At 51.6% G+C, this 334,101-nt stretch carries 279 protein-coding genes, 2 pseudogenes and 2 riboswitches (1 of these 283 cut by a window edge); of the genes and pseudogenes, 63 read left to right on the forward strand and 218 right to left on the reverse strand.

Going from position 1 to position 334,101, the window contains the following annotated elements; all coding sequences use genetic code 11:
* The 17 genes from ptsP to NST23_RS27065 form a co-directional block, all read right to left on the reverse strand.
* Window positions 1-659 carry the 5' end (the start) of a phosphoenolpyruvate--protein phosphotransferase gene (gene ptsP, locus NST23_RS26985; protein WP_217022073.1) on the reverse strand. The gene continues 1,069 nt to the left of window position 1, outside the view, so the window shows 659 of its 1,728 coding nt (coding positions 1-659); it begins with the start codon at window positions 657-659; its stop codon lies beyond the left edge, outside the window.
* Window positions 660-678: 19 nt separating this feature from the next.
* Window positions 679-1,839: a mannitol-1-phosphate 5-dehydrogenase gene (locus tag NST23_RS26990; protein ID WP_340964982.1), complete on the reverse strand. Its 1,161-nt coding sequence runs from the start codon at window positions 1,837-1,839 to the stop codon at window positions 679-681.
* A 6-nt stretch (window positions 1,840-1,845) separates the two neighbouring features.
* Entirely contained in the window at window positions 1,846-2,280 is a 435-nt protein-coding gene (locus NST23_RS26995; RefSeq protein WP_122962476.1) for a PTS sugar transporter subunit IIA, read from the reverse strand.
* A complete protein-coding gene (locus tag NST23_RS27000; protein ID WP_281868930.1) occupies window positions 2,280-4,385 on the reverse strand; it encodes a BglG family transcription antiterminator in 2,106 nt (701 codons plus the stop codon). The genes NST23_RS26995 and NST23_RS27000 overlap by 1 nt, the downstream gene beginning before the upstream one ends.
* Window positions 4,386-4,448: 63 nt before the next feature.
* Complete coding sequence (locus NST23_RS27005; protein WP_274874516.1) at window positions 4,449-5,882, reverse strand: PTS mannitol transporter subunit IICB; 1,434 nt, start codon at window positions 5,880-5,882, stop codon at window positions 4,449-4,451.
* A gap of 194 nt (window positions 5,883-6,076) precedes the next feature.
* Entirely contained in the window at window positions 6,077-6,385 is a 309-nt protein-coding gene (locus NST23_RS27010) for a PepSY domain-containing protein (protein ID WP_229049766.1), read from the reverse strand.
* 105 nt (window positions 6,386-6,490) lie between these two features.
* Window positions 6,491-8,005, reverse strand: coding sequence for a DEAD/DEAH box helicase (locus NST23_RS27015; protein ID WP_122962473.1), 1,515 nt, complete (start codon window positions 8,003-8,005; stop codon window positions 6,491-6,493).
* A gap of 309 nt (window positions 8,006-8,314) precedes the next feature.
* On the reverse strand, window positions 8,315-9,172 hold the full coding sequence (locus NST23_RS27020) for a transporter substrate-binding domain-containing protein (RefSeq protein WP_173596448.1): 858 nt from the start codon (window positions 9,170-9,172) through the stop codon (window positions 8,315-8,317).
* A 100-nt stretch (window positions 9,173-9,272) separates the two neighbouring features.
* Window positions 9,273-11,246 (reverse strand): methyl-accepting chemotaxis protein, encoded by a 1,974-nt coding sequence (locus NST23_RS27025; RefSeq protein ID WP_122962472.1) that lies wholly within the window; start codon window positions 11,244-11,246, stop codon window positions 9,273-9,275.
* A 72-nt stretch (window positions 11,247-11,318) separates the two neighbouring features.
* A riboswitch (cyclic di-GMP riboswitch) is annotated at window positions 11,319-11,419 on the reverse strand.
* 222 nt (window positions 11,420-11,641) lie between these two features.
* Window positions 11,642-13,099, reverse strand: coding sequence for a methyl-accepting chemotaxis protein (locus NST23_RS27030; protein ID WP_122962471.1), 1,458 nt, complete (start codon window positions 13,097-13,099; stop codon window positions 11,642-11,644).
* A 319-nt stretch (window positions 13,100-13,418) separates the two neighbouring features.
* Window positions 13,419-15,047, reverse strand: coding sequence for a formate--tetrahydrofolate ligase (locus NST23_RS27035; RefSeq protein ID WP_122962470.1), 1,629 nt, complete (start codon window positions 15,045-15,047; stop codon window positions 13,419-13,421).
* A gap of 146 nt (window positions 15,048-15,193) precedes the next feature.
* Window positions 15,194-16,585: an FAD-binding oxidoreductase gene (locus NST23_RS27040; RefSeq protein ID WP_217365008.1), complete on the reverse strand. Its 1,392-nt coding sequence runs from the start codon at window positions 16,583-16,585 to the stop codon at window positions 15,194-15,196.
* A 3-nt stretch (window positions 16,586-16,588) separates the two neighbouring features.
* Entirely contained in the window at window positions 16,589-17,359 is a 771-nt protein-coding gene (locus NST23_RS27045) for an SDR family oxidoreductase (RefSeq protein WP_122962468.1), read from the reverse strand.
* Entirely contained in the window at window positions 17,356-18,780 is a 1,425-nt protein-coding gene (locus tag NST23_RS27050) for an aldehyde dehydrogenase family protein (RefSeq protein ID WP_340964985.1), read from the reverse strand. The genes NST23_RS27045 and NST23_RS27050 overlap by 4 nt, the downstream gene beginning before the upstream one ends.
* 22 nt (window positions 18,781-18,802) lie before the next feature.
* Complete coding sequence (locus NST23_RS27055; protein WP_173596307.1) at window positions 18,803-19,879, reverse strand: tartrate dehydrogenase; 1,077 nt, start codon at window positions 19,877-19,879, stop codon at window positions 18,803-18,805.
* Between the two features lie 507 nt (window positions 19,880-20,386).
* The gene (locus NST23_RS27060) at window positions 20,387-20,872 is read right to left on the reverse strand and encodes a hypothetical protein (RefSeq protein ID WP_122962465.1); all 486 of its coding nucleotides are present in this window, start codon (window positions 20,870-20,872) and stop codon (window positions 20,387-20,389) included.
* A gap of 69 nt (window positions 20,873-20,941) precedes the next feature.
* Complete coding sequence (locus NST23_RS27065) at window positions 20,942-21,646, reverse strand: M23 family metallopeptidase (protein WP_281868933.1); 705 nt, start codon at window positions 21,644-21,646, stop codon at window positions 20,942-20,944.
* An 84-nt stretch (window positions 21,647-21,730) separates the two neighbouring features.
* Here NST23_RS27065 and NST23_RS27070 point away from each other — a divergent pair, with 84 nt between their 5' ends.
* Window positions 21,731-22,063 (forward strand): DUF3139 domain-containing protein, encoded by a 333-nt coding sequence (locus NST23_RS27070; protein ID WP_173596304.1) that lies wholly within the window; start codon window positions 21,731-21,733, stop codon window positions 22,061-22,063.
* 201 nt (window positions 22,064-22,264) lie between these two features.
* On the opposite strand, the gene NST23_RS27075 is transcribed toward NST23_RS27070, so the two are convergent.
* A complete protein-coding gene (locus NST23_RS27075) occupies window positions 22,265-24,049 on the reverse strand; it encodes a sigma-54-dependent Fis family transcriptional regulator (protein ID WP_173596303.1) in 1,785 nt (594 codons plus the stop codon).
* Between the two features lie 265 nt (window positions 24,050-24,314).
* On the opposite strand from NST23_RS27075, the gene adh reads away from it, so the two are divergent.
* Both adh and NST23_RS27085 read left to right on the forward strand, forming a co-directional pair.
* On the forward strand, window positions 24,315-25,835 hold the full coding sequence (adh, locus tag NST23_RS27080) for an aldehyde dehydrogenase (protein ID WP_122962462.1): 1,521 nt from the start codon (window positions 24,315-24,317) through the stop codon (window positions 25,833-25,835).
* Between the two features lie 3 nt (window positions 25,836-25,838).
* Window positions 25,839-26,180 carry a DUF779 domain-containing protein gene (locus NST23_RS27085; RefSeq protein WP_063228830.1) on the forward strand — a complete coding sequence of 114 codons (342 nt, stop codon included), beginning with the start codon at window positions 25,839-25,841 and terminating at the stop codon, window positions 26,178-26,180.
* A gap of 73 nt (window positions 26,181-26,253) precedes the next feature.
* Here the strand turns inward: NST23_RS27085 and NST23_RS27090 are convergent, their stop codons facing one another.
* Both NST23_RS27090 and NST23_RS27095 read right to left on the reverse strand, forming a co-directional pair.
* The gene (locus NST23_RS27090; protein WP_340964988.1) at window positions 26,254-28,128 is read right to left on the reverse strand and encodes a DEAD/DEAH box helicase; all 1,875 of its coding nucleotides are present in this window, start codon (window positions 28,126-28,128) and stop codon (window positions 26,254-26,256) included.
* A 21-nt stretch (window positions 28,129-28,149) separates the two neighbouring features.
* Complete coding sequence (locus tag NST23_RS27095) at window positions 28,150-28,773, reverse strand: class I SAM-dependent methyltransferase (protein WP_122962460.1); 624 nt, start codon at window positions 28,771-28,773, stop codon at window positions 28,150-28,152.
* 153 nt (window positions 28,774-28,926) lie between these two features.
* On the opposite strand from NST23_RS27095, the gene NST23_RS27100 reads away from it, so the two are divergent.
* Both NST23_RS27100 and NST23_RS27105 read left to right on the forward strand, forming a co-directional pair.
* A complete protein-coding gene (locus NST23_RS27100; protein ID WP_122962459.1) occupies window positions 28,927-29,619 on the forward strand; it encodes a response regulator transcription factor in 693 nt (230 codons plus the stop codon).
* A complete protein-coding gene (locus tag NST23_RS27105; protein WP_340964990.1) occupies window positions 29,597-31,729 on the forward strand; it encodes a sensor histidine kinase in 2,133 nt (710 codons plus the stop codon). Before NST23_RS27100 ends, NST23_RS27105 begins: the two co-directional genes overlap by 23 nt.
* 70 nt (window positions 31,730-31,799) lie before the next feature.
* On the opposite strand, the gene NST23_RS27110 is transcribed toward NST23_RS27105, so the two are convergent.
* The 9 genes from NST23_RS27110 to NST23_RS27150 form a co-directional block, all read right to left on the reverse strand.
* The gene (locus tag NST23_RS27110; RefSeq protein WP_122962457.1) at window positions 31,800-32,063 is read right to left on the reverse strand and encodes an HPr family phosphocarrier protein; all 264 of its coding nucleotides are present in this window, start codon (window positions 32,061-32,063) and stop codon (window positions 31,800-31,802) included.
* A gap of 1 nt (window position 32,064) precedes the next feature.
* Window positions 32,065-32,958, reverse strand: a complete 894-nt coding sequence (locus NST23_RS27115; RefSeq protein WP_229049768.1) for a Cof-type HAD-IIB family hydrolase — start codon at window positions 32,956-32,958, stop codon at window positions 32,065-32,067.
* A gap of 12 nt (window positions 32,959-32,970) precedes the next feature.
* Window positions 32,971-34,293, reverse strand: a complete 1,323-nt coding sequence (locus NST23_RS27120) for a 6-phospho-beta-glucosidase (protein ID WP_173596299.1) — start codon at window positions 34,291-34,293, stop codon at window positions 32,971-32,973.
* The gene (locus tag NST23_RS27125) at window positions 34,290-34,616 is read right to left on the reverse strand and encodes a PTS lactose/cellobiose transporter subunit IIA (protein WP_122962455.1); all 327 of its coding nucleotides are present in this window, start codon (window positions 34,614-34,616) and stop codon (window positions 34,290-34,292) included. The genes NST23_RS27120 and NST23_RS27125 overlap by 4 nt, the downstream gene beginning before the upstream one ends.
* A 12-nt stretch (window positions 34,617-34,628) precedes the next feature.
* Window positions 34,629-35,375: a chitin disaccharide deacetylase gene (chbG, locus tag NST23_RS27130; RefSeq protein WP_217022063.1), complete on the reverse strand. Its 747-nt coding sequence runs from the start codon at window positions 35,373-35,375 to the stop codon at window positions 34,629-34,631.
* A 22-nt stretch (window positions 35,376-35,397) separates the two neighbouring features.
* Entirely contained in the window at window positions 35,398-36,741 is a 1,344-nt protein-coding gene (celB, locus tag NST23_RS27135; RefSeq protein ID WP_370641087.1) for a PTS cellobiose transporter subunit IIC, read from the reverse strand.
* A 12-nt stretch (window positions 36,742-36,753) separates the two neighbouring features.
* Window positions 36,754-37,056 (reverse strand): PTS sugar transporter subunit IIB, encoded by a 303-nt coding sequence (locus NST23_RS27140; protein ID WP_063228821.1) that lies wholly within the window; start codon window positions 37,054-37,056, stop codon window positions 36,754-36,756.
* A gap of 204 nt (window positions 37,057-37,260) precedes the next feature.
* Complete coding sequence (locus tag NST23_RS27145) at window positions 37,261-39,939, reverse strand: sigma-54-dependent transcriptional regulator (protein WP_340964992.1); 2,679 nt, start codon at window positions 39,937-39,939, stop codon at window positions 37,261-37,263.
* Between the two features lie 146 nt (window positions 39,940-40,085).
* Window positions 40,086-41,843 (reverse strand): methyl-accepting chemotaxis protein, encoded by a 1,758-nt coding sequence (locus tag NST23_RS27150; RefSeq protein ID WP_122962451.1) that lies wholly within the window; start codon window positions 41,841-41,843, stop codon window positions 40,086-40,088.
* Between the two features lie 258 nt (window positions 41,844-42,101).
* On the opposite strand from NST23_RS27150, the gene NST23_RS27155 reads away from it, so the two are divergent.
* The 4 genes from NST23_RS27155 (at window position 42,102) to lplT (ending at window position 47,544) form a co-directional block, all read left to right on the forward strand.
* A complete protein-coding gene (locus NST23_RS27155; protein ID WP_122962450.1) occupies window positions 42,102-43,472 on the forward strand; it encodes a sensor histidine kinase in 1,371 nt (456 codons plus the stop codon).
* A gap of 25 nt (window positions 43,473-43,497) precedes the next feature.
* Window positions 43,498-44,136, forward strand: coding sequence for a response regulator (locus tag NST23_RS27160; protein ID WP_173596295.1), 639 nt, complete (start codon window positions 43,498-43,500; stop codon window positions 44,134-44,136).
* Between the two features lie 107 nt (window positions 44,137-44,243).
* The gene (locus tag NST23_RS27165; RefSeq protein WP_173596294.1) at window positions 44,244-46,352 is read left to right on the forward strand and encodes an AMP-binding protein; all 2,109 of its coding nucleotides are present in this window, start codon (window positions 44,244-44,246) and stop codon (window positions 46,350-46,352) included.
* Window position 46,353: 1 nt separating this feature from the next.
* Entirely contained in the window at window positions 46,354-47,544 is a 1,191-nt protein-coding gene (lplT, locus tag NST23_RS27170; RefSeq protein WP_122962447.1) for a lysophospholipid transporter LplT, read from the forward strand.
* A gap of 105 nt (window positions 47,545-47,649) precedes the next feature.
* Here lplT and NST23_RS27175 read toward each other — a convergent pair whose 3' ends face one another.
* From NST23_RS27175 to NST23_RS27265, 19 genes are all read right to left on the reverse strand, one after another.
* The gene (locus NST23_RS27175) at window positions 47,650-49,620 is read right to left on the reverse strand and encodes a bifunctional metallophosphatase/5'-nucleotidase (RefSeq protein ID WP_371736930.1); all 1,971 of its coding nucleotides are present in this window, start codon (window positions 49,618-49,620) and stop codon (window positions 47,650-47,652) included.
* Between the two features lie 232 nt (window positions 49,621-49,852).
* Window positions 49,853-51,628 carry a DNA helicase RecQ gene (gene recQ / locus NST23_RS27180; RefSeq protein WP_122962445.1) on the reverse strand — a complete coding sequence of 592 codons (1,776 nt, stop codon included), beginning with the start codon at window positions 51,626-51,628 and terminating at the stop codon, window positions 49,853-49,855.
* Window positions 51,629-51,778: 150 nt separating this feature from the next.
* Window positions 51,779-52,420, reverse strand: a complete 642-nt coding sequence (locus NST23_RS27185) for a GNAT family N-acetyltransferase (RefSeq protein WP_340964994.1) — start codon at window positions 52,418-52,420, stop codon at window positions 51,779-51,781.
* 18 nt (window positions 52,421-52,438) lie between these two features.
* The gene (locus tag NST23_RS27190; RefSeq protein WP_340964997.1) at window positions 52,439-53,209 is read right to left on the reverse strand and encodes a MerR family transcriptional regulator; all 771 of its coding nucleotides are present in this window, start codon (window positions 53,207-53,209) and stop codon (window positions 52,439-52,441) included.
* A gap of 80 nt (window positions 53,210-53,289) precedes the next feature.
* Window positions 53,290-53,859 (reverse strand): VanZ family protein, encoded by a 570-nt coding sequence (locus NST23_RS27195; RefSeq protein ID WP_242773647.1) that lies wholly within the window; start codon window positions 53,857-53,859, stop codon window positions 53,290-53,292.
* Window positions 53,834-54,742, reverse strand: a complete 909-nt coding sequence (locus tag NST23_RS27200) for a D-alanyl-D-alanine carboxypeptidase family protein (RefSeq protein ID WP_173599556.1) — start codon at window positions 54,740-54,742, stop codon at window positions 53,834-53,836. Before NST23_RS27200 ends, NST23_RS27195 begins: the two co-directional genes overlap by 26 nt.
* A gap of 107 nt (window positions 54,743-54,849) precedes the next feature.
* Window positions 54,850-55,962 (reverse strand): sensor histidine kinase, encoded by a 1,113-nt coding sequence (locus NST23_RS27205; RefSeq protein ID WP_122962440.1) that lies wholly within the window; start codon window positions 55,960-55,962, stop codon window positions 54,850-54,852.
* On the reverse strand, window positions 55,952-56,644 hold the full coding sequence (locus NST23_RS27210; protein ID WP_370641088.1) for a response regulator transcription factor: 693 nt from the start codon (window positions 56,642-56,644) through the stop codon (window positions 55,952-55,954). Before NST23_RS27210 ends, NST23_RS27205 begins: the two co-directional genes overlap by 11 nt.
* A gap of 220 nt (window positions 56,645-56,864) precedes the next feature.
* Window positions 56,865-58,253: a class II fumarate hydratase gene (gene fumC, locus NST23_RS27215; protein ID WP_122962438.1), complete on the reverse strand. Its 1,389-nt coding sequence runs from the start codon at window positions 58,251-58,253 to the stop codon at window positions 56,865-56,867.
* 181 nt (window positions 58,254-58,434) lie between these two features.
* Entirely contained in the window at window positions 58,435-59,112 is a 678-nt protein-coding gene (locus NST23_RS27220) for an MgtC/SapB family protein (protein WP_063228806.1), read from the reverse strand.
* Window positions 59,113-59,299: 187 nt separating this feature from the next.
* The gene (locus NST23_RS27225) at window positions 59,300-60,655 is read right to left on the reverse strand and encodes an MATE family efflux transporter (protein ID WP_122962437.1); all 1,356 of its coding nucleotides are present in this window, start codon (window positions 60,653-60,655) and stop codon (window positions 59,300-59,302) included.
* 168 nt (window positions 60,656-60,823) lie between these two features.
* Window positions 60,824-62,308, reverse strand: a complete 1,485-nt coding sequence (locus NST23_RS27230) for a lytic polysaccharide monooxygenase (protein ID WP_340965000.1) — start codon at window positions 62,306-62,308, stop codon at window positions 60,824-60,826.
* A 339-nt stretch (window positions 62,309-62,647) separates the two neighbouring features.
* Window positions 62,648-64,357 carry an adenine deaminase gene (locus NST23_RS27235; RefSeq protein WP_122962434.1) on the reverse strand — a complete coding sequence of 570 codons (1,710 nt, stop codon included), beginning with the start codon at window positions 64,355-64,357 and terminating at the stop codon, window positions 62,648-62,650.
* 17 nt (window positions 64,358-64,374) lie between these two features.
* Window positions 64,375-65,436, reverse strand: a complete 1,062-nt coding sequence (locus NST23_RS27240) for an ABC transporter ATP-binding protein (RefSeq protein ID WP_122962433.1) — start codon at window positions 65,434-65,436, stop codon at window positions 64,375-64,377.
* 16 nt (window positions 65,437-65,452) lie between these two features.
* A complete protein-coding gene (locus tag NST23_RS27245) occupies window positions 65,453-66,241 on the reverse strand; it encodes an ABC transporter permease (RefSeq protein ID WP_173597293.1) in 789 nt (262 codons plus the stop codon).
* 5 nt (window positions 66,242-66,246) lie between these two features.
* Window positions 66,247-67,068 carry an ABC transporter permease gene (locus NST23_RS27250; protein ID WP_122962432.1) on the reverse strand — a complete coding sequence of 274 codons (822 nt, stop codon included), beginning with the start codon at window positions 67,066-67,068 and terminating at the stop codon, window positions 66,247-66,249.
* 26 nt (window positions 67,069-67,094) lie between these two features.
* A complete protein-coding gene (locus NST23_RS27255; protein ID WP_122962431.1) occupies window positions 67,095-68,027 on the reverse strand; it encodes a nucleoside hydrolase in 933 nt (310 codons plus the stop codon).
* A gap of 78 nt (window positions 68,028-68,105) precedes the next feature.
* Window positions 68,106-69,179, reverse strand: a complete 1,074-nt coding sequence (locus NST23_RS27260; RefSeq protein WP_340965003.1) for an ABC transporter substrate-binding protein — start codon at window positions 69,177-69,179, stop codon at window positions 68,106-68,108.
* A 290-nt stretch (window positions 69,180-69,469) separates the two neighbouring features.
* Entirely contained in the window at window positions 69,470-69,820 is a 351-nt protein-coding gene (locus NST23_RS27265; RefSeq protein WP_063228797.1) for a hypothetical protein, read from the reverse strand.
* Window positions 69,821-70,077: 257 nt separating this feature from the next.
* Here NST23_RS27265 and NST23_RS27270 point away from each other — a divergent pair, with 257 nt between their 5' ends.
* From NST23_RS27270 to NST23_RS27280, 3 genes are all read left to right on the forward strand, one after another.
* On the forward strand, window positions 70,078-70,515 hold the full coding sequence (locus tag NST23_RS27270) for a hypothetical protein (protein WP_217022059.1): 438 nt from the start codon (window positions 70,078-70,080) through the stop codon (window positions 70,513-70,515).
* Window positions 70,503-70,802: a YxcD family protein gene (locus NST23_RS27275; protein ID WP_063228795.1), complete on the forward strand. Its 300-nt coding sequence runs from the start codon at window positions 70,503-70,505 to the stop codon at window positions 70,800-70,802. The genes NST23_RS27270 and NST23_RS27275 overlap by 13 nt, the downstream gene beginning before the upstream one ends.
* A gap of 200 nt (window positions 70,803-71,002) precedes the next feature.
* Window positions 71,003-71,878 carry an ABC transporter ATP-binding protein gene (locus NST23_RS27280; RefSeq protein WP_122962427.1) on the forward strand — a complete coding sequence of 292 codons (876 nt, stop codon included), beginning with the start codon at window positions 71,003-71,005 and terminating at the stop codon, window positions 71,876-71,878.
* A 132-nt stretch (window positions 71,879-72,010) separates the two neighbouring features.
* Here the strand turns inward: NST23_RS27280 and NST23_RS27285 are convergent, their stop codons facing one another.
* From NST23_RS27285 to NST23_RS27310, 6 genes are all read right to left on the reverse strand, one after another.
* On the reverse strand, window positions 72,011-72,991 hold the full coding sequence (locus NST23_RS27285; protein ID WP_122962426.1) for a siderophore ABC transporter substrate-binding protein: 981 nt from the start codon (window positions 72,989-72,991) through the stop codon (window positions 72,011-72,013).
* A gap of 114 nt (window positions 72,992-73,105) precedes the next feature.
* Complete coding sequence (locus NST23_RS27290; protein WP_122962425.1) at window positions 73,106-73,864, reverse strand: iron ABC transporter ATP-binding protein; 759 nt, start codon at window positions 73,862-73,864, stop codon at window positions 73,106-73,108.
* Window positions 73,861-74,802 carry an iron chelate uptake ABC transporter family permease subunit gene (locus tag NST23_RS27295; RefSeq protein WP_063228791.1) on the reverse strand — a complete coding sequence of 314 codons (942 nt, stop codon included), beginning with the start codon at window positions 74,800-74,802 and terminating at the stop codon, window positions 73,861-73,863. Before NST23_RS27295 ends, NST23_RS27290 begins: the two co-directional genes overlap by 4 nt.
* Complete coding sequence (locus NST23_RS27300; protein WP_122962424.1) at window positions 74,799-75,752, reverse strand: ABC transporter permease; 954 nt, start codon at window positions 75,750-75,752, stop codon at window positions 74,799-74,801. The genes NST23_RS27295 and NST23_RS27300 overlap by 4 nt, the downstream gene beginning before the upstream one ends.
* A 261-nt stretch (window positions 75,753-76,013) precedes the next feature.
* Window positions 76,014-76,763, reverse strand: coding sequence for a DUF4097 family beta strand repeat-containing protein (locus tag NST23_RS27305; protein WP_122962423.1), 750 nt, complete (start codon window positions 76,761-76,763; stop codon window positions 76,014-76,016).
* A 102-nt stretch (window positions 76,764-76,865) separates the two neighbouring features.
* Window positions 76,866-78,278, reverse strand: a complete 1,413-nt coding sequence (locus NST23_RS27310; protein WP_340965006.1) for an MATE family efflux transporter — start codon at window positions 78,276-78,278, stop codon at window positions 76,866-76,868.
* Between the two features lie 120 nt (window positions 78,279-78,398).
* Here NST23_RS27310 and NST23_RS27315 point away from each other — a divergent pair, with 120 nt between their 5' ends.
* The 3 genes from NST23_RS27315 (at window position 78,399) to NST23_RS27325 (ending at window position 80,069) form a co-directional block, all read left to right on the forward strand.
* Entirely contained in the window at window positions 78,399-79,067 is a 669-nt protein-coding gene (locus tag NST23_RS27315) for a Crp/Fnr family transcriptional regulator (protein WP_340965010.1), read from the forward strand.
* 91 nt (window positions 79,068-79,158) lie between these two features.
* Window positions 79,159-79,521, forward strand: a complete 363-nt coding sequence (locus tag NST23_RS27320; RefSeq protein WP_122962420.1) for a carboxymuconolactone decarboxylase family protein — start codon at window positions 79,159-79,161, stop codon at window positions 79,519-79,521.
* A gap of 191 nt (window positions 79,522-79,712) precedes the next feature.
* A complete protein-coding gene (locus NST23_RS27325; RefSeq protein WP_122962419.1) occupies window positions 79,713-80,069 on the forward strand; it encodes a response regulator in 357 nt (118 codons plus the stop codon).
* A gap of 63 nt (window positions 80,070-80,132) precedes the next feature.
* On the opposite strand, the gene NST23_RS27330 is transcribed toward NST23_RS27325, so the two are convergent.
* Entirely contained in the window at window positions 80,133-86,114 is a 5,982-nt protein-coding gene (locus tag NST23_RS27330; RefSeq protein ID WP_445662498.1) for an AAA family ATPase, read from the reverse strand.
* A 127-nt stretch (window positions 86,115-86,241) separates the two neighbouring features.
* Here NST23_RS27330 and NST23_RS27335 point away from each other — a divergent pair, with 127 nt between their 5' ends.
* Window positions 86,242-86,850 carry a cupin domain-containing protein gene (locus NST23_RS27335; protein WP_122962417.1) on the forward strand — a complete coding sequence of 203 codons (609 nt, stop codon included), beginning with the start codon at window positions 86,242-86,244 and terminating at the stop codon, window positions 86,848-86,850.
* Between the two features lie 239 nt (window positions 86,851-87,089).
* On the opposite strand, the gene NST23_RS27340 is transcribed toward NST23_RS27335, so the two are convergent.
* The 7 genes from NST23_RS27340 to NST23_RS27370 are packed head-to-tail and all read right to left on the reverse strand — an operon-like array spanning window position 87,090 to window position 100,354.
* Window positions 87,090-89,597, reverse strand: a complete 2,508-nt coding sequence (locus NST23_RS27340) for a GAP1-N2 domain-containing protein (protein WP_340965018.1) — start codon at window positions 89,595-89,597, stop codon at window positions 87,090-87,092.
* Window positions 89,597-90,862, reverse strand: a complete 1,266-nt coding sequence (locus NST23_RS27345; RefSeq protein WP_122962415.1) for a TRAFAC clade GTPase domain-containing protein — start codon at window positions 90,860-90,862, stop codon at window positions 89,597-89,599. Before NST23_RS27345 ends, NST23_RS27340 begins: the two co-directional genes overlap by 1 nt.
* A gap of 12 nt (window positions 90,863-90,874) precedes the next feature.
* A complete protein-coding gene (locus tag NST23_RS27350; RefSeq protein WP_340965021.1) occupies window positions 90,875-91,510 on the reverse strand; it encodes a beta-mannanase in 636 nt (211 codons plus the stop codon).
* A 17-nt stretch (window positions 91,511-91,527) separates the two neighbouring features.
* The gene (locus tag NST23_RS27355) at window positions 91,528-92,805 is read right to left on the reverse strand and encodes a vWA domain-containing protein (RefSeq protein WP_242773625.1); all 1,278 of its coding nucleotides are present in this window, start codon (window positions 92,803-92,805) and stop codon (window positions 91,528-91,530) included.
* Window positions 92,802-95,150: a hypothetical protein gene (locus tag NST23_RS27360; RefSeq protein WP_173600084.1), complete on the reverse strand. Its 2,349-nt coding sequence runs from the start codon at window positions 95,148-95,150 to the stop codon at window positions 92,802-92,804. Before NST23_RS27360 ends, NST23_RS27355 begins: the two co-directional genes overlap by 4 nt.
* A 13-nt stretch (window positions 95,151-95,163) precedes the next feature.
* Complete coding sequence (locus NST23_RS27365) at window positions 95,164-98,547, reverse strand: tubulin-like doman-containing protein (RefSeq protein ID WP_340965024.1); 3,384 nt, start codon at window positions 98,545-98,547, stop codon at window positions 95,164-95,166.
* A gap of 13 nt (window positions 98,548-98,560) precedes the next feature.
* Window positions 98,561-100,354 (reverse strand): vWA domain-containing protein, encoded by a 1,794-nt coding sequence (locus NST23_RS27370; protein WP_122962410.1) that lies wholly within the window; start codon window positions 100,352-100,354, stop codon window positions 98,561-98,563.
* A gap of 182 nt (window positions 100,355-100,536) precedes the next feature.
* Here NST23_RS27370 and NST23_RS27375 point away from each other — a divergent pair, with 182 nt between their 5' ends.
* From NST23_RS27375 to NST23_RS27400, 6 genes are all read left to right on the forward strand, one after another.
* Window positions 100,537-100,686 carry a hypothetical protein gene (locus NST23_RS27375; RefSeq protein WP_007778284.1) on the forward strand — a complete coding sequence of 50 codons (150 nt, stop codon included), beginning with the start codon at window positions 100,537-100,539 and terminating at the stop codon, window positions 100,684-100,686.
* The gene (locus NST23_RS27380) at window positions 100,683-101,618 is read left to right on the forward strand and encodes a hypothetical protein (RefSeq protein WP_122962409.1); all 936 of its coding nucleotides are present in this window, start codon (window positions 100,683-100,685) and stop codon (window positions 101,616-101,618) included. Before NST23_RS27375 ends, NST23_RS27380 begins: the two co-directional genes overlap by 4 nt.
* A 14-nt stretch (window positions 101,619-101,632) precedes the next feature.
* The gene (locus NST23_RS27385) at window positions 101,633-103,405 is read left to right on the forward strand and encodes an SH3 domain-containing protein (RefSeq protein WP_340965027.1); all 1,773 of its coding nucleotides are present in this window, start codon (window positions 101,633-101,635) and stop codon (window positions 103,403-103,405) included.
* 162 nt (window positions 103,406-103,567) lie between these two features.
* Entirely contained in the window at window positions 103,568-104,200 is a 633-nt protein-coding gene (locus NST23_RS27390; RefSeq protein WP_122962408.1) for a LysE family translocator, read from the forward strand.
* Window positions 104,201-104,473: 273 nt separating this feature from the next.
* The gene (locus NST23_RS27395) at window positions 104,474-105,076 is read left to right on the forward strand and encodes a class D sortase (protein WP_122962407.1); all 603 of its coding nucleotides are present in this window, start codon (window positions 104,474-104,476) and stop codon (window positions 105,074-105,076) included.
* 81 nt (window positions 105,077-105,157) lie between these two features.
* Window positions 105,158-110,566, forward strand: a complete 5,409-nt coding sequence (locus NST23_RS27400) for a SpaA isopeptide-forming pilin-related protein (protein WP_340965030.1) — start codon at window positions 105,158-105,160, stop codon at window positions 110,564-110,566.
* A 77-nt stretch (window positions 110,567-110,643) separates the two neighbouring features.
* Here the strand turns inward: NST23_RS27400 and NST23_RS27405 are convergent, their stop codons facing one another.
* A complete protein-coding gene (locus NST23_RS27405) occupies window positions 110,644-111,594 on the reverse strand; it encodes an esterase/lipase family protein (RefSeq protein ID WP_122962394.1) in 951 nt (316 codons plus the stop codon).
* A gap of 203 nt (window positions 111,595-111,797) precedes the next feature.
* Between NST23_RS27405 and NST23_RS27410 the strand changes: the two genes are divergently transcribed.
* Complete coding sequence (locus NST23_RS27410) at window positions 111,798-113,432, forward strand: family 10 glycosylhydrolase (RefSeq protein ID WP_122962393.1); 1,635 nt, start codon at window positions 111,798-111,800, stop codon at window positions 113,430-113,432.
* Between the two features lie 72 nt (window positions 113,433-113,504).
* On the opposite strand, the gene NST23_RS27415 is transcribed toward NST23_RS27410, so the two are convergent.
* From NST23_RS27415 to NST23_RS27535, 25 genes are all read right to left on the reverse strand, one after another.
* Window positions 113,505-114,488: an iron-hydroxamate ABC transporter substrate-binding protein gene (locus NST23_RS27415; protein WP_340965033.1), complete on the reverse strand. Its 984-nt coding sequence runs from the start codon at window positions 114,486-114,488 to the stop codon at window positions 113,505-113,507.
* 269 nt (window positions 114,489-114,757) lie between these two features.
* Window positions 114,758-115,858: a nitric oxide synthase oxygenase gene (locus tag NST23_RS27420; RefSeq protein WP_122962406.1), complete on the reverse strand. Its 1,101-nt coding sequence runs from the start codon at window positions 115,856-115,858 to the stop codon at window positions 114,758-114,760.
* Between the two features lie 187 nt (window positions 115,859-116,045).
* Window positions 116,046-117,284: an MFS transporter gene (locus tag NST23_RS27425; protein ID WP_217022053.1), complete on the reverse strand. Its 1,239-nt coding sequence runs from the start codon at window positions 117,282-117,284 to the stop codon at window positions 116,046-116,048.
* 470 nt (window positions 117,285-117,754) lie between these two features.
* Window positions 117,755-118,660: a hypothetical protein gene (locus NST23_RS27430; protein ID WP_254223257.1), complete on the reverse strand. Its 906-nt coding sequence runs from the start codon at window positions 118,658-118,660 to the stop codon at window positions 117,755-117,757.
* A gap of 27 nt (window positions 118,661-118,687) precedes the next feature.
* On the reverse strand, window positions 118,688-119,662 hold the full coding sequence (locus NST23_RS27435; protein ID WP_340965036.1) for a hypothetical protein: 975 nt from the start codon (window positions 119,660-119,662) through the stop codon (window positions 118,688-118,690).
* Window positions 119,655-120,530: a cell division protein FtsX gene (locus NST23_RS27440; protein ID WP_340965039.1), complete on the reverse strand. Its 876-nt coding sequence runs from the start codon at window positions 120,528-120,530 to the stop codon at window positions 119,655-119,657. The genes NST23_RS27435 and NST23_RS27440 overlap by 8 nt, the downstream gene beginning before the upstream one ends.
* On the reverse strand, window positions 120,527-121,045 hold the full coding sequence (locus NST23_RS27445; RefSeq protein WP_340965042.1) for a cell division ATP-binding protein FtsE: 519 nt from the start codon (window positions 121,043-121,045) through the stop codon (window positions 120,527-120,529). Before NST23_RS27445 ends, NST23_RS27440 begins: the two co-directional genes overlap by 4 nt.
* The gene (locus NST23_RS27450) at window positions 121,045-121,650 is read right to left on the reverse strand and encodes a hypothetical protein (RefSeq protein ID WP_274874570.1); all 606 of its coding nucleotides are present in this window, start codon (window positions 121,648-121,650) and stop codon (window positions 121,045-121,047) included. The genes NST23_RS27445 and NST23_RS27450 overlap by 1 nt, the downstream gene beginning before the upstream one ends.
* Entirely contained in the window at window positions 121,647-122,294 is a 648-nt protein-coding gene (locus tag NST23_RS27455) for a phosphate starvation-inducible protein PhoH (protein ID WP_173597275.1), read from the reverse strand. Before NST23_RS27455 ends, NST23_RS27450 begins: the two co-directional genes overlap by 4 nt.
* A gap of 49 nt (window positions 122,295-122,343) precedes the next feature.
* Window positions 122,344-123,171, reverse strand: coding sequence for an ABC transporter ATP-binding protein (locus NST23_RS27460; RefSeq protein ID WP_173597274.1), 828 nt, complete (start codon window positions 123,169-123,171; stop codon window positions 122,344-122,346).
* Window positions 123,172-123,190: 19 nt separating this feature from the next.
* Complete coding sequence (locus NST23_RS27465) at window positions 123,191-124,909, reverse strand: dipeptide/oligopeptide/nickel ABC transporter permease/ATP-binding protein (RefSeq protein WP_173597273.1); 1,719 nt, start codon at window positions 124,907-124,909, stop codon at window positions 123,191-123,193.
* Window positions 124,906-125,916, reverse strand: a complete 1,011-nt coding sequence (locus tag NST23_RS27470; protein WP_173597272.1) for an ABC transporter permease — start codon at window positions 125,914-125,916, stop codon at window positions 124,906-124,908. Before NST23_RS27470 ends, NST23_RS27465 begins: the two co-directional genes overlap by 4 nt.
* A 16-nt stretch (window positions 125,917-125,932) precedes the next feature.
* Entirely contained in the window at window positions 125,933-127,588 is a 1,656-nt protein-coding gene (locus NST23_RS27475; protein ID WP_173597271.1) for an ABC transporter substrate-binding protein, read from the reverse strand.
* Window positions 127,589-127,627: 39 nt separating this feature from the next.
* A complete protein-coding gene (locus NST23_RS27480) occupies window positions 127,628-128,152 on the reverse strand; it encodes a hypothetical protein (RefSeq protein ID WP_122962380.1) in 525 nt (174 codons plus the stop codon).
* Window positions 128,153-128,456: 304 nt separating this feature from the next.
* Window positions 128,457-129,353, reverse strand: a complete 897-nt coding sequence (locus tag NST23_RS27485; RefSeq protein WP_254456870.1) for a LysR family transcriptional regulator — start codon at window positions 129,351-129,353, stop codon at window positions 128,457-128,459.
* A gap of 193 nt (window positions 129,354-129,546) precedes the next feature.
* Complete coding sequence (locus NST23_RS27490; protein ID WP_122962378.1) at window positions 129,547-130,113, reverse strand: glycerol-3-phosphate responsive antiterminator; 567 nt, start codon at window positions 130,111-130,113, stop codon at window positions 129,547-129,549.
* 18 nt (window positions 130,114-130,131) lie between these two features.
* On the reverse strand, window positions 130,132-130,944 hold the full coding sequence (locus NST23_RS27495; RefSeq protein ID WP_217022047.1) for a sugar phosphate isomerase/epimerase family protein: 813 nt from the start codon (window positions 130,942-130,944) through the stop codon (window positions 130,132-130,134).
* Window positions 130,945-130,962: 18 nt separating this feature from the next.
* Window positions 130,963-131,766 (reverse strand): carbohydrate ABC transporter permease, encoded by an 804-nt coding sequence (locus NST23_RS27500; protein ID WP_122962376.1) that lies wholly within the window; start codon window positions 131,764-131,766, stop codon window positions 130,963-130,965.
* A 12-nt stretch (window positions 131,767-131,778) separates the two neighbouring features.
* Window positions 131,779-132,666 carry a carbohydrate ABC transporter permease gene (locus NST23_RS27505; RefSeq protein ID WP_122962375.1) on the reverse strand — a complete coding sequence of 296 codons (888 nt, stop codon included), beginning with the start codon at window positions 132,664-132,666 and terminating at the stop codon, window positions 131,779-131,781.
* A gap of 27 nt (window positions 132,667-132,693) precedes the next feature.
* Window positions 132,694-134,034 carry an ABC transporter substrate-binding protein gene (locus NST23_RS27510; RefSeq protein ID WP_122962374.1) on the reverse strand — a complete coding sequence of 447 codons (1,341 nt, stop codon included), beginning with the start codon at window positions 134,032-134,034 and terminating at the stop codon, window positions 132,694-132,696.
* Window positions 134,022-135,179, reverse strand: coding sequence for an ABC transporter ATP-binding protein (locus tag NST23_RS27515; protein WP_122962373.1), 1,158 nt, complete (start codon window positions 135,177-135,179; stop codon window positions 134,022-134,024). The genes NST23_RS27510 and NST23_RS27515 overlap by 13 nt, the downstream gene beginning before the upstream one ends.
* Window positions 135,180-135,274: 95 nt before the next feature.
* Window positions 135,275-136,063 carry an HAD-IIA family hydrolase gene (locus tag NST23_RS27520; protein WP_217022045.1) on the reverse strand — a complete coding sequence of 263 codons (789 nt, stop codon included), beginning with the start codon at window positions 136,061-136,063 and terminating at the stop codon, window positions 135,275-135,277.
* 235 nt (window positions 136,064-136,298) lie between these two features.
* On the reverse strand, window positions 136,299-139,391 hold the full coding sequence (locus NST23_RS27525; protein ID WP_340965045.1) for an efflux RND transporter permease subunit: 3,093 nt from the start codon (window positions 139,389-139,391) through the stop codon (window positions 136,299-136,301).
* Entirely contained in the window at window positions 139,388-140,617 is a 1,230-nt protein-coding gene (locus NST23_RS27530) for an efflux RND transporter periplasmic adaptor subunit (RefSeq protein ID WP_340965220.1), read from the reverse strand. Before NST23_RS27530 ends, NST23_RS27525 begins: the two co-directional genes overlap by 4 nt.
* Window positions 140,618-140,826: 209 nt before the next feature.
* Entirely contained in the window at window positions 140,827-141,399 is a 573-nt protein-coding gene (locus tag NST23_RS27535) for a TetR/AcrR family transcriptional regulator (protein WP_122962370.1), read from the reverse strand.
* A 165-nt stretch (window positions 141,400-141,564) separates the two neighbouring features.
* Here NST23_RS27535 and NST23_RS27540 point away from each other — a divergent pair, with 165 nt between their 5' ends.
* From NST23_RS27540 to NST23_RS27575, 8 genes are all read left to right on the forward strand, one after another.
* Window positions 141,565-142,281: a FadR/GntR family transcriptional regulator gene (locus NST23_RS27540; RefSeq protein WP_122962369.1), complete on the forward strand. Its 717-nt coding sequence runs from the start codon at window positions 141,565-141,567 to the stop codon at window positions 142,279-142,281.
* A 211-nt stretch (window positions 142,282-142,492) separates the two neighbouring features.
* Complete coding sequence (gene efeO, locus NST23_RS27545; protein WP_122962368.1) at window positions 142,493-143,380, forward strand: iron uptake system protein EfeO; 888 nt, start codon at window positions 142,493-142,495, stop codon at window positions 143,378-143,380.
* A 3-nt stretch (window positions 143,381-143,383) separates the two neighbouring features.
* Complete coding sequence (gene efeB, locus NST23_RS27550) at window positions 143,384-144,658, forward strand: iron uptake transporter deferrochelatase/peroxidase subunit (protein ID WP_173598971.1); 1,275 nt, start codon at window positions 143,384-143,386, stop codon at window positions 144,656-144,658.
* 18 nt (window positions 144,659-144,676) lie between these two features.
* A complete protein-coding gene (locus NST23_RS27555; protein ID WP_281868951.1) occupies window positions 144,677-146,473 on the forward strand; it encodes an FTR1 family iron permease in 1,797 nt (598 codons plus the stop codon).
* 255 nt (window positions 146,474-146,728) lie between these two features.
* The gene (locus tag NST23_RS27560) at window positions 146,729-147,655 is read left to right on the forward strand and encodes a decaprenyl-phosphate phosphoribosyltransferase (RefSeq protein WP_122962365.1); all 927 of its coding nucleotides are present in this window, start codon (window positions 146,729-146,731) and stop codon (window positions 147,653-147,655) included.
* 27 nt (window positions 147,656-147,682) lie between these two features.
* Entirely contained in the window at window positions 147,683-148,039 is a 357-nt protein-coding gene (locus NST23_RS27565) for an SMR family transporter (protein WP_122962364.1), read from the forward strand.
* Window positions 148,040-148,063: 24 nt separating this feature from the next.
* Window positions 148,064-148,501 (forward strand): divergent PAP2 family protein, encoded by a 438-nt coding sequence (locus NST23_RS27570; RefSeq protein WP_122962363.1) that lies wholly within the window; start codon window positions 148,064-148,066, stop codon window positions 148,499-148,501.
* A gap of 24 nt (window positions 148,502-148,525) precedes the next feature.
* A complete protein-coding gene (locus NST23_RS27575) occupies window positions 148,526-150,211 on the forward strand; it encodes a hypothetical protein (RefSeq protein ID WP_340965047.1) in 1,686 nt (561 codons plus the stop codon).
* A gap of 106 nt (window positions 150,212-150,317) precedes the next feature.
* Here NST23_RS27575 and NST23_RS27580 read toward each other — a convergent pair whose 3' ends face one another.
* The 5 genes from NST23_RS27580 to NST23_RS27600 all read right to left on the reverse strand — a co-directional run bounded on the left by NST23_RS27580 (window position 150,318) and on the right by NST23_RS27600 (window position 156,599).
* On the reverse strand, window positions 150,318-150,863 hold the full coding sequence (locus NST23_RS27580; RefSeq protein WP_309538551.1) for a phosphoribosyltransferase family protein: 546 nt from the start codon (window positions 150,861-150,863) through the stop codon (window positions 150,318-150,320).
* Between the two features lie 25 nt (window positions 150,864-150,888).
* The gene (locus tag NST23_RS27585; RefSeq protein ID WP_122962360.1) at window positions 150,889-151,950 is read right to left on the reverse strand and encodes a solute carrier family 23 protein; all 1,062 of its coding nucleotides are present in this window, start codon (window positions 151,948-151,950) and stop codon (window positions 150,889-150,891) included.
* A gap of 254 nt (window positions 151,951-152,204) precedes the next feature.
* The gene (locus NST23_RS27590; protein ID WP_122962359.1) at window positions 152,205-153,629 is read right to left on the reverse strand and encodes an aldehyde dehydrogenase family protein; all 1,425 of its coding nucleotides are present in this window, start codon (window positions 153,627-153,629) and stop codon (window positions 152,205-152,207) included.
* An 18-nt stretch (window positions 153,630-153,647) separates the two neighbouring features.
* Entirely contained in the window at window positions 153,648-154,997 is a 1,350-nt protein-coding gene (gene gabT, locus NST23_RS27595) for a 4-aminobutyrate--2-oxoglutarate transaminase (protein WP_122962358.1), read from the reverse strand.
* Between the two features lie 198 nt (window positions 154,998-155,195).
* A complete protein-coding gene (locus tag NST23_RS27600; protein WP_217022039.1) occupies window positions 155,196-156,599 on the reverse strand; it encodes a sigma-54 interaction domain-containing protein in 1,404 nt (467 codons plus the stop codon).
* A gap of 186 nt (window positions 156,600-156,785) precedes the next feature.
* On the opposite strand from NST23_RS27600, the gene NST23_RS27605 reads away from it, so the two are divergent.
* Window positions 156,786-158,333, forward strand: coding sequence for a hypothetical protein (locus NST23_RS27605; protein ID WP_340965051.1), 1,548 nt, complete (start codon window positions 156,786-156,788; stop codon window positions 158,331-158,333).
* Here NST23_RS27605 and NST23_RS27610 read toward each other — a convergent pair.
* Entirely contained in the window at window positions 158,330-158,944 is a 615-nt protein-coding gene (locus tag NST23_RS27610; RefSeq protein ID WP_122962355.1) for a class I SAM-dependent methyltransferase, read from the reverse strand. The genes NST23_RS27605 and NST23_RS27610 overlap by 4 nt on opposite strands.
* Before the next feature lie 212 nt (window positions 158,945-159,156).
* On the opposite strand from NST23_RS27610, the gene NST23_RS27615 reads away from it, so the two are divergent.
* The gene (locus NST23_RS27615) at window positions 159,157-159,531 is read left to right on the forward strand and encodes a BlaI/MecI/CopY family transcriptional regulator (RefSeq protein ID WP_173598964.1); all 375 of its coding nucleotides are present in this window, start codon (window positions 159,157-159,159) and stop codon (window positions 159,529-159,531) included.
* Between the two features lie 4 nt (window positions 159,532-159,535).
* Window positions 159,536-160,948 carry a M56 family metallopeptidase gene (locus NST23_RS27620; RefSeq protein ID WP_340965056.1) on the forward strand — a complete coding sequence of 471 codons (1,413 nt, stop codon included), beginning with the start codon at window positions 159,536-159,538 and terminating at the stop codon, window positions 160,946-160,948.
* Window positions 160,949-162,564: 1,616 nt separating this feature from the next.
* On the opposite strand, the gene NST23_RS27625 is transcribed toward NST23_RS27620, so the two are convergent.
* Window positions 162,565-163,353 carry an arylamine N-acetyltransferase family protein gene (locus tag NST23_RS27625; protein WP_122962352.1) on the reverse strand — a complete coding sequence of 263 codons (789 nt, stop codon included), beginning with the start codon at window positions 163,351-163,353 and terminating at the stop codon, window positions 162,565-162,567.
* Between the two features lie 23 nt (window positions 163,354-163,376).
* Window positions 163,377-165,131 (reverse strand): sigma-54 interaction domain-containing protein, encoded by a 1,755-nt coding sequence (locus tag NST23_RS27630; RefSeq protein WP_173597266.1) that lies wholly within the window; start codon window positions 165,129-165,131, stop codon window positions 163,377-163,379.
* 282 nt (window positions 165,132-165,413) lie between these two features.
* Between NST23_RS27630 and NST23_RS27635 the strand changes: the two genes are divergently transcribed.
* The 3 genes from NST23_RS27635 to gcvPB all read left to right on the forward strand — a co-directional run bounded on the left by NST23_RS27635 (window position 165,414) and on the right by gcvPB (window position 169,260).
* Window positions 165,414-166,196 (forward strand): SDR family NAD(P)-dependent oxidoreductase, encoded by a 783-nt coding sequence (locus tag NST23_RS27635; RefSeq protein WP_173597265.1) that lies wholly within the window; start codon window positions 165,414-165,416, stop codon window positions 166,194-166,196.
* Between the two features lie 65 nt (window positions 166,197-166,261).
* Window positions 166,262-167,647, forward strand: coding sequence for an aminomethyl-transferring glycine dehydrogenase subunit GcvPA (gene gcvPA, locus NST23_RS27640; protein ID WP_173597264.1), 1,386 nt, complete (start codon window positions 166,262-166,264; stop codon window positions 167,645-167,647).
* 23 nt (window positions 167,648-167,670) lie between these two features.
* On the forward strand, window positions 167,671-169,260 hold the full coding sequence (gene gcvPB, locus NST23_RS27645; RefSeq protein WP_122962348.1) for an aminomethyl-transferring glycine dehydrogenase subunit GcvPB: 1,590 nt from the start codon (window positions 167,671-167,673) through the stop codon (window positions 169,258-169,260).
* Between the two features lie 114 nt (window positions 169,261-169,374).
* Here the strand turns inward: gcvPB and NST23_RS27650 are convergent, their stop codons facing one another.
* The 20 genes from NST23_RS27650 to NST23_RS27745 form a co-directional block, all read right to left on the reverse strand.
* On the reverse strand, window positions 169,375-169,920 hold the full coding sequence (locus NST23_RS27650; protein WP_122962347.1) for a hypothetical protein: 546 nt from the start codon (window positions 169,918-169,920) through the stop codon (window positions 169,375-169,377).
* Between the two features lie 48 nt (window positions 169,921-169,968).
* A complete protein-coding gene (locus tag NST23_RS27655; RefSeq protein ID WP_340965058.1) occupies window positions 169,969-171,573 on the reverse strand; it encodes a bifunctional metallophosphatase/5'-nucleotidase in 1,605 nt (534 codons plus the stop codon).
* A 332-nt stretch (window positions 171,574-171,905) separates the two neighbouring features.
* Complete coding sequence (locus NST23_RS27660; protein ID WP_242773584.1) at window positions 171,906-173,165, reverse strand: glycosyl hydrolase family 18 protein; 1,260 nt, start codon at window positions 173,163-173,165, stop codon at window positions 171,906-171,908.
* A 157-nt stretch (window positions 173,166-173,322) separates the two neighbouring features.
* Window positions 173,323-174,393, reverse strand: a complete 1,071-nt coding sequence (locus NST23_RS27665; protein WP_340965061.1) for an enoyl-CoA hydratase/isomerase family protein — start codon at window positions 174,391-174,393, stop codon at window positions 173,323-173,325.
* Between the two features lie 14 nt (window positions 174,394-174,407).
* Complete coding sequence (locus NST23_RS27670; RefSeq protein ID WP_340965065.1) at window positions 174,408-175,196, reverse strand: enoyl-CoA hydratase-related protein; 789 nt, start codon at window positions 175,194-175,196, stop codon at window positions 174,408-174,410.
* Window positions 175,197-175,226: 30 nt separating this feature from the next.
* Window positions 175,227-176,918, reverse strand: a complete 1,692-nt coding sequence (locus NST23_RS27675) for an acyl-CoA dehydrogenase family protein (protein ID WP_280648808.1) — start codon at window positions 176,916-176,918, stop codon at window positions 175,227-175,229.
* Between the two features lie 129 nt (window positions 176,919-177,047).
* Entirely contained in the window at window positions 177,048-177,956 is a 909-nt protein-coding gene (gene prpB, locus NST23_RS27680; RefSeq protein ID WP_173598952.1) for a methylisocitrate lyase, read from the reverse strand.
* Between the two features lie 13 nt (window positions 177,957-177,969).
* On the reverse strand, window positions 177,970-179,400 hold the full coding sequence (locus tag NST23_RS27685) for a bifunctional 2-methylcitrate dehydratase/aconitate hydratase (protein ID WP_370641115.1): 1,431 nt from the start codon (window positions 179,398-179,400) through the stop codon (window positions 177,970-177,972).
* Window positions 179,401-179,439: 39 nt separating this feature from the next.
* Entirely contained in the window at window positions 179,440-180,549 is a 1,110-nt protein-coding gene (mmgD, locus tag NST23_RS27690; RefSeq protein WP_122962339.1) for a citrate synthase, read from the reverse strand.
* Complete coding sequence (locus tag NST23_RS27695; protein ID WP_122962338.1) at window positions 180,539-180,784, reverse strand: hypothetical protein; 246 nt, start codon at window positions 180,782-180,784, stop codon at window positions 180,539-180,541. Before NST23_RS27695 ends, mmgD begins: the two co-directional genes overlap by 11 nt.
* A gap of 154 nt (window positions 180,785-180,938) precedes the next feature.
* Window positions 180,939-181,137, reverse strand: a riboswitch (cobalamin riboswitch).
* Between the two features lie 124 nt (window positions 181,138-181,261).
* Complete coding sequence (locus tag NST23_RS27700) at window positions 181,262-183,937, reverse strand: YhgE/Pip domain-containing protein (protein ID WP_173597253.1); 2,676 nt, start codon at window positions 183,935-183,937, stop codon at window positions 181,262-181,264.
* A 242-nt stretch (window positions 183,938-184,179) separates the two neighbouring features.
* Window positions 184,180-185,145 carry a FecCD family ABC transporter permease gene (locus NST23_RS27705; RefSeq protein ID WP_279635052.1) on the reverse strand — a complete coding sequence of 322 codons (966 nt, stop codon included), beginning with the start codon at window positions 185,143-185,145 and terminating at the stop codon, window positions 184,180-184,182.
* Window positions 185,146-185,192: 47 nt separating this feature from the next.
* Window positions 185,193-186,197: a FecCD family ABC transporter permease gene (locus NST23_RS27710; protein ID WP_173597252.1), complete on the reverse strand. Its 1,005-nt coding sequence runs from the start codon at window positions 186,195-186,197 to the stop codon at window positions 185,193-185,195.
* Window positions 186,198-186,350: 153 nt separating this feature from the next.
* A complete protein-coding gene (locus NST23_RS27715; RefSeq protein ID WP_173597251.1) occupies window positions 186,351-187,319 on the reverse strand; it encodes an ABC transporter substrate-binding protein in 969 nt (322 codons plus the stop codon).
* Between the two features lie 235 nt (window positions 187,320-187,554).
* On the reverse strand, window positions 187,555-187,980 hold the full coding sequence (locus NST23_RS27720; RefSeq protein ID WP_122962334.1) for a hypothetical protein: 426 nt from the start codon (window positions 187,978-187,980) through the stop codon (window positions 187,555-187,557).
* Between the two features lie 198 nt (window positions 187,981-188,178).
* Window positions 188,179-189,333, reverse strand: coding sequence for an NHL domain-containing protein (locus NST23_RS27725; RefSeq protein ID WP_173597250.1), 1,155 nt, complete (start codon window positions 189,331-189,333; stop codon window positions 188,179-188,181).
* A gap of 39 nt (window positions 189,334-189,372) precedes the next feature.
* On the reverse strand, window positions 189,373-192,375 hold the full coding sequence (locus tag NST23_RS27730) for an Ig-like domain-containing protein (protein WP_340965068.1): 3,003 nt from the start codon (window positions 192,373-192,375) through the stop codon (window positions 189,373-189,375).
* Between the two features lie 27 nt (window positions 192,376-192,402).
* Window positions 192,403-194,181, reverse strand: coding sequence for a CHASE2 domain-containing protein (locus NST23_RS27735; protein WP_122962331.1), 1,779 nt, complete (start codon window positions 194,179-194,181; stop codon window positions 192,403-192,405).
* Window positions 194,182-194,222: 41 nt separating this feature from the next.
* Window positions 194,223-194,585 carry a DUF3307 domain-containing protein gene (locus tag NST23_RS27740; RefSeq protein ID WP_173598946.1) on the reverse strand — a complete coding sequence of 121 codons (363 nt, stop codon included), beginning with the start codon at window positions 194,583-194,585 and terminating at the stop codon, window positions 194,223-194,225.
* 57 nt (window positions 194,586-194,642) lie between these two features.
* Complete coding sequence (locus NST23_RS27745; protein WP_340965071.1) at window positions 194,643-198,137, reverse strand: cyclic nucleotide-binding domain-containing protein; 3,495 nt, start codon at window positions 198,135-198,137, stop codon at window positions 194,643-194,645.
* A gap of 241 nt (window positions 198,138-198,378) precedes the next feature.
* On the opposite strand from NST23_RS27745, the gene NST23_RS27750 reads away from it, so the two are divergent.
* From NST23_RS27750 to NST23_RS27765, 4 genes are read left to right on the forward strand one after another with little or no spacing between them, the layout of a single operon-like run.
* Window positions 198,379-198,909, forward strand: a complete 531-nt coding sequence (locus NST23_RS27750) for a hypothetical protein (protein WP_173597300.1) — start codon at window positions 198,379-198,381, stop codon at window positions 198,907-198,909.
* Window positions 198,910-198,923: 14 nt separating this feature from the next.
* On the forward strand, window positions 198,924-201,083 hold the full coding sequence (locus tag NST23_RS27755; RefSeq protein WP_173597247.1) for an ABC transporter transmembrane domain-containing protein: 2,160 nt from the start codon (window positions 198,924-198,926) through the stop codon (window positions 201,081-201,083).
* A 15-nt stretch (window positions 201,084-201,098) separates the two neighbouring features.
* A complete protein-coding gene (locus NST23_RS27760) occupies window positions 201,099-201,635 on the forward strand; it encodes a GNAT family N-acetyltransferase (protein ID WP_173597246.1) in 537 nt (178 codons plus the stop codon).
* A gap of 48 nt (window positions 201,636-201,683) precedes the next feature.
* A complete protein-coding gene (locus NST23_RS27765; RefSeq protein ID WP_255679194.1) occupies window positions 201,684-201,812 on the forward strand; it encodes a hypothetical protein in 129 nt (42 codons plus the stop codon).
* Between the two features lie 95 nt (window positions 201,813-201,907).
* Here NST23_RS27765 and NST23_RS27770 read toward each other — a convergent pair whose 3' ends face one another.
* From NST23_RS27770 to NST23_RS27850, 17 genes are all read right to left on the reverse strand, one after another.
* A complete protein-coding gene (locus NST23_RS27770; RefSeq protein WP_173597245.1) occupies window positions 201,908-202,726 on the reverse strand; it encodes a metallophosphoesterase family protein in 819 nt (272 codons plus the stop codon).
* A gap of 25 nt (window positions 202,727-202,751) precedes the next feature.
* Window positions 202,752-203,303 carry an NADAR family protein gene (locus NST23_RS27775; protein ID WP_340965074.1) on the reverse strand — a complete coding sequence of 184 codons (552 nt, stop codon included), beginning with the start codon at window positions 203,301-203,303 and terminating at the stop codon, window positions 202,752-202,754.
* Between the two features lie 29 nt (window positions 203,304-203,332).
* On the reverse strand, window positions 203,333-204,076 hold the full coding sequence (locus tag NST23_RS27780; RefSeq protein ID WP_340965077.1) for a YwqG family protein: 744 nt from the start codon (window positions 204,074-204,076) through the stop codon (window positions 203,333-203,335).
* A 144-nt stretch (window positions 204,077-204,220) separates the two neighbouring features.
* Window positions 204,221-204,559, reverse strand: a complete 339-nt coding sequence (locus NST23_RS27785) for a zinc ribbon domain-containing protein YjdM (protein ID WP_122962323.1) — start codon at window positions 204,557-204,559, stop codon at window positions 204,221-204,223.
* An 87-nt stretch (window positions 204,560-204,646) separates the two neighbouring features.
* Window positions 204,647-206,026: a dihydrolipoyl dehydrogenase gene (gene lpdA, locus NST23_RS27790; RefSeq protein WP_340965080.1), complete on the reverse strand. Its 1,380-nt coding sequence runs from the start codon at window positions 206,024-206,026 to the stop codon at window positions 204,647-204,649.
* 11 nt (window positions 206,027-206,037) lie between these two features.
* Window positions 206,038-207,324, reverse strand: coding sequence for a dihydrolipoamide acetyltransferase family protein (locus tag NST23_RS27795; protein ID WP_340965083.1), 1,287 nt, complete (start codon window positions 207,322-207,324; stop codon window positions 206,038-206,040).
* A 91-nt stretch (window positions 207,325-207,415) separates the two neighbouring features.
* Window positions 207,416-208,453: an alpha-ketoacid dehydrogenase subunit beta gene (locus NST23_RS27800; protein WP_173597241.1), complete on the reverse strand. Its 1,038-nt coding sequence runs from the start codon at window positions 208,451-208,453 to the stop codon at window positions 207,416-207,418.
* An 18-nt stretch (window positions 208,454-208,471) separates the two neighbouring features.
* The gene (locus tag NST23_RS27805; protein ID WP_217022013.1) at window positions 208,472-209,464 is read right to left on the reverse strand and encodes a thiamine pyrophosphate-dependent dehydrogenase E1 component subunit alpha; all 993 of its coding nucleotides are present in this window, start codon (window positions 209,462-209,464) and stop codon (window positions 208,472-208,474) included.
* Window positions 209,465-209,821: 357 nt separating this feature from the next.
* Window positions 209,822-210,658, reverse strand: a complete 837-nt coding sequence (locus tag NST23_RS27810) for a lipoate--protein ligase family protein (RefSeq protein ID WP_173597240.1) — start codon at window positions 210,656-210,658, stop codon at window positions 209,822-209,824.
* Between the two features lie 27 nt (window positions 210,659-210,685).
* The gene (locus tag NST23_RS27815) at window positions 210,686-212,554 is read right to left on the reverse strand and encodes a sigma-54-dependent Fis family transcriptional regulator (protein ID WP_173598944.1); all 1,869 of its coding nucleotides are present in this window, start codon (window positions 212,552-212,554) and stop codon (window positions 210,686-210,688) included.
* A gap of 151 nt (window positions 212,555-212,705) precedes the next feature.
* Window positions 212,706-215,486, reverse strand: coding sequence for a glycerophosphodiester phosphodiesterase family protein (locus tag NST23_RS27820; RefSeq protein ID WP_340965087.1), 2,781 nt, complete (start codon window positions 215,484-215,486; stop codon window positions 212,706-212,708).
* Entirely contained in the window at window positions 215,435-215,938 is a 504-nt protein-coding gene (locus NST23_RS27825) for a hypothetical protein (RefSeq protein ID WP_340965090.1), read from the reverse strand. The genes NST23_RS27820 and NST23_RS27825 overlap by 52 nt, the downstream gene beginning before the upstream one ends.
* A gap of 48 nt (window positions 215,939-215,986) precedes the next feature.
* On the reverse strand, window positions 215,987-216,787 hold the full coding sequence (locus NST23_RS27830) for a sugar phosphate isomerase/epimerase family protein (protein WP_122962314.1): 801 nt from the start codon (window positions 216,785-216,787) through the stop codon (window positions 215,987-215,989).
* A 10-nt stretch (window positions 216,788-216,797) separates the two neighbouring features.
* Entirely contained in the window at window positions 216,798-217,850 is a 1,053-nt protein-coding gene (locus tag NST23_RS27835; RefSeq protein WP_229049777.1) for an ABC transporter ATP-binding protein, read from the reverse strand.
* On the reverse strand, window positions 217,851-218,642 hold the full coding sequence (locus NST23_RS27840; RefSeq protein ID WP_122962313.1) for an ABC transporter permease: 792 nt from the start codon (window positions 218,640-218,642) through the stop codon (window positions 217,851-217,853).
* Window positions 218,642-219,457 (reverse strand): ABC transporter permease, encoded by an 816-nt coding sequence (locus NST23_RS27845; protein WP_122962312.1) that lies wholly within the window; start codon window positions 219,455-219,457, stop codon window positions 218,642-218,644. The genes NST23_RS27840 and NST23_RS27845 overlap by 1 nt, the downstream gene beginning before the upstream one ends.
* A gap of 12 nt (window positions 219,458-219,469) precedes the next feature.
* Window positions 219,470-220,513, reverse strand: a complete 1,044-nt coding sequence (locus tag NST23_RS27850) for an extracellular solute-binding protein (RefSeq protein WP_122962311.1) — start codon at window positions 220,511-220,513, stop codon at window positions 219,470-219,472.
* A gap of 234 nt (window positions 220,514-220,747) precedes the next feature.
* Between NST23_RS27850 and NST23_RS27855 the strand changes: the two genes are divergently transcribed.
* Window positions 220,748-222,127 carry a hypothetical protein gene (locus NST23_RS27855; protein WP_340965093.1) on the forward strand — a complete coding sequence of 460 codons (1,380 nt, stop codon included), beginning with the start codon at window positions 220,748-220,750 and terminating at the stop codon, window positions 222,125-222,127.
* Between the two features lie 79 nt (window positions 222,128-222,206).
* A complete protein-coding gene (locus tag NST23_RS27860) occupies window positions 222,207-222,719 on the forward strand; it encodes a hypothetical protein (protein ID WP_122962309.1) in 513 nt (170 codons plus the stop codon).
* A gap of 63 nt (window positions 222,720-222,782) precedes the next feature.
* Here NST23_RS27860 and NST23_RS27865 read toward each other — a convergent pair whose 3' ends face one another.
* The 29 genes from NST23_RS27865 to NST23_RS28005 all read right to left on the reverse strand — a co-directional run bounded on the left by NST23_RS27865 (window position 222,783) and on the right by NST23_RS28005 (window position 257,739).
* Complete coding sequence (locus tag NST23_RS27865; protein ID WP_340965096.1) at window positions 222,783-224,480, reverse strand: amylo-alpha-1,6-glucosidase; 1,698 nt, start codon at window positions 224,478-224,480, stop codon at window positions 222,783-222,785.
* A complete protein-coding gene (locus tag NST23_RS27870) occupies window positions 224,470-225,141 on the reverse strand; it encodes a YesL family protein (protein ID WP_274874607.1) in 672 nt (223 codons plus the stop codon). The genes NST23_RS27865 and NST23_RS27870 overlap by 11 nt, the downstream gene beginning before the upstream one ends.
* Window positions 225,142-225,154: 13 nt before the next feature.
* On the reverse strand, window positions 225,155-225,967 hold the full coding sequence (locus NST23_RS27875) for a carbohydrate ABC transporter permease (RefSeq protein WP_083955838.1): 813 nt from the start codon (window positions 225,965-225,967) through the stop codon (window positions 225,155-225,157).
* Window positions 225,964-226,884: a carbohydrate ABC transporter permease gene (locus NST23_RS27880; protein WP_173597297.1), complete on the reverse strand. Its 921-nt coding sequence runs from the start codon at window positions 226,882-226,884 to the stop codon at window positions 225,964-225,966. Before NST23_RS27880 ends, NST23_RS27875 begins: the two co-directional genes overlap by 4 nt.
* Before the next feature lie 57 nt (window positions 226,885-226,941).
* Window positions 226,942-228,243, reverse strand: coding sequence for an ABC transporter substrate-binding protein (locus tag NST23_RS27885; protein WP_173597235.1), 1,302 nt, complete (start codon window positions 228,241-228,243; stop codon window positions 226,942-226,944).
* A gap of 119 nt (window positions 228,244-228,362) precedes the next feature.
* A complete protein-coding gene (locus NST23_RS27890; protein WP_122962304.1) occupies window positions 228,363-229,553 on the reverse strand; it encodes a response regulator in 1,191 nt (396 codons plus the stop codon).
* Window positions 229,525-231,258 carry a cache domain-containing sensor histidine kinase gene (locus tag NST23_RS27895; protein ID WP_217022004.1) on the reverse strand — a complete coding sequence of 578 codons (1,734 nt, stop codon included), beginning with the start codon at window positions 231,256-231,258 and terminating at the stop codon, window positions 229,525-229,527. The genes NST23_RS27890 and NST23_RS27895 overlap by 29 nt, the downstream gene beginning before the upstream one ends.
* A 91-nt stretch (window positions 231,259-231,349) precedes the next feature.
* A complete protein-coding gene (gene ebgA / locus NST23_RS27900; protein WP_340965099.1) occupies window positions 231,350-234,454 on the reverse strand; it encodes a beta-galactosidase subunit alpha in 3,105 nt (1,034 codons plus the stop codon).
* Window positions 234,455-234,468: 14 nt separating this feature from the next.
* Window positions 234,469-235,479, reverse strand: a complete 1,011-nt coding sequence (locus NST23_RS27905) for an ROK family protein (protein ID WP_309538530.1) — start codon at window positions 235,477-235,479, stop codon at window positions 234,469-234,471.
* 18 nt (window positions 235,480-235,497) lie between these two features.
* The gene (locus tag NST23_RS27910; RefSeq protein WP_340965102.1) at window positions 235,498-236,442 is read right to left on the reverse strand and encodes a 1-phosphofructokinase family hexose kinase; all 945 of its coding nucleotides are present in this window, start codon (window positions 236,440-236,442) and stop codon (window positions 235,498-235,500) included.
* Window positions 236,443-236,444: 2 nt separating this feature from the next.
* On the reverse strand, window positions 236,445-237,536 hold the full coding sequence (locus NST23_RS27915) for a bifunctional phosphoglucose/phosphomannose isomerase (protein ID WP_287102676.1): 1,092 nt from the start codon (window positions 237,534-237,536) through the stop codon (window positions 236,445-236,447).
* A 43-nt stretch (window positions 237,537-237,579) separates the two neighbouring features.
* Complete coding sequence (locus tag NST23_RS27920) at window positions 237,580-238,443, reverse strand: class II fructose-bisphosphate aldolase (protein WP_242773521.1); 864 nt, start codon at window positions 238,441-238,443, stop codon at window positions 237,580-237,582.
* 28 nt (window positions 238,444-238,471) lie between these two features.
* Window positions 238,472-239,251 carry a DeoR/GlpR family DNA-binding transcription regulator gene (locus NST23_RS27925; protein ID WP_340965107.1) on the reverse strand — a complete coding sequence of 260 codons (780 nt, stop codon included), beginning with the start codon at window positions 239,249-239,251 and terminating at the stop codon, window positions 238,472-238,474.
* Between the two features lie 217 nt (window positions 239,252-239,468).
* Complete coding sequence (locus NST23_RS27930) at window positions 239,469-240,314, reverse strand: DUF2785 domain-containing protein (protein ID WP_340965222.1); 846 nt, start codon at window positions 240,312-240,314, stop codon at window positions 239,469-239,471.
* A 574-nt stretch (window positions 240,315-240,888) separates the two neighbouring features.
* Window positions 240,889-241,812 (reverse strand): helix-turn-helix transcriptional regulator, encoded by a 924-nt coding sequence (locus NST23_RS27935; RefSeq protein WP_340965110.1) that lies wholly within the window; start codon window positions 241,810-241,812, stop codon window positions 240,889-240,891.
* Between the two features lie 4 nt (window positions 241,813-241,816).
* Window positions 241,817-242,344, reverse strand: coding sequence for a hypothetical protein (locus NST23_RS27940; RefSeq protein ID WP_217021999.1), 528 nt, complete (start codon window positions 242,342-242,344; stop codon window positions 241,817-241,819).
* 168 nt (window positions 242,345-242,512) lie between these two features.
* Complete coding sequence (locus NST23_RS27945) at window positions 242,513-243,562, reverse strand: LLM class flavin-dependent oxidoreductase (RefSeq protein ID WP_340965113.1); 1,050 nt, start codon at window positions 243,560-243,562, stop codon at window positions 242,513-242,515.
* Between the two features lie 191 nt (window positions 243,563-243,753).
* Entirely contained in the window at window positions 243,754-245,142 is a 1,389-nt protein-coding gene (locus tag NST23_RS27950) for an amino acid permease (protein ID WP_217021997.1), read from the reverse strand.
* A gap of 323 nt (window positions 245,143-245,465) precedes the next feature.
* A complete protein-coding gene (locus tag NST23_RS27955) occupies window positions 245,466-246,872 on the reverse strand; it encodes a sensor histidine kinase (RefSeq protein ID WP_340965115.1) in 1,407 nt (468 codons plus the stop codon).
* Window positions 246,873-246,875: 3 nt separating this feature from the next.
* Window positions 246,876-247,586, reverse strand: a complete 711-nt coding sequence (locus tag NST23_RS27960; RefSeq protein WP_340965117.1) for a response regulator transcription factor — start codon at window positions 247,584-247,586, stop codon at window positions 246,876-246,878.
* A gap of 147 nt (window positions 247,587-247,733) precedes the next feature.
* Window positions 247,734-248,771 (reverse strand): DUF418 domain-containing protein, encoded by a 1,038-nt coding sequence (locus NST23_RS27965; protein WP_340965119.1) that lies wholly within the window; start codon window positions 248,769-248,771, stop codon window positions 247,734-247,736.
* An 18-nt stretch (window positions 248,772-248,789) separates the two neighbouring features.
* Window positions 248,790-249,149, reverse strand: a complete 360-nt coding sequence (locus tag NST23_RS27970; RefSeq protein WP_173597222.1) for a YxeA family protein — start codon at window positions 249,147-249,149, stop codon at window positions 248,790-248,792.
* A 152-nt stretch (window positions 249,150-249,301) separates the two neighbouring features.
* Window positions 249,302-250,447, reverse strand: a complete 1,146-nt coding sequence (locus NST23_RS27975) for a VanZ family protein (RefSeq protein WP_340965121.1) — start codon at window positions 250,445-250,447, stop codon at window positions 249,302-249,304.
* Between the two features lie 184 nt (window positions 250,448-250,631).
* Window positions 250,632-251,447: an alpha/beta hydrolase gene (locus tag NST23_RS27980; protein WP_340965123.1), complete on the reverse strand. Its 816-nt coding sequence runs from the start codon at window positions 251,445-251,447 to the stop codon at window positions 250,632-250,634.
* Window positions 251,444-252,466, reverse strand: coding sequence for an ABC transporter substrate-binding protein (locus NST23_RS27985; RefSeq protein ID WP_173598931.1), 1,023 nt, complete (start codon window positions 252,464-252,466; stop codon window positions 251,444-251,446). Before NST23_RS27985 ends, NST23_RS27980 begins: the two co-directional genes overlap by 4 nt.
* Window positions 252,467-252,527: 61 nt before the next feature.
* Window positions 252,528-253,715, reverse strand: coding sequence for a helix-turn-helix domain-containing protein (locus NST23_RS27990; RefSeq protein ID WP_122962287.1), 1,188 nt, complete (start codon window positions 253,713-253,715; stop codon window positions 252,528-252,530).
* Between the two features lie 308 nt (window positions 253,716-254,023).
* On the reverse strand, window positions 254,024-255,025 hold the full coding sequence (locus NST23_RS27995; protein WP_173597217.1) for an ABC transporter substrate-binding protein: 1,002 nt from the start codon (window positions 255,023-255,025) through the stop codon (window positions 254,024-254,026).
* A 130-nt stretch (window positions 255,026-255,155) separates the two neighbouring features.
* The gene (locus NST23_RS28000; RefSeq protein ID WP_340965126.1) at window positions 255,156-255,926 is read right to left on the reverse strand and encodes an SMI1/KNR4 family protein; all 771 of its coding nucleotides are present in this window, start codon (window positions 255,924-255,926) and stop codon (window positions 255,156-255,158) included.
* A gap of 268 nt (window positions 255,927-256,194) precedes the next feature.
* Window positions 256,195-257,739 carry a malate:quinone oxidoreductase gene (locus NST23_RS28005; RefSeq protein ID WP_256436830.1) on the reverse strand — a complete coding sequence of 515 codons (1,545 nt, stop codon included), beginning with the start codon at window positions 257,737-257,739 and terminating at the stop codon, window positions 256,195-256,197.
* 691 nt (window positions 257,740-258,430) lie between these two features.
* On the opposite strand from NST23_RS28005, the gene NST23_RS28010 reads away from it, so the two are divergent.
* The 12 genes from NST23_RS28010 to NST23_RS28065 all read left to right on the forward strand — a co-directional run bounded on the left by NST23_RS28010 (window position 258,431) and on the right by NST23_RS28065 (window position 269,538).
* Window positions 258,431-258,886 carry a tellurite resistance TerB family protein gene (locus NST23_RS28010; RefSeq protein WP_063231626.1) on the forward strand — a complete coding sequence of 152 codons (456 nt, stop codon included), beginning with the start codon at window positions 258,431-258,433 and terminating at the stop codon, window positions 258,884-258,886.
* An 88-nt stretch (window positions 258,887-258,974) separates the two neighbouring features.
* The gene (locus tag NST23_RS28015; protein ID WP_173597215.1) at window positions 258,975-260,180 is read left to right on the forward strand and encodes an HpcH/HpaI aldolase/citrate lyase family protein; all 1,206 of its coding nucleotides are present in this window, start codon (window positions 258,975-258,977) and stop codon (window positions 260,178-260,180) included.
* Window positions 260,113-261,492: a phosphoribosyltransferase family protein gene (locus NST23_RS28020; protein ID WP_281868579.1), complete on the forward strand. Its 1,380-nt coding sequence runs from the start codon at window positions 260,113-260,115 to the stop codon at window positions 261,490-261,492. The genes NST23_RS28015 and NST23_RS28020 overlap by 68 nt, the downstream gene beginning before the upstream one ends.
* Before the next feature lie 23 nt (window positions 261,493-261,515).
* A complete protein-coding gene (locus NST23_RS28025; RefSeq protein ID WP_122962282.1) occupies window positions 261,516-262,661 on the forward strand; it encodes a cysteine protease StiP family protein in 1,146 nt (381 codons plus the stop codon).
* The gene (locus NST23_RS28030) at window positions 262,658-263,473 is read left to right on the forward strand and encodes an HAD family hydrolase (protein ID WP_122962281.1); all 816 of its coding nucleotides are present in this window, start codon (window positions 262,658-262,660) and stop codon (window positions 263,471-263,473) included. Before NST23_RS28025 ends, NST23_RS28030 begins: the two co-directional genes overlap by 4 nt.
* A 155-nt stretch (window positions 263,474-263,628) precedes the next feature.
* Window positions 263,629-264,234 carry a TerD family protein gene (locus tag NST23_RS28035; protein WP_340965129.1) on the forward strand — a complete coding sequence of 202 codons (606 nt, stop codon included), beginning with the start codon at window positions 263,629-263,631 and terminating at the stop codon, window positions 264,232-264,234.
* 59 nt (window positions 264,235-264,293) lie between these two features.
* Window positions 264,294-264,875: a TerD family protein gene (locus NST23_RS28040; RefSeq protein WP_340965131.1), complete on the forward strand. Its 582-nt coding sequence runs from the start codon at window positions 264,294-264,296 to the stop codon at window positions 264,873-264,875.
* A gap of 36 nt (window positions 264,876-264,911) precedes the next feature.
* On the forward strand, window positions 264,912-265,496 hold the full coding sequence (locus tag NST23_RS28045; protein ID WP_122962279.1) for a TerD family protein: 585 nt from the start codon (window positions 264,912-264,914) through the stop codon (window positions 265,494-265,496).
* A 129-nt stretch (window positions 265,497-265,625) separates the two neighbouring features.
* Window positions 265,626-266,849 (forward strand): TerD family protein, encoded by a 1,224-nt coding sequence (locus NST23_RS28050; protein ID WP_340965133.1) that lies wholly within the window; start codon window positions 265,626-265,628, stop codon window positions 266,847-266,849.
* A 17-nt stretch (window positions 266,850-266,866) separates the two neighbouring features.
* Window positions 266,867-267,766 (forward strand): TerC family protein, encoded by a 900-nt coding sequence (locus NST23_RS28055; RefSeq protein WP_122962277.1) that lies wholly within the window; start codon window positions 266,867-266,869, stop codon window positions 267,764-267,766.
* A gap of 65 nt (window positions 267,767-267,831) precedes the next feature.
* Window positions 267,832-268,512, forward strand: a complete 681-nt coding sequence (locus NST23_RS28060; RefSeq protein ID WP_233454152.1) for a vWA domain-containing protein — start codon at window positions 267,832-267,834, stop codon at window positions 268,510-268,512.
* Complete coding sequence (locus NST23_RS28065; RefSeq protein ID WP_173597212.1) at window positions 268,513-269,538, forward strand: ATP-grasp domain-containing protein; 1,026 nt, start codon at window positions 268,513-268,515, stop codon at window positions 269,536-269,538.
* A 101-nt stretch (window positions 269,539-269,639) separates the two neighbouring features.
* On the opposite strand, the gene NST23_RS28070 is transcribed toward NST23_RS28065, so the two are convergent.
* On the reverse strand, window positions 269,640-272,723 hold the full coding sequence (locus NST23_RS28070; protein WP_340965135.1) for a hybrid sensor histidine kinase/response regulator: 3,084 nt from the start codon (window positions 272,721-272,723) through the stop codon (window positions 269,640-269,642).
* A gap of 57 nt (window positions 272,724-272,780) precedes the next feature.
* On the reverse strand, window positions 272,781-273,668 hold the full coding sequence (locus NST23_RS28075) for a LysR family transcriptional regulator (protein WP_242773469.1): 888 nt from the start codon (window positions 273,666-273,668) through the stop codon (window positions 272,781-272,783).
* A 332-nt stretch (window positions 273,669-274,000) separates the two neighbouring features.
* Here NST23_RS28075 and NST23_RS28080 point away from each other — a divergent pair, with 332 nt between their 5' ends.
* Window positions 274,001-275,032, forward strand: a complete 1,032-nt coding sequence (locus tag NST23_RS28080; protein WP_340965137.1) for a ketopantoate reductase family protein — start codon at window positions 274,001-274,003, stop codon at window positions 275,030-275,032.
* Between the two features lie 260 nt (window positions 275,033-275,292).
* Here NST23_RS28080 and NST23_RS28085 read toward each other — a convergent pair whose 3' ends face one another.
* From NST23_RS28085 to NST23_RS28130, 10 genes are all read right to left on the reverse strand, one after another.
* On the reverse strand, window positions 275,293-276,093 hold the full coding sequence (locus NST23_RS28085) for an ABC transporter ATP-binding protein (RefSeq protein ID WP_278189525.1): 801 nt from the start codon (window positions 276,091-276,093) through the stop codon (window positions 275,293-275,295).
* A gap of 19 nt (window positions 276,094-276,112) precedes the next feature.
* Entirely contained in the window at window positions 276,113-277,102 is a 990-nt protein-coding gene (locus NST23_RS28090) for a FecCD family ABC transporter permease (RefSeq protein ID WP_173597210.1), read from the reverse strand.
* A complete protein-coding gene (locus NST23_RS28095) occupies window positions 277,099-278,112 on the reverse strand; it encodes a FecCD family ABC transporter permease (RefSeq protein WP_242773465.1) in 1,014 nt (337 codons plus the stop codon). Before NST23_RS28095 ends, NST23_RS28090 begins: the two co-directional genes overlap by 4 nt.
* Window position 278,113: 1 nt before the next feature.
* Window positions 278,114-279,106: an ABC transporter substrate-binding protein gene (locus tag NST23_RS28100; protein WP_173598923.1), complete on the reverse strand. Its 993-nt coding sequence runs from the start codon at window positions 279,104-279,106 to the stop codon at window positions 278,114-278,116.
* An 89-nt stretch (window positions 279,107-279,195) separates the two neighbouring features.
* Complete coding sequence (locus NST23_RS28105; RefSeq protein WP_340965139.1) at window positions 279,196-280,809, reverse strand: helix-turn-helix domain-containing protein; 1,614 nt, start codon at window positions 280,807-280,809, stop codon at window positions 279,196-279,198.
* Between the two features lie 502 nt (window positions 280,810-281,311).
* Window positions 281,312-281,812, reverse strand: coding sequence for an ABC transporter substrate-binding protein (locus tag NST23_RS28110; protein ID WP_340965140.1), 501 nt, complete (start codon window positions 281,810-281,812; stop codon window positions 281,312-281,314).
* Between the two features lie 156 nt (window positions 281,813-281,968).
* Window positions 281,969-283,456 carry an AraC family transcriptional regulator gene (locus NST23_RS28115; RefSeq protein ID WP_309538518.1) on the reverse strand — a complete coding sequence of 496 codons (1,488 nt, stop codon included), beginning with the start codon at window positions 283,454-283,456 and terminating at the stop codon, window positions 281,969-281,971.
* A gap of 247 nt (window positions 283,457-283,703) precedes the next feature.
* The gene (locus NST23_RS28120) at window positions 283,704-284,336 is read right to left on the reverse strand and encodes an ABC transporter substrate-binding protein (protein WP_340965141.1); all 633 of its coding nucleotides are present in this window, start codon (window positions 284,334-284,336) and stop codon (window positions 283,704-283,706) included.
* Window positions 284,337-284,350: 14 nt separating this feature from the next.
* A complete protein-coding gene (locus tag NST23_RS28125; RefSeq protein ID WP_340965143.1) occupies window positions 284,351-284,689 on the reverse strand; it encodes a hypothetical protein in 339 nt (112 codons plus the stop codon).
* 313 nt (window positions 284,690-285,002) lie between these two features.
* Window positions 285,003-285,380: a winged helix-turn-helix transcriptional regulator gene (locus NST23_RS28130; RefSeq protein ID WP_122962262.1), complete on the reverse strand. Its 378-nt coding sequence runs from the start codon at window positions 285,378-285,380 to the stop codon at window positions 285,003-285,005.
* Between the two features lie 124 nt (window positions 285,381-285,504).
* Between NST23_RS28130 and NST23_RS28135 the strand changes: the two genes are divergently transcribed.
* Entirely contained in the window at window positions 285,505-286,548 is a 1,044-nt protein-coding gene (locus tag NST23_RS28135) for a zinc-binding alcohol dehydrogenase family protein (RefSeq protein ID WP_173597205.1), read from the forward strand.
* Between the two features lie 210 nt (window positions 286,549-286,758).
* Here the strand turns inward: NST23_RS28135 and NST23_RS28140 are convergent.
* The 6 genes and pseudogenes from NST23_RS28140 to NST23_RS28165 form a co-directional block, all read right to left on the reverse strand.
* Window positions 286,759-287,499, reverse strand: a pseudogene (locus tag NST23_RS28140) (ATP-grasp domain-containing protein).
* Window positions 287,500-287,889: 390 nt separating this feature from the next.
* Window positions 287,890-288,029: pseudogene (locus NST23_RS28145) on the reverse strand (IS3 family transposase); the annotation flags it as partial.
* Window positions 288,030-288,587: 558 nt separating this feature from the next.
* A complete protein-coding gene (locus NST23_RS28150; RefSeq protein ID WP_173597204.1) occupies window positions 288,588-290,168 on the reverse strand; it encodes a GmrSD restriction endonuclease domain-containing protein in 1,581 nt (526 codons plus the stop codon).
* A gap of 78 nt (window positions 290,169-290,246) precedes the next feature.
* Window positions 290,247-290,726, reverse strand: coding sequence for a 23S rRNA (pseudouridine(1915)-N(3))-methyltransferase RlmH (rlmH, locus tag NST23_RS28155; RefSeq protein ID WP_063231642.1), 480 nt, complete (start codon window positions 290,724-290,726; stop codon window positions 290,247-290,249).
* A 6-nt stretch (window positions 290,727-290,732) separates the two neighbouring features.
* Window positions 290,733-290,981 (reverse strand): CxxH/CxxC protein, encoded by a 249-nt coding sequence (locus NST23_RS28160; protein WP_229049781.1) that lies wholly within the window; start codon window positions 290,979-290,981, stop codon window positions 290,733-290,735.
* Window positions 290,982-291,802: 821 nt separating this feature from the next.
* Window positions 291,803-293,023: a S1C family serine protease gene (locus NST23_RS28165; protein ID WP_122962257.1), complete on the reverse strand. Its 1,221-nt coding sequence runs from the start codon at window positions 293,021-293,023 to the stop codon at window positions 291,803-291,805.
* A gap of 269 nt (window positions 293,024-293,292) precedes the next feature.
* Between NST23_RS28165 and NST23_RS28170 the strand changes: the two genes are divergently transcribed.
* Window positions 293,293-293,529, forward strand: a complete 237-nt coding sequence (locus NST23_RS28170; protein WP_217021982.1) for a hypothetical protein — start codon at window positions 293,293-293,295, stop codon at window positions 293,527-293,529.
* On the opposite strand, the gene NST23_RS28175 is transcribed toward NST23_RS28170, so the two are convergent.
* The 16 genes from NST23_RS28175 to ychF form a co-directional block, all read right to left on the reverse strand.
* Entirely contained in the window at window positions 293,524-294,312 is a 789-nt protein-coding gene (locus NST23_RS28175) for an MBL fold metallo-hydrolase (protein ID WP_063231647.1), read from the reverse strand. The two genes, NST23_RS28170 and NST23_RS28175, sit on opposite strands and share 6 nt — an antisense overlap.
* Window positions 294,313-294,360: 48 nt before the next feature.
* Entirely contained in the window at window positions 294,361-295,134 is a 774-nt protein-coding gene (locus NST23_RS28180) for a two-component system regulatory protein YycI (RefSeq protein ID WP_122962254.1), read from the reverse strand.
* Entirely contained in the window at window positions 295,121-296,503 is a 1,383-nt protein-coding gene (locus NST23_RS28185; protein ID WP_217021981.1) for a YycH family regulatory protein, read from the reverse strand. The genes NST23_RS28180 and NST23_RS28185 overlap by 14 nt, the downstream gene beginning before the upstream one ends.
* Entirely contained in the window at window positions 296,500-298,323 is a 1,824-nt protein-coding gene (gene walK, locus NST23_RS28190; RefSeq protein ID WP_217022157.1) for a cell wall metabolism sensor histidine kinase WalK, read from the reverse strand. Before walK ends, NST23_RS28185 begins: the two co-directional genes overlap by 4 nt.
* Window positions 298,323-299,033, reverse strand: a complete 711-nt coding sequence (yycF, locus tag NST23_RS28195) for a response regulator YycF (protein ID WP_122962252.1) — start codon at window positions 299,031-299,033, stop codon at window positions 298,323-298,325. The genes walK and yycF overlap by 1 nt, the downstream gene beginning before the upstream one ends.
* 184 nt (window positions 299,034-299,217) lie before the next feature.
* Window positions 299,218-300,714 (reverse strand): M23 family metallopeptidase, encoded by a 1,497-nt coding sequence (locus NST23_RS28200; RefSeq protein WP_122962251.1) that lies wholly within the window; start codon window positions 300,712-300,714, stop codon window positions 299,218-299,220.
* Window positions 300,715-301,048: 334 nt separating this feature from the next.
* The gene (locus tag NST23_RS28205) at window positions 301,049-301,258 is read right to left on the reverse strand and encodes a hypothetical protein (protein WP_007780462.1); all 210 of its coding nucleotides are present in this window, start codon (window positions 301,256-301,258) and stop codon (window positions 301,049-301,051) included.
* Between the two features lie 161 nt (window positions 301,259-301,419).
* Window positions 301,420-302,706, reverse strand: coding sequence for an adenylosuccinate synthase (locus NST23_RS28210; protein ID WP_122962250.1), 1,287 nt, complete (start codon window positions 302,704-302,706; stop codon window positions 301,420-301,422).
* A 216-nt stretch (window positions 302,707-302,922) separates the two neighbouring features.
* Window positions 302,923-304,272, reverse strand: a complete 1,350-nt coding sequence (gene dnaB, locus NST23_RS28215) for a replicative DNA helicase (protein WP_122962249.1) — start codon at window positions 304,270-304,272, stop codon at window positions 302,923-302,925.
* Window positions 304,273-304,296: 24 nt separating this feature from the next.
* Entirely contained in the window at window positions 304,297-304,740 is a 444-nt protein-coding gene (rplI, locus tag NST23_RS28220; RefSeq protein ID WP_122962248.1) for a 50S ribosomal protein L9, read from the reverse strand.
* A 26-nt stretch (window positions 304,741-304,766) separates the two neighbouring features.
* On the reverse strand, window positions 304,767-306,704 hold the full coding sequence (locus tag NST23_RS28225; protein WP_063231664.1) for a DHH family phosphoesterase: 1,938 nt from the start codon (window positions 306,702-306,704) through the stop codon (window positions 304,767-304,769).
* 4 nt (window positions 306,705-306,708) lie between these two features.
* Window positions 306,709-307,617, reverse strand: coding sequence for a DUF2232 domain-containing protein (locus tag NST23_RS28230; RefSeq protein WP_122962246.1), 909 nt, complete (start codon window positions 307,615-307,617; stop codon window positions 306,709-306,711).
* 84 nt (window positions 307,618-307,701) lie between these two features.
* Window positions 307,702-307,932, reverse strand: coding sequence for a 30S ribosomal protein S18 (rpsR, locus tag NST23_RS28235; protein WP_005831740.1), 231 nt, complete (start codon window positions 307,930-307,932; stop codon window positions 307,702-307,704).
* Between the two features lie 41 nt (window positions 307,933-307,973).
* Window positions 307,974-308,453 carry a single-stranded DNA-binding protein gene (locus NST23_RS28240; protein WP_063231668.1) on the reverse strand — a complete coding sequence of 160 codons (480 nt, stop codon included), beginning with the start codon at window positions 308,451-308,453 and terminating at the stop codon, window positions 307,974-307,976.
* A 29-nt stretch (window positions 308,454-308,482) separates the two neighbouring features.
* Complete coding sequence (gene rpsF / locus NST23_RS28245; RefSeq protein WP_047070274.1) at window positions 308,483-308,770, reverse strand: 30S ribosomal protein S6; 288 nt, start codon at window positions 308,768-308,770, stop codon at window positions 308,483-308,485.
* A 140-nt stretch (window positions 308,771-308,910) separates the two neighbouring features.
* On the reverse strand, window positions 308,911-310,011 hold the full coding sequence (gene ychF / locus NST23_RS28250; protein WP_122962245.1) for a redox-regulated ATPase YchF: 1,101 nt from the start codon (window positions 310,009-310,011) through the stop codon (window positions 308,911-308,913).
* Between the two features lie 231 nt (window positions 310,012-310,242).
* Here ychF and NST23_RS28255 point away from each other — a divergent pair, with 231 nt between their 5' ends.
* Both NST23_RS28255 and NST23_RS28260 read left to right on the forward strand, forming a co-directional pair.
* Window positions 310,243-310,866 carry an NAD(P)-dependent oxidoreductase gene (locus tag NST23_RS28255; protein ID WP_340965145.1) on the forward strand — a complete coding sequence of 208 codons (624 nt, stop codon included), beginning with the start codon at window positions 310,243-310,245 and terminating at the stop codon, window positions 310,864-310,866.
* A 160-nt stretch (window positions 310,867-311,026) separates the two neighbouring features.
* Entirely contained in the window at window positions 311,027-311,311 is a 285-nt protein-coding gene (locus NST23_RS28260) for a hypothetical protein (RefSeq protein WP_340965148.1), read from the forward strand.
* Between the two features lie 215 nt (window positions 311,312-311,526).
* Here the strand turns inward: NST23_RS28260 and pepF are convergent, their stop codons facing one another.
* Complete coding sequence (gene pepF, locus NST23_RS28265; RefSeq protein WP_122962397.1) at window positions 311,527-313,437, reverse strand: oligoendopeptidase F; 1,911 nt, start codon at window positions 313,435-313,437, stop codon at window positions 311,527-311,529.
* Between the two features lie 361 nt (window positions 313,438-313,798).
* Here pepF and NST23_RS28270 point away from each other — a divergent pair, with 361 nt between their 5' ends.
* Window positions 313,799-313,885: a YjcZ family sporulation protein gene (locus NST23_RS28270; RefSeq protein WP_016739383.1), complete on the forward strand. Its 87-nt coding sequence runs from the start codon at window positions 313,799-313,801 to the stop codon at window positions 313,883-313,885.
* A gap of 226 nt (window positions 313,886-314,111) precedes the next feature.
* On the opposite strand, the gene NST23_RS28275 is transcribed toward NST23_RS28270, so the two are convergent.
* The 4 genes from NST23_RS28275 to NST23_RS28290 form a co-directional block, all read right to left on the reverse strand.
* Window positions 314,112-314,888 carry an Ig-like domain-containing protein gene (locus tag NST23_RS28275; protein WP_280648778.1) on the reverse strand — a complete coding sequence of 259 codons (777 nt, stop codon included), beginning with the start codon at window positions 314,886-314,888 and terminating at the stop codon, window positions 314,112-314,114.
* Window positions 314,889-315,002: 114 nt separating this feature from the next.
* Window positions 315,003-315,215, reverse strand: a complete 213-nt coding sequence (locus tag NST23_RS28280; RefSeq protein WP_063231675.1) for a DUF951 domain-containing protein — start codon at window positions 315,213-315,215, stop codon at window positions 315,003-315,005.
* Window positions 315,216-315,234: 19 nt separating this feature from the next.
* Window positions 315,235-316,116 (reverse strand): mechanosensitive ion channel family protein, encoded by an 882-nt coding sequence (locus tag NST23_RS28285; RefSeq protein WP_173597198.1) that lies wholly within the window; start codon window positions 316,114-316,116, stop codon window positions 315,235-315,237.
* Complete coding sequence (locus NST23_RS28290; protein ID WP_122962241.1) at window positions 316,113-316,394, reverse strand: DUF3343 domain-containing protein; 282 nt, start codon at window positions 316,392-316,394, stop codon at window positions 316,113-316,115. Before NST23_RS28290 ends, NST23_RS28285 begins: the two co-directional genes overlap by 4 nt.
* A gap of 214 nt (window positions 316,395-316,608) precedes the next feature.
* Between NST23_RS28290 and yyaC the strand changes: the two genes are divergently transcribed.
* Window positions 316,609-317,214: a spore protease YyaC gene (gene yyaC / locus NST23_RS28295; RefSeq protein ID WP_122962240.1), complete on the forward strand. Its 606-nt coding sequence runs from the start codon at window positions 316,609-316,611 to the stop codon at window positions 317,212-317,214.
* Between the two features lie 80 nt (window positions 317,215-317,294).
* On the opposite strand, the gene NST23_RS28300 is transcribed toward yyaC, so the two are convergent.
* The 7 genes from NST23_RS28300 to NST23_RS28330 form a co-directional block, all read right to left on the reverse strand.
* Window positions 317,295-318,194 carry a diacylglycerol/lipid kinase family protein gene (locus tag NST23_RS28300; protein WP_122962239.1) on the reverse strand — a complete coding sequence of 300 codons (900 nt, stop codon included), beginning with the start codon at window positions 318,192-318,194 and terminating at the stop codon, window positions 317,295-317,297.
* A 303-nt stretch (window positions 318,195-318,497) separates the two neighbouring features.
* Complete coding sequence (locus NST23_RS28305; RefSeq protein WP_122962238.1) at window positions 318,498-319,208, reverse strand: DUF554 domain-containing protein; 711 nt, start codon at window positions 319,206-319,208, stop codon at window positions 318,498-318,500.
* Between the two features lie 23 nt (window positions 319,209-319,231).
* On the reverse strand, window positions 319,232-320,386 hold the full coding sequence (locus NST23_RS28310) for an aminotransferase class V-fold PLP-dependent enzyme (protein ID WP_280648776.1): 1,155 nt from the start codon (window positions 320,384-320,386) through the stop codon (window positions 319,232-319,234).
* A 15-nt stretch (window positions 320,387-320,401) separates the two neighbouring features.
* Window positions 320,402-321,247, reverse strand: coding sequence for a ParB/RepB/Spo0J family partition protein (locus NST23_RS28315; RefSeq protein WP_122962236.1), 846 nt, complete (start codon window positions 321,245-321,247; stop codon window positions 320,402-320,404).
* Window positions 321,244-322,002: a ParA family protein gene (locus NST23_RS28320; protein WP_063231686.1), complete on the reverse strand. Its 759-nt coding sequence runs from the start codon at window positions 322,000-322,002 to the stop codon at window positions 321,244-321,246. The genes NST23_RS28315 and NST23_RS28320 overlap by 4 nt, the downstream gene beginning before the upstream one ends.
* Before the next feature lie 754 nt (window positions 322,003-322,756).
* Entirely contained in the window at window positions 322,757-323,602 is an 846-nt protein-coding gene (noc, locus tag NST23_RS28325; RefSeq protein ID WP_122962235.1) for a nucleoid occlusion protein, read from the reverse strand.
* Window positions 323,544-323,750, reverse strand: coding sequence for a hypothetical protein (locus NST23_RS28330; protein ID WP_242775353.1), 207 nt, complete (start codon window positions 323,748-323,750; stop codon window positions 323,544-323,546). Before NST23_RS28330 ends, noc begins: the two co-directional genes overlap by 59 nt.
* Here NST23_RS28330 and NST23_RS28335 point away from each other — a divergent pair.
* Window positions 323,665-323,964 carry a hypothetical protein gene (locus tag NST23_RS28335; RefSeq protein ID WP_340965151.1) on the forward strand — a complete coding sequence of 100 codons (300 nt, stop codon included), beginning with the start codon at window positions 323,665-323,667 and terminating at the stop codon, window positions 323,962-323,964. The two genes, NST23_RS28330 and NST23_RS28335, sit on opposite strands and share 86 nt — an antisense overlap.
* Window positions 323,965-324,519: 555 nt before the next feature.
* On the opposite strand, the gene NST23_RS28340 is transcribed toward NST23_RS28335, so the two are convergent.
* The 10 genes from NST23_RS28340 to rpmH form a co-directional block, all read right to left on the reverse strand.
* Window positions 324,520-325,080 carry an MgtC/SapB family protein gene (locus tag NST23_RS28340; protein ID WP_173597197.1) on the reverse strand — a complete coding sequence of 187 codons (561 nt, stop codon included), beginning with the start codon at window positions 325,078-325,080 and terminating at the stop codon, window positions 324,520-324,522.
* A 522-nt stretch (window positions 325,081-325,602) separates the two neighbouring features.
* Entirely contained in the window at window positions 325,603-326,319 is a 717-nt protein-coding gene (rsmG, locus tag NST23_RS28345; protein WP_122962233.1) for a 16S rRNA (guanine(527)-N(7))-methyltransferase RsmG, read from the reverse strand.
* A 14-nt stretch (window positions 326,320-326,333) separates the two neighbouring features.
* Window positions 326,334-328,232, reverse strand: coding sequence for a tRNA uridine-5-carboxymethylaminomethyl(34) synthesis enzyme MnmG (mnmG, locus tag NST23_RS28350; RefSeq protein ID WP_287103008.1), 1,899 nt, complete (start codon window positions 328,230-328,232; stop codon window positions 326,334-326,336).
* Window positions 328,233-328,431: 199 nt separating this feature from the next.
* On the reverse strand, window positions 328,432-329,808 hold the full coding sequence (mnmE, locus tag NST23_RS28355) for a tRNA uridine-5-carboxymethylaminomethyl(34) synthesis GTPase MnmE (RefSeq protein WP_122962231.1): 1,377 nt from the start codon (window positions 329,806-329,808) through the stop codon (window positions 328,432-328,434).
* 309 nt (window positions 329,809-330,117) lie between these two features.
* The gene (gene jag / locus NST23_RS28360) at window positions 330,118-330,747 is read right to left on the reverse strand and encodes an RNA-binding cell elongation regulator Jag/EloR (RefSeq protein ID WP_122962230.1); all 630 of its coding nucleotides are present in this window, start codon (window positions 330,745-330,747) and stop codon (window positions 330,118-330,120) included.
* Complete coding sequence (gene yidC, locus NST23_RS28365; RefSeq protein WP_122962229.1) at window positions 330,744-331,502, reverse strand: membrane protein insertase YidC; 759 nt, start codon at window positions 331,500-331,502, stop codon at window positions 330,744-330,746. The genes jag and yidC overlap by 4 nt, the downstream gene beginning before the upstream one ends.
* Window positions 331,503-331,538: 36 nt before the next feature.
* A complete protein-coding gene (gene yidD / locus NST23_RS28370) occupies window positions 331,539-331,763 on the reverse strand; it encodes a membrane protein insertion efficiency factor YidD (RefSeq protein WP_340965153.1) in 225 nt (74 codons plus the stop codon).
* A gap of 4 nt (window positions 331,764-331,767) precedes the next feature.
* Window positions 331,768-332,136 carry a ribonuclease P protein component gene (gene rnpA, locus NST23_RS28375; RefSeq protein WP_063231695.1) on the reverse strand — a complete coding sequence of 123 codons (369 nt, stop codon included), beginning with the start codon at window positions 332,134-332,136 and terminating at the stop codon, window positions 331,768-331,770.
* Between the two features lie 110 nt (window positions 332,137-332,246).
* The gene (locus NST23_RS28380; protein ID WP_340965155.1) at window positions 332,247-333,218 is read right to left on the reverse strand and encodes a nucleotidyltransferase; all 972 of its coding nucleotides are present in this window, start codon (window positions 333,216-333,218) and stop codon (window positions 332,247-332,249) included.
* 166 nt (window positions 333,219-333,384) lie between these two features.
* The gene (gene rpmH, locus NST23_RS28385) at window positions 333,385-333,522 is read right to left on the reverse strand and encodes a 50S ribosomal protein L34 (protein ID WP_217022156.1); all 138 of its coding nucleotides are present in this window, start codon (window positions 333,520-333,522) and stop codon (window positions 333,385-333,387) included.
* Between the last annotated feature and the right edge of the window lie 579 nt (window positions 333,523-334,101).

Here is a 334,101-nt window from a genome sequence, read left to right on the forward strand (position 1 = left end):
ATCATAAGCGTAGAAGTCTGGACAGCACTCGTAATGTTCTGCGTCCCGACTACAGCCGGAATCTCCATGGAACGCGCCATGATAGCCGAATGCGAGGTGCGCCCGCCAATGTCGGTCACGAACCCTTTTACAAATTGGCGGTTAAGCTGAGCCGTATCCGACGGCGTCAAATCTTCCGCCACGATAATGACTTCCTCCGTCAATGAGCTGGGTTGAAAAAAGTTCACTCCAAGCAAATATGCCAATACACGCTTCGTGACGTCGCGAATGTCCGCCGCACGTTCCCGCATGTAGTCGTTGTCCATTTGTTCAAACAGGCCGATAAACGCTTGCGCCACATCATGCAGCGCGCTCTCCGCGTTTGTCATCTCCTGCGTAATCTTGTCCTTGACGGTATCGACAAGCTCCGGGTCCTCCAGGACGAGCAGATGGGCTCTGAAAATGTCGGCTTGCTCTGTGCCCATTTCTGTCTCCACACGCTGGGCAATTTCCTGCAAATCTGCCTTTGCCCGCGCAAGCGCTGCCTCGAAGCGATGAATTTCGCTGGCAGCATCTTCAATTGCCACCGTCTTGATCTGCATGTCAGGAGCCGCAAGCAAAAACGCTTTGCCAATGGCAATCCCCACAGAAGCTTTTACACCTACGATTTTCTGGGACATCCCCCGCACCCACCCTTCTTTACTTGGTACTTGTCCACTCCTGCATCAACCGCGCCTGTTTGCGAACGACTTCCTCAAGCGGATGGCCTGCCGGAATGCCTGTGCAATTGTGCAATGCATATTCCCAACCGTACAGCTTCAAATCTGACTGAATGCGCGCCGCCTCTTCGTCCTGTGGATAATCAAACAGCAGCGCCGCTGCAATCGCCATCCCCAAATGCTCGGGACGGATTCCTCTGTCCATGCATTCCAGAGCAGGGCCAACCAGCCTGTCATGCCGTGAGAGCTTGCGAAGCGGCGAGCGTCCCACACGGATAACGTCGTCCGAGAGCAGCGGATTGGCAAAGCGCCCCAATATTTTCTCGATGTACTGCCCGTGCGCCTGTGCGTCAAAGCCGTACTTGGCGGTCAACAGGGCACCCGTTTCCTGCAGAGCGCCTCTGGCAGCCTTGGCGACCTTTTCGTTTTGCATAGCCTGATCAATCGTTGTCATCCCCAACTGGTAGCCCATATAGGCAATCACAGCGTGGCCTGTATTTACGGTAAACAGCTTTCGTTCGATGTACGGAGCCAAGTCGTCCACATAAGTGATTCCTTCAATCTGCGGCACCTCTCCAACCATTTGCGAACGGTCTACGACCCATTCAAAAAACGGTTCGACAGTAACCAGCAGCTTGTCTTCATGCTGCTGAATCGGCACGATGCGGTCTACAGCCGCGTTCGGAAACCCGATCAACTGCCCTGCCTTCGCCTGAAGCGGTTCCGCAAGCCGGGCAAAAACGTGCTCTTTCAGCTTGGCGCTTCCGCCAATCATGTTTTCGCAAGCAATCACGTTCAATGGCTGCGGATTGTCGGCAAGCCGCTTCTCGATTCCCGCCGCAATCGCTCCGGAAATCGGGCCGAGGACATTTGGCCCTACAGCAGTCGTCACCAAGTCGGCGGAAGCGATGGCAGCAGCGACCGCTTCCATATCCTGACCGTGAATCGCACGCACTCCTTCCACGACGGATTGCGGATTTCCTGCCGTTGCCAGCTGCACTTGATACATTTTTCTGCGGTTAAGCTCATCAACCAATGCCGTATTGACGTCGACGAACACGACTTCGTAGCCAGCCTGGCTCAGCAACTGTCCGATAAAGCCCCGACCGATATTCCCTGCTCCGAAATGGACTGCCAGCATGAGCGCTTACACCTCCTCTGTGAACATCGCAATGATTTCTTCAGCAGAGGAAGCATGGACGATCCGTTTCACGTTTTCCTCCTCGGAGCAAAGAATAGCGATATTGGACAGCACCTCCAGATGCTCATCTCCTACGGCCGCAATTCCCACCAGCAAATACGCCACATTTCCTTCGCCAAAATCAACGCCGTCCGGCACTTGCACGACAGAAATCCCTGTGGATAGAATATCTGCCTTGGCTTCGTTCGTTCCGTGCGGGATCGCTACACCGCTGCCGATATAAGTAGTTGCCAGTCCTTCGCGCTCCTGCATTTTTTCAACGTAAGACGCCGTGACGTGGCCAGCGCGCACCAACAGCTCGCCCGTCAGTCTGATCGCTTCTTCCTTGTTTGCTACTTTGGCATTCAGCATGATTTTTTCTGTAGTCAGTATGTTTTTCATTACACTCTCTCCCATCCAGTCTTTTTCAGGCAAAAGGCATACAACTTGCCTGCTATATAATCAGCAATGTGCTGTATTTCTCCTGTCTTCAACAATTCCTGCATCTCTTCCTCAATCAAAAGCGAGCTGACCTCGCTGAGCACCTCCAGCCCTTCCTTGGGCACTTCTTTTGGCCCGAGCAAAAGCAACAGCAAATCAACGGACATCTCTTCTTCATCCATCGATCTTAGCCGCACAGGCTGCTCCAGAAAATGAATCGTGAACGAGGCTGTCGTTACCGCCTCATTCCTGCCGTGAAACAGGGCCATTGCCGTTCCCGGTATTCCCAGCCCGCCGAGCTTTTCGCGTTCAATCAGCTGCTGCACGACCGGATCGACAGCGTATATCGCCCCTCGCTGTTCCAGCTCCGAACAAATATCGTGCAGGACGCTGGGCATATCGCGCGCTACATTGCTCACTGTGCTTTGCCGTAAACCGTCGATGATCTGGTTGGCAAAAGCGGCATAGAGCTGCATCGACTTCAACTGCGCCTGTGCTTGCTTTCCTTTTGGCGGCATTCCCTTGCTTTTTTTCATCGACTCTACTTGAACAGGTCGGTTATGCAAATGAAACTTGATCTTTTGAATATCATCCTGCGGCAAAAGCGGGCTGACGACTACGTATTCCGCCGGATCAAACGACAGCGGCAAGGTAGAAATAATCAGGTCGTAATCGCTTCGCGGCACACTTCCTACATCGAACATGGACAAGTTTTTCAAGCTGACGATTTCGGGAATCTCTTTTTTGATGCGCGTCGCCAATATTTTCGAAGAACCGATTCCGCTTGAACAGACGACCAGCGCCCGGTATCGCTGCTGCTCCTGCCTGCCTCGTTCCAGCGCCGCTCCCAAGTGCATGACCAGGTAACCGATCTCTTCGTCCGGCACTGGCAGTTCCGGCAAAAGCGCTGCCATCGCTTCCTTGGCAACCGCAAACAGCTCCGGGTAGTTTTGCTTGATTTGCCCGAGAATCGGATTGTGAATCTCCATCTTGCGCCTGAGTCTGTACAAGGCTGGCTCCAAGTGCGTCAACAGCCCGTGAAACAAGGAAGAGTCGTCTCGCAGCGAAAGCCCGAGCCGCTCTTCGCACAAAGCGATGAATCGCCCAGTCAGAGCGGCAAGCTCCGTATTTTCCGGCCAGACGTAATCGTCGTGGGAATGGCGCAGCTTCGCTCCTCGCAAATGCATCGTAATATACCCGATTTCATCCCGAGGAATCTCCATCTGAAAAATGTGCCGCAGCCGTTCCATGATGTTTTCGGCAATCACAAACTCCGGCGTTCCGATTAGCTCGTTCCACGTATGCTCGTCGAAGCGAATTTTCTCGCCTTTTTCGATTCGCTCGATCGCCAATGCCAAATGGGCAACCAGGCCGATGTAGGCGCTGTCTGCCAGCGGGTACGGCAGTTCGGCTTCGAGATGACTGAGAGCATTTTCCACCTTGATCAGCTTATCCCGATCGATCAGGGAGAGCAGACGCCGGGAAATCGAATCCATGTCCCGTGTCGTCTTGTTTTGAATGTTCTCCTTGATCACCCCGATCAGCTCATGGTCATCGAGGTGCTCGGCTATCAAACGGCTGATCGCCCTTCGCTTGGAAGCTTCATTTCCCAGCAGTTCGACGCCGTATCCCCGCTTTCGCAAAAGAGTCAGGTCGTACCGTCCCAAAAGCTCTTCCAAGTCGTCCAGGTCGTGGCTGATCGTAGCAGTCGTCACTTTCAGATCAATGGCGAGCGAGATCAGCTTGACTGGCTCCGTGGCTGCCAAGAGGGAGCACATAATAATCGCCTTGCGTTCCTCTGCGGTAAATTCGGTCGTCGTTTGGTGCAAAACAGACATTTTCAAAGCAAGCTTTTGCTCCGCTGTCCCTGCGACCTCCACCCCGGCCCCCGTCTTTCTCACCAGCTCCAGTTCGTTTTTCGCAAAGAGCGGGGCCAATGCGTCCAGCTCCCTGTGTACGGTCCGGGTGCTTACGCCGATTCGTTCGGCGATCTGCGCCACGGTGATGCCCTTTTCCTCCTGCAATAAAATCTCCATGATGGATCGCTGTCGCGAGGATACTTGCATGCCGTGTTCCCTCCTTAACGCCAAAGAGGGAAAACGCTAGCTTTCACTAGCGTTGATCCCCTTTTACCCCAGTCGTTTGACCAACTTGTCATACTCCGGACTATTCAAGAAGTTATCGATCGAGATGTGCTCGGCAGTCGGTGCTTTTGCCTTCGCCCGCTCTGTCAGCGACTTGTGTGTAATCACGATATCGGCATCATTGGGGATATCGTTAATAGCTGTGTTGATGACGGTGATTTCGCCAATTCCGGCATCCTTGAACTTTTTGCGCAAGGAAGCTGCTCCCATCGCGCTGGAACCCATTCCGGCGTCGCAAGAAAACACCACTTTCTTCACGTCCGCTGCCGCGATTTCTTTTGTTGCCGCAGCTTCTTGCCCTGCTGCTGCCGGCTGCTTGTTGCCTTTCAGCTCCTGCATTTTCTCTGTCGCCTTGTCCAACTCGTCTTCTTCGGTCTTGCTGCTCATTTTCAACAAAGCCGAAGCGATGAGGAACGAGACAACGGTTGCGGCAACGACCCCTGCCCATACCGGAAGCAATCCGCCGCGCGGAGCCATGGCGCTGAGTGCGAAGATACTGCCTGGCGATGGCGGTGCCACCAGCCCTGCGCCGAGCAGCGTAAAGGTGAAGACCCCTGCCATCCCGCCGCCGATTACCGCCAAAACGAGACGCGGATTCATCAAAATGTAAGGGAAGTAAATCTCGTGAATCCCCCCAAAGAAGTGAATGATCACGGCACCTGGCGCCGATTGCTTGGCATTGCCTCGACCTGCCAGCCAGTATGCCAGTAGGATTCCCAAACCTGGGCCAGGGTTGGTCTCCAGCAGGAAAAAGATCGATTTTCCTGTGCGCGCCGCTTCATCCAGACCAATCGGGCTGAAAATACCGTGATTGATCGCGTTGTTGAGGAACAGCATTTTTGCCGGTTCGACCAAAATGCTCGCCAGCGGGAGCAACCCTGCATTGACGATGACCTGCACGCCTGATGCCAGCGCCTTGCTAAGACCCGTCACGACCGGACCAATCGCCAGGAAAGCGAGCAGCGTCAGCAACGCACCGATAATCCCTGCGGAAAAGTTGTTGACCAGCATTTCAAAACCGGAGCGAATTTTGCCTTCGAACAGTCGGTCGACTTTTTTCATGACCCAACCGCCCAGAGGCCCCATGATCATTGCCCCTAAAAACATCGGGATATCTGACCCGACTACGACCCCCATCGTGGCGACAGCCCCCACGACACCACCACGTACATCGTGAACCATTTTCCCGCCCGTGTATCCGATCAACAGCGGCAGCAAATACGTAATCATCGGCCCGACCAGTTTCGCCAGGTTTTCGTTAGGCAGCCATCCTGTCGGGATGAACAATGCCGTAATCAATCCCCAGGCAATAAACGCACCGATGTTTGGCATGACCATCGCACTGAGAAACCGTCCAAATTTTTGTACCGAGACGCGCACTCCACCAGAAGACTGGTTCTTTGTCGCCAAATTCTCCATACTGGACCCTCCTTTACCTTTTCTATAAAAATGTTGACATGATTAAACAGATAATGTGCACACCTCAAATATAAAGCGTTTACATACGCGCCACAACAAAATCAAAGCTCGCATTTGTCGTTCTCGTTGTTGCCAAAACTTAATAGCAGCAAAAAAAGAGACTCCCGCTCCGACGAGCAGAAGTCTCTTTTTCCTCAAAAATCTTCTCTCTCCACCTTCATGACCTTTCCCGTTTCTGCATTGACCTCTACCTCGTACACCTGGTTCTGGTCGGTAAGAATAATAAACTCATAGACCAGCACGCCATTTTCCGTATCCAGCTCCGAGTGCAGCACGCGTCCTTTTATTTGCTGCAAAGCGATTTGCTTCGCTTGCTCCTCTGTAATTCGCATCGGCTTTACGTCTGTTGCCTGTGCTTTCTCAGCGTGCAGCGGGGCTGGCATGGCTGTTCCAAGTACACTTGCCAGCGCAACGGCTGTGGTCCAGCCAATCGACTTTTTCATGATTGCACTCACTCCTTCCTCCAAATCAATCAGTAGTTTGCCCTGCCGCCCCGCTTGTATGCAAAAAAAGCCGATGCGCTTTTCGTCGCATCGGCTCTTGCATTCTTATCGTTGTTTGTTGCTGTATGGTCTTCCGCTGGACTCTGTGCTGCGTGGGCGAGATTCTCCACTGCGCGGACGGGAATCGCCGCTGCGAGGACGGAACTCTCCACCGCGTGGACGAGGTGGGCGTTTGCTTCCAAAGCCGGAGCCAGAACCGTATCCGCCTTTGCCTTTCGGGAACGCTTTTTTCTTGCCGACACGCAGAGGCGCTTCTTCTGTCAGGCGAACCGGAGTTTGATCCGGCTCTTTGGTCAGCAGCTTGAGTGCAGCAGATACGAGCGTCACGGAATCGATATCTTCCAGCAATTGCTCGGCCAATGTTTTGTAGGCGCTCAAGTCATCGCGGCCTGACGCCTCCAAAATTTTCTCCACGGTCAAACGTTGTTGACCTTCCAGCGCTTCGCTCATGCTAGGCACAGAACGACGCTCCATACGGCGGTTTGTCGCGCGCTCGATCAGACGCAGGTGGTCGATCTCGCGGGAAGTGACAAACGTGATGGCAAGACCAGTCTTCCCGGCACGACCAGTACGGCCGATACGGTGAACGTAGCTTTCCGAGTCTTGCGGAATGTCGAAGTTGAATACGTGCGTAACGCCGCTGATATCCAGACCGCGGGCAGCTACGTCTGTCGCAACCAGCACTTCGATCGTACCTTCCTTGAACTTGCGCAGCACGCTGTCGCGTTTTGCCTGGTTCAAATCGCCATGGATTCCTTCAGCGCCGTAACCGCGCTTGGTCAGAGCCTCGGACAGTTCATCCACTCTGCGCTTGGTACGACCGAAAATGATCGCCAATTCAGGGGAATGAATGTCAAGTAGACGACACAGAACGTCGAATTTTTGCTTCTCGGCAACTTCCATGTATTGCTGCTCAATGTTTGGCACCGTTACTTCTTTCGGTTTGACGGAAATCAGCGTCGGCTCGCTCATGAACTGCTGGGCAATTTCCTGAATCGCTCTCGGCATAGTTGCAGAGAACAGCAAGGTTTGACGATTGTCAGGAACTTCTTGCAAAATTTCCTTGATATCGTCGATGAAGCCCATGTTCAGCATTTCATCTGCTTCGTCCAGAACAACGATCTCGATCGCATCGAGGCGGATCGTTCTTCTTCTCATGTGGTCCATGAAACGGCCAGGCGTCGCTACGATGATTTGCGGGCGCTTTTTCAGCGCCTTGATTTGGCGGGTAATGTCTTGACCGCCGTAAATTGGCAGAGCGGAAATGTTTTTGAACTGGGCAATTTTGTTGATTTCCTCTGCTACCTGCACAGCCAGCTCACGGGTCGGCGTCAGTACAACCCCTTGAATATTGCCGTTGTTTTCATCCAGGCGCTCAACCAGCGGAATACCGAAAGCAGCGGTTTTTCCTGTACCTGTTTGCGCCTGTCCAATCAAATCGCGGCCTTGCAAGGCTACAGGAACAGTTTGCTCCTGAATGGCTGTCGCCTCTTCAAACCCCATGTTGCCAAGAGCTCTCACAATAGAATGATGCAATCCAAAATCAAAAAAAGTAGTCAATGAACGTCAGTCTCCTTTTACTTTACCTTCTTCTATAAAATTCTCACTAAAAAAGGGCACTATTCCTTACAGCCGGAACATGCCCTTTTATCTCCGATTGTACATAAGCACCCTACAAAGAACATAGCTGTAATCGTATCATGCATCTGGCAAAATTGCAAACGGGATTTATGCCCATTTCCCTTTTAGTATCAACCGATTTTTGTCAGAATATACGGCGAAACACATAAAAAACAAAACAGCCCTGCCGGGACACTCCAGACAGGGCTGCTGCTTTGCATCATTGCGATCGATTATTCGACTCGACGCTTATTTTACCCATTTGTGGAACAGCTCATCGAATTTTCCTTGCAGCTTCATTTCGTCCATCCACACATCGAGATAGCTGGCAAAAATAAAGTCGCCACGCGGAATCATGTACGCCTTTTCGCTGCGGGTAAACGGCTTGTCGGTCAAAGCAGCGTACAGGCGGGAGTCTGCTTTGGAGTAAACCATCGCTTCAATCGTATCGGTGATCATGACATCGTACGTGCCGTTTGCGACAAGGCCCGGGATGTCCAGATTGTTTTGCACGACAGTCACGGTCGCGTTTTTCAAATAGTCACGCACGAACTTTTCATTGGTGCCGCCCGGATTTACCCCGATTCGCACTTCTTTCTTGTTAATGTCGGCCAGGCTCTTGTACTTGTCCTTGTCTTGCGCGCGAATCAACGGCGCTTTGCCAAATTCGATGTACGGATCGCCCATGTGCGCTTTTTTCTGCCGATCCGTGTTGCGTGTCACGCCGCCTACCGCGATGTCGAATTTGTTTGCCAGCAGATCGTCCATCATCGTCGGCCATGAAGTCTGCACAAAGCGCGCCTCTACGCCCAGGCTTTTGGCGAACTCTTTCATGGCGTCAATGTCGTAGCCTTCAAACTCGTTCGTCTTCGGATTCAAATATGTGAACGGCTTGTAGTCCCCAGGCGTTCCCACTACAATATATCCTCGTGCGATGATCTCGTCGAGGCGGGACTCAAACTTTTTATTGTCCTGTTTTTTGGCCGCTTCTACCGCCACGGCTTGTCCATTCGGTGTTCCCGCAGTTGCGGCAAACGCTCCGGTTCCAGTCATCAGCAATGTTGCAGCGAGTGTGCTCGCCACCATTCTTTTGGTCCACTTGTTCATCGGTTTCTTCTCCTCCTGGTTGTTGCTCTCTTTGTTTGTCTTGCTTTGTTCAAACTGTCTCATCCCTTATATCGCATCCCCCCTTTAACAGGGATGGGACCTACAGGCTAAACTTGCCAACCCCTTGTTGCAGTTCTTCCGTCACGGCGTTCAAATGCTCGACGGAACGGGCGATATCTTGAATGGCCTGAAGCTGCTCGGCTGTTGCCTCCACAACCTTTTGGGCATCAGAAGTAGCGAGCTTCGCGATGTGATGCATTTCATCCACCGAGGCGCTCACCTGCTCGGAGCCTGCGGACATTTCTTCCGATGCTGCTGACACCTCCAAAATATGGGCAGCAACATTGCGGGAAGACTCCAAAATATGCGCAAAAATTTCCCGGACTTCTTCAATCATCGTGATTCCTTCGTGCGCTTCGCGGTTGCCTGTGTTCATCACTTCGACGGCATGGCGGGTATCCTGTTGGATTTCGTGAATCAATGTCGCTATTTTCGCAGCCGATTCCTCGGATTGGTGAGCGAGATTTTTCACTTCTCCGGCCACGACGGCAAAGCCTCGTCCATGCTCGCCAGCCCGCGCAGCCTCAATCGACGCATTGAGAGCGAGCAGGTTGATTTGCGACGTCAACTGGCTGATCGTATCGAGAATCCCTTCGATTTCCTTGGAGCGGCTGTTCAAACGTTCGATGGCCTCAGTTGCTTTGGTCGTTCCTTCGCCGATGCTGCCCATTTGCCGCACCGCCTGCTCCACGACAGTCGTTCCTTGCTCAGCCTGTTCCGAAGCCTCGCGCGCCGCCTCGGAAACATGCGCAGATGTCTCGGCGATTTTCACGATCCCTGCTGCCATATCATTCATGGACAGCGCGACATCTTTGGAGCTGGTCGCCTGCGCTTCCGCTCCGCCTGCAATTTGATTGATCGATTGCCCGATGCGATTGACGTTTTCCGTCGCGTGCTCAATGCCTGCCGATACTTCCTGAGTAAAGCGCAGCACCTGCTCGGAAGATTGCGACACGCCCTCAATCAGACCTTTCAAGTGGGCAACAGTCTGGTTGAAGTCACGGGAAAGCACCGCAAGCTCATCCTTGCCGTCTACCGTAACGGTCTGCGTGAGATTCCCTTGCGCCACCACATTGACCACTTGGTTCAGACGCTGAATCGGTTTCACCAGGCGAACAGACAGCCAGTATACGAAAATGATCCCGAGCGCCAACACAACCAGTGAAATCGCAAGCAGCTTGATCGACAGCTCATTTACCGGAGCGTGCAAATCTTTGACCGGAGCCGTGATGAATACGCCCCAGTTCAGTTTCGTCGATGCGTATGAGGAGAACTGCGCTGTTTGCTCCTGCTGGTATTGAATAATTCCATGCCCGCCTTGCTGCGTCGCTTCAAATGCCGTTTTCAGCTCGGGAATGTCGCTTTCCAGCACGGATTGCTTCAAAATAAACTCGCTATTCGGATGCCAGATATACGTTCCTTTTTTGCTGACGAGAAAAGCATAGCCGCTGTGCCCGAATTTCTCTTCAGAAACCGTTTTTTGAATCTCATTGATTGGGATAGTAGAGCCGACATAGCCGTATTGGCGGTTGTCTTTCATCAATGGCAAGATGACCGTCACAATGTTATTGCCTGTCCGTTGGGAAACAACCGGCTCGGATACGATGATTTTCCCTTCGCCTTTTCCTGCTTCCTGAAAATGCGGACGGTCGGAAGGATTGGTTTCCTCTCCTTTGAAGTTGATGACCTTTTTGCCGCTCAAGTCATAGGAAAAGAAAAACGTTTCAAACTCAGGGTTTTTCTTTTGCGCTTCCTGAATCAGCCTCAAGTCATGCTCGAAATTGTTGTCTGAGGACATCATCTCCCCGACTGTTTCCACGATTCCGATTTTTTCCTGGAAGAAGCTGTCGATACGGATGGATAGATTGCTGGCTGTCAGTTCCGCTTCTTTGTCCAGGCTCGATGATAGCAATTGCGAAGAGCTGTAGTAGCTGGCCCCGCATACCGTGCCCAAGCTGATGATCAAAAGCAGGCACATAACGACAATTAACTTTTTCTTTAGACTTGATTCCATCACACGGTGTACCTCCTATCCTTTTTTTCACAACAAAAAAGACTGCCACCCGGACAGCCTTTTTGCGTTCGGCATGGCAACCCGGCTATCGTAGCAGCAGAGAAATGCAATCTGCTTGCCTTAGACCCGTGGCTTTGCGTCCCTGCCTTTCAACAGGTTTGCCTTTGTCATTTTTTGTCGTATTTTGTTTATAAATTTACTATAGCACACGAAAGTAAAAATGTGGGTTAACTTTCAAATAATGCCTTGGATTTTTTTCCACACGAAATCTTTACCCGATTTGTTTGATAGCTAAACTACTTTTCTTGCATAAAATTACAAAAAAGCCCCTCCAAGTAAACCATTGTGCGCTTTTCACGCCATGTCTACTTAAAGGGGATGCTATCAGATCATAGCTACTTCCCAGACTCCACAGCCAAGCTGCTTAACGTATCGGTAAGCAGCTCCAACTCTCTAAAGCTTGCCACAATTTGTTCAATCCGTTCTGTTTGTTCGTCTACACTCGCCAATACTTGCTCTACAGACGCACTCGATTGTTCCGTTACGCTATAAATCTGGGTGATTTCATCCACAATCCGCAGCGAGCCATTCTCCAACGCATGAATGAGCGTCTCAACCTCGCCCGCTTGAATCACAACGCTATTCGCGTTATTTGTAATTTGTTTTAGTATGGATTCTGTGTGCTGCGCAGCGTTTTGACTGTCTACAACAGCGGCTTGTCCGGTAATGATTTGCTTGGCAAGGTCGCTTGTCTTATTTTGGATATCCACCAATATGCCTGCTATTTCTTCCGTCGATTGCTGTGAATGGACAGCCAGCTTCCTCACTTCATCAGAAACCACGGCAAAACCCCGCCCGTGCTCTCCCGCACGCGCTGCTTCGATGGCAGCATTCAAGGCCAGCAGGTTGGTTTGGTTGGAGATCTCGCTAATCTTGGAAAGAACAGAACCGATTTGCTGATTTCGTTCATGAAGCTCGTTCATCAACGTCACGGTTTTATCGATGATCGTACTGATATGAGCCATTTGTTTCGTTAGCGTCGACACCTGTTCATTTCCTTCTTCCGTTACCTTCACAGTCGCTAATGTTAAATCTTTCATGCGCTGCGAACTGGCGGCTACTCGCTGAACTCCATGATTTGAATCTTGTACGGAGTTGGAGATATCGCCGACACTTGCTGCCTGCAGTTGCACGCCTTTAGCCACCTCGGAAAAAGACGTCAATACTTCCCGAGAGACGCGTTCCGTAAAAAGGACATTATCTTTTAGCGACAAGCTGAATTGTTTAAGCGTCTCCACCGAATGTAACACCTTACCAAAAATTTGCTCGATTTGCTGTTTAGCAAACAGCGTTTCCTTATGCCGGCTTTCCGCTTGCAAATACACGTTCTCGTTAAGCTTTGCGACATAGATCGTGATGATGGCAACCACGACGAGCGGAACATTATTTGCATCTGCATAAACATTCAGATATTGACCTAGATTCGCAGTAATGATGGCTACAACTGACATCGCAATAACAGGGCGATAGTTGGGATAAAGAGATACAAGAGCGAGGTACTCGAACAAATTTAGCATACTCCTCTCGGCTGTCCGGGGAAAAGTAAGCAAATGCATAACACAAATAAGAGAAAGGACGCCAACCAAGACATACGGAATGAGCAAAATGGTTTTCGCTGCGCGGTTCATCCACATCAGCAGCAAACAAATCCCGGCAAACACGAACCACTGAATGACAAAAGCAAGGCTTAAACCTCGTGTTATATCGATCGCTACTTGCAGTACTACCATAAGCCATCCAATGCAAATGACAATTTTATTGCGCTGCTTGGTAATCAATGTTTTTTGATCCACATGGCACCTTCCTCTTCATCTTAGAAGTATGGAAAAGATGGATGAATGAGTAGCTGTGAGCCTCCTTTCCGCTATGCAACCGATAATCTGAGGCAATTTTCCCAACTTTCGAGAAAAAAATAGAAAAACACCGTCTGTTTTTGGTAGAATTTTGGTTTCCAGCAAAACCTCCAAAACAGATAGGTGTTCTCTTCTATGATAACGAAAGAAAGCTCCCATGATCAACTACAACCGGGTTTGCAGGCTTGTTTAGCTCTGCCTAAGCGCGAAAAAAAGCTGACACTTTGTTGCCCGTGTCAGCTTTTTGCCTTTGTGTTGCTTAGCTCAGTCCCTCTACATGGCCGTGCTCATCCACGTACAGCGACTCGGCTGCCGGCTTTTTCGGAAGTCCAGGCATCGTCACCAGGCTTCCGGTGAGCGCCACGATAAAGCCTGCCCCCGCCGAAATCCGCACCTCGCTCACCTGAATGGTGAAGTCTACAGGTGCTCCCAGCTGGTCAGCCCGATCTGTAAACGAGTATGGTGTCTTCGCCATGCAGACAGGCAGATGGGCCAGCCCCATGTCTTCGATCTTTTGGATCGTCTTCAATGCCAATGGCGAAAAGACTACGCCAGAACCGCGGTAAATCTCCTTCACGACCGTCTCGATTTTTTCTTTCACGCTGCGGTCTTCTTCGTACAAAAAGCGGAACTGCGAAGGACGCTCTGCCGCCCGCGTTACTTTTTCAGCCAGTTCGACCGCACCTTCGCCGCCTTCTGCCCAAGCCTTGGATAGCGCGGCTTCTGCTCCGGCCTCCTGGCACAGCTTCACGACTGCGTCGATCTCTCTTGGCGTATCTGTGGCAAAATGGTTGATGGCTACAATCGCTGGTACGCCGAACTTTTGGAGGTTCTCCAGATGGCGACGGACGTTGGCAAAGCCTGCCTCCAATGCAGCGAGGTTTTCTTCCGCCAGATCAGGCACTTTCACCCCGCCGTTGTATTTCAGCGAACGAACGGTAATCACCACTACGGCCGCCGCTGGAGTCAGTCCCGCTTTTCGGCACTTGATATCAAAAAACTTTTCTGCGCCCAGATCAGCGCCGAAGCCCGCTTCGGTTACGACGTAATCTGCGAGCTTGAGAGCGGTTTTGGTTCCGATCACGCTGCTGCACCCATGGGCGATGTTGGCAAAAGGACCGCCGTGGACGATGACAGGCGTGCCTTCAATCGTTTGCACCAGGTTCGGCTTGATCGCTTCCTTGAGCAGGACGCACATTGCTTCTACCGCGTTGATTTCCTCCGCACGAACCGGCTGATCCTGATAATCGTAGCCGATGATGATGTGATTCAGTCGGTCGCGCAAATCGGCGAGGTTTTCGCTCAAGCACAAAATAGCCATGATCTCCGAAGCAGTCGTAATCATGAAGCCGTCCTCGCGTGTCATGCCGTTGCCTTCGCCGAGTCCGACCACAATATTTCTGAGCGCTCGGTCATTCATGTCCATCGCCCGTTTCCAGACAATCTTCTTCGGATTGATGCCGCGCGGATTGCCGTGGAAAATATGATTGTCAATCATCGCTGCGAGCAAATTGTGCGCAGCTGTAATCGCATGAATGTCTCCGGTAAAGTGCAGGTTGATTTCATCTGCGGGGAGAATTTGCGCCTTGCCGCTTCCGGTAGCGCCTCCCTTGATGCCCATGCACGGCCCCAGAGATGGCTCCCTGAGAGCGGCAATCGTTTTCTTTCCAAGCAAATTAAGCGACTGCGACAGACCGATCGTCGTCAGCGTTTTACCCGCTCCGGCTGGATTCGGATTCATCGCAGTGACGAGAATCAGCTTGCCATCAGGTCGATCTTTTATCTTATTCCATAGTTCATCAGATATTTTTGCCTTAAACTTTCCGTAAAGCTCCAGATCCTGCTCATCGATCCCTGCTGCCTGGGCAATCTCAACAATCGACTTCATGCATGCCTGCCTCCCTGCCTTGCGAAATGTTTATTTACCAATCTCCTACATTCCACATCCTCGCCCTTTCTCCTCTACCTTTCGCCATATTTCGCCAAAAAGAAAAACCTGCATTCGATCATGCCAGATCAGAATGCAGGCCATTGCTAGTTTGCGAATATTTTCCCCGGGTTCAGGATGGCGTTCGGATCGAGAACTTGCTTCATCGACCGCATCACGTCCAGCGCCGCTCCGTGCTCCTTGCGCTGATATTTGACTTTGCCCACTCCTACGCCATGCTCTCCGGTGCACGTCCCGCCGCGGCTCAGCGCGTACTCTACCAGATGGGCGTTCAGTTCCTCGGCTCGGGCCATTTCTTGTGCATCATGTATGTCGATCATCAAAATCGCGTGGTAGTTTCCGTCGCCGACATGTCCCAGCACGGCTCCGTCCAAACCTGAGCGGTCAATGGCCTGCCGGGCGTCCACGACTGCCTTCGCCAGTTCGGAAAAAGGCACGCATACATCGGTCACCATCATTTTTTTGCCGGGCGATTTGTGCAGAAAAGTGTAAGCCAGATTGTGGCGCGCATCCCAAAGCGCGGCACGGGCTTTGGAATCAGTCTCGAACAGAAACTGCGTGCAACCGTGCTCGGCACTGATGTTTTGGGCGAACTCAATGTCATGCGCAAGGCTTTGCTCGCTGCCGTGAAACTCAATAAAAAGCGTCGGGTTTTCCGGATAGCTCGTTTCCTTGTACAAATTCACCTGCTGAATGGAACGCTCGTCAACCAGCTCGATGCGGGCAACGGGAATCCCCGCCCCCATAATATCCACGACCGTATCTACCGCGTCTTGAACGGTTGGGAAGCTGGCCCGCGCTGCCATCGTCGCCTCGGGAATCCCGTACACACGCAGCGTCAGTTCTGTAAACACGCCCAATGTCCCTTCTGATCCGACGAACAGCCCTGTCAGGTGATACCCGGACGATGATTTGGCCGTCATGCTGCCCGTATGAATGATCCGCCCGTCTGCGAGAACGACCTGCAAATCGCGGACCTGGTCGCGCATGACACCGTAGCGGACGGAAGTGGTGCCACTCGCATTGGTGGCCGCCATCCCGCCTAATGTCGCGTCAGCACCCGGATCAACGGAAAAGAACAAACCGTGCTTTTTCAACTCGCGATTGAGCTGAGTGCGCGTCACCCCCGGCTGTACTCTGACCAAAAAGTCTTGCGGACGCACCTCCAGCACTTGGTTCATCAGCGAAAAGTCCATACTGATTCCCCCTGCGTACGGAATCGCATGGCCTTCCAAGCTGGTACCCAAGCCAAACGGTGTCACGGCAATACGCTGTTCATTAGCCAACTGCAAAATGGCGCTGACCTCATCCGCAGACTGCGGAAACACGACAACATCCGGCAGATGAGGGGGATGGTACGATTCATCATGGCTATGATTCATGAGGACAGTCGGATTGGTCGTCACTCTGTCCTCTCCCAACAAACTTGCTAGTTGCTGCCGATAATCCACACACTCTCTCCTTTGCTGCTTCTCCATAGACTAGATTCCCCTCCCGCCATCAACGTTCATGACTTCCCCAGTCACGATCTTGGACAGATCGGAAGCCAGGTACAGAGCGGCCTGCGCGATATCCTCCGGCTGAATCAGCATGCCCAATGGAACGCTGCTGATGAAAATATCCTTTTTCCCGGCTTCTACCTCTTGCTCGTCTCCGTTGATGAACTTGCCCAGCATGGGAGTCTCCGCCGGGCCAGGATTGATGACATTGACTCTGATTTGATAAGGAGCCAGTTCGATTGCCAGAGCCTTGCTCAACATGATCGCCGCGCCTTTGGAAGCGCAGTAGGCATTCAGGCCGGGACGCGCGCGGATGCCCGCGATGGAGGCGATGTTGATGATGCTGCCCCTCGCTTTCGCCTTCATGTGCGGAACCGCATGTCTGGCCGTCAAGTAGAGCGACTTCGCGTTGACGGACATGATCCGATCCCACTGCTCCAATGTCAGCTCCTCAATCGGCGTAAAGGCTTGGGGAACTCCGGCGCAATTGACCAACACGTCAGGCGCACCGAAGACGGCAACTGTCTCTTGAATCAGCGCGGCTACACTTTCGTCATCGGCCACGTCGACTTGCACGGCATGGCCCCTCCCGTCCGGCAATTCCAGAGCGACCTGCACAGCCGCCTCTTTGTTCAAATCAGCCAGGACGACATTCGCTCCCTCCGCCGCGAACAGCTTGGCAGTCGCTTTTCCCATTCCGGAAGCAGCGCCTGTGACGATCGCCGTCTTTCCTTGCAGCAGTTGACCGCTCATAGATTGATCACCACCATTCGCTCGTCGGTCATTTCTTCCACGGCATAGCGCGGTCCTTCCTTGCCGAGTCCGCTGTTTTTCACGCCTCCGTACGGCATCACGTCATTGCGGTACGTAGAGACGTCATTGATGACTACCCCGCCGTACTCCAGCGTGCGTGCTGCTTTCATCGCGACATTCAGATCACAGGTAAAAATCCCCGCTTGCAAGCCGTATTCCGAATCATTCGCCTGGGCAAAAGCATCCTCCAGATCGCTGTACGGAATAATCGTCACTACCGGGGCGAACACTTCCCGGCACACTACCTTCATATCCGGTTTCGTATTCACAAGCACCGCCGGATAAAACAGAGCGCCCTCCCGCCTGATGGGCAAAAGCGCTGTCGCTCCTTCGCTGATCGCTTCCCGTACCCACTCTTCTGTCCGCTTTGCCTCTTTTTCGCTGATCATCGGGCCGACATCTGTGGCCGGGTCCTCCGGGTCGCCTACCTTCAACTGCTTGACGTGCGCGATATACTGCTCGCTGAATGACGGAAACACATCTTCGTGCACGTAAATGCGCTGGACGGCAATGCACGCCTGACCTGCATTATGAAAGCTGCGCGCAGCCGTCTGCCGAGCCGCCAGCTCCACATCCGCATCGTAGTGAACGATATTGGGCGAGTTGTTGCCAAGCTCCAGAGCGACAGGCCGCATGCCGCTGCGCGCTTTGATATGGCGGCCAACCTCGCCCGACCCGGTAAAGGTGTACATGGCGATGCGTTCTTCATCCAAAAGCCACTCGCCCACTTCGCTGCCAGCCCCCGTCACGATGTTCACATAGCCTTTTGGCAGCCCTGCCTCCTCCAATACTTCCACCAGCAAAAAGGTCGCGAGCGGCGTGACAGTCGCCGGCTTGACCACCAGCGTATTGCCTGCCGCCAGAGCCGGAGCGATCTTGTGCGTGCTGAGCAGCAGCGGATAGTTGAAAGGCGTAATCGCGCCAATGACGCCTTTCGGTACGCGGATTGTGAACCCGAGGCGATTTTCCGAGCCTTCCGTCGATTGCAGCGGGATCATCTCGCCATGAATTTTTTTGGCTTCTTCCGCAGACAAGCGAAGCGTATTAATCGTACGATCCAGTTCGTTCATCGCATCTTTGCGCGTTTTCCCGACTTCGCGGATGAGGGAAAGCTCCATCTCGTCCCGGCGCGCTTCTATCAGCTCAGACGCCTTCAGCAAAATTTTATAGCGCTGAAACGGCGTCAGCCGATCGTTCCGAAACGTCTCCCACGCTGCCTCTACCGCTGTCTGGACATGGTGCCGTTCGGCGCGGGCAATCTGCGAGATGCACTCGCCGGTGTATTTGTGCAAAACAGGGATATAGCTGCCCGTTTTGATCCATTTTCCGCCGATGTACAAATCATACGCTTTCGCTTCCATACTCTCTTCCTCCCTTGTCTCTTTATCTCGTCCCCAAATAAATGTGCCGGACAATCTCGTCCCCCAACTCTCTCGTGGACGCCTTGCCCCCCAGGTCAGGCGTCAGCACCTTGCCCTCCTGGACAACTTGCTCGATTGCGTTCATGATGACAGCACTGATTTCCGGCAAATCGAGATGATCCATCATCATGCTCAGGCTCCATACTTGCGCGATCGGATTGGCGATCCCTTTTCCGGCAATATCAGGGGCTGATCCGTGGATCGGCTCGAACATCGACGGGTATTGGCGCTCCGGATTGATGTTGGCCGACGGAGCCAGCCCAAGCCCGCCGACTATGGCTGCCCCCAGGTCTGTCAAAATGTCTCCAAACAAGTTGCTCGCAACCACCACCTCAAACGTCTCCGGTCTGGTGATAAAATAGGCGGCCAATGCGTCGATATGATATAAGTTGGTGCGAACGTCCGGGTGCTCCAGGCTGATCTCCTTGACGATCTCATCCCAGAACGGCATGGAATGGTTGATTCCGTTCGATTTGGTAGCTGCCGTCACGCTTTTTGTCGGACGTTTCTCTGCCAGCGCGTACGCGTAGCGAAGAATGCGCTCCGTGCCATACCGGGTGAAGACGTTGTTTTGCACCGCCATCTCGTAAGGCGTCCCCTGGTGCATCCGCCCTCCCATGTTGGAATACTCGCCCTCGGTGTTTTCCCGCACGACGACAAAATCGAGATCGGCATGGCTTTTGTAGCGCAGAGGGCTTTCCAGACCTTTGAGCAGCTTTACAGGCCGCAGGTTCACATATTGCGAAAAGCTGCGGCGAATCGGCAAAATCAACTCCCACACCGATACGTGATCGGGCACCTCTGGCGCTCCAATCGCTCCCAGCAAAATCAGATCGTGGTCTTTCAATATGTCCAGTCCATTTTCCGGCATCATCCTGCCGTTCGTGAGGTAATACTGGCAGTTCCAGTCCATGATCTCGCGGGTAAAACGAATCCCTCCATGCGCTTCCTCTACGGCCGTCAACACCTTCAATCCCTCGTCCATCACCTCTGGACCAATGCCGTCTCCTGGTATGACTGCGATCGAATATTGCAGCAATCGTCTCCCTCCTTGAATTAATTCAATTTTAAAGAATAATCGGATGCACTGATCTAATGCACCTTTAATGCCAATCGTTCATCTTTGCACAGAAATACCCGAAACATTCAGTCTTTTTATTTTTTATATCATAATTTGGAAGTCATGCTTATCTTTTTTAAAAAAGTGTTGCAACAAAATGTTGCAACACTCAGACTGTCGGCAGTTTTTATTTGGTCAAGCAGCTCCGTTCATGCCCTTTCCTAAATTCCATAATTTGACATTTTACTTGCAGGTCGTTTTTCAAGCGAAGCACTCCTTCATTGGATTTTCATTCTAAAAAAGACGAACTCTTTTTCTCCCATGCAGAGAAAAGCAATTCGTCAGTATTTCCGCCGAGTTGATTTACTTCGATGAAACCCCACTCTATTCGTCGTACAATGCCGACTTAGCCTGCAAGGGGTTCCCTCATTCAAAACGTTGCGCTTCAAACGTAGGCTATAAATTAAGCTACATTCCACTTTCAGCTTATTTGATAACACTCTCTTCAATTTTTCCATTTACGTTACTGTAAAAATGAATATGCTTGTCGGTACCTAGATAAGTGATCGTAAACAACGTTATCTTTTCATTTTTCCAACCGATGAATAGCTCCACTCCTGCTTTTCCACTTAACATACCTTCTTCGTCTATCATATGATCCGGGCCCGCAGGCTTGTAATTGACATCTCCAAGGAATCGATACGTCCAATGTTCGTCATTCCCATTCTCAAGATCGCCGTTGTCGTTAACTAACGTATAGTTACTACCATAAAGCTGTTTTATTTCATTCATCGTTAGACCGATCTTGACTTCATTCTTTATTTTTTCAACTTCATTAATCACATCATTAGCACTGATCGACTGAGTTTCTTGTATGCTAACGGAGCGTCCAATAATGCCCGTTGAATATAAAATAACGAATACAACTACCAGCAATCCGAAAATGAGTAGGTACCCTTTTTTGTTCTTCATGTTATTCCTCCTTACTTGATATTGGAAAAATCTACACTCCCATGTTCAAATCACGGGAGTGTAGATTTTTTACTGATTTGCAGATGCGTTAATAACCTCTGCTTTTTCCTCTTGTGTCAACTTCGTGTTCATAATTTCTTCAATGTCATTATCGCTTAAATTAAATTGCTTTTTGAAATTTTCCGTCGTTCTTTCAGACTCTTCGACTGAATAGAACCAACTATAAAACGCATCCGATCCGACATAAGAAATAACCAGGAAGTCAAAGAAATCTTCATCTTCAGGATGAGTATGCCCATTTTCCTGTTCATGTTCTCCATGTCCTTGTACATCCAAAGGACTTAACGAGTCTGGCCTATTTTCTGGCCAGAATACCCAAGGAGAAAAAGTATCCCGATCTCCCGGTTTTTCCAAACCTTTTGCATTTACGTCAAAGTGCAAATGATATCCAGTCGCTCCACTGGTTCCAGACATAGCAATCGTTGTGCCTTTTTTTACTTTTTCATTCGTTGTATAGTAAAGCTCTTTAGGTTCTAAGTGAAGGTATCTCGTAATTAGCTTCTTATTGGTATCTGGGTCTCTATCGTTATGTTCAATGGTAATAGCATAGGTAACCCCATCTTTAAAATGCCCGCTTTGAATGACTTTACCTTCGGCCACTGAATATACATCTTTCTTTTTAACTCCAATGTCAATTCCCTTATGCCAACGGTCACCAACATCACCATAATCATCGGTGATCCTTGTACTCGTTGTTGGCCATGCCCATCGCATATCTTCTTCCTACTTCTTAATTTTGAGCCATTTCCATTGCCGATACTACCTATTCATGCATTGATAGAAAAAGGAGAGATATTTATGAAAAAATGGTTAATCATTTCTGCATCAGTTGTGATTTGTGCAGTTCTTTTATTTGTAGGTTTCATTAACTTCGAAAAATATAAGTTAAAAAGAGATGTTGAAGAATATCTTTTACCAATGAAAGGATATAAAAGCAGCGACCTCATATCTATTGCCACTCACTATGGCAAGCTCCCAGCCTTTGGAGCAAAGGTGATTTTTGCCGATGAACCCGAAGTTATGTACTTCTATTTAGAAGACACTGATGGTGTAAGACAGTATGCTACACCTGCTAATTTAGGCTCCGATAAAACGAATAGTGTGTTCAAGCACCAGGAGAAAAAATATTAGTCTTGGTTAAGACGCCATACAATACTAAAACGGCACCCGATAATACCGGGTGCCGTTTTTTGTAATGCAAATCGTATTGTTTAGTTATCATTTCCCTACTCCAATGAGTTGTGATTTTACAGCTTCAAGTTAATGCAGAAGAGTTCACGTTATTTGCTAAATGCTATCTGATCGAGTTTTTATCAAACTTGTACCACTTCGTCATGGCTCCCCCATATAAAAAGGCGCCCCAAGCTGATACTCCGCCATCTTGCGGTACAGCGTATTCCGCCCGATCTGAAGCAGCTTTGCCGCTTTGCTGACGTTGCCGCCGCTCGAATGGAGCGCGCGTCTGATCGCCACAAGCTCGGTCTCCCGCAAAGACGGAATCCCTTGCTCATGCTCCGCTTCTTCCGTCAAGCCCTCCAGTTGGATGTGCTCCTCGCCAATATCATCGCCATCGGACAAAAAAGCGGCCTGCACCAGCACTCCTTGCAGTTCGCGCACATTTCCCGGCCAGGAATAGGCAACGAGCTTCGCTTTCGCACTCGAGAGCAATTCGCTTGGCTGCTCAGGGGCAATTTGCTGCATCAGATGCTCCGCCACCTGGATGATATCGCTTCGTTTTCGCAACGGCGGCAAGTGAATCGAGACTCCTTTGAGCCGATAGTACAAGTCAGCCCGGAAACGTCCCGCCTTGATTTCTTCCGGCAAATTGCGATGCGTTGCCGCAATGATTCTCGCCTGAATCGGCCGAGACTGGTTGCTGCCTACTGGCGTGACGACCTTCTCCTGCAACACCCGCAGAAGAGCGGCTTGTCCGCGCAAAGACATATCGCCGATCTCATCCAAAAAGATCGTGCCTTTTTTCGCCGCCTCAAACTTGCCGATCCTTCCTTCGCGATTCGCCCCGGTAAATGCCCCGCTTTCGTAGCCGAACAATTCGCTTTCGATCAAATTTTCTGATATCGCACTGCAGTTCACGGCGATAAAAGGCTCCTGCGCCCGTGGTCCCGTCTCGTGAACCATCTGCGCGAACAGCTCTTTGCCCGTGCCGCTCTCCCCCAGGATCAGCACGGGAAAGTCGACCTGCGCCGCCTTTTGTCCCAGCATTTTCGCCTGCAAAAACAGCGGGCAAGAACCTGCGAGACGAGGAAACGGCTTGAGCTGCGTCTTTGGCTTTTTCAAACTTTTCAAAGCATCCGCATCCGACGTCTTGGATGAAGCATCTGTCCATGAGCCTGACGTGAACAGGCGCGGGCGTTTGTCCTGCACCTCTCGTCCTGCGCGCTCGTACTCTTGCGGAAGCCTTTTCCCAAGTGCTTCCGTTCCCAGCTGCTGCTTGGCAGGCTCATTGAAGCCGATCAGTCGTCCGTCCCGATCCAGACCGACCAGTGGCACTTTTCCCGGCTCGCCTTTCACAACCGGACTCTCGCCAAGCGCGATGACCCGCTGTGCATCGGCGTACAAAAAGCGGTTTTGCAGCGTTTCCGCAATCATGCAAGCGATGGTCAAAGCAAACGGATGGGAGTATTCCTTGCGCGTACTGATGTCGATGACGCCGAGCAACTCGCCAGTCGGTGAAAAAATCGGCGCCGCCGAGCACGTGAGAAAGCGGTTCTCCAAAAAGTAGTGCTGCTCTCCTTGTATTTGAACAGGCTGCTGCGCGATTAGCGCCGTCCCGATCGCGTTCGTTCCTTTTGAATTTTCTGTCCAATTCGCCCCGATTTGCAGTTGCACTTTTTGCGCCTGATTGGCAAACACGGGGTCGCCGACAGTGTGAATGATATTGCCATCCCGATCCGACAACAAAGCGATGTGCTCTGTCGACAACAAAAAGGGAGCGAGCTTGTTGAACAGCGGGAGGCTTTCCTGAATCAGAGGGTGATTTTCCTGAATGATTTCTTTGATTCTTTTGCTGGAAATGATTTGGTCATTGGCTTTCTCCCAAGCATTGAGGTTCGATTCCTGGCAGCGCTTCCAAGATTGCTTGACAATCGTTGACAACACTCTTCCCTCCCCCAAAAATCATTCACTACCAGTATAGCACGAGTAAGTATGCGAATCTTGGCGGAAAAAGCAGTTCCTTGTCTAACGCTCCCAAATATTTACGAGGTGTCCCAAAACGGAACAACTTTTGCTCCATTATGGAGCATTTTTGCTGTCTTACTTTTGCGAAAACACTGTCATTTCCAGCTTCCCGGCAGTTGGTACAGGATTTGCTTTTAGAAAAAGCCGTAAAGAAAAAGGTGATATTAGAGGAGGCGTTCGCATGATCTACGCTCAACCCGGTCAAGCCGGTTCCAAGGTGACTTTCAAAAATCGCTATGAAAACTATATCGGGGGCAATTGGGTACCGCCGGTGAAGGGTGAATATTTTGAAAACTTATCTCCTGTAAACGGCAAAGCATTTTGCGAAGTAGCTCGCTCCACTGCAGAAGATATCGAGCTTGCACTGGATGCCGCCCACGAAGCCAAAGACGCTTGGGGACGCACCTCTGTTACACAGCGATCCAACATCCTCTTGAAGATCGCAGACCGCATGGAAGCCAATCTGGAGCTTTTGGCAACGGCTGAGACGTGGGAAAACGGAAAGCCCGTCCGCGAGACGCTGGCTGCCGATATCCCGCTGGCGATCGATCACTTCCGTTACTTTGCCGGAGCGATTCGCGCCCAAGAAAGCTCGCTGGCTGAAATCGACAACGACACAGTCGCTTACCATTTCCACGAGCCGCTCGGTGTCGTCGGACAAATCATTCCTTGGAACTTCCCGCTGCTGATGGCTACATGGAAGCTCGCTCCCGCTCTGGCAGCAGGAAACTGCGTTGTCCTCAAGCCCGCAGAGCAGACTCCTGCTTCGATCATGGTGCTGATGGAGCTGATCGGCGACTTGCTGCCTCCGGGCGTCGTGAACGTCGTAAACGGTTTCGGTCTGGAAGCTGGCAAACCGCTCGCATCCAGCAACCGCATCGCCAAAATCGCATTTACCGGAGAGACGACTACAGGTCGACTGATCATGCAGTACGCCTCCCAAAATATTATTCCGGTCACATTGGAGCTGGGCGGAAAATCTCCGAACATCTTCTTCCCGGACGTGTGTGCCAAAGACGACGCTTTCTTGAACAAAGCAATTGAAGGCTTCGTGCTGTTTGCACTCAACCAGGGCGAAGTTTGCACATGCCCGTCCCGCGCCCTCATTCACGAAAGCATTTACGACCAGTTCATGGAGCGCGCTCTGAAACGCGTAGCCAGCATCAAGCAAGGCAATCCGCTGGATACCGACACCATGATCGGCGCCCAGGCTTCCCTGGAGCAAGTTGAAAAAATTCTCTCCTACCTCGATATCGGAAAACAGGAAGGGGCAGATTGCCTGATCGGCGGTTCCCGCGCGCAGTTGGAAGGAGACCTCGAAGGCGGCTACTACATCCAGCCTACCGTCTTCAAAGGACACAACAAAATGCGCATCTTCCAGGAAGAAATCTTCGGCCCGGTAGTCTCCGTGACGACCTTCAAAGACACGGACGAAGCGCTGGCTATCGCAAACGACACGCTGTACGGCCTCGGCTCCGGCTTATGGACGCGCGATGTGAACACCGCGTACCGCGTAGGACGTGAAATCCAGGCTGGCCGCGTATGGACCAACTGCTACCACGCTTACCCGGCGCATGCCGCATTCGGCGGATACAAAATGTCCGGTATTGGCCGCGAAAATCACAAAATGATGCTCGCCCACTACCAGCAAACCAAAAACCTGCTGGTTAGCTACAGTGAGCAGGCATTGGGCTTCTTTTGATCGATGAGCCAGCCTGAGAAAGTGCTCGCTACAGACGCTGCCCTGGAGCTGATCGAACGGCTGCGCGCCAAGCATGGCGACTTGATGTTTCATCAATCAGGGGGCTGCTGCGATGGAAGCTCGCCGATGTGCTACCCGCTAGGTGAATTTCTCGTCGGGGAACAGGATGTGCTGCTGGGCGAAATTGGCGGCTGCCCGTTTTACATGGGAAAAGCGCAGTACGAGTATTGGAAGCATACTCAGCTGATCATCGATGTTGTCACGGGTCGTGGCGGAATGTTCTCGCTCGAAGGGCCCGAAGGAGTGCGTTTCCTTACACGTTCGCGCGTCTTTCCAGACAGCTGATCGGAATACACAAAAGACCGTTCCTGCCTTTTTCCCGGCGGAACGGTCTTTCTTTTTCCTCGCTTTATTTCATTCAGCGCTTCTTGGTGCTTCGAGCGGTGCTGCCGCGTTTTGCTGGCGCCGGACTTGGCCGTTTGCCTGTCTGTTTTTGGCCATCAAAACGAGCGCTGCCACCATGCTGCTTCTCTGCTCGCTTATGGGAAAAAGCCCCCGGCTTGCGCGAAGCATTTGCGGATTTGCCCGCAAAATCGCTTCTGCCTGCCGCTCGCTCGCTGCTCTGCCCTGTTTTCGTCATCCGTTCCTGGGTTCGCTGGTCATCCCCATTTTTTGGGGCCAAGCGAGCGGTTTGCTGCTGGCGATCGGCTCCGTGCTGCCCGCGTTTTCCCGTCTCGCGCTTCCCTTTTCCAGCCTGTTGCTTACCCTCGGCTTTAGGTGGTTTGCCCCCACGTTGACCGCCCTCAGCTCTGGCTGGCCTGTTTCCACGGTGCTCGCCTTCTGCTCTGGTTGGCCTGCTTCCACGGCGCTCACCTTCTGCTCTGGCTGGCCTGCTTCCACGGTGCTCGCCTTCTGCTCTGGCTGGCCTGCTCCCACGGTGCTCGCCTTCTGCTCTGGCTGGCTTGCTCCCACGGTGCTCGCCTTCTGCTCTGGCTGGCCTGCTTCCACGGTGCTCACCTTCTGCTCTGGCTGGCTTGCTCCCACGGTGCTCGCCTTCTGTTCTGGCTGGTTTGCCTCCACGCTGACCGCCTCTGCCTGCGCGCTCCTGCCCCTTATGCTTTGTCTTGTGCTGCTTATGCTCCTCGTTCTCCCCGTAATCCGCCGCCCGCTCGCTCGCACGCCGCTCCAAAGTCATGGCGATTCCTTTTTCAATCTCTGCGAGCTGTGCCCGATCCTTGGCCGCCACCATCGTATAAGCGATGCCCTTTTCCTTGGCCCGGCCCGTTCTGCCGATCCGGTGAATGTAGCTGTCGACATCTTCCGGGATGTCGTAATTGAACACGTGAGTGACTCCCTCGACGTCAAGCCCGCGCGCTGCTACATCCGTTGCCACCAGTAGCTGGATTCTCGCCTCCCGAAAACGCTTCATTACATCCTCGCGTTTTGCCTGCGACAAATCGCCGTGCAGCTCGTCCGACAAATAGCCAAAGCCTTGCAGGGCGGCATTCAACGTGCTCGCCCGGCGTTTCGTGCGACAAAAGATGACTGCCAAAAACGGGCGTTCTTCATCAATCAAGGTACGCAAGGCAGACTGTTTCGCACGATCCGTCGTTTCCACGGCGATTTGCCGGATATTCGCCAGTGTAATCCGTTTGCCTTGCACCCGGATATCTTCCGGATTTTGCATGAAGCGCTGCGCCAGTGCGCGCACCTGCGGCGTCATCGTCGCGGAAAACAGCATCGTCTGCCGCTTGTCAGGCAGGCTCGCCGCGATGTCTTCCACCTCTGGCAAAAAGCCCATATGCAGCATCTGGTCTGCCTCATCGAGAACAAACATGGAGACGGTCGACAAATCGATCGTTCCTCGTCTCATGTGATCCAGCAATCTGCCGGGAGTAGCGATCACCACCTGCTTTTTGCCCGCCAGCTTGCGCAGTTGCCGGTCGACGTCTTGTCCGCCATATACGGCCAGCACGTGCAGATCATCTGTGGCAGCCGTCAGCTTTTTCACCTCTGCCGTAATTTGCAGAGCCAGCTCGCGGGTAGGTGTGAGCACCAGCGCCTGCACATCGTTTGAGTCCGGGTCCGCTTTCTCCAAAATCGGCAGGACAAAAGCAAGCGTCTTCCCCGTTCCTGTCTGCGCCTGGGAAATCACATCCTTGCCTGCCAACAGCGCAGGAATCGCTTTTTCCTGGATCGGGGTCGGCTCTGTAATTCCATTTGCTTGCAGCGCATCTATCCATTCTTTTCGTATGCCCAATCTAAAAAAATCCGTCAGTTTCGCCATCTCCAATCATCATGTATCCGAGCAGGATCATTTCGTACAAACAGCCACACCGATAAAGTAGCGCACGCCATCTCGCGGCTTTTCAAACGTCGGCCCTCGCTGATAGTAAATCTCCACCTGCGAAAACCGGACAAACAGCTCCTCAAACTCTTGGGGAGTCAATTGATGCACATGAAACGGCTCGCTCGTCTCCTTGCCTCTCCCTCGGCCAAACGGACTGGACAAAACCAGTGTTCCGCCCGGTTTCAGCATGCGATACAGGTTGTCCATGAACAACAGATCGTCCGCTACATGCTCAATCGTTTCAAAGCTTAAAATCGTATCAAACAAGCCCAGCTTCTCGGGAAGGGCGGGATCGAGAGCGTCGGCTTTCTGGTACGTAATTTTTTGATGGTGATATTCCCGATTCGCGTAAAAAATCGTGTCGTCATCAATATCGACAGCGATCAACTCGGTCAATTCCCGCTTCCGATCCTTGGCAACCATATGACAGCCGTATCCTGTCCCGCATGCAATATCAAGCACTCTTCCTTTAATATAAGGAGTAGCAAAGTAATAGCGGGCGATGTGCTCCAGAAGCATGCCATTCGTCGGCTTCAGCAGCTTGGGGATGATTCTCTCCCCGGTCCATTCCAGCAAGGTCATCACCATTTCCTCGTTTTTACTTCCTCACATCTTACCCTATTTTTCGTCCAGTTCCTATCTCGGACAACTATTAAGAAATTTGTAAGAGATTTCTATGCTGTTTTGTCAAAGCTTTTCGTTAAGATAAAAACATGAATGCATTCATAAGGTGGGAAAACAATGGCGAACTATCATGTCCTCGTAGTCGACGACGAGGCAGAGATCAGAGATGCGATCGAAATCTATCTCAAAAACGAGTCTCTGATTGTGCATCAAGCGAGCAATGGTCTAGAAGCATTGGATATTTTGGAACGGGAAGAGATTCATCTCATTCTTTTGGACATTATGATGCCTCAGATGGACGGAATTACGGCAACTTTTAAAATCCGGCAGGACAAAAATATCCCGATCATCATGCTTTCTGCCAAATCGGAGGACACCGACAAAGTTCTGGGCTTGAACATCGGGGCCGACGACTATGTGACCAAGCCTTTTCATCCGCTGGAGCTGGTGGCGCGGGTCAAGTCCCAACTCAGGCGTTATACCAATCTCGGCAATTACAAGGCAACCGAAGACGAGATTCAGGTGCGTGGATTGTCGCTGAACAAAAGTACGAAGTCCGTCGCTGTAGATGGCACCGAAGTCCGCTTGACCGCTACCGAATACAAGATTTTGGAGCTGTTGATGGAAAACAAGGGCCGGGTCTTTTCCATTGAGGAAATTTACGAACGCGTCTGGCGAGAGCCATATTTGAATGCAGAAAACACGGTTGCTGTTCACGTCAGGCGCATTCGGGAAAAAATCGAGATCAACCCGAAAGAACCGAAATATTTGAAGGTGGTATGGGGAATTGGATACAAGATCGAAAAATAGCCGCTTCACGCTGCCAGCGCTGCTCGCCCTGGTTGTCAGCGTCGCGCTTCTCGTACTGATTATGGCGGATATTTACCGCAACCGCGAGTATTTGCAACGGGACAACTACTTCCAGAGCGAAAGCTTCAATAGCGAAGTCAGACTGTTTGTAGGTCTGGTGAAAACGGTTCATGTCGACTTTGCCGACTATGAACGCAAGACGCCAGAACAAAAGCTGGGGAAAGCAGCCGTAGAGCAGTTCCAGCAAGACCGCAACAATGCTTATCAAGAGATCAGGCAGCGGTATGCTGACATGCACCCCGACGATGCTGCAGCGAAAAAGTCCGAGATGATCCGCGAGCTTGACGAAGCAACAGCCGAATGGGATGCGAAATTCAAACAAATGGTCGCGGAAAAAGATGCGGAGTACGAAGAACGGAAAAACAGCCTTGCCCTTCGCAACCCATCGTTCCACTACTATGTCAACGACTACAAGACAGGGAAAATTTACTCCAATAGCCACACGCCAACGGATGCAGAATTAAGCGAGAATGCCCGCTACGTAATCCGCTTTCCGGAAAACTCAGATCAAAGGTACGGCGATTTTGCCGACATTAACCGCATGTATCAACTGAATCAATGGTCCGGCACTTTTTTTGTTCCGAAAATTCCTGATGGCTACAGCCAAGTACATGCAGATGCCGCCTATTTCGATGCCAAAAGGGATCGGCTGCGCGGAGAAGTCGTCCTGTTGATCGTGACATTGCTCTCTACCGCTGTCCTTTGCTGGTTTTTGCACCGGAACAAAGGCATTGAGCAACCGATTGTCGGCAAAACGCTGAGACTGTTCCGGCGTATCCCGCTCGATATCCGCATCCTCTTGCTGTTTCCGCTAGGTGCTACTTACCTGGCTATGATTTTCAGTCTGCGCTTCTTCTTTTTGCCGGTGGATGTCGAGCATTTCTTCACTCTCGGATTCATGTCTTTGTTTACCGCCTATTGGCTGCTGCAAGTTCTGGAAGCATGGCATATGTATCAGCAACCTGAGTCTCTTTCGCAACAGTGGCAAAGAAGCCTGTTTGCCCGACTGAAACTTGTTCTGCGTGAAAGCTACGCGCACAAAGGCTTGTTCTTCAAGTCTTCCCTGTTGTTCATTTTGACTGTCGGATTCGGCATGAGCGCAGCACTCGGCCTCGTCTCCATCGCGAAAGGCTCGGAAGAGTTGTTCGTGCTCAGTTTTCTGTACGGCTTGTTCTACCTGGCAACCGTCGTTCCGTACATTTTTCGCCGTTTGGCACTTATGAACCGCATCATGCGCGGAGCTTCCGAGATGTCAGCGGGAAATATGCAGGCCACGATTGAAAAAATCCATAAAGGGAGCCTCTCCGATCTCGCGCACTCGCTCAACAACATCAAGCTGGGCTTAAAACACGCGCTGGAAGAACAAATGAAGAGCGAGCGCATGAAGACGGAGCTGATTACCAATGTCTCGCACGATTTGAAAACGCCGCTCACCTCGATTATCAACTACGTGGACCTGTTGAAACGGGATAACCTGTCGGCGGAAGAGATCAAGAGCTATGTCGATGTGCTGGACCGAAAAGCGGGCCGTTTGCGAGTGCTGATTGATGACCTGTTCGATGCCGCGAAAATGTCCAGCGGAGCTGTCGAGCTGCACATTGAGCAAGTAAACGTCTCGGCACTGCTCAACCAGGCGATCGCAGAGTTCAGCGAAAAGATCGAGCAATCCTCTCTCAAGTTTCGCGTCCAAACCGAGCAGCCGAAAATCATGGCTCCGCTCGATGGCAAAAAAACATGGCGCGTTTTCGAGAATCTGATTGGCAACGCCTTGAAGTATTCCATGCCGAATACGCGCGTCTTGATTGATTTGATCGAAAAACAGGATGAAGTCGTGCTGACCTTCAAAAACGTCTCGGCCTACGAAATCGACTTCGATGCCCAGGAACTGTTTGAACGATTCAAACGCGCCGATCAGTCCCGCCATACGGAAGGTTCCGGACTGGGGCTGGCGATTGCCAAAAGCATCGTGGAGCTGCAAGGCGGAAAGCTGTTGCTGGAAATCGATGGCGATTACTTCAAAGTAACGGTCGTGTTTCGAAAAAGCCTCTGATCGATAAAAATCCGTTGCCCGAACATAAAAAAGCCAATGCCCGCACTTTCAGGCATTGGCTTTGCGATTTTTATACGGCAAAGTTCCGCTGAAACAGCGACTGCAAAGCCGACGCTGTCTCCTGCTCGTCGATGCCCTCCACCTCAAACGTCATTTCATCGCCGGTCTTCGCCCCCAGCGCCATGACGCTCAAGATGCTTTTGCCGTTGGCCTGCTTGTCATTGTAAATCATTTTGACCGACGAGCGGTATTGATTGAGCAAGTTGACCAGTACAGAAGCCGGACGGGCATGAAGGCCGCCGCTTACGGTGATTTCTACATTAAATCGGACCATTTCACACCTCCTTTTCTGCATCGTGTATGCCGAAAAATTTCTGGATGACGGCCGCCACCCCATGTTGATCGTTCGTGTCTGTCACATGTCGTGCAAGCCGCTTGACTTCGTCTGGAGCATTGCCCATGGCGACGCCCATCCCGACAAATTGCAACATTTCCAAGTCGTTGTAATTGTCGCCGACAGCCACAATTTGTTCCGGACTGATTTCCAGTCTTTTTGCCAAAAGCGCAAGCCCGCTCGCTTTGGAGATTCCCTCTGGCAATATCTCCAGATTGCGTGCACCGGAAGTCGTTACCCGAATTTCCGGCAAGTCGGTTGTCTCCAACTCTTTTCTGGCTACCGCAATCTCGCTTTCCTCGCCCATGACGAAAATTTTCGGTACGCGCACCGCATGCTCCTGGACGTGCCCGATCAAATCAGCGGAAGTCATCAGTTTGACCGGATAGCGCTCCCGCCAAAGCTGGCGCAAGGTGCGCGTGTTCACCAGCGGATACAAGTCCTTCCACTTCCAGCGCCGATTGGTGAGCGTATAAGCTTCGTGCAGCAGCATGACATCCAGCTCGTACTTCGCCAAAATGTTTGTCACCGAAGCGGTCGTTTCAACAGGTATCCGACTGACGTGCAGTTCCTCGTCTGTCAGCGGATCAGCCACATACGCCCCGTCATGCGACACGAGCGGAGTGCTGATGTTCAACTGTCGGGCCAAAGCTTTCGCTGACGGATACGCCCGTCCGGTAGCCAGCGTTACGAACACGCCTCTGTCTGCAAGCCCGCTGATCGCTTGCTGCGTGACTTTTGCCATCGAATGATTCGACATCAGAATGGTCCCATCCACATCCAGGGCGAGCAGCTTGTATCTCGCGCTCTCGTTTTTTCTCTCAGCTTGTTCCACGGTTTTCCATCCTTACGTTACTGGCTTGAAAAACTGTGGCAAATGCTCTTTGTGCGCCTCCAGCATCTCGTCGAGAATTTGCTTGGCTACCACATCGGACGGCACCAAAGGATTGATCGTCATGGCGAGCAAAGCCTGGTGATAGTCACCCGTTACAGCCGCTTCCGCCGCCACTCGTTCAAACGACTTGATCTGCTGCACCAACCCGCGCACAGGCACTGGCAAATCCCCTACGGCAAGCGGGACTGGCCCTTCCCGGGTAATAACGCAGTTTACTTCCACAGCAGAGTCGTCAGGAATGCTCGCAATCGCCCCGTTGTTGCGGACGTTCACTGGCTGAATATCCCGTTTGTCGTTGTAGATCGAGTAAATCAGATTGCAGGCTGCTTCGCTGTAATAGGCACCCCCGCGCTTTTCCAGCTGCGGCGGCTTGATGTTCAGGTCAGGGTCTTCATACAGCGCGAACAGCTCCGCTTCCACCTGCTTGACCACTTCTGCCCGCGTGCCGTTTTTGCTCGCTTCCTCCTGCTCGTGCTCCAGCATGGTGCGAGTCTGGTAGTAGTAGCGGTGATACGGGCAAGGAAGAATCCCCAACGCTTTGATGAAATCTTTGTCCCAGCCAAGATCGAGAATGTTTTGCATCGTAATTCCCGATTGTTCGCCAGTCAGCTTGTCGATGATCTGCGGAGTGACGTTGTTTCCGTCCAGGTAGACTCCCAGCCCGAACACCATATGGTTCAGCCCGGCAAAGTCAATGTGTATCCGCGACTGATCGACCCCCAATATGGTCGCGACTCCCATTTTCATCCCGATGGGCACATTGCACAGCCCGATTACTTTCTTCCGGTTCGTGTATCGCAGAACAGCTTCCGTCACCATGCCAGCCGGATTGGTGAAATTAATCAGCCAGGCATCCGGGCACAGCTCTTCCATATCGCGGCAAATGTCCATGATGACCGGAATCGTGCGCAGCCCTTTGAACAGTCCGCCAGGCCCATTCGTCTCCTGACCGATGACCCCGTACTTCAGCGGAATGCGCTCATCCTTGATTCGGGCGTCCAGCAGCCCCACGCGCATTTGCGTTGTGACGAAATCCGCGCCCGCGAGCGCTTTGCGCCGATCCAGCGTCAGATGCACCTTCATAGGTACTCCGGCCTTTTCCACCATCCGCTTCGCCAGAGCACCGACGATTTGCAGCTTCTTCTCACCCTCGGGAATATCGACGAGCCACAGTTCGCGTACAGGCAACTCGTCGTATCGTTTGATCAGACCTTCCACAAGCTCTGGCGTATAGCTCGATCCCCCACCGATCGTTACGATTTTGATTCCGCTCACACTCCCGCCTCCTTTGCCGCGTGGACATGGCTGTACAGCTCGACAAACTCGCTGGCCAAATCCTTGATCGTCATCGCATTCATCAAATGATCCTGCGCATGGATCAACAGCATGCTGATCTCCGGTTTCTCACCCGCAATCTCCTTTTGGATAAAAGTCGTTTGGTGGTGATGGGCCCGGCTCAGCTCTTCGCCAGCTCGTTTCAGCGCATCTTGTGCGCCCGCCATGTCTTTGTTTTTCGCCAGTGCGATTGCTTCCATCGCCAGGCTTCTCGCGTTCCCTCCGTGTAAAATCAGCTGAAAAATAACGTCTGTATGGTCCAAATAGATCTCCACCTATCCGAGTTCTTTAAATGTCACGAGCTGTATCTGCCGTGTTTGCACGTACTCTTTTATCTCTTTTGCCGTTAAAATTTGCAGCTCCCGTGTACGCGGCAGCGCGTATGAACTGCCTGTCAAAATCGCTTCATCCAAATATGCGGGATGGGTCATCATCTCGGCCACAGAGCAGTCCGCCAGCTCCTCGACAATATCGAAGAAAGTTTGAACAGACAGGTCGTCTCCGTAAAAGCGGTGGGAAAAGCCTTCCGTGGTCAGCACATCCGGCTGCTTCTCCCTTTCCCCTGCTTGAAACCCCCACGGATTGCGCACCGGAAGCCGATATTCTTGTGCCAGGCGCAAAACGATCGGCAAAATCGCTGCATGAGCATGGACGTGATGATGACTGTCGATGTGCGTCGGGGTAAGTCCCGTCGCCAAATACTTTTCGATTTGGCTGCGCAGCTCCCTTTCTACATCCTCCGGCGACGTCGTGCCCAAATAGTCGTATCCACGGTGAAACCGCCCATGCTCATCTGTCAGGGATGGTACATCGTGGCTGACTGGAGCGCCACAGGTGAGCACCAGATGGATGCCCACCCCGAGTGTCGGCGTTTCCCTGGCCAATTGTACCGCGTGTTCGAAACCGCCCATGTTCACCATGGTCGTTGTAGAGGTGACGACGCCCGCCCGGTGCGCCTCGATGATCCCCAGATTCACCCCTTTCGAATAACCGAAATCGTCCGCATTCACAATCAGCTTCATAAAGCGCCTCTCCTCTGGTAAATTACAAGTTTACGGCTTGGTTCGAAGCGGCATTCGCCTGCTCCTCGCTCACCTTTTGTTTATCCCACAAGCGGAAGAACGGATAGTAAATCACCAACGCAATGACGAAATTCACAAGCTGGAGGACGCTGCCCGAGATTTTCCCGCCGGAAGCCAAATAGCCGCTAATAATGACAGGAGTCGTCCAGGGAACTGCCACGCCGCTTGGCTTTGCTACCCAGCCCAGTGACATCGCCACATAGCTGACAATGACCAGCACAACGGGCGCAAGAATAAACGGAATAATCAGAATCGGATTCATGACGATCGGCATCCCGAAAGTGACAGGCTCATTGATGTTAAACAAGCCTGGACCGATGGAAAGTCGGCTAATGTTTTTCATTTGCTCGCTGCGCGCACGGAACAGCATGAGCACCACGAGCGCTAAGGTCGCACCTGAGCCGCCCGCGTACACCCATAGATCAAAAAATTGGGTGGTGATGATGTTCGGCAAATCTCCATTCGGGTCCGCCTGGAACGCCGCCCGGTTTTGATCCATCAAAGTGAGCCAGATCGGGCTCATGATTCCGCCGACAATCGCCGCTCCATGCAGACCGAGCGCCCAGAGCAGATGGACGAGCAACACGCAGACAATCGCTCCAATCAAGCTGCTGCCCAATGCACTCAGCGGGCCGACCAGCAAATCTTTCACGATGTTGTGGATGCTTTCAAACGAAGTGTTTTCAATGAGGATGCGCAAGAGCCAGACGACCAGAAGCACGGCCGAAGCAGGGATCAAAGCGACAAAGGAGCGGGAGACAGCGGGAGGCACACCATCGGGCATCGACAGGACGATTTTCTTTTGAATGATCTTGCGGTAAATCTCGGTGGACAGCACCGCCAACAGCATCGCCACGAACAGCCCCTGGCTTCCCATCAAGGCGACCGGGATTACTCCGCCTACCTCTTGGGCTGCTGTAGCTCCCTCAGGGGTAAACATCGTCTTGTACGGGGTCGCGAGCAAGAAGGCAGCGACAGAAATCGCACCTGCCGACAGCGGATCAACCTTGTACTTTTCAGCCAATCGGTACGCTACTCCGAAGCTGACGATGAGCGCCATGATGTCAAACGTGGCATTCACCGGATACAAAAGCTTGGTTCGCCACAAGTCGCCAAACAGCCCAACCATGAACTCGTTGTAACCAGGGATAGGTATGAAGCCGATAATGAGAAAAAGAGACCCGATAATCAGCAAAGGCATGGTGAGAATGATCCCGTCACGAATTGCCTGCAAATGCTTCTGCTCCGCGATCCTGCCCGCCACAGGCATCACGCGGGCCTCCAGAAAAGAATTGAACCCTGCCATACGCATCCCCCTCTACTGTTTTAGACGAAGAGCAAATTCCAGCACGTTCTTCCCGTTCAGAGAACCGTAGTCAACCGTACGGATTACATCGACTGGAATCCCTCTTTCTTCCCCTACTTTTTTCATTTCCGCCAGCTTGTAGCGCACCTGAGGCCCCAGCAGGAGTACCTCGGCTTGGTCAATATGACTTTTTACGTCATCTGCTGATACCGCCCAGATTTTCACTTCCAGCCCTTTTTCCCGTGCAGCCTGCTCCATTTTTTGTACCAGCAAGCTCGTTGACATCCCAGCTGCGCAGCATAGCAAGATATTCAATATAACTTCCTCCCCTCAGTTGGTTATGTCCTTTTTCTAGAGCAAGTCGCGTGCCAAAACACCTTGTTTGTATGCGCTTTCACCAAAAAGGGCACCGTTGTCGCATTTTAAGAGTCGCAAAGTCAGCTTGCGCCAAAAGTGTTTGAATGAAAGCGCTATAGTGTTTGGAAAACAGGGACAATTTGGCAAAAAATAAAACACTAGCTACACCAGTGTTTTATTGTGTATGAAGAAATTCATAACGAAACAGACATCGTCCTCACTAAAAGTCACGTCGTATTTGTCTGCCAACGGCTGCAACTCATGGCGGATCAGGTTGTGCAGCGTGCGATTGCCCGCTAAAAATACGGCTTTGTCTGTATACGCGATGGAATGCTCTCCTGCTTTCAGCCGATCGACGAGACAACAAATGTGCAAATAGGCTCCGATTCTCGTATCAAAAGTAAGCGTGTTGCCCAGTCTTTCTTCCATGCGGGTCACACACGTCCTGACGTCATCGAGAATGTCCTGCCCTTTTACCATTTTCAGATGTTCTTTGAGCGATTGTTTCATTTTCACGTACGCTTCTTCCAGGTCGATCAGCTGCTGGATATCGGACAGCGCCTCGCCGTTCATCACATCATCCATGCTGTAGCAGCGCAAGCCGCGATCGAGCATGTAATTGCTCACGACGCACAAAACGGTCCGTTCTTCCTTGATTTTTTTCAGCCGACTTTTGGCCTGTGCTTTGTCCAGCAGTTGCAGCGGCACAAATTCCAACAGCTTTTCGTCATAGCGCAGCCGCGATTCCAGCAGTTGTTTTAAAAATAACGCGCTGCCCTCGCCCGACAGGCAGGCTGCTACAATCGTCAAAGCTGGGGACAGCTTGGCTGGCGGCTCCTTGGGCAGCTCCTCGCGATGCAGCATCGATATGCTGACGACATCGCGGTACACATCCTCCAAAGAATGTCCGAGCATGGCCTTGCGCGTCGCTTCGATGACGTGCGGGGTGCTCACCATCGGCACTACCTTTACCGGGATTCCCAGTTCCTTTTCGATCATTTCCCCAAAACCGAGCAGCGAGCCCATATCGACGAGCAAAAGCAGGCCGGATGCGCTGCCGATGTCCCGCGCTGTCTTGATCGCCTGCTCCAGCACAAGCATGGAGTCTTCTTCCAGCGGCAAGTCAATTGCCCGCGCGTATTGGGTGACAAGCAAGCGATTGGTCACGTCGACCATGGCTGTCGCGCCTCCGCTGCCGTGTGTAATGACAAGCACGCCCACGTTTTCCCGCTCCTCTTGCATGCTCTCGTCATCCAGCACGAAAAACATGGTGAGGTAGCCCGCTTCGCCAATCGGCAAGTCCATGAGCAACGCTTCCTCGATCATCCGCACGCATTCCAATGCTACAGCGAACTCTTTTTTGTACTTGAGCCGCACGCTGTTGATATGCGGATGGACGATCTGCTTCCCTTGCGACAATCGCTCCTTTGACGTCTGGATGTGCAGCGCCAGCCCGAAGATTACTTTTTGGCTCAAAATTTTCTCCAGCTTCGCTTCCGCATAGCGCACGATGTCTTCGACCAGGTGGATAATGATCGGATCAATGATACGTGCCATATCTCCTTTGTTGATTCGCTGATGAACCCCTTTGATAAAAGTCGTGAAGTAGTTTTCTATGTCAAATTCCAGCTCTTCTTCGCTGACTCCCTGATTTTGCAGCTCGTATATTTTCTGCTCGATCTTTTCATAGACGCTGTTGGCAGCATCCTCCTGCTCGCCGCCAAACCAGATGCTTTCCTCGGAGGGCTGCACGACAAAACATTTGTGCTCGGTGCCAATCAGCTCGTCCAGCTCCTGCCTGTAGTCTTTTGCCATGAGCAGTCCCTGCTTGACGTGATGGGGCACATCCTGAATGGAGATGTGCAAAACATGCTTTTTCAGGGAGATATACTCGGCATAAGCGCTGGCGCAGGTCAGCTGGATGTCGGTCTTCAGTTGTCCGATGTTGTTGGGGCAGTGATAGCAAAGAAACGCCTGCAACACACTCGCCGATATTTGAATCTCCCGGCCCAAGCGAAACGCTTCTTCACGGAAAATTTCCATGACGAGCCCGAGACGCTCCTCCATCCCCCGCTCTAGCAATGAGGGGAGCTTGATCACCATCGGTATGCGGCGCATGAACGTCTTGAGCAAGCTCGACTCCGGATTTTCGGTCGTCGCCATGACGATTTGCACCTGAGCCGTACGTTCCACTTCCGTCTCGCCCACCCGCCGGAATGTCCCTTTGTCCATGAAGGTAAAAAAGATTTCCTGGCCTTCCGCTGGCAGCCGATGAACCTCATCGAGAAACAGAATGCCGCCGTCCGCTTTTTCTACCAGGCCTTTGCGATCCATTTCCGCTCCGGTGTACGCGCCCTTTTTGACTCCGAACAATTGGCTGATCAAAAGCTGCGGATTGTTGGCGTAGTCAGCGCAGTTAAAGACGATGAAGGGCGCCCCCTTGTCCAGACGGCCGATATCTACAGCAAACTCGTGAATCATGCCCGCAAACCACGACTTGCCCACTCCCGTCTCCCCGAGAATCAGACAATGCATGCCGCGCGGCGGATACAGCACAGCCGCTTTGGCCTGCTCGATGCGCGTAATCAGGCTTTTGTTTTTCTTCGCCAGCCTGTCCAATGCGGTTTGCGCCAGGTAGAGCGAATCCTTCGCCTGTTTGACATAAAACAGGGTAGGACGCCCCTCCTCCTTTTCGATGCGGCCTTCCTTCCACAAACGGTTCAAATCACTGCTTACGTTGGCGCGGCTAAGACCCAGCAGCTCAGCCAGCTCGCTTGCACTGAGCTTTGTATCAGGACCTGAATCAAGCAGCTTCTGGTAAATGAAATCCACTCGTTTCATTGCGATCACCTGCCTCACAACTTGTCCGTTTTCATTTCAACAATATTTTGGAAAAACCTGCTTACCCATGAATATGATGGATGTACATGCCTCATCACGAAAAAACAGCCACCCTTCCAAACAGACAGGGTGGCTGTGTACAGTCGCTATACATTGACTTGCTGAATCGCTTTTCTCATGTCCAGCGTGTTGGCATTCAGGACAGCAGAAGCATCGTACACTTGCTTCATCATCTCCAGCTGCCTGTTCGTCATCGTCCGAATCTGTTCCGTCTGCTCGCTCACACCGGAAGCGATGTGCGCAATGCTGTTGACCGTAGCCGCTACTTCCTCAGACCCGGCAGACAGCTGCTCTGTCGTGACGGATACTTCCTGCACCTGCTCACTGACCAGCATGAACGCCTTGACCGCATGCAAAAACGATCGCTCTGCTTCAGTCGACAACTCTACGCCCTCTTTGATCTCTGTCGTGACCGTCTCCATCTCGACACTGATTTTCTCCGAATCTTTTCCGATGTTGCCCAACAAAGCAGTGATTTGCTGGACAGAAGCGGCCGAGGCATTCGCCAGCTTGCCTACCTCCTGCGCCACAATCGTAAAGCCGAGTCCGTGTTCGCCCGCTCTCGCCGCTTCAATCGAGGCGTTCAGCGCGAGAATTTTCGTCTGCTCCGTGAAGCCTTGGATCGTGCCTAGCACATGCTCGATTTCCTGCGAATACGCTTTCAATTTTTTGGCGATCTCATAAGTCTGCTCAGCCGAAAGCGAAATGTCTTGCATCTGCTGGCTCATCCGTTTCATTGCCGCGTCACCGGATTGGGCGATTTCCAAAGCGTGAATGGAAGCATCGGACACCGTAGCGGAAGATTCAGCGATCCGCGCTATGCCAAGTGCAATCTCTTCAATCGCATTCGCACTGTCGTCCGCGCTTTTCTTTTGCGCGTGCGCTCCGTCGTAAATGACTTTGACGCTGTCATTCATGCTCTCTCCCATCTCCAGCATCTCATCGGCACTCACTGCCAGTTCTTTCGATGAGAGGACCAAATGATCGGACGTCTTGTCCATATTCACTACCAGTCCGCGAACCCGGCTGTGCAGATGTTCGGACATCGTCAGCATAGACTGATAGACGGTGCCGATTTCATCCACGGACTTTACCGGAGAGGAACGCAAAATGACTCCGGCTGCCGCCAGATCGCCCTCAGCCAGCTTCTCCGCGCTCTCCTTGACGACATGCAACGGACGCAATGCCCGCTGGACAAACCAGACAATCGCGAGCACAGCCGCGAACATGACAACGAGCATCAGGATGTAGATCGGAACGCTTTTCCACAGCACGTTGGTCGCCAACTGCTCGTACACCTTTACATCGGTATCAATCCCCAACGCCCCGAGCACTGCACCGCTTTTGTCTTTGACAGGAACATACGCCGATATGTAAGTCCCGTACTCCGGATTTTCGATAATGGGCGAGCTTGCCTTGTTCCCCGCCATAATCGCCTTCACAGCATCTGGGGGCATATCTGTCACTTCATCAATCGGAGAAGCAGCCGGATCGTTGGGCGGACGTCCATCAATCATAATTTTCGGCACTTGATTCTCATCAAATCGTACGAAGTAGACGTAAATCGCTCCGATTTGTGTGCGGAACACATCCAGCTCCTGTCTAAGCTCCCAGTACAGGTCCGTTTCCTTCGGCTGCTTCAGAAAATCAGCATACTGCTCCGGCTTCATTTGAGCAGCATAGCTTTCTGCAATGCGCATGTTGTAATTGTTGATTCCTTCTTCAACCGCATCTCTCGTCTGCACAATCTGCGTGGCAATGTTTCCCGCAGCGACCAGAACCAAGACGGAGATGATGACACACAAAATACGAACAATCAGATGCTTTTTCATAAATGACATCATTCGTCTGCTTCTCCTCCGCGTCTCATGATCAATAAAAATGAGTTCTGTATGACTATCTGCATGAATACCATCATAGGCGATTTTTGGAATCAGGAACAGAGCATATAGTTCAAAATACCCACATCTGTCACAATTTTTTCACTCTTCCCCGCAGATCGTCTCTGTTCGCTTTTCATGGACAGTTGATTAATTTTCGTTTCATTCTCCGCAGGTACGATATAATGGTTTTATCATGACTGACAGGAGATCAAGATTGCCATGATGGTTTTCACCTTGTTCACCATGTGGGCATTGGGCCTGCTGGCTCTGTTCACCGACCCGAAACGGACGTCGATCCGCTGGGCCTGTGCCACTGCCTTTGTCGGAGGGGCTGGCTTTCTCTCTGCGGTCATCGATGAAACGATCATGCCGCTTTGGGCGGAGATGTTCACCATGACGCCTGGTACAGAACAGACCTTGCTCTTCCTCAGCCGCCTGTCGTCTTTTATTTGTCAGGTCGGACTGCCTTATTCGTTTCTCATGTTCGCCGTGCATTCGGCGGAGTTTCTTGCGCGCAGAACCAAACTCATCACGCAGTTTGCTGCGCTCTGCTTCCCGGTCTCGATGCTTGCCATTACGCCGATTCACCCGGTTTTGGCTTTTAATTACTGGATCATGGTCGCCTGGGTCATTCCTTTTTTTCTGGTTTCGTGCACGCTGCTCATCGTACAGTACCGGAGCGAGAAAGACCCGCTGGTCAAAAAGAACAGCTTTTTCACCAACGTGCTGATTATCGTCCCGCTCTTTTTCGTCTTTATTTTTATTTACGTCATGCGCATCCAAAACGATTACGAAGCCTGGCGGTACAACATGCTCGTCGTCGCCATCCAGTTCATTCTGATTGTCGCCATCAGCCTGAAATACGGGTTCCTCGGCGTCCGGCTGCGCGTAGAGAAAAGACGCCTGGACAGCACGCTGCGTGCCCTCACATCCGGTGCGCAAATCATTAATCATACGATCAAAAACGAAGCAGGAAAAATCTCCTTGTACGCGGATCGCATCGAAACGTATGCAAAGGAAACAAACCAGCCAGGCTTACAGGAAGATGCCGTAGTGCTCCTGCAATCGTCCCAGCACATGCTGGACATGATGAACCGCATCCAAACCCAGCTGCGCGACGTGGAGCTGCAAGAGTCCCCTACTGCGCCGAGCGAAATCGTCACACAAGTCATCCACAATTTGAAGCCGTACACGGAAAAATATCAGGTTCAAGTGGAAGCCGAGCTGGATGAGAGCCTTCGTCTGCGCTGCGATGCCGTGCAGCTGCGGGAAGTGTTGACCAATCTGTGCATGAACGCGATCGAAGCGATGCGCTCCGGCGGAAAGCTCCATGTGCAGCTCTTTTTGTCCAATCGGCATCTCGTCATCGCTGTCGCGGACACGGGAACAGGCATTTCCAAAGAAAATTTGCCGCATGTCCTCGATCCGTTTTTCTCTACCAAAAGAACCGGACAAAACTTCGGGCTTGGCCTGTCTTATTGCTACAATGTCATGCAAAAACATCAAGGAATGCTGGAAATATACAGCGAGCAGGGAAAAGGCACGACCGTCTTTCTGTTCTTCCCGAAAAAACGCGTCATAACACATTGATGAAAGCAGGAAGGGGGCTATCGGCATGGAAGCCATCAAAGTATTTCTCGTAGAAGATGATCCCGTCTGGCGAAAAGGTCTGATCGATTACTTGAACAAAGAGCCGGATCTGGCCGTGGTCGGCGAGGCAGGGACCAAAGCAGAAGCTGTGGAGCGGTTTTTGAACGCAGGCGCTGACATCGTCCTCATGGATATCAACCTGACCGAAAACAATCTCGATGGCATCGAAACGGCCATGGAGCTGATTTCCCTGCAAGCGGACTGTAAAATCATCATGCTGACGTCATTGACAGCCGAGGACGTCATCGTCGAGTCCTTTTCCGCTGGTGCCGTCAATTACATCAGCAAATCCAGCTTCAAGGAAATTCCCGAAGCGATCCGCGCTGCCCACAACCGCCAGTCGGCGATTCACCCGACCGCCGCAGCCGCTTTGCGCAACGAGTTTTTGCGCCTGAAAAACGAGGAGAACCAAAAGCTGCTTTCCCCGGCAGAAAAGGACATCCTCCAACTGATTCACCAAGGAAAAACCCAGACGCAAATCGAACAATCCTTGCACATCACCAAGCGCACGATCAAAAACCACATCAACCGTATCCTGAAAAAAATGGGCGTGAAAACGAGCAAGGAAGCGGCCTCCAAAGCCAGCCAAAAGAAGCTGTTCTAGGTCTTATTACCAGGTACCAATGAATGTTGGTACTTTTTTTACTTCCCCCACTCCTTACAATGAAAACATAAAGCAACGCCATTATTCCTTGTAAAGGTGTGGTCCACATGGTCCTCATTCATTCCTTCCTGAAAATGATTTTAATGCTGTGGTTTCGACCTCGCGTTCACGGACTAAACAAAATCGATCTGACGCAGCCGTCTCTGATCATTCCCAATCACGTCTCCCTGCTGGACGCGGTGCTCCTGTCGTTCTGTTTGCCAAAAGGAGCGACCTTCGTCGTCAACACGGAGATCGCCCAGCGCTTCGCCTTCTTCCTGCGCTTCCGCAAGCACATCGCCATCGATCCGCTGAACCCTTACTCGATCCGCCATATGCTGCGGGTGATCCGCAAAGGGGAGACGCTGGTGATCTTTCCGGAAGGCCGCATCACGACGACTGGCGGCCTGATGAAAATTTACAGCGGCGTAGGCTACCTCGCCATGAGAACGGGCGCGACTGTTTATCCGATCGCGATCAACGGACTGGAGCGCTCGATCTTCTCCTATCTGAAAGGCAAGCTGCGTCTCCAACTGTTTCCGACCGTCACCATGACCGTAGGCACCCCGTTCACCATCGCACGCGAAGAAAACCGTTCGATGCGCGAGCAAAAAGCAGCAGCCAATGACCTGATCCTCCGTACGTTGCAAGATGAAATTTTTCAAAGCCGAATGAAGCAAAATGTAAACCTGTTCGATGAAACGATTGCAGCCGCGCGCCTTAACGGATCAAAAATGGAAATCGCCAAAGACTTGACCACAGCGATCAACTATCGCACGTTGCTGATCGGAAGCTACTTGCTCGGCAAAAAATTGCAGCAGCCGCTGACGGGAAAACCAGTGGTCGGCGTGTTCCTCCCGAACTCGGTCGGTCACCTGATTACGTTGCTGTCCTTGTTTTCGATCGGAAAAACACCTGCAATCCTAAACTTTTCGCTCGGCATCCGCTCGCTTCTGGACTGCTGCGAGACTGCCCATATCGACACGATCCTGACATCGCGCGCCTTCATCGAAAAAGGCAAGCTGGATCACATCATCGCTGGCCTGTCGCCGAGCATGCAAGTGATTTATCTCGAAGATTTGAAAGCATCGGCGACCGCTTTTGACAAACTGGCTGCCTTTGGCTCCTATCTGACTGGCAAAAAAGCGGCGCACGGCGCCAATGAGCTGATCCTGTTCACTTCCGGCAGCGAAAGCAAGCCAAAAGGCGTCGTGCTGACGCACACCAACCTGTATGCGAATATCCAGCAGGTGACCAGCATGATCGACATTACGAGCCGCGACAAGTTTTTCAATGCATTGCCGATGTTCCACAGCTTCGGCTTGACTGCCGGCACGCTTTTGCCAGTCGTCAAAGGGATTCCCGTCTACTTGTACCCTAGCCCGCTGCACTACAAGGCGATTGCGGAGCTGGTGTACGACCAGAACGCGACGATTTTGTTCGGCACCTCGACGTTTATGGCAGGCTACGGACGAATGGCGCACCCGTATAACTTTTACTCGCTGCGCTATGTGTTCGCCGGAGCGGAAAAACTGAAAGACGATGTTCGCAAGCTGTGGATGGAGAAATTCGGCGTGCGGATTTTTGAAGGGTACGGGGCAACCGAAACGGCGCCGATTCTCGCTCTGAACACCCCGCTGGCGAACAAACCCGGTACGGTGGGACGCTTGGTGCCTGGCATGTCGTATCGCCTCGATCCTGTCGCCGGAATCGACGCAGGCGGAGAGCTGCTCGTCAAAGGCCCGAACGTCATGAAAGGCTACCTGATCCACGGAAAAGGCTTCGTTCCGGCAGAAGAGTGGTATCACACCGGAGATTTGGTGACAGCCGACCAGGAAGGTTTTCTCAGCATCCAGTCCAGACTGAAACGCTTCGCCAAGATCGGCGGCGAAATGGTCTCGCTGAATCTGATTGAAGAATTGGCGATGCAATGCTTTGGACATTCCGGCTTCGCTGCGATTACCGTCAATGATCAGCGAAAAGGCGAGCGCGTCCTGCTGTTTACGACAGACGAAAATGTGGCGCTCGGTCAACTGCGCTCGTATTTGACCGAAAAGCAATACTCGCCACTGCTCATCCCTGGCACCATGCAGTTCATCAAGACATTGCCGCTGCTCGGGAGCGGGAAAACCGATTACGTCAGTCTGAAGCAACTCGCAGAAAGTGGAGGAAACTGATGTGAAAACGCGACTACAACCATTGCAAGCTCTGTATTTCACGCAATTCCTTTCGGCTTTTGCAGACAACATGATTTTGTTTGTCATCGCCAACTTGTTGCGGGAGAACGGTTTTTCTCCCGCGATGCTCGCACTCGTATCGATTTCCTTTTTTCTGCCTTACGTATTTCTGGCTCCGCTCGTCGGACCTTTTGCCGACAAACATGCCAAATCGTTTGTCCTGGTGATCGGGAACTTGATCAAAGCACTCGGCGTCGTACTCTTGTTTGTGATCGATCATTCGAGCATTTTGCTGTTGATGCTCAGTTACTTTACGGTAGGCGTGGGAGCCGTCGTATACTCGCCTGCCAAGTACGGCATTTTGCCAGAGCTGACGCGCAATGAAAATGAGTTGTTCCAGGCCAATGCGCGCATCGAAGCGTATACGATCGTCGCCATTTTGACCGGAATCGGCGGAGGCGGAGCGATTGCCTCCACGACCGCACCGCTCTTGTCGTCGAGCATCTGTCTCGCTCTCTACTTGCTGTCACTGGGCATGACCTTTTTCATCCCGCGCATCAAAGGAAACAGCCTGATTCGATACGGTGCGGAAGCTCGCCGCTTTTTCATCGACTTCCAGCACTTGATGAACCGCCCGGAAACGAGCTTTTCTTTGATCGGCACAGGGGCGTTCTGGATGAGTTCCGCTGTCCTGCGGGTAGCTGTACTGGCCTGGATTCCCGTCGCTCTCGGGATCAATCCGCAAAGCTTCTCCGTCTCGCTGATTTTGGCTACGACTTCCATCGGCATCATCATCGGCGCGTTTCTCGCACCGAAGCTGATTCCGCTGTCCCGCTTCACGCGCTCGGTCGGTTACGGCTTCGGCATGTTTCTCATCATCGTGCTGTTCCCGTGGATTCACGTAATCGGCATCGCCATCTCCCTGCTGCTTTTGGTCGGGTTCATGGGAGGAGTATTCATCATTCCGATGAACACCGTCCTGCAAGAAGAAGGCAAAAAGATGGTCGGCTCCGGGAAAACCATCGCCATTCAAAATTTTATCGAGAATTTCCTGATGGCAGCTGGCTCGGGAATTTACTACCTGATTGTTTACCTCGGCGCTTCCATCTCCGCAGCGATTGTCGGCCAAGGCTTGCTGCTGCTCGTATTCCTGCTGTACCTGGTGAAGCATCGCAAGCGAATCGTCGGTTAGTCGATTAGTTCCTGAAAAAGCTGCGAAAAGAAGACCGCCTGAACAGCAAAAAGCCGTGACTGTAAGCGTCACGGCTTTTTTGGTGCGGTTCGAGACCAAGCTGCGTTATTTCTTCTGTTGCGTAGTCGTCGCAGGGGCGGCAGGGGTTGCCGGGGTTGCTTGCGCTTCCTTGGCCGCCGCTGCTTTTCTCGTTTCGTTCAGCAGGCGATAAAACTCGCCTTTTGTTTTCACGTTCGCGAACTTCGCTGCGTCGACTTTTACCTTCGCTGTCAGTTCCGCGATTTCTTCTTTGGTCACCGCATCTTTGATGTTGATCGAAGCGATATTGGTGTATTTGCCGTCTTCTGTTTTCGGAACGCTCAGGACGCCAGCATTGATCAGCTCTACTACGTCTTTGCGCTCAGGAGCAGAGGTGTCGACGCCGATGATCTTCCAGTTGTTTTGCACTTTTGGCTCATATACGCCTTTTTTCACTTCTTGCAAGTACGCGATAGCGCGGTTGCGGATTGTTCCGCCTGTTTCTCCAAAAGCATCATTTGCTTTGGACGTCCACAACTGATCGAACTTGCGTCCTTCCAGCGCGCCGCCTTTTGCTTGCAGGGCTTCCATCCGGTACGCATTCATGCCGAGCTTCAAGCTGTCCTCTGGCTTGATTGGTGTTCCGTCGAGCTTGCGCAAGTTGGTGATGCGGCTGCCGTATGGCTTGGTCAGGTCAATCTCGTATTTCACGCCGCCGAAGAAGTCGTTGGTGCTGTATTTGGAAGCGCGGCGTTTCGGGTCAAAGCTGACAGTTACGTCGCCAGGACGAGTGGAATTGAAGTAGCCTACTGCCCACTCCATGTAATCTTTCAAATCTTTTCCGGTCACTTTGTATACTGTGATTTCGCCGAATGTGTACTGATAGTTGTAGGCGATGTCTTTTTTCTTGATCGGGCCGACATCGAGCTTGGCCTTGTCGTTGTCGATCTGGTGGGCGACGACATCTGCCTTGCTGTAGTAGAGCATCACTTCGTGGAAGAAGTCGGACAGTGGCGTCTCCTGAATTTGCACAGTCGGGATGCCTTCTACCTCGTTTTTCGGCACCAGGTTCATGCCTTTCAACTCGGCAACAACGATGTTCGCATCTGCGCGGGCAAACTCGTGGAACGGCTTGAGCTTCGTTTCCAGCTCTGGATCGGAAACAGCCGGAGTGCCGTCAGCGCCTTTTACAGGCAAAGCAGTCGCTTCCTTGCTGGTCAGCACAACTTTGCCGTCTTTCTTTTCAAAAGTCAGGTCAATGCGCGACAGGTGCGTACCGTATTTGTCCGGCTCGGAAATCAGCACACCGTTAATTTCTTCTTTTTTCACCAGTTTGTGCATGTGGCCCGCAAAAATGGCGGTCAGCTCCGGTACGGCGTTGGCGATATCGGCTACGCCTGTGCCTGGAATGCCGTTTTCGTTCTCGATGCCCATATGCATGACGCCGATCATGACGTCTACTTTGCCTTGCAGTTCTTTTACGGCTTTCTTCGTTTCTTCTACCGGATTTTTGACCACGAGGCCATCCAGATGGTCGGTGCCTTTTTCAAAATCGGTAATCATTGGCGTGTTCATGCCGATCAGACCGATTTTTACGCCTGCGCGCTCTACGATCGTATAAGCAGGCAAGAAACGCTCGCCATTTTCTTTGTAGATGTTGCCTGCGAGAACTGCCCCTTTATACTGGCCGCTGATCTTGTCCAGCACATCCAGCCCGAAGTTGAACTCGTGGTTGCCAAACGCCCAGGCGTCGTAGTTCATTTCGTTCATGGCGACCATCATCGGCGACTGCGGCTGGTCGTTGAACAGTTCAGCGGAGTTGTCTTGTATCGAATCACCTGCATCGACCAGCACGGTGTTCGGATTTTCTTTGCGAATGTCCTTGATCATGGTGAACAGCTGCGTCAGGCTGCCGTTTGTATTCGGGCCGTCGAGCGCATAATCCCATGGCATGAAGCGGCCGTGGATGTCAGATGTGCCCAACAGCGTGATTTTGGTCGGCGCTTCCGCCGCTTTTGTCGGTGCAGCGATTCCCGCCAAGGCACTGCCCAGCACCATTGTGGTCATCGCTACGCTCATCAAGCTTTTTGCCAGTAAAGCTACCTTCTTTTTCATAGTTTCCCCTCTGTTTCTCTCATTCTGTCAGATCCCGTGCGCTGGTAAAGCTTTTCGCTCCTCCTGTTCTCTATTCTAAGAAAATTTTGGCTTTCTCTCTAACTATAGCAGGCAGTGCCGGCGAATGGGACGATTTTTGCTGATTCTCCCCACAAAAAAGCCGCGACAAAAGAAGTCACGGCTTGACGGCAGCGTAGTTTTGCAAGCACTCAAGGAAGAGCTGCCCGTACTTGTCGAATTTGGATTCGCCCACACCTTTGATCTTGAGCATGGCCTGTTTGTCAGTCGGGCAAAGGCTGCTCATTTCCTTCAAAGTGCTGTCGTGGAAAATGACGTACGGCGGCACGCCTTCTTTTTGCGAGATTTCTTTGCGCAGCGTTCGCAGCTGTTCGAACAGCTCGTCATCTTCCGTAAGCGCAACCGGACGGATCGAGATTTTTTGCACGACGCGCTCTTCGCCCATCAAAACGGGCAATGCCCGCTCTCCCAGCTTGACGATCGGGTATTGGCTCTCTGTCACCTGCAAGTACCCTTCCGCGATCAGCAGCTGGATCAGGTCGGCAATTTCTTTTTCCTTGTACTCCTTCATCAGACCGTACGTGGGAAGCTGATCGAATTGGAGCTGGGTCACCTTTTTGTTTTTCGAGCCTTTGAGCACCTGTGCGACCAGTGCCGCGCCGAAGCGTTCCCGCATGCGCTTCACGCAGGAAAAGATTTTTTGCGCTTCGAGCGTGATGTCGCTCAGCTCTGTCTCATCGGTGCAGTTGTGGCAGCGGCCGCACTCCGGGGCATCAGCTTCCCCGAAATACTGCACGATATACTGCTGCAAACACCTCGGCGTCCGGCAGTAATCGACCATGGCGTAGAGCTTTTTGTACTCGTGATCCTTGCGCTCGTCCGTCAGTTGGTTTTGCTCAATGAAAAACGACTGGGTCTGAATATCCTGCGGCTGGTACAGCAAAATGCACTCGCTCGGCTCGCCGTCACGCCCGGCGCGCCCGGCCTCCTGATAGTACGCCTCCAGGTTTTTCGGCATGTTGTAATGAATGACATAGCGCACGTTGGACTTGTCGATTCCCATTCCGAACGCATTGGTGGCAACCATCGTGCGAACGTCGTCGAACAGGAAAGCCTCCTGATTGGCAGCACGCTCTTCCTCTGACAGTCCGGCGTGGTATTTGGTGACCGGAAAGCCGCGCTTTGCCAGATCGGCATGAAGGGCATCGACGTCTTTTCTCGTCGCAGCGTAAATAATTCCGGCCTGCTGTCTGTTCGCCTTCAAATAAGATTGGATGAACTCGCGGCGATTTTCCCCTTTGCGCACGGACAGGATGAGGTTGTCCCTGCCAAAGCCCGTGATGAAAAGCCGCTCGTCTGCAAGCGACAGCTGGCGCTTGATATCAGCGGTTACTTCCGGTGTCGCTGTCGCAGTCAAGGCAGCGACGATCGGACGCTCTGGCAGCGTGTCCAAAAAACGGGCGATTTCCAGATAGCTTGGGCGGAAATCATGCCCCCACTGGGAGACACAGTGCGCCTCATCGACAGCGATGAAGGAGATCGGCATATTCCGGATCAGTTGTTGAAACGATTCCGATTCGAGCCGTTCCGGGGCAATGTAGAGCAGCTTGTATTCGCCACGCGCAGCCATCCGCAGTCGCTCCCGCACCTCGCTGTAATCGAGCGAGCTGTTGATTTGCGTAGCGGCAATCCCCATGCTGACCAGTACGTCAACCTGATCCTTCATCAAGGAAATGAGCGGCGAGATGACGATGGTTACCCCGTCAAAAAGCATCGCCGGAACCTGGTAGCAGATTGATTTTCCCCCGCCCGTCGGCATGATGCCTACCGTGTCGTGTCCTTCCAGGAGGCTTTCGATAATTTTCTTTTGTCCCTCGCGAAATGTTTCGTAGCCAAAGTATTTTTGCAAAACTTCTTGCGCTTTATGCAGCAAAGAGAATCACCTTCTCTTTCGATAGAATAGGTCGTAGCTTTCAACTAATTATTAGTGTAAACATAGGCGTTGGGACAAAACAAGGGGAACTGTCAGCATAAAAAAGAGCACCTCGGCGGGTGCTCATGATACTGATCATCCATTTGCGTTTCATGCACTTTCCCCTGCTCTCCGTTGCCGCACCATATACTCCCATTCGTATTCCTTGAACAAAAGCAAGCTGGTCAAGCTTTGTTGCCTGGTTTGGGTGCGAAAAGACAGCTGTTCGTACAATTGCTTGGCACGCTGGTTTTTCCCGGAGACATGCAAACTGAGCTGATCCAGTTGCGGGCGGTCTTGCCATTCATTCAACGCCCATTGCATCAAAAGTTTGCCGACTCCCTTCCCCTGATGCAGCGGGTGGACAGCCACATCGGCAATATAGCACTCGCCCACTTTCAACTGATGGGTGAGACAGTACAGGCCGATAGTCAGCTTCAATAGCTGCCATTTCCCGAATGTTTTGAACTCATCCCACGGAGGAAACAGATTTTCTTGCTTCGCTTCCTCGGCGGTCTTCCATTTGAGCGAGAGCGTCCCGACAACCTCTCCGTTTTGAACGGCAACGGCTCGCTGACTTGCCGGTTCATCGGGAAAATGATGGAGCAAAATTTCAAAGCACCGCGCCAACTCACTGTCGCTCATTTTGGTTAATGGCTGAAACTTGTTGCGAAAGCTCTCAACAAGCAGACGGCTGACTGGTTGATTGTACTTCGCCTGCATCGGTTCCAGCGTGATCGGTGAGACATTCATGATGCCTGCACCTCCTTTTTACAAGTCAGCAGCGTCCAGCAGTACCCGCAGCTCGTAATGCAAGTGCTGGCCGCTGAACAAAGACAAATACGATTTTTCAATCAGCACAAGCGGTCCGGTCGCGACGAGAGATTGAGCCGCCAGATACTCGTAAAAGCGCTCGATCAACTGGTCGGTTGCCGCATCGCCATTCGCCAGCCCTTGAAAAGTCAGGTATGAGCCGCCAGGCAACGTAATGTTTCCAGACTCCGGCGCTTCCAGACACAAGGACACCGTTCCCGAACCGTCGTACAAATAGTGGACGTCTGTCTCGAACAGGTCTGGCACCAGCCTGGCCTGTTCAGCGAGTTGTCTCGCCTGAATGTGTGTCTGTTCGTCCATTTCCAGCCAGCGCATGAGACGGACAGGTTCGTACCGCTTTATTTGAAAGGAATCGGGCCGACTCGCAAAATCATGCTGCTCTCGCAATACTTTTTGAATGAATGCTTGCAGTTCCAAAAGCTTGCGAATTTGCGCGTTCGTTTCCAGCAACGACTGGCGGAGCAACTGCTGATATTGATCTGTGGTGAAAGCTGTCAGGCAATCCTTGATGGCAGATACGGATACCCCCAGTCTGCGCAACAGCAAGATGTGAGACAGCTCGTAAATCTGCTCGATGCTGTACATTCTGTACTGGTTGTCATCGATATAGGCAGGCTGGAAAATGCCTTTCTCTTCAAAATAGCGAATTTGATGCACAGACACATTCATAATGCGCGCCAGCTCGCTGATTGTGATTTCATTTTTCATGCAACACCACTCCCGGCCAGGATTACCTTAACCTTACACCTTAGGTCAGACCTAAGGTCAACGGCTTTTTGCCTGATCGGTTAATTTCTTGTGGAATGAACAGCCACGGAGCTTCTCCTGTTTTGGACACGCGGAAAAAAGGCCAGCCGCACCAGCCTGTACATGACATAACCCAAAAACCCTCCTGACGTGTTCAGCAAAAGGTCGTCGACGTCAAATGTCCCGCAACTCATGACCAGCTGAGTTGTCTCCAGCAGCAGGCTCAGCAAGAACGAGAGCCACACGACTTTTCCCATTCCGCTCGCCTTTTTGGCAAACAAAAGCGGCAGTAAAAAACCGAACGGCATAAAAGCCACTATGTTTCCAGCAAAGTTCACCAGACTGTGCCCGCTGCGATGTTGCTGAATCGCGTGCAAATAGCTTTGGATTTCATGAAAAGGCACCAAATTGGCTCGCGTGTGAAAACGCTCCAAAATGGCTCCGGGGTCGCTACGCACAATCTCCCATTGCGCTGTCAGCAGCTCTCTGTCCAGGCTGCCGAATTTGAACAGCAATATTTTGACCACCAAAAACAAATACAGGGCGAACACGATATAGCCAACGATGGTCACCAGCCCCAGCGGGTTACCCTTTTTTTCGGTCTGACTCAAGGTCGAATCCCCTCTCCAACAACTTCTTCGTCTCCGTAAAACGAATCGCCTCATTTTCTGCGCCCATCACTACGGAGATCAAGCGTTTATCGCCTTGTTTGGCGGTTCCGGTGAAACAGTAGCCTGCCTGATCGGTGAAGCCCGTTTTCAGCCCGTCCAGTCCGAGCACGCTCATCGAATGGTCGTCTGCTTGCACCATCAGATTGGTGTTTTTCACTCTTTCTCCTGTTGTAAGCCGCACAGACGGCTGCGCGGTCAAATCCACAATCTCGGGAAAATCCCGGATCAAATAGTAAGCGAGCATTCCCACGTCTCTCGCTGTCATTTCGTTTTGTCCATAATCATAATCCAGTCCGGTCGCATTCACAAATGACGAGGCTGTCAAACCAAGCTCCGCCGCTTTCAAATTCATCTGCTCGGCAAAGGCCGGGGTGCTGCCTGCCAAATATTCGCCAATCGCCACTGCCGCATTGTTCGCTGAGCCGACTGCCATGGCTTCGTACAAGTCTTTCAACGGATAGCTGCGCCCCGGCTCAAGACTGACTCTCGCTCCCTCGGCGCTGGCAGCATTGACGGAAACAGGCACCTCGTCTTCCCACGTTACCCGCTGTTCCCGGATCGCTGCGAGCAGCAGGTACTCGGTCATCATTTTGGACATACTCGCCACCGGATATGCTGTATCGGCGTCTTGCGCATACAGGACTTCGCCTGTCTGACTATCGATCAGGATGGCTGCCCGCGCATCTACATTGGCGTCCAGCACCCGCAAATTCCCCAAGACTTGATTAAGCCGCAGGTCAGCCTCTGCGGAAATCGTATCGCGAAAAAACGCAATTCCGACCACCAGAGCCACCAACAACAGCAGCAAATTGCCTCTCCTCATAAAAAAAGCCCTCCTTGCCCACATGACACGTTCTACATCCATGCTGATAAGGATAGGCTTTCAGATTAAAAAAAATCGCAACCAATGGTAAAGAAAGAGTAAAGGATTTATAACGTTCCGCTTATAGTGCGGGGAAGCCATACGGTGAACGTCGTCCACTCCGGCGTGCTCTCCACAGAAATCGTGCCCTGGTGCAAGTCGATAATGCTTTTGGCGATGGCGAGTCCAAGACCTGATCCGCCTGTTTCTTTGGAGCGCGAGCCTTCCACGCGAAAAAACCGTTCAAACAAGCTCGGCAAATACTCAGCCGGGATGGGCGCCCCGTTGTTGGCAACGGTAATAGCCACTCCCCGCCCCTCAACAAATACGCGCACGAGAATGTCCGTACCGTCACGCCCGTATTTTACCGCGTTGGAAATGAGATTTTCCAACACGCGCACGAGCTTGTCGGTGTCTCCGGTCATTTCGATTTTTTGATCCGGCGTATCGACGTGCAGAGACAGCCCCGCTTCCTGCGCGTCGATGCGAAAACCGACCGATACTTGCTCGACCAGCTCGACCAGATCAAATTGCGTGTGGCTCACATGCGCTCCTCTGTTTCGCACCTTGGTATATTCAAACAGATCGTTGACCAGCACGTTCATCTGTTTGGCCTTTTCATAAGCGATATGGGCGTACTGCTTGATCTGCTGTTCGTCCGTGTACTTGTTCTGCTCGATCAGCCCCAAATATCCAATAATCGAAGTCAACGGAGTGCGCAGGTCGTGGGAAACGTTGGTCACCAGATCATCTTTGGACTGCTCCAGCCGCCGCTCCTCCTCCATCGCATCGCGCGTGCTTTTCACCAGCGCATGAATGCTGTCCACGACATTCCCCAAATTGCCTTCGGGGCGTATGGAAATAACGTGCTCATAGTTTCCTTTGGCAATGTAGTGCAGCTCGGAAATAATTTGCTCCATCTGCTTTTGCTCGACGTATTTGCGAATACGGACGATCGTCCAGGCGGCAAACAAGCCTGTCGCCAAGAGAATGATCGGGATTTTGAAAGAATCTGTCCCGAATGTGCGTCTCAGCATCCAGACGTACTCTTTGATCTGGGGGATGCTGTACAAATATTTGTTGGCGAAATAAGCGGCTGTCTGGAACAGGGCGTAAAAAATCAGCAAGCTGAGCAACAGATCGACGAGAATGCGAAAAAAATACTTGGTACTAAGCTTCAATTTTATAGCCCACCCCCCAGACCGTTTGGATCACCTTCTCGCCCTTCGTCGCTTTCTCCAGCTTCTCCCGCAAGTTGCTGATGTGCACCATGACGGTTTTGTAGGACACGTAGTTCTCCATTTTCCAGCAGCGGTCGAAAATTTCTTCGGAAGAAAATACCCGGTTGGGGTGGCTCGCCAGCAAAAACAGCACGGAAAATTCGAGCGCCGTCAGCTTGATCGGGATGCCGTCCTTCGTCTGGACGACATGGCTTTGCTTGTCGATAATAAGCGGTCCCGCCTCGATCACATGGTCTTGTTTTTGCTGCTGCACGTAGTTCGCCCGCCGCAGGAGCGACTTCACCCGCGCAATGACCTCCAGCGGATTGAACGGCTTGACGACATAGTCGTCGGCTCCCGTCATCAGTCCCATGATTTTATCCATGTCGTTCGTCTTGGCGCTGGCCATCAAGATCGGGATGGTGGAATTTTTGCGTATGCGTTTTGTCACTTCCAGCCCATCGATATTGGGCATCATCACGTCCAAAATGACGAGATCCATGCTTTTTTGCGCCAGCTTTTCCAGCGCCTGCAAGCCGTCGTAGGCTTTTTCGATTTCGTAGCCTTCGTTGCCCAAATAAATCGCCAGCAAGTCCACAATTTCCTTGTCGTCATCTACGATCAAAATTCTCATTGTCCGCACCTCCGCACGAATCCGAGTCGTTACTGACCACTATAGCAAAAATGTTTAAAGAAAAGCTAAAGCTGCGTCAGGCAGCCCAAATGCTCGGCGAAAATCGCAAGTCCTGGAGCGAGTTCGCCCGCTTCTACACGCCTCCCCAAACAAAAAAGCCGACGGCACTCACGCCATCGGCTGGATCAGTCGACTCACACACTGGCGTGCGCAAGCTTCCGACTGCTTTCTATTCTTTTGGATGAATCATTTGCTCAGGACGCACTACCGCGTCGAATTGCTCCTCTGTCAAAAGGTTGCTCTTGATCGCTGCTTCCTTGAGCGTAATGCCTTCCTTGTGCGCCAGTTTCGCTACCGCTGCCGCATTTTCATAGCCGATATGCGGGTTGAGCGCCGTTACCAGCATCAGCGAGTTGTTCAGGTTCTCCTTGATAACAGCAAGGTTCGGCTCAATGCCTACCGCGCAATGGTCGTTGAACGACTTGATCGAGTCTGCAAGCAGACGTGCGGATTGCAGGAAATTGTAGATGATAACCGGCTTGAACACGTTCAGCTCGAAGTTGCCTTGACTAGCGGCAAAACCGATAGCGGCATCGTTGCCCATGACTTGGCAAGCTACCATCGTGATCGCTTCGCTTTGCGTCGGGTTCACTTTTCCTGGCATGATGGAGCTGCCCGGCTCATTGGCAGGGATCACGATTTCACCGATGCCGCAGCGCGGGCCGCTCGCCAGCCATCTGACGTCATTGGCGATCTTCATCAAGTCGGCTGCCAGTGCCTTCAACGCGCCATGTACATGCACCAGCTCATCGTGGCTGGTCAGCGCGTGGAATTTATTTTCCGCCGTGACAAACTTTTTGTTGGTCGCTTCACTGATTTCCGCAGCGACCATCTCACCGAAGCGCGGATGTGCGTTGATGCCTGTTCCAACCGCGGTACCGCCAATCGCCAGTTCGCGCAAATACTCGTTGCTTTCCTTGATCATTTTCTCCGTTTTTTCCAGCATGCGCACCCAGCCGCTGATTTCCTGACCGAGTGTCAGCGGGGTAGCATCCTGCAAGTGAGTCCGGCCGATTTTGATGATGTCTATGTATGCTTCGCTCTTTTCTTTCAGCGTCTGTTTCAGCAGGGCGAGTGCAGGCAAAACTTGATCCTCGACTGCGACCAGTCCAGCCATGTGCATGGCAGTCGGGAACGTATCGTTGGAGCTTTGCGATTTGTTCACATCGTCGTTGGCGTGAATGCGCGCGCTGCTGCCTTTTGCCTCCAGCAGTTGGTTGGCGCGGTGCGCGATGACTTCGTTGACGTTCATGTTGGACTGGGTGCCGCTTCCCGTTTGCCAGACAACCAATGGGAAATGCTCGTTCCATTTTCCTGCGATGACTTCGTCTGCTGCTGCCACGATCGCTTCGGCCTTTTCCGCATCCAGCTTGCCCAGCTTTTGGTTAGCCAAAGCTGCGCTTCTTTTCAGAATGGCAAACATGCGGACAACTTCCAGCGGCATTTTTTCTTCACCGATCTCGAAGTTTTGGAAGCTGCGCTGCGTTTGCGCCCCCCACAGCTTGTCGGCAGGCACTTTCATTTCACCCAACGTGTCTTTTTCAATACGAAATTCCATCTCGCATCCTCCTCTATGAATGATTGCCTCTTTTATCATGTCCACTTCTTCCCTTTTGGAATAAAGGCAGACGTATTCAATTAAAATGATAATGATTTTCATTCTTGTTATCAAGAGGAGAAGTGTATATAAAAAACCGCAGCGCCTCTTGTGTGGCAAACTGCGGTTCTTGTCCAAGTGCTTATCTGCTTTCTACCTCGACGGACATGACGTGATCCACAGCTTTCAGCAAGCTGTAAATATCAGTCGTATATGTATTCTCCGAAGCGGTAATCATCATCTCCAGCTTTTGCAGTCCGTTCTCCAGGTCCTTGACCTTGACCCGCTTCACCTGCAGGTCGATGTGCTTGATCTGCTTGAAAATGCCATCCAGATCGCCGCCGCTCTCGACCACGATCTTGATCGACAAATCTCGTTGCCGCAAAGATTCGGGTCCGACCCATTTGAGGATGAGCGGAAACAGGTTGATCGCCAAAATGATCAGGACTGTCGCGGTCACAGCCTCAAAGTAAAAGCCTGCTCCCACCGCAATACCCAGCCCGGAAGCCGCCCAGACCATGGAAGCTGTCGTCAGCCCGGAAATCACATCGTTGCTTCTGCGCAAAATGACGCCGGCGCCGAGAAAACCGACCCCGCTGACAATTTGTGCAGCAAGTCGCAACGGGTCCATATTGGTGTGCCCAGGCAAGGAGAACCGATGGACAGACTCAATCGAAACAATCGTAATCAAGCAGCTCGCCACCGATATGACCATGCTTGTCTTCACGCCAAGCGGCTTGTGCTTCAACTGTCTGTCCATCCCGATCAGCAAGCCCAGAAACATCGCAATCCCCAGCTTCATCAAAAAATCATAAGCCATTCGTTTCTCCTCCCCTCTCGTTTAATGTCAGCTTTTCTTCCATCACTCTATTAGAAAGTATATACGCTCTCCCTGAAAAATAGGAGAGAAATTTTTCATCTGCTGCTCCTATTGTAATCCGGCCCCTCTGTCTTCATGCAAAAAGCGGAAAACCCCCTCGCCAGGGATTTTCCGCTTCGCTTTTGCTTTATGAATGACTGCGAATCATGCGTTTTTGTAACGACAGCAGACGTCCAAAAAGGAAGATGGCTCCGGCAGCCAATCCCGTGATCAGACCAATCCAGTAGCCAAATGCGGCAAGCGAAGTGAACTTCGCCAGGATATATCCCAAAGGCAAGCCAATCACCCAGTAGGATACCAGCGCTACGATAAAGGGAACGGTCACATCCTTGTACCCGCGCAGCACCCCTTGGATCGGGGCAGCGACAGCATCAGAGATCAGGAAAAGGATCGAGTACATCAAGAAATGCTGGGCAAGCTCCAACACCTCTATGTCCGTCGTGTAGAAACCGGCTACTTGCTTGCTAAACATCAGCAAGCTGACCCCAAACATCAGGGCGATGCCAAGCGCAATCCCTATGCCCAAATAACTGTACTGCTTCGCGTCCTGAAACCTTTTGGCTCCGACCTCAAAGCCGACGACGATCGTCAACGCCATGGATATGCTCAGTGGCACCATGTACAGGAATGACGCGAAGTTCATCGCTGCCTGATGCGCCGCAATCGTAATCGTGCTGTATTCACTCATGAACAATGTGACGGCAGCAAAAATGCTGACCTCGCAGAAGATGGAAAATCCGATGGGCAGCCCGAGCTTCAGCAGCTCTTTCCATGCCTTCATGGAGATGCGATAAAATGTAGAGAACATGCCAAATTCGACAAAAGGGTGGACGCGATTCACGACGACCAGACTAATGAGCAGGATACACCAATACGTAATGGCAGAAGCGTACCCGGCACCGATTCCCCCCAGTCGAGGCAAGCCAAAATGACCAAAAATAAATGCGTAGTTCAATAACACGTTAATGGGTAAAGATAGCAAGGTAATGAACATCGTTACCCGTGTCTGTCCCAATGCGTCGATAAAGCAACGGAGTACAGTATAGAGGAACATCGGAATAATTCCGAGGCCAATTGCATGCAGGAAGCCACGCGCAATCGTGCTTACCTCCGGCTCCAGTTGCATCCAGTTCAGGATCGGATCAAGCAGCAAACCGCCGACGATCATGACACCAACTGCAATCGCTACACTCAAATACAAGGCTTGCATCACGGTATAAGGCACCTGATCTCGTTTCCCTGCCCCAACCATCTGTGCAACCATTGGCATGACTGCCATCAAAATCCCGGTCAAGCCTGCTTGAACAGGTGTCCACAGACTCGCCCCAATCGCTACACCCGCCAAATCTGTCGGACTCGCATGCCCTGACATAATCGTATCGGCGAACGTCATGGAAAACAGCGCCAGTTGCGATATCAAGATAGGAAGCAATACAGTCAAAAACTGTCGCCATTTTTCTTTTAGCGAATAGGTTTCATTCATTTTTTCGTTTCCTTCTAACCTTATAAGATGGGAAAACAATCATGCACCGATGTAACAGAGAACTGTTTATCTCTTAAATTATAAGTATAACAAAACAAGCAGGAATCGGCAAAATAATGGCAGTACATAAAAAACAAAGCCCAGGCTGTTCACCCGGGCTTTGCAACATTATTCAGCGAGATCCCATACAGCGGATTTTCCTGGCTCTTCGCCTTTTGTCCACCATTTTGCCTTGTAAACCTGGTCTTCGTAGCTCACTTTTGTCCCGCCCTCATAGGCTTTGCCTGCATCCCATGACAGTACGGCATCGCTTACCAGCTTCCATGCATCGGAACGATCCGGCCGCTCGCCTGTGACCCACCATTTCGCCACGTATTCCAATCCGTTGTAGATGACACGATCACCCTGTACATAGACAGCAGAGGAATCCCACGCAGCAATTTCACCCGGTACTTCCGGACTCTTCTTCTTCGTACTGACGGCAAATGGTGCGCTCGCTTCGGAAACATTTCCTGCCGCATCCACGGCTTTGATCGTATACGTATACGACGTTCCCGGGGTTAATTGTTTATCGACAAAGGAGGGCTGGTCAACTGTCCCTACTTGTGTGCCATCACGGTAAACCTTATATTTCACGACTCCAACATTGTCCCGGGAAGGGCTCCACATCAGATCAATCACCGTCTCTGTCTGGTGATGAGACATGATACCTGTTGGTGCGGTCGGTGCTTCCGTATCCACGATATCTTCCGCTTTTGTGCGAACAGTCAGTGCCTTGCTTGGCTTGGACTCTTTTCCACTGTTATCCACTGCCACGACGGTGTAGGTGTAAGCGGTAGCAGGCGTCAAGCCTTTGTCCGTGTATGCCGTTTCCTTGGTGGATGCGATTTTTTGTCCATCGCGATACACATCGTACTGCTTGATTCCATTAGAGGCTACAGAATTGCTCCAGCTAAGCTCAATGCTTGTAGCTGTCTGCGATACGGAAGTCACATTGCCCGGAACAGTTGGCTGTTGCTCGCCACCCGTTCCATCGTTAATCAGATTCACGTCAATCGCCTGATAAAACGCCATGCCTGTATCGGCAATCTCCCAAACACCCAAAATAATGTGGTAGCCGCTGCGATCTGTCGGTACATTGCACGAATGCGTTACCGTGAATGGCGGCCTTTTCCCTCCGTCCTGGAACGAGCAGAACAGCTCCAGATCCGCTCTGGCAAGCGGCTTGTCAGGATTCCAGTCTTTTTTCGTGATGTAATATTTCCACTCCGCCGTGCTATGCGGGGCTGTCAGCTTCCAAGTAAATGTATTTTGTCCACCCTGCAAGGTAACCTTGCTCCAACGATCTGCTGTTTGTGCGTAAAGCTCAGGATAGCGGCCTGCACCAGTAAATTCACCATCGGCAGGACCGGATTGCGGGAACGAGCCGATGCCCTCCACGCTTTGCGGTTCGTACTGGATTTGACCGCAGCCTTTGTTTTGCCCTGTCTTGCACAAGTAAGAGCGACTCGCTGGCGATTCGATGTACCCGTGAGCCGAAGCTTTTTCAGCAAACACGAGAGTAGCTGCGCCCGCCACCAGCATCATTGCCAGCATGAACAGAAGCGCCAGCCCTTTCCTGCACAGATTGTTTCTCAACCCTACGTTATCCATGTATTATCTCCTCTTTTCTGGATTAGGATCGAATACCATGTTACAGAAAATTTTTCCAGTAGCACAGGTTCTGAATACCCAATCCAAACTAATTCCAGCAAGAAAATATGGAGATGATTCAGGAGTGTGTTCCTATGTACTTCATTTTGTTTATCTACATGTTAGGAATATTTGATCATTCTCAAGGAAAACGTTAGGGGATTCTCTGTGTACGAAAATATTTACTTTTACTGAAAATGGCCTGTGAGCGTGCTAATTGCTATTAAAAACAAGCTACTCGCTGAAGTTTAATCTCCTCAGCAAGTAGCTTGTTCGGCACTTGAGCAGTGTTATTTACTTTTACATCAACAGCAACGGCACTACCTTCCCGGCGTTTACATCAATCAACCCCAGATCGGTCAGCTTCAAAGCCGGACTCACTGGCAACGAATGCGTGCTGATCGACATGATCGGGTTGTAATGGTCGTAGCCAAGCGATTCCATCGCGCGGCGAAGCTGCTCGACTTCTTTTGCTGTCTTTTCCAGCGGTTCCTCGGTCAAAATGCCGCCGACCGGCAAGTTCAGGTTCGCCAGCACCTTGCCGTCCTCCACCACACAGAAGCCGCCCTGATTACGGATGACTTCATTCGCAGCCACCATCATGTCGTGCGGATTGTGACCAACGACGAGCAAATTGTGGTTATCGTGCGAGTAGCTGGTTGCGATCGCCCCGCGCTTGATCGTGTCGCCGCTGATCAATCCGTAGCCGCGGTTGCCGTTTTTGCCGTAGCGTTCAAACACCGCAATCAGTCCGTACGGGCTTTCCTCCCAGCATACTTGCCCTTCCCGCACCTCGACGATCCCGCGATGATCCTCTGTAAAAGTGGAGCCGTTTTGTACGAGCATCACCCGGCACGGATAGCGATTGTCTGGTGCAGTAGAAGCTACCTGGAAGTCGCTTTCCGAAAGCGGGGCAAGCTTGATGCTTTCGTAAAAATGCGCTGGGAACTGCTTCGTATGCACGACCTGGCGGTACTCTTCGCGAACGTCGTACGCTTTCTTGCCGTTTTTGTAGACCTGCTCGATGTTCAGTTCGCGCAAATCGGATACGAGCACAAAATCGGCGATCTTGCCCGGAGCAATGGCTCCGCGATCCGTCATATTCATGCGTCTTGCCGGGGTGAACGTGCTGGCGTAGATAGCTCGCTCAGGCTGCATCCCCATGCTGATCGCCTTTTTCACAAGATGGTTCAGGTGGCCGCGCTTGAACAACGAGTCGGTCATGACGTCGTCCGTCACAAAACAAAAATGCTCGGAAACATCTTCCTTGATCAAATAGTCCATGACTTCTTCTGTCATCGATTTTTCCTGGATCTCCAAAAACATGCCCGCTGCTATGCGCGCTTCCATGCCTTCCGGCGTCTGATGCGTATGGTCGGAGTCCACCCCTGCGTAAATGACGCGATGCAGGTCCAGATCGAGCAGCTTGGGCACATGTCCCTCAATCACCAGAGTCGGGTACATTTTGCGAATGTGCTGCAAAATTTGGTTGGTCTTGCAGTTCTCATCGCGGATGATATCGACATAGTTCATGATCTCGCCCATGCAAATGATCTCGCAGGAAGCAAGCAGCTCATCCATATCGGCAATTTCCACGGAACCTCCCGTTGTTTCCATCGAAGTTGCCGGCACGGAGCTGGGGATCGCGTATTTCATGTCGACTACGCAATCTTTGCTTACGCGAATCATCTCTTTGATTCCTTCGATCCCGAACACATTCGCCATCTCGTGCGGCTCCGGCACAATCGTCGTCACGCCGTTTTGGATCAAGCCGTAGGAAAATGTCTCGGGCGTCACCATTGTGCTCTCGATGTGCAAATGAATGTCAATCAGGCCGGGGATCATGTAGCGGCCTTGACCATCTATCGTCTCGCCCGCTTCAAACGTTTCGCTGTTGCGCTCGCCCACGTAGAGAAAACGCCCGTCCAACACAGCGACATTGCCTTTGCGAAACGTTTTGAAGTAGCTGTTAAACACTTGAACATTTTGGATCAATAAATCAACCTTCACGAAAAGCCCTCCTGTCTTTAGTCCACGAGCACCATTTTGTCTTTCGGGAACAGCAGATTGACCTTTTGGCCGCTCCGATAAGGGGTCTCCATCTCCTGGTTGACGGTAAAATCGCCCAGCTCTGTTTCCACGACATACTGATAACTGCGCCCCAAAAACGTGCTGACTTTGACACTGCCATGCAGACGATTCATCCCCGCCTGATCAGCCTCTTCGGTTGTCACCAGCAGATCGTCCGGACGCATGGCGCATTTTTTGCTCATTGGGCTGGCTGTTCCTGGGTTTTTGGCCGCAACAAACTCGTGTCCGCCCACACGCAGTCCGATCTCTCCGTTTGTTTCGGAGCGCTCGGCGAAGTCGATAAAGTTGGTAAAGCCGATGAAGCGAGCAATAAACTCGGTTTTTGGATATTTGAAAATCGTAGCCGGATCGTCCAGTTGCTCGATAATGCCTTTGTTCATGATCGCTACCTGATCCGAGATGGAAAAGCATTCTTCCTGGTCATGCGAGACGTATACCGTCGTGATGCCCAGTTCTTGTTGAATGCGGCGGATTTCTACCCGCATGTTGATCCGCAAATTCGCATCGAGGTTGCTAAGCGGTTCGTCGAACAAAAGCAGGTCAGGCGAAATGACCAGCGCACGGGCAATCGCCACACGCTGTCTTTGCCCGCCGGACAGCTCCTTGGGGAAACGCTTTTCAAAGCCGCCAAGGCTGACTACCTCCAAAATCCGCAAGACGCGCTGCTTGACCTCGGCTTCATTCACCTTGCGCAGCCTGAGTCCAAACGCCACGTTATCGAACACAGACAAGTGCGGAAACAACGCGTAGCTTTGGAACACAAAGCCGAAGTTGCGCTTGTTGACCGGCACGCGCGTGTAATCTTTGCCATCGAACAAGAAGCGGCCGTCCTTCGCTTCGAGAAAGCCCGCGATCAGGCGAAGCGTCGTTGTTTTCCCGCAGCCGCTCGGCCCCAGCAGGGAGATAAGCTGCCCCTTTTCGATGTTCAGGTTGAAGTTTTGCAAAATGTACTGATTGTCATAGGCAACCGATACGTTTTCCAATGCGAGCAATGCCATATGTTTGATGCCTCCGTTATCGTTTTGTAAAGTAGGAAAGCCCCATCAATCGTTCAATGACGAACATGAGAATAGCCGTAATCATCATGAGCACAACCGAGATCGCCGCGATCGTCGGGTCGAAGTTGTTCTCGACGTAAGTCAGCATCTGGATCGGCAAAGTGCTTACTCCCGGCCCGGTCATGAACACGGAAATGTCCACGTTGTTGAACGACTCCAGAAAAGCAATCAAAATCGCCGCAATAATCCCGGAGCGAATGTTAGGCAAAACGACTTTGAAAAATGTCTCCAGCCGCCCCGCGCCAAGACTGAGCGCCGCTTCTTCAATGGCAAAATCGAAATTGGACAGGCTGGACGCGATGACGCGAATAATGAAAGGAAGCATCAGCACCGTATGGCCGACAAGGAGTCCGGCGTAAATCGGCAGATGGTAGACGACGATGACGTACTTCAGCATGGCAAAACCCATGACAATGCCCGGAATCAACACAGGCGAGATGAAGATGCCGTTCAACAGCCCTTTGCTGCGAAACTGGAAGCGGCTCAGCGCATAGGCCGCCGGAATCCCCAGCAAAAGCGCCAGCAGATTGCCCAGCAAGGACACGATCATCGACGTCTGGAACGTCGTCATGAACATCTCCACGTTGAAGATGTTTTCATACCAGCGAAGGGAGAAGCCTTCCGGCGGAAATTTCAGGACGCTTCCCGGTTCAAACGATGTAAAGGATATGATGATGAGCGGCCCCAGCAAAAACAGAAACACAAGAAGGGTAAACAGGGCCAACCCGCGATTTTTCTCCTGCATAGCTTCTACCCCTTAGGATTTAGTTTCGTCGCCAGCTTGTTCATGAAGAAAATGACGACAAATGTGATGACGATCATGATCGTGGCAATGACCGAAGCCATGTACCAGTCGTTCAAAGTAATCGCGTTCTGGTAAAGGAACGTCGAGATGACGCGTTGCTTCCCGCCGAGCAGCGCAGGAGTCGTGTAAGCAGTCAAGCTGCCGACAAATACGAGAATGCTTCCGATAATCAGACCCGGCACACTGAGTGGGACAATTACTTGACGGAATGCCGTAAATTTGGAAGCACCCAGGCTTTCAGCCGCTTTGATCAAATCGGGATCGATGTTTTCCATCACGCCGACAAGCGTAATGATGATCAGCGGCAAGAACAAATGAATCAGACCAATCATCATGGCGGTCGGGGTATACAAGATTTCCAGCGGCTTATCGATCAGCCCGATCGACAGAAGCGAGCTGTTCAGCAAGCCTTTTTTGCCGAGAATGATCATCCAGGAGAACGAGCGTACAACCGAGCTGGTCAGCAGCGGGAAGATGGCCAGCGCCAGCAAAATCCCTTTTTTGCGCGGTCCCAGCTTGGAAATGTAGTACGCGGCAGGGAATCCGAGCACAATGCAGGCAATCGTCGTCACCAGACTGACTTGCAGCGTGGTCAGCAAAATTTTCACGAAATACTTGTCCGTCAAAAACTGCATGTAGCCTTGCAGCGTAAAGCTTCCTTCATGGAAAAACGTCGACGCAATCGTCATTGCAATCGGAATGACCATGAACAGCGTCAAAAACAGCACACCAGGCAGTAGCAATAAATAAAGGCCCTTTTTTCTCATCAAATTAACTCCTGTTCACGGTATCGTCAGGCTTTCAATGCGCCGATAAAACGCGCAAAGAACGCATCTGCATCTACGTCCAGACAGACGTTCATGTTGGGTTCTTTTTTCAGGCGGTTTTGAAAGTCGCAAACCGTCTGCCCGTCGCAAAGCTCGCTTTTCGTTTCGATGTCCACGTACAGCTTTTTCGTCTGCACCAGCGAACGGTCGAGCGCGACCGCGACCGCCAACGGATCATGCATGGCGCATGCGCGAATGCCGTTTCGTTCAAAGTAGCGATCCAAATAATCGGACGTGCTTTGCTTCACATATCGGCCGATGGGCGTATCTCCCAACGCTGCGATATGCTCTTCGTTCAGCAGGACTCTGCGTGTTACATCCAGTCCAACCAATGTCAATTGCGGAAACCCGGCATGAAAGACGACTTTCGCTGCTTCCGGATCGACGTACATGTTGTACTCCGCCACCGGGGTCACATTTCCGTATTCAGTCACCACTCCGCCCATGAAAATGACTTCCTTGACGTGCTGCACAAGCTCAGGGCACTTTTTCACAGCGAGAGCCAGATTGGTCAGCGGCCCGGTCATCACGAGAGTCACCTGGCCGGACTGAGCCAGCACCTGCTCGCAAATGAAGTCGGGTGCAAAGCCAACTGCTGGCTGCGTATGCACCTGTACATCCCGCAACGCTCCGCCAAGTCCATCCTCGCCATGGATGCGATGCTCGAAAAACTGCGGACGCAATAGCGGCTGGGAAGCTCCGCGGACGACCGGGATTTTGTCGCCTGCTTGCAGCAAATCGAGGATTTTGCATGTATTTTCTGTAGCCTTGCCAAGAGATACATTGCCGTTCACGGTAGTAATGCCGATCAATTCACATTGACCGCTCTTGATAGCCAAAATAATTCCCAGCGCGTCATCAATTCCGGTATCGACATCAAGAATGATTTTTTGCTCCACGAGTGGTCCTCCTCTGTTTGAAAAAAACAAGGGTATATCCGCGCCGACGTCTATACCCTTGTCCTGTTTGGTTGCTCGTTATTGTGTAATTTCGCGATTCCAGCGATCGATCCACGCTTTGGAATGCTCATTGACGAATTTCATGTCCAGCTTGCGCAGTTTGTTGACGGTTGCTTCCCCATAAGTAACGCCTTTTGCTTCCTCATCTGTCAGCTTGACGGAGGTGTTAACAGGAGAATCCACTTTTGCTTTCGCTGATTTTTCCTGCACTTCTTTGCTCAGCTGGTAGTTGATGAAGTCTTCTGCCAGCTGCTTGTTTTTGCTGCCTTTTACGATGTTGACGGTGTTCATGACAGCGTATCCTCCGCTTTCCGGAGCGACGAATACCGCTTCTGGCACAGCTGCCTGGATATCCTTGAAGTACATTTCCATGATCGGCCCAACTGCAATTTCTTCCTGGCTAAACATGTTCACATACTCGGAAGTTTTGTCGTAATACTTCACAACGCCTTTGTTAGCTTCTTTCATTTTGGCAAACGCCTGATCTTCGTTGAACTCCTTGCTGCCTGCGACTACAGAGGCACTGTCGAGGATCATCGGGCCTGTCGTCGATGTGATGTTTGGCAGCGTCAGCTTGCCCGCCAACTCTGGATTCCACAGGTCTTTCCAGTCCTTGACCTCAGTTTTGACCAGCTTAGGATTGTAAGCAATCCCGAATTGTCCGATCGTGTACGCCGGACCATACTCCTCGCCGAGCGGCGCTTTGGCGATATCGTAAATCTCGTTCAAGTTCGGAATACGGCTGCGATCGATTTTTTCGAAGGCGCCGCTGTCGATCCCTTGTTGCGCGTAGTAATCGGACAAGTAAATCAAGTCTACGTCAGAGCTTCCTTGACGCACTTTGTTCAGACGCTCGGCGTTGTTGCCGATTTCCAGCACGATTTTGACGTTGTGTTCTTTTTCAAACGGCTCGTAAATTTCTTTGCGGAAAAAGTCTTCCGAGAAGCCCCACGTGGAAATAACCAGTTTTTGCGGCTCGCCTTTTAGCGCTTCGCCAGTTGCTCCCTCCTGCGGTTTGTCGCTTGCGCCACAGCCTGCGAGTACCAAAGACAGCATGGAAGCAGAAAGGATTCCTGTCAGCATTTTTTTCATTGTATGATTCCTCCAGTTCAGCTTGTAACTTGCAAATAATGAATGATTGCATTGCAGTTCATAGATAGAATGAGGCGTTAACAAGCGATATTATTCATCAACCACATCCTTAAAAAGCGAATGAGAAGCGCAAAAAACAAAAAGAAAAGCACCCTTGAATAGAACGATACATTCTAAACAAGAGCACTTTTCTTCGTAAACAAAGAGAAGCGACACCCGTTTCACACCATTTTCACGGTCTTCCCTTGAGATAGATCAAAAGAGAAAATCCGAACGAATGGCTCAGGTATTTAATTTTCCGAGTCACTTACAATTACATTCGTGATCGCCCACTGCGTAGGCGCGTCGTAGTCTCTAAGCACAGCTTCCAGCTTCAGGCCCATCTCTTCCTCCAGCCGTTCTCTCAGCTTCCTCTTATAAAGAAGAGACATGCGAAAATCGACTTCCAGCTTCAGAGTCGGGGCTTCGCCTTCCAGCGCATCTGAGCGCGGAGAGCGGCGATGCTTGGCGTGGAAAGTAATCAACTGATTCTCAATCGTCACTCTCAGCAAAGTCGTTCCAAATCCGAACAACTCTTTTGCTATCTCATTATAAATGGCAGACAGCTGCTTTCTCGTTTCATTCGTGTCTACTAAACTCATGACATCACCCGCGAGAGCTGTTATCTGATTTGTTGTTTCCCATTATACATATGATTTCAGGCTAGAGCAAGCTAATATTCGTATTTAGATCATTTTTACATTTTTCAGTCATATATTCGTTCGGTCTTTGCTGCTGTCTTGCCGCTTCACAGCTTCTTCCATCCAGCAATGTTCACCGAATGTTTGGTGGAAAAGCCTCATATATTCATGTACACTTATATGTAACTTCACGAATAGAGAGGGGCTACTCCATAACCATGAAAAAACTCATCATGATGCTAGTCGCCGTCATGCTCGTACTCGCTCCCGCAGGATTCACAGATCATGCCGACGCAAAAGGTTATAAGTCCGGCAAAAAATCGTTCAACTCCAACACGGCTCCAACCAACACGCAGACGCCAAACAAAGCCGATTCCAATGTAAATGCATCTACCAATAAAAATACGACAACCAATACACCAGCTACTGCTGCTCCAAGCAAGAGCGGCGGATTCATGAAAGGTCTTCTCGTCGGGGGATTGGCTGGACTTTTGTTCGGCAGCATGTTTGGCGACATGGGGGCACTGGGAGCGATCTTTGGCTTCTTGATCAACATGCTGGCGATTGTCGCTGTGATCGTATTGATTCGCAAAATCTTCGTCTACTTTAAAACGCAACGCGCGAAAAAACAGGAACTGAACACATGGAAAAGATAACACTGTCCGAACAAGTATTGATTAACGCCATCTGCCTGCATGTGGCGAGCAAAAAACAGATTCAGCCGCAAAACGTAGAAGTCGAACTGATGTGGGACGAAGAATACGGCTTCTCCGCTGAAGTATACGCGAACGAACGCAAACAAGTGTTCATCGAGATCAACCTGATCGAAGCCATTCGCTTTTATCTGGAAACGCAAATGCAGCGCAACCCTTACTCCGCCGGCATTGAGCTGGTATTGGACGACGAGGAAGGCATCATCGCCTACGTCACGTACCAAAGCTAGTCGCCCTTGCTTTACCCGCTCGAACTTCCCAAGCCAGTTTGCTCACCACAGTGGGCAGATTGGCTTTTTACATGGGTGCATTTCCCTTGATCAAGTATTGAAATTGCCTTCGTTACGTTATATACTTTAATGAAAATGATTATCATTGTCTTTTTTTGCTTATACATGTACATACTTTTCTATAAAGGAGTTGGCCCATTGTGGAACGCTTATACACGCAAAAACTGGACATCGGTTACGGCGAGCTTTCCATTGTCAAAGACCTGAACATCAGCATCCCTTCTGGCAAAATTACCGCACTGGTCGGCGCAAACGGTTCGGGTAAATCGACCATCCTCAAAACGTTGGCCCGAATTATGAAACCGACAGGTGGACAGGTATTTCTCGATGGGAAGTCTATTCATCAGCAGTCAACAAAGGAAGTCGCCAAGCAGCTGGCAATTTTGCCGCAGAACCCTACCGCTCCCGATGGCCTGACCGTGTCTGAGCTTGTTACCTATGGCCGCTTCCCTCATCAAAAAGGATTTGGCTCCCTGACCAAGGAAGACAAAGAAATCGTGCAATGGGCGATTGCCATGACGGGCATGATCGATTTTTACGACCGTCCCGTCGACCAGCTCTCCGGTGGTCAACGCCAACGCGCCTGGATCGCCATGGCTCTGGCGCAAGGAACCGACATCCTGTTCCTCGATGAGCCGACAACCTTCCTCGATATGGCGCACCAGCTGGAAGTTCTCAAGCTGCTGCAAAAGCTGAACGAAGAAGAAAAACGTACGATCGTCATGGTTGTCCACGATTTGAACCATGCAACTCGCTACGCACAGCACATGGTAGCCATCTCTCGCGGCACGGTCATCGCCGAGGGCTCTCCTGCCGAAGTCATGACACCTGACATGCTGCGCAAAGTGTTCAACATCGAGGCTGACATTTTGACTGACCCGCGCACAGGAGTGCCGCTCTGCCTCCCTTACGAGCTGAGCCACGCGGCAGAAAACAAGGCCGCTTCCAGTACCGCGCCTGCATCCAGCCAACAGGCTGTGCAAGAAGACGAACGCAAGCTGGTCGGCACTCGCTAGTAACTCATCACTTGCATCGAACGATCAAGCCATTCTCATGGACGGTAAATGAGAATGGCTTTTTTATATAGGCAAAAGGCAGCCCAAGGATCTTCTCCCCAGGCTGCCTTTGCTGTTATCAGCTTGTTTTCGTTACCACTTGATGTCTTTCAAGATTTCGTCTGCCATGTTTGCAGTCGAAACCAATCCGCCACCGGACAAGTACCAGTAGTTCGCATCGAGGTAAATGATGTTGCCGTTTTTGAATGCTTTGGTGTTTTTCGTGAGGTCGTTTTCAACCGCTTCTTTCGCAGCTGCGGAAACACCTTCATTCGCAGAAATCACACCGCGGTCTACAACAAACAGGTAGTCAGGGTTTTTCTCTGCTACGTACTCAGCGGATACGCTTTGTCCGTGGGTGGATACTTCAATGTTTTTGTCTACCGCAGCGAACCCGAACACGTCATGCAAAATACCGAAGCGGGAGCCAGGACCGTAAGCGCTCAGCTTGCCTTCGTTCACGAGAACGATCAGCGCGTTTTTGCCGCTTGCTGTTGCTTTTTCGTTCAGTTGCTTGATCGATTCGTTGATTTTCGCCAGTTCTTCATCTACTTGTGCTTCTTTGCCAAAAATGGTTCCGAGCGTTTTCATGTTCTCTGTGAAAGAGTCCATGTACTTGGAAGTGTCTACACCGAGGAAGATCGTTGGAGCAATTTTGTTCAGTTCTTCATAAGCGTCTTGCTGACGACCGGAGATGAAGATGACATCCGGCTTCATTGCGTTGATCTTTTCAAAGTCCGGCTCTTTCAGGCTGCCGATGTTTGTGTATTTCGCGTCTTTGAATTTCTCCAGATAAGGCGGAATGCTGGATTGTGCCACACCTTTTACTTCGATGCCCAGTTTGTCCAAGGAATCGAGCACGCCATAGTCAAAGACGACAACGTTTTGCGGGTTTTTCTTCAGTTTGGCCTCGCCCAATTTATGTTTGATTGTGATTTCTTCGGATTCCTTCGCAGCGCCGTTGGACGCTTCCGGAGTTTGGGAAGGAGCTGCACTATTGGAGCCGGAACCGCATGCCGCTGTAAATACTGCCAACAGTACGGCCATGAACAGCATCAGGATTTTTTTGTTCATTTTTCTCACCTCTATAAGTATTTTAATATATATAAAATTATTGATAGCTTGCTTGTTTTTGAAGACCCCCTGCATGCCATCAAAATAATTTTATCGAAAGGAAGTAAAGCGGCGCTATGCGTAGTACACGCAGATTTTGTTTTCGTCGATGTCTTCAATGTGGATGTCCATATCGTAAACATCTTTCAAGGTTTGCGGCTGGATGATCTCGTCTGTGCTGCCTTCCTTCACGACTTTTCCGTCCTTGAGCGCAACGATGTAATCGGAGTAAACAGACGCAAAATTGATATCGTGAATGACGATGACGACGGTTTTGCCCATCTCATCGACCAGACGCCGCAGCACCTTCATGATCTGGACAGAATGTTTCATATCCAGGTTGTTCAACGGCTCATCGAGGAGAACGTACTCCGTGTTCTGCGCGACAACCATGGCGATGTACGCCCGCTGGCGCTGCCCGCCACTCAGTTGGTCGAGATACTTGTGCTGTATGTCCGCAAGCTCCAGATAACGGATCGCTTCGTCTACGTACTTCCAGTCTTCTTTTGTCAAATTGCCTTGTGAATACGGAAAGCGTCCGAAGCTGACCAGCTCGCGAATCGTCAGGCGCACCGTAATGTGGTTGGACTGCTTGAGAATCGAGATTTTTTTGGCCAGCTCGTTGCTTTTGTACTGTCCAATCTCCTGCCCCTCAATCAGCACCTCGCCTTGATCCTTCGTCAGCAGACGGCTGATCATGGACAGCAATGTGCTTTTGCCAGCCCCGTTCGGACCGATAAAGGACGTAATTTTCCCTTTGGCAATTTTCACCGAGACGTTTTCCACGACATTTTTGTTCCCATACTGTTTTGAGACGTTACGGACTTCTATCACGCTTTATTCTCCTTTAGCAGAAGATAGATGAAGTAAACCCCGCCGATAAAGTTGACGATGACACTGAGCGTTGTCGAGAACGTAAAGACGCGTTCGACAATCAACAAACCGCCTACCAGAGCCACTACGCTGATCAATGCTGAGCCAGCCAGCAAAAACTTGTGCTGGTACGTTTTCATATATTGATGAGCCAAATTCGCTACCAACAGCCCCAGGAAGGTGATAGGCCCAACCAACGCTGTCGCAATCGACACGAGAATCGCGATGACGACCAAAAACCGTTTGACGACAAAATCGTAAGGAATCCCCAGATTGATTGCCTGATCCCGGCCCAGTGCCAGCACATCCAAATACTTGACGTAGCGCCAAAAGTAAAGGCCGACTGCGATTACCAGGACAAAGCTGAGAATCAACAGGTCTGTGTTCACGTTGTTGAAGCTCGCGAACATTTTGTCTTGTACCACCTGAAACTCGTTCGGATCGATCAGCACCTGCATGAACGTCGACAAACTGCCGAACAAAGTGCCGAAAATCAAGCCAATCAACAGCAGGAAGTAGATGTTTTGTCCTTCCCGCCTGAACAGGAATTTGTACAGCACGCCTGCGAACAGAACCATCAAGCCAGTCGAGATCAGGAAGTTCACGTTTTTATTCATGATCGTCATGTGGGTCGAACCAAACACGAAAATGACGAGAGTCTGAATGAACATGTACAAGGAATCAAGACCGATGATGCTGGGCGTCAAAATGCGGTTGTTGGTAATCGTCTGGAAGACCATCGTCGAGAACGCAATGATGCACCCGGTTAGCAGGATCGCAATAATTTTCTTGGCCCTTCGGGGAAGCACGTAATCCCAGTTGCCGCCCGCATCAATCAGCATGAATACGGCTATCAGAGCAACGGCGACTATCGCCATGACACCAATCTTAGCTTTCATCGTTCATATGCCTTTCTTCTCATGAGTAAGTACACGAATATACCGCTGCCCACTACTCCGACCATCAAGCCGATTGAGATTTCATACGGGAAGATGATCAGGCGTCCAAGAATGTCACAGCACAAGACAAACACTGCTCCCAGCAAAGCGGTATGAGACAGGCTTTTCTTCAGATTGTCGCCGAGGTAAAGCGTCACAATATTAGGAATAATAAGCCCCAAAAACGGGATCGTCCCTACCGTGAGGATGACGACAGATGAAACCATGGCGACAATCGCCAAACCGATATTGACCACTTGTTTGTAATTCAGTCCGAGATTGATCGCGAACTCTTCGCCCATTCCTGCAATCGTAAACTTGTTGGCAAACAAGTACGCGATAATGACCAGCGGAATGCTTATGTATAGCAATTCGTAGTTTCCCTTCATGATCGAGGAAAAGTCGCCGTGCAGCCAGGACGACATGTTCTGGATGAGATCGTGCTTGTAAGCGAAAAACATCGTAATCGAACCGACGATATTCCCGAACATCAATCCGACCAGTGGAATGAAAATCGAATCCTTGTATTTCACCCTGTCGAGAATCTTCATGAAGATAAACGTCCCCAGCAAGGCAAAAACAAACGCGACGAGCAGCTTCACCCAAATCGAAGCATCTACGAACACCAGCAAGGAAACGAGAATCCCGAACCGGACAGAGTCTTCGGTGCCCGCCGTTGTCGGCGACACGAATTTGTTCCGGGTCAGTTGCTGCATGATCAGACCAACCACGCTCATGCTGATACCCGCGATGATGATGCTGATCAATCGGGGAATCCGGCTAATCCACATCACTTGCACTTTGTCATCGCTGAGATTGAACAACTCCAGGGGCGAAATGTCCTTTACGCCAATAAACAGGGATACTATCGAAAGCAGAATCAGGGCTACAACCAAATATCTTTTTTTCATCGCTTCCCTACTCTTCTCTTTGTTCACGTGAGTGCTGCGTTGCTTTTAGCATGCTTAGTAAGAAGGAGATTCATTCTCAATAATAAAGAGATTCATTCTCACTTGGCATCTCCTTTGTTATATTAGCACTTCTTTATCCGGGTTTAAAGCATTTTTTCATTAGTCGACTAAATTTCTCTGGATTGAAAAAAGTGAGAATATTCCGCCGCCCATCACTAACGCAAAAAAGCGCCGTTGCCACTGATAGCAACAGCACTTTTTTTAATTGGACGTATACGATCCGCTTACGTTTTTCACCGAGCGCTTGCCAGAACCGTCTTCGACAATGTTCACGTCTCCGTTGACTGTGTAAATGTCGATGTCGCCGCTGTCATCGGATATCGTCACGTTTCCTTTGTGACGCACAATTTTCATGTCACCCGACTGATCTTTGATCTCCACGTCGCCCCCGGTATCTTCCAGCAAAATATCGCCGGAGTCATCCTCGATCAGCTTGAGGGCGGTCGCGTTGTTGATTTTGATATCGCCGGACTGGTCATTGATCTGCACTTCGCCCGTGACATCTTTCAAGATGATATCACCCGAATCATCCTTGATCGTGAGCGCTCCCGCCAGTTTGGAGACATCAATATCCCCTGAGTCGTCCGTGATCGCTACCTTCAATGCGGAAGGAACCGTCACCTCGACGTTCAGCTCCAGACGCATTACGCCGAAATGACCAACTACATCGGAGGACAAATGAGCGACATTCCCGTCTTTGGTCAGCGTCACGATGATGTCTTCCGGCTTGATATTGGCTGACCTGGCGATGATGGCATCTACCTGGATCGAAGTTGCCTTGTCGTCTCCTTTTACAACCAAATTACCGGATTGATTGACGATCTCCAACGCCTCTATCGACTCGATTGGCAAGTCCAGATGACGCTTTTCCTCCACCGTCTCCAGACTGCTGCTGCATCCCGCAAGCCCGAGAGCCAAAACCAAAAATCCAACTCCTATCCAACGCTTCATCTCTATCTCCCTCTATGCATCCAAGCTTGCTTGTTCTTGAAATCATTGTACTAGAGCGGCCTCAAGATAGCATCAGTCGCTGGAGTTGTTTTCCATCGGTCCCTAGACGGATGCGCTGTCGTTTACCCTGCTGCCGTTGCCTTCCAGCGGTTCGACGAGAGCTTTTTGCTCCCATACCCTGCTCCTCCAGCGGAAAAACATCATGGCTCCGCGTATCCATTCATCGATCGCAACGGCCAGCCATACCCCCGCCAAGCCCAATTCGGTGTGAAACACCAGCACATAACCTAGCGGCAGACTGATTCCGACCATCGAAATCAGGCCCATATACACCGGAAACTGCGTGTCTCCTGCCGCACGCAAAGAGTTGATCAACACAATGTTGAAGACCCGCCCGGTTTCCAGCAAAATACTGAGCAAAATAATTTGCGAGCTGATCCGCAAAATTTCCGGATCAGTCGTGAACAAGCCCATGATCGGCTCGCGGAAAATGATGATAACCGTGTTGACTACAACGGTGTAAAGCAAGCCCCAGCGCAAGCTTTTCCACACGCGGCTATACGCTTCTTCGCGTCTGCCCGCACCTACAAGCCTGCCTGTTATAATCGCCGTGCCCATGCCGATTGCCAAGCTGAACAAATAAATAAACATGGAAAGATTGAGCACGTATTGCCGGGAAGCGAGCGACGACGCGCCCAAATACGTCACATAGTATAAAAAGACGGCCTGACAGCCATGATACATGATTTGCTCAACCGCGGAAGGAATGCCTACCTTGCAAATTTTGCTGACGTACGTCCATTTGATGGTAACATAGTCTTTGAATGCTACTTTGACTTCAATCAGACGGTAAAACGCCCAAAAATAGACGAGCAGCCCAAGCGCCCTGCTCAATACCGTAGAGATGGCAGCACCCTCTACCCCCAATGCCGGAAAACCAAAGTGCCCGAAGATCAGCAAGTAGTTCCCGATGACGTGCAGCACATTGATGCCGAGCGAGATATACATGCTCTCTTTTGTAAAGCTATACGTACGAATGACACTTGCCAATGTATTGATAATCGCCTGAATAAACAAGCTTCCCCCGACGATGATCATATACGACTGGGCCATCTGCAAAATCTGCCCTTGCAGATTGATGCGTTCGAGCAGTGCATTCCCAAACAAAACGAAGCTTACGCTGATTGCGATGCCGATCAGCAGATTCAACGTGACCGCAACCGCTCCGACTCTCGCTGCATCGACCATTTTTTTGGAGCCGATATACTGTGCGACCACAATCGAGGCGCCATGTCCTGCTACTTCCAAAATCAAAATGGCGATAAAAATAAATTGGTTGGCTGCCCCAACCGCCGATACAGCCGCGTCAGAAACGCCGCTCAGCATGAACGTATCCGTGATGCCGATCAGCATGAACAGAAACAGCTCTAAGAAGATCGGCCAAGTCAGCTTGAACAGATTGTACGCATTGCCATCTTGTTGACCTGTTTGCCGCTCGGCTACTGTCATATCCATACTTTCACCTATCCCATCTGGTCCTCTCTCTATGCATAGCGACATTTTACACCGTAACCCGCAATGCGCGGAGAAAACTCGACACTTTTTACAAGATCTTTATGAAAAGGGGGTCATACGATGGAAAAAGCCCGCCTGCCACAAGTTATACAGGCATTTCCTTGCTTCGCTCATGTGCCTTTGCCCGCCTGGTCGAACAACGAGATCTACGTGGAACGCTTTTCTCCCCGGCTCGTGATGGACGAGGGCCATCTGTTTGCCCATGCTGCCTTCGTCCTGGAAGGCAAAGTGCGCATCCACAAGATCAGTGAATCCGGGCGTGAAATTACGCTGTATCGCGTCACCCGTGGCGGCGTATGCGTCCTGATGATGGCAAGCATTCTCGGAGAGCTTGAATATGCGGCATCTGCCGAGCTGGAGGAAGAAACCGAGCTGTTGCTGCTACCCGTCAAAGTGTTCAAGCAGTGGCTGGACGAGTACAAGGACGTGCGCCAGTTTATTTACAGCACGATGATCAAGCGAATGGCTTCCGTGACAACCTTGATGGAAAATATCGCTTTCAAACCGATTGATTACCGTCTGGCCAAATTTTTGCTCAGCTGCACTACTGAGTCTGACAATCAGTTGCTCATTACTCATGAAGCGATCGCCATTGAGCTGGGAACAGCCAGAGAAGTAGTCAGCCGTTCCCTCAAAGAGTTCGAATCGGCAGGCTGGATCAAGTTGGGCCGCGGGCGAATCACCAACATCGATCGGACCAGCCTGGCAAACCACCTGAAACATTTGTAGCCGTTATGTGCGCAAGTCACAGAAGCCAACGCCCTCTCTCCTCTACAATGGACATGAACGTGAAGCTACCCGTTACGAGAGGATGATGAAGGTGTCCAACACGCCGTCGTATTACGAAAAAGCAAACTTGTCCCGCATTCCCGACTTGATGAAGCTTGCCCCGGAAGCAGCCGCCTCCTATCTGGCGTTCGAGAAGCTGGTTTATCAGGACTCTCAGCATCTCGAGCGGAAAACAAAGGAGCTGATCGCGATTGCGGTCGCTCATGTTACGGGCTGCCCGTATTGCATCGACGTCCACGTAACAAAGTACAAAGCACTGGGTGGAACCATGGAAGAAATCATGGAGGCGTTGCTCGTAGCCGCCACAACCCGTGCCGGCGCCATTCTCAGCCACGGTGTCAATGCGCTTGCCGCCTATCGTGATGATCCTGCTTCTCCCCAATGCTTTTGCTGAATGAAAAGGCAACTGACCTCCCTTTTAACAAAGGGGGGCTTTTTTTCGTGAATTGTACAATTTTGCACAAAGATCGCTGAAATTTTCTAATAATAGGATTGCGACTATTTTCCTACCAATGTTATGGTTAAAGGTAGGGGCAAAGTAAAACAGGAAAACACACATCATACCGCTTCGACACAGGAGGTTTTATGGCTCGTATACTAATTGCCGATGACTCGATAGTTGTCCGGGAATACATCAGACTCATCCTACAACGGGCTGGACATCAAGTTATCGCAGAAGCGGCGAATGGACTAGACGCCTATCAGCAGTACAAAACGCATCAACCTGACGTAGTCATGATGGATATCAACATGCCAGGCATGAATGGTATCGAGACTGTCAAAAAAATTATCAGCACATTTCCCGATGCCAACATCATCATGATCAGCACCTACGGTTTAAAGCATTTGGTTTTTGAAGCCATCAACGCAGGAGCACGTCACTATATTACGAAGCCGATTGATGAAGAGCGCCTTTTGGATTCTATCCAGAACACCCTCTAAACATGCGGCCGATACACAAAAAAACTGAGGGGCTGCTCGGGCGCCTCAGTTTTTTTATGTTTTCTATCCTCGCAAAGTCTTGGCGTCGAGCGGAATCCGGAAGAAAAAGCACGTTCCTTTTCCCCGTTCGGAAATGACCTGCACTTCTCCGCCCAATCGCTCTACCTCTCGTTTGACAATCGGCAATCCCAAGCCTCTGCCCGAATAGATGTCTGCTTCTTCTTTTACACTGATCTGTTCTTCAAACAAGGAGCGTAGCCATTCTTCCTCTGTCCATCCTGCTCCAAAGCCTTGTTCCAGCCCATGCTGTTTGAGCTTTTCAAGGTCTACGCCTTTGCCGTCATCAGCTATGGTGATCAACAGCGAAGCATCCTCCTGCCAAATCCGGCAGCTGATCGTGCCTTTACTCGCCTTGCCGACCGCAAGCCGCTCACTTTCTGTTTCCAAACCGTGATCGATCGCGTTTGTAAAAACATGAACCAGGCTGCTCGCAAACGCCTCGAAGCGATCGTGATCCACCATGATCTCCTCCGCCTCCAGTCGAAGCGGAGCAACTGCTTTGTTCAGACGCTGGCCCAGTTCGGCGACATAATCGTGATAGCGCTCGAACATGTCTTTGACTGGTTGCTGACGCAGCTCACGAACAAGCTGATCCACCCGGGCAGACAACTCATCCGGCAACAAGTCTGTGACTTTGCTGATGAACTGCTCCCATCTGTCTCTTTCGATCGTCATGCCTTCCTCGACACTATCCAAAAAGTGATCGCCCAGCTTGTTGCGAATGATTTCCACGTCTTGCTGCATGGCTGCCTTGACTTGCTCAACAGGCAACTGATTGTGGAAAGCGTCGTCCATTCGCAGCCCTTGATGCTTTCCTTGCTCTAACAGCCACGTCTCCAAATCATGCAGCTTTTGCGGAGTCTCAATCAGATGGAACTGGCTGAAATCGCCTTTGAACTGATGAATTTGTTCCACAAGCTTGATCAGGCTTTCCGACTCCTCCATTCCTTCTGCGAAGTGCATTTTCCACCCTTCCGCAAAAAAAGTCGTGAAGGCGCGATACGCTTTTTGGAAAAGCGGCAAGCTTGTCGCCACAGTCAAAATCATGTTCAGCTTTTGCCATTCCTGCTCCATCTTGCTTTCCAGCGCTCTTTGCTCGCTCAAGTCAGTCAAAATCAGCATCAAACCTTCTGGCGAGTCACGCCGATCTTCGTGAATCGGTTTGCACTCCAGCTTGAGCGGCAGTTGGTTGATGCAAATTTCCGTAGGGAAGAGGCTTAAATAAAGCTCTTTTTGCCCCTGATCTTTTGTATCGAAATACTTTTCCAAAAGAGATTCGACAAACGCCTGCTCCTCCGGTCGATTCGGATACAGCAGACTGGCTACCGATTCCCCTGCCAGCTCTCTCCCGAACATCCGCAAACATTCCCGGCTGTACTCGGAATGGACAAGCATGTTTTTGGAAAACGACAGGAAGCCCTGGCCTGCATTGTTCAGCAAGTTTTTGTTCGCCTGCAACAGCGATTGAATCTCGGTCGTCCGTTCAGCGACGATCATCTCCAACGACTGGTTCCATTGTTCCAGCTGGTGATACAGGCGGGCATTTTCAATAAAGATCGCCATTTGCGAGAAGATCAGCCGCAGCGGCTCTGAGCGCTTTTCGTTGAAAACGTGCGTCGTCTCGTTGTTTTCCAGATAGATGACGCCGATCATCTTGCCCTGCTGCCACAGCGGCGAACACAAGATCGACTTGGGCTTGTTTTTCGTGATGTACGTGTCCCGGAAAAAGACGCCCTCTACAGAAGCATTGTGCAAAACGAGCATTTCTTCGGTGCGGATCGTGTAGTTCACTACGGCGACAGACAACATCCCGCTATGTTCATACGGCACCGATTGCATGATTTCCACATCGAGATCGACTGACCCCGCCGCTTCGATCACCCATTCGCTCTCGTTTTTCAGGATGAGAATCCCTTTCTCCGCTCCGGCGTTGCTCATAACCGTCCGCAGCATCGTAGCCAAAAGCAGTTCCAGCCTGATCTCGCTCGCCATCGTCTGCGATGCCTTGATTACGCTCATCAGGTCGACGAGATCGGCCGACTGCTCTGTCGCAGCAAGCTCTGCCGATGCTTCCAGCCCTCTGCCGCGCTGCAACAGGTGCGGGTAGCGCTCCTCAATCTCCCTCGACTTCGCCAGAGCGCCCCACTGCATGTACGCCTCGTAAGCTTCGGTCATGTACACCCTGGCGATCGTTTCCATCCCCAGATCCAAATAATGATGGGCGGCAAGCTCTCCGGCAAGTGCCTCATTTTGCAAAAAGCCGTCCTTTTTCGCGAGTTGCAGCGCTTCGTCGTAAAGCTCGCCCGCCACCTGGCGCTCGCCGTTCACTCGCTTCCATTCGGCGCTCATCAGCAAGTATTTGTGCTGGAAGTTTTCCGGGCAATGGGCAGCCCAGCTCTTCATTTTTTTCAAATGAGTCTTGATCTTTTTCGCATAGCGGATTTGCTCCCGGCGGTTGACGCGCTTGTACAGCTTCGTCAATGCCAGGGCATGCATGAATACATGCTGGCTGACCAGCACCTGGCCGCTGACGGACTCCATCCATTGCTCCGCTTCGCTCAGCAGCTTCGATGCCTCCTCGTAGTTGCCGTACATGAGGTGGACCATTGATTTGTAAAAGTGGTACATGTACCGCTTGTAGCTGGTGCCTTCCGCCTGCAAGCTGTCTACGTATTGAGTCTCATCGAAGCTGTCCCGGCAAAATACCGTCTGCTCTGCTCCCGTCCAGTGCGTAAACGTATTCAACGCCTGGCGCAACAACAGAAGACGATCGTCATGATCGACTACTTTCATCTGACAAATCAGATCGGCATACTCTTCAATCTGCTGCTCCAATTCCTCCAAAGGCAGCCCGCAATAGAGCATGGCTTCCAGCAAACCGTGCGCGTTATACGCCGCATAGATGTTTCCTCCGCCGTCCATTCCGAGCTGAATGGCTTTTTTCAGCAGCGGGATGTTCGTTCGGGCGTGATCGCACCAATGGTTGATCAACAGGGCAAACGCGCCGTACGCCTTGGTCATGGCAATCGGGTCGGCAAAGCCATCGGCTACCCGGCAAGCCAGCTGTCCGAACTCATACGCCTCACGGTAATTGCCAAATTGCGTACCGAGCACAATCCCGTAGCCCGTGTATCCGTTGGCAGATGCAACCGCATTCCCGTGCACGAGCGACAAATGGAGCACCCGTAAAATCGTCAGGGCAAACCAGTTCGGATTGACGAAATACGAGGATGGTCCTGCATTGCTGATGATGCTCATCGCCATCTGGTAATTCTCTTCCGGCACATCTGGCAAGTACAGCAGCTCATCGATTTTGTGGCCTTTGAGCTTGCGCTTGATCTGCCACATTTCCTTGATAATATCTAACTTCCCGGGCTTGAAAGGAATGGGAACCTTGAGCAGTCCGAGCGCTTCACTGGCGATATCCACCACACGCGAAAAGTCGGCCAGACGGGTGTACATGTTAATTTGCAGCTCCAGGACGCGCACTCGCTCGCGGTTGGTCTTGGCGTGCGATAGCGCAAGGGAAAACAGCCGATTCGCATCTTCCATATGGTTGCACAAGTACGCTGTCTCGGCGTAGAGCGTGTACAGCTCCATCGACAGGTTGTGATGCTGGTCCCAGGCAGACTCCCCGAGGAACATCGTCCCGCGCTGAAAATACTGGAGGGCGGCGTCAAAGGCAGTAGAAGCCATCGCTTTTTGACCGGCAAGCAGGTGGCAATGAGCGACCTGGATCCTTTCCGCCGCATCCTCGATCATGTCCGCGCCCCGGTACATGTGCTCGCATATTTCAAACAGCAGCACCGACTCGTAGGAACCGGACATGTCCCATATCATTCTCCCGAGCTTGACGTGTGCCTGTTTCTGCTCCTCTTCCGAAAGCGAGGAGTAGGCAGCCTGCTGGATGCGGTCGTGCACAAAGCTGAACTGGATCGTCACTTGCGACAGGTTCTCCTCTTCCTCTATCGCCGCATAGCTCAAATACTCCGCGCCTTCCAGCGGATAGATCAGCCCTTCTTCCATGGCGGGCAAAATGTCCCGAATCGCTTCTGGCTCGTTCAAGCCCTGTGCTTTTGCCAGCATGCTCAAGTAAAAGGAGTTGCCCAGGCACGCCGCATAAGCCAACAGCTTCTGTGTCACCGCAGGCAAACGCCTTACTTTTTCCACGAGAAAATCTGCTACGTTCTCCGTTGTGTTGAGCTTCTCGATCTCTGCCAGCTCCCACTTCCAGCTCCGCTCCTCCGGGGAATACTGCAACAGATTTTGATCGTACAAAGACTTGATAAATTGTCTGGAGTAAAACGGGTTGCCTGCCGTTTTTCGCATCAAAATCATCGCAAGCGGCTTCGTAACTTCAAGTTCTGTATGCAGTGCATCGGCCAGCATGGCATTAATTTGCGTGAGCCGCAGCGGCAACAGTGTAATTTGCCGCAACATCCTGCTCTTGACCCCAGCTTCTGTCAAAATCGCGACCAGAGGATTGATCGCTCCTCCATCCTGCTCGCGATAGGAGCAAACGAGCAGAAAATAGCTGAGCGGCAAGTCGGCAACAAGCTCGCGGATCAAAAACAGCGAAGAAGAATCGGCCCATTGCAGGTCGTCGAGAAACAGCACTAACGGGTGCTCCGGTCTGGCCCAGATGCGAATAAATCTTTGCATGACCAGTTGAAAACGGTTTTTGGCCTCCGCCGCAGGCAGCTCCGGCACAGGCGGCTGCTTGCCGATCACAGCCACCAGTTGAGGAATGACATCCACGATGACCTGACCAAGCCCTTGCATCGCTTCGAGAATCGTCGCCCGCCACGTCGCAAGCTCTCTCTCATTGCCTGCCAAAAGCTGCTTGATCAAGTCCTGAAAGATTTGAATGATCGCGGAATAAGGCACGCCTTGACGATACTGGTCAAACTTGCCGGAAATAAACCGTCCTCTGCCTTTGAGGAAAACTTTTTGCGCCTCAAACACGAGAGCAGATTTCCCCACGCCCGCGCTGCCGCTCAACATGACCATGCGCGATGCTCCGTTCGACACTTCCTCAAACGTGTCGATCAGCATCTGGATTTCCTGTTCCCGGCCGTAGAGCTTTTCCGGTATGTGCAAACGGTCAGCGCGGTCATGCTGCGCCAGTGGAAAGTGACCGATCGTTTCATTTTTGGCAAGCTGGTCGAGACATTGCTGCAAGTCTGCCACCAGTCCAGCCATACTGAAATAACGGTCTTCCGTATTTTTGGACAAACACTTCATCACGATATCCGACAAAATTTGCGGAATGGACGGCTTTACTTGCGAAGGCGCCATCGGCTTTCGGGCCATGTGGGCATGAACCAGCTCAAGCATGTCCGACGTAAGAAAAGGCGGCTTCCCGGTCAAAAGCTCGTAAATCGTCACGCCAAACGAGTAAATATCTGTCCGGTAGTCCACCGTCCGATTCATCCTGCCGGTCTGCTCAGGCGATACGTAGCGCAGATTTCCCCGCCATTCTTTCGGGTTCATCACGCCTTGATATTCCTGATATCGCCTCGTCGCCAAGCCAAAGTTGATCAGCTTGACCTCGTACGTATCCGGGTGAATCAGTATATGAGCGGGATTGATGTCTTTGTGGATTATTCGCTGCTGATGAATTTCCTCGATGCATGTAGCGATGCGGATCGAAATGGTCAGGATGTCTTTTAGCGACAGCTCTTTCATTTTGCTCAGCAAGGAGAGCGGCACTCCCCCGAAGTCTTCCGTGATCAGCGCAGTCTCCCGATTGTGATCAATCAATTCGACAGCATTCTCCACCGCGTATGATTCGAGAGATTGCAAGATGCGGTACTCGTGTTTCAGTCTCCAAAGCGACTCCTTGTGCGTGGGACCCTCACGTGGCTTTTTAATGATGACGGGCAGGTTATCGCTGTTTCTGAACCCACGATAAAATCCCATATTTGAATGCGTCGAGAGAAACTCTGTCACTCTGTATCCTGGAATCACGATCATGCCGCTCATACTATCCACTCCATCTAGGTAGAACATCCTATCATTTATGTTGTTGCTTCAGGTCAAATAATCTATATTGAATATATATTCTGTCATAAACTGCTATTTTTCTACTAATACTTATGGAGGTATCTCTATGGCAAAGTTGAGTCGTAGCGTAAGTAACCCTTACACCAATGAGACAGTCACTTTTCTGAAAACAACAGAAGAAACCAAGGGGGAATATTTGCTTTTCCGAACAGACCTGCCGCCTGACAATGGAATTTTTCTACATTATCATACCGAACTTACGGAAACCTTTGAAGGGATAAGCGGAAATTTAGAGGTAACAATTGACGGAAAAAAAATCATTTTGAAGCCGGGAGAGACTTTGGACATCCCTCGCGACCATATTCACGGCTTTTACAATCCTTCAAAAGAGTTCATCAGCTTCACCGCGGAAATCCGTCCTGCCGGCACTTTCGAGTCGTTTGTCCGTTGCGGATACGGCCTGGATACGGACGGTCGCAGCTTCTACATGCCATTTTTGAAGCAGTACCTGCCTAAAAACATCCTGCTCTTGGGCACTCTGTTCAAAATGGGGGAATTTTATGTTCCCTACCTGCCTCTTTTCCTGCAAAAAGCGCTGTTCGGTTTACTGGCAAAGCTGGCGCATTGGACAGGTGCCGACAAGTCGCTGGAAAAATACTACATTGGCACTGTCGAAGACGCCCTGCCTGAGCAACCGCTGCAAAAAACACCCTGACTGTTCATTCCAGTAGGGTGTCTGCAAATGTTGATTCTTTTCACACATTCCTAGCTCATCGAGCACTACCGGTTCAGTGATTGAATTTGCCTTGATACCTCCATGATAGCAAAACACTGTACCTATTTCCAATGCTTCAAATTTTTTCTAGGACTGATTTACCAGTTTGCTCTCGCTAAACAAACCGGGAAATCAGTCCTGTTTCCCAATGAAAGCACGTTCAGCCAGGCAGCATGTCTCTATGGCGCCGTCGGCTTATCCGTACTCTCTAGGTCTTGCGTTCCGTTTTCTGCTGTTTTTTGTCGAACGGGCTGAATATGCGGCTCCTCCAGCATGAGTCGGTAGGCGGGAACGTATTCGGCCTGGACCACATCCGGGACGGGCTGCTCAGTCACCGGCTTTTCCTGCGGAAGCTCCGGCTCCGTCAGCGGCTTCTGCTGCGAGAGCATGTACCCTGCCACGGCGCCTGCCCCCATCAGGACGACGACAGCGGAAAGCATCAGCTTTTTGTGCCGAAACAGCTTGGCTAACGGGTTGGCTGTCTCGCTGCGCACCTCTTCAAGCAGTTTGCGAAAATCGGCATGACGTAACGCGGACCAGCGCTTGCGCCATTCTTTGTTGCGCAGCCTTTCAGCCTTGTTTTCCAGAAAAAGCTGCCTGAGAGCAAGTCGATAGGCTGGCAACAGCTGCTTTCCTTCGAAAAACAGTCGCTGTGCCAACGTCCATTGCACAAACGAGAACAGCGTTTCTTCCCCGCCGTGTTTTTGGACAAAGTCGAGCATCTCGGTGAACTGAAAGCCGTCCTGGCCAAAGCGGTCTTCATGGTAAAAGACGAGCGGCACGTGCGCGAAGTCTTCCGTATCGAGTGGCGAAGCCAGCATGTTTTGAATGATTCGCTGCTGGATTCTCACCTCTTCTCGCTCCCACTTGCGGAAAAACTCGGTCGGGTGCAGAACCCCCTTCGTTTCCCGCAGTTGGGCTACATTCATGAGCATCTCCTGCTTTTGCCTGCTCGCTACGTCCAGCGTGCCGAAGAAGCTTTGCGGCTTTTCCTCCAGGAGCGCGATCATCTTCTGAAAGTCGTCCCTGGACAGCTTCTCCAGATCAATCAGCTTCAAAAGCGACTTGTCCAGCTCGTCCAACAGTGAATCAGCAAGGTTTCGCGCGCCGTCCAGGTTATCGAAAAACTGGTGAATGGCTATTGCGGTATCCAGCTTGTTTTTTTCACGCGCGAACAGGCGAAGCAGCTTCTCGGTCGTCTCTGCCGCGAAAAAGGCATGGCGCATCGCTTCCGGGGCCATCTGCGCCCAAAAGCGGATTTCTCCCAGCATGCTGTCCATCGTCGTCACAGCCGCAAGCCGCTCGCTGAAATACCGTTCGAACAGCGACTTGATCAATGGCTCGGATTGGAAAATCGTCTTCATCGTCATGCCAAACAGCTCAGGGCTGGCAGCCAGATGCTTGAACACGTCCGACAAAAGCCCGCGCTGTCCCGCTGCTTGCGCTCGCATCAGCACATTCAGCAAGTAGCGAACCATGTCCACGCGCAGACGATCCTGCTTGCTCGCATCACTTGATTCGATCATCTGCCGGATCGTCTCGCCGTCGGGCAGCTTCTTCTCGGCAAGCGCTTCTACCTCGATGCGAAACAGCAACAGTTGCAAATCATGCAGCCGCTTGTTTTTCGCAAGACCAGGGTGGCGCAAATAACTCACCAGCGCCTGCCATACACCTGCCCGATTTTTTTCATAGACAGCCGTCCGCCCTTTTTCGATCAAGTAGAGGGCACACAGCTCGTAATACGTGCGCAGCTGCAAAGCCAGCGACTGATCAGCCCCCGCAAGCACTTCCTCGCAAAACGCATGGAATTGGGCAAGCGCCTGCGGCTCCTTCACATGTTCCCAGGCAAAATCGAGATATTCGTGTCCGCCATCCTGCAAGTCGACGTTTTGCACCCGTCCAAGCGCCAAATCAAACAAAAAGTCCTTGTCGCTATGTCCGCCGCCCGGGCGAATGCTGCCTTTTTCCACAAACATGACGTGAATATGCTTCTTGCTTTGCGGCTCGCTGCTGTATGTGAGAAAGCCAAAATGTCTGCGCAGCTCGTAAGGCAAGCAGTTGTACAATACTTCCAGCAGTTGGCTTGCCCTGGTTGCGGCTTCGCTGATGTCGACATCGAGACTGATGAACACCTTTTTCTTCGCTGTGAGCGAGGTCATGACGGCATAGAGCAACTGTTTGAAAAGCCGCTCGTCAATCCCGAGCTGCCCAAGCAGCCGCTTCCGGTCAACCGCCAAGTCCGGCTGCCCTGGAAGATCGTCTACGGCAGGCAAATCTTTGCCGTGCGCGTCATCGTGGCTGCTCGCGAACGAACGCACCCCGAAAACTTTCTCCGGCTTCGCAATAAACTCGTCCCGTCGCGCGGCAGGAATGACGTAGTTGTGGCTGAAAAACGTATTTCGCTGGCCGGTAAAATCAGCTCCGACAAACACGCTTCTGCCCAGAACCATCTCTCCCGACTCTGCGTGAAAGCAAACGAGTGCTTCCGGGTAGGAAGACAGCTCGCCCTCCCCCCGCTCCTGAAGCTGTCTGGGCGCATCGTATACGCAAAAAGGGTGCAGTGTCTTCTTGATAAATTGGTTGTCCAGCCCCGGCGTCCTGGCCACGGTATCGTAGCCTTCGTTTGAACGGAAAACACCCTGTCGCCCGCGTGTGTAGTATTGCTGCAAAATGGGCTGACGGTTCACTACCGCTCCCTCCCCTCGATGTAATCAAGCTGATGCATCAACCAGATAAACGGCTCATCCACACGAATTGGTGTCACCACACCGCTCACCTTTTGATTGACCGGATTGCTGCCCAGCGCTGATACAGCGAAGTAGGCCGTATTGGTAAAGTAGACCTCCAGCGCGTCTTTGAACGGCCGATCCACTTTCTCGATAAAACGGCTGATTTCCCCGTTGATGTTCTCAAATTCAGCCGTGTTCAAATATTCCTCATGCACAAAATTGCGGAACACGTTGCTGTTGGACTTGATATACTCGCCGTCCTCTTCCTTGATCAGATGCAGCATATCGCTTTTCGTCAGCACCACAGCTGTCGGAATATCCGTCTTGCTTTGCTCCTGGTAGCCAATGAAGTTCTCAAACAAGGTGATGACAACCTCGCGCGGCTCGTCGTATCGCGCGGTGAACTCGCCCGGTTCATCCCCGGCTCTGAGCATGACGCGGTCACGAATCGTCCTGATTTGCAACGGATCGACGAGAAACAGGATGCCGGACGAATTTTTCACGTGGGCGGCATACAGCTCCAAATACTCGCGATCGACCATTCCTTCACCGGCAACGTCGAAAAAGACGAGAATCAACGGCGCCTTCTGGCTGTCCTTGAAAATGAACTGAAAAATGAACGGCTCCTGCCGCTTCTCTTTTTGCGTGGAATCGAGAAGCTGGCCGCGCTCGAACAGCGGCGCTTCATAGTTTTCGCGGAACTTCCGGCTGATTTGGGCATTGAGCGGCATGCAGGCAGCCTGGAAGCGGTTCGCTGTCGAGTTTTGCAGCGTATGGATCAGAGACGTCATATAAACCGATTTGCCCACCTGGGAAGCTCCGACAATCGAGATGATGTTGCTCGGTGCTTTACCCGCTGTAATCGGCAGCTCATTGTGGCACTTGGGGCACAGTCTGCGCTTGGAAACCATCCCGTACCGATCGGTTACACCGACAAGCACCTGATCGACATACAGATGATTTTCCGGCGGAATCGACTCCGGATCGATGACCGCTTCCAGCTCGTCGATGGCATCCAGACCGAATTTGTCCCGGTACGCATTGAGAATCTCGTCTTCTTGCAGGGCGTAGTCCTCGTCGTCCTGACGGTAGTGGGTTGCCCGGAACACCACCTCTTCAGGGCCGTATTTGGCAAAGCAGTACGGGCAGACGATATCGTAAAAAGGCAACCGCTCGTTCACTTGCGGCTTTTTCTCAAACATGTTTTTCAAAAACGACAGCATGGCTTCATCCTCCTATTCAGGAATCAGTTCGTACATTTCCCCGTATTTTTTCCCGTCCGTAAAAAAGAGGCGGATGACGTCCGTTTTCCTGACCTCGATTTCTGGCAGCAGATTAACCCCTGGAGCCAAATCCCGAATAAACGGGTACTGCATTCCGTCATCCTTGTGAGCAGGTGGAGAGCCTTCCTTTTTCACATAGCACAAAACGTCTTTGGCAATCGGTATCTCCGAAAAAATCCGGATTTGCAAGGCTTGCTGCTTGCGAAACCAGCTACCGCTGCGCTTGAATGAGTAGTAGATTTTTGCCTTCCCTGTACTGACATGAATCACATGAGCGTCACCTTGCGGAACAAGCAGGATCGGCTTGCCGTTTTCCAGGCGGCAAGGAAGGATGCGATACGTGTACCTGCCGATGCCATCCGCCTTTTCGCACAGCCCTTTGTGCACCTTGTACTCCTCGCGCGTGTACAGCTTCCATTCGTGTGCTTCGATCAAGCTGACATCAAACGGCGCGCCGAACAAAGACTTGTGCACATAGACGCAAGGGACGTCTTGCCCCCAATGCCAGTTCAGCACGAAGTCACTCCCCTGCTGCTGGCACGTGACGTTTTTGATCAAGGCTTCCGTTGTTTCCTCCCGATTGATCATCGTTCATCATGCTCCCTTTACAGATCAAACCGCTTGCTCTCGCCTCTTGCTCCCAAAGCGCGCGGGCTTTGCTGTGTCGCCATTCTCCGCCGTTGAAAAGACGAGCCGCCACTGGCCGCAGCCGGTATGAACAGCGTAAACAGCGTCAAAATGACGGCAAGTACGGCGCAGGCGATCAGGCGCACCACGACATCCAGCAAGTAAATCGAGGACAGCCCCATTTCCAGTACAAGCCCCGCCAGCAGGCCGGACACCGCGCCGCCAATAATAAAGCTTTTCGCCAAATGACGATTGTCAAAAATCAGTCCCAAAGCCAAGCCGAGCAAACCGCCGATGATCAGCAAGCTGACCACGCGCAAAATCGCGTACACCGTGCTTTGTGCGGTTGCTCCCGTCCGTTCGAGAACGAGATTGCGATCTTGTCTGCTCATATCGTAAATCTGGCCAAAGATGCCCGTCATTTCGTCAGCGTGCTCGACGTTGAAATAACGGCCCCCGGTTTCAGCGGCAATTTGCTCCAAAAGACGCGTACCGTCCGCGTCCATCTGGCTCATTCCGACCGTATGGACGATCACCTGATGCTGCTTGAAAGGCGCCAGTGCAGCAGGAATATCCAGGCTGGTGTATCCGTCCGACATCAGCACAACCGTGCTGTTCTCGACTTGCTGGGCCGCGAGAAGCTGGTCAAGGCCCGCCTTCAACGCCAGATCGATGCTCGTTCCCCCATCTGTGCGGGGAAAATTCAACAGCTTTTGCACGACATCGTCCTTGGTTGCCTGGCTGCTCAGTGCTACGAGCGGCTGCAACACTTGTGTCTGATCGTTAAACGTGACGACAGCAATCTTCATGTCGTTGTCCATTTTTTGCACCATGTCCGCAGCAGCCTTGAACAGCTGGTTGTCCGGGTCAGACTGCTGCATGCTGCCAGAGGTGTCCAGCAGCATGACGATGTTGTTCGCTCCGCTCGATACTTGAAAAGACGAGCCGTACAGCAATTGGAGCAGCATCGCCACGACACCTACCATGACAAAGGTGCTCGGCACGAGCATTTTCCAGGAAAAGCCCAGATAGCGCTGCTTCCAGCCCAATCCGTTCAAACGCGGCGAGATCATTTCTGCGAGCAGGCACATCAACCCTACGAAAAAAGCATATTGACCAAAATAAAGTCCAATTAACAGCCAGTGCGCCATCTCGCCAGCCAGACGCTCCAGAATGACTTCTCCTACAAAAAAACCGATGACGCCGCCCACCAGACTGCAAACAACCATGAGCAGGCTCAGCTTCCTCTGACTCATGACGTTCCCTCCTCTCCCACGCGGCCAAACACAAAGCCGCTCTCCTCATAGGAGGAGTGATACTTCTTGTTGTTGCGGTAAAACATCAAATCCTCCACGCCGAATCCACCCATCAGGTTCATTTTTTCTATCCCGCTTTTTTGCTCTTCGTGGATGCAGCCTTGCTTGTAGGTTCTGTTGCCTTCATCCTGACGCAGCACGTACTGGACGAAGTCGTTGTGAATATCCGCGAACAAATACTTTTCCTCGTAACGGTGCTTTTGCAAGAAATGAAACACTTCGATATGAACCGCTGCCCGCTGTTCCAGCACTTGCGACAAGTCCAAAAACAAATCGTCACGGGTCAGGACTGTCCGGTTATCGTAAGCAGCTCCCACATTGGCCCGCGCAAGCAGCTCTGCTTCAAAAGACAGGGCAAACGGCGAGCGGGTCAAAATCTCGTTGCGGCAAAACTGGCACAAACGCTCCACCAGCCCGGCTATCCGGTTTTGGAACAAAAGAGCGCCACTGCCGATGTAGCGCTGCTCCATGTAAAATCCGCTGCCTTTTGCCGCTTCCAGCGAGCGCATCGTGTCGCGGACGACCGACTCGTAATACTCGTCCACGTTTTTTCCCAAGTAATCGGTCGCTTCCCGAACGCTTGCCTGGGCGATCTCCCGCAGTTGCCTTTGCAAACCTTCCAGTTGCTCGACCTGTTCCCCGATCTGCCTGTGAATCGCCTCTGCCTGTCGCTCGTAGTCAACCAGCATGGCGAGCAAAAGCTCCCATTCCAGCAGTTCCAGCTTCTTGTCATAGACGACTTGCAGCAGATGGCGCGTAAACGTACGGACGCGCTCCTTGTCCCGGGTGAAAAAACCGCCTAACCGAATGTCCTGGCGATCGACCCGCTGCTGATAAATCTCGTTCAGCTCGGCACGGATCAACTCTACCTGACGGGCAGCTTCCCTGATTCCCGTTCGCAGCTCGTCCTGCAAATTCGCTCCGTTGGCCAGTTCCGCTGTCAGCTGGTAGGCGGCATACAAGCCGAAGCGCTCATCTGCCACGACCTGATCCTGAATTACATCCGCCAAAGGCTCTTGCGCAAGCATCCGCTCCAGCCTGGCCTTCGCGCCGGAAGCGATATTCGCTTCAAAAAAGGCTTGGCTGCTGCCGTCGAACAGCGCCAGCTCCGCTTCGCGCATCGTCATGCCTGCCAGCTCCCCATAGCTGATCCCCGACGTCATCAGCCCCGACATTTCCTCCAGCACGTGTGGATCAGGCAAAATCGCCGCCATTTTGCGCTCCAGCTCATGCGCTGACAGCCCCAGCTTTTCCCGCGCCTTTGTTTTCGGCACAAGCTCGCCCTCTCTCAACTGCTCCCAATAGCGGTCAAACACAGCCGCAAGCACGGTCAGCGCGATCGCATGCGTCGGCCGCTTCACTTTGGACAAGCCTGCTGTGGCAAACCTGGTCGCAGAGCCGTCTCCTGCCATATTGCGAATGAATTGCAGCTTGCTGTAGCCCTCGTTGCCTTCGCTGAACTCATGTTCTGCCTTTTTGTTGTTCAAAAGCACCAGCTTGCTGACCAGCTCGTAATTTTCCTGCATGCCGCCCTCGATAAACAAGCCTTGCTCCGTCTTGTCACTGAGCAGATAGGCAATCGAGAACAACGGCGCCCGCTCGTGCTCGACGGGCAGCTTGACGAGATCTTCCGTCACAAGCAGACGCGACCGATAGCGGAAATCGCTGCTTTGATAATGGTTCAGCTCTTCCAAAAAGCTGACCGAGAGCGCCGAGGAAAAGCCGAATGCCTCCCCGTTGTTTCGCTCTTGCAACAAAACATACAGATCAGCAGACACGTTTTTGAACAGCTCATTCAAGTAGCTTTTCAGAAGCAATGTCAGCTCGGGCAAAAGAATGGCAGCGGGATCATCGGCCCGGGTCACGACAGCGATATTTACTTGCTGAAAGGCCGAAAACAGCTTGCCCATCTCGGCAACGCGCACGCTCGCCAGCTTCATGAGCTTGTTCAGCTCTACCTTCCCTGCTTCGTCTTGCAAAAAGCGTTCGTGAACGGAGGAACGCATCGTCTTTTTGTCGACATCGGCTTTGGGCAAACGACAACCAAGCACTTGCGGGTGCTCCCACGTCTGCTCCTGATAAGCATGGACGTAGAGAACGCCGCGGCTGTTCTGCCAGTCACGCTCATTGCTCGCACAGACAGCTCGCAGCGCCTCCACGCACTTGTCCCCGACGAAGAGGAACAGCACGGGGTTTTGAATGCTCCGCTGTCCGTACCCGCTATCCAGCTGTCTTTGCAAATCTTCCACGTATTGGGTCGCGAACTCGTTAATCAAATCCCTCATGCTTCCTCCTTGCTTATTGCAGCGTTTTGCGCATGTCGTTTACTTTTGCCCAAACTTTTTTGTAGAACTGGTACATCTCTTCGCCATTCACATACTCGTCGCGGTCGTACTCCAGATCGTTTTTCACAGCCTGGAACGCCGTTGCAATCTCGTCCAGCTTATTCAGCAGCTGCTCGGTATTTTCTGCCGTCACAAACGCGTCGCTGCGCTTTGTCGCTTTGCGCTGGAGGGTCGCCATGCTTTTGTGGTCGAGCGCGCGGAATTTTTCATAGATGGCAAATTCCACGTGCTTGTTCACCTTCATCAAGTTGACGAACGGGTCCCACGCTTCCTCTTCTTCGTCCTTGTCGTAGACGTACAAGGCTCCGCGCTTGCAAATCGTGCCTGTGTAGAGCGCCTCGATATAGCGGGTCAAAATCTCTTCCTCGCCCTGGATGGCGTTGACGATTTGCTCCAGCTCCTGGATTTTCGCTTCGATTTCCGCGTATTTGCGGTCTTCTTCTTCCAACAGGCGAATCAGTTGCGGCGAGCGAATCAAGTTTTCCTTCGCCAGCTCTTCGTTGATGCTGCCGAAAATATCCCGCACCGTTTCTGCCGGAAGGCCGTCTCTCATGAAGCCTTTCAGCTCAGCCAATGCTCGCTTGATCTCGCCGGGACTCAGCTTGGCGTTGCCTCCCTGATGCTTGTCCAGAAAAGCGGCGACGGAGAACGGTTTGGTCACGACGCACTCATAGCGGTTGCTCGTCTTGCTGTCGTCGCCTTTTTCCCGGATGCTGCCGTAGCGCAGTCCGCGGTCAAACAGTTCCCGCACTTTTGCGTTGTAGGCTCTGATCCGGTCGTTTTGATAAGTGTCTCCCCACGATTTTTCCGGGATTGGCGACGGGAGGTACGCCCAGTTGTTCTTTTCGGTCTGCACGAGGTGGCGGCCAATGCCTTCCCGGTCGAGAATCGTGCGCTCATAGCTTTCTTCGTACACTTTCAGCGGCGTGTAGGCAAACAGCGGAACGCCGTTTTTCGTATTCAGCCAGAAAATCCGGTTTTTGACTTCGCTTTCTTTTACCGTGAACCGCGAACCGCTGATGGCTGTGTCCTGGTAGTTGCGGATTCCTTTCAAGATCGACGGTGCTTTCAACGGAACAGAGACGAAGCCCCAGGAAGGGAAGTGCATGTTGCCGAGATTGTTGCTCAGGTGGAAGACCGGAATCGCCTCTTCGTCCAGCTTGCTGGCGATTTTGCGCTCCACGATGCGGTCAAGCGTCTCGTCCTGCCCGTATTTGATCACGAGGAACTCTTCCATCGACTTCGTAATCAGCTCGCCGAATTTCTCCGAGAGGAACTCCGAGATCGAGCTGACGATATCCAGCTCCTGTTCTTTGACCCACTTGTCGGAATGGCGGAGCAGCTCGCTCGTGAAGTCGCGGATCAGGTCCTCCGCATCCTTTTGCTCCAAAATGTTCCCGACTACTTTGGCAATGTCCGGCACACTGACGATGTTCCAGTAGTACGTTTTGTTGCCTGTGCGGTCACTCTCTTCCCCGCCGTTGATCAAAATGTCTCCGTTTTGCTCAAAAATCAGGTTGAGCGCGTTCAAAATCTCTGTGAACACGTTGTAAATGCGATTGTTTTCCGCATTCAGCAAACGGTGCAGCTCTTCGTAAAACTCGATCATTTGCTCCAGCTTCTCCTGATCAGCCAAAAGCTGGTACTCGTTGATTTTCGCTTCGATGTAGCTGTTTTTCTTTTTCTCCTTGGAGATAAAGGCGCTTCTCGCATCGCCGAGCTTTTCGTTGGCGTTCTCGTGCGCACCCTCAATCTCCCGCGGGTAGCTTTCCAGCGTCGCTTTCAGGCTCTCCACGTAAGAGAGGATCATTTTCATCAGGCAAAAGCCTTTGTCCGAATGAATCAGGCGGGACGCGTAAAACGGCCCTTGCTGCGGATGCAGGAAAACACGGGTAATCATTTCTCCGAACACGCCGATCATTTCGCCAGGCGTCTGCTTTTTGCATTTGATGTACGCTTCCCGCGCTTTTGCCAGGTAGCCTTGTTCCAGCTCATGATCGATGCTCACGACTTGCTGCGAAATGACGTTGCTGTAGTTCAGCCGTTCGCTGTTCTCATAGCCTGGCAACGGCTCCGGCACCCGCTCTTCGAATTTGCGGGAAATCGAATCGATATCAATGCCGAGCTTGCGGGCGAATTTCTCCGCATCCTCTTGCGTCGGAGCGACCTGGAACATTTTCTCCATCTTTTTGAACAAGCGGTATGCGAGATACGTCGTCATTTCCTCAATCGGCAAAACAGCGGAGGAAGCGCCGATGACGTTGTATTGGTAGTTGGCCGCGTACGATTTTGGCATCTGGTTGATGTTCGTACGGATGTTGCTGATGTAGTCGTGAATCGCAAATTCTTCGCCTGAGCGCTTTTCTTCGCTCGCCATGAAGTTCGTAATGTTCTCGGCGGTGACGTTCATGCAGTAGTCGTAGGCGTTTTCCAGCGCTTTGCCCTCAAGGTTGGTCGCCGAAATCAAGTGGCACAGGTTGAACGGCGGCATCGGCGACTGGACGGTCAGGACACTGCCGTATTGCTGACGGAAACGCTCCTGGCGCTCGTCCGCATTCATCCAGTAATCAAGCTCTTTCAGAGCCGCGTAGCCGTTTTTCATGATGTAGTCGCGCGTGTGCGAGCTAAGGCTTTTGTTCGACAGGTTGACGTCCGGCGTAAACAGATAGCCGAGCGTGTTGACCTTGTCCACTCCCGCGCTGCCGAAATCCCGCTCCAAAATCCCGCGCACGATGTAGGCGATATCGAGGAAACAGCCGCTGCCCGTTCCGCCGGACAGACCGCTCAACAGGAAGACCGTCAGCTTTTTGTTCGTGCCCTCGCAAAGCATTTTGATTTTTTTCTCGATCGTTTGCACGACTTGCGTGATTTTCGTGAACAACAGCAGTCGTCCTGCCTGGCGCACACCGGACGCACCGCTGATCCCGTCCGTAATCGTCAGCTCCGGCGAGAGCCAGTCCGTGATGTACGGCTCCAAAATGCTGCGGTTTTGCAGCACGCCGCCGATTTCCGGGTTGGACAAAAGCACAAACTCAGTCACCGGATCGAGTCCGATGCCTTTGTACTTTTTGTTGCGGTCGTGCTCGTTCGTCTCAAACGCGATAAATTCGATATTGTCCGGCTTCTCCTTGCGCTTTTTCGAAAGCGCGTCTACCGGCAGCTTGAAGCGTCTGTTCACCTGGTACTTCAAGCGCAGCAGCGCATCGATGCCTGTACCACCCAGACCGATGACGAGCATCGGGTTGTCGATGGTGTCTACACGTATTTTGTCACTGACGATACCGCCGCCAAGCGATACGTCCAATTGTTGGATATGCTCTCTCACTACTGCTTTCATGTTTGATCCACTCCTAGACGATGTAGTCTACAAAAACGGACTTGTTGACATTCGTTAATGAAATTTTGATGCGGTCGTTCTTCTTCAGTTCCTTGCCCCGGCTGACGTCGAGCACGCGCCCTGCCTTTTCGATCCGGCAGGTGGAGCGATTTTCGATGATCAGCGTGTCATTTTTTCCGGGCAAAAAGATGACTTTGTCAGTCTCCGCAAACTCCGGTGCGAGTTGCAGCAGTTGGTGCAGCTTCACTTTTCCCTTGAACGCGCTCAGTTTTTTGTACTGCGGACTGGATTTCTCTCCGGTATCCTCGTCCACGATCTCGATCGCGATCTGTCCCGCGAAGCCTTTGTTGGCCTTGCGCCAGATTGCCCAGGCGTACAAGCCGCCGCCAACCAGCAGGAGAAGAACCCCTGCACCTCCTAGTACGGTCAGCCACGGAAATGGTTTCGACTCAGCGGCTGGGCTGGTCGTAGTCGGCTGCTGTGTCGTTGCTCCCGTGCCTGTCTTTGCTGCATCAATCGCAATCGGCTTCGTCTCGCGATAAAAACTGCTGTCTTCCGCCTTGATTTTCAGTTCGTACGAATGGTCGGCCGGAATGGTGAAGCTTCCTTCAAACCCGCTTCCCGTGTTCTGCAAAGCCTGCTCGCTCGTCTTGTTATCTGTCTTGTCCGTCACGATCAACGTAGCCTTCATCGGCTTGTACAAATCAGGGCTGGCAAGCTTTTGGCCGTTGGACTCCAGTGCTGCCTTGATCGGAACAACATCCCCTGCCTTGAAGCTGGTTGCCTTGATTGGCTCCGCCGCAAGCTGCAAGTCGTAGTTGAAGATGAGGTTGATGTCGATTTTTTCCTTTGGCACGCCTTTTACTTGCAGCTTCCAGTCTCCCTGCTGCGGCTTCACCAGCTTGAGCATGGTGTACGCGTTCGACTTGGACAAACGCACTTCATTAGACGGGATCGGCACTTGTTTGCCGCTTGGATCGAACAGCTTCACTTCTACTGCTTTTCCAGACATGATGGAAATGTTTGCTTCCATGACGCTTGCGTTCGGAATGGAAATCGGGACTTCCTGGGTCTGGCCGTTCGCCGTGAAACTTTTCACCGGAACGACTTTCAGCTTCAAATGATTGGCAAAAATTTCACTTAATATTTGCGGGAGCTTGTCCGCTGTGCTTGTTTCGAAAAATTTACCATTCGTCTCTGTAGCAATTTGCTGCAAGGTCGTCCGGTTGAGCTGTCCATCCGCATTCAGCCCGATGGTGTAAATCGGATAGCCCTTCGCTTTTGCCGCTTTCACTGCCTCTTGTAGCTCCTGATCCGATTGGGACTGCGTCCTGCCAGAAGCCTTGTTCAAAAAGTTGTTGCCGTCCGCCAGCAAGACAATGATCGGCGCATTTGCCGGATCATGCCCTGCATCGAGAATTTTTACCGCCTCCGTCACTCCTACGGAAATATCGGTGTACGCTCCTTTTTGCAGACTGTCGATGAACGCTTTGATGTCCTTCTTGTCTTCCTCGGAATTAACTTGAATCAGCGCTTTTTCACGCTCGATTTTGTCGGTATACGAGACGACACCGATTTTGTTCGCCTGAATGGACGTCATGTCGACGAACATTTTCATTGCTTCATTGCTTACCTTGTTTTTGTCGCTTTGTGTCATCGAATTGCTGACATCGACGACCAGTACAGCGTCCATGTTGTTTCCGACGGTTTGCGCGTAGCCGGGATGAGCGCTCCAGATGACTGTGACAAACAGAAACATGAGACACAGCGCGTATCGATACCACATGCCAAAACGTAACTTTTTCATGGGAACCCCTCTTGCATACAGAATTTAAGCACTATTGCAAACGAAGAAAGACTGTGACACTATTACCACTAGATTGAAGAGTAGTGAAAAAGTAGTAGATAATTGCTTGTCCTCCTACTCGTAATACGATACGACGTGATTCTTTGTTACAGATTTCGACACTTTCATGAGGGAGAATTTTTATGTTAACTTACTTTCTTCTCTTTGCCGCTTTTTTGCTGCTGGCAGTGCGCTTTTTCAAGCTGCTGCGACTGAAACGGCGCAATCTCTCGGCAGCCGAAATCGACCAGCATCTGCATCGCTTGTTAAACGAGAAGAGGAATCAGCCATGAAAAAACGAATCGGTGTCCAATTCCGAAAAACCCGCAAAACAAAGCACGCTTTTGAACGAATCCAGGCCTGCAAGCGATGCCATACTTACCACGTGCTGTGGGATACGCACTGCGAGACATGCAGACGAGCGTACACTCCTGTGCGGGAAGTATCTGCTGCCGTGACTCGCCGGTATGTTCAGACACGCTTTTTGCTTCTGGGCTTGTTCGTCTGCCTCGCGATTCTCTGTGCCACGACTCTGACGGAGATCGCCATTGCCATAGGCGTTGGTCTGCTTTTTGTCTGCCTGTTTTTCGTTATCCAAAAAAAGTACGGCTCTTATGAAAAGGACGCTCAACTGCAAACCTTTTTCAGCCAGGAGGAAGAAGCTCTGAAAAAATCGTTTCTCTACCACCTGGAACAAGTAGGCGCTGACGTCAAAGCAGGACAGATCAAGGAAGCCTACGAAAAAACACGGGAAATCGGCTACTTCGTTGACTCTGATACGATTAAAATTCGCAAAATCATGTTTCTGAACCATTTTGTGCTGCGAAAAGACATGGAGCTTGAGCTGGAAACACTCATCCCATCGACTTATGACAAAGACTTTATGGAATATTTGCGTGAAGTAGTCAAAGTACAGCCATCGCTCGTCAAAAAAGCGGTGCTCGATTATGTCAGGCGCTACAAAGCGCAAATTTTGCTGCTCGAAAACGGCGAGCAACTGATTGGACAAGTGGCTGGTGCGGCGCTGCGGATGAGAGCGTATGTGGAAGAGTATCAAGATTTGATCATCGAGTTTATCGATTATTTGCCGCGTGAGCGACTGCTGCGACTCGCCAAAATGATCAGGGACCATCGCAACGAGAACTGGGAACAATTATACCATTTTGCTAAAAACAGGGTGGATACTCATTTTGCATTTGACCCTGACTTTAAAGGAGTATTGTGAGGGAGCAGCCTTTGATGAAAATATCCTCCTATCAAAAATCGCTCTTTGTCCGAAATGCCGCGCTCGTCCTGTTTTCGCTCGCACTTGTCGCTGTCTGCGTCAAATTGGCGCTCGGCTACAGGCAGATTGCGCTGTACGATCAGGCGAAGTCGTTTTATGACGCCAATCAATTGCTTCAAGCCGAGGAAAGCTTTGCCCGTGCCAGCGACATGGCGACGCTATCGTACGGAGACGAAGAGTGGACTGTTGTCATGACCCGGTTGAGCGCCATGCGCCGTGAGCTGGAGGAGCTTCAGCAAAAATTGCAGACGGCCATAATGGGTAAGCAGGACGAGAACGTGCTTGCTGCCTATCGGATTTACCAGACGATGCGGGAAAAGTACAACGGCACGGCTGGCACAGCCTCTGCCTTTTTTCAGCAGTTCACTGCGCAGATCAATCTGGAGAAAAAGTTGGCCGACTACTATCAGCAGGCGCTGCAACAGGCGAAGGCGCAGTCCAAGGAAAATCTGGAGAAGCAAAGCTATCGGGACGAGTCCTTTATCGACACGCTGATCGCCATTCCTGACGAGTATTACGGTGGAAAACAGGCGAAACAGGACGAGCTGCTTGCGCTTTTTGCCGACTATGAAAAAGCGAAGCTGCGTGCTTTGATTGCCAATGCCTCTTTTGACGAAGTAATCACGCGAACAGCGTCGAGCTTGCGCCACTACACGCAGCAAGGTGTCGATGCAAGCTGGCTGCTTACCCGGTTGGAAAAATACGCGAAGGACGAATTGAGAGAAGCGATTCGCAAGCAAGACCTTGCCGCCTTCGTCGACATGGCTGAGGCGTACCGCAAAATCGGGGATGTCCTCCCCACCGATTCGCCGACGCTCGAAGCGATCAGCAAGCAAGTGGAAGCCTACTTCAAGCAGGCCGAGCAATTGGTCAAAGCGCACAAGTTTCAAAAAGCGATTGAGCTGTATCAGCAACTGAATCCGTTGCAGGATATCAGCACGCTCGTAAGCGAAGTAGAGAATCGCTGGCTCGATTACGATCCCGGCCACATGCTGGAAGCGAAATATCCAGACAAGCTTTTTACCAAAATCACCTCCGGCACTGAGTTGTGGGGAGCCAAGCTCTACGCTTTCGGACTCGTGGAAGCAGACCAGCGTCTCTATCTGGCAGCGAAAATGCCAAATGACTCCCTGCTCTATCTGGAGCAGCCGCTCGAAGTCGACATGAAATCGGCTACCGCCAAGCTGGCGAGTGAGCTTGGAGCGGAAAAAGCTCCGTTGATTTTCGTGCAATCGGCCGGAAAAGAACGCCCATTTGCCTATGTCGGACTGCTGCCGGAGTTGTCCGCGGAAAAGTTGACACGGGTGTTTTTCGCAGAGGCAGATGATTTCGGCGTGGAAGATCGCGAGCATGTCGTTTTGAAAAATGCGGTCGGCAAAGGCGAGAAGGAATACGCCTTGTTCAAATTGACCAGGGATGGCCTTGAGTATATTTCCAAGCTGGCAGACATGCTCCCGGACAGCACGGACTCCGGGACTAGCGAGCCTGATGATGCTTCGTCGGTCGATCAGGGCGCGAGTGAGGGTGAACAAACGGATAACAGCTCTTCGTCCCAGACCATCCAGGTGTATGCAGGGCCAGGCCAAGAGTATCCGGTCATCGGTCAAGTGGCAAAAGACGCGCCGCCTCAGCCTGTCGAGGAGATGAACGGCTGGTATCGGATTGAGTTTGACGGAAAAGACGGGTGGATTCCCGCCAGAAAGCCTGACTCCGCTCCCTCTCCGTAAGGAAGTGCCAGTGCCTCGCCTATCGAAAAAGAAACAGCTTCCATCGCACGCTCTGTAATGCGGTGGGAGCTTTCTATTTTTTCCGTTGAATCCACAATCAGATTATTCTATAATTGCTCCTTAGTTCTTTGTTCACTTTTGGAAACAGCGAGGAGACCCACCATGTTTGGCATCGTTCATTATGAAGCGTTCTTGCTCACAGCAATCATGTTAAATCTGATCCCCGGCACTGACACGATGTACATTATTTCGCGCAGCATTGCCCAGGGACGACGGGCGGGAATCCAGTCTGTGTTCGGGATATTGACGGGCTCGCTGATCCACACGCTGCTCGCAGCCTTTGGTTTGTCCATGCTTTTGGCGCAGTCGCTTTTGCTTTTTACCATCGTTAAAATTCTCGGCGTCGCCTATCTTGTCTATCTCGGCGTTCGCATGTTCCTGACCAAAGAGCCTCTGTCGATGGATCGTGCCGCCACGCAGCACGCCAACACCGAGAAAGTGTATTGGCAAGGTGTTCTCACCAGTCTGACCAATCCAAAGGTTGCTTTGTTCTTCATTGCCTTCCTCCCGCAGTTTGTCAGTACGTCAGACGCCGGAGCGCTGCCTTTTCTCCTGCTTGGCCTGACTTTTACCGTAACAGGCGGAATCTGGTGCAGCATCATCGCGCTTTTCGCGTCATTTGCCACCGCAAAATTGCGCAGCAATCCGAAGATTTCTGTGGTATTGAACAAGCTCACAGGAGTTGTCTTCATCGGGATGGGACTGAACTTGCTGCGTGCTAAAGCTACTCCGTAAAAGTGAATGTTTTTTGCTAACAAAACCAACTGCCAAGTCGGGCTGGAGCCTTTCTCCGCCCGGCTTTTTTGTGCTGTAGAGAATTTGTATAGGGCGGAAATTTACTATGGGTTCAGGCATTTTTTTCTACTTCCTTGCATGGCGCAAACCGGGCAGCTTTTTTGAACCCGACAACTTTGTACGAAAAGATGCCATCGCTGGAACGGGCTCGCAAACGAGACAGGAAAGGAGTGAGTATGCACACAGGCATGGCTAACGAAGGGGGATAGACAAGTGCGGGTACTCGTTGGCATTGGATTTATCCTCGCAGGCTTGGCTTTTCTTTTCTACCCGCAATGGGAGTTGGAACGGCACGATCAAAAACAAAAACAACTCATCTACGCTTTCGAGCAGATGGGTAGCGTAAGCGAGCATGTACCAGCAGAAAAAACCACTGCGCCAACTGCTCAGACTTCTGCGCCCGCTGCCTTGCTTGCAGGGGCCAAAGGCGTGATCCGGATTCCTAAAATTGACTTGGAAATGATAATTTTTGCAGGCGCAGATTCCCTGGTTCTGAATAAAGGGGCCGGGATGATCGAGCCGGATAAGGAATTTGGAAAAAACAACGTCGGGCTGGCAGGGCATCGCGGAGCAACACGCGGCAAGCAGTTCAATCGGCTGGATGAGCTGGCGCCGAATGATGAAATCGACATTCAAACGAAAACAGCCAACTACCGTTTTGTCATCGTCAAAACGTTTGTCGTCGATCGCACTCAAGTAGAGGTGCTGGACGATCAGGCAGAGCCATTGCTCACCTTGGTCACCTGCACGCCTGTCGGAGCGAAAAACCCGCGGGAGCGATTGATCGTGCAGGCGAAGCTTTCCGCGAAAAGTTGACGATGATGCAACCAACCATCCATGCCGGGCAGCATTGGTTTTCTCTTCTGGCAGTGCTTTTTTAAATGACAGGAGGAGCTTATGCGAAGGAAATCTTGGATAGTTGTTGTGGCCTTCTTGCTCATTGTGCAAAGCCTTTTTGGCATGGCAACAACAGCTCATGCGGCATCAAATGGGCAAGTTGCAACCACAGCAGATGATGGAACGGGCACGAATCCGGGGGATGGCTCCGGTGCGAATCCCGGTGACGGCTCTGGTACCAACCCAGGCGACGGCTCTGGCACCAACCCCGGTGATGGCTCCGACACCAACCCAGGCGACGGCTCTGGCACGAATCCGGGCGACGGCTCCAGCACCAACCCGGGCAACGGCTCCGGCACGAATCCCGGCGATGGCTCCAGCACCAACCCAGGCGATGGCTCCGGCACGAATCCGGGCGACGGCTCCGGCACCAACCCAGGCGACGGCTCCGGCACGAATCCGGGTAACGGCTCTGGCACCAACCCCGGCGACGGCTCCGGTACGAACCCAGGCGACGGCTCTGGCACCAACCCCGGCGACGGCTCTGGCACCAACCCCGGTGACGGCTCCGGCACAAATCCCGGCACAGGCACGGGTCCCGTCCCGGGCGACGGCTCTGTCCCGCCATCGCCAAGCGCTCCCCCCGTTCCCCCGCCTGTCCTTGAAGTGCCTGTCCCACAAGGCGACGTCATAACCGAGAACATCATCACCAGCGTGGTTATGAAGGACAAAAACGGGAACAACATCGAGGAAATCCGACCGGACCAGGGATCGCGCGTTCAAATCGACTTCACATGGAAGCTGGAAGCAGGCCATGCTTATTCCGAAGGCTCTACTTTCTCCTTTCCATTACCGGACAAATTCAAAACAGACCGCGTCTTGACCGGAGACCTCGACGGAGGCTACGGAACGTACGAGGTGACAACAGACGGACAGGTCACTTTTACCTTCAACGATTCCATCAACGATGGGCAAGAGGTAGATAACGGCTACTTCTTTGTTTGGCGCGAGTTTGATGAACTGAAGTTTGAAGGGGGCACCAGACAGGAAATTGACTTCAAACTGGACGGAGTCGCCCTGATTCAGGTTCACTTCAAAAACAAAAACGACACTCAAATCAAAAAGGCAGCCAAAGCAAACAAAGGGATGAACGCCAGCGAAATCGACTGGACGGTTGATTTTAACCAAGGGGAGCACCCGATAAAAGACGCCGTATTTACAGATGAACTTCCAAACGGTCTGGAAATCGACATGACGTCCATCAAAGTGTACGCGCTGGAAGTAAATCTGAACGGCCTCGTCAATCAAAAGGGCGAAATCACTTCCTTTACCCCTGAAAAATTGACGACAGCCAACGGATTTACAATTAATTTCGGCGATATCAACAGCGCTTATCGAGTCACGTACAAAACCAAGATCACGGAAAGCAAAGATCAAACGTTTACCAACCAGGCCACTGTCACAGGAAGCAATCTTCCTGATGCCCTGAAAGACTCGGCAAGCGTCTCGGTCAAGTACAGCAAGCCCTTGACCAAAGGTACGCCTGACTACAAATCGGAAACCCAAACCATTACATGGTCGATCCAGTACAACTACAATGAGAAAACGATCCCGCAGGCCAACGCCTGGATCGCGGACACATTCGATACGAATCATCAGGAGCTTTTGCCTGGCTCTTTCACCGTTTATCAAATGAGCATCGACGACAACGGAAAGGCAACCAAGGCGGGAGCAGCTGTTACAAACTACACCGTAACGGACACTCCGACTGGCTTCAAGCTCCAGTTTGCCGAAGACGTGACAACAGCTTACGAGATCGTCTACCAAACCAAAGCGAAAAAGCGGGTCCATGAAGACAAATACACGGTGATCAACAAAGTGGAAAACAGCGCAGGCGATACAGCGGAAGCTCCAAGGGACATCAACCAGGAAATTTTCTGGAAATCGGCCAAAAAAGAACGGGTCAATTACGACAAGAAAACGATTGAATGGACCCTCTACCTCAACGGCGACAACTGGGAAATGGACGCGGGCCTGTTCATCACGGACAACTACGCAGGCCAGGGGCTGACACTCATCCCGGAAAGTGTGAAAGTCAGCGACTGGACGAACGAGCTGCAAAAAGACACAGACTACACGCTGGAACCGAATCCCGACTACGCAAAAGGCTTTAAAATCACGTTCATGAACAAACTGACCAAAAGCCATGTGATCACGTACGAAACCAGATTCGATCCAACGTCCAAAGACCGTCCGACCGCTTACAAAAACGAAGCTACGTTGAACTGGACCGAAAACGGTACGCCACAGACACCGATCACCAAATCGGCTACGGTCACTCCAGACCGCTACACCACGAACAACGGAAACAAGACGGGCACATACAACGCCAAGACGAAAGAAATTACATGGACAATCGATGTGAACTACAACCTTCACCAGATTTCCAATGCGATTGTGCGCGACTTTTACAGCGGCGAGCAAACTTTCGTGGACAACTCGCTGAAGGTTTACAAGCTGAAGCTGACGGGTGGAGCAAACGGTGTAGAAGTCGTGGACGAGGAAATTCCGTTCTCCAACTTCCAAAAGCTGAAGGAAAACGGCAACGACGGTTTTGAAATACACCTCGGCGAAATCAAATCCGCTGTCCGTATTACCTACAAAACCAGCCTGGAAAATCTCCCGGTCCAGAGCGAATACACAAACAAAGCGACGTTGCACGACAGTGACACCTCTACCCCTCCGCTCTTCACAGGATCAACGACTGTGAAGCCGAAATACGGCGGAGATTACCTGCTGAAAACAGGCCGTCAAGGTACGGGAGCAGAATCTGAGTACGCATTCTGGAGCATCATGATCAACCCGAGCCAGTCGCAAATCGCGGCAGGTTCCCAGTTGAAGGATACTTTGTCTGCCAATCAAATTTTGCTGCAAGACTCCTTCAAGCTGTACACAACCGATGTCTCTGCCAACGGAGCGCTGTTCAAATCAGCCGAGCTGGATGCGGCTGAATACACGCTGCACACAGAAGGCAATTCGTTTTCCATCACGTTCAAAAATGAACTGCACACAGCCTACATCCTCGAATACCAGTCGTTTATCAACGCTGACGACGGCGAAAAAATCGACAATGAAGCTTCTTTTGCAGGCAAAACCGTTGTCGGGGTCGACGATAAAGGGAATGAAGGCATCAAGGTGAAATTGTCCGGTGCAGGCGGCGGGGCAAACACACCGGGCAAAGGCCACATCCAAGTCATTAAAAAAGACGCTGACACGAAAGAGCCTCTGGCCGGGGCAGAGTTCGGGCTGTACGACAAATCGGGAGCGACTCTGCTGGAAAAAATCGTGACAGATGCCGATGGTCTTGCCCTTTCCAAAAATTACAAATACAAAACTTACAAGCTGAAAGAAATTTCCGCGCCAGCTGGCTACGTCATCCCGGATGAGTACCGCAGCGGCAAAGAGCTTATCTTGAAAGCTTCCGGCACGCCCGATCCCGCAGTCCCTTACACGCTGGAAATCACCGTGGAAAACAAACTGCTGCGGCAAGGTTTCGAGCTGACCAAGGTGGACTCGGAAAATGCAGCGAAGCAACTGGACGGGGCCGTTTTCCTGCTCCAGTTCGATAAAAACGGCACATTCGAAGACGTCGCTGAACTGACGACAGGACCGGACGGCAAGCTGTTCAAAGGTGATCTGCCAACAGGCGACTATCGTCTGGTAGAAAAAACAGCGCCGAAAGGGTACAAACTGGATACCACTCCGCAAACATTCACCATCGTTGCCAACCAGACGGAAATCGTGAAGCTCACCATGAAAAACGAGAAAAACGTCGGTTCGGTTGAACTGTTAAAAATCGACCACTTCACGCAGGAACCTCTCGCTGGCGTCACCTTCGACCTGCTTGACGCAGACGACAAACTGGTGCAAAGCGGATTGGCAACGAATGCGGAAGGCAAAATTACCGTTCCGAATCTCAAAGCCGGAAGCTACCAGTTCGTGGAGAAGACAACACTCCCGGACTATCAGCTGGCGGCTCCGCTGAAATTCGATCTGGTCGACGAAGGCACATTGACGCTTACTTTGACCAACAAACTGATTCCAGGCTCGATCAAACTGACCAAAGTAAGAGCAGGCTATCCCAACCACAAGCTGAAGGGAGCCGTTTTCACCCTGGAGGACGAAAATGGGCAAACCGTCAAAGATAAAGACGGGCTGGAACTGAAAGAATTGACGACCGATGACAACGGCGAACTGATTGTGGAGAACCTCAATCCCGGAAAGTATCAGTTTGTCGAAACGAAAGCTCCGGCTGGCTACATGAGAACAAGCAAGCCAATCGCCTTCGAGATCAAAAGAAACCAGGTCCAAGGCAAACACGTGGAAGTCATCGCGGAAAACCAAGTCATTACAGGAATCCCGCAGGCAGGCTCCGTGGAATTGCTGAAAATCGATCACTTTACGAAGGAACCACTCGCTGGTGTCACCTTCGATCTGGTTGATGCAGACGGCAAAGTGGTACAAAGCGGATTGATTACGGATGCGAATGGCAAAATCCACGTTGAGAACCTTCAGCCTGGAACGTACAAATTCGTTGAAACCAAGGCGCTTGCCGACTATCAGCTGGCAGACCCTCTGCGTTTCGACTTGACCGCTGGCGATCCGCTCTCCCTCACCCTGACCAACAAGCTGATTCCAGGTTCAGTCAAACTGATCAAGGTCAAGGCTGGAAATGCGAATCGCAAGCTGGCAGGAGCGGTCTTCACCTTGGAGGACGAGAATGGCCGGACCGTGCAGGACAATCTCACAACTGACGAGAACGGCGAACTGATCGTCGAGAACCTCAACCCTGGCAAATACGAGTTCATCGAGACAAAAGCGCCAGCTGGCTATGAGAAAGACAGCACGCCGATCGCCTTTGTTGTCCAAAAAGGGCAAACCAAAGGCAAACACGTGGAAGTCGTTGTGGAGAACAAGGTAAAAACAGGCGGCGGTACCGATCCAGATCCGAAAGAGCCGACCAAACCTGAAAAACCCGAAAAGCCGGATAAACCAGACAAACCGGATAAGCCGGACAAACCAGATACTCCTGAGCAGCCAGGTACTCCTGAGCAACCGGGCACTCCGGGACAACCGGGCACTCCGGGACAGCCGGGCACTCCGGGACAGCCGGGCACTTCTGGGCACTCCGGTACTCCTGGGCAACCTGCCACACCCGAACAATCCGGCAACCCTGAGCAGACGAACAACGCCGGGCAGACAGCAAGCCCCGGCACTCCTGCCCAGCCAACCGAATCCGCAGGCTCGAAAAACGCCAACGTACAAGACAACGCGGACGAAGCGTTCCCAAGCGGAAATGTGCTGCCACAGACTGGCGAGGAAGCACCAACGGGCTATTTGCTCGCCGGAATCTCCTCCCTGCTGATCGGTCTTTCCATCTTGCTGTATCGCAGAAAGAGCGCCGTATAATTCAAAAAGAGGACTTGGGCCAGCTTCTCCTGGCTCAGTCCTCTTTTTCTTGCTTGCCTCCGTCCCCGTACATGCTGCTATCCCAAGAGCTGCCACAGGAGCGGTTCGCTTTTATACAAAACATCCAGATGCGATGCTTCCACGTAATATTTGTCACCTTCCAAGGCAAAAACGCTTTTTGCCATGACGCTGCCATCCCCGGCTTTGCTGTTGATCGAGCCTACTACTCTGCCATCGACCCATTTTGTCGGAGACAACGATGGGACGGTGCGCAAGTAATGGATCGTTTCGTGCCCGACCCCTGCTACAACCGTGACGCGAATGTTGCGGTCGTAAATAATCCCCATCGTACGGTTGAGCAGATCGACATACTCATTTCTGACCACCATGCTGCTGTACGGGACGAACGATTCGACCCCGTTTTTCTTCTCCAGCAAGTAATCCCCATAGTCAGCCGCAGGCACCAAATCAAGCAGACTCGGAAAATGTTTCTGGATCGCCTGCACCCGCTTGAACGGTCTTCCGTGCTCCAAATAAGCCAGATATACATTCATGTAAATCTCGACTACATTTCTTTTGGCATGGACCGAACGCGGGAGCTTTCCGCCAGCCCAATAGCAATAACTGATCGGAGAACCTGCGTTTGGCGTGGCAAAAACAAGCAGCTGATCCACATCGTTTTGATACGCATCCCCTTGTACATACGACCTGGCTACCAGCCCGCCCATGCTGTGGCAAACCAGATTGACATACGGCGAGCCAGTCTTTTGCTTCGCCCATTGAATAACAGGCACAAGAAATTGCTCGGCGGAGAGGCCAACAGGTTGACGCCAATCATAAAAGGCAACAAACAGCTGCTCGTTTAAACGGTATCCCATATTTTCCAGCATACGAACAAACGGTTCATATGCAGTTCGCGCAAGTCCAAAGCTCCAGTCTCCGGTTCCCGGAATAATCTGATCGTTCATCGACCCAAACAGCCCCGGAACAAACACAATCGGCACCTTTTGTGAAAGAAACAAACTCATGCAGTTATTCCTCTCCCTAAAAAATGGCTATGTCTTTGCCTATTCCTCATCAGCTTGGGTGGTTCCAACGACCTTATTTTTGTCGAAATGAACCGAATCGACTCAATTCTCCTCCCATTCCGCCGTAACAAAGCGATATAATAAGACGTCAAACGTTTAGTGAGAGTTTTGCCGCAAATATTACGTGTCGGAGGATTCACAAAATGAAGTTACGCAAGTGGTTCATGCTTTTGCTTATGTTCGTGTTGTGTATTCCAGCGATGGGGACATCTGTGCAAACAGCGCAGGCAGCTCCTGGCATCAGCATCTTATTGGACGGGCAGCAAATCAGAAGCGACGTCGCTCCGTACATCATCCCGAAAGTAAACGTCACGATGGTTCCTTTGCGGGTCATCAGCGAAAGTCTTGGCGCAGAAGTATACTGGGATCAAAACTCCCAGACAGCCACGATTTTAAAAGACAGCACGGTGCTGTCCATGACCATTAATCAGACTTACGCGCTCGTAAACGACAGCACGATCCCGCTGGATGCTTCGGTTCAAAACAGACAGGGCCGGGTTATGGTTCCTCTCCGTTTTGTCTCCGAACAGCTTGGCTTGCAAGTGAACTGGGCGCAGGAAACAAGAACGATTACGCTGTTGACGGGCAGCACGGCTGTCGTTACACCGCCGCCCGCAGATATTTCCGGCGGCAATAACGGTTCTGGTTCTGTTCCTGTACCGACAACCCCGCCTGTCCAGAACGGTTCTTTGCGCGGTGTGTGGGTATCTACTGTCTACAATCTGGACTGGCCGTCGACTGGCTCCTACGGCAACCAGAGCAAGCAGCAGCAGGAATACATACAACTTTTGGACGAGCTGCAAGCGATGGGCATGAATGCCGTATTCGTGCAGGTGCGCCCTTCCGCAGACGCCTTGTATCCGTCTTCACTGGTGCCTTGGTCCAAATACTTGACTGGCACCCAGGGGAAAAATCCGGGCTATGACCCGCTTGCTTTTATGGTCGAGGAAACGCACAGACGCGGCATGCAGTTCCACGCCTGGTTCAATCCGTTCCGCGCCAATGTAGATGCCAAAACCGACCAGCTGGCCGCTACGCATGTAGCGAAAAAGCATCCTGAATGGATTGTCAATTCCAGCAACAAGCTGTACATCAATCCGGGCATTCCGCAAGCCCGTCAGCAAATCATTGCCGAAATCATGGAGGTCGTGCAGCGTTACGACGTCGATGGTGTCCACCTGGACGACTACTTCTATCCGTCCAACGGCACTTTCAATGACGACGCGGCCTTCAAAGCCTATAACAGCAAAAAAATCGCGACCAAAGCCGACTGGCGCCGCGACAACATCAATCAGTTCGTCCAACAGCTGAACCAGTCGATCAAAAGTGCCAAGCCACGCGTTCAGTTCGGGATCAGCCCATTCGGCGTATGGCGAAACATCGCCGTCGATCAGACAGGCTCGGACACGAAAGCAGGGGTCACCGCCTACGACAACATGTATGCCGACGTGCGCACATGGATCAAGCAAGGATGGATGGATTATGTAACGCCGCAAGTTTACTGGAGCCTTTCCTTTGCACCAGCCCAGTACGACAAGCTCGTTACTTGGTGGGCAGACGAGGTGCGCGGAACCAACGTCAAGCTTTTCATCGGCCACTCTCCTTACAAGCTGGGAACAGCCGAGGCAGGCTGGCAAAGCTCGCAGGAAATTATCAACCAGTTGAACTTCAACGCATCCGTTCCGGAAGTGCAAGGCAGCATCTTCTTTAGCGCCAAAGATTTGCGCAAAAATCCGCTCGGTCTGCTGCAAGCTCTCAGCAGTTACTACAACCGTTAAAAACAGACAAACCCCCAAGCCGGGATTAGCGTTCTGCCGCTGTCCGGTTCGGGGGTTTTCTGTTGAATTGGCCTAGTTTTGCGTCAGTTTTTCTACAAAGAAATCGAGCTGCGCGTCCAGCGAAATCGGGTCGTTAAAATACGAGCCGACGCGGTCGAGCTGGAATACTTTATTGTTTTTTACAGCAGGAAGGTTTTTCCATACGCTGTTCTCATACACGCCATCCGGATTGGTATCATCTCCAGACCATCCGCTGGTGAAAATGATATCACCCGCAAAGTCGGGAAGTGTTTCCAGCGAAACATCTGCCCAGCCCGTACCAGTGTCGATGGCAACTTTTTGCGTAGCAGCCGGAGCCTTCAACTGAAATTCGCCGTAAATGATTTCGCCGCCCCTGCTGAAGTTGTGTCCGAAGGCGTAAATCCCTTTGGCGTAAGGCTGAAGGATGGCAACGGTTTTGTCTCCTACCGCCGCCTGTACTTTCGGTTTCAGATCAGCAATTTTCTTGTCCCAAGCCGCAATCCATTCATTGGCTTTGTCTTCTTTGCCTGTCATTTTGCCGAACTCTTGAAGCTGCTCGCGGAACGTTTTCTTGCCGTAAGGAACAGCAACGGTCGGAGCAATTTTGGAGAACTCTGCCGTATTGGCATCGCCTTCAAACACGATGATCAAATCTGGACTCATGCTCAGCACTTTCTCAACGGAAGTACCGTCGCCAACGCTTTCCACGCCGTCCAGTTTGCCTTTCATGTACGGGTTTTGCAAGACGTGATCGGTAACGGCAATCGGCTTGATTCCCAAAGCCAGGAAATCTCCGGCGTAAATATCGGCAAGCACAACTAATCGTTTCACGTCCTTCGGAATTTTCACCTCTCCATTCGGAGCCTGGTACGTGATAAATTCACTGTTACTTTCGGTCGCCGCCGGAGCAGCCTTTTGTTCCTGCGCTGGTTGAGCGGCGTTATTGGCTGGAGCTTGTCCGCAAGCCGACAAAATCCCTACGAGAACCAGCATGATCGCCAGCAAGCTTGATTTGTAAAACCCGGTTTTGCGCAAAGTGAATCTCCCCCATCTTCTGTAATAATGATAATCATTATCGTTATGATTTTATCACATCTTACTGATTTCGCCACTGTTCTGTCGAAGAAAATCACTGTAAATCCATTACAGCTCTAACGCTGTGCAAGCTTCATGGCGGCGCTTTTCTGCCCGCATCGCGCCTTTACATCCAGTAAAAACCTTTGGATTTTGGGTTCGGCAATCTGTTGGCGGAGGCTTCCTCTTTACAAAAAAATGCCGCGAACCGTCGTCCGCGACATCTTCGATCACTTATTTTGGGGCCATTCCGGTTTGGTCTGGTAATGAAAATTCGGCGATTCCAGCTTGTTGTCGTACGCGCTGTGAAAAATGTGCGTAGCCGCAGGAGAAATCGGCGGAATCAGCCATGTCCAGTCTCCTGTAATGGCCCGGCCATTTTTTTCTTCTCTTTCCTCAAAACGTTTGAATTGTTGACTGGCTGTATGGTGGTCGACAATCGACACGCCTTTTTCCTTATAAGAATGCAGGACGGCCACATTCAGTTCGACCAACGCCTTGTCCCTCCAAAGCGTCGCTTCCCGGCTCGTGTCCAGCCCCATGACCTCTGCGACTTTCGGCAGCATGTTGTAGCGATATTCGTCTGCCAGATTGCGCGCGCCGATTTCCGTTCCCATGTACCAGCCGTTGAATGGCGCCGCCAAGTAATTCATGCCGCCGATCTCCATTCGCATATCAGCCACGATCGGCACGCCGTACCATTGCAAGCCAAGGTCCGCAAAGCCTGCTATTTCTGGATGAGTAATCGGCACTTCAATGACCAGTTCAGGCGGAATCTCGAAAAACTGCGGCTTGCGATCCCCGATCTGTACGACGAGCGGCAAAATGTCGTAGTGAGTGCCAGCGCCTTGCCAGCCCAAGCTCATACAGAGCTTCGTCAATTCAATCGATATCGGATCGCCCAGTACGCCGTACTCGGTTTCATATCCGGCATAGCGAATGAGCTGATGGTTCCAGATGCGCATGGCTGGGCGCTCTGGTGTCTCCGCTGCAAAGACGGTGATCGTCGGCCGGATTTTTCCGCCGTTCGTCGCGAACTCGATGTGTCGCAGCAACGCCTGCGCCATCTCTTCCTCTGTCTGGACATGGCGCTCGTCCAACACAATCAGCGACTCCCAGAAAAAGCGGCCAATGCACCGATTGCTGTTGCGCCAGGCCATTTTCGCCCCGTGACGCAACTCCTCCTCTGTATGCTCATAGTAGCCTTGTGACTCCATCTGCTGCCGGACTTGCTGCAAACGTCGCTCTGTCTCGGCCTCTGTTTTATTCAATTCGCTGTAGCAGGTGCGGATAAAGTGTTGAGCTGCTTCAATCCGTTGATCTGGTTCCATAGTACCCTCTTTCCCGCTGAAAGGCGCTTCCTCGCTGTTCATGTACACCTTCATTATAAATTTACAAGGCTTGCATTACCAATCTCACAGGCATTTCGACACATAACTGTAAAACCTCCATCCACTCCGTTGACACAAACACAGCCAAAGCCACCATGCGTGACCTTGGCTGCTTGTATGCACGTGATTACTGGCTCGCTGCGGATGCCTTCAGCTCCCTCACTGCCGGAAAGAGCAAGGGGCACAAGCCGATGAGCACAATGGCAATACCGGACAGCGAGAACCATCTGTCCACCCCGATTGCCTCAGCTACCGGGCCTGCCACCAACAAACCAATCGGCGTCGCGATCAGCATCAGGCTGTTCACAAGAGACATCACTCGCCCCTGAACAGCCGGGTCGATCGTCGTTTGCAACAGCACCGCAAACGGGCCGCCAAACAATGGTCCCGATACCCCCATCAAGCCCGACAGCAGCACAAACCCGACAAATCCGGACGCAGGCAACAGCCCCGCGAAGAACAGTCCCGCTCCCAGCAACGCAATCCCGCCTGTCAACAAGTACACGCGATTTCGCTTGACACCCCAGCTGCCCAAAAGCAGCGAGCCGACGAGCATACCTGCCGCAAAAGAAAACTCCACCACTCCGGCATGCCACGCCCCTTTGCCAAAATGATTCAGTACCATAAGAGTAAACAATGCCCCGACCGGCACATACACAAACGTCGTGAACCCGATTGCCGCTGTGATCACCAGCAAGCCTTTTGACTTCATCAGTTCGCGCAGCCCTGCCTTGATCTCGCTGCGCATGCCGCTCGCGCCTTCCTCCGGCGCGCTGCGCTCAGGATTCGGAATATGCACCATCAGCAAAGCGGCACTTGCCAGCAGCGCCCCCAAAACATCGAGCAAGAGCACTGCTTCCATCGAGAAATAGGCCAGTAAAAAGGCACCGAGCATCGGACCCGCCATGTGTACGGCAGAGGTCAGCGTCTGCATCCAGCCTTGCACCTTCATCAGCTGATCTTCGGGCGCGATCAGCGGGATGGAAGCTTGCATGGACGGCATGTGAAACGCGCTTCCGATCGAACGCAAGCCAAGAATCACGTAAAAGGCCCAAACAGGCGGCTCCATCCCGGCGAAAAACAACATAGCCAGGACAAGACTGACAAAGGCAATGAACATGTCTGCGGCTATCATGATTTTTTTGCGATCCAGCCGATCCACAATCGTTCCGGCAAAAGGCCCGATCAAAGCCTGGGGCAAAAAGCCGGCCATCGAAGCGATGGTCAGCACCACCGCTGATCCTGTCGCCTCTGTCAGCCACCAGATGATACTGAATTGAACAACGGCACTGCCCAGAAGCGAGAAAGCCTGCCCGGCAAAAATCGTATAAAAAGTTCTCTTCCAACTGTCTTTTTTCGTATTCATATACATCCTCCTCATGTGGACATTCAAGTGCGGCATCCGTTTTTGGACGCAAAAAAGCACGGAGAACGTCCCGTCCGAGGGGGTGTCATCCGTGCGAAAGCTTGCTGCATCAAAGCACTTGAAAGAGCTGCCTAACAACGAATCAGGCAGGGAGCTTTGGAGGAATACGCAAGCTGACTATGCAGGCATGACAAATAACCCATCGAAAAACGGGCGAGTCGTCCGTGCCTGATTAGCGCATGCGTACATACCACATAACAGAACCTCCATCCAAACATGCTGAGTTACTGTCTATCCTAAGACGCGGCCTGCACCACTGTCAATCCATTTTCGAGTTATGGATTAGATTGGCTTGATCTGTTCGGTCCGGCCCGCAAGAAAAAGCAGGGGCTTCGCCAGACCGACCCTGACAAAGCCCCGTTTCGTTCGCTTTCCCTATAGCTATCCATAGCGCCATAGCGGCTGCGGCTTTATTTCCGTTTTCGCGTGAACAAAAAGCCGCCGACAAGCACGAGCAGAACGATTACGATCACCAGCGGAGCAAGCGATGACCCCGACTCGTCACTGCTGGCTGCCGCTTCATGACCAGCGTGTTCATGCGCATGGTCTGCACTCGCCGCTTTTTCCGGTTGTGCGGAAGCATTGGCGCTTTGTTCAAACTGAATCAGCTGGAGCTGCGGCTGCGATTTGCCTGCGACATTCATCAGCCACGCTTCCTGAATCGCCCTTCCTTCCCACTCTGCCGGGTCAACGGCCGCTTGCAGCACGCGCGGATGCGCCGACACGTCATACGAGGCGCCAGATACAGTAAGCGAATACACTTTTGCAGCCTTGCCCTCTGCATCTTTTTCCTCGCGAACGCTCACTTTGTCCACTTTGCCTGTTGGCCCCGCGAGAAAGCCGCCCCGGTCGTACAAGCTTTTCCCTTCGGCCTCATCTTTTCTGTGCTCGAACACAAACAACGCAAATTGCTCGCGAGTCAGCTCACGTCCGGCATCCTGCACAGCCAACTTGCCTGCAAAGTAAGCCTGATTGACGTCCGCATACGTGGCATTGCCGTCCAAAGAGGGCACGAGTCCTTTTGCCAAAGCTGCCGCTGTCACTTCTGTACGGGCCGCTCCGCTCTCTTGCAGCTTCCCGAACGTTCCCGCCCAATACGCCAGCTCTTCACGCGTCAGCTTCTCCTGCGGGGAAAACAGCGTCGAGCCGTGATGATCGTAAGGAATCACTCCCAGGCCGCTCAAATACACGATCTGCGACGTCGCCTTGGAATATTGCAGGTCGTCGTACAAGTTTTGCTCGTTGACGATGTGCGCCGATACCAGGCTCGGCAACAGCCATACCAGCATCGCCAACAAACACAAGCTCCTTCTCATGTCTTTCTCTCCCATCCAGATGATCTGCTAGTTTTGGCTATCTCCGGTTCGTACGATCAGCCCTCCGCTTGTTTGCTGGAGATAAAAGGGCGCCTGTACACGAGGCAATTGCAAAAGCTGTGCATAAGGAATGCGGAAGCCCTGCAATTCCTCAATCAATGTTTCCGGCATCAAAAAGCCGTTGAAAAATCCCGCCTCGAAAACCAGGGCAGCCGCATCCGAAGCATCTTTCAACACTTGTCCAATCAAAATCACGTGCAAGTCAGGCTTTTGAAACACCACGTACACGTGATCCGAACGGAAAAAGTAGCGCAGCTCGCTGCGTTCGTTGATCCAGCTTTCGTCCAGACGATACGGCTGGGAAGCGGTGCCCGTCTGAGTGGAAGCCCAGGTGGCTGCCTGCTGCTCCGTCAAAGCGCGGTCTTTTGCCAAAATGGCGAGCAAAGCCGGCTCCACCTCCGCCATCCAGTCGATATCCAAATAATTGGCGAGCTGCTCGATCGGCAGTTCCGGGTTGTCGGCGAGAAATGCGCCTCTGGCTTGAAGATTTTGCTCAATCATGCCAAGCAGCTTCTCGTGTCCTTCCAGCGTTTCTTTCGTGGCGACCAGTTGCTTGTAAGCCAGATACAGCTTGTCCAGCTCCTCCATGTATGCGTCCAGATTCCGCTCGATCAGCCATTGACTGCCGAGAATATCGACAGGCTCCTGTTGCTGCTGCAACAAGCTGACCCACGTATCCAATCCCATCTCACTGTAAAATTGCAGCTTGTCGACTGCTACCTTTTGATCCGCAACATAGCTTTTCTCAAGCTTGGCAATCTGCGGCGCAAGCCTGGCGATCTCTTTTTTGGTCTGAGCCACTTCTGCTTTCAGCCGTTCGGTGGTGCTCTCGTCGTTGACGGTCACGAGAAAATTCGCAAATGCGCCTGTCAAATGCGCATACGCCCCTGTCGCCCCTAAAAACAGCCCTGCCGCCACGAGCATCATCAGCTTTTTACGCATGATTGATCAGCTTCCTTGTCGAAGCATAGCTGGCTGACAGCCCTAGCAAAGAGCCTGCGAGCGCCATGCCTCCCATCATCTCGTACACCAGCTGCTGCGAGAAGTGAAACACCAGCGGGAACTGTTTTTGCAAAGGCAACAGCATGCCCGAAAAGAGCCAATAAATCGCTACGGCCGCAAGCAAGCTGCCAACGAAGCCAATCAGCCAGCCTTCAAACAAAAATTGCCCCCTGACATGCCACGGGTTCGCACCAAGCAACAGCCGGGCGCGAATTTCCTGCTGTCTTTGATACAAGGCCAGATTCATCGCGATAAACACCATCCCGAAAGCGAGCGCGCCCAGACCAAGCAGCAAGCCCAAGCCGTACTGGTTCAGTTGGGCCGACCAGCGCAAGATCGTTTCGGCAAATTCCTGCGGATAGACGACTTTTGTGATGCCGTTCATCGTCTGCAATTGTTCCGCCACGAGCTTGATCTGCGTCTTGTCGCGCAGCTCCAGGCGGATTGCGTCCGGAATTTGACTCTCCTGAAAAGAGACAAGCAGGTGCTCCCGCCCGGCAAAAAATCCGGCCAATCGCTCCAGCATTTGCGCCTTTGTCTCGATTTCGACGGATTGAACGAAGCTTTTTTCCTGCAAAATGGCCGCGATAGCCTTCGTATCCGCAGCAGGGTCTACATACAGCTTCATGGCTACCTGTGACTCCAGATAGCCCATCAAATCCCCGACACCGAACCTTCCGAGCAACAGGATGCCCGCGATGAGCACTGCGACAAAAATCAAGACTGCCGCAGCCGCCGCAGCCCCTATGTTTCGCTGAATGCCTTCGCGCGCATCCCTGAGCATGTACATGCACGATTGTCTGTTCATACGACGCGTACCCGCCCCTGCTCCATCATCCACGTCTTTGCCGGAAATTGTTCAATCAGCCGCTCCGAATGGGTGACAATCAACATCGCCATGTTTTCCTCCACATGCAGTTCTTTCAGCAATTGCATCACTTCAAACGCTGTCTCGCTATCCAGATTCCCGGTAGGCTCATCTGCCAAAAGAATGCGCGGGCGATTCAGCAGGGCACGCACGATCGCAACGCGCTGCTGCTCGCCCCCCGACAACTGGTCAGGAAAGACATCCTTCCGATCCAGCAGTCCGACTCTTGCAAGCAGCCGCTGCGCTTCCGGTTCGATTTCGCCCCACCGTTTTCCGACGACCTCGCCAGCGAGCGCCACGGTTTGCTCCCGGTACAAAAGCTTGAGCAGCGTGCTTTTTCCCGAACCCGACCGCCCCTGCAAAAAGGCGAACTCCCCTGCTTCCAGATGCAGGTCGAGGTCTTGCAGAATGACTCTCTCCCCGTAGCTCTTGCAAAGCTTTTGCAGCCGGATCATCAGACGTTCCCCTCTGCCAGCCACGGCAGGAAACCGTCGAGAAAGCGTTCTGTCGCAGGCATGAAGTACGAGCCAAAATGAAAGTCCGGATCAAGCGTAGTGACGATCCACGTACCCGCTGTGCTCACCTTGTCGACATACAGGACGGCTCCCCCGTCTTCGGTCGAAATCAGCACCTCGGCACCCTCCGGCGGCCAGTACACCCCATGCTGATGCCAGGTCGCATCTGCCAGCGTAATGTAGGAAAACAGATCGTAGTCCGGCTTTTGCAGCACCAGCCCGCTCTTCGCGTTTTTGTCCAGCCACCACCAGAAGTTCGTCGGGCGAAGCTCCCAGTTTTGCCCCGGAATCCATTCGCGCGGCTGCGGACCGAAAGCGACGACAATCCCGCCTCTGTCCGCGAACTGTTTGATTTTCTCGCGCGATTTCATCACCAGTCCCATGTGCAGCTGCGAGGGAACCACCAGCGCATCGAACTCATCCAGCGACGTGTTCTCAAGATCAGGCAAGTAGATGAGCCTGTCGTAATACTTGCGGTACTTCGGCTCGTTCAAACTGCGAAAATGCTGCGAGCTGCCGCCGTACAAAGCTGCGATCTTTCTCATGCGTACGCTCCCCTTTCCTGAGGCTCCTGAAGCTGCCGATATTCGTTCCGCGCCCACTCGGTGAGTTGCAGCGCAATTCGTCCGGTCGATTTTCCCGGGTGATTGTAGCCGAACAAGTCATTTCCCGAATGGACGAGAATCGTGCCCTTCGTACTGTTCCGGTCGATATACGTAATCGGTTCTCCCCCCGGCAAGGTCAACAACACCTCAGCCCCGTCCGGCAGCGGGTGATGGCCTCTGGCGAAAAAGCCTGCAACACCTTTGTTGTACGTCATGTCGTACGTCTGCACTCCGGCAAAAATCGGATGCTCCTTGGCGATCGTCACATCATAGTCGGAATGATTGCGAATTTCTTTTGGCACAAAAGCAGACGCGCCCGGCAGCCACGGCAAAAACAGATTGCCGCTGAACACCAGCACTTTCCCTCCGTCGAGAAAATCACGAATCTGCTCTTTTTGCTTGTACAAAAGCTCCTGGTCGATCAGCCCGGTAATCACCAGGCACTTGTATGGCGACAAATCGTGCCCCGGCAAATCGTACACATCGATGAAGGAAAAAAAATCTTGATAATTCGGGTCTTTCAGACGCGGCTCCCCAAAGCAGCAGCCCGAATCGAGCATCAAAAAATCGGTTCGTTGATCCATGTATGCCTCCTCGTTCCTTTTTTCCATCAAGCAATCGAGTAATCCCCGCTCAAAACTGGTCAAGCTCCCGCAACGCCTCGATCAGCCGCAACGTAAAAGGATGCTGCGGGTTTTCCGTCACTTCTTCTGGCGTGCCCGTCTCCACGATCTGCCCCTGATTGAGCACGAGCAGCCGATCACAAAAACCTCGCGTCAACGCCAGATCATGCGTAATGAACAAATAAGCGATTTCATGCCGCTGGCTCAGTTCTCGCATAAGCCCCAGCAAATCGAGACGCAAGGAAGTGTCCAGCATGGAAGTCGGCTCGTCAGCCACGATGAGCTGCGGCCGGGTGATGAACGCGCGAGCCAAGCCCACCCGCTGGCGCTCCCCGCCTGACAGTTCATGAGCGTAACGGTGCATGTAACGCTCCGGTGACAGCGCAACTTCCCGCAAAGCTTCCCGGACCAGCTCCGTCCTTTTGGCCGGATCGTTCTTGTGCAGCCTGGCGATCACCAGCGGCTCTGCGACCAGCTGTTCAATCGTCATCCGCGAAGAAAGCGACTCGTACGGGTCCTGGAAAACCATCTGAATCGACCTCGTGGCTGCTCTGCGCTCTTTGGCTTTCATCGCCAGCAAGTCTTGGCCCTGGTAGATCAGCTTCCCCTTGTCCGCCTGCTCGATCCCGGCGATGATTCTCCCAATCGTGCTTTTTCCCGCTCCGCTCGCACCGACCAGGCCGACCGTTTCCGTTTGCCGGATGGAAAAGCTGGCGCCGTCAATAACCGGAGCAGCCTGCCTCGATGCGCCCTTGCTCTCGTAAGTTTTGTACAGCCCGGATACTTGCAACAACACCTTTTGCTGCATCGTATCCCGCTCTTGTTTGTGCACTCCCATCCTTCTTGCCTCCGTGAAATTATCGTTGTCCCTGTCCCTGCAAGGAACGCTGCTCAAGGGCTGGCGTCAGCCTTGGAATCGAATCGATCAAACGGCGCGTATACGGATGTGTCGACGTCTTCGCCAAAGCGAGCGTGTTCCCCTGATCGACGATTTTGCCCTGATTCATGATGAGGGTGCGGTCAGCCAGGCTGAGTACGACAGGGAGATCGTGCGAAATAAACACCATCGACAGCCCGAGCGTGCGCTGCAAGTTTTTCAACAGCTTGATAATCTCCACCTGAACCATGACGTCCAAACCAGTCGTCGGCTCGTCAGCTATGATCAAATCGGGCTTGTTCACAAGCGCCATGGCAATCACGACACGCTGACGCATGCCTCCGCTCAGCTCATGCGGAAAAGCAGCGGACCACCGGGAAGCAAGTCCGACTTGCGCAAGCACTTCGGCAATTCGTTCCGCGATCTCGTCTTTGGACATGGACTGATGGGAACGGAGCGCTTCTGCCAACTGCTCACGCACGTTCATCACAGGGTTGAGCGCGTTCATCGCCGCCTGCGGAATCCAGGCAATCCGATTTCCCCGCAGCCGTCTCACCTCTTCGGACGAGAGCTGCGTCAAGTCGCGGCCAGCAAAATAGATCGCTCCCTGCGAGACGAGCGCTGGCGGCTTCAACAACTGCATGACAGCCGACGCAATCGTGCTTTTGCCGCTGCCCGATTCGCCAACCAGCCCCAACACTTCCCCTTTGCGCAAAGCAAAGCTGACAGCATCCACTGCGCGAACCGTACCGCCGTCTTTCGGATACTGTACGGTCAAATTTTGCACGTCCAGCAAAGCGTCTGCCGCCGCAGACTTCACAGCGGACAGCTTCTCTTGCGCCAGTCGCCGATCTCTCTTCGCAGCAGGCGCCTGATAAGCGCGAAGGCGCGGATTTACTCGTTCCTCCAGGTAATAGCCGATCAAGGAAAAGGCGAGCACGGTCATCACGATGCACAAGCCAGGCGGAATCACCCACCACATCCACGCCTCAGTCAAAAAGGCGCTGCGCGAGTTGGCGTAAAACAAAATGCTTCCCCAGCTTTTGGACAGCGGATCTCCCATCCCCAAAAAACTGAGCGAAGATTCCATCAAGATCGAGACATTGACAGCCTGCACGAACTGCGGGATGACCAGCGGCAGGATGCTGGGAAAAATGTGCTTCCGCAAAATATAGAAGTGACCCGCGCCCATCGATCGCGCAGCCAAGACCGCTCCTCGCGTGCGAAACGACAGCGTCTGGGCGCGAATTTTCCGCGCTTTTCCTGCCCACATGACGAGCGTGATGACGAGCACCTGCGTCAACAGACTCGGCCCGATGTACACCCCGATCACGATCATGAGCGGCAAAAACGGCAAAGTCAGGCAAATGTCTACAATCCGCATGAAGAAGGCGTCCAAAAAGCCCCCTGAATATCCCGAAACCAGGCCGACAACCGTGCCGATCAAGGTAGCGAGCAAAGCTGCGACAATCCCTACCGTAAGCGAGGTGCGCGCGCCCACTACCAGCTCGGCCAAAATGTCCTGCCCCATGTCATTCGTTCCAAGCCAATGTTCTTTTCCAGGCGGTTGGAACGGGGCACCAGACTGCTCGCTGGCGTCGTACGGCACCAGGTAAGGTCCCACGAAGGCAAGCAGCAGAACGATCGCCAGCAAAAACGCGCCGAGCCAACCAATCATTTTGGAACCAATACGACTCATGGAGACTCCTCCACCTGTTTTCTTTGACGGGCACGCGGGTCAAACAGCGGATATGTCAAATCCGCCAGCAAATTCGCCGCGATGACCCCTAGCGTGATGATTAAAAAGACGCCTTGCATCATCGGGTAGTCCCGCGCAATCACGCTCTCGTAGAGCAGCCTGCCAACCCCCGGATAGGAAAAGACCGTCTCGACGACGACAGCGCCACTCACCAAGATCCCCAGGCTCATCGTGATGTGCGTGTACACGGGCAACAGAGCGTTGCGCAGCGCATGATTGAAAATCAGGCTGCGCTTGACCGCCCCTTTGGCTTCCGCCATCAGCACGTAATCTTGCCCCAGCGTATCGAGCATCGACGAACGGGTGAGCAAAAAATTACCCCCGATAGTCGCAAGCGTAATCGTGATAACGGGAAGCGTCATATGTTTGAGCACGGCGAGCACATACTCCATGCCGCCCCCGGTAAAAGCGATTGGCACGGCTCCAAAGGAAGGGAACCAGCCCAGGCTGACCGAGAAAACCGCAATGAGCAGCATGCCGATCCAAAAGCCGGGAATCGATTCGATCGTGAGCATCCCCGTCAGAAAAAGCAGGTCGCGGCGCTTCCCCCGGTTCCACGCAGCATAGGCACCGATGGCGATGCCTATGACTGCGCTCACGATGAGAGAAGGAGCTACCAGCAGAAACGTCCACGGCAGTCTGTCTGCCAATACTTCCGTTACCGGCTTTCCGTATTTGATGGAGCTGCCGAGATCGAACCGGAACACACCTGTCATGAAATCAGCGTATTGCTGCCAAAGCGAGCGATCCAAACCAAGTTCATGCTCGACTTGCTGGCGTTGCTGTGGAGTCAACTCGTTGATGGTCGACTCGCCAAAGAAAAATTCCAGCGGGTCGCCCGGCGCCAGCCGCGGCAGAGCAAAATTGATCGTCAGCGCGACGGCCAGCACCAGCACATATTGAATGCATTTTTTGCCGAATGCAGAGGAGAACCAGCTCCCACTCATTACAGCTCCCCCCGTCTTACTCTTTAGCTACTGCCTTTTTCACGCCATCTGGCAGCAAGGAAAATTTGTTGATGACGCCAAACCCTGGCGACTCTACCCATTGGTCAAATTTTTGCGCATTGTACGCGAATTTCTCTTCCGGGTAGTACAAGACGATGCTGGTCGGCTGCTTGTTGAACAGCTCCTGCATTTTGAACGCGATCTCTTTGCGCTTGTCTACGCTCGTTTCCGCCATCCATTGCTTGGTCAGCTCGTCCATGGCCGGATACGGGATTTTTTTGTTCCACAAGTAAGACGAACGGTGGGACATCACAAATTGATCCGGGTCGGCAACGCCGTGAGCGCCGATCGTACCGATGACGAGGTCAAAATCACGCGTCTGGGAAACGGTCGCCATCGTTCCGGAATCGAGCACTTCTACGTTGATTTTGATGCCGACTTTGGCGTACTGCTCCTTCAGCATTTCGGCAGCGCGAATCCACGCCGGCTCTGTAGATGGTACTTTCAGCGAAAACGCGAGTGCTTTGCCGTCCGCACTCTCGCGGACACCGTCATTGTTTTGGTCGGTGAGCTTCAATTCATCCATCACTGCTTTTGCTTTTTCCACATCGTACGGCGTGCTCAGGTTTGGATTGGTCCACGGCGAATCCGGGTGAGGATAGCCTTTCAAGCCAGGTCGTCCTTTTCCGAGCAGCACGGTATCTGTAATCGCTTGGCGATCCACGGCGAGCGACATCGCATTGCGAAACGCTTCCTGATTGAATGGCGCTTTTTCGTAATTCAGCTTCAACTCGATCAGCGACAACGGAGCGGTCTGAACGACTTTCATGTTGGCCTGATTTTGGAAAGAAGCCTCCAGCTCAGCGGGAACCGGACGTGCAGAAATATCGATTTCACCCGCACGCAGCGCATTGAAGATCGCTGTCGGGTCTTTGATCACAGGCATCACCAGGTTGTCGACAATCGGGCTGCCCATGAAATAGTCTTTGTTTGCTTCGAACTTGTAGTATTGATCTGCCTTGTATTCGACCAGCTTGTAAGGGCCGGTTCCGATTGGCAGGTCGGTATATTTGCGCGGATTTTGCACATTTTCCCAGATGTGTTTCGGCAAAATCGGCAGGTCGGCAAAGGTGATTCGTTCCAAAGTCGGGCACGCATAAGCGCATGTGAAGCGTACAGTCGAAGGGTCGTCCAGCTCGATTTTGGAGATGTGCGGCACTTCGCTTACGTGGTGAGTGTGGCGGTTGGCTGGGCCGTCGCGATAGTATTCATAGGTGAATTTGACGTCTTCAGCTGTAAACGGCTTGCCATCGTGCCACTTGATGCCGGAGCGGATTTTGACTACCCATGTCACGTCATCGAGTTGCTGCGCGGATTCCGCCAGCCAAGGCTGCGGCTTTTCTACATAGGGGGAAGGCGAGAACAATTTATCGAAGACAAGCTCTGTCAAATAATCGATGTTTCCGGTGTAGATGTTCAGCGGGCCTGCGTCCGACGGCAAGCCGATTTTCAACTCGGGCACCGTTTGGTTGGCTGCGCCCGCAGCTTCGCCGTTTTTGGGTGCGTCAGCTTGACCAGGTGCCGCATTTTGATTCGACTGGCAGCCCAGCACGAAGACAGACAGGACTAACAAATAACTGAGAAAAAGTCCGAAAGACTTGCGTGTATACACGTGTACAACCTCCTGCTTTCCAATTTGTCAGTTGCTTTCTTAGGCGATTCGCTTGATCGTCAAAAGCTCATGCTGCGGCAATGCCAACGCTCGCTCCGACAGCGCAAGCTTCAGCTTCTCGAAGTCGTGCACATCCTGCTCGGTCATGGTTTGCTCCCGACCTTTTTTCAAGTAATCGTAAAATTCAGCGGGCAAAAAGCTGTCCAGCAGCGCGACTTCAACTGCCCGTCCATCTGCGGCCGTAATGACATATGCATACGACTGCGGCCGATGAGGATCGAATTGAGCGACAGGGTAGTCCACATCGACTTGATAGGCTCCCCGCGTCACTGCACGAGTCACGTATTCAAAGACGTCGCGAAATCCTGGCCCGGCGTGACCGGAAAGAATCGACAATTCTTTTCTCTCTGGCGCCTCTTCGCCAAACAGCTCGGCAAAAGCCGCCTGAAGCGTCCGAAACCCAACCGCTACGGCCATCAAGGCGAGACTTCCATGGTATTTGGTCACATCGTGAAAGCTAAGTTCCAATACTTGGTTGCGATCTCGAACACGGATCACAGACATGAAAAAACCCCTCCATCGTTGACTTGTATGTGTGTGTATCTGAAAACTAGGTACATCTTAATCCGATTGATAATGAATATCAATCCCACTTGAACGCCTGCTTTTTCGAAAACCCGCTCTCCTCAACAGCGCCCATTCTCACATAATATTTTTGAATCTACCTATTCATTTTCTTGATAGCATAAATGTTTCCAGTCCTTTATTCGCAAGCAGCCAGCATGAAAAAAAGGCCCGCCCCCACACTGACCCGTGCAGGGAACTGGCCCGCTTGCTTTATGGACGTATCTATTCAACAAGGAAACAGTCAAACAGTCCGCAAATAGTGCTCCACGTTTTTGCAAAAGGCGCGATCCGCCTGGCTCAGCTCGGCGTTTTTGCGGAAGACAAACCCGTTTTGCCGTCTGATTTGCATGGACGACACAGGCACAGTCGCCAGCTCGCCTCTGTTCAGCTCTTCCCTGACCGCTCCGGAAGGGAGAAAAGCGATGCCATGGCGCGACTTGATCGCCTGTTTGATCGTCTCGAAGTTGCTCATCTGCAAAAAGCGCGTCTTCACCTGGCGACTATTCAAATGATTGATGACATATTGCTGCAAATACTCGCTTTTGGGCAGCAAGATCGATTCATTGTGCAAGTCGCGTGCGTACAGCAGCCTTCTTTTGGCCAGAGGGTGATCCACAGGCAGCACAAGCAACAGCTCTTCCTCGAACAAAACAGAAATCTCGAAATTTTTGCGTATATAGTCATCTTCGGGGTAGATTGGCATCAAGGCGTAGTGCGTCCTGCCCTCCTGAAAGCAGCGAATGAGATCGCTGTAGCAATACGTATTGATCTCCAGCGGCTTCTGCGGCAAAATCGTATGCAGTTCATTGAGAACATCGGAGAAAAAGTAGCCCGCAATATAATTGCTGACGTAGACAGACAATACCCGCTCCTGCTCGCTCACCCGCTTCAGCTCCACCGCAGCCTCTTCGACCAGATGGGAAATCCGCTTGGCATAGCTGAGCAAAATTTCCCCCTGTTGCGTCAACTGCACCTGTTTCCCCGAACGCTGAACAAGCGGCGATTCGAACAGCTCTTCCAACTGCTGAATATGGTGACTGATCGTTGGTTGAGAGCAAAACAGCCGCTTCGCCGACTCGGTAAAAGAACCGCATTCGGCAAGCACGATGAAAGTTTCCATTTTTTCCAGTGTATTCATAGGCAGCACCCCGCGAATGACGCACAGTAACCATAACTGGTCATTTGTTGAAAATGATAATTGTTATCAATTAAAAGTTTACTTGATCTGCTGAAAAGTGTCCATGCTCAAATGTGCATATCGTGCATGACCATGCAAAAGCGGCTGCCGTCCCGTCCGCATAAGACGAAACAACAGCCGCTTTCTTCTACCGTCAGCCTGTCAGATGATTCCACATCTCCGGCCTGCTCAACGAAACCGCGTCCGCACCGCTCGCCAACGCTTCTTCCACCTGCTGCAAATTCCAGATCAGCCCGCCGAGAATAATCGGCTGCGACAAATGATCTTTTATGTACGAGATGATCGACGGCGCGATGCCCGGCATGATTTCGATCGCATCCGGCTGGTTTTCCTGCACGTTTTTGATCGTAGTCGTCAGCGAAGTCGTGTCGATCAGGAAGACGCGCTGGATCGTCAGCATCCCTTCTTTTTTGGCTGCGCGAATCATCGGCCCTTTTGTGGTGACAATTCCGGTCGGCTTGATGTAAGAAGACAGGAACCGAAATGACTCTTTGTCGTTGGACAAGCCGTTCATCAGATCAGTATGCAAAAAAATCGGTTTTTCCGACTGGCTGATGGCTTCTGCTTCCTCCATCAAGCGAGTCAGCTTTCCGTACATGAGCAAAATGGCGCAAGCTGCGGAATCGAGCGCCTCTCCCAAACGGTCTTGTTCAGTCGCAGCGATAATCCGATTCGTTTTCAACATCGTACCCAGATCCATAGTCAGCGCCTCCTGTTCTCATCGTTGCGATCCAATTCGCTCTACGCTCACTCCGGCACTTGGCAACTGCCGCGTCTCGATTACCCAGCTCCCGGCAAACCCGTTTCGGGCAAGCAAAGGCCATATCTCCGCAAAAGGAATCGTTCCTTCGCCCACCGCCAAGTGCTCGTCTGCCTCGCCCCGGTTGTCGCTAATATGCAGCGCAGACAAGTACGGCAGCGCTTGCTCCAACGCTTCGAGCGCATACCCGTGGCGAATCAGATGGGCGTGTCCCACATCATAAGTAAGACCAAGCTGCCTGGAGTCCACTGCCTTGCACACCTCAAGCAAATCGCCAACATCCCAGCCGAACAGCTTTGGATAAGGCGGCACATTTTCCAAAGTCAGCACGGTGCTTCCATGACTCACCTCGGGCAGCAGCAACTGTACCGCCCGGCTGACATTTTCCCCGCCTCTCGCCCGTTCTGTGTGATCGAGCCGATCCGCGATTTCTCCCGCGTGCATCACCACATGCGTACTGTGCAAAAAGCTCGCGATCTCCAGACACCGCTTCATCGTATCAAGCGTTTGCTCCCGGACTGCACCCGCTTCCGCCGCCAGGTTGCAGCCGGAAATCGGCGCGTGAATCGACCAGCTAATGCCATAATCGACGCCTTTTTGTTGCAGCTGTGTCAGTCGCTCTTTCGACCAGTCCAACAACTCGGCGTGACCGTCCTCGCACATGATTTCGATTGCTGTCCAGCCATCGGCAATCAGCCTGTCAATCGCTTCTGACAACGGCAGCTCGAACAAGGCATAGCTGGATACGGCAAAACCGCTTTTGTCCCTCATCTCTCGTTCCCCTTTTGCCTACTTCACCCCGGAATGGATGAAGCTGTTGATAAATTGCCGTTGAAACAGCAAGAACGCAAGCACCAGCGGAAAAATGACCATCACCGTAGCCGCGCTGACCTCTGCCCACTGCGCTCCTGTCTCAAACGACTGCGCAAAAATAGCCAGCCCTACCGTGAGCGGCCGATTCTCCACCGAGTTCGTAATAATCAGCGGCCACATGAAATTGTTCCAATGGTAGCTGACTGACACCAGACCGAACGCGATGTATGTCGGCTTCGCCAAAGGAACGTACACCCGCCATAAAATTTGCAGCCAGGAGCAGCCCTCCATGCGGGCAGCTTCCTCCAGCTCGTGGGGGATCGTCTTGAACGTTTGCCGCAAAAGAAACACGCCAAAGGCGGAAGCAAAGTACGGCAGCATGATCCCGATCTTCGTGTCGAGCAAGGACAGGTCGCGAAGCACGTTGTAGTTCGGGAAAATCAAAATGTCGGCAGGCACCATCAGCTGCACGAGAAACAAGACAAACAGCACGTCCCTGCCCCAGAAACGCAGCTTGGCAAAAGCGTACGCAGCCAGCGTAGTCGTAACGATCTGTGCAACCAATACTCCTGTGACAATCAAGAAAGTATTGAAGTAATACTGGGCGAAAGGAGCTGCGTCCCACACCTTCGCGAAGTTTGCCAGCGTAAAGTCTGCGCTGAACGTCCATGATGTCGCCAGTTCCCTGGGCCGAACGGATGTCCAGACCACCCAAAGCAGAGGGAACAGCCAGACTACAGCCAATCCGTACATGCCAGCGCTTGTCAATTTCCGGACCATCTGCCATCCCCCTTAGTTGTAGTGAATTTTTTTATCCAGACCAAAAAACTGCACAGCAGCCACTGCCAGAAGCAGCACGACCATCACAATCGTCAAAGCGGATGCCATTCCTTGATCCCAGAAAGAAAATGCCGTTTCGTAAATGTAGTACAGCAAGAGATTGCTGGCGTTGTCCGGGCCGCCCTTCGTCATGATGACCAAGTGATCCACGAGCTTGAACGAATTGGTAAAAGCGATAATGCTGACAAACATGGTCGTCGGCATGAGCAGCGGGAACGTCACCCGCCGAAAAACCGTCCAGGCCGACGCGCCCTCCATGGCAGCAGATTCGTACAGCTCCTGCGAAATATTTTGCAGGCCAGCCAGGTAAAAGATCATGAAGTAGCCCGCTTCCTTCCAGATGACCATGAAAATCATCGCCCACATCACGTTCGATTGATCCCCGAGCCAGTTCATATCTCCTTTTCCAAACCAGTCCATCACATGGCTAAGCGCTCCGTACTCCGGCGTGTAAATGAACAGCCAGATGTTGGCGACGGCAATCATCGGGACAACCGTCGGGTAAAAGTAGGCGGTACGGATAAAGCCTTTGCCCCGCAACGCTTTGTTGGCAAACAGCGCCATCCCGAGCGCCAACGCCACGCTTGTCGGAACGGTTCCTAACGCGAACCAGAGGTTGTTGGTCAGCACCTTCCAAAACACGTCATCTTCCAGCATTTGTTTGTAATTGTCTATCCCGTTAAAAAACGGCTCTGGGGAACCCAGATCCGCTTGATGAAAACTGAGAATAACCGTTTGCCAAACAGGATAGAAAGTAAACAGCAGCAGGAAGATGAGGGAGGGAAGGAGCAGCAGCCAGGCGTACACGTTCACTTTCCATTTTGCTCGTAGTTCCCCCATCGTCGCTCCTCCATTTGCCTCGTTCGATTATTTGTTGAAAGACGCCAGCACTTTGTCTGCCTCTTCCTGTGCTTTTTTCAGCGCTGCGGCAGCGTCTGCCTTTCCGGTAAGAACAGCTTGCAGGTTGTCGTTCAGCGCTTTTGTCACTTTGCCGTTGTTGTGCGTGGAAAACTCGGCATGGCCGTACTCCAACTGATCGCGCGCTACTGCTGCCGCTGGAAAATCTTTGACGTACTGCTTCATGATCTCTTCTTCGTAAGCAGACTTGCGCGTCGCGACATAGCCCGTATCGATGCTCCACTGTGCCGCGCGCTTAGGCTCGGTCATGAACCGGATGAATTTCCACGCCGCTTCCTGCTTCTTCGCATCCGTGCCTTTGAACATGTAGAAGTTGCCGCCGCCAGTCGGGCTGCCGTAGTTCTTTTTCGCAGGCAAAAACGCTACGCCAAAGTCAAACTTCGCATTGTTTTTCACGTTGGTCAGGTTTCCGGTCGTGTGGAACATCATCGCCGTCTTGCCTTCGAGGAAATCGGATGGCACCGTCGCCCATTCAATTACGCCTTCTGGCATCGCCTTATGCTTTTTCGCCAGGTCGACCCAATATTGCAGCGCCTCAACATTTTCAGGCGTATCGAAAAATACTTTTTTGCCGTCTTCTGTCATCAAGTTTTTGCCGTTTTGCAGGGCCAAAGCCTGGTACATCCAGTACGTAAAGCCGGAGGAAGGAATTTCAATGCCCCAACGCCCGTCTTTTGTCAGCTTGGCGGCATACTCAGCCATCTCATCCCACGTCGCAGGCGGTTTTTCCGGGTCGAGGCCGACTTCCTTGAACGCTGCCTTGTTGTAGTAAAGCACGATCGTGCTGCGCTGGAACGGGATGCTGTACGTTTTGCCGTCTACCTGGGAGTTGGCCAGGAAGCCCGGGAAGAAATCTTTGACGTATTCGTTGCCGCCGTCTTTGGCAATAAACTCGTCCAGCGGCAAAATCGCATTCATGTCCATCATCGTGTGCAGCTCGGTGGAAAGCATGACCGCTACGTCAGGCGGCGTTTTTCCTTGCACGGCAGCCTGGATTTTCGTGGTCGTGTCCTGATAGCTGCCTGTATAGACGGGCTTGACTGTAATGCCCGGATTTTCCTTGTTGAACTCTTCCGCCATCCCGTCGACGATTTTGGTCAGGGGGCCGCCGACAGCTACCGGATAGAAGAAAGACAGCTCTGTATTGCCCGCAGGCTTCGTTTCAGATGTGCCCGGCTGTGCTGGTTGCCCTGGTTGGCTGCTGCCTGTGGTGGAAGTCCCGCTGGAGCATCCTGTAAGTAGAGCCAGACTCATCGCGACTGAAAACAGACTTTTGACTACTGTACGCATCGCAGTATCTCTCCTTTTTCTCTTCCGGCCGTGATGGCCAAATTTTTTCCGGATTGCGAATCAAACAGACTGACATGCTCCAGGGCAAAGCCTACGCGAACAAGATCTCCCCGGCGGCATGGCCACTGCCCGTTCCATTTTGCCTTCCACAGCTTGTCTCCCAGCTTAAATTCCACGATTGTCTCGGAACCGAGAATTTCCACGCCTTGCACACTGACGAGCAACGAGCGGCTCTCATCCGCGACCGCGCCCGGTTCCAGCGGCTGCAAAGCTTCGGGACGCAAGCCGAGGACAACAGGAGTGCCGTCCTTGATGCCTGCCTGTGGGCCAAAACCAAGCGCAAGCGGCAAAAAACGTCTGCTCGGATCATCGCTCAGCTCCACGCCTGATTGCGCGCCATTGCTTCGCCACACCGCCTGCGTCGTATTCATCGGCGGCGCGCCCGTAAATTCAGCGACAAACAAGTTTGCAGGGTGGTTGTAGACGTCAAGCGGTCTGCCCACTTGCTGCACCTCGCCATCGCGCAACACCATCATTCGATCGCCCATCGTCATCGCTTCTACCTGATCGTGGGTGACGTATATCATCGTAATTCCCAGCTCCTGCTGCAACTGGCGAATCTCTGTCCGCATGTGCCCGCGCAGCTTGGCATCGAGATTGGACAGCGGCTCGTCCATCAGACAGATCGGATGCTGGCTGACGATCGCCCGCCCGAGCGCGACCCTTTGCCGTTGTCCGCCCGACAGCTCTTTTGGCTTTCGGTTCAAAAGCGCTGCAATGCCCAGCATCTCGGCTGCGTGCTCCAACCGCTTGACCTGATCCTGTTTGCTCACTTTTCGCACCTGCAAGCCGAACAAAATGTTATCTTTGACCGTCAAATGCGGATACAAGGCGTAATTTTGAAACACCATGGAAATATTCCGGCCACTCGGCGGAACCTCGTTTACCCGTTTGCCTCCGATCAACAGCTCTCCGGCGCTGATCTCTTCCAGCCCGGCAATCATTCTCAACGTCGTCGACTTGCCGCATCCCGAAGGCCCGACCAGTACGAAAAACTCCCCGGGCGCAATGATCGCGCTCACTTCGTTGACAACCTGTTGCCGCTCGTACATTTTGGAAATGCGTCGCAATTCCACTTCCGCCACGACCATCCCTCCTAAAACCTATGGCGTTTGCCCTTCATCATCCGATGATACCAACCGCGTGATAAGCAAATATTTGGAAACTGTAAAGCTTTGATCTACATTTGCCCGCCGTCCATCGTCGGCAAGACCAGATCGGGCTGAATTTTGGCGTGACCGAGTTCCGCGCTTGTCGTCACTCCGGTCAGCACCAGCGCTGTCTTCATCCCGCTGTTGATCCCGAGCAAAATGTCCGTCTCCAGACGATCGCCGACCATCAAACAGCGCTCAGGCAGGACATCCAGCTGCAAAAAGACTTGGTCAGCGTAAAAGCGGGACGGTTTCCCCGTCATCGCCCATGTGCTCGCACCGCCTGCCGTTTCAATCGCTCGCGCCAGCGCCCCTGTATCGGGGATCGCTCCGCCAGGCACCGGACATACCGAATCGGGATTTGCCACGATCAGCTTGGCCCCGTTTCGCACCGCATCGGCTGCCCGCTGCAACTTTTCGTACGTAAAAGCCCGGTCCATTCCCACCAGCACATGTGTGGCGCTCATCGCATCGGCTGTCTGCGGAATGTGAAACTCGGCCAGCTCCTGCTCAAGCGCAGGCTCGCCGACCACCAGCACGCACGCTTGTTCATGGTCTGCCAGCTTCTTGAAATACAGGCCCGCCACGTAAGCTGCCGTCATGATCTCATGGCGTTCTACGGCAAGCCCCAACTTTTCCAGCCGCTGCCGACAGCCCTCTCGCGTCTGCACCGTCGTGTTGGTCAAAAACATGATCTTCTTCCCTTTTTGCCGCAAAGTGGCGAGGATGTCTTCCACGCCAGGCAACAGTTGATCTCCAATGAAGATCGTCCCGTCCAAATCAAAAAAATACGCGTCATAAAAAGCTGTATCTAGCAAAGCCTCTTGCCGCTCCTTTCCTTGGGAAACACAAAAAGCCCTCATACGGGCAACAGCATGCATGAACAAACCGATCCAATCGGCCTGTATTGCCTAAGCTGTTGCTGTATGAGGGCTTTCTCCACGTCTCGGCCCAACTACAGACGTTATTCTATTGATACTGTAACGAGTATAACAAGCGAGTGTTAAGGAATTGTTGAGCTTCGTTTGCGATTGTGTGAACATCAGCGGCCAGTCACATGTCCAGCTTTTCCATTCTTTTGCGATTGCGTGCTTCTTGCTTCTGCTTTCTCCTCAGTTCCATCGCAGTATAAAACGCCGGGACGACCACAAGCGTGAGTACCGTGGAAAAGAACAGGCCGGAAATGATCGTCACAGCCAACGGCTTGAACAGCACATCGCCGGAAATCGCCAGCGGAAGCAGACCTGCTATCGCTGTCATCGACGTCAGCAAAATCGGTCTGAATCTCGCCTCTCCCGCTTCAATCACCGCCTTTTGCAAGGCCAGCCCCCTGTTGCGAGCCTGCTCGATGAACTCGACCAGCACAATCCCGTTGCGAACGACAATGCCGGACAAAGACACAATCCCCATCATGGACATGAAGCCCAGCGGAGTCCGCGTGACAAACAAACCGATGAGACTGCCGGAAATCGCCAGGTAGACGGTGCTCATGACAAGAACGGGAATCCGCAGCGAGTAGAACTGCATGGCGATCAAAATGACAATCAAAAAGATGACGATCACCGACAGCTTGCCCATATCGAGGAAGACTTCGACTTGCGCTGATGTCTCTCCGTCATACTCCAAAAAATAGCCGTCAGGCAAAGCCATTTGGGCGAGTTCAGGCTTGATTTCCTTCATCACCTCTGTAGCCGTCCGCCCCTTTACCTCGCCTGTAATCGTCACCGTCCGGTCGAGGTTGCGATGCGGGATGTTTTGCACGCTAAAAGACGGTTGAACGCTCACCAGTGAAGCGAGCGGGACTTGCTCGCCTTTTGCATTGGCGACAAACAACCGCTGGAAAGCATTGACGCCCGCTTCCCCATCCTGCTTCACATATAAAGTAATGTCCGTCAGTTGCTTGCCGTCGTCAAACTCGCTTACTTTGATGCCTTCACTCACCAGCCGCAGCGTCCGCGACAGTTCTGCCGCCGTGACGCGATTTTGCTCCATCATCGCTTGATTGGTTTCAAAAGCGATGGCGTAGCTGTCCACTCCCAAATCGTCCTGCACCTCGGTTATGCCATTCACCTTGGCGACTTGCTCCTGTATTTGCAAAGACAACTGACGCAGTGTCGTAATGTTCTCGCCGTACACCCGGATGACCACCGGCTTGCCCACAGGCGGGCCTGTTTGCAAATCGCGCGGGACGATCACAGCTTCCGGAAACTTTTGGCGAATCTCAGCCAGCGTCTCGTTTTGCAGCTTTTGCAAAGACGTTGCCTGTTTGTCCAGGCGCACAATCAACTGCCCGACATTTGCGCCGCTGCCCGCCCCCGTAGTGCTGCCAAAAATCTTCGGTGCGCTTCCTCCGGCAAAGGAACTGACCATCCAAACCCCGTCCGTAGCGGAAAAGTCCTGCGACACCTGCTTGACGACCCGATCGGTTTCTGCCAGGCTGCTTCCGTTTGGCAACTTGACATTGACCAGAAAGACGTCGCGATCAGACACCGGAAATAGCTGAATCGGCGTCAACGGGATCAAAAGATAAGCCATTGTACTGATCAAAACGGCAGCAACGCCTGTCGCCAGCGGCCTTTTCAACAAGCGCGGCAAGACCGTTCTGGCGTACCAGTTGGACAGATGAAGCAATTGTTTGCCCAACAGCCCCGCAGGTTTTCTCATGTCCAGCTTCTTGCGTCTGCGCTCTTCACTCCATCTGCGAAAAATCGGAACAATCGTCAGTGACATGACCATGGAAGCCAGCATCGAGACAATGATCACGACCGGAATCGGGCGGACAAAAGCACCCGAGCCGCCGCTGAGAAACAGCAACGGACCGAACGAAGCAACCGTTGCCAAGGTAGCCGTCAAAATGGAGACCGCTACTTCCTTCGCCCCCATCACTGCCGCCCGCTGCGGCTGCTCGCCATGCTTGACGAGTCGTCGCTCGATATTGTCGTTCACGACCACCGCATCATCGACGAGAATCCCCAAAACGATAATCAGGCCGACAATCGTAATCTGGTTCAAGGTCACTTCAAAAAACGGCAAAAAAATCATTCCGGTCGCAAGCGAAATCGGGATCGCCAGGGCGACCATTAATGAAGTCGTAAAATTCAAGCCGAGCGTACAAACAAGGAGAACGGCGACGACCGCAATCAACAGCTCGCGCCACAAGTCTGAGAAAATCTCGTCAATCCGCTCATTTTGCGTGTAGAGAGACTCTGCTTGCGCCTCGGCAGGCAAGGTGCTGCGAAGCATGTCTACCTTTGCATCGATTTGCTGTTGCAATCGGGTGATGTTTGCTTTTGACTCGGTCATCAAACTGATCGAGACGGCTGGCTTGTTGTTGTGATAGGCGAGATAGGCAGGGGCTTTGGCTGTAAATTGCACATCGGCCACCTGTCCGAGATAGATCGCGCTCCCGGTTTTTCCGTAGCCGACCACTACCTGCTCCAGTTGCTTGATGTCTTTCCATTCCGTCATTCTCAGCTCGTACGTCCGCTGATCGATTTGATAGCTGCCGAGCGGAGCCGTCTCGTTTGCCGCTTTGATCGCAGCTTGCACTTGTGCCCAAGTCAAATGCATGAATGCAAGCTTTTGCGGGTCGAGTCTAATCTGGATTTCCTGCTCCGGCAGCCCCTCGATCGTCACGCTGGAGATGCCCGGAATTTTGCTCAGTTGCTTTTCCCACATGGTCAGCGGCTCTCGCAACTCATCGAGCTGGGAAGCCGTGTCCACCGTAATCATGAACGTCTGGGCGAACATTCTCCCCATGTCGTCGTTCACGACAGGCTGTCTCGCCTCTGCCGGCAAAAAGGCTTCTGCGTCCTTGACCTTTTTGCGCAGCTCCTCCCACGTTTCTTTTTGGTCTACTCCGTTGTTCACCTCGACCGTAATGATGGAAAGGCCGGGCTGCGATTGCGAGGTGATAGCCTTGAGCCCCTGCATTTCCTTGATTTTGGCTTCGATTTCCTTCGTCACCGTCTGCTCGATTCGCTCTGCCGAAGCGCCTGGCAGCGCGGTCGTGACAGATGCGCGGTTTACGGCAATCTCCGGAATTTCCTGATGCGGCAGTTGAAAAAAGCTCAACACCCCGACCAGAACTACCATGATGAAAAACAGCAGCGTAATTTTTTGCTTGCGGATCAAAAAGTCGATCATGGCCGCTCACCCGTCGAGACTTCCAGCGTATCGCCCGCGAACAATTGCTCCGCCCCTTTGGTAACCACCTGCTCGCCAATGGTGAGACCGGATGTGATTTGCAGCTGGTTGTCAACGATCATGCCGAGTGTCACGGGAACTTTTGCCGCTTTGTTATCCCGGACAACAAAAACGTACGGCTGCGTTTCTCCCCTGCTTTGCACCGCTTGTACAGGGACAAAAATGCCCTTTGGTCCTTGATGCTCGTGAACGACCGTAGCGACTTGCCCTGCAAGCCAAGCGCGGTCGGGATTCTCTACCCGCACCTCGACAGGGACAGTCCCGCTCCCTTGACTGGCTGCGGGCGACACGCGCTGCACGATTCCGCTTCGTTTCTGATCGTACAAAGTAACGGTAACCTCGTCTCCCTTTTTCCAGAAGCCGATGTCACGATCCGGAACGGCGAGCTGGATCAGCAGCGCATCTACATTCCCGATCCGGTATACGGGTGTGCTCGTAGATGTCAGTTGGCCGACCGAAGCCAGCTTTTCCAGCACGACACCGGAGATGGGCGCGGTCAAATCTGCTTTTGTCTGCGTCAAAGCGGCCCGCTGCTGGCCGACTACCGCCTGCCGATACACGCCAGCGGTTTGTTGTTTCTGCTCCTGGCGCGGCCCCTCTGCAACCAGGGCATACGTCTCTTTGGCATTTTCCCAATCTTTTTCGGCCAATGCCGCCTTGTTCTGAACGTTTTCCCAATCGTTTGTCGACAAAGCGCCCTGGCGGAACAACACTTCCGACCGCTGCAAATCCGCTTTTGCCTTATCCATGAGCGCCTTGGCCTTGTCCAGATTGTTTTGCGCTTGCAGCACTTCCTCTGCGCGAGCGCCGTTCGTCACTTGCGCCAATTGCGCCTTGGCCTGCTGAACCGATGCCGCCGCGCTTGCAGCCTGTAACGATAAATCGCGTCCATCCAGACTGGCAAGGACACTCCCCGTCTCCACATAGTCGCCTGCTTCTGCCAGCAGCGTGACGATGCGGCCATTTATTTCAAACGACACCTGCGTCTCTTCCACTGGCGTTAAAATGCCGGACCACTTCGCCACCTGCCCAAAAGCCTCTTCCTTCACTTGGGTAACTGCCACTCGTTTGACAGTGGTCTGCTCCACTGCTGCCTTATCAGAGACAGCTGGACTGCATGCAGCAAGCAAAAGAGCACTGGAAAGCACGATCACGCGTTGCTTCATCTGATTCAAAATCGATCCCTTCCTTCGCCCATGAACTTTACTTGTGTAAAGCTCATCATAGAAACCTCCAGATGTATGCCGAATGTTCAGAATCATTCTTTTCGTAGACGCTCTAATCTTATTGCAGTTGTTCACGTCATTGCACTACGTCTGACAGAAGTGTCGAAAAAAGGACAAAAAATAAAGGCCGCGAATGCCCAGGCGCTACCCTACATTTTGACGCCGTATCCATCCAGCATCACCTGAAAAATCAGGTTGTGCCACTCCTCCTCCGCGACCTTGCGACTTTGGGGAATTTGTATCGATTGAAACAGCAAGCCCGCGATCAGCTCGCTAGGAATTTCGCGGCGAATCGTGCCTTCTTCCTTGCAAGCTTCAATGACGTCTGTCAAAAGTTTGTTCAATATATAGTGCTGTTGTCTGAGCGTCGTCATCGCCTTTTCCACATTCGGCGATGCAGCCCCGTTCACGAAAGGAGCAAACAACAAAATCTGGTGAATGTCTGCGTATTTCATGAACGAATCGTACATGTTCCGCAGCTTCGCAAGCGGCCGCGCGATCTCATCCATGTCTTTGTACTCGGCCATAATCGTATCCATGAGATGCACCATTAAAGAAGCAATCAATTCATCCTTGTTGGAAAAATACTCGTAGATCGTGCTGCGGCTCACATTCAACTGGTCGGACACAAGCTTGAAGTGAAAGCCCGCGTACCCTTTTTCCACCAAAATTTTGCCCGATACCTCATATAGTTCATCGATGTGCAGTTTTTGTCTCGCCATCCGTTACGCTCCCCCCCGTTCTTCCTGCGATGAACCGTTTGAAGTCACCCTTGTTGATGAACAGTTTACACAAGCTTCTTCATAACCTCAACCCTCCTCTCTTCTCGCATTTTCTCTTGTGTTACAATGAATTTGGAAAAAAACGGATTGTACAGGAGTGTTGAAATGGATCTCTCCAGGCTCGCGAAAAAAAACCATTATGAACACATTACGGAGCAATTGAAAACGCTCATTCTCAGCGGCGAACTGCAAGCCGGGAGCAAGCTCCCCTCCACCAAGGAGCTGTCGGAGCAATTCGGTGTCGGGCGTTCTACCACCCGCGAAGCGCTTAGTGCCCTCAAGGCAATGGGGCTGATCGAGATTCGCCAGGGCGGCCACTGCACAGTGAAAAGCACCTGCTCCCCTGTCCAAAGCTTGCTGCCTGATCTGCAAGGCTTGCGCAACAATCGCCAGACCATTCTTGAATTGATCGAAGCGCGAAAATCGCTGGAGGTCGCCAACGCTGCCATCGCTGCAAGCAAACGGGACGAACATGACCTGCACGCCCTGGAAGAAATTTTGAGCGAGATGGAGCAGCATATCGGAAACGAGGACATAGGCGAGCGCACCGATCTGCTCTTTCACCTGGCGCTCGCCAAAGCGACGCACAACTCCATACTCGTGCATCTGTTTGAATCGATCTCCAAGCAGATGGAGATTGGCATTCGCGAGACGAGAAGAGTCGAGATTTACTCCAACCGCTCTGTCTCCGAACAGTTTTTTCTCGAACACAAAGCGATCTACGAGGCCGTGAAGCGACAAGACCCGGAAGCGTCCCAAGCCAGAATGACTGAACACCTGCTCCACGTAGAACAAATTCTTCTGAAATATTTGGCTAATTGAGAGAACGAAAAAGCAGCTGTCGAGCGATTCGGCGGCTGTTCGTCTTTTTTCTGCTCTCTTTTTTCGCCAGGCGAAATAAACCACTGACCAAGCTGTAAAAAAATATTGCAAAGATACAATGAAAGGTTTACATTACTTTCTGGGATGATAATGATTTTTATTATCAACGAATAAGTACACACTTATATGATAAATAAGGGGATGTTTTCACATGATGAAAAAATGGGGTTATCCGTTGTCCGCAGTTGTACTCGGCTCGTCTCTCATGCTATCTGCTTGCGGAAGCGCTGAGACGCCAAAAGAAGAGAAAAAACCTGAGGCAACTCAACCTGCTGCACCTGCTGCTACTGAAACGCCAGCAGCTACTACCGCTGTTGATTTGAAAGCTCCGATCGACGACTACCGCAAATGGGTCATCGAACAGACAGACCAACTGGTAAAAGCAACCGAAAGCTTTACCGCAGCTGTTAAAGCTGGCGATATGGAGAAAGCGAAAAAAGAATACGCTCCAGCTCGCGCCTACTTCGAGCGCATCGAGCCAATCGCTGAATCTTTGGGTGATTTCGACCCTTGGATCGATGCTCGCGAAGGCGATGTTCCAGATAACGAGTGGCGCGGTTATCACAAACTGGAAAAAGCTCTGTGGGAAACCAAATCGGTTGCTGATTCGGGCGCTGTAGCAGACCAGCTGCTGCAAGACGTCAAACAACTCCGCGTCAAAGTCGAAAGCGTGGAGATCGATGTAAAAATGCTCGTAACAGGCGCTGTAGAACTGCTGAATGAAGTATCTACCAGCAAGGTGACAGGCGAGGAAGAGCGTTACTCCCACACTGACCTGTACGATTTCGCAGCAAACGTAGAAGGCGCAAACGAGATTTTCAAAGTGCTGAAACCTGCTGTTGATGCCAAAGACGCGGCTCTGTCCAAAGAGATCGAAACCCGTTTTGCTGAGCTGGACGCGGCCCTCGCTCCTTACCGCAAAGATGGCGGATATGTGCTGTACACAGAATTGAAGCCAGACGAAGTGAAAAAACTGAGCCAAGCTCTGGATGCATTGGCTGAGCCACTGTCCAAAATGGGCACCATCATTGGAGGCTAACTGATGAACAACAAGCATCCCGAAAACGACCAGACAAAATTTACTCGTCGTGAAGCGCTGAAGCTCGCTGGCGTAGGAGGACTCGGGCTGATTCTGGGCGCGACTGGCATGAAATCGTTCATGCCGTCAACTCCTTCCAGCGAGAAAGCAGCTGCGACCCCTGTTCTTTCCGACGGCATTATCCCTTTTTACGGGAAGCATCAGGCCGGGATCATTACACCTATGCAGGATTTTATCTGCATGGGTGCTTTTGATTTAACGACGACATCATTGGACGACGTCCGCAAGCTGTTCCAAAGCTGGACGGCCGCCGCAGCCCGTTTGGCGGCTGGCAAGACGGTAGATGAGGAGAGCGGCAGCCCGCACCTCCCGCCTGTCGATACAGGAGAGAGCGTCGGGCTCAACCCGATGCGGCTGACGATTACTTTTGGACTGGGCGCTTCCTTTTTCGACGAACGATTCGGTCTGTCTGCCAAGCGGCCCGCCGCCCTGGTCGATCTGCCCCGCTTCAACAGTGACGAAATTCGCAAGGAATGGTCAGATGGAGACATCGTGGTCCAGGTTTGCGCCAACGACCCGCAAGTTGCTTTCCACGGGCTGCGCAACCTGGCTCGAATCGCGCGCGGAAAAGCTGTGCTGCACTGGGTTCAGGAAGGCTTCCAGCGCACGGGAGCAGCCGATCCAAGCGGCTCTACCCCTCGCAATCTGATGGGCTTTAAAGACGGAAGCAACAACCCGAAAGTCGACGACCCGGCCGCTGCCGATGAAATCGTCTGGGCGCAACCGTCGGACAATCCGGCCTGGATGGCTGGCGGCAGCTACATGGTCATGCGCAGAATCCGCATGCGAATCGAAGTATGGGACCGCTCAGCCCTGGACGATCAGGAAAACACGTTTGGCCGACATCGCGATTCTGGCGCACCGCTCGGAAAAGCAAACGAGTTCGACGATCTGGAGCTGAATCGCAAAGACGCCAAGGGCAACCTGGTCATTCCGGCTGATTCTCACGTAGCCTTGGCGCATATGGAAGGCAAAGTCAAAATTCTGCGCCGCGGCTATTCGTATTCCAGCGGACTCGATGTCCGCACCGGGCAGCTTGACGCCGGACTGCTGTTCATCTGCTTCAACCGCGACCCGCGCAAGCAATTCATCCCGATGCAACAAAAACTCGCGTCAGTCGACTTGCTGAACGAATACATCACCCATGTCGGCAGTGGGCTTTATGCATGTCTTCCGGGTGTAAGCGAAGGCGGCTACATCGGAGACACACTGTTCTAACCAACTAGCATGGATGGAGTGAATACTTTGAAACGCTATCTTTTTTCCGTTTTCCTCTGCCTCCTGCTGCTCATCTCCGGGCTGTCGACTGTCATCGCCGCTCCGCTCGCACCTGATCAGCTCAAACAGCTGATCGCGCTCTCCAGCGATGCGCTGATCAGCAGCGGAGACAAGAACTGGGACGAGGTTACCAAAGCCGTAACCAGCCTGAAAGCCGTCTGGGACGCGAACACCGACGATACGTCAGCAGAGGCTCAGGCTTTGTCGGCAGCGGTTGAGCAAGCCCAGCAGGCACTCGGCGAAATACAGTCGAATCCCGAAGCAGCCACGGCTGCCATCTCCAATCTGGCAAAAGCAGCCGACCGCTACGTGACCAGCAAGGAATCAGCTGGTCAGCCGAAGGAAAAAGCGCACAAGCAAATCGCCAACTTGCTGCCTTTTCTGGAGAAAAGTCTGACTGCTATCTCGGAAAACAACTGGCCCCAGGCCAAGCAATCGTACAACAGCTTCGTAACAGGCTGGTACAAGGCGGAGAGTCTGGTTCGCTCAGAAAACGCCTCCGTCTATGGTGATATGGAAGTAAAAATTAGCGGCGCCCGCATCGCCTTGAATACCGAGCCGCCGAATGCACAAAAAAGTACGGAAAAACTGCAAACGTTGAAGCAAGCCGTCGAAGACTACGTAGCAGGAAAATCAGTGGCGCCTGGCTCCAGTGCCGTCGCATCCGGGGAACAGCCAACGATCTCCTCGCTTTTGCAGCTGATCAGTTCGGTAGAAACGGACATCGCCAGCCAAAAGGCCGACGACGCCGCAGGAAAAATGGACACGTTTATTGCCTCGTGGCCTTTGGTAGAAGGCGTGGTCATGACCAAGTCGCCAGCCACCTACAGCAGCATCGAAGCAAAGATGGTTTCCGTGCCGACCTTGATCTTGTCCAACCCGCCGCAATGGGAAAAAGCAGCGGCTCTGCTGGGCGAAATGAAAGTCGAGCTTGAGCCGTTTGCTACCGCCGCCTCCTATACAGCGTGGGACGCAGGACTGATTTTGTTCCGCGAAGGCTTGGAAGCGATCCTGATCATCATGTCGCTGCTTGCGTTCCTGCAAAAGTCAGGGAATGCGGACAAGCGCAAATGGGTCTGGTCAGGGGCGGCGCTTGGTATCGTTGCCTCCGCGCTGCTCGCGATTGTGCTCAGCATCGTCTTTTCCAATCTCACTACAGGAAGCTCGCGGGAAACGATCGAAGGCATTACAGGACTTATTGCTGTCGTGTTCATGGTGACAATCGGCGCCTGGCTGCATAAAAAGTCCAACCTGCAAGCCTGGAACGAGTTTGTGCAGAAATCAATCGGTTCCTCTCTGGCAAAAGGCGCTTTGTGGTCGCTTGCCTTCACGGCCTTCCTCGCAGTTGTTCGCGAAGGCGCGGAAACGATCATTTTTTACATGGGGATGGCAGCATCGATTTCCATGACAAACCTTTTGCTCGGGATCGGTGGCGCGCTGCTTTTGCTCGCCATCATCAGCTTCGCTTTCATCAGGCTCAGCTCGCGGATTCCCGTCCGTCCGTTCTTTTTGGTTGCCAGCCTGCTGCTCTATTACATGGCCTTCAAGTTCATCGGGGTCAGCGTACACGCCCTGCAAGTCACGGGCAGCCTGCCGGCGCACAGCTCGGAGCTGTTGCTCCATTTGCCTGATCTGGGCATCTACGCGAACTGGGAAACGACGATTCCGCAGCTTGTCATTCTCGCCATCATTTTGGTGAACCTGTCGCTGTATTCGTGGAAAAAGCCAGCGAAAGGCGTTCCGCGGACAAATTAAGCATACAAGCATAAAACGCAGCTCACTGGCATGACACCCATGCCGGAAGCTGCGTTTTTCATAGGGACATACAACCTTCAAATGATGCATTCTCTCATTTCCCTCTGCCAAAATCTCACAAATGCTGTAAAAAGGTATAGACAACCCGCCCATTTTACGACAGAATTAAACGTTATCTTGCAACAGATGTAACTTTCGTTTTACATGATTCGTCATTAGTAGGATGGTAAGATTCCTTATGGATTGGAGAGAAATATGGGGGCAACATCAAACTCTGTAAAAGTCGACGTCAAAACGACTTCGCGCGTCCGCCAAAATATGGTCTATCTGTTAATTCGGCAGCTTCGTCCACACCAATGGACCAAAAATTTGCTCGTGTTTGCGGCACTGCTCTTTTCTTTGCACAAAGTCAGCACAGATGTCATCGGCAAATCGCTGTTTGCTTTCCTGCTGTTCTGCTTCGTGTCAGGCTGTGTCTACATCTTGAACGATTTCGTAGACATTAAAAACGACCGGAACCACCCGGAGAAGCAATTCCGTCCGATGGCTTCCGGCGCGCTGCCGCCTGCGCTCGCCTTGTCGTTCGGGGTATTTTTGCTGGCAGGCTCGCTTTTTTCGGCCTTTTATTTTGACCGACTGTTCGGCGTCGTGCTCACGGTGTATTTTGTGCTCAACGTCGCCTATTCGCTCAAACTGAAGCATGTCGTCATCCTCGACGTGATGATTATCTCGTCCGGATTTGTCTTGCGGGCCATCGGGGGCAGCCTGATGATCAACACGCCGTTTACGCCATGGTTCTTGCTCTGTACCATGCTGCTTGCCCTGTTTCTTGCGATCAGCAAGCGACGCCATGAGCTGCTTTTGCTGCAAGCCCACAAAGGCACGCATCGCAAGGTACTGGACAGCTATTCGTCCGAATTGTTGAATCAACTGAATACGATTGTCACGACAGCCACGATTATCAGCTACAGCTTGTTCACCTTTACCTCCGGGCGAACCGTTCATTTGATGTGGACGATTCCGTTGGTGATCTTCGGCATTTTCCGCTACCTGTACCTGATTACGATTACGGACAAAGGCGGCAGCCCTGAAAAAGTTCTGCTCCAGGACAAGCCGATTCTCATCACGGTACTGCTCTACGTCATCGCCGTAGCCGGCATTATTTACACCTTTGAATTTTAATTGCACAGACAGGTTGTGGATCAAACTATGCCATCCATCGTTCTTATCCTCATCTCGGTCATCCTCAGCGCAAGTGGTCAGATTGCCATGAAAATGGGGGCGTCCTCCCTCTCTGGCAACAATGACGCGCTGGTGTTGAAGTTCCTGCACTATTTTACGAACCTGCCAATCATGGTCGGTTTGGCGCTTTACGGGCTTTCCGCGTTTATCTGGATTGCCGCGCTGGAAAAAGTTCAGCTTTCTTACGCTTATCCGATGGCGGCCCTCGGGTACGTCCTGGTAGCCGGACTTTCTTTTCTGATCTTTCAAGAGCCGTTGTCGCTCACCCGTATCGTAGGGCTGGCAATCATCGTCGTAGGCGTCGTTGTCATCTCCCAGTCATAATCATCACGAAAGAGGAGCGTAGTCATGTTATATGCGCTGGCGCCGTTTATCGGCTGGCTTGTGTCTGGAATAACCAAATTTTTGATTAATTACCTCCGATTTGGGCAAGAAGCAAAAAACATGGTGGGGAACGGCGGGTTTCCCAGCACGCATACAACGGTCATGGTCACCACCGTATTTTTGATCGGCTTGCAGGAGGGCTTCACTCATCCGGCATTCGGGCTCGGGGTCGCCGTAACGTTTATCGTGATCATCGACGCCACCGGACTGCGCAGAGCCGTAGGCAAGCATGCCGCCGCTCTCAATGCGCTGGCAAAAGAACACCCGGACAAGCAGCTTTTGTCCAAGCCGTTGCGCGAGAGCATGGGTCATACCAAATGGGAAATTGCCGGGGGGCTGGTGCTGGGGATCATTCTCGCCACCGTCCTGCACCTTTTGGCTGCAAACCTCCCTGTTCTGTAGATTCAAAAACAGGAGATTACATTCATGAATAACCGTACCGCTACTTACTCGTTTGTAATCGGGGCGACCTTGCTGTTTTTTATCGCCTCGATCGTACTCGTTACGTCGACTTTCTTTTTGCTGGGCATCCCGGTTACTGCGGTCAGCTTCTGGCTGTCTGTCCTGGCCGCTCTTGTTTGCCTGCTGGCCATGACGGCCACGTTTGTTCCTTTGCGCCGCCCGACCTGGCTGGTCGCCTTGCTCGCAGGGTTGGCCATCGTCATCGGGGGCGGCTGGTACATTAGCGCCAATACGTTCGATCTGTCTTTTGATGGACAAACGTATCACCAGGAAGCCATCATCTTGCTTACGAATGGCTGGAATCCGGTGCACGATGCCCCGATTCTCAAGCCGCCAGGCAAGCCGATCGAAGAAATGGACAACAAGGAAATCTTGTCTGCCTTCCACCTGTGGATCAACCATTACGCCAAAGGGCCCTGGATGCTGGATGCGGTCATGTACAAGGTGACTAACCAGATTGAAGTCGGGAAAATTTTCAACCTGCTGCTCATGGCTGCGTCCTTCTTCCTCAGCTTGGCAGCGCTGCGGACGGCTTTTCCTGCGAAAAAGGGGCTGGCGGTCGTTCTGGCGATTTTGGCTGCCTGCAATCCGGTCGTCGTGTCGCAAGCGACGTCCTTTTACATTGACGGACAGCTTGGCTCGCTCGTGCTGATCATTTGCGCGCTCGGGTATTTGCTGCTCAAACGCTACCACACCTGGACCATGCTGGCTCTCTGCTCTGCCCTGATGTTGCTTGCGCAGATCAAGTTCACAGCGTTGGTGTATGCCGTACTGCTTGGCGGCGCTTTGCTGGTGCTGTTCTTTTTCTGCGATCGCCAAAAACGCTGGAAAACCGTCCTGGCGTGGCTCGCCGCTAGTCTGGTCATTACCGTCGTCGTTGTCGGCTACAATCCATACGTCACCAACACGCTTGCCAAGGGACATCCTTTCTACCCGCTGGCGGGCAAGGGCGCGGTGGATATTATGACTTCGAACAGCCCGCACGACTTTAAAGACATCAACTCGCTGAGCAAGCTTGGCATTTCCTTGTTCGCCCAATCGGAAAATATCGCTACGCCAAAAGAAACGACGCTGAAATGGCCCTTTACCTTCTCCGCGCAGGAACTGAAGGTGTTTCTGGCTCCGGACGTGCGAGTGGCGGGCTTTGGACCGTGGTTTGGCGGCGCGGTGCTGCTTGCCTTCCTGATCGTGCTTGCTTTGCTTTTCGGTCGCGAGCGCAGGAAAGCCTTGCCGTTCCTCGTCGCAAGCATCATCTTGCTCATCACTGTCCTGATCAACCCGGAAAGCTGGTGGGCGCGGTACGTTCCGCAGCTTTGGCTCATCCCGCTTCTCGTCACGCTGGCAGGCTGGGACGCACAAGCTGCGCTCACCCGCTACGGCAGCCGCATCCTGCTCGCTGTCATGCTGGTCAACATGCTGCTCGTTGGCAGCGCCCACATGCTGGGACAAAGGTCCATTAACGCAATGGCCGAGCAACAGCTTCAGGAAATCAAGGCGAGCAACAAGACCATGATCGTCGACTTCCGCCACTTCAACGCCAATCGCATCCGTCTGCAAGAAGCGGGTATCCCGTATATCGAGCAAAAGATCGCCGAAGGGCAAGAAGTAAAAGGAATCATCAGCTCGCGGGCGATTTACTACTTGCAGTAGTTGCGCGTGACTCATGCGAATGCAGCCTTCAACCTTGCCTTACATCCACAAGCAAAAAACCTTCTCAGCAATCGTTGAGAAGGTTTTTATGTTGCGCTGAACTACTCTATTCGTGAAAAAACAGCGGAAGCTCTTGCAAAAAGATGATGTCCGAGCGCTTGGCTGCGTCTCCCTCCGCCAAAATAGCCGCTCTCGCTACGACATGGCCCCCTGCCTTGACTACGAGATCTTCAATCGCTTGCAGCGACTTGCCTGTGCTGATGACATCGTCGATAATCGCAACGCGTTTGCCGGAAATTTCTCTGGCATCCGCGCCATCCAGGCAAAGAATTTGCTTTTTCTGCGTAGTAATCGATTCGACTTCATTGATCAGCGGAGCATCCATATACGGCTTCGTGCTTTTCCGGGCAACGTAATACTTTTTCATCTTCAATACACGGGATACTTCAAAAATCAAAGGAATACCTTTTGCTTCCGCCGTAATCAATACATCGACTTCCGGGAGCTTCTCGGCAAGCAGTGGTGCCGCTGCCGTCACCAGCTCTGTATCGCCCAGGATGACGAAGCTCGCGATGCTAAGGTTGTCCGCTATCGGCATAATCGGCAGCTCGCGCGTTACGCCTGCCACTTCCAGCGTGTATGTCTTATCCACAAAAAATCCCTCCTGATTTGCGTCCCTACATGCCAAAGGCATGGATCAATGCTCGCATCAGCAAGCCTGCCAGCATCCCGAAAAACGGGTCAGAAATCGCCGTCACAACCATCGTTGTTCCGCCAATCAAACCGGACGAAGCTTCTCCCCCTGTCAGAGCGGCAGTCGCATTCCCCGGCACCGTCACGATGGCCCCGAGCACGAACAGGAACCCGGCAATCGATTCACTCGGGATGTAGCGGCCGATTTTCGGCAAAAGACCTGCAAACAGGATCGCCGCCATCAGCACCATCATCAAAACACCGGACGCAACCGGGTTGGGCGCCCCGGCCGTAGCGGAAATGATCGCCTCTACCGGCGCTCCGCCGAACAGTGCCGACACCATATCGGCCACGCTGGAGATTACGCTGAGCGTGTCAATGTTCACATCGGATTTGGCGATTTCACCGTTAATTTGTCCAAAAGCGATGTTCGCCCCGATATTGAGGCAAACCATCGCCATCGCTCCGCGCAAAATGCCAGGGGAAAACGTCAGCTTTTGCAGAACAAGACGGTCGTTCGCAATCGGCTTGATCGAGCTTCCTTGTTTAAGCAGGATGGCGACCAGACTGGAGATGAGCACCGAGATCGTCACGGTGTAGACGAGATCCTTTGTGATGAAATACGTCAGCAACCCGCTCCCCATCGAAGTGACACCAACAGGCATGTTGTTGCGAGCCATTTCCCACGACACCCGCGCCAGCATGATGCCGACACCTGCCATCATGCCATTGGTAATGACCGGGCCAATAAAATCGACGATCTTTTCCAGAAAACCAAACAGACCGATGATGGTCATAATAATTCCGCCAACAAAAATCATGGACAGTCGTTCTCTCATGCTTTTTCCGATCGTTCCCGCCAAGGCAATCGTTTCCGCCTGATAGGATACGACCGCGACAGAGCCTGTCAGAGCGTTGCCCGTTGCGCCTACCAGAAAGGCCAGAGCCGTCGGCACGGAGGCAAAGCCAAGAGACAATGCCAACAGCCCTTGCGGCAAGCCGTTCAATACGACACTGAGGGCCGCTACTATGTCTTTCCATTCCATGTTGTCCTTCTCCTCACTTCGCTGCTGTATACAAATGACCGCTTTTTCACATGAGTTAAGGTAACATAAAAGGCGATCTTTTTCAAACGAAAACTAATTAATGTTCGTTTTTAATCGGTAATTCGTTGCTTTTATAGTTATTTTCCATATTAACATCCGTTATAAATCGAACATTAAACCGATCGCAAGACGTGCTGTCACGCAAAAAAAGACGAGCGCATAACGGCTCGTCTTTGCTTCTCGCTCAAAACTTTTTACAGCTTGATGGCAATCAACTTCAACTCTGTCATCTCTTCAACCGCGTATTTGATTCCTTCGCGGCCAAATCCGCTGTCTTTGACACCACCATACGGCATGTTGTCCACGCGGAAGGTCGGGATGTCATTGATCATCACGCCGCCCACTTCCAGCTCTTCGGCTGCGCGCATCGCTGCATGAATGTCGCTCGTGTAAATGCCCGCCTGCAACCCGAAACGGGAGTCATTCACGGCTTCAATCGCCTCGCCTATTGCTTCAAACGGCGTGACTACGACGATCGGGCCGAATACTTCCTGGCAAGAGACAGAGGAGTGGGCGCTTACGTTCGTCAGGATCGTCGGAGCGAAAAGCCGCTCGTTCACTGCTTTGCCGCCTGTCACGACCTGCGCTCCCGCCTGAACCGCTTCTTGTACCCATGCTCCCATCCGCTCGTGGTCTTTTGCCGAAATGACGGAGGACATGTCTGTCGCCTCCTGCAACGGATCGCCCAGGACGAGCTTCTCTGTCGCAGTCTTGAATTTATCGAGAAACTCCTCGTACTTGCTCTGGTGAATATAGACGCGTTGCAGCGAAATGCACACCTGCCCGCTAAAGGAAAATGCGCCCACCACGCAACGATCAACCAGCGCCTGCGTAATCTCAACCGTCTGGTCAATAATGACGGCAGAGTTCGAACCAAGCTCAAGCGTCACGCGCTTCAGACCTGCTTTGTTTTTCATCGCGATTCCGACCGCAGGACTGCCTGTAAACGTAATCGCGGCAATGCGGCTGTCGCTGACAAGCTTCTCGCCTACGACCGCGCCTTTTCCTGGCAAGATATTCAGCGCCCCTTCCGGCAATCCGGCTTCCGCAAAAATGTCGGCGAGGACCAAGGAGCTGAGCGGCGTCTGGCTCGCGGGCTTCAATACGACCGTATTCCCTGCCGCAATCGCCGGGCCGACTTTGTGCGCCACCAGGTTGAACGGGAAGTTGAACGGTGTAATCGCCCCGACTACGCCAATCGGCTTGCGAACGGTAAAAGCAAGTCGGCCTTCGCCGCCAGGAGCCGCATCAAGCGGAACGGTTTCCCCGTGAATGCGCTTCGCTTCCTCGGCCGCGAATTTGTACGTCTGAATCGTGCGGGCGATCTCTACCCGTCCTGTGCGCAGCGGCTTGGCAGCTTCCTGGGCGAGAATCACTGCCAGCTCCTCCTTGCGCGCTTCCATGATCGCCACCGCTTTTTCCAAAATCAGTGCGCGCTGGCTGGCTGGCAGCTTTGCCATCGTTTTTGCCGCCGCAGCCGCTGCGCGGATCGCCTCATCGACGTCAGCCTCGTCAGCCTGTGCGATCTCCGCCAAAAGCTCACCGGAATAAGGAGAGTAGAGTGGCGCGTACTCGTTTGCTTCTTTCCATTGTCCGTTAATATACAGATGCTTTTTCATGCGTACCTCCCTTGTGAATTAGTGGGTCACGTACTGGCTTTTCAACACATCGGTCATAATGTCGAGCGCTTCTTGCAATTGCTCATCGGTAATCACGAGCGGAGACAGGAAACGCAGCACGTTGCTGTGTACCCCTGCGGAAAGCACGATGACACCGGATTCGTAGCAACCTTTGGTCAGCCCGGCTACCAGTTCTTTTGCAGGCTGTTTGGTTTGTGGATCAATAAATTCTACCGCACACATGGCACCCAATCCGCGAATATCTGCAATGACAGGGAACTCTTTTTGCAGGGCTTCAAAATGCGACTTGATCGCCTTACCGATCTCTCTGGCGCGTCCGGACAAGTCTTCGCGCTCCATTTTCTCAATTACAGCAAGTGCCGCTACGCAACCGAGCGGGCTGCCGCCATACGTGCCGCCAATTTCACCCGGATTCGGCGCATCCATGATTTCTGCGCGGCCTGTCACAGCGGAGATGGGCAAACCGGCTGCAAGCGATTTGGACATGGTAATGATATCAGGCTCGATTCCGAAATGAGTGGAAGCGAACATCGCCCCGGTCCGGCCAAAGCCTGTTTGGATTTCGTCGGAAATGAACAAGATATTGTGCTTTTTGCAAATTTGGAATACGCCTTGCACGAACGATACTGGCGGCACGATGAATCCGCCTTCGCCCTGGATCGGCTCCATGATGACGGCCGCTACTTCTTCCGGCGCGACTTCTGTCAGCAGGAAGTCTTCGAATTGCCGGACGCAAAATTGTGCGTACTCGTCTTCTGTCATGGACTCCGGTTTGTTCAGCGGGTACGGGAACTGAGCCTTGTAGGTAGCTGGCGCGAACGGCCCCATCTGGAATTTGTACGGCTTTACTTTGGACGTGAGCGACATGCCGAGCAAAGTACGTCCGTGGAATCCACGGCTAAAAGATATGATGCCAGGGCGTCCTGTGTATTTGCGCGCGATCTTCACCGCGTTTTCTACGGCTTCTGCGCCGCTGTTTGCAAACATCGTTTTCTTTTCAAAGCTGCCCGGCGTAATTTCAGCCAGTTTTTCTGCCAGCGCCACATACGGTTCGTACATGCCGACGTGGAAGCAAGGATGAATGTATTTGTCCATTTGCGCTTTTACCGCCTCGACCACTTCTTGCGGGCAGTGGCCCGCGTTGAGCGTTCCGATCGCTCCTGCCAGATCGATGTACGTGTTGCCGTCGACGTCTGTCACGAGCGCCCCGGACGCCGTCTCTACAAAAACCGGCGTGTTGTTGCCGATGCCTTTTGGCACGAACTGTTTTCTTTTTTCAATCAAAGCGGTCCCCTTCGGACCTGGAACACCAGCAGCTACATTGGCGAATTTGCGTTGTTTGGACATATCGTAATCTCTCCTTGTATGAGAATGATAACAGCTTAGGTGATGCTTTCGACTCCGATATGTAGCAATACCCGTGCCAAACGAGAAAGCCTGCTGTGGTGCGCGTTTTTTGCATAGCAGAAATCTCCGTTAATTCAAAAATGAATCGAAACCTGTAAATAGTTCGATTCATTTTTGAATTAAAAATTCATTTTTGAATTAACGGGGACGGATGTGGTATTTTTGCAGCTTGCGCACGACAGATGGCTGGCTGATTCCCAAAAACTCGGCCATCTCCGCTGTAGTCCGGCAACGCTCTGCCGCATGGCGCAGCCACTTTTCCTCGACTTGCTCCATCGCGTCCCGCAGCGACATTTTGGCGGCCGCAACACTCGGCTCCATTGCCGTCTGCTCCTCCCCTGCCGCCTTGATTTCCGCAGGCAAGTGCTGCGACGTAATTACTTCTTCATCTGCCGTTACCACCAGCCGCTCCAGCACGTTTTCCAGCTCCCGCACATTCCCCGGCCAATCGTAGTGCAGCAAAGCGTGAGTAGCTGCGGCGTCCAGCTTTTTGTTCATCCCGTATCGCTCGTTCAGCGAGCGCACGACCAGCTTGAGGAGCGCGGCGATATCTTCCGGGCGATTTCGCAAAGCAGGAACGTGGATTGGCACGACGTTCAGCCGGAAATACAAGTCCTGGCGAAACTTGCCCTCCTTCACCATCTTCTCCAGATCGCGATTGGTAGCAGCGATCAAGCGAAAATCGACATCGCGATACTGCATGCTGCCTACGCGCTGCAACCGTTTCTCCTGGATCACCTTCAACAGCTTGGCCTGCAAGGTCAGCGGCAGCTCCCCCAGCTCGTCCAACAACAGCGTGCCTTGGTTCGCCAGCTCGATAATTCCTTGTTTGCCTTGCTTGCCAGCGCCTGTAAAAGCTCCCGCTTCATAGCCGAAAAGCTCCGACTCCAACAGCCCTTCCGGAATCGAGCCGCAGTTGATCTCCACGAATTGCCCGGCGGATCGGCGACTGTGGCGGTGAATCTGGCTGGCAATGACGTTTTTTCCGACCCCGGACTCGCCGAGAATCAACACCGTAGAATCGACCATGGCGACCTTTTTGATGAGACGGTCAATGTTGCGCATCGGCTGGCTGACTGCGACGAAGCCTTCCTGATTTTTTTCGCGCAGCTCCTCAATCTCTGTTTCGAACTGCTTCAATTGCTCGGTCAGGCTCTCGTAGCGCCGTTTCAGTTCCATGATTTCTGTCAGGTCATGCGAATAGCTGATCACGGAATGCATGCTGCCGTCCTCGTTCCAGAGGGGATAGGCTGTGACCATCAGCTTTCTGCCGCCGGGAATTTCCTGCATCATCGTTTGCGGTGTTTTTGTGTCCATCACCTTGCGCGTCACAGACGGAGAAAATACTTTTTCCTTTTCCAGCTCGATCACATTTTTCCCCAGCAGTTGTTCTTTTCCGATTCCGTACATGTCATAGGAGGAATCACCGACCAGCTGAATGTAGCCCTCGGGGTCCGTAATCAGCAGGTGATCGCGGGACGTTTCCACGATTCCTTCCAGAACGCGGCTCATCCACTGCTGTCGGCTCTCATCTTTCTTCATCCGCCCGCCTCCTCTGGCGCCAGCCAAACTGGTGCCGCTTTCGTTCCCTCCATTATAGAAAATGCAGCTTGCCACGACAACGAAAGCTGCCCATACAGGCACTTTCGTCGCATAGCCAAAATCTTGGCAATATGTAAAAATACGCTAAGAAGCGCCACATGGGCTAAGACTCCCAAAACGGAAAGGATGATTCGTTTGATCCCCGCAGTTGGAGATATTTACTGCGTTTTCGTAGAAAAGCTGCAAAAATATACCGCGTGCCAAGTGACTTCGTTCAAGGAGTCCGGCTCCGGCAAATCCTCCAAGCTGATCAGCCTGCTCGAACTGGACTGGCTGAGCGACACGCTCCCTGATGAAGCCGAGTTGTTGACGATGAAGCCGCTATCCTGCGACTTTTATTTTTGGAACAACAACTTGCAGCATAGCTATGTCGAGGCTGCCGTACCGAAAGACTACATCAAGGCAGGGAATATCCCGCCGCTCCTTCCGGGAGAAACAAACAGCTACGGCACCTGGAATGTCGGCGGCAGCATCTACCGCCAATGGCAGTGGGAGCAAATTCCCGCAGAGAAGCGCCAACTGTTCAAGCAAGCCGCAAAGGATGACGCGCTCATCACCTTGGGAACCAGGAGCCTTCGCCGCTCCACCAATGTCGTTTGGGAAGACATGCTGGCCGAGCTTGATGATGTTTCCGAGCTGGAAAAACTCCCGTGCCTCACCAAAATCCATGCAGCAGAAGCATCAGCTTCCTTGCTGGCTTTTGTCAAAAACAATCCGTTTATAATTGAGCTTCACCTGGGCAAAACGCCGATGTCGTCCATCGACCTCAACGGCAGCCAGATTCGCAAGTTGTTTATACAAAATGCCCAAGGACTGGAGAAGCTGACGCTCAACAAAGGGCTGACCAATTTGACGATGGGCAACGACATCTCACCCGACTTGCATATAGAGGCGGACGAGGGCGGCTATTGGTTGAGTGCTGGATTTACCTCATCTCCTCCAGACTTTCACGGATTGCCCCGTTTGGCAGGACTTCATCTGCATCAGGTGACGGAGCTGGACTTGCTGCCTATCGCCCAACGCTTTCCGGAATTGCAAGAAATGCGTCTGTGGGGAAAACCGGGAACGATCAGCAACCTCGACAGCATCAGTCAGTTGAGCAAGCTTGCTTCCTTTTCGACGTACGACATATTCGGCTTTTTGCCAGACCAGTTTCCGCCGCCGGAACAATTGCCAAAGCTCTCGACACTGTGGATGACCAGCTTGCCAGCAGATGCCGCCAAAAGCATCAAGACTGCCTACAAACAGGAGAGCAAACGCGGCCTGAATCTGTCCATCACGAAGCCGCGCAATTCGGAATGGCTCGCAAACAACTTGACCAATCCGTTCCGCGATTGGGATGGCAGGGAGAATATTACGGCGGCACAAGCCAAAAAAGCGGCTGATCAGTACAAAAAGACTGCGACTGCCCTCACCGCCTTGCAAAAACAGGCCAGCGAGCTTCCGAAAGCGGCCGACCTCGAAGCTGCCTTGCTTGAGCTGGTTGAAGCGTACACTTTGGCCTTTAACAAAATGGATCGGCGCACAGGCTTTATCGAAACAGTCGAGCGGGAAGAAATTTATGTCGTGCTGCACGACCTGCTAGATTCGACCAAGCAAAGCCTTGCCGCACAAGGACTCGCCATCGACCTCGCGCCTCTGTTCGAGCGCTTTGACCAATTGCGCGACTTTTAGAGCGCGGGCTTTTGTATGCACCACGTACTCATGCAGCGCTGCCCGGCTACATTTACCGTTTTGATCGGCTCCACAAAAATGCCCTGCAAGTCAGCTGTCGCTTGGAGCATCCGCTCTTCGTTTACGAGAAAACGCGTACTGCCATCCGGGAGCAAATACCGCTCATCGCCCAAATGCTGCACGGCATGCTCAATCCCGATGGAAGAAGCCAGACGCATGAAAAGTACGCCGCCTGGCGCAAGCACCCGCCACAGTTCTTGCAGCATCTGCCGGAAATGCTGATCATTTTCCGCAAAATGAAGGACAGCGTTGCTGATGACAAACTGGAACTGCTCGTCGGCAAAGCTCATGTTGTCAACCGCTTCTACGCGCGCACGATCTGCTGCCCAATCGCTCGCTGCCAGCTCCGTTGCGAGCTTGTGCACGCTTTCTACTGCCTTGGCGGACTGATCCACGGCGTAAACCTTATAGCCATTGCGCAAAAAGTAAACGAGGTTGCGCCCTGAGCCGCAGCCTGCGTCGAGAATGCGCATCTGCTTTTGTATCCGCCCTTTTAGCAACTGATCAAACAAATAAATGTCTATATTGCCAAACTGCTCGATTACTTCCATGCCCGATCCCTCCTGCGTTTTTGTATGCTACTTTACGATAAAAGACGGCTGCCATGCTTCGCCTCAACAGATCACAGGGACTGTTGGGGCTTTTTCGTTTGTCGGATTTAAAAGATTTCATATGCGACAGAGAGAGTTGACAACACTAGATTACGAATGTAATCTATAACTGTCGATCGACTACAATTGTAATCCAAGGAGGACTGTCGTTAATGGATGATCATCCGCGAATTTCCGATGCCGAATGGGAGATTATGAAGGTCCTCTGGGCCAAATCCCCGGCTGCGGCATCTGAAGTGATTGCTGCCTTGCGCGACAACAAGACCTGGAAGGAAAAGACCATCAAGACATTGCTCAGCCGCCTTTTGCAAAAGGGCGTCATTTCGTTTGAACAAATCAATCGCGTCTATTATTACTCGCCTGTGCTCGGCGAAGAAGAATGCAAGCGAACCGAGCGGCAGTCTTTTTTGCAGCGCGTCTACGGGGGAGCGCTAAAGCCGATGCTCGTCCACTTTTTGCAGGAAGAGAAACTCTCAGCCAAGGAAATAGAAGAGTTGAAAAATATTTTGGCGGAGAAGGAGAAATAGCTCTGTGGAATGGCTAGTCTCGCTCCTGCACGCGACATTTTCCTGGATTTCGCTCAACTCCCTGCAAGCAAGCTTTCTGGTGCTGGTGATTTTGCTGTTCAAGCTGATTTTGGGCGGATATTTGCCTGCCCGCTTTCACTATGGCGTCTGGTTTCTGCTGATCATCAAGCTGGCCGTCCCTTTGTCTCTCGCAAGTCCGCTCAGTCTCTTTAATTGGCTGCCAGCTGCCTTTTCCACACCCGTGCCATATCCGTCCTCCCGAGCTGGAACCGCTGCTTTGCAAGTCGATGTTCCTCTTCAGCCGCCGCATTTTGTCGCGCATCCAGATACATATACATACATGCCGGAAGAGGCACGTTTCTTTTGGTTCGACCCGCTCTCTTTTTTGTGGCTGCTCGGGGTCATTGTTTTTGCTGTTGCGACAGCCTGGTCCGCCCGCAGCTTTTCGGCACGCAAATTGGACATTCAGCCAGTGCAAGACGTTGCGATTTTACAACTGTATGCGAATTGCAAAAAGCAGCTAGGTATCGCCGCTTCTATTCCGTTGTCGATCAGCAGCGCCGTGACAAGTCCTGCCTTGCTGGGGATTTGGCGGCCGCGGATTCTTTTGCCCGCGCTGTTTTTGGAAAAGCTCGATGCAGACGAATTGCGCCATATTTTCTTGCACGAGCTTTGTCACTACAAACGGCATGACATCGCTGTGAACGGCCTGGCACACGCGCTGCTGATTCTAAACTGGTTCAATCCGCTGATGTGGTACGCCGTTTTCCGCATGAGGCAAGATCAGGAGGTTGCTTGCGACGCCATGACCCTTGCTTGTTTGCGCGAATCGGAAGTGACAGCGTACGGCTACACCATGGTCAAAGCGCTGGAATTGTATGCGAACCCACAACAAAGCGCCCTGACCGCCGGATTTGCCAGTTCAAAAAAATACATCAAAAGGAGAATCCACATGATCCGTCGATTTCAAAGGACCACGTATGCATGGGCCGCTTTCAGCATAAGCGCCATTATCGCTTTGGGCGCATTCACTTTGACAGGCGCCCAGGAAACATGGGGCAAAGAGCCGCTGTTCCACCTGCCTGTCGCGGGTGAGGTTGTAAGTGGCGGCGAGCAGTACGCCATTTCCATCATGAATAAAGAGGGCACCCCTGTCAAAGCGTCTGCCGCCGGAACTGTAATCAAAGCCGCTTATGATGCAAAATCGGGGAATCATGTTGTCGTTGCGCATGAAGACGGCTACCAAACCGTTTACGCGCATCTGGAAAAGCTGGAGGTCGAGCAAGGCGCACTCGTCGCCCAAGACCAGCTTATCGGGTTGCTGGGAAGCACGGGCCGCAGCACGGGGCCGCATCTTCTTTTCCAGATGACCAAAGATGGAGCGCCTGTTGATCCGTTGAAATATTTGCCGCAATAAGCTGCTCACTGATAGAACATACGATGGAAGGCTCCGCCACTGTGTTGTGTGCGAAGCCTTTTTTCTTTTTTGGGCGGCGCTTTGCAGTTTGCTTCTTCGGTACTTTAGGCGTGACGTGGAAAGAGGCTGGCGGTGGTCGGCGCGAGTTTTAATAAAACGCCAAATGCGAATACATAAAAGAAAACCTGGTCTGGGTAACGCTTTGCAGTTTGCTTCATCGGTACTTTAGACGTGGCGAGGAAAGAGACGAATCGCTGTAGCTTCTTGGGATACCCTCTGTGGGTCTAGACTGCACGGCTCCGGGGAAAAAGCGAAACCGCGTCAAAAGTAGAGGACTCAGAGAAGCGGACGCACGTTGACGCTTAAAATCGTGTTTCGCTTTTTCCTCGGAACCTCGGTCGGTATCCCAAAGAGCTTTCGCGGATTTCGTCTCTTTCCTCGTCAGGGGCTAGTTGTTGTCATCGGAAGTTTCAAGGAAAAATGCCAATGCATAAAAGCTTGCTTGGGGTAATGCTTTGTAGATTGCGTCATCGGTACTTTAGACGTGGCGAGGAAAGAGACGAATCGCTGTAGCTTCTTGGGATACCCCCTGTGGGTCTAGACTGCACGGCTCCGGGGAAAAAGCGAAACCGCGTCAAAAGTAGAGGACTCAGAGAAGCGGACGCACGTTGACGCTTAAAATCGTGTTTCGCTTTTTCCTCGGAACCTCGGTCGGTATCCCAAAGAGCTTTCGCGGATTTCGTCTCTTTCCTCGTCAGGGGCTGGTTGTGGTCGGCGGGAGTTTCAAGGAAAAATGCCAATGCCAAAAAGCTTGCTCGGGCTGACGCTTTGTAGTTTGCTTCATCGGTACTTTAGGCGTGGCGAGGAAAGAGACGAATCGCTGTAGCTTCTTGGGATACCCCCTGTGGGTCTAGACTGCACGGCTCCGGGGAAAAAGCGAAACCGCGTCAAAAGCAGCGGACTCAGAGAAGCGGGGGCACGTTGACGCTTAAAACCGTGTTTCGCTTTTTCCTCGGAACCTCGGTCGGTATCCCAAAGAGCTTTCGCGGATTTCGTCTCTTTCCTCGTCAGGGGCTGGTTGTGGTCGGCGCGGGTTTCAAAGGAAATGCCAATGCCAAAAAGCTTGTTTGAGCTGACGCTTTGTAGTCTGCGTGATCGGGGATTTCAAAAAAACACAGAAACATGAGCAAGAGTCTTCTTGAAGACGGTCGCTTCATACAACCCGTTCATGAAAAAACTTGTTCAATTTCTGCTCTGGATTTTCCCCCCTGATCAACCATCCAAAAGCGATGTCCGACCAAAGCCACACGTTGGCCGAGGAAACAGGAGAAACAAGCGAAAGGGCTTTGGGACTCCTACCGAGACGGAGGTGAAAAAGGAAAACACGCCTTTAAGCGGCAACGTGCGTCCGCTTCCTCGATCTCGCTGCTTTTGACGCGGTTTTCCTTTTTCGCCGGAGACGGCCAGTCCGCGCTTCCCTGCTAGAGGCCCACGTCCCTACAGCGGTTTCTCCTGTTTCCTCCCTCCTCCACAGCCGCGATCAACAACCGTACTGAAAATTTCCACCCCAGATCAATCTTTCAAAAAACCACGATCCGCCCAAAGCCTAACAGTCATCAATCCCAATCCCGCCAGCCAAAATACCGCCTGGCCAACGCTTTAAATCTAGCTTCGTCAATGCTCTCCTTCGTCACACGCCCATCGACCCACTCGGTAAACGTGGCATTCGTCAAAGTGATGTTTCCCGTAGGCGTCAACTGCGTCAGCAATGGGCTTTTGTTGAAAGGAGACTCGGCGTGATCAGCGATAATCGTCTGAATCTCATCGCATTCGAATAGCCCGGCAATCGGCCTTTCGGGGTCGAAAGCATACCCGATTCTCCACTCGGTATCCTTGTGCTTCAACTTCATCTCCAGCACATGGCTCCCATACTCGCTGTCCGTTCTGCCTACACGAAACTCTCCATTAGCAGAAGTCACCGTCTCACCGCTCAACGGAACAGGCTTCAGCGGCAAGTTCCCGCCAAACCCGGTGTCCACTAGATACTGCCGCCCTTGATGACGGAGCACAATCGTCAGATGCGTGCGTCCAATCGTTAAAAAGGCTCGTTCCGCAGGCTTATACACGACCCCTCTGGTCAAAACGGCATCAAAGCCGTTTTCCAGCAAAAAGAAATACAAAAGCGAGTTAAGCTCGTAGCACAGCCCGCCTTCCCGCTCCACCAATATTTTGCTCATCACATTTTCTTTGGTGATCGCTTTCGTTTGTTGCTCGATGACGCGCATATTTTCAAAAGGGATAGCCAGCGCTGCTTTTTCCAGAACCAAGTCCAGCTTTTCAAAAGGAATCGTCTCAGTTTCTGGAATGCCAATTCGTTGCCGAAACAAAGTATCGAACTCACCCATTTTGTCGCCCTCCTATATGCCAGCTATATGCCCAGCAGTTTCAGCTTGCGGTACAGCGTGCGGATTCCGATTCCCAGCTCTTCCGATACTTTCTGCTTTCCTTTCAGATCGGTTCCGTGCTTTTGCAAAGCAGCGCGGATCGCGTCCGCTTGCACATCAGCGACGCGCGCCTTGATCGCAGTCGTCGCAGCAGAGTGGCCAGTGACCAACCGACTGCGCAGCCGGGGTGGCAAACTGCCTGGCGTGATGACGGAATCGCTCTCCATGTTCATCGCATATTCGATCGCGTTTTCCAGCTCTCTGACATTTCCCGGCCAGTCATACGCCTTGAGCACAGCCAACGTATTGGGGGAAAAGCCGAAAAAGCTGCGCCCCGTTTTCGTCACGCATTTTTGCAAAAAGGCATTCGCCAGCGGCTCGATATCCTCCCGTCTTTCGGCAAGCGGCGGAACGTGGAGCGGAATGACGTTCAGCCGATAGTAAAGGTCGGCGCGAAATGCCTTGTTCGCCACCAGCTCCTCCAAATTCTGATTCGTGGCCGCGATGACGCGAACGTTGATCGGAAACGCTCTCGTTCCACCGACACGCTCCACCACCATTTCCTGCAATACGCGCAGCAGCTTCGCTTGCAAAGACAGCGGCATATCGCCAATCTCGTCGAGAAACAGCGTCCCGCCATCTGCCAACTCGAATCGTCCCGGCTTGCCGCCTTTTTTGGCCCCTGTAAAAGCTCCGTCCTCATAGCCAAACAGTTCGCTTTCAAACAAGCTCTCGGGAATGCTCGCACAGTTGATCGCTACAAACGGATAAAACGCCCTGTTGCCGGAATCATGGATCGCTTTGGCCAGATGCCCTTTTCCCGTTCCTGTTTCACCTGTGATCAGCACCGTAGAGCTGCTGTCCTTGATCTTCCTTGCGATTTCCTTGACCTCGCGAATCGCCTCGCTGCTGCCAACCAGATGATCCAAGCCCTCATCTCTCAGAGACAGTGAACGTCGCTGCCCCGCTTGCGGCAGCGCAGTCGCAGGAGACTCCCGCGGGACGCGCAAAACCCCGCCGATCAGTTGGTTGTCGACAACGATTGGCGTCGCCTCCGCCGAAGCATCGAGCTTGTCGACAAGACAGTTGGCGACTGGCAAATAGTGCGCCGCCATGCCTGACAAGGACGGCAAAAACATCCGCGAGATGTCGGCGGGAAGCAGCTCGTTTTGGGCCAAAAGCATACGGGCGCTGGTGTTAGTATGGATGATATTGCCGCTGCGGTCAAAAGTCAGGTACGCGTCGTTCAGCGTATCAAGCGCCCCTTCCAGCAAAAGCTTTTCTTCATCGGCAGAGCTGGTTTGGGTAGCCGAATGAGTCTGGACGATCGTCGTAATCAACTCGCTTATTTCCAGCAAAATTTGCTGGTATTTCTCTGTATGCTTGGACAGGCGCTGCTGCCCTTCTTTTGTAAAAGACGTGAGGGAAACAATCCCAATCGCCTGATCCGCAATCTTGATCGACGAGAGCAGCTCGACCTTTGCCGGACAACTGTCAAGAAAACGGCAGCCCTCGCACATTTCCATAAAACCCGGTTTGTCTACGAGAAACTGGCCTTTTGACAAGATGAACTGCAGCGAAGGAATATGCACATGGTTGCCCTTCTGTTTCAGATAGCGCTCTGTGCTGACCACCAGCAAACCACGTTCGTTGATGACGGCTGCATCGACGTTTAAAATGTCCGAAATGCCAGTGATCACTTTTTCGATAGCCGGCTTGTAGCGTTCCAGCGAAAGCATGCGCATCCCCCTTTGTTTCCTCTTCCTTTTAGTTTATTAAAAATTCAGATACCTTACAATCAAATTGCCTTTTGCCGTGTCAAAAATGGCAAATCGTTTGTCAATCGTGGCAAACAATACGTGTCTGCGCTTCTGGCGAAGAACGGCATAATCGCCATTTCTGGCATCAGACTGGCAGCGGAACTCGGAAAATCGTTGCCAAAAAAATATTGGCACAGAGCTTGCAACATGTAAGATCACAAAAGCAAAAGAAATGAAACAGCCAGGGAGGATCGATCAACCTTGCCAAACGTTAACGATATTTTTCAACTGGATGGAAAAATTGCCTTGGTCACAGGCGGCGCTTCCGGCATCGGCCTTGCCACTGCAAAGCGTCTCGCTCAATTCGGCGTCAAGGTCATGCTGCTCGACATCAATCAGGAGCTTGGAGAAAAAGCCGCAGGCGAGATTAACGAGTCTGGCGGGTTCGCCCAGTTTTTTATGTGCAACGTCGTTTCCCAAGCTGATTGTCAGCGAGTGGCCGAGTCGGTGGAGCAAGCTTTTGGCCGCATCGATATTTTGTTCAACAACGCTGGCGTCATCCGGCGCAAAACGGTCGTCGAGCTGGCGGAAGACGAGTGGGATCTCGTCATCGATGTATCGCTCAAAGGGGCGTACAACCTGTCCAAGTTCGTCATTCCAATCATGGCGAAAAACGGCGGCGGCAGCATTATCAACACAGGCTCCGGCTGGGGCATCAAAGGCGGCGACAAGGCAGCAGCCTACTGCGCAGCCAAAGCAGGCATCGTCAACCTGACAAGGGCGATGGCAATCGATCACGGCCCGGAGAACATTCGCGTCAACTGCGTTTCGCCTGGCGATACGGACACGCCACTGCTGCGGGAAGAAGCTCGCCAGCTGAATAAGGAAGAAGGGGCTTTCCTCGTCTCCTCCGCGCAGGGCCGACCTTTGGAGCGTCTTGGCACGCCAAAAGATATCGCCAACGCCGTCCTGTTTTTTGCCAGTGACCTCTCGACTTGGGTGACAGGCTCCGTGCTGGTCGTAGATGGCGGCGGGCTGGCCTAGAAGCGGCTTTCCGTTCTTACATTCTTACATGACAGAAAAGTATGAAAAAATGGAGGGACACATACATGAGCGCCAAACCTTTTGCACATCCGTACATCCCGAACTCAGCGCCCGCTGTCAAAGAGCAGATGCTGAAGGAAATCGGGCTAGGCAGCATTGAGGAGATTTTTGCTGACATTCCGCAGGAGCTGCGCCTGAAAGAAAAAATGAACATTCCCCCTGCTTTGACCGAATACGAGCTGGAGCGACACGTCAACCAGCTCATGAACAAAAACATTACGACGAAAGAATACATCAGCTTTCTCGGGGCTGGCTGCTGGCCTCACTTCATTCCGGCTGTGTGCGACGAAATCAACTCTCGCGCCGAGTTTCTGACCGCTTATGCAGGTGAGCCATACGAGGACAAAGGACGTTTTCAAGCCCTGTTTGAATACCAGAGCCTGGTTGCCGAGTTGGTCGACATGGATGTCGTCAACGTTCCGACCTTTGACTGGGCGCAGGCTGCTTCTACTGCGCTGCGCATGGCGGCGCGCATTACGAAGCGCACCGAGCTGTTGCTCCCGAAAAACATCCATCCCGACAAGCTGCTGATCATCCGAAACTACACCTCCCCTGATCTGACGCTTACACTGGTAGACTTCACGGAAGATACCGGAGCTATCGATCTGGCAGACTTGCAGGCGAAGCTTGGCCCTAACACTGCCGCTGTCTATTTTGAAAATCCGTCCTTCCTCGGCTCGCTGGAAACGAACGGGCAATTGATTGCAGACCTCGCCCACGCTGCCGGGGCCTTGTGTGTCGTCGGTGTCGACCCAAGCTCGCTCGGTGTCATGGAAGCGCCCGCCAACTACGGAGCGGATATCGTGTGCGGCGATTTGCAACCGCTCGGTGTCCACATGCATTACGGCGGCGGTCAATCCGGGTTTATCGCGACGCACGACGATCCAACCTTCGTCATGGAATACCCTTCCCGCCTGTTCGGCATCGCGCCGACAGAAGTCGAAGGCGAGTATGGCTTCGGCGATGTGGCGTACGACCGCACCTCTTTTGCCAAACGGGAAAAAGGCAAGGAATCTGTCGGTACGCAAACCGCCCTGTGGGGAATTACCGCAGGCGTGTATTTGGCGACCATGGGACCGGACGGCATGGAAGAGCTTGGACAGGGCATCATGCAACGCTCCCAGTACGCCGCGAAGCAGCTCGCCTCCTTGCCTGGCGTCGAGCTGAAGTTTTCCGGTCCGTTTTTCAAAGAATTTGTCATCGACTTTTCGCAAACAGGCAAAACGGTCAAGGAGATCAACGCGGCTCTGCTCTCTCGCGGCATTTTCGGCGGCGTCGACCTGACCGCGCACGATCCGCAGCTTGAGCAATGCGCTCTTTTCTGCGTGACAGAAGTCCATTCCAAGGAAGAGATCGACGCGCTCGCTACTGCGCTTGCAAGCATCGTGTAAACAGGAAAAGGAGGAGAACAACGATGAAAACATCCGAAGGAACGATCGGGAAAATGAAGCGGATTCCCCGCGATCACAAAGTCAGACGCTTCCACCAGGCCAAGTGGGATGAGCCTGTCATTTTTGAACTGAGCCAGCCCGGCGAGCGAGGAGTCGAGGTTCCCCGCGTCGAGCAGGAGATTGTCGCATCTGTCGGAGACGGTGTGTCTCAGCTTCCAGACAGTCTGCGCCGCAAAAAGCGCCCCAATCTCCCGCAAATCAGCCAGTTCCGTGTGATTCGCCACTATTCCCGCCTGTCGCAGGAGGTGCTCGGCGCGGACTTTAACGTCGAGATCGGCCAAGGCACATGCACGATGAAATACTCGCCGAAAATCAACGAGCGCTTCGCCCGCTCGCCCAAAATGGCGGAGCTGCACCCTTTGCAAGACGAGTCCACCGTTCAGGGCATGCTGGAAATCACCTACAAGCTCGACCTGTTTTTGCGCGAAGTATCCGGCATGGACAAATTCTCCTTCCAGCCGGGCAGCGGCACGCAGGCACTGCTTACGCAAGCCTCCATCGTCCGCAAATACCACGAATCCCGCGGCGAGGGCGAGCTGCGCAACGAGTTTTTGACAACGCACTTTTCTCACCCTTCGCAAGCCGCAACTGCCGCAGTCAAAGGCTTCAAAATCATTTACGTGCCTGCCGACGAAAACGGCTACCCTGATCTGGAGGCGCTGAAAGGGCTCGTGTCGGAACGGACGGCTGCTTTTGCCGTAGCCAATCCGGAAGACACTGGCATCTACAACTCCCGCATCAAGGAATTTACCGACGTGGTTCACGCCGCAGGAGGGCTTTGCTGCTACGACCAGGCAAACGCCAACGGTTTGCTCGGCATTACCCGCGCCTTGGAAGCTGGCTTCGACATGTGCTTCTTCAACCTGCACAAAACCTTTTCCATCCCCCATGCCTGCGGCGGCCCTGCGACTGGAGCCATCGGCGTGACGGAAAAGCTGGAGGAGTTCCTGCCGGGTCCGCTCGTCGACTTCGACGGAGAGCGTTATTACTACAAGCGAGAATTGAAAAACAGCATCGGCAAAGTCCGCAGCTTCTACGGCGTGCCGCCGGCTGTCCTGCGCGCCTACGCCTGGATTCGGGCGCTCGGAGCGGAAGGGCTGGAAGAAGCAGCGAAAATCGCCTGCCTCAACAACAATTACTTGTACCACAAAATTTTGCAGATTCGCGGCGCCAGTGCCCCGTATATCAAGGGCCGCCGGCTGGAACAGGTTCGCTACAGCTGGCAGAAGCTCACCGAAGACACGGGCGTCACGACTTACGATGTCCAGCGGCGCATGGCCGACTTCGCCCACCATTACTGGACCAGCCATCACCCTTATATCGTGCCGGAGCCGTTCACGCTGGAACCGACCGAGTCGTATTCCAAAGCCGAGCTGGACGAATACATCGCAGCCTTGACCCACATCTCCCAGGAAGCATACGAAAATCCGGAAATCGTCCAAACCGCCCCCCACAACAGCACAGGCCACCGCGTCATCGAATCGGTGCTGGACGATCCCGAACAGTGGGCGATTACATGGAGAGCCTATTTGAAAAAAACGGATAAGGAATAGGGCGTTCTGCGCCCTGATTTCTTCATGGTGTTCCAGCAGTACCCTTAGCTCGTATTGTTTTGTTAGACAAAACAACCAGTGTGATTCCACGAAAGGAACCACACTGGTTGTTTCTTACCCAAGGTTTTTTCTGTATGTATCCTTGTATCTTTTTTCATACTCACATATAACGGATAGTTGCTTTGTATGAAACGATTCAGCAATTCCGTATTGAATAAGGCAAGAAAAATACTCTCTACATAATGCAAACAACTTATCTATCCATTCTTTCTCTGGCAATTCAGCCTGTACAATCGTATTTCCGTCTTTTACAGCTGTTAACAACAGTTTGTTTTCACCCGTTTGTCTCAGACCGATTGTAATTACGCCAAGACCGTAAATGTCTTCGCTAATTGTTTTTTTGGCACTCAAGTAGTAATCCTCAACCACGGCAATCAATTGCGTTAGCAGCCTGACATCACAAAAACGGAAATCAGATACTGACTTACCTTGATACGTGATCAAAAGTGCCTCTAAAAAATTGCTATCGCTTGGATCTATGGCTCTCTGAATTCCACTTTTGTTCTGAATAGAGAAAAAGGAAGTGTTTGCTTCTCTTTCGATAAAGCGAAAATCGATGTCATCTGAAGGTACAGCAATATGTAACCTCATATCAACCATACGAATGGGAACTCCTTATCTCGTTACGTTTTTTCCTTATACTCCGCTTTACCCGCCGCTCCCCTGCCCGCCAATCGCAACCACACTCCAGTTCGCATTGACAGTCGCCTTGACCACTTTTCGTTCCAGCAAGTACGTCGCCAGCAGTTCCGCGATCTCGATCGCCAGCTCGCGAACGACTGGCTTGTGCTGGAACATCGTGTAGTTGCCGCCCCCACCCGCACGGTAATGATTCATGACGACCTCGTACTCGGCAGCCATCTCAAGCGGCTCGTGCTCTTGCGTCAAAAATTCGATTCGCTGTCCGATCGGCTTCGCGACATTGATCCGGTATTCGATGCCTTCCCACATGTCATAGTTGTAGTGCTGCGGCTTTGGTGCGAGAAAGCGCGGGCTGACGACGATTTCTCCCGTCTCGTTCAGATCAAAGTAGCCTGCCGTCTGCTCCAATGCATCCTTGATATCCTGTCCGGTCACACGCAATACTTTTAGCGTATTCGGATAAATGTAGTTGCTGACGATATCGCGCATGGTCACGTTTTCCGCAAATCCGGCTGCGGCATTGTCAAACAGCGCCGTACTCGAAATCGCCGCCCCTGACATCTCGATCTGCACCCGATTGATAAACTCGATGAACGGATGCTCCTGCAATCTCGCCGCCAGCGGATCAGTTATGCGCATATTGCCTTCAATTCGACCGATTGGCTGATCCAGCCATTGCTGCGTCTCTGCCTCGTAATCCGCTGCCAGCTCCAACAGGGACGCATCTGGCTGCACGCCCTCTGCCGACAGCAGACTGACCTGTTTTTGCCTAATCTCCCATCGCGACTCCTTTGCCCGCAAATTCAGGACGACTTTTCCCGCCATCCGTCCTTCGTGCCCCGGCTGCACGATCGCGACACCGTGAACAGTGGCAGCGAGCATCCGATGCTGATGTCCCGTCAGCAAAACATCGATGCCCTCGACAGATGCGCACAGCTCGTATCCTTGATTCTCCGTAGTGAGCGGTTCGGTCGGTTCCCCTGTCTCGGCATCCCGTTCCAACCCGCCGTGATAGGCGACCACAACAACGTCGACCGCTTCTTCTTCGCGCAAAAAGCGCACCCAGTAGCGGGCCGTTTCGACCGGATCGCGAAACTGAATGCCAGCAATATGCGCCGGATTTTCCCAATGCGGGATATAAGAAGTAGTCAGGCCGATTATGCCTATCGCAAGTCCGTTTGCGAAGCGCTTGACTGTGTACGCTCGGCCAAAAAAGGGCTTTCCGTCCGCATCGGTCAAATTCGCGCACAGCCAGGGGAAGCGGCTTTCGCTCATCGCCTTTTGCAAAAACGGCAACCCGTAATTAAACTCATGGTTTCCCGGTATAGCGGCATCATAGCCCAATTCGTTCAGACAGAGAATCATCGGGTTCGGCTGCTCGTGGCTGATGCGGGCATGGTGATAGGCAAGCGGCGTACCTTGGATCAGGTCGCCACAGTCGATGACAAGCAACTGATCCGCCCGCTGTTTCTCTTCCCTGATTCGGGTTGCCAGTTTGGCCAATCCCAGCTCTTTTGGCTCATGATTGGCATAAGAATGCGGGAAAATGCTCCCGTGCAAATCACTCGTTTGCAAAATCGTCAAGGTGCATTCCTGATCAGGTGCCAGCATGTTGATTCACTCCGTTCTCTCTCGCGCTTCTTCCCCTATCATAGCGGATTCGCCTGCTGAAAAACCGCTTTTCACAAGAGCTTTACGGTAATTTGACAATCGTCCCAACCATGTTTGATCTGATCAAATTTGTTCATCCATGCCCTGCTCTTCAACCTTTTTGTCGCTCCGGTCAGGCGGGCGGTGCAAGCTTCTTTGCAGTCGCTGCTCAATGATTCGCGGCTGCTCCGTCTTCAACAGGTGGACGATGTAAAACAAGGTGCCTATAATAACGCAAAATCCAGAAAACAGCCGCCCTGTTCACAGACGACTGTTGTCTCATACTCGCTTGGCTAGATCACTTTTTTCACCGTGAAAAAGAACGGAATCAACACTTTCGATTGCGGGAACTCGAAGCCGAGCTGCCACGCGCCTACACCGCGCAGACGGTACTCGTAAACCAGCCTGTATTTTTCAGCGCGGCCGCGCACGTTTTCGAACCAGACAATGTGCTTCCTCCCATTTTCATCCCAGTACGTAAAATGCGGCTGCTGGTACTCGGCAGAAAACTGGATCGGCACCGAGTAGCGCATCGATAACTGGACAGCATCGGCTACTCTCACAGGCTGCGCGCTCACGACGTTGTCTCCCTGCATCATCCAGTTGTAGCCGTAACGCGCGACTCCCAAAATGATTTTTTTCCGGCTCATCTGGGAAATGGCGTACTCGATCGTGCGGCGCACTTCCCCAATCGGGGCGACTGGGCCAGGCTCGCTTCCTGCTTCATGGTAGTCATACGTCATGAGAAAAACGAAGTCCACTGCCGCGCCGATCCCTTTGTAGTCGTAGCCTTTCAGCCACTCGACTTCATCGTTTGTCTTCGCAGGCAGCGCGACCGAAAGAAAGTAACCGTGCGGCTTCAACCTCTGCCGCAAAGCGCGCAGGAAGTTCGTATACAAATCGCGTTCCTGCGGGCGAACCAGCTCGAAGTCAATGTTTACGCCCGCGTAATTTTTCGTCCGCACCAGTGTGTAAATGTTGTCGATCAGACGTTGGGTCTGCTCGCGACTGTTCAGGATTTGCCGAACCAGCTCTGCATTGAAGCCCGTTGCCGTCAGATTGGTAATGACGGCCAGCGGCGCAACACGATGCCGTCTGCTGGCACGAATGACAGCCGCATCGTCCAGCTGGCTAAGAGCACCCCCAGGCAAAAGATGGTGCTCGAAAATGCCGTAATACGTGTTGTTCGCGGCTGAATTGACGATGATTTTCTCGTCATTTTCCGGTGTCGTCAGCAGCAAATAACTGAAGTTTTCCACTGGATACTTGGCTCTGGTTGGCAGTCTGAGCCTTTTGCCGGGAGTAAGCGCGTACGAAGTCAGTCCGTTCGCTTCCTGCAACGCCTTTGGAGTCACAAAACTCATCTGGGCGATGGCATACAGCGAATCGCCTGGCTGGACGATGTATGTTTTTGTCGGGATAACCAAATCCTGCCCGGGCACGAGCGTCGTTACTGTCAAACCGTTGGTCGATTGCAAGACCGCCATCGGAACCTCGAATTTCGCGGCGACAGAATAGAGAGAATCACCCGGTTTTACTGTGTAGATGAACATGTAGACGCTCCTTTTTGCCATTTCATACGATGTACATTTATATGAGGCAGGCGATCAAAAGGAGCTTGCACCCATTGCGATCCGACGTAGCGGGATAAGCAGCACGCAAAAAAGTGCCCAGCCGGGAGCTTCCTTCCCAGCCAGACACTTTTCTCGATCAAGATGACGCCACACTGTCACTCGCCTGAAAAAACCGTTCCACCAGCTCTGGCGAAACATCTGCCAACGTGCGGTACGCATAACGCGGAGAGCGGTCCTTGTCGATGAGCACCGAGCGCACCCCTTCAAAAAAATCGGGATGGCGCATGAAGTTTTGCGCAAGCACGAGGTCAGTCGCAAAGCATTCTTCTCTCGTCTTGTTTTTTCCGTCAATCAGCTGCTTCAAGGTGACTTTCAGCGAGCTTGGTGATTTTGAGAGCAAAGCTTCGATCGTTTCTCTCGCAAACTCGCTCTCTTCTGCTGCCAGGGACGCAACGATTTCCTCCAGCGTGGCAAAAGCAAAATGACGATCAATCTGCTCGCGCACTCCGGCAAGCCTCCCTGCCCCTGCCAGATTTTCTGCATAGGTAGCCACAAGCCTGTTCAACTCAGCCTCCGTTCCGTCTCCCGCCGCTGACCAATCCTTTCGCTCCAGCGCAAGCAGAAACGATTCCAGCCGCTCACTCGCCATATACGCGTCTGCTGCCTGGCTGTACAATACATCGGGAGCCTGAATGATCGCGGCAGTCAAGGCGAGATACTTGCCGATTTGTCCTGGCGCTTGATTCAAAAAATAGGCGGCACCTACATCGGGGAAAAAGCCGATATTCATTTCCGGCATGGACCACTTCGTGCGTTCCGTCACAATGCGGTGGCTGGCACCGTAAGTCAACCCTACGCCTCCACCCATCACCACCCCGTCGAGGACGGCGACCACTGGCTTGGCGAACTCGTAAATCAACTGGTCCACCTGATATTCGTCCGCAAAAAAACGGACAGCTTTTTCCATGGCTTCTGCACTTGTATTCGCTTCGTACAGCGCTTTGATATCCCCGCCAGCGCAAAGCCCCTTCGACCCTTCGCCTTTTACAACCACCAGCCGAACCTGCTCATCACTCGCCCACTCTTGCAAACGTTGTCCAATCGCTGCAATCATCTCGTGCGTAAGCGAATTGATTGCCTTGGGACGATTCAGCGTGATCGTCGCCAGACCGTGTTCGCCAACGGAAAACAGAACGTCTTGTGTCATCAAATCTCCTCCTGTCAGGAATGAGTAAACTGCGGCTGCCGCTTCTCGATAAAAGCTTGGATGCCTTCTTTGGCATCTGCGGTCGCGAACAGCTCGGCGAATTTCTCCCGCTCTTTCTCCAAACCTTCCGCCAAGCTGCCTTGACCGCTATGCGTAATGCACGCAAGCGCTCGCGTCACACTTGTCATGCTCTTCCCTTCGATGAGCGACTGGGCGACGATCGTCGCTGTAGGCAGCAGCTCTTCCAAAGGCACGACAGCCTGCACCAGGTTGAGGCTGGCCGCTTCCTCCGCCGTCAGCTGTTTGCTGCTCAAAATGAGCTGCGTCGCGAGCGCCGTGCCGACTACTTTACTGAGCCGCTGTGTTCCGCCAAAAGCCGGAATCAAGCCCAGCTTCAACTCAGGCAAGCCTACAATCGCATTTTGCGCAGCGATCCGGTAGTGGCAGCCAAGCGCCAATTCCAGCCCGCCGCCCAGTGCAGGGCCATTGATTGCGGCAATGACAGGCTTTTGCATGTTTTCGACTTCATTGCACAGAGCCTGCCCGGCCGCGGCCAGAGCAAGCGCTTTTTCCGGATCGCCGAATGCCGAAACAAATTCCTTGATATCCGCCCCTGCTACAAAAAAGCGGCCCGCTCCCGTCAAGATGATGGCCTTCGTCTCTTCATCCTGGTCCAGCTCCCGAAAAAGGGCGCGCAGCTCATGAATGCACGCCGACGATAGCGTATTTGCTGGCGCGTGATCGATCTCCACCGTTGTGACTCCGGCGTCCTTTTTGACCTTGGCAAATGCGTACATGTTCATCTTTCCTCCCTTCGTTCTGCACACTTCCCGCTACACAAAATAACGCGCGCGATTCGTGATCTCTTTGGCAATCGCCCGTTTTTTTACAAACAGATTTTCGTAGAGGGGCACCGGAAGATTGCGAATTTGCTGGAGGATTTCCGCCCGCTTCTGCGCATCCGTCTCCGCGCCGGATACAAGCGATATCGCCGCTTCCTCTACCCGCCGATACCCTTCCTCGCACAATACATCTGCGACGGCTTGCTTGATCGCTTCTTTACCCGGACCGTTCGTACGGATGGCCTTTTGCGTACGGAGCAGTGCCGATTCCATGACGTACAAGTCCTTCACGATGTCAGCCAAGAGGCGCAAATACTCTTGCTCCTGGTCAACCTGTAGCGCGGAATGCCCAATCGTGTACAAAGACTGCTGACACAAACGTCTGGCAAACGCGACAAACCGTTCGTTTCGCCCGGCTTCACCGCCAGCGATCACCGGAGAGAGTGGAAGTGATTCGGGGCTGCCTGCATATTTTTTCATTAAAATTTTGCCAATCGTCAATCGGTTGATTTCGTTGGTTCCCTCAAAAATCCGGCTGATTCTGGCATCGCGATACAGACGTTCTACCTCGTATTCCTGCATGTAGCCATACCCGCCATGTATTTGCACAGCCTCGTCCACGGCTTGATCCTGCACTTCGGAGCCGTACACTTTATTGATCGCGCACTCCATGGCAAAATCGGCAAGCTTTTTGAGCATGTCTTCGCTGTCGCTTACGGCTTGCAAAGCGTCATCCAGCGCCCCGGCTGTCCGGTAGGCTGCGCTTTCGGCTCCGTAGATGGACACCGCCATATTGGCGATTTTCTCCTGGATCATCGTGAAGTCGACGAGCGATTTTTGAAATTGCTTGCGGACTTTTCCGTACGTGACCGCCAGTTGTAGCGCTTGTTTGGCCGAGCCGATGTTGGAAAACGCCAGCTTTAGCCGCGCCATGTTCAAAATGTTCAGCGCGACCCGATGGCCTTGCCCCGGTTTGCCGAGGACATTTGCCTGCGGAACATGCACATCCTCCAACAGCAACGTAGCCGTGGACGAGCCTTTGATCCCCATTTTTTTCTCTTCCGGCCCGACAGACACTCCCGGATACGTCCGTTCCACGATAAACGCCGTCATGCCTTCGCTCGTATTGGCAAAAACAACGTACACATTCGCCAACTGCGCGTTTGTAATCCACTGTTTTTCCCCGTTCAAAATCCAGCCAGTTCCATCCTCGTTCAACACCGCGCTCGTTCTCGCGTGCAACGCGTCAGATCCGGCATTGGACTCTGTCAATGCGTACGCGCCGATCCATTCTCCCGCGGCGAGCTTGGGCAAGTAGCTTTGCTTCTGCTCCTCCGTGCCAAAATAGACGTACGGCAAAGTTCCCACACCTGCATGAATGTTGAAGGACACGCTGAACGACCCGGCAAACCCCATCTTTTCCGCGACCAGTCCCGCGACTTTTTTGTTCAGGGAAAGCCCGCCGTATTGCTCGGGCACCTCGATCCCGAGCAGGCCAAGCTCGCCTGCCTTGCCAAACAACTTACTCCCTGCGGCATAATCGTGTTGCTCGATCGCCATCATTTTCGGGGCCACATCTTGTTTGACAAACAACTCGGTCGTTTTGGCGATAAGCTGATCTTCCTCGGTAAAATCTTCGGGCGTAAACCCATCCTGATACCAGCGCAGCTCGGCTGTTTCCATCCTGCCCCCTCCTTTCACCTGCAAACAAAAGAGAAAAAAGGCGATGATCCGATTCACAGCAAGCAGTCATTTTGCTCAAGGATGCGTATCATCGCCTCTTATGGTGTGCCGTCAACGATGTGTCTGGCGCTATTGTTCGTCTGTGAGAACCGTCTTGGCTATCCGGTTGTCCAGCTCCTCATATCGGTAGTACGAGATCACCTCGTACAGCTCGCTGCGGGTCTGCATGTCGGACAGCGCTGCTTTTTGCGTCCCGTGCGTCTTGATCAGCGAGAAAATGCGTTCATACGCTTTCGCGGCTGCCCGAAGCGACGTCACGGGATAGATGACCATTTGGTAGCCCATCTCGGCAAACTGCTGCGCCGAATAGTACGGCGTTTTTCCAAATTCGGTCATGTTGGCGAGCAAAGGCACCTTGATCTTTTCCGCGAACAAACGGAACTCCGCCTCCGATTCCAGCGCTTCCGGAAAAACGGCATCCGCTCCCGCTTCCACATACGCGACGGCTCGCGCAATCGCTGCCTCCAGTCCCTCCACAGAACGCGCATCTGTCCGTGCCACAATCAGTAAAGTAGGGGCGACTTCTTTCATGACGCTGATTTTTTGCGCCATTTCTTCGGTTGTGACCAACTGCTTCCCGTTCAAGTGACCGCACTTTTTTGGAAGCTGCTGATCCTCGATCTGAACCGCCGCGACGTGAGCTTCGACCATTTCCCGCGCGGTGCGGGCCGCGTTCAGCACGCCGCCAAATCCCGTATCGATATCGACCAGCACAGGCAAGTTGGTGGCTCGTACGAGGTCTTTCGCGCGTTCAGCCGTTTCGGATGAAGTGACGATGCCCAAATCCGGCAAGCCCCTGCTCGCGGTATAGGCAGCCCCTGACAAGTACAGAGCCGAAAAGCCCGCCTGTTTGGCGACGATAGCAGCCATTGCGTCGTGCGCTCCGGGTATTTGCAAAATGTCAGGCGCCGACATGAGCGAGCGCAGCTGCTCAGCCAGATCTTTTTGCGTCATAGGTTGATCCACGATCCACGCCAAGCCAAACGCCTCCTTATCCGATCAAAAACAGATTCATAAACTCGTTCACGCGCATCTGCCCCAATTGTTCGTGGTCAAAGCAGACTTGCTCGATTTTGCGCTGCTGCCCGGCTGGGAAATGGGTACGCAATGTATCCGAAAACTTTTCCTCGATCTTCGGAATCGCTTCCTGACGGCGGAAACGGTGTCCGAGCGGATATTCGCACTCGACGTTCTCCGTCTTCGTTCCATCCTTGAAGTGAATCTGTACCGCATTTGCGATTGAGCGCTTGTTCGGATCGAGGTAATCGTACGTGTACTGCTTGTTCTCGATCACCTTCATTTTCGCGCGCAGACTGTCTATTCTCGGGTCGCTGGCGGTTTCGTCTTCGTAATGCTCCGCTGTAATCGTTCCTTTGAGCAGAGCAATGGCGGTAATGTATTGCAGGCAGTGGTCACGGTCAGCCGGATTGTGCAGCGGGCCGACCTTGTCGATAATCCGGATAGCCGATTCATGAGTCGTAATCGTGATGGAATCGATCTCTTCCAGTCGGTCGATGACTTGCGGGTGCAGCGTTACGGCGCACTCTGCTGCGGTTTGGGCGTGGAACTCTGCCGGATACGATACTTTGAACAGCACGTGCTCCATCACGTAGGAGTCGAGCGGTCGAGCGAGCTTCAGTTCTTTTTTGTTGAACAAAACGTCCTGGAATCCCCAGCCTGGCGCAGACAGTGCGGACGGGTAGCCCATTTCGCCTTTTAGCGCCATCAATGCCAGATGCACGCCCCGGCTGGTCGCGTCTCCCGCAGCCCATGACTTGCGCGATCCCGTATTCGGTGCGTGACGATAAGTGCGCAGGCTGGAATTGTCGATCCATGCGTTGGACAAGGCGTTAATGATCTCTTCCCGGCCCCCGCCCAGCAGCTTCGTCACGACCGCAGTCGTGGCGATTTTGACGAACAGAACGTGATCAAGCCCCACGCGGTTCAAGCTGTTTTCCAGCGCGAGCACTCCCTGAATCTCGTGCGCCTTCACCATCATTTCCAAAACATCGCGCACGACGAGCGGTTCTTTTCCTTCTGCCAGGCGCACACGGCTCACATAGTCGGCTACAGCCAAAATGCCTCCCAGGTTGTCGGACGGATGTCCCCACTCGGCTGCCAGCCACGTATCGTTGTAGTCGAGCCAGCGAATCATGCATCCGATGTTGAACGCTCCGCGCACAGGATCAAGCACATACGCTGTGCCGGGAACACGGCTGCCGTTCGGAACGACTGTGCCCGGGACGATAGGCCCCAACAGCTTCGTGCACTCGGGATAGGACAAGGCCAAAATGCCGCATCCGAGCGTGTCCAACAGCACGTAGCGCGCGGTCTGGAACGCCTCCTCGCTCGTAATCTCCTTCGTCAGCACATAGTCTGCGATCTCCTCCAGCAACTGGTCTGTTTTCGTGCGATCATTCATTTTCAACAAGCGACTCATTCCTTTCTGCTTGGATTGGATTTAGGCGTGGCGTTGGCCGATGTAGTTGACCCGTGGACGGAAAAGGCGGTTGTGGCTATGCTGCTCGATGACGTGTGCGCACAGCCCCACTGTTCTTGCGCTGAAAAAGATCGGTGTGTACAGCGGAATCGGAATCCCCAGCATCCAGTAAACCGGAGCGGCATAGTAGTCGAGATTCGGGTAAATGCCCTTCTCGCGCTCCATGATTTTTTCGCCTGCCTCGCACATCTGGTACAGCAAGTCGTCGCCTTTTGCATCACACAATTGCTTCAGGGCGTCCTTCATCATCAGTGCGCGCGGGTCGATCTTTTTCATGTACACGCGGTGCCCGAAGCCCATGATCCGCGCCTTGTTGGCCAGCTTGGACTCCAGCAAAGCTTCAAACTCCTTGACCGAGCCTGCCTCAAGCAGCATGTGCATCACCGCTTCGTTCGCGCCGCCGTGCAAGTTCCCTTTCAAGGAAGCGACCGCCCCGGTCAACGCCCCGTACAAATCCGACATCGTCGAGGCAATGACGCGTGCCGTAAACGTCGAATTAGGCATCTCATGCTCGCTGTACAAAACAAGCGAACGGTCGAAGATGGCTTCTTCAAAGTCGGACGGGATTTTGCCCGTGATCATGTACAGGAAATTCGCACTGTACGACAGCTCCGGCAGCGGCGCGATCAGCGCTTCCTTTTGAATCACGCGGTAGCTGTTGGCGACGATGTTCGGCACTTTGCCCAGCAGCTTGTAAGCCCGCTCCTTGTTGGCTTGCGCCGTGCAGTTGTCCAGTTGGCTGTCGTATCCGGCAAGCGCAGAAAGCCCGGTGCGCAAGCCGTCCATCGGATGCGTTTTTTCCGGCAGCAGCTTGAGCATGTCGAATACTTGGTTCGGTATGTCGTACTCGGCTTTCAGCTTTTCTTCCACTTCGCGCTTTTGCTGTTCGTTCGGCAACGATTCTTCCAGCAAAAGATGGACGATATCCAAGTAACGATGCGCTTTGGACAGCTCGATCAAATCGTACCCTTTGATGACGATTTCCCCTTGCTTCGTATCCAAAAAGGAAATGCTCGTTTCCGCAGCGACCACACCTTCCAGACCTGGAAAAAACTTTTCTTCAGCTCCCATTCTCTTCATCCTCCGCCCCGATTAAGTTGACCTTTAGACGTTGATAAGCCTTGTCGAGATTGTGCAAAAGCTTTTCTTGATCTGCCTGATTTTCTGCTCGCCTGATGACCTCTGCTTTTAATTTCGCGTAATGCGCTTTGATCGCGCTCGGGTTCTCTATCGTCAAGTTGTTCATAATGCACGCCTGAAAATCGTTGGTGAAATACTCCACCGTTCCAAACAAAAAATCACTCATCCGTCACGTACCCTCCTGAAAATCCGCACAAAAAAAACAACTTCCGCAGAAGTTGTTAAGAGGCGAATGAATACCGAAATAAGCATGCTGATTGTGAAAATCAAAAACACGCCTATCCATCTCGCACTTAACACCCCCTATCCTCGTAGGTATTGATGTTGCGCTCAAACAGGCAGGTCTCCTGGCTTATGATCATCGCTTTTCGAACCTTCCCATTTTCGGCTGGCGAAAACAGTGGTATCTTCGAATCGCTCCCAATTACAGTTGCGGGACAGCGTCGGATTCGAACCGAACTTCCCTTTTAAGCAGATAAAAGTGTTGAATTTATCTGCACCTGTTTGTACACGTATGAAGTTTGCTCTCAATATATCAGTTATTTTGAAAATTAACAATTCTTTTCTTTGCTAAATATTGGATATTGCAGCCATAGAAAAAGCCAGCCCATCTACTGACAGGCTGGCATCATGGCCGAGCGGATTACCCGATGATCTTCGTTTTCTTCGCATTTTCCATCGATTTTTGAATCAGCCCGCTCAGCGGTCGTTTCAAGGCCAGCGCAATAAACAGACTGATGCCGATGAAGCCGCACAGCATGAGAATATCCCGAATCGCCGTCTCCCAGAGGACGCCCCCGACCCCTTCACGCAACAAACTGATCGCGTAGGTGAACGGCATAAACGGATTGAGTGCCTGGAAAAAAGGCGCCGTCATGCTGATCGGGAACGTGCCCCCGGAGCTGGAAAACTGGAAGACCATGAAAATGATCGCGATACCCTTGCCGACATTGCCGAATACCGACAACAGCGTATACGTGATCGTCACGAACACCATACTGACAAGCATCGCGAAAAGGACAAACGGAACTTTGTCAGCCACATACGCTTCCAAAATGTAAAAGTCACCGAGCGTAATACACAGTGCCTGGAACAGCCCGATTGTCACGAATGTGCCCAAGCGGCCAAGGTACAGCTGGTACGGCTTGTAGCGTCCGTCCGGGTTCTCCGGGTCTGGTTTGAGCAAAGAAATCAGCAAGGTCGCTCCTACCCATAGCGACAATACTCCGTAAAAAGGCGACATCGCCGAACCGTAGTTCGGAATCGGATATTTGCGGTTTTCCTTGATCTGCACCGGACTTGCCAAAAACTCGCTCTCTCGCTTGATATCCCCGCGCAGCAGCTTGGCGAGATCGGCAAAGTGATTGTTCGCCTCGACCTCTCTCAGCTTGTCCGCCGCTTGCGCAATCGCACTCTCCAGCTTGGGCAGATCATCGCGCACCAGCTCGGCTACCCTGTGGACGCCGTTCTCCACCTCCGGCAGCTTGTTGCGGACAAAGTCAGCCAGCTTGGTCAGCTCCGCCTCGGCTTGCGGCAAATCGTTTTGGATGAAGCCAGCCGCCTGGTCGAGCTTTTGCTTGATTTCTGGCAAATGCTGCTTGAGGAACGGCGCTGCCGTGTGGATCGCTTTGGCAAACGCTTCGGACTTGCTCTGCAACGTTTGCGCCAGTTCATGGACCCGCGCCTGAATCTGCGGCAGCTCCTGCTCGATTCGTTTCAGCTCGGCCAGCCCCAGCTCCAGTCCGGCTTTTGTCTCTTTCAAAATCGCCTCGATATCCGGCAGCTTGTCTTTTGCTTTTTGCAGCAGTTCGGCGGAATCGCCCACGACTGTTTTCAGCTTTTCGATGCCCTCGGCGATTTTCGGAACGATTTCGCTATCGTAGCGCGCCAGAATGTCTCCCAGCTCCGCACTCGTGTTTTTCGCCAACTGATTCAGACTCTCGATCAAGTCTCTTGCGGGCTTTTTCCCGTCTGCCAACGCTTTCGCTATCGTATCGAGAATCTCGATTTGCCGATGCATTTTCTCTTCCAGCTTATGGAGCCGCTCGGAAAAAGGCGTCAGCGGCTGCCCCGGAATGTAGCGGTTCAGCTTGTCGACCAGAGTAGAGGTGTGTTCGACGATACGCGCAGCTTTGCCTAGCTTGTCAGACACAGCCTGCACTTCGGCAGCTGTAGGCAATCGTTCGGGATTGATTTGCAACAGCCTGTCTGTCAGTTGCACAAGCGCATCGGACGCCTGCTGAGCCAAAATGAGATTTTGCTTGATGAGCGGAGCGATTGTTTCAAAAGCGCCGTCATGCACCGTGAAAAATTGATTGAGCCGATCGGCAAAATCGACTCCCTTGTCAGCCAATTCTCCGATGCGCGGCAAGGCATTTTGTGCCGCCGAAACAATCTCAATTGCCTGACTGGCCTTTTGCGTGGCCGTAGTCACCGCATTGGTCACTTTGCCGAAGTTTTGGTCCAGCTCGACGATGCGCCCGACCGCCTGATCGATCATCGGCAGCTTTTCTTCCATCGCGATGACGGCGGAAGCAGCGTCGTTGATGCGCGGCCAGTTTTGCTGAATCTTCAAAAGAGCATCGGCCGCCTGGTTAATCTCGGGGATGCGCTTCTCCACTTCCGGGATGATTTGCGCTTTTTCATGAATGTCCGGCAGCTTTTTTTCGATCTCCAACACTTTCTGACCTGCCGCATGAATCTCCGGGAGCTTGCTTTCCAGTTCGAAAATGCCGCTCTCGATCTTGCGGATGGTCGGCAGCTGCTCCTCCAGCTTCACGCCAATCTCCGTCAGCTTGGTCAAAAGCGCTTCGCTGACCGCTTCCGTGAAGCTCTCGTTGATCTGCTTGGCAATCGCCGATACACCCGAAGAGGTGATTTTCGGAGCCACGGCATTCACTTTTTCGTTGACGGTATAAATGACTTCGGGCCTGTCCAGCCGACCATTGACGATTCCGGTAATCTTTGCGGAAAAGTCGGCGGGAATCAGGATGCTGGCGTAATAATCGCCGCGATCCACGCCGCGTTCGGCTTCTTCCTTCGTCACGAACGTCCAGCCCAGCTTTTCATTGTGCTGCAAGCTTTTTAGCAGCTCTTCCCCGATATTGATCTCTTTGTCCATCACTGTCGCGCCCTTGTCTTCGCTCGTCACCGCAACCTTTACCCCTTGGGTATTGGCGTACGGGTCCCAGACTGACTTGATGTTCACCCAGTCGTACAGGCAAGGAAGCAGGATGATCGCGATGATCAGGAAAATCCCCGTCGGTACTTTGAAAATATTGATCCAGTCCGTCTTGTAAATCTGCCATATAGAGCGCATGTGTGTACCACCTGATTAATTAGGAATGAAGGGCGTCAAACACTTACATGACAGTCTACCATAAAAGGAAATTAGCGGGAAGGAAGCTGCCAATAGTAGCATTGGCCCCTGTCCGTCATTTTATGATTTTGCGGGCTGTGCCTTTTGGCGATCAGGCAGCGGCGCATAGAGCGAAAAAACCGCCTGTTTTGCTAGTTTCGCAAGACAGACGGCTCCTCTTGGGTTATTTTTGCCTGCATGTGCTATGTTCGCTTCTTTTCCACCCGCACCAGGTACAAAAAGTAGGGCACACCGATCAGCGCTGTCAAAATTCCCGCGGGAATCTCGACTGGCGGATTCACTCCCCGCCCGATCGCGTCTGCGATGAGCAAAATCAGCGCCCCGATGATCGCCGCTCCCGGCAACAACATCCGGTGCTGGTTGCCAAACAGCTTGCGCGCTATTTGCGGAGCGAGCAGCCCGATAAAACCGATGGAGCCAATCGCAGCGACGCAAGCGCCTGCCAATGCGACTGCGAGCAGCAACAATCCGTAGCGGGACTGGCTGACCCTAAGGCCAAGCCCCGTAGAGCTGTGCTCGTCCAGGCTGATAATATCCAGTTGCCGATGCAAGGCGAAAGCGGCAGGAATCAGGACACAAAGCCAGGGCAGCAAGCCGTATATTTCATCCCAGCCTTTTCCCCACAAGCTTCCCGCCAGCCATACGAGCGAATCGTTGGCTTGCATCGGGTATTTCACCAGAACAAATTCCGTCAATGCCTGGCAGACCGCCCCTACCCCCAGACCGACGAGCGCAAATGTACTCGGCTGCGCCCCGCTCTTTCTGGCAAACGCGATCAGGGCAAGCGCAACGGCCAACGCCCCCAGAAAGGCGAACAGCGGAAGCACGAGCGGAGATGCATGGGGGAAAAATAAAATAATCGCTACGGCGAACAAGCCCGCTCCTTTTGTCACTCCGATCACATCCGGGGAAGCAAGCGGGTTGCGAATCATCCCTTGCAAAATCACTCCGGAAATCGCGAAGCCCGCTCCCGCCAAAATCGCCAGAATCGCCCTTGGCAAGCGGTAGTTTTCTACAATGAAGGACAGCGAGGACGACTCTCCGGTCCAAATCGCCACGATCAGGCCGGGAGCAACGTAAACAGAACCGACACTCATGCCGAGAAACGCCGCCACAATCGTCACCGCTGCCAGGGCAAACAGAGCGATGGCTTTACGCGAACTCCGTTTGCTGCTCGCTGCTGTTGTATCCACCTTCACACCAGCTCCCTCCCTTTTTTTCGCGCCAAGTAAAGAAAAAAGGGCGTGCCGAGCAAAGCGGTCACAATCCCGACCGGCGACTCAAACGGGAACGAAATCAAGCGGGCGACAACATCCGAGTACGTCACCAAAACAGCCCCGCCCCAGGCAGAGGCAAAAATGACCGCGCGATAATCCGTGCCGACCAGCTTTCTGGCAATGTGCGGGATCATCAGCCCGATAAACCCGACAGCCCCCGCGACAGCTACTGACGCTCCGCCCAGTATTACAATAGCTGCACAAGCCAATAGCCGCACGACCCCTATTTTTTGCCCCAAGCCCATCGCTACTTCCTCGCCGAGCCGAAAGACCGACAATGACCCGGCCAAGCCCGCTGCAAGCGCCAGCCCAAGCACAGACCAGGGCAAAATCATTCGGACATCCGCCCAAGTCGCTCCGCTGATCGAGCCGGACAGCCAAAACATGACGTCGGAAATGTGCTCATTGTAAATGATCAATCCTTTTGTAATGGAGGTCAGCAGCAGATGTACCGCCATCCCGACCAGCGCAATCTTCAAGTTGGTCATTCCTCTGGAAGAGGCAAACCCCAGCACAGTGAAGCCCCCGAGGATCGCTCCGGCAAAAGCGAAGTAAATCAAGTTTGCCGAACCGATGCTAGGCAAAAAAAGGATCGCCAGGACGACGACAAGCGACGCTCCGGCATTGACGCCAAAAACTTGCGGCGAAGCGAGCGGATTGCGGGTAATGGCTTGCATCAACGCTCCGGCTACGGCGAGATTCGCTCCGATCAACGCTCCCAGAACGGCTCGCGGCAGGCGAATCGTTTGAAAAATGAGCAGCTCCTTGGACGGTTCCGTCAAGCTCCACTGCTTGAGAACGGTCTGAAGCGGAATCGCGGCTACACCCGTAAACAGGCTGAGCCATAATCCGATAGCGAGCAGCACTGTCAGGCAAATACACGTCTGAACGAGGGAACGTTTATTCGTTCGTCTCATGGTCATCAAGCTAGTAAGCACCTCCTGCGCACGCGATCCATGGAAGGCTTGGCAGCGCCATTGCGAAGCTCTGGCAGCCTCATGCGTTCTCATCAGAACCAAACAGAAAAAGACCAGATCGCAATCCGGCCCCTTTCCTTTCCATGTGTCATGCTTCCTTTACTTCTTCTTGCTGTACAAAATCTCGCTGGCCTCTGTGACGATTTTTTCCGCCGATTTCAAGCCGCGGTAACGCGTCCACAGATCGCGGTTCACTTGGTACACTTCTTTGTTTTTCACGGCGGTGATGTTGTTCCACAGCGGGTTTTGCTTCCATTCCGAGAGCAGCGCATCGTCAGCTTCCACGAGGAAAATGACGTCCGGGTCCCACTGCACCATTTGCTCCAGGCTGATTTTCACGGTCGGTTCTGCTGCATCCTGAATGGCGTTTTTGATCCCGACCATTTCCAGCAATTCACCGTCAAACGATTTGGCTCCGTGTGCCGAAAGCGAGTCTGCACGGAACACGCCGAGCATCACGGTGCGGGAATCTCCGGCAGGAATGTTCTTTTTCAGCTCGTCGATGACAGCCTTATGCTTGACCAGGCGCTGCTCGGCTTCTTTTTGCTTGTTCAGCGCTTCCCCGATTGCAGTGAATGAAGTCAAGTTTTCCTGGTAAGTCGAATTGCGGCTTTTCAGGATGATTGTCGGAGCGATTTTTTGCAGCTCCTTGTAAATGTCCTTGTGGCGGTTCAAATCGCCGATGATCAAGTCAGGCTTCAACGTACTGATGACTTCAAGATTCGGCTGTTGACGCGTGCCGACAGACGTGTATTCGATCTTTTGTCCGAGCAGTCCCTCTACATCGGTTTCTTTTTCGTGAGCAATGCCCACAGGTGTTACACCAAGCTCCCACAACGCATCGACAAAAGAAAACTCCAGTGCCACGACACGTTTCGGCTCCCCGGTGATCTCGGTTTCGCCAAGCTCATGCTTGATTGTCCGTTTTTGTGCAGCTTGTGCGCTGTCCTGGCTGGCAGCCTGATTTTTTGTCTCGCTGCTGCCGCATCCGGTCAGGACGACCGCGCATGCCAGGGCAAGACTCCAAGCGAGATGCCCCCACTGTCTGAATCTGCTTTTTTTGCTCATTTCTTTGTTTACCCCCTCTTGATGATAATGAGAATTATTATTGATGAAGGACGGGTTTATTGTAACAACCGCTATTTTCAAAATAAATATTGTGCTGATTAACGCTTTTAAGTTCATTGCGATAATTAACGTCATTTTGTTTACGGCAAAGCTGCGCCCACAGACCATGGCATGCTTGTCTGCAAACAGCAAAAAGCTTGTCTTTTTCAAGACAAGCTTTCACGGCACTTCTTTGTTAAAATTCGTTCAGCTTCCATTTGGTCGCGTAGTAGTTGATCTGCTCTTGCAACCAGGCCGCCGCTTCATTTTCCTCCAGGTACATGGCTCCCGGGCAGCCGTATATGCTGCTGGTCATTTTCGCTGCTGACTCGGCGTACTTTTGCCATTCCGCTTCGTTCGAGGCAATCGTCGCAAGGCCGACGCAATACGTGCTCATTTTCGGCTTGTTTGCTTTTAGCCACTTTGCCATGGTGTTCCTGAACTCGCGGTCTGCCTCCTGATTGCGTTCCTCGCCCGCTTCCGCAGGCTTGACCATCATCAACCCGAAAGGCTTTTGCGCTGCCAAAATGCCATCCAGCTCTTGCGTGAATTGGTGAACGTCTACGGTCGTAGCAGCGACAGCTTTGTAAATCGGCTGCCCGTCCATTTGTTTGATTTCCATTTTCCTCTCCCTTTCTCAGCTCATTTTGTTTTGCAGTCATTTGTACAGGTGAGTGACGGTAGCAGGGGGTTACTTTTGATAGTAATAATCAAGCTTGCCCTCCTCTACCTGTGCAGGGAGTTCTTTCGCCTGTAGACGTAGATTTTTTGAAAAAGAAAAACGACCTCTATGAATCAGAGGTCGTTGCAAGCGTTACGTCTATTTGCTCTGCGGCGGAAGGCTCACCTGAAAAATGGTCTGGGCGGAGGAATCTGTTACCCAGATGCTCCCTTGCCCTGTTGCTGCAACATCGACTGGCTGATCAAACGAGGAAGCCAGCGTAGTGACCTTGCCATTATGCAAGTAGCGAATCGCATGGTTGCGGCTATCGGCGATTACCAGTCCACCCTCGGCCGTTACTGAGATGCCTTTTGGGAACTGGAATTGGGCGGAACTTGCTGCGCCATCTCCCTGACCTCCCTCTGCGTACAGGCTGTCTTGCGGATAAGTCAGCGTGGCAGCTCCCGCTACGGTAGCTACCGTCCCGTTTTTCAGATCGATATAGCGAATCCGTTGGTTGCCCGTGTCGCTCACGTACAGATTGCCTTGTCCATCGATGGCGATTCCGGTTGGCTCATTGAACTTGGCTTCTTTCAGCTTTCCGTCGCGAAAATCACCCGCTCGTTCCACATATCCCGGGGCAAGTTGCACAATCCGCTCTGACAGACTGTTCAAGGTCGTCACTTTGCCATCCGCGGTAATTTTGCGAATCGCATGGTTTAACGTATCTGCCACGTAAATCGTTCCGTCAGCAGCGACAGCGAGATCGCCAGGGGAGTAGAAACGCGCTGCTTTTCCTGTCCCATCCTGGTGTCCTTGCACGCCATCCCCGGCAAGCGTCGCGACCGTCCCCTGCGTGGTGATTTTGCGGATGACATGGTTGCCGGTATCTGCGATGTACAGGTTTCCTTGTGCATCTGCTGCCATGCCTTGAGGCTGTTGAAACATCGATTGATTCAGTGGGCCATCGAGCCACATTCCTTCCGGCAAGCCTTTTGCATCGCGGGATACCGTCAGCCCGGCGTAATCGGATACGAGTCCGGCAGCCAGCTTGCGAATGCTGTGGTTTGCGGAGTCCGCGATATAGGCGGCGCCGTCGGGCAAGACGACAATCCCCGACGGTTCGCGAAACGATGCGGACAGGGCGGCACCGTTTTCATCGCCCGTTTGTCCTGAGCCAGCTACGATCTTTTTGTCTGCCACGGGGGCAGGTTCTGTTGTCGCCGCAAATGCCGGGACAGCACCTGCCCATACAGCCAGAGCAAACACGCCCAACACAGCTGCCTTCGATATGCTTCGCTTTTTACGTATCAATGCGAAAGTCCCTCCTTGTCCGCTGTTCGATGATCTCTGCTAGAAAAGCTGGCTGAACAGCGGCCTGTTTTGAATGAGCTGAACGAGCGGGCTTGGACCTGGCTCGACAGGTGGCGGCGGCGGTGGAATCGGACCTGGGCCCGGCTCTTCCACGGTGACATCTGCATATCCCCTGCCTACCACCTGATCGAACTCATCAAATGCCCTTACTTTTACTTCATAGCTCCCTGCTGACACATTGGCGAAGGTGTATTCCTGACTATTGCTAACTTCCTCGCACGTATCTTCCAGGCAAACCGAATACTTAACCGTGTCGCTCACCTCATTCCAGGTGACTCTGACCGATGATCCGGTGGCTGTTGCTCCTACGTTCATATATTCCGGCTCAGCTACTACTCTGAAAAAGTCTCTTCCTTTGGCAATAATCTGGTTGCGCGCATTGTAAGCGGTCACGTCCACCGTATACTTTTGCCGATACGAGAAGTCCTTGAACTCATACTCCAGCTGACCTGGGCCTGCGGGCTGCAAAAGCGTCTCGCACGCATTGTCCGTCAGGCAAATTTCATATTTTACTGCATCTTGCACCTGATCCCATCTGATATAAACCCATCCGTCCTGGCCGATATCAATATCGATGGTGCCAACTTCCGGCTCAGGTTGTGGTCTGGGCTGCTCGGGCACGTAGCCGAGCAAAAACGAATTGCTCTGCGCCGCATAGCTGCCAGACTCATCGTAAAACTTCACGACATAACGATTTTGCAGCATCGTCGAAGTATCGCTTGCCAGCGTCAACAGAACGGCGTGATCTGAAATTTGCGTTCCACTTGCGACTGCCAACGTTTGCGAGCCGTTCACTGCCGGGATGTCAAAACGGTAGAATCGGCCATTTTGCAAAGTAACGCCAGCTTCCGAGCCGCTTTGAATCGGTTCAGAAAAAGTAAGCTCGACATGCTGACTGTCTTTTACGCTCGCTGACACCGTGGTATAGGCATATCTCGCCACCTCGCTGTCCCGCATGTTGTCAGCGGTGGCATAAGCCTCTACCGCTCCTGTGGTCAGATGAATGGTCGAACCCGGCTCGTAGCGCTCATAGCGACCGCCATTTTTATAGTAGATGGTTGCACCCGGCGTATCTGTCTGTAGTGTAATATCAGGATTTCCGTCCACCAATCCCGCCTCTGGCGAAGCAAGCACTGGCGCTGCCTGTGGAGCATGGAACACGCCGTACGTGGAGAAATGCTCCACACTGGCAATGACCCGGCCATCAACTACACTGGTTCCGTGCACGTATTCCCAACGGTCATCTGAGCGCTTGTAAAAGACGCCGACGTCCTCCCCGCTCTCTCGTGCCTTCAACGGATAAGACAATGTGACAGGCTGCTTCACTTCAATCCCTTCAAAGGCAAAGCTGAGGACAAGACCAGCCTGTTCCAACGCACTTTCCTGCTTCACTTCTCGAATCGTTACCGTTGCCTGTTCCGGCAGTGGATTGGCTCCCATATCCAGCTCGAAGCCTTTGTCGAACAACATGGTTCCACTGTGCAGCTTGACTGGTTTCCCAAACGGCGCATAGATGTGGAGAAGGAGACGGACGTCGTTTTTGTAATCGCTCACTTTCCCGATAAAAGAGAAGCTTCCCGTCTTGTCGGTATGGATTGTCGTTTGCTCCCACGTCACAGAAACTTTGTTTTTTGTGCCATCTTCCATTTGAGCCAGGACTGTACCGGGCAAATGATAGCTGACTCCTGCGCGAATCGTTTCTTCCAGATCAGCGATGCGCACGATTTTTCCCGGGTCCTTGTCCTTGCCGCCAGAACCGCCTCCGCCTCCGGAAGTTCCTGTACCTGATCCTGTCGGAACCGTCGGTATGCTATTTTTCAGCTTGTCCAGTTCCTGCTGACGCGCTGCTTCCCTCAGCTTTTCAAGGCGCTCCTGCTCTTCCTGGATTTTCTGCAAAATGTTTTCTCTAGCAGCATTGCGCTGCTTTTGTTCTTCCAGCGCTTTTCGTTGCCGTTCCCGCTCCAATTCCAGCAGCTTGTTTCGTGCTTCTTGCTGCTGCAGCTCGCTCCACTCGACCGGAGGAACGTTCCCGCTCAGTTCAATTTTCCGCTGCAAATCCTTGTTGACCTGATTGACCAGATCGCGGATATCGCTCTCTGACACCTTGTTGTTTGCCAGAGCTTCTTTGACCAAGTTATTCAGCCAGACGTTCATGTTATTTGCGTATTCTTCCAAATCCCTTTGTTCATTCAGCGGAAGGCCCGGAAGCTCTCCTGTTGCTGCTTTGTCAGTCAAATGCCGCTTCATTTGCTCGATCCACTCATCGTTTTCCTGATCCATCATCGCCTTGTTGCGAATCATCGCTTCCAGCAGCGCAGGCGACATCGTATTGAGCAGATCCTCCGGTCGAATAAAAGCGACCTGGGAAGCTGGCGGCTGTTGCTTGCTTCCATCGAACATGGACAGCTGCATCAACGGGTACACCATGACTTGCTTGTTGTCCGTACGATTTTCTGCCTGGACTTTCCCTGCTGCCACAAAAACACTGCTTTTCCCTGTCAGCGGGTCGACAGTCACCTGCAACTGTGTCCCTCTCACTCCCATGATCGCAGTCGGCGTCTGGATGGAAAATTCATCGGATTGCTTCGTCAGCGATTTTACTTTGATGTACGCTGAACCAGATGTCACCTGGACGCTCGTTTGCTTGCCATTTGCCGCCTCTTGCAGCTTCGCCAGCGAGATGATCGTATTTTCGTTGACGGTAATCTCATCATCGCGATCCACAATGGAGAGCACTACACTTGATTTGGGGCCTGTCGATATTTGATCCCCTTTGTTCAGGCTCATGCTTTTGAACGCTTTGTACTCTTTCGTGCCGCCTGCCTTTTTCACCATCACAGTCCCTGTCACTTGCTCGACCTTGGCTACCCGGGCCGTCTCTGCCTCTGTCCCTGCAGCCATTCCCAGCAGGAGGAAACAGAGCATGCCAAGGACCGTCAACACTTTTGCCAGCCCGACAGGTTGTTTGATCGGCTGATCCATCACTTGTCACTCACCTCTCACGTTTTGTTAGCGGGGCGCAGCAAGGAAGTCTACGACCTCGTACAGCCGTATAGCCTCGCTTTTGCCCTTCATCTGCTTTTCACCCACATCGCGATAGTGGAAAAAATCTTTCGTCCGCCTGTACGTCTCCTCCGACACGAGAATCTGGTTGGCGGAAGCATTGGACTCGATGCGCGCGGCCGTGTTCACCGCATCTCCAATGGCTGTGTAGTCCACCCGCAAGTAAGAGCCGATGTTTCCGACTACCACATTACCCGTGTTGATGCCGATGCCGATGCTGACCTCGACGCCGTATTTTTGCAAAATATGTGCCTGCACACTTTTCATCCCATTCTGAATCTCGTGAGCAGTTTTCACAGCGCAATACTCATGATCGGCGACATCCAAAGGGGCATTGAACAACACCATTGCCGCATCCCCGATGAACTTGTCGATCGTGCCCTTGTTCGCCAGCACCTGATTGGTAATCATGTCAAACATCATATTGAGAAAATCGACGATCTCCTCCGGCTTCAGCTTTTCAGACAACGGGGTAAATCCGCGTATATCCAAAAACAAAATCGTCAGTTCCTTGTTGACGCCGCCAAGGGGCAGCTCCGCATCGCTTTTGGCGATCTCTTTCACCAGCTCTGGCGACAGATAACGCCCGAATTGCTTGGTAATAAACTGCTTTTGCTTCATTTCGAAAAAAGTTTTCACCGCGAGATTCACCACGTACACAAGCCACAGCGCCACGAGCGGGTAAATCACGTCGAAGTGGTGCAAAGTCGAGGAATAGAGCAGCCACTGACCGCCTAGCAGCGCCACCGTACCGAGAAAATGCAGCGCGATGCTCGTTACTGTTTTCGTCCGCCACGTTACCCAGACCGAGCAGACCATGATGACGAGCATCAGCAACAGCACGTACCACTGATCGGTTATCGCGATTTTTTCGTGACGCAGCAGTTGATCGATAATGTTGGCGTGCGCGTATACGAGGTACATATGGTTGTCGACAGGAGTAGGATGGGCGTCTGTTCCTGCTGCCGCAAAGCCGATCAGGACGATCCGATCCTGAAAAGTTTCCGGCGGCACCTCACCGTTTACTACCATGTAAAACGGGATGCTCATGAAATCTTTTGTCGTGCTGTTGTACTTGATCGGGATTTCCGCCTGCGGATTGTCGGTTAAAAAGTTTTGGACGTTGGCCCCGGCCATCTCCGCCATTTTGTACGCCATCGACGGGATCGGCCCTTCCGGCGTATCCAGCATCAGCCACGTGCGCCGAATAGCTCCGTCCTCGTCAAGCAACGCGTTGATATGCGCGGTTTGAGAAGCGGCGGCAATCTCGGGTATCGGCTTGTACAGAGCCTGCCCCTTCACCAGCTCGTCCTTTTTCACCTTGGTTTCTTTGCGGAAAAAGTTCTCCATCTCGGCATAGGAAGGAATAATGACATTGTTATGCTTGGCAAGCTCGGCAGCAAAAGCCTGGTCGACAGCAGGATCTTCGCTCTTCGTCGTGAACGTGATGTCAAAGCCGATCGCCTTGGCGCCTGCGATCTGCTCCAGCAGCGGTATGTAAATATCGCGCGGCCAGGGAAACGTGCCGATCAAATCAAGCGACTCCTGATCGATCTCGATCACGATAATATCTTCGTTCGGCTGGTGGGTCATCGTCGTCTGCTGATTGTAGTCGTACAAGGCCCGGCCCAGCACCTGCAATGACCCGGTAAACAGCAAAGCCAGACAAAGCAGGAACGTCAGGACGTTGCCCGCAAGCAAGTAATTCCGGATTTTTTTATTCATCGCTCTTTCGTCTCCTTACTCCATCGTCGCTGCACTCAGACTCAGACAGAAATGCTTACCGCTGCTGCGAGAATGATCAGGTGGAAAATTTGGTCGACCATAATCATCAGCCATTTGCTCTTCTCGTCTGTCACACCCATTACGCGACGATACCAAAAACCGACGAACCCTCTGCGGTCCAAAATAACGTGGGACACAAAAATCAGGCCAATCGCCCACCAGGAAAGTCCTCCCGGCAAAAACAAAAACGCTACAATGCCCACGACCAGCGTATACACAAAGCAATGAGCCAAAAGCGGTCTCCACTGCTGCGCCTTGTACTTGGCCATCCACTCTGTTTGCAGCAAATAGTCGCCGATCAAATGGGCGAGAAACAATACGTCAAACTGGCTAAATGCACTCACTTTCCCTTCGTCTCCTTTATCAGCAACCGGGGGCGGCTTCCTGTGCCATGCTCATGTTCAGCGTACATCTGCCCCTTCGCTTGCCGCTTCTGCGGTCATCCGGCGAAGTCTTGCCGCCAGTGCCGCGATGATCGTTGTAATGACCGTCTCGTCTTCCAGGCAAAAATCGTAAAACAGCTCATCACTGATTTTCACCAGTCTCGCATCCTCCAGCGCTGTTACGGTTGCCGAGCGCGGGGAACGCTCCAACAAAGCCATCTCGCCGAAAACATCTCCCTGGTGCAGCTCGGCAATCGCTCGTCCTTCGCGCTCCACACGAACGCTGCCCGCGATAATGCCGTACATGGCATCCCCCGTCTCACCGTAATGCACGATCGTTTCACCTGCGCGATACCTCACTTCTGTGGTTCCTTCGGCCAAAGCTGCCAATTGGCTATGGGACAAGGAGGCAAACATATCTACCTTGAACAAAACCATGAGCTTTTCTGTCAATGATGGGGTAGCTCTCTCCGCTTCATCCGGAATCGTCCGGCTGGCTTGATCGGGTAATTCGGGAACATCCCTGCTCTGCAAATTCCGCCCCCCGCCCGTCTCATTCATCGCCCTGATGCGCCTGCTCAGCACACTCGCTACGCGCAGGGCAAACTCCATGTTGCCGTGCAGCAAATCCGCAAATTCTTCCTCGTCAATCATGCCAATGGTGACCGGAGAAGTGGCGATTACACTGGCAGAGCGTTCCTCCCTGTCAAACAGGGACATCTCGCCAAAAAGTTCGCCTTCCTGCAAATGCTGCAGGACGCGGTGATCTTTGACGACATCGACCTCGCCCCGAAGCAGCAAGTACATCGCCTGCCCCATTTCGCCCTGGCGAATGATCGCCGTGCCGTTTTCCACATCGCGATGAGACATGCGCGCAGCCAGCTTTGCCAATATGCCGCCTGGCAAATCGGAGAATGAGCCTGTTCGTTTGAGGAAGCCCACGATGGTCAGCCGTTTGTGCTCCTCCTCGGTCAAGTCTCTTTCGCTCTGCCAGACGAAGGATCGATCCGCATGGGACAAATAAGTCAGGCAAGTCTGCAACCAAGCATCTCCTTTTGCAAAAAGAGACTGCCATACATGCGCATCTGCCTTTTTGAGCATCGACTGCTTGTCGTACTTCGCGAGAACAACAGGCAATATTAGCGCACGCAGTTGATTGGACAGCCATTGATCCAGCGCTTCCAGTGCATTTGCCTTTTGCCGCTCGTCGCCGCTTTCCAGATTGAACCGGATCATTTCCATCGATCTTCTCTCGTAATGCAGCGCCAGCAAGGCAAACATATTTTTCATGCTCACTTCTATTTCGTATTGCAAAGCATCCATAACCAATGCCGTGTCTGGATGCGGACTCAGCTCCTGCAAGGCGCGCAGTCCATTGTGGGCATGCCGCACTTCCAATTCAAGCAACCCCGCAAGCCGCTGACTGTCCTGCGGCTCCTCCGTCTTCAGCTTGACCAGCACATCTGCGATCTCGCTTCGGATGCTCGTCGGTGCCTTTTCATACGCTTGCAGTAAAAATGGGTACGTCTTTGCATCAGCCTGCTGTCCTACGATTCGCGCAGTGAAATGGGAGATTGTCTCGTCGGCTTCCGGTCGGTCCCATTCGGCTTGAAGCTGCATAAGCAACGTCTCCACCGGAAACCCGGACAAAGCGGCGAGCGCCTCTTTTTTCAATCCGGAGTTCGCAAGCTGCTGGAAAAGATCCGGGAGCAAGCGCTCATCGGCCAGTTTACCCGCCGTTGCCAGTGCAAGGCGCCGCACAGATGGGCTGACATCGTGCAGCAAGCTCTGGAGCGAAGCGTACAGCTGTTCATCCGGGCCAAAATACTTGAGCAGTCCATAAATGGCGGCAAACTGAATCTCCATGGCAGGGTCGTGCAAACAATCCAGCAACACTCTTTTTTCACTTTGATCGGCATATGCCGCAAATGTTTGAATAGCTTGCGCGCGCAGTTGGCGATTCTCCGCGTGGAGCAAAGGGAACACATACGGTTTCCAGGAAGGTACTCTCTCTTGCTCGATATACTGCAACACTTCGATTTGCAGCACGGGCGGAGCTTCCCGCAAAAGCGCTTCCAGATGCCGTGTCAGCGAAATCCCCGGAAGCCGCGCCAACAGTCGGAATGCGTGCAGCCGCTCCATGTCAGACGTCTCTTTGCTGCGATCCTCCATCACCTTGATGAGATACGGAGCCTGCAACACGGACAAGTCAAGCTCCGCCGCTTCCTGTCTGGTGCGCAAAGTAGCGAGCAGCATGTGCACGTATTCTTTTTTCACGGGAAAAATGGCGATGACAGCGACAGCAAGCATGGGCACCGTGATGAAGCTGAAACTGGTCAAGCTGATGCGGTCTGCCAAAACGATGAGCAAGATGGCTGCCACACCGCTCATCCCGTAGTCGATCACGCCGTTGACCAGTCCTTTTGCCCTGCCCCGCAAATGAGCCGGAATCGGAAAGTACATCAGCTCGCTGACCGATTGGTGAATCGTCTCGGCAAAAGCCCTGTAGCTGCCTTTCATGACAACGGCGACGGCGAGAACGGGCGCAAACCAGAAGGCAACTGAGCTTGTCAGCATGCAAAGCGGCATGACAAGAAAAGACGGGACAATTCCATAACGGGTAAGCAGACGAGTCGAGATAAAAATCTGAAAGATGAAAGAGATGATGCCAGCTACACTGTAAAATTGGCCGAGAAACCGGGCCAGCTCTTCTTCTGTCAAACTTTGCGCCAACGTCATTTTAAACTGATAATCGCTAAGGGTAATGGCGACGGATATCGTCCCGATGATGACAGCAATGTATTTGAGAATGGGGATTTGTTTGAACAAATTTCCTTGAGGGTGGTCTGGTGCTTGCTCGTTTCCAGGAGAGCTATCAGGAGGAGTGAGCTTTTCATGCGTATCATATGCCGCAGAAAGTCGTCTGACAAACCACAAACCGGACAAGACAAGGGCTGCGAAGACGTAAACCAGTTGTTCGGTGCCGATCAGGGGAGCCATGGTACTGGTCACGAAGCCACCGACAATCGCACCGCCGACACCACCGGCTGCCACGGTGCCGATGTGGAGCTTTGCTTGCCTCGCATCAAGTACGGATGCCATAAACGTAAAAAATGCCATCGTAACCAACACACTGTTCGCTTCATACCCCACGAACATCACCGGATAAATCCACGCGGCTCCTGTTTTCAACGCTAGTCCCGTCAAAATACTGAACAGACCGACATACAAAATCGACTGATTCAGCAAGCGATGCGCCGGCATTCGTTCGGAAAGCTTCTGGAAAAGGATACCCGCGATCACAACCGCTATCGTAATATACAAATACATGTAGCTAAGCTGCTTCGTGTCGTAGTGACTCAAAAACAGCGTGTCTGCCGTAGTTGTCCCGATGACAGTCGCCATCATGATGAGCGTGTAAAAAAGCGTCAGCAGCAAAACTTGCCGGAAAAGCGGCCCTTCGATCTTCGTTTGTCCATGCGTGAACAAACGACTCACAACGTCTTTGATCAATGCAGTAACCTCACTTCATGGGATGCGACATGTTGGATGGGAAAACAGGCGGGATAGCTGGATGGGAAAATCGTGGTAATCGAATATTCTGCGCCTTTCCTCCTAATTCCTTTTTATCTGCGTCAAAATTTGCAAAAAGAACGCCAGATGGTCAGCGCTTCTGTGATCAGACCAATTTACCATGCGTACAAAATACGGTATTCTTAACCAATGACATAACCAAGGAGGCGCATTGGAGCAAATGAACTACTCCTTTTCCGTCTGTTCTTCTGAATTGGATTACGATGCCTATTTGGCATTTTTGTTGGAGAATTACGCGCATATTCGCCTGCCTTACCCTTTCCCCGTTACGCTGAGCTTCCTTGCCAGCCCTCTGCTCATGGGGGAAGCTGCTTTTCTCATTTGCAACGAGGACAATCAGGTGATCGGGGCATTTTCGTACATTCGCGGAACAGGTGAACACCAGTACGAAGATCGGCATATTGTCCAAATCCAAGTTGCCTGCATCGCAGAAGAGCACCGCTGCACTCGTTTGTTTCTGTACGCCTTACAGTATTTCACGCAGTACCTTGCCCATGGCGAGGAACAGGTACAGGAGTTCCGATTTTTTGCCCCTTCCGACGACTCTTTGCGCAGGCTGTTCAGCAAAATATCCTCGCTCACTGCCAGCCTGGAAACGGACTCTGGTCCGCTCGATGAGTATCGGGCTTCTTTTTCCGAGTGGCAAAGCTATGCTTCCCAATTCCGTCAAACGGCGCTTTTCAACTCATAGAAGGAGACGTTACCATGCTGGCTGTTCTCAAAAACTTACTGGGCTACATACGTCCCCACAAGTTGTTGGCCACTTTGTTTTTCCTCACGCTCGCTCTTGACCTCGCTTTCATATCTTTTGCTCCCCTCAGTTTCAAAATCATTATCGACAAAGCGATTGAGCCAAAAGATATGAGCTTTTTCAGCTTGATCATGCTCGTGCTCGGCATCACGGGTGTCATCTGCCTTGCCGCAGGAGTAGTCAGTGACTACGCCCTCGCCAAACTGAATGCCCGTGTGCAAAATGATTTGCGAAAAAAGCTGTTCGCTCACATGCAGCATCTGCCGATCGGCTTCTATCAAAAGTCCCGCTCCGGTGATTTGGTTTCGCATTTTTCCGTGGATCTCCCCGCCATCGAAGGAGCTATAGGCGTCCTGTTCACGACAGGGTTGCAGTCTCTCGCGGTTGTCATCATCAGCACGATTGTCCTGTTTTATCTCGAATGGACGCTTGCCCTGTGCATTTTGGCAGGAGCAATCGTGATTTTTCTCGGACCGTATTTGCTTGGCAAGCGCGCCCAAGCGATCAACTCCGCTTACAAAGAGCTTCTGGCCGCACTGACCAGCGACGTGCAGGAAAACATGAAGGCGCAAAAAGTCATCAAAGGCTTCAACCTACAACAAGCCATGATCGCCAAGTTCAACACGAGGCTCCAGTCGCTATTGCTCAGCAGCTACCGCAAAAATATGATGAACGCGCAATTGGAACGGCTCCCGATGGTCAGTCTGTTGCTGATCAACTTCACGATTATTGGCTTCGGCTCCTATCTCGCCCTCAAAGGCCATATTACAATCGGTTCGCTCGTCGCTTTCTTCACCATGTATACATCGATGGGCAACGCTGTGTTTAACCTGACTTTTACACTCCCGATCATTACGGATGCGCAAGTCAGCATGGAGCGCATCCAAAAAGTGTTTTCGGAGCAGCGCGAAGCTTTCGACAACCCGCACGCTCCGCCGCTCCCAAGTCTTGTGCCGGACGTGACTGTAGATGGTGTTACGTTTGGCTACCAGTCCGACCATCCGGTGATCCGCGATGTGACCCTGCACATCCCCGCAGGGACGAAAGCTGCCTTTGTCGGTGCCAGCGGTTCCGGGAAAAGCACGATGCTCCAGCTTTTGCTCGGCTTTTACGAGCCTGATTCCGGAGCGATCCGGCTAAACGGCCAAAACCTGCAATCTCTAAACCGCGGCTCATACCGTGAACAACTCGGCATTGTTTTGCAGGATCATTTTTTGTTTCACGGGTCGCTGCTTGAAAATATTCGGCTCGGCAAACCGGATGCAACGCAGCAGGAAATCGTCGAAGCCGCCAAACAGGCGGAAATTCATGATTTCATCATGACGCTGCCCGATCAGTACGACACGATGGTGTTGGACGAAGGCAGCAATTTTTCAGGCGGTCAACGGCAACGGCTGGCGATTGCCCGCGCGATTTTGCGCAATCCGCGACTGCTTTTGCTCGATGAAGCGACTTCTGCCCTCGATCCGATAGCGGAAGCGGCGATTAACCGGACATTTGAACGATTGTCCCGCGATCGGACGGTCATTACCGTCACACACCGCCTCGCTTCCATCACGGGAGTCGATCAAATTTTTGTGTTTGAACAAGGCAGGCTCGTCGACGCTGGCAGCCACATGCAGCTTCTGGCAAAAGACGGGTACTACAAAGAGCTGTGGGACAAGCAAAGCGGCTTGTCCATCTCGGATAGCGGCCAGGAAGCAACCATCGATCCGGCGCGCTTGTCCATGCTCCCGTTTTTCCGCGGTGTCGGTTCCGACGTACTGGCTGATATTTCCCATCTGTTCAATACAGAGACGTTCGCAGCCGGACAGCCGATCATCACGGAAGGCGAGACAGGTGAAAAGTTCTACCTGATCGCCCGGGGGCGTGTCGAAGTCAGCAAACAGTCTGGCGAGGCCGAGTCAGGCCCCATCCGGCTTGCCGTTCTGGAAGATGGCGACCATTTTGGCGAAATCGCTCTCCTGGAGGATGTTCCCCGGACAGCAACTGTGACGGCCCTTGCGCCTTGCGTATGTTTGACGCTGCAACGCAAAGTATTGCTCTACATCCTGACCAAACATCCTGAGATTGATGCCCATGTCAGACAAATCATACTGGAACGAAAAAAATAGCAGGAGGGGAACGGGATGCTCGTCCAATTTAGAAGCTGTAACAGCGATCTTGACTACGCCCAGTTTACGCTCTTTTTTCTGCAAAACCGTCATGCATTCAGCCCGTCCTTTTCGCTCGCCGACTCTCTCATTCATCTCCTTGGTTTTCTTTCCGACTCGCAAGTCATTTTGATCGAGGAGGGGTCGACCAAAGTGATTGGCTGGGGGCATTATCAATTCATGAATGCGGAGCGGGAAGCAGCTCCAGACGGGGAGACTGCTTTCATCCACTCTGTCTTCGTCTCCCTGGACTATCGAAGCAGCAGAGTGTTTTTGCGGGGGTTTCGCTATCTCGCAGAGCAGATTCAAGCCGTCAATCATCAAGCGCGATATGTTGAGTTTTGTGCGCGTTGTGAAGATGACTACCTGAATCGGCTTTATTCCAAATTCGCGCAGGTTGTCGGTGAGCAAGAGGGGCATTTTGGTCAGGAAAACATCTACAGAGTGGAGCTATCCCGACTTGTCGCCTATTTGGGCATGACCAAACAGCCAATTGACGGTAAAGAAACTTAAATGCTATCCTATAGAAGATATTCCCATACCATAGGAAAGGAGGACTACGTGATGGTTATGATCCCAACTTTTAAAAGTAAAGGTGGCAAAAAGCCTTTCTCTGCCTCTGTTCAAAACTTCTCTACTCTTCTGATGAAAAATGAGCAGTTGCGCGTTGCTGCTTCTTCCGCGAAGTAACGCCAAAAAGCTGAACAAGCTATGTTTGTCGTAGCTGTTCTGACTTTCCTAAACCGTTCCAATTGAAAAAAGTGGTTGGCAACGGGAAACCTTGCTCAATCACTTTTTTCGTTTGCCCTCGTAAACACAAACAATTTCCCATCCGCATTCAATACTTGCGTCCCTTGTGTCCACTCGACCAAATGCTCCGCCCAATGCACATGTCCGCAGCAAACCAGCGTAGGAGCGTGCTGTTGCAGCTTCGTTCTGATTTCCGCCACTCCCGGAAGCCCCAGAGCAGGCTCGTCTGGCCCCTGGTGCAACAGCAACACATCCGGCTCCTTTCGCAGTAGCGCCGCAAGCGATTGCAAAAATGACGGCAAATCCCGGCGATTCGCTTTGTCCGAACGGCCAATAATTCCTCCCAAACCCGCGATGCGAAGCTGATTCGCCAGTACGATTTCCGGTTCAGAAATGAGCTTGACCCGCTCCATATTGCGCAGCTTCCCGATAGAATCTGCTTCAAACAAATCGTGATTGCCCGCCACACCGACTACATGCCCGAACTCTTGGCGAAAAGCAGTCCACACGGAGAGTGGATCGCCGCTGCTTCCCCTTTTTAGCGGATCGGCGTACAAATCACCGCACAGCAATACTAGCGTGCGCTCCGGACGTACCGACAGCTTCTCGACTTGCAGCAACAGCGAAACAAAGGCTGGCAGCACTTCTCCCAGCAACACTTGCTCATGCTCGTCAGATTCCGTCACACCCTGCAAATCAGATGTCACGATAACGGCATCGCACCAATCTGGCATCTCAGCCATTTCCCCCAAATAAATCGGCAGCCAGCTTTGGATGACTCCTTTGTCGCCCGCTCCCGCTGTCAGGTAGGGGAATTGCTCGATCGGTTCCTGCGCCATTTTTGTAATTCGCATGCCCCTGCTCCTTCCCGAAGGCTGATCACGACCGCAGCTGTTCTCTTGCTTCCATCAGCGCAAAACCGAGCAAATTTTCACCGCGCCAATGCTCGGGACGCTCTGCATGTGGATGATCCGCCCCCAGACCAATTCCCCAAATTCGATCGTACGGACTTGCTTCAACCAGAACCCGGTCTTGCGTATTCAACAAAAACTGTTTCAAATCGGGATGTTGCGCGAATTTGAGCAGGTTCGCCTGGCGGACGATCTCGCTTTTGTGCGCATCCCAAATTTTTTCATCGAAGGAGCGAACTTTTCGTCCCAATGTTTTCGCTTGCTTCGGATGCTGTGCGCGGAGAATTTCCTCACGTACTGCATGATCGCCAAACAGCTCCGCCTTTTTTGCCATCATGTAGTGCTCTGCCGTCAAGTAGCGGACGCCATCCTCCTCGAAAGCAACCGGATACCACTGGCTGAAGCACGCTTTATCGACAACGCCCTGCTGCTTTGGTGTGTGGCCCCAGAACAGCAAGTATTTGAATCTTGTTTTTTTCGCTTCCTGAATCAAAGTCTGAACATCCGCTATACGCACCATTGCGTGCTCACCCCTTTTGGTCAAAATAATTACAAGCAATCCCACGTATAAAAAACTTGGGAAAAATCCAAGCGAAGCAAATCTTGCTTGCGAATGAAAAAGTTCGCTACCCCGCTGTCGCCCCAAGAAACATAGTAGCTCTTGTGATCGCCTTCCATATCCAGCTGAAAGAGCAGCTCCATTTCTTCTTCTCTGACATCGTCCTGCGAAAAGTAAGGGTAGCCTCCGATCCGCGACCCGCTTGCATCTGTCAGATCCCAGTATTTCGAATAGGCCACTTCATCCTGATCGGTAGGGAGCTGGTACTGATCTGCCCTGTGATTTTTGTAAGGAATCAGCTGTTTTTCCAGCTTGCCCGTCAGCTTGTACGGGCCGCCCAAAACGGGACTGTACAACTCGGGGTCTTCAGGCTGATACGGATCGATCTGCTCCGAGTCGATCACGTCAAGAAAATGCCAGACGTGAAAAGCCTGGTCGAGCAAGCCGAAAGTATCGTCCTGTTTTACAAAAAAGCTGGTAAGTCCACTCGTCGGATACCCTTCCAGCGGTGGCATCTGTGCCCAATTGATTTGCGCGATGAACAAATAATCTCTTCCCTCTTCGTCCTGCGGGATCGCGAGCTGCGGAGGCAGCCACGGCGTTCCTCCCACTTTGCTGTCGGTTATCGTCGCAGGCTCTTTGGAGAGCGTTAACTTGACAGATGGCTTCACTGTTTGCTCGATATATTGCATAAATTCTGGCGTCCATTGCTTGTTGGCATCAAGAAATTGCATCGACCCTCACCTCATCACTTCTGATGAAATCGCTGAAATCATCCTATTATTGGAAATGCATACGTGTATTTTAGCGAATCATAGTGCCTCCCGCAAACAAGAATGAAAAAACCAGCTCCCCCACGGAAGCTGGCCTGGCAATCTCTATACTTTTTTCACAAACTCGGATTTCAGCTTCATCGCGCCGAAGCCGTCGATTTTGCAGTCAATATCGTGGTCGCCGTCAACGAGGCGAATGTTTTTTACTTTCGTCCCGATTTTCACTACCAGGGAAGTGCCTTTTACCTTCAAATCTTTGATGACTGTTACGGTATCGCCGTCTTGCAAGACGTTTCCGTTTGCATCCTTGATGACTTTTTCTCCGCTATCCTCGGCATCCCCTTGCAGTGACCACTCGTGGCTGCACTCCGGGCAGATGAGCATGCTTCCGTCTTCGTACGTGTACTCGGAATTACATTTTGGGCAATTTGGCAATTTACTCATGCATTTCATACCTCCATCCAATTACGGCTCATTTTAACATAGGATGGGCTTTCCTGCATGGTGGAGGCATAATTGCTCCCTGACCCATTAGCCATGAATGGCGTGCCCGAGCGCACCGCGTACGGCTTCTGTCAAAATCTCTGATAGTGTCGGGTGCGGCGCGATAAAGTTTTCCATCGCGTCGGCGGTCATTTCGGCATGCATCATGAGCGCGGCCTGGCCGATCAGTTCCGTTGCCCGCGCCCCAACCAGCGTAATTCCTACGATCTCGTGATACGTCGGCTCCACCAGCACTTTTACTTTTCCCGCTGTCTCTTGCAAAATCATCGCTTTGCCGTTCGCTGAAAAAGGAAACTCGCCCACGAGCAGCCCAGCGTATTTCTCCCTGGCCTGACGCTCGGTCAATCCGACAGAAGCGACCTCTGGCGACGTATAGATGCAGCGCGGCACCGCGCGCAGGTTGAGCATGGCTTCTTCCCCGCATGCGTTGCGGGCAGCGACTTCGCCTTCATGAAAAGCCACGTGGGCAAGCTGGATGCCACCGCAAGCGTCACCCGCCGCGAAAATATGCGGCTGGCTTGTCTGCATTCGCTCGTTTACCTCTATCCCGCGCGCTGTAGCTTTGACTCCTGCCCGCTCAAGCAGCAGTCCGTCCAAACGCGGCTTCCTTCCGATCGCAACCAGCACCGCATCGGCCTTTATTTCCGCCGTTCCTTCGGGTGTGCGGATGCGCGCCGTCCGCGTCGTGCGATCGAGCGCCTCCACACTGCTGGAAAGATGAATCTGCACTCCTTGCTGTTTCAAGCTTCGTTCCAGAAACGCCGCAATGTCCGGGTCTTCTCCCGGCAACAGCTGCTCAGCCATCTCCGCTATGACCACCTGGCTCCCCAGCCTGCTGTATACGGAAGCGAACTCGCAGCCGATCACTCCCCCGCCTACGATTACGAGCACAGGCGGAGGTGTCTCCAGCGACAGGAAATGGCTGCTGTGCATGATCCATTCGCCATCGAATGGGGCAAAAGGCAGGGCGATCGGCTCCGCCCCCGTCGTTACGATGAACTTCTCTGCTTCGATTTTGCTCGTGCCGTTGGCTGTCTCTACCAGGAGCGCACGCTCATTTTCAAAGGCTGCGCTGCCGCGTATCACTTGTACCTGATTGCGCTTCATCAAATAGTGCACGCCGCCGGTCAGCTTTTGCACGATGCTTTGTTTGTAGGCGTTGATTTTTGCCCAATTGACCTGTACATGGTCAGCAGCATTTTCGATGCCAAAGCGCTCGGCATGAAGCACGTGCTGATACGTGTCTGCACACTCCAGCAGCGCTTTTGTCGGCATGCAGCCTTCGTTCAGGCAAGTGCCGCCGAGTTCCTTTTTCTCGATTAACACAACCTGTTTCCCGGCACGCGCCGCTGTGATGGCAGCTACGTAACCCGCAGGGCCTCCGCCGATGATCGCGATATCGTACATGCTCTTCCCTCCTAGATCAGCAGACTGTGCGGCGCTTCCAGATAAGACCGGACTGTCGCCAGGAACGCCGCTGCCGGAGCGCCGTCGAGTACGCGATGATCAAAAGTCAGCGAGAGTGGCAAAAGGCTTCGCCGCTGCAGCTCGTCACCGACGAACACGGGGGTGTCTTTTGCCGCGCCAATGCCCAATATTCCGGTTTCCGGCGGGTTCAACACAGGGGTAAACGTGTCTACGCCGTAGCTGCCGAGATTGGTAATCGTAAAAGTCGAGCCTTTCATTTCTTCCGGTGCGAGCTGATTTTGCTTGGCACGTGCACTCACTGATTTCAGCTGGCGCGACAGCTCCACGAGCGTCATTTTTCCGGCGTGGCGGACGACCGGGACGACCAGACCTTTGTCGAGGGCTACCGCCACACCCAAATGAATGTCGTCATACAGCTCGATCCGGTCGTCCAGAAGCGCGCTGTTCATTTGCTTGTGCTTGGCAAGCGCCAAGACTACTGCTCGGGCAATCCAGTCCGTGACAGACGGCTTGAGCTGATAGCGGCTCTCGATTTCCGGCGAGAGCTTCTCTTTTAGCTGCAAAAGCTCTGTAATATCCGCCTGCATCGTGATGGTCAGCTGGGCGCTCTGCTGGAGGCTCTGATACATCCGCTCGGCAATCACCTTGCGCATGCCAGCGACAGGGATGCGTTCCAGCTGGCTTTCCGCTGCGCGGTCGGTTGTTTCTACTGCGGTAGCTACGGGAGCTGCCTGTGCCGGGGCTGCGGTTTCCTGTGCAGCCTTGATCGCGCGCTCTACATCTTCCTTGGTGATTCTTCCTTGCGGCCCTGTCCCGGCAATCGTGGTGAAGTCAAATCCTGCTTCCTCGGCGATTTTGCGAGCTACAGGAGAAATTTTCACGCCATCGCGCGGGCGCTCCAGAACAGCCGTTGCGGCTATGGATGCACCTGCACTCGTACCTGTCGCAGCGCTCTGGCCGTCAGCGGTCGCCAGCATTGCAGCCGATTCGGCTTTGGCGTTCGCCTCGGCAACGACCGCAGGAGTGGCTGCCAATTCGCCAGGCTGCCCGATCACCCCCAGCACGGTGCCATAAGGAACGACGCCACCCGCGGGAACTTCAATTTTCAGCAGTACGCCATCTGCTGCAGCCTCTACTTCCATTTCAATTTTTTCCGAGCTGATATCGACGATGCCCTCTCCTTTTTTGACCGCCTCGCCCTCCCGTTTTTTCCAGGCGATCACCGTTCCTTCCACCATCGCCATTCCCAGCTTGGGCATGATGATATTTTCTGCCATCCCGCTCTCTCCTCTCCTATTTTGTCTGTCCCTTTTCAGCGCGAAAAGCACCCGGCATTAGCTGCTGCCGACGCCGAGTGCTCCCAGTCGATCAGGAAACGACCGTGATCGATTCGTCTCCGATCATTTCCGACACGACCTGAATGACCTTTTGCGGCGATGGGAGATACAAATCTTCCAGCACCGGAGAAAACGGAACAGGTGTATGCGGCGCAGTAATCCGCTTGATTGGTGCATCCAGCGTATCAAAGCCTTTGTCGGCGACTAACGCGGCGATATCGGTTGCGATGCTGCACCGCGGATTCGCTTCGTCGATCACAATCAGGCGATTCGTTTTGGCGACAGAGGCGAGAATCGTATCCTCATCGAGAGGTGACAGCGTGCGCGGATCGACCACCTCGACCTCGATCCCTTTTTTCGCCAATTGCTCGGCTGCCGCAAGCGCCGTCTGAACTTGCTTGCCAATGGCGACAATCGTCAGGTCGCTGCCCGCACGCTTGATATCCGCAACACCGAGCGGAATGGTGTAATATTCTTCCGGAACTTCTCCTGTCGTGTTGTACAACGTCTTGTCCTCGAAGAAAATGACGGGATCGTTGTCCTCGATGGCGGCAAGCAGCAAGCCTTTTGCCTCATAAGGTGTGGACGGCACAACCACCTTGATGCCGGGGATGTGCGTGAACATGGCGTAAAGGCTCTGCGAGTGCTGTGCTGCCGCACGGAAGCCTGCTCCGTGCATCGTGCGGATCGTGATCGGCACCTGTGCCTTGCCGCCAAACATGTAGCGGAATTTCGCCCCCTGGTTCATCACCATGTCGAGACAGCTGCCGATAAAATCGTTGAACATCAGCTCGGCAATCGGCCTCATGCCTGTTGCCGCCGCTGCCATCGCAGCGCCGATGTAGCCAGCTTCGGTAATCGGCGTATCCAGAACGCGCTCGCGGCCAAATTCCTGCACAAGCCCTTTGGTCACGCCAAGTACGCCGCCCCACGCCTCATCGTCCTGCAAATGGTCGACTTGCGCCCCGCCAGCCACATCCTCGCCCAGCAAAATCACGTTTTCATCGGCTCTCATCGCCAGTTTCATCGCTTCATTAACCGCTGCGGAAAAGCTGATTTTTCTCGTCATGTCCTCCATCCCCCTCTCTTAGTACGACACGTAGACGTCAGTCAGCAGTTCGCTTGCACTCGGATACGGACTTTCCTCGGCGAAGCGGATCGCTTCCTGGATCGCACTGTCTACGGCTTGCTCGATTTCTGTCAGCTCTGTGTCAGACATGGTTTGCGATGTCGTCAAATGATTGCGGAAAGAAGTGATCGCATCCTTTTCATTGAGATGCTCCTGTTTGTCGATCTCTTTTTTGTACTTCTGCGCATCCCCTTCAAAATGGCCGTAGTTGCGGTAGGTCACACATTCGATCAAAGTCGGCCCCTCGCCCCGCCGCGCACGGGCAACCGCTTCTTCGGCCGCCTGGTAAACAGCCAGCACATCTTTTCCGTCCACGCGCACTCCCGGCATATTGTAACCGCTTGCACGATCAGCGATATGTGTGCAGCTGGAGGCGTATGTAAACGGCGTCGCCTCTCCGTAGCCATTGTTTTCCGCTACAAATACGACAGGCAGCTTCCAGATTGCCGCCAAATTCAAGCCTTCGTGGAAGGTGCCCTGGTTGTTGGCTCCGTCTCCGAAGAAACAAACGCTGACCGCATTGGTCTTTTTCAGCTTGGCGGTCAAGGCAGAGCCGCATGCCAGCGGGAAACCGCCTCCGACGATCCCGTTCGCGCCCAGCATGCCTTTGTCCAGGTCAGCGATGTGCATGGAGCCTCCCTTTCCTTTGCACAAGCCAGTTGCTTTTCCGTATATCTCTGCCATCATTCCATTCAAGTCGCATTCTTTGGCAATGCAGTGGCCGTGGCCGCGATGTGTGCTGGTGATGCTGTCCTGCTGGTTCAGATGGACGCCAAGCCCCACCGCAATCGCTTCCTCCCCTGCATACAAGTGGACAAACCCTGGCAGCTTGCCTTGTCCGAACAATACGTGAACAGCGTCCTCGAACTTGCGAATCTCCAGCATTTTGCGGTACATCCATTTCGCCTGTTCACGGGACAGCACCTGTTCTTCCGCCTGGATTACTTTCATCAGATACGCCTCCTCCATCGTGACTTGTTTGGAACGACCCGGTCGATCGCTCTTGCCTTTTCTTATGTGCAATCTCTGTGCCAGCCAGCAACTGCGCGGTTTTGCGGCTTTTTCTGCTTGGACTGTCGGCACCAGGTAGTACAAAGTGAGACATCGTCCCGTTTTGTCTCATTTTTTCTCACAGCAGCTTGTGGAGCGAAGGCTCACTTGAGATCGGTTTCCCGACTGTACAGATACGATCCAGCCGTCATGACCGTGTGATTGCACGCGAAAAGGTACATCCGCGTTCATGAGCTTTCATACGTTTTTCATGAAAAAGCCGAACCGATTTTCACGCACAAAAAAAGCCGGTTCTTTTTAAGAACCGACCAGTTGACGATGCCTGCCTTTTAACAAATCGAGCGCCTGCTTCGCCTCGTGCGCAAGCGAGTCTGGACAAGCATCCAGCACCGCAACAGATGACTCCGCGTGTGCGTGCAGCAGTTCCTGCAAGCGCAGGACAAACCCTTCCACTCCCCCGGACACTCCCAGCTCGGACAAGCTTGCCATCCGCCCCGGCTGTACTTGCGGAAACTGCTCGACGGGAGCGCCCATAGCTGCCTTTTCGTAAAAAGACTGGATGATCGCTTCGTACGTGCGCCCGCAGCCTTCGACATTGATGAACGCCTGGACCGCAACCGCCCGAGTCAAACGCCGCTGGGCGATCCCGCAAAATTTATATCCTTCAATGGCGAGATCGTAAGTGCCCGGACAATAAGCCCCTTCTACTTCACCGCTGCTCATTTTCGCTCCGTCGTCGCCCAACGTCGCACGAATCAACTCCACCATCCGCAGAAAAAACGGCTCGGGATTCAAGTCAGAAGCGGCAACAGGCATCACCAGCGACAAGTTGATCACTCCCGGCGCCAGCGGAACGGCAGCCCCGCCTGATGGACGGACAGCGGTCTGATACCCCGCTGCCTCCAACTGTCGCACAGCTTCAGCCGCATGCGGCAGCTTGGCATCACGCGCGCCCAAAACAATCGCTTTTTCATGCCGCCACAAGTGAATGACAGGAGCAGTCGTCGGCTCCTGTGAACATAGCCGGGCATACGCCTCGTCTACGCTAAAAGGGATCAACACCTCCCCGCGATACGGCCGGGAGACCGTAGCAAGCAGTTGAACAGGCGTTTGCTCCCACCAATAAAATGGCATGCGTGATCCCCCTCTCGTGCTCTTTCGTCAGAGCCGATACTTTTTCAGCTTGCGGTAAAAAGTGCTGCGCGGAATACCTAGCAGCTCAGCCGCTACCGAAGCGCTGCCGCCGCTTTTTTCCAGAGCTTGCACGATCGTCTGCCGCTCCAGTTGTTCGCGGTAACAGAGCGAGTCGGCTTCGTAAAAAGACGGCTGCTGAATCGACTGTCTTGCCTGCGGACGCAACTCATAATCAGCTCCTGCCTGCATCACATCGCAAAGTAACCGCTTCCAATCCTCTCGGGGAAGGACTCGCAGACGTTCAACAACGTTGTACAGCTCGCGTATATTGCCCGGCCAATCATACGCTATCAACTCATCCAGCAACGCTTTTGGCAAATCAAGCTGATAGCCGTTTTTGTGACAGTAGTGGCGAATCAGCAGCGGAATATCTTCTTTTCGCGCCCGCAGCGGCGGCAGTGATACAGGGAGGACGTGCAGCCGATAGTACAAATCCTCGCGAAAGCTGCCCTCACTCACCTGTTGCCGCAAATTGCGATGCGTAGCGGCGATGACGCGAATATTCAGTGCATGCTCTTCCGTACTGCCGATCGGCGTGACTTTTCGCTCTTGCAGGACGCGCAGCAAAGCGACCTGCATGGCAGCGGGAATCTCCCCGATCTCATCCAAAAACAACGTGCCGCCGTTCGCTTGCGCCAGCTTTCCTGTATATCCGCGGCGGCGCGCTCCGGTAAATGCCCCCTCCACATACCCGAACAGCTCGCTTTCCATCAGCTCGCGAGGTATAGCGCCACAGTTGACTGCCACAAACGGCCCTTCCCGGCGCGGACTGTTGTCGTGTATCGCTTGTGCGACCAACTCTTTTCCCGTGCCGCTTTCGCCATAGATCACCACGTTCCCGTCCGTCGGCGCGATCCGCTCCAGCTCCCGCAGGACGTTGCAAAAGGCTGCGCTCGTTCCCGGCTCGCCTTGGAAGCGGAATGAGGAGGAACGGTTCACAAACATCCGCGCAAATCCCGCATCGCTTGTCGCCAGCTCGATCACCCAGCCAATCAAGCCCGGATGACGTTCGGAAAACAACGGCGCTTGCCGCGCTTCGAAAAAACCGTACTCCGCAACCTCATGTCTTCTCAGATTGGTCCAGTTGGCGATTCGCTTGCGTATATCTGCGCTCGCATACACTACCCGGCCTTCCTGGTTGCAAAAAATGATGGGCCGCTGTCCTTCGCCTGGCAATATCATGGCGCGTTGCAGCAATTCCAGTTCGTCCTGCTGCCGCTGCTTCATCCAAGCCTGCTCGATGGAGTAAGCAAGCGTCATGACAGTCGCCATCGTCTGCGGGTGACTGCGCTCGACAGGACTTGATACGTCAATGATTCCGAGCAGCGAGCCGCTGTCGTCCCGGATGGGGGCCGCAAAGCAGCTCCAGCGATGCGAGGCAACCGAATAGTGCTCGGTTCCGTTGACCATGATCGCTTCTTTTGCCAAAAGCGCCGTGCCGATTGCGTTCGTGCCCACCTCATCCTCTGTCCAGCGTACCCCTTCGACAAAATTGATCGCATTGGCATCGTGAAGCGCCCGCTTTTCGCCACGCATGCTCAAGACGTAGCCCTCGGGGTCAATCACGAGCGCGATCATCCCCACGTCGTGGATAAAAGGCGACAGTCGGTCAATTTGCGGCAAGGCAAGCTCCAGCAGCAGGCGACTATTCTCCTGTTGTCTTTTCAGCGCATCCCCGGCGAGTACAACCTGCCCTGTGCCTGCATACGGGTTTACCCGGCTGCTTTTGCAGCGATGCCACGATTCTGTAATCCGTTTGTTGATTCGTGCTGAGTCAATTACACCTTCTTGAACAAAACGTTTCCACATCCGCAACGAAACGCTTTCCTCGAGCATGCATCAACCACCCTCCGCTCTACGAATCAAGCCTTTTCATCAAGAGTATCCCGAATGTTCAGAAGTTTCAAGGTCTGTCCTCTGATTTCGCACAAACGTCATAGTAGCAAAAGGAGAGGGAAGCAGCTCCCCCTCCTGTTTCGCGAAACAATTAATTGACCTTCACTTCGATCACGGTCGTGACCATTTTCCACGTCTTGCCGCCAGATGGCACTTCCACACTCAGTTGAACCTTGGCTGTGCCAGCCTTTTTGGCGATCAGGCTCTTGCCGTCTGCTGCCACTTCCACTGCGGCGTCATGGTTGTCAATCAGGCGAATGCGGGCTGGCGCCAACTGGTCTTCCGCCACGCGATAGTCGATGATCGCTTCGAGCGGCTTCACTTCACCTGCGGTCAATTCCAGCGAGCTTTGCGGCGCATCGACGCGAATTGGCGCTGTCAGCAAACGTTGTGCGTAGTCGGTAACAACCCCGCTCACACCTGTACGCAACGCTTCTTCAATCTGCGCATTTTCGTTTACGGTGTACACGCCGAGCGGCAATCCGCGATGCTTGGCGTAGCGCGCCAGCTCCGGTGTCAAAATCGCCTGGTCGAGGAAGTATTGGGCATTGAGCTGGATCGCATCTGTGACGAGCTTCTCCGCGTATTGATCCTTCTTCGTTTCCGGCTTGGAGCCGCTCAGCACATAGCCCAGCCCGACTTCCGGATTCAAAGCAGCAAAACGGTTCAATACTTCCGAGCTGAAGCTGCAAAGAATGACGTCTTCCACCATGTCATGCGCTTCAATGGCTTCGATGATTTCTTTTTCGTAGCCGATGCTTTTTGCTTCCAGATCGAGTACGGCTTTGCCTTTTGCCGCTTCCAGCAGCTCGTCGAGTGTAGGGATGCGGGCATCTGTAATCTCAGGCTGGTACCAGTCCGGGTTTTCCGGGTCTTGCTTGTTGGCAACCAGTGCGCGAAGCTCTGCCAGCGTGTAGTCTTTTACTTTTCCCGTGCCGTTTGTCGTGCGCTCCAGCTCAAAGTCGTGAATCAGGACAAGCTTGCCGTCCTTCGTCTTATGAATGTCCGTCTCCACGATATCTGCTCCCAGGTCAATGGCCTCCTGGAACGAATACATCGTGTTTTCCGGCTTTTTGGACGGAATGCCGCGGTGCGCGTAGACGATTGGCGGCTGTGTCAACGTCTCGGTCGGATAGGCTGCCAGAGCAGACAACACCGTTTCTGGCTGTGCAGAGATGATTCCGCGCACACCCATGCTGACCAGATCGTGATGCTGCACGGTTCCGGCTTTTTCAATTGCCCATACCGTAATTCCCCGCAGACGGAAATAGCGAGCCACTTCCGCATTCACACGGTCGTAAGGCAAAATCAGCACGTTCGATTTGCTGGCGCGCACGGTTTTTACCAACTGCTTTTGCTTGGCCAAATCAAGCTCGTCCACACCGTCCAGGATCGCGCCGCGGTACTCATCGTTGTTCTCCCGCATTGCACGAACAATCTCCGGGTTGCTCGATACGATGTGCACATCCGTCAAGGAACGCTCTGTCAACAGTTGGTCAACAGCTGGCACCAGCTCCTTCGATTCGATGGACAAAATCGGAATCGCTTTGTTCGCCAATTGATCGAGGGCATCGGCCAAAAGCGGTCTGTCTCCCGCCGACACAATCAGTTGTCCGTCAATATTTTTGCCTACGATCAAAAATACGGAGGAAACACCGGACGAAGCCAATGCCGAGACATCGCCGGATTGATAGCAGCCAATTACTGTCACTGGCGATACAACACCAGTCTCTGGCTCCTTCACGATCAGGACGTTGTCTTTCAAATCGGATTTCGGAATCTTGTCTACGAGAGCATCCGGGCCGAACAGAAGACCTCCCGGAGTCGGATTAGGCTGGTCGACAAAATCTTTGGAAGCGTCGTTCGTATCTTCACCTGTCAAGCGTTCCATCGTGTGACCGCCTGCCACTCCCGGGTGTGCCGTTACTTGCGGGAATTTGGCATCGCCGTATACCATGGCGTCAATGACGCGCGCCTCTGGATCAGCCAAAATCACATGATCGCCGCTGTTAGCCAAATACAGGCTGCCAGTAGCCCACTTCGTCGGCAGCATTTGCGGTACATCGTCCATCGACTCGAAAATTTCAAAGTCCGGCTTCGTCTGGTGACGCTCTACGATGCCATCCGCGTAACGGGCGACAACGATTGGCTGGTACGGTTGAATGATTGTCCCCGGTGGGAACGCGTGCATTCCCTCGCTGCCGCCTTTTGTTTCTTCATCTCCAATCAAATAGCCGCTAATGTCGATAGCTTTATCCGATATGTTCGTAATCTCGACAAATTCGCCCGTGCTTTCATCAAACAGCGGATCATTCATAACCTCTGTGATGATCAAAGAGTCGCTCGGACCAAAGTCCGGTTCTTCCGGCTCCTTGTCGCTCCACGTTCCCGGACTTGGGAACAGCGAGTAAAAGTCGACCGAAGCATCTCCCGTTTGCTTGATTCGTTGCAAAGATTCGCCCAAGTTGTTCAACGGCTTGGCCGCCTTGACTTTTTTGCCGTTAAAAGTCGTGTCTTTGATGTATGGAACATAGTCGAGAACGTTGTACTTGTCGTCCATCAGCAGCACGTCATCGCCGCCGTTTGCCATGACAATCGTCCCTGTTGCCCAATCGGTCGGCAGCAAATTCGGCACATCCGGGTCGTCTTGCGGGTTGTACTGCTCGACAGGCGGAAGCTCAAAATCGGGAGTATAGCGGTATTTGGCCTTGTTGATCAGCGACGATTGGGCAATCGTGATGGATTGTCCGGGAGCAAGCTTCGTGCCTTGCGGAAAAGCGAACATTCCCTCGCCGCCGCCTCTTGTTTCCTCATCGCCGATCATGTAGCCGCTAATATCGACGGTTTTCGTTCCCAGATTGGAAATCTCCAAAAACCGGTTCCATCGTCGGAGCCGTCTGCATCGTACAAAATTTCCGTAATTTTGATCGGCGAGTCTTGCGTGATCTGCAAAGCTTCCACGCTCGATACAGCAGGAATTTCCTCTGGAGCTGGCGCATCAGTCGGCACCTCGGCAGGAGCTTCTCCTGGTGTCGTCTCGGCATCACCTGCGGGCACTTCCCCTGGCGCTTCCGGAGTTGCTGGGCCGTTCTCGCCGGCGGTAGCGTCTTCGGCTGCTCCGGTTTCTGGCGCGTCTGTCCCAGTCTCTTCTGCCTTCGTGTCGCCTGCTGTGCTGCTTCCTGCTTCTGTCTCAGTGACCGCTGTCGCATTCTCGGCATGCACCGGGACATTGCTGAGCAGGACGGTCAACGCTAGTACAGATGCTGCCGTTGCCCTCTTTTGCGTTCCTGTTTTGCCTGTTTGCTTCGTCTGCTTTCTTTTCATGCTCCCTCTCCACTCCTTTTGATCATGGTAGTAGTGCGGTTTGCTTGCTTACACGAGCTGCAATCGCTCCAGCAGCACGCTTTTTCCTTGCTGAAGCTTGACCAACTCTGTGCCCGGCGCATATTCCAAAATCAGCTGGCAATCCGGCGCGGTCTGCGCAAGTGTGGCAAAAACAGGCTCCCAGCTGATGCCGCCTTCTCCAATCGGCAAATGATCGTCTCCTGTTGCGTAATTGTCATGCAAATGCACGGCAAGCAGTCGGTGCGAAATACTGCGAATGAGTGCCGGAATGTCCCAATCGTTCAAATAAGCGTGTCCGGTGTCGAGCAAGTACCCTGCGACGCTGTCCATTCCATCCAGAAAAGCCGCAAACTCCGCTTCGCTGAAAATCGACGCGCCTTTGTAACCTACATTTTCCACAGCCAGCTTCACGCCGAGCGGCGCGGCTATTTTGCACAGGCGATGAATCGCGTCAGCCGCTCGCATCTGGGCAATTTCTTTGTCAAAGACGGGCGAGAAGCAAAAGCCGGGGTGAATCACGACATGCTCTGCCCCGATGTTATGCGCGAACTGGATCGCTTTCGCGTACTCGGAAAAAGACGCTTCGCGAATCGCTTTGTTCTCGCTGGTCAAGCTGGTGTCCCACGCTGGCGGGTGCACCGTGTACCCTGCGTTGTACTGAGGCAGCACTTTGCTCATGCGGGCGATCTGATCGTCCATGGCATCCCATTGCAGCCCGTCCATCAAAAGCTCGATTTTGTCTGCGCCGTGTTCCAGAAGCAGCTCGATATTTGCCTCAATCGGCTGCGTCAAAAGCGCCAAGTCGGAGTAGCAAATTTCTTTTTTCATCCCCGTCACCTCATGCGTAAATGATTTTGTCTTCGCGTATTTCCAGTTGCACCTGATCTCCTTCGTGGATCAGCGTGTCGTTTCCGACGTCGATAACGAGCTTTTGCCCGCCGGACTCGGCAATGACGCGGTAATGATCGCCGAGAAAAATCACGTCCTGCACGCGTGCAGAAAAGCCTGCTTCTTGCGTGAGATATACGTCCTCCGGGCGAAGGAACACATCGATGTCCGCGACTGCCCGGCTCTCCCCTTTGTACGGAAGCTGGTAAAATCCCAAATCGAGGACGTTGCCACGCTCCGCTGTCTTGACCTTTGCCCGCAAGCGGTTCACTTGCCCGACAAACTGGGCCACAAATGAAGATTTCGGCTTGAGGTAAATCTCTTTCGGCGTACCGCTCTGCTCGATGACCCCTTTGTTCATCACGACAATCCGGTCGGCAATCGCCATCGCTTCTGTCTGGTCATGCGTCACGTATACCGTCGTAATGTGCAGCTTGCGAAACAACTGGGCCAGCTCCAACCGCAGGTGCTCCTTCAATTTGGCATCCAGTGCCGTCAACGGCTCGTCCATCAGCAAAATCATCGGGTCAGTCGCCAGCACGCGGGCAATCGCCACACGCTGTTGCTGCCCGCCAGACAACTGAATAGGCAGTCGCTTGCGCAGCTCCGTCAAGTTCATCAAGGCAAGCAGTTCCTCCAGCTTGGCCTTCTGCTCCTGCTTGCCGATTTTGCGCAGCTTCATGCCGAACATGATGTTTTCTTCCACCGTCATCGTAGGAAACAAGGCGTACTGTTGAAAAACAAAGCCGATCCCCCGCTTTTCCGGCGGAAGCTGGGTAACGTCGCGATCCCCGATCAAAATACGTCCGGCTGTCGGCTGCTCCAGCCCGGCAATCATCCGCAGCAGCGTGCTTTTCCCGCAGCCAGATGGCCCGAGCAACACCAGCACCTCGCCTGCCGCTACCTGCAAATCGATCGGCTGCAAGGCCGTCGTTCCATCCTGAAAAGTTTTTGATACGCCACGAATGGCAATTTCCATCGATTGCACCGTGCTCTCCTCCATCTACACCCCTCCGTTTCGCGAAAAGGCCGAACTCTGGTTCAGGCGATGCAGCAAGTACATCAGCGGAATCGCCATCGCCAAAAACAGTGTCGTGTACGCACTGCCCAATTCAATCCGCAGCGTCGAGTACGCTTCGTACAGCCCGATCGGCAATGTCACCGTCAGCGGCGTGTACAGGAAAAAGTTCATGTTGAACTCGCCGAGCGACAGCATGAATACCATGACGGCACCGGAGAGAATCGCCCCGCGAATGCTCGGAAAAATCACATGGAAAAAGCGGTACATCGGCCCGGCTCCCAGCGTAGCTGCGCATTCGTCGAGCGTGCGAAAATCTTTTGTCCGCAGCGTGCCGAGCACAGTCCGAAACATCAGCGGAAACGTAATGATTACATGCCCGACCAGCATCAAGGCACCGGATGCGCGCATCGCGGGATACGTCTGAATCAGCGCCAGGGCAATCGCAATGCCTGGTACAGCAATCGGAAGAGACAACAGCTCCTCCAGCACAAACACCCAGCGGCTTTTCCAACGGTAAAACCAGTAGCCGGCCATCGTGCCCAGCACCGTATTGACCAGCACCGTGCAAAAAGCGAGCACCAGCGTAAAGCCAATCGTATGCCCAAATTTCTCGAATACTTTTGCATACCAGGACAAGGTCACGCCCGCCGAATACATGTCAGCGCCCCAGTACACCGCAAACGATCCGGCAACGGTAAACAACAAGGGAGAGAGGATGAGCGCACTGATCAGAAAAACCAGCACGTAAACCAACGCTTTTCCTGCTGTTTGCATCAAGAACGCCCCTCCTTCTCGACCAGCACGCGATACCCGAGGTTAATCCCCACGCAGACAAGCCCGATGACGACCGCAATCGCACTGGCTACTTCAATGTTGAAATTGAGCGTGAACTCGTTGTACATCAGGATCGGCAAAATATCGAAGTCGTTCGCCAGCGTGAAAGCTGTGCCGAATGCACTCATCGACGTGGAAAAGGCAAGTGCTCCCGCCGAGAGAAAGATCGGATAAAGCGTCGGCAGCACCACATAGCGGATCGCCTGCCATGGCGTGGCCCCGATAGTTCGGGCAGCCTCCTCCAGCGTCTGGTCAAAATCTTTGATCGCCCCGTACAGCGTCATCACAATGCGCGGAATCTCGAAATACAGGTAGGCCAAAAAAATTCCGGCAATCGTGTAGGCAAACACCAGCTTTTTTTCCCCGGTCAAAAGCTCGGACAACATCGGCAAAATGCCCGTCGAACCAAACAAAATAATGATCATGAAGCCAACGACAACGCCCGGAAAAGAGATCGGAAAAGTCAGCAGCGTAAAGTACAGCGTCTTCCCCGGAAACGAATGCCGGGCCAAAAAGAAAGCGAGCACAGCAGACAAAACCAGCGCAACCAAGGTCACGGACAGAGACAGCCACAAGCTGTTCCACAGCGAGTGCAAATACTGCGGGTTGGTGATGATCTGAGCGTAATTGCCCGCCGTAAGCTCGCCGCCGCGCTGAAAGCTGGCTACGACCAGCACGATGAGCGGATACAGGAAAAAGAACGCAAACAGCAGAAAAATCGGTAAGACAAAGACGGCAACGCCCATTCTTTTCATAGACAAACTCCTCTAGTTGGCAAGAACTTCACTCTTCCAACGCTCGATAAAAGCGTTTTGAACCTGATTCATTTTCGCAAAGTCAACGTCGCGGACGCGCTCATAATCAGCCGCTGGCAAGAACTTGCTTTCGACCTCGCCTGGAATCTGCACGTTGCGGATCGGGCGGACAAAGCCTTTGGCGAACATTTGCTGACCTTCGTCGGAGAGCAGGAAGTCGAGATATTGTTGTCCGGCCTCTTTATGCGGCGCATTTTTGATAATCGACATGGCGTACGGCAGCTTCAGCGAGCCTTCTTTTGGAATGACCACATCGATTGGGCCGTTTTCTTCGTACTTCATCTTGTAGCCGTTGAAATCGGCGTCGATAATGATCGGGATTTCGCCTTTCATCACTTTGGCATTGGCTGTTCCTTTTGGATGGATGACTCCGTTTGCCTCCAGCTTTTTCAAGTAATCGATGCCCGGATTCCAGTTGTCCAAATCGCCGCCCATGGCGAGGTTGGCCGCTACGGTCACGCTGTAGCCTACGGCAGCCGAGGACGGGTCGAGGAATCCGACTTTGCCCTTGTACTCCGGCTTCAAAAGGTCTGCCCACGATTGTGGCGCAGGGGTGCTGCCCAGTGCCTGCTTGTTGACGATGAACGAGATCGCGCCGTAGTGCACTGTCATCCACTTGCCGTCAGGGTCTTTCAACGCTGCGGGAATCTCGTCAAAATGCGGCGGCTTGTAGCCTTCCACCAAATCTTTCTCGACCGCCTGAGAGCCGAAGACGATTCCGTAGTAGACCGCATCGGCGATCGGGCTGTCTTTTTCCGCAATCATCGCTGTCACGGATTGGCCGCTGTTTTTATTGTCATTCGGTACTTCGATCCCGGTCTTTTCCTTGAACGCCTGGCGAATCGTGCCAAAGCTCGCCCACTCATCAGAGTTGTTGTACACAATCGCCATTTTTCCGGCGCCCCCAGCTGCTCCAGTTGCGCTTCCCGCCGCAGAGCAACCGACCATACCCACCATTGCCACTGCCAAGGTCAAGCCAAGCCAACCACGTTTCATCCTCTGATTCCTCCTGTCGTTTTGAGCGGAACACAAAAAGGGAGACACAAAAAAACACATAGTCCTTCCGCATGCCACCTGGCGCACGTACGAAGAAACTATGGGTTTTCACATGTCTCCACCCAATGGTTCCGAAGCTATTTGCTTGTTGCTTTTACTATAAGCCTTGAATGTTAAGAGAGTGTGTTACAATTTTTAATGAATGTTAAAGATTGGTAAAATATTGACAATAAAATGTATAATAAATATACTCAAAGTGATTTAATTACATTTTTTTACTTTGAAGGTAATATAAGTAAACAAAATCTCTTACTAGTTGCTGGCGCACTTCTTTTATCAACTTTAGCTTATCCAGATACCGGAGTAGCAAAAGAGTCTTCTTCATCTATGCTCATCAGTAAAAGTAGTAACGAGCGATTTGTAAAAGAAATCGGAAAATATATTCCCAAGAATAGGAAATCAATACTTAGTACAAACGATCTTGAAAAAATAGCAAATGGCACCGCTCAAGCTCTAATGGAGAGTATGGTTATTTCCGCAGTCGATACAGAATCCCCTTGGGCTGAACAAATAAAGAAAGGCATATTTAAAGTAAAGAAAATTATTCCTGTGCATGACTTGGAAGATCGCTTATCAGAGGTTCTTGTTATTTTCACAGAAGGGTTCGTTATTGTGGACTCCGATAGCGGCGAGCTGCTTCAATTCTCCTTTGAAAAGATTGATTCTTCATATTTCGATAATAACAAAACTTTATATTCTAACCAGTTTCAGCATTTTTCAGTTAATCACGATGGCGTTGTAATTGAAGGTAAGGATAAAGGAAAGTCAATAGATGAATTGAAGAGGGAAAACAATAGCGAGCCAAACAAAAAGAGAATTATAAACACTACTCAGATGCAGAATAAATGGGAGAATACCACTGAAGATACGCTAGATTCACTATTTTCAACTTTTCTTTCAGGTGCTAACGAAGGATACGACGGCGACTATATTACAGATCCAGGCGTATGGTTAAAAAAATACTTAGAAAATGATGGATATACAAATGTCAAAGTATCCGAAGAGTATAGCCAATCTTACTATGTTCCTGACATAAATCAGGATGATAGTCCATGGGATAACTACGATAATGATTGCGCATTAATTAGCACATTAGAAATTATGAACTATCACTCTAACTTATCCTCTTCCAATAAAAAGAAAGCATACGACGCAATGATTAAATCAAAATACTTTGTTAAACCGGACAACGGGGTCTATCCTTGGGATAATGCTAACTTATACAAAATTGCAGCTAACGCAGTAGGGGATTCATCTCAATCCACAAGTGATGATGAAGAAATAGTCACCCCAGATTACGACGATATTAAAAACTATTTAGATAGTGATGGGCCAGGGTATTATAGCATGGACTCGAAACCTTACTATGATCATACAGTCACTGTTAAGGGAGCCAAAGAATACGAGGCAACTTTTCGAGATAGCAATGATACACGCCACGTATGGACTTACGAGTTTCTTAGGATAAATGATCACTGGGGAGCGACTTCTAAAGACGCTTATATCCGCCCCATTTATTTGTCTACCTACTATGTTTCGATAAAACACAACTAAATAGTATTTCAGATAGTGAAGTGCGGTTTGTTATGACTTTGTATTTCAAAATGCAATACACGCTCACCATGGAGGATCTATGCCAATTCCCCTGTCCCACATTTTTTACTCCCTGTTCTTTCTTGTCATCTTCCTAATCTACTTTTCTTTGGTACTTCGCCGCGCAGGATGGCGCCAAAGGAAGTGGCAGATCGTATTTGCTCTTTCCTTGCTCATCCTTATTCAATTGTTTTTTTGGGACAGAGAATTTCAACATGCTCTAAAAAGTTATCTGGCCCCTAGCCATTCCTTCCAGTGTGAGGAACTCAAACTGCCACTTCCTGAACGTACAGTTTTTGAAGGTATAACAGACAGCTGCTCACCATTTTATCGGACGTACTCCAATGAGAATGAGTTTAATGCTTTTTACAATGAAGTATTGCCAATATTGAAAAACGAAGGAAAGATTAGCAGCTTTCATGCTTTGGTCAATGAATCAAGTTTTTTAGTTTATGAAGGAGGAAAAATTCTAAAGATACAATATAAGTACTTGAGTAACGATTATTACCGCTTGAAAATTACCTATCCTTATAAAGAAAACCCTACTCCTTAGCAAGGAAGGTGAAAAAGACGATGGCTACGCTCTTTTCCAGCAGCCATCGTCCTTTTTTGTCACTCACACATACTCATGCGCCAACATTAAAAACACGCTGGACGTCCACGTAAACGCCCTGTCTCTCAGTCCCGCACCCGACAGGGCATCGAAGTTTTCCGCCATCCCGCTTGCCGCCGCCATGCGGCAAAAGCGTCGGGCAATTTCCTGGGAAAGCTTTTCTTCGCCCGCACGGCGCAAGCCATCGACCAACAGCATGGTCACCGGCGCCCAAATCGGGCCGAGCCAGTAGCCATCGCTGCGGTAAAACGGGCTTGCCGGGCTCTCCGTAGCCAGTCCGTGGTCCGTTAAAAAACGCTGCTGCACGTCTGCGATCATCTGCTCACGCATCGCTTCGGGCAGCTTTTCGCCGAGCACAAGCGGCATGTAGCAGATCAAGCTGTCACCTCGGGTGGGCTGGTCGCTCCCCGAACGTGTCGCAAAAAACTTCTTCCCATCCCAATGCTGCGCCAGCAATCGCTGCAAAGTCGCTTCCGACTCTTCTTCCCAGGCTTGCGCCTCGTCATCCCGACCCAACCGCTTCGCCACTCCCGCCAACACATCCATTTGCAACACGAGATACGCGGGCAAATCCGGGCTTTCAATCGGTGTTCCGTCGAGAAAAACCGTGCTGTTGTCCCAGCCGCAATCGTAGCCGTGGTTGTATTGAGGAATGCCGTCCTGATCATCATCGCGGTAGCGGAACCACCAGTCCGTCCAACGGCATAGCGGCTCGTATATCGCTGTCAGCATCTCATCGGTAACATCGTCGTTGCGCGCCAGCATCCAGCCCAGCGTCCAGCCGTGAATCGGCGGCTTGCAGCAGTTCCAGAGCGCATACCTGTCGTTGATAAAATCGGGGAACACGCCGCTCTCGTCCTGCCTGTCGATAAACACCATCAACTGATCCCAGGCGAGCGGCAAATTCCAGCGAGTCAAGGCCATCGCATTGAAACAATGATCCCAGCTCCAGATGTTGGTCATCCAGTTTTTCGACATGTACATCGCCGGACGCGGCAAATACCCTTCTGGCCTTACGACACACGACCACGTTATATACGCTGCCAGCTCGCGCGCTTCTGCCAGCCCGTCTTCACGAGCAGCTTCCGAGAGTGGAAGCGTCTGTCCCAGCCATTCGCGATACTCTTGCTCCACCCGAGCGCGACCGGAAGCAAAATCAGGATAGCTGCGCTCTCGCCACACCGTCTGAAATTCCTCGATTACGCCCTCCAGCTCACCCGTCTGACCGTCAGGCAAAAACGACAGCTTGACCTGACTGTCTCGCGTCGCCTTCCACGCGTCTTCTACCGCCACTTTTCCAGCAAGCGGTGTCAGTCGAAAGTGCAGCTCGGTCGTAAAATGGTTGACTACCAGGCAGTCGGCTGGTGCTGGCATGACGTAATCCGCGGCTTCCGATTCCACCACCAGCCGCAAGTCGACACCCCGTCCGCGAACCTGAACAAGCTGCGGCTCGCCCATGCACAATTCCAACTCGCCTTGCTCTGCCCGCAGCACGAGCACAGTTGGCGTAGCGACTACTTCAAAAGGAACGGCCACCCCGCCGTCTACCAGCTCCAGGCGAAAGACAGCCCCGTCCCGATTGTCTCCGCCACGCACATTGCGCAAGTACAGTCCCTCGGCCCGCTTGTCGCTGCCAAGCCGGGAAACGACGAGAAAAGACCCGTGTCGGCTAAAAGGAACGATTCCCAAATCAAACTGCATATGTTTCACCCCGTAGTTGCTGTGTAGTTGCTTTGCGCTCGCACTTTTCCAGCAAGCGAACCGTCCGCACTGCCATCCACCAGACAAGCGCACTTGCCCCCAGCAAGATCGGCAGCGCTGGCAAGACAAGCATGACGCCCACGCACAAAAACACGCCGCCGACCGTCACCATAGCGTGCAGGGGAAAAGCCGCCACCGCCCAGAACGACTGCCTGATTCCTGCCCAAAAGCCGCGATCCAAGCGCACAAGCAAGGCAAAAGCGTGACAGCAAATCGCGGTATGCAGAAGACTGATTCCGGCCAACAAAGCTGCGCAAACAAGGCTCCATTTCGTGCCCAGACCAAGGAAAAAAATCAGGTCGCCCCACAACACGACTCCCGACAGCAACAGGGCATATCCCAATAGCTGGCTTCGCCAAAAGTAACGGCGGTACGCATACCAGAAAGCGGCTGCAAGCCCTCTGTCATCCCTGTTTCCGCCTGAGCCTTGCCCGCCAAGCACCTCATGCACAGCTGCGGTCGCCGGAAAAACGCCAAGCACGACGCCTCCCAAAAGCGTGCCGCCGATCCAGAGCAGGTGGGCTACTGCCAGCCGCAACAGCCACTCTCCGCATTGATGAACCGACCAGAATGCCCCTTCCCATTTCTCCCGATGTTTCACCTGCCATGCCTCCTTACTTGATGCCGACCCCTGCCGCGTTGTCGACGATATACCGCTGGGCGAGGAAAAAGAGCACGAGCGGCGGCAGCGAGATCAGGATCGTAACCGCCATCAGCCCGGTCGCTTCCACGTCGTACATGCCTTTGAATTGCGCAAGCCCGAGCGTCAAAGTGTACTGGCTCTGGTCATTCAAAAAGATCAACGGCCCCAAATAATCATTCCAAGTGTTCATAATGTTGAAGACGCTAATCAAAATCAGCGCAGGCATCATCAGCGGAACCACGATGCGCGCGTAAATCTGGAACGGGCCTGCCCCATCGATGCGTGCCGCTTCATCCAGCTCGCGAGGAATTGTCAAAATAAACTGACGCATCAAGAAAATATAGAACGGCGCCCCGAAAAAGGAGGGCACAATTAATGGCTTCAAGGTATTAATCCAGTTCAAGTAATTAAATTCCATATACAGCGGAATCATCGTCACTTCCCACGGAATCATCATCGTCGCCAGCACGACCATGAACAGGAAGTCCCTGCCTTTAAACGTAAATCTGGCAAACCCGTATGCCACCAGCGATGAGGAAATCAGCTGGCCGATCGTCGTCAAGAGCGTCACGCTCAACGAATTTTGCAAAAACAGATTAAACGGCTGCGACATCCACGCATTGGCGAAGTTCTCCCAGTGCAAGACGTCAGGAATCCATTTGGGCGGATACGTGTAAATCTCCTGATCCGACTTCAACGCAGTAGAGACCATCCAGTAAAACGGAGCCAGAAACAGAAAGGAGAAAAAGATCAAGCTCGTATACGATATCGCTTTGCGAATCAAGCTTCCTCCCCTCCCTTGCGATTGTCACCTTCGTAGTACACCCAGCCTCCGGATGTTTTGAAGACGATGAAAGTCAGCACCAAAATGATCAAAAACATAAACCACGAGTTCGCCGACGCATATCCCATCTTGAAGTATTTGAAGGCGTTGTCGTACGCGTACATGGCGTAAAAGTAAGTCGATTGCAACGGCCCGCCCCCGGTGAGCAAAAGCGCCAGGCTGAGCTGCTGAAACGCGCTGATGATCGTCATGATCAGGTTGAACAAAAGCGTCGGGCTGATCATCGGCAGTGTGATGCGAAAAAACTTGTGCACTGTACCCGCGCCGTCAATGGATGCAGCTTCATACAAGCTTTCGGGAATCCCTTTCAGCCCCGCGAGAAAAATCAGCACCATCGAGCCTTGCCCCCACAGACTGGCGATGACCATGGCGACGAGCGCCCATGAGGTGTCATTCAACCAATCCGGCCCGGTAATTCCGATCAGGCTGAGCAAGTAGTTGAAAATGCCGTACTCGCCGTCATACACCCATGCCCAGATCATCGCCAGCGCCACGCCGGAAATCACGCTCGGCAAGTAGAACACCGTCCGGAAAAAGCCGCTTGCCCGCACTTTTTGGTTAAGCATGATCGCCAAAAACAGGGCGATGATCAGATTGAGCGGCACAAACAGCAGGGCGAACTTGATCGTTACCCAAAGCGATTGCCAAAACAGCGGGTCATCGGTAAACATGTTGACGTAGTTGTCCAGCCCGACAAAGGTAACCTCCCCCACTACAGGCCAGTCAAAAAAGCTCATTACGAGCGAAAACAGCATCGGTCCCAGCGTAAAAGCGAGAAAGCCGATGATCCATGGGAGGATAAAAAGATAGGGGGTGAGAAGCGCCCCCCAGTTCATTTTTTTGGGTTGTACGGTCATGGCAGGCTGCTCACGCGTCACGATTGTCTCTGTTTTCACGTCCCTGACATCCTTCCCTTATTTTTGCATGTACTTCTGGGAGTCCTTGACCGCCTTGTTCAGCAGCTCTTCGGCATTTTGGCCCAGCATGATCGCATTGACCGCCGCCGAGAGGTTGCGATTGATCTCGTTCCAATGCGGGTGCAAAAGGAACGCTGGCGTATCGTTCGACTTCTCCAGCATCTTGTAAAACGGAGCGTACAGGGCGTCCTGATCGAGCTTTTTCTCCTGAACCACGCTGATCCGTACAGGCAGATCGGACGTGCGCATTTTGATCGCTTCACTGGAAACGAAGTATTTCACGAACTCCCAAGCCAGCTCTTTATGCTTGGAGTCTTTGGCGATCGACACCGAGGAAGTGGCGATGACACCTTTGCCCTGTTTGCCAGGGAACTGCGGCATTACGACCGTGCCGAAATCGACGTTTGCCTTTTTGTAAGACTCCAGCGACCATACGCCGTTGTCATACATCGCCAGCTTGCCAGCTTTGAACAAGTCGTTTCCGCTTTGCTGATTTTTGCCTCCGACGAGCACCGCGCTCTTTTCCTTCGTCAGATCGCTGAAAACTTGCAAAGCTTGCGCGGTTTCTTTGCTATTCATGAATCCATCGATCGATTTTCCATCCGGGCTGATAAAGCTGCTGCCATTGCTCCAGACCACTTCCTGCAGGTCGTACGTATCCGGCTCAGAGCGAACGGCAAATCCGTACTGCTTCTTCTCACGGACCGTCAGCTGTTTGGCTGCTGCTTTAAAGTCGTCGTACGTCCAGCCGTCTGTCGGCAGTGGCACATTCGCCTCGTTGAACAGCTTTTTGTTGTAAAACATGACGCGCGTCGAGAACCCGGCAGGCAATCCGTACAAGTTCCCGTTGTAGCGGTTGTAATTCAGGAGTCCTTGATAAAAGTCGTCGATGGCGACTGTCGAATCTTTTTTTGCAAATTCATCCAGCGGCTCAAGCGACGCATGGTAAGTCGGGAAATCCCACATGTACATGACATCCGGCGGGTTTTTCGCACCGAATGCCGCGACCAGCTTCTGGTCAAAACCATCGGCATACGCTTCGACCTGCACTTTCACGCCGGGATTTTTTTGTTCGAATTTCTTCGCGATATCTTGCTGAATTTTCAGCATTTCATCCGTGTCCCATGTCGCAAAGCGCAATGTAACCGTTTCCTTTTTTTCAGACGATGTCGGCGTTGTGCTGCCAGTGTTACTGCCCGTGTTTTGTGTCTCTGCTGGCTGGCTTTGCGAACAACCCGTCACTACAGCGAGAAGTAGTGCCATCCCGGCTGTCATCCATTTTGACGCCATCTTTTTCATCTGTGCCCCCCCTTGAGTTACAGCCTGATTTTTCTCCATTCTAATGAAAGAAAAAATATGGGGAAACCGCCATCTGTTCGTAATTAGTACGCGAATTTGTTTCCTTTTTCCGGGCCGAATCAAGTTTGCGCGGTGGAGTGGACGATTGTTCGGCCAGACTCCTCTTTTTGTTTGAAACGGTAATGACTGGGACTCATGCCTGTGTATTTTTTGAACCATTTGCTAAAGTATTTGGCGTCAGGCAGACCGACGCGTTCCGCCACTTCCTGGATCGACATCGTTGTCTCGCCAAGCATGCCTTGCGCGATTCTCACGCGACGCTTGTCGAGAAACTCCCCGAAGCTCTCGCCCACGCCTTTTTTAAACAACACGCTAAAGTGGCTGCGGCTCAGCCCGACCTGTGAAGCGACCTCGCTTACCGTCAGCGGCGTGTCCAGCCGATCGAGCGCATAGTGAACGGCCTGGCGAATCGGCTCCTGCCACGCATCCTGCATCACGCCGAATTTTTTCGCCCATTCCGTCTTCTTGTACAGCGTGCGCACCGTCAGCAGCCACTGCTCGCGCCCGCTAAAAGGACCCGCTGTTTCCCAGCTTGTCACGGTTCCAGCCAGCTTCCATTCCACCAGCAGCGACTCCACCTGCCTGCACGAATCAGCGGGACAAAACAGGAAGCGGTGATCTCCACACGGAATCCACTCCCAGGTCGTATCCAGCTCCCGTGACAACATTACCCGCTCCTGCTCTTCCCGATACTCGCCCATGCCTGCCAGCAACCATACACGCGTGGCATCGTTCATCCAGCCCCACTGCGCTTCCAGCATGGCAGCCAAGCTTTGCTCAAAGCCGCGATTCAAGCCCGTCAGCCATGTTCCAAATTCGAGCCTCCACTCCTTTTGCCGTTCGCGAGGTTGAGGCGGTTGCTTTTTCTCCCCTGTCAGCTCAGCTCTCATCCTTTGCAGCAGGGAATCCCACTCATCATCCTGAAACTCAGTTTTGAGCAAATAGCCAGACACACCGAGAGAGATTCCCTGCTGGGCGAAAGTAAAGTCGCGGTGGCAGCTCAGCAAGAGCACTTTCGTCTGCGGCGCCTGTTCCTTGACCCGCCTGCACAGCTCCAGACCATCCATTTCCGGCATGACGATATCGGTAATCACAAGCTCAGGTTGAATCTGCATAAAAGCTTCCCAGCCCTTGCGCCCATTCGGGGCATCCGCGACTACCTCCATACCGTAACGACTCCACGGCACCATCGCCTTCAGACCTTTTCGCACCAGCACCTCATCATCCACAATCATTACCTTGATGCTCATCAGGCACTTCCTCCCTTTTCGGCCATGTGATCTGAATCGTGGTTCCTGCTCCTCTGACTGACGAGATGTTCAACCCGTATTCCTTGCCAAAATGAAGCTTGAATTTCTGATCCACATTGAACACGCCAAGACCCCGCTTGCTGGAGCGTTTCAGTTCCGGGTCCAAGAGCTGGGCAAGCCGCTGCGGCTCGATTCCCGCGCCATCGTCGCGCAACAGCAGCGTCACGATGCCTGCTTCTTCCTGAACCGCAATCCGGATGACTCCCTCTCCGTCTTCAAAAGCGTGGAAAAAAATATTTTCCAAGAGCGGTTGGAGCGTCATCCGCGGAATCAAATAACGGCTGCACGCCTCCACGCCGTCCTGCTCAAACGAAAAGACAGGCCCGTAGCGAAACTGTTGAATCTCCAAAAAATGCCCGGCTGTCTTCAGTTCCTTTTCCAGCGGCACCAGCTCCTGCGAGATGTCGAGGTTGCCTTCCAGCACTTTGATCAGGTGGTAGAGCATGCTGCCGATTTCATTCGCTCCGGAGAGCCTTGCCTTCCACTGGATGGAGTTGAGCGTATTAAACAACAGATGTGGGTTAATCTGGTAGTGGACGGCGCGCAGCTCCGCCTCTTTTTTCAATTGCTCGGTTTTGCTCACCTCAGCGACCAGCGTCTGGATTTTCCTGACCATCTGATTGAAGCTCACGCCGAGCCTGCCCAGCTCGTCTTCCGTATCGACTGTCGCTCGCGTTTGCAGCTCGCCCGTGCCGACCAGCCGCATCGTTTCTTCCAGCCTGCGAATTTTTCCGGTGATTCGTCGGGAAAACAAATAGGCGAGCATGACTGCCAGCGCTGCCGACAAGACGAGGGCAGCCACGAAAAAAGAGCCAATCACATCGGCAGAACGATTCATCTGCTCGTAAGGCAAGCGCACCTGCATCATCCAGTTGTTCGATTCCAGCGGCTTGTTCCAGACGATGTCGTCTTTTTGTTCGGTAAAACGGCCCGCTGTCTGGTAAATCAGGCGGCCGTTTTCATCGGTGATCGTTACGTACGCCTTCATGTCGTCTTCCAGCTTCTGAAACAGCTGAAACAGCTTCCCGGCTTTCATTTCAATCAAAATCCGGCTGTCCTTGAGCACGCCGTAACCGCTGAGAACAGGCACGACCAGTCCCAGCACCTTTTCGCTATGGCGAAATTCGGTTTGTTCAAACCCGACGTAATGCCGAGGGGTGTAAAAACCGATCCAGCTCTCTCCTGTGAGCTTCGCGGGCAACGCCTTCCACCATTGTTCGCGCTGCAAGTCTTGTCCGTTGATCACATTTTTCCCGAAAAAATACCCCGAGGGCGTCACGATGAAGATGCCTTTCGTATCCTGCGTGCTGTACGCCCCCAAGAAACGTTCAAAGTTTTTTTGCTCCAGAAAGCCCGCGTATGTTTTCGGCTGCTCCTCGCGCATGACGATCAGCGTGGGGTCGGACAAGTACGTGTTGATGTCGTAGGCGATGTAGCGCATTTGACTCAGGTAGTTGTCGATCTGGATTTGCAGCTGTGTCGCAATGTACTCCCCGGATGTGCCAAACTGCTCCCGCACGACCATCGACGACTTCCAGTAAGCCATGCTGCCGAGAATAAACAGCGGGATGATGGCGGCGATGAGCATACAAGCGAGCAGCTTGGCGTGGATACTTCTGCGCGGAACGAGCAACCATGATTTCATGTGACAGAACCACCACCATTATTCGATTAGTTGCACTATTCAATCTTTAATTAAATTGTACAACGTTTTTCAGGTGGCTAATAGGTGTGCTTTAGTCACTTATTTGCTGTTTGCTCAACTGGATTTCCGAAATGGCGTCTTTGAAAAAGGGAGCGAGGCGTAGCTGGAAGCGGAATGCTTCTGGACGCAACGCATGTTGTTCCGATTGCTTGGGACCGCAGCTGTTGCTTCCCAGACCGTTTTGCCGATAATCCAGATGCAGCGTCACATAGTCCCTTTTCACCAAGTCGGTCACATGTTTGGCCTGCTCCAGATCGTCTGTATCGTAGCGAAGGGCGCTGAAATCCATCGTCGGCTGGCCGCTCGCGAACAAACCTATCCCGCGCTGATCAGTGATCGACATCCATCTCGTGTCCGTGCGGTTTCCGTTTTCCTGCGGGAACACATACGGCGTGTACAGCTCATCGACACTGGCGTGGTATACGCCGACGCGATTCGCTTCCTTGCTGTCGCTGTACGACTCCCCTGGGCCGAGGCCGTACCAGGATACGCGCTCCAAATCTTTGGCAATCAACAGCTTCAAGCCGATTCGCGGCAACATGGCTGGCGGCGTGCCGTGCGGTGTTCCCTGCACCTCAACATGCACTTCGCCGTTTCCGAATACCGTGTACGTGTATCGGCAGGCAAATGCCCAGGCGTAGACAGGCGGGCCAATCCGCACATCGCAAACAATGACGGCGCGATCATCGCGTTCCTGCTGCAAAGCGACCGAGTCGACCCGTGTCTGCAAACGGTCCAGAAACGCCTTGCGCCAGTCTTCTACCACGTACATGTCATTGTCGATCGGCGCCCGCCAAAACGTCAGCCGCGGCCCCGCAACAAGCAATTCCTTGCCCGCAAACACCCAGCTTTTGGGCACGCCGTCTGCTTTGTCAAAAACAAACCGGAAGTCGCCGCCTGCAAGTGTGATTTCTCGCTTCGTTTCTGCCGCTTCCAGATGTCCAGGCGAGATTTTCCGGGAAAGCGCTGCTGCTGGCTGCGGCGCGGGCACTGGCAAAGCGAATTGTGCCCAGGCAAGCTCATGCCCGGCGTGCGCCCATGCCTCATCTTGGGCAAGCACAAATGATACGGTAAGCCAATAATCGGTTTGTTCTGCTGCAAACTCCGGCACTTTATACGGGATCACGACGTCTGCACGGCTTCCTGCTTTTACGTCAGGCAGACCCATCGTTCCGCTTTGCAAAACATGTCCATCTGCGGTGATGCTCCAAACCATCCGCACGTGATCGAGCGTGCAAAAATCGTAGCGATTGTGCAGAGTGACGACGCCTTCTTTCAAGTCGACTGCGACTGCCGTAATCGGCTCGATCACTTTTTTATATTCGAGCAAACCAGGCGACGGGGTGCGGTCAGGACGGATCAAACCGTCGATGACAAAGTTGCCGTTCGTCGGGTAGTCGCCAAAATCTCCCCCGTAGGCAAAATACTCCCGTCCATCTTCCGTCCATTGACGCAGACCGTGGTCAATCCACTCCCAGACAAAGCCGCCTTGCAGGCGTTGATACTTGTCAAAGACGTCGGCGTAATCGCGCAAGCCGCCAGGACCGTTGCCCATCGCGTGAGCGTACTCGCACATGATATGCGGCTTTTGCAATTGCTCGTTTTCTCCATGCTGCATCATTTTTTCGACGGAAGAGTACATCGTGCTGAACACATCGCATACTTCCGCTTCCCGATCTTCCTCGTAATGAATGAGTCTGGTCGGATCGGCTTGTCGGCACCACGCCGCCATCGCGCGGAAATTGCAGCCGAAGCCGGATTCGTTGCCGAGCGACCACATGATGATCGACGGATGGTTTTTGTCCCGCTCGACCATGCGTTCCATCCGCTCGACATAGGCGTTCTCCCACTCGGGATCGTCGCTGAGCTGACTGATGTTCCCGGTCAACTGGAAGCCATGCGTCTCCAAATCCGTTTCATCCATGACGTACAGACCGTATTGATCGCACAAGTCGTAAAAGCGCGGATCGTTCGGGTAATGCGCGGTGCGAACGGCATTGATGTTGTGGCGCTTCATCGTCAGCACGTCCTCGCGCATCGTTTCAAAAGGAACGGCGCGCCCGAGATCGGGGTGGTGATCGTGCCGATTGACGCCGTTCAGACGAATGGGCACGCCATTGACGAAAAAGTTGTTCCCTTTTACCTCAATCGAACGGAAGCCGACGCGAATCGGGATGACCTCCACCGTTCCGCTCGCCTCCTGCCCAAGCTCCAGCAGCAAGTGGTACAAATTCGGCTCCTCCGCCGACCATTTTTTCGGCCCTGACACGGGCAACCGCAGATCGAGGAGCGTTTCCTGGCCTGCTTCAACCGTACCGCCAATCCGCTGCACTTCCGCCGCCACAGGCTGCCGGAACTGATCGAGCAATTTGGCTGTCACGCTTACCCCGCCAAGTCGCTCCGCCCCGCTGTTTTCCACATGTACGCGCACACGCAGGATGCCATCCTGATACTTGTCGTCCAGCTCGGTTACGACCGCCACATCCCTGACGTGCAGCTTGGGCCGGGCAATCAGCGACACGTCGCGGAAAATGCCGCTCAAATACCACATGTCCTGGTCTTCGAGATACGTTCCATCCGACCATTGATACACCTGAACCGCGAGACGATTTTTCCCGGTACGCAGCAATTCCGTCACATCGAACTCGGACGGCAGGCGGCTTCCCTGGCTGTAGCCAACCTCTGCGCCGTTCAGCCAAACGTGAAAAGCGCTGTCCACCCCTTCAAACCGCAAAATGACCTGATGCTGTTCCCATTCCGGCGAAACGGTAAACTCGCGCAAATAGCAGCCAGTCGGATTATCGGAAGGCACATGCGGCGGATCGACGGGAAACGGGTAGTACAAGTCGGTGTAGTGCGGCTTCCCATGGCCTTGCAGCTGCCAATGACCCGGAACCTGGATTCGCCCCCACTCCGCAGCGTCATAGTCGTCGGCAAAAAAGTCATCCGGGGCACTCAGCGGCGATGTCGCATAGGCGAATTGCCACTGCCCATTCAACAGCTGAAACCACGGGGTCGCGCCCCTGTCGTAAGTCAATGCTTGCGTCGCCTCCGGGTACGATAAAAAGTAAGCCCGAGCCGACAAGCGGTTCCTTTGCAGCAGCTGATGGTTTGCCCAGTCATTCAGTTGTTTCATCTGCGTCCACTCCTTTATCCTCGTAACGATTCGCAAGTGCCTTGTTTCCGCTGCATCGCTTGCAGCGCCAACGCTCCCGCACCCAACATTCCTGCATCTGCCCCAAGCTGCGCCAAAACAACCTTGGCTTGCTGTCCCACGACATCCATGGCATAGCGCGCTACGCTTTTTTGCACAGGCGCAAGCAGCAGTTCCCCGGCACGGCAAACGCCTCCGCCTACCACCACAAGCTGCGGGTTGAACACATTGATCAGGACAGACAGCGCCCAGCCGATGACGTCGCACGCTTTTTCCCATACCTCGATCGCCAGCCGATCCTCCTGCGCAACCGCTTTTGCCACGTGTTCCGCTGTCAGGCGCTCCAGCTCACCGCCGCACAAGGCATGCATGACCGACGACAGTTCCGCGTTTGGCGCTCCTTCCGCCAGCGCCCGAGCAAGTCGCTCGCGGGCCAACCTCGCGATTCCCGTAGCAGAAGCGACCGTCTCGGCACAGCCGATCTTGCCGCAATTGCAGGCAGCGGTCAGCCCGGGAACATGGACATGCCCAATCTCTCCCGCAAACCCGCTGCTGCCAGTAACGAGCCGTCCTTCGTTCACGATCCCCGCTCCCACGCCTGTGCCGAGTGGTACAAAGACGAGGTGAGACGCGTTCCGTCCCGCTCCGAATACGGCTTCCCCAAGCGTAGCCGTGCGCAAGTCGTTGTCAAAAAACAGCGGCAAGTCGACCAGCCTGGCGAGCGGCGTACGAATGTCCGCCTGATGGAGCTGAAAATTGGGCGAATGTACCGATATGCCGCGCTCGGCGTCGAACGGACCGGGAAAGCCGATGCCTACCGCTTCGACGCTCCCTTTTGCTTGCTTCCGCAATTCATCAATGAGCCCAGCCATTCGTTCAATCAGGATGGGCAAATTGTTGTACACCCGCGTCTCCTTTTCTCCCCGAACCAAAATCCGCCCTGCCTCGTCCATAACCGCGCCTTTCATGGTGGTGCCGCCGACATCCAGCCCGATTACATGACGCATGACACTCCCTCCTCTCCTTTACCCAACCTGCTCCACATGCATCGGCCTGTTCATCATGCTCTGAACGGCCTCGGCCGTCACCACGCCTGCCCCAAACGAGCTTGTATTCGCAGCAGCGCAAGCCATGCCCAACCGGATTGCGTCCGGCCATGCCAGCTCGCGCATGCGCCCGGTCAGCACTCCGGCAAGCAGCGAATCGCCGCACCCTACCGTGTTGTTCACTTCTGCTTCGGCCAACGGGACAGCCGAGATGCGCCATGTCTGGTCTTGATCGCCGAACCAGGCTCCTTCCTGTCCCAGCGAGAGCAGCACCCGCTTGGCGCCACGACTGCACAGCTCGCGAACGGCTCGATACCGGGCGTCGTCGCTGTCCAGCGAGTAGCCGAGAATCGCCTCCGCTTCGGGCTGATTCGGCTTGATCAACTCAGGCTTTGCCCCGATCCCTTCTGCCAGCGCCGCACCGCTCGTATCGAGAACACATTTGGCTCCCGAGGAAGCCAGCCCTTTTATGAGTACGGCGTACGTGTTCACCAGAAGTCCGCGCGGCAAGCTCCCGGAAAAAACCACATACGTCGCTTGCTGGGCCAAGCGCGTCAACCTCGCTTGCAGCAAAGCCAGCTCATCCGCTCCAACCGCTGGCCCCGGTTCCAATACTTCCGTCACCGTTTTTGCCTGCTCGTCGAGAAAAGTCAGGCACAGCCTCGACTCTCCCTGCACCTCGACGAACGAGGTGGCTATCCCTTCGCGGTTGCATCCTTCGGCGATGAACCTCCCGTTATGCCCCGCCACAAACCCGCTCGTCACTACCTTTTGGCCCAGCGTATTCGCGACCCGCGCTACATTGATGCCTTTTCCCCCCGGCAAACTCCATACTTCCTGAGTGCGATGCAGTTCCCCCGCGCGAAAATGAGCGAGGCGGTACGTTTTGTCGATCGCCGCATTCAGCGTCACTGTGACGAGCATGGCTATTTCACCTGCACGGTCACGAGCGGCTGCCCCATTTTTTGTTTAAACAAATTGATGACCTCCACAGGGGTAGGGTCAACACCTCTAATCAAGGCAGCATACAAGGAGACAAAGTCAGCCAAATAGACGATGGAAAACAACCGGGCCAAACGTGACTCGCCGCGCGAATGCACAACCCGCACCGCCCCTGCGCGCTCTCGCAAAATATCCGCGCTAATCTCTACCCGCTTCACCGTCTTTTCGCTGTCCTCGCAATCTCGAATCAGTGTAAAATGAAAGCCTTTCAAAAGAGCCGCAGGAGAATCCCAGCCGACCGCCTCGTCGTGATGCAAGCTCGGAATGGCGTTCCAAAAAGCCATCAGCTTGCTGTTTTCCCCCAACTGATTTTTCCAGCGCCAGGCCGGAGCATCAAAATAAGGCAGCGTTCCGTACACAACAGGCACCAGCCCATCCAGCTCCACCGCGATTTGCTTCGCTTCGTTTTGCTCGATCGGCGAATCTGGCCCGTATTCCTGCTTCCAGGTCCGAAACAGGGCAATCGTCTCCTCTACCTCGGCGCGCTTGTCGGAAACAAGCTGCAGCTTGGTCAGGATGGCGAGGATCGGCAAAAAGATATAGCCAAGCACGATCCGCGGCATCATTCCGCCCGGCACAAGCAAGTATGCATGCCCATTTTCCCGCGCCATGTCGAGCACCGTTCCGCCTGCGGTGATGACAGCTACTTGCGCGCTTTTGGCAATCGCTGCCTCATATCCGCTAACCACTTCCTCGGTGTTGCCGGAGTGGCTGACGACGATCACAAGCGTGCGCTCGTTGACAAAAGCCGGGATCGTGTAGCCTTGATTCAGTTGCAGCGGGACTTGCAGCTCGTCAAACAAATACGATTTGATCAGGTTGACGCTCGCAGCCGAGCCGCCGCCCGTGCCCAGTACCAAAATATTTTCAATCGGAGCAGAAATGTTTGATACATCAAAATCATCAGATAATTTCAGGCCTGCCTGGAACTGCTCCTCATACGCTTCTGTGTCCTGCAACGCCCGAATCGTATCCAGCTCTCGCAAAACCTTCACATCATCCAGATTGATACGCATGCCAATCGTCCCTTTCCTCGCTATCGCTTGTTTTGGCTTACCCTTACCTGACCAACGCTTTTCCCGTGCAACCGCACATCTCCATCTTGGCGAGCGCCACTTCCTTCACGGCTTGCTTGGCCCGCTTCATGTAGGTGCGCGGATCGTTTTCTGCTGGGTGCTCCTCGAACGTTGCTTTAATCGCATTGGAAAAGGCGATGCGCAGCTCTGTCGCCACATTCATTTTCGCCATCCCCAGCGCGACAGCCCGTTTGACTTGCGCTTCAGGAATCCCGGAGCCGCCATGCAACACTAGCGGTGCCGGGACGCGCCGGGCAATTTCCTCCAGGCGGACAAAATCAATGCGCGGCTCCCCTTTGTAGATTCCGTGAGCCGTCCCAATCGCTGGTGCGAGCGTATCGACTTTTGTCAGCTCCATAAAACGCTCGCATTCGAGCGGGTCAGCCAGAGAAGCGTCTGCGTCATCCACGACCAGATCGTCCTCGACCCCGCCGACCTTGCCAAGCTCCGCTTCCACATTGACTCCAAAAGCCCTGGCCAATGTCACCACCCGCTGCGTCCGCTCCACGTTTTCCGCAAAAAGGTGCATGGAGGCATCAATCATGACCGATGTATACCCGGCCTTGATGCACCGGGCGATCAGCTCCTCCTCCTGACAGTGGTCGAGATGCAAGGCAATCGGCACCCGAGCGCGCTCAGCCGCCACCCGGGCCATCGCTGCCACATACTCCGGTCCCAGATGCCGCACCGTTCCAACCGTCGTCTGCAAAATCAGCGGCGCGTTCGCTTCCTCTGCCGCCTCCACTACCGCTTGCAGCATTTCCAGCGTGTGAACGTTGAACGCCCCGACGCAATACCCTTCCGCCCGCGCTTCCCCAAGCATTTGTGTCGATGATACTAACGCCATAACGATTCCCCCATTCCCTTGCTCAGCTTCATCTCGATACCCCTTGCGGACTGGCCAGCTCCAGGTTGATGCCAAGCTCTACGTACCTTTCCACAAAAGGGCGTGCGGCTGCATCCGTAATGATCCGGTCCACGTCAGACACTCCAGCAAATTTGGCTAAATGCGTTTCGCCAAACTTGCTGGAGTCGACCAGCACGTACACTTTTCTCGCCCGCTCCATCATTACTTGGTTGATCTGCGCTTCGGCCAGGTTCAATGTGGTCAGTCCATGCTCCGGATGGATGCCATCGGCTCCGATGAAGCATTTGAAGACAGACAGATTGCGCAAGTTTTCTGCGGCAACAGAGCCAACGAGCGCAAACGACTTGTGCCGCATCTCCCCGCCGATCAAAATGACGTGATGTTTTCCCTGGCTGTTCAGCTCCATCGCGATATTGACCGCGTTGGTGACTACCGTCAGATCGTTCATCCCGCGCAGCAGCTTGGCCAGCTCCATCGTCGTCGTTCCGGCGCCAATCATGATCGTGTCGCCAGGCTGGATGTGGGATAGCGCCTGGTGGGCAATCGCCAGCTTCTCTTCGCTGCGCTCCGCGAGCTTTTCGGTAAAACTGCGTTCCACAGGGAGAAAGTCAGTGATCGTCGCCCCTCCGTGTATGCGCGTCAACAGCCCGTCGTTTTCCAGCTTGATCAAATCTTTGCGAATCGTCACTTCCGATACATCGAGAGCCTGACTGAGTTCGCTGACTGTCACGCTTTGCTCCGCTCTCAATTGCTCGAGTATTTTGCTGTGCCGTTCAGCTGCCAGCATGATGCTTCACTTCCTTACTACAGCGATTATTTTGTCTTTCGTTTTATTTTGTATACTTTCGTTTTATTTCATTTAGATCATATCACCCGAGAAAAAAGAATGTCAAACCGTATTCAGAAAATTTCACATAATCATTTTGCGCAGAGGCAAACATGCCAAAAGGACACCTCCGCATGGAATCGAAAGTGTCCTTGTGTTTTTGTCTTCCCCAAGCCCTTCACTCCGCAAATCGGTTCAGCTTCGCTTCTGCGCCCACTATTGCGCTTGCGACACGCTGATCGCAGCCCTGCGGCCCTGTTTTTCTGAAAAAGAGCGCACGCAAAAATTGCTTGTTGTTCACCTGGGCGATGCGTTGGCTGCGGCTCCGCGGCCAGTTGCCACACTCAGCCAGACTGTTTATCCAATCGGCAATCCTCTCAATCGGCAGCAACTCTTTTCCAAGCATCGTATGGACAATCGTCGCCATCCGCTCGTCCTCTTCCTCGCAAAAAATATGCGCGCCGTTGTGCAGCATCCCGGCAATGGCGTCCAACACCTCCAACTGCAACGCCTCATCGCTCTCCGGGCACTGAATCAGCTCGTCCAACGCATCCGCTCCGTGAGCCGCGCTGTGCGCCCAGCCGCCCTCGGGAACATAGCCGCGCAAATCTTGCTCCTCCCTGTAATACCGCAGCAACGCCCGTTTGACATGCTCAAAAACGTCCTGATCGAGAAAAGGCTGCTTCCGATGCTGTCCCAAAATCAAAGCGATCGGCAGGACAGAAAAAGTTCGCGTAAACACGCTGTCATCCCCGGCGCTGCCAATCTGATAAAACAAATGCTGCTCATCCGTCAACACGAGCAGCAAACGGCGCAGCTCGCCCTCTGTGAACTTGTTTTCGCGATGAATCCAGGCGTAAAACGTCGGATAGATCGATTCATCCCGCAACTGTGGATCGGGGTCGCCGATGTATTGCAGCATCAGCTCCACGAAGTCCCCCGGCTTTTCACCTGCGCCAAGCTGATATTGATTCGCTGCGATTCTCTCCATATCCCGGACAAATTGCTGCTTGATTTCGCTCATTTTTCGCACCTCATTCACGATTATCGTAATTTCTTCCGCCACAAGATCAGGGTCGTCATGATGAATTTCGTGTCCGCTATCCTTGGCTACCTTGATCCGGCTCGCCGTCGACAGTCTTTGAAAATCGGCTTGCAACTGCTGTTCAATCTGCAAGACTTCCTCGTGGGGCCAATCATTTTGTGCGTAATCTGGCCGACCAAAATATAGGGCGGCTTTACGGGGGTCTGCGCTATCAGCTCGCAAAGCTCCTCCACCAAGTCAGCACAGGTCCGGGGAACTTTGGCGGCCGCCTCGCTTTTGCCGATGCCCGCCCTGTCATGGGAAAAGGTCGATGCCATCTGCGCGATCCGGGCTTGCACCTTATCCCACGTCTCGCAGCTATCTCCCAAACCCGCTATGAAAATAACCGCAGGAGCGTCTTGTCGCAACGAGTAGCGACAGTAAAACATGCGCCCCTGATGCCGCAGCCATGTTGCTGTGCAGGAAAGCGAGTTTGTCATGCCTGATCACATCCGTTTCACCAGCCATTGTCTTCACACCCCCACTATAAAACAAAATGACTGACACCAGTCTGTCAGCCATTGTAGGAAAGCAGCAGTTCCCGAACGTATTCTTTTAATTCTTCCCGCAGGAAGTGAGGTTCGACAATCTCGCAGTCCTTGCCAAAGCCCAGAATGAACTTCAGCAGCCCTTCCTCATACGGGAACGACTTCACTACGATGTACTGACTGTCCGTTCCTTTAGTAATACTCTCTTTGGAAAAATACTCGGTGAGCTGTTCACCAATCCGGCTGGAAAACCGCAATGTCACCGTAACCCCGCGTTCCTGATAGCTCGCTTCGATCGTTTTTGCGATCTCTTCTCGGGAAGCCGCTCTTTTTGCAAAAACTTCCCCGATGGTCAGGTTCCTCATCCTCACGAGCTTGAACCTTCTGTACTGATTGCGAACCCGGCAAAAGGCAACGAGAAACCAGTGCCCGGACGTAAACGCGATCTGCACAGGCTCTGCCACTCGGCACGCAGCATCCATGTTTCTGTTGATGTATTCGAAGTGAAGCAGCCTGTTTTCTGTGATCGCCCGATTCATGAGCAGCAGGTACTCTCTCAGCTCCTCTTCCATGCTGAAATGGGACATGTCCACGCTCCACTTGTCTGCGGCGCCACTGTCCCTTTTCCATGTATGCCCGAGCTTGAGCAGCACATCGTTAAACGCCTCATTTTTGCCGAACAGAAAATCAAGATCGTTCACTACTGCCAGAAACAGATTGGCTTCTTCTTTGTTCAGAAACAGATTGTCTACCTGATAATGTTCCATCAAGTAGTACCCTCCGCCCCGTCCTCCAAGCGAAGCAATGGGAATGCCTGCTTCCCCTATTTTTTCGATATCCCGATAAATCGTTCGCAAGGAAACCTCAAAATGGTCGGCAAGCTCTTTTCCGGTGACCATCCCTTTTTGCGATAAAATGAGCAGCATGGATAACAATCGGTTTACTCGCACTCGCTTACTTCTCCAAAATAAAATCAGACATGACAACCTTCTCCCATTGTATCCCTTTCGGATTCACATTGGTATAAAGCGTGACCGAATCGGCGTTTTCGATGACGGCTTTCAGTTGAAAATTCATTTCTTTTTGCTGCAAATATTCATCGTGAAGCTGCTGGTAGTGGGGATCGCCCTTTTCTTTTGCCTCCTTGATGTAGGCGACGGTGTCCGGGTCTTTGTCAAAATTTTTGTACATCACTTTGTAGCCAAAAGTAGCTTCCACCTTTCCTGCCACATTCGACTCCTGATAATCAGACAACTCGAAACCGAGCAATTCGTAATGCGCGGAGAAAGCCTTTTTCGATTCTTCCTTCATATAGTTGAAGATTTGATTATACTCGGGAGAATTTTGTGCTTCCTCCACTTGGGACGTGCCTTTGCCTTCCGATATGGTTACTGGACTCTGATTGGCGGCTTGTTCCGGGCCGCAACCTGGCAAGCCCGCCACGACGACCAACGCAAAGCAGACGATGAGCGCTTTTTTCACTGGAAACTCACCCTTATGGACAGATTGGAATTTGCTTACAAGTTATACGATTCATCTGCCATTTATGTCTCTCCCTTTTTCGCTCGAAAAAACATTTGGACGAAAAAAAAAGAACAAGACAGCCTGTTGCCTGATGCAACGACTGCCTTGCGCTCTTCCCGAATGTACTCACTGAGTCGCTTCCCACTTCGCAACCTCTTCGCGTACGCGCGGTGCGACTTCGCTGCCCAGGAGCCGAATTGCCTGCATAACCTGGTCGTGCGGCATCGTGCCCACAGGTACGTGCAGCATGAAGCGGGTAACCCCGACCTGTTTGCGCAGGTGAATGATTTTCGCTGCCACCGTCTCCGGGTCGCCGACATACAGCGCGCCTTCAAAGCTTCTCGCCGCGTCAAAGCTCGATCGGTCGTAATGCCCCCAGCCGCGCTCCCGTCCGAGTACGTTCATCACTTGCTGGGTTGGCGGGAAAAATTTGTCCGCTGCCGCTTCCGTGTTCCAATCGACAAAACCGTGTGAATGGGAAGCCACGCTCAGCTTTCGCGGGTCGTGGCCTGCCTGGATCGCTGCTCGCTTGTACAACTCGACTAACGGCGCAAACTGCACCGGACGCCCGCCGATAATCGCGAGAACGAGCGGAAGTCCCAACAGTCCTGCCCGGATCACCGACTGCGTATTCCCGCCACTGCCAATCCAGACGGGCAACGGGTCCTGCACAGGCCGCGGATAAATGCCGAGATTTTGAATGGCCGCGCGATGCTTGCCTCGCCAGGTCACCTTTTCCGACGAGCGGATTTTCAGCAGCAGCTCCAGCTTTTCTTCGAACAATTCGTCGTAATCGTTCAGGTCATAACCGAACAACGGAAAAGACTCGATAAAAGAACCTCGACCCGCCATGATCTCTGCACGCCCGTTGGAAATCGCGTCGAGTGTAGCAAAATCCTGAAAAACCCGCACCGGATCAGCAGAAGACAACACGGTAACTGCGCTAGTCAACCGTATCCGTTTGGTCTGTGGCGCAGCAGCCGCAAGCACCATCGCAGGTGAAGACGCCGCAAAATCTTCGCGATGATGCTCGCCCACGCCGAATACATCCAGTCCTACCTGATCGGCCAAAATAATTTCCTCGACGACTTCCCGCAATCGTTGCGCATGGCTGATGACCTCACCTGTCTGTGCATCAGGAGTCGTCTCTACAAACGTGCTAATGCCAATCTCCACCACAAAGCCCTCCCTCTTCTTCTCGCTCCGAATAATATCTTTATTTTAAGAATCTCTATCTTAAATTTCAAGCCTGCAACTGCATTCCCTCCATCAGCCTTCCACTTTTCCGCTTTTCGAATGCGTATCGTACATATCGCGTCTGAATAAAAAAAGGGACATCGTCGCTGATGTCCCTTTCTGCTGCATATTTATTTTCGCTCGCCGCTCTTTGCTTGCTCATCCAGCGGAACGGCTTTGTTAATGCCAAAAGCGTAGAAGCTAAGTGTCACGATCCCCAGGAACACGATCCCGGCAATCAGCGAGATGCGCGTGTCATCGTTGATCCACATTCCGACCAGCACCATCAGCAAAAAGGCGATGGTAATGTAGTTCGTCAGTGGAGCAAGCGGCATCTTGAACGGATGGTTGCCCAGTTCAGCCGCTTTTTGTTTGCGGAATCTGATTTGACTGATCAAAATCACAAACCAAGGAATCATCCCTGGAAGCACGCTCGCGCTGTACACGTACACAAACAGATTTTCCGGCGCGATATAGCTCAGGATGACGCCGACACCCAAGCCGACGAGAACACCGATCGTTCCCAAAAGCGGCACACCGTTATGGGACAGCTTGGTGAAAATTTTCGGCGCCTGTCCATTGACACCGAGTGTATACAGCATGCGGCCTGCACTGTAAATCCCGCTATTACAGCCAGACATCGCTGCGGTGATGACTACGAAGTTAATCAGTCCCGCTGCTGCGGTAATGCCGATCTTGGCAAACGTCGCTACGAACGGACTGCCGATCGACTGCAATTGATCCCACGGGTAAACGGTTACAATTACAAAAATCGCACCGATGTAGAAAATCAGAATCCGCCAAATGATGCTCTGGATCGCGCTGGTCAACGTCTTCTTCGGATCTTTTGCCTCACCAGCCGTAATCCCGATCAACTCAACCCCTTGATAAGCCCCGATCACTAATGACAAAGCGAAGAAAAAGCCTGTCCAGCCGCCGGTAAAGAAACCGCCATTTTCCCACAGATTGGATAAGCCAATCGCATGACCGCCGTTGCCGATTCCGAAGAAAATCAGGCCAAGTCCGGCAATAATCATCAACACAATCGTAACGATCTTGATCATGGCAAACCAGAACTCAAACTCACCAAACGATTTAACGGAGAACAAGTTCGCTGCGCCCAAAATCACCATGGCAATAATCCCGGGAATCCAGGCTGGCAAATCAGGGAACCAATACTTCATATACGCCCCGACCGCGATAATCTCCGACATCCCGACGACTACCCACTGAAACCAGTTGCTCCAGGCCGTCAAATAACCAGCTAACGGATGAATGTACTTATGCCCGAAAGTTGCGAATGAGCCAGTGCTTGGCTCCACATACAGCATTTCTCCCATGGCGCGCATGATAAAAAATATAAAAATTCCTACAATTGCATAAGCAAGCATTACGGATGGACCTGTCCATTTGATCGTGCTTGCAGAGCCCATGAATAGCCCTACACCAATCGTGCCGCCCAAAGCGATCATCTGAATGTGACGAGCTTCCAGACCCCTTTTCAATTCTTTGTTTTCCACTTCGGTTCTTCTTCCTCTCTGCCTTGGCTAGCGTATGCTCAGAAAACTGTGGAACATGGGCAAACCATCCACTTCATGTGAGCTCTTGTAAAGCATTCCTAATAGTTGGTCAGATTATTCTTCTCCCTATTAATGCTTTACTTCAGCAACACTTGTTTATTGTAATACGTTTTTTTGATAATAACAATTATATTCCCTGGAAAAATAGCTGGTAAATCAATATATTCGAATTATATAAAATTAAAAAATATATGATAGATAAAATAAATTCTTTTGCACAAAAAGAAAACACCTTATGCAGGTGTCTCGCCTTAGTCTACGTCTTACAACACAATCTCAATCGACGTCCCCTGTCCTTCTTCGCTGCTGATGACAATCTCGCCTTGGTGTGCGTCGATGATATCGCGTGCGATCGCCATCCCAAGCCCCGATCCTTTGTGGGCATCGCCTGTGTTCGTTCCTCGGTAGTAGCGGTCAAAAATCCGCTCCAGCTCCGCCTTCTTGATCCCTTTCCCGTCGTCCTTGATCGAAATATGCACGCGTTCTTGCTTTTCCACGCTCACCTCGATTTTCACCTCGTCATGATTGTGGACGATCGCATTGTAAATCAGATTGTTGATCGCTCTCACCATCAAGATTTCGTCGACTTCCACGGGGATGAACTCTTCGGTTACCGTAAACTCAATGTGGCGCTTCGCATACTTGGGATCGTTCAGGATGTCGATCACGATGCCGCGCAAAAGGGTAACGATGTTGACCGTCTTCTTTTGAATGGACAGTTCTTTGTTCCGCAAGCGTGTCGTCAAATTGAGGTCTTCGATGACTTCTTTGATATACACTGACTTTTTCTCGATAATTCCTGCGTACTCCCTGATCTCGTCCCATGTAAACTGATAGTCCGGGTCCTTGATCATTTCCGAGTAGCCTTGAATCGAAGCAAGCGGCGTCTTCATGTCGTGGGAAATGTTGGCGATCCATTCCTCTTTTAATTGATCGAGCTTTTTGCGTTCCTTTTCGTTCGCCTGCAACTGGTGCGACAGCTGATTCAAGTTATCGAATACGTGCTGGTAGACGCCTTCCGGTTTGTAATGGACGTAAAACTGATTGTTCGCCAACTGCTTGATCCCGTCGATCAGCGAATGCATAGGCTGCGTAAGCCGCTTGCTGAACCAATAGCCAATCCACAAAGCGATCAGGATGTCGATCATAAAAATGATGAGTCCTACATTGAATGCGCGCAAGATAACCTGGTTGTCGTAGAAAATGACGTACCTGTTCAAGTCGCGGTTTTCAATCCCGATCAAGTAGCTGTAGCGCTTTGCTGCACTTGCCTTTTCCCCGACGAAAACGGTCGTATCCCCATCTACTTCCTGGTATTTGTACATTTGAATCATGTCTGCGGGCGTGTAATGCTTCTTTAGTCCGGCGGGCACTCGGTAAGTCAACACTTCATTGCCGTTTTCGTCCAGAACCTGTAGCCAGGCGTTTTTCTTTTGCAGCTCGTCTTTTCCTTCTGCGGTTATCGCGATGCTGTCTCCCGCTAGATCGAGCCGCTGCTCAAACTCTCTCGTAAATTGCTCGGGAGAAGCCGCCTGATCCTGAAAAATCGGGACGTCGAAGCCTTTTTGCGCAATAAATAATCCCAGCATAACGAAAAAATTGATGAAAATAACCAAAATCACAACCAAGACAACGGACAGCAAATACCGTCCTGTGACCTTCCACTTCATCCATCACTGCTCCTCGATCACCAGTTTATAACCCAAACCCTTCACGGTAATCAAATATTCGGGAGAAGAAGGCTGGTCCTCGATCTTTTCCCTCAGTCGGCGTATGTGCACCATGACGGTGTTGTCGATCCCGATAAAATCCTCGCCCCAGACCGTATCGTACAGCTTTTCCTTGCTGATGACTTTGTTGGCGTTTGCCAAAAAAACCTTCATCAGCCCAAGCTCCTTCGGCTTCAAGTCAATCGGACTGCCGTTCTTCAAAAGCTCTGCTTTTTGCGGGTCCAACTCAAACGGCCCAGCCTTGAACACAGGATCTTCCTCAACTACAGGCTCAACGACCGCATAATCGGCTCTTCTCAGTTGCGCTTTGACCCGGTAGGCAAGCTCCTTGGGACTGAACGGCTTCGTAATATAGTCATCGCCGCCAATGGCAAAGCCCAAAATTTTATCAATTTCCTCGGTTTTAGCGGAGATGAACAAAATCGGCACCTTGGAAAAGCCTCTGATCTGTTTGCATACTTCATAACCTTCTCCGTCTGGCAGCATGATGTCCAACAGCACGAGGTCGGGCTTTTTCTCCTGAAATTGAGCCAGGCCGTCCTTGGCGGTGGTCGAAGTCCAGACGTGCTCGATCCCTTCTTTTTTCAGAACCGTTTGAATCAGCTTCAAAATATCTTCTTCGTCGTCAATGATCAGTACCTTTTTCCCGGACATTGCCGCTTCGCCTCCTTTAAAAACCGAACCCTTTTTATGTGAGAGTATGCCTGACCGCCCTCCATTTAGCAAGCCAAGCCGTTCTTCCATAGAGAAAAGGCGCAAAAAGACTTTTGCTGCCAGCCTTTTTGCGCGCGCCATGATTGCTTATTTCGCCTTTTGCTTGCCGTACGTCATAAAGCGCCACATCTTCTCCAATGGCCCCATCGCGAAAAATTTGAACCACACATTGCTGTAAATGATTTGGACGACGAAGATCAGGCTGGCGATGATGACGACATTCACCGGAGATACATACTCCAGCCCCATGATCGAAATGATCAGCAAGCCGATAAAGCTTTGCGCCACGTAATTGGTCAACGCCATCTGTCCGACCCGGGCAACTGGCGCGAAGAAAGCGCGAATCGCCGCATGCTCCAGAAGCAAAAACATCACAGCGACATAGAACAAGACCGTTGGAATCGTGCCAAGCGAAACGATCAGCTGCAAACTCTCGGCTGCTCCTGCCGAAGCAAACCACGTCCAGATCGCAAAACCAGCGACGACAGGCAACAAACTTGCTGCCAGAAGACGCAGCTGCTTTTTGCATTCACCGACGCGTTTGATCAGATCAGCCTTTGCGACAGAGAACCCAGCCAAAAACATAGTGAAAATCAAAGTCCAATCACCGATGATCACATCAAGCACCGTAGACAGGACACCTTCTGTTCCGATCAGCTTGGCAATCAGCGCCACTACGTACACAGCGACAACTCCGGCGAGCCATTTGTTGATCGTGGCAAGCTTTGCCCGGTAAAACGGCAGCAGGAGAAATCCAATCAGTGCGTAAGCTGGCAAGATCGTGCCCCAAAAAATAAACACATGCACAATTCCGATCAAAAACATCATCAGCAAGCGCCGGGAAAAACGGCGCAGCGGCCTGTCTCCCCGCATCTCGGCCCGTGAAGCGAAAATGTAAAACCCTACTCCGAACAGAAACGAGAAAATCGAGAAAAATTTCTTTTCAATGAGAATGAGGGTAAGCGTATCAATCCATTGGTTCACTCCTGTAAATTCAGGAATGCTCATTCCTTCCGTCAGAATAATATAGCCTTTGATGTTAATAAACAAAATACCGAACAAGGCAAGACCGCGAATGATATCTAAAGCGACAATCCGTTCCTTTTGCGGGACAGAGGGATTCATTAGACTGTGCTCCTTTCTTTATTGCAGTTTTTCGTCCGCTTTCTTTGGCAATTCTTCCTTGGCTACTTCCTGATAAGAAGTCACGCCTTTGCCCTCTTTCACAAACAGACTCAAGTATGCTTTTTCCCGCAGTTGTTTATCTGCCGTGAAAGTAAATGTCTTTTGACTGCCGTCCTGGTCGTAGGCGGGCAACTCGTATTCGTAGCGGACCAGCGTCTCTCCGCCGCCGATTTTGTCGACCAGCTTCTTGCCCTCTCCTTGAATTTGCGTATAGTAGACGTCTGCTCCCAGCCTGTTCAAATTCACTTTTTGCATAAGCGGCACGGCAGCAATCAGGATGACGGCAATGACGATCCACGTAATCATGCTCTTTTTCATGACTTCCTCTCCCAACCTCGTGTCCTTTTGATTGCTTCTGAGACGATTATAGCTGTCCGTACCTTACAGCGTTTTAATCCGAACCTTAACTAATCCTTAAAAAAATAACAGCAAACCTCGCTCAGAGATTTGCTGTTGCGGTTACAACGTATTCACTTTTTGCTCGGAACGATATCGGCGGCGGCATCAAAGTAGAAGGTACGCTCTCCCTTTTTCAGAAGCACGAGCACAACATGCAGGCAGAGAACGGCGACCATGATCGCCATGCACGCGAAGAGGACAACGGTCATCCAGACGTGGATCGGGTACAGTGCCGAATCCATCTCGATCTCCACCCGACTCAAGATTCCAATGAAAGTCGAGACTCCCCAAGGCAAGTACAGGGCAAACGCCCTTTTTAACAGCGCCTTCCACGAAGGAACCTCTCCTTGCGGGCCTGCCAGCCTGAAACGCAGCAATCTCGTTCCGACTGTCTGGCCGCCCCACAGCAGCGGAAGGACGAAGTACACAACGAGGAAACCGACCGTGGTGTACACCAGCTCCATCACGTCATTGGACGAGAACAATCCGATCGTGACCAGCCAGACTGCCTGAATCAAGAAATAGTCGACCCACACTGCCAGCAATTGCGACAGCGGCGGCACCAGTCGGCTAGACTCGATTTTTGCCTTTTTCGCAAGCAGCGTCTTTTTGGACGGGAACAAGGCGAGAATGATCGGGCCAATCCAGTAGCCAGCAAGCGCGCCTGTGCTGTTCAGCATCAAATCGTCTACGTCAAAAATGCGGTACGGACAATTGTAGATGCCGTAAATCCCGGTTACCTGCGTGATTTCATAGAACAGGGAGAGGGCAAAGCCGAAGCCAAATGCCTTTTTCCAATACCGCTTGTCTTGCCAAAAATAGCGCAAGTAGACCCCGAACGGCAGCAACAGCAAGAAATTGAAGGCTGCCTGCCAGAAAGCGCTCTGCTTGAAAATCTGCATGTACGTCGCGGGATTGGACAAGACGATCGCCCCATCCTTCAACGTATCTGTGACGAAGGAAAAAGGGATCAGCGAGTAATACACGGTATCCGCTGATTGGTAGGCGCATGTGTTGCGGGACTCCGGCAAAGGCAACAGCACCAGAAACAAAGCAGACAACATATAGTACATAAAAGAATAGGCCACGATGGAAGCCCACAGGCTCAAAAAGCCGTACTTCCGATAGCTGTAGATCAGCCAGGGAATGACCAGCACGAATCCCAGCAGGATGAATGCGATAAATGCCGTTTGAATCGGTATGAAATATGCCGACATGCTGCACCTCGTTTAATAGTCTTGGACGCTGGACGCCATTTGCGCCACTGGATTGACGCCCGCCCAGCTGTACGGTTAGTCTGTCTCGGTTGACCTTACAAAAATTATCATAGATGCTCGTCAGCGTGCAACGCAAAAAAGGATCAGCTGTCATCTTTTTGACAGCCAATCCGCTTTCTTGTCTTTACTTCGGTTCTTTGCCGGACCACACAAAACGCGGCAGACGGCTAAGCATGGCAGGCAAGACCGTCACATGGTCTTCCCCTGTGAACTTTATCCACTCCAGATGAAGACCTTGCTCGGCAAGCGTCGCCATACCCGCGGCGACTTCTTCTGCGCCTTCCAGCATATCCTCCAGCTCGTCAGCTCCGATGGTCAACAACAGTTGACGCTGATACTCGCCCTGCCAGCCCGCTTTGAACTTCTGCATTTCCTTGAGCACCTCATTGTTGGCCCACCAGACAGACGGACTGCCCGCCACGTAATGCGTAAACAATTGTGGTCTGGTGAACAGAGCATGCAAGGCAAACAATCCACCCAACGAATGGCCGACCAGTAATTGTCGGTTCGGATCAATCGGCCATTCCTTGGCAATCGCCGGCATCAGCTCAAATTCGAGAAAATCGAGAAACTGATCCGCTTCGCCATGCGGTGGCCACGGTCTGCCATCAGGCCGCTCGGGAAGCGACGCTTCGTCGACATGCATCGTAAAATCACGGCATCGCCGCTCCACATCAAACGGCTCGCGTGAAGGATACCCGATGCCGACAACCAAAATGGGGTCGAAGCCTTTAGGCTTGCGAGTCTGGAGCTTGACTGCTTCGGCAAGCGTCTGGAATAGCGCATCTCCGTCCAGGGCGTAGATGACAGCATACCCGCCGGGAGGTGCCTCATCTGCTGGATTCCCGAGCAAAATCCGGTATTCCAGCTGTCTTTTCGATGTCAGCTTGTATTCGTAGCAACGCTCCGGAATATGAGGTGTTTCGATCATCTTGTTCATGGCTGCATGAACCTCACCACATCGTCAATCACTTTGCTTTGGGCGATAAAACCGCCGCTCAGCCAGTAGTCATTGGATGTCTCAAATACGTGGCCGCTTTTCACTGCCGGGACGTTTTTCCATACGGCACTGTCCTTCAATTCCTTTAAAAATGCATCCCCCTGGTTGCCGTCGTTCACGAGAAAAATGTAGTCGGCATCCAGTTGAGGCAATATTTCCATCGATACTTCAAACGCGCCGTCTTTGACCAGCTTGCTCGGTTCAAAGCCCAAATCGTGGGCAAGCACATAGCCGCTGAAGTAATCGCTGTTCATGAAAAACATTCCTTTTGCGTTAAAGCGGATGATCGCGGCTTTTTTACCCTCTGCTTTTGCCGCAAGCTTTGCCTTTGCATCGGCTGCTTTGTCCGCGTAGTTTTTCAAAGCTTGCTCCGCCTTGTCTTCAACCCCCAGCAGTTTTCCCAACGTGCCAACCGAGCTGTTCAAATCAGTAGAGGCGCTTTTGAAAACGTAGGTGGGAGCGATTTTGGCGTATTTCTCATACGCGCCGTTTTCCGCCGAATACGAATTGTGCAAAATTATGAGATCCGGCTGCGATTCCAAAATGACTTCAAAAGAAGGGGTTCCGCCAGCGAAGCTGATCTGCGGCACGCTGCCAAGCTGGTCTTGCAAGTATTCTTGCGGGCTTACCCCGTTCGACCATTGCATCGCGGGCTTGATCCCGAGTGACAGCAGAGAATCCTCCATGACAGGGGCAAATACTTTGCCAGGCTTGGCCGGAATCGTCAGTTCATGACCAAGCTCGTCTTTTACCGTCAACGGGTAGGCAACCTCTGTCTGGGCAGTACCTTTTGCCGAATCGGTCGGAGTGCTCTCGGCTGCCGTCTGTTGCTTGCTGTCCTGTGGCTTGGCTGTTTCTGTACCGCATGCGGCAAGCAGCCCGGATACGAGCAGCACGGTTGACAGCAGAGCCATTGTTTTGTGGGCGCGACTTGGTCGCTTGCTCCATCTCTTTATCATAAATAAGTCCCCCTTTTCGAATGATAACCATTCTCACAAGAAAGGATTATAGAAGAAAACATCAGGTGACTCCATGGACAGGAACAAGAGAAGAGGCTGGATTTTTCCCTGTTAGCATCAGCGTCGCTTCTTCCATCATCCGAATAATCGCCAGGGCGGAATACTCAAACCACGGGTTGGACGGAATGACGTACAGCTTGCTGTTTTTGACCGCCTCAAGACTTCTCCATTGCATGTGATACTGCAAGGAAAGCCAAAATTTTCGCGTCCGCGCGTCCGGGCAGATCAATACCAGCAGTCTGTCAGGATTAATGTGAGACAGTTGGTCGAGCGAAATCACTTCGTTGCACAGCTTTTTCTGCTCCGGGATCGTTGCCAGGGCCAAATCCTGGTACAGCATGTCGCGAATCCCCCTGTTGCTGTAAAGATAGATGTCCTCCCCGGAGATACGCAAAGTGACGAAAACGTCATTTCCAACTGCTTCGCGCACGCTTTGCCTGGCTTGCCCTGCGCTTTCCTCGTAGGCTTGCAGCCATTGCTCACAATCTGATTGTCTGTCCACCATCGCTGCCATTTCCCTAAGCTGCTCCCGCCATTTTGTTGCTTTGATTTCGACGCACTTAATCCCGGCTGTTTCAAGCTGACTGCGAATCGCCTGGTCGTATTCATGGTGCAAAATGAGCAAATCCGGCTTGGCCAAGCTCAGCTTTCTGAGGCTTTCCTCGTCCAACTCCGTCTCGGGTGAGCTTAAATGAATTGGAATCCGGTCTTGATAGTAATAGTGGTAAAAAGGACTCCATTTCGGATCAAGCGGAGCCGCAACCGGAACAATCCCCAGTGCGAGCAGATTTCCCGTCCCGGCCGTGGACGTGACCGCTACCCGCCTTCGCGTCTCCTTGCTGTATGCGGAAGGCGATACGCCGACTGCTTTCTTGAATTTTCTGCTGAAGTAAAACTCGTCCGTGTAGCCGACTTTTCGCGCCACTTCGTGCATGTACAAATCGGAATCGCGCAGAAGCTGCTTGGCACGCCCGATGCGAAGCTCCGTCACATAATCCATCACGCTCTGTCCGTACGCTTTTTTGAACGCATCTCCAAAGTAATTGGGGCTAAGTCCGGTCAACTGGGCCAGCTCATGAATCGATATAGGTTCGGCAAAACGGCTGGCGATATACTCCCGGACTTCCGCAAGCGACAAACGAGCAGCCATGCCGCTTTCCTTGCCTTGATTCCGTTCATTCCTGAACATGCTCAGCCACCTCCTGCGCTTTTTCATAGAAAATCGGTTTTATTTATGATATTGATAATCATTTTCATATTATTACTATAGTCCATCGCCTTATCGAAGACAATCGCGGGTAGCGACCACGCGACCCTCCCCGCAAAATAACACTCCCGGCCACCCCGAGCTGCATCTGCAATGGAACTCCTTTTTGTCTTATCATTTCCATCGCGGATGATCCGCTGCCTGTTGCGCTTTGATTATGCGGCGGGTGAAAAATGAAAAGCTGCCCGCAAAAGTGGCGAGCAGCTTCTGATAACCCGGTCGGTTGACCGTTATTTTTTGTTTGCTTTCGCCGACATGACTGAAACGATTTCGTCCAGCAGCAAGTCCAAGGTCAGCGGGTCATCGTAGTTGAATTTGCTATCCAAAATATACACGCGACCTTGCTGCACAGCCGGAATCGTCTTCCAGACGGAGCTGTCCATCAACTGTTGCTGGAGGGCAACCGTCTCGTTGCCACCATCCGTCAGCAGAAAAATATCGGTGCCCATATAGTCAGGGAGAACTTCGTTCGAGACATCCACGAAGCGCTCGTTTTTGTCTACAAGTTTTTGCGTTCCTGGTGACGGCTTGAAACCGAGCTGGCCGTATACCGTCGTATTCAGCCCTTGATTCCCCATCACATACATCTCTTTGCCCAAAAGCAGCAGCGATACGGCAGTCTCATCGCCTTTCAGTTGCAGCTTCTCCTTGGTCGCTTTTGCCTTTTCCTCGTACGCTTTGAACCAAGCTTCTGCCGCCTCCGTCCGTTCGAGCACATCTGCCGTAAACATCACGCGCTCTTTGGTCGGTGTGGCATCGTCCAGCCCCGTGACGACAGTCGGTGCAATCTTCTCCAGAGCCGCCAGCCCTTTTTCATCCCAGTCGTCGAAAATGATCAGGTCCGGATTTAACGCCAATACTTTTTCCTGCGAGTATGGATAACCGACGTCTTCGATTCCTTTTATTTGTTCAGGGTAGGCAATCTGACTCGCGATGACGCTCAAGGTGGCGCCAATCGGCTTCACGCCGATCGCCAGCAAATCCCCCGGATTGCTGCCGACATAAACAACCCTCTGCGCTTGAACCGGGACCTCCACTTCGCGTCCCTGCACGTCTTTTACGACTTTTGTAGCCGGTTTTGTATCGGGAGCAGCGTCTTTGCTTGTCTCGGTACCCGCATTCGCTTTTCCAGCATCAGGTGTGGCAGGTGCAGTCGTTGCGCCGCAAGCTGACAAAAACGCCATCACGAGCAGCAGACCGAGCAGAGAAAGCAGGCGTTCCTTTTTAAACATAGCTGAATCAAAGCCCCTCTCCATTAATGAATAACGATCAATAAAGAAAATGATAATCATTATCACTAAAAGAGTATACATCAAGTGCTCATGCGGGTAAATAAAAAGAAAGCCCTATGCTCCCACCAGCCTATCTTTGCACAAATTCCGTAAAACTGATTTGGCTTACCTCGTACTCCGCACCTATGCTGGCCAGCTCGTTTGCGACTTTGGCAGCGACTGACTCCAGTCCTTTGAACACGAGCAGAGGAGCCGCTTCCAGATGAGCTTTTGCTTGCCCGTAATCGCATTTGAACCATTTTTTGATGAACAGCAGCGTCTTGAGCTTGTCAGCACCCGCACCTGTGATCATAACTTTGTTGTATATAAAGTCTTCCATCTCTTCTACGTCTGTTTCCGTGATGCTCCGCGGTCGCAGAGCGCTGCGCAGCAACTCCGCCAGATTGTCGTACGCGACAGCAAAATCCCAGACTCCCCTGCCGTGTTCTGCGGTATAAATCACGGTGTCGCCTCTGGACAGATCGATGCAGTATGGATCGCCCTCGTCGTTAGCAATCACCAAAAAGCTTCTCGGCCAGTCCTCTATCACTTCATCTGTCACCGGATTGTAGTTGTACCCGAGCTGGCCATCCGGCAAATCCTTTGCCCCGTATATATCCAGGTTGATATAATCATCCGTGCTCCAGGACACAGATTGTGGAACATAGTGCTGCAAAAAGTACACGTACTCCTCAGGCAGCGTCCATGTTTCCGTCACGCTTTTGATTGCTTGCTCGTCTGCTTCGGCAAGCAGTTGCATCGGATGTTTCGCGTAAAAGTCAGGGTCTTGTTCGCACATTGCTTGCACGACTGACCGCATCTGAGAAAGGATAGCATCGATTTGCGAATATACAGGTTCCACGCGGTTCACCACTTTGTCTGAAAATTGTCTCCCGAAATGACTCTCTTTCTTTTTCCACCATTCTCCAACATATTCCTTTGAAATCAGGGAAGTCTTTGAAAATGCTACTTGCGGCCTATCCGTAGCAGTCCCATGCCAGCCTGTCATCCACGAACAGACGAGCGGCTGACCAAGCAAACAGCCAAAATAAAACGGCCTCTCATCCCGCAACGCAACATGCAGGAGAAAGGCCGCTTGCTTATGATTGGATTAAAGAACCGTCTGCCGTCTACTGGACAGCAACCAGTTTATTGTCAAGCCCCAGCGTCTTTGCTGTGTTTACATGAATGTCATGCAACAGCTCTGGATTGTCCATCAAAGACATGCCATAAGAAGGAATCATTTCTTTAAACTTCGCTTCCCACTCGGTTACATGTTGCGGGAAGCATTTTTTGAGGACTTCCAGCATGACAGATACTGCGGTAGAAGCACCCGGAGATGCCCCCAACAAAGCTGCGATCGAACCATCGCCAGCCGTGATGACTTCCGTACCGAACTGGAGCGTTCCTTTGCCGCCAGCTTCGGTATCTTTGATTACCTGTACGCGCTGACCGGCAACAACCATATCCCAGTCTTCGCTTTTCGCATTCGGAATAAACTCGCGCAGCTCTTCCATGCGTTGTTCTTTCGAAAGCATGACTTGCTGAATCAGGTATTTGGTCAATGACATCTCTTTCGCGCCTGCTGCCAGCATCGTCATCACGTTGTTCGGTTTGACAGAAGTGATCAAATCGAACATGGAGCCGGTTTTCAGGAACTTAGGCGAGAAGCCAGCAAATGGCCCGAACAGCAACGATTTTTTATTGTCGATATAACGTGTGTCCAAATGAGGTACGGACATCGGCGGAGCGCCGACCTTGGCTTTACCGTATACTTTTGCATGATGTTGCGCCACAATATCCGGGTTTTTACAGACCATAAAAATACCACTTACCGGGAAGCCGCCAATGCGTCTTCCTTCCGGGATACCGGATTTTTGCAGCAAGTGCAGGCTTCCGCCCCCACCGCCGATAAAGACGAACTTCGCTTTATGGCGTTGAACACTGCCGTTATGCAGGTTTTTCACTTTCAGCTCCCAAGAACCGTCGCTGGCCCGCTTGAGGTCATCAACGCTGTGCTCGTAGTTCACTTCAACGTCTTTGCTCTTCAAGTGATCAAACAGCATACGCGTCAAGGCCCCAAAGTTGACATCCGTTCCAGAGTCGATCTTTGTGGCAGCAATTGGCTCGTCGGAGTTGCGGCCTTCCATCACAAGCGGAATCCATTCCTTCAGTTTTTCTGGAGAATCGGAGAACTCCATGCCTTGGAACAAAGGATTGTTTGCCATCGCTTCGAAACGTTTCTTCAAAAACGATACATTTCTCTCCCCTTGCACCAAACTCATATGGGGCAATGGCATAATGAAATCTTGCGGATTGCTGATCAGCTTGTTGTTCACCAGATAAGACCAGAACTGCATGGAAACTTGGAACTGCTCATTGATCTTGATTGCTTTGCTAATGTCGACCGATCCGTCTTTCTTTTCGCTGGTGTAGTTCAGCTCACAGAGTGCAGCATGCCCAGTTCCTGCATTGTTCCACTCGTTGGAGCTTTCCTCTCCTGCTTTTGAGAGCTTTTCAAACACTGTAATTTTCCAGTCTGGTACTAATTCCTTCAGCAGTGACCCTAGGGTCGCACTCATGATGCCGGCACCAATTAAGATAACGTCTGTTTGCATTTGTCTGCTACTCATTTTTACCGTCCTAACTCGCTGGTATTTGGAGAAAAGATGCAGGCGGCTCCTGATCTGGCCCCGTTGCAAGTCAGGGTGCTACCTAGTACACACCTTTTCTGGAATAATTACAACCTGTATATAGTGTAACACTTTTATCTTTAGAATAAAATATTTGCTATATATTGATAGTTATATGCTATTAAAGGTGCCTTAAATTTTAGTAATGATGCACTTTTAATAGAGACATACTGAAAAACGGTCATAAAACCTTATAAAGGCACAAAAACCAAAGCCACTGCTCGATGAGTTTTGCGGGGTTATCGGCAGGGTTCTTCCGTTATTTTGCCTTATAGCGGGATATTATATGATCGCATCGCAAAAAAGCGTTCGGGGATGTGTACAATTGCTCTGCCCCCCACGATATTCATGCCATCTACCCGTCTGGTCAAACATACATTGTAACATTCGATGGCCTGCAACAAGTAGCCTATGTCAGTCGGAACTTGATCACACAATTGTATAAAAGGATCAATTTTTACATATAGGCTGGTTGTTTGTGGAAATTTATCTGTTTTTGTCGAACGGTATTAAGCAAAAATCATGCAAAAATAGACTTTCACCAACAATAAATAATTTAAGAGAATACTGGAATTCTTACAAATCCGTTATGATTTTGCCAAATTATATCAAATGTTGTAAGATTGTAGCATAGGCGTCATAGTTTCAGAAGTTTGTTGATGGAGGTAATAAAATGTCAATTTCTGGCACATTTTCGAACTGGCTTAAAAGCACGCAATCGACCTTGCGGGACCAGGTTAAAAAGTTTCAGAATCGTGACTTTATGGATGCAGTCGTCGCGGGATGCGCATTGGTTGCCGCAGCCGATGGACAAATAGACTCCACAGAAAAACAAAAGATGGCCGCTTATATCAACCGAAGCGAAGAATTGAAAGTTTTTAATATGAACGATGTTATCGCCCGGTTCAACCATTTTGTCAGCGGATTTGAATTTGATCATGGCGTAGGCAAGATGGAAGCGCTCAAAGCAATCGGAAAAATCAAAAATAATTCGGAAGCAGCACGAGTTCTCATCAGTGTGTGTTGTGCCATTGGTGCAGCAGACGGCGATTTTGATGAGAAAGAAAAAATGGTAGTTCGGGAAATTTGCCAGACCGTTAATTTGAATCCAGGCGATTTCCAGCTGTAACCAACAAGCGGGATTGCCTTATACCAGAGGCAGTCTTGTTTTTTTATCGTATGGCGAATTGGGATGAAGAGGGGAGTCGTTTCTTTTTATGCGGCATTTTGATTACTTGCTAGAAGATGAAAGAGCAGAACTGTTCAGTATACACCCTCTTCCGATCAATCGAAGTACCGAAAAGGAAGTGCTTGCCCACGCACTGGGAGCAACGCTCTATATGCCAGCCATGCGGGCTACCATCTCCCAGGACGTCATGACCAAAAAACACGAAGGCTTGATTTCGATGGTGATTTGCCTGGAAGACGCCATCGGTGATCATGAGGTGCCAGAGGCGGAGCAATCGCTGATTCGGCAAGTGCGCGATATTTCCAGCCAAATGCGGCACGGCTTGATCCACCAGGACGATATTCCGATCATGTTCGTGCGGGTACGGGATGTCGCCCAAATGAACCGGATTGTCGATGAGCTGCAAGAAGACTTGATTTGCCTGACAGGGTTTGTGTTCCCGAAGTTTACCAGCCACAACGCAGAAGAGTATCTGGAGGCGCTGGAATCCTGCAATCGGCATGTTTCCTTTCCCGTGTACGGCATGCCCATTCTGGAATCTGCCGACGTTATTTACAAAGAGACCCGGACAGCCGAGCTGCTCTCTATCAAAAATACGATAGACAAATATCGGCACCTCGTTCTGAACGTGCGCATGGGAGCAACCGACTTTTCCAGCCTGTTCGGATTACGCCGGGGGCCGGACGTGTCGATTTACGATATTTCCACGATTCGCGACTGCATCGGCGACATCGTCAACATGTTTACCCGCCAGGGCAGCGAGCACGTCGTATCAGGTCCGGTCTGGGAGTATTTTGGAACCGGAGAAAGATTGCTGAAACCGCAACTTCGCCAGTCTCCTTTTGAACAAAAACTCGGCGGTTCATCCGGGAGAAGGCTTCGCCAACAACTGTTGAATCACTGGCAGGACGGGCTGATCAAGGAAGTGTTGCTGGACAAGGAAAACGGCCTGACTGGCAAAACCATTATTCACCCGAGCCACATCAAAATTGTCCACTCCCTTGCAGTGATTACACGAGAAGAATACGAGGATGCCTGTACCATCCTGCAAAGCCAGACAAACGGCGTGACCAAGAGCCAATATGCCAACAAGATGAACGAAATCAAGCCGCATACGAGCTGGGCGAAAAAAATCATGATCAAATCAAAAGTGTACGGGGTGTTCCATGAACATAACAACTTTATCAACCTCCTCGCCCGAACATCAAATATTCAACTTCAATATTCTCGGTAATCTGGACATCACCATCCGCGTTCAGCAAAATCCGTATCAACTCCCGCCGGAAGCACTGTTTCAGATGGCTGCCCGCATTAACAAAAAACGAAGCTTTCTGTTTGTCAGCAAAGTTCTCGGCAAGCATTTGCCCGTTCGTCCCGCCACATCTGTGCTGAGCGGAATGGCATTGGCCGCCCGGCTCCTCGAAGAACGGTACTCCCTCGAAGTCGCAGAGCTGCCCGCGATTGTGCAAGGGATCGTCCATCAGGAAAAAAGCGATGAGATTCTTCACCAGCTGCTGCTGCATCCTTTTGAATTGCCCGAACCGTTGTTGTTCATCGGCTTTGCGGAGACGGCTACGGCACTTGGACACAGCATGTTCAGTGCGTTTGGCAGCAAGACCGAATACATTCATACGACCAGGGAGCGCATCAATGAGCTTCCGTCCACGATTGACTTTGAAGAAGAGCATTCCCACGCAGTAGCTCATCACTTTTATCCGGTAAATAAAAACTTGCTACGTTCTGAGTGCCCAATCGTATTAGTAGATGATGAGATTACGACTGGCAAGACAGCGTTGAACATCATTCGCGAGATTCAGCGTCACTTCCCGCGAAAGCAATACATCGTCGCTTCCTTGCTGGATTGGCGTTCCCAAGAGGATCATCGCAAATTCCAGGAGCTTGAAGCCGAATTGGACATCAAAATCACGGCCATTTCTCTGCTCAAAGGGGAGATTGAAGTAAACGGAGCAATAGGCGAGCAACCGACACAGCAAACAATCGTTGCCTCTGCCCACGCAGGCACAGCCCCGGTTGTTATCCCGCTGGAAACGGCTGCGCTGACCAAACTGTCCTTTTCTTCCATCACTCCGTCAGGGTTCATCAACACACAACCATACTTGCTGGAAACGGGCCGCTTCGGAATAACAGCCGAGAAGCAGCGTGAATTGCACGGCACACTTCGCGAGTTGGGACAAGCTTTGCAGCAATACCGCACAGGCAGGGCCTTATGTATGGGAACGGGCGAATTTATGTACGTTCCGATGATGATCGCCGCTTTTATGGGCGACGACGTCTTGTATCAATCGACGACGCGAAGCCCCATCCATCCGGCAGCAAAAGAGGCTTATGCCGTGCAAAATGCATTTTCCTACGAGAGCCCCGATGATCCTGCCATTCCCAACTTTATTTACAACATCCCGGAGCAGCGATATAGCGAGTTGTTCCTGTTCCTTGAACGCGGGACGAGCGATGAGCGGCTGAACAGTTTGTACGCAGCTTTGGCTCAACTGCCGATTCCGCACAAGTATGTCGTCATGTTTTGCTAACAGCCAAGAGAGGGGGAAACCGCATGGATCGAGGATCAGTATACGCTGTAGAACTTATGAAGCCGCCCCAAATGGGGAGCTATCCAGCAGAAGATGTTACCTTCCTGTTGAAAGATATCAGCGAATTGATGGAAGAAACCAACACGGAAGACCGCGAAGAACTGATTCAGGCAGGCACCCACTATTCGGAAATGCTTCCTGTTGAGTATCAGCCTTCTGCCGAGTACATCTCCTTGTTTCATCACGCCTTGCAGACGACGGCACGCAAAGTGGCGCTGGCGTCAGCAGTCGTAGCTGAATTGATTCTGGCGCGAAAAGGCAGGGAGCTTGTGCTGGCCTCGCTGGCGCGGGCCGGGACGCCCATTGGTGTTTTGATCCGCCGCTATTTGCGCCAAATTCACCAGCTCGATGCACCTCACTACAGCATTTCGATCATTCGCGGCAAAGGCATTGACGAAAACGCGCTGCACTACATTCTGGAACAGCATCCGGGCAAAAAGATTCAGTTCGTGGATGGCTGGACGGGAAAAGGGGCAATTACGTCCGTGTTGCACGAGGCGATATCCCGTTTCAATCAAAAGTACCTGCTGCGGCTTGATGCCGATCTGGCTGTACTCGCTGACCCGGGGCATTGCGTCCAAACATTTGGCACCCGCGAAGACTTTTTGATCCCCAGCGCTTGCCTGAACTCGACTGTGTCCGGCTTGATCAGCCGTACCGTCCACCGCGATGATCTCCTTGCAACTGGCGAATTTCATGGAGCCAAATTTTATCGGGAATGGATCGCAGAAGATGTCTCGAACTTGTTCGTCGATACGATCTCGGCCCATTTTGCCGATATTGCCGCCGAAGCCAAGGAACAAGCAGCCGAATTGATCCGCCATGAAGACGACTACGTGCCAACCTGGAAAGGAATGCACGATATTTCGCGGATTCAGCAGGAACTGGAAATAGATGATGTCAATTTGATCAAACCGGGGGTTGGTGAAACGACTCGCGTACTCTTGCGCAGAGTGCCGTGGAAAATCCTCGTCGATTCAGTCGACAACCCGAATCTTGCCCATATCATCATGCTCGCCAAAGACAGGGGTGTATTGGTGGAGGAACGTTCGGATATGAGCTATTCCTGCTGCGGCATTATCCGACCGATGAGAGGGGAAAACCAATGATTTTTGCCAGCGATCTGGATCAGACGCTCCTGTACGGAACGCGCTTCCTTGCAGACCATACACAACCGTTTCAGGTGGTCGAGGTGCTGGACGGCGCGCCTATCTCGCACATGTCTGACCTGGCGATTCACTTGCTTCATGAGGTGCACCTGCAGTGTTTGTTTGTACCAGTGACTACAAGAACGATTGAGCAGTATAAACGCATTGCCATTTTCCAAAACGAGCTTGTACCGCGCTATGCCATTACGAGCAACGGCGGCCATGTGCTTCGTGACGGACAAATCGACGAGCAATGGAGCCGTCAGGTGCGCAGTAAAATGATCAACGAATGCGCAGCAATCCACGACATGCTGGCAGGCTTCGCCAGGATCAGCCACGAGCAGTGGGTCATCCGCGAGCGAATGGCTGAAGATTTGTTTTTCTACAGCATCATCGATCGCGAAAAAATGCCTGTCGACGAACTGCGCGACTTCGAACAGTGGGTCACTGAGCAAAACTGGAGCATGTCCATTCAGGGCCGAAAGCTCTACCTCGTACCGCAAGCCGTAAACAAGCGCGATGCTTCCCTGTACGTGTGCGCATTGGAGCAAGACGATCGGATGATTGCTGCTGGCGATTCCCTGCTGGACATGCCGCTTTTGGAAGCAGCACACCTCGCTGTCGTTCCTCCGCACGGGGAAATCTATCAGCTTCGCGGCCACAATGACGCCGTAGCCAGCTTTCATTTTACACAAGCATCAGGAATGAGCGCTTCCGAGGAGATTTTGCAGACGGTTCTCGCCTCCTTGCGCCAGGAGCTGCGAGCACGCTAGACAAGAAACGCGGGAAATCGACCGAAAAAGTTACAAATCAGGCATAAATTGAAGTTTTTTGCAAATTTATGTAGATTTTATCGTCATGCAATGAAATAATCGAATTGTAATCTGCAAAAGAATGGGTGAAAACCCGGACAGAGTGGAGGGTGTACATGTCAGTTATCAGTTTGCAAAAAGGGCAAAAAATTGACCTGACCAAAGGAAATGCTGGCTTGAGCAAAGTGCTGGTTGGACTTGGTTGGGACCCGGTGAAAAAATCGGGAGGACTGCTTGGCGGACTGTTTGGTGGTGGACAAGCCAACATCGATTGCGATGCATCTGTCATCATGCTGAACGAAAACGGAAAATTTACAAAAGAAACAAATCTCGTCTATTTCGGAAATAAGAGAAGTGGTTGTGGCAGCGTCGTTCACTCCGGAGACAATCTGACGGGTGATGGCGAGGGGGACGATGAACAAATTTCTGTCGAGCTTTCCCGCATCCCTGCCGATGTACACAAACTCATTTTCGTTGTAAATATTTACGATTGCGTCAGCCGCCGTCAAGATTTCGGGATGATCGGCAACGCGTATATCCGCATCATGAATTCATCCACCACTCAGGAACTGTGCAAATTCAACCTGACAGATAATTACGCAGGAAAAACCTCGCTTATCGTGGGTGAATTGTATCGCCACTCAGGTGAATGGAAATTTGCTGCTATTGGTGAAGGAACAGCAGATACTTCGATTTCCCATCTTGTCGGACGATACACATAGCTCTTTGCAGGTTGTACTTCCCATCACCATAAAACCCCAATTACTAGGAGGAATCACACATGGCCGTTTCTTTGCAAAAAGGACAAAAAGTAGATTTGACCAAAACAAATCCTGGCTTGACCCAAATCAAGGTTGGCCTTGGCTGGGACACCAACAAGTACGATGGCGGCGGCGAATTTGACCTCGATGTATCCGTATTCCTGCTGAACGAACAAGGAAAAGTGGAAGACGACAAGCATTTCGTATTCTTCAACAACCCGCAAAGCCCTGACGGCTCCGTGGTTCACTCCGGAGACAACCGCACTGGCGCTGGCGACGGCGATGACGAAGTAATCGAAATCGATCTGTCCAAAGTTTCCGCAAGTATACAAAAGGTTGCCTTCACCATCACAATCTACGATGCGACTGCCCGCAGCCAAAACTTCGGTCAAGTATCCAACGCGTATGCGCGTGTACTGAGCGCAAACAACGGCGAAGAACTGATCCGCTACGACCTTGGCGAAGATTTCTCTATCGAAACAGCTGTAGTTGTTGGCGAACTATATCGTCATGGAAGCGAGTGGAAATTCAGCGCAGTTGGTGCAGGCTACAAAGACGGTCTCGCAGGACTGGCTCGCGATTACGGTGTAAACATCGGTTAATAACCCATTACGATTTGTGGAAAGGATGAACTCCCCATGTCAGTAATCAGCTTATCCAAAGGTCAAAAAATTGATCTGACGAAAGGTAATCCTAACCTGACCAAATTAGTCGTTGGACTTGGTTGGGACACGAACAAATACAATGGTGGCTCTGATTTCGACCTTGACGCTGCGGCGTTTTTGCTCCGTGCAGGCGGCAAAGCGACTGGCATTCAAGACTTCGTTTTCTACAACAACATGCAAGGCGGCAACGGCTCCGTTACGCACACAGGCGACAACCTGACAGGTGAGGGCGATGGAGACGACGAGCAAATCAAAATCGATCTGACCAAAGTACCAGCGGAGATCGAAAAAATCGCCATTACTATCACGATTCACGATGCCGAAGCGAGAAGACAAAACTTTGGACAAGTCTCCAACGCCTTCGTTCGCGTCGTTGATGAAACGACAAACCGCGAAGTTCTCCGCTACGATCTGGGCGAGGATTTCTCCGTAGAAACGGCTATCGTCGTGTGCGAACTGTATCGCCACCAGGGCGAATGGAAATTTGCTGCTGTAGGCAGCGGTTTCTCCGGCGGACTTAAAGCGCTTTGCAATAACTTCGGATTACAAGCAGGGTAATTCGTCAACCTGAGGATGCTAGTTTGATAGTAGGGACTAGCATCCTTTCTTGCTTTTTTTAAGCTGGACACAATGCGGCGACGCCATGCTTTTGGCGAAGCCAAGTTTTCGAAGATAAAGGTGATAGTGATGACGATGACGATTGTGAAGGGGCAAAAAGTCGATATTACTAAGCAGTTTCCGGGATTGAGCAAAGTAATTGTCGGCCTTGGCTGGCGCGCTGGCAACGGAATTGAGCTGGATGCATCGGCTTTTCAACTGGGCGCGTCCGGGAAAGTGAATCGTGAGGAAGATTTCATTTTCTACGGAAACCCCAGATCAGTAAACGGAGCGGTTTCCTTGCGCGACGGCTCTGGAGATAATCAGCAATTCGAACTGGACCTTGCGGCAATAACATCCGACGTGGAAAAGATCGCTTTGACCATTACGATTTACGATGCCATTACACGCGGACAAACGTTCCGTCAGGTTTCCGATCTTTATTTGCGGATCATGCATCCCGTGACCTTTGTTGAAATGATCCGGTTCCCATTGGTTGATTTCACTACGGAAAATTCGATTGTGACTGGTGAATTGTATCGCTACAAGGGTGAATGGAAGTTCAATGCGATCGGGAGCGGCTTTAACGGCGGGCTGGCTGCCTTGTGCGGAAACTTTGGCGTGGAAGTGGCACAGGAACAACCATCTTCTCCACCACCACCTCCTCCAGCGCCGCCAAAGGTTGAGCAACCGCCGGAACCGCCTATCAATCTGTCCAAAGTAGAGCTGACGAAAAAAGGCGAAACAATCAGCCTGCGCAAATCGAGCGGAGCACTTGGGCAAATCAGCGTAAACCTGAACTGGAACAGAAAAGTCAAAAAATCTATCGGGTTTTTAGGTTTTGACAAGTCTTCTGGCATCGATCTCGACCTCGGCTGCTTGTATGAGTTGTCAGACGGATACAAAGGGTGCATTCAAGCGCTTGGCAGGAAGTTTGGCCAATATACGGACTTCCCGTTCATCGAGCTGGATGGTGACGACCGCACGGGAGCCAGAACAGATGGGGAGAACCTCCGCATTAACGGCAACCAAGTACGCGAGTTTAGTCGGGTTCTGATCTTTGCCTACATTTACGATGGTGTGGCAAAATGGGCGGAAACAGACGGTGTTGTCACGATCAAACAAGCGGACAACCCGGAAATCGTCGTCCGCATGGATGTTCATGACCCGCGCAAGATCATGTGCGCCATTGCCATGATTGAGAGAAAAGACGATACGTTCCAAATCAAGCGCCTGGTCGAATACTTCAATGGACACGAACAAATGGATCGCCACTATGGTTGGAACATGCGTTGGGCCGCAGGCAGCAAATAGCGTAGGAGGAAGACAAAATGGAATTTTTGAATGGGCTGATTGAAACCTATTCAAGCTTTTTCTCGTGGGAAGTCTTGCAAGGAGTATTAACGAACCCTGCCAACTGGACCATTATTCTCTCGTTGGTCATTCTGGAAGGTTTGCTGTCAGCAGACAATGCACTTGTACTGGCAGTCATGGTCAATCATTTGCCAGAAAAACAAAAGAAACGCGCCTTGTTTTACGGCTTGCTCGGCGCCTATTTATTCCGTTTCCTGGCGATCGGCTTAGGGGTCTTCTTAGTCAAAATGACGGCGATCAAAGTAATGGGTGCCCTCTACTTGCTCAAAATCGCGGCCGATTACTTCGTTGGTGAAAACGAGAAAGCCCAAAAAGCAATCAATGTATTGCTCTATCTGGGAATGGCGGCATGCTTGTACTTCATTCCAATCCTGGCGGTACAAATCCTCGGTGGATTGCTGATCGTCTGGCTGCTCTACCGCGTATTCAAAAGTGGCAACGACGACGAACCAGAAATCGAGAACAAAGGAAAAGGTTTCTGGAAAACGGTACTTGCTGTTGAGATGATGGATATTGCCTTCTCCATCGACTCTGTTTTGGCTGCTTTTGGTGTCAGCAACCAGGTTTGGGTACTGTTCCTGGGTGGGATTCTCGGCGTCCTGATGATGCGGGGTGTCGCTCAAATCTTCCTGAAGCTGATCGCACGTATTCCTGAATTTGAGACGACAGCGTTCGTACTGATTGCGCTCATCTCTGTGAAAATGTTCCTGGGCGCAGCTGGCTTCCACATCGAGTCTTACATCTTCTTCGGTGTTCTCGTTCTCACCTTCCTCGCTACATTCATCGTGCATAGGGCGAAAAAGCGCAAACACGGAGATCAAGATGCTTCAAAAGACAAAGTTGCGGAAACAGCATGATAGGAAAGGCAGAAAGCGAGGTCAATAGACACTCGCTTTTCTTTTCGAAAAAAGGAGGCTAGATGATGATATCGTTTGTTAAAGACGTGCAGGTGGTCCTGGAAAAGAAAAAGCTGCAACAGGTGAAGGCACGGGTTGCCCTGGTCCTCGATATAACCGGCTCGATGCGTCCGTACTATAAAAACGGGACGGTGCAAAAGGTAGTAGAACGCATTTTGGCAGTAGCCAGCCAGTTTGACGATGACCAGACACTCGACGTATGGGTCTATGATCATCGCTTCTCCCGACTTCCATCCGTAACTGAGCAAGACTTTGAAAACTACGTAAACCGTGCCATCCTCGAAAACGCCGCTGTTGAAAAGTTCGGCCGGAACGACGAGCCGTTAGTCATGCGCGATATTATCGCCAAATATACGCAAGAAGAGCCGAGCAGTCTGCCCACCTACATCACGTTCATCAACGATGGCGGCGTGAAAAAAGGGGCAAATGAAGCTGGCGATTCCGTTCAAAAGCTGATCATCGAGTCAGCCACAAAGCCGCTGTTTTGGCAATTCGTAGGGATCGGCAATGCAGACTTCGGCGTGTTGAAAAAGCTCGATACAATCGAAGGACGCTTTGTCGATAACGCCAACTTTTTTCAAATCGATAACATCGACACGATTTCAAACGCAGCTCTCTACGACCTGCTGCTGAACGAGTTCCCGCTTTGGCTGGAAGAAGCAAAACAAAAAGGAGTTTTGGCTTAAATGAAAAAACGGCTCTGGTTCAATCGGACTTTTGCTACGGCGTATCCAATCGTTGAAATGATTCGCAATAACCCTGACAATATCGCCTTCGAGATTTTTGTGACTCACCCGAAACGCCATAGCGTGATGCTGCAAATCGCAGACTATGCTGAACTGGAGCCGACACTCGATGTACCGCAATACATCGACTATTGCCTGTCGTTTTGTCAAAAGCACAAGATTGACGTATTTCTCCCCAACTATCGCCTCGTGGAAATCTCCCAGCATATCGAGGAATTTGAACGGCTGGGCACACAGGTTATGATCGCTCAGGAACACCAGTTGTTGGAGGACATCTCGGATAAAGGCAAGTTGTTTCAACTGTTCCAGGACGTGCCGGAAGTACCGCTTCCCGCGTATCAAATTGTGAACACAGCCGAGCAGTTCCAGTCTGCCTATGAACAGCTCAAGCAAAATGGCGACAAGGTGTGCTTCAAGCCTGCCCGTGGCGAAGGCGGGGCGGGATTTTATGTAGTGGAAGATCAGCTCGATCCGTTTGATCGCCTGTTTCGATCAGCCCACTATCAGATCACGCCAGAAGAAGCGCTCCGCGTGCTGTCCACGCGCGAGACTTTTGACGACATCATGGTTATGGAGTATTTGGACCAGTATGAATACAGCATCGACTGCCTCGCCTACGGAGGACAATTGCTGGCAGCGGTGCCGCGCAAAAAAGTCGAGGGCCGTATTCGCAAGCTGGAACATAACGAAGAGTTGCTGAGCATAGCCGAAGCAGTACAGCAGCGGCTCCAGCTTTCCTACCTGTATAATGTGCAAATCAAATACAAGGACAACGTACCGAAGCTTCTGGAAATCAATCCGCGTGCTTCCGGCGGAATGTATGCATCTTGCCGCTCCGGGGTGAACTTCCCGTACTCGGCGCTGAAGCTGCTGTTGACCGGAAAAGCGGACGTGCCTGTACCGAAGCTGGATATTCTCACGACGCATGTGGAGCGCGAGATTGAATTGGTGCGGTTTTTTGAGTAATAAACACATGCCACTACAGCATGAAAGCCATCCCCTATCAGGATGGCTTGTTCATTTTCAGCGCGATTCCCGCTTGTCGGCTCGGTGAAGCCAATAACCACTTATCCTGTGCTTGGTATATAAAAAGTTATCTTCGTGCCTATACCTGGCGCGCTTTTGATATGAAGTCCCGTCCCGAAGTGCCGCTTCAATCGCTGGTCCGTATTGATCAATCCAACCCCTGACTTGCTATCTGCCTTTCTTTCCAGCAGTTGTCGCAAGTGGGCTTCGTCCATTCCAATCCCATCGTCTTCAACGGTTATCTCCACTTGCGTTTCGTGGACAGCAATCCGAATGAGGATTTTCCCCCCAGAATTGCGCTTCATCACGCCATGTATAATCGCATTTTCAACGAGAGGCTGAATCGTCAGATAGGGGATTTTTACTTCCTCACAGTCATCTATCTCCCAAACAACCTCCAGCCTTTCTTCAAACCGCACCTTTTCAATATACAGATACGAACGGATCAGACTCAGCTCTGTTTCGATCGGCACAAGTCCACCCATGTCTTCAAATTTAAATTTATACCGCAAAAAATTGCTGAACTCATAAAGCAATTCACGCATCTTATCGAGATTTATGTCACTCAAAGCTGTCGCAGCACTTAACGCATTGAATATAAAGTGCGGCTGGATTTGCGCTTGCAGCCAGGCAGCTTCTAAGCGCAGTTGTTCCCGAACAGATTGCTTGATCGTAGTTAATGCCTCAATCCGCGATTTGATCTCCATTCCATCTACTGGCTTCGTCACATAATCGTTTGCTCCCGCCAAAAAACCGCTCTGAATATCTTCCGGCTGGCTTCTTGCCGTAAGCAACAAAACAGGAAGTTCAGTGAGCGTAAACCGCTGGCGAATGATCTGCGTCAGCTCATAACCGGACATCTGCGGCATCATAATATCGGAAATGACCAAGTCCCATTCCTTGGTATCCAATAAAGCCAACGCTTCTTTTCCGCTCGTCGCCATTGTTAGATCGTATTGTTCTGGAGGCAGGATCGCTTCGAGCACTTGCAGGTTGATCGGATCATCGTCCACGATTAACAGGCTGGGGCGGCCGCTTTTCGCTTTGACTACTGCTGTTCGTTTCGTAGTCGACAAGCTTTCCGCTTTTTCCTGAATCGACATGGCCGGGACAAAGACCTCTTCCTGCTCTTGCACATTGGCCAGCTCTAACGAAAAGGTAAAGGTTGAACCTTTTCCCAACACAGAGGACACTTCTAGCGTCCCTTCATGAAGTTCAACCAGCTGCTTGCTTATACTTAACCCTAACCCGAAACCGCCTTCAATCATGGTCTCGCTCGTGCTGGCTTGCTCATACGGATGGAACAGGCGCTTGAGCATGTCTTCATCCATGCCGATCCCTGTATCTTTTATAACGATATAAGCCCTTCCCTCCTTGGAAAAAGCCTGAATCGAAATCATCCCTTCGTTCGTGTACTTCACCGCATTATGCAGCAAATTGAACACGATTTGAATCACCCGGTTTTCATCCGCGTGGACGGGAGGGAACTGTTCCGGAATTTCATTGATCATTTTCACAGATTTCACTTCTGCGTTAATTTGCAGCATATCAATCACACCTGTCACAATCGGCTGAATATAAATGACGGTTTTTTGCAGACGCGGATTGCCTTCCCGCAAACTCATCACGTCAATCAAGTCGTTCAAAATCAATGTCAGCCGACGTCCTACCGATAAAACCGTCTCTAGCTCCTTGACACTTCTTTCCTGCAACGAATGCCGTTCCCTGCTTAAAACAGATTGCGACATGTTCAACATGCTATGCAGCGGATTTTTAAACTCATGCGAAGTATTCGCCAAAAATTGATCTTTGTGGTCATTCATTCTTTGCAAGGTTGCAGCAAGCTCTTTTGTTTGGGCATGCATGATGAAATAACCTTTAAACCATACCGAAGCAATACACCCGATGGAAATGATCAGATCAAACGGATAGTAGACCAGGCTCAAGCCGCTTTCCCGCCAGACCAGCATCCAGATCAGATGGTGAATCAGCGCGAGCAAAGCACAAAGCAGCAGCAGATTGCCCATGACATCCTTGATCAGCCTTTTCAAAATGGAGATCATCGCAACTGCTGCGGCAATCGCACTCAGCAAAAGATAGACCGGGAATAGCATCGTTATTTGATCGGGGTTTAAACCCAGCGTAATACCCGCAATCCCCAGGCTAACTATTTTGTAAACCGGATATATTCTGCTCCAATAAGGCAGCTCGCGATGGCTCGTACACGCAAGCAAAGCGTAAGCTCCGAGCATGAAAGAGAAATTAGCCAGACGGAAATCCCAATCGATGCCCATGTAGAAGAATTGGTGGAACAACTTTTCATCATTGCTTAACACCGTGCTAAACGCTGTCGTTAATGCCAGCAAAGCAAAATAAAGCAGCCTTCTTTCCTTGTTTCCTAGTACATATAAAATCAGCGCATAAACGGCATGCATCAAAAAGATCAGCGCTGCCAAAAGCTGCGTAAAAACAGATGCTTTCATTTCCTTAGCAATGGTTTCTTCTGAGCCAAACTTGATGGATCGAACAATGCCGCTGCTTCGCCCATCTACATAATTGGCGGCCTGAATGACCAGTTCAATTACGCCGTTTTCATCTGCCGTAAAGGTTGTGGAATAAGGCAAATTCTCGGCAACATAGCTTTCCTTCGACTCCGCTGTCCGTCCCGATTTGGCAAGCAATCGGCCATTCACATATAGTTCCGATGCCGTACGCACGCTTGGTACACGAATGCTGTAACGCCTTTCTTTTTCCGGATTGACATGAAGACGCAAGCGATAAGAAGCAAAGCCGTATGGAGTTGGGTTTTCGTCATTCAACGCTTCATTCCAGCCTCCCGGAACGTAGATAAGTGCCGGCTTCTTCTCGCCTGCTACTTGGTCGGATCGACTACCCATCAACCATTGCGAGGGGAAAAACTCCCATTCCCCATCAAGCAGCACAATATCGCCATCTTCTGCGTTCCAGTCGCGCAAATCCAATTGTCCGTTCTGAATTGACACTTGGTGATACCGAAACAAATCCATCCACAAAATGCGCGACACGGACAAGACAACCACTAACAACCCTAGCAGCAGGACAATATGGCTCTTTTTCATGTGGTATTTCGGTGAATCATGTGCCAAGAAGTATTCCTCTCCTACTCTTTTTTTCTTCTAAGACACCGGATCGAGCGGAAACGGTCAGTACACCTTGTATGCTTCGTATCGTTGTTGAAAGTAGGAAATGATAAAGTCTCGCAGCTCGATTACTGCCGGTGGCAAGTGGCGATCTTTCAGCCAGGACAACCCGATCGTATAGGTGGAATCCATATCGGCGATCTTGACGTAAGTTAAATTCAATTTTCTGCACACGGAAACCGGGAGCAGCGCTACCCCTTGGTCCAGCTTGACAATCTCCGCCAACAGTCCCGAATCCAGTTCAAAATTGATGGCAGGAACGAATCCTGCCCGTTCGCAAAGCGCCATGGTAAAGCTGCGATATTCTTCATTGTTAGCCAAGGCAATAAACGGGTCATTGGCCGCTTGGCTTAACGCTACCGCTGTCTCGCCTGCCAGCTTGTGGCCGGAGGGCAGCGCCAGCACGATATCTTCATCCACCAGCACGCAGCTCTCAATCTCTTCATCGGCAATCGGCGGCCCCGCGATCCCTAAATCAAGTTCTCCTTTCTTCAAACTTGTCTGTATCACGCTTCTCGATCCGATTCCTTGCTGGATTTTCGCCCCTGGATGGCAAGCAATGTACTCGCTGATCAGTCCTGAAAGAAATCGGGGGTTCGAGATCGATATTTTGATCGTCCGCGCAGCTTGTTCAGTCTGTGATTGAATCTCCATTTTTGCAGCTTCAATGGCGGTAAAAATTTTGTTCACGTGCTTTAGAAGAATACGTCCGGATGGGCTTAGCTCGATGTGTCTTCCTTTGCGGTGAAACAAGCTTGTGCCTAATTCGTCTTCCAGTCTTTTGATCGTCAGGCTCAAAGAAGGCTGAGCAATCCTCAGCTGCTCGGCGGCCTTGGAAATATGCTCGGTATAGGCGACCGTTTGAAAGTATTTTAATTGAAGCAACTCCATCGATTAATGCCACCCCTATATTTATTATCGTAAATAAATTCATAGTTTATTATGTATTATATTAAATAATAAACTCGCCTTAAAATAGGGATTAGCAGCCCAGGTTAATCGAATGAATACCTCTGCGACGATGGGCTACACGCATGTTCCGCTCGATCGTGCCAAAACGCTGCAAGAGATCGTGCGGTCCAATTATATGTTGAAAGAGCTGTCAGACTATGACGGCTGCCCGCAAAGTTGTGTCCGCCTCTCATATCGTAACTGAGCTGTCTTTTGCTTCTACAACAGCCGCACATAATTACTTAGCTAATAAATAAAGGGAGGTTATTCAAATGCGCATTGCCATACTAGGAGCAGGTTCTTTGGGAACAGTTGCCGGAGCTTATATTGCTGCCGGAGGACAAGATGTGGAGTTGATTGACGTTTACCAAGCGCATGTGGATGCTCTGAATCAGTCAGGCGCCAAAATTGTCGGTACGACGGACTTCCAGGCAAAAGTAAAAGCCGTCACCCCGGACAACATGTCAGGCGTCTACGACCTCGTGCTGCTATTGACCAAGCAGTTGCACAACGATTCGGTCCTGCGAGACTTGTTGCCCTTTTTGCATGACCAAAGCGTCGTCCTCTCTTTGCAAAACGGGATACCGGAAGAAAAGGTAGCTTCTATCGTAGGCCGCGAGCGCGTCATTGCCGGGTCGGTCGAATTTGGCGCTACGTTTATGGAGCCGGGCGTTTCCAAGCATACCACCGAGTATCGTCACTTTAAAAATTATGCTTTTCAAATCGGCGAATTGGACGGTAGCACCACACAGCGGCTACAGCAGATTCAAGCGATTTTAAACCTCGTGGGAGGCACTCACATTTCCGACAACCTGGTCGGAACAAAATGGTCCAAATTGCTGATTAACAACGCGTTCAGCGGCTTGTCAGCGGCGCTTAACACTACGTTCGGCGGGGTACTCGACCATGAAGCCAGCCTGATCAGCGCTGCTCATATTGCCGATGAAACAATCAAGGTCGGCCATGCCAACGGTGTGCAGTTCGCGGCCATGAACGGATTTGATCCGGCATCACTGGAACTGAACCGCGAAGAGGATATTTCCCCAAGCACGCAAAAGCTGCTCCAGCTGATGAAGGCTTCCCGCCTGCTGAAAGCGAGCATGCTGCAAGATCTGGAGAAAAAACGCAAAACGGAAATCGATTGCATCAACGGTGTCATTCCCCGGCTCGCGGCAGGCAAAGATATTTTGACGCCTTACAACGACCTCGTTGTGCAATTGGTCAAGCAGGCTGAGGAAACTCAATCCGTACCGGAGTTTGAGGTCAATATACAACGGTTTGCAGAGCTGAATCGGCGCGGGTGATTGGTTTGTGTCCCTATTGCGCGCCCCGCCGAACAATGCTCTACATCGATGGCAGGCACCAATTGCAAGGACGGAAACAGACTGAGTGTGAGTGTAAAAAAAGACCAGCGATGCTTCAGAAAGATGCACGCTGGTTCTTTTGTTGCATTAGGCAATCAGGAGGCAGGGATGATTTGCTCCTACTGATAGAACAGTGTAACAATTACTTCTCTACACCACAAAAGCCCAAGACCCCCCTTGCTCTAGGGGCTCTTGGGCTTTTATTCAGCATAGCTCTTTCGTTTCCCGTAAGGAATAACCAGTGGTGTGCCGAAAAGCGGATCGCGAATCACTTCGCAGTCCAAATCAAAGACCGCTTTGACAACCGCTGCCGATATGACTTCCTCTGGCTTGCCCTGCGCATAAATTCGCTGATCGCGCAGCGCAATTATATGGTCGGCATAACGGCACGCCAAATTGAGATCATGCAAGACCATTACGATCGTACGCCCAGCTTGGCGGTTCAGCTCAAACAGCAAGTCCAGAATCTCGATTTGATGCGTCATGTCGAGGTAGGTCGTCGGCTCATCCAGCAACAAGATCGGGGTATCTTGGGCAAGGGCCATGGCAATCCACGCTCGTTGCCTTTGTCCTCCTGACAAGGAATCAACCGCTCGCTGCGCATGCAAGGTCAGCTGTGTCGCCTCCAAAGCTTGGTTAATCATCCATTCATCTTGTGCGGACTTTGGCGTCAACAAGCCTTGATGCGGGTATCTTCCCTGCTCGACCAGCTGCCTGACGGTCAATCCCTCGGGGGCAATGGGGCCTTGCGGTAAAATCGCCAACTGCTTCGCCAGCTCTTTTGTAGACCACTGGGCCAATTGTTTGCCATCCAATAAAACCGTTCCATCTTCGGGTTTAATCAACCGTGCCAACGAACGCAGCAATGTCGATTTCCCACAGCCATTACTGCCGATCAACACGCTGATTTTGCCTTCATGAATTTGAAGATCTAATGCATCAATGACTGTCTTGTGACCGTATCCTAAAGTCAAACTTTTCGTCTCTAGCTGCAAACTGATAGTCTCCTCCCGAGCGGTATTAGAGGTTTCGATTTCGGTACAACAAATAGATAAAGAACGGCGCGCCAATCGCTGCGGTAAAGATTCCCGCCGGCATATCATACGGCAAAAACAGCGTTCTTCCGATCACATCTGCCGCACATACAAGAAAGCCGCCTAATAACCCGGCTACAGGCACAAGCAGATAGAACGATCGCCCAATCAAGGTTCGGGCAATATGAGGAGCTACCAATCCCACAAAACCGATCGTACCCGCATATGCCACGGCAGAGCCAGCCAACGCTACACTGATCACGATAAAAAGCGTTCGATGGCGCTGCACGGCGTCACCCAAGCCTGTAGCAACATCATCTCCCAGTTCTTGAACGTGCGCTGGCCGAGTCAGTATCAGGGTCAACGGCACCAAAACGCCGATGACGACAAGCATTGCTCCAACCTCCGCGTAATTTGCCGCATAAACAGTACCGATCATCCAAATGTACGCTTGTGAAGCGACCATAGTTGGACTCAGCACAGTCATCATCGTCGTAACCGCTCCTGCTGCCGCTGCCATCCCAATCCCGATCAGAACGAGCCGAATCGGAGTCACGCCTTTATTCCAGGAGAGCAGATAAATAAGGAGAGATACCGTTCCTGCGCCGAGCATGGCGGCAAAAGGTAAGCCAGCCACTCCCCATTTTCCCATCAACAGCGCCGTATACAGCGTAGCGGCTACGGCCGCTCCGTTCGTAATCCCGATAATGTCCGGGGAAGCCAGTGGATTCCGAATGACGCTTTGCAAAATAAGACCCGATATCCCGAGTGCCGCACCCGCCAGAAAAGACAGTAGCACCCGCGGAAGTCTCAGTGTCATGACAATATAAGCATTTTCACCGTCGCCTAAACCGAACAGCTCCGCAATCACTTCCAAAGGAGAAAGCAGGGTCGACCCCAATGTTAATCCCGCCATGCAGACCAGCAATGCCAAGCTTGCTGCCATTACGACTATCATCCGCTGATGCCTTGTCATTTCTTCACAAACCCCCTGCGTGCAATGTAAATAAAGAAAGGGGTTCCCATTAAAGCCGTCAAGACGCCAATCGGCATCTCTTGCGGCATGATGATGAAGCGGGCCAACACGTCCGCGCACAGCAGCAGGCTTGCTCCCATTAGCGCGCAGTAAGGAACAATCCAGCGATAATCCTGCCCGACCAATCCTCTGGCGATATGAGGAACGATTAACCCAATGAAAGCAATCGTTCCTCCCATCGCAACCGAACCGCCTGCCAAAACAACGATTACTACGGCAAGGGCAAATTTCACCCATCCCAGCCTCAGTCCCAAACCGCGCGCAACGTCATCCCCGGAGATCAACACATTCACCGGACGAGCCAGACACAAGGCAAGAATAAAAGCCGCACCCATAATAGGCAGCAGCGGTTGGACGTTCTCCATTGTACGAACCGAGACAGAGCCGCCCATCCAGAACAGCACGCTTTCCAAGTTCTCTTCATTTAAGACAAGCGTCCCTTGCGTAAAGGAAGCAAACAGAGCCGCCACGGCTGAACCCGCCAGCACCATTTTTACAGGAGACAGCCCGTCTCGGCCCAAAGAGCCTAAAAAGTAGACAATGACGGCGGCCACCGCAGCACCCAGAAAGGCGACCCACATATAGACCAGCATCGAAGCTGCCGGAAAAATGGAAAGAGCAAGTACGATAAAAAACATCGCACCTGCATTAATTCCAAATATACTCGGAGAGGCTAACGGATTTCGAGTGAGCGCCTGCATATAGGCTCCGGCAACAGCAAGCGCTCCTCCGATAACCATGGCAATAATCGCTCTGGTTAAACGGGTTGTACGAACAAGCATGTGCTCGGTAATGGCTGGGTCAAAGTGAACGAACGCATCCACGACTGTCGAAAAGGGAATGGTGATCTGTCCGAGAGATACGCTGGCTGTAGCAGCCAGAATAAACAAAACGAACGCAGCCACACACCCCCAAATTTTCTTCGATTGGTCAAACAATAGATGCGCCATGTTACTTCTCTAATCCGAACCGTTGGTAAATATCATCCAGCATGAGATTGGCGGCAATGATCCCTCCACCGACATTCCATGTGACTTCATCAACCAGATGTACATTGTTCGATTTTACTGCATCCAGACCTTTCCACAACGGATGATTCGTCCACTCTTGATACAGCTTTTGCACTTTTTCTGCTCCAGAATCGTCAAACTTGAATACAAAAAGGACCTTTGCATTCATCGAAGGAATGCTTTCTACGCTCGTCAGCTTCATGTGAACCGTTCCTTTATCGGCTTCAGCCTGTAGCGTCTTGGAGCGAATGAACCCCAGCTCATCGAGGATATCCCCTGCAAATCCAGTCACGTAAATACGCGCATGATCTTCCCGGAAATTCAATACGGTTGCTTCAAGCGGCCAAGCGCTGCCAAGCTTGGTTTGAAGTTTTGTTTTTAAATCTGCCACGCGCTTGTCCCACTGATCCAGCAAAACTTTACTTTCCGCCTCTTTATTCAGTGCTTGACCCACGACAGTCAGCGTATTTTTAAAATCGTATAATGGATCGATCATAACGGTTGGAGCGATTTTGCTTAATTGATCGTAGATTTTCTCGTGCCGTGAAATAGAAGCGATAATGAGATCCGGCTTCAGCTTGGATACCAGTTCCAGATTAGGTTGTGTTTCTACTCCGAGATTTTCAACATCCTTCAGGCTGTCCCGCAAGTATTCATAGACAGGCTGTTGCGACCATGATTCAACGGCGCCAACTGGTTTCACATTCAGGGCAACTGCTACATCTGTCGCTCCCTGAAATAAAGTCACAACTTTCTTGGGCGTTCCCACGATCTCTGTAGTGCCGAGCGGATGTGTAATTTTGCGAGTTTGCTCGGCTGGCTTAGCCTCCGAATTATTGGATACCTTGTTATCCGCACTACCACACGCTGCTGTAAAAATCGAAAGTACCATCGTCATAAGCAGTAATAGCAATAACTTCGGTTTCTGCTGCATACATCAGTCTCCTCTACTGTTGTCCGATATTAATTCTCATTATCAATTATATGAAGTTATCTTCTTTTTAACATGGACGTATCCGACTGTTATTTGGAGATATAAGACTCTAGCAGCTGATCCATTTGATCCAAAAGCAAATCATGGGATAAAGAGGTATAGCAAGTGTAAAGATGCTGCCTTTGGTACATCGGATAAACAGATGAATTTCTGACTGCTTTCAACTCCTGCCAATCCGCTTGTCTAAACAATTGCTGGACTTCACGGTTGATCGCGTAATTCATCCTCTCTGATCCGTCGTGCCTATAGCTCGTCAAAATAATATGTTCCGGGTCGTACTGTTTCAATGCTTGTACATTCGTTTCCTGATAGTGGGCAATCTGTTCGACACCAGCAGGTACAGCAAGCTGTAGATCGCCATACAGGACAGTCCCGACGTTCCGTTTTCCGTAAATGCACATTTCCCCCGCTCCAATCCCTACAATCAGAAAGGTCTGGCCCTCGATTTTTTGTGCATATTTCCGCCGGATTCGCTCTGCTTTTTCCTCGTATTGCTCAAGCCATGCATTAGCGGCTGACGCCTTGCCTATTGCTTTGGCGATGGATTGCAGGTGAATACGCCAGTCCTGGTGATAAGGCAAGGTAATGGTTGGTGCTATCTGGTTGTATAATTGTTCCTTCAAAGACAAGTCTTCATGGGTATGTTCTCGCATGATGATCAATTCTGGGCGCGCCTCTAATAGTTTTTCCAGTTCAGGGGTGCTCTGTCCGATGTTAATGGTGTCTTCCAAGCGATCTTCAATCGGGTATATATTATTTTTAACCGCAGCATAAGGCTGAACGTTCAAAGCTACCAGATGCCCGGTTGTTAAATGCTTTAACGAAGCAATCTTATCCGTCATCTTGATTTTATTGATGTAAAAAGTGGGCGACATGCCCGTCTCCAGCTTGAACTTGCGGCTAAAATAAAATTCATCGCTATATCCTACTTGATGGGCGATTGTACGAAATGACTCATTTGACAGCAAAAGCGATTGCTTCGCATGCTTGATTCTCACTTGATTTACATACTCGATCGGCGTTTTGCCGTACTTCTTTTTAAAAGCGCGTGAATAGTAATCCGGATTTAGACCTGCCAATGCTGCCAGGTGCTCTCTGGTAATTTCCGAAGCATAAAATTGCTCTATGTACTTGCGGGAATACTCGATGCCCTGCTCGGTAAGCCCATCCTTTTCTTCAGCTGACCCTGCCATTAGCTCCAGCAATAATTCCTGAAACTTGATATTGGCTTTCATTTGCTCCAACTGCATCGCCATTGCATGACCTTGCAGTTGTGCCAGCTCTTTCACGAGGTCGGTAATGCCGGCAAATGGCGATATTGGCACATGGGCAGGCAGGATCGGCGATAAATGAGGCTCATAATTATTGTTTTTCGGTGAGTAGCAAGCAAATTGAAGTTCATAGCAGGATGAAGGCTGAGCAGCAGCTTCCGGCTTCCAGACGAAGGGAGTGTATGGCGCAGCATAGTGCATCTGAGCAGTCTCTTCACCGTTCCGGGATTGATGGACATATAGCAAGGCATGGTGTTCTCTACTCAGCGCTGCGGACAAACTCGCATCGTCCATTTGAATTACCTTGATTAATTTGAACAAATAAGAGCTTGTGTCCTCATGACCTTTATTTGTAAGGTTCGTCGTCCTCATCCATCTTTGCACCCCTTCACCAGATGATAACTATTCTCATTATATTCTTATGAATGTAGTGAAGGCTACGGCTATTTCGTCATTTGTGTTCGTTTTGGGAAGATAGGCTATCATGCAACTGACAGTTATAGTCGTGTCAAAAAGGTTGGGGTTCAGATACAGCGACACCGTAAGCACGAATCTGTAGTTCATTCTAATCGGCATTCTCCTCCTCATCTTCCTCATTCGAAGCCGACACTAGCAAGATCAGCGTCGATTCATGCCTGTTCCACTGCTGCCGTCATCTGATCACGCATAAATGTGATGTGCGCATAAGCCGATCAACGGTGGCCACACACAGCCCGCTCATGGTTGATTGGCGCCACGCACAAAAAACCGCACCTCCAACTGTTAGATGTTGTCTTGCAAATCAAAAAGGCACCCAATCGGATGCCGGAAGAGAAAGGAAGGGGTCATTGCGATTTGCCAAGCTTCACGCCAGCAACACTCGCCCCCTTATCATTTATAATTGCAGATTTTTCATTTGCGAGATCAGGTCGTCAACCGCTTTATCCACCAGGTAAGGGCCGTAGTTCCAGTTTTCGCGGGATACGTTGATAATGCGGTTGTTCTTGATCGCCGGGATTCCTTGATACAGCGGCTCCTTAAAGCGCTCCAGCAAACCTGGCAATTCTGCCTCGGTCATCTGTGTAAAGAAGTTGTCGGCTGGTTCGGCTACAAATGCCTCGATCGAAAGCCCCGTGCCGCCGTCCTTGAACTTTTTCAGGTTCTTGGGCATTTCGAAGCCATAATCCTCATAAATCAGCTTGCCGAGCGTGCCATCCGTTCCCCCGATCAGAAACTCTCCTTCATAGAAAATGAAGCTCGTCGCCGTCGTGCCTGGTTTGATCTTCACGTCGATCTGGTCGCGAATGCGTTGCAGCTTTTCCTCGAACTTGGCGATCCACGCTTCCGCTTCCGTTTTGCGGTTCACAATGTCGCCCATCGTCCGCAACGTGTTCACGACATCTCAGTCTAACTGCTATCGAATATTTCTGTACGGGGTTATTCCCGCAAGCTTGCTGTCACTTGTGATATAGTCCACTTGAATCGTTGTAGTCCATATTTTCCGGCCAAAGTAACTAGATAAAGAATCCGGATAATCTATCTCTCCGTGATACTACGAGGACCGCGTAAAGAGCGTAGGCAGCAGGGAGAGCAGCTTGACCCTCGTCCTCGCGTCCTCGTAGTTCCAACTCCTCTCGTCCAGCACATAGCTGAACCCGTCTTTCACGGCGGGGAGATTGTTCCAGATCGGGCCGTTCATGAACTCCTCCATCGCAGTCCTGGACTCGGCGCTTTCCGGGAGCATCATGAACACGCGATCTCCAGCGTAGTGATGGATGGTCTTGGCCGTGATTTCCTTGTATGGCCTGCCTGATTTCATGATCTGCTGGACCTTGCCCGCAGGTCGGAAGCCATCGGGATGATACAAGATGGCGGACAAACCGATATTCCCCATCACGAACAACCGCTTTCCCCGATGGAAGACGAACACGGAAGCCGTCTCCTCGGGACGTATGAGCGGCCGAAGCTGACGCCACATCAGCAACGTATCGCTATTATGATGAAGAAGCCATTGCTGGGCTTCTTTTTTTCTGCCGAACCACTCGCCGAGCATGAGCATTCGGTCGTTCAGCGAACCGCGAGAATTGTAGGCCAGAGTGGGTGCGATCCGCGAAATTTGCGAATAGAGCTTCTCATCGGAATGATCGACGATAATTAAGTCCGGCGAGAGCTTGGAAGCAAGCTCCTGATCAAGCGGTGTATCTTTGCAGAAGAGCTGCTTCTCAATTAACGGAATACCTAGCGCGCTAATATCGCCCGCGGTTTCCCCGCAGTACAGAATCCGGCGCGGGTTGGAAGGGATTCGTACTTCGTGGCCGTTCCAATCTTTAACGAGAATGTTCTGTCTCATGGAGACGGCATATTGCCTGGGCGAGAAACCCGTCATGTGCCTGAAGCGCCGACTGAAATAGTATTCATCGGTAAAGCCGACACGTTCAGCTATTTCCCGAAGAGGGCTCTCCGTGCGGATTAACAACTCTTTGGCGCAATTAATACGCAGCTCCGTCAAGTAATCGAGCGGGTTTTTTCCGGTCAGCTCTTTGAAAATCGACGTGAACTGCCACGAAGGAACATTGGCCATGCGCGCGAGCTGGACAACGGTGATCGGGTCCTGGAAGCTCGTTCGCATGTATTGGATCGCTTGCTCTACCGCTTGGGTGGGGCCCTGCAACTGATCGCCCCCCATATTATGCTCCAGCAGAAAGGCAATGACCTCCTGGAACTGCAATTGTTGACGGTACGCCTCTATGCCGTGCCGGCTTGCATGGCCAACATACAACTGGGCCAACAATTCGTTCCATTGCGACTGCGGATAAACGCGAAGCTCTTGGCGGTCCGGGAATAAAGGTTGACTGTAAGGCTCGGCTTTGCCGTCCTCAATATGGAACACTCCAAAGGCGATCCGAAAATATTCGATTCGCCCATCGTCCATGCTCTCGAATTGGTAAACGGCGGCAGGCGGAAGTAGAAAAACACTGTCCGTCGAGAAGGCCGCGCTGAACGACTCCGTATAGATTCTCCCTTTACCACTCTTAAACACGAATAACGTATAACTTGAAGTAACTTCTTCGGCTAATACCGCGCCGGCGCCATGGTTTAGCAATTCGACATTTATATAATGAAACAACAAGGAATGCAGCGGTATAGGGACTGTCGGAGACGGAGTCATAGGACACCTTCTTTCCTCTCATGAGAACGATTATCAATTGAGGACATTATAAATAAAAAAAAGAAGCTTTTCAACAAGCGTTGAAGAGCTTCTTCAGGTTGGCTTTAGGTTTCGGGAGTTAATGATTCCCTTTTTGATTTAACAATACTTTGGGCAATTCCGTAATCATCCATTCCCTCGATGTCGCATCGCTGTTTGCTTTCAAAATATCGAAGTCGTAGACCTTCCCGCTCTTCACTGCGGGAAGGTTCAGCCAAACTTCACTTGCACGAAGTTCTTTCGTGGAATCCTGCGCCGCAGAATCGACGGGATTCAGAATGAAGATACGGTCGGCCGCATATTTCGGAAGGAGTTCCGTGGATATCTCGATGAATCCGGTCTGCTGGTCGATTAATTCTTGAACGATCGGCAACGGTTTGAACCCGCCCTTTTCATACAAGAATTGAGGGAGGCCCGCCCCTGCCATTACGAAAAGACGATTGCCCGGGTACATCGTGAATACAGAGGCCGTTTCGCCCTCCTGTATGCCGTTTGCACGCAGGTTTGCCCACATATCCGCCGCTTTAACCGTATAAGCCGCCAACCATTCCTCCGCCTCTTGCTTCTTATTCAATAGATCGCCCAAGGTGCGCATCCGTACTTCCAGCGTATCGAACGTATTGAAGGTGACGGTGGGAGCCACCTTCGAAATCGCTTCGTATTGCTGTGTGTCGGAGTTAGAGAAAATAATGAGATCCGGGTTAAGCGTCAAAGCCTTCTCTACGTTCAGCGGAAATCCAACGTCCTGGGCAGCCTGTCTTCCAACACAGTGCCCTCAATAGCCTGCTTCATGATTCCGATCGGTTCGACGCCAAGGGCAAGCAAATCCCCCGTCGTCTCTCCATGATAAATGACCCGCTGCGGTGTGACCGGAACTTCGACCTCATGCTTCGCCCAATCCGTGAACATACGAGTCGTTGCGGCAGACGCTTTCGCCGTTTCAGCGACAGGGCTAGGACTTGCCGATTGGCTTTCCTTCGCCTCGTTGTTGCCGCAGCCTAGCAATAGTCCCCCCATCAGCGCAAAAGTGCTTAATAGAACGAATGCTTTGGATCCTCGATGCATATAAGTTCTCCCCCGAAAATTATTAAAGAAAATGATAATCGTTATCAGTATAAAGGTAATCGTAATGGATAACTGTGCCGTACTCAATGGACAAACTAAAAATGGACGATTGATTTTGTCCAAGTTGTATGCGCGCATACGATTACATTGGTTGAAAATGATACGTAGAGCACCAGGCGAGCTGAGTTATGTCATCATATGAGATATTGTCCGCTAAATTCGTTTCGATACGAAGGCCATCCTTTGCGGGGATGGCCTTCAAATGATATATATCTGATTTCCTTCCCGTAGCTGTGGCCTTGTACCCACCGCCTTAATTTTCCTCTTCTTGTATCGTTCGATTTTCAGTAAGCCGTACTTTATAAGACTCCCCCCATGCTTTCATTGACATAATGATCGGTTCCAAAGTCCTTCCGAAATCAGTAAGGGAGTATTCCACTCTCGGAGGAACCTCTTTATATATTTCGCGATGAATGACGCCATCCCGTTCAAGCTCTCTTAACTGCAATGTGAGCATAAACTGCGTTATTCCCGGATTGAGGCGCCTTAATTGATTGAATCTTTTCGTTCCGTTTAGGAGCTGATAGAGAATAATCCCCTTCCATTTTCCACCAATAACATCCAGCGTTGTTTCAACCGGACATGCTTGCATATCCGGACTTGCTCCATATTTATTTCTCCGGTCTCCCATCAGCTTATCCCCCAATGGTTTGATTTTTAATACTATACCATAAAAATATGCGTACTTACTTAAAGTAATTGCATCGATTTACAATGCAACTATACAACATTTCCTATTTGAGAGGATGATACCCATGAATACTCACCAAAAGATGAAAGCTGTCGGTGCTTACCAATACCTCCCCATATCCAACCCGGAAAGCCTTATTGATCTGCACTTGGATAAACCAGAACCTACAGGCCGCGATTTGCTTGTACGTGTAAAAGCAATCTCAGTCAACCCTGCCGACGTAGGCGTTCGCGAAACACATAACTACGAAGCCGAGTCACCGAAAATTCTTGGTTGGGATGCCGCTGGAATCGTAGAACAAGTTGGTCCCGACTGCCAATTGTTTAAACCTGGGGACAAGGTCTATTATGCGGGCAGCGTGTCTCGTCCAGGCAGTAACAGTGAATTTCATTTGGTTGATGAACGTATTGTGGGAAATATGCCAAGAAGTTTGGATTTCGCAGCCGCCGCTGCATTACCGCTTACCTCGATAACTGCATGGGAGGGCCTGTTTGATCGTTTGGGAATTAGCGCAAATACAGGTGAAAACAAAAACATACTGATTATCGGTGCAGCTGGAGGAGTAGGATCGATTGCCATTCAACTTGCAAAAGCAGCAGGTTTGACCGTCATCGGTACGGCTTCACGTCCAGAGTCAATCCAATGGGTCAAAAATCTCGGTGCGGATTTTACCATAAACCACAACAACGCTTTTCACCCTCAACTCAAGGAAGTTGGCATCGACGCTGTAGATTATATCTTTTGCTTGAATGATACTGTTCAACATCTTGAAAACATGGCGGAAGTCATCGTGCCCCAAGGTAAAATTTGCTCGATCGTTCCTGTAAATAAGGCTACCTGGGCAGGGAGCCTGAAAATGGACTTGCTGTTTTCTAAGAGTGTAACATTTGTATGGGAGTTCATGTTCACACGGTCTTTGTTTCATACCAAGGACATGATGAAACAACACCAATTGTTGAATGAACTGGCGAACTTAATCGACGATGGAAAAATTAAAACTACACTGACTGAACGACTGGAGCCCATTAATGCAGCAAACCTTCGTCTCGCGCATGAAAAGTTGGAATCCGGACGGACCATTGGGAAAATTGTTTTGGAAAAATTCTGATACTGCGAAGACGAAGTAGTCATGTTTGGTTCCAAATGGCGGTAATGTGAATAGACAGCTTTAAGGCCCCCTGGCTAATGTGGGGGCTTTTTGAGTATAAATGGTATGGTGTTGGGGAGACAAATTTTTCTTAGAGTCTGTAAAATATTTTGTGTAAATGGGTCCATCCGTTCCCATAAAGCTCAACTGATCGAACCCTGACACCATGAACTATAAGGTTTTTAAATAGTCTTTAGTTCCTGTTAATTCTGACCATCTGGCTGAAAGAAACTTCGCGTAATTTACCGGAGCGATCCCGTAAGTCCCTAGGGAATGACCATCATTAACCTCAACCAACTTCATATTCCCATCTCGATCAATTCCAAAATCCAAGCCATATGAAGCTGGCGCATCAACAAAATCTTTAACAGCACTGTTTATAACACGTAGATCTAATTTTGAATCCCAGGCACCTTTATACTGCCTGACATCAAGTATTTCTCCATATCGTATAAAGCAACGCCATTCCGTGACAAAATCAACTATTTCCGAGCACCAAATATTCGTATCCTTATCTTATTCAATCAATCCGATAAAATCTTTATATTCCTTAATCACCTTTCCTGCAAATTTTTTTGTGATGTCTTTCGGTTTTACAAAAACATTCCAATCCTGTTTATTTTCCAAAAGCTGTTGAATCGTTGTAGTCCATATTTTCCTGCCAAAGTAATGAGATAAAAAATCTGGATAATCTATCTCTCCTCGGTTTCTTTCTATTCCCAACATTTCAAGACGTCTTCTCACGTTGCCAATACCACCAACTACTATGTCTTCTGGATTATCTTCTTTAACTTCATTAATATCACGAAATTTAGCGATCTCCCACCCTAATGAAGTGAAGCCTTCAAAAGCAATAAATGCATTTACATTGTAAAATTCTCCATTTTTGTTTTCCTGTATATATGCTCTCATCCAGATCGCTCCATTATATTAAATGAGTTTGTTGTTTTAAGTACTACTAAAATAATTCAATCTTCATTTTAGCTCTATATTCAAAACCTCTTCTGATACTTATCATAACATGATCTGGAAAATAACAGGAAATATCTAAACCGCTTGTAAAAAATAAGAAAAGAGCTGTAGTGGCCAGCTCCTCCTTAAAATATTCGATCATTATTTATGTTTTGCATCCATCTCTTTCCGGAAACCTCTCATTGTAATCCTTAGTCAACCATACATCTAAAATCTTATGCACAGCCAAGCTTTAAAATGCTGCTTTGTGTAAAATAAAGCATCGCTGGTGGTCAACTCTGAGATGAGCGTTTGACTCAAAAATGGTCAACTTTTTAACTAGTATTTACTCGTGTACGGTTTGCCTAACGCTTGTTCAAAGCGGTGAATTTCGCCGTCTCTGTACCAACGTAGCCATGTTTCCACCTGCGTCTTGGTCTTGATACAAAGCTACTCCATTACTTCTCTCACAGATCACCCGCCAGACTCATTTCAATAGCCTTTAACTTGATTTCGGCGGGGTAACTTACTCTTGTTGCCACAGAAAAAACACCTCCAAGTTGTTCCCACCTCTTACGACATGGTCACACTCTCTTGGGAGGTGTTTTGATTTGTCTCATGTTATGGGGTCAGTCCCAGATTTAAGTTATCTTGAAACTTTTTCATTTTATCTCGTTTATTTAAGAAATTGTAGAATAAGGCAATACATGTCGAAATGGCAATTTCACTTCTTCTTCCCGTTGATTCATATGTATCTCACAGTTTCTTTTCAACATTCTTCGGTTAAAATCAATTCAGTCAGCTCAGCTATCTTGTGCTGGAGCCTATACATATTTATTTCTTGTGTAACCTGTTCTTTAAAAGAGTAAACCATTTTTGTTTTTCTGCCCAAAACAAAAACGGTTCAAAAGAAGGAGTATTAGGTGCTTTATCATGGTAGTCAATACATAATAGAAACAATTTAGACGGCTCATAACTACCACCACTTTGTCTGTCAAAAATATGACAACATTGTAAAGTACTATATCCTGCTCATAATACTTATCATTTTATTCTATTAATTCTCTCGCATATTCAACTAGCTTTCCTACTCTTTTTTGTAAAAACAGTTCGTAATCAATAACAAGAGCATCATATGGACAAAACGCCGTCTCTAGAATTTCAGACAAGTAAGCAGGATCAATTAATTCTTTGTATACAGAAGGTGACTTATCTTTTATCTTTTGATTATCAGAATTATTTAGAAAACAAATGTTTGCAAGCAAGTTAATCTCCTTCTTGCTGGTTACGTTCAATGTATTTTCCAAATAATTGACCGGGAAAATATGATGAAACTCATTTTTACTTACATTTTTTAAAACTTTGCTTAAATCAACTTTTGCACCTGAGATGAACGATCTTGGCCCCTTATGAGCAAGTAATGTAATGAAAGTTTTAGTATTGACAGTATTAACGTTAAATTGATTACTCATAAAAAATGTAGGATCTACACTACATTCAAAACTTGCAATATCATACTCTTCATTTTTCCTCAATTCGTCCATTGCCCGTAAATCAGCTTTATGAGCATCGGTAACACCACTAGAATATCGTCTTGAGAAACAAGACCTCCAGAACCATCGTATTAGCTGCCTTCTTTGCTTTTCTGTATAAAGGAGGCCATTTTCTTTATCTGTAGCAAAAAATCTAGTAAGGCCAACAATCATGGCTGGGTATGGCATCGATTTAAGAGAGAAAATATTTAGTTCTTTTTGTAAGAAATCAATGCTTGATTTAATGCCGTTCTTAATTTTAGTAAAGTTATTTCTTACCTCTTCACCTTTTAAATTAATTATTGCTGCAGGAGCAGTGTCTCCCGAAATAACACCACTACAACACTTCAATTGTAAATCCTTATCAAAAGATAAATCTCCAAATCCAAATGGCTCTATTTCCTCAGCAAGTTGCGAGAATTCGTCCTGCAAATCAAAATCAGTACTCCAACTCCAAGCTGATAGCAACTGAAAAGTATCTAATTGAGTACCAAATCTATTAATTCGTTCAAAGACAATTGCAACATGATGTTTATCTTCCGTTTCCATTACTTGAATTGGTATGAGAGTTTCTTTGAATTTCTCTTGGAGTTTATCAATAATTACTATTGTTTCAGCGTCAAGACCTTCTGCTGCCTTTCGATACTTTACTGAATCAAATAGGCAATTCATAGGGAAATACCGATTTGGATCAAAGTCTTGTATTTTTAGTGGTACGAATTTACTTTCTTGAATTACATCTTTACTTGTGAAATCAAAATATATTTCCAACCATTCATCATTTTGATTTGGGATTAATTCTGTTTGAAATACACTAAAGAGAGAAGTTAATCTTTGCTGACCATCGAGCACATAGTCAATTGGGTAATCTTTCCTAGGATCAGGAAGTGTATAATTTCCTAAATCCCTTTCGACCTTCAGCCGTTCTCTTGTCCTCCAAAGTAGTATCGTTCCAATAGGAAAACCTTTATATATACTGTCTAATAAATATGAAACTTGCTCAGATGACCACACATATCCTCTTTGGAATGCAGGTATTCTGATTTCACCTGATGTAATTTTTTCAATTACTTTCCTTATCGTAAGAGGCTCTGCCAAATTATTTCATCCCCTCAAAAATTTTTCACAAGAATACTATATCAAATATTTTAAAATAATCACAATGGATTGTTGTCCTCACTTATGATAAGGCTCCCCCCGACTAATCCGAAACGCCCGATAAACCTGCTCCAACAACACCAACCGTACCAACTGATGCGGAAACGTCATCTTTGAAAACGACAACAGCGCATCCGCACGCTTCAGCACCGTGTCTGCCAGTCCCAACGATCCGCCGATCACAAATGCCACCTGGCTGCGCCCGTGCAGGGCCAGCCTGTCCAGCTCCGCCGACAGCTTTTCCGATGACCACATCTGTCCCTCGATCGCCAGCGCGATTACGTACTGGTCCTGCTTGATCTGCGCCAGGATGCGCTCGCCTTCTTTGCGCTTCACCTGCTCCATCTCGGCGGCGCTCATTTCTTCCGGAGCCTTTTCGTCGCTGACTTCGATTACTTGCAGCTTGCAGTAGGCAGACAGGCGCTTGCTGTACTCGTCGATGCCTTCGCGCAAATATTTTTCCTTTAGTTTGCCTACCGTAATGATTGTGATTTGCACGATCGTCTACATTCCTTTCTCTTTCAAAAGCGCAATCTGACCTGGCTCGCCGCATACTCGGCAGCGCTTGTCTGCTGCGTCGTCGTCAATTGCTTTTGCCGGATAGGTGTCCGGCGCTGCCTCGAAGTCGTTTACGTAGTCGTCCAGTTCCTGCTCTATATGCTCCATGCAAGAAAACCGTACAGGATACCCCGCCTCCAACTCCACCTTTTGCCCATCTATTTGAATGCTGTCCATCATTTTGCCTTTGTCCATGTCCATTGCCTCTTTTCCGCGCATTTTCATGTCGTTTCCTATTCTACCCCAGAACGCCAGCAAAACAAATCCATCTGCTTCGAACCGAGCTAAGCTGACTTGTCATCGTGGACGCTCCGTCACGTCATCACCTAGCCCGGAGCCTGCACCAGAACCCCAGAATCCCGGCACTTCCTGAACCATAGCTAAAGATGCACAAAAGAGTGCGGAGATACCCCAGCACAAACATGCTAAAAAGCAAAAAAAGAGAGCGCCGATCTCAGCTCGACGCTCTTCAATGAAGGGATCTATTTAAAAATAGATAGAGGGGGGAACATATATGCAAACGGGACAAATTCGTCCCGGAATTGCTACCAATGATTGCTCGTCCTGCGGGCTATTCATGCCGCCGCAAGCCACCAGCATACTTCCTTCTTTCTGCTACACTTACTCACACAGCCTGGCTTACACATGCCATCTGACTATCCTCGTTGGGAAAAGGGACGGCATCCGGCTTACATAAGCCATCCATCCGTCTGTCCTCGTTTGAAAAAGGAACGGCATCTGGCCTACATAAGCCATCCGTCCGTCTGTCCTCGTTTGAAAAAGGAACGGCATCTGGCCTACATAAGCCATCCGTCCGTCTGTCCTCGCTTGAAAAAGGAACGGCATTCAGCATACATACGCCACTCGTCCGATTATCCTCGTTGGGAAAGGAGTTACATCCAGCTTACATATACCATCCGACTATCCTCGCTTGAAAAAAGAATCGCATCCGGCATACATAAGCCACGAACCCTCATCGCAAGCGCGAGTCATTTCAATCGATGCTTTGCCTTTGCTTACTGCGGTGTTTTCGTCAACTTAACTGTAGCTGTCTTCTTAACACCATCGCGATAGTAGGTAATGACCACCGAATCGCCTGGCTTTTTGTTCAAGGTCAAGAATTTGCGCAACTGGGCGCCATTCGAGATGTCCTTGTTGTCCAGTTTGACGATGACGTCATATTGCTTCAGGCCGACTTGCCCTGCTGGAGAGAATTTGCCTACTTCGCCTTGAACCACTACCCCTGCCTGCACATCGTCCGGCAGATTCAGTGTTTCTTTCCAATGCACTCGCGGCACGTTTGTCAGGTCGAATGGCTGCACGCCGAGGTAAGCGCGCTCCAGCTTGCCTTTTTCCATCAGTTCGCTGACGATGACTTTTACATCATTGATTGGGAGGGCAAAGCCCAAGCCTTCCACGCCTTCTTTGGAAATCTTCAAGGTGTTGATTCCGATGACCTGGCCTTCGATGTTGACCAGTGCGCCCCCGCTATTGCCCGGGTTGATCGCGGCATCCGTTTGCAAAACGTCCAGCTCCCAGTCGTCCTGGCCGTCTTCGTTAAAGTCCATTGGCATCGAGCGTTCCAGCGAGCTGATGATACCTTGCGTCACTGTGCGGGAAAACTTCATTCCCAGCGGGTTCCCGATCGCGATGGCCGGCTCGCCTACTTGCAGCGTGGAGGAATCCCCAAGCTCGGCTACTGTCGTTACTTTCGCTCCATCGATCTCCAGAACAGCCAAGTCAGCGTACGGGTCGGCACCCAAAACCTTCGCGTCTACCTTTTCACCAGTGGGCAAAGCAATTTGCAGCTTCTGCGCCTGATCGATTACGTGGTAGTTGGTGATGATGTGGGCTTTTCCGCCCTTTTTCTCGAAAATGACGCCAGAGCCTTCGCCCTGCTCGACATCTTGTGTATTGCTGAACCAGTTGGTTCGAGTTCGTCCGATATTAATCACGCCGACTACTGCGTTCTCCACTTTTTTCACTGCGTTGACTGTACCCGTTTCCACCTTTACAGAGACAGGCTGGGCAAACAGGTTGGCTGCCGGGTTGCTCATGACATTCGTTGTCCCTGGCTTGACCATGTTGATATATCCGGAGTTGGAGAGAGTCGGCAGCATGAGCAGGACGACCATTCCCCCAATCACCGCTGACGTTACTGACGTCAGAACAGTACGACCGATTGAACCGCTTCGTTTTTTCCGCTCCACATGAGTCAAATCATCATAGTACCCCATGATTCACACTCTCCTTCTTCCTCTACTAATACTAGGGTTACAGGTTTGCGTTACTCCTATACACCTGTATCACAGGTTTGCATGTATGAGTTCTGGTTGACTGCTTCCTTTTGACACCCTTAGTATACGTCTTGGTTTCGGCAAAATCGCGTGAGAAATATGGAAAGGTTGTGGAATGCAAAAAGCCCTCGGAATATTTCACCGAAGGCCCGGATATGCTAGATTAAAAGCTTTTTACGACCCCATCCAAATTGAAAGGGTTGATAGATATGAAAGAGGTACAGATTATCGCCAAGCTTGCCGATCTGCAAGAAACCGATTACCGCAACACGCTTGTCCTGCACGCTCTCATCGATATCCTCGTTGCCAAAGGCTTGCTGACACATGACGAGCTGACAGAAAAAGTAACCGAGCTGGATAGTCAACTGAGCTTTCAACTCGATACGATCGCCCAGCTTTCGAACGCCATCAGCCGTCGCCAAACCCAGACCAAACCGCTCCTATAGCTCTTCCAGCTTGGTCGGCCGATCAGGGTATGTATCGCGCAAATGCACATCGTTGCCGACCGCCAGACCTTTTTCCTCCAAAATGTTTTTCACCGTCAGTCTGGCGAGGTCGATCATGTTGTTCTCCTTGCTCAAGTGAGCCAAATACACTCGCTCTGCTCCCCCTGTGAGACAATCGATCAGGGCGTCGCCTGCCGCTTCATTGGACAAGTGGCCCACATCACTCAAAATGCGCCGCTTGATGCTCCACGGATATTGCGACATGCGCAGCAGCTCCACATCGTGGTTGGACTCAAATACGTACGCATCCGCACCGCGAATCGTCTCTTTGATCCGATCGCTGACATAGCCCAGGTCTGTTGCGACACTCAGCTTTTTTTTGCCATGGTAAAAGCAAAAGCCCATCGGCTCCGCCGCATCGTGCGAGATGCCAAACGATTCAATGCCCAAATCCTCAAGCTCTTGCTTCTCTCCTACGGCAAAGAGCCGCTTCTGGTCTTCCTTGATCGTGCCGATCTGCCCGTTCAGCTCTGCCCACGTTTTTTCATTGGCGTAAATCGGCAGATCGTATCGCCGCGCCATCACTCCGACCCCTTTGATATGGTCGACGTGCTCGTGCGTAACGAGAATCGCACTCAAATCGGCTGGATTGACGCCGATCGTCTGGAGCGCCGCCTCGGCCTGTTTGCCCGTAATCCCCACATCGATCAGCACGGAAACACGATCTGTCGCTACGTAAATGGCATTGCCTGTGCTCCCGCTTGCCAACACACTAAATCTCACCGAACATCCCTCTTCCCGTAACTTTCCCTGACAGTCTGTCTATATCTGCTACCTGTTCGTAACCATCGCGCGCTCCAGAGCACCTGTGAACGCATTGACAAAATGCTGCTTGCCGTCGTGAATGACTCGCCATACCGGAGCAAGCGCCTGAATGTCCGCGTCATATGAACCGTAATAGCCCAAGCTGACATTCTCGATCCGTTCTCCCGGCTGAATGATTTTCTTTTCCACCATCGACTGCAATGCTTTGTAACCGGAGATGACCTGGCGCACGCCTTTTTGTTCCCGTACATGGAAAAAGGTTTGCCTGTATCCCAAAATCGTCCCGCTTTCCAAGTACACTTCCAAAGGGGCAATGTAGATCGGCATCTTTTCGTGAACTTGCCAGTACAGCAGACGTGATTGGTTCGACTGGTACGAATCCGGCCCGTACTGATCGGCGTACATCAGTTTTGGCCCGATCTGACGCAGCAACTCATTTGGCGTCAGCTGACCGCGAAGCTGAATCGGCGGATCAAGTCTTGCCGCAAGCGACATCTTTTCCACCGTAGCTTGAATCCCTGGTAAATCATGCAGGTTAATCGGATTAATCCCGACGTATTCAGCGTCCAAATAAGCCATCTCGGGCGTTTCCTGAGGCACTTCCGTGTCCAGGGAAATATTTTGCTGGTTGAGATACATCTCCATATTCCACTTCTCGCCCTGCGCCACTTCCTTGTCATTCCACAAGCTGATGCGCGTCACGTACACCTGGTAGCACAGAAACAGATCGAGCAGCAGGAAGGCCCAGATCAGAATGGTCTTGGTTCTACTCCAATCCATGCGTCTCTCCCCCTCCCTGCTGCACCCGTGCGAGAATATAGAGATTCCCCTGATTCGCCAGCTCGACGATCCAGGTTGGGATCAAGTCGACATAACCGTTTCCGATGACCGTTTGATAGGCGAGATACGCATTGGTGATTTGCTCCGTATCCGCCAGTTTTTTGTCCCTGATCAACTGATACAGCTCCGGTCCCGACAGGATGGTCTGCTCGCTGTTGCCAATATATTTGTCCAAATCGAGCAGAGAGCGATTCATTGTCACAACTTGTCCCGCTTCCGAAGTAATCTGGATCGTATCAATCTGAATCGGCACACTTGTGCTGACCAACGGATAGGCGCCCACATACTGCCGGAACGTAATCAGGTCCTTTTCATTGTAGCTTTTTTTAATCCGCTCAAAATGAAAGTCATCGAGCCATCCGAGATGCTTGTTGATAAAAGTAACTGCGCCTTGGACTTTTTCCTCATCAGACAACTCTTGCGCCCGCTGCTGGTAAGCCGGGTCTGTAAAAGTAATCGCCTGCTGCTCTGCCCTCAGTTGAATAGACCTGCTTCCGTCTGTAAAAATAACCGTCTTGTCCCGCTCCATGATTTGCCTCACCAGCGACTGATCGATAAAATACGCTTCCATCAGACGATCGTTGGTGACTGGCACATAGCTGTAGCGGAATTGCTGCATGCGCGACTGATTTTTCGGCAAATAATACGTACTCCAAATCGGCGCCGGCCCTTCAATCGCTGTAAAAGTTCGCTCCGGTTTGACCACCTTCATGATTTGCTCCGGCATGGAGCTTCCGGAAGCCAGATACGACTCTCGCAAATCTTTCGGACTGATCGACGTGCGGGAACGCATCATGCGGCCTTCCTCTGTGGAGAGAAATAGCGCATAGACGACATCCTCGTCTTTTTCGTAGTACAGCCAAATCCGGTCGATTCCTTTGATTTCGCGGTCATACTCGTCGCGAAACGTTACCAAGCGGCCAACAATCGACAAAGGAATCGTGCTGCGAAAGCGAACCTCGATCCCTAACTTTTCCCGGGCAATTTCCCCCCACTTGTCATTCGACAACGCATACGGAGAAAAATCGAGAAAAATCCACTTGGACATCTCACTCACGATCAAGCTGTACGGAGCATCTGTCGCTACTGCCCGCGTATGGCGTTCTTCCCCGTAATGAAAGACCACCGACTCCGGAGTGACCAGTTGCTCCAACGTCTTTTCCTTGACGGGCTTGGACTCTGTATATTGTGCAGGCTCGATAAATTGCAAATTGGGCTGGTTCGCCCACAGCATCGCTGTCAGGCAAAAACTGGACACTACCAGCACGATAAGCAAGACGGTCTTGGCAGGCTCCAGCATCCGCTTCATCCCGCACTACCTCCTTGGGCAAATGGGACCCAGAACGTCACCGTCGTCCCCACGTTCCATTCGCTGGTAATCTCGATATCTGCGCCATGGGCCTGTACCAGTTCACGAGCGATAGCCAGTCCCAGACCAGTACCTCCCTGTCCCCGCGAGCGGGCTTTGTCCACCCGATAGAACCGTTCGAAAATCCGCTTCAAATCACGGGCAGGTATCCCGATCCCAGTGTCGCTGATGGAGATTTGCACACGGTTCAAGCTGCGGTTTTCTTTGGCAGAGAGCACGACCATGCCGCCTTGGGACGTATACTTGATCGCATTGGACAACAAATTGTCCAGTACCTGATTGATCGCATCCAGGTCGATGTAAACAGGCGGGAGCTTGCTCGGCACATCAACGGCAAGCTGAACCTCCTGCTGCTCGCTGAAGATGGAAAAGCGATCCGCCGCATAGCGCAACAGCCGGCCGAGGTCCGCCTCCTTGCAATGCAGGCGCACACCTTGGGAGTCGAAGCGACTTAGCTGCAACAAGTCGTTGACCAAACGGATCATCCGCTCCGTCTCGGACATGGTGACTTTCAAGAAGCGATTGGACAGATCAGGCTCGTCCACCGCACCATCCAGCAAAGCTTCTACATAGCTTTTGATCGTCGTCAGTGGAGTGCGCAGCTCGTGCGATACGTTGGCGACGAACTCCCTGCGCTGTTGCTCCAGCCGCTGCTGCTCTGTCACGTCTGCCACTACTGCGATGATTCCGCCCTTTTTGCCGCTGTCGTGCTGCAACGGCGTAAACGTCACGCGCAAAATAACTTCTTCCTGATTGGGCAGGCGCATTTCAATGAAGAGCGGCTCCTCCTGGGCGTACAACGACATTTCGTCCTCAGGGGGAAGCCCCAGCAAATCAGCCAACGTTCTCTTTTTGCGCAGGACGTCAGCCATTCGCACTTGCAGCATCTCTTCCGCAGCGCGGTTGAACAAAATAATCTGGTCGCTGCGGTTGGCGGCAATCACGCCATCTGTCATGTTGCTCAAAATACCGGCGAGCTTTTCCCGCTCTTCTTCCTGCTGCAAAATCGCTTCCTGCAACCGCAGCGTCATATGGTTGAAAGCCATCCCGAGTTGTCCGATTTCGTCGTCGCTGTACACGCGCACACTGCTGTTAAAATCACCATCGGCAACAAGCCTTGCCTGCTTCGTCATTTCCTTGATCGGCTTCGTAATGGTCCGGGCGAGCACCACGCCAAGCACCGCTGTGATGACGAGCGCAAACATCGTGCCCGTCGCCAAGATCCCGTTCATTTTGCGAATCGTCGTATAGGTTCCTTCCATGGAAGCCATCATGTAGACAGCGCCGTAGACAATCTGATCGCCTTTTACGGGCAGTACCAGCACTTTGACTCGCGCTCCGGTCCGCGGATCAATCCGCATCGATTCACTGCGCGTTCCGAGCAATGCCACCGTAACTTCCGGCTGCGAGGTGCGCTGGCCGATCGTGCTCTTGTCCTCTGTCGTGCTGACCACCGTTCCCGTCTGGTCAATGACTTGGACGTTGGCGCCGTTTATTTTCACCAGGTTGTTGATGAGATTGTCGATGTCCTGGCGATTTTGCTCCACGCTCGGTTCTTTTCCGTCACGCGGCCGCAAATCGCTTTCCAGGAGACTCGCCAACAGACTCGCTTGAGCATTCAACGCCTCTGAAAAGTTATTTATGTAATAGCTTTCCACTTCCCGAGCGAAATAAGCGCCGATGAACTGCATGGCAAGCAGGATCAGCAGCATGTAGATGACGACCATTTTCCACTGGATCGTTTTAAACAGCCGCCTCATCATCCAGGCGTGCCTCCCACTCCGGGATTGCGCATCGTGTAGCCCAAGCCACGACGAGTTATAATGTACTTCGGCTGGCTAGGATCGTCCTCGATCTTTTCACGCAAGCGGCGAATCGTAACGTCTACTGTCCGCACATCGCCAAAGTAGTCAAAGCCCCAAACAGACTGAAGCAGGTGCTCCCGCGTCATCACTTGTCCCTGGTGGCGGGCCAAGTACATCAGCAGCTCAAACTCGCGGTGGGTCAAATCCAGCAGCTCTCCCACTTTTTCCACCGTGTAGGAATTTAAATCGATCTCCAGCTCGTGTACCCGCAACAGATGCTGACTGTCTTTCTCTTCGGCTTTCGGACGATTGCGGCGCAAGTGAGCCTTCACCCGTGCCACCAGCTCGCGCGTACTGAAAGGCTTCGTGACGTAATCATCCGCCCCCAGCTCCAATCCAAGCACCTTGTCCAGCTCCGAGTCTTTGGCTGTCAGCATGATAATCGGGATATCATGTGTTTGACGGACAGCGCGGCATACATCCATCCCGTCCCTGCCAGGCAGCATGACATCCAGCAAAATCAGGTCCGGTCTCTCATCCTGCACGACAACGAGCGCTTCGTCGCCATCGTAGGCGCACACGACCTGGTACCCTTCTTTTTCAAAAGTGAACTTCAATATATCTGCAATCGGCTTTTCATCATCTACCACGAGGAGTTTTGCCATCCCGCTCCCTCCTTTTCCTTATAACAATTCCACTTCGCACATCGCTATTCCTCTACAATACACCATGTCCGGGCTGCATAGAAACCCCTGCCAGACACTCCCTGCCCTTGTATGCAAAAACATCCTGATACGACAAAAAGGGCTCCTCCAAAGAGTCGCCCTTCTTCATCCAAAAATTACATGTCTATTTTAAGTAACGAATCGGGTTTTGAACTCGTCCATTTTGATGAACCTCAAAATGAAGATGGACACCTGTGGAGTCTCCTGTCGAACCCTTAACGCCAATTTTCTTTCCTTGTTCAACAACATCGCCGACTTTTACGCTGATCGTGTTCAGGTGACCGTACAGCGTCTCCATGCCATTGCCGTGGTCGATGATGATTGCTTTTCCGTAATCGCCGTCCCAGCCCGCGAATTTTACGCGGCCGTTGTCTGCCGCCATGACAGACCCTTGTCCGGCAATATCAATTCCTTTATGCAGTCTGCCCCAACGAGAACCGAAGCCACTGCTCACATATCCGCTGGCTGGCCAGCTCAAACGGCCTGTCCCACGCGAAGGAATCACTTTTGTTCCGCGTTCCATGATTTTTGCTACAGGCTGTGCAACTACATCTTGTTTGATAACCTTGCGATCCACCACTTGTCCATTTTCTTTCACTACTTCGTATTGAACGAGCTTCGTACCGTTTTTACCTTCTTGAATAACCTTTGTTTCCCCTTTGGGAAGCTTCTCGTTGTTATTGATCTGCGTAGAGAACGCGATCATCTCTTGCTGGGATACTTCTTCCTTTACTCGCACGGTAACCAACGGACGAATCGCTGTCACATTGATTTCCTGACCGAGCTGCAAAAGTGTATTTTCCGTAATGCCCGGGTTGTTGGCATAGATGTCTTTTGAAGTAATGCCGTATTTTTTGGCGATGCAGCCGATGCAATCTCCTTCAACTACGGTGTGTTTCAAATCTTTGAAAGAGCCTTTGACCAAAAGTTCTTCCACTTTTTCGGCAGGCAAAATTTGAGCTGCAGCTACTGGTTCGGTCTGCAACTCTACGTTTTCTTTGAATGTTACTTCTTTTACCGGGTTTGCTTTCACTTCAGACATGGAAGCTGCTGCTACTGCCGCTTGCTTGCCAGTCAAAGCTGGAACGCCGGAATATTTTTGCTTCACGTCAGCCAGCACTTTGTCAGCTGATTCCTGATCAGGCAAGTAACCGACTACTTTTCCGTCAATGATCAGCTTCACTGCCTGAACTTTGATGTCTGCGATCGAAGCAAGTGCTTTGACAGCTGCATCGTTGTCGTAAGATGCTTTAAATTCACGCTCTTCCTGGAATGTTACATAATCAGCGAGCGTCAGGTTCAGACCTTTTTTTGCTTTTTCCTCTTCCAGCTTCGCTGTCGTCCAGTCATGAATGACTTTCGGGTCGTTCACCACACCGATTTCCTGTCCGTTGACGATGACATGATAAACGGATGTGACATTGCTCGTGTAATAGTATTGTGCAGAAGCTCCCGCTGCCACCGTAACGACCAATCCCGCTGCGATGGAAAGTGTCTGCTTTTTATGTTCTTGGATGTACGAGCTTGTACGTTTCATTGCGCGTTTCGCCAGATCGCTGCAATCTCGAACGATACGTTCTGACCGTTCTTGCAGCTTGGCCGTCCACTCAGACCATTGCATAACTTGTCCCTCCTGAAAACAGATACAACTATCTCGTTCCATTTCCGAAAATTTTAAAAATACCGACTAGGTCATATATCCCAAAATTTAGTTTCCAATTATCTGCCAAAATGCCCAAAGAAACCAACTATGTCGACTTTACCATAAGTTTCACGACAACATCAAGTGTAAATTGCTGTCGAATAAAAATTATGACGAGCGAATATTCACCAGATGGACAAACATTTGGGGGATATTTTCATTACTGGGAGAGCAATAGCCTGAGGCAAACAATAAACAGCCATCTTTCCTGATCGTACGGAAAGATGGCTTATTTCGTCGCGGACATCCAGACTTACACTTCTTGCATCGATGTTACATCTTTGAGTGCGAGTCTGCGAATCGTTGTCTTTTCAGCGTCATTTTGCTGCTTGTAAGTGGTGATGAAGCAAAGGTAACCGTTGTTGAAATGTGTCATGGTTCCTTTGATCACGACGCCGTTGATCATCTTCACCTGTACGTTTTTCCCAAGCAGCTTCTTGGCTTTTTGATCAAATCCCATCATCACGATCACCTCTCCATTTCTCCTTATGTCTAACCTTATGCCCAGAGGGTGTCGTTTCTTGTCTGTCCGTAAAAAAAGGAAAAGCTGCCGAATCATCGACAGCTTTTCTTATCGCCTCTCAGCACATGTACTGGCGAGGACGTATGCTATTGACGTGATGCTTATCCCCAAATGCCGCGTACAACAACGGTTTGCTCGCGATCTGGTCCTACGGAGAAGATCGACATTGGAATACCAGTCAATTGGGTGATGCGCTCAATGTAGTGACGAGCGTTTTCTGGCAGGTCGTTCAGGTTGCGAACACCTGTGATGTCTTCTGTCCAGCCTGGCAGTTCCTCGTAAACCGGCTCGCATTTTGCCAACAGGTTGAGGTTTGCAGGGAACGATTCGATGATTTCGCCGTTGTATTTGTACGCTGTGCAAATGCGCAGAGTCTCAATACCGGACAAAGTATCCAGCTTGGTGATCGCCAAGCCAGTAATACCGCTCACGCGACGAGCGTGGCGAACGACTACGCTGTCAAACCAGCCTACGCGGCGCGGACGACCAGTTGTGGTGCCGTATTCGAAGCCAACTTCGCGAATGTGATCGCCAGTAGCGTCAGTCAGCTCAGTCAGGAACGGACCGTCACCTACGCGCGTGGTGTATGCTTTTGCTACACCGATTACTTGGTTGATCTTGGTTGGTCCCACACCGGAACCGATTGTCACTCCACCTGCAATCGGATTGGAGGACGTTACGTACGGATACGTGCCTTGGTCGATATCGAGCAATACCCCTTGTGCGCCTTCAAAAAGAACGCGGTTGCCGTTATCGATAGAGTCGTTCAGTACAACAGAAGTATCAGCTACGTATGGACGAATGATTTCAGCCAGAGCGAGGTACTCATCCAGCACTTCTTGCAGTTCGAAACCAGTTGTATTGTACAGCTTTTCCAGCAGCATGTTTTTCTCTGCCAGGTTGCGCTCCAGTTTGCGAGCAAACTCTTCACGATCGAGCAAGTCAGCGATACGGATACCGATGCGAGCTGCCTTGTCCATGTATGCCGGGCCAATCCCTTTGCGGGTTGTACCGATTTTGTTAGCTCCGCGGCTATCTTCTTCCACGCCATCCAGCTTGATGTGGTATGGCATGATGACATGCGCACGATCACTGATTTTCAGGTTTTTCGTAGAGAATCCGAAGCTGTGAATGTACTCCAGTTCTTTTACCAATGCCTTCGGATCGATTACCATGCCGTTTCCGATTACGCAGGTCTTGTCAGTATAGAAAATTCCGGATGGAATCAGGTGCAGCTTATATTTGTTACCATCAAAAATAATGGTATGGCCTGCATTGTTACCACCTTGGTAACGAGCTACTACTTCTGCGCTTTCAGCCAAATAGTCTGTAATTTTACCTTTACCTTCATCGCCCCACTGGGTTCCGACGACAACGACTGTTGACATCGAAAAACACCTCCTGATATCATCATGTCCTTTTGGGCCTGAAACAATCTAAGTGTACTAAACCATTTCTTGCATGTCAACGGAAAATACGAACATTTAAATAGTGGAAAGATTATATGTTCGGCAATTCAATTTAGAAAACTTGGCCTTGTCAATCTTTTTGGCCAAGAAAAAAAGCCGGAATTTACTCCGGCTTCGGTTTTTCTCTTTCTTCTATTACCCTGCCTGGTTTCGGAAGCGCTGATCCAGGCTGACGAATTTGTTAAATTCTTTGAGGAACGCCAACTCAACTGTTCCGGTAGGGCCGTTACGCTGTTTGGCAATGATGACTTCAATCACGTTTTTGTTTTCTGATTCCTTGTCGTAGTAGTCATCACGGTACAGAAACGCTACGATGTCGGCGTCCTGCTCAATCGAACCGGACTCACGAATGTCAGACATCATCGGACGCTTGTCCTGCCGTTGCTCTACACCACGGCTGAGCTGAGACAGGGCGATCACGGGCACATTCAGCTCACGGGCAATCCCTTTGAGCGTACGGGAAATCTCCGATACTTCCTGCTGACGGTTGTCGCCTTTGCCTCGGCCATGAATCAGCTGCAAGTAGTCGATGAGAATCATGCCGAGGCCGCGCTCTGCTTGCAGACGGCGGCATTTTGCCCGGATGTCCTGAACGGTTACCCCTGGCGTATCGTCGATAAAAATCGGCGCTTTCGCCAGTGTCCCGATCGCCATCGTCAGCTTCTGCCAATCATCTTCCTCCAACGTCCCGGAACGCATGCGCGAAGCGTCCAGATTGCCCTCCGCACAGATCATACGCTGTACCAGCTGGGAAGCACCCATCTCCAGCGAGAAGATGGCGACTGTCTCTCCAGCTCGTGCAGCTACATTTTGTGCGACATTCAAGGCAAAAGCCGTTTTCCCTACAGAAGGACGCGCCGCCAAAATGATCAGGTCGCTGCGCTGAAATCCTGCGGTCATTTTATCCAAATCGGTGTATCCCGATGGAATACCCGTAATGTCTCCGCGGCGTTGACTCAAAAACTCGATCCGCTCATACGTTTCCAACAGGGCATCACGAATGGGTGTAAAACCGCCACTGTTGCGATTTTGCCCGATTTCCATGATGTACTTCTCGGCATCCGCGATGATCTCTGTTACATCGTCTTCGCGGGAGTAGCCGTCGTTGGCGATCTTGGTTGCCGTATGAATCAATCGTCTCAGCAAAGCTTTTTCTTCAACGATTTTGGCATAGTATTCGATATTCGCTGCTGTCGGAACGGAACTGGCGATTTCCGTCAAATACGTTACGCCGCCAACTTCGTCCAACAGCTTGTGGTCCTGCAAATCTGCGGTTACGGTAACCAGGTCGACTGGCTCGCCCTTCTCGTACAGGTCCACCATCGTTTGAAAAATACGCTGATGCGCTGTCTTATAAAAATCCTCCGGACGGAGAATCTCGATAGCCGTGATTAAAGCTTCCTTAGACAAGAACACGGCACCGAGTACCGATTGTTCCGCTTCCTTGTTTTGCGGCGGGACACGATCCAAAAACAGGTCGCTCACGTCACACCCTCCAAGTTTGCGTCATTATTCTTCCACCACGTGAACTTTGAGTGTCGCCGTTACTTCATTGTGCAGCTTCACTTTGATTTGGGTTACGCCAAGGGAACGGATCGCATCCATCTCCAGCTTGCGTTTGTCCAGCTTGATTTTGAACTGCTCTTCCAGCGCTTGTGCGACTTGCTTGCTGGAAATCGCTCCGAACAGTCGTCCACCCTCGCCAGCTTTTCCTGCTACTTTCACTGTCAGCTCGCCCAGCTTCACGCCAAGCTCTTGCGCTTCCAGCTTTTCCTGCTCCTTACGCTTCTCTTCGCTGCGCTTTTGAGCGTCCAATGTTTTCACGTTGCTATCTGTCGCTTCCTTTGCCAGTTTGCGCGGCAGCAGGAAGTTGCGTACGTAGCCTTCAGACAAATCTTTAATTTCGCCTTTTTTACCTTGGCCTTTTACATCTTGAAGAAAAATGACTCTCATCATCGTTTCCCCCTTTTCATATTGGCCTACACGACCGAATCAATCGCTTCTTTCAAACGTCGGGTCGCTTCCTTGACGGAAATGCCCTGGATTTGGGTGGCGGCCCCTGTCAGGTGTCCGCCCCCGCCAAGCAGCTCCATGATCGACTGTACATTGATGTCGCCCAAAGAACGACCGCTAATGACAATCGTATCATCGCCTCGCTCGGCAACGACAAAAGATGCCTGGATGCCAGAAAGTGTGAGCAGCTGTTCCGCTGCCTGTGCGACCTGGACTTGCGTATAGTTCTCGGCAGGATCACCCATGGCAATCGCCATGTTGTCTCTGTAGGTCTCTGTATTCATAATGATGCGAGCCCGTTTCACGTACTGGCTCAAATCTTCCTTCAGCAAACGTTGAACAGCAGCCGTATCGGCACCGTTCCGTCTCAGGAAAGACGCTGCTTCAAAAGTACGCGAACCCGTACGGAAGGCAAAGCTTTTCGTATCGACGACGATCCCTGCCAGCAGTGCCGTAGCGATCAGATTGTCAATATTCAAGCGCTCGCTCTGGTATTGCAAAAGCTCCGTAACCAACTCTGATGTCGAAGAAGCATACGGTTCAAGGTACAGAAGAACCGGCTCGATAAACTCTTCCGAACGTCGATGGTGGTCAATGACGACGATCCGGCTTGTCTCACCAAGCAGTTTCGGCTCAATGACCAAAGACGGACGATGCGTATCGACAACCACGAGCAGCGTTCTGCCCGTTACCAGTCTGATCGCCTGCTCCGGAGTGATGAATGTTTCTGCCAATTCTTCATTGGCGTAAATCTCCCGCATCAGTCGTTCTACAGAATTGTTGCCTTCATCCATGACGATATAAGCTGCCTTGTTGTGCAATTGCACAGCCTTCAGCACACCGAGAGAAGCACCGATGGAATCCATGTCCGGCTGCTTGTGGCCCATTACGATCACATGCTCAGCCTCGTGGATCAAATCACGCAACGCATGGGCAATCACCCGTGCGCGAACGCGCGTCCGTTTTTCCACGGCATTCGATTTTCCTCCGTAGAAGGTGAGCTTGTTGCCAATCTTGATCGCGCACTGGTCTCCTCCGCGGCCAAGGGCAATATCCAAGCTCGATTGGGCCATTTGCCCCAGCTCGATGTACGTAGTTGCAGCCGCTCCCACCCCGATACTGAGCGTAATCGGAATTTTGTTGTCGGCTGTCATTTCCCGCACCACATCGAGAATGTCAAAACGTGTTTCTTCTAATTTATCAAGTGCTTCCCGTTCCATCAGCGCCAAAAATTTGTCAGCCGTGATTCGGCGAAGGTATATGCCATGTTTGTTGGCCCACTCTGTAATCACGCCAGCCACACTCGTCGACAGAAGCGTGCGGCTCTGATCGTCCATGACTTGTCCAACCTCGTCCAGATTGTCGAGGTGAATAATCGCCAGAGCAGCCTTTTCTCGATGGTAACGCGTCGTTAATTCTTTAAAGTCCGTAATGTCCTTGAAATACAAAAGACGCTCATCGGACCGAACCATGACCTCGTATACCCGCTCATTATAAGTAAATTCCAGCCGTTTTTGTTCCGGCTTCCACACGAGTTGGGGAAATACCTCTTGAAGGCTTTTCCCGATCATCGACTCATCCCCGGACATATGTGTCATGAACGGGTTGACCCACTCGATTGCCTTTTCCTCGTTGTATAGGAGTATTCCGATCGGCAGCTCCTGAATAACGCCTTCTCCGGCCTTTTTCACCCGGTGTGTAACCGTCGCCAAATACAGGCGCAAGTCCCGCTGGAATCCTTTTTCCGCTTGAAGGGCGTATAGAATCAGGCCAATCAAGCAGATAATGCCGATCGCCCCGTACATCCAATGGTGCAGGGTCAAAATCCCCAACAACAGCAAGCTAAAGCTGAGTGCCAGGACCATATGCATCCCGTACCAACGCTTTAACAGGAATTTGGGCATTTCCTCAGCCCCTCTTCACTCTTGTTTCCAGTTTTTCACGCAAACGAAGCCCTAAGTCAAATATCCCTACCAGACTAAGTATAGTGCTTAAGAACGGAAAAATAAATAGACAGACAACAAGCACTGGAGTCAATCTCTTCCACCCGTACAAGTACGCGGCAAACAGGCAGAAGCTCAAGCCTTGAAGCGTAAAAATCGCATCCAGCATGACTTTTACGTTCATGATTGCTGTTTCCCAGAACGTTCCCTGCATACTGGCGCCGAAGACCAGAATACTGATCATCGCGATAAAATAGTAGTACATCAAAGATCTCGGGAAGCTCCACTCCCGGATCGGCTTGAGCAGCGGAATCGGCTTTTTGATCCGTCTTCCAATCAGGCCAGCCAGACCATGGGTAATGGCGCTGGAAATAAAGCTGAACATCACGATGCTCGTAGGCAACACCATCTTGACCAAAGCCAGCATCTGATCAAACTGTTCCTTGGTCACAAAGGAAGGGCGCATGCGGGCGGTTTCTTCCAGCATGTTCTGAAAGCTGAAGTTCATCCCGTACGCCATAAAAGCCAGTCCAAAAACGGTACTGAGGAAAACAACCGCCGCTCCGGCCACAATCGCAGGAAGCGCCTTTCCTCTTTTCGCATAAACAATCCCCATGGCAGAACCCCAGACCGCGCCCATCAATGCGATCGTGGCGGCAATCGGCCCTGCGAGAATCCACCCTAGGAAGGTGTATACGACTGAAATCCACACCATGTTGGACACGCTCCGGCTTACGGCCAGAAAAATAAAAGGCAGCGGCAAAAGGAAACTGACCAGTGATCCCAGCACGGTATATGTACTGAGGAACAACAGCACCAGTGCAATACCCAGCATCAGGGCATTTTCAGCCAATTGCTTTGTTTTGGAAGGCATGTCAGCACCTCGTTTGAGATTAGCAAAAAATATGGAAAAAAGAGGGCCACGCAATTGTGTCCCCCTTTTTATCACTTGTGTAAATTATTCAGCCGTGTAAGGCAGCAATGCTACTTGACGAGCGCGTTTGATCGCGATTGTCAGAGCACGTTGATACTTCGCAGAAGTACCAGTTACACGACGTGGCAAGATTTTGCCGCGTTCGCTGATGAATTTTTTGAGCAAGTCTACATCTTTATAATCGATGTGCTTGATTTTGTTCACTTTAAAGAAGCATACTTTACGACGCTTATTAGGACGTCCTTTGCGTGCCATGATAGTCCCTCCTTCTTAGGAATGTGACAGTTGTACGATTCTTAGAACGGCAAGTCATCATCAGAGATGTTGATCGGCTTGCCTGCACTCGCGAAGGGATCACCAAACGGATCAAAGTCATTGTTTCTCTGACCGGATGGCTTGTTACCGCCACCAAAGCCCGGTCCTGGATCGTATCCTGCGTTATCTCCGCCGCCTTCATTGCCTCGTCCGCCCAAAAATTGAACGTTTTCAGCAACGACTTCCGTTACGTATACGCGTTTTCCTTCTTTATTATCGTAGGAACGCGTCTGAAGGCGCCCTTCGATGGCAGCTTGTCTTCCTTTGCGCAAGTAGCTTGCACAAAGATCGGCAAGTTTTTGCCAAGCGACAATATTAATGAAATCGGCTTCTCTCTCACCCGCCTGGTTAGTGCGAGGACGATTGATAGCCACGGTAAAAGTAGCAACGGCAACGCCATTTGGCGTGTAGCGAAGTTCAGGATCTTTCGTCAGGTTGCCGATGAGAATAACTTTATTCATCTTGGTTCCCCCTCTGACCGCGACAATGATTACTTCTCATCACGAACAAACATGAAGCGGATTACGTCGTCGTTGATTTTCATCAAACGCTCTGCTTCCGCAACAGCATCGGAGTTCGCTTTGAAGTTCATCAGAACGTAGTAACCTTCACGGAACTTATTGATCTCGTACGCAAGACGACGTTTACCCATTTCTTGAAGCTTAGAGATTTCGCCACCGTAGTTAGTCACAACTTCGCTGTAACGAGCTACATTGGATTTTACTTTCTCTTCTTCAAGGTCTGGACGCAATACATACATAACTTCGTATTGACGCATACCTTTTCACCTCCTTATGGACTTTGCGGCCCTGTTCGGGCAAGGAGCGAGTGCTAAAACGAAACGCATAACATGCACTCCATAAATACTCGCATTATCGTATTATAGCAAAATGCCTATGGCGAATCAACTATTTCGTACTAAACATTAAAGCGGAAATGCATGACATCTCCATCGGCAACAACGTACTCTTTCCCTTCAAGACGGTACTTTCCGCGCTCTCTCGCTGCCGCAACCGAACCAGCATCTACCAGATCGTTGTAGGCAATCACTTCTGCGCGAATAAAGCCGCGCTCGAAATCGGTATGAATTACGCCAGCCGCTCCTGGAGCTTTTGTGCCCTGGCGAATGGTCCATGCGCGAACTTCCTGTACCCCTGCGGTAAAATAGGTAACCAAACCGAGCAGCTTGTAGGCAGCGCGAATCAAACGGTCCAGACCGGACTCAGCCAAACCAAGCTCCTCCAGGAACATTTCTTTGTCTTCGCCTTCCAGCTCGGCGATTTCCGCCTCGACTTTGGCACTGATGACAACTACTTCTGCCCCTTCATTTGCCGCATGCTCGCGAACCGCTTGCACATGCGGATTGGTGTCTGCGTCGTTGATGCCGTCTTCCGCTACGTTGCACACGTACAGCATCGGCTTGATTGTCAAAAGGTGCAGGTCGCGAATCCATTTGCGCTCTTCATCGTCAAGCTCTACGCTGCGTGCAGACTGACCTTCTTCGAAAGCAGCCTTCAGCTTTTCCAGCACGTCCAGTTCTTGCTTCGATTCTTTGTCACCGGATTTCACCTTGCGCGCGATGCGGTCGATCCGACGGTCAACGGAGTCCAGATCGGCAAAAATCAGTTCCAGATTGATCGTCTCGATATCGCTCAGGGGATCGACACGGCCTGCCACGTGCGTAATATTTTCATCCTCGAAGCAGCGAACCACGTGTGCGATCGCATCTACTTCACGGATGTGTCCGAGAAACTGGTTGCCGAGTCCTTCGCCTTTGCTCGCGCCTTTTACCAGACCGGCAATGTCCACGAACTCAAATGCAGTCGGAACGACTTTATTCGGAACCACGATCTCGGTCAGCTTGGTCAGACGCGGATCTGGAACTTCTACGATCCCCACGTTCGGGTCAATCGTACAGAACGGGTAGTTCGCCGACTCAGCGCCCGCTTGTGTAATGGCATTAAACAGTGTCGATTTCCCTACGTTGGGGAGACCAACAATCCCGCAAGATGCACCCATCTATATACACTCCCTTGTCATCATCCTAACATCCTTTTAAGTATATAGATTTGGTTTTAAGAATACAATTGTCTCCTTGTGGCAACTTTAGACCCTGTCTGGAAGCAGCTTGCGTGAAATCCTCCCTCCTTTCAAGCTCTACGATAGCTGAAGCTGGTGGGACAAAAAAAGACATGCTAGACTTTACAAAAAGCACTTGACCCGATCACACGTTAATGAGGTGGATACATAATGAAGCTTCTGCTTCTCGGCGCAACAGGACGCGTCGGCAGCCATGTTTTGCAGCATGCATTGAAAGACGGCCATGAAGTGACCGTTTTGGTTCGCTCTGTAGACAAACTCCCTCACGATTTGCCCCAAACTGTGCGCGTACTTGCCGGAAACGTTTGCAACGAAAACGATGTCAAGCAGGCCATGTCGGGAGCCAGTGCAGTCATTAGCGCTCTCGGTACGGACGGAACCACAACTCTCACCGACAGCATGCCTTTCATCCTGGATGCCATGAAGCAGGAAGGCGTCAGCCGGATTGTCACGGTAGGTACGGCAGGAATTTTGCAAAGCCGGGTCTCCCCTGAACTGCTGCGCTACCAATCGAGTGAATCCCGGCAAAAACTGACCCGCGCCGCCGAAGAACACCACAAGGCATACTTGCTGCTTGCGCAATCCGGGCTGGACTGGACGATTGTTTGCCCGACTTACTTGCCAGATGGCAGCTATACAGGCAACTATCGGGTGGAAGCGCACCACCTGCCTGTAGACGGCATGCAAATTTCCGTTCCCGATACAGCCGAGTTTGCGTACAAGCAGCTCGACAGTTTGGATTATTTGCGGATGCGGGTGGGGATTGCTTATTAGGTGTTGTTTTGGCTGGGAAGCTGCCATTTAGTGAACAAGGAGCATGTCTGATACTGCAATGACGCACCACATATTCATTGAAACCTTTTCCTTTTTTTCCCGTTATAACGATTAGCCTATTCCTCAGACTTACGGTCTGGCTTTATCTGGAGGGAGCATGATGAAAAAGCTTTTGATGTATTGTGCTAACGCTGTCATTGCTGTTTGGTTCGTTGTTCTCTGGCTGTATAAGATGATGCTTTCCAGTGATATTCCAATGTCCATTTCTTCCGCTGAAATGCAGAATATGATTCTGACATTACTCATTTCCACAATCACAGTCCTGCTCTATGTTAAACTTTCGTCCAGCACTGAATTGTTTTATTTTCTTGTTTTCCCCGCTTTCCTATGGGGCTTTTCTATGGGGCTTTTCTATGGGGCTTTTCTATGGTCCAGTCTTTCATGAACAGTTACCATGAATACAATACGCTTATGGCTGTTTCTGGATTTTTTTGCATGTCATTGATTTTTGCAAGTTCATCATTAAACGCTAAACGTCTGTCAAAGTTACCGTGATGTTGTCTTAACGCAGAACGTCTACTCTCTGGCGAAAACTCATCATCAACAAAAAGCTCCCTGCCATCAACCAGCAGGGAGCCTTTGCTTTGTTTTTACACGATTTTACTTCTCGTTCACCAATTTCTCCAGCTCTATCAATGTTTCTTCGAAAATTTCCATGGCTTGCTCGATCGGCTTGGATGTAGACATATCTACCCCTGCCGCTTTCAGCACTTCGATCGGAGGTGCCGAGTTGCCTGCTTCCAGGAAGTTTTTGCGGATGCGGTCAACGGCTGGCTGTCCTTCGTCGATGATTTGCTTCGCCAGCGCCTGGGATGCCGCAAAGCTCGTAGAGTATTGGTATACGTAATATTTATAGTTGTAGAAATGGGATACGCGCGCCCACTCCATGCCGATTTCCTCATCGGAAACCATGTCCTTGCCGTAGTATTTTTTGTTGATGTCGAGGTAGATTTTTTTGATCGCCTCGGCGTTGAGAGATTCTCCTGCCTGTTCCTTGTCGTGGATCGCTTTTTCAAACTCGGCGAACTGCGTTTGGCGGAACAAGGTCGAGCGGAAGTTCTCCAGATAGTGGTTCAGAAGATACATCTTCTCTTCTTTCGTCTTCGCCTGCGCGTACATGCTCTTGAACAGCAATGTCTCATTCATTGTCGAAGCCACTTCCGCCGTGAAGGTCGGATAGTTGGACGAAATGTACGACTGATTTTTGTTCGTGTAGTACGACTGCATCGCGTGACCCATTTCGTGAGCGATTGTGTATACGTCATCAAGCGTGCCCTGATGATTCAAAAGCACGTACGGATGCGTGTCATACGCTCCCCACTGGTAAGCGCCTGTGCGTTTGTCGTCCGTCGAATAAACGTCTACCCAGCCTCCGTTGAGTCCGTCAGACAGCACTTTCACGTACTCGTCGCCCATAGCCTTCAAACCGTCGGTGACAATTTTCTTCCCTTCCTCGAAGGAAATATATTTGTCGTCGGATGGCACGATCGGCACATAGATGTCGTACATGTGCAGCTCTTTCACTCCGAGCATTTTTTTCTTCAATGCAATGTAGCGATGCAACAGCGGCAAGTTGTCGTTAACGGTATCGATCAGCTCATCGTATACTTTGGTCGGAATGTTGTTCGGCGTCAGGCTTGCTTCCAGCGCAGAGTTGTACTTGCGTGCTTGCGCGTAGAAGTTGTCGCCTTTCACTTTTGCCGCCAATGTCTGTGCAAAAGAATCCTGGAAGTCAATCAGGGCACTGTAGTACGCCTTGAACGCATCTCTTCTCACGCGTTGGTCCTTGCTCTCCATATACGAGATAAAGTTGGCCCGCGTAAGCTGGACTTCTTTGCCTTTTTCATCCTTGATTTTCGGGAACTTCACGTCTTTGGACAACATGCTGTAAATGTTGGTCGGCGCATTGCCGAGCGGCGAAGACTTCGCCAGCAGCTCCTCCATCTCCTTGGACAACGAGTATGGCTTGGTGCGGAGCATGTCTTCAATGAACAGCTTGTACGGCGCAAGCGACTTGTCAGCGAGCAGGCTTTTGATTTTCTCATCCGGGATCGCAACGATTTCTGGCTGCACCCACGCGGTTTTTTCCGAGACAAGCGTGTACATTTTTTCAGCACGGTCTCCCAGCTTCTGCAAATCAGCATTTGCCGAGTTTACGTCGAGAGACATGTTGGCATACACATACGCCTTGTCATTGAGCCTCATCATCTCCACGTAATCATCAAAAGCCGCAAGCATGGCTGCCGAAGATGTTCCCAGCTTGCCTTGATGCTTGGTAAATGCATTCGCCAAAGCTTCCACCTTGGCTACGTCCTTTTCCCAATCCTGCACGGTTGGGTAAATATGATTCAATTTCCACTTGTACTCATCGGGAATGTCTGCGCGAGTCTGATAATTTGGTTTTTCAGCAGCAAAAGCGACTGCCGGTGTGCTGTACGGAATGAATGGTACCGACACAGTTGAAAGTGCAATGGCCAATGCAGTAACAGATGCAAATACTTGCTTTTTCAAATCCAAATCGCCCCTTTTCCTTCTCTATATAGCTTTTCCAATTTCTAGTTAGAGTAATTACGTTATTCCACCTTGAAACTCCTTCTTATTAATAAAAATATTTTAAATATTTATTAACAACAGTCAATTTATCCAGAGAAAATTCAGTTTTGTGGATAAGATTGTGGATAACTACCTATCCACAGCTACTCCGCTTTCAACTCGCCATTTTTTTCTACTTTTTTCGACAAAAAGTTGTCCACATTTTCTGTGGATACAGTGTGGATAACTTATTTTCGTCGGAACCAGGGCATTCGCCCATACCCATTTTCATGTTCCTACATAGCATGAGTATTGAAACTAGGGTAGGAGGTGTTAGCAAGTGGGTATCTTTAACGGCTTTGACGATTTCGCGCTGATCTTGGTTCTCTTCATTCTCCTCGTAATCGTAGGTTGTGACTGCAACTAAGCTTCCCGCTGCCATCCGGCCTATCTGAAGGTAAGCTTGCACAAGAGTGCATCTTACCTTCCCCATTCCACATAGATCATTAGCAGGCTATGCAGCCGATAAACAATGATCAGTCATAACCTTCGTACAATCACCGGGAGATACATCTGATCGTACAAAAGGAAAAAGGATGCGCCTCGTCATAAGGCTGCATCCTTTTTTTCTGCTTATCCACAGTCCGTTTTCACTACTTCGCGCCACTCGTGAAACTGGACGATTGTGAGTTATTCGCATTGCCCGCACGATCTTGCAGCAGCCCGCCAACGAGATGAACATGATAGCTCGTGTGCGGCTGCCATTTTCCTTTTGGCTTGACCGTCAGTGTCCGCTTGCTTTTGTTCCAGGTGACCGTATGCGGGACAGCCCTGCCTTGTTCATCTGTCACTCGCACCAATTTGCCCGCCGTTTTGCTGGATAGCGTCTCTCCGCTCACCAATGCCACCTCTTCGGCAAACTGAAGCGTCACCTTCTCACCGCTTTTCACCTGTTTGGCTCCATGTCCTGGCAAAATCACCGCCTGTGGCGCAATGTTATCCACGGGAGCCTTTGTCGCAAAAGCAACGGAAAGCTCAGGGTTCAGCTCTCCTCGCGCATCCTTCAGCCTCTTCGCCAAAAGGGTGACGCGATACGTCTTCCCCGCTTCCAGATTGCCCACAGGATCGATCACGAGGCTTTTCGCTGAATCGTTCCACTCGGCTGCGAAAGCCACCTTCTTTTTCTTCTCATCCACCAGTTGGACGAGCGACAACCACGACTTGTCAGTGATGTCCCGAGAATTTTTCAACTGGATCGCCCCGGAAAAAGTCATCGTGATCACATCATCCACAGCGACTCCGACCGCTTTGTCCTCGGGCAAGATGTTCACTTTCCAGCTGCTCGGCTCCTTCGCCGCAGCTGAATGTGAAAACACCAGCAAAATCCCCAGCATCACTACCCATTGCATCCAAAACCGTCTGACATCCATCGCAAAAATCCCTCCCGTTTGAACGGTGCAGCTGCTTTTGGCCGTCATCACCGTTTACGGGCATTGTAGAAAAAGACAGACAGGTCCTTCAAAAGTTTTTCGCTATCGCCAATGCTATTGCTCCTGCGCTTCTTCCTCTGCGCGAACCAATATTTTTTTCAGTTTGCGCTCGAACTCCAGCCGCCCAATCATTACGCTATGGTCGCATCCCGTGCATTTGATTCGTACGTCCATCCCCATGCGTATGACCTTCCACGCATTTGTGCCGCATGGATGCGGCTTTTTCATTTGTACAACGTCCCCCAGTCCAAATTGCTTCCTTTCCATCTCTCTTCTCCTCTCTGCTCTATGCTTGCCCCTGTGCCTTACCCGACATCGCAACGATTTTTGGATACGGAATCTGGATGCCGCGCTTGGTAAACTCGGTGCGGATCATGGCGCGCAGATTGCGGTTGACGCCGTGGTGGGTATTCGGCTTGCACTCGGCTGTCACGCGCATAACGACCTCAGACGGCCCCAATGCATGCACTCCGAGAATTTGCGGTTCTGCCACGATATCGTCCAGCTCGGTTTGCGCTTTTGCCAGCACTTCCTTCAAAACTTCTTCCACCTGACCCAGATTCTCCTCATACGCTACCGAAACATCCACGACAGCCAACGTATTTTGCAGCGAAAAGTTGGTTACTTGCGTGATCGTGCCGTTCGGAAAAATATGAACCTCTCCAGTCCAGCTGCGCACACGGGTAATTCGCAAGCCGATTTCCTGTACAGTACCTGTCATGTTATTGATCGTTACGACATCGCCAACCGCGAACTGGTCTTCAAAAATAATGAAGAACCCGGTGATGATATCACGGACAAGACTTTGTGCCCCGAAACCGACTGCCAGCCCCAACACCCCTGCGCTCACCAAAACAGGCTTCAAATCGATGCCGACCAGCTGCAAAATCATCAAAATCGCCAGGAAGTACAGCGTGTACTGGACGATGTTGTTGACGAGCACGCGCATCGTATCGACGCGGCGCTGATCCAGGTGTATCTTGGCTCCCTGACGATGCTGGAAAACGCGATTGACTGCTGTTTGCACCAGCGACACCACAATTCGCGATGCGATGATGATTCCAACGATTTTCAGCAGCGTCATCCCTATACCTACCCACATGTTTGCATCTGCTACGTAGTTGTAAATTTCACCGTATATTTTTTCAAAAAAGCTTTCTGTATTCATTCTGCCCTCTCCTTCTGGTTGCCGTTTTCGTCGACTTCCTGGTACTTGCCCAGGAACTGGCGAAAGTATCCCCGGATGACTACTTGCTGCTCTTCCATGACCGTTTTGGCACGAGAGTAATCAGGCAGAGGAAATTCAATGGAAAGGGCACAGCCGGCTGTTATCTCTTTTGGCGTCGGTCTTGTGTCAATATCAATATCTTCGTACTCCAGCAGCATCTCTGCACGTAAAGCTTGCTGCGTGGAATCAAACGCAATCAGTACAGTCTCTCCTTCCATCCATCTCCCTCCCGGATTTTTGCTTTCTTATTGGCAAAGCTTTTCCTTCGTGCACTTCTTATTTTACCTGTTCAAAATCCCGCTTGCCAGCTTCCCTGACTTTTCAAAACCTACACAACCTTCTCATTAGCAGGTATAAAAATGACGGATCGGTACTATACTGTGAATACTCTTCTATAACTTTTAAGCCAAGACCGCAAGAGTGGGGGTAGCCATGAGTACATTTGAAAATCTCAAAAACTGTTCTTTGCCACCTTTTAAAGTGGAATACCGCAGTGAAAACGCAGAGGATCATCTGGCTAGACACCTTGCGCAGCGCTTTCGCTTAAAACCGTATGAAGAAGACATTGTGATTGTATGTATTGGAACAGATCGGTCCACGGGTGACGCACTCGGTCCTCTTGTCGGAACCAAACTGCAAGCGGCCGCACCAAGCCATTTGCAAATTTACGGCACGCTGGACGATCCGGTGCATGCGATGAATCTCAAAGAAAAGCTCGATTCCATCCAAGAAACTCACCCCAGATCTACCCTGATTGCCGTCGATGCCTGTCTCGGCCAATTCAGCCACGTAGGCAACATCAACGTCATCAGCGGGCCTCTAAAGCCTGGCGCTGGGGTTAAAAAGGAGCTGCCGCCTGTCGGTACGTTCCATATCACGGGAATCGTCAATGTCGGCGGCTTCATGGAGTATTTCGTTCTCCAAAACACCCGTCTTGCCGTCGTCATGAACATGGCAGAGATTATTGCTTCTGGTTTGGCCAAAGCCACTTCAATGGCTGCTTCGCCGAACCGTTTGGATAGTGTTTTGCACGACTGACCATCTTCCCTCGACCTTTTCAACATCTATACGTATTGCTTTGGCCTGTCTTACTCCCATGTGGATGACAGGTCCCTTTTTTATACAAAAATCGCTTGCTGATCCGGCAGCATTTTCATCTCGATCGGCGTTTCACCAACCAACTCTCCATCTGCATGAACCAAATACGGTCTAACGGTCTCAATCGTGATCTGGCGCCCTCGATAAAATGAAACTTTCGGATGATGAATATGAGAGCCAAAATAAATTTTCGCAAAGGCGCGCAACAGTTCCCCACAGCTCGCATTGCTGACGACGCAAATATCGGCCCAACCATCGTTTGCTACAGCCATGGGACAAATTTTCATTCCCCCGCCGTAATTCGGAATATTGGCAGCTGTTACGAGCCATGCTGCCTCCATCTTGATGACTTGTCCATCCACTTGCATGACGAGATTGCTGCGCTGGAATTTGCGCAGTTCACGCAACACGGAAATCACATACGCCAAACCGCCCAATCGCCACCGATTCAACCATGCCTTGTATTTTGCCTGATCAGTCGCTCTTGCTACCTGCGCATCAAATCCGGCACCAATCGAATTTGCCGCAACACGCCCGTTCATCCACATCAAATCAATTCGTTTTTCCGCTGTCTCTGACAAAACCCGCTCTACTGCCACGACAGGATTTGTGGCAATCCCGTGCGCTCTGGCAAAATCATTTCCTGACCCCGCCGGCACCAAGCCAAACTTGCATGACTGGCCCGATTGATAGATTCCGTTCAATACACCGTGAACGGTTCCATCTCCCCCTACGGCAATGATTTTATTTACTCCCTCTTTTTCAATCATCTCTTTTGCCAGTTTTTCAGCTGACCCGTCACCAGATGTCTCCCTGACGACAAAAACAGCTCCCAGACCACTTACAGCAGGCTCTATCCTCTCCCAGATTCTCTTCCCTTTGCCATTACCCGCCACAGGATTGACGATAAAACCTACCATTGACTTTCTCTCCCCATAACGCACTTTCTGTTCTACTCGTCATTATCGCACGACATTTTCTTTTGATGATAGCGGTTTTTTATGTCATGCCGGCCCTTGCAAGCTTCTTAGCATTTTTGGCAGTGCGCTTGCCAGTATTTCATCGACTCTTTTATTATCGGCATTTGTTCCTTTGCTTTTTGTTGCCCGTACCAGCAGGTCCGCGCCCACCCCACTGTTTGACTGCCTCAGTCCCATATGCAAAGCTGATTTTGCCTACAAAAAAAAGATTCTCCCGTTCAGGAAGAATCTTTTTCCACTCTCTTATAAAAACTTGGACAACCATTCGCTAAAAGGAACCCCGAGAGCCGCAATCAACAACGCTGGCAGCATATTCGCCACATTGATCTTTTTAATCTCCAAAATGTTAATCCCGATAGCGATAATCATCAAGCCGCCTACTGCCGTTACTTCTGCCAACATCGCATCGAGCATCGTCTGGCTCACAAAGTTGTAGATTTGCGTTGAGAGCAAGGTAAGCAAACCTTGGTACACAAATACAGGCACAGCCGAAAACATGACGCCAATTCCTAGTGTCGAAGTGAAAATGATGGCGGAAAAACCGTCCAAAAGTGCTTTGGTGAACAAAATATCATGGTTGTTCCGCAATCCGCTGTCCATGGCTCCGAGCACAGCCATCGCACCGATGCAATAGACCAAAGTCGCTGTTACAAAGCCTGTGGCAATACTTCCCTGACCTCCGCCAACCTTTCGTTCCAGCCAATGCCCCAGATGATTCAAGCCTTTTTCAATCCCAATCAATTCTCCTACGATTGCCCCCAACACAATACTGACGATCACCAACAAAAAATTCCCTGATCCAAGACTCATCTTGACTCCCAAAATCATGACAGCAAGACCGATGCCCTGCATGACGGTATGTCGTATCGAATCAGGAATTTTCGTCAGAAGCCTGCCCAACAAGGCTCCTACGATGATCGCGCCAGCGTTTACCAGGGTGCCTAACAAGATCACGATTGTGTCCCCCTATAGCTGCATTACGAAAACGCGGATGCTATCTCTCTCACGGCGTTCATAAGCGCTTCTACGTCTTTCTCTGTGTTGAAAATCCCAAAACTGGCACGCACAGCTCCACGCTGCTCGGTCCCTACTGTTTGATGCCCAAGCGGTGTGCAATGATACCCTGATCTCGTAGCGATTCCATACTGCTGATCGAGAATAAACGAGACTTCAGAAGCATCCACTTCCCCGATATTGAAGGCGATGACGGAAACCCGTTCTGTCTCAATCCCTGGACCATACACCTGAACGCCGGGAATTTGCTGTAAACCAATGATCGTTTGCTTCGCCAGCTCCCACTCGTGCTCGCGGATGCGATCGACACCTCGTTCGAGAATGAAATCGACGCCAGCCTGCAAACCGGCCAAACCAGCCGTATTTAACGTACCGCTCTCATATCGGTCAGGGCGTGTAGTCGGTTGATCAATCGCTTCCGATTGGCTTCCTGTTCCCCCATGAATCAAAGGCTCCAAATCGATGTCGCCATGCACGTATAAACCGCCCGTGCCTTGTGGCCCATACAGCCCTTTATGCCCAGGAAACGCCAGCATATCGATCTTCATTTCCTCTACGTGAATCGGCAGTACCCCGGCTGTTTGAGAAGCGTCTACCAAAAAGGCGATACCTCTTTCTTTTGCCAGTTGCCCCAATTCAGCGATCGGCAAAATCACACCTGTGAGATTGGAAGCGTGGCTGACTACCAGCAAGCGCGTATTCGGTTGAATCGCCTTGACAAAGTCCTCTACATGAAAAAGGAAATCCGCTCTCGGCTCGACAAAAGTCGCTTCTACTTGATGCTCACGGCGCATATATTCAATCGGACGTCTGACAGAGTTATGCTCCACGGAAGAAGCAATCACATGATCGCCAGCTTTCAGGTAGCCTTTGATCGCCTGATTGAGTGCTTGTGTCGCATTTAGATAAAAAAAGAGGTTATTCGGGTTTTGAATCCCAAACAACCGCGATAACTGCACGCGTGTCCGAAACACGGTCTTGCTCGCTTTCATCGCCAAGGTATGTCCACCTCGACCAGGGTTAGCGGCAAAATCTTCGATGGCCTCAGCCATTCGCTCCTTCACGCCTGGTGGCTTTGGCCAAGTTGACGCTGCGTTATCCAAATAGATGATCGCCATGACTACCTCCCGGACTTACTTCTCATCATTCAGTATCTCAATGATTCGCTGCAAATCTTCCTGCGAATAAAAGTCAATTTCGATCTTGCCGCGTTTTGCGCCCTTTTTAATTTTGACGGCGGTTCCAAAGCGACTGCGCAACCGTTCTTCCATCTCTATCAAAATCGGCTCATTTTTTGCCGGCTTTTTTTTCTTTGTTTCACGTGAAACATTCAACTGCTTGACCAGTTCTTCCAATTGGCGGACGTTCAGACCTTTTTCCACGACATCCTTCGCCAACTGCATTTGCATGTTTTCATCCGATACACTCAACAGTGCACGGGCGTGCCCCATCGTCAGCTCTGTAGCTGCGACCAGCTTGCGAATGCTTTCGGGAAGCTGCAACAATCTCAGCATATTCGCTACGTGCGGTCTGCTTTTTCCGATCCGTTGTGCAAGCTGCTCCTGCGTGTACTCATGGTGTGCGATCAGCTTTTCGTACGCTTCGGCTTCTTCCAAAGGGTTCAGGTTTTCCCTTTGCAGGTTTTCAATCAGGGCGATTTCCATCAACTGCTGATCCGTATAAGCTTTGACCACTACAGGGACTTGTTTCAATCCCGCCAGCTTTGCGGCGCGCAAACGTCTTTCTCCCGCTACCAGCTCAAATCCCTTGATGCTCTTCCGAACAATCAATGGTTGGATAATGCCATGCTCCCGAATGGAGTGTGCCAATTCATCAATAGCCGATTGTTCAAATTCTTTACGGGGCTGATACGGGTTGGGACGAATCTCACTGACGGAGACTTCTTTCACTTGCTCCCCTTCTTCAATGAGATTGGAGGTAATAAGCGCATTCAGCCCTTTTCCCAAACCTCTACTCATACCCCAACCACTTCCTTCGCCAAGTCAGAATAAACTTCTGCACCACGCGAACGTGGATCGTACGTGATAATGGCTTGTCCATGTGATGGCGCTTCGCTCAAGCGAACATTGCGTGGAATAATCGTTTTGTATACTTTTTCCTGGAAATACTTTTTCACTTCTTCAATGACTTGCAGCCCCAAGTTGGTGCGTGCATCCAGCATCGTCAGCACGACCCCTTCGATCGACAACTGCGAATTGAGATGTTTTTGGACCAGTCGGATCGTATTCAACAACTGACTCAAACCTTCCAATGCATAGTATTCGCATTGAATCGGAATCAAAACGGAATCAGCAGCAGTCAACGAATTGACTGTCAAAATCCCCAAAGAAGGCGGGCAATCGATAATGACGAAATCGTATTTGTCCTTCACTACTTCCAGCGCTTTTTTCAAACGCACTTCTCTGGAAATGGTCGGAACCAATTCGATTTCCGCTCCCGCCAATTGAATCGTAGCCGGAATGATCATCAATCCTTCGATCTCGGTAGGCAAAGTCGCATCTACGGGGCTGATGTCATTAATGAGAACATCATAAATACAATAGCGCACATCGGCTTTGTTTACCCCGATACCACTGGTTGCGTTCCCTTGTGGATCAATATCCACCAGCAGCACCTTTTTCCCCAATGCGGCCAGACAAGCACTTAGATTGACGGACGTAGTCGTTTTTCCGACGCCGCCTTTCTGGTTCGCAACCGCAATGATTTTACCCAACTTCTCCACCTCATTCTCTTCGTGTAGGAATGCCGCTGATTATGCCATAAAACAATCGACAGCCTTCCGGAACGCCCATATCAATATCTATTTACGCTCATTGACTCATAAATGGATCATTTTCATTGCCTGGCCAGCTGCTTGTACAGTCTGAACGTTCAGTTCAGTGCGGTGCTTGCCATTTGTGCAACAATCCCGCCGTCTGACACATAACGTACTCTGCAAACATCAGCCTGCTCCACCATGAAAAGTGATCCTCGTTACCTATAATTACGCACTCTTTCTGCCATCCGCTACATGGTGCCCAAAAACTCGTTCATCCTCTGGGCTATGGATACGAACAAACCGCAAGACGCCCTTCCATTTTACAGAAGTGAACAGCCATTAATCGCATGATCTGGCTCGGTAATACCCATGTTACCAGATTTAATGCTTGCCCGTACGCTGTTTTTTTGATATTGAGACAATTTGTCTTTAATTTTGCCCGAACAGTTCCAATTGACCCCTTTTTGCTGGAAAAGATGCGCCTGATTCTGACAAACGTTTACAGACAAATCGATTTTGAACAGAAAAAACTCCCTGCCCGCCTATCTGCTTTTCCCCGTTTATCCTACCATCATGTTTTGCTACTTTCGACATTTGCCCAAAAAGAAAGGCGACCTTGTCGCCATCCCCTTGCTGCTTTTGCTATCTATGTTCTATAAAGACAGCGAAGAACTCCTCGCTGTCATCTGCTCCGACCTAAGCGGCATTCCTACTTGTTGTTTTTCGGAATCCGAATCGTAAATTGATAAAATTCATCATGGTCTTCTTCATTTGTCTCTACGGGCAGACCCGTCTGCATGACCATATCAATCGATTGCCGCACCGTATTGATGGCGATACGAGCGTCTCGGGAAAATGCCTTCCAACGCGGCTTCGACTCTTTTTCCGCTTTTGGATTTTCTGCTGCTTCCAGAAGCTGTTTGACTCGCACTTCTGTTTGCTTGACATTCCACTCTCGCTCGACGATCTCGGCCAGCACTTTATTTTGCAACTCCGCATCCTTCAACGGGATCAAGGCTCTCGCGTGTCTCTCGGTTACTTGTCGCATCAACAGCGCATCTTGAATCTCTTGCGGCAAATGCAGCAATCTCAGCTTGTTGGCAATGGTGGATTGTCCTTTTCCCAAGCGTTGAGCCAGGCTTTCCTGTGTCAGGTCGTGCAAATCAATCAGCTTTTGGTAGGCAACCGCCTCTTCAATTGCTGTTAATCCCTCTCGCTGCAGATTTTCAATCAAAGCAATGGAAGCTGTTTGCGCATCATTGAAATCTTTGATAATCGCAGGGATTCTTTCCATGCCCAGCTTTTTTGTTGCCCGTAAACGTCGTTCTCCGGCAATCAACTCATACTGACCATCTCTCAACCGTACAACAATCGGTTGAATAAGCCCGTGAGTGCGTATCGTTTGACACAGCTCATCGATTTTCTCGTCATCAAATACTGTTCGAGGCTGGTATGGATTCGGTACAATCTCCTCGACTGGTAATTGCCTGATCTCTTCATTCTCTGTCTTGTCCGTTAATCCAAAAATCCGAGAAAATGAATCCCTTACTGCCATAGAAAAATCCCCCACTTCTACCCGTTCCATCCGTACTATTGGTAATCCTTACGCTGCTGCTTGTGATTGCTTCTGGAAAAATCAACATCGCCAAGCTGTTCACAAAAAATCTTGCTGCTACAATGGCACGGGCTTCTTCATCAGTCATTCCAACCTCATTACCACGCATACTCGACCAGATGAGTCTTTTGAAACAATCGCCAGCAAAAAGCAAGCTCCTGGCAGCGTTTGCTGACAACACCCCAATCGTTTCGCGACATCATCTTTTCCATTCCCTTTTGCTTGGCGAAGGCGCAGACAATCCTCCACGTGAAAAAAAGGCCCTGTCTATGCATGCTGCATACGACAGAATCTTTTCATGAAGCTATTTGTCTGTCTCTCTTATACATCGGCTGGAAGGGACTATTCACCGTATACCCAATTTCCTTGTGCCTACAGTTTGTCATCCCCGCTTCCATGACAAAATCCATCGGCGTGTGCGCTTACAAGATTTTGTTAGGAGTGTACATGCTTGTTGTGAATGACAACCATTCAGTCATGCACGGACCTGATCGAGTCTTTTCGAAAATGCTTGTGGAGATAGATGTTCTGTTCACACTGTGAAAGGAGGCTAGTTCTTCAGAGCTAGTTTCCGTCCTCCTCGCATTTCAGACCGTCAGCCACTTTCCCTCAGAAATGTCTCTTTCCCTCATTTCCTCCGTTTCCTTTAGAGGATAGCGCATAAATCTCGCTTACAAGGTTCTCAGGCCCTACAGACTGTCCTTCCTAAAAGACGCTTCTTGCCTATCCGATCGTTTTGAAAAATCCCCTTTGACCTATCGTCATTTTCTAGACAAATGACTTCGGTTTTCTTTTATATAAGTAATTCTGCAAGCTTTGCCCAATTCCTGCTTGGGAAAAACGTTTCACGTGAAACATCAATCGTGATCATGGTCATAGAAATTGGCTCTGCCGCTGTGTTTGCCCCGCTCCTCTCCTCCTATGCTCTCATCTGTAGGATGTGAAATCTTGGTGACAGCAAAAAGCTTCGGAAACAGTCGATGAAAGTCCAAAGTCAGGTAGGCAAAGAAGGCAGCGACAATCGCCGTAATATACATTCCGGCACTAAACATCAATCCGATGGCAGACGCAACCCACATCCCTGCTGCCGTAGTCAAGCCTTTAACGGAACCGTTAAATTTGAGGATGGCTCCCGCTCCCAAAAATCCCATGCCAGTCACCACCTGAGCAGCTACCCTGCCCGGATCGTTGTTTACCCCGCTGGACTGAAAGCCGTAAATCGAAGCTAGTCCAAACAGACATGAGCCGAAGCAAACCAGGCTGTACGTGCGAAAACCCGCTCCTCGTTGTCTGCTCACATCCTTGATAAAACGCTCGCGTTCCCACCCCATGATGGCTCCAGCCAAAAAAGCGAGAAACAGCCTCAGCAATATGGTCGGAAGCTCTGATGGAAAAAGAGACACCCACACTTCTTCCATGTCTATCATCCTCTCAGAACGGTTGTCGTTCCCTGTAACGTTACTGGTATGTATATGCCCTCTGAAAGAGTTCCATGCTTGAAAAAGTAGATTCGTTTAGTCGGCCCGCTCCCCAATCGGTCAGTGGCCGATACACAAGCAGAGACACCTTTCCTCTGCTCCTATCAATAGACTGCCAAAAGATATCCGCTACTTTTGCCACAAGAAAAACCCGGTTCGAGAAAAAGGTAGAAATACACGTCACGTCATTAGCCCCCAAAACCTCCCTCTCCTTGGCACAAACTTTTTCCACGAAACGAAACCACACCACCCATGACTGTTTTGGCGGCAATCGACACTCAATCGCATTTCCCTTTTTACAGCAACACACCAAGGCTTTTGCCCCCAAAACGGTCATGACCGTTTTGTTGATCGCGAGCGGTCCCATCCCATTTCATGAAAAACGTCGAGATTTTTTTCACAGAAAAAAAGACCGCAGCGTCCAACTGCGATCTTTCCATCGTTCCTTGAGTCTTACAGTCACTATACCAGCGGTTTTTTCGCAGGAACGCCTGCTTTGCGCGGATAGCTCTTGGGTGTAGCTTCTACCTTTTCGATAATCACGATGTTGCGCTCTCCTGCTTCCTCCAGCAGTTGGAACGTCTCGACCTTTCGCGTTTTGCCGCCCAGCGTCTTGATCGCCTTTTTCGCTTCGTTCAGCTCTGGCGTAATATCTGCCCCTTTGAGAGCGATAAAATGACCTTTTGGCTGAGCAAATGGCAAACAAAATTCAGAGAGCAAATTCAGGCGGGCTACAGCCCGTGCTACGACCAGATCAAACTTTTCCCGATAGTTGGCTTCCTGCCCGCGATCCTCTGCCCGTCCATGCACCGGATGAACATCTTCCAGCCCCAGTTCACTCGCTACATGCTGCAAGAAGCCCATGCGCTTGTTCAACGAATCAATAATCGTCATTTTCACATGCGGGAAGCAAATTTTCAGCGGGATGCTGGGAAACCCGGCTCCTCCTCCGATATCCACTACCGATTTTACCTGGTCAAAAGGAAAGTAGAAGGCAGGGGTGATCGAGTCGTAAAAATGTTTGACGTACACTTGTCCTTCTTCCGTAATGCCTGTCAAATTCATTTTTTCGTTCCATTCCACGAGCAAACGGAAAAAGTGGTCGAATTGCTCTTTTTGACGCTCTGTTAAGGAAATGCCTTGTGCAGCAAGCGCCTCGGCAAACTGTTCTTTAGTCATTTTGGCTAATCTCCTTACTCCGCTGCCCCTACGCGTTTATACTCCAGATACACCATCAATACCGAGATGTCCGCAGGAGTAACCCCGGCGATACGCGCTGCTTGCCCGATGTTCAGCGGGCGGATATTGGACATGTTCTCGCGGGACTCTTTGGACAAGCCGGAAATTTGATGATAGTCGATGTCGGCTGGTATGCGGCGTTCCTCCATTTTCTTCATCCGCTCTACTTGCTGCAAAGACTTTTTGATGTAGCCATCGTATTTAATCTGGATTTCTACCTGTTCTGTCACATCGTCCGGCAAAACTTCCGGGGCTGGCACCATCGCCACAATATGGCTGTAGTTGATCTCTGGACGGCGCAACAACTGAGCCAGCTCGATCACTTCTGTCAATTCCGGCGAACCGGCAGCGCGCAATATTTCCTGCACATGTTCCATGTCAGGGCGTACACGCGTATTTTCCACACGTTCCTTTTCCTGCTCGATCAATCGGCGTTTTTCGTTGTAGCGTCTGTAGCGCTCTTCGCTGATCAAGCCGATTTCATAGCCGATATCAGTCAGGCGCAAGTCGGCATTGTCGTGGCGCAAAAGCAAACGGTACTCGGCCCGGGAAGTGAGCAGCCGATACGGCTCATGCGTTCCTTTTGTCACGAGGTCGTCGATCAGCACGCCGATATACGCCTCTTCCCTGCCCAAAATGACAGGCGGTTTCCCTTGAACGCGGCGTGCAGCATTGATCCCGGCCATCAAACCTTGGCCCGCTGCTTCTTCATAGCCAGATGTTCCATTAATTTGCCCGGCAGTAAACAATCCCGGCAATTTCTTCGTTTCCAGCGACGGCCAAAGCTGTGTCGGCACAATCGAATCGTACTCGATCGCATAGCCAGGGCGCATCATTTTGACTTCTTCCATTCCGGCCATCGAGCGCAACATGGACAGCTGCACGTCTTCCGGCAAGCTCGTGGACAAGCCTTGTACGTACATCTCTTCTGTATTTCGCCCTTCCGGCTCCAGGAAGATTTGATGGCGTGGCTTATCGTTGAAACGCACCACTTTATCCTCAATAGACGGACAGTAACGCGGCCCGGTTCCCTCAATCATGCCGGAGTACATCGGAGCACGGTGCAAATTGCTATTGATCAAGCCATGCGTGTCTTCATTGGTATACGTCAGCCAGCAAGGCAGCTGGTCCATAATAAATTCTGTCGTTTCATAAGAAAATGCCCGTGGAACAGGGTCGCCAGGCTGAATCTCCATTTTGGAAAAATCAACGCTGTTTTTATGAACACGAGGTGGCGTTCCCGTCTTGAAGCGAGTCATTTCAAAACCAAGCTCTTTCAAATGCAGCGCCAGGCGAATCGACGGGCGCATGTTGTTCGGCCCGCTCTCATACTGCAAGTCGCCAAGAATGATTTTTCCGCGCAAATACGTTCCGGTAGTCAACACGACGGATTTAGCCTTGTAGCGAGCGCCTGTCTGGGTGATGACCCCTACGCATACTCCATCTTCGACGAGCAGCTCCTCGACCATGGCTTGGCGGAGGATCAAATTTGGCGTATTTTCAATCGTTTTCTTCATTTCGTGCTGGTAGGCAAACTTGTCTGCCTGTGCACGCAAAGCATGTACAGCAGGACCCTTTCCCGTATTCAGCATCCGCATTTGAATATGCGTTTTATCCGTATTTCGTCCCATTTCGCCGCCGAGTGCATCCAGCTCCCGTACAACGTGGCCTTTTGCCGGACCACCTACCGACGGATTGCAGGGCATATAAGCGACCGCATCCAGATTGATCGTCAAAAGCAGCGTGTTGCAGCCCATGCGTGCCGCAGCCAAAGCTGACTCACACCCCGCATGACCTGCCCCGATTACGATGACGTCAAACGAGCCTGCTTCATACGCAGGTACAGCGTTCATTTTGTTTTCCCCCTTGCTCATAAGTGCTATCTCGCATCTAACTTTCTTTTCATAAAAACGATTGCGTCCTGCCAATACAGTACGACTTCTTTCTTGCCTATGCCGCGAGCTTTCCTCGCTCTAACCGACTACGCACCATCGCCATGCCTGCATCCCCTGCTTGCGGCGAATGACGAACTGTTTCTTTTCTATTACCAGCCTACTTGCCCAGACAAAATTGCGAGAAAATCTGATCGATCAAATCCTCACCGACACTCTCGCCGATGACTTCTCCCAACAGCTCCCACGACTTCTTGATGTCAATTTGAATCATATCGACTGGCATCAGATCGTCAATGCCGCCGAGCGCCTCGTCAATCGCTCTTTCCGCCTGGCGCAGCAATTGAATATGCCGGGCATTGCTGACATACGTCAAATCATCCTGCTGTACACGGCCGCTGAAGAAAATTTCTCCGATCGCCTGCTCCAGCAAATCGATGCCTTTTTCTTCGCGCGCCGACGTCATGATGAGCGGCTGCTGTGGAAAATGGCGTTTGATCTCTTCCAGGTCCACTTTTTGCGGCAAGTCGAACTTGTTCACAATCACGATGACCTGAAACCCTTTTGCCGCTTCAAAAATCGCATAATCATCAGCAGTGAGCGGTTCGTTGTAGTTGATCACGAGCAAGACGAGATCCGCCTTTTGCAAAAGCTGCCGCGATTTCTCTACCCCGATTTTTTCCACGATATCGTCCGTATCGCGAATGCCTGCCGTATCAATCAGACGCAAAGGCACCCCGCGCACATTGACGTACTCTTCGATAACGTCGCGAGTCGTCCCGGCTACATCCGTGACAATCGCCTTTTCCTCTTGAACAAGGCTGTTCAAAAGAGAGGATTTCCCCACGTTTGGCCGCCCGATAATCGCTGTCGACAAGCCTTCACGCAAGATTTTTCCTTGCTTTGCGGTCTGCAAAAGACGTTGAATCTCGCTTTTTACCTCCAGGCATTTTCCGCGCAGGAAGTTTTGCGTAAACTCCTCCACGTCATGCTCGGGATAATCTAACGTTACTTCTATATGGGCCATGGCTTCAATCAAATTTTGGCGCAGCTGGCGGATCAAACGCGACAGCTTCCCCTCTACCTGATTCAGTGCCACCTTCATCGCTCTGTCCGTTTTCGCCCGAATCAGATCGATGACAGCTTCCGCCTGGGACAAATCAACGCGTCCGTTTAAAAACGCACGCTTCGTAAACTCGCCCGGCTCCGCCAGTCTGGCTCCGTTATCGAGAATCAGTTCCAGCACCTTTTCAACGGACACGATTCCTCCGTGACAGTTTACTTCCACTACATCCTCCCGCGTAAAAGTTCGCGGAGCCCTCATAACAGACACCAGTACCTCTTCCACCCGATCTCCTGTATGCGGGTCGTACAAGTGCCCGTAATGAATCGTATGGCTGTCCACAGTGGACAACCGCTGTTTTCCTTTATATATCTTATCCACAACTTCGAGCGCTTCCGCACCGCTTACCCGAATGACGGCAATGCCACCTTCCCCCATCGGCGTCGCAACCGCTGCAATTGTATCGAATTTCATGACCTTCACCTCAAGCTTTCCAATCAGACAAGTCAGCCACTAACTTATTAGCTTAACAGATCGCCTTGAAAAATTCCAAATGAAAGTGTAAATTTTACACCCTCTCTTCATCAACAGGAAAAAGCAACCCTGCCGTCCAAGGTTGCTGTCCGCTCTCGTTATCCACAGTATGATCTTTTTTCGAAAAGCTCAACCCTCGCTTTGATTTATCCACAGTGGACAACCGTTTGCTTCGACATAAGCTGCGCCTGCATGCGCAAACGTCGACTTTTGTCGATAACACGTTCCTTTTGACACAAAAAAAGAAGCCTAACGCGAGGCTTCTTTCGGTGCAATGACGATGTATCGGTTTGGCTCGTCTCCTTCACTGAAGGTAACGACGTCCGCTCTTTTTTGCAAGAAGGCGTGAATTACTTTGCGCTCGGCAGCCGACATTGGCTCCAGCCGCACATCCCGTCTGGTCGACAAAGCTTTTTTCGCCACCCGGTCAGCCAGCTGCTCCAGCGTTTCCTTGCGGCGCATCCGGTAATTCTCGGCATCCAATGTGATGCGTACGTGTTTGTCCGCATGACGGTTCGCTACGACGTTTACGAGATACTGTAAGGAATCCAGAGTCTGCCCTCTGCGGCCAATGATGATTCCAAGGTTGCTGCCCTGGATATCAAACAGGATGCCCTCTTCATTAGTACGAGTCTCCACTTTGGCGTTCACCTTCATGTTAGACAAAACATCTTGAAGAAAGTCACGTCCCTGTGCAACCGGGTCGTAGTGGTATTCCACTTCCACTTTGGCGTCCTTCGCCCCAATCAGGCCAAACAACCCTCTGCTTGGTTCCTCCAGGACGCGGATACTCGCCTTTTCACGCGGTACACCCAATTCCAGCAAAGCTTTTTGCACAGCATCGTCTATCGTTTTTGCCGTAGCTACCACCTTTTTCACTTGGAGGTTCCCTCCTTGGGAGTAAGCTTATTGCCTTTATCACGATACAGGAAATACGTTTGTACGATAGTGAACAGGTTACCGTATACCCAGTACAGGGAGAGCGCAGATGGCAAGGTTACTGCGATAGCCAAAATCATCAGCGGCATCATGATCAGCATCATTTGCATTTGCGGGTTGCCCTGTGTAGCCTGTCCCATCATTTTCGACTGCAAGTAAGTCGTAACTGCGGCGATGATCGGCAAAATGTAGAACGGGTCTTTTTCGCCCAACGTCAGCCACAGGAAGGTTTGAGTCTTGATTTCTTCTGTTCGGATGATCGCGTGGTAAAAGGCGATCAGGATTGGCATTTGCACCAGCATCGGCAAGCAACCCGCGAGTGGATTGACGCCGTTTTTCTGGAACAGAGCCATTGTTTCTTGCTGAGCCTTTTGCGGATCGTTTTTGTGCTTCTCGCGGATTTTTTGCATTTCCGGCTGAAGCTCTTGCATTCTCTTGGAACTCTTGATTTGCTTGACCATCAATGGCAGTACGATCAAACGGATGATGACCGTCGCTACCAGGATACCAAAGCCGTAGTTGTTGCCAAGGATCAAAGCGCTTTCTTTAATCAACCAGGACAAGGGATATACGAGATATTTGTCCCAGAAGCCGGTTGCGTCAGGCCCGATTGGTGCAGCAGTCGTCGGGTTACAGCCTGACAGAACAAGAACCAGCATAGTCAGCATAATTATGCTGAGGGTACGTCTACTCAAGGGTGGTCCTCCTTTTCCCCGCTTCAGTGAGGTATGCTATTTGCGTTGATCCGGAACTGGATCAAACCCGCCCGGGTGGAACGGATGACATTTCAGGATGCGACGAAGAGCCAGCCAGCCTCCACGCCACGCGCCAAATCGGCGAACCGACTCGATCGCATAGTGTGAGCAGGTGGGCGCGAATCTACATGAAGGAGGCTTTAACGGAGATATGAACAGCTGGTATCCCCGAATCAACCGAACCATGATTTTCGCAACCATCGTTTCACCCTCTTTTTCCATTATGTACGGGTGCCCGTTTGATCACTTTGGCCCGCTTCATCACATGCAACAAAGATTGCTCAATGGCTTCAAGCGACATGTTTTCCACTCCCGGACGGGCGATGATGACTAGATCGAGGCCGAGTGGAATGACTGACTCCAACCGCGCTACCGCTTCTCGGATCAGCCGCTTGACTTTGTTGCGGATAACAGCGTTACCAATTTTTTTGCTGACGGAAATTCCAGCGCGAAAAGCAGCTTGTCCCTCCTGCTTGGCTGAATACAGGACAAATTGCTTGTTGGCAGCAGAAGTTCCTCGTTGAAAAACCGCTTGAAAGTGCTCATTTTTTTTGAGCCGGTGTGAACGATGCAAGGTAAACAACCCCTAACATCACAATTATAGTAGAAAACGCAAACAGCATCTACCAGTATATCCTTGTTTCGTCCACTTTTTTCCCAAAGTACACATACTTTGCAAGAAATTTAGCCGATTTTCGCGATCAGCTCGGCTCTTGCGCTTCGCAGTTCTGCCGCCTTCGCCTGATCCATCTGGAAAAAGCCCAGCTCCAGCAGCGACTCCCCAAGCCCTGGCGGAAGCTCTTGTCGATGCTCCTCCCACCAGTTGTCGGCGTCTGTGCTCGAATACAGCCAAACCGCTTCGGAAAACAGCAGGAACCCCGCTTCGACATACTGCTCCTTCTGCAAAAGTCTTCCCATCTTCTGCTGCAAAAGAACATCGTTTTCCGCTCCGAGTGCGAACGCCTCTGGACCAGCCTTCGTTTGCAAGTGGGCACGATAATCGGAAAGCACCGCCAGCCCTTCCATAAGCGCTTCTCTTGCAGCGTATCTCACGGAAAAGTGCCGCTCAAGCTCCGACCAGCCGCCTAACCCACTCACGAGCCGGAAAAGCGCACGATCGCTGAGCTGTCCTTGCGAGACGAAAGCAATCAGCTGCATGGCCTCCAGCCACCCTGCCCATTCGAGCAAAGCAGCGGAGTACAAGCGCCCTTCTGCCAAAGCCTCATCTGCGATGCGCTCGTACTCCTCGACCGCCGCCCTCGCCTGTGCAATCATCTTCGCTTTTGCCTCTTCTGATTCGAGATAAGCACGCATTTGTTGAAACCAGTCTGCAAAGCGGCCAGTTGGATCTGCCACCAGCCGTGCTTCCTGCAAATAGCGCCAACGCCAAGGATTGTCGCGTACATCATCCGCAGTCGGCACAGGATGGACATGCAACTGAATCAGTTGGCCTCGAAACGAATGATTTTCGCTGCGGTGTTCCCTCGTTCCCTCCACAAAAAGGTTCAAGTCGAGATCGCTGAAGGCGTCTGCCTCCCCTCTCCCAACCGAACCTCCTGCATAGGCGCAAACTAAGTCAGGCAAAGCCAGCTCATGGACAAAATCACGGCCTACCCCAATAAAAAAGTCGGTGAAATTCTCTTCATTAGGCTTCATCGTCCCTCCCGCTCTTTTCAAACAGCATGAATCAAGAACTTTTTTGGTAGCTAGGTAATGATTCTCCACCAAAAGGTTCCACGCCGCGGCGAGACTTCCTCTTTCCACCTAAAAAAAGAATTTTCCGACATCATCTGGCAAACAAAAAGGCCACTGGAAATGTGGCCTACGCGGAAAGAACTTTTCTACCTCTTTGACGACGAGCAGCCAAAATTTTACGGCCGTTTTTTGTGCTCATGCGCTTACGGAATCCATGATCCTTTTTGCGCTTGCGATTGTTAGGGTTGAATGATGGTTTCATTATCGTATACACCTCCGTCTAGCACAGACATTCTTTTGCATTATAAGGACATATATAAAAAAAGTCAAGCAGCGATGGAATTTCTTTTCCAAGGCAAATATCCCCACAAAACTATTTCCCGGGTCTGTGGATATCATTTTATCCACAAAAACAGGTTTCGACAACTTTATCTACAGCTTGTACACAAAATATAGATATGTGAATATGTGGCTAGTACCAGTGGTTGTGTTTGTGGATAAGTATGAAAAAACCATTGATGCCATGCCTTATATCTGTTATTATGTTTTTGTTTTGAAGCGTGAATAACTCCGATAGGCTAATCGGTTTTTCCACAGGGTGTGGATAAGTTTGTGGACAGATTCCTTCCTATGTGTATGTCGTTACACACAGGGATGAGGATAACCGTCTGCTTTTTTTCTCTTCTGCGAGCAGAATCCCTATTTTTCGACTTTTTTTATCCACAGTCGTCAAATACGACCGTGTTGACAATCGGGTCACACATATGCGGTTTTTGCAATTGTTATCGTTTATTTTTTATCGGTGATTTTTATTTTTCGGATGGCCCAAAAGGAGGGATTCTGG

Source organism: Brevibacillus sp. FSL K6-0770 (assembly GCF_038000275.1).
Classification (GTDB): domain Bacteria; phylum Bacillota; class Bacilli; order Brevibacillales; family Brevibacillaceae; genus Brevibacillus; species Brevibacillus parabrevis.

What these genes read in the sequence shown, in the direction of transcription:
- NST23_RS26990 (WP_340964982.1), bottom strand. Translation starts at nt 1,839, where the DNA reads ATGCTGGCAGTCCATTTCGGAGCAGGGAATATCGGTCGGGGCTTTATC.
- NST23_RS26995 (WP_122962476.1), bottom strand. Translation starts at nt 2,280, where the DNA reads ATGAAAAACATACTGACTACAGAAAAAATCATGCTGAATGCCAAAGTA.
- NST23_RS27000 (WP_281868930.1), bottom strand. Translation starts at nt 4,385, where the DNA reads ATGCAAGTATCCTCGCGACAGCGATCCATCATGGAGATTTTATTGCAG.
- NST23_RS27005 (WP_274874516.1), bottom strand. Translation starts at nt 5,882, where the DNA reads ATGGAGAATTTGGCGACAAAGAACCAGTCTTCTGGTGGAGTGCGCGTC.
- NST23_RS27010 (WP_229049766.1), bottom strand. Translation starts at nt 6,385, where the DNA reads ATGAAAAAGTCGATTGGCTGGACCACAGCCGTTGCGCTGGCAAGTGTA.
- NST23_RS27020 (WP_173596448.1), bottom strand. Translation starts at nt 9,172, where the DNA reads ATGAACAAGTGGACCAAAAGAATGGTGGCGAGCACACTCGCTGCAACA.
- NST23_RS27025 (WP_122962472.1), bottom strand. Translation starts at nt 11,246, where the DNA reads ATGGAATCAAGTCTAAAGAAAAAGTTAATTGTCGTTATGTGCCTGCTT.
- NST23_RS27035 (WP_122962470.1), bottom strand. Translation starts at nt 15,047, where the DNA reads ATGAAGTCGATTGTTGAGATTGCCCAGGCAGCAGGGATCGATGAGCAG.
- NST23_RS27040 (WP_217365008.1), bottom strand. Translation starts at nt 16,585, where the DNA reads ATGGAGAAGCAGCAAAGGAGAGAGTGTGTGGATTATCGGCAGCAACTA.
- NST23_RS27045 (WP_122962468.1), bottom strand. Translation starts at nt 17,359, where the DNA reads ATGAGCGGTCAACTGCTGCAAGGAAAGACGGCGATCGTCACAGGCGCT.
- NST23_RS27050 (WP_340964985.1), bottom strand. Translation starts at nt 18,780, where the DNA reads ATGGAAGCGAAAGCGTATGATTTGTACATCGGCGGAAAATGGATCAAA.
- NST23_RS27060 (WP_122962465.1), bottom strand. Translation starts at nt 20,872, where the DNA reads ATGAAGAACAAAAAAGGGTACCTACTCATTTTCGGATTGCTGGTAGTT.
- NST23_RS27065 (WP_281868933.1), bottom strand. Translation starts at nt 21,646, where the DNA reads ATGCGATGGGCATGGCCAACAACGAGTACAAGGATCACCGATGATTAT.
- NST23_RS27070 (WP_173596304.1), top strand. Translation starts at nt 21,731, where the DNA reads ATGAAAAAATGGTTAATCATTTCTGCATCAGTTGTGATTTGTGCAGTT.
- adh (WP_122962462.1), top strand. Translation starts at nt 24,315, where the DNA reads ATGATCTACGCTCAACCCGGTCAAGCCGGTTCCAAGGTGACTTTCAAA.
- NST23_RS27085 (WP_063228830.1), top strand. Translation starts at nt 25,839, where the DNA reads ATGAGCCAGCCTGAGAAAGTGCTCGCTACAGACGCTGCCCTGGAGCTG.
- NST23_RS27095 (WP_122962460.1), bottom strand. Translation starts at nt 28,773, where the DNA reads ATGGTGATGACCTTGCTGGAATGGACCGGGGAGAGAATCATCCCCAAG.
- NST23_RS27100 (WP_122962459.1), top strand. Translation starts at nt 28,927, where the DNA reads ATGGCGAACTATCATGTCCTCGTAGTCGACGACGAGGCAGAGATCAGA.
- NST23_RS27110 (WP_122962457.1), bottom strand. Translation starts at nt 32,063, where the DNA reads ATGGTCCGATTTAATGTAGAAATCACCGTAAGCGGCGGCCTTCATGCC.
- chbG (WP_217022063.1), bottom strand. Translation starts at nt 35,375, where the DNA reads ATGAAGCTGATTGTGAATGCGGACGATTTCGGTTATTCGAAAGGGGTG.
- celB (WP_370641087.1), bottom strand. Translation starts at nt 36,741, where the DNA reads ATGGCAGGGTTCAATTCTTTTCTGGAGGCCCGCGTGATGCCTGTGGCG.
- NST23_RS27145 (WP_340964992.1), bottom strand. Translation starts at nt 39,939, where the DNA reads ATGAAACGAGTGGATTTCATTTACCAGAAGCTGCTTGATTCAGGTCCT.
- NST23_RS27150 (WP_122962451.1), bottom strand. Translation starts at nt 41,843, where the DNA reads ATGATGTCATTTATGAAAAAGCATCTGATTGTTCGTATTTTGTGTGTC.
- NST23_RS27155 (WP_122962450.1), top strand. Translation starts at nt 42,102, where the DNA reads ATGATGGTTTTCACCTTGTTCACCATGTGGGCATTGGGCCTGCTGGCT.
- NST23_RS27160 (WP_173596295.1), top strand. Translation starts at nt 43,498, where the DNA reads ATGGAAGCCATCAAAGTATTTCTCGTAGAAGATGATCCCGTCTGGCGA.
- NST23_RS27165 (WP_173596294.1), top strand. Translation starts at nt 44,244, where the DNA reads ATGGTCCTCATTCATTCCTTCCTGAAAATGATTTTAATGCTGTGGTTT.
- NST23_RS27175 (WP_371736930.1), bottom strand. Translation starts at nt 49,620, where the DNA reads ATGGTGCTGGGCAGTGCCTTGGCGGGAATCGCTGCACCGACAAAAGCG.
- NST23_RS27185 (WP_340964994.1), bottom strand. Translation starts at nt 52,420, where the DNA reads ATGAATGTCTCACCGATCACGCTGGAACCGATGCAGGCGAAGTACAAT.
- NST23_RS27190 (WP_340964997.1), bottom strand. Translation starts at nt 53,209, where the DNA reads ATGAAAAATGAAATCACAATCAGCGAGCTGGCGCGCATTATGAATGTG.
- NST23_RS27200 (WP_173599556.1), bottom strand. Translation starts at nt 54,742, where the DNA reads ATGAGGAGAGGCAATTTGCTGCTGTTGTTGGTGGCTCTGGTGGTCGGA.
- fumC (WP_122962438.1), bottom strand. Translation starts at nt 58,253, where the DNA reads ATGGAATTTCGTATTGAAAAAGACACGTTGGGTGAAATGAAAGTGCCT.
- NST23_RS27220 (WP_063228806.1), bottom strand. Translation starts at nt 59,112, where the DNA reads ATGGCTTATGATTTTTTGATGAAGCTGGGGATTGCGATGTTTCTGGGC.
- NST23_RS27225 (WP_122962437.1), bottom strand. Translation starts at nt 60,655, where the DNA reads ATGAATGAAACCTATTCGCTAAAAGAAAAATGGCGACAGTTTTTGACT.
- NST23_RS27230 (WP_340965000.1), bottom strand. Translation starts at nt 62,308, where the DNA reads ATGGATAACGTAGGGTTGAGAAACAATCTGTGCAGGAAAGGGCTGGCG.
- NST23_RS27240 (WP_122962433.1), bottom strand. Translation starts at nt 65,436, where the DNA reads ATGGCATTGCTCGCATTGGAAAACGTATCGGTTGCCTATGACAATCAG.
- NST23_RS27245 (WP_173597293.1), bottom strand. Translation starts at nt 66,241, where the DNA reads ATGCAGGAGAAAAATCGCGGGTTGGCCCTGTTTACCCTTCTTGTGTTT.
- NST23_RS27250 (WP_122962432.1), bottom strand. Translation starts at nt 67,068, where the DNA reads ATGAGAAAAAAGGGCCTTTATTTATTGCTACTGCCTGGTGTGCTGTTT.
- NST23_RS27260 (WP_340965003.1), bottom strand. Translation starts at nt 69,179, where the DNA reads ATGAAAAAAATGCTGACAGGAATCCTTTCTGCTTCCATGCTGTCTTTG.
- NST23_RS27265 (WP_063228797.1), bottom strand. Translation starts at nt 69,820, where the DNA reads ATGAGTTTAGTAGACACGAATGAAACGAGAAAGCAGCTGTCTGCCATT.
- NST23_RS27270 (WP_217022059.1), top strand. Translation starts at nt 70,078, where the DNA reads ATGAAAAAACTCATCATGATGCTAGTCGCCGTCATGCTCGTACTCGCT.
- NST23_RS27275 (WP_063228795.1), top strand. Translation starts at nt 70,503, where the DNA reads ATGGAAAAGATAACACTGTCCGAACAAGTATTGATTAACGCCATCTGC.
- NST23_RS27285 (WP_122962426.1), bottom strand. Translation starts at nt 72,991, where the DNA reads ATGAACAAAAAAATCCTGATGCTGTTCATGGCCGTACTGTTGGCAGTA.
- NST23_RS27295 (WP_063228791.1), bottom strand. Translation starts at nt 74,802, where the DNA reads ATGAAAGCTAAGATTGGTGTCATGGCGATAGTCGCCGTTGCTCTGATA.
- NST23_RS27300 (WP_122962424.1), bottom strand. Translation starts at nt 75,752, where the DNA reads ATGAAAAAAAGATATTTGGTTGTAGCCCTGATTCTGCTTTCGATAGTA.
- NST23_RS27305 (WP_122962423.1), bottom strand. Translation starts at nt 76,763, where the DNA reads ATGAAGCGTTGGATAGGAGTTGGATTTTTGGTTTTGGCTCTCGGGCTT.
- NST23_RS27310 (WP_340965006.1), bottom strand. Translation starts at nt 78,278, where the DNA reads ATGGATATGACAGTAGCCGAGCGGCAAACAGGTCAACAAGATGGCAAT.
- NST23_RS27315 (WP_340965010.1), top strand. Translation starts at nt 78,399, where the DNA reads ATGGAAAAAGCCCGCCTGCCACAAGTTATACAGGCATTTCCTTGCTTC.
- NST23_RS27325 (WP_122962419.1), top strand. Translation starts at nt 79,713, where the DNA reads ATGGCTCGTATACTAATTGCCGATGACTCGATAGTTGTCCGGGAATAC.
- NST23_RS27330 (WP_445662498.1), bottom strand. Translation starts at nt 86,114, where the DNA reads ATGAGCGGCATGATCGTGATTCCAGGATACAGAGTGACAGAGTTTCTC.
- NST23_RS27335 (WP_122962417.1), top strand. Translation starts at nt 86,242, where the DNA reads ATGGCAAAGTTGAGTCGTAGCGTAAGTAACCCTTACACCAATGAGACA.
- NST23_RS27345 (WP_122962415.1), bottom strand. Translation starts at nt 90,862, where the DNA reads ATGCTGTCGTTTTTGAAAAACATGTTTGAGAAAAAGCCGCAAGTGAAC.
- NST23_RS27350 (WP_340965021.1), bottom strand. Translation starts at nt 91,510, where the DNA reads ATGATCAATCGGGAGGAAACAACGGAAGCCTTGATCAAAAACGTCACG.
- NST23_RS27355 (WP_242773625.1), bottom strand. Translation starts at nt 92,805, where the DNA reads ATGAGTCAGAGGAAGCTGAGCCTGCTCATGGTTGTTTGCAGTCTGGTG.
- NST23_RS27360 (WP_173600084.1), bottom strand. Translation starts at nt 95,150, where the DNA reads ATGAGGGATTTGATTAACGAGTTCGCGACCCAATACGTGGAAGATTTG.
- NST23_RS27365 (WP_340965024.1), bottom strand. Translation starts at nt 98,547, where the DNA reads ATGAAAGCAGTAGTGAGAGAGCATATCCAACAATTGGACGTATCGCTT.
- NST23_RS27370 (WP_122962410.1), bottom strand. Translation starts at nt 100,354, where the DNA reads ATGAAAAAGTTACGTTTTGGCATGTGGTATCGATACGCGCTGTGTCTC.
- NST23_RS27375 (WP_007778284.1), top strand. Translation starts at nt 100,537, where the DNA reads ATGTTAACTTACTTTCTTCTCTTTGCCGCTTTTTTGCTGCTGGCAGTG.
- NST23_RS27380 (WP_122962409.1), top strand. Translation starts at nt 100,683, where the DNA reads ATGAAAAAACGAATCGGTGTCCAATTCCGAAAAACCCGCAAAACAAAG.
- NST23_RS27385 (WP_340965027.1), top strand. Translation starts at nt 101,633, where the DNA reads ATGAAAATATCCTCCTATCAAAAATCGCTCTTTGTCCGAAATGCCGCG.
- NST23_RS27390 (WP_122962408.1), top strand. Translation starts at nt 103,568, where the DNA reads ATGTTTGGCATCGTTCATTATGAAGCGTTCTTGCTCACAGCAATCATG.
- NST23_RS27400 (WP_340965030.1), top strand. Translation starts at nt 105,158, where the DNA reads ATGCGAAGGAAATCTTGGATAGTTGTTGTGGCCTTCTTGCTCATTGTG.
- NST23_RS27405 (WP_122962394.1), bottom strand. Translation starts at nt 111,594, where the DNA reads ATGAGTTTGTTTCTTTCACAAAAGGTGCCGATTGTGTTTGTTCCGGGG.
- NST23_RS27410 (WP_122962393.1), top strand. Translation starts at nt 111,798, where the DNA reads ATGAAGTTACGCAAGTGGTTCATGCTTTTGCTTATGTTCGTGTTGTGT.
- NST23_RS27420 (WP_122962406.1), bottom strand. Translation starts at nt 115,858, where the DNA reads ATGGAACCAGATCAACGGATTGAAGCAGCTCAACACTTTATCCGCACC.
- NST23_RS27425 (WP_217022053.1), bottom strand. Translation starts at nt 117,284, where the DNA reads ATGAATACGAAAAAAGACAGTTGGAAGAGAACTTTTTATACGATTTTT.
- NST23_RS27430 (WP_254223257.1), bottom strand. Translation starts at nt 118,660, where the DNA reads ATGAGAAGGAGCTTGTGTTTGTTGGCGATGCTGGTATGGCTGTTGCCG.
- NST23_RS27435 (WP_340965036.1), bottom strand. Translation starts at nt 119,662, where the DNA reads ATGCGTAAAAAGCTGATGATGCTCGTGGCGGCAGGGCTGTTTTTAGGG.
- NST23_RS27440 (WP_340965039.1), bottom strand. Translation starts at nt 120,530, where the DNA reads ATGAACAGACAATCGTGCATGTACATGCTCAGGGATGCGCGCGAAGGC.
- NST23_RS27445 (WP_340965042.1), bottom strand. Translation starts at nt 121,045, where the DNA reads ATGATCCGGCTGCAAAAGCTTTGCAAGAGCTACGGGGAGAGAGTCATT.
- NST23_RS27450 (WP_274874570.1), bottom strand. Translation starts at nt 121,650, where the DNA reads ATGAGAAAGATCGCAGCTTTGTACGGCGGCAGCTCGCAGCATTTTCGC.
- NST23_RS27455 (WP_173597275.1), bottom strand. Translation starts at nt 122,294, where the DNA reads ATGGATCAACGAACCGATTTTTTGATGCTCGATTCGGGCTGCTGCTTT.
- NST23_RS27460 (WP_173597274.1), bottom strand. Translation starts at nt 123,171, where the DNA reads ATGGGAGTGCACAAACAAGAGCGGGATACGATGCAGCAAAAGGTGTTG.
- NST23_RS27465 (WP_173597273.1), bottom strand. Translation starts at nt 124,909, where the DNA reads ATGAGTCGTATTGGTTCCAAAATGATTGGTTGGCTCGGCGCGTTTTTG.
- NST23_RS27470 (WP_173597272.1), bottom strand. Translation starts at nt 125,916, where the DNA reads ATGAGTGGGAGCTGGTTCTCCTCTGCATTCGGCAAAAAATGCATTCAA.
- NST23_RS27480 (WP_122962380.1), bottom strand. Translation starts at nt 128,152, where the DNA reads ATGTCTGTGATCCGTGTTCGAGATCGCAACCAAGTATTGGAACTTAGC.
- NST23_RS27485 (WP_254456870.1), bottom strand. Translation starts at nt 129,353, where the DNA reads ATGAATACACTGGAAAAAATGGAAACTTTCATCGTGCTTGCCGAATGC.
- NST23_RS27490 (WP_122962378.1), bottom strand. Translation starts at nt 130,113, where the DNA reads ATGGATCTGGGTACGATGTTGAAAACGAATCGGATTATCGCTGCGACT.
- NST23_RS27495 (WP_217022047.1), bottom strand. Translation starts at nt 130,944, where the DNA reads ATGAGGGACAAAAGCGGTTTTGCCGTATCCAGCTATGCCTTGTTCGAG.
- NST23_RS27500 (WP_122962376.1), bottom strand. Translation starts at nt 131,766, where the DNA reads ATGGTCCGGAAATTGACAAGCGCTGGCATGTACGGATTGGCTGTAGTC.
- NST23_RS27505 (WP_122962375.1), bottom strand. Translation starts at nt 132,666, where the DNA reads ATGGGGGAACTACGAGCAAAATGGAAAGTGAACGTGTACGCCTGGCTG.
- NST23_RS27510 (WP_122962374.1), bottom strand. Translation starts at nt 134,034, where the DNA reads ATGCGTACAGTAGTCAAAAGTCTGTTTTCAGTCGCGATGAGTCTGGCT.
- NST23_RS27525 (WP_340965045.1), bottom strand. Translation starts at nt 139,391, where the DNA reads ATGATCGACTTTTTGATCCGCAAGCAAAAAATTACGCTGCTGTTTTTC.
- NST23_RS27530 (WP_340965220.1), bottom strand. Translation starts at nt 140,617, where the DNA reads ATGAAGCAACGCGTGATCGTGCTTTCCAGTGCTCTTTTGCTTGCTGCA.
- NST23_RS27535 (WP_122962370.1), bottom strand. Translation starts at nt 141,399, where the DNA reads ATGGCGAGACAAAAACTGCACATCGATGAACTATATGAGGTATCGGGC.
- NST23_RS27540 (WP_122962369.1), top strand. Translation starts at nt 141,565, where the DNA reads ATGGATCTCTCCAGGCTCGCGAAAAAAAACCATTATGAACACATTACG.
- efeO (WP_122962368.1), top strand. Translation starts at nt 142,493, where the DNA reads ATGATGAAAAAATGGGGTTATCCGTTGTCCGCAGTTGTACTCGGCTCG.
- efeB (WP_173598971.1), top strand. Translation starts at nt 143,384, where the DNA reads ATGAACAACAAGCATCCCGAAAACGACCAGACAAAATTTACTCGTCGT.
- NST23_RS27560 (WP_122962365.1), top strand. Translation starts at nt 146,729, where the DNA reads ATGGGGGCAACATCAAACTCTGTAAAAGTCGACGTCAAAACGACTTCG.
- NST23_RS27565 (WP_122962364.1), top strand. Translation starts at nt 147,683, where the DNA reads ATGCCATCCATCGTTCTTATCCTCATCTCGGTCATCCTCAGCGCAAGT.
- NST23_RS27570 (WP_122962363.1), top strand. Translation starts at nt 148,064, where the DNA reads ATGTTATATGCGCTGGCGCCGTTTATCGGCTGGCTTGTGTCTGGAATA.
- NST23_RS27575 (WP_340965047.1), top strand. Translation starts at nt 148,526, where the DNA reads ATGAATAACCGTACCGCTACTTACTCGTTTGTAATCGGGGCGACCTTG.
- NST23_RS27585 (WP_122962360.1), bottom strand. Translation starts at nt 151,950, where the DNA reads ATGGAATGGAAAGACATAGTAGCGGCCCTCAGTGTCGTATTGAACGGC.
- NST23_RS27590 (WP_122962359.1), bottom strand. Translation starts at nt 153,629, where the DNA reads ATGAAAAAGCATCTGTATATTAACGGACAATGGAAAGAAGCAAACGAG.
- gabT (WP_122962358.1), bottom strand. Translation starts at nt 154,997, where the DNA reads ATGTCCAAACAACGCAAATTCGCCAATGTAGCTGCTGGTGTTCCAGGT.
- NST23_RS27600 (WP_217022039.1), bottom strand. Translation starts at nt 156,599, where the DNA reads ATGAAGAAAGATGAGAGCCGACAGCAGTGGATGAGCCGCGTTCTGGAA.
- NST23_RS27605 (WP_340965051.1), top strand. Translation starts at nt 156,786, where the DNA reads ATGATTCGTTTGATCCCCGCAGTTGGAGATATTTACTGCGTTTTCGTA.
- NST23_RS27610 (WP_122962355.1), bottom strand. Translation starts at nt 158,944, where the DNA reads ATGGAAGTAATCGAGCAGTTTGGCAATATAGACATTTATTTGTTTGAT.
- NST23_RS27615 (WP_173598964.1), top strand. Translation starts at nt 159,157, where the DNA reads ATGGATGATCATCCGCGAATTTCCGATGCCGAATGGGAGATTATGAAG.
- NST23_RS27625 (WP_122962352.1), bottom strand. Translation starts at nt 163,353, where the DNA reads ATGGGTGAGTTCGATACTTTGTTTCGGCAACGAATTGGCATTCCAGAA.
- NST23_RS27630 (WP_173597266.1), bottom strand. Translation starts at nt 165,131, where the DNA reads ATGCTTTCGCTGGAACGCTACAAGCCGGCTATCGAAAAAGTGATCACT.
- gcvPA (WP_173597264.1), top strand. Translation starts at nt 166,262, where the DNA reads ATGAGCGCCAAACCTTTTGCACATCCGTACATCCCGAACTCAGCGCCC.
- gcvPB (WP_122962348.1), top strand. Translation starts at nt 167,671, where the DNA reads ATGAAAACATCCGAAGGAACGATCGGGAAAATGAAGCGGATTCCCCGC.
- NST23_RS27650 (WP_122962347.1), bottom strand. Translation starts at nt 169,920, where the DNA reads ATGGTTGATATGAGGTTACATATTGCTGTACCTTCAGATGACATCGAT.
- NST23_RS27655 (WP_340965058.1), bottom strand. Translation starts at nt 171,573, where the DNA reads ATGCTGGCACCTGATCAGGAATGCACCTTGACGATTTTGCAAACGAGT.
- NST23_RS27660 (WP_242773584.1), bottom strand. Translation starts at nt 173,165, where the DNA reads ATGTTCATCTACACAGTAAAACCGGGTGATTCTCTCTATTCTGTCGCC.
- NST23_RS27665 (WP_340965061.1), bottom strand. Translation starts at nt 174,393, where the DNA reads ATGACACAAGACGTTCTGTTTTCCGTTGGCGAACACGGTCTGGCGACG.
- NST23_RS27670 (WP_340965065.1), bottom strand. Translation starts at nt 175,196, where the DNA reads ATGAACATGTACGCATTTGCCAAGGTCAAAAAGGACGCCGGAGTCACA.
- NST23_RS27675 (WP_280648808.1), bottom strand. Translation starts at nt 176,918, where the DNA reads ATGGAAACAGCCGAGCTGCGCTGGTATCAGGATGGGTTTACGCCCGAA.
- NST23_RS27685 (WP_370641115.1), bottom strand. Translation starts at nt 179,400, where the DNA reads ATGAATGATCGCACGAAAACAGACCAGTTGCTGGAGGAGATCGCAGAC.
- mmgD (WP_122962339.1), bottom strand. Translation starts at nt 180,549, where the DNA reads ATGGGAGCTGAAGAAAAGTTTTTTCCAGGTCTGGAAGGTGTGGTCGCT.
- NST23_RS27695 (WP_122962338.1), bottom strand. Translation starts at nt 180,784, where the DNA reads ATGAGTGATTTTTTGTTTGGAACGGTGGAGTATTTCACCAACGATTTT.
- NST23_RS27700 (WP_173597253.1), bottom strand. Translation starts at nt 183,937, where the DNA reads ATGCGCTCTATATGGCAGATTTACAAGACGGACTGGATCAATATTTTC.
- NST23_RS27710 (WP_173597252.1), bottom strand. Translation starts at nt 186,197, where the DNA reads ATGACCATGAGACGAACGAATAAACGTTCCCTCGTTCAGACGTGTATT.
- NST23_RS27715 (WP_173597251.1), bottom strand. Translation starts at nt 187,319, where the DNA reads ATGAGCAAAAAAAGCAGATTCAGACAGTGGGGGCATCTCGCTTGGAGT.
- NST23_RS27720 (WP_122962334.1), bottom strand. Translation starts at nt 187,980, where the DNA reads ATGGAAATCAAACAAATGGACGGGCAGCCGATTTACAAAGCTGTCGCT.
- NST23_RS27730 (WP_340965068.1), bottom strand. Translation starts at nt 192,375, where the DNA reads ATGGATCAGCCGATCAAACAACCTGTCGGGCTGGCAAAAGTGTTGACG.
- NST23_RS27735 (WP_122962331.1), bottom strand. Translation starts at nt 194,181, where the DNA reads ATGAATAAAAAAATCCGGAATTACTTGCTTGCGGGCAACGTCCTGACG.
- NST23_RS27750 (WP_173597300.1), top strand. Translation starts at nt 198,379, where the DNA reads ATGAACTACTCCTTTTCCGTCTGTTCTTCTGAATTGGATTACGATGCC.
- NST23_RS27755 (WP_173597247.1), top strand. Translation starts at nt 198,924, where the DNA reads ATGCTGGCTGTTCTCAAAAACTTACTGGGCTACATACGTCCCCACAAG.
- NST23_RS27760 (WP_173597246.1), top strand. Translation starts at nt 201,099, where the DNA reads ATGCTCGTCCAATTTAGAAGCTGTAACAGCGATCTTGACTACGCCCAG.
- NST23_RS27770 (WP_173597245.1), bottom strand. Translation starts at nt 202,726, where the DNA reads ATGCGAATTACAAAAATGGCGCAGGAACCGATCGAGCAATTCCCCTAC.
- NST23_RS27775 (WP_340965074.1), bottom strand. Translation starts at nt 203,303, where the DNA reads ATGGTGCGTATAGCGGATGTTCAGACTTTGATTCAGGAAGCGAAAAAA.
- NST23_RS27780 (WP_340965077.1), bottom strand. Translation starts at nt 204,076, where the DNA reads ATGCAATTTCTTGATGCCAACAAGCAATGGACGCCAGAATTTATGCAA.
- NST23_RS27785 (WP_122962323.1), bottom strand. Translation starts at nt 204,559, where the DNA reads ATGAGTAAATTGCCAAATTGCCCAAAATGTAATTCCGAGTACACGTAC.
- lpdA (WP_340965080.1), bottom strand. Translation starts at nt 206,026, where the DNA reads ATGTACGATATCGCGATCATCGGCGGAGGCCCTGCGGGTTACGTAGCT.
- NST23_RS27795 (WP_340965083.1), bottom strand. Translation starts at nt 207,324, where the DNA reads ATGGCAGAAAATATCATCATGCCCAAGCTGGGAATGGCGATGGTGGAA.
- NST23_RS27800 (WP_173597241.1), bottom strand. Translation starts at nt 208,453, where the DNA reads ATGACGAGAAAAATCAGCTTTTCCGCAGCGGTTAATGAAGCGATGAAA.
- NST23_RS27805 (WP_217022013.1), bottom strand. Translation starts at nt 209,464, where the DNA reads ATGAAAGTAATCCAGGCGGAAGAACAGGTGCTGTCCCGTGAACAGGCG.
- NST23_RS27810 (WP_173597240.1), bottom strand. Translation starts at nt 210,658, where the DNA reads ATGCCATTTTATTGGTGGGAGCAAACGCCTGTTCAACTGCTTGCTACG.
- NST23_RS27815 (WP_173598944.1), bottom strand. Translation starts at nt 212,554, where the DNA reads ATGCTCGAGGAAAGCGTTTCGTTGCGGATGTGGAAACGTTTTGTTCAA.
- NST23_RS27825 (WP_340965090.1), bottom strand. Translation starts at nt 215,938, where the DNA reads ATGAAAAGAAAGCAGACGAAGCAAACAGGCAAAACAGGAACGCAAAAG.
- NST23_RS27830 (WP_122962314.1), bottom strand. Translation starts at nt 216,787, where the DNA reads ATGAAAAAAGAAATTTGCTACTCCGACTTGGCGCTTTTGACGCAGCCG.
- NST23_RS27835 (WP_229049777.1), bottom strand. Translation starts at nt 217,850, where the DNA reads ATGGAGGAGAGCACGGTGCAATCGATGGAAATTGCCATTCGTGGCGTA.
- NST23_RS27840 (WP_122962313.1), bottom strand. Translation starts at nt 218,642, where the DNA reads ATGCAAACAGCAGGAAAAGCGTTGGTTTACGTGCTGGTTTTTCTGATC.
- NST23_RS27845 (WP_122962312.1), bottom strand. Translation starts at nt 219,457, where the DNA reads ATGAAAAGAATGGGCGTTGCCGTCTTTGTCTTACCGATTTTTCTGCTG.
- NST23_RS27850 (WP_122962311.1), bottom strand. Translation starts at nt 220,513, where the DNA reads ATGAAACGTGGTTGGCTTGGCTTGACCTTGGCAGTGGCAATGGTGGGT.
- NST23_RS27855 (WP_340965093.1), top strand. Translation starts at nt 220,748, where the DNA reads ATGTATAATAAATATACTCAAAGTGATTTAATTACATTTTTTTACTTT.
- NST23_RS27860 (WP_122962309.1), top strand. Translation starts at nt 222,207, where the DNA reads ATGCCAATTCCCCTGTCCCACATTTTTTACTCCCTGTTCTTTCTTGTC.
- NST23_RS27865 (WP_340965096.1), bottom strand. Translation starts at nt 224,480, where the DNA reads ATGCAGTTTGATTTGGGAATCGTTCCTTTTAGCCGACACGGGTCTTTT.
- NST23_RS27880 (WP_173597297.1), bottom strand. Translation starts at nt 226,884, where the DNA reads ATGACCGTACAACCCAAAAAAATGAACTGGGGGGCGCTTCTCACCCCC.
- NST23_RS27885 (WP_173597235.1), bottom strand. Translation starts at nt 228,243, where the DNA reads ATGAAAAAGATGGCGTCAAAATGGATGACAGCCGGGATGGCACTACTT.
- NST23_RS27890 (WP_122962304.1), bottom strand. Translation starts at nt 229,553, where the DNA reads ATGAGCATCAAGGTAATGATTGTGGATGATGAGGTGCTGGTGCGAAAA.
- NST23_RS27895 (WP_217022004.1), bottom strand. Translation starts at nt 231,258, where the DNA reads ATGAAATCATGGTTGCTCGTTCCGCGCAGAAGTATCCACGCCAAGCTG.
- ebgA (WP_340965099.1), bottom strand. Translation starts at nt 234,454, where the DNA reads ATGAAACAACTGAATGACTGGGCAAACCATCAGCTGCTGCAAAGGAAC.
- NST23_RS27905 (WP_309538530.1), bottom strand. Translation starts at nt 235,479, where the DNA reads ATGCGTCATGTAATCGGGCTGGATGTCGGCGGCACCACCATGAAAGGC.
- NST23_RS27910 (WP_340965102.1), bottom strand. Translation starts at nt 236,442, where the DNA reads ATGCTCGTCACAGTGACGCTGAATGCGGCGATCGACAAAACGTACCGC.
- NST23_RS27915 (WP_287102676.1), bottom strand. Translation starts at nt 237,536, where the DNA reads ATGCGTATCAATCTGGATGATGTGAAGGTTTTGCGAGAGCTGGATACG.
- NST23_RS27920 (WP_242773521.1), bottom strand. Translation starts at nt 238,443, where the DNA reads ATGGCGTTAGTATCATCGACACAAATGCTTGGGGAAGCGCGGGCGGAA.
- NST23_RS27925 (WP_340965107.1), bottom strand. Translation starts at nt 239,251, where the DNA reads ATGCTGGCAGCTGAACGGCACAGCAAAATACTCGAGCAATTGAGAGCG.
- NST23_RS27930 (WP_340965222.1), bottom strand. Translation starts at nt 240,314, where the DNA reads ATGAGCGAAATCAAGCAGCAATTTGTCCGGGATATGGAGAGAATCGCA.
- NST23_RS27955 (WP_340965115.1), bottom strand. Translation starts at nt 246,872, where the DNA reads ATGAAGTGGAAGGTCACAGGACGGTATTTGCTGTCCGTTGTCTTGGTT.
- NST23_RS27960 (WP_340965117.1), bottom strand. Translation starts at nt 247,586, where the DNA reads ATGTCCGGGAAAAAGGTACTGATCATTGACGACGAAGAAGATATTTTG.
- NST23_RS27965 (WP_340965119.1), bottom strand. Translation starts at nt 248,771, where the DNA reads ATGAATCCCTCTGTCCCGCAAAAGGAACGGATTGTCGCTTTAGATATC.
- NST23_RS27970 (WP_173597222.1), bottom strand. Translation starts at nt 249,149, where the DNA reads ATGAAAAAGAGCATGATTACGTGGATCGTCATTGCCGTCATCCTGATT.
- NST23_RS27975 (WP_340965121.1), bottom strand. Translation starts at nt 250,447, where the DNA reads ATGTCGGCATATTTCATACCGATTCAAACGGCATTTATCGCATTCATC.
- NST23_RS27980 (WP_340965123.1), bottom strand. Translation starts at nt 251,447, where the DNA reads ATGAACAAGATGATCGAAACACCTCATATTCCGGAGCGTTGCTACGAA.
- NST23_RS27985 (WP_173598931.1), bottom strand. Translation starts at nt 252,466, where the DNA reads ATGATAAAGAGATGGAGCAAGCGACCAAGTCGCGCCCACAAAACAATG.
- NST23_RS27990 (WP_122962287.1), bottom strand. Translation starts at nt 253,715, where the DNA reads ATGTTCAGGAATGAACGGAATCAAGGCAAGGAAAGCGGCATGGCTGCT.
- NST23_RS27995 (WP_173597217.1), bottom strand. Translation starts at nt 255,025, where the DNA reads ATGTTTAAAAAGGAACGCCTGCTTTCTCTGCTCGGTCTGCTGCTCGTG.
- NST23_RS28010 (WP_063231626.1), top strand. Translation starts at nt 258,431, where the DNA reads ATGTCAATTTCTGGCACATTTTCGAACTGGCTTAAAAGCACGCAATCG.
- NST23_RS28015 (WP_173597215.1), top strand. Translation starts at nt 258,975, where the DNA reads ATGCGGCATTTTGATTACTTGCTAGAAGATGAAAGAGCAGAACTGTTC.
- NST23_RS28020 (WP_281868579.1), top strand. Translation starts at nt 260,113, where the DNA reads ATGAACATAACAACTTTATCAACCTCCTCGCCCGAACATCAAATATTC.
- NST23_RS28025 (WP_122962282.1), top strand. Translation starts at nt 261,516, where the DNA reads ATGGATCGAGGATCAGTATACGCTGTAGAACTTATGAAGCCGCCCCAA.
- NST23_RS28030 (WP_122962281.1), top strand. Translation starts at nt 262,658, where the DNA reads ATGATTTTTGCCAGCGATCTGGATCAGACGCTCCTGTACGGAACGCGC.
- NST23_RS28035 (WP_340965129.1), top strand. Translation starts at nt 263,629, where the DNA reads ATGTCAGTTATCAGTTTGCAAAAAGGGCAAAAAATTGACCTGACCAAA.
- NST23_RS28040 (WP_340965131.1), top strand. Translation starts at nt 264,294, where the DNA reads ATGGCCGTTTCTTTGCAAAAAGGACAAAAAGTAGATTTGACCAAAACA.
- NST23_RS28045 (WP_122962279.1), top strand. Translation starts at nt 264,912, where the DNA reads ATGTCAGTAATCAGCTTATCCAAAGGTCAAAAAATTGATCTGACGAAA.
- NST23_RS28050 (WP_340965133.1), top strand. Translation starts at nt 265,626, where the DNA reads ATGACGATGACGATTGTGAAGGGGCAAAAAGTCGATATTACTAAGCAG.
- NST23_RS28055 (WP_122962277.1), top strand. Translation starts at nt 266,867, where the DNA reads ATGGAATTTTTGAATGGGCTGATTGAAACCTATTCAAGCTTTTTCTCG.
- NST23_RS28060 (WP_233454152.1), top strand. Translation starts at nt 267,832, where the DNA reads ATGATATCGTTTGTTAAAGACGTGCAGGTGGTCCTGGAAAAGAAAAAG.
- NST23_RS28065 (WP_173597212.1), top strand. Translation starts at nt 268,513, where the DNA reads ATGAAAAAACGGCTCTGGTTCAATCGGACTTTTGCTACGGCGTATCCA.
- NST23_RS28075 (WP_242773469.1), bottom strand. Translation starts at nt 273,668, where the DNA reads ATGGAGTTGCTTCAATTAAAATACTTTCAAACGGTCGCCTATACCGAG.
- NST23_RS28080 (WP_340965137.1), top strand. Translation starts at nt 274,001, where the DNA reads ATGCGCATTGCCATACTAGGAGCAGGTTCTTTGGGAACAGTTGCCGGA.
- NST23_RS28090 (WP_173597210.1), bottom strand. Translation starts at nt 277,102, where the DNA reads ATGACAAGGCATCAGCGGATGATAGTCGTAATGGCAGCAAGCTTGGCA.
- NST23_RS28095 (WP_242773465.1), bottom strand. Translation starts at nt 278,112, where the DNA reads ATGGCGCATCTATTGTTTGACCAATCGAAGAAAATTTGGGGGTGTGTG.
- NST23_RS28100 (WP_173598923.1), bottom strand. Translation starts at nt 279,106, where the DNA reads ATGCAGCAGAAACCGAAGTTATTGCTATTACTGCTTATGACGATGGTA.
- NST23_RS28105 (WP_340965139.1), bottom strand. Translation starts at nt 280,809, where the DNA reads ATGAGGACGACGAACCTTACAAATAAAGGTCATGAGGACACAAGCTCT.
- NST23_RS28125 (WP_340965143.1), bottom strand. Translation starts at nt 284,689, where the DNA reads ATGCATCGAGGATCCAAAGCATTCGTTCTATTAAGCACTTTTGCGCTG.
- NST23_RS28130 (WP_122962262.1), bottom strand. Translation starts at nt 285,380, where the DNA reads ATGGGAGACCGGAGAAATAAATATGGAGCAAGTCCGGATATGCAAGCA.
- NST23_RS28135 (WP_173597205.1), top strand. Translation starts at nt 285,505, where the DNA reads ATGAATACTCACCAAAAGATGAAAGCTGTCGGTGCTTACCAATACCTC.
- NST23_RS28160 (WP_229049781.1), bottom strand. Translation starts at nt 290,981, where the DNA reads ATGGACAAAGGCAAAATGATGGACAGCATTCAAATAGATGGGCAAAAG.
- NST23_RS28165 (WP_122962257.1), bottom strand. Translation starts at nt 293,023, where the DNA reads ATGGGGTACTATGATGATTTGACTCATGTGGAGCGGAAAAAACGAAGC.
- NST23_RS28170 (WP_217021982.1), top strand. Translation starts at nt 293,293, where the DNA reads ATGAAAGAGGTACAGATTATCGCCAAGCTTGCCGATCTGCAAGAAACC.
- NST23_RS28180 (WP_122962254.1), bottom strand. Translation starts at nt 295,134, where the DNA reads ATGGATTGGAGTAGAACCAAGACCATTCTGATCTGGGCCTTCCTGCTG.
- NST23_RS28185 (WP_217021981.1), bottom strand. Translation starts at nt 296,503, where the DNA reads ATGAAGCGGATGCTGGAGCCTGCCAAGACCGTCTTGCTTATCGTGCTG.
- walK (WP_217022157.1), bottom strand. Translation starts at nt 298,323, where the DNA reads ATGAGGCGGCTGTTTAAAACGATCCAGTGGAAAATGGTCGTCATCTAC.
- yycF (WP_122962252.1), bottom strand. Translation starts at nt 299,033, where the DNA reads ATGGCAAAACTCCTCGTGGTAGATGATGAAAAGCCGATTGCAGATATA.
- NST23_RS28200 (WP_122962251.1), bottom strand. Translation starts at nt 300,714, where the DNA reads ATGCAATGGTCTGAGTGGACGGCCAAGCTGCAAGAACGGTCAGAACGT.
- NST23_RS28205 (WP_007780462.1), bottom strand. Translation starts at nt 301,258, where the DNA reads ATGATGGGATTTGATCAAAAAGCCAAGAAGCTGCTTGGGAAAAACGTA.
- NST23_RS28210 (WP_122962250.1), bottom strand. Translation starts at nt 302,706, where the DNA reads ATGTCAACAGTCGTTGTCGTCGGAACCCAGTGGGGCGATGAAGGTAAA.
- rplI (WP_122962248.1), bottom strand. Translation starts at nt 304,740, where the DNA reads ATGAGAGTCATTTTTCTTCAAGATGTAAAAGGCCAAGGTAAAAAAGGC.
- NST23_RS28225 (WP_063231664.1), bottom strand. Translation starts at nt 306,704, where the DNA reads ATGCCCAAATTCCTGTTAAAGCGTTGGTACGGGATGCATATGGTCCTG.
- NST23_RS28230 (WP_122962246.1), bottom strand. Translation starts at nt 307,617, where the DNA reads ATGCCTTCCAAAACAAAGCAATTGGCTGAAAATGCCCTGATGCTGGGT.
- rpsR (WP_005831740.1), bottom strand. Translation starts at nt 307,932, where the DNA reads ATGGCACGCAAAGGACGTCCTAATAAGCGTCGTAAAGTATGCTTCTTT.
- NST23_RS28240 (WP_063231668.1), bottom strand. Translation starts at nt 308,453, where the DNA reads ATGAATAAAGTTATTCTCATCGGCAACCTGACGAAAGATCCTGAACTT.
- rpsF (WP_047070274.1), bottom strand. Translation starts at nt 308,770, where the DNA reads ATGCGTCAATACGAAGTTATGTATGTATTGCGTCCAGACCTTGAAGAA.
- ychF (WP_122962245.1), bottom strand. Translation starts at nt 310,011, where the DNA reads ATGGGTGCATCTTGCGGGATTGTTGGTCTCCCCAACGTAGGGAAATCG.
- NST23_RS28255 (WP_340965145.1), top strand. Translation starts at nt 310,243, where the DNA reads ATGAAGCTTCTGCTTCTCGGCGCAACAGGACGCGTCGGCAGCCATGTT.
- NST23_RS28260 (WP_340965148.1), top strand. Translation starts at nt 311,027, where the DNA reads ATGAAAAAGCTTTTGATGTATTGTGCTAACGCTGTCATTGCTGTTTGG.
- NST23_RS28275 (WP_280648778.1), bottom strand. Translation starts at nt 314,888, where the DNA reads ATGGATGTCAGACGGTTTTGGATGCAATGGGTAGTGATGCTGGGGATT.
- NST23_RS28280 (WP_063231675.1), bottom strand. Translation starts at nt 315,215, where the DNA reads ATGGAAAGGAAGCAATTTGGACTGGGGGACGTTGTACAAATGAAAAAG.
- NST23_RS28285 (WP_173597198.1), bottom strand. Translation starts at nt 316,116, where the DNA reads ATGAATACAGAAAGCTTTTTTGAAAAAATATACGGTGAAATTTACAAC.
- NST23_RS28290 (WP_122962241.1), bottom strand. Translation starts at nt 316,394, where the DNA reads ATGGAAGGAGAGACTGTACTGATTGCGTTTGATTCCACGCAGCAAGCT.
- yyaC (WP_122962240.1), top strand. Translation starts at nt 316,609, where the DNA reads ATGAGTACATTTGAAAATCTCAAAAACTGTTCTTTGCCACCTTTTAAA.
- NST23_RS28300 (WP_122962239.1), bottom strand. Translation starts at nt 318,194, where the DNA reads ATGGTAGGTTTTATCGTCAATCCTGTGGCGGGTAATGGCAAAGGGAAG.
- NST23_RS28310 (WP_280648776.1), bottom strand. Translation starts at nt 320,386, where the DNA reads ATGGCGATCATCTATTTGGATAACGCAGCGTCAACTTGGCCAAAGCCA.
- NST23_RS28315 (WP_122962236.1), bottom strand. Translation starts at nt 321,247, where the DNA reads ATGAGTAGAGGTTTGGGAAAAGGGCTGAATGCGCTTATTACCTCCAAT.
- noc (WP_122962235.1), bottom strand. Translation starts at nt 323,602, where the DNA reads ATGGCAGTAAGGGATTCATTTTCTCGGATTTTTGGATTAACGGACAAG.
- NST23_RS28330 (WP_242775353.1), bottom strand. Translation starts at nt 323,750, where the DNA reads ATGACTGATGAAGAAGCCCGTGCCATTGTAGCAGCAAGATTTTTTGTG.
- NST23_RS28340 (WP_173597197.1), bottom strand. Translation starts at nt 325,080, where the DNA reads ATGGAAGAAGTGTGGGTGTCTCTTTTTCCATCAGAGCTTCCGACCATA.
- rsmG (WP_122962233.1), bottom strand. Translation starts at nt 326,319, where the DNA reads ATGACTAAAGAACAGTTTGCCGAGGCGCTTGCTGCACAAGGCATTTCC.
- mnmG (WP_287103008.1), bottom strand. Translation starts at nt 328,232, where the DNA reads ATGAACGCTGTACCTGCGTATGAAGCAGGCTCGTTTGACGTCATCGTA.
- mnmE (WP_122962231.1), bottom strand. Translation starts at nt 329,808, where the DNA reads ATGAAATTCGATACAATTGCAGCGGTTGCGACGCCGATGGGGGAAGGT.
- yidD (WP_340965153.1), bottom strand. Translation starts at nt 331,763, where the DNA reads ATGGTTGCGAAAATCATGGTTCGGTTGATTCGGGGATACCAGCTGTTC.
- NST23_RS28380 (WP_340965155.1), bottom strand. Translation starts at nt 333,218, where the DNA reads ATGAAGCCTAATGAAGAGAATTTCACCGACTTTTTTATTGGGGTAGGC.